Consider the following 411,613-nt stretch of genomic DNA (forward strand, 5'->3'; position numbering starts at 1 on the left):
CCTGTTTGGTCGCAAAGGACTCAACAAGGAGTGGGACGGTATCGACGAAGAGACTCAGGAGGAGTTGCTGGAAACAAATCTGGAAATCATCCTGCGACATCTGCCCTGAAATAAGATTCCATCCCATAACCCACGAGGTGGTACGCATCTGCGTCCCACCTTGAACTTTTTTTAAACTTCATCCCTCTCGATTCTGGATTCCGAATTCCAGATTCTATTTTCCCTTCTCATCCGGAATAAAGCGGAGTGCCGCACCATTCATACAATAGCGCCGTCCTGTCGGAGGCGGGCCGTCTTTGAAGACATGCCCGAGGTGACCACCAGCGGTCGACAAAACTTCCGTCCGCTCTATGAAAAAGCTGTCGTCGACACGCTCGATGACCGCTTCGGGACGGATCGGACGAGTGAAGCTGGGCCAACCCGTACCCGAATCAAATTTGTCTTCCGAACGAAAAACTGGCTCGCCCGTATCAGCCGCGACATACGTCCCGGATCGTTTCTCGGTATTCAGTGGGCTTGAAAACGGTGCTTCTGTCGCTCCCTCGCGCAGGATAGTGTACGCTTCCGGAGACAGTTTCCTGCGCCACTCATCTTCGGTCTGCCGTGGCTGATGTGAGAGCTCCTGCCGCACTTCCTGCGCCACCCGTCTAGTGTTCTGCCAATACCAGAACACTCCTCCCGCACCGAGGCTGAGCAAAACCAATCCGACAATACAATATCTCATATATTTCAAAGACACGTGACTCTTCCTGGCTCAATGTCCTCACTACGCTCGCAACCCACGACCAGTTTTGAAGAGGTACCAGGTATAGCCGAAAAGACCAACCGTGAGTGTGATAAGGAGGCCAGCCGCAAAAGGCACGGAAACGTCTGAGACACCGAGGAAACCATAACGAAAACCGTTGATCATATAGAGGATCGGATTCCAATGCGAAACCGCCTGCCAAAATGGCGGGAGCATAGTCACTGAATAGAAAATCCCTCCGAGATAGGTCAGTGGCGTCAGAACAAAATTCGGTACGATGGAAATGCCATCAAAGCTGTTCGCAAAGACGCCATTGAGAAGCCCTACCATCGAAAAAAGAATCGAGGTAAGTAGCGCGAAGAGAAGCATGACGAGCGGATGAGCCATGGTGATGTCTGTGAAGAAGCTCGCCACCACCATGACGAGCGTGGCGATGGTCATGCCTCGCAGCACTCCGCCAGTGACATAGCCAGCGATGACGACTGGGTACGGTGTCGGCGAGACCATAATCTCTTCGAGTGTTTTCTGAAACTTGGCAAAGTAGAAAGACGAGACTGTATGCATGAATGAGCTCATGATGACTGACATCATGATCAGTCCGGGTACGATGAACTCCATGTAGGAATACCCGTTGATCGGTGCGATCTGCGAACCGATGAAGCCACCGAAGATGACGAAATAGAGCGACATCGTGACAACCGGCGGCAAGAGTGTTTGCGACCAGACCCGCAGGTATCGGATTGCTTCCTTACGGACAATCGTGAGATATGCTACCCAAAGTTCAGTCGAATTCATACGCTTAGGATTTTTGAGTCTTCTGGACGAAGAATTCCTCGAGCCGATTCGTCTTGTTACGGAGACTTTTCACTTCGAGACCGAGTCCATGCAGTGCCAAGAGGGCTTTGTCCAGAGTATGATCCTTGGTCAGAGTCAGCTCGACGGATCGGTCACCGGCCATGGCCCGGAACGGCTGGAGCGAGTGCGTCATATCGACGGTCAACGCACTCCCCAGATCAAAGACAAACGTCTCCTCTTCCATGGAGGCGAGCAATGTTTTGATTTCCCCGTGCTCCACAATCTCGCCCTGATTGATGATCGCGACGTGCCGACAGAGCTGTTCAGCTTCCTCCAGATAGTGGGTTGTGAGGATGATAGTGACACCTGAGGCATTTAGTTCGCGCAGGAAATCCCACATCCCTCGCCGGAGCTCGATGTCGACCCCGGCCGTCGGTTCATCGAGGATCAGGAGTCTCGGCTCGTGGACCAGCCCGCGGGCAATCATGAGGCGACGCTTCATACCACCCGAAAGGGCCCGGGCCTGTTCATGCCGCTTTTCCCACAAGCCCAGCTGTTTCAGATATTTCTCTGCGGCAATGAGTGCACGTTTCCGAGGGATGCCATAGTAACCAGCCTGATCAACGATGATGTCTTCGACCTTCTCAAAGATACCAAAGTTGAATTCCTGCGGGACAACACCGACATGCTGTTTCGCCTTGGCTGGTTCATCGTCGATCGAGAGTCCACCGATACGCACCTGACCAGCATCCTTATTCACGAGTCCGGAGACGATACCGATCAGGGTCGTTTTACCAGCACCATTCGGACCGAGGAGAGCAAAGAAGTCCCCCTCCGCCACATCGAGGCTGACCCCCTTGAGGGCCACTACGCCGCTACCGTAGGTCTTCTTCAGATTTTCGATCGACAATGCCGAGGCCATAGCGATTACTGTGCATTCGGCTTCAACGGCAGCGCACCGATAAAGTCCGCCTTGCCGAGCAGAACACCCTGGTTTCGAAGGATAGCGTACGCCGTCGTCACATGAAAGAAAAAGTTCGGCAAGTAAGACCGCAAAAGCGCCTCATGTCCCAACAGATACGTATCCGGGACATAAGGGAATGGGATATGACGGTCCTCAGCCCCCTCGAATTTCTCCCGATTCAAAGTCTGAAGGTAGACCACAGTCTTGCGTGTGCGCTCAATCAGCTCCGCGAAGGTTGCCTCAATATCTTCCATCTTGGGGGGCTCTTCGCCAGCGAGCCGGGCCGAGATGGACTTCGCATTGTCCGATGCGATCTGAACCTGTTTCACTAGCGAGAACATATCCGGAGCGAGCCTGGCTTGGAGTACATCCTCATCAGACTTCCCGTTTTCAGTCGCCCAGACCTCGGCCTTCGCGAGTATGCCAGCGAGATTTTCAAGCATTGTGATAAAGACTGGTACCGAAGCATCATAGAGGTTCATATCCTTGCCCTTAACAAATTAGGTCTGCGATAAACAAAAACGTAAACCGTAGCCTCAAAGGATTTCGTAGGTCAGTGTCACATTGACCGTCGTTTCGTTTGACCCTGGCTCGATCGATGGGGCCGGCACATTGGCAACCGCCGATTTCGCACTAAGCATATCCCCCTCTCCGCCAAAACCAAAGACATTCGGTGTTTCATAGATTGAAACAAGTTGTCCCATCTCAAACCCGGCGTCCGACGCGATCCGAATGGCTTTTGCCTTCGCTTTCTCTATGGCTTCCTTCCGTGCATCAGCCTTGGCTGCGTCTTCATCCTCAACCGTGAACGTGACTTGCGAAACACTGTTGGCACCCTTGGTCACCACGCCCGAGAGTAGGTCTCCGATCTTCTCGGTATCGCGAACTGTGACACGAAGCGTCTGCGTCAACGAATAGCCACTGATACTCGGCTGCGGACAAGTTGAGAGCCCAGTGCAATTCGGATAGTCGTAACGTGGTGAGAGAGTGTATTCATCCGTTTTCAGATCTTTCTCCGCGACAGCTGACTCCTTGAGAAAGGCCGTAACAGCATTCATCTTTTCTGTATTCTTCGCCTGGACATCGACAACATCTTTCCCATCATCCGTCACGACCGAGACAGAGAACTTGGCGACATCCGGAGAAACCTCGATCCGACCCTCACCATCTGCTGAAAAAGTCCGAGTGGGATAGGTCTTGTCGACTGAGCGCGCGTATTCCACCGCAGCGAGGAGGGCAGCGATAGCGATCAGCAGCCAAGCAAGGGATTTGACTGAGTGGCGCGTGGATTCTTCGAACATAGGCAGGGAAAAAGGTTATTTAATGTACCCACAGTATATCACCCACGCCGGTACCCGCCTGAACGAGCCACCTCTACATCTGCGACTTCAATTGATCAATTGAGTCATTGAACGCTTTGGTCGTGAGGGAGGATCCGCCGACTCTATCGATGGCCGTGAGCTCAGTCAGTTTCTTCCCCTTCACCGCCGCCGACAACCCCTCAGCGAAGGCCAACTGTCGTTTCTTGGAAATATCGTTCGTGGCGAGCACTTCGGCCTTGGCATCGACAATCACCCCCGCTGCATCTACCGACAAGGTAAAGCCCACCTGATCCTCGCCCGATGGATTCTTATAACTCGCTTTTACCGAAACGTCCTTAGCTTTCACCGCGTCAGTCGCCAGTCCAGTGGAAGACTGCACGGATCCCTCCGGTGCTTTCGACGTTACAGTTTTAGTTGTATCACCTGACGTCGTGGTTATCGGTTTGGTAGCCTCATTCCCCTTGGAGGGCATGAGGAACTTCACGGCTGCGACGAGCAGGGCAAGCGCCGCGACACCGAAAAAGAGCGTGCTTCTCTTTATTTGTGCCATACTATAGAAAGTAAAGTGTTAAGTTCCTCCATTGTACTGATTTCACCGGAACAATCAACCCCTTATTCGTATCGCAAGGCCTCGATCGGATTCAGGCGAGCGGCCCGACTGGCTGGGTAATAGCCGAAAACGATGCCGATGGCTGCGGAGACGAGGAATGCCAGGATGATGGAATTTGTCGAAATCTCTGCGGCAATCCCATATCGATTCATGACAGAGGCAATGACAAAGCCCCAGAAAATCCCGAAAAATCCGCCGAAGAATGTCAGTACGATCGCTTCGGCCAAGAACTGCAGTCGGATCTCTCGGCCGCGTGCGCCGATCGCTTTGCGAAGACCGATTTCCCGGGTCCGTTCGGTCACTGAGGTAAGCATCATATTCATGATACCGATGCCACCCACGACCAGTGAGATCCCCGCCACCGCACCGAGGAGCGTGGTGAAGGTACTCGTCACCGATGATGCTGTCGCGACGATATCCGCCTGGTTCAAGATCGAGAAATCCGCAGTCTCATCTGGAGCGATACCATGGGCCTCGAGCAGGGCCGCTTTTACATTCTCGGCCGCAGCGGTCATATCCTCGCCTGTGCGAATCTGGACATTGATATTGGACAAGTATTTGTTGCCGATCAGAAACTGCTGGGCCGTCGAGACCGGGATATAAATCACGTCATCCGAACTGCCAAAGCCCGTCCCTCCGCGCGCCGCCGTCACACCGATGACAGTAAAGTCAACCGAGCCGATCCGAACCTTCTTGCCAATCGAACTGACGCCGTCGAACAGTTCCGTGACCACATCCGGCCCAAGAACAGCGACTTTTGCCAGTGATCGTTCATGAGTCTCCGTCAAAAAGGACCCTTCGGCCAACTTCACATTCCGAACGGTCGGATACTCACTCGTTACCCCCGTTACGCTCGTATTGGTATTTTTCCCCGCTGCCGTCACCTGTCGACTACGAGCCTGCGCTTCGACTGCAACGGCTTCGACCGCTGGAATCTTTTTGAGATGAGTGACATCCGCCGTTGTCAGCGACTGAGCCGATCCTTGTGCCCCCTGCACCGGAGAGCCCGGTCCTTGCTGGGAACCAGGTCGGACGATGAGCAGGTTCGATCCGATGGCCTGGATGTTCTGTTGGATGGCGGTCTGCGCTCCCTGGCCGATCGCCACCATGACGATAACCGACGCGATCCCGATCACGATACCGAGCACCGTGAGGCTCGAGCGTGATTTATTCACGGTGACCGCGGTATAGATTTCCTGCGTGAGATCGGTAAGATACATACGCGTATTATATTTTTTTTCGATTGCCTGTCCGGACATCGCTCACGAGTTCGCCATCCCGAATCGAGAGGATACGGTCGGCATGAGCGGCAACTTCGTCTTCGTGAGTAATGAGAATGATAGTATGCCCATGTTCACGATTGAGTCGCTCAAATGTTTCCAATACTTTTTCACCGGTCCGCGTGTCGAGGTTACCGGTCGGTTCATCAGCCAGGATGAGCGATGGATTGTTGACGAGAGCCCGAGCGATGGCGACTCGCTGCATTTGCCCACCCGAAAGCTGATTGGAGCGATGTTTCCATCGAGCCTCATCGAGACCGACGGCTCGCAGCGCCTGAGCAACCCGTTCTGTCCGCTCCACTTGTGGCACTTCCAGATAGATGAGCGGCAGCATGACATTGCGGATGACCGTCGTGCGGGGCAGCAGATTGAATGACTGGAACACAAATCCGATTTTCTCCCGCCGGATAAGAGAAAGTTCGTCTTCAGAGAGCTTCGAGACATCCTGACCCTCAAAAAGATACGCGCCTGTTGTTGGTGTATCAAGCGCCCCCAGTATGTGCATGAGGGTCGATTTCCCGCTGCCACTCGGTCCCATGATAGAAACGAATTCCCCTTTGGCAACCGAGAATGAGACATCCTTCAACACGGTCGTCTGTTGATCACCGTTCATGTATGTCTTGGTGATACCGCGACACTCGAGCATACTGATCGACGTTTCGTTAAATTAACGTGGGAAGCCGCCCGAGCGATTACTGCCACCACCCGAACCCCGGAACAGATTGAGGATACTCCCTTGGCCAGCAGAAGTGCTACTGACTGAGGTGCTCACGGCAGCACCAGGGAGCTCAACCACGGTTCCTTCAGAAAGGCCGCTTACTATTTCAGTGACAGTGTCATTGGACAGTCCGGTGGAGATCTCCCGTTTCTCTCCAATCGACTGAGCTGTACTACTATTGGGCGTCTTCGGATTCTGATTCGCACCTCTATTAGTCTGCGGGCGGGTCCCATCCCCCATGACGGTCACTACTGTCTTGCCGTCTGCGTTCGTGATAGCTGCATTCGGCACCACCAAGACACCAGATTTATCCGCCACACTGATATCAGCGGTTGCGCTCATGCCTGGCCGCAGCTCTCCCGGCTGCTGGTCGAGCTCGATTTCGGCCGTATACGAGACCACGTTCTGCGTCACCGTCCCGATAGTATCCAACTTCGACACCTTCCCCGAGATGGTGACATTGGGGAGCGCGACAAACGTCAGCTCGGCTGTGTTGCCCTCTTTCACCTTGGCCGCATCGACTTCATTGAGCTCGATGGAGACATGTAGTCGCTTCGTGATGACCGAGGCAAGGATACCAGTCTGGGATATCGTATCGCCGCTATCGACCGAAAGTCCCGTCACGATCCCATCAAAGGGCGCCCTGATCGTATAATCCTGCAACTTATCGCGCATGTTCTGCAGGGCGATCTCGCTCTGCTTGACCGAGTCTGCGGCCAGCTGACGTTGGCGAGCACCATCCCGATCCAGTTTCGGATAGAGTTTATTCGTCTGTTTCGCCTTGATTTCCGTCTGATGCAAACTGAGCTCAGCGTTCACGACACTCCGACGGGCATCAGAATTGTCCAGGATAGCGATCACCTGACCCTTCGTCACTGCTTGATCATTTTGCACTGCCACTGTGGTCACTTCGATCGCGTCTCCCGCCACTACCGGTTTCAAATCAACCTGAGAATCAGCTTCCACCTGGCCGCTCCCAGAGACGGTCACCTTCAAATCAGATCTCTCCACCCGTGCGGTACGGGGTGCGGACACAGTCGTATCTGTGCTGTTCGAACTTGATAGAAAAAAGTATCCACCATAAGCGACTATCCCGACAACAACCAGAGTCACAAACCAATGACTCCGCACATAGGATACTGACTGAGAAAGCTTCATAGCGTCTGGGTCAAAGATTAACGAGTGCCTTTCGGAAACGGAACACCTGGTCGGCCCGCCTCTCCTTGCGGATCGAAGACCCGGATGAGCGCAGCGACGACCGTACCATCATCGCTCGGCTTGCCCAGGGCTACGACCATATCACCCACAGACAAGTCCTCGAAATTCACTCGATCACTTCCTTTGTTGTAGATGGTCGCATCGGTAACAGCGACGCTGCTCTCTTGGCCGGCCGGATTCCGGAGCGTCATCGTCCGATCAGCCAGTGAAAGAATCACCCCCGTCACCCCGTGACCACTCCGAAAGAGATCGCCATCCATCCGACGGAGCATTCCCTGATCCATCATAGGCATATCGCCCGGTCTGCCTTTCACAAAATTACGCTCATAATTCTCGCCGAAACGATATGAAAAACGAGCCTTGTGCAGACCGGCCGAGAAACCGACTGCGAAACTCGCGACAGCTACGAGCACAACACCAATCACGACCGCAGCCAAGACAAATATCCGCTCCCGAGTCAGGCGACGCGAGACTGATGTGACTGGGCTGCCCATCGACTTTTCTGGGGACGAAATAGGCTTCGGTGTTGGTTCAGATTCCATACTTGTGAGCTATATGATTTAGTGGACGACGTGCAATTGGAACTGTTCCTGCCGTGTTGCGAGACTGAGATACTTTGAGCGGAATGCGAGCGAGACGACCCCAAGGAAGAGCGGTGTGAGCAGAAGTGAGGCAGAGGCAGCGGGAAATGTCTCGGCGAGAGATGCAAGAAAATCCTCAGAATATGAAAGCGCCAACCCAAAATCAGTAAAGAGGAGTGAGATAATCCGCCAGAAGTCAGAGGAGAAAAAACTCTCACCAGCAACAGCAAAACTGACGAGCAAGAACACTAACGAAACGGAAGCACACCCCGAGGCAACACGGGATCGGAACAAGATCTGTCGAGCAGCTTCGAGCTCGATAGCCGTCAGTATCCGACCAGAAAGCCCAGCGGGAACCTCTGGTCTTGCAGTCTCGAAAATTTCCTGTGTGGTTTGTGACATATGGATGACTTCGATGGTAATACGCTCTTCACTCGGTTCCGGACGCAGACGACAGGCGGGCTCGAAGTTCCTGGATGGCGCGCTGATGCCGACTTTTCACCGTATTATACGGCTCACCCAAGATATCCGCCGCTTCATGAAGTGAAAAACCCTCTTGGTAAACGAGTACGATCAGAGACCGAGAGTGCTCCGTGAGTCGACCGAGTGCCTGATTCACCTCAGCCGCCGCATCCTCACGCATGAGTAGCTCAATCGGAAGCGGTTCGCTGTCAGGAATATTTTCAAAGGGCGTCTCAGCGCCGTCCGTCAGGAAAGCCGAAAATGGCACGGCCCGTTTTTTCTTGAGCCAATCGTACGCCGTGTTCTTGGCGATGGCAAACAGCCATGTCCGAAACGGCTTCCTTGCATCATAGCGATCGAGATGCCGCCACACTTTCACAAATGTCTCCTGCGCCAAGTCCTCTGCGACCGCACCATCACGGACAAGCTGGAAGACGAAAGCATAAATGGAGCCAAGGTGTTTTTCGAGCAGCGTCTTGAAAGCGAGCTCATCACCCGAACGATAGGCTTCAACGAGCGCCGTGTCCTCCGCATGACTGGTGTAAGGTCGTTGTATCATCAGTTCTCACTCGGGAGATCATCACTCGAAAGTCCAGAGAGCAGTATGTCGATATCATGCAGCATCGTCGCCATGACATCTCCGCTTTCCGTTTCACCCTTCGCGCTCTCCAAAGCCTTCTCCTGCTGGGAGGCTGCCTCCGCAGCTTCGAGCGCCTGTCGCTCCCGCTCAGCTAATCGTATCTGCTCATCTCGAACAATCCAGAAGATGACTCCGACAGAGGCCATGAGTAATAGAGCTGAGAGGCCAATGACACTATACCGCGTAAATTTGCCACTCATATATTCTGTTCATGTGCCGTCCGAAGCGGTAACAAAATTGTCGTCTGATAGTACTCGATCAGGCTCTCTTTCGCCTGGATGACCTTCCATCTCGCATCCTCCAGGATCGCTGGACGTGTCGCTTGAGCCTCCTTGGACGTCCCATCGGACACCGACCGATACGTATCATACGCTCCGAGCAATGCTTCGGCCCGTCGTTCGAATTCCGGGAACGCTGCCTCGATCGCCTGTGTGTCGACACCACGGTCCTTAAGCATATTGGTCATCGCCTCCGTACGTTTCCAAAGCGCGATGAGATCACGCTCTTTCTTCTCCCGCAGGCCAGTGAGCGTCCCATCGCTCCGGGAGGTTATCGGTGGCAATGCCACAGAGACTGGTGGCACATCCGGCTTCGTCACTGTGGACGACGGGGTTTCTGACGGACTCGGGGCAGTTATGGATTCGTTCTTTATCTCTTCAATTTTTTGCGCGCATTCTGCATCGGAGTACCCCGTGTACTCCTTGCACCGATCGACATTCATGTATTTTTTGATAAGTGTCGTGCAAGTACTATCGCCGAAACCAGTGCGCTTCTTGCACTCTCCGACCGCTAGCTCGAGAGCAGATGCTGCCCGCAATACGGACGCGACAACAAACAGACTCACGGTCGTGCCAACCAGGAGAACGAAAGTGATAAAGATGATTCTTGGCATACAGAAAAGTGAGTGCACTGTCCCTCTAGTATAGACTACTGTCAATCGATGGTAACGGGCGCGATTCCAGAGTCTCATCTCGGGCAGTATCAACCCACCAGAGACTATAGACGGTTCACTGTTTCTGATCCAACCACTGCTGGAGGATGATGCAAGCCGCCTCCGCATCGTCCTGTTTGCTCACCTGCCGTTCGCCCCGCTGGATGAGCGCTTGCTGAGCGAGCTTGGTGGTGAACATCTCATCCTGATAAGCAATCCTGACACCGAGTCTCCGACTCATCAAGCGACCAAGTTTCTCGCCAGGATATTCCACCGTCGCGCGATTCACATGCGATGGGATACCAATCACGACCGTCCCGACTCCCTCTTCGACGATGAGCCGGGCGACACGGTCCAAGAACCCCGTATCGTTGCGTTCCGTTATAAACGGGATAGCGATACGCGTTTCGGCGTGAGCAAGTGCGATGCCGATATCACGTGACCCCCAATCGATACCGAGAAAATTCTCCCTTTGAGCCGGCTCCGTCATACCTGGGTCAACAGTTCATAACCGTCCCGTGTGATAAGCACCGTGTCCTCCGTGTGGGCGGACAGCTTTCCGTCCCGGGTGCAGAACGTCCAGCCATCATCAGCCAGTCCTACCCGATATGTCCCCACGTTCACCATCGGCTCGAGGGCCACAGTCATCCCCGCCGCAAAATGGAAGCTCGGTAGACCAGAGTCAAGATAATTCGGTATCTGCGGGTCTTCGTGAAGCTCACGACCGACACCATGTCCGACCAAGTCACGCACACAGGCATACCCGGCCGCCTTGACTATATCCTCGACCGCTTTGGCGTACGCATCCGAAGTCGACCCATCATGGAGCGTCGCCACCCCAGCCGATAGCGCCGCCTCGGTAACGGTTTTGATCCTCGTTGCCTCAGGTGAAGCGGCGCCGATGACCTTCATCCGGGCCATATCCGAGACCATTCCCCGATAGCGCATCCCGATATCGATCTTCAAGAGATCGCCATCCGCGAGGACACGATCGACCCGAGGGATGCCATGGACGACCTCTTCATTGATCGAAAGGCAGACAGCTGCCGGAAAAGGCGGGGCACCCCACGCCTTACCGTATCCCTTGAAAATCGGCTCGCCACCAGCTTGCTGAATCAAAGTTTCAGCCAATTCACCTAGCGTCCCAGTCGACACGCCCACAGCAGCGGTAGACAAGAGCTCTGTCACGACTCGAGCGAGCCGCTGGCAGGATTCCCTGAGCGCGGCGATCTCCGTGTCGTCTTTTATCCAGTGCTTGGACATATCAATCCGGCCGGACATGCTCGAGGATAAACTTGAACACCCGGTAGGTTTCCTGATTCCCGTCGACATGGAGCAACTGGCCGGTCGACTCGAAGTATCGAATCACAGGCAAGGTTTTCTGGTGAAATATCTGATGACGCTTCCGAACTCCATCCTCGGTATCATCCACCCGTTGCGCGATGTGTCCACCGCAATACCGGCACGGTTTGGTACTATCGATCAGATTCTTACCGAGGATATAGGTGCGTTTGCAACCCTCGCAAGCATAGCGTTTGGAAATACGTTCGACAGAAACTGCTTCCGGCACATCGATGAAAATTACTTTATTCAAAGTCCGACCAGATTCTTCCAGAACCTTGAGAACTTCGTCAATCTGACTCTCCCCTCGAGGGATACCATCAATCAGCAGCCCAACCGTCTCGGGTACAGAATGCACCGCGTCAACGAGCACTGCGAACACGGTATCGTCGGGAGCGAGTTCGTGCTTCACATTGATGAACTCATTTACCTGCCGCCCGAGCTCAGTATCATGCGCCGCGACCGCCCGTAACTCCGCACCGATATCGATATGTGCCAGATGAAGCGAGCTCTTGAGCAATTCCGCTTGGGTGCTTTTTCCGCTGCCGGCCGAACCGAGCAGAATATAGGTGTCTTTGAGAGGCATGTGGTTAAAAATTTCTAATTACTCAATTTCTCATTTCTAAACAATTTCCAATGAAAGAAGTCTCGTATTGAAACATTGCTCCATTGTTTGAAGATTGTGAATTGAAACTTGAAAATTCTCTTAGAGTCCTTCGTAGCTGCGCATCATGAGCTGACTCTGAATATGCTTCACCAGCTCGAGAACGACCGACACGACGATGAGGATACTCACGCCACCGATCGAAAGTGCTTGGATACCGGTCATCCCCTGGACCGCTATCGGGAGGACCGCTATAACCCCGAGAAAGAGTGCTCCCGTGAAGGTGATCCGTGTGATGATGTGATGGAGATACTCAGCCGTAGACATCCCGGGCCGGATACCGGGCACATAGCCGCCCTGCTTCTGGAGATTCTCCGAAATCTTCACCGGATCAAAGACAACTGCGGTGTAGAAATAGGTGAAGAGTACGACGAGGACGAAGTACGCAATGCCGTAGACCCACTGGTTCTGGAGAAATGTCGCAACGGAGATAGCAATATCCGCAATCCGGGCATTTGGCGAAGTGACAAAAAAGTTTGCGAGCATGGTCGGGATGAGGATAAGCGACACCGCAAAGATGATCGGGATCACGCCCGCCTGGTTCACTCGGAGCGGCAGGTGTGTCGCCGATCCGCCGTAGACACTTGAGCCGCGCACCCGCTTGGCATAGGCGATAGGGATGGTCCGCTGTCCTTCATTGATGAAGATCACACCCGCAACGGTGATGAGCCCCAGCGCGAGGAAGACGAGATAGGTGAAGAACTGCGATGGATCCCACGTCGCCAAGAGCCGCGAGGCCCCCGTCGGCAGCGCTGCGACGATCCCCGCAAAGATGAGCATGGAGACACCATTGCCCAACCCCTTCTCGGTGATGAGTTCACCCAGCCACATGAGAAACACGGTGCCCGCCGTCGCCGAGAGGATGATCACCACGATCGTAAACGGTGTGATATCGGTGAGGATGTTCTGCGATCGCAGAAGCGAGATCATGCTGAATGACTGGAGCGCCGCCAGAGGCACGGTAAGCCAGCGCGTCCACATATTGAATTTCTGACGGCCCTGTTCACCCTCTTCTTTGTACAGCTTCTCGAGCACCGGGAAGATGGTCTGCATGAGCTGCATGATGATACTCGCGGTGATATACGGCGCCACACCGAGGAGCACCACCGAGATATTGGACAGTCCACCACCTGAAAAAATATTCAAGAGACCGAGGAGCGCATTGTCCTCAAAGAGTCGCTTCAACTGAAAGACATCCACCCCTGGCAAGGGGATATTCGCGACAAGCCGGTATACCACCAAGAGCCCCACGATAAAGAGGATCTTCTTACGAAGGTCCGGGGTGCGGAAGATTTGAGAGAAAATATCGTACATAGAGGCGTCAATCACTCCTGTCCATTCGGCCACAAAACATCCTCATTTTAGGCCAAAACCAAGGAAATGGCAATCGTCAGAAAAATGCTACACTAGAGGCAGAATTTCTCTCTCTTTAACCTTATGTCGAATCCTTGGGAACAGTCATCGATCACGGTTCCAGCAGCAGAACAGCAGACCATCACTGAACTCCTCGACGCCCGGCTCGAAAAGCTCGGCATTGACGAGAACATCCGAGAGAGTGTCATAGCGCTCAACCAGCTCAACTTTGTCACAACCGAGTCCTGCGAAGGCCACCTTGACCACGGCAATATCGCGCCGCGCATCCGCTTCGAAGCCCCTAGTCGGCCAGAATGGCGCTATATCGGCGAACGCGAAGCGTTCGAATCTGTCGCCCAAGCCAATGGAATTACCGTTGCAGACATCCGCGAAACACAAAGACCGAAATACGGCGAGGATGTCGGGCACGATGAAGCACTAGAAGAACGTGCTTTCCAAGCACTCCAGCAAGCTCGCACCACAACACCGCACGAAAAGGAAACATCTGAATTCATCCGCTTCCGCGAAGCGACCGATGTGCTTGCCGAAAAACTAAAGGCATGGATCACCGAATACGAACGGTCACACGAGAGCGATGTCAAGCTCACCGTCGATGTCTTTGATGATCCAGCGTTTGGCCAGTATGGTTATTTTCTGCATGTCGGTGGCGCGGACTATCTCGATATGGCCGACCCCGAAGCGCTCCAGCAATTACCCGAAGCTGAACAAGAAAAACGCCATAAACAACACACCGCCTATCGAGAAGCCATGAAGGCCTTCACGGATTTCCTACGACAGAAAATCTAAGAAAGAGAGGGTCTCGGTGTCATCTCCGTTAACTGGGTGTTATGAGGACCCCTCCTATGCTGCTTTCGATCTAAGAATCTTACTCTCTCCATCTTTCACCAAAACGGCCTCGTCGTCAGCCAAAGGAATGAATTGATATTCTTTATACTCTCTCTGCATTACCTCAAGCTCATCTCTCTGCTCTTCTACGAAGTGAGGCCAGGGCACAAAGTTGACTAACGACAATCCCTCAAACGAAGTTAGTCCAGGCGCTCTCCCTGGATCATCGGCATCTTTTGCCAGTTCGACCGTGGGTCCCGCGAGAAGTGCGCCCGCACTCGAACCAATGTATACCGCTCCTTCCTGGACTCTTTTCTTCACAACCTCATTCAGTCCACTCTTTCTTACCTCCTGAAGAAGATAAAAAGTATTCCCTCCGCTAAAGAAAATTACATCTGCTTTACTTATTTTTGGCATCCACACTTCCTTAGCAACAGAGGCGACATCTATCACTGCTACTTCTTGAAAAATTTTCCGACAAGCTTCAATATCAGCTTGAAGCCAAGGTTTCGGACCGTCTTCTACGGTTGCAGCTGTATCAATAAAGATCAGGTTCATTTCGCTCGCAGGTCTTGGAAGTGCAGACACGAGAAGATTCAAAGTTTTCGAGGCAACAGAGGTGAGATAAAGAAGCATAAATAGTCGTTAATCTTACGCCAGTATACCAGGTCCGAATGTCATATCCGGAGTACGAAAAAGAGGCTCAGATAAGCCTCGGATTTCGGTGCTCCCATCGATGGAAGAATCTGGACTCGATTATTTCGGCGCATTTAAATCGTTAAGCATGGCCTTGAGCAGCTGCTGTGTATCGTCTTGTGTTTTACCTACTTTCAATAATATTTTTCCTAAATAATCCAAACCTCCCCCAACCACCACTTGGTTATAAGATGTTGTATCGCCAAATGGACCAGGGCCAGCTCCTTTTTTGGCAAGACTAATAATATCCTGGACATCCTCGATTTCTTCCGATGTGAGAGAATTGGCATGTGCCATTATTGACTCCAACACCAATTCTATATGGCGATGCCTATTAGGCACAGCCTCTTTCTCTTTAATCTCTTTTTGATGGAACTCTGGAGTCTCTGGACCCATATGTTTTGAATATTATCATGGGTTCTTAACCTTCTCTCGGAGGTACAAAAAAGAACTTCAAATAAGCCTCTATTTTAACTGCTCCGCCTGATTGCCAGCACGAGAACCTCTCTACAAGAGGAAGCTTTTTTACCCAGGATTAGTAGCTGGACTTTATTCCTCAATCATTGAGCCGCCAGCTCGCAGCACTTCAGCCGCGCCAGTGGTGAGCTCGATGTCCTTGCCGATGACGAGTTTCTTGGTGAGCTTGCCCGTGTTGACGATTTTCACGCCGGCGCGACGGACGACTTTGCCAAAGATTTTCTTCTCGACAAACGCATCGCGCGTCACCTTCTCGCCATCCTGGAAATGTTTCTCGAGACGATCCAATGTCACGGTGAAGAGCTTCTGATAAACCGACTTGAACCCGCGAAGTTTCTTCATCCGTTCGACGAGCGAAGAGCGACCACCTTCAAAGAGTGGATCTTTCTTCTTACCATGTGCGCCCTGGCCTTTGGTCCCGCGACCAGCGGTCGTGCCGCGTTTCCCTCCGCGACCAATGCGTTGTGTCTTCTTCCGCGGGGCGAGTTGTAATTCGTGGATCTGCATAGGAGTATCTTAGGCGGCGACTTCCGCTGGGCTAACTTTTTCTTTGACTTCTTTGACCTCCGACTTGGCTTCGACGGCTTTTTCCGCCACAACTTCTTCTGGCTTGGTGCGGAGCTTCTGGAGGGCGAGGAGTGTTGCCTGAGCAACATTCAGATTATTGGAGCTCCCGAGACTCTTGGCGATGATGTCTTTTGCTCCAAGAAGATCCATAACCGCTCGTACGGCACCTCCGGCGATGAGCCCACGACCAGCTGTGGCGGGTTTGAGAAGCACCTTGGCACTCCCGTACTTGGCATTCACATCGTGCGCGATCGAGCTCCCTGTAAGCTGGACTGTGATCATGCTCTTCTTCGCGGCCTGGAAGGCTTTCTGGATCGCATCCGAGACATCGCTCCCTTTGGCGACACCGACACCGACTTTGCCTTTGCGATTGCCGATGACGAGGGTCGCGCGGAAACGGAAACGCCGTCCGCCCTTCACGACACGCGTTACGCGCGCGAGATTGAGCATTTTCTGATCGTACTCCGGTCGTTCACGGCGCTGTCCCCGTGGTCCACCGCGACGTGGCCGCCCACCCTTCGATTGTTCATTTGTCGCCATAGAGCGTGATTATAGAGCGTTTACGTATTCAAAACTTACATGGTAATGCCTGCTCCTCGCACGGCTTCAGCGACAGCCTTCACCTTGCCATGATAGAGGTAGCCGGCCCGATCGAACACCGCCGCCTTCACACCGAGCTTGACCAGACGTTCACCGAGAAGCTTACCGATCGCGCTCGCCTCAGCGACGGTATTCTTTCGCTTCTTACCGAGCTCGAGGAAATTGGCCTGAGCCAGGGTCTTACCCGCCTGGTCATCGATGGCTTGTACAGAGACGCCTCGGAGACTACGATGGACAGCAACCCGCGGACACGCTGGCGTACCGATTATCTTCGATCGAACTCTGACATGCCGCCGGATGCGCTTTTCGATTTTGTTCTGTAGCTTCTTCATAAAGTTTCATTCTCAATTAGGCCGCGGCTTTCTTGCCTTCTTTGTGCCGCACCTGCTCACCGACATAGCGGAAGCCTTTGCCCTTATACGGTTCGACGGGTTTGAGCTTCTTCACCACTGCGGCAAATTGTCCGACTTTCTGCTTGTCGAGGCCCGTTATCGTGAGCACATTATTCTCGATTTTCACTTCGAGACCATCTGGCACCTCCATCACCACAGGGTGAGAGAAACCCAGCGCAAGGGTCAGTTTCTTGCCAGCGGCCGTCATGCGATAGCCGACGCCATTGAGCTCCAACGCTCGAGAGAATCCAGTCGTCACACCTTCGAAGAGGTTCTTCACGAGCTTGGCCATCGTCCCCCACATAGCGAGAGCCTGAAGTGAACTCCCCTTCTTCTCGATCGTGATCTGGCCGTCCGCGATCGTGATCGAGACGTCGAGCGTATGCGTCAGAGACAGCGTGCCCTTCGGACCCTTCACGGTCAACACGTTTGCGTGCAGTGAGGCTTCGCAATTGGCCGGGATCTGAAATGGCTTTTTTCCGATTCTACTCATAGTCGTGATATTACCAGGCTTGGCAGATATATTCCCCTCCGAGTCGGCGCTTGTGCGCTGCGAGTCCAGTCATGAGTCCCTGAGAGGTCGAGATGATCGAGATGCCATAGCCGTTCTTCACTTTGACAACCTCATTCTGCTTCACATAGACACGGCGGCCCTCCTTGCTGATCCGCTCAATTTCCTGGATGGCCGGCTCACGCTTCGTGAGCGAAACCTGGCGATACTTCAAGCCGATGACCAGAGTCTTTCGGATGCCCTCTTCAATCACCTCCACGCTCTCGACAAAGCCTTCCGCCTTGAGAATCTCGGCGATCGCCAGTTTCATTCGGGAAGCCGGAAGAGCAACGCTCGGATGGCCGGCGCGCTGGGCATTCCTGATTCGAGTAAGCATTTCTGCGATTGGGTCTAACATAATCGAGTGTGATGTTTGAGGATCTCGTAATTACCACGATGACTTCCGAACGCCTGGTATCTCGCCTTTGCTCGCGAGCTCACGGAAGCAGATGCGGCAGATATCGTACGCCCGGAGATACCCATGCTTCCGGCCACAGCGCCAGCAACGCCGCACGATCCGAGTCGAGAACTTCGGCGTCTTCTGAGAGCGAGCGTAGGTCGATGTTTTTGCCATATGCTTCGTGTTTAGTGTGAGGCTTCTTGGGTAACCGTCTGGAGTGGGAGACCGAGGGCACGGAACAGACATTCGCCAGCTGTTTTGTCTTTGGCGGTCGTGACAATCGTGACTTGGAAGCTGAAAACGGTCTGGACTTTTTCCGGAATGATTTCTGGGAAGACCATGTGTTCTTTGATACCGATATTGCAATTGCCATAGGTATCGACCGATCGGAGTGTGATGCCCTGGAAATCACGCACGCGCGGCAGGGCCACATGGACGAGCCGGTCGAGGAAGTCCCACATCCGCTTGCCGCGTATGGTCACACGCATCCCGACTTCGAGCTCTTCACGGATCTTGAACCCGGCGATGGCCTTGCGCGCCTTGGTCGCGACGACCTTCTGCCCGGTGATCATCTCGAGTGACGAACGAATCTCTTCGATCCGGTTCGCCTCCTTGAGGAACTTGCCGACGCCCACGTTCACGACCACCCGGTCGATTTTCGGGAGTGCATTCGGATTCTCCGTTTTGAGGAGCTGCTTCAGCGCCGGGAGAGCCTTCTGTTCGTAATTTTTCTTGGTGAGGGATGACATATCGCTAGTTCAAATCTTTGCCGGATTTCTTACTGACGCGGACTTTCTCGGTGCCACTGACCCGGTACCCGACACGCGATGGCTTGCCAGTCTCCGGGTCAACGAGCATGACATTCGAGACATGGATCGGCATCGCCAGTTCCACACGCTCACCCTTTTCACCCGCTGTCTTAGCCTTGCGATGACGCTTGCCCATATTCGCTCCTTCGACGATGACCTTATCGAGCGTCGGAAACACGCGAGACACGGTGCCACGCTTGCCCCGGTCCTTGCCGGCTATTACTTGCACTTGGTCGCCTTTCTTGATCTTCATAACCTTAGAGTACTTCAGGAGCGAGTGAGACGATTTTTGCGAATCCCTTTTCGCGCAGTTCACGGGCAATCGGTCCGAAGATACGGGAACCCTTCGGATCCTGCGTCGTGCCTTCGAGGATGACGGCCGCGTTCTCATCGAAACGGATATAGGAGTTGTCCTTGCGACGATGGGCGGTCCGCTGGCGGACGATGACTGCCTTTACCTTGTCACCCTTCTTCACGAGACCACGCGGCTCCGCGACTTTGACCGAGGCCACCACGATATCGCCGAGACCAGCATACCGGCGGCGTGTGCCACCGAGCACCTTGAAGCACTCGATGACTCGGGCCCCGGAGTTGTCTGCGACGATCAGTCTGGATTCTGCTTGGATCATAGTCTAGTCTCAGGGAGCATTTATTCAGCAATGACGATATGGTGTTTCTCTTTCGAAAGCGGGCGGCACTCGCGAAATGTCACCACCGTACCGAGCGCGTATTCCTTACCCTCCGTTTCCACCTTGTAGCGCTTCGTTGCTTGGTACTGTTTCTTATATTTCGGGTGCGTCTTGAGGGTCTCAACAGCGACCACCACCGTGTTCTTCATGCGATTCGAAACCACCGTGCCTTTCCAGGTCGGGGTATTCTTCTGCTTACTGGTGTTCGGTGCTGTCGTCATACACTTGTTACATTCATCGGGCTTAATCTTGTTTCATGCCTTCTTCACGCTCGAGCGTCAGGAGCCGGGCGATATCGCGCCGCGTTTTCCGATGCTCGCTGTGCTGCTTCGAAGCGCGTGTCGCGAGATCGAAACGGAGCACTCGCAGGCGATCACGGAGCTCGAGCAAGGTCTTCTCGCGCTCACCGACTGTTTTTTCCCGCCATTCTTTCGCTTTCATACGCTTATTCTTTGACAACAAATCGGCTCTTCACAGACAGTTTGTGGGCTGCGAGCCGCATCGCCTCAGCCGCTGTAGTTTTCGAGACACCATCGAGCTCAAAGAGCATCCGACCAGCCGAAACCTTGGCCGCAAAATGGTCCGGCGTCCCCTTCCCCTTCCCCATCGGGACCTGCTCGCCCTTCTTGGTAATCGGCTTATCTGGGAAAATACGGATCCAGACCTTGCCACCGCGCTGAATGAACCGGGTCATAGCCCGCCGCGCCGCTTCAATCTGACGAGCCGAGATGATACCGCCCTCAGTCGCCTTCAGCCCGAAAGCGCCAAAGCTAATCTTGTCGCCACGCGACGCCACCGTACCAACGGGATTGTATCCGCGTTGGACTTTTCGGTGCTTCACTTTTCGGGGCATGAGGTTCATAGCCGTCTTCTTCTGGTATCGAGATTATTCTTCGGTCTTTTCCTTTTCTTCAAACTTCTCTCCCTTGTAAATCCAAACCTTCACACCGATGACACCATAGGTTGTCCGTGCTTCATAGCGAGCGAAATCCACTTCAGAACGGAGCGTATGGAGCGGGATTTTCCCGCGGGACAGCCACTCACGTCGGGACATCTCGGCACCACCCAGCCGGCCCGCGATTTCGATCTTTACGCCGAGGATAGCTTTGTTCGCTTCGACCTGGTCGAGCGTGCCCTTCAGGACGCGGCGAAACGGGGTGCGTTTCTCGAGCTGCTCCGCCACCTGCTGAGCGACAAGCATCGCGCTCTCTTCCATATACTTCACTTCCTGGACTTCGACTTTGAGGTCGACTTTCTTGCCGGCAAAGAAACGCTTGCGGAGAACCCGGGTGAGGTCCTCAATCCCGGTACCACCGCGGCCGATGAGGACGCCCGGACGAGACGTCCGGATGATCAGCTTCATCATGCCCGTGGATCGCTCGATCTCAACTGAAGCGATGGCCGCGCTCTTCCACTGCCTCTGGATGAACGCTGCGCATCTCGACATCCTTCCGGAGATTGGTGCGGAGGCTCTTCTTGCTATCGGCAAACCAGCGTGACTGCCAGTCAGCGGTGATGCCGAGTCGAATTCCAGTTGGATTGGTCTTGTTTCCCATAGCGCTTAGGCTTGCTTGTTTTCAGACTTCTTAACAGTTGTTGGTTTCTTGGCGGTCATCGTCGAAGTTTTGGCGACCTTCTTCACTACTGCTTTCTTCGCGACAGCTTTCACCGACGCCTTCGGAGCACGCTCATCCAGGATGATATGGATTTTCGATGTCCGACGGAGGATCGGTGTCGCCTGACCAAATGCCTTTGGTGTGAAGCGCTTTAGCCGAGTACCGTCGAGCACACGGACTTCTTTCACGTACAGAGCCTCTTCGGCGAGTTTAAAATTGTTCTTCGCGTTGGCGATGGCGCTCTTCAGAAGCACAGTAATCGGCTGAGAGCTCCGCTTCACCTGTCGACGGAGCTGGACGAGCGCCGCCGCGACAGGCAACCCCACAATCGAGTGGGTGACCAATCGCACCTTGCGAGGGGCGATGCGCAGATTGTTCAGCTTGGCTACAACGCGCATAGAGTCTCAGTTATTTCTTGTCAGAACTTTTGGCGGCCTTCGCAGCATCGAGTTCACGTTGCTTGCCAGCGAGCTCGATTTCCTTCTGCATCTTGCCACCGTGGCGAGAGAACTTCCGCGTTGAAGAAAACTCGCCCAGCCGATGACCAACCATTTCTTCAGTCGCCAGCACGGGAATGAAGTCCTTGCCATTGTGAACACCAAAGGTAAAGCCTACCATCTCAGGCGCGATGATGCAAGCACGCGACCAGGTCTTGATGACCGTGCGGTCGCCGTGTTTCCGTCCTTCGAGCTTCTTCAAGACTCTCGGGTCGACGTATGGTCCTTTTTTGAGACTGCGTGACATAATTCTTGACTATCTACCAACAACCGACAACTGACGACAATGCTCCTCTCTGGATGACTCGGGCATTACGGTGAGTTGTAGGTTGTCGGTTGTATGTCGTTAGTTATTTCTTATTGCGGCGGCGAATGATGTACTGGTTGCTACGGTGCTTACGTTTGCGAGTTTTCTTACCGAGTGCCGGCTTCCCCCATGGTGTCTTCGGGTGCATACCAAGCGGCTGCCGACCTTCACCACCACCGTGCGGGTGATCGACCGGGTTCATGGCCGTACCCCGGACTGTCGGACGACGGTTCATGTGACGGGCGCGACCCGCCTTGCCGATACGCTCGGCACTGTGTTCAAAATTACTCACCTGGCCGATTGTCGCATAGCAGTCCTTTGGAACGAGACGGACCTCGCTCGAGGACAGTTTCACCTGCGCCATCGGTCCATCGAGCGCCATGAGGGTCGCCTGGGAACCAGCACTCCGGACGATCTGTCCGCCCTTGCCGCGCTGCATTTCGATATTGCAGATGGTCGTACCAGCAGGAATATTGGAAAGCAGAAGTCGATTTCCAGGCGCGACCGGCGCTTCCGGACCCGACACAACCGTCTGCCCAGCTCGCATATCATGTGTCGCAAGGATATAGCGCTTTTCTCCGTCTGCATAGGTGAGAAGGGCAATCAAGGCCGAGCGATTTGGATCTTTCTCGATCGAGGCGATCTTTGCCGGGATACCGTGCTTGTCCTGCTTGAAATCGATCATGCGGTAGCGCCGTTTGGCTCCCCCGCCCTGGTGACGGACAGAAATTTTTCCGAGCGAGCGACCGGCTTTCTTCGGCAACGGGGCCAGCAATGTCTTTTCCGGTTTCTTGTCCGTCAAAGCATCCGGCTTCACGACTGACATGAAGCGGCGACCAGCAGTATTCTTTTTGTAGATCTTGATGGCCATAGTCTTAGATACCGGCTTGGAATAACTGGATTGATTCGCCCTTCTTGAGCCGGACGAGCGCTTTTTTCACCGAACTCCGCTGACCGACCGTTCGGCCGAGGTTTTTACGCTTGCCCGGAAGGCGCACCATATTCACAGCGATGACTGTGACACCATAGGCTTCCTCGACCGCCCGTTTCACCTCAGTCTTGGTCGCCGCACTTGCCACCTGGAATACATACTGGTCGAGCGCGTTCACAGCATATGCCTTTTCGGTGATGCGTGGACGAAGCAATACGCGCGTCGCCAAGGACGAGAGTTGCTTCTCGACTTTCATTTCTTTGGTTGCGGTCGGTTTCGTAGCCATACGATTATTTCTTCCAGCTCTTGAAGCGAGTATCAATTTCCATGAGCGCATTCTTGCTCATGAGCACGTACTCAGCCGAGAGGAGGTGCAGGACATTCAGGTCGGGATTGTGAACGACGGTAGCGGTCGGGATGTTGCGTATCGCACGCCCCTCGGACTGTTCAGCGGTCATGAGGCTCACGACGACTTTGCGTGGATTGATGGCGAGTGCGTCCAGCGCCGTATTGAAGGCCTGTGTCTTCTGGTTGGCGACAGCGAGCGTGTCTGCCACGACAAGTTTTCCGGTGCGAAGCTTTTCCGACAAAGCGATGAGGACGGCTTTCTGGCGCATCTTTTGGCTGACTTCACGGTAGAAATTCCGCTCATTCGTCGGTCCGTGGGTGACGCCACCTTTGCGCCAGAGCGGACTCCGGACGGAACCGGCCCGAGCACGCCCCGTTCCCTTCTGTTTCCATGGCTTCTTGCCAGTCCCCGCACGTTCGCTCCGGTCCTTGGTATGGGCGATAGTGCTCCGGAGATTGCCCATGAGGACGGTGAAAACTTGGTGAACGAGCGCATCATTGCGCTTCACATCAAAGATCCGGTCGTCGAGCTCAATCGTTTCGACATCCTGTCCGGCTAAGTTTTTGACAGTGATCTTGGACATAAGGTCAGTTATTTGGCGCTGCGGATTTCAACGATACGACCCGTTACCCCGGGCACCGCGCCGCGAACACCGAGAATACCCTTCTCCTCATCAATGAAATCAACAACGAGATTCTTCACGGTGAATCGATCTGCACCCATCCGTCCCGCCATGCGGCGGCCCTTGATGACGTGCTCCGGAAATGTCGCCCCGATTGATCCGGGCTTCCGCAGGTCATGCTTGCCACCATGACTCCCGCGACCCCCTGCAAAACCGTGACGCTTCACGACACCCTGGAAACCTTTGGCCTTGGTAATGCCCGAGATATGAACCTTCTCACCGACAACAAACTGAGCAACCGTGAGAGTTGAGGCAACCGCGAGCGACTCAAGTGTCTTCACTGCTTCTTCCTCGGTTGTGTCGTTGAGATCGAGGCGGAACTCACGGGCCGTCATGACTTTCTTGGTCTTGGGATGGGAAAGCTGGACGGCGACATAGCCGTTCTTCTCAGTCGTCCGATGCAGCGCGATAGTGTTCGGTTCGCACTCGATCAGAGTCACGTTCAACGCTCCCTTGGCTTCATCAAAGAGTGTCGTCATGCCAAGTTTTTTCCCCAAAAGACACTTCATATGATTCGCTCGTGACTTACTTTCTGATTTCAACAAAAAAACTGGATCGCCGTCCACGCGTGCCAGTTCCTGTCTGGCTCGCTTAGTATCCCCGCCCGCAACGCTTCGCGTAGCGATGCGGACGGACCACATCTGACTACACTTAGCTTACGCGTCCATCACTCTATGGACAGGGACTTGAACGAGTACCTCACTATTTTCTTTAAAATCCTTGTTTCTGGATGGGCTGCGCAAAGCCACCGAGGAACCGAGCAAGGTGTATAAGAATACATCGAGCTCGGGCCGGAGATGAAGCGAAAGCAGATCGCCAGAAACAAGGATTTTAAACTACATTTTGATCTCAATATCCACCCCCGCTGGCAAATCCAGATTTGTGAGGTTGTCGATCGTCTTTGCATTCGGGTTCAGGATATCGATGAGCCGCTTATGCACCCGCATCTCATACTGATCGCGCGCATTCTTGTGGACGAACGTCGACCGATTGACCGTCACCTTGTGGATCTCGGTCGGGAGCGGAACTGGGCCAGTGATTTCGGCACCTGTTCGCTCTGCGGTTTCGACGATCTTCCGAGCCGACTGATCGATGACCTTGTGGTCATACGCCTTGATCTTGATGCGGACTCGCGTCGTCACTTCCTCTTTTTTCTTGGTAGCCATGATTGTGAATGAGTTCTTTTGAGAGAACAGTCCCCAGCGCCTCACGAGGTGCTGGGTCAGTTCCGTCAAAGTTACTTGATGATTTTTGTCGCGACACCGGCACCGACGGTACGACCACCTTCACGGATAGCAAAACGCATACCCTCTTCCATGGCGACCGGAGCGATGAGCACGATCTTGAGTTTCACCGTGTCACCTGGCATGACCATTTCCGTCCCCTCCGGGAGGATGACTTCGCCGGTCACATCCGTCGTCCGAATATAGAACTGCGGCTTGTAGCCTTTGAAGAACGGGGTGTGACGGCCGCCTTCTTCCTTGTTCAGGATATAGACTTCGCCCTCAAATTCAGTGTGCGGAGTGATTGATCCAGGCTTGGCCAACACCTGGCCGCGCTCGACGTCTTCCTTTTTGATACCCCGGATGAGGAGACCGGCGTTGTCACCTGCCTGGCCACGGTCGAGTTGCTTGTTGAACATCTCGATACCGGTCACGACCGTCTTGGCTGTGTCACGGATACCGACGATTTCGACTTCTTCGTTGATATTGACGACCCCCCGCTCGATTCGGCCAGTGACGACGGTTCCACGGCCTTCGATGGAGAAGATGTCTTCGATCGGCATGAGGAACGCCATTTCTGTGTCACGGACTGGTTCTGGGATACGCTCGTCAAGTGCCGCGACGAGGTCGAGGATCGGCTTGGCATCGGCGTCATCGATTGACTTGGACTCAAGTGCCTTCAGACCACTCCCACGAATGACCGCGGCATTGTCGCCATCGAAATCGTACTTGGAAAGAAGTTCGCGGACTTCGGCTTCGACGAGGTCGATAAGCTCGGCATCGTCCACCATATCCACCTTATTGAGGAACACAACGATGTTCTTCACACCGACCTGGCTCGCCAAGAGGATATGCTCACGCGTCTGCGGCATCGGACCGTCTGTTGCAGACACAACGAGAATCGCACCGTCCATCTGGGCGGCACCAGTGATCATGTTCTTGATATAGTCCGCGTGGCCAGGACAGTCGACATGCGCGTAGTGGCGTTTGTCGGACTCGTACTCACAGTGAGACGTCGAGATAGTGATACCGCGCTCCTTTTCCTCCGGCGCCTTGTCGATCTCGTCGACACCTTTTTCCTTGGCAAAGCCCTTCATGGAGAGCACGTGAAGGATGGCGGCCGTCGTGGTCGTCTTACCGTGGTCGACGTGACCGATCGTGCCGACGTTTACGTGCGGCTTAGTTCGCTGAAATTGCTCTGCCATACTGTTGACTGACACCCGAAGCCGTCTTTGACGACTTTCTTGTGTACATCATTAAGTAAATGATTGATTACGAAAAATTTTTCATTTTCCTGGTCCGTCCTCACCAACAGACAAAAACGGCTCAGGAAAGCGTCAATCAGGATAATAGCAAGGAGAAAAAATCCTGTCAACCCCAGCACCCTTTCTACAAAAAAATAGTCCCTTCTTCGTGTTTATGCCGTGAAGTGGCTATGCCTTTTGTCTTCAAATTACTCGAGATTCTCCTCTGAAATGGTGCGGGGTCAAGTCCAGCCCTGTTTCACGCCGTAAACCAGTCTTCCTTAGTATTTTCCAAAGGCCTTCAGGAGCGCATCACGACATGCCTTGCCGTGTGGCGATCCAGGGAAACCAGCCATTCTCCCTTCTTTTATACTTCCATCCGGGAGAGAAATAGTCGCAATGATTGTGTACACTTCTAATTCATCGGGTGGCATATATTGAAACTGAGCAGCGGCACCGGACGCAAGCGTATTGAGTGTCTTGGCTATTGCTTTCTTATCAAATTCTGTCACAACAACTCCTCTCTCAAAGAAGAGGTCACCCCCTGTCTCTGCTTGAGATTCGGACGGGAGTGCCTCGAGTACTGCACCCGCCGCCGCAGCACCCGCTACCTTTAGAAATGTCCGCCGACTCATAACCGCTTTATCTTCCGGGGAAAGTTCCTTTTCTGTTGGAGCCGAGGACACGCTCTCAAAACCTAGCATAAGGAGGATTTTAGAAATTATCTACTTTCCTTATTCTACACCTCTTTCAGGTTCAATATGAATAGCCCCCTCATCACTCCACATATCCAAGACCAGTGATGCCCTGATGGCCCTTCTGAGTGGGATTTCCTGATTATTCTTAAATGAAGATCCCGCGGCGGCTGATGCCACACGCGGGATATCGGAATTTCTTGCTGACTTTAATCTGGAAGCTACTCGATGAACATCCCATAATAGCCATCGGGAGCCACGCGGAACTGATGCGGGGCTTGTTTCGCCCCTCCTTCATATCCCCACACATAGGACGTCCGGGGTACCCATTCTTCCGCCCTCACCAGCTTTCCGTACCGCGTACACTCCTCCCATTCCCTGTCAGGAGTAAAGACGTACACGCAGTACTGAACACCCGTTTCCGGATGCGCCATAAACGCCAGTGAGATCAAGGATCGATATGTGAGGCGTTGCCAGTGCTCCTTTCTCATGCGAGCGATGAGTGTGAAGAAAGACGCTGGATAAATCGGGACAGTAGTTACCGTTACCTTTTCAGTTGATAGTAGGACGCTTTTTTTCAAAAAGTTTTACTGCTTCTACGCCTAGTTTTACTAATGTCTCAGGCCAGCGAGCCTGTTTTTTGATACTCAAAGAGAGTGAAGGGTAACCGTTCAAATATTTAAATTTAGCTTCACAATCTGTAAAAGGCTTGGTTCTCCTCCGTATCATCCACGCATTCAACCAACACTGAGCCGAAGCAAAACTCTGAAAACCCTTGATCGTCTTCAGCCTCCCATTGAGATGGGAATTGTAGAGTTCAATGAGATTGGTGTTGTTGGGACAGCCTGGCAGCAGCAAGTAATTGAAGAGTTCCTCCTGCCGGTACGCTATCTCACTTACGATGTTTTTGAGCAGACGTTTCTCTCTCTTGATGCTCGCGGCAAAAGATCGAATGGCGTTCGTCACATCCTCTCGTTCTCCAAACACGCTCTCCTTGAGAGCGTAAAAGAAGGGCCGGTATCGCTCTTCACTCCGCACCCGTAAAGCCACCCGGATATTCTCCAGGTAGTGGTTGTGGCAGAGCTGCAGCCGAGCCGACGGAAAAACCTTCAGGAGAGCCTTTTTCAGGCCAGAGCGGTCATCGGCGACCACGATCTGAAGATCATAGCCAAGTTGCTTCACTTGATGGAAGAAACGTGAGAAGGACACCTCATCTTCCGCTGTATACAAAGCCCCGAAGGGAATATCGTGGGTCAAGTAATCAATGCCGTAGAGAAAAGGAATCTTTCTCGCAAAGCCTTTGACCGCCACATACTTCCCATCCATGACAAGGATGCCCGAGAAGCGTCTCGGGTCACAGAGGGTTTGCGTCAGAGCGTCATTGGAAGGAAGTTGTGCTAATTCTCTTGTAACTCTCACGAAGGCTTGTTTTCCCGAGAGACCATATTCATCTCCTAATTTACGAAACGGTACCCCATCAATATGCTCGATCCACAGCAGTCTCGGATCATGCCCGAAGTAACGAGAAAAAGAATGTTCACAAGCACGACACAGGTAGTGATGGCTGTAGCCTTGGGAGCCATTCTTCACCGTCTCACGACTGCTGCAGCGGGGACAGTGACGTGACCATTTTTTTTGACATGCTGAATGAAATTTAAGGCTTAAAGTCAACTTTACAGCCGGTTTGAGGCTCTAGTCTAACAAGAACAACACTTTCCATCAACTGAAAAGGTAACGGTATCGGGACAGTACGGCCGTCAGAAAACCTATCGGTCGTTACCTGCACGTAATAGTCACCGGCCACTGCTCCGTTAAAGCGATCTCGCACGCTTACAACGCATGTCTCTGCAGCGGGCAGCTGGTTATGTTTCACCAGTACATCCAGCAGGGCCACATCGGCGGCACTGAACGTAATTCCCGCCAAGGTAATCAAATCAGCGAGACTCCCCTGAAGACCCACGAAAGGCTCGATCAAATAGTCGCCAGACGACATAGCAGCTCTCCCTCTTGGTTGGTGGTAAGGTTCTTCCCGTTCCGTAGTTTTACGGAAGTGCAAGATATCATAAAACTATTTCTCTAGGCAAACGCCCCACGCGTCCAAGAGAATCAAACAACTTTTTCGTACGAGTCAGAAATGCCCCCATTACAAAAAACTCGTCCTTTTTAATGAGCTCCCGACCTTGTCGGGCAGCAGGAGAGAGGCGATGTAAAAGCCCGGGAAGGACCCGGGCTTTTACGTACGCTGACTCAAATTTGCTGGAAAATTATTTCTCTTCTTTGGCCGCTCCACCCGTCTTGGCACCCATGATTTCTTCCGCCACGTTCCGTGGGACTTCCGCATAGTGAGCGAATTCCATGGAGTAGCTCGCCCGGCCCTGACTCATCGAGCGCATTTGAGTCGCATAGCCGAACATGCTGGCGAGCGGAACTTCGGCCGTTACTTCCTTCACACGCGCATTGCCCTCGCCCCGGTCGGTCATTTCCTTGATGATGCCACGCTTCGCATTCAGGTCGCCGACGATATCGCCCATGAAGCTCTCTGGCATAATAACGGCGACTTTCATGATCGGCTCGAGGATGATCGGCTTGGCGCGCCGCATTGCCTCCTTGAAGGCAAGCGAACCGGCGATCTTGAACGCCGCTTCGGATGAGTCGACGTCGTGGAATGATCCGTCATAGACCGTCGCCTTCACATCGACGACCGGATAACCCGCCAAGACACCCGTCTGGGTCGCCTCTTCGATGCCCTTGTTGATCGGCTTGATGAATTCCTGTGGGATGACACCGCCTTTGGTCTCGTCGAAGAATTCATAGCCCTTACCCTGCTCATTCGGCTCGAGCCGGATCCAACAATGGCCGTACTGCCCGCGACCACCCGACTGACGGACATACTTGCCTTCGGCTTGAGCCATCTCACGAATTGTTTCACGATAAGCGACCTGCGGTCGACCGACATTCACTTCGACTTTGAATTCGCGACGCATGCGATCGACGATGATATCGAGGTGCAGCTCGCCCATACCCGAGAGGATAGTCTGGCCCGAGTCTTCATCCGTGTGAACGCGGAAGGTCGGATCTTCTTCGGAAAGTTTCTTTAAGGCAACGCCCATCTTTTCCTGATCAGCCTTCGTCTTCGGTTCGACTGCGATATCGATGACCGGCTCCGGAAAGACAATGTTTTCGAGAATCACCGGCGCTTCTGGATCACACAGCGTATCACCGGTCATGGTCGCCTTCATCCCAACGAGGGCACCGATATCACCAGCTGCGAGATCTTCGATGTCCTCACGATGATTAGCATGCATCCGGAGGATACGACCGATTCGTTCCTTTTCATTTTTTGTGGAATTGAGGACATACGATCCAGCCTTGACCGTACCGGAATAGACACGGAAAAAGGTGAGCTGGCCGACGAATGGGTCGGTCGCGACCTTGAACGCGAGCGCGGAAAATTTTTCGTTGTCGTCAGTCTTGCGCTCCACTTCCTGCTCGGTCTTGGCATCGATGCCCGTAACTGGTGGAATATCGACGGGTGACGGGAGATAATCGACGACCGCATCGAGCACGAGCTGAACGCCTTTGTTGCGGAGCGCCGTCCCCGTCATGACCGGATGGAGTCGGACCTCGATGGTTGCCTTACGCAGAGCCGCCTTCAGTTCCGGCACAGAGATTTCAACCCCCGAGAGGAATTTCTCGGTCAGCGCATCATCGCTCTCGGCGATCTTTTCCACCATTTTCTCGCGCCACTCTTTGGCCTTCTCGGCGTATTCAGCCGGGACCTCGCTTTCAATTACCTTCTCACCCATCTCCCCTTCAAAGGTATAGGCCTTCATGGTCATGAGGTCGATGAGACCGTAAAAGTCCCCACGGAGGCCGAGCGGATACTGGATCGCGACCGCGTTCGGCGTAAGACGATTCCAAATAGACGTCAATGCATCTTCGAAGACAGCCCCTTCCTTGTCGATCTTGTTGATGAAACACATGCGCGGCACTTTGTATTTTTCCGCCTGGCGCCAGACCGTCTCGGACTGCGGCTCCACGCCTTCCTTGCCATCGAACACAACCACACCACCGTCGAGGACACGGAGAGAGCGTTCCACTTCTACCGTAAAGTCCACATGTCCGGGTGTGTCGATGATATTGATATGGTGGTCCTTCCAGTAGCACGTCGTCGCGGCGCTGGTGATGGTGATACCACGCTCCCGCTCCTGCTCCATCCAGTCCATGGTCGCCTCACCTTCGTGCACCTCGCCGATCTTGTGCGTGATGCCAGTGTAGAAGAGGATACGCTCAGTCGTCGTCGTCTTACCGGCGTCGATGTGCGCGATGATACCAATATTGCGATACTTCTCGATGGCGATTTTACGGGGCATACTTTGTTTAACCTACAACTTACGACTTACGACCAACAACTCCTGAATCATCCCTTACCTCTCTTTGTTCTGTTGTGGGTTATGGGTTGTCGGTTGTTGGTTAGCTTACGCGAAATGAGCGAAGGCCTTGTTGGCTTCGGCCATGCGGTGCGTCTCATCGCGTTTCTTCATCGCCGAACCAATCTTGTTCGAAGCATCGATCAGCTCATCGGCGAGCTTGTTGGCCATCGACTTTCCCTTGCGGTTACGGCAAGCATCGCGGATCCAGCGCATAGCGAGGACTTGGCGCCGTTCGCCCGAAACTGGAACTGGGACCTGATAGTTGGCCCCACCGACACGACGGCTCTTCAATTGGAGCAACGGCGCGACATTCTTGATGGCCTGCTCAAAAGTGTTGAGACCGGCTTTTTTGGTCCGCTCGGCGATGATATCAAACGCATCATAGATGATCCGTTCGGCCGTACTCTTCTTGCCCGCCCACATGATCATCCCGACAAAATGCCCCACGAGCGGGTTCCCGAAACGGGCATCCGCCTTCCATTCCTTATCAAACTGTCGTTTTCTCCGTGGCATAGTTGTCGAGCTTCTTAGGTAATAGTAAGTAGCTTGTAGCGGACTCTCAAAAAATTTTCTTCCCTTCTCTCTAATAAGCTACCAGCTACGAGCCACTAGCTCTCGAGAGAATTTAGTCTTTCTTCTTCTCCTTCTTGGCACCGTACTTGGAGCGGCTCTGCTTGCGAGTATTCACCCCAGCGGCGTCAAAGATCCCACGCACGACGTGATACCGCACACCCGGCAAGTCCTTCACCCGGCCGCCGCGGATCATGACGATTGAGTGCTCCTGGAGATTGTGACCTTCACCACCGATATAGGCAGTGACTTCCATACCATTGGTCAGGCGGACACGGGCGATCTTGCGCAAGGCTGAGTTCGGCTTCTTCGGAGTCATCGTCGTCACCTTCAGACACACACCACGCTTGTACGGGCTATCGGTCTTGGTGATGCGGTTCTTGACCGTATTGATGACGAAGGTCATCGCCGGAGACTTAGATTTCTTCCGAGCAGTCTTGCGGGGACGCTTGATGAGTTGGTTGATCGTGGCCACAGCAGAGATTTCGTTATGAGACAAACAAAAAAAGACTAGGTGTCGAATGTGGAGCCAGTGTATCGGATGAGGAGGGGCTTGTCAAGATAGCCAAAAGTTAGCCCACGAGGAGGAACCCGCTCATTGATTGGTCCCGTGTTCCCCCTCCTCTCACTCGGGGTCTGCCGGTTCTTGCCACTCTAATGTGTGAACCCTAGGAACAGATTCAGGAAGAATCCGATAATCATCGAGATGAGGTGGCTCGTCGGGGGGAAAATAAGCAAAAGAATCAGGAAAAAGAACCCGTATTGTTGGAAGAAAAATTGGGTCTTCTCCTTGATCGGAAAGAGGGTAAAGAGCAATCTCGATCCGTCAAGCGGGGGAAACGGTAACAGATTGAAACATCCGAGAACGATATTCCAAAAGATCACAAAGAGGAGCAGCCCGAAGGTAATGCCAGGCAATGATCCTGCCATCGCATCGGCCAGAAAACCGAAACGTTCGAAGAAACCATCCCCACCGCGGATGACGATAGAAAATCGGTTAAGAATATCGATCTTTGCAATGGACGAAAGAGGCAAGACAGCCGCCATGACAGCCGCTACCCCCGCAATCAGGAAGTTCGAGAAAGGACCAGCGAGTGCGACCATGAGCGGTCCCCACTTCTGATCGCGCAGATTGTAGGGGTTATACGGCACCGGTTTGGCATAGCCGAACGCGAAACCAGTCGGGATGAGGAGGAGTGGGATGAGGATGGAACCGACCGGATCGATGTGACTGATCGGGTTCAGCGACAACCGTCCCTCGTATTTCGCCGTCAAGTCTCCCAGCCAGAGCGCCACGAACCCATGTGACACTTCATGCAAGATAATCGAGTAGAGGAGAATCGAAAAATAGAACGCGATCAAGACTATTTCGTTCGACATATGGCAGAAAAATTAAGCAGTTCGAATAAAGAATATGGATCAGAAAGAATTCCCATGGCCAGACAAAACAGACAAAAACCACTGGCTCCGGCGCTTGCTAAAACTATAATACCATGCTAGACTCTCGAGTACTGTGCTTCCTCGTATCGAACCATAATTCTCAATTCATCATTCTTGATTCTATCCATCGTATGAGCCGCGTCTGCCAACTTTCCGGCCGGGGGACCCAAACCGGTAACAAGATCAGTCATTCCAAGCGCCACACCCGCCGCACGTTTGCGATCAATTTGCAAACCAAGCACATCGGTGGCATGAAGCTGCGCCTCTCGACCCGCGCCATCCGCACCCTGGCCAAGTCCGCCGCCTAGGGGCTGATGCCGATGATGTAGAATCAATCCGCTCCGGCGGATTTTTTCATAGCTCTTGACAGTGTTTGATGCGAGTAGCATGATGGCCAGGTTGGTCCGGTTACCCAATCTGACGCTTGGCACTCAACCGAGTGAACCAAGGAAAGATTTCGTGACAAGATCACCAAGATCTTCGCTACTTAACAACTCAACTACCCCACCCAGGAGAATTTGCATCATGCCGATGAGCTTCTGTTCTGCCGACGATCTCGCGCTCCTGAAGGAGCTCAGCGCTACCGTGGCGCTTATCCCTTTCGACGGGACCCGTTTCCAACACTACCAGGCCTGCGGGCTCTGCTCCGATGGAAGCCGCTTTCACATGAAGGGCTATTTCCCGGCGCTCTGCCAACAAAACGGCGGAGGCGATTCGATGATGTTCGAATACAAGACGCACGGCACTGCCATGTGCTTTGGCTTGGAAAGTCCGCTCTCGCCAGATGACATCTGGTGGCGCGCCTACTTGCCGAAGTTTCGGCACGCTCAGGATGTGGCTGGCGGGCAAATCAAGCAGTTCAATTTCGTCCACCACTGGCCCTGCCGCGCCGCGCTCGACGAGGGTATTTCCCTGGAGCATTCCATCCTACTCGCCCTCATGAGCAAGACTCGGCTGAAACGCGCGGGTGTCTTCCCTGAAGTGGCTATCCTGATGTGGGCCGACACTGCTCCCGGCCACCATGAACTGTCACGAGTCAAAATCGACCCGTATATCCAGTGGATGACCGCGCATCGTCCCGGGCTGCTCCCGCTCTGGCAACGCCACGATCAGCTTCTGGCGCTCGAATTGCCCGGATCGAAGCTTCAAGCAGCAGCCTAGCCTCCAAGACGAGACACGAACCAGACACTATGAAGACACCAACCGATCAACGATCGGACGGTGTTCTTTTTTTATCCAACCGAAATACAACAAGATGCTACACTGCTGACAGTGAGACTCCAGCTGGCGGAGTTTGAGAATCCAGAGATTTGCTTTTGAGAAAGATCCAGACACCGGCCGCCGTGAGCCCAGTGAAGGCGATGAGAGACCAGTCAGCGATCGAAAGCCCGATGAGCGTCCAATCAACCGTCGCGCAATTCCCCGTCCCACCGAGCGCAAAGACGACATCATCGATGAATGATCCGAAAGAGACCGCGCAACCCTCAGTGGCATCGTGGGCGACCGGAAAGCGCTGTAGTATGACATTGCGAAACGCTACCAGCCAGCCGAGGAAAGCAAAGACAGCAACCACCGCGCCGGACACGCGCACACTGAAGCGTGGCCACCAGGCCATGTATCCCACGAGTGCCGAGAGGCCGACCAAAGCATAGCCGAAACGCTGGACGATGCAGAGCGGACAGGGAGTGAGTCCGATCACCCGGACGAGAATCATGGCAAAGATGAGAAGTGCTGCGCAATACAGCGCGATGAGGAGGAGGAGCGTCTTCGGGTTACGGAGCGCTTCAAGCCCCTTCGAAACAATTCGGTTCATAAATAAATCGACACAGATGAACGTATACCCCTATAAGTATAGCAGCCAAAGGAACTGAAAAAGAAGAGGTGGCCCGGAATCATCAGGGTCACCTATCTCAGGAAAGCTAGTAATCTCAGCGTCGCTGCGCTATCTCCGCATAAAAAAGCAGTGCGAGTGCAGCGATTACGCTCATCTGTAAGGCTGGCCCAAGCAGACCAATTAGGTCAGCAGGCGCTTCTCCTCGTGGATAGAGTATCGCCAAAAGGAGGACACCGTTATAGGCCACTGCATACTTCAGTAGCTGATCAGCGTCCTGAGAACAGAAAACGGTTTTAAGTCGGCTCCAGGAACGGGCTATAAACTTCGGCCCAAACCGGGTTTCAATCAAGATCACGATCAGCACCGTGACCAGAACCATTATAATGCCGATCACCAACACGGCAAAGAGTTGCCAGAGACTGACCATGATGGACCTCCAATATGTGGTCAGGTTGAGGAAAAGAACGTAGCTCTAGGATAACACAGCCCACTACCACTTTACAGTGTTTCTGTCAAGTTTTACTGATTGATGACACCAGTCTTATGGCTTTAAATAGCAATAAACTAAACACAGTTGGAAATCTCCCATCCAAGAAAAAGTTTCTATTTACCCATTCTCCTATTACATCGCCGACGCTGAGCTTTCAGACGCACACATGCGGCAATTCGCCTTGTGTGTCGCGAGCTCAAAGATCGCTGACGCACCGACGAGCACATATACCACCTTGGCAAGCATCGATGACATACCACCGAGGAGACTGGCGACGAGATCTGTCTCGAGCAATCCGACCGAGAGCCAGTTCAGCCCACCCACGACCAAGAGCAAAAACGCGACCATGTGAAGTTGTTTCATAAGAATAGTATTAGATTGAATAGGTCTAGTACGTAGAGACCGACCGAAGGCTAATCCCTCCCTACGCCCCTATTGTACTCCTGAAAACTTCCTTTTTGGATTTTCCGTCAAGCACAGTCCGAGAAAAGTTATTTCTGACTAATTGTTCCTCGCTCACCTTTTCGCAGAGAAATATCGACATCCAGCAGTGTATCTCCGAGGTTTTTTTCGAGCAACGGTTTTAGATCATCGAGCGCTTTATTGTAAACGGAGTTGCCCACGACTTGCAGGAAGAAATCCAGAATGTTTCCAGCAGCAACGACTCCTATCTTCTCATTTCGTTCTTCAGCGAAATAAGCAATTATCTCATCGATAACCAAGCGACGCCTTGCATCCGACAACACATCCCAATCGCGTTTTACCTCACCCATATACCCTTTTCAACAACAAATCTGATTAGCGCACTACTTCTACTTCGGCATCTTCAGGACATCGACGACGCGCCCATTGATGACGAAGTTGTCATCCGGCGTGAGAAAAATCGGCTGATGACGTTTGTCCGTCGACTCCGGCATGAGCGCGATAGTCCGACCGTCGACCGAGCGATAGGTTTTTACGGTGGCGAGCCCGTCGATCACGACCAGCACGCGGTCCCCGCTCTTGTAGTCCTTCACATCGGCGTCGACGAGGATGAAGTCACCGTTCTGAATTGTTTTCCCATTCACCTTAGCTCGATTCATGGACGTCCCCGATACCTGAACGGCAAAGACATTGTGATCCTTCACGAGTCGCTTCGAAACACGGAGATACCCCTCGACATACTGGTCCGCAAACATGGTCGCTGCACCAGCACTCGCCGCACCAAAGACCGGAATCTGGACAAAGTTATCCGAGCTCACACCCTTCAGGAGGATACCCCGGTCCTCGCTCGTCCGCTCAATATAGCCCTTATTCTCGAGCGCATTCAGATAGAGGAAGAAACTTCTCAGACTTTTCAGATTGAGCCCGAGCTTGCCGCTCTCTTCTTTGATTTCACGCACGGTCGGCATTTCGCCGTGCTCGGTGAAGAACTGCTTGATCGCCTGGAGCACAATCCGCTGCTTTTGGGTGAGGATTTCCATATGTTTGTTTACTCTACTTACACTATAGAGTATACAACTGGTTCGGAGGGTGTCAACTGTCCAGAATTTAGAACAACTCCCCCACCCAATCCGGACTAACGATCGTCTGGCCATCGGCGCGGAAGACAAGGTATGTCGCGGCCAGTGCCCTGGCAAGCGTCGGAAATTGCTCCGGCGGAGCGAAGAAGAGTCCCGAGGTCATGCAGTCGGCCGCCCATGCATCTGGTGCGACCGCCGCGCAGCCGACGACTGTCTCGACGCTTTTCCGTGCGCCCATATCGACGAGGTGATGCCACTTCCCAAACCGCCGCCGGAAGCTGTCAGAAACAGCCAGTCCTCGGTTGCAAAGCTCGACGATCCCTGCTGCGACATCGGGTTTCCCGGGATACTCGATCGCCACGCGCCATGGCTGGCCATCGGTCTTGGTCGTCGCAACCATATCGCCCCCTCCATCGACGATGAAATGTCCGTACCCCGCGGTACGGATGAGATCGGCAATCCGATCGATACAGTACCCCTTGCCGATGCCACCGAGATCAAAGGCCACCGGACCATCAAGTGTGAGTACTTCACCGTCAATTGACCATATGGGCAATGCCTCGCCGTATTCGACTGGTCGCACACCTGACTGTGCACCATAGCCTGCACCCTCGAGCACGCCACCGACAATCGGATCATAGACACCACCCGTCAGCTGGCGCAAAAGCGCGGCTCGTTCGAGGAGCCGGGCGAACTCTGATGAAACTGGGTAGCTGCCGGCGGCCACTTCACGATACGCATTCACTTCCGATCCCGGGAGAAAGCGCGAAAAGCGGGACTCGAAGTCCCGCGCATAGCCGATAATCGTTTCATCCAAACGCTCTGGGAGAGACTCGGCATCGATCACGATCGACCAGGCCGTCCCCAGTCCCTGGAAATCGATTGTCTGCATTGCTTATCTGTTAGAGCTGGCTCTTCAGCTTGTCGATGACGCTATTGAACGCATCGGTTGTCATCGATGATTTGCCGATCCGGTCCACTGCTGTGAGTTCGGAAAGTTTCTTGCCCTTAATGACCGCTGCAAGTCCCTGGGCGAACTCGATCTGATGCTCATCGGCTTCATTCGTCTCGACCGCTACTTCACGGACATCGGTGATGACACCTTCTGCATCCAGGACAAGCGTAAACCGCACACTGTCATACCCGTCATTCGGCACGGGGTAGCCCACCTCGGCACTCACCTCTCGCGGCTTATCAACAGCGACCTTGGTCACCGCTATCGGCGTTTCCTCGGTGCGCGCGGCTGGGAGAAGCTTCAACGTGTACCGACAGTACACAAACGCCGTGAGCACGAGCACGACTGCGATAGCGATGATCCCCTTGGGTATCTTTTGCATAGGTTTATTTTTTTCTTACACCCGAGAAAAGAAAAATCTCTCGAGATCTCTGCCTTTATGGTACCACAACAGGCTCTTTCTCCGCCAAGACCCAGCGTACATCTGTCGAACGTTACTTCCAATATACCTGAGACGTCGTCACGATTTCCTTCCACGGCCCGTCCGGCACGGCGTCCGCGACAACAAAGCGCCAATCGACGATATCGATATCCTTCAGTCCCAGACACTGACTCGCAGCCGGGGAAAGGTCGAGACCGGCGTGCTTATTGGTCTTGCTCTCGGGAGTGGCTGTGCCAAAGACATAGGCGCTGTCGTTTTCCTTGAAGGGTCCCACGTCTTGCCACTGAGCGTAGCAGGTTTTCTCACCCTTGGTCACTTCGATCCACCGGTTCTTGAGCATGGATTCATCATCCTTCCACGTCCGGTCCTTGGCCCAGGGGATGATCGAAGCAGCGTCTTTCTTACGCTTTCCCTTGGAATCGAAGTCATTGTACGGCAAAGCAAAATAGAATGGATTCTCCTGTGGCGTAAACTTGGCCGGGAAGTTGCCATTCCGTTTGTCCGGATCGTCTACACCCCCAAAATGTTTGACCCATTTCTCATCCCACGCACTCGGGAGATTGGAGATATCCTTATTGTCGTCCCCCGCCTCCTCGCCCACCCAGAAAAGTGTCGTCGTCACATCCTGATGGAGAGGGTACGGCGGGTCCTCTGCAACTGTGTCGTCTCCAATTCCTTCAGGTTTCGGCAGAGCCGTCTCGGCCGGTGTGACCAATGAGGGTGCCATCTCGACAGGACTCATGGGGGTGTCTATGTTCTCTTCCGTCAGCGTCTCTTCCGGTGTCGCGCTTCCAACGTTCGCTCCAACAGAAAGCACCGCTTCTCCTCCTTGAGGGGCTGTCTCACTCTCCGTATCTTCCGAACTCGAAATCTTTTTCCCGACAGCGACAAACGCGAGGGACGTCCCAATGATGATGGAACTCAACAACATGAGTACTCCCACGCGATGTAAACTTCTCATGCAGTATTTTTAGTGTTTAGGGGAGACTGTTCTCTCCAGAACCTCTCAACATTCAAACAAACACGCGGCCCATGAAACGGGCGGAAGGAACTCTATTGTACCAGTATAATCGGCGTCCGACAAAGTCCGCATATCCTACGCTGAGAGAGATATCCACTCCCCGCCACCGAGATAGAAAGTGCAGATCTGAGCGACAAAAAATCCCCTTGGCGGGGATAATTGGCATCAGAGCTCTTGAGAGGAGAGGAAGGCGTGGTACTGCATCGTCTTCCTCTCGAATAGGTCGGCTAGACAGGAGCAGGACTCCCATACTAACCTCCCTCCAGTGCTAGCTGTACGGTGTTCGACCTCGCCCACCCCATCCGTTTAGAGGAGGAAGTGAGGAAACCAAACCTCTCCATACCATTTTCCGAACGAAGACCCATTCGGTGCTGTCCAACTCACGCCAAGCGACGTGAGGGCACTGGAAGAACTGACTTAGAGAGCATGCTCTCTCAAGAATGCTGATGATCGAGAAAATATTCTCGAACTCCAGGGTAACAGACCATCGCCGATCGGTCAATCCCGCAGGATTCTGACACCACCTAAAAAGCTGATACAATATCCTTGACTGAGAATACTGCAAGCCTGCGGAATAACCGGGTGTGTGATTTCTTCACTTACATAATCAGCATCGATATGAATAAACCACTTGTCGTAGCCGGTGTTGTTCTTACCCTCTTCTCGCTCACCGCGCTCGCTCTCGCCTGGTGGTCAGCCTATCGGGTGACACAAATACAGAAAACAATGAACACGGCTGACAAAAATCCAACACTCGATTCACACACGCCGTCAGGCGATGACTCACCCACACCTGTTCTTGATCAATCGCAAGATGCTCTGGTAATGACCAAGCCAATAACAGATGAAAAATATACTCTCGTAACGCTCGGTGACCTCTCGGTCAATCGGCAAGCCTACAATGGCCACCCGATTGAAATCATCGACTATATGGACACGGGACCCCTTCCCTCACCCAATGGGACGAAAAAGTATACTGAGTACATCAAAATCCTCTCGCCAGATTATGTCCGAGGGCTTGACCTGGTCTATCCTCCATTCACGACCGATGATCCGGCTCGCTATGCCCGTGTGGCGCCGCTCTACCGCGGCGAGCAACGAGTGAGCATCAAGGGGAAATTTGTCATCGACCTCATGAAGACACCGACGCGTCCGATAGAAAACGACGTCATCGTGGTTGATCACTTCGACATTCTCCCCTTCCCAGAGCCGGAAAAGGGAGTGATCACGAAAGAAATTTTCTCCCAGATGATCGAGGATGGCACAATCGCATCGCTGAATCGGAAACGCATCACCTATGAAGGCGAGTACGGCTCCGGTTTCGAAGTGTCGCTCCTCGATAAACTGATTTGGGCGAACTTCATTGAAACCGAAATGGGCAATGCCGTCGATGAACTCGAACGATTCATGCGTACTCACTCCGAAATGAAGAAAGAAGATGGGCAAATGAAGTCCAAAGTCCGAGTCACCGGTGTGCTCTATGCCACCCCCGGACAGCGTTATGGCCACCTCGGACGCACCCTATATCAGATGATGGTCGACACGGTTGTTTTCCTCGAACAGTAACGTTCACACCAGACACCCGCCCATCTCCTTCGAAATGACGCCCTTCCTGGTACCATACTGCGGCACAAGAATTGCCTCGTGACCCAAAAAGAAAAGCTCCCGATGTCGGTATTCTGACAACTGGGAGCTGAACACCTGGTAAGTGACCACGAGGACCGCCCGAGAAGATCCGAATGTACCGACAAAAACGGAAACTCAGCCTGAATCAGGAGAGCTCTCTCATGTGGACGCATTCAGCATGCGCTGCGCCGCCATCCTGACCGCTGTCGGTAGCATCAGCCATTCATACGGCAGCACGATTTCCCGCAGCTTGAGCGCAGCCGCCCTGATGTCATATGTCCCATCGAGGACACCCTGCAACAGCGTAGACGGAATCTCCACTGCTCCCATCAGAAGTGGTGGACCATCGCCCGGTCTCTCCGTGACCTCATGGACGGTCGGATAGGTGAAAAAACGGTCGCACCCGAGGCTTTTCTTGCCGCGCCGGATGTGATCGAGCTCCGCCTCGAGAACGTGCTCGTGCACCCGTAGGCCATGCATCCCCTGACCCCCGTGAGCATCGATGTCTGCCGGGTGGATGTTGTACATTGGCAGCCCGCATATTGGATAGGCAATGGAGGAGTCAAATGGCACGATCACATTGCAGCCAACAAGAAACACGAGGCGACATTGACGGGCCTGAGCTACCCTCGAAAGCTCATTGAGAAATCCGCGTTTTTCGTACGTATACTGAAACGACGTACTCCCTACTTCGATGACTACGCTGGGATAGTCGAGATCATTCGCCTTTTCAATGCAACCCGCACCCGGTTTGGTACTCACGAGCACGATCTGCCCGACTTCCGGGATCTGACCGGCGTGATGAGCCTTCATGATGGAAAACATACCGGTACCATTGCCGGAGGCGATGACCATCAGGTTCACTTCGCCACTTGTACGCTTGGGCATGGGAGCCCTCCTCTCTTGTAATCACAACACTCTATAAACCGGCCTCCCATGAGGAAGGCCACCAAAGAACTAGTCACCGAGTATCGCAAATTCGGACGTCCCAGTCAAATGGAAATCACCAAGGATCACATCCGATGCGGCTTTCTATTTTTTCCGAGCCGTATTTGACGAGGGAACAAATGTTCCCTATAATCAGAGAAGGAAAACCACCTATGGAAACAGCCACCGCCCTCGCCAAAATCCAAGCCTTCTATGAAAAGAGGTGGCGCATGCCGACCGTGCGCGAAGTCATGTCGCTCATCCGCACTCGATCGATGAAGCAGACAACCGCCCTCATCGAGGGACTCGTCGAGTCCGGTGCGATCGAACGCGACAAGAATGGCAAACTCCTCCCGAGTCACCTCTTCGGCAGCATCCGTAAGCTCGGACTCGTCGAAGCTGGTTTCCCCTCGCCCGCCGAAGAGGAGCTCCTCGATACTCTGACGCTCGACGAGTGGCTCATCCGCCGGCGCGAAGCGACTTACATGCTCGAGATCAAGGGCGAATCGATGATCAATGCCGGTATCCGACCCGGCGACACCGCCCTCGTCGAACGCGGCCGCGAACCAAAACATGGTGACATCGTCATCGCAGAGGTCGACGGCAAGTGGACGATGAAGTACTACCACGTCGAGTCGCGAGGACGTATCGCGCTCGTCCCAGCCAATCCGAAATTCCCGACCATCTACCCGCAAGAAGAACTCCACATTGAGGCAATCGTCACGGCCATCATCCGGAAATACTAACCCTATGTCCGCCCCCATCGTTCTGGGGAGATTCCCCCGTGCCATCCTCCACATCGATGGTGATGCTTTTTTCGCGTCATGCGAGCAAGCAAGGAATCCCGAACTCCGCGGAAAGCCGGTCATCTGCGGAGCCGAGCGCGGCATCGCCGCGTCGATGAGCTATGAAGCCAAAGCCAAGGGCGTCACCCGTGCCATGCGCCTCTTCGAAATAAAGAAACTCTGTCCGGACGCGGTCGTCCTCCCCTCCGACTACGAGACGTATTCGCTCCTCTCCAAACGCTTCTACGAAGTCGTCCGCCGCTACACATCCGATGTCGAGGAATACGGCATCGACGAATGCTTTGCCGATATCACCGGTTTGCAGCGACCGCACAAGAAAAGCTATGCCGCGATTGCCGCAGCGATCCAGTCGGACCTCCAGCGCGAGCTCGGCTTCACCTTTTCCATCGGCCTCGCCTCGACCAAAGTCCTCGCCAAGATCGGCTCGAAGTGGGCGAAGCCCCATGGCCTGACCGCTATCCCGAACAAATATATCCACCGCTACCTCGAGACGCACCCCGCGGGAAATGTCTGGGGCATCGGTCCGCAGACGACCGCGCTCCTCCAGAAATTCGGTATTCATACCGCGCTCGACTTCGCCCACCGCGACGAAGCCTGGGTGAAACACTACTGCTCGAAACCGTTCCAAGAGATCTGGCACGAGCTCCGGGGAAAGAGCGTCATGCCGCTCGCGACCGCGCCACGGACCGACCACTCCTCGGTGCAAAAGATGAAGACCTTCACCCCGCCGTCAAACGACCCGCGCTTCGTCTTTGCCCAGCTCGCGAAAAACATCGAGAGCGCCTGCATGCGCGCGCGGCAGTACCGGCTCGAGGCCAAGCGGGTGTACATCCTGCTCCGGACGCAATCGTTCGAGCATCACTCGACCGAGCTCACGCTCTCGCGGCCGACCAATTTCGCCCACGAACTCCTCGACATCGCCCGTCCGGCCTTCGCCGAACTCTTCCGCCCCGGCACCTTCTACCGCGCGACCATGGTCACGCTCGCCGAGCTCACCGTCCCCGAATCGCAGCCTGATCTCTTCGGTGGATCACTCCGAGTGGACAACTATCGCCGGCTCTACGAGGGCATCGACCAGGTCCGCGCCAAGTACGGCAAGCACACCATCCATTTCGGCTCGTCATTCATGGCGCACGACGGCGCACAGCACACGGGCGACCGCGCCGACACCCCCGAGCGCCAGCGCCATCTCCTCAAGGGCGAGACCAAACGCCGCCGCCTCGGCATCCCCATGTTCACCGCCGAACTCTCCTAACCAAAAAAAACCGCCCCGGTTCCCTCCAAGGCGGCTTTCAATTTTTCCTTTTCATTAGCTTTTCTGAATCAAGCTAACTAGTGCTTTTACGGAGGACAGCTCTGGCTCCTCAATTTTTTTTGCGTCAATAATCCGCGGAGGTTTAGTATCGTCACTAAAAGTAACATAATAGTAATTGCCCCTATCTATAATTCCATGACCAATTTCTTGAGAAGTTGCTGCTTTATATTTCCCTTCAATTGTTTTTTCTTTAATTACCTCAAAACGAACTTCATAATCTGAATCTCTCCTTTTCCCAAGCGGTGCATGGGAACCAATCCTGATAAGATGCCGCTGACCAACCTCCGTGAAAGGAATGAACTGCGATCCCCTCCCAAGGAGAAAGTTCCCCTGCTTGTAAGGATTAAGATTAAAGTTCACTAATTTTGAAACGCTTTTGGCCGCCTTTTTTGCCGACCTATCGACAATCCTTGTCTCCTCAGTGCTTTTTCCCTCCACCCAATGAAGATTAAATCCAAATCGAATTTTCTTTTTTTCTCTTAAGTAATCCTTCCATAATCCCTGATGCTTAACATCATAACCATCCCGAGTCTTCCATTTATCTTTGCCGAATGGTTTAGCCCACCTATATACGCTACTATTTGCGCTATCAACTACATACCTAGAATCACTAAGAACAGTAATCGAAGTAATTCCAAGTTGAGAGATTTCCTTGGTATTCCTATTTATCCACTTCAGCGCATTAACCAATGCCTGTAATTCCATCGCCCCACTTGTTCCGCCAGAATAAGGAAACTTAATCTCCCTATTTGGTAGATTAAGAAACTTGGGATACACGACAAGCATCGCACATCCAACCATTTCACCTGGATTGGTGATTGCTGATCCGTCTATATAAATCACCAGTTCATCTTCGCTATCCAACATGTCGAGCCAATATAGTTTGGGATGCACCAAGACGGGAATCGAACCCGTACGATCCAAAGATCATCTTCTTGTAGAATTTCAAAAAAATTAGAAACTCTAGTAGGAAGATGTGTCTACCATTCCACCACTCGAGCAAAGCTTTTACCCATAATACTATCTCCAGCTAAATCAATATTAAGCAGAAAAAGAGTCAGGACAGTATCTTTTCGTTACGCTTTTGAAGTAAATATCCCGCTATACCTAAAATAATTGGCATGGCTAGTCCCATAATTACAATTGTATCCACTCGTTCATTTATTCGAACATACGCCCCTTCTAAATCCTCAACACTTTCATTCAAAACATCCTGTTTATCCTTCAATGTTCTTGAGGTTATTGCCTTATCAGTATCATAAAGTATTGTCTCTTCGATTGAGTTCTGCCTTGCCTCCAAACCAGTTACTCGCTGATTTACCAAGGCAAGTGATGTGCCCTGGTTATTTTTCAGCACCTCCCGCAATGATAACAGCTCTTTCTCAAGAGCCAGGTTTTTCTTATTTAGATTTTCAATTTTTTCCAAGATCTCATCCTTATTCCTTATCAAAGAGAATGGGAAACTATCAATTCTTGTCTGATAGAGTAGGTAGCCAATAGAAAGGACGGCGTAGACTATAGTGAGACTGAGAACGAGACTCTGTTTTCTCTTCCTTCTTTCTTCTAAAGACTTCTGAAGAGCCAAGTACTCAGAGAAAGACTCAGATAGCTTTTTTTGTGAGGAATAGGCCATACCTTATTTCTTTGGGAAAGCTTCATCAATCGCTTCAGCAACAATATCGAGCTCCTTTTCCAGTTCAGTTGAAATCTCCTCCTCAGTAACAATTTTTTTTTCAATAAGGATCTTCTCTATTGCATTCAATCTCGCATTTCTCGCAAAATCAAAGGCCGATCTTGGACCAACCTTTGAATTTATTCTATCTAAAAATTCTTGCAGCTTCATATCTTTTCTTTTGTGATAAAAACCCGGCCGAAACCGTGAGTCCTAAGTAACTTCCTTGTAGAGGGAAGATAGTCTAAAAACCTAGTTCGGTCAAGCATACAAAAAACCAGTCTTGCGACTGGTTTCGTGCCTTACACGGTATCAGAAGGAAATTCCTTGATCCTTGGATATTCGTGCGGAGAGTGCTGATCATATAAAGTGGGACCTCTTCACGGAGTCGCCCACCAAAGGGCTGTCCCACCGACAATAATCAATACTCTTGAGAGAGAAGAAGTCTGGGTGTGACCATGACTTCTCCGAGGAAGAAAAAGTCCGACGAGAGCAAGCGGCGCAGAGGGTAACGCGTCGCAGGTGGAGGAGAACGGAGAAGCTCTTCGTCGGCCCTGACGACACTGGATGCCAGGGGAAATTTTCAGGAGCGCATTCGCTCTCTCAAGAGAACTGATATTCGATTGTAAACTGCATCAATACTCTTGAGAGAGAAGGAATCGAAGCGGTTGCGACGATTCCCTCTCGAGTGGGTTGCCGATCACAGATTGCCTGCGACCGGGCCCCCGGCGCCTTGCCCGCAGATACCGGGAAGTATGCTGCAAGCCTCAGTCTGCCCGAGAGTGGTAGGGTCCCCCTGGGTTGGGGTGGTGAGAGGGACCGCTCGGAGCGACGACGACCTTGCGCCGGAAAGAACAAAAGAGAACCCGAGGCTCTCTCAAGAATATTGATCTGTGAAATAGCGTAGGGAGAGTATCGCAAATCCGGCTATCTAAGTCAACAAAAAAAACCACCCAGGATCACTCCGAGGCGGCTTTCAATTTTTCCGTATCCCGCGAACACGAGACGATCAAGCGCTATTTCCTCCCAATCAGAAGCATGACCAACTTCACCATTTTTTCCTTGTCTCTCGGATGGCTTTCAGCAATGAGGAGCGTGATCGCCGTGAGCGCCTCGGGCGTAAGGCGTGTGGCATCGAGTAGCCGAGTCATGTTCAGAAACCACACGAAAGCATACGCACCCGTGCGTTTGTTCCCATCCACAAATGGATGATTTTTCACGATGAAATAGAGAAGATGCGCTGCCTTGGCTTCGACACTCGGGTAGACATCTCGGCCACCGATCGCCTGCATCACATTTCCGACAATCCCCTCCAGTCCTTGTTTGCCCCGCTCCTGTGCGAACAGTTCTGTGGCTTCATGTTTCTTCAGTAGTTCGGCTTTCAGGATACTGACGGCCTCGGCCAATCGAGCGCCGGTCAAGATCACCTTCTTCTTTGTCGGCTTGGCAACATCAAACACCTCCCGGTCATAAGCATCGAGAGATACCCAGGTATCGGCAAACGATCGCACGAGCTCGAGGATACTCCCCGTATCGGTTTTCATCCCGGCTGGCAGCAAAGCCCTCACGTCAGCGACGGCTTGCGAGAACGCCTCATAATTCTTCCCGATCCGTGAACGATTGATAGTGTAACCCTCCACGAGATGACGGCGCAGCACACCGGTCGCCCACCTCCGAAACTGGGTCGCTTTCTTGGAATTAACACGGTAACCCACAGAAATGATCACATCCAGGTTGAAATACTCTACTTGGTAGGTTTTCCCATCAGCGGCAGTTGTTGCAAAAAATGCAACAACTGCAGGACGCTTCAACTCACTTTCTTTGAAGATGTTTTTGATGTGCCGTGAAATTACTGACTTGTCACGTTCAAAAACCTGAGCAATCTGATCCAGGCTCGCCCACAAGGTTTCTTTCTTCACATCGCCCTTCAGCTCAATCGCTCCAGACTTCGCTTGGTACAGGACCGGTCTTTCTTTGCCGCATGCTTAGCCATACGCCTTTGTTTACTGAACTTACACTACTCATTATAAATTCAGGGCACATAAAGTCAACTCCAAAACCGCCCAGGATCACTCCGAGGCGGCCTTCAATTTTTAATTTTCAATCAATTGGCTACTCCCCTCCCTGCTCAATGAGTTTGAAACTGGAAGTAATTTTCGGTATCTGGAAATCTACGTACATAAGCTCCGGTGGAGCATCCTGCCAGCCGGAAGAGGTGAAGACGTATTCTTCATTCTTTGCAATAAATGTTCCATGCGGACCAGCATTTTCATCCTTTTCTAACGCTTCCCATTCTTTGCGCGGATAAATAACGATCATCAATGGAGCTGCGTGCCCATCGCCATTATTGTAAACCTTGTCTTGAATAGGAACCTGAAATTCAAACATTGCACCCCCCCACTGATTATCTGACTCTCGTTTCTTCACCTGGTAATTCTCCCATGGACCAGTAAGCGTAACCTGGAATCCCCATTCCTCATTGACGTAGGTATCATGCCAAGAGATGTCAGATGAAAGCTTTTTTATTTGTTCCTTGCGAATTTCCAGATCCGCTTGCAGTAATTCATTTTGCTCAATCAATTCGTCATTCTTGGCGTTCACGTCATCCATCTCGCGCTGCAGACGACTCTCGAGACTAGTCGATTCGACGCGAAGATTGGCGAGACGGTCTTGGTACTGCTGGAAGAGAGAATTGTCAGGGTTCTGTTCTCTCTCAAGTGCGGAAAGCTTCGGTGCAAACGTATTCAGTATAAAGAGAACGGAGATGAACAGCACAGCCGAAGCGACAGCATTCACGACATAAAAAAAGAACGCCCGCTGATACGATGCCGCTCTATAGGCATCGTCGAAAATGAGCCGTGTCACGACCATGAGCAAGACGAACACGATCGCCATCCCCCGGAAGGGGTCAAGTATCCCGAACTCGTCACAAAGCGCCCCGAGCGCGATGACGAGTGAAGCGCCAGAGATAAACCAGAGCAGCATTTTCTTGCCCATACAGTAGAGATACAATTCAGAGCTAATCTAGCGCGGAGACGGTCCGCCGTCAAATAAAAACCGCCAAGGATCACTCCGGGGTGGCTTTCAATTTTGAGACAAATGAAAGGGATTGGCCGAAACCAACCCCCTTGTGAAGCGTAGTCCGGTTGTTAACACAGATGCTCCGTCGTCCTGTTGCCTTCTTCCGACACCCAATGGACACACCAGCAACGCGGACTGTACATCGAATGCACTTCGTAGATAGGGAGGCCCGCCGCTCGTTGAGCAGCCACATCAATTCTCTCCCTGTCTACACCGGTATAGAGCGGGATGGCGTCTTGTTGGAACTCTACGGTAATGATCTCCCTGCCACCAATCGGACTCCTGACTGACCAACGGTTCGTGACGTGCCACTGGTTGGGCACATCGTCCCCAACCACCACAGCCAACATGTGCTGAGGCATACCGAGACTGCCATCGTCGTACATCGTGGCGAGGTGCAAACCGGTAGCCGGCAGTCGTGTAGGAATGTCTACTTCGCCTCCGGCTTCCTGCAACTCTTTGAAAGTCGGAAACAACGAGATTATCGCACTGATCTTCATGTTGCACCCCCACAAGTGAAACAAACAATAGTTTCCCCAAAGGAAAACCGCCCAAAGAACTGAGGGAAGATTATTGCATAACTGACCGTCTGAGTCAAAAAAACCGCCCAGGATCACTCCGAGGCGGCTTTCAATTTTTCCTTTTCCTGCAGTTCAAGCGAGGGCCTTTTCCATCTCTTCCAGAGTCGTGAAGAGGTAGGCATCGATACCAACTGCCTTCGCCGCTTTTACATTTTCTGGCTCATCATCCCAAAACGAAACTCTAGCCGGGTCAGGATTTCCGAGCGCTGCCAGAACTTTGTGCCAGTACGCTTCCGTGTCTTTGGTCGTCCCCAAATCAGAGGAGAAGAAAGTGCCATCGAATTCCTTTTCCAAGCCGACCCTCCTCAGCAGGTACTCCTTCCGCTCCTTCACCTGATCAGTCGCGAGATAGCAGAGGGCTCCGCCCACGCGCAATTTCTGGATCACCTGCAAGACCGGTTCGTTCCGCTTGTTCTCGCCGGCCCACCAGTATTCGAGCAGTTCATCGATCGTCCCGTGCCACTGCCACGCTCCGACATAGTCCTTTAGGACTTCGCTCAGCTCCTTTTTCCCGATGACACAATCACCGAACTCGTTCTTGAAGAGCGGCATGATCACATCACCCGAAACCCCGTAGTCCACGGCATAGCGCTGGCTGAAATACTTTTCTCGTGGAGCCACGACGACTCCATCCGCATCGAAGAGATATATTTTTTGCATACGCGTATTCAAGCGCCAATTCCCCACCAAGTCAACCACCGTCGTTCGCGAACGACGAGGTCCAACAAAAACCGCCCAGGATCACTCCGAGGCGGCTTTCAATTTTTCCTGAATAATCTGACCCACTACTTTTCGTACTGCAAGGACTCCACGATGGCTCGGAGCGAACCCATGGTTCTATCGACTTCGCTCTTACTCAAGGGCGTAGGTGTTTCTTTATAAATTCCGTAACCGATTTTAATACAATCTTTCTGACAGCTACCTAAGTCTCCATCTATAGAAAGCATGTGATGGAAATCGTAGAAATATCTGGTCTCAGGCTTATAGAACATTTCCCCTTTCGTATCCATGATGGCCCGGAAACCAGGCGCCAAATATTCCTTTTCCTGTATCTTCAATCGATCAGTAACAACAGTATTGTCTGGCAAGACCCCGACCCCCGTTCGTGCTCCACATCGCATGTCGCCCTCTATGGGCAAGAGAAAAATGACAAATCCCTGGCCGTACTCTACCCGATAGCAATTTCCCTCATTTGTGATCTTTGATCCGCTCGGGTATTTAAATGAAAATGCAATCTTTGTATTGCTCTCGTTCTTCCAATCGCTCGTATCGATATTCTTAGCGCCTTGCATGCCTATTCGCGAACCGTAGAGTTTAAGAGAGGCCGCATCAATTGTTTCCTGCAAAAAGATGATGCTCTCCACGATATTTTTGACTGTGGCTTTCAGGCTCGCATCATAGCCCATCTCAATGAGCGCCATTTCATTCCAGTTTCGCGGATAATTATCTAAGTCCGTACTGCAAGTCTTTAACTTCCCGTTACTCTCTTGTAATGTAAAAAACTCTTCTGTAAAGTCAGCGAACTCCATCTGTTCAAAATCACCAGTCATGCCAGCCAGATAGCACGAGGAACCTGACCGACCAGACGGATATAACTTGACCCCATTAGCGCCCTGGTAAATAGCAATGCTTTCATTCTGAACTTGAACCTCCCATTCAGCTGGGTATTTTATGCTGATACCGTATTTTTCGTTCCGATAAGATTTCCAATCAGTCATATCCACGACTACTTCTTCCTTTGGAGCGCTTGGCTGACTTGGTACCCAATTCGGATTCAGTACAGAAAATTCCCGATTCAAAAAATTATGTTGATACTCAATTACTTCTTCATTCGCGTCTTGAACTTTTCCTGGTGCACATCGATTCAGCATGACCTCATCAACATCGACTTCATTGAAACCATAGATCTCCGTATCTTCTTTCCAATGTTCAGAAAATTCACTGTCCGTATACCGCAAAACACTCTTTGACTGATGGCAACCCGCGTACTCGTCTATCTTCGAATCGCGCCATTGTGAACTAAAATAGTTGCGATATCCTCGATGCACCTTATCGGCAATCACATCTATTGGCAAGATAAACACAGCAATGGACAGACTAGCGACAACAGCATACGCCACCCGCTCTCGATTCCATATACCGATAATGATCCAGATACTCAAGCAAGTGAGGAGAATTGGCAGAATGAAAAACGACATGAAACGGACGGCCAGTAGCCAAAGACCGACGAGCAGGGTTAATCCCTTTGTAAACTCAGATTGTGCGCTGCTTCCCATCTGCCAAACCAGTGGCTCTGCATGAATAATTGAAAACACCCCGACGGCAGCGGCCACGACAGCAATGAGGGTAACTAAGTTTCTGTCACTCATACGGGAAACCTATCGGAAACTTGTCGCCGAGTCAAACGCAAAGCCGCCCGGGATTTCTCCGGGGCGGCTTTCAGTTCTTCTTTTCCTACCATCCCCTCCTTGCAATTCAGACAAAAACATTCTCGAACTAAGTGATTTTCCCTGCCCAGTATTTTCTACCGCTCTTCCTTTTGCTGCCGACTCTCGGTATGTTTCGTGTATATGTACACTCCTACTAAAGAGGCGAGTGCGCTCAAGATAGCGGAAAACCCATAACCCTCATGGCCACTCATGAGAATTTGCGTACCGAGATACAGCGCATACAGACATACTGAAAATCCAGCTATCAAACCCAATCTCTCATTCCAGATATTCCCACTTATGACCTTCTTTTCAATTTCAATTCTGTGTTCGTTTTGTTTTTCTGCCATCCTCAAAATACGTTCCGGTGCATCAGGAACTATCTCTCTGTAACGCTTGAGGAGATCTGGGTGCGGCAACGGACCCGCATACATTTCGAGTCTACGCTCTGTTACTACACCCTGTTCTGGGTACTGACTTTCCTTGTCACTTGCCACTATTCTGCCGTTCTCCATATTTTTCAATAGCCACTCGAATATCCTTCCCTACGGCTTCCCAGTCACTTTTAATCGCATTAAAGTCAGCTTCTTCAGTAGTTGGTGAGGTATTATATTTATCCAACGATTGTGAGAAATCAAAAACCCTCGCCACACCCTTCATGAAGGAAGGGTTCGAACCAAAAAGTCTAAAGGTTGGACTGTTTTGATAATGACTCATAGATTTCTTATTTATTCTTGGCTATCCATAGTATATCACAGCTATTGGTAAGTCAATGTCATACAAAAAACCAGTCTTGCGACTGGTTTCGTGCCCCGCCACAGGCGGGCTTGATCCCTGAGAACCTCCTGTCTGCCGACAGGCAGGCTTCACGGAGTTGCTCATCAAAGAGCTGTCCTACCGACAACGATCAATACTCTTGAGAAAGGAGACGCACGGCTCTCTCAAGAGTATTGATGGGAAGAACTTCCCCGTCAGAGGAAAGAGTCCGTTATCACAGTCTTTTGCGGTTAGTCCTAATTCTTCTACTACTTGTAATCTGCCTTGAGAAAAGCAGATCGACCAGATATCTGGTTGAGAACTTGATGTTGACCATCAACTCTCCCCGCTTCAGAGATGCTCCCGATGTGAGAGGTCTCCTGGCAGGTACACCGATTACTCCCTAGAAAGGAGGTGATTCATCCACAGCTTCCGCTACGGATGCCTTGTTACGACTTCACCCTTATTACTGACCCTACCGTAGTTCCCCGTTTGACAGGGGACCTTCTGGTATTGCCAGCTCTCTTGGTGTGACGGGCGGTGAGTACAAGATCCGAGAACGTATTCACCGGGACGTGGCTGATTCCCGATTACTAGTGATTCCAGCTTCATGCAGGCGAGTTGCAGCCTGCAATCCGAACTGAGACCGAATTTTTGAGATTAGCTCCCCCTCGCGGGTTGGCAGCCCATTATGTCGGCCATTGTAGCACGTGTGTCGCCCAAGGTGTCAGAGGGCCATGCTGATTTGACGTCATCCCCGCCTTCCTCCCAGCCCTTTGTTTGCGAGACAAACAAGAGAAACTCGAAATTCTAAATCTTAAATCCTAAACGTTTCGGATTTCGATATTCAGATTTCTGATTTTCTTGCGTGTTCACACGCAAAGGGCTGGGCAGTCTCAAGTGACACATGTAACACTTGATAGGGGTTGCGCTCGTTTCCCGACTGAACGGAACATCTTACGACACGAGCTGACGACAACCATGCAGCACCTGGTCTAGCACTCTCGAAGAACGTCCCATTTCTGGGCCCTGCAGCTAGATTTCAAACCTTGGTGAGGTGCCTCGCTTACTGTCGAATTAAACCACATGCTCCACCACTTGTGCGGATCCCCGTCTATTCCTTTGAGTTTTAAGCTTGCGCTCGTACTTCCCAGGCGGCATACTTAACGCGTTAGCTACGGCACAGAGAGGGTCGATTCTCCCCACACCTAGTATGCATCGTTTAGGGCGTGGACTACTGGGGTATCTAATCCCATTCGCTACCCACGCTTTCGTAACTGAGCGTCAGAAATGTGCCAATTGATTGCCTACGCCTTGGGTGTTCCTCATGATATCAACGCATTTCACTACTACACCATGAATTCCATCAATCTCTCACACTCTCTAGACATACCGTTTCGAACGCCCTTTCGGGGTTGAGCCCCGAGCTTTGACGCCCGACTAATATGCCCGCCTACTTACGCTTTACGCCCAATAAATCCGGATAACGCTTGAGGTCTCTGTATTACCGCTACTGCTGGCACAGAGTTAGTAACCTCTTATTCCTACGGTACCATCATCGTAATTTTTCCCGTAGAAAAGCAGTTTACAATCCGAAGACCGTCATCCTGCACGCGGCGTCGCTCCATCAGACTTTCGTCCATTGTGGAATATTCTCGACTGCAGCCACCCGTAGGTGTTTGGACAGTGTCTCAGTTCCAATGTTGGGGGCCGTGCTCTCACACCCCCTACCCGTCATAGCCTTGGTGAGCTATTACCTCACCAACAAGCTGATAGGACACAGGCTCCTCCCCGAGCGGTAAACCATTCCTCCGTAGAGGGTATCGCGTATTCTTCCGGATTTCTCCGGATTATTCGCGACTCGAGGGTAGATTCCTATGTTATCTGAACCCGTTTGCCATGGGTCTAAACCCATTCGACTTGCATGCCTTATCCACGCCGCCAGCGTTCATCCTGAGCCAGGATCAAACTCTCAATTTATAGATGTATCGAGAACGGCTTAAAGCCGCCTCCATATGAGAACATCTCGCTCATATGATTTCACTCTGTTGTGATCATGCTTCCGTCTTGCGACGTCGGTCATGATCGGAATAGAAGAGTTGTCAGTCTTTTTGAAGGACTGATGTCCGCTCTGCCTCCCCGCACGGAAAGACAGAACGGTTTAGGACTAACCACAGAAAACTGTGATCTCTGTAGTTAGACTGACTCATAAAACCTAGTTTTTAAGGAAAACAAAAGAGGACGAAATTCCTCTTATTGCCTAACCAGTATACGCACGCATTTTCGGCTTGTCAAGGACCCGTTTTCCCCTGGATTTCTGGTGCGATACACCCTGCTTTCCAGCATTGACGGGAACGTTTTTATATGATATACTCTCGACATCCTGAATTTCAGGTCAATTGTTTGTTTCGTCCCTTTCCACATCAGGAGATCGTCATGAACGTTCAATCGTTTCCCTCCGCTGTCCGCAGTTTCGGCATCGGCGCCTTTGAAGTCATGTGTGCTGCGTGTCGTGGCTTGGCCCGTGCCCTCGCCTATGCCGCATACGCAACTTCACCCTACGAATTTCCCCGTAACGAGCGTGCTCTGGATTACCTCCGGCTCTGCTCCGCAGTTGAACACCTCAGTCGCGAGACCCCAGTTCTCGAGAATATCTTCGGCGAGTCGTACATCGACCGCGTGAACCGAGCCGATGCAGCCATGCTCACCGAAGTACTCGAGGAATTCGGTCTCACTATGACCGACGTCACGGCCTGGCGCGCGCTGTACCCGAGCGAGCCGACGACAACCGCTGCCACCTCCTGAACTGGGTCACTGACCCGACTCACACGCGCATCATCCACTCCTGGACGGTGCGCGCTTTCTTTGTCGTCAACATCTAGCGAAGCCGCGTATTGATGAGGAAGAGAGCGAGTATCGGCACCACCAGCCAGAAAAGGAGCGCCCACGGTGAGGCAATATAGAAATACAGGTCCGGTGTCACCCACGAGAGAGCGAGCGACTTCGGGAGGAACGAAAAGATACTCGAAAGCACCGATCCAGTCACGAGAAACGATGTCACGAAGAAACGCCAGAAGATATCAGTGCCAGCGCTCGTGATATGAATATCGAAAAGCCGATCATCAAACATAGTGAGTGCAATCAGAAGTGCGATGAAAACTCCGGCCTTGGCATACACCGAAACGATGAACCAACTGTCCGGCATGACACCGACGAGCGCGACGGCGATGTAGACATTGATGAGGATATTCACCAATTTCCAGCGACCAAAGATGAAGCCCACGAGAAGCGAGACGCCCACGAAAAGCAAGATCAAGGAAAGATCCCCGGCGATATTTTTCGGTAGTGCGAGCAGACTGGCCAGACGATCAAGCATACGGAGTAGCAGAATAGTGGCTCCAGTTTAGCACCGGACATCACGCGAGGCAAAACGTGAGAAATGGAATTTTACCCTTTACCAAGCCTCTTTTCCGTGTTATGGTAGTTTCATCATGGGCCTTTCACGCTTTCGCAGTTTCATCTTTTGGGTCTTCACACTGTCTTTCTTTGCGACGGCTGGATTCATCATCTTCTATGCCTTCGGCTACCGCTACAGCCAAGAGCGCGGTATTTTCGTTTATTCCGGATCGATTACTGTCAGTGTACTCCCTCAGTCCGTTGACATCGCGATCGACAACGAACCACTCTCGCCAAAGCGCTATGGCATCTTGAACGAAACCATTCACATCACCGGTCTGATGCCGGGTGAACACCTCCTCACCGTTTCTGCTCCTGGATACCGTCCCTGGTCGAAAAAGGTGACTATCCAAAGTGGTGTCTCCAGCGAATTCTGGAATATCATCCTGACTCGCACAGATTATCCCGGCGTACCGCTCCCCAATACGGCGGGTACTACCCGCATCTACCCCCATCCAGATTCTGATCTCTTGGCCCTCGCCAAGGAGCGAGCAGACGAAGCGAGTGTTGTCGTCTACGACCGCACCGCACAATCGGGACGGGAAGTCTTTGCCCGAAACGGGACGACCTTCGATTTTGATACTTCAGAGAACTTTGAATGGTCCCCGAACGGGAAGAAAATCCTCTTGCCGCTCGTCGAAAACGGAGTTCGGACTTACTACATCGTCAACATCGCTGACGGAGCGGTCGAAAAACTCTCGGATATCGTGCCGGGACTGACGCCCTCGAGCGCCCGCTGGAACGCAACCGGCAACGAAGAGCTGATATTCCTGGCGGCTGGCGCGCTCTACCGTTTTGATACAGTCGACACTCGCACACCGCTCCTCCTCACGACCGACGTCCAGGCATTCGAGATAACCGACAATTATATTTACACTGCCGCAAGCGGGAGTGGTACGGTCTCGCGCTTTCGAAACAGTGGGAGCGGTGAGAACCAGACCGAGATCACCCCGCCCGTCGGAGAAGATCTCGGAATCAATGCCTATGTCCTCGATGTCTACGATGAAGAACGCATGGCCCTCCTCGAGCGAGCCGGACAGAAACGACTCTTCATCTACAACCAAACACCCGAGAAAAAATACGGCTTCCAGGAGATCGCGACCGGTGTCGAGCGTTTCCAATTCTCCAATGATGGGAAGAAACTTCTTTTTGCCAGTACGAATGAAATCGGTGTCTACTTCACCAGGATTTGGGACGTCCAGCCTCGCCGGATGGAAAACGATACCGCCCAAATCGCCCGATTTTCTGACCCCATCACCAATGTCACCTGGAGCGAGGACTATGAGCACATCCTCTTCACTCGCGGTCAGACATTGAAAATCATCGAGCTCGATGGCCGGAGCGGCCGGGCGATCAATGACATCAAGTCATTTGCCACGGCCCCCAGTCAAATCCTTCCCCTCTTCTCCGAAAACCAGCTCTTCATCGCTACTCCAGGTACAGATATCGACTCCATCGTTTTCCCCGAACCCCAAGGCCTCTTCGGACAATAGCTACTCACCTTCGACCATCGACGAGTTTGTCGACCGGCGCGTCGCCTGAATCCCGCGTCATCGACGCGCATTTCTGACGCATCCCCCCCCCCCGGATGCGTCTTTCTTTTAGATAAAATAAGTGGGCTCTGCTACTTGCGTAGACAGAGCCCCTACTTCATGCGGCATTGCCGAGAAGCTTACCGGATATACCGGAGGCGCGGATGATCCATGACGAAAGTGATGGCTTCGTCGTTCGCGCTGATCACATAGACGGTTGCTGGGATGCCCAGTTCGGTGCCCAGATCGACAGAACCGTAGTACGTATTGGCCTCGTATCCATGAATCAATGTGTAAGAGCTTCGATTCTTTTCGACGTAGGCCTTCTCCAGGGTGGTTGCGAGAACAATGCGCGCACCCACTCCACCACCACGCTGGAGACCCAGATAGACCAGTGGTTGGCCACCGGGAAGCGAAATGAGCTCACTCTTCTTGATGGTGTGACGTGGTTCCCCGTTGAAGTTTTGAACAAAAGCCTGGTACTTGGCCAGATCTTCCGCCCGCTCCTCCTGGCTGAGATTCCAGAAGAAGCCGATGATGCCAACCAGCACAATGCTACCCGCGCTGATCGCCATGACAGTGCGCCACCAGTGCTTGCGCCGCATCTCCCTGTAGTTCTTCTGGAGACGTGACCACGACCCGCCATCGGCCCTGAGATCATCGTCACTCCAACCGACGAGCGCGTAGGTGCCAAGCGCAACTACGGGCGAGCCCTTCATCACGTTGAGCACCTTCACCTCGACTCCTTCCTTCGCACTGGCCGTCCGCCGAATGATCTTCTCGAGCGTAATGGTGCCAGAGACGATCTGCATATGCGGCCGTAGCCACGCCGGCAGAGAATCGATGAAGCTCCTGACCCGGATCGGAAGCGGCTGTTCGAAGTCGACGATGTCCTGACGCTTGGCCCGAACGATGTGGTGCTCATGAAGCTCCAAATCGTGCACTTCAGCGTAACGCCGACGCTCGAGCGTTGTGTAGGTCGTCCGTTGGCCGAACGGTACTTCAGGATCGTCGGTTACTTCGATGTCGACTTGCTGTTCCTTCAGTTGCGTACGGTGCGTGAGGCTGTGGCGATAGTAGTAGTACCGTCCCGTTGCCGGACCGGCTGTTTCCACTTGGCCGACAAACTCGAAACCGACGAGGGTATCGAACCAGAGGCACATACGACCAAGGAGCAGGTTGACGCCATTCCGATAGCCGCTCTGGAGAGTGGCTAAGACTTGCATCGGTTCTTCGGCCGCGACCTCAGCAGGCAGGTCGAGCATGTTCACCTGTCCGAAAGACGGGATGCTCGCCCGGAGCTTCTCCCACTCCTTTTCCGGATTCAGCTCGTTTTCGGCTTTCCGGATTGAGGAGAAGCGGACAGCGTTTTCGACGCACTTCACGATGTCCGCAAGGCGACGCTGCAGGAAACGGAGATCTTGTTCGTAGGCAACGAAGACCGGCTCGTGTTCCGCGACTGACTGGAGGTCGAGGAGCTTGGAAGCTCTGAGCATTTCGTCGGCGATCGCATCGCAGAAACTCGGGAGTGGCTGTTCGGAACGTTCGTCCCAAGCCATGGGTTCGCCATAGCTCCGATCGCCGAGGCGACGAACCAGAGCCATTTGGGAGGGAAGCTTCAGAGTGGTTTGCATGACATGCCCTTTCGTGGGGATAGTGATAGAAAAGAACCTATGTTCCGCTTAGCCGAAGGAAGGACCCTTCTTTGCCTTTGCATGAACACCAAAATATACCAATATTGATCGACCTCTGTCAATACAAAACCCCGGTTTCCCGGGGCGGAGTATTCAAGGAGAGAACTAGCGCTTCGCCCACTGTGGTGCACGACGGGCTTTCTTCAGCCCTGGCTTCTTGCGCTCGACAGCGCGGGGGTCACGTGTGAGAAGCTTTTCGGCTTTGAGGGCAGGACGAACGAGCGCATCGTGCTCCACCAAGGCGCGGGCGATACCGAGCTTCACAGCATCCGCCTGGCCCGAGAGTCCGCCGCCCGACACAAGGACCGAGATCTTCGCTGCCTCGGACTTGCCGACGACTTTCAACGGTGCGACGACCGCCTCACGTTGTTCAAATGTATTGAAATACTCAATATATGGCCGATTGTTCACAATGATTTCAAGCGTCTCAGACTTTGCCCCGGCATAGTAGCGAACCTGAGCGACGGCGGTCTTGCGTCGACCGACGGCGTACACATACCGCCCAGCCACAGGAGCAGCCTTCACAGAAGTCTCCTTCATTACTTCTTTCACAGTCGTTTTCTTGGTCGCAGTCGCCATAGAGGTCTTTAAATTGAATGGTTCACGTCGATCTTCCGGTTGCCGTATTCGGCGTCTTTGAAGAGGCGCAACCGAGTGAGCATCTTGGCCCGGAGCGAATTTTTCGGCAGCATGCCATAGACTGCCTGCCAGATGAGTTTGGTGGAATCCTTTTCACGCTGATCCTTGAATGAAATCGACGTGATACCGCCCGGATAGCCCGAGAAGCGGTGGTACATCTTGTCATGGCGCTTGTTGCCCGTCACCTCGATACCATCCGTATTGGTGACGATGACAATATCCCCCGCATCGATATGCGGCGCATAATCCGTCCGTCCCTTACCAGAAAGTACCTTGGCGATCGTCGTCGCCAAGCGGCCGAGGACCTGCCCCTGTGCATCGAAGAGGTGCGTCGCCCGGACGATGCCCTTCCCTTCTTTCGTTGTCGTTACGATCTTTTTCATACGGCTCTTAGACGAATTCAATAACAGCCATCTCTGCTCCGTCACCCTGGCGACGTTCGAGTTTGGTAATCCGAGTATAGCCACTCTTCCGGCTCTCGAAACGCTTCACGAAATCACTCGAGATCTTCTTGGTGGCTTCGAGGGAAAGTTTCTGACGCAACAGTCGCAGTTCGGCTTGACGGCGATCTTTGTCCACCTCCGCCCGTTTGCCTTTGTTGACCAGCTGATCGATATGGTCCTTCATCTCGCGCGCTTTAGCCAAGGTCGTCGTGATCTTCTCACGCATAATGAGACTTCCCAGGAGCGTCTTCAGGAGCGCTCTCCGGGCGTTTACACCACGACTCAAAATTCGACCTTTTCTCCGATGCTGCATATCCTTGAGCTAACGTATCAAGATTATTCCGTCTCTACTGCTTCCGCCTCTACTGCTGTCTTCTTAGCTTTCTTGGGAGCTTTCTTTTCTGCTTTTTCTTCTGTTTCAGGTGTGGATTCGGCCTGAGCTCCCGCAACCGAGAGGACCGAGAACTGCGCGACGAGGATAGCCACGGCCTGATTGAAGGCTTCGACCGGAGAAATCGTCCCGTCGGTCACAATTTCGAGAGTAATCTTGTCATAGTCCGTCCGCTTTCCCACCCGCATGTTCTCGACTTCATAGTTTACGCGCTTGATTGGCGTATAGATAGCGTCTATGGCGATTTCACCAATCTCGCGCTCTTCTTCCTCGCGCGCCTCGACTGGGATGTACCCGAGACCACGGTCGATCGTGATATCCATTTCGAATTCGGCTTTCTTGTCAGTCAGTGTCGCGATCACCTGATCCGGATTCACGACTTCGATCGAGCTCGGGCACTTGATGGCCGAGGCCGTGACGACGCCTTCACCCTTGGCCTTCACAGTGACGGTGACGGCTTCGTCCGCGTGCGAGCGGAAACGGACCTGCTTCATATTGAGGATGATCTGTACGACGTCCTCCATCACACCGGGAATTGTCGAAAACTCATGAGAAACACCCTTGAGTTTCACCGAGCGAGCGGCCGCGCCAGGCAGAGAAGAGAGGAGGATGCGACGGAGTGCGTTCCCCAGAGTCGCACCGTAACCAGGGTAACAACCACCGATTTCGAGCTTGCCGTGGTTGGCCCCAAGTTCGGTGTAATTCGGTTGGTACGGTGCAGTGATGTTTTGCATATATTATGTTGCGTCCGCCAGAGCGGAACAAAATTACCAGTTGAAATTATTTCGAATAGTACTCGACGACCATCTGAGCATCGACGGAGATGCCGACGTCTCCACGGGATGGAAGCGCAAGCACCTTCCCCGTAAGCTTTTCGGCATCAAGCGCGAGCCAGTGTGGCACATCGTTCTTGTTCTTCAATACTTCCACTCGATTTTTCGTGATAATCTTATTCTCTTTGCTGGCCTTCAGGACGATTTCATCTCCGATCTTCACTTCGTACGATGGGATATTCATCCGCTTGCCATTGACCGTAAAGAATTTGTGGCCGACGAGCTGGCGAGCCGCGATGCGTGACGGGGCAAAGCCAAGCCGATACACCGCATTGTCGAGCCGGCACTCCAGACGCTGGAGCAAGAGGTCGCCGGTCGCCCCCTGACGCAGCTTGCTCTCTTCGAAGTGATGGCGGAATTGCCGCTCCATGACCCCATAGAGTCGTTTGATCTTCTGCTTCATCGAGAGCTGGCGTCCAAATTCGCTGCGGCCACGAGACGGATTTTGACCGTGAACGCCCGGCGCATACGGACGACGCACCATCGCACATTTCGGCGACAAACAACGATCCCCCTTCAAGAAGAGCTTTTCGCCAGCGCGGCGACAGAGTTTGCATTTGGAGTCAATGTTGTTGGCCATAATTCTAGCTTGTAGTCCTTGTAGTAAGTGGCTTTTTAGCTTGTAGCGGTGAGCCTGGTGCCTTTCTCGAGATTTCTCTCTAAAAGCTACAGGCTACCAGCTAAAAGCTGTCTGAGGTTAGATGCGACGCGGACGACGCGGACGACAGCCATTATGTGGAACCGGGGTGATGTCCTTGATCGAAGTGAGGTTGAAGCCATTGTTGGCCAGCGCGCGAATTGACGCCTCGCGCCCTTGACCGACTCCCTTCACGAAGACTTCGAGGTCCTGGAGTCCGTACTTCTTCACCTTTTCGGAAATTTCTGCGACGACCTGGGTCGCGGCATACGGCGTCGACTTCTTGGCGCCTTTGAAACCGAGGTGACCAGAACTCGACCAGGCGAGAACGGCCCCATTCATGTCCGCCAGCGTCACAATCGTGTTGTTGTAGGTGCATTGGATGCTGGCACGGCCCTGTTGAACCAGCCGCTTCACCTTTTTGACACGCTTCTTCGCATCCGTCTCTGTCTCTTCGACAGCCGGCGCCTCTACTTTCACTTCTTCAGTTGTGAGCTCATCTGCCATAGGTTCCTTATGTCTTGCTATCCGACTTCTTGCGACCGCTGCCCATGGTCTTTCGTACGTTGCCCCGGACGGTCCGGGTATTGGTCTTGGTACGCTGACCACGGACCGGGAGTCCCTTGGCGTGACGGACACCGCGGTAGCTGCCGATTTCTTTCAGGCGTTTGATATTCATCTTCACCAAGTGACGGAGTTCGCCCTCGACACGGTGTGTCTTTTCGATGGTCTCGCGGAGACGGTTGGCGTCCTTTTCGGAGAGATCTTTGGTCCGGATATCCGCATCGATGTTGAGCGACCCGAGGATCTTCCGGCTCGTCGAACGGCCGATACCATAGATATAGGTCAGTGCGATCTCGACGCGCTTGTTATCAGGCAGGTTGATGCTGGCAATACGGAGCATAGGCAGTTATCCTTGACGCTGTTTGTGCTTTGGAGTCTTGCAAATCACGTGCACGACGCGGTGACGACGCACGATTTTGCAATGGGCACAGATCTTTTTTACGGAGGCGCGGACTTTCATAGCATGGTTCAGACTTTCAAACTCAAACCTTCAAACGTTGCACGATCCGCCCCTTGGTGAGATCGTAGGGGCTCATGTCGACGATAACCCGATCCCCTGGCAAGAGACGAATATAGTGGACCCGCATCTTGCCCGAGATGTGGGCGAGCACCTCATGCCCGTTATCGAGACGGACTTTGAAGGTAGTACTCGGGAGAGACTCGATGACTTCCCCCTCGAAACGGATGAGTTCTTTGTTATTTCCCATATCTTGCACCAGGGTCCGCGAGCAGGTAGTTTGCCAACACAAAAAGAGAGTGGTGTGTATAATTTCGTGCGTTCCTCAGTCCTGCATCGCATCAATATACCCTCTCTCACGGATTCCGTATGCACTTTTCAAATGTGCTCACAGTGTAATGGAAAGCCGAAATGTTGTCAACAAGACCTGCAAAGCAGTCCGATGGATCCGGTATTTTCGAGCCTATTTCTCTTGGGCACCGGGTTATTTCCCGAACCGCCGTTCGCGCTCGGCGTACTCAGCGAGCGAGGCTTGGAAGGCTTCGGCGCCGAAATCTGGGAAGTAGAGCTCAGGGAAAGAGAGTTGCGAATCTTTGGTCTCCCACATCATGAAACCTGACGAAAGATGGGGGTCATCGCCAGTCCGGACGAGCAGATCGACCGACGGCAATTCGGCTGTCATGAGGTGTCGTTTGATCACCGACTCCGTCACCATACCAGGAGCGAGGCCTTCACCAGCGATTCGCTTCACCGCCTGGAGCATATCATCGTCTCCACTGTAGGCGAGGAAGAAGTTCAAACAATACTGGTCATACCCTTTAGTCGCTTCGATACCGCGTTTCAGGATGTCCTTCAGCTGATCAGGGAACTGCTCTTCCCATCGACCGATGCAGCGGATCCGAACCTGATCGGTGTGAAGACTTTCTTCCGCCATGAGTTTCTCGAAATAGGTCGCATAGATACGGAGGAGTTCCTGCCGCTCTCGCATCGGACGCTTGGTGAGATTCTCCAGCGACGATCCCCAGAAGGAGATCTCCCGGACACCGATATCACGAGCGGTTCGGACGATCTCTTCGATCCGCTTTGCTCCTTCTTCATGGCCTTCCCAGCTCTCAAGTCCATGCTCTTTCGCCCAGCGGCGATTGCCGTCCGGGATGATCGCCACATGATGCGGGAGAAATTTCGGGTCAAGCTCGGTCATAGAGAAGATTCTGACATCAATATTCACGTTTGGCCATATAGTCAGCCACGCCTACGAGGAATGCATGGGCCTCTGAAGCGATGGGTACCGGCATATTCACGAGTGCCTGCTTCCCTTCCTCGATATATCGCAGCGCCAAGGCTTTCGCATGCTCGAGCGCGCCCGTTTCCCGGATGATAATTCGAAACCGTTCGATATCGGCCAGTGTGAGTTCGGCCTTACGCTTGAGCAATCCATCAAGCTCTTTCTTCGTCGCCCGGTCGGCATGCTCGAAGACATATGACACAAGGAGTGTGATCTTGCCTTCACGAATGTCAGAACCGATCGGTTTTCCAATCCGCTTTTCATCACCATAGATGCCGAGGATATCGTCTTGGATCTGGAAGGCGATACCGACCGGCAACGCGTAGCGGGTCAGCTCAGCCGCCAGTTCCGGTGTGCCACCCGCGAGCAGCGCGCCGAGATGGAGCGGCCCTTCGACTGTATAGCGCGCGGTTTTCTTCTCATACATCTCGAGGATTTCCGTCGATGTCGCCTCACCCCGATACTCGATATAGATATCACGGGCCTGGCCGACAACTGTCTGCGAGACGATTCGTTGCATCCGAGACAACGCCGCATACAAGTGCTTTTCTGGAAAGCCCGAGGTAAAGATGATGTCATTCCCCAGTGCAAAGAGCATATCGCCAACAATCAGTGCAATGGAATCCCCGAAGTGTTCCGGATGCTCTAGGGACAGATACTGCTTCCCCCACGCCCGATAGCGCTCATGCAAGGTCGGCTGACCATGACGGAGCGCATCCCGATCGATGATATCGTCGTGGATGAGGAGAAAGGTGTGAATGAGCTCGACGGCGACGGCCGTGTTGAGGATGCGCTCCCGGTCCTCGCCCCCCGCCGCGAGATAGCCATAGTACATAAACGCCGGCCGGAGACGCTTCCCGCCCGCCAAGGTCATCGTCTTCACATGCTGGAGCGCCTGATAGACCAGGGCATCCTCCTGCTTCGTCTCAGCGAGCGTCGTGTCGAAATACGCCGCGATCTTGGGGTCGAGCCGCGCTTTGAAGTCTCGCAGTGTCTCTTGGATATCCATGTGATTCACTCTAAAATACGCCCGTCATTTGTAACACTATTCCCCGCAGAGTTCAAGAGTCGATCGTATCAGCCACCGTGATCGGTAACGAGCACTGCTAGCGCTATCCCTGACCCTCGATACTCAACGGATGACAAAAACAAAAAAGGCTGGCTCTACTCCTACAGTATAACTGAAGCCACCCTGAATTTCAGCCCCGTGTTGATACATCAGAAGCGATTCGTAGTCACTCTCATTTCTCCGGGAAGACAAAATACCCCCGATAACGTTCATAGAGCGCCAAGGTCGCGACGAGATCGCGTGCGTTGTACCGGGCGATTGTCTGGTACTTTCCCTCTTTGTAGAGGCCTTGTACATCGTCCCCGGTCACTCCCTGCGCCTTGGGACTTTCGATGCCGAACGCCCTGGTCCACAAATGCAGGCTGCCCTTCCGCCGCATCACCCCATAGAACGAGAGTTGGTCGAGGAGATCAACATGCTTCGCATTGTACGGCTGATACTGCAGATACCGATTGGCAAGGAGGTTCTTGGTTGGCTTCACGCCATGCACCGCTGAGCGCACCATGAGAAACGGCACATCGAATTGCCGGCCATTGAAGGTCACAAACGTGTCGTACTTGGTCGCGATCTCCCAAAACTTCTCCAGCATCGCTTTTTCCGACAGCGCCTCGAATTTGGCCGAGCCCTCCTCGAAGTCCGTATCATTCGCATCAGCCGGCTGATAGTAGACCGCCGACTTCTGCCGCTCGGCATCGAGCACACCGATCGCCACGATTTGTCCGGTCAGGGGCGAAAATCCCAGTCCGTCCTCCAAGTCCTTCAAGGCAGCCTGGTATTCATCTTCGCCACCGCTCTCGCGCTTGATCCAGCGGGTCAGTGATTCCTTCGTCGTCTCATCGAGCGCCGCAAAATCCTCCCCAACGGTTTCAATATCAAAAATGAGGGTAGCCATACTGATGTAGCTCAAATGAGATTACTTTCCTCCAGTTTCCTTCTTTTCCTTTCTTTGAGGTTTCAACAATAGAATTTTCTGTAAAACTGATGCCTTTTCCTGCGGCCGAACGTAAACTTCAGTTAGCACCTCTTTCACAGTCTCCACCAAGAAACGAAATTCATCCTGCGTCCATGGCCTCCAGTCGCCTTCGTGTAACTGCTCACTTGTCATCCCTTGGATGTTCGCTACTGCATCGAAATATTCTGGCGGTACGGTCGGATACTCGTTTTTGAGAATTTTGACGCGATCCCCATAATCAAGTTCAGTGCCTTTATCATTTGTCTTGGAGACCTGCTCAAGTTCGAGAAGCTCATAAATGGCTTTGCGTAGGCAACCGGAGGCCCCAACGAGATAGTTCATCTTGGCACAACCCTCCGCCTCGGATATCAATTTCCGAACCTTTTCGTTGATCCTGCTATCAAGAGTGAAAAAGGTTGTCGGCTGATGGTAAAAAAATAAGCTATCTAAATCAGGGGCATTCGCATTGGAGAGATAAGTATTATTCCCTTCCTCATCCTCGTACTTATAGAATCTGCTGTTTGAAAGTTCAATAAGATGGTCAGATAAATGCAGAGATGTTTGTTTACAAGAATCACCACCGCAAGTGATTCTATAACCGTAAACTACTCTATCATTTGACCAGTCAAAACCAAATGAGCCAACAACTTGGTAAGTTATTGATTTCCTATTACAAAATGGACAATTATACTTCTCTCTATCGATGAAGTACTTTCGGTCCAAATGCGATTGATCGTACGATTCGCTCATTACCTACTTGTACAAAAAATTGTAGCCCCAAGGGGAATCGAACCCCTGTTTCTTGGATGAGAACCAAGTGTCCTAGCCGCTAGACGATGGGGCCCAAAAACAGTGATTAGCTGTTAGCTATTAGCTTTTAGATTAACTACAAGCTACGAGCTACAAGCTAGTTTCTGCAGGGGCGGGGGGAATCGAACCCTCACTAACGGTTTTGGAGACCGTTGTACTACCACTATACGACGCCCCTATGACACCACAAACACTCCCCCAAGTATACAACGCCCTATCTATCTCCCGAAGAGGACATTACTTTGATTCGTTGTGGACGGTGTTCTTGCGGCAAAAGCGGCAGTACTTGGAAAGTGAGAGTTTCTCCTTCACTTTCTTCTTGTTGCGCGACGTCTCGCGCGAGATGCGCTGGCACTCGCTACACTTCAGCTTGGCCATGTTGTCCTTGATCTTGCCCATACTGGTTCGCTCGTTTACTTCAAAATAATGGTTGCACTCTACGCGAAAAACCTCGCGCCGTCAATCTTTCCTGATTTCTTGACCCGCCTCGACTCGCTTCGCTTGTCGATGCGAGGCGGGCCGGGATTTCACCTCGCTTCACTCGTTGAGAACCCCTCGGTTCTCAACGGACCGAAGTCCTGTTCTCTGCTCACGGGAAAACTCCCGTTTTCCCAACCCCTTTCCCGTTCAAACTATCCAGTTTAATGTCTCTGCACTTTATACCTAATCTGCTCATCACCATATTCTGTGAGCCGTTGACCGGGATTGAACCGGTGACCTCGTCCTTACCAAGGACGTGCTCTACCAACTGAGCTACAACGGCAAATGTTCTCGAATCTTCGCCACTATTTTCTCCTGCATTTCATCACTCACTTCTCGGTCCAAGTCCTCAAGCAAAACATAATGATGGCCGAAGTTTGGATCTTTAAATACTTCACCCCCGAACTCAACCTTGTGATTATACCGGGGTTTGACGTGCCAGTGAACATGCGGCTTCGGATCTGGCTGTTGATACGCATTATTCATGAGGCAGGACCAGTTGAACATCGTCGCATCAAAGGCACTCCTGAGGGCTGCCTCGAACCTCTTTACGAGCTTTAGAAAATCCAATAGCTCATCCTCAGTCACATCTGCCAAGTCTCCGCAGGGGCTTCTTTTCAAAACAACAATGCAGTAACCAAGATACGTCTGCTCTTCGGCCAAGACCACGAGCCAATGTTTCGTCTCAAAAACTGGTTTCTTGTTCGGTTGCATTCGATTTCTTTCTTGAAACTGCGTAGGGAGGCCTGCCGGCAGGGGGAGATTCGGTCACGAATATTTTTCCTGACGGAAAAATTTCTCGACCCCGCCTCGCGGTACTCGCCTTGCCCTGTCGGGCAAACTCGTACAGCGCTCCGGCTTTCTCATCCCTCTCGGAAGCCAAGCAGTTGGCTTCCTCCTACCCAAACGAAATCAATTCCCCTACGGGGATTCATTTCGTTTTGTGGGTAGGGAGGGATTCGAACCCCCGAAGCCCGAAGGCGACAGATTTACAGTCTGTTGTGATAGACCACTCCACCACCTACCCATCTCACTAACGTACAACCAACAACGTATAACCTCTAACAAGCATGCCCGACACACAAGTGTTCGGTTGTAGATTGTTTGTTACCAGTTAATTCCTGAGCCGAAGGCCGGGCTCGAACCGGCGACCCACGGTTTACAAAACCGTTGCTCTACCAACTGAGCTACTTCGGCATCCGAACGGCTCCGAAAGAGCACCTCTGACGCAACTTCCGTATCTTAGCCAAGAATGCACAACCAATCAACTGTGGCTCTTCTCCTTCTGAACGAGCAGCCGCTCGAGACGGCGGACCTTCTCCTTCACTTCCCGGTTCAGAGGCGACAGTTTGATCACTTGACGATAGCACGCCTTCGCATCAGAGAGATTGTCGCCACCCATATAAAAGTCGCCGAGCTCCTCATACGCCGGAGCGTCTTTCGGATTTTTGGCGATCCGATCGATGAGCTCCTCTTCTGACAGACGCTTCTCACCAGTGGCTGTCACACGCCGCCGCCGGAAGACACGAACGGTCTCTTCACTCTTTGAGACGAGTGAATCACCGAAGTTTTTCCCTGCTTCCCGAATCCGTCCGGCTTTCTCGCGGGCGACATCCGCCAACGATTCCTCTTTTGACACCGACTTCACGGCCACCCGATCGGCCCCGTTCGGGATCGGCAACGTGGCTTCCGACGCTGGCATCACCCCCTCTTGGTCCCGGCCATGACGGCGCTGCCAACGATCCCAAACGCGGCTCTTTTCCGCCGCCAGCGAAGCCGCTTCATGGGTCTGACGCATCTTTTCGCGGCGCTCCCGGAGCGCTCCAGCGATCTGATTGAAGCGATTGTGAAACTTCAGCGAGAGGAGATTGAGTCGCTTGGTCAGCTTTTCCAGGATACGTAGCCCGGTTTCCTCTCGGATGAACAGGAAGCGTCGCGGCGGCGGTATCAACTCATCCTGCGCCATCCGCCCGAGCACCCCAGGGTCGCCCGATTTCTTCGACAGAAACCAAAAGAGGAGCGCGAGGCTCGAGATGAAGATGATGGGCGGAATGACGAGATACCACATGGCGAAGGGCTTGGCCCGCGGCCGGGCGGAAATTTATATTTCGAACCGAGTGAAACGACCAATCTGAATATTCTCTCCGATACGATGAATCTTCTCCGTGATGAGTGCCTGGACCGTCTTGGTCGAGTCCTTCACGAACGGCTGTGTGAGGAGCGCTTGTTCTTCGCGGAACTTTTTCTCCTTGCCGGCGAGGATCTTCAGAGCGATCGCGGCGGGCTTTCCCTCGGCGGCCACCTGCTCCTCCCAGAGGGTGCGTTCGCTAGCGACTGTTTCCGCCGGCACGTCTTCGGGGTGGATATAGCCAGGTGCCATCGCCGTCACATGCATCGCGAGATCGTGAGCGAGCTCTTGGAATTCCTCGTTCCGACCGACGAAATCCGTCTCACAGAGGAGTGTAAGGAGTGTACCGACGCGCTTGTTCGAGTGGATATACGAGACGACGATCCCCTCCGCTGCGGTCCGGCCTGTCTTCTTCAGAGCCTTAGCTTCCCCGCGCTTTTTGAGGATCTCGATTGCCTTTGCCTCGTCGCCATTGGCTTCATCCAGGGCTTTCTTCACTTCGACGATACCTCCGCCTGTCTTTTCGCGCAGGGCTTTGACTTGTTCCATGGTACTCATAGTGCTTCTTTTTTTATTCTAGAAGAAAACGGAGAAACTCGGAAATTACGCCGGCTGTTTCACGGCTGTTTCTGGCTTCACTGGGGCAGATGCGGCTTTCTCAGAAGCTTTTTCAGCCGCCTTCTCGGCTGCCAGAGCAGCTTTCTGTCCGACCCCACGTTCCACTGCCCGACCGAGGAGGCCGAGGAGGAGCCGGAGTGACGAGAGCGCATCGTCGTTCCCTGGCACCGGATAGTCGATGGAGCTCGGATCAGCATTGGTGTCGACGATCGCAACGAGCGGCACACCGAGACGTGTCGCTTCCTTGATGACCAGGCCCGCTTCCTTGGCGTCCGCGATAACAATGGCGCCTGGGAGCTCCTGCATATTCCGAAGGCCGCCGACTTTGTGTTCCAGCTTCTCGAGCTCTTCGCTCTTCCGCTGTTGCTCAAATTTGGTGTACTTCTTGAATTCGCCGGCTGCGAAACTCGCTTCGTTTTCGACGAGGTACTTCGCCCGGCCGCGGATCTGCGCATAGTTCGTGAGCGTCCCACCGAGCCATCGATCGATGACATAGGGCATCCCGATCCGCTTGGCGAGGGACTTCACCGCATCATGCGTCTGCTTCTTCACCCCGACAAAGAGGACCGGCTTGCCGCTCTTCGCGACACTCGTGAGGAACTCTGAGGCCCGGTCGAGACACTCCTTCGTCTTTTCCAGATTCAAGATATTGATATTCTTCCGGGTGGTGAAGATATACTCCTCCATGCGCGGATGACGGCGGCTCTTCAGGTGACCGAAGTGCACGCCAGCCTTGAGCAGACTCTCGAGTGAGTCATCCACCCGGCTGAAATCAAACTCGGCAAAATACTCCGCCGCTCCTTCGAGAACGAGAGGCGTTTCGGCCTTGGGGGCCGCTGTGACATCTGACATTGCTTTATCCTTAGATTATTTACCCGCATCACCGACCTGCCAGCATTATCTCTTGAGACAATTCGAGACCGGTCATCGATACGTTAGCTCCGTCAAAGAAGAAGTACTGTCTGTGACGGGGCATGCCTCTATCTTCAGGAGTGATTCGCCCAGACCCCTCACCTTTTTCCAGAAAAAGGTGAGGGGCAGGAAAGGGCGCCCTGACAGATATGTGTGATTCGCATACTGGCCCCCAATCTGACCGAGAGGAGGCCGTAGCAAAGCGCTCCCAGGATACGTCAGCAAACGAGACTTGTCAATTTCGAAGCCGCATGATAGATTCAGTTGTACATATTTCTCTCTGGCCACATCTATGAAAACAGGAATTCACCCCACCTATCACGAAAAAGTTCAAGTCACCTGCGTCTGTGGTGCCAAGTTCGAGACGGGTTCGACCAATACCGTGATCCATACGGAAATCTGCTCGCAGTGCCATCCGTTCTACACCGGCAAGAAGAAGTTCATCGATGCCGGTGGACGAGTCGATCGCTTCAAGAAGCTCGCCGAGCGCGTCGAAAAGACCAAGGCCACCCACACCGCCCTGGCCGAAAAGAAAGCCGCCAAAGCAGCAGCTGACAAGAAGGCTGCTGACAAGGCCGAAAAAGAGACTCGCGCCGCTGAAGCCGTGCGAGCTGCCAAGGCCGCCAAGGCTGCTGAGGCCGCTTAGCTCAAAACAATCCGTGCACATTCTCCTGTTGTGAAGTAAGGCCGCTTGCCCGAAACACTTCGCAGAGCGATGTGGACGGGTTTTTTGTTTGCAGAGGAGGGAGAAAGAGGATAGGCTAACCGAAGAAGTTATTTGTAAAAATAAAAGGAACCCCAAGCGCGTGTTGCATGCGTAGGGGTTCAGGCAAAGACATGGCCTCCCGCTGCTAGACGGTGTCATTGTCCAGCAGGATAACCACTTTCTCACCTCGCCGGAGGGAAATCTCTTGGCTCTTAACATTGATGACGGGAGTATCTTCCCCTTCCCTGCTTGTGAGGGTCAAAGTACTCCCGACCTCCCCTGCCATAAAGAGGCACTTCTTATAGACATTGGTGGGCAGGATATAGGCCGCTCTAGTCTTCGTGGACGGCACCACCACAAAATAGAATGGTACATCCACCGGAATTTCATTGAGGGTCAATAGTTTAACGGTTGGCATTCTCGGTCTCCTAATACAATGATTGGATGGCGGGGTAGAAACTAATTGGGAAAGAAAAGTCGAAAAATCTTGACCGCTCATGGTAGCATAAGATGCGTGCGAAGTCAATCGTATGATACAGCTCTGATAAGCCACAAATATGAAAGATCTGATCGCGAAAATTGAATCAGAGGTACGGGAAATCGATGCTGCCCTGACGGCACCGGCGACTTTGAACTCGCCCGAGCGGCTCATGACCCTGGGCCGGCGCAAAGCCGAGCTGGATGTAATCATGGAACGAATCAATCGGCTCAAGGCAATCGACAAGAGTCTGAGGGAAAATGCCCAATTAACCCAGATAGATACTCAGACAGAGTCGGACGATGAATTGAAGGCCATGGCGCTCGAAGAAAACATCGCCCTTGCGAAGGAAAAAGACGCGCTGGAAACCGAACTGAAGTACCTCCTCCTCCCCAAAGACAAGAACGACGCCAAGGACATCATCGTCGAAATCCGGGCCGGCGCGGGTGGCGACGAGGCGAGCCTCTTTGCGGCCGAGCTCTTTCGCATGTATGCGCGCTATGCCGAACTGATGGGGTGGCAGACGACCCTCCTCGATAGCCATGCGAGTGAAGTCGGCGGCTACAAGGAAGTCACTTTTGAAGTGAATCGCGGCCGAAGTGCAACCTCCGTTTACCAGAAATTCAAATACGAATCCGGCGTGCACCGCGTCCAGCGCATCCCCGAGACGGAAAAAATGGGCCGGGTCCACACCTCGACCGTGACCGTCGCCGTCCTGCCCCAAGTCGATGACATCGAGATCGTCGTACGACCCGAGGATTTGCGTATCGATACTTTTTGTTCCTCTGGCCCCGGTGGTCAGTCGGTGAATACGACCTACAGTGCAGTCCGGATCACCCACCTCCCGACGAATCTGGTCGTCAGTTGCCAAGATGAGAAGTCCCAGATAAAGAACAAAGACAAGGCCATGAAGGTCCTCCGCGCTCGACTCTGGGAGGCCGAGGAGGAGCGCCAGCGCAAGGAACAGGGTGACGCGCGCAACAGCCAGATCGGCAATGGCGACCGCAGCGAGAAAATCCGCACCTACAATTTCCCCCAGGACCGCATCACCGATCACCGGGTCAAGGAGAATTGGAGCAATATCCCCGGCATCCTCGCTGGCAGCCTGGGCCCCATCCTCGACCTGCTCGAGACCGAAGACATGCGACTGAAGCTCGAAGCCGAAGGGAAGAAAGGGTAAAAATACTGAAAACGGTACCCTTCGACTTTGCTCAGGGTGGCCGCAAAGAGCGGCCAAAATGATTCAAGGCAGCCTGCGTAACACGCAAACTGCCTTGGGAAACAGTGTCGATCAAGGGGTTCGGGGGGTTCGAATGGCATTCAGTATGCCCCACACCACCCGGCCAGCAGCAAGGGCCGCGAGGAGCAAGAACATAAGCGCTGCAAGCAGCTCCCGCACGCTTGCCCCAGAAGAAGTATGTATGGACAATGTGACTGCCCACTGGGAAACACCTAGAAATAAGACTGTGAGGAATGCCGCCACCAGCGTGAATGCGTCTGACATCGTGAAATTGATGAGGGGCGGCGGATTACCTGTTTTGTTTTCTACTTCTGACATTTGAAGTCCTCCAAGTAGGGGCACTGCTGGTTAAATGGGAACGAACGACAACACAAGAAACTAGCACAATACTCGATAAATGTCAATTGAACTCATGCAAATGTCCCGCGGAAACAACTCATATAAACCACCCGGTTTGACCATCCATGAAGCCCTCCGGCTCTCTACTGATCTCCCCAGGCTCGACCGGGAAGTGTTGCTTTCCCATACCCTCGGCCAGGACCGCGTGTTCCTCATGGCACATGCCGAGATGAAACTGACACCGCATCAACTGAAACGCTATCGGGACTTCCTTGCCCGCGCTACGAAACACGAACCGATCGCGTATATCGTGGGGAGGCGTGAATTCTATGGTCGTGATTTTTCTGTCGGTCCCGGCGTCCTTATCCCACGCCACGAGACGGAGCTGATTGTTGAAGTGACAATCAGCAGAATGAAGAATATGGAATTAAGAATCAAGGATCAGAAACGAAAAAACAATTTCCAACAACGTTCTCCAGCCAACATTCAACACTCTCCACGCGTCGCAGTGATTGATGTCGGCACCGGCAGTGGCGCGATCATCATCAGTCTTGCAAAAGAATTTTCTTCCCGCAGCGGACTGCAAACATCCCGCTTCTCTTTCTTTGCTACTGACATTTCTCCGAAAGCACTCACTTATGCCCGGAAGAACGCCCGGCGGCATCAAGTAAACAAACAAATCCGTTTTAGTGCTTGTGATCTCCTTCGTACGATCGAAAAGAAGCTCTCTGCCTTCGATGAGGTCTTTATCATCGCCAATCTCCCCTATCTCTCCCCCGCACTCTACCGAAGCGTCGCCCCGAATGTGAGGCGCTATGAACCGAAAGAGGCGCTCGTAAGTGGCCGCGACGGACTAGCGCATTACCGACGCCTCCTGAACACACTCAACATACTGCACACTCACGGTCTGAAAGTGCATTTCTTCCTTGAAATAAGCCCTGAACAGACTGATCTATTTCCTGCGTTCTTCGCGGATATCGCACCTGGCTCGCCCTTCTCTATCTATCCCGATCTGGCTGGAAAACCGCGTGTCATCGACGGCTCCCTCTAGCATCTCGCCAAAACAAAAGCCCCGCTGATGCGGGACTCTTGTAAGAACGCGGCGTGCCAATTAGGCGCGGCGCTTGGCGGTCTTCTTGGCGGTCTTCTTCTTGGTCACCTTCTTGACGGCCTTCTTCTTGGTCACTTTCTTTTTCTTTGTTGCCATGGTAGGTCACCTCCTTCCAAAATTTTGTTTTCGCTCCCGTACGTTCACGGTCACGATGTTATTTTTCTTAATTGTTTGTGAAACATTTTTGTCTCACGCACGTGTGAAGTTTCTCACACACCATCAGTATACTCTCATAAAATAATTTGCATAGAGCAACTGTCAAGTGCTGCTTAATTTTTTTGTCATGCGCAGCGAAAAATAATTTCTTTTGAAAATAATTTGCATTCAGATGTGCGTAATTTTTCTCATATACATCTCACTGGCGATACTGAAATATATTTTATTCTTTATCACGCCGACATGTACTCGATGTCTTGATAATTGCTGTGCTGTGTTGATACCTCCGCTTCTCGATGATACATAGATTCCCACGAGTAAACCCGCGGGACCTACTCTACTGTCGCTCGCTTGGCTCGACGTACTCGAGCACGACTCCTCATCCACCCCTGGGGTTACCCGGGGCGCTCTGCCTGCGAGTGAGGACAAAGATTCTATCACCTCGAGAATCACTCTCCGGGGGCAGATTTCAGGCTTCATTAAGCAGAAAAGTAGATTCTTTGTCCAGATTGACACCCTACTTTTTCAACCGTACTATGAGAGCAGAAATGGGCAAGTGAGGCTCTTTTCAGATTGAAGAGGGCTCCCATTGGAGCTTCAACGCAAGCGGTACATTCACAAGATAATCTGTAAACCACCACACTCGAGGAAAGCACGTGAGTTTGATTCTGTCGCGAGCGGCATCTGCTGTCATCGAAGATCAGCCAGTACCTTTGTCGAGTGTCGGTAGTAAAGCTAGGAAGAGAGGTGACTCTTATGGAAGAAAACATGAACATGAACGAGGAAGAGCATGTCACTGATCAGGCCAAGGCCTGGCTCCAGGAAAATTTGCGCGTAATCGTCAGTTTCCTCATCGTCGCAGCGATCGCGCTCGGCATCTACTCCTACTCACAGCGATCGAACGAGACGGTCAGTACTTCAGATGATACGACAACCGCGAGCGACACTGGGACATTGAGTGGAGACAAAGCGACCGATGTGAAATCAGCCAATGGCCAGTCAAAGGTCACGACCACTCCGACCGAGCTGAGTCGAGAAACCGAGACTTCGTTTGTTGAGACCGCCACCAAAGGCGATGGGACGACCCATCTGGCCCGCCGTGCTCTCATGAATTATCTCGAGAAGACGCCCGATTCATCGCTCTCTGGTGAACACAAAGTCTACATCGAAGACTATCTCAGGAAGCAGCTTACGCAGCGCGGACCCCTCGCTATCGGCCAGTCAGCAGAATTCTCCAAAGACATGATCCGTCAGGCAATTGACCAGTCGAAGCAACTCAATGGCAAACAGCTCCAGAACTTGAAGAAGTATTCGAGCCGTGTCGCCGCCTACCGATCGTAACTCAGTCAGTCGAAGCAGCCATACGTACCTTTTCTGCAAATGCACCAAAAACCCCGGAACTCCGGGGTTTTTGGCTTTTTACAAGCTAGAACGAGCGCCAGTACCAGATCTGATCACCAGTCTCTAGGTCAGCGGCTTCCCCAGCGTTCAGTTCGAGCACCTGATCGACGGGGGTCGGTGGCATGACAATCTTCGGATCGCCCGGCTGAATCCCCCGTTCGATGAAAATAATCTCGCCTTGCGAAAGAAACACCATATCGAGCGGGAATCGCATCCCGTGCATCCAAAATCCATACCGTCCTGGCTGGCCGTAGAGGAACAGCATTCCCTTCTCCCTCGGCAAGCTATCGCGCTCACCGAGCCCAAGAGAGCGGAGCGCATCAGTATTGGCGATCTCGAGCTGCCACATCTGGCCCGAGGCAACGATCGCATGCGTCGGGAAGACGGGACCGGCCGGATCGAACGTGTCTGAGAGCCGCAGTTGGATTGCGACTGATACCAGCAGAGCAGCGAGTACAGCGATGAAAAATACTTTTCGCATTGAGGTAATCATGTGAAGTGTCTTCAAAGCGGGTGATGAGCCTCGGGCCGGGGGTACAACGAAACACGGAGTGATAATGAGAGGAGTAGGACGAATGCACCCGCAATGAGGAACACCAGAGCCTTACGGTTGCCTTCGATCGACAGGGCGAGGGTCGCCATCAACCCCGTCACCACCAGATAGACCGACGCAATTGTCACCGGCCGCCAACCACGTTCGAGAAAAAGGTGATGAAGGTGTCCCCGATCGGGGAGAAAAGGCGATCGACCGAGCATGAGTCGACGAAAGACAACGAATAGTGCATCAAAGACTGGTACCGCGAGCACTATTAGCAGCGTGGCGACCTTCATACCAGCATACAATCCAAGAACCGCAAGCACGAAGCCAAAGAAGTAGGCGCCACCAGTCCCCGAGAGTATACGCGCCGGGTACCAATTGAACAAGAGGAGTCCAAGAGCGAGACCTGCAAGGATTGCAGCGAGGATCGCGACAGTAGGCTGATTCACCTCTGGTCGGAGCGCCAAGAGGAAGAGTGTTCCGAAAGAGAGGAGCGCGATACCGGGCATCAATCCATCAGTTCCATCTGCCCAATTGATTGCGTTCACAATGAGGAGTACCCACGCCGCGACGCCGAACGCCGCCAGGGCTGGTGCAGGGTTACTCAGCCACTGGCCCAGATACACACCGACATCCAGCCGCATCCCAGCCGAGTACACCAAGAGACTGAGGAGGATCTGGAACGCGAGATGCCACGGCCAGACAATATGACCGAGGTCATCGGCTATCGAGAACATGAGGATAGCAAGCGATCCAACCCAGAGCGTCGCAAAAGGAGCATTCCACTCCAATCGGTTATCGCCAAGAAGCAGCAAGAGAAAGATACTCATCAGGACCGCTCCTCCCAGCCGGTAGAATCGTGGGATAGTAACTTCTCGTCCTGATTCCCGCCGCTCATAGCGCTCGCGAAAGTACGGGATTCGCATGCTAGACCAGAGAAATACGATCGAGAGTCCAAGCGCCCAGACCCACGAGACGAGGTAGAAGAGCGCTCCATGTTCCATACCCGTCCAACGTTAGGAGTTGATGGAGATAAGTGCTGCTATTGCCGTAACTTCTGACAGGACGACAAGAAACGCTCCGTACTCGAGGACAAGAGCCACCAGAAATGCTTGTCGCCGGGCGAGTACCTCCGCGAGAGCAAGGTTTCCACCAAAGAAGCCAAGACACATCCCCGGAACGAGATAGACTTGCCACCAAGCCCCAAGGATATCCACCCCAAAAAACGCATTGTAGCGAAGAATAAGTGTATCAGTCGAGGGACGGATGAAATAGGCCACCGCCACAAAAATCACGCATTGAATCACAAGTCCGCTCCACAAAATCGGCCTCCGGCTCTGACGAAAGAGTTCACTCGCCTGTGATGAAGCCGTCTCGGTCGTCATACGTCTCTCGGTAATTCCGCCGGGGCGGCCGCTACGCGTTCCTCGTCAGGTGCCGCGAGACGCGTCCGTTCCATCTGGTCACCCAGCCGCATCAGACGCTTTTCCGCATCCTCATACTTCTTATTGGCATTACCTATATGCTTGCCAACGAGCTCGAATTCCTCACTGAATTTCCCAAAATCTTGGCCGAGCCGCTCCAATTGGACGAACATTTCCTTTGCCCGCTTCTCGATCTGCATCCCCTGGAGCCCGAACATGATGGTCTTCAGATAGGCATAGAACGAATTGGGTGAAACAGGGATCACTCGCCGCTTGTTGAAATACTCATACAGCCCCTGATGGTCATCGTCTTTGATGATGATCTCGTAATACACATTCTCGGCCGGGATATACATGAGCGCCCAATCCAGTGTCCCCTCGCTCGGAAGAATGTATTTGGCGGCGATGGCGTCAACATGCTTCTTCACATCGGCGATGAATTGCCTGCGCGCGGCCGCCCGATCATTTTCGCCCTCGATGGAGATCACTCGTTTGAAGTTCTCGAGTGGGAACTTCGAATCCACGCTGATACTCCCGCCCCGGAGGGTGATGAGGGCATCGACGGTCTCGCCGGTCTTGAACATGTGCTGGAGCGTGTAGCAGTCGGCTGGAAGCATCTGAGAGAGGATATCGCCGAGCATCGCTTCACCGAAACCACCGCGAATCTTGGGCGCTTTCAGGATATCCTGCAGCGAGGCCACATCTTTGGTCACCTCAAGGATCTGCTCATTCGTCTTGCCCATTTCTGCGAGCCGCTCACGGACATCGAGAAACTGCCGGCCCGCATCATTGAGCCGCTTGTCGAGGCGCTCGGTGTTGTCGTTCAGACGCTTGTCCAAGGTCGTCTGCATATTGTGAAACTGCTGAGAGAGCGTGGCGGAAAATTGGTGCATGTCCTGACGCATCCCCTGGCCGAGATCAGTCACCTGATGCTCGAGTGCTGAGCGCTTCTCATCCAAGGCACGAAAGCGGTTCTGAAAAGCAATCACAGCCCACACCACCGCCCCTCCAGCGAGGAGTGCGATGCCAATAGCGATAATCGAGGATACCTCCATGGCTATTTGCGGATACCCGCGACGAAACGCTTGAGCTCCGCCACTTTGTTTACAACCTCCTCATAAGGCCCCTCGAGGAACTCGATGAAGAACCGATCGAGCATATTCAGCCGGTAGTGCAGCTCTTCACTGTTCATGAGAACGAAGCGAATTTCTTTGCCGGCTTCTGCCTCGAGGAATGCAATGGCCTGACGGAGTTTGGTCCGGTTGATATTGTTTACGACGAGGATCATGTCCACCTTGGATTTCGGATAGTTCAAAAAGAGGCCGCTGATGAGAATGAGCTTCACCTCGCCCACCGTCTTTAGTTTTCGAAAGACCTGCGACTGCGCATTCACGTTCAGCTTCGAGACGAGTGTCTTCATCTCCAGATAGAACGGAAAGTCGGTATTGCTCACGTACGATTTCTTCCCCTGACGCGATTTTTCCGTGACGAACTTCATCTTGGCGAGCCGCTTCACTTCACGCAGCACATCATTTCTTGAAAGCAAGGTCTTTTCGGTGATGTCAGCAATCGAAAACTCGACTTCAGGATTCATGGTGAAGAAACGGATGAGACGAGCTCTCGGGCGAGATCCAAAGAGCGCTTCAAAGAGCGCGACAGACATAAGAGAATACGGCCTTTACACGAGTTATCTGCGATAGCCCCAGTATACGAACGCAGCGCGAAAAAGTCAAAGCTAGTTTTTCTTCCTTTGAGGCTTGGTTGAGGGACAAAAAGCCGCTTTCTATTCTCATGTTGTGCTATACTCTAGAGTATGCGCTCACGCACCGACAGCCGGAGCAGCAAAGCCACTCCGGTCACGCTCGAGAAACACTTTAAAGAAATCGTCGTAGGAAGCGGCCGTTCCCAAGAACCGTATATCATCGCCTTCCACTACGCGAGCGACAATGTCTCGGGGTCTCCACTCGGGACGCTTTTTGGTTTCTTCGAAGTCGATATCCATGACCAAGACGCAGCCTATATCGTGAATTTCCTTGCTTCGGTCGCCAAGAAAGAATACTTTGCGAATTCACATCGGAGCCCGGTCGAGAGTTTCGAAGTCGCGCTCCACAAGATCAATGTCGCGCTCGCTGAGATCGTCAAACATGGCAATGTCTCGTGGCTCGGTCACCTGCACGGTGCCATCGGAACAATCAGCCAGAATACGCTCCATTTTTCCGTCACGGGTGACGGGCAACTGTATCTCGCCCGAGAAGAAGCACTCCGATTGATGAGCGATGGATTGGCTGATACCGACACTGAACCACATCCCCTGAAGACTTTCACCGAGGTCTCGAGCGGAGAACTATTCGATGCCGATATTGTCTTCGCATTCTCCCCCTCCGTCTGGTCGCTCTTCTCTCCCGACGATCTCCGCCGCAGCCTCAACCGACTCGGGCCAGCTGGTTTCGAGCAATTCCTCCGGACCGCACTCATAAACGAGCTTCCCATCGCGGCTGTCACCCTGGTCACCTGTTCAGCACCCACCATACTGCAGTCCGAAGAGGCACCGAAAGAATCTCAAAAGCCGGCCGTCAGCCTCAGCAATGTCTGGAGTGGGAAACCGTTTGACGAAGCGCTCCAGAAAAGGAAGTCTCCGGATACTCCCAAGCAGAAACCCGATATCATCGAGACGCCGCGAGAAGAATACACCGACCAGAAAACTGGTCACATCTATCTCCAAGCTTCAGCCGAAGAAACTTTTGAGGAAAATGAGAGTCCTTGGAAAGAGCGCTGGGAGCTCTTTTCACACACGTTTGGAGCCAAGACACGCAACTGGGGTATCGCCCTCCGGAAAATCACGCGCCGCATCAGTAAAGTTGGCTCCCTCACCTTGGCCTCACTGGGCCAGCAAACAGGCCGCCTGAGCCGCTCACTCAATCGCCGCACTCGGAGCCTGAAGCGGGCCCTGGAAGAAAATCGACAAAGAAAGCGCCAAGAAAAAGAACAGATCGCGCGCCTCAAGGCGGTCGAGGAAGCTACTCGACCGAACATCGAACCGGAACCAGTGCCCGAAGAGGAAGTCGTCGTCCGACCGGTCGCCTCCCTCATTGTGCCTTCACCTTCGAGCGAACCCGTGCCCCCTAAGGAAACTACTCCTCAATCATCTGAGCGCGTGCGCCGCTTTTTCACCCGTGAGCCGCGCCAGGAAATGACTTTCGGCAATGAAGCGAGGCAGCGGCTCACCCGATGGAGCGCGCGAATCGTGGCCTCCAAGTCTGTCTTGCTCCCGGCACTCGGGAATATCAGGGCTGTCTCGAAAAACCTGGCGCTCCGAATCAACCAAGCCCTCCAGTCCTTGATCCATTACGGCCGGACACAGTGGGACAATGGCTCTGTGAAATACCGATGGATCTTCTCTGTCGGTGGAGTGATCGTCCTCGGCATCCTGGCGTACTTGATATGGCCAAGCACGGAAACACCGCCTGTGGAAACCGTGACACCTACCCCTTCGCAGGAAGCCCCAGCTGCACCGGTTTTCCCACCCGCCGAGGAGCCACTCGCTACTCTGCTCGCTGGCAGTCGTCTCATCTTCCCGACCAACAACTCGCGTTCCATCGCTCTCGTCAACATCAACGACACCCCATTCCTCATCACCGAGAGAAGCATCGTCAATCTCCAGACGCAAGAATCGACGACAGCCCCGGAAACGATCCGTCACGCGACAGCGATGGATGATCTCGATGCAATCTTCACCGTCGGGGAATCCGGGTCGCTCTCTCTCTGGAGTACGGTTACGAAGAAATTTGAAAAAAATACCCTCCCTCTGCCGGCCGGAGCGCAGGTATCGGCCATCGGTTCTTATCTGACCTATCTCTATGTCCTCGACCGAGAAGCCGGCATCATCCACCGTTTTCCGCGCGCCGAGGGCGGCTTCGGTCCCGCGACGACCTGGTCCAAAGAATCCGTCGCAACAGGTGAAGAGACATCTTTCGCGGTGCATGAAAACATCCTGCTCGGCGATGTGTCTGGCCAACCAGCACTCTACAGTCGCGGCAAAAACACCCACGTCGGCTTCACTGGACCGATCGCACCACTCGCTCTCGATCAACTCGCCTTCGATACCCGCTCTGGTGATGTCCTCGCACTCGATCGAATAAACAAGCGCATCATCCGCTGGTCGGTCACCGGTACACTCCTCGCTCAGTACTTCCATACTTCTTTCAACGAAGTCGAGGCCTTTGCTGTCTCGCCAGATGGAACAGAACTTCTCGTTTCACACCAAGGCGCTACTACCGCTTGGCGGACACAATAGCAGCATGTGGTGTTCTGAAACACTGCAAAGTGTAAATGAATCTAATAGCCTATTCAAGCCATTTTTTAGGATGGCTTTGGGGTCAAGATAGGTTAGCTGGGGGAAATATGCCCTCATACAGCTTTTTCTACTAATAAATAAGTCTCCTCAAGAGAAATGAGGGAGGTATCTATAATAACCGCGTTCGGTCTTTTACCTTTCATGTCTTCAATCTGATGCCAGAAAGCCTCACATTTTTCGGGAGTGAGTAAGCCTCCTTCTTTCCATCCGCGGGCATGAGCTCGCTCCATCACAACAGCTTTGGATGCCCATAGGATAATCTCCTTCACTTCTGCTCCTTTTTCCCCTGCTATTTCATAATACGCATCCAGCACCTCAATATCAAACTGCATCTTATCAATAATCACATCGTACCCCATATCCAAACAGGTGCTCACCATACTTTCGGCAAGTTCAAGACTTGCCATCCTGCTTTCATCTCGTTTCTCTTGATACTCACTAAAAAGTCTCCTCAAACTATCTATGTCCAATAAAAATGAGTGGTGCCGACTCTTATGAAGCCTCTCAGCTATGGAACTTTTTCCCACACCACACGGCCCATTGATAATAATGATTTTCATATTAGCTTTTGATCAATTCGACTAAGAGCGGGAATTCCTTGTACGGTTGATTATAGGTCGTTGATCCCATATGACCGTCGTGACGAACGATGAGTTTGCCTCCAAGGTTGTCAGCCATTATCTTTCCTTGTGTATCATCACAGCCCCACGGATCATTATCTGAATTGATAAAAATAAATTCCTTGGCATGAGGTCGGATAACATCCCAATGTGGCTCTTCTTCATTCTCGCCTTCTGCACTCTCTCTCAGTAATTTCGCATACCCTGAGACAAGGATAGCTTTCTTGATTTTAACATCGATTTTTTCAAGGACACTGAGAATCACCTGAGCTCCAGCCGAATGACCAATCAAAACCGTTTCTTCGGTAAAGGTACCATTGGAAAGAATAAAGGGTAACCAGTCCATCCGGTTCGGATGCTCGTCGTTTGGTAGTTGTGGGAGCCAGACATCATATCCCAATTTTTCCAATTCGTTTTTCAGATAGGGAAACCAAAATTCATCTTTTTTTGTTCCCGTCCCATGAAGAATGATAGCGTTTTTCATAAACTATTGACTGAGGATTTGGAACGATGTTGAGCCTATTAATATTGCTATTTCAAACCTACAAATGCGACTCCGGGTCTTATAAGCTTTTAGAAATAAGTGCCAAGAGTTCTCCTCTCCTATCTCGAAGAAAGACGACTTTGTTGAACTCTGAATCAAGTGAAGGGTCAGTTTTGAAATGCTCGAGATAATAATGATCAGAAAGAGGCCAGGTCAATGTAAGAAGTTTTTGATACCAGGCTTCTATTGCATACTCTAGTTCCCCTAACTCAAAAGTAAAACCACAGGTGCTCGTATACCCTCTCAAAAAAGCATTCGCCACATCTCTCTTGTCCTCTAAATGATCAAAGCCCCTTCTGACCACACACATATTAAATGATCGGATAAACTCATTATAGGGGTTTTCCATTCCGCTTATATCCCAATCACACACTCCAATAATCACTCCAGCCTCATTAAAAAGAAGGTTAGCGGTATGGTAGTCTCCGTGACAAATCGTCAACTCTTTCTCTTGTTCAACGAAAGTACGTTTTTGTAGAAGATTGGTTTTCAGTTCAATAAAAGCTAGGGCCTTGTTGTCGTATTCGTCTTTTACTTCCTTCTCGTTGATTTCCTTCTGCATCTTTTCAAATTTGGACAGACTTTCCTCCTTACTATCTGAAACCCAAGCCGAAATACGTTTGATAGATTCAGGAACTGCAGTAGTACGAGACACGGCGTGGATTTTACCCAACATCTCTCCTAAGTGATACGTGAATGCTATCCGTTCAGCTTCAGAAGAGTGATACTCTGCATGAGCAATATAGGGAAAGATGGAGTAAAACTCGCCGTCAACATCCGTATGTAGTTCTCCTTTTTTATTCTTTATTGGAAGAACGACGGGGACATCTGAGTGATCTTTGACAAAGCTTGCCGACCTTTCAGAATTTTCGATCTTGAGTAAATCTGCTCTTTTATGCTTCTTAATAAAATATGTATTTCCACTTTTGTCTTCAACAATAAGATTTTTAGTACTGATTCCTTTTTCAGGCTCACGCACAAAACTAAGTTGGGTGAAACCATACTCTTTCGCAAGATTATCTAGAATAGGCTGAAACTCGGACATCTTTGAGATATTATGATTGAGCTTATTATACCAGACTTCGCCCCGCCATTTCATCCATCAAAAAAGAGGCTCTCTCAAGCCTCCAAAAGCGACCACTCTCACAGCATGTGGTGTTCTGAAACACTACAAAGTGTAAATGAATCTAATAGCCTATTCAAGCCATTTTTTAGGATGGCTATAGGATCAAGTAGGGATAATTCAGGAGAGTAAGCGTTCATATACCCCTATTATCTCAATTTCTCCCATTGTGAGCAATCCTCGCTTGGCGGGACAGCTTTCAAACATTGCAGTGGGAACAGGCTTTCCCTGATCTAGCAATTGCTACTCAACAAATTAATAGACTTTTAGGCCTGGTATAAAAATCAAGAGAAGGTAAACGCATACACCGCTGTCCCTGGCGTTTCGAATTCTAAGCGAAGCATATGCTCTCCAGACACCCCTTTCCCGTCAAAGAGCTCGTAGAGCCTCTCTGTATCGACTAATACCTTTCCATCAATAACATCTTTACCCGACAGTTCCTTCGTAATCGGATTCTGATCCAGAAAAACTTTTACGCTCGCCGACGAAGCATTATCTGGTGGAGCCAGAACCAGAAAAACCTTCTTCCCTTTGAAACGAAGAGTGAGCATCGTATCACTTCCAGCGATCGCTCTTTCCGATTCGACTTTCCAGATTCCAGTGTAAGCAAAATAATCTTGTTTCAGTGTAGCTGGCGCAGTAAATATCTGCGCTTCTCCGGTCACTCGTTCGGGTGATAGAAACCGCTCCATACGTGAACTCCCAAGGTATGTTTCCGGGGTCTGGCCTCTCCCAGGAGTATCCGCCACAATTCCCAGAGTATCGGTACTCGCTTTTCTTCCTGCTTCTTCAAGAAGACTCTGAATAGCCTGTTCCGTTTCTTTATAATTCCCTTCCCCGAAATGATATTCGCGTATCCTCCCTTCTGTATCAATCAAATAATGCGCCGGCCAATAGCGATTGTTGTAGGCTTGCCATGTGCCATAATTGTTGTCCTGAGCCACAGGATAATTGATCCCGTACCGTGCCAGGGCATCAACAACGTTCGTTGTCTTTTTCTCAAATGCAAATTCTGGCGTGTGCACCCCAATCACCACAAACCCCTGGTCTTTGTACTTCTCATACCAGCCAGTCACATAGGGAAGTGTCCGGATACAATTGATACAGCTATAGGTCCAGAAATCTATAAGTACAACTTTGCCACGCAATCCCTCCATGGTCAGTGCTGAGTCAGTATTGAGCCATTTCTCTATGCCCACGAATTCTGGTGCTTGCCCATATTGAGGGAGATTGCTTTTCATATTTGATTTAGTCTCCTCTTTCTTAAGAAGTGAACTTTCTCTATCAACGCTCTTCAATTCATCAAGTTTCTGTTTCACCGTATCATTTTTCTCGAGCCCGTTTAAAAAACTCTCATAACTCGGAAATGTATCCAACAGCTTCGTTTGAAGTATCTTGTCATACCCGGTGTAAATTGCTCCAGCCGCCAAAATCATAATCAGACCAAATGACTGCTGGATGCGTTTGGTATAGGGTGCCAGTGCCCTGGTCTTGGTCAGTACCTTTTTCCCTAAAACAGCCAGGACAAAGAGTGGGAGCGATACGCCGAGCACAAACGCCAATGTTACGAGCACCACCTGGAAGCTGACGGCCTGAGTCGCGGCCAGAGTGGCGATCGTCGCCAGAATTGGCCCAGCACAAGGCGACCACACGAGACCCAAGGCAAAGCCCGTAATGAAACCGCTCCAAAAACCTGTGCCGGAATTTTTCGTAAACCGTCCGCCGATAGAAGCAAACCGACTCACCACTCCCTCCAGTCGCGCTCCCAAAGCTGGAACGATAAGAGTCAATCCCAAAAGAGCTATCACCAAGACAGCAAACAGGCGCAAAACCTCAGGATCGAACGGGATGACTTGAACGACAAAAGCAAGGGCGAGCGTTGCCAGCATAAAGCTCACCGCCAAACCTGTTACGATACCAAGGGGCTTCCGCTCACCACCAGTCGCCCCCGCTGACAACACAATAGGGAGAATCGGCCAAATACACGGCGCAAAAATCGTCACTACCCCAGAAAGAAATGCAAATATGATGAGAATGGTCATACTGTTTTGAAAAAATATTACCAAGGGGAACAGCTCTGCAGAAACTGTCCCGACTTCGTACTACTTTTTACTTTGATAGAATCGCTATTTCACCTGAGTAAGCAGTTCGCTCAACCCTTCACTCCCAGACCATTTAGCAATCATTTTTCCCATCGCATCCACCTGCACCAATGTATGCTGGTAGGTGACGCCATACTGCTTCTTGAGGTCAGTGTACTTGTCATAATCCACATCAAGAACCAGTGTGTTCTGTGGGATCTGACTAAGATTGGCTTTGATATTAGCATCTAGAGCACGGCACGTCGGACACCAGGAAGCGCGGAAAAAAAGCACTACCTTGCCATCTTTGGCAAAAGCAATCTTTGATGCGTCGTATGAGACATACTGCCCCCCTTTGACCATCATCGCGTTGTCCTGTTTCATCATGGCATCTTCTTTGACCATTGTTTCTGCTTTCTTTTCCATCATGGCCTCAGGTTGCTTCATGACCTCTTCTTTTTTCTCCATCGCCACTTTTTCAGCCATGGCTTTTTCTTCCATCATGGCTTTGTCTTTCATGGCCTGCTGGTTAGATGTGTACCACCAACCACCAAGAACAACAACCACTCCAAGCGCAAGGGCTCCCACTATCATTTTATTCATATTTTTCACCTCCTTTCATATTTATGATTTATCACTCTGTACGATATTTTAATATCGCTTTTCTGCATACAATCGACCTACAATTTTTGCCAAAACCATCCCGGTCAATACAAACGGTAACCATGGATCAATCTTATGTGATAATGCTTGAACAATAATGCCCATAAGGAGAAGAGCTCCTCCAGCCGTATAAGCAAAACGAGTACCTATGAAACGATGGAGTTGTTCACGTTCATCCACGACGAGCTCCTTCCAAAGAAACATAGCAAAAAGAGCAAATAGCGTCACAATTAGACCGAGCAGTGTCATATGAAAAGCATCCGTCATCCAAAAGCCAAACGGATTAGCAAACCAAACGAGGAAAATTACAAGTAATACCGCTACGGCCGTTTCCGAAAAAATTTTCGACATCATACTCATGACTTTTTAATGGTGAATATTTTCTCCACTGGAACACAAAAAAACTGAGCGATTTTCATCGCCAGTAAAACAGAGGGGGTATAATTTCCTTTCTCAAGCGCAATAATAGTCTGCCGTGTAACGTTTACGGCCAGAGCCAACTCTTCTTGCGTCAGCCCCCGTAGTTTCCGCAAGTTTTCTATACTATTTTCAATTATTTCCTGCATACGATATGTAAAACTGACTTTACATTTCTATTTTAGACTAACAATACAATATGTCAAGCTTACTTTACATTTTAATTCCATAGTTCGAATCCCGTTTTAGACATCAAAAAAGAGGCTCTCTCAAGCCTCCAAAAGCGACCACTCTCACAGCATGTGGTGTTCTGAAACACGATCTTCAAGATGAAGACGATGAGCCAGGAACGTGGTTGAAGTCAGTTAAAGAACGAGGGCGACCGTATGACCTATCCTCATTGATCCCTCTTTCAATCACTGTGAACAACGCTCGTTGAGCGAAGCCTCCGAGCGTTCGTGTGGGAGCAAACTTTCTCGGTCTGACCGTTTTACACCGAAAAATACAATGAGATCCTCGCGCTCATTGAAAAAAATGGGGCATTCCCATCGATGGGAGTGTCGGTCGACCACCTACAGTATCTGCCCAACGATCACGACATAATTGTGACCATATTTCTTGGCACATTTAGGACAGGTAGTATACCACAGGTACCTTTTTTTGATCGAATAGCCTTTGCTTAGCGTAGTGTTCTCAAAATCTTTCATCCACGTGCCGGTCTCTTTGAAGTTCCCCTCATAGACCTTGCTGAAATATTTCCCACTCATAATTACGTTTTCCGCGTCGGATATCTCTTTATCCACCGCCAGATACAAATCCATATTCCATTTTGATGTATGGTCAGATAAACATATATATTCAGGGGTTTGTGCACCAGCGTTCTCTACTTTCCCGGTGATTCTCTTCATCACTTGGCCGAAATTAATCGGCATATAAAACACAGTACAAACTTTGTCTTTGATGAATCGCTTATTCTCCCAACTAAATTCTTTGTTGTCCCAAGGTGTGGGATCAAATCTGAGGCAACATTCTTCCTTCTGGTTATTCACATATTTGTCGATTAAGATATTATTCATAGCATTCGCTAAATGTGATTAGATTCCTCCCTCCCAACCGAAAAATGAAAGGGATACATTTCACCGCTATTATACACCCAGATTCCGATCGACTCCTCGGAGTACAAAAATGAGGTTTCCATTAAGCCTCAGGTACCAACCTCTCTCAGGACTTGCAGAGTCCCGGACCGCTTCACTCGGGGAATAACGCCGAGACTGCTATACCCGCGCGCCCTGAGCCATCTGCATGCGGGACATGATTTCCTAGTTCACGCTCCGGGCATCGCGATCGTTAACGTTGCTCACGTCATTCCGCCAACCCACAGTCTCTGAGGCTCTTCGCCTACAACTGGTCGATTGCGTTGCGCAATTCTGCCACCAGGGACTGAAGCTCGCCATCGGACATGATCGCTCGGACACCATGCGCGTGGTCCAAGTCACCGAGACGGATATCAGGGATGAAGTGATAGTGAAGGTGTTCGACGCTCTTACCACTCCCCATCCCCTCCCGAACCATGAGCGTAAAGCTATCATACCCGAGATAACGGAGAAGACGAGCACTCTGGTGAGCGAGGTCCTGGATATCGGCAAGCTCCTCCGGACTGAGTTGGAGGAACGATTTTTTGTGCTCATTCGGGACGATCAGTAAGTGATGCTTGTGATACGGGGCCAGCGCGTACGTGACATAGGCGGTTTTGTTTTCGAAGAACCTACGGTCATCCGATGCACAAAACGGGCAGGTTCCTGGAGGCAATGCGTCGATATAATCAGAATATCTCATAGAAACACAGGTTACTCTTTACCTTGATTCATCTCCGATAGACTCGCTCCTATACCTTGGCACCTTCGGCCATCTGCATGCGGGACATGATTTCCTGGTTCACAATCCGGGCATCGCGACCATAGCGCAGGCGCGAGAGTTCCTTCAAGGCGTTAGCGACTTCTTGGTCACCCGATGTCGGCGGGTAGGTCTTCAAATTGAACGGCTTGGTCAGCTCATTGTTCATGAGAAGCCGAGCGAAGGCCTGATAGTTATCGACGTTTACCATGTCGTGAGCCGTGAAGACCGGCGCAAACTGTTTCTCGAGAAACTCCGAGTCCTCGGGGCCAACCCGGAACGCGACAAGCGAACCGACATTGCCGAAAACTGCCTTGGAGATCTCTTCCTTCAGCTGTCCGATGAATTGATGAGCAAGGATAAGGACGAGCCGATACTTGCGCGCCTCGGAAAGGATCTGTGCGATGGACGTCGTAGTCACATTCTGGAACTCATCGAGGTAGAGGTAGAAATCGCGTCGCTCGGCCTCGGGCTGATCGACCCGCGACAGAGCCGCCATGAGGATCTTGCCGACGACGACCATACCGAGGAGCCGGGCATTGATCTCCCCGATCTTACCTTTGGAGAGGTTGATGAGGACGATTTTCCCCTGATCCATAAGCTCGCGGAAGTTCAACGCACTTTCCTGCTGCGCGATGATCGGCCGCATCATGTCGTTACTGATGAAGGTGGTCAGTTTTGACGTGATGTACGGAACCATATTGGCGAGCGCCGCCTCGCCACCCGCCTTCTCGGCCTCCTTCAGCCAGAAGTCACGGACGATCGGGTTCGTGCAGTGGGCCAGTTTATAGCGTCGGAATTCCTCATCCGCCAAGACTTTCGGGATCTCCATGAGAGTCGATCCACTCTCGGGGTGCTCCATGATGAGGAGCATGGCGTTGCGCATATACTGCTCAAACATCGGGCCGCCCGTCGCCTTCATATCGTACAACTGGTCGAAGATGCCGATCATCTCATTGATGACGAAGGTCTTCTGCTCGGGGTGATTGGGATCGTACTCGAGCATATTTATACCGATCGGCCGGGCGATATCGGCTGGATCAAACACGATGACATCCTCGGCACGCTCCTTCGGGATGGCCGTCAGGATGTCTTCGATCGCATCCCCGTGCGGATCGATGAAACAGAAACCTTTGCCGGACCGAGCATCCTTCTTCGCCATCTCCTGTAGGTAATTCGACTTCCCGACACCGGTCTGACCGATCACATACATGTGGCGGCGGCGATCATTGTCGGTGATGCGGATCTCTGTCTTGGCATTTCGGTAGTCGTTGAAGCCGAGGAGGAGCCCATCCTTCGGGACATTGATCGGTGGTGGTGCAGCACCCGCTTTCAACCATTTGATCTTCGGCGTCTCGGTGGTCGAGATCGGGAAGTGGAAGAAGCTGGCGACTTCATCCGAAGTGAGGACCATAGCCGAATCCGGATCGAAATTGCGGAAGATGTAATGATAGGCAGCTTTCTTCGATGAGATCCGCTTTTTGACGCGGAAGCTGTTCACTTCCGGATTCTCAAACTGAGAGAACGCGTTCTCCAGATGGCTCAGGATAGCTTCGGCACGAACCTTTGTCGCAGCAGAGGCGAGGAGACGGATATTCACTGAGAATGCCGCCTGGCTTGCTTTCGCGTCGATCGTCTTCACGAGTTCTTGTTCTTCAGGCGTCAATACCACCGGTTTTTTCTCTTCCTGACTTTGAGTCTTCGCGTCCTGTTGGAGTACCACACGGCCCACGCCCTGCAAGGCCGACTTGCCAACCATCGCTGCAAATGACTCCGGGTGAGCATCCTCAAGCCGCTTACCTTCCTGCATCTTTTGCGCGATATGCCGACTCCCCTTGCGCCAACCGATGGGGGCCGGAGCGAGCACGATTTGGATGGCAGCACCTTCCGACACCGTCTCCAGTTTCGACAGCGCATTGGAAATCTCATTCAAGGGGTCAACCAGGAGCGTCTTGTAGGTTTTCAGCGGAAGCGCGAAGCCAGCTGAGAGTTCAAGGAGCGAGACGGCTGTCTCCCCCGCCGGAGAAAAAATCGTGTAGTCCGGCACCTTCTCAATGGCCGACTGCGGGAAAAAACTGTGAATCTGCTTCTCGACACTTTCCCGATAGTGCTTCGGAACGGACAGATAAAAGAAGATTTCCTCGCTCGAGGACGGATTGGCGATCTCGAAGACGATATGTGGTGGCTCGAAGAAAATATGCTTCCACCACGGAAAATGCCGCTTGAGCGACGCGAGCGAGGTGAGGAGCTGATCCATCGCCCGGATTTCCTCCCGCCACTCCTCGGCCGTGTGCGCGGTACCCTCGGCGACTTGCTTCTTGCTCACCTGGACAGTCTCGAGATCGAGATTGAGCGATTGCGAAACTTCAAACCGTATCAGGAGAAAACTCTTCACGACGAGGAAAATCCCCGAAACAAAAGCGAGTAGGCCCGAAAGGTATGCCAACGGAAGGAGCACGACATTCAAATCGAATTCGGAGAGCATGCTGTTTGTTTTTGTTGAATCCTATTCTCCTTGGATCAGCCCCTTCGCCTTCAGTGCTTCATAGAACCGGTCGGCGAGTTCGTCATGCATCGTGTCGAGGACATAGAAATCATTCAGCTTGCGAGCGACTGCTACAGCGTGGGCGACACCCTTCACTTGTGCGAGCTCGACGAGTTGCGTCACGCGACTCGCTGCATCCATCGCCTGACCCATTTGTGCTGCGTCCGTATCGATATCATCCGTCGCCGCCGCTGACTGAGGGCTCGACTGAGAGAGAATCGCGGCGTACTTTTCGTTCACCTGCTCCGCGACCCGTTCACCCGTCCGCTCGACAGCAGGCGCACCCTCGGCTCCTGGATGCGCCGGGACGATCGGTTCGGCAGCAACAATCGGCGTTTCTTTTTTTCGAGAGAGAAATTCCCACATAGCCTTAGGCAGTAGCCTTGATGTCTTTCTTGAACTGATCGACGATGTTTTGGACGAAGGCGCTGTACTCCGGTATGCGCTCGTCGAGGAATTTCCCGACTGCCGCCTCGGATGGTGCCGTCTCGATGAGTGCTTCGTAGTCCGTCATCCCCTGTTCGCCGAGCCGCTCCATTGTTTCCATAAAGATGCGTTTCAGAAGTGCTTCGAGCATCTTGGCGAGGAGCTCTTCTTGCTTCGGCTTCGGCAAACCCGCGAGCGCGAGCGATTCGATGAGTTCCGCTTCGATTTTCGAGTAGTCGATATCCATAAGTATCTATTTTCTATTAGTTTAGCATACGAAACCCGGGAATTTTCTTGCCTTCATGCCCCGCCAACGCCACGACACGGAGCACATACTCCTGGATCGACTCCCCGGTTCGGGCACGTGCGAGTTCAGTTCCGAATGTTTTCCCGGCTGCTTTCGAAAGTTTCGCGACCGTTTCCATCTGCGACCAGTGCAGTGGATTCTTCACCCGGTCATAAGATGAAAGCGGGTTCTTCACGAGTGCGTCGTGGTTCGACAACACAACGGCTAGTTTCGCCTTCGCGAGTTCGGTCTGCGAAATCGGGTTGAAGTTCCGATCATACCCTTCAGTATTCATTACTTCATCCGTCAGAAAGATCTGCTCTGAGACATGTTTGAAGTTTCGGAAGATATCTTTCTGAGCGTCGGCTGGCAAGCTCTCGACATAGGTCATTACGTTGCCGGTCGGACTTAACAGTTCTGTTTCCGGACGAAGCTCCACAACGCCATCGACGGCATCATCCGAGACTATGACGGACTCGAGTCGACCAGCCGCACTGGCAGCTTGGCTTTCTTCAAAAGCCTTGACCAGACGTGGGTAAATGTCTCTGCCTCCCGCGGGTTTGCTCACAGTATCAGGTGTAATCCCGCCATCCTTCCCTGAAGATACATCGGCTGATGGTCCAGTTGGTGCCGCAACTTCGATCGGTGCACTACCCTTGGCTTCTTCGATAAGTTTGCTCATCTCATCTGCCGAGATGAGCTTGCCGATCTCGAGCTTGGCTCCCGCCTGGATATAGCTAGGAGAGAATTTCCCATCGGGACCCGCGACGAAACCGGCAGCGCGCGCCATATCCGGACTGGCATCGAGTTTCGCTTGCAGTTTCAACTCGACGAGTTTGGCAAACCGATCCGACGCACGCCGATCCATGTCCGGCACATCCTGGACCACACTCTTTGCCAGCTTCCAGATATTGTCACCGCGTTTCACCTCATGGGTCGAGAGGAAATCCTTCGCCTTCGGACTAACCTCTACACTTTGTCCGGCCGGGACTGCTGTTGCGACGGCTCCTGGCACCTCTGTCGCTGGTGACACGGAAGGGTTTGAAGTCACTTCACCGCCAGTCGGACCGCCGGCGACCGCACCCGCTCGAGTCTGTTCCACAACCGGCGCAGCTCCGGATGGAGGCGCCGCTGCATCAGATCCAGACTCTGAGACTGCTGCTGCCGGCACAGAAACAGCATCAGCTTTATCGACAAAAAACCCATGGGCGAAATGTGACGCCGCACCAGACCCTAGGACAACTCCTGCAAAGATCGCTCCTGATTTCCGGAGGAGTGCATTTCGTCGCCGTGCCCCTTCACCCCGCCGTGCCTTGGCTGCTTCGTCTTTCAAAAAAGCCTCGAGCAAGGAGAGATCCAATTTCCCGTCTCCTTCTTTCCCAGTAGCTATCGCCTCGACCGCTTTGGTCTCCACAGCATCTTCCATCTTCTGGAAAAACCCCGCCTGATCGGTTTCGACATTCACGCGCTTCTTCTCCCGACGACTGGCAGCATACTTGTCCATTCCAGCCTCAGCGACTACAGCCAATCCTGCTCCGGCTGCAAGCCGTTTCAAAGCGAGGGCACCAATCGCGACCGATGCCACTCCTCCTGTGGCTGCCCCGAGCGCTACCGCCCCACCGACAGTGACGGTCGCTGTCAAGAGATACTTGCCGTACTTCTTTGAGAACTCATTATTGGCCGTGCCAAGCTTTTCGATTCCTTGAACGGCCGCACCTCCCATGATAGCCGACGCTCCAAGGAAATATTTGGCATAAGCCTTCCATTTCGCGGTCTTCTCACCTTCGACCTCTGCCTCCAGACTCCCGATAGTTTCCTTCCAGCGTGCATCTAACTTTTCCCCCAGCGGCTTCTTTTTCTGAACGTCACGCATCTCTTGCCGCGTTTTATAGATCTGGTCGCTCTCGTCGAACTGAACCTCGCAGATGAGTGACGCCATCTCGGGAGGAAGCTCCTGCACTGTCTTACCGGAATGCTTCAGCTTTTCGAGTTCCGCCGTCTGGAGCGCCAGGACCGCCTGGTCGTACGTGGAATGGAAGGCTCGGATATCATGATCATCGGACTCACGATGTCTCAGCGTACGAAATGTCTGCATCAGTTTCTTCCAGGTACTCCCTTGCGATTCCTCGGCGACGATGAATGCCGTCCGCGCGGCCGTCACCGCTTCCCGGAGCTTGGCAATTTTAGCATCTTGCTCGGTCATGTCCGGCTTAGCTTCACCCTGTGCACCCAAGGGGGTGAGCGCCTCGACCGCCTGCCAACCCTCAGTCTGTGCCATTCTTTCCAGACCAGCTGCTCCCAAAGTACTAAAGCTCGAGTCATCCTTTTCGTAGACCCAGTATTGATCCGATTTCTTTTCCACTCGTACCTCGCTCCCATTTGCCCTTCGGTAAGCGAGTTTGCTTCCAGCATCGAGAAGAACGAGTGCCGCTGCGATATCCACCCCCTTCGGTATCGGTAGTGGTTCAGGCGTCGGCATTGGTTCAACTTTCGGGGCCACTGGCGGCTGTGGGAATGGCTCTGCTTGCGGGACCGTGGTCGCAGCATCTGGTTCGATCGGATCAGCTTTGGGTGTTGCCGCAGCCGCATCTGGACTCGGTGCCTGAGCCACCGGCACCGGGGTGGGTTCAATGTGTGGAGTCGCCACTGGTTCTACCGGCGCGACCATCTGGTGCAGACTATATCCATTGCCTATCAGCCCCTCAAGCCTTTTCAGCGTTACTGTCTTTTCCTTGATATTTTCTCCCTTCGAACCATGGGTAGTTTCGATGATTTTTACCTTGTGAGCCTTTCCTGCATTGACCAATTCGATAATCCTGATTGTATGTTCTGACCGTCCACCTGAAGCCTTTTCCCAGACCTGACCCACGACAAAGCCCGAGGCTTCAACCACTCCTTCTATGGATGCCTTCGGTTCCACGACGGCAGCCGGCGGAGTCGCTGCATGAAGTGCAGGCGCGGTAACGACATCGCTTTTTGTATCAGAAAGCTCTGCTAATTTTTCCAAATAGACCGTTTGGATCTCAGCTTGCATTTCGTATGCCCCTTTCTCGACGGCCTTGGCAAAATGGGAACCCGTAGAAACAGCATATTTCCGCAAGAGAGCCTTTAAAGGTTTACCCACAACAAAACATGGTACCGTGGTCCATCTGCCATTCCCACTAGCTTCATTTTTCAGGGAATACAGCTCAGACAAGGTATCCGCGGCCTTCATTCTCGCTATCCAGTCATCCTTTTGTCGTGAGAGCTCGTCGAGTATTTCAGCGACTACCCTTTCCCGTGAGGCTTTCGCATCGATGTCTCCATCTAGTACCGAAGAAACGACAGAGCTACCGTCACCTCTTCCTGGAGAATCTTTCTCTTCGTCTGGCTCTGCGACGCCGGGGGAAAGGCTCGGATCCGCGGCGTCTACTTCCCCTTCTTCGGGAAAAACGTCGAGTGCGTCTTCTGTGGAACGTCCGGCAACACGTGCATTCGCTGCCATTTCTCGCTCTGTTTTCTCTACTTGAGCCTGATCATACCCAAATGGACTCACATCCCTTTTATCCTCATCCAATTTTTCCAGGTATTCATCTATTTCCTTTTGAGTAGGCTCCTGCTGTACCGGTGGCACAGGATCCGCCACCGCAGGAGTAACGGTTTTTGATTCGATCGCAGCTAATTCCTCCGCCAGAAATTTATCGATTACCGCCTGAGCATTCGGCAGCGCCTCGACACTTCCATTGATTGTGGGGTTTGGTTCCATAGTACTAGGATTTGTTCACAGGTTCTGCTGCCATCAATTCTCCCATAAGTGTCTCCGTATCGGAAGAAGTAAGTTCAATCTTGTCTATCACCCGCGGTATCTTTGCCAAGAGGAATGTTCTAAGTGCCTGTGAAATCTCTGGTGCACACTCCGCAGGATCTTTTTTGTTCGCCCGCAATAGCCCTTCGAGACGAGAGACGAAGCCGGCCTTCAATAAGAATAGTTCTCGCCGCAATCGGCTCTGATCCGCCGAACGTTCCCACTCCGTCAAATCCTTGAGATCGGTGATCGGACGACCGGTTCGGAACTCTCTCACATTCGTCGTCGGCTCTGGCTCAACATGATCCGTGTCTGGCTGATCCTCCACCAGAGGAGGTGCTGTCACTGGATCAGACTGATCCGGCGCATCTGGCTCTCTTTGGGCATCAGCCTTAGCGGCAGCAGGCTCGGTGGCCACTGCAGCAGCAGCTGACTGGTCCTCGACAACCACTGGTTCTCCAACCGAGACGGCAGGTGCGGCTTCTGCCGATGCTCCAACTACAACTGGTTGAGGCGTCTCCTTTTCCAAAGCAACGAGCGTATCAGGTGATGTTTTTTTCCTTTCCTGCGCATCTCTCGACTTTTGCCACGTCTCACGCAATTTTGGCGCAGCTTTCTCCGCTTTCATGACCCACTTCTCCATTGGAACGAGTACATTTGTTTCAAAATGTACTCGTTTGTCGGCATTCCATTTCTTCGGATCAGTGCCCGATTTCAACCACTCTCCCGCTTTCATCATCGGGAGATCACCCTTCCACCCCTTCCTGATTGCATGTAAGAGATAGTCTTTAGGAAATCCTGAATGAAGCGTCTTCCATCGTGCAGTGAGCTCCCCCAGCTTCGCGACTTTTTCCTCGATACTCTCACCAGGCTCAACTTCAACCGACTGCACTAATGGTCCGTCCTTACTCTTTTCCCCTTCCACATTTCTGCTCAAAGACACCGCGCTTCCCTCACGCCCTCGCCGTGACCCAGGTTTACGATCTTCTTCTCTTCCAACGGACGGGCGAGTAGGCTTCAAACTTGCAGCCTGACGACTGTCTTTCGATTTTTCCTCTTGACGAGCCGATTCGATCGCTGCTTGGATCGCCTTGATATAGTCTTCAAAATTCACCTGGACCGTCCGGAGGGTATCAATAGCATCCAAGTAAGCTGCCGAACGATTCACTTCCGATAAGTCTCCAGGTTCGAGATACGGTGCAATTGATTGCTTTGCCTTTTCAAGGTCGGCCCTGACGGAATCCTGGAAATTCTGACCATTGATATCCAGCTCTGCTTCAGGGTGTTCCAATGCCAAGGCCATTAAGAGGGTATGTGCCTTTTCAATATTGTCCATCAGTTCCTGAGGATTGTGTCCTTTCTCGTTTCGACCCTCCACCTGTGTCTCAACCGAAACTAAGGTCGACGTCTCAGCCCACGTTCCCAAACCGCCCCGATGATGGATTGCCCGTCCTGAAACTGGTCCACCTTTCCCTTCACGCTTTTCCCTCTCCGGTTTCCCTTCTGGTGCTCTCCGTCCTGATTTACTGTCAGCCGAAAGAACCGAATCAACAACTTTCGGTTCCTCTACGCTTGGAGCCTTGAGGATCACTCGTCCCGCAATCGCTCCCTTCAATTTTTCTGCAAATGGACTAGCCACCAGCTCTGCCATAATCACACCATCGTTACATTTTTTCTTTTTCCAAGCCTATTTGCTATAATTTTAACAGAGCTCGAAGAAAAAGTCTCTTCCGTCAGGAGATATCGGAAGTTTCGAGCGAGCAGCACGAAGATCGAGGAGGGCTACCTATCCGGTAACGTGACGAGATCTGAGGTGGTGCACAGCCGAAAATGCCGTTATTGAGTAGGAAAAGGACTTTTTCTTCGAGCTCAAAGGTAAGAACACAAAAACGAAATGTTGTCTGATACTCCACTCCCAGAAAAGCGCTGGACCGAGCGCGTGACGCCGTATGTTTTATTCGCAATCCTCGCTCTCGCTCTCTTCGTCCGGGTCTATCACCTCGATTCGCTGCCCGCTGGCCTCTATCCGGATGAGGCGACCAATGGCACCGACGCCCTCCTCGCCAATGAAACTGGCGACTACCAACTCCTCTACACAAACAACTACGGCCGCGAGGGACTCTTCATCAATCTCCAGGCGCTGGCCATCAAATACTTCGGCAATACCGTGCCCGTCCTGAAGTTTTGGTCCGTCGTTTTCGGGACGCTCGCCGTTTTCGGGATCTACCTCCTCGCCCGAGAGCTTTTCGCGCGCCGATTGTATGCCCTGATCGCCGCTTTTCTCCTCGCCACCAGTTACTGGGCCATCAACTTCTCCCGGATCGGCTTCCGGGCGATCATGGTGACCTTTCTCCTCACCTTTTCGTTCTACTTTTTCTTCCGCGGACTTCGGACGAACCGGCTCCGTGATTTCCTTTTCGCCGGACTCTTCCTCGGCATCGGCCTCCATACCTATGTCGCGTTCCGACTCGCGCCACTCATCCTGATTGCACTCCTTCCCGCACTCCTCCTCACCTATGAGCGCTTCCTCGCCCGCTACTGGAAGCACATCCTCGCCTTCACACTCGGGGCTTTCATCACCGCTGCACCGATGTTCTATGATTTCTATATCCACCCAGACCATTTCTCTTCGCGGACCGGAGCCGTCTCCATTTTCTCACCCGACATCAATCACGGAGACTTCTGGGGCACCTTCGGCAAGACTTTTGGTCTCTCGATGGTGAAATACAATTTCTGGGGCGATCAAAATTGGCGCCACAACTATCCCCCCTATCCGATCCTTGATCCCGTGACGGGTGCGCTCTTCCTCGCAGGGTTCCTCTACCTCGTCTGGGAGACAGTCAAACTCATCGGACTACGACTGCGCGAGAAGCTCCGAGACGAGCAGCTGGTCCGGAACTGGTTCCTCCTCTCCGCTTTCTTTGTCATGCTCATGCCAGAATTCCTGACCGAAGAAGGCCTCCCCCATGCGCTTCGAGCGATTGGTACCCAGATGCCCGTCTACCTCATCGCCCTCATTCCTATCGCCTGGGTCGTGAACCGAGCTCGACACTCCCTCGCGGGCGGACGCATCGCGCTCTATTCACTCCTTGCCCTCAGTCTCCTCTTCGGGGCCGCTTTCAACCTGACCAAGTATTTCGTTTTCTTCAATCACAACCCCAATCAGCATGGGGCCTTCAATCAGAACTTCCGCAACATGGCCGTCTACGCGATGAGTCTGCCCGCTGACACCATGAAATACGTCGTGACCAACGGGGGCGGCCGCATGATGGAAGACGGTCTGCCCGTTTCCGCGCAACCGATCAAATTCCTGACGTATGGCAAGATCGAAAACCTCGTCTATCTGACACCAGAAACCAAAATCCGAACTCGTAATAGTGTCATCATCCTGATGAATCGAGACGAGCGGATTATCGAGCGCTTGAAGAAACTACAACCGAACATCCAAACAGAACGGATTGACCTCTATCCTGGGACGACGAGCGAGTTCACCGTCCTGCGCTTCCCTCAATAATCACCCTCATAAATCACTCACGCTCGACGCTCTATGGAAAACCTGAAACGCCTCGCCCCGCAGTGCCTCGCCCTCATGATGGTGGCTTTTTTCGCCACTTCCATCCTCGTTTCCTATCAGGAATCGACGACCATGGATGAGAAGGCCCATATCCCGGCTGGCTACAGCTATGTCCGCTACCAGGACATGCGCATCAATCCCGAGCATCCACCACTCCTGAAAGACCTCGCCGGACTCGCCCTCCTTCCGCTCAACCCCGCCATGCCCAAAAGCGATCCCCTCTGGGAAAGTGGCGACTGGCTCGACCTCTCCAAGTTCCCCGAGGGATCAGCTCGGACCTGGGGTCTCGCTCAATGGGCATTCGGTGACAAACTCCTCCACCAAAACGGCAACGATGCCAATCTCGTGACCTTTTGGGCGCGTTTCCCCTTCATCCTCGTCTCGCTCCTCCTCGGTTTCTTCATCTTCCGCTGGACGAAGGAACTTGCTGGGACAGTTGCTGGCCTCTTCGCAGCCCTCCTCTACTTCTTCGATCCGAACATCATCGGTCACAGTCACTATGTCACGACCGACATCGGCATTGCCGCCTTCATTTTCTTCGCCTTCTACTTCTTTGTCCGTTTTCTGAAGGATCCAAGTAACAAAAACATCCTCTGGTCCGGTGTCTTCCTCGGCCTCGCTCAATTGGCCAAATTCTCCGCCGTCCTCCTCTTTCCAATTTTTGGAATGTTTGCCGTGCTGTATGGATTCGCGCTCACCGTCGATGCTGTCCCGGGCGCCTGGAAAATTAGATTGAAGAACGCCTTCTTCTACGGACTCAAATATCTGGGTAGCGTTGCGGTCTGTTTTGTCGCGATCTGGATCCTGTACTTCTTCAATACGGTCCAGATGCCGGGAGAGGTGATCGCTGAAATCGCCCGCGCCCAGTTTCCCAACACCAAACTGATTGGCCAGGTCGCCGAGACCAGCGTCATTACCATGAGCAATTCGGCTATCCTGAAGCCATTCGCCGAATACTTCCTCGGCGTCTTCATGGTGTTCGCCCGAGTCGCAGGCGGCAATACCTTCTACTTCTTGGGACAGGTCTCGAATCACGCTTCACAACTCTACTTCCCCGTCGTCTTCGTCCTGAAAGAGACTCTCCCAATGCTGTTCCTCCTCCTCACGACATCATTGTATGCTCTCTATCGGATCGGTCAGGCGCTCCTCCGACGGAACGGTGCCAGCCTCCTTTCGGTCATCACGACCTCATTCCGCGAACGGATCGCCCAATATCTGATGGTCTTCTTCGTCCTCTTCTATAGCTATGTCAGCATCACCGGCAACCTGAACATCGGCTTCCGCCACCTCTTCCCGATTCTTCCCTTCCTCTATGTTCTCGTCGCCAAAGCCGTCTTCGATATCCTGAAACGCGAGAGCGAACACCCCGCCACTCACCGGACGCTGCGTATTTTCCTCGCCTGTGCGACCTTCGCGATTATCGCTATTCCCGTGTGGTCTTACCCGAGCTACCTCTCCTACTTCAATATCATCGGTGGCGGGCACGAGAAAGGCTATCAGTATGTGACCGACTCGAACTACGACTGGGGCCAGGATCTTCGACGGCTCCGCGGCTTTGTCGACAACTACAACCAATGCGTCGAAAAGCGCTTCACGACTCCCCTCTGCGAACCGTTCCGCGCCCTGGCCACCCCCAAGGACCAGCCAATCGATGTGATCCGGGTCGATTATTTCGGCGGCTCCAATCCTGCTTGGCAGCTCGGCGACCGGCTCAAAGGCTGGCATTCACACCTCGCACCAGAAGCCGGCTGGTATGGTCTCTCAATCGGTTTCCTGCAAGAGAATTGGTACAAGCCCCTCGAGCCCGGCGAGCTTTCGTATGACTGGCTCCGTGGGCGCAACCCTGACTTCCGAGTTGGTGATTCCATCTTCGTGTACTACATCAGCCCCGAAGAAGTGATCGCAAAGACCGCGCCGGTTCAGTAGCAATAAACGTCAGGTGAAAAAAGAGCGGTTACTCACCGTTCTTTTTCTTATTCTTCAGGGCTGGCTTTTCCTCCGAACCAGTCGTCGTCGGGAGGACTGCCTCTGTGGGTGGTCCATCACGTTCAACATAAAAAACCTTGCCTTCGACCCGGAGATCGACTGATGCGAGCCGGGACCGATCTTTCCCTTCCTTGGTGTACTCCGCGAGGAACACCTGAAGCATCCCGAGACTCTCTTCGGGTGGCCGCTCGACCGAGACGGTGAGTCGCCAGCCTTCTCCGGTCAACAGTGTCAGTTCGCCGGAATAGCGCGAGGGAGTCGTCGCTTCGCCCGGTATCGTCCCGGGTACGAACTTTGGTAACTGTTCGTGGAACGTGCGGAATGTCTCGAGATATGTATCAATTGAAAGTGCCTCTCCGACGGCCACCGGCAGCGCGCTCCCATCGATGACCGAGAGTCTGAGCGCATCATACCGGCTCTCATCAGCCGCTGGGACGAGTACTGCCATACCATGACGCACTCCATAGCAGGGACCACCGGCACACCAGCGAAGGAACACGGGGGACTCGGTCAGGTGAAGAACGACGCGATCAGGAAACTGCCGCGTAACGGACACTCCTGTGACGAGCGGGAAACGTTCCAGGATAGTTTGTTCGATAGAGCGTGACGGGATGAGGAAAAAATTACGTTTCGCCAGCCATCCGAGGTATGCCCCATCCATTGCCACCTCGACGACTGCCCGGTATTCCGTGGGCGAGACGATCTCCCCACCTTCAACCGACACTTCTCTGATCGAGAGTGACGGAGAGAAGAACAACACGTACCCGCCGACGAGGGAGAAGGCTGCCCAGAGCGCAAACGGCGCCCAAGGGAACGACCCGTGAACTGGCGTGGTTGTCCGCCGCCGCGAAGCCTTCCCCTTGTGAGTGAGCATCGCCGCTTCAAAAATTTTCGATTGGCTAGATTTTTTTTGTTTGAACATATTAGGGCCTATTTCACAATTCGTTTACGTCGCGAAAAACCAGAATTTCAAGCGGATATGACGAATAACGAGGAGGGATATCGAGATATTTCGACGAGTTTTGAGACATGAGCAGCTGAGATTATGGTATTGCAACGGGATCAGGAATGTTGAGATAAGCACTCTAGGCCTGAGTGAAAAGCTTTTCCAGGAGGAGGCGCGGATTTCCTTCCTTCCGCGAAACCTGATCCAGTGTCTCGAGCACCGCATCGAGGAAGGTGACAAATGCGACTGATTGCATCGACTGCTCACCCCGCTGTCGCTCCAGTCCGATGAGCCACATTTCCAAGAGATCCGGGAGATCGTCGGGTTCGACTGCTAGTTTTTCGGCCAGACTGAGACGCTCAGCCCAGGTGAGGCGTGTAAGCTGGAACAGACCCCTCAACCGATCCTTCTTGGCGGCAAAGACAATCGGATCCTGAGCCGCCTCGGCGATCAATCCAGGGAGTCCGAGCGAAAAGAAAAAATCTGGTACGTCGACCTTGGGGAAGTGCGTACGCAGTTCACTACTCGTCAGTGGAGTGAAGGTGACCGTGAACAGCCGTGAGCGTACCGTCGGCAGGAGCTGGCCCGGCAGATGCGTCACGAGGATGATGATCGAAGTCGAATTGGGCTCTTCCAAAATTTTCAGCAGGGCATTTTCGGCCGAAAGCGTCAGCCGATCCGCTTCATCGATGATGACCACTCGGTACTTCCCGGATCCAGGGAAACGCGAGAGGAAAGCCTCTGCACGACGGATATCCGCAACCGACAGGGCCGCTGATTTCGCCATATCAGTCTCCGGTGTTGCGCCGTCCCGGCCGATGACGAGCACATCGCCGAGAGCTGTCTCGGTCGTGGCTCCACCACCCGACAGTTTCTCTGCGAACTCAGACGCGACGAGGAATTTCCCCAACTGGCGCGGACCAGTAAAGAGAAAACTTTGCGGTGTGACGGCCGAGGCCGCGATCCGATCGAGTTGCTCTCTCACTCCTGCATGGCCGTAGATATCCATATCAGTCATCGCTTCACGGCTGCAGACTGATCGACCGCTGCCCGGATGCCAGCGAGAAAGCCCGCGCTCCCGTATCGCACCAATCGCTGGCGCATGATCTCCGGCTGATACCCCTTTTCCCGCTCGAGGAAACGTCGGACGCCATCCGCGATCATCTCTGGTGTACTCCCCATGAAAAGTTCTCCGGTGACACCCGGCTCGATCAGTTCTGTCGCCGCACCACTCGAGAGCGCGATCGTCGGAATGCCGAACGACAGCGCCTCGGCCACCACGAGACCGAAGTCTTCCTCGCTCGGTTGGATGATCGCCCGCGCTTTGGCGTACGCATGAGCCAGCGCCGTATCACTGAGTGCTCCGGCAAACTGAATAGTCGGACCGGCGAGCTCGCGGAGCGACTGCTCCTCCGGGCCCGTACCGACCACGAGCAGCGGGAGTTCCAAACGATTGAATGCTTCAATCGCCGTATCGACGCGCTTGGACCGAGTGAGTCGCGCGACGATGAGGAAATATTCTTTCGCGGTTTCGGCTCCCACTTCGGCTGATTGCTGTTCCTGGAGGATGCCGGCTGGCGGATACACGACCGTCGAATCGCGCCGATAGTATTTCTCGACTCGCCGCCGCGTAAATTCGGAATTGACGAGCAATGTGTCTGGCCGCTCCGCTGACTGACGGTCCCAGACGCGCAGATAGGAGAGAAATATCCGGAGCAAGAGATTGCGCTCGCGGCCAAGCTCACGCAGATACTGCTCTTGGCTATCCCAGACATAGCGCATCGGCGAGTGGAGGTAGGCGATATGCCGCGTGTGAAGCCGCGTCACGAGCCCCTTCATCCATGCCCCTGAGGAAGAGATGACGAGCGGGAAGTCTCGCAAATCAATCGCCTCGACCGCGATCGCGTACAAGGGCAAGAGCCAGCGGTGCCGCCGTCTGAGCCAAGCGGGAAATTTCTGAAGGAATGAAGTCCGGATTTCGCGCCCCGGAAAGTACTTGCCGACAAAGGCTGGGTCAGCCAGCAAAGTATAAATAGGCGCATCCGGATACGCCTCCGCGAGCACCTTGAACATCCGCTCCGCTCCGCCCCAAGCGAGGAGAAAATCATGCGCCAGAGCAATCTTTTTTCGTCCGTTTTTGGGCTTATTTTCTGGCATATACTACTGTTGACTTAAGTTCTACTTTGTGCTATCATGTTCTGTTCGTAGCTACGAACACCTTACCAACCCGATTCTTACGCAAGGAGAGTTCCATGCAAACCCAAACTACTGCCGAAAAGCAGAACGAGAAAGATCGTCGCGACAATCGGCTGGCCAGGGGCGCACTCGTCCACGGGTTCATCACGGGAGTATCTCTCGCAATAGGCGGAGTAAACCCTTGGGTGGCAGGCGCCGCGGTTGGGTTTACGTTCATCATCGTCTACTCCCTCTTCTCTATCCGCGCTCTACTCACCGAGCTCGCCGAGAAGTAATACGACAACCTTGTTTTTCGACCAGGCCGAACCATTGGTTCGGCCTTTACCTTTGCCGCAAAAGGGCCTCTACGGACTGGGCACAGACACCCCAGGAAAATCGCCGAACATTCAAGGTACCTTTCTCTATTATATCAGCTCGCTTTTCTGGGTTCCAAACGAGCGTCGCGATCGCTTCGGCTAATTGCTCGGGTTTCAAAGGATCGACAAAGAGCGCTCCTTCCCCGGCAATTTCGGGAAGTGAAGATGTATTGGAGGTAATTACCGGCACACCGACATTCTGCGCCTCGATCACCGGCAGCCCAAATCCCTCATAGAGGGACGGAAAGAGGGATGCTTCGGCTCCGCGGAGCCAGTGCCATTTCTCGGCAGCGCTCACATAACCGATCTCCTGGATCGCCTTTCGGTATTTGCTCCTGGCTATCTGTTTTTCAATTTCCGAATAGCCATGACCCGGCTTTCCCGCGAGCACCAGCACATGCGGCAAGCCGGTCTTTTCTTTGAACTGCTCAAAGGCCTCGATCATCCGTCCGATATTCTTGCGCGTCTCGATCCGTCCGATGAAAAAGAAATACGGAGTACCTGGCTCTGTTTTTTCACCCGACCCTGCTGGCCCGGCCGCCGATTGATCAGCGCCCTCATAGATAACCGCAATCTTCGACTCCGGTACGCCGTAGAGCTGGACCAGGTCGCGCTTCGTATTTTCGGACACCGCGATTATCTGGCTCGCTACCCGCACCGAAAACCGGATGGCGGCCCGCATATATACCCGCTGCCAGACAGAATACGCTTCAGGAAAAAATTCATACTCGAGGCCATGCACTACCACGATTGTTCGCATCTTTTTCTTACCCGACAGAAAACGAAGCGCTGTAGAGACCGGATGCAGTATCAATAGTGTGTGCAGCGGTACGAAAAGCACCTCCACGCCATCGCATAAGAGCTCCCACCCCATCCGTATCTGCGTACAAAAGCGCGGTGCTCGCACCGTCCGTATCTCCCAGTTCTCCGGGATGTCGAAATCCGCCGCAGCATCTTCGGAACCGAGCTCTTGGCGCACGTACAAAATGACGCGATGTTCTTTCGGAACGACGCCTCGCAGATGCCGGATCACCTGATAGCTATATTCCTCTATCCCCGTCCGCCGCCGGAGGAAAGCCCGAGAGGCATCGATGCCAACTTTCATGACCTACGACTTACAACTTACAACCAACAACCAGGTGTGCTTCGGTTTTTTCATACTCTTTTCATAGTCGGTTGTCGGTCGTATGTTGTCGGTTATTTTCCGAGCATCAGGCTACGTTTGTAGGTATCCAGATTCTCGAGCACGATACCCGTTCCCTTCACGACACAGAACGCCGGATCATCCGCCACATAGCACGGGACATTGATCGTCTTGGCGATGAGCTGATCGAGATAACGGAGCTGTGCCGTCCCGCCCGAAAGCACCATACCCTTGTCCATGATATCCGACGCGAGTTCCGGTGGGGTTTCCTGGAGGACCTGCTTGATGACATGGATGATCTCACGCAGTTCATCCTGGATCGCTTCCGTCACTTCATTCGAGGATAGCGTGATCGTCTTCGGCAACCCACCCATCAGGTCGCGGCCGCGCACTTCCATGTGGTCTTCTTTCACCTGAGCGATCGCCGAACCGATGCCGATCTTCACTTCCTCGGCTGTCCTATCCCCGATGGCCAGACTGTACTTGCGCTTGATATAGTCGCTGATGGCTTGGTCGATCTTGTTCCCGCCTACCCGAGCGCTGTGCGAGGCGACGATACCCCCGAGCGAGATGATGGCGATCTCGGACGTCCCGCCGCCGATATTGATGATCATGTTTCCCTGGGCGGTGTGAATCGGGATGCCAGCGCCGATGGCCGCGAGGACCGGCTCCTTCACGACATACGCCGCTTTGGCACCCGCCTTCATCGCCGCATCGACGACGGCCCGCCGCTCGGTCGAGGTGATCCCCGCCGGCACCGAGAGCACGACTTCCGGCCGGATGAAACGGATCCGCCCCATGACGCGATTGATAAAGTACTTGAGCATCGCCTCGGTCACTCGGTAGTCAGCAATCGCTCCATCGCGAAGCGGCTGGCTCGCCACGATGGTGTCCGGTGTCCGCCCCAGCATTTCTTTAGCCTCATTGCCGACAGCGAGGACTTTGTTTTCAAAAAGGGAAATAGCAACGACCGATGGTTCATTGATAACCACCCCTTCACCCGGAACAAAAACGAGTGTATTCGCCGTCCCCAAATCGATACCGATTTTCCGTATCAGCCACTGCATAGGGTATCGCGTTTATCTCGTCTCTCGAGTGATACTCGCCCCGATCGCCGAGAGTCGTTTCTCAATTCGCTCATAGCCGCGATCAACCTGATAGATATCCTCGATAATGGTCTCACCAGATGCTGTCAGAGCGGCAATGATAAGCGATGCCCCGGCCCGCAGATCATAGCTCTTGATGACAGTCCCCCGGAGCGGTGTCCGGCCATGGACGAGCACCTGATGCGGATTGAGGACGGTCAGCTTCGCCCCATTTTTTCCGACTCAACCACATAATTGAACCGCCCCTCAAACATCGTATCGAAAATAAGCGTCTCACCCTCTGCCTGGGTCGCGAGCACGGCGAGCGGTGCCTGGATATCGGTCGGGATGCCAGGATACGGTCGAGTGTCGATCTTCGGCACCGCCCGAAGCGTCTCGGCCGGATGCACCGTGATCGCATCTGGGGCGATGGTGAAGTGCGCACCGAATTCCTTCAACTTTTCTAGGACGATATCGAGATCATCTTCGCGGGCATGCTCAACCGTGATTTCACTCCCCGTCGCGACTCCGAGGGCGAGAAAGGTCGCGGCTTCATTGTGGTCCGGCATGATAGCATGCGTCGCACCCGCAAGTTCGGAGCGACCCGTGATGACGATCGTGTGCGTCCCGAGTCCAGAAACTTGGGCGCCCATCTTTTGGAGAAAGCGTCCGAGGTCGACAACATGTGGCTCGCAGGCCGCGATCTTGATGACAGTCTCGTCCGGCAAGATGGCCGCGAGCATCATCGCATTTTCGGTCGCGGTGACCGAGAGTTCCCGCAAGACGACTTTCCCAGCATGCCGTCCGCTCGCTTCAATCACGTAACCTTTCTCTGTCAGCGTGATCGCGATGCCAAGCTTAGCGAGCGCATCGACATGTGTATCCACCGGCCGCGCCCCGATGACACAGCCACCCGGTTGACGCAGCTCGAAATGATCGAAGCGCGCCGACAGCGACCCGAGGAGCAAGATCGACGAACGGAGCCGCTTCACCTTGTCCTGGTCAGCGCGCGCCGGGTCAATCGTCCCTGGAGTGATGACAACCGTCCGCTCTCCCTGCCACTCGACCGTCGCTCCCAGGCTCTCGACGATTTCGAGCATGCGGAACACATCCTCGATCCGCGGCATATTCTCGAGTACCGAACGCTCACGAGACAAGAGCGTCGCCGCGATGATCGGCGTCGCCGCATTCTTCAGGCCATAGACGGGAATAGTCCCGGCGAGCCGTTTTCCACCTTGGATACGAAAGACTTCCATAACCCCGAGTATAGCTCGAACGAGGGCTTATTTCAAGGCGGGAAAAGGCCTATTTTCTGGGCCAGAAATGATAATCCGCCCATCAGCCGGAGCCGAGAGCGGAATCATTGATGTGGGCGGCAGGCCTCTATTAGTGCTGCCGCGTGGGACAGGGACACCTGTTCCAAAATTGGTTGAAAGCGTTTTCGCGCTTTTCTTTTGTTTTTGTATTTTGTTTTTCGCACAGAACAGTGTAAAAAAATAAGAAAACGGGCTTTCACCCGTTTTTCGCTTCTTTTACTTTACCAGTATAGCAGCTTTCAACCCGGTTGTCAAAGCTGATTCGCTATCTTCTGTTGTAGTTTCCTCCCATTCCCCCACCCAAGCATTCCGAGGTACGAAGCTACTGTTTCTTCTTTTCCTCCAGTGGCCTCCACTCGTCGCAGCATCCGCCGCTTCGTCACCGTCCGGAGTACTCGGTGATCCGAGAAATGCACCCAGCCGAGGAAATCCACTCCGCTTGCGACAGTTCTGATGAACACCTTGTCGGGGTGGAGCTCGAGTCGAAGATTGAGTCTGAGAAACGCATCCATCAGAATGAGTATATTTTTCAACTCATTTTCATTCTTGGAAAATACGACGAAATCATCTGCATACCGGATGTAATATTTCGCTTTCAGTTGCTGTTTCACAAACTGGTCGAGCTCGTTGAGATAGATATTGATGAGGAGTTGCGAAGTCAAATTGCCAAGCGGAAGCCCTCGGCCAGGTGTCCCCGAATCAAAGCTGGTGATGACTCTTTCCAGCAGCCAGAGCGTATCGGGATCAGCGATGTGTTTTTTGAGGATACCTATGAGCACACCCTGGTCGACCGAGGCGAAGCATTTCCTGATATCGCCCTTCAGCACCCAGACCGTCCGAGTGTGATTGTTCGAGACCTTCCGACCAAATGTCCGAAAACGATTGAGGGCTCGGTGTACTCCCTTCCCAATCCGACACGAATACGAATCAGCGATGAAGGTCCGGTCAAAGCATGGATAGAGGGTACGATAGATCGCATGATGAAGGAGTCGGTCTCGCACTGACGCCTTGTGGATATCTCGCGGTTTCGGATCATTCACCCTGAAGGCCTGGTATGGGCCGTGCGTATAGGTTCTCGTCTTGAGTGATTCATGGAGAGCGATCAGATGATCCATGAGATGCAATTCAAACTCCTGGACGTCTCTCTTCTTGGTTTTTCCCCGTTTGAACTCGGTCCAGGCGAGGAGAAGGTTATCGATGGAAATGATATCATCATAGGTGATATCTAATTTCCTTTTCTTCGCATATGCCTCAAATGACGCCCCCCCCCGAAGCTCTTGCCGATTCTTGAGAAACTAAAGATTGCATACGCTTTGTGGTATAGCTTTTTGCTTATCCTACCAAAAACCCATCGGCATTCGCTCGGATCGAGAATTGATGATTTGTTTGTTGAGACAATCGAGGGAATAGCCACCGCAGCTTTTCTCTCGCCAGTGGAGAAACTTCCCTATGTGAAGTATGGGGTGAGAAAGCTCGACACCCTCAAGATACTCCTCATGATCCTCTGGGAGACCAAGTCACTGGATGACAAGAAATATATCGCTCTTTCGGAGAGACTGAATGAGATAGGCAGAATGCTCGGCGGCTGGCAAGGACAGCTCCAAAAGAAAACTCTCCCGTAGAAGGAGAGAATGAAGAGACTGGCGAGACGGGGAACGCGAAGGCTCCATCATCGTTCCAGTTGTTGCCCGGGTTATCGTAGTAGGCATTCACCTGCTGCCCATCGTCGTTACGGTTCGATTCGAGGATGTTCGGGTTACCGTCGGAAATGTATATTCTGCCACCTATACCACCACCCGTTGACTACTCGCCGGGTTGAATCGTATCCGGTATCTCCAATACCTTAGCAGAATAGACCAAGTATCTTCATTTTTTAACCCTTCAACTTGCTCAGGGTCATCCTGAGTCTTTTATCGAAGGATGAAGTGTCTGCACAAGCCACTCTCTTTGAAGCCGTAATCGCAAAGACTCTCGGCTTGTGGATACTGGATTCGGCCGCGGAAAACCGTAGTCGCCCGCAGATTCGCTTACTACCAATTTCAGTATATCAAAATAATAAATTTGAAGAAAATGTAAACCCCGCACTACCGTTCGGTAAAATGCGGGGCCCAAGGACTAAGTATCAAGGGTCTAAGAGACCAAAGGTACAGAGTCCGAAGTGCTTATTGCGAGACGGGGAACGCGAAGGCTCCATCATCGTGCCAGTAGTGGCCCGGGTAAGCGCAGTAGGCAAGCAGCTGCTGCCCAACGACGTACCGGTACGAAGCGAGGAAGTCCGGGCTACCGTCGGAATCGATGATGGGTTCGTGGGGCACGGCGACGTAGTAGATGCCCCAGCGCTCCAGTTGCTCATCAGAAATCGCTTCCCGGATGAGGAGTGCCAGTTCACCGCGGAGGTCATTAGACTTCCCGTAGTCGCGCTCACCCCTTGCCCGTAGGTTGGCAGTAGTGCGCTCGGTATCGGTATCGAACTCCTTCTTGCCGAACAAGAGCGCAACGGTGTATTGCTTACCCGGCTCCAAGCGATGCTTCTCGTTGTAGTCGGGCTTGCCGAGGATATCTCTCGCCCATTTGGTGAAGTTCATCCCGCCAGTTTCGCCGTGTTTGGACCACTCCTCATTCGTCCAGCCACGGCCGGTCAGAGTGACGAGGATACGGCCGTGCTTGTCGGTCTTGTAAAGCGGGCCGAGGCCGAGGAGCTTGCGGAACTCGTCACGCGGCGGAATAGTTCCCGCCACGCAAGCTTCCGCGATATCCGCGATCCTGCCTTCGCCCAGGAGCTTATCTTGCCAGAGCTCCGGGGTGACGCCTTTTTGCAGGAGAGTGTCGTGAAGCTTCGTAACTTGCGGGAATGAAATAGAGGTGCACATTGCAGTCTCCTAACTATGCTAGTCCTTGCGGGTAGCCGCTATAAGCTCTCGAAAGATTCGAGTTTGCCAGAGCAGAGAAAGGCCTAGGAAAGCCACTTTCTGCTCTGGCAAAAATCATGATTTTTAACGAACAATCCATTATACACCTTTTTCCTGTTTCTGTCCAGGGTAATATATTCGAGCGCGAAAAAGAGGCTTTCTAGAGCCTCTTACCACGAGCTACACATCTACTCGCTATCCGGCTAGTGCGTGCCACCTCGCCGGATGAAATCGTACGCCGCGAGGGCAGCGGTGACGCCGAGGCCAGCCGAGATGTTGTTCTGCTTCTCGTAATACGTCAAAGCCGCCACCGCGCTTACTCCCTATGCTTCGCTCAGACTGAAGTTCATCAACATCTTCTTTATATCTTCATCGTTTTTTTCAAAACCCGGGCGATACATCACCGCTTCGGAATAATCGACATCATCAAAGTAAGCAAGCTGCGAACGGAAATTCTTTTCATTGAACTCTTCGCCGAAAATACTCTCCGCTCTGTCGGCGATTTCCCGTAACGAATGCCTCGTCTCCAAAATGAAACAAATGTCGACATAATCCTTCCATTTCGCTCTCCTGCCAAGCGCGTAGGCCTTCATCGATGCGAGTGTGAGAAGCTCCGGCAATCGGGCGGTGTCATCCCAGAGGACGGGGTATTCGAGAGCGAACGGGTATCGGAGAAACGTGAGCTTCACGCCGTCCGTGAGTACCGTATATTCTTCCGGGGTATCGACGAGCGTCCGGATATTCTTTCCGAAAGCGATGATGTCTCGCCGGAGCGCATCGGTACGAAGAGGTTCCGCGGTGAAGAGATCGAAGTCGATGGATGCGCGGTGTCCGATATGGAGAGCTATCGCCGTCCCGCCCACCAGACCGAAATCAGTGCGAAACTTCTGCAGAAGCGGAAGTAAGGTCTTCTGTTGTTCCGAAAGAATGTCAGCGTGCAGCATGGCGGGCAAAGTAGAGATCGAAATAGTGAGCAATAGCGGGGCGGTAGTTATTTCTCTTGCCTTTCCTTTGGGAAAAATACACTTCGGCCACCCTCTGTATCCCGAGCAGTGCAATAAGCGCCCGGACATCACGCCAATCCCCATAATTTAGGGTATGCTCGACAATCGAAGCTTCGGATAGGCGTGAGGCATCGTTGACATACCACACGAGGTGCGGTCGGGACTGGATAAAGGCACTCAACGCAGTACTCTGCCTCATATGTTTCTCATTTTCTTCCTTTAGTATAGCAGAAAATGAGAGATTTTTCCTTGGGAGCACCGCTCTATTTCTTCTTCCCCTTCCGAATGAAGTCATAGGCCGCGAGGGCAGCAGTGACACCGAGGCCAGCCGAGATGTTGTTCTGCTTGTAGGGTGCATCAGTCGCATCGCCAGTCGCAAAGATACCGGGTTTCGAAGTCGTTGCCCGGCGTGTATCGAGGATGATTTCCCCGCGCTCATTGAGCTCGAGCAGACCCTGTGCAAACTCAGTATTTGGCACCATGCCGATCTCGACGAAGACACCATCAAGCGCGATGTCCTTCACCTCAGCTGTCGTTTTATCCTGGTACCGGAGCGCTTCCACCTTGGTCTCACCGATGATTTCCTGGGTCACGGCATTATAGATGACACTCACTTTGGGGGAGGCAAGGATCTTCTCCTGCGTGATCTTATCCCCCTTCAGCTCGCCGCCCCGAACGAACAGGACGATCTCATTGGCATATGGCAACAGGTCCTCGACTGCTTCCAAGGCTGAGTTGCCACTCCCGACGACTGCGACTTTCCTCTGCTTGAAAAACGGCGCATCACAAGTCGAGCAGTAAACGACGCCGTGACCGTTGAATTTTTCTTCTCCCGGAACAGCCAAGTGGCGGTGCCGACCCCCGGTCGCGACGATGAGGGTTTTCGTGTCATAGCTGCCCTGATCAGTCGTGATGCGGTAGCCACCGGTCGGGAGCTCGGTCAGACCCGTCGCGCGCTCACCGGTTTTTATCTCGAGCCCTTCCTGAGCCCGCAAATGCTTTTCCAGTGCCTGACCGAATTCCCAACCAGCGATTGAGACAGTCCCAATCCAGTTTTCGATCGAGGCCGACACGACGGACTGACTCAGGAAGTTTTCCGTGATGAAAAGCGTTTTGATTTGTTTCCGCGCGGCATACACGCCGGCAGCAATACCCCCTGGTCCCCCGCCCACGATAATACAGTCATACATAAAAGAAATTCAAAATATAAAAGTTAAAGTGAAAAACCAAGGAGTCGCTTCGCGACACAATAATTTTTCATTTTGATATTTGCATTTTCCATTGAGTTTATTACTGCATCTTGAACAGACTCTTCAAGTAGGCTTCATCAATTTTTTTCTTCCCATCCCACTTACAGACGAGGTCATCCTTCAGGAGCTCGACCCCGAGCATCGCCACGGCTTCTCGAATCGCTGAAATCTGAGCGATGATGTCGAGACATTCGTCATTCTCTTCGACCATACGACGGACACCGCGGAGTTGACCCTCGACACGCGCGACACGTGCCAGGACGGCTTCCCGGCCCGAGCGCGGCTTCACGGCTTCACGCTTCTGTTTTCCTGAATGTGGTTTCATTGCGGACATAACAATATACCCTCTGGGGGTATAGTACCCCTCGTCAGCCCGACTGTCAACGTACTCGACCGCCGTCACGCTGCCAGGAGTCGCTGCACGCCCGAGCGGAATTGATCCCCCCGATCGAACTCGTTCTGGAACAGACCGAAGCTCGCGACACCGGGCGAGAGGAGCACCACATCCCCTGGCTCTGCTTCATCCGTCGCGACGCGCAGTGCATCCTCCATACTCGCGACAACAGGAAAGAGCACGTCCGATTTCCCGGCCGCTGAAGCAGCCTGCTCCATGAGCGGTAAAAGCTTCTCAGTCGCTGTCCCTTGGAAGAGCACCACGGCTTTCGGCTCAGTCGCAAATACCCGGGCCAGCTCGGCGTAATCAAAGGCCTTGTCCGCTCCGCCAGCAATGAGCACTACCGGTGCCGTGAAGGCTCGGATACCCGCCATGGCCGCTTCCGGCATCGTCGCCGCTGTATCATTGAAGTACCGCACCCCTTCTCGCTCCCCGACGAGCTCGAGGCGATGCGGCACACCCCGAAACGTCGCCAGAGCAGCACGGATCACGTTCGGGGAAACGCCTTGTGTCCGAGCAGCAGCGATCGCCGCGAGGATATTGCTTCGATTATGTTCGCCACGCAGAGCGACCTCGGGCCAAGGAAAGAGCAGCTGTTCCCCGGCAGCCGTTCGCTCATACACCGTACCCGATCGGAAGAAGACCCCTTCCCCTTCCGTCAGCTCATGCTCGGAGAACCAGACGATGCGACTCTTCGCCTGAAGGGCCATCGCTCGCGTGCCTTCATTGTCACAATTCAGGATCAGCCAATCATCTTGCTTCTGGAAACGGAAGATGACCTCTTTATCGGCCACATAGGCCGCCATCTTCTTGTAATAATTCAGGTGGTCAGGATAGATATTGGTCACCACGGCCACCGATGGCGAATAGGCGTGCGAAACAAAGGAGGAGAGTCGCCACGAAGAAAGCTCTGCGACCACGGCTGAGTCTCGGGTCAACTGCGCCAGTGCATCGAGGAAACCGATTTGACTGATACCAGCCCGGACAATTTCCTTGCCTGACTGCTCCAGGATATGGGCGATGAGTGAAGCTGTCGTTGTCTTGCCCTTGGTCCCCGTGATACCGATCATCGGGCGTTTCGTGAGCTGGATGAAAAGACTCGCGTCCATCTCAACGGGGACATGCTGAGTCAGGGCAAGCTTGATATATTCATTCGTCCAGGCGATGACCGGATTCTTCACCACCATATCCGCCTGAGTGAAGTCTTCGGAGCGGTGCTGCCCCAAAACGTAGGTGATGTTCTTATACTTCGCGAGTTCTCGGATAGTCGGCGCTAGGTCTTCCTTCGTCTTGATATCGGTCGCGATCACCTCGCGCACCCCCGCCTCGATGAGGAATTTGATCGTCGCTAAAGCGCCTCGATTGAGACCGATGCCGAAAACCGTAATGCGCTTGCCTTTGAACCAATCAGATTTCAGCATAGGGAGAGAGGGCTGTACCGGTTCCGTACATCCAGAAATTATAAAAATATACCCGGGACGTGAAGCCTCAATAGCCTGGTCGCTGGCACGAGACTACCAGGGAAGCCACGAATGGGGTTTGCGATAGATCCGACCCGGCCGCTTGCCATTATACACCCCGTTCTCAATCGTCAAAATCCCGTTCACCAAGAGCGCCTCCACACCAACGGCATACTGATAAGGGTCTTCCATCGTCGCCTTATCAGCGATAGTCTCTGGATCGAAGACGACAATATCCGCCGCGGACCCAACCGTGAGGAATCCCCGGCCTTCCAGCCGGAATTTCTTCGCTGGTTTCCCCGTCATCTTGTGCACTGCCTCTTCCCAGGAGAGCGAACGTTGACGCCGGACATATTCAGCAAAGACTCGTGGAAAGGTACCGAAGTTCCGCGGGTGAACATGATCACCCGTTTCAGCGTGTTTGAGATTGTAGCCCGAGCCATTTGAGCTGACGATCGAAAATGGATGCCGGATGGCCTTCTGGACGTTTTTCTCCGAGAGTGTTTCAAGCGATACGATCGCCCGACCTTCGCTCGCGAGGAGCACATCGATGATGACTTCCTCCGGCGGCTTGCTATGGAGATGTGCGATGTCGGAAACCTTGCGCCGAGTGAGCATTTTACCGATATTGGTCACCGACAGGATCATCGACGAGTAGTCGACCCCGTTCTTCTGCATCTCAGCGACGACCGCGCTCCGGACCTCCGGGTCACGGAGCCGAGCGAGCATGAGTCGCGCGCCATTCTCTGTAATCCACGTCGGCAGGAAAGTGTACAGCACCGAACCGGTCGCCGTATACGGGTAAACATCGAAACTGATATCTAGCTGGTTCAAAGCCGCCGTCTCGATGAGATTAAACGCCTCATCCATGAGCGGCCAATTCTTCTCCCCCACCGCCTTGAGGTGCGAGATGTGCAGCGGGACTTTCGATTTTTGAGCGACCGTCACGGCTTCTTCTACCGCCCCAACGAGACCCTCTCCTTCATTGCGGACATAGGTCGCATAGACACCCTTCTCGCCCCGGAGCAGTTCCACGAGCCGGAGAATTTCATTGGTGTGGGCACCACGGGCATGCGTATAGAGGAGTCCGGTCGAGAAACCGATCGCCCCTTGGTGGAGCGCTTGTTTCAAGAGTCGCTCCATCACTTCCACTTCGGCATCATGGATCGGTCGTGTTTCATCTTTCATCACGCCGCGACGGAGCGTCCCGTGCCCGACGAGGGTCGCGAAATTCACCGCCGGCCGGCGCTTCTCTACCGCCGAGAAAAATTCTTCCATCGTGAGCCAGTTGAAATTGACCCGGCTCACATCGGTCCACTTTTGGATCGAACGGATGATGTCGGCCCGGGTGAGCGGCGCTAGTGACGAGCCGGAGTTCCCTCCGACAATAGTGGTAACCCCCTGATAGAGGAGGCTCTCTAATTCCGGAAAGGCCAGCAGTTCCCAATACGTGTCCGAGTGATTATTGACGTCGATAAACCCGGGGGTAACATATTTGCCCGTCGCATCGATGACCCGTTCCGCCGCACCGTTCACGTTGCCAATCGCGACGATCCGGTCCTCTTGGACGGCCAGGTCGCCCTGAAACATCGGCTCACCAGAGCCATCGATCAAAGTCCCGTTCTTGATAAGGACGTCATACATATCGTCCCGCTGATTTTGTTTTTACTTCACCAAAGCCGCCATCTCGACGAGGCGGTTCGAGTAACCCCATTCATTATCATACCACGCGACCACCTTCACCAGATCACCGTCCACCACCTTGGTAAGCGACAGGTCGACAATTGCTGAGTGCGGATTACCGATAAAGTCAGATGAAACCAGTGGCTCGTCCGTGACATCTAGTACATGGGCGAAGCGTGGATTGCGGCTCGCTTCGGTCAAGACCGTATTGATCTCTTCCACCGTTGTCTTCTGCTTCAGGAGAAACGTGAAATCAGTCAGTGATACGACGATGGTCGGGACACGAAACGAAAGCCCATCGAAACGCCCCTTGAGTTCCGGGATCACCTGCGTGACAGCAATCGCTGCCCCAGTCGTCGTCGGAACGATATTCTGCGCGGCAGCCCGGGCTCGACGAAAGTCCTTGTGCGGGCCATCTTGCAGTGTCTGATCGGCCGTGTAGGAATGGATCGTGCTCATGAGCGCCTTCTCGATACCGAAGCGTTCATGAATCACTTTGGCGATCGGGGCGAGGGAATTCGTCGTGCAACTCGCATTGGAGATGACGGTTTCGCCAGCGTACTGATCCGCATTGACACCCAGGAGAAAGGTCGGCACCGCTCCATCATCCCCCTTCGACGGGGCCGAGAGCACAACACATTTCGCGCCGGCCGTGATGTGCTGCGCCGAAGCGTCTTTATCCGTGAAGCGGCCGGTGCATTCGAGCACGACATCCACCGCCAGGTCCTTCCAGGGAAGTTTCAGCGGGTCCGGCTCAGCATACACCGGGTAGTCCTTCCCATCGACCGTGAGCTTCTCTTCTCCGACCGTGACCGTCTTGGCGTAGTGGCCATAGGCCGTATCGTGAGCGAGGAGGTGGGCGAGTATAGATACCTCGGCCAAGTCATTGATAGCGACCACTTCCAGCTCCGGTTTTTCCAACGCGATCTTGAAAGCCGCTCGACCAATCCGCCCGAAACCGTTGATGGCGATCCGTTTCTTTTCCATAACCCTGTGTGTGTTTATGTTTAGGCTTTGCCGGTTGAACCGAAAAGGTCCATCTTCCGCTTCACCGCTTCACGGAAACTCTCCCGCGCAGGCATGAGAATTTTCCGGATATCCACCGCTTCGTTTGTCGGCAAGGTCTCACGCAAGGTCGTGATGAACGCTGTCTTGGTCGCCGTCTCGACATTGAAACAGGCGACGCCGAGCCCGATCACGCGCGCGACTTTTTCTCCTTCCCAATCCGATGCCCCATGCAGGACGAGCGGGAGTTTGATGCGCTCACGGATCGCCGCCAACCGATCAAAATCCGGTTCTGATCGTTCAGGAAATGAACCATGCGCATTGCCGATGCCGACCGCCAGCGTATCCACCCCGGTCGTTCGAACATACGCATCGGCTTGGGCTGGATTCGTCATGTACTTGTCCCAGTCCATATGCTCCATATCCGTCACTTCCCCCTTGTACGGCACATTGCCGAGCTCGCCCTGGACGGTCGCGCCCTTGGTATGGGCTTCACGGACGATCGTCGCGGTCGCCTCCATATTTTCTTCATAGGGCAGGGTCGAGGCATCCATCATGACCGACTTGAAGCCGATCGCGAGCGCCTCACGGACCACTGCCAGGTTACGCCCATGATCGAGATGGATCGCTAGCGGGATATCGGGGAAATAAAAGTCGGCGATATTCTTCACGAGATGATACATCGCATGCCCTCCGCCATACTGAAATGTCTTCTCCGTCATTTGTACGATGACCGGTGAATGTTTTTCGGCGGCCGCTTCCAGGATGGCCCACGTCGTCTCGAGATTGACAGTATTGAACGCGCCGACGGCATACCCTTTTGTCTGCGCTTCCGTGAGGATTTTCTTGGCCGAAATAATCATAGTGTTTGCGATACGGGGTGACTGAAGGTATGTTCCGCCTCGAGTAGCATCTTCACGAGTTCGCGCGGATAGAGACTCTCTCCGCCGACGAGGACACCGGACATCTCTGCTTCCCAAGACACTGACGCGAGAGCCGTCGCTTTGACTGATCCGCCATAGATCACCGTCATCCGCTCGGCAAACGCCGGATCATAAAGCCCGGAGAACAGCTTACGGAGGTACACCTTCACCTGAAGGATATCCGCGGTCGTCGGCGTCACGCCCGTCCCGATCGCCCAGCGCGGCTCATAGGCGATGATCACCCGCTGTGCTAAAAGCGGTGAGAGATCGTCGAACACGGTCCGTACCGTTCGCTCAATGACCGTTGTCGTCTGCTCACGCTGACGTTCCTCTGCCGTCTCGCCGAGGCAGACGATGGGAATGATTCCTTCTTTCAAGGCCAGTCTGGTTTTCTTCGCGACGAGCGCATCCGTCTCACCGGCATACGCCCGGCGTTCGCTGTGACCGAGGATGACATGTCCGACACCGGCATCGCGCAGCATCGCAGGAGAGATCTCGCCCGTGAAGGCGCCTTTCAGTTCCCACCCCATTGTCTGTGCGGCCAATGTGAAACCCGCTGGCAAATGACTGAAAGCGTGGAGATGGATCGCGGGTGGCGCGATGATCCCCCGGCTATGGGCGAAGGTCTTGCCTACGGACTCCCGCCGCAGCTGGGACAAGTACTCATTCACCTCAGTATGGGTGAGGAGGTGCATCTTGAGATTGCCGATGACGAGAAACGGTGACATAGGCTACGCGCTCTCGAGTTTCTCCCGCAGGAAGGCGGCCGCCGTTTCCGGCTCGATCGAAGAGATCTCAATCCCCGTGGACAGCTCGAATCCTGCCCAGGTCGCTGTGTGCGGTGCGATCTCGATATGCCACTGAAAATGCGGGTATTCCTTGCCATCGCAAGGTGCGGTGTAGAGATAAAAGTTGTACGCCGGATCGCCGAGACCACGATACAGTACTTGGAGCGCCTTCTGAAGGGCCTCACCGCAGGCGAATTTCTCCTCATCGGTAATGCGCTCGAAGTACGGGTTCGGACGCTTTCCCACGACCCACAATTCAAACGCGACCCGTGAAGCATACGGCGCAAAAACAACGAAGTCATCGTTTTCGAAGACGAGCCGTTTCTTTTTCTCGCGCTCATACTCAACCATTGTCCCGTAGACCCGCTGCCGGTGGCTCTTGTAGAAACGCTCCGCCCCCGAGAGAATCGACTCGACATAGGGCGCGACTACCGGGATCGCCATCAGCTGCGAATGCGGATGCGGGACAGACGCCCCGGCCTCGTGGCCGTGATTATGGAAAATCTGAATATAATTCACGCTCGCCTTGTTCATGAGCGAGAGGTAGCGATCCTGATAGGCATCGAGGAGTTCGGCCACTTGCCAGGTCTCGAGTTCGGCGATCGAGCGCAAGGCATCGCGCGTCACGATCACCTCATGGTACCCGACCGCTGACATGCCGAAATATGGACCGTCCGCGAGCGACTTGGGTCGCCCGTTCGAGCGCGACACGGCCGGAAACTTATTCGGGAAGACACGCAAGCTCCAATCCCCGTCGGGACGCATATAGATGAGCATATCCTCCTCTTGGCCACTCGCTTTTGGGTCTTCGAAAATATCCGGACTCTCTATGCCCGTCACTCGGGGCGGCGTGACGAAATCATCCGGCCGCTTCCCTCGGGCGGTTGCGATGATGACCCAGTCCCCCGTCACGATATCCTGCCGGAGTTCTGATGTGGATCGCTGTTTTTTATCTTGTGACTTCTCTGCTTCGCCTGCCATGGCTTTTGTTCTTGTGTGTTTTTGGGTTCTCACCGATGCCTCTGTCGGACATTTGTCCTCACTGGATCTTATACTGACCAGTCAGGAGTCGCCACTTCGTCTTGAAGAGATCAATCAAGACCTGGATGAAACCATTCGGACCCGTGAGACTCACCGTTGAGCCCTCCTCATTCATCCAGCGAACGGGGATCTGTTTGATCTTGAAACCAAGCTTCTCCGCTAGAATAATCAGTTCGAAATCAAAACCGAAGCGGTCCACGACCATCCGACTCGCGACCGCGTCAGCCGCCTTGGCCGAGAGCGCCTTGAAGCCGCATTGCGTATCCGGGAAACTCCAGAGACCGAGCACAATACGGATGAGCCAGTTACCGCCTTCGCCCATAATTTCACGGTGACGGGGCTGATGGACTTGGATGAAGGAACCCTCGATCTTGCGCGAACCAATGACGACATCATAGCCTTCCTGAAAGAATGGAAGACAGGCATCGAGATGTGTGATAGCGGTCGAGCCGTCGGCATCGAGAAAGACCCGATACTCGCCCTTGCCCTCAAGCAGTGCCTGACGCACTACATAGCCCTTGCCATGATTCTCCGGATTATTGATGACGCGGAGGTTCGGAACCGTCAGCGCATAATTGCTCGCCACAGCGGCTGTGTTGTCGGGCGATCCATCGACGACGACGACGATTTCATACGTGAAGGACTTGCTCTTCAAATAACGGTCAATCTCGAGGAGGTTGTGCCCGATGCGCTCCCCTTCTTTGTATGCAGGAATCAGGACCGACAGATACGGGGTGGTCTCCATACGGACTAGCTCAATCAAATCTTATAGCTTTATTGTACCATAATCAGCTTCTGCAAGCATCGAAGATGCCGGAAATTGTCGGGCTGCCGGGAATCGAACCCGGCCTACGTGCACCCCATGCACGCGTACTGCCGATATACTACAGCCCGTATTTTTGTTCCTCTCGATTGCCTTCTGAAACACAGTGAGGATATCAAACCGAAGGAGAAATGAAAAGGAGCCCGGATCGCGGTACTCCTTCCTTCGCTGCAGCGCAGCTAGGTTCGCCACGGGTAGTGGCTGTGTCGCTCGTTCACGACTCTACACGTTCTTCTTCGAATCCGCACGATGCGCTTGCCAGCGCGTCGAGGGCTGAGTGCGGAGGTTGGGATTGGTCACCCCGGAGTCATCCACACACAGCCGTCTATTGATTATCTCGAGCGGCGACAACCACTCCCCATCCAGAGCAACGACCGGCAGATCCAGACCACTAAGGTCACCTTCTTGTGCGTTCATTTTGCACTCCTTCTCACAAAACAAGAACCACAGCAGGTGCATATCTTCCGACAGCACCCACCACCTACTCCTCGATCACCCACCGAGAAATATACGCTATCCTATACCTCCTGGATTTTTTTGCAAGGGGATGAAAAAAGGACCCTGTCAAGGGCCCTGATTTCCCGGCTTGGAGACTTACTCCAGAATGCCGTCGAGGTTCACATCGTAGAGGATTTGCTCTTGGACGAGACGGTAGTTGATGAGCTCTTCGGGCGTAAACCAGATGGCAATTTCACGCTCGGCTTCCTCAGGACTGTCAGAACAATGAATGAGGTTACGCACGGCCCGGTTGTCGATGGCCGATAGACTGTAGGTGTCGATGGTGAAATCCCCGCGGATCGTCCCGACATCGGATGTACTGGGTTCGGTACTCCCCACCAGCTTGGTCGTGATTGCGACTGAACCCAGCCCCTCCACTACGAGACCGAGTACTGGTCCGGATGTCATGTATTCGACGATGGTACGGATGATGTCTTTGCCGTATTCAAGCGGCTCCTGCTCAATCGGCAGATCATGAGCCTTGCGGTCATCGATGACGCGCTGCCCCTTCTTCAGATACCACTCCTCGTTCTTCTGATAGTGTTCCCAGCACTGTTCCTCTTTGGCGACCATGAATTTCACCGCCACGAGCTTCAACCCAGTCCGCTCGATCCGGCGGATGACCTCTCCGATGAGTGAGCGTTGGATGGCGTCTGGCTTCAGGATCACGAGAGTGCGTTCTTTCTTCGGATGTGCGACAGCCATAGACCTTCCTTTTAGAGAAAACGATTACGCTGGGACTGTAACACGAAAGGTTGTTTTCTGCAAGACGTGACACTCCTTCTCGGAAAACAACACCCAACAGACGGTGTAGATGCCTTACGAGACGCAGGTTTATCGTTCCCGCTGACAGGCATTTTCCCGACAGCGGTAGACGATATCGCCCTCCATGTCAGTCCGTGAGACATTGACCCCGTGTGTCTGGAGCCGCTCCAAGACGGCCGGATGAGGATGTCCGTACGTATTCTTCCCGACCGAAATGATCGCTGCCTCTGGCCGCACCAGATCTAGTAAGGCATCGCTGGTCGAATACCGCGAGCCGTGATGACCGGCTTTCAGCACATCGACCGGCGTGAGATCAGGGATAAACCGCTCCTCATCGGGGAGGTCGCCCGTGAAGAGGAAACTCGTCTCGCCGTACTCGAAGCGCGCCACCACACTCCCCTCATTCGTCTCAGGCACATCGGCTGGCTCTGGCGCATACGGATAAACGACGGACAATGCCCCGCCACCCGGCAATGTCACGCTCGTACCGCGCAGTGCCGGGACCCGGTCCGCCCCCTCCTGTTCCAAGTCGCGATAAAAGAGAAAAGCCGACCGCGTATCCGTCCGGGCCCCCGTATCGAGCACGGTCTTCACCCGGTAGCGTTCGAGGAGAGCGGACAACCCGCCGATATGGTCCGCATCGGGATGGGTCGGGATGAGGACTTCGATGGTCCGATCATAGAACGGCACATGACGGCCGAGCCGCGAGAGGAGGAGTCGCCCATCGCGTCCACCATCGATGACGATTTGATTCATCCCCTGGCTGATGAGGATGGCATCTCCTTGGCCGACCGAGAGGAAGACTACTTTCGTTTCAGCGGCATTGGTCTGGATGAAAAACAACCACAACCCGAAGGCGAGGGTAAATGTCGCCAGCGCGCCGATCAAAACTGATTTAGTGATCCATCCCCAATACATAGCGTTTCCGTATTCTTTCGAGCCCGTAGACGGCCAGTCCCAAACCGACATACCAGAGTACGGCAAAAGACGGTGTCATGTCGAGCCCTGACAGATTGGCCCAGGGGACAACCGCCAGCCCTTCGGCTAGCCGGATGATCAGAGCGAGTGGCAGCCAGACGAGCGGCATGAGGAGGAATCCCAAACTCGGTACCAGCGCGGCCAGTCCGATAGCGGCCATACCGACAAACATGGCGATCGGAACGAGTGGCAAGACGAGCGCATTCGCGAATGGCGCCACCAACGATACGGTCCCAAAGGCCGAGATGATGATCGGTAGCGTGAAGAGTTCTATCACGATCGTCGTGAGGAACAGCGCCGACAGCTTGCCGTACCAGCGTCGGAAGAATGCAAAAGTCTCGAAATGTCGGGCGAAGACGAGGAGGGCGAGCGTCGCGAGAAATGACAATTGAAATCCGACATCAAAGCGGATGAGGAGCGGATTGAAGCAGAGCATCACGACCCCCGCGAGCAAGAGTCCGTTCCACGAAGCAGCCGGCCGACCGACGAAATAGGCTCCGAACGCGAGCCACGCCATGAGAGCGGCCCGGAGCGATGCAGCCGATCCGTCGATGATGAGGAGAAAGAGTGCAAGCCCGATGACTGCCAAACCGACGGCCAGGCGCCGCCACAGTCCCAGTACGAGCGAGAGGATGACGAGTCCCTCCGCGACCACGCTCATGTTATACCCCGACACCGCGACGATATGTGACAGTCCGGCCCGAGCAAAGGCCGCTTTCGTCTCCGGGGCGAGCGTATCACTCCCACCGATGAGGAGCCCGGACAAGAGCCCCGCCTCCGGTTCCGGGATGAGCGCCTTGATCCGGGCCTGGAGTCCCGACTGAATGGAAGCCAGCCTCTGCCGAAGACTGACCCCTTCGCTCGGCGAAAGACGGCTCTGGCCGCCGTGTTCGCAGACATATCCCACGCCCCGCGTCGCGAGGAGTAACCGATAGTCGAACCCTGGCTCGAAGTTCTCGGGACGCGATACGGCGCACTGGAAATCCCATTGCTCACCCGGCATTCCGACAACATCAGTCGGGGAACGATAGAGGATGTCACCGCCCGACCATATGACGTCGATCGGCCGCAGCGTCATCGGTCGATAGAACACCTTCGCTTCGCCGCGCTCGATGATTTCTACCGGACCCATAAACGCTACCGTTTCCGGCAACACGTACCAACGAGTGAAGGCCTGAGTATACAAAAACATCCCCGCCCCGAATGCGAGCGCGCTGATAATTCCCAGCATGATTCGTTCGCGACTCGGAAAGAGACTCGCTATGATGATCGCCACTACCAGGCCGAGGAGCGCCAACACGCGCGCTTCAGTCCCCGCCCACGCGGACAAGAGCATCCCCGCCGAGAGTCCGATCGCTATCCCCGTCACCCACCTGGACATATCCGTATCCGCTCGCTCCGCTCTGGCGCGCTCCCGCGTAGTCATGAATTACTGATCGAATTTCTCGAGCACTCGGCGGAAGCCCCGCGCGCTGCCGAACGACTGGTAGACGCTCGCGAAGCGGATATACGCCACCTCATCGAGGTCTTTCAATTTATCCAAAATGATCGTGCCGATATCGCGGCTGGCGATTTGATTCTTCTTCGCCCGTTCAGCAATCGTGTATTCGATCGCCCCCAAGAGCTTCTCCAGTCGATCATCCCCCATCGGCCGCTTTTCGAAGGCCTTGCGCAGTCCCACTTCGATCTTCTTGCGCTCATAGGGTTGATGCGAGCCGTCTTTCTTCACCACCGACACCCGAAAGAGCTCGGCCTGTTCATGCGTCGAGAATCGCGCCTGGCACGACAGACACTCGCGGCGCCGGCGGATGACTCGGCCTTCAAGCGTCTCGCGTGAGTCCGTTACTTTGGATTCGGGGTGATTGCAAAAGGGGCAGCGCATAGGGACTCAGGGGTTAGCTTGTAGCTGGTAGGGGGGGGTTAGGGGGATGCGAATCAAAGATCGTCCTTCACTCTAGCAAATTGGCGTCAAAAGAAAAGGCCGCCCAGTGTTGCTAGGCGGCGGAGAGGGAACGAGGCCCTCACTTCAGCCGAGCCGAAAGGAACGCGGTGGCTTCGGCCGTGAGACGACCGTGATCCGGCGCGGACTTCCCTTCCCCTCAGGGTAGTAGTCTCGTGTGAGCACGGTCTGATCGCAGCGGAAGGCGAGCGGACATGGGGCACAGCTCCGCCGAAAGCGGTTAATGGTCGCAGGATCCTTCCAATCAGTCTCGGGCTCATTGTTAGCCCACCGGCAGCCCTCGCGCGAGAGGATAAAGAGTAGCTCCGAGAACTTGACCGGATCCACTCCGGGGAAACGATCGAGGTAGGCCCGACCGATAGCATCCCCCGCCGCCATGATCGATTTCGGATTGTACGAGCCATTCTCGAGCTTGAACATACCCGTCCCGATGAGGACTCGCGTATGATGAAAGTCCACCGGAAACGACATGCTGATCCGCCGGATGAAACCCGCCTGCATCAGGTTGATGGTGAGGAGGGCGCACATCTTCTCCTGAAACCCGTAGAACCCACGTTCTCTGAGCGGTAGGGTGTCGTCGCCCTTGTTCATCACGCGGTCCCTGACCTCAACTTCGGTCGTGAGGCCCTCGTAGACCGCGAGGATATCACCACCCCAGGCGATGAGGATCTCGGAATTGCGCCGCCAAGCTTCGCCATAATGCTGCTGGGGCGGGACCGTCCCGAATACTTGCTCCAGTCGCCGATCAATTTCCGCTGCTGAAAACTTGGCAGCTTCATACGGATCAAAGAGCTCGGGGTGTTTCGCACGAAGCTCGATGGCTCGTGCGGTCGCCATATGGCTCTGCACCTTGCCCCGAAGGAGGTGCGTGGTATAGAACCAGTCATTGGCGGTCCAGTCAGGGAGCGCCTGCACATCCACCATGTGATGCGGCACTCGAGCGAGATGTTCGGGTTGATAGGGAAATTCCTGCCGCCGATAGGCGTCGAGAAGCAAGGCGAAATTGCCATACACTCGCTTCCAATTGATAAGGTTCTCCATGACACTCCCCTTTCGGAAGTAGTTTGGTTGCCTCCGATTATACAGGAAAGTACCAGTAGGTCAACGCGAAAAAGAAAAGGCCGCCCAGTGTTGCTAGGCGGCGTGGATGACAGACCGAGAGGCCTGCTCATGCAGGAAAGACTTCGTCTCGAATTTCCTCCCAGATCTTGCCAAGCCAATTCTGGCCGGACCAGTTCGGACCACGACCCCAGTAGTCATCCCTATGCGTGTCCTCGACCAACGTCATTCCATGACTCCTGGAAAGTATCTTCCGCACGTACTCGTGCTGGGCAAGCTTGGCTTGGAGGATTTCTTTCATCACGGGGCGCTTGACTTCATCCCAATCAAGACGGATATCGTCTTGATACATGGACTCATCCCCGATCTTCTTTGCCTCGTGAGCCGAACGCGCTTGGAAGATACGTTCGATAATGTCCGGTCGATCGTACTTAGCCGCCTGGTAGGCGTGTTCGACGGTCGACCAAACTCGGTCGCGCCATTCCACAGCGTAGGCCGAGAAATTTTGGAGGCAATCCCACTCGTCGGCATAAAAGAGTGCGCAGTCCCTCCCGAGGAAGTTTTGAACCGCCGGTACCTCCTTCATCAGAAGTTCCATGACCTGTTCGTCGATGATGGGGTCGGCCGGCCAGGTATCCTTGGATCCGCGTTCGAGACGGAGATGGGCGATGAGGATGGCTAGCGCAGTTGGCATACCGACCAGTTTAGCTGCGTTACCCAGCCCCCAGTAACCATCCGATTCGATCTTCTGAGCGGCAACCTGAAGCAATAGAACGTCCATGAGAAAGTCTCCTGGGTTGATTGGAAAAGGAGGCAACGTATGTCTCCGCACAAAAACCATGTCCGAAATCGGACTGCTCAAGATATCACGCCTCCACTCCTCTGTCTACCCACACTCCCACTTTGTTGCAGCGCACACAGTCGTCATCCCGTCTCTCTAAAGACAAATGAAAACCGATCCCACATTTTGTGAGACCGGCTGCAGGACGATACCTGCGAATGTCAACGCGCCGCTTCCGATTGCGGTGGTTCGACGGGTTGTTCTCTCCACGCCACCCAGTGAGGATTCTTGGCAACCGTTTCCTCTAAATCTCTGGCAGAGAACGCATTCAGGAGGATGTTCGCCAACTGCTTCAAACAGCTCTGCTCCGTTCCGTAGTCGATACCACATTCCGCTTTTTGGAACGTATTGTGCTTATTGGCCATCCGGAGCTCTTATCGGATATACGGGCTATCGCTTGAATTGCTGCAGAACGCCAGTACGAACTCTTCGCGAGTGACAGATCCCTTGCGCCAGTTCTGATCCCGCTCTTCACCCCCGAAGAGAATACTCATACTAACGGGGATGCCGTGATACTGACCGACTGCTATACCATGGTCATTCTGGCCGATATAGAGCATAAGAAGCTCGCTCGTCACTGCCTCGATATCCATCCGCCACTCCACATCCGGCACATAACGTCTCGCGGAAGCGAGCTCGGCTGCGACATCTATCTTCTTATTCCCATACGTCTGCCAACGCGGCATAGTGACAGTCCAACTTTGGACAAAGGGGTCAAAAGAATCGTAACCGCCTTCATCTCGTGGGTATGTCGCCATCCCCTCAAAAATTTCGGTTGCGTTCCGATGGATCGCACCTTTGGCATCTTGCGGTTTGATGCCGATACCGTCACCGAAACGCTTCAGGTGCAAGACGACGCCCGTCAAGCCGATGAAGATCTCCGTGGCATTGCCATGCTGCAGCTCATTGGCGATAGCCTTGATGCTGTCAGTCCCGAAAATATCCTTGCCGTTACAGCCGGCCTGGATACCTTCGATGAGGGATTTAATCACCGCCTCGGTGTCTCCATCCTTCTTCGCGACGTTTTGTCGGATGTGCCGGCCGAGGTACTCGCTGATGATGTGTCGCACACGTTCTTCCCCGAACAGCTCTGGGGAACGATATGAAGCGAAGACATAGTCGAGCAGAAACGGGTACTCGTGGCGTCGCTTTTCCAAGATTGGTTCGTGATACTTATTAAGCGTAGTCATGTTAAAGATCTCCGGAGAGAGTGATGAGTGCGGTTGCCCGCAGACCGCCCGGTTGCCCGGCCGGATACGATAGGAGGATCCCGTCGTACCATGAGTACCGTAAAAGTCCTTACGCTACCGAGGTCGACATGATACGCAGTTCACGGTATTGAACACCAGGCCAGCCATATAGTCAACAACGAACAAAAGCGCCCCTCTCGGAGCGTTTTGACTATTATTTCTTCATCTTGCGGCGGATGAAGGCCGGGATTTCGAGGTCTTCCTCCTCGACGATATCCCTGGATTCTTGCCGGAGGCCGAAGCTCTTGGGCTGGATCTTTTCTTCGATGATGAGCGGGGTCGGCTCGATAGCGCGGGACGTGAATGTGCGGAGCTCTTCCGGTTCATCGGTCGATTCCGTCACCGGTTCCTCGCGGCGATAGCTCTGCGCGTGACTCTCTTTTTGGGTGAGCTGACCGATGGTCGGATTCGGCTTGGCGCGCTGCACGAGACCGATCGGCATCTCTTGGATCTTGCCGGAATCGAAGCCCGTCGCCACGACCGTGATCTGGATGTCGCCCTTGCGGATCTGATCATCCACCACTGCTCCAAAGATCACTTTCGCGTTGGGGTCGATATTTTCCGTGATGATATTGGCGGCTTCGTTGATCTCGAGCATCCCGATATCCGTCGAGCCCGAGATATTGAAGAGCACGCCCTTGGCCCCATCGATAGAGAGCTCGAGGAGTGGGCTATTGATGGCGGCCTTGGCGGCCTCGACGGCGCGGTTCTCGCCACTGGCGATACCGATACCCATGAGGGCCGAGCCCGAGTCCTGCATGATGGCACGGACATCGGCAAAGTCGACGTTCACGATGCCCGGGCGGGTGATGAGGTCCGAGATCCCCTGCACACCCTGGCGGAGCACATCATCCACGATACGGAAGGCGCTGATGAGCGAGGTCTTACGGTCGATGATCGAGAGGAGTTTGTCGTTCGGGATGGTGATGAGTGTATCGACGCGATCCTTCAGGTTGTTCAGCGCTTCTTCGGCGATGGCGCGACGCTGTGACCCTTCGAAGGCGAATGGGCGCGTGACGACTCCGACGGTGAGGGCGCCGAGTTCCTTGGCCGTCTCCGCAACGATCGGCGCAGCACCAGAACCAGTTCCCCCACCGAGACCACAGGCGACGAACACCATGTCGGCACCCTTCAAGACTTCCTGAATTTCGTCACGGTTCTCTTCGGCGGCTTGACGACCGATCTCGGGATTCATCCCGGCACCGAGACCCTTGGTCAGGTTCTTGCCGATATGGACTTTCTCCTGCGCTTTGGAATGATGGAGTGCTTGCGCATCGGTATTGATAGCGACGAATTCGACGCCCTTGATCTTGGCATCGATCATGCGTGAAATTGCATTGTTACCCGAGCCACCCACGCCGACAACTTTGATCTTGGCGAATGTCTCGATGTCGGGTTTGATCTCGGCCATACGGGCTCTACTATCTAGCAATCGTCGAATTATGAGCATCCAGCACCCCACTCGGGCGAATGAGCGCACCCCGGGCAGTTCGGCTTGATGCACCACTCTATCACGCGATCCGACAGAGTGTCAACCCCGCGAGAAACGTGGTTTTTCCTTTTAAGCAAGGCATTTTTCAAACCCGCTCCCGTCCCGCTCAATCACTCGTTTTGTATTCGTAAAACTTCTCGGAAAGCCGAGTCTCGGGTTACGGGAGAAAGCGGCGGAAAATTCCTTTGGCTTTGCCGGCGAGATCACCCCAGTCACCCGGCAAGCGCTGCATGAGCTGCGAAGCACCTCCCAATGAAAACCGCTCATGCACATTCCCTTCCTCGAGCGAGAGGAGGAGTAGTCCGACGACCGTGGCCGAAGCCGGGCCGTCCACATGATCGAGGATGCCACCCAAGGGCTTCGGATAACCGATCTGGGCCGGGAGCCGAAGGTGCCGCTTCGCGAGCTCCACCGCACCCGGGACGAGGATACCCCCGCCCGTGAGCATGACCCCCGCCGGTAAGAGCGCCTCACGCTGGATGCTCTTGAGTTCGAGATTCACGTAATGGAAAATTTCTTCGAGCCGCGCTTCGATGATCTCGGCGACATGGTACCGCGACACCTCATCCATTTCCTGCGAGTCAAATTCGGAGAGATCGATCGCCTCTTTTTTCCCCACCTCGGCAGGGATCGCGTGGCCGTACTGCAGTTTCACCGCTTCAGCGACATCAATCGAGATCCGGAGACCAATCGCGATATCATTGGTGATATGGCTCCCACCAACCGGCAGGACAGCGAGATGCAGGAGATCTCCGTCTTCGAAGACGGCGAGCGACGTCGTGTTGGCACCGATATTCACCATGACCACCCCGAGTTCTTTCTGCTTGGCCGAGAGGATGGCTTCGGCGGAAGCGAGCGGTTCGGCGATGAAGTGATGCGCGGAAATGCCGGCGAGCTCCAGACTGCGGACCAGATTCTTCAGATGATTGCTGCCCGTCCCGATGACGAGTGACGAGAGTTCGAGGCGGACACCTCGGAGGCCCACCGGATCCTTTATCCCACCCTGATCATCGAGGCGATAGTGCTGCGGGACGACATGGAGGATTTCTTTGTTGGGGCCCAGCACGGTACGCGCCTGTGTCTCCTCGACGATGCGGCCGAGATCGTCTTCCGTCACTTCGCCATCCGCTTTACCGACGGCGATGACGCCGATCGCTGACTGGGCAAAGAGGTCTGCTCCCGAAACCGAACAGGCGACGCTGTCGACCGCGGCCCCGGCCATCCGTTCGGCGGCTTCCAGCGCGGCATTGATCGATTTGGCGACTTCTTCAGGCTGGACGACGATGCCCCGCCGGATACCCACCGAAGGGACTGCCCCAACGCCGACGACCTTTACGGGACCGTCATCGCGCGGTAATTCGGCGATAACCGCCCGGACAGTCGCCGAGCCGATGTCGAGGCCGATAGTATAATGTGTTTTCGCCATAAGTATCAAACCGTACCAAAAGAAGAGAGCCACCAGTGCCACTCATGCGCCTCATTATACAGGAAGAAAAACATCCCTGCCACCGACCTTTGGCTAGACGATATGCGGCAGGAAGATGAGCGCTCCGATGATGGCCGCTCCGATCGCGCTGATGAGCACTGATCCGGCGACGAGGTCCTTGATCACCCGAACATACGGGTGAATACGTGGCTTCGTCATATCCAGCATCCGTTCGAACGACGTATTCACGAGCTCGAGCGCGAGAACCAGCACGATAACAAGCGTCAGGATCGCCCGTTCGTCAGAGGAAAGTGGGAAATACCAGGCAAAAAAAGCCACCCCGATAGCGATCGCGAGCTCGATATGAAAATTCCGCTCTTCCCGGATTGCATACGCAATGCCTGCGAGAGCGTGCCGGAAACTGCGAACGAATTTTTGTATACTTACCGGACTCATTGCATCGGCTCTGGAATAATAGGCGCGAGTACATCCGTCACCGCGTCCTGGATATCAAACATCCGCTCCTCATGATCGAATCCGACCAGATGAAGCACGCCGTGGGAAAGCACGTATGTATACTCACGCTTCCATGATACACCATCCTCCTTGGCCGAACGAGCGATGAACTCGGGCGAGAGGATGATTTGACCGAGGTCGATCGCTCCTTTCTTTGGTAGAGCGAGCAATGCGGTCAGTCCTTCGAAATGGCCGAAGGAAAGGATGTCCGTCGGTTGCGTTTTCTTCCGGTAGTCACGGTTGAGCTTGGCGATCTCTGTATCCGTGACACAGGCGACATCTATGATAGCTGTCCGGTCCGGTGTAAATACCTGAGGGAAGGATCGGGTCAGGGTCTCACGGATCACCTTGCGGAGAAAAAATGCCGTCAGCCCATGGAGCGCCTCCTCTCCCCGAAGCGTCAGCTGGATCCGCATACCTAGTGGAGTTTGGCCGAGACGAGCTCTCGGACGATTTCACCATCGGCTTGGCCGGCCACTTCTTTCATCACGGCTCCCATGACACGGCCTATGTCTTTCGCTGTGACACCCGGCATGCCAGCGAGCACACGATCGACGATCTCGGCCACCGCCTCACGCGACAGCTGCGCCGGCAGATAACCCTGGATGAGCGCCAATTCGGCTGATTCTTTCGCCACGAGGTCTTCGCGCTGCGCGGCCTGGTACTGCTCGATACTGTCTTTCCGTTGCTTCACCAGCCGCTTCACGACGTCTTGGACTTGAGCATCCGTAAGCTCCGTGACTGGGGTACGGGCTTCGATCGCCACATTTTTCACGGCACTCTGAAGGAAACGCAACGTATCGCGTTTCACCGTATCCCCGGCCTTCATCGCCAGCTTCAGTTCGTCGCCGATCTGTGTAATGAGAGACATAGAGTTTTGACAGGGCCTTTGAAGATTTCGATGGGACGCGCGAAGCTTTTGAGCAGTAAGCGAGGCGTATCAGGGGCATACGCCAAGCGAACGGCGCAGAAAGCGACAAAGCGGACCGCCGAATCCAAAAGACTTAGCGAATCTTCTTCTTGATGTCACGCAGCGCATCATCATCGAACTTCCCAAGCTTTTTCAAGCGACCGATCTCTTTCCTGATCTTCACTTTGTAGAGCGCCTCGTCGCGGCGCTTGGGACGACTCTGTTCCTCTTGGCGGAAACGGAGTTTACGGACACGTTTCAACACGCCCGACTGCTGGACGCGGCGTGAAAAACGCCGGATGAGACTTTCCGCGGTTTCCTTCTCTTTTCGTTTGATGTGAATCATAGTGACCTCCTTTCTCTGTTACGCGTTTACTCTTCGAGAGAGCTCGCGTGCTCGGGTTCGTTCCACAGAACGGACACAGACACGGGATACCTCTTTTATCTCACGGGGTTTACCCTGTGTAATTCCGCCGAGCGGACCGGCCAGAGCCGGATTACACAGGGCGAATATTCTCCGTCAGTCGCGCGCCACCAATGAGATGGAGATGGAGATGCGGCACCTCCTGTCCCCCATGTTCCCCCACGCGAAAGAGCAGCTTATACCCACTTTCTGCAATCTGCAAGTCTCGGGCGACATCGCGCGCCACCCGAAACATCCGGCCCACCATCGGCACATCTTCATCGGCCAGGGTAGCGATCGAGACAATTACTTTCTTCGGGACGATGAGCACATGCACAGGGGCGATCGGGGCGACATCGTAGAAAGCCATGATCTCATCATCCTCGTAGAGAAACTCTTTGGGGATTTCCCGGTCGCGAATTTTCTCAAAGACCGTCTTCATGATGGGTTATTCCTTGGCTTTATTGCGCTTCTCTTTTTCGAGACGTTCCTTTTCCTCTTCCTCTTCGTCGTCCTCATCCGGCTTCGGGAGGGCGATGCCGTTGGGTCCCATGAGTGCCGTGTTAGTTCTCAGGATCTTCTTGGCGGCTTCGACGAGCTTGTCTTGTATGACCGTCTCCTGCGTCCCGGAGACCATGTCCTTCACGATCGCCGTGCCGTCGAGCGCCTCTTTCTGTCCGATGATGATAGTGACTTCGACGCCGATGCGGTGCGCGACACGGAGCTGCGACTTCAGAGTCCCACGACCGAACGATTCTGCGATGAGAATACCATTTTTTTCAAGGTCGGCGAAGAGTCGGAGTGATTTCTTCTTGGCCATATCACCAAGCTGAGCGAGAAAAACTCGAGGTTTCGGCTCCACATACGGCTTCACCTGGGTACGCTTCATCTCCAGGATGATGCGATCGAGCCCGAGACCGAAGCCGATGGCGGGCGTCGCTTCGCCGCCGAGCGCCTGGACGAGACGGTCATAGCGGCCGCCGCCGCCGAGCGAGTAGGTCCGCCCCTCTTTGTCGGTTGAGCGGATCTCGAAGACAGTGCGCGTATAGTAATCGAGACCACGGACAAGACGGGTGTTGATGACATACGGAAGCTCAAGCTCGTCGAGGTATTCGAGAAGCCGCTTGAAGTGGTCGCGGGATTCCTGATCGAGATAGTCGAGCGACTGCGGCGCATGGGTCGTGATCTGGATACACTTCTCCTCCTTGCAGTCGAGGATGCGCATTGGATTGGTGGCGAGACGCTCTTTGCAGTTCTGGCAGAGCCGGTGCTTCTGGCTCTCCAGGTATCGGACAAGTACTTTCTCATAGTCGCGGCGTGATTCCGGCGTCCCAATGGAATTCACCTGAAACTCGATATTCTTCAGCCCGAGATCGCGGACCACACGGAACGCGAGCTGGATCACCTGGGCATCGAGGATCGGATCCTCTTCGCCAAAGACATCAAAGTTCGCCTGGGTGTGCTCACGGTAACGCCCCTCCTGTGGACGATCGTAGCGGAAGAGCGACCCCATAGAGAACAGCTTGATCGGCTTCGGCAAGACGCTCATCCCGTGCTCGATATAGGCACGGCATAATCCTGCCGTCATTTCTGGCCGGAGGGCGACCCGGTCGCCGCCACGCGTATTGAAGACATACATCTCCTTGTCGATGATATCCGTCCCTTCGCCGAGCGTCCGGAGATAGAGATGAGCAAACTCGACCATGGGGAGATCGATACGGCGATACCCGTATTCGAGCTGAGCATGTCCGAGGATACGGCGCACCCGCTCCCAATACGGCTGTTCGTCCGGCAGGATATCCCGCATCCCGCGAAGTGCCTGGAGGAGGATTTCTTCCTGTGGCACCACCGACGTCGGAGCGACCTTTTTGGCTGATTCAGATACCGCCGGCGGCACCGCTTTCCGGGCGGGCGCGACACTCCGAACCGAGGCTTTCGTTTTCTTCGTAGCCGAGGTCTTCTTCGTTTCCTTTGTCTTCATTGTCTTGGCCATACGCGTGGGATTAAAATAGGACTATTGAAACACCTGCGGGCATCAATATAGCGTCAGTTCGGAAACTGGCCAGGCTCTGAGGAGCACCCGCCCGATAACCGCTGTTTTCTTGATCGGACCGAAGACGCGCGAATCATAGCTGAAGGCTCGATTGTCACCCATGACAAAGTATTCATTGTCGGCGACCTTGGTGGCACCTAAGTCTGAAGTTTTCACGGCAGCATCGAGATAGGCGGATTCATCGAGTGCGTAGCCGTCCGGATGTACATGGTTGTAAATATATACTCTGCCATTCTTGATTTCGACGGTTTCTCCTGGCAGGCCGATGACTCGCTTGATAAAGAACTGGGATGGATCACGCGGGAAACGGAAGACGATCGGTTCCTGACGGCTGAGATCGCGGAACGGATTGGTCTCGATATTTACCAGCGGGATTTTCGTGTGCTTCAGTCCAAACTCACTAATGACGAGATACTCCCCATCATCGAAATTCGGCTCCATCGACGACCCCTGAACGAAAAACGGTTGGAACAAAAAGGCTCGAATCGGTATAATGACGACCGCGGCCAAGACGAGGATCTTCACCATTTCGAGTAACAACGCGCTCGTTGAGAGGTACTCTTCATCTGGTTCGACCGGAGTCGACGCCGTAGAGACAGATATTTTTTCCGACATAGGTAGTCCGAAGAATCAAAGGGCCAAGGGAGGATAAAGATGCTATCGTTGAAGTGGCCGAACAAGCAACAAGCTAATACCGACAATAAAACAACCCGATTGTACCACCAATTCAACCCGAAATCAAGAGCGAAATAAGGCTTACTCAAAGCAATGCACCCGAATCAGACCGAGAAAAATCTGGCCACATCCCGACCCAAGGGCTTCTCGCTCGGGCAAGCCCCCGTCGAAGCCCCGGAACGGCTGGAGCACCGTTCCCATCGGCACGCTCTTCCGATCATCGCTCTCGGAATCGTGCTCGTCGTCGCTGGTATCTCGATCGTCATCGGCACTCGCTTCACACAGTCCCTCCATTTCGAAAATCATGAACTCTCCTTCTTCCAGGGGATGCGCATCATCGGTGACTCATTCCTCGGCACGGGCCAAGCGCTCTCCGGCGAATCAGAGGGTCGGATAAACATCCTCCTCCTCGGGCGCGCTGGCGAACAATACCCCGGCCGCAACCTGACCGATACTGTTATGCTCCTCTCGCTCGATATGGAGAAGAAGCGTGCCGGACTCCTCTCACTCCCCCGCGACCTCTTCGCTCCGATTCCCGGCACCGGACTTTCGACCAAACTGAATTCGCTCTATCAGATCGGGATCAATGATGGTGTCGGCACCGAGATCCTGCGCAAGAGCGTCGCCGAAATAACCGGCCTCCCGATCCACTACTCTGTGATGATCGATTTCGATGGTTTCGAACGCATGATTGACGCCCTGGGCGGCATCCGAGTCGACGTCCAGCGCGATATTCATGATGAACGCTATCCGGGCAAGAATTACAGTTATGAAACCTTTGAGCTCCGGAAAGGCTGGCAGAAACTCGATGGTAAAACGGCCTTGAAGTATGTGCGAGAACGCCACGATGACCCCGAAGGTGACTTCGGCCGAGCCAAACGACAGCAAGCGACGATGCAGGCGGTCCGAGAAAAAGCCTGGTCCATTCCCACTTTTCTCAACCCCTTCGCGCTTTCCGGTTTTCTCGAAAGCCTCGGGGACAGCATCACCACCGACATCCCGCCCGAAGCGATCGGCCGTTTCATCGAGCTCGCCCGCCTCTTTGATACGAAAAATATCTCGACCGTCGTCGTCGATGCATGGAAGAAAGAAAGCCTCTTGCGGGTCAGCCATATCGAATCAGGTGGTCTCCGCGCCTTTATCCTCGTCCCCCGAAGCGGCACATGGGACGAAATCCACGATGTCGCCGCGCACCTCTTCGAAGAACGGAAACGGGAGCAGCGTCGGACTGAGATGGAACACGAATCCGCCCGGATCGTCATCCTTACCTCCCCGCGGTACCGCGCTGGGGCCGAAGCACTCGCTGCTGACATCCGCGAGACCTTCCCGGCCGAATCAGTAAAACTCCAAAGCGACAGCTGTTTGGATGCGAACCAGGGAACCGCTATGATACAAGATACGAGCGGTCTCCGGACGCCATACACGCTCGACAGTCTCGTCGCCCGCTACGGACTCACACCAGGGACGCTGCCGCCTGATACTCGGGTACTCTCAGACGAAGCAGACCTCGTCGTGCTCTACCTCAGAACTGATACACTCACTCTCCCCACGCTTGACCGCGCCGACTCCTCCCTCGGCGATACGGATTTCCAAGAACCGCTCACCCCTCAGAAAACACCCTCACTTCCCAGTCTATGACCACCCTCCTCGTCGGCCTCGGCAATCCCGGACCAGAATACGTACGGACTCGCCACAATCTCGGTTTTCTCGCACTCGACTGGCTCCGGGAACGGTTCGACGCGCCTGCGTTCCAGCCGGAAGCAAAATTTTTCGCCGACCTCTCGTCCGTGATGCAAGAGGGAAACAAGTTTATCCTCGCCAAGCCGACGACCTTCATGAATGAATCCGGCCGGTCTGTCCGCGCTATCCTCGACTACTACAAACTCGGAATCGATACACTCATCGTCATTCACGACGATCTCGACATCGCACCCAGCACGCTCCGTACCACCGACTCATCGCGCGCTGCCGGACACAATGGCGTGCAGGATATCATCGACACGCTCGGGACTCAGGATTTCTTCCGTATCCGCCTCGGCATCGGCCGGCCCGCAGAAGTGGAAGGTGTCTGCCCGCCCGAAACGCTCCGAGAGCCAGGCGTATCGGTGCGGGCGGGCATCCCGAGCCACGACTATGTGCTCGGACATCTTTCGGACGAAGAATACACGAAACTCGAGGCGCTGTTCACCGAGATGGAGAAAGTACTCCGATCCCGCCTCGCGACTTGATTCGATAGAAATAAGAGTGGACAAAAAAAGCCGGCCGATGGCCGGTTTAATAGTGTCTTTGAAGAACAGGATTCCGCCGACAGCCGAAGAAAAGTCTGTTTGCACAGGCCTGACTTCGCAAGGGACGGGTGATAGGAGGGTATCACCCGAACGCTCTCGGCGGAAGCCTATACTCCAAGCCACTTCTCATAGAGACCGTTTTATTTTCCCCCCACCCTAGCGCGAGTGGGCCGTCCTGTCAATCCAAGCAAAGAAGAAGGCCGACAGTGGGGAGCTGTCGGCTAATGCGCGTGGCGCAAATTTTTCAGACTGTCCGTTGCTGTACTGCCTCGTGGAATACTACTTTGTAGACCGCGAGTGCCGCGATAATGGCAAGGATGAAGAGACTGAGGCCGATCGGCACTGCGACGAACGCGGTGACAACGATGATGACCAGTGGTAAAAAAAATGAAGGTCAGTACCTGGTGTAGTATGGACTTCGTCTCCTCGCTGACCCACAGGATCCCCCAGATGATGCCGAGATAGGCGGCTGTCCCCATGAACAAAGCCTGGAGTTCCGCCCACTGGCTCACTTCCCCGGCCGCCATGTTGTGGTCATAGACCACGTAGCCAACCATGACCGAAACCATCACGATGCAGATGCCCGTTGACAGCGCGACTACCCCCTTGACAAGGGTCCTACCGATTATTCCCATGACTTTCCTCCTCTGAGTAAAATGGGCCGCCTGATAGTTACATTTCTCAAGCGGTTTGTCAATGAATAAAGAAGGAGCCCCGAGCGGGCCTCTTCTTTGCTAGATTGAGAAGGGAGAGATTATTTCTTCTCCTCTTTCTTGGCGTCCACCTTGCCACCTTCGGCTGGAGCCGCCCCTTCCGGCGTCTCTTTTACGACGCCCTCCACCTTGGTCACATCCATCTCGACTTTTTCTTCGAGGGACGACATCTCGGCATCGGTGCGCGGCCGCATGACCGTCGCGACGATCGCATCGAGAGCGTCGAGCATCTCCACACCCTCCGGCAAAGGAATATCGGAAACTTTCACCTGACTGTCAAAGTCCACGAGCTGAGCAAGATCGATAACAAATGAGTGGGGCAAATTTTTCGGGAGACACTTTACCTTCACTTCATCGAGGTTCCGGATGAGCACGCCGCCGAGTGCCTTCACCGCCGGAGACTCACCGACGAATTCAAGTGCGACTTCCGTCTCGATTTCTTCGTCCATGTTTACCTGGTAGAAGTCGATATGGGTGAAACGCCCGGAGAGCGGGTCAACCTGGACATCATGGATAAGCGTATTCACCGGTTTCTGCCCAGCAAAAGAAAGTTCGACAAGCGTACTTTCACCCGCCGCTTTATACAACTTTGAAAAATCTATGTATGGGACCGAGAGATTCACCGAATCCTTGCCATGCCCATACCGAACTGCCGGGATGAGACCGTCCTTGCGAAGCTTCGCGAGTGCCTTGCCTGATTCCTTTCGTTCGAGCACATTCAGTTTCAAGATGTCCATAAATAGGTATCGATCAGTTTACAAAAATTGCTCTGGCTTGTCTAACGGATGAGTTCGTCGACACCGCCATGATGTTCCTTCAGGAACTGGTGGACCGTCAGCACTTCATCACTCGAGATCGCTTCACCTTTGAAGAGCCGTTTGGCCTCGCTCTGCTCCAGGTCCGTCAGCACCCCCATGGAGATGACCCCGACGGGCGACATCGAGACATAGACGAGGGTCGAGGCACCACAAGCCTCACAGGTGAGATGCAAGGTCGATCGCTTGTCTTCCTGATCGAGGAGCAGCATCTTGGCCGGCCGGTACTCCTTGTTGCAGACGGGGCAACGGACGAGTGCCTTCAGATTTTCGAGATTGGGTTTCATGCTGTTATTTTAGCAAAAAATGCTTTGCAACAGCAATTTTCGAGTTTACCACCACACCAATAGCCCGCTCCGACACCCTCGGATTATCCCATCGACAAGCGTTTCATTGGTGTGGTGGCGAGAAGCAGTGTACCAAAAGGAACCCCTTGGGTCAACCCCAATCCAAAAAAATACGAGAGCTGGTCAGGCTCTCGGAAATCTTTACGACCGTTTGGGTTGTTACTCCGTCCAATTACACGCTTCGAGGAGTGGCCGCAGGTGCGGATTACGCTTCGGACTAATGTGTCGGAAGACCGTCTCCCGGCTGATCCAGCCAAGCTTGATGGCGAGAACGAACATCGCCGCTTCGTCCCACTTCTCGGGGAAGCCAGAGAATGACAGCAGATATTTACCCGCTCGGATCGCCCCGCCAAAACGCGGACATGGCACCTCTTTGCCGTCGATCACAATCGTGGCCTTGGGATTGCGTGTCCGGTAGCTCGTGAGGTGAAGGTTGTAGAGAGCAAGACGGGTCGGTTTTTCGAGCGCGAACTCTTGGCGCTTCGCTGTCTTTTCGAGTGGCATTTCGCCCCACATGAGACCAGCAATGATCGGCGTGCCGTCAGCAAAAGTCCAGGCTAGGTAACCTCCCGAACAATCCGGTCGACCACCCGCGTGCACCATCTCCCGTGCCTTCGCTAGGACCTGGTCCGCGGTCCGGACGACACGGAGGACAAGATCACTCGAGATCGTAACAGTACTCACTTTGTCACCCCTTTCGGTTGGTTGAAGAACTCGTCCTTGATTTCAAGGAATCCGTACTCTACTCGCCTCCCCCCATTTCGTCAATATGAAAAGCTTTTCGAACTCTCTCCCCTTGTAGGTCAAGCGAGGGTAAAGCGCGTGACTGATTTTTCCTCCCACGCGACCATCTCGCGCCACTCACGGAGCGGCCGGGTGAAGAGCGGCGCATCCGGATGCTCATACAGCGGTTCATACACTACCATCCACTCCTCATCATTGGAATGCAAGGCGAGAGACTTCACACGATACGAGTCACCCTTGTAGTGACGATAGATCTCACCCTCTTTCGGGGCACCTGCGGGTAGTGGTACGACATGGCCTTTCATAATCGAAGCGCTTTACACATCCAGGTTCTTTACGTTCTTCGCATGCGTCTGGATGAAGCGACGGCGCGGTTCGACCTCATTGCCCATGAGGACATCGAAGAGGCGATCGGCTTCCTCTGCATCATCAATCGTGACCTGGAGCATCAGTCGACGATCCGGATCCATGGTCGTCTCCCAGAGCTGCTCCGGGTTCATTTCTCCGAGACCTTTGTAGCGCTGGATATTGATACCGAAGACGTTTTCTCCGCCCTCACTGTTGGCCTCAGCGTTCTCCGGGACCTCGGCGACAATTTCTTCCTTCGCTTCGGCGACTTTCTTCTTGGCCGCTTTGGCAGTCTTGTTCGCTTCCGCGATCGCCTTCATGTCTTCGACGACGCGATCCTTTTCTTCTTCGGTATAGGCGTATCGGATGTCTTTCGCTTTCTGGAGACGATAGAGCGGCGGCTGTGCGATATAGATATACCCACCCCGGACCAGGGATTCATAGTAGCGGTAGAAGAATGTGAGGAGCAGCGTCCGGATATGCGAACCGTCGACGTCGGCGTCCGCCATGATGATGACTTTGTGGTAACGGAGGCGTGAGATGTCGAGCGTCTCACCGATCCCGACACCGAGTGCGATGATGATCGGCTTCAGTGTATCCGACTTCACGACCTTGTCGATTGTCGTCTTCTCCACATTCACCAATTTGCCGCGCAAAGGCAGTATCGCCTGGAACTCGCGGTTGCGCCCCTGCTTGGCACTGCCACCGGCCGAATCTCCCTCGACGATGTACACTTCGGATCGGCTCGCATCCCGGCTCGAGCAGTCAGCAAGCTTGCCCGGCAAGGTCATGCCCTCGAGCGCGCCTTTTCGAATGACCGCGTCCTTGGCAGCACGAGCGGCGATTCGAGCACGGACGGTCAGAACACATTTGTCGACGATGGCTCGTGCATTGTTCGGGTGTGTCTCGAGATAGTCAGCAAAGGCTTCGGCGACGACGGACTGCACTGCCCCACGGACTTCGGAATTATTGAGCTTGTCCTTGGTCTGTCCCTCGAACTGTGGGTTCGCGAGCTTCACCGAGACGACGGCCGTCAGTCCCTCACGGAGATCTTCGGCGGAAAACGCCCCTTCCTTCTCCTTGATCAGGTTGTTCTTTTTCGCATAGTCATTCATGACGCGAGTCAGTGCCATCTTGAATCCGGTAACATGCGTGCCGCCGCCCGGGTTCACGATATTATTGGCAAACGAAAACAGGTGTTCTTTGAAACTATCCGTATACTGAAGCGACGCCTCGACAAAGATATCGTCGACGGTCTTCTCGACATAGAACGGCATGTCGTTCTTCACATCCTTACCACGGTTCAGAAACTTCACAAACGAGATGATACCTGAATCGAAGTAAAAGCCGTGCCGGACGGCGAGGTGCTCATCCTTTTCGGTCACAACCTTCCGCCGATCCTCACAGAGTATCTTCACACCCTTGGTCAGGAATGCCTGATAACGGACATACTCGAGAATCTTGCTCCAAGAATATTCGATTTCCGGGAAGATTTCCGGGTCAGCCTGAAACGCCACTGTCGTACCAGTCTTATCGGTCTTGCCAATCGCTTTCACGCTCGCTTTTGGTTTACCCTGCTTGAATTCCTGTACCCAGATCTTGCCCTGCAGCTCGACGGTCACGCGCGTGTGGAGAGACAAGGCATTCACGACAGATACGCCGACACCATGGAGGCCGCCGGAGATCTTGTAGCCGCCCTCGCCGCCGAACTTACCACCGGCATGCAATACCGTGAGCACCGTCTCAAGCGTGGATTTTTTGGTCTGAGGGTGGATCTCTACCGGGATGCCGCGACCATTGTCGATCACTTCGACCCAATTATCCGGCAGGAGCCGCACGACGATGTCCGTCGCATATCCAGCCATCGCCTCGTCGATCGAATTGTTCACGACTTCCCAGATGAGATGGTGCAGACCCTCGGGCGAGGTGCCGCCGATATACATACCGGGACGCTTCCGCACCGGATCAAGCCCTTCCAGGACCTGGATGGACTTCGCATTATAATTGCTGTCTACGGTTTTTGGTTTGGCCATATGAGAGTAGTGAAACTATGAGCGATGAAATTGACGGGCCGTGAATTCGAGGAGGAGGATGAGGGCCAGTGCAAGGAGCGCCACCCACCAGACCAGGTAACCGAGGAATTGGGCGAGGGCCAGGCTAGCGACATAAATTCCGACGAGCACACCTTGGCGCACGGCACCGGGGAGATAGGCTCGTGCCGCTGATTCATCGAGGAATCGACTGGCGAGCGAGAGGAGCCCGAGTGTCACACCAGCCGCCACCAAGAGCCACAATGCGAAGAAAAAGAGCCCTTGTCCCGCGATCGTAAGCGTCACCGGATCGACTCCAAAAATGAAAACGCCGAGGACGCCGAGGGCCGCGAGCAGGGTGAGCCGAAGGATGTTGAGCCAGGTGTGGAGATGCATCGGAGAAAGGTACTTGCCTTCACGAACACTGGTTCCAGTATACGGTTTTTCGGCCCACTTAGCAAGGCTTCTCTTGGCTTATATAAAGGAAAACCCACTCGTTTCCTGGCGAGCGGAGGCTATTTTTTGGAGCTCTGATTTCTCTCGCCTCAAAGCCTATCCCGATCGGGTCTAAGCTCGCGAGACGTAGGTCCCCTTTTCCGTATTCACGATCACTCGGTCTCCCGTCTTGATGAAGAGTGGGGTGGTGAGTGTCATGCCTGTCTCGAGCGTCACGACCTTGTCCCCGCCCGAAGCCGTATCCCCTTTGAGCCCCGGCGGGGCATCGGCGACGGTGAAGGTCATCTTGATGGGGAGCTCGATATTGAGCGGCTGGCCGTTCCAATTCAGCATCGTGACTTCCGTCCCATCGATGAGGTATTCGGCCAATGGTCCGAGCGTATCCTTGTCGAGGGTGAACTGGTCATAGTCCGCCATATCCATGAAGGAGTACTCGTCGCCCGTGTGATAGAGGTACTGCGCCTTCGACTTCGCCACTTCCGCCTCCTCTACCTTATCTTTGTCCTGAAAGGTGTAGTCGATGATCGCGCCCGAGAGCAGATTTTTCAACTTCGTCCGCATCACCGCCCCGCCGCGGCCGAGAAAGCTGTGCTGGTATTCCACGACGACATACGGCTCCTCGTTCCAGAGAATCCTCTTACCCGTTTTAATTTCAGTCAGATTGAGCATATGTTTAAACCGACAACTCACAACCTACGACCTACAATTTATGAATCCAATTTCTTCTTGAAACCACCGATTTGGTTTGCTATCACGCTCACCCTCTCACGTATTTGGGAAAATTCATCTTCATCAACCAGTTTCATCTCTTTGAATGTTTCAACGGCTGCAAGCGTTTCGTAGAGCGAGCCGAGAGCGATCTCGAGAAAGCGGTTCATCTCTCTGTCCGATGCTTTGCCGCTTCCTTCAGCGATATTCAACACTACTGATAATGACGAGCGGACGAGCTGGCTACCGAGTTCGTAACGATATTCCTTCGGCAATCCACGAACCAGTTTCAGTATCGTGGCAATAGTTCTTGAGCCGAGCGATATACTGGCCATTCCAGAAACCGAAACTGTTTCATATCTCGTTGTCGGTTGTCAGTCGTTGGTTGTCGGTAGTAAGTTACTTCACGACGTACGGGATCAGCGCCATAAACCGCGCCCGCTTGATCGCGAGCGAGAGATTGCGTTGCTCCGTCGAAGTCAAACCGAAACGCTTCGGTGGATAGATCTTGCCTTGGGAATTGAGAAAGCGCCGGAGAAAGTATGCATCCTTGTAGTCGATGCGGCCGAGCTTCTTTCGTGAGTCTTGGTCGAGGGTCATAAAAATTCAGAGGTGAGGGATTAGGGAGAGTAGCGGTTAGAACGGGACGTCTTCGATCTTGATTTCCTTCTCATCGTCGAGATTGATGGTCGGGATCTCCTCTTCATTGATCGGTGCAGCATTCTTGGGCGCTGCGGCCGAACCGCTCGACTGTGGCCGCGGAGCACTACCCGCCGATGCGCCCTGGGCTCGCGAACCAAGCTGCATAGTCTCGCCGACGACCTCGGTGACGCGGCGCTGACTGCCGTCCTTGGCGGTGTACTCGCGTGTCTGGAGCCGCCCCTCGATGAAGCACTCCTGCCCCTTGGTCAGGTACTGCCCGGCGATCTCTGCTTGCCGCCCCCAGAGGATGACGGTGTGGAATTCAGTCTTCTCCTGCTTCTGACCACCCTTGTCCGTCCAGAAATTATTGGTCGCCATGCCGATAGTCGCGACACTCTGCCCCGTCGGTGTCGTGCGGATCTCCGGATCACGAGTCAGTCGACCGACGAGGATGACTTTGTTCACGTTCATAGCCTTGTTTGCTAAGAATTATGTTATGCGCAGAGAGCACAATGAATTAGATATCTAGTTTTGCCTTCAACTGAGCATCGATTTCCTCTTTGCTCGCCTCTTTGGCAGGTGCCACTGGGGTAGGTGCTGGCGATGTGGTCGCACTGTGTGCATCACCTGTCGGCCGTTCGCGACGGAAGTTGCCCCGGGCGCGCGGGTCTTTCTTCGTGTATTCGGTCCGCTCGATCGGCTTCAGTTCCGGCAACGTGTCCGCCCGCATGATGAGCACGCGTAGCACGGTCTTCGACAACGCAAACTTCCGGTTCATCCGCGTGATCGCATCACCCTTCGCCATTTCAACCTCAAACTCTTTCGCCGAGAGCTCACTCTTGTCTGGCAATGTGAAACGGCGGGCGATATAGATACCCCGTGTCTCATCTCCGACCTCATAGGCGAGCTTGCGCTTGTCCTGAGTCTCTGGCGCGAGAAACTCTGCTCCTTCCTCGCGACAGATTGCCTCGACCTCGGTTCGAATCGCATCGAGGCTCGGCTCCTTGCTCTCTCCGATCAAATAAAATAGTTCGTACTCGCGCATACTAGATCAGCTGATTATGTGGTTACTCTGCAGTATAAATAAAAAACCCAAGAACAATCGGGAAAGTCAGTGGGACGGGCGGACTCCTATCCAGTTCAGACCCTTCCCCGCCAGCTGGCGGATCAGGACTCACAGGCGGGAATCTCTCGGACTTTCTCAGTTGTTTCCAGAGTGTAGCCGATAATCCCGACCTTGGCAAGGCGCTAGTCATGAGTGACTCTCCTGAGTGATGCCGCCCGCAACCTGTGGAGAAATGATGCTGCCCCGGGATCGAATCGATCCTCGGGGCATGGTACTGCTTACTTCGGGTCTCGCCCTGAGGAGGACGAGACCATTGCCGATGTTATTCAGCTTCTTCGCGCAGCGTCGACCTGGCCGGATGCACCTGCATTCACGCCCGAATGCGGCGAATCGTGGGTCTGCTCGTGTTGCCGGTGGACAGTCGCGCTTGACATCGCCTTGGCGCCATTCTCGAAGCGCAATGCCGGGGAGCCCCGAGGGGCCGATTTGATTCTGTGTTTCATACTCGCCTCTCCTTTAGAGACTGATGAAAACGAAATGACGCAGAACCTCTGGAAGATGCACCCGCTGGGACACTACATGCTTCACGAGAGGCTTGCGCCGCCAACTGCCTCGATACAACCGAGAACAGCAGGGAAAGGAGAACCATGTTTCTACTCTCTCCGCTGCCCTCGACTCTTCGCCACGAAAAAGAACTCTGGACACAGTATAAGGAAAATCAGGATAGCGAGTCAAGAAGCTCCCCCAAGAACTCTGATGCTTTCAAGAAACCTATCTCCGAGAGTATTGCCCTGTCCGATTCTAATCCTCCTCCGAGATCACTCGACATTGAACCCCGTTGGCGCAGTGGGTGGTGTGGTGTCGCCTCAGAACTCATCCTCAGAACAGTTTCTTGTAATTGTCCGCCCAGTAGAGGACGCCGTTGATATAGGGGGCATAGCTCGTGCCGAGGTAGGAGGCGGCTGCTTTCTTCCAGGCACTCCGACTGCCACTCGTGACACCCGGCGTCTTGGACAATTTGGTGGCCATCGCCATGACGCCATCGGTCAGGTTCCACGGGTCCGGCGGATTGTGTCCGGTCTTTGACGCGACCTGGGATTTGTACCCCATCCAGGTGTCCGGCATGAACTGCGCCACCCCCATCGCACCGCCGGTCCCCGTGTAGCCACTCGGATTACAGGAAACTTTTTTCTTTTTGTAATCGTAACCGAGTTCCTTCGTGATCGACTTGAAGACTTCGCGTCGACGCTGAAACGTCGCCCAGGAAGCCTTGGAAAGTTTCCCTGACTTGTAGCGTGCTTCCGCTCCCTTCTCCACCTCGGCATAGGTGCAACCACCGACGTTTTTTCCGAGGTTGGTCTCCATCTTCAGCATCCCCATGAGGAAGCCCTTCGGGACACCGGTCTTCCCACTGGCATAGGTGACGGCTTCCTTGATGTCCCCTGCATCATATGACCCGCCTGTCAAGGCATTCAAGTCGCTCTGCAATTCATTCAGCTCCTTCTGGAGACGAGACACCGTCTTGGCGACATCTTCGACATCCTCAAGCGTCTCCTGCTGATCAGAAACGAGTACATTCTTCTCGATGGCCTTTTTCTGAAGGAGCGTCTCATGATCCTTCTTCGCATCCTCAAGTGAGAGCTTTTCGGATTCCGTATCTGCCTGAGTCAGCGAGAGCGATTCGAGCATGGAAGAAATCTTCTCTCCGACAGTCAAGAGCTTGTCCGGATCATTGACCACATCCGTGAACCGCTCCTCGGCGACCAGGACACGAGGCAAAGGCCACTCCCCCTGGTAGTACAATTCCCGCATGAGGCCAGTGATGAGCTCCTTCTTATCTACGATCTGTTCTTCGAGCAAAGCAACCTCGGCTTCTTTCCGCTCGATGGTATTCGCCGCCTGCTGGATCTTGATCTGTGTTTCCGCGATCGCGCGCTGCGTCGACGAGAGCGAGGCATTGATGCCGGCGAGTTCGGATTCGAGCGCTTTCTTTTTGGCTTCTGCCGCCTTGAGCTTCTTCTCGACATCGGAAATATCATCTTTGATCTCACCCGAATCAGCGGCAGCCAAAACTGGCGGAGCCGAAGAAACGATGCTGCCCAGCATCAGGAGAGACAAGAAAAGAAAACCAAGCAATGCTTGTTTGTTTTGATATGCATGTTCCTATTATACCCCATACAAAAAGAGGCTCGGATGAGCCTCTTTTCCTGTTTTCCTACTTGGAAGACTCGACTTCGATCTCCTTTACCCGCTTCCAGATAGCCTTCTCAATTTCTTTGCCAACTTTCGGATTCTCCTTGAGGAACGCTCGTGTCTGCTCCCGGCCGACGCCAAGCTTCACCTCACCAAAGGAATGCGTGTTCCCCTGCTTCTTGATGACTTCATATTTCACCCCGGTATCGAGCACGTCATCGCTCCACGAGATACCTTCGTTGTACATGATGAAGAACGATGTCGTCCGGAACGGCGGGGCCACTTTGTTCTTCACAACTTTCACATTGACCTGATTGCCGACGACTTCCTCACCCTTCTTCACCTGAGCACTCTTCCTGACTTCGATCCGGACGGATGAGTAAAATTTCAACGCATTGCCGCCGGTCGTTGTCTCGGGATTGCCGAACATGACGCCGATCTTCATGCGCAACTGATTGATGAAAACGACGACGACATTGGAGCGCGAGATAATAGCGGTCAATTTCCGGAGTGCCTGACTCATGAGTCGCGCTTGCCGGCCGACATGCTGATCACCCATCTCCCCCTCGATTTCCGCCCGCGGCACGAGCGCGGCGACCGAGTCGACGACGATGATATCGACGGCGTTCGAACGCACGAGTGTCTCGACGATATCGAGCGCCTGCTCGCCTGAATCCGGCTGAGAAATAAGCAGTTCGTTTACATTCACGCCGATGCGCTTTGCATACTCCGGATCGAGTGCATGTTCCGCATCGATGAAGGCTGCAACACCCCCCGCCTTCTGGGCATTGGCAATCGTGTGCAGCGTCAAGGTCGTCTTGCCTGAAGACTCCGGACCATAGACTTCGACGATACGGCCGCGCGGGACGCCACCGATACCGAGCGCGATGTCGAGCGACAGCGATCCCGTCGGAATCGCCTCGACATCCACCTTCCGGACATCGCCGAGTTTCATGATCATCCCCTCACCGAACTTCCCTTGATCTCGTCGACAACCGCGTCGACGCTCTTCCTCCCATTACTGACTGCTTTTTCCTTGGCCATACACATGTGGATTTATGGATTAGCACTGACCGCATCCTTTGTATATATCTTCCCACTGACGGGGACGGCTTCTTTCCCAACCAGCTCAGCTGGACCATCATCGAAACTTGTCTCCGTGTGCGACGCATCGTCGGTCGACAGTCGCACTGGATCAATGAGGCCAGCAAACCGCTGCTCCTTCCCAGGGAGCAAGGTGCCACTATACAACACTGTCTCACCGCTCGCAAGAGTCACATCCACCGCCTCCGCGACGGCACGGACTGTGAACACAAAGCCTGGCAGGTGAGTCTCTGTCACGGCCGGTTCAGAAGTATGGCTCTCCGTTCGGCTTTCGATCGCCACAGTCTCCTCTTTCGTCTTGTCAAACCGGTTGGTCGCCCGGATGACGATGCGGTTCATACCCTGTTGGAGAGTGATTTCTTCATTGAACTCACCCGCACTCCCGACAAAAACCGGCTCGCCATTCGCTGTAACAACAGTCCCGGGATCGGTCTGGCCACGCAGGGCGATGACAGACCCGTCTATTGTAGCACCTGAGATCGGGTCACTGATGACGAGACGCGGCTCAGCTACAAAGCTCCGAAATTCAGAAAACAGATACGCAAACGTCCCACCGAGGACCAGCACGAGGAGCGTGACGAGCAAAGTCCGCGGGGTGATGATCCATGCGTTCATTGCCGGATACCGGACCGATTCCTTGGGCCCTGGCTCATGGCCGAGGTTCATCCGGATATGTCGCTCTTTGTCATACAACTTCAAAAACGCACCCTCCTCGAGGCCGAGATGCCGCGCATAGCTCTTCAGAAACCCTCTGACATACACCTCGGCTGGCAACTTCCCGTATTCCCCGTTCTCAAGATACTCCAAATACTTCGCCTGAATCCGAGTTGCCTTGGCGATCTCGGTATAGCTCATGCGGTACTGCTGGCGGAGTTTCTTCAACTTCTCTCCCAGGGTCAGCGATTCGACTTTCTTTCGGATAAAACCATCATTCACCATATCAGATACTTTTCAGCTGTTTAGCTTTTTGGCTTCCTAGCTTACAACAACCCCGCTCTCCCTACAAGCTACGAGCTAAAGAGCTACCCGCTATCCTCACAGCTGCCACTTTTCTCGCTCCGCCTGATCCGACAGCGGATCGTCACCATACTGTTTCCCCTCCTCGAGAGTTTTCAGGATCACCTCGCGCTTCTTGTTCACCTCCGGCCCGACGACACCGCGCTGCTCGAGCGTCTGCATGACCCGTGCCGCTTTCGGATAGCCGATTTTGAGAAATGTCTGGAGATACGTCGTCGACGCACGCTGCGTTTCCACAACAAGTTTTTTTGCGGCTTGATAGATCGGATCATGTTCATCCTCATCCGCTTCACCGACACCGTCGAGGTCGATCGGGTGTTCATCTCCCCCGCCGAAATCCTCACCGATCTCATCCATTCCTTTTTCAACTTTTTGTCGCTCGAGAAAACGCACCACCTTTTCAACTTCATCCTCCGAAACAAATACGCCCTGAATACGTTGAAGAGTCGATGTCTCGGCCGAAGAATAGAGCATATCACCATTGCCCAGAAGTTTCTCGGCTCCACCCGTATCGAGGATGGTGCGCGAATCGACATTGGACTTGAGCTTGAAGGAAATCCGGGCCGGCATGTTCGCCTTGATGAGACCCGTGACGACATTTACCTCGGGACGCTGGGTTGCAAGCACCAGGTGGATACCCGCTGCCCGACCTTTCTGAGCGAGGAGGATGATGGATGACTCGACCTCTTTCCCATGGGCGACCATAAGGTCAGCCATCTCATCGATGACGATGACGACCTGTGGCATCGGGGCAAGTTCCTCTTCTCGGACTTCACTCGTCTCAGTATCGACGACGCGCTTCTTCTCGCCGCGGGCAATTTTTTCCCGGTAGGAGGAAATATCCCGCGACCCGACAGCCTCGAGCGCTTTGTATCGCCGCTCCATCTCACCGACAGTCCATTTCAGAGCGTTCACGACTTTGTGATTATCAACAATGACATCAGTCTTCAGGTGCGGGATCCCCTTGTACAGCGACAACTCGACGCGCTTCGGATCAACGAAGATAAACTTCAGATCCTCGGGTGAATTCTGATAAAGGAGCGAGAGGATGAGGGTATTGATACAGACGCTCTTGCCGGACCGGGTCGTCCCCGCGATGAGGAGGTGCGGCATGCGTCCCAGGTCGGCATAGACGTAGCGGCCTGAGACGTCCTGACCGAGAATGATGGTCAGGTTCGAGTGCCGCGCACGGAATTCTTTCGATTGGAGGAATTCGCGGAGACGGACATTCACCTTCGCCTTGTTCGGCACCTCGATACCGATGAGCGACTTCCCAGGGATCGGTGCTTCGATCCGGATATGCTGCGCGGCAAGGGCGAGGGCGAGATCATTGTGGAGCGGCGTGATACTTGAAATCTTCACACCAACCGCCGGCCGGAAAGTGTACTGGGTCACCGTCGGGCCGACTTGGACTTCGCCCGGCTCCACATCGATATGGAAATGCTTCAGGGTCCGGATGATGATGTCTTTATTCTGTTCGATATCGCCGCCACCACCCTTGGCATCGGACGCTGCGAGGAGCTCGAGTGGCGGGAGTTCCCACTGCACTCGTCGTCGCTTCGGCCGGATAAAAGCCGGGACCAGAACCGTCTCTTCTTCCCCATTCCCATTGGACATTCCCTCAACACCCTTCACAGCTGCTGTGGCTGTCTCTGTTGATTCGTTCTCAGCAAAGCGGATATTTTGGATATTGCCGGCTGTTTGTTCGGCAGGTGCATCCACCTTCCCCTCGATCGTCTCCGGTACAGGTTCTGATATCTCGGCCGACTTCAATGCCCCTTCGAGCGAAAGCGCTGCGTCGGCTACCGCCGGTGATATAAGCGCCGATTCCTGTCCATCGATCGACACCTCTTCGGTTGGTTCCTTTCGGAAACGCGCCGTCACATGCTCGAACCAATGCAGGAGCGACACATTGAATGCCGCGATGACTCCCGAGACGAAGAGCGTGAAGAGGACGACGAACGCAGCAATCTTTCCCATCGCACCCGAAAGAAGACTCGCGAAGAGATAGCCGATGAAGCCGCCGCCCTCGCGTGCGAGCGCCACGGATCGCAATTCCTTGGCGGTGTCCCCGAGGAAGAGATGCGACAAACCAAGGAAGGCGAAGAACGCGAAGCCTAATCCGAAATACCGGATGATATCAGAGAGATTCGTCGCATGTCGCCGGATAATGAAGTAACCAATGAGCGGTAACAGTGGGATAAGTAACCACTTGCTCCAACCCACGGTCACCCCCACCCACTGATCGACGTTCAGACCGAAAGACCCTGCCTGCCCGATGAACGAGAGGAGGAAGAGGATAGCGAAGGCCAGGAGAAACAAAGCAGCGATACCGCGTTTGGCATCACTCCCGAGCGCTTCTCGCCGTTTCTCATCCGGCTTTTTTTCGGATTGATCTTTCTTTTTCCGCCCCATATATCTAATAGTATAGCAGCCCAATTGCAGTCGAATCAAAATTCCCCAAGATGCCTTCGGGCTCAGAGGTAGTCAGTATGTATATCGGTACCTACGGCGCTGTCCCACTGACGCACGGGCCGAAGCCATGCACGACCGTGACACCATTGACATTCACACAGCTCGGTGAGAAGGCGGTCTGGACAGCAGAGAGGCTGGTATAGGTGGTGCCATGAATCGTCCAGGGGAAAGCGGGGGTACTGTTCGTGCCTGTACCACTCCCACCACCGCCACTTCCACTCCCCGAACCTGAGCCTGAACCACTCCCACTGCCGGCGGCACAGCTCACCGTGGTGCCACCCAAGACAGGAGGCTCTACGATTGAGACGCGACAGAGTGAATTCGTGCAACCGGAATCACTTCGGACATTGAGGTAATACAAACTACCGGAAATGACGGGACAACCCGTTGGTCCAATGAGAATGCGGGGGTGACCACCTGGGTCAGCAGTCTGGGTACAGGCGGCCGAAGTCGAAAAATCATTGGGTCGAGTGGAAAGTGAGATGGTGGTGCGTCCGGTCACGCCATCCCCGCTCCCAGTACCTCGGTGGACGTTTATATACTGCCCCGAAGATGGCATGGTTGTCGCGACATAACGTACCGCAACGACATGTCCATTGTCGAGAGTCATGCCATTAGGTGAAGCCCCGGGACAATTGAAGGCAAAGTTTATCCCATTTGGACAACCTGGGATAGCTGTATTACTACCCGCGCCACCAAGACTGCTTTGATCCACCACCCAAACATTCGTCATGCCACTCGGTCGCCATGTGCCGCTCCCAAATCCCGGATCCCCTGGCGCACCAGCCGAGCAGGACGCGGTTGTGCCTGTCCCCACAGTCGGTGCCGGACATGCTGCACCGGCATGCGGGTCACCGTTTTGAATATTGATGCCGACAGGCAGAATCGCAAACATACATGCTCTACTTCCTTGCCCACACCCACTGAGTGTGAAGTTAACATAGCCGGTTGCTGGAGGAACACAGTGTGTGTCATCAAGGATAACCGTACCTCCAACGCCACTCGTACATTCAGGTGTTGCTCCGCCGCCGGGTGTTGAGGATAGGGATATTCTCGCGAGGCCAGCAGACCCGGCACCATCCCACCACCGCGTTTGCACATTGCCTGTACCGGTTCGAGTATACGGAATAGAGACGATCCCCCCTACTACTCCCCACACATATACTTTCGATTCGACATCAAAATATTGAAAGGGTGCGGTTGGAAAATCATAGACATTTGATGAAACAAGGGCCGTCCCAATCCGACAATTCCCCACCCCAGGGAGATAGACTCCTCCATCCGTCCCCCCACTCCCTCCACCCCCATCACTCCCACTCCCTCCCGAACACGCCCCCGTGACAAAGTTCTGCCCCTGGAAGGTCATCGTGGCACTCGTCCTTGGGGTGTAGGAAAGGATCGAAGCATTGAGGGTCACTTCACAGTAGTTGCCCTGAGCATTCGTCAGGCGTTGGGTCCCCGGACTCAAGACCTGGAAGGAGCTGCCTGTGACACTCCCAATGGGGACGGTGATCTGAGGGGACAGATCAGCTCCCCAGCCGAGGAGACTCATCCGACAGGTGACTCGATAGGTGAGCTGGTTGTTGGCATCAACACTCACTTCCCAACGGACGGGCAGGTTGTTGCCGGCTTGGGTGAAATCACTCACCCAGCTCTTGCCATACAGGAATTGGAGAGATCCTGGATCGGGACACATCGCCCCGGTCCCCGGTGTACTCCCAGGATTGGCAGGTGTCGTCACTCCCACCACATTCGACCAGGTTGAGACTCCAGCTGAGGTGATCGCACGGACATGGTAGGAATAGCTGGTACCGGGAGTGAGGGTGGTGTCGGTAAAACTCGTGGTATTGGACGTACCCAGGAGGTAAAGACGGTACAGGTCAGTCCCGTACAGCGTTCCACCTCATACCCGGTCGCTCCAGGCACTGCTCCCCATGAGAGGATTGCACTCGAAGCAGACGGAGCCGTCACACCAAGGCTCGCTGGCGAAGCGATGGGAGCAACAATGACCGCGCCGGATGTATCTCTGGGCAAGGTGACGAGATCACCTCCACCTCCCAGGCCCTCCACCCGTGCCACTCGCTCCACCTCCGCCCGTACTAGGGGTGGGGGTGGTTGTAGCCACCGCTCCCGTCGAGAGGGATGTGGTACTACAGCTCACCGTATCCCAACCGGTACGGATGAGACCGGTTGTAGTATTGATGATGGGAAGCGTCAAGATGAAGTTGACCGTGACCCAGGCTAAGAGGACGACACCGAGTCCAATCAAAGCCGCGAACATGCCTCCTTTGGCAAAGGTCATGCGACCTTCATTCCCCCCTGAGGTGAGGTAGATGATGGCCATCGCGACCAAGACGGCGACCGCGACTGCGGCCATGATGTTTCGGAGGAAGACGACGATGCGACTGATCCCCACCAAGAGATGGCAGAGGGTGCAACGTTCTGTCCCTCCTCCGGGGATATCGGGGTCTGGGGTGGAGAGGCCGCAGGGAATGAGGCCTGCGTGGAGAGACGTGGTGGGGACGAGGGAGAGGGTCGTGGTAGCGAGAATGAAGAGAGCGAGGAAGATGAGAAGGGAGCGGGGCATTTTTTTGAGAGGTGGGTTTTTGGGTAGTGTAGCACTCTTTTGGACATTCGGTCAGGGGGTCATCAAGGTCTCAAGCGGGTCACCATGGGCCTAAGCTAGCTTTTCCTGGGTAACAAAATCACCCTGGCATGCACCAGGGTGATTTTTGTCGTCAGACTCTCCTCGCAGGAAAACCTAGCGTTTCTCCTGACCTTCGCGGTAGCCCGTCCCAGCCGGGATGAGTCGTCCGATGATGACGTTCTCCTTCAGGCCACGGAGTCGGTCCTCGCGACCCTGAACAGCTGCATTGATGAGGACACGGGCGGTTTCCATGAAGGACGCCGCCGAGAGGAAAGACTCGGTCGAGAGCGCAACCTTCGTGATACCGAGCACCATGACTTCGCCGGTCGCTTTCGTTCCACCCGTTTTTTCAATCTCTTCGTTGGCTTCGTGGAATTGATCCTTCTCAACGATATCGCCTGGGAGGAGCATCGTGTCGCCCGGATCAGCCACTCGCATACGTGAGAGCATCTGACGGATGATGACTTCGATATGCTTGTCATTGATACCTTCACCCTGCGCTGCATAAATCTCTTCGATCTCACGGATGATGTAGCGATGGACGGCTTCCTCACCCATGACTTCATGAAGCTTCTTCAGATCGACATGTCCTTCAGAGAGGATGGAGCCCTTGCCGATGAGGTCGCCAACTTTCACTTTCACCGCAGCATTGGCTGGAGCTGAATACTCGTGTTCGACTTTCGCTTCATCAAGGACGGTAACTTTCACCACTTTCACTTCTTTCTCAATGGATGTCACTTGACCATCGACCTCCGAGAGAATCGCTTCAGTCTTTGGTGTCCGAGCCTCAAAGATCTCTTCCACCCGTGGGAGTCCCTGGGTGATGTCGGACCCAGCCACTCCACCGACGTGGAAGGTACGCATAGTCAGCTGTGTCCCCGGCTCACCAATCGCCTGAGCCGCGACAACACCGACAGAAACACCAAGCTCGACCAAGGCATTGCGACCCAAATCGATACCGTAGCATTTCTGACAGACACCGCGCCGAGACTTACAGGTGACAAGTGAACGGACTTTGACCTTTGGAATCGCCTTGTTCGTCTCAATTTCCTTGCCCTTGGCACGAGAGATGAGCTCATTCTTCTTGGCGATAATGTCGCCCGAGGCCGGATCCTTGATCGTCTCAGCGGCGTAACGGCCTTCGATACGACTCGCATAGGACATGCCGATCTTGTCGGAATCCTCGCGATAGAGATAGGCACCCGTCGTATCGGCACAGTCGTTCTCACGGACGATGATATCCTGAGACACATCGACCAGACGACGGGTGAGATAGCCGGCAGTCGCCGTCCGGAGTGCGGTGTCGGCCATACCCTTACGTGCACCGTGGGTCGAGATGAAGTACTCCAACACATTGAAACCATCCTTGAAGTTCGACTTCACTGGAAGCTCGATGGTTTCCCCAGTTGGGCCAGCCATGAGCCCCTTCATACCGGTCATCTGCACGACAACGGATTCCGAACCGCGCGCCTTGGAATAGACCATGGCATAGACTGGGCCTTCCTTGTCGAGCGTCGCGCGAACGGCGTCCGTGATCTGATTCTTCGTCTCATTCCAAACTTCGATGACTCGACCCTTACGTTCTTCATTGGTGAGGAGCCCCATATTGAACTGATCCTTCACCAGTTTCACTTTTTCTTCAGCCAGACGGATCAGCTCATTCTTTTCTTTCGGCACCTTCAGATCATCCATGCCCCAGCTAAACCCTGACTTCGAAACCGACTTGAAGGCGAGATCCTTCAAACGGTCAGCGAAGAGCGCTGCCTCATCCTGACCGAGCGTCTCGAGAATCCGCGAGATGAGCACTTTCAGGTCTTTCTTCGTCATTTCTTCGTTCACGAAGCGGAGTTCGGGTGGCAAGATATCATTCAGGAGAATCCGACCGACCGATGTCTCGATGATCGCGCCCGCCCAAGAGAGACGGACCAGGGCATTGATCGCGATCGCCCCAGTGTCATAGGCAAGGATGGCTTCATCCATCGTCCCAAACGCTTTCCCTTCACCCTTGGCCGACACTTTGGTATGCGTCAGGTAATAGGCACCGAGCACCATATCGAGAGTGGCCGACACGATCGGTTCACCAGAGGCTGGTTTCAAGAGGTTCTTGGAAGAAAGCATGATCGTCGCACACTCACCGCGCGCTTCGGCGGTCAGCGGCACATGGACCGCCATCTGATCACCATCGAAGTCAGCATTGAAGGCAGAGCACACCATCGGGTGAAGACGAATCGCCTTCCCTTCGATGAGGACCGGCTGGAACGCCTGGATCGAGAGACGATGGAGCGTCGGGGCGCGGTTCAGGAGCACATAGTGCTGCGGGATGATTTCGTCGAGGATTTCATAGGCTTCTTCGCTCTCGGCATCCACCATCCGACCCGCGGTGCGGACATTGTGAGCATGTTCCTTCTCGATGAGTTTGTTGATGATGAACGGCTTGAAGAGTTCGAGCGCCATCTTCTTCGGGAGACCACACTGGTAGAGTTTGAGTTTCGGTCCGACGACGATGACCGAGCGGCCAGAGTAGTCAACCCGCTTACCCAACAGGTTCTGACGAAAACGTCCCTGCTTACCCTTGAGGGCATCAGCGAGCGAGCGGAGTGGTCGGCGCTGGCCGGTCGATGCAGCAGTCGAAGCCTGTCCACGACGGGCCGAGTTGTCGAAGAGCGCATCGACAGCTTCCTGGAGCATGCGCTTCTCATTGCGCGTGATGACTTCCGGCGCACCGATCGCCAAGAGCTTCTTCAGCCGATTGTTGCGATTGATGATGCGACGGTACAGGTCATTCAGGTCAGATGTCGCGAACCGGCCGCCATCGAGCGCGACCATCGGACGGAGATCTGGCGGGATAACCGGAATCGCGGTTGGCAACATCCACTCCAGACGCAGGTTGGCCTTCTGGAAGCCTTGGTAGACTTTCAATCGCTGGAGAAGTTTCTTCTGATCGACGGACTCATCCTCAGAAAGTTCTTTCTTCAGGATGTCCACCATGTCCGGGATATCCATCTTCTCGAGAATCTTGCGGATGGCCTCGGCACCAATACCGGCGGTGAAGACCTGACCGAAGCGACTCGAGAGATTGAAGTACTCCACTTCCGACAAGATCTGATTTGGACGCAAGTTCTTGATATCGTCCTTCGTGGTCCGATACTGCTCCTTCAGGTCTTCAAGTGCTTTCTCAAGTTTCGTTTCGTCTTTCTCGGCGGCCCGGATCTCTTTGGTCTTGGCCTTGTACTCCTTCTCGAGTGCTTCAAGCGTCTGCTCTTTCAGGGCTTCCTTCACCTCCATGATGATGTACGAGGAGAAATAGATGACGCGTTCCAAATCCTGCGGCGAGATCCCGAGAGCGAGGCCGATCTTGGACGGCACACCACGGAGGAACCAGATGTGAGAAACCGGAGTCGCCAGTTTGATGTGGCCCATGCGTTCACGGCGAACGATGGCGCGTGTCACTTCGACGCCGCACTTGTCGCAGACGATTCCCTGGTAGCGGATCCGCTTGTACTTGCCGCAGTAGCACTCCCAGTCTTTCGACGGGCCGAAGATCTTTTCACAGAAAAGTCCATCCGGTTCATACCGCTGGGTTCGATAGTTGATGGTCTCAGGCTTGGTGATTTCGCCTTTGGACCATTCGAGGATGTCAGCGGGCGAGGCGAGCGTCAGTTTGACTGAGTCGAAATCGCTAACTTTGGTGATGTTTTCCATATGATGATAACTGACAACTTACGACTGACTACCTACAACAATTTGATTCTGAGAAGTATTTGTTGAGAGCAGTGGTTGGTTGTGGGTTGTTCGTTGTTAGTTAATTATACGGTTTCAATATCATCCTCCCCGTCGATCGAGATTGTCTTTGCCCCCTTCAATTCGACATTGAGGCAGAGACCCTTGAGTTCGTTCACCAACACATGGAAGGAAGCCGGGATATTCGGACTCTTGATCGCCTCTCCCTTGATGATGGACTCATAGGCTTTCGAACGGCCGAGCACATCATCACTCTTGATCGTAAGCATTTCCTGGAGGGTATGCGCCGCGCCGTAACCTTCGAGCGCCCATACTTCCATTTCACCGAAGCGCTGCCCACCGAACTGCGCCTTGCCACCGAGTGGCTGCTGCGTGATGAGCGAGTAGGGTCCGATGGAGCGCATGTGGATCTTGTCGTCGACCAAATGGTTGAGCTTCATGATGTACATGACACCGACAGTCGACTCATTGTCATACGAATCCCCTGTCTTGCCATTTACGAGGCGGATCTTACCTGATTCCGGCAGGCCCGCTTCTTTCAGTTGTGCCTTGATGTCGGTCTCCGAGACACCGTCGAGCGATGAGCTGGCAACCTTATAACCGAGGGTCGAAGCCGCCCAGCCGAGATGCGTCTCGAGGATCTGACCGATGTTCATACGCGAGGCGACACCGAGCGCGTTCAGGATAACGTCGACGGGCGTACCATCCGGGAGGTACGGCATGTCCTCGACAGGAGCGACATGCGAGATGACGCCCTTGTTACCGTGACGACCGGCGAGTTTGTCGCCGACTTGGATCTTCCGAAGCTGTGCGACGGAAATTTGGATTTGTTCGAAGACACCCATCGGGAGCTTGTCGCCCTTGTCACGGGAGAAAATCTTTACATCGACGACCTTGCCGTGCTCACCGTGCGGGAGGTAGAGGGACGAGTCCTTCACATCACGCGATTTCTCGCCGAAGATGACGCGCAGGAGTCGCTCTTCCGCGGTCAGATCACCTTCACCTTTCGGGGTAATCTTGCCGCAGAGGATATCGCCGGACGACACTTCCGCTCCGATGCGGATGATGCCGTTCTCGTCCAAGTTCTTCAGGCGGTCTTCGCCGATGTTCGGGATGTCGCGAGTCACGACTTCCGGTCCAAGCTTCGTGTCACGCACGTCGATAGAGAAGTCTTCGATATGGATGGAACTCCAACGGTCACGCTGGACGACGCGTTCGGAAATGATGATCGCATCTTCGTAGTTGTAACCCTCCCATGGGATGAATGCGACGAGCATGTTCTGGCCGAGGGCGAGTTCACCCTGCTCGGTCGAAGCGCCGTCCGCGAGGAGATCGCCTTCCTCGACTTTCTGGCCCTTGGTTACCCGGGGCACCTGGTTCATGGAAGTGAAGGCGTTTGATTTTTCGAAGCTCTGAAGCGGGTACTCACGATCGAGGTGTTCCTTCTTGGAGCCGACTGGGGCCTTGGAGCGGACTGTGATGTGATCCGCATCGACAGCCACGACTTCGCCGCCATCGAGGGCGAGGACGACCTGACCCGAGTCACGAGCTGCCTTGTCTTCGATCCCCGTACCGATCACCGGCGACTCTGGGACGACACACGAGACAGCCTGGCGCTGCATGTTCGAACCCATGAGCGCCCGGTTGGCATCATCGTGTTCGAGGAACGGGATGAGTGCCGTCGCGATCGAGATACACTGCTTCACCGAGACATCGATATAGTCGACGGCTTCGGCCTCGATTGTTTCGGGGTGACCCTTCACGCGGGCTTCGACCTGCATTCCAGTAATATTTCGGTAGTCGTCGAGAGAAATCCCGGCATGCGCGATAATTTTGCGGTCTTCAACGATCGCATTCAAGTATTCGATTTCGAGCGAGACGAACGGCATCACGTCGACTGTTTTGCCTTTTTTCTTGGCCGCGACTTTTTCGGCGATTTCTTCGGTCAAGAGCTCGCCCTTCTTGGCCACACCCTCAACAGTCTCGCGGAGGATACGGTGCACGAGCTCCTCTTTCTTTGCCGCGACTTCATGCTTCACGATGAGGTACGGCGTCTCGAGGAAACCGTATTCATTCACCCGAGCATAGGTCGCCAAGTGACCGACGAGCCCGATGTTCGGACCTTCCGGTGTCTCGATCGGACAGATCCGACCGTAGTGGCTGTGATGGACATCGCGCACTTCGAAGCCGGCGCGCTCGCGAGTGAGACCGCCGGGCCCCATGGCAGACAGACGGCGCTTGTGTTCGAGCTCGGCGAGCGGGTTGACCTGGTCCATGAACTGCGACAATTGCGAGCTGGAGAAAAATTCCTTCACGGCCGCCGCGACTGGACGCGGATTGATGAGTTGTCCCGGGACGACGGTCTCGACATCACAGGTGCTCATGCGATCCTTGATGTTACGCACCATGCGGTAGAGTCCGACACGCAGCTTGTTCTGAATGAGTTCGCCCACGGCGCGGACGCGACGGTTGCCGAGGTGGTCGATATCGTCGGCCTTGCCTTCCGGATCATTGTTGAGGCGGATGACCTCGCGAATGATGAGGATGAGATCGTCGAGATTCAGGACACGATTCTCTTCCTTGTCGGGACGATCGACTTCCAGGCGCTGATTCAAGCGATAGCGGCCAACCGCACCAAAGTCATAGCGCTCGTAATTGAAGAACATGCCATCGATCATCTGCTTGGCGTTTTCCTCGGTGGCGAGGTCCCCCGGGCGGAGACGTTTGTAGACCTCGCGATAGGCTTCGCCCTGGTTAGCCGCGCCGTCCTTGGCCAGAGTCGTCTCGATATAATGAATGTCTCCCTTGTCGATATCGGTAAAGGCCTTACGGATGTCCTTTTCGGTCAGGCCAAATGCCTTGAGGAGTGCGGTCACAGCGAGCTTACGCTTGCGATCAATTTTCACAGACAAGACGCCATCGAGGTCAGTCTCAATCTCGAGCCAAGCCCCACGATTCGGGATGATTTTCGCACCGAAGAGCTTCTTGCCCTTCTGGTACTCCATGGTGAAAAACACGCCTGGGGAGCGGATAAGCTGGGAGACGACGACACGCTCCACACCATTGATGATGAAAGTACCGCGCTCAGTCATGAGCGGGACTTCGCCGAGATAGATCTCTTGCTCTTTCACTTCGCCTGTCTTCTTCATGAGCAAAGTCGCCTTTGCGCGAAGCGGCGCCTCATAGGAGATATTCTTGTCTTTCGCCACGCTCGCAATATATTTCGGCTCATCGAGGTAGTACCCATTGAGAGAGAGCTCCAGGTCCTTGCCGGTAAAGTCCGTCACCGGGTTAATCTCATCGAGGAGCTCTTGGAGGCCTTTCTTCCAGAACCAGTCGTACGAAGCCGTCTGCACTTCGATGAGGTCCGGTAGGGACACGGTGATGCGGTTCTTGAAGAATCGACGCTTCTTCAATGAGGAACCGGTGCTGATAGCGTCCTTGACACGCAGCGCTTTGCCCTTGGTCATAGAAAAACACTCACGCCGCTCCGTCTTATCAGGCGAGATGATAAGCCGGGGGTATGAGGATTACGTTATTTACTTGTCCCAACGATGGTCGAATTGTTCGAGCACTCGACTGTATGCATCACCCGTGCCTTAGCGAGTAAGCCTATCGAGAAACCACTTCCCTCTTGAAAACAGCTTTTCGACAGACCTCGTTCCAGAAATCGAAAACTTTCTCTAAAGTACTTGTGAGTGTAGCAAGAGCTAAAAATCCTGTCAAATAGGACAGAAAAACCCCTGGCTCTGGTTGAGTCCTGGGTCGGTTTTCAGCTACTTTTTGTCTGTTTTTCCTTCACTCAGCGTCACAGTGTCGCGAAGTTTCCCTTCGCTCACTGCCCAAGTATACACTCCTGCCACCGTCTCAGCAATTTTCACCGAGGTGAAGTTGTCAGAAACGGTTGTTTCAAGCCGAAAATCGCTCACATCCCCAGGATGCAGGTTGTTTCCCGAGAGCAGCGCCTCGATCCCCTCAAACAGCTGCCGCCCCAAGTCCCGGCTCTCGGCCCAGCTTTTTTCCGCGACAACCTCCCCATCCTTCATAAGAACGAGCCGGGCATCAGTCTTGGTGAGAGTGAGAAGGAAAGAGTTCATAGTATATAAAAAAGTATTGGCCCTGTGTCAGTTGTACTGTATCACGGAGCCAGGGTGAATCAAGCTGTGGCACGCTTAGACTTATAAGCACACCGATTGACCTTTCGGCTTTGTCATTAAACTTATGCTTTCTGTTAAATTTTTCGCTTTCTTACTGCTACAATGGGCCTGGATGCGTTCACCGTCAATATGTTAAGAATATTGCAACAACAATCCGAGGGGGGGAACATCATCAAACAAGACTGATTTATGAAGTTGCACAGCTTTGTAAAGAATTTTTCCTATCAACAATTTACTTACCTGTTGGTAGGGCTCACTGTTCTTGTTTACCTAAACGGATTATTCGGCGAATTTCTTTCAGACGATCGGAAGCAAATCCTCGATAATCCGATCGTGCATTCCTTTTCAAACTTCTTTACTTTTTTCCAAGGAAGTACCTTTGATGCTGGCGACGGGACTTTGGTCGGGCTGTTCTATCGTCCCTTGCAGACCATCTACTTTTCTCTTCTTTGGAGCATTTTTGGAGCCCAGCCCGTCTTTTTCCATTTTTTTCAGCTCATCATTCATATCATCAATGGTCTTCTTGTTTTTTTTATTTTTAAGCACTGCTTTAGTAAAGTACTCGCTTTTTCCCTCAGCCTCATATTCATGATTCATCCAATGAATGTAGAGGCTGTTGCATACATATCGTCTTCAGGGGTCATACTGTCCCTTCTATTCGGCCTACTTGCATTCAGGATTGTTATCAGAAACAATATCAGGCCAAGGGATTACGCCCTACTTTCGAGTTTCTTGTTACTCTCAGTCTTATCTCATGAAATTGGCTCCCTATTCATCCCCATTATCCTGTCATTTAAATTCTTATACGATAAGAAAAACGTATTCTCATGCGCTGGTAGTTTAGTATTTGTGGTGATTGTCTACGCCATCCTACGGTTTGGTGTTGGGCATGTCTATTTTCCTGAGGTTCATCAGTCGCCCATCATGACAATGTCTTTGATTGAAAGACTCCTGCACATTCCGAAAATTCTCATAACCTACCTCGGCACCTTCTTATTCCCGCTTCACCTGAGTTTTTCACAAGTCTGGACGATTCCAGAGATTGGATTCAGCAATTTTTACATACCATTGATGATTTTGCTCATTTTACTGGCTGGAAGCATTATCTTTACGCACCATCTCTACAAATCAAAAAGTGGCGAGTTTATCCTCTTCATATTTTTTGCGACTTGGTTACTCATAGGACTAATTCTTTTTATCCAAATAATTCCCGCTGAGCAAACCGTATCAGAGAGATGGTTCTATTTCCCGATGATAGGATTTCTCGGATTATTGGGGGTACTAGCGCAATACTTTATCGAAAAAAGGAATGGGGGTGTCATCAATTACCTGGCAATCACCGTCTCTATCATTATTGTTCTCCTATCAGTCAGGACTATCGTGAGAAATAATGATTGGAGTGATGAGTTCACTTTAGCCAAACATGATATAAAGCACGATCCAAATAACTATATACTTGCCAATGCGGTGGGCGCAGAATATCTCAGACGTGGCGACGCAAATAACGCAATCGGCTTCTTAGAGAAGTCTTCATCCCACTTTACCGACGCCCAGACACTTAGCAATCTCGGTGCTGCGTACCTCATGCTGGGGAATTATTCAGAATCAAAAGAAGCATTGCAGAAATCCATAGAGATAAATGAGCTCAGCGACACTGTTACAAATATGGCATGGTTACTGGCAACGAGGGGTGATCCTGTAGAAGCGGAGGCTTTCATACGAAACAAACTCGACAAATATCCGCAGCTTTGGAAGCTTTGGATGGATTTGGCAATAGCAGAATATAAACTAAGTAAAAGAGATGAGGCATTACAGGCAGCTAAGCAAGCCTATTCATTGGCTCAAAACGGAGAAACGGCCTACCTCTATAACCAGATCAGTAAAAATCTCCCCTTGAAAATAGATTAGCCCATTTCATTTGCTCTTTTAAAAACCCGCAGCAGTATAAACAATTATTTCAGCCTCTTCCAGTCGAATTTCCAGGGGTCAGACTTCCGGCCAGGGGCGATATCGGCGTGGCCAACGACAGACTTTATCTTGTAGCGGCTCTTGATATCCCCGACGAGCGCGTTCACGGCTGCGTACTGCTTGTCCGTGTAGCCGCTTTCCTCGGTCGCGATGATCTCGATGCCGATAGAGAAATCATTTACGTTCTTGCGGCCGTCGGGCATTTTCGATGCCCCCGCGTGGTAGGCAATGTTTACTTCCTCGATGAGGCGGTAGACTGTGCCCGTCCGGTCGATCAGATAATGAGCGCCAACGCCGTCGCCTTCATACTCGGTGATGACTTTGTCCACCAGATACGGGTCCCCGCCGAGCGCATTGTACGACGAATGCAAGACGATGGTGTCGATACTGCGCGGGGCCGGCGGGACACGATAGCCAAAACGCAAGAGCCGAGGCTGAACCGATAGACCGCTTGTCGCATTTGGCTCCGGTGTGGCTGCCTCCGCTGGCTTCACGGCTGCCGCTTCTCCGGTCGGCTTCTGCGACTCAGGGGGTCTTTCTGGCTCTGAGGCAGGTGCGGGAGCGCTCGCCTGGGGCGCTACCGATTCCGTCAACGGAGTATCGGTCGGCTGCGGTTCTAGAGTGAGCGGGGCGTTTTCGAATGCGGTCTCATCGAGTGGGGTACTGTCTGAAAAACTGTACCACAACCCACCTGCGGAAGTCGCCAGGAAACCGACAATAACGAGGAAAAGGCGAAGCATAGGGTATGGCTCTCTCTGCACCGATTATACCCCAATGGAAAAACTCGAGGAAACCCGCCTCATGTACCCCGACGGATGACGGCAAACACCCGGGAACATAACAAGGCTTATCACTCTAGTGCCGGCGCGAAGCAAGCCAGACGATACCCGTCACGAGCAATGTGAGCGAGCCAAGGACAATTTGTCCGATACCGGGGAACTGCACGATATGGTCGATGACCCGGACCCCTCCTGTCAAGAGGAAAATGATACCAATGACGAGGAACAAACATAGGAGGAGACGCGACACGACCAGACTGATGACTGCGAGTGCCCGGTCCTCAGCGATGCCTGAAACTCGGTCGATGAAACGCTCGACGGCACCAAACAGGTGCTCGATGAAGCGCGGAACAAAACTCGTGTGTTCCGCATCATCTTCCGTGACTCTCATTCTTTTTTTCTTTTCGGACATATTTCTTAGTCACTCTCAGCGTCGGTTGAGTTGGGTGTATCGGCTATCGAGTATCGAAAGGGCTTCGCTGACCGTCCGTTCACCGCGCACCACCGCGCTGATCGTCTCGACGAGCAGTCCCTCCGCCTGTTCAATATTCCCCGGCTTCCAACTCTTCGCGATGAGGTTGCCGGCGACGAACGGACTGAGGACGACATCGTCCTTTTGAGCATCGATGAGATCTCGGCGCGCCGCTGGTTTCTTCGTCAGTTCGATATATTTTTTGGCTGGGTCGATGGGGAGAGGAAAGTCCGCCGTCTTCCCCGAAAAGGCATTGGCAAGCTGCAGCACCCCAGTCGGATGGGGCAAGGTCAAGTATGACAGGAACTGCCATGCCTCATGCACCCGAGCCTGTTGGTAATTCTCGGTCGAGAGTGTCGCCTGTGGCCGCGAGAGATCAGCGACCTGAGTCTTGTTCTTGGTGACAGCGAAACCCCAATAGTTGGCGAAGTTCACTGGGGCACGATCCCTGAATTGGGGCAGTGGCGCGATGGCAAAGTTCAGCTTCGCGTTCTTCTGTTTTATCGTCGAGTAGTGATATGAGTAGTTGATCATCATCCCGAGCGTCCCCTCATAAAACGCATCAATCGAGTAGTGCTGCCGTTGGTTCCAGGTATAGGTCGGCAGACCGAGTCGGGCAAACTGCGTATAAAACTCGAGCGCCTGCCGATTCAGCTGGTCGCCGAAGTGCGGATCCGTTATCGGTGCCCCGTACTGCTGCATCAGATTGAGCAGGATATCGGAAGAACGATTCACATTTTCGCCCGCCCCGAGCGCGATCGCGGCCTGATTGATATTGCCGAACTCATCCTGCTTGACGAGGAGTGGGACCATCGCGACGAGCTCCTCCCAGGTCTTGGGTGGCGCCGTGATGCCCGCCGCATTGAAGATATCCTTGTTGTAATAGAGCGCGAGTGAATCGACCGACAGAGGGACCGCCATCACCTGCTTGTCCGCGTTGAGGAAATCGTCGGCCACGACATCGACGAACGAGTCACGGACGGTCTTTTCGGTCAGGAAATTGGCCGGGGCCGGGATCGCCTTGTCAGCAAAACTAGAAAGCCAGGTATTGCGAAGCATGAAGATATCTGGCCCATTGCCCGAAGCCATCGCGTCGAGCAAGTCTTCCTTGTACGTCTCGGGAGCGATCTTGCGATACTTGATCTGCTTTACATAGGGGTTGAGCTTCGTGTATTCGTTGGCAATCTGATTGAACGCATCAGAATCATCAAATGTCCCCCAGATTTCAAGAGAAACCTCGTACGGTACAGAATCCGGCCCGCCACAACCAGAGAGCGTGAGCAGAGAACCACCGAGGAGAACGAGGGAGGCGAAGAGTGATATACGACGTTTCATAGGCTAGTGTTTCTTCTCAACCAGAAAAGCGTAGTGGAAGCCACCGACCGGCGGCTCTTCGACGACCTCCAGTCCGGCATCTGCAATGACGCGTTTCATTTCATCTGGCTTGATGCGCAGTCCTCTTTCGGGACCGACAATCGATTCATCCGGGTCCCATTCGACGATGAGTGCTCGACCGGTGGGCTTCAGGATACGGGCCACCTCGCGCATGATGACGCCTTTGTCTTTGTTCTGGAGCAACACATCCTTGGCGATAACCCAATCGACAGACGCTGCGCCGAGACCGGATCCGTTCGCGCGCTCCAAATTGCAGCGCTGCGCGACAACATTGCCGAGTCCGAGCGTCTTGGCCTGGCTCGTGATCGCCTCCAGGGCTGAAGGCAAGACATCGAGCGCGTAGACCGTACCATCAGACCCGACCGCCCGGGCGAATTCGAACGAGAAGTGCCCTGATCCCGCGCCAAAATCTGCAACGGTGTCCCCCATGCCGACCGGTAAAGCGCGAATCACTACGCGCGGCTCGACGAAGGTCAGTGTTTTCGGTACATCCATAGTTTTGTTTGCTTTCTCTTCCTCTTCAATTGTACAACGAAAGAAGCGGGTTTCCAACGCTCCTCATGGCCACGGTTGCCCTCGAGCCATTCTTTCGCTAGACTGTGCTCGTTACAAATGGAAAGGTGGCCTCCGCCCAAGACGGACCGGCCTTGGGTCGGGAATGGTTCTGAATAGATTGTACTTGAGAAAATTTACGCAGCTGGAAAGGTGGCCGAGTCCCGCCAGAGGCGGGCAAGGGTTTAAGGTCTTGTTTGTTACCAATTTGTCGAAAATTGAAGAAACAATTTTTGGTATATAATTGAAATCCGCCTTAGAGCGGAAGGGTGGCCGAGTGGTTGAAGGCACACGCTTGGAAAGCGTGCATACCGCAAGGTATCGCGGGTTCGAATCCCGCCTCTTCCGCTCTGTGGCGGAGAAAGCCAGTCACGTCGTTCGCGAACGACGTGACAAGCGTATGAGCAATCGTACCGGGGATTCGAATCCCCCTTTTTCCGCAGAGAGCGGAGCGAACAAGGAATGGAGCACGCCAACTGCTTGGCGTGCGTGGGGGATGAGAATGACGGAGCACTGCCGAACAAGCATGAAATTTTATCGCATCAAACATTCAGAATTGAGGATAACGCGGGTGTTTTGAACGAACTATCCCGGATGGAATCACTACTGCAGCCAGCGTGATTTAGTGGTAAAATACAATTACAAAAGAAAACAAATGCTTTCTGCGAATCATCATCAGGGCTTGCTTGTCTTTGAAAGAGGTGGCCGAGTGTATCTTTTTTGGCGTTCTGCCGAGCGCTCGATGCCGGGCATCTTCTCGGTCGAGAGTCCGGATGGCAGAAAATTCAAGAAAACACTTTCTTTCGTCGCTCTGTACCGTCCAGACGGCACCAAGACCGTGCTGGGTTCCTCGCCCGAACTCCGCGCCGGCTCGCTCGGCACCAAGACGCTGCTCAGCTTCCTCGATGAACGGAAGAACACACTCTTCGCCGCGATTGAAAAGGATGGTGCATGGAAGATCATTGCTGCCACCGATAGCTTCCGTGCCCCGAGTGTCGTACTTGCTCCGAAGTCAACCCTGACCGCAAAAAGTCCGGCGCTCGCCTTCTTCAGCCGAGATGGCCGGATCATCTCGCTCGCCCGATCAACTGGCGACCTAACCCGCTGGAAGGACCTCGGTGATGTCCTCACTGTTCGGCCGAACAACTTTGATGCAGCGAATCTCTCTCCCCTGCATGCCGAAATCACTGTGCAAGGCACCCTCCTCGTCTACTCGGCTCAGGACCGCTCCGGCCAGATCGTCATCGGCGCCGCACTTTTCGATCGCAAGCATCCGACGACCACATTGTGGCGCAGTGATCATGCTTTGTGGACCGCACCGATCGATACGCCACCAGACGCTGCGATCATCGGCGGAGGGAACATCGGGAAATACTTCTCGATCTATCTCCAGTCAGCGGAACACGGCATTGAATCATACCCGATCGCTCGCTACTGGGAAACGTACCGGCAGCGCGTTCGACCGGCACTCCCCCTGCCGCCACGCATACCGGGTATACGCATCCCGATCGAGCGTTTCGCCCAAAATCCGATCATCGAACCAGTCGTCAGACATTCCTGGGAGGCCTTCGCGACCTTCAATCCGGCTGCCATCTGCCTCGACGGACGCATCCATCTCCTCTATCGGGCACAAGGCTATGACGGACAGTCCGTTCTCGGGTATGCCTCGAGCGGAGACGGTGTCCACATTGATGAACGACACGCCAACCCCGCCTTCGTCCCGTCTCGTGCTGCCGAGTCAGCGGCTCGGACACACGCACTGTCCTTTGTCTCCGGCGGTGGGACGGGCGGATGCGAAGATCCGCGACTCGTCGAAATCGATGGGGTGGTCTATCTCATCTATGTCGCTTTCGATGGCGCCAATCCCCCCGGTGTCGCGCTCACACATATTGCCAAAGCCGATTTCCTTGCGAAGCGCTGGGAGTGGGCCCGACCGAAGCTCATCTCGCTGCCGGGAGAAATTCAGAAAAACTGGGTTCTCTTCCCAGAGCAAATCAATGGAAAATACGCGATCATCCACGGTCTGAGCCCTGAAATCCGGATTGAATATGTTGACAGCCTGAAAAGACTTGGGGATGGCCACTATATCCGAAGTCTCAAGTCGCATGGTGGCCGCGGCTATATCGAGCCGGCTCGGCTGCGTGCCTGGGACAATATCGTCCGTGGGGTCGGCGCACCACCCATCAAGACCGCGTATGGCTGGCTCGTGTTCTACCATGGTATGGATCTGCGGGACCCGGGTAAATACAAAGTCGGCGTCATGCTCCTCGACCTCGAACACCCCGAGAAAATTCTCCGACGTGCCCTAGAACCGGTACTCGAGCCGGAAACCTTCTACGAAAACAGCGGCCACAAGCCTGGTGTCATCTATGTCTGCGGTGCCGTCATTAAAGACAAGAAGCTCCTCGTTTATTACGGAGCAGCTGATCGCAGTACGGGGGTCGCGATGGCCGATCTCGACTCCTTCCTCGGTGATCTCTTGAAAAATACGCCCCCACCCTCACGAAGATGAACGTAAAAAAACTATCCTCCTAATCTCTCCTTATGCCATTCTTCAAACGCTCGTTCGAAAACCCAATCCTCGTACCACAGAATGACCTCCCTTGGGAGTCTGATGGGGCCTTCAATGGATCGGCCATTCGGGAGAAAGGCAAGACCCGTCTTCTTTATCGAGCGCAGTCTCTCCCGCTCCTCCACGACGATGGGCCGTGGCTCTCCCTTTCATCCATTGGCCACGTCGAGAGTACTGATGGGATACATTTCAAGAATCACCGCCAGGTCATCAAGCCAGAACTGCACTGGGAACGCTATGGCTGCGAAGATCCCCGAGTCACAAAATGCGATGGCAAATATTATGTGTTCTATACAGCACTCTCGGAATTCCCCTTCCGCGCCGAGGGCATCTCGGTCGGTCTCGCCATCACCAAGAACTTCAAAACGTTCGAGAAACATCACATCACACCCTTCAATGCGAAAGCGATGACGCTTTTCCCGGAGCGAATCGGTGGCAAACTCTGGGCGATACTCTCAGCCAATACCGATCAGCCACCTGCGACCATCGCGCTCGCTTCCTTTGACGATGAGACCGACCTCTGGGATCAGGCGCGTTGGCAGGCCTGGTATCAGGAATTAGACCAGCACGGACTCGAACTCCAGCGGACCGATAATGATCACGTCGAGATCGGTGCGGCGCCGATCAAAACCAAGGAAGGCTGGCTGCTCCTCTATTCCTATATCCAGCAGTACCATACCGCCTCCCCCATTTTCACGGTCGAAGCCGTGCTCCTCGATCTCGAGAATCCTCGGAAAATCATCGCCCGAACTGATGTGCCACTCCTCGTCCCAGAGGAAGAGTATGAACACTACGGCAAGGTGAAGGATATCGTCTTCCCGACTGGAGTTGTGCTACGCGGTGACTCACTGTTTCTCTACTACGGTGCGGCTGACACAACCACCTGCGTCGCCATCGGGAGCTTGAAGACAATACTGAAGGAGATGCGATCCGACCCCAAACGGCGACCGCAATTTGAGCGCTATGGGCACAATCCCGTGCTCGCACCCGTCGCGAAACATGACTGGGAAGCCAAAGCAGTCTTCAACCCCGCTGCTATCGACGTCCCAGGGAAAACAGTCATCCTCTACCGTGCGATGTCCGCCGATGACACCTCTGTCCTCGGGTACGCGGAAAGCAAGAATGGTTTCCGTATCAACCGCCGCCTCCCCGATCCGGTCTATATCCCCCGCGCGCCGTTTGAAACAAAGAACGCGCCGGGTAATTCCGGTTGCGAAGATCCCCGCCTTACGCGTTTCAACGATACCTACTACATGCTCTACACCGCGGTTGATGCCGCTACCCCGCCGCGCGTCGCGCTTACGACTATCCCAGTCGATGATTTCCTCGCCGAACGTTTCGAACGTTTCTCCGATCCAGTCCTCATCTCGCCGCCGGGCATCGATGACAAAGACGCCTGCCTCTTTCCGGAGAAAATCGGTGGCAAGTATGTCGTCCTGCATCGCATCCAGCCCTCGATCGACATCAATTTTCTCGATGACCTTGCCTTCGACGGCACCTCGCGATTTCTGATGCATCGTCCGTTCATCTTCCCACGGCGCGGCATGTGGGATAGCCGAAAGATCGGCATCAACACCGCCCCGATACGAACTAAAGCTGGCTGGCTCATCCTCTACCACGGTGTCTCTGAGTACGATGGTCACTACCGTGTCGGGGCGATTCTCCTAGATCTCGAAAATCCCGAACGCATCATCGGCCGCAGCCGGCACCCGCTCTTCAGCCCCGAGGAAGACTATGAACGCGTGGGGGTTGTCCCCAATGTCGTCTTCCCTTGCGGTGCGGTCGTCCGCGGGACCAAGCTCATCACCTACTACGGCGGGGCTGACCGTGTCGTCGGTGTTGCATCCATCGCGCTGCCCAAACTCTTGAAGTCCCTCCTCGCTGATGGCGTGTAGGCTAGCGTGCAAGACTATACATTGAGTCTTGAATAAACTTTGTTATTTATTGGTTCAACCGAGCGGACAGGTGAGGCTTTGAATCGAGAGGGTCTAGGTAAGGATAATCAGAAATCCGAACCAGTGTCGATAAAAAACAGAAGACCCGGAGGAGCAGTCTTCTGCTCGCGGGTCACTTCTTCCGCAATGGTTGGGCATGCCGCCACTGTACGACGCATGGCTCCGGTTCGTCCAAGTGGTGACGCACTGTCACACCTCGACCATCGGCCGACAGACAAAGCTGAGTCCCTCTGACTACCTGAAAACCGTGGTCATCATCCGGTCCCTCGTGGCACGTGATTGCGCCCTCCAGATGGATGTAGCAGTCACCGCCACCCATCTCACCAACGTATGGTCCAGAGACATCAGCGGACTCACCGGGCTGGATGGTAACGTCCTCGGCATAACCTTGTTCAACGTGGTAACCGAAAGCGATGATGGGATACGATGTCTTGTTAATGACCTTCATGCTTCTACCTCCCTCGATGTAGGTTGGATAATCTGTCCTCGAGCTCAAGGACTTATCAGACTACTTACTTTAGCAACTTTAGTCAATACATGATGTTTGAATCCCATCCGTGATAACAATAAATAAGGCTGTTACAGCCCTTCTTTGAGAGTATTCCCTCTAGTGAACAAACTTAGGACTTTGGATTGGAGAAGTATTGGGAAGATGGTGGGAGAGATGGGGACAGTTTTAGCGTAAAAAAGGGAGTGGGTATTGCCGTGTTAGGCTCACCACTCCTTTGTTCGTCTCGGCCGCTGCCACGCTTGCTTTAGGCAAAAATGCAGTTAGCGACCCAGATGAGGGCGCCTAGAACGCCCGATATGAACGCCATCAGTCCGACGTTCTTTTCCTGCCACGCTTGGCGCAGAGAAATCTTTGGGGTACACAGATACGCGTTCGGTATCATGCTCAACTCCTCTCGTAAAAAATGATTGCTTTACCCTAACCAATTCACCTCCTACTCATGTCCAAACTGGACTGAACATACTATCAGAGTTTTACATAAAGTCAACAGAGGGCAACAAAAAAGGTTCCACTTTAGAGCATTACCCATCTCGAAATAATTCAGCGCCTTAACATCTTTTGAAAAAGGGGCTTAAACATATCATCCTCGATATCAATGTGAAGCTCATTCCGATTCACTCTTTCACAAAACTCTACTGGCACATCCTGAATAAGAGCGAGTGGTTGTTTTTCGTCTCCCTCGCCCATAAGGAGAACTGCCGCGGTTGCCAAACTATCCGCCACATCAGTACTCGAGAACTTGAGCTTTCGACCATAGATATCCGGTTTCCCTCGGTAATCTCTGAGACCGCGAAAGCCCGCATACCCCAGCGCTATTCCGACCACACCGGAGCGGAGCGGCATCGTTCTGCTATCCGTCAAAATGATCCCCAGGTTTTTCACTCTGTAATATTTCTGTAGCTTCATGCGGATGAGAGAGGCAGATCGAAAGCTATCCTTTGGTAACAGAATGAGTTTGCCATTGGCATTTGATTCATCGATGCCGGCTGAGGGCAGGATCATCCCATCTTTGATAGTAAGCCAAACGTATTTCGTCTTCAGTGCAAAGCTACTTTCAGCACGGATCGCTTCCTCTTTCGTTTTGGAATCCTTGATAATCACCGTTCTTCTTTCTGCAAGAGCAACTATTTTGGAAGTAATAACAATGACTGACTTCTCAGGAATTTTTTCAATATAAGAAGTTATAAATGGTAGAAGATTCTCTCCTTCCAAAAACGTCCGAGTTTTTATGGCTTGAGTATGCATATAGATGAAGGTACTGATTATTGTTCATTATCTTTGAGGAGATGAATCCCTATGTAGGAAAGGGGCGTATAGAGCATCCCCATTGCGACCTTATACAACCACCAGGAGAAAATAATGCTCACCAACGTGGAAGCGCTGTAGACACCAGCAAAGGCAATGACCATAAAAATAGTCGTATCCAGCAATTGCGACCACAGATTAGACAGAGATGAGCGGAGCCAGAAATACTTTATTTTCAGCTTGTTTCGAAAGAAAAAGAAGGAGAAGACATCTTGATACTGTGCGATCAAGAATGCGGCGAGTGAAGCAAGAGCAATCCGTACCGAAACCCCGAAGACTTGATCATAGCCATCCCGTACCCAGCCCCCAGCCTCAGACCAGGGCATAACAAGCGACACAAGTGAATATGCGATGAACAGTGCCGTACTCAAAAACCCAGCGAGAACGAAATATTTTGCCATGCTCTTCCCATATACTTCGCCGATTACGTCATTCATCAAGAACACGATGGGGAATGAAAACACTGCGACAGAGAGATGAGACCCAAAAATGAAGGGCATAATTTTCAGGCCCAATGTGTTGGCCGCGAATAATGAAGTCAGATATATGGCCAGTGCGATTATAAGCTTTCTGAACGAGCGGTCAGTAAGAATCATATTTTAAGAGAGTAAAGAATAAATAAAACCGCCTGACAGGCGGAACTGAAAAGGCTAAAATTTCCGCTCTATCAGGATAGGATTGCGGTATTGTGGACAAAGCCGGACCAGGTTTTCGTGTATCGATTGTGGAGCATGAAAAGACTATACCAGGATTGATAGTGAAATTCAAATCGGGTCCTTTATAAGACTCTATTTGAATTTGCTCCGACGACAGACCCGAACCCCCGAGAGGAGAAGTTCGCTTAGAGTCCCAACACATCCGTGCTTCAAACCCTGGAATTACTCGCGGTCCGTAGATAGCCCATCTAGTTCGGGAGAAGAATCGGGCCGAGGGCGACCCCGAGAAAATACGGCCAAAGGATGACGGCCAAGATTCCCTGCCCAAACGTCAGGTGCAAGAAACCAATCGTGAAAAGCCAGCCAACACACCACAGCCCGCCAGAGAAAACATGATTTTCCACCTTGATTTTCTCCACACGACGCCAGATTACATGATTACGGTCTGGATGATTCGGATGCGGTGCGTTCCGCGTGCTTTACAGGCACGATAAAAATTGCGAGGACATAGGCGATGACACCCGGTGCAAATCCCGTAAAGACGGTGACGAGAATCCACAACAGTCGCAACACCACCGGATCGACGGCCCAGTATTCACCCAGACCACCGCAAATTCCTGCCAGAACTTTATTCGACTGACTTCGTAGATGCTTCGTTGGTGCTCCTGTTTCCACATCGTTAGATTAATTTTTTCAGATCCGCGTGAATCCTTTCCCCCATCCATCGGAAACGCACGCGCCCCTGACTCTCCCGCTACTGTACGGGAGCCGGCGCGCTCGGGAGCGTCATCCCGGCCGGCAACTTATCCTTCATTTCTTGCATGAGTTTCGTCGACTGCTCCAGCATCGCGCACTGGTCAGTGAACGTGACATCCTTCGGGATCGTGAAATCAGCACCCGATGCCGGTTCACATTTCACGTTCTTGGCCATATCGAACGCCTTCTCCATATCCTGAGGCTCAGCTGGAGTCGGTGCCCCAGCAGGCTTGGGCAGATCCTTCACACTCGTCTGAAGCTTCTCGAGACAGGCCTTGGACATCCGCATGCCGGTCTTGGAAGCACTCGTCCACGAATACTGGTTTTCACCATCCATGAGCGAGTACATCGTCATATCACCCACGGTCGTTGTCGACTTCACCTTGCTGCCTTCGATGAAAACGGTTGACACAACCTGATCATCCCCTTTGCTCATCGCATAGGTGCACTGCATCTTCTGACCGAGCCCCATCGCTTCTTTGAGGGAGGACACCATACCTTTCTCCTCCGCCATGGGAGTTGGATTCTTGGCAGCCACTTCATTGTTCGGATCCATTTGACCCGCCAGCGGCATATCGTTCGCAACCGGTTTCGGCCGGCTATTCCAGTAGAGGAACCCGCCAATGAGGAGCACTGCCACCACGACCAGCCCGATGATTTTTCCCATAGTTATACGTTAATTGTTTCCAGTATACCACCCCACTAATGTACTGGCGGAGCGGTCACTCGAGGTTCTCACAGGCAGTGTACAATAGAATTATGAAGAAAACCTCTCCTGATTCTCTCCAATCTATCCCCGGCATCGGTCCAAGCCTAGCCCGAGACCTCCGCGATCTCGGGATAAAACGCCCGAGCTGTCTGAATCGCGAAGATCCGGAACGGCTCTATCGCAAGCTGGAACGGCTCCGCGGTACTCATATCGACCGTTGTGTCCTCTATGCCTTCCGCTGTGCCGTCTACTATACTTCCCACCGACAGCATGATCCGGAAAAGCTCAAGTGGTGGCATTGGAAAGATGCAAAATGAGGCTCTGAGGGACAGCCTCCCCCGACTCGACCTGGTTTACAGCGCGCCGTATTCCTGCTAGGCTCCCCGTACAGGCCTATGCTCGCGCGACTCCTCGAACCGACCCTTCTTCTCGCCTGTCTGGGCGTTTTTTTCCTTTTATTGGGTGGACTCGCCATCTGGATGGCGCTACTCGCCCGGAAACTCCGAGACCAAGAGAAGAAGCTCGGCATCTTTTTTTCCGGCAAAGAGGCAAAGGATCTCGAAACACTCCTGCTCGAAGAGAAAGCGCTCATCGCCTCAGTCGATGGCGACGTCCAGGAACTCTTTGAGATTTCGAATACGCTCCATCAACTCGGGGGCCGGAGCCTCCACAAGTGTGCAGTCCGGCGTTTCAACCCCTTCTCGGAGACTGGCAGCCATCAGAGTTTCGCCGTGGCGCTCCTCGATGGCAAAGGCTCGGGTGTCGTGCTCTCTTCGCTCCACACCCGCGAAGGCACCCGCGTCTTCGCCAAACCAGTCAAACAGGGCGAGGCCGATGGCTACCCCTTCACCGAGGAAGAGAAGGCCGTGATCCGAGAAGCAGAACAAAGTGCCACCGAAAAGAAAGTCTGAACTCACCGAACGCCTCCCATCATTAATTTACTCACCCGACCCATCAACCACCATGAGCACACCCGAGACTGAACCCATGAAGTCCGTCGCCCTGCCCGAAACCATGACCGTCAAGAAATTGGCGGAGTTTCTGCATGTCCCGGTCTCGAATGTCATCATGGAGCTCATGAAGAACAAGATCATCGCGACGATTAACGAAGAGATCGACTTTGACACGGCTTCCATCATCGCTAACGATCTCGGCTTCCAGACAACCGCCGATACGGAGGAGAAGGCCGGCTCACTCACACTCGTCGACCTGGCCCGGATTGTCGCAGCTGAAAAAACCGAGGCAGATCGCAAGCTCGTTCCCCGCTCGCCAATCGTCACCATCCTCGGCCACGTCGATCATGGCAAGACGACTCTGCTCGACACCATCCGCAAGGCAAATGTCGCCGCCGGTGAAGCAGGTGGTATTACCCAAAAGATCAGCGCTTATCAGGTGAAGAAGCACGGCCAGCTCATCACCTTCATCGACACGCCCGGACACGAGGCCTTCTCTGGTATGCGCGAACGCGGCGTCTCGATCGCCGACATCGCCATCCTCGTCGTCGCCGCCGACGATGGCGTCCGACCTCAGACGAAAGAAGTCATCCAGTTCATCAATGAGAAGAAGCTCCCCGTCATCGTCGCCATCAACAAGATCGACAAGCCCGAGGCCAAGGCTGATCGGGTCAAGCAAGAGCTCGCTGAAAATGGTCTCCTCTTTGAAGGCTGGGGAGGGGATGTCATGTGTGTCGAAGTCAGCGCCAAAGGCAATATCAACATCGACAAGCTCCTCGATGCAATCCTCCTCGTGGCCGAAGTCGAAGAGTTCACCGCCGATGAAAAGCGCGATGGTCTCGCTGTCATACTTGAATCCCACCTCGATCCCCAAAAGGGTCCCGTCGCGACGGTGCTCGTGAAAACGGGCACGCTCAAAGTCGGCCAGGATATCATCGCTGGTTCAGCGTTCGGCCGCGTCCGCCGACTGGAGGATTTCACCGGCAAGAATCGTGAGTCAGCCGGTCCGTCGGTCCCCGCCATTCTCTATGGTTTCAGCGATGTCCCCCAAGTGAACGATGTGGTCCAGGTCGTCAGTGGCAAGTCGCTCGCCCGGATGAAGTCTCAGGAAGCGCTTCTCAAGGAAGGTGAAGTGAAGAAAGTGATCCGAAAGGAAGACGAGAATGTGAAGCGTTTTGCCATCATCATCAAGGCTGACGTCCAGGGCTCACTTGAGGCGCTCCAGCAAATCCTCAGCGCTATCGAACATCCGGAAGTTGCACTCGATGAGATCGCGTCAGGCGTCGGTAGCATCACGGAATCCGATGTGAAACTCGCCGCCTCGAGCAGCGCAAAGATTTTCGGGTTCAATGTCGAACCGACTTCGGTCGCCAAACGCATCGCCGAAACCAGTGGCGTCGCCATCCAGAGCTTCAGTATCATCTACAAACTCGTCGAGACGGTGAAGAGCGATCTCGCCGCCCTCCTGCCGCCAGAAATTATCCGGACTGACTTCGGCCGACTCTCCATCCTCGCCATTTTCAAAAGCGGCAAGCGCGACATGATCATCGGTGGCCGCGTCGCCGAAGGGAAGATCGTCCGCGGCACGCTCCTCGAAGTCAAGCGCGATGGAGAAATCATCGGATCCGGAAAAATGGGTAATCTCCAACAGAACAAGAAAAACGCTGATGAAGTCGGTCAAGGCAACGAATGCGGCCTCGTCTTCGACGGCGCGGTGAAGCTCGCGGTCGGTGATACCCTCATCTCCTACCAAGTCGAGGAAAAACGCCGGACTCTGTAGGTGTTATCAGCGCAAGAAAACAGCGGCTCAGCCGCTGTTTTTACTATTAAGGTGCTATTCTATGGCTTCTCCCAAGCCCACAATGTACGGCCGTTTTCCTCTTTGACGAATCCAAGCGCCCGCATATTATCATCACCGATATCCCTGCCTTGTTTTCCATAAAGCCCGCGGAGAGCTTCCGCATACTCATCTTCGGAAATACCGAATGTCTTTTTCCACTGCACTACATCTCCGACAGAACGAACTGCTCCGTCTCGACGCGTTACCAGGTACAACAAACTATCAAGTTCTTTGACTGCATCATCATGAAGCGAGGCAGGATCAATATCAGCAACCTTCATCATTCTCAAGTCTTTCTCGTTTATACCTTTGCCATCCATGACTTCTTTTACAACAAATTTTTTCACACTCTCTCCATCAAACGATAATTTATCCATTAATACCTTCGCATAATCATTGAACTCAGCATCGCTTGATTGTATCAAGGTACAAATCATTTTGGTCGCTAACTCTGGCGATGGCTGTTCCCCAGGCTTCAACGCTGAAAATGCTTCCTTATAATATCCCTGCTTTTTCATTGCATTGACAATTGTACCGACCTCTTCTCCTGTATTTTCTGCATTTCCCCAACCGAACCCTCCTGCACCACTTCGGCTACTCCTGTTCCTCCTTCAAGATTCCCGTCCTTGATCTGCCCCAACAGCTTGGCAGCTGCGGCCGCATCAGCCTCTGCCTGTTGTCGGGCTTCTTCCGCGATTCTCGCTTGTTCCTGAGCTGCCGCTTCCGCCACCTTGCTCTCACCAATAGCCTTGTTCATGTCGCCGGCTTCTTCCCGTGCACTACCCAACATTTCATCCTTGGCTCCTTCCAAGGCCTTCGCCTGCTTGGCCAGTTCTGCCACCTTGTCATAGTCCCCGGCTGCTACTGCCTCTGCAATCGATTTCTTCTGTGCTGCGATTTCTTCCTCTTTGGCCGCGTACGACTCCCGTGACGACCCTTCTGTCGACTGCGCTTCAAAATCCATAGAGCTCGTTTAGATGGTTTAGATCTGCCTTTACATTTTCATTATCCCCCCCGTCAGACGTACCAGTCAAATAGTTTATTCCAGCACTTTCAATTACACGTCCGATCATCAGTCTCACCGCAATTCTATCCTCCCGCTACTCAAACAATGGTTGACGGCTTGTCTGCGGCCGCCTATACTCGAACCTCGCATGTATCTACATGTTAGACTGAAAATGCTATGCGATATCCTATCCCCACTCCCGTTTTGGAAACGCTCCGCGCCTTGGAACAGGCTGGATTCAAGGCGTATATCGTCGGTGGATCGCTGCGCGACCTCCTCATCGGCCGGACGCCCAAGGACTGGGATATTACAACTGATGCTCGACCAGAGGAAATCCAGAAAGTGTTCCCTGAGTCAGTCTATGAAAATACTTTTGGGACCGTGGGGTGAAAGTTGAACGCTTCAGTCCGGAACCTCCTGCCAACAACGAAGCGGTCTTTGAAGCCTCTGATAAGTCGTCCGAAAATGCTCCCCTTCAGAAGCCTTCATCCGACACAAAGGAGAAAGAGATAATCGAGGTCACGACCTTTCGCGCCGAGACCGGCTATAGCGACCAGCGCCATCCTGATACAGTCTCTTTCGTCACCTCGATTGAGGCTGATCTCGCGCGCCGCGATTTCACCGTGAACGCTATGGCCGGACGGGTAACAGGAAACATCAACGAGACCGAGATCGATATTATCGATCCGTTTCATGGACAGACTGATATCGAGCAGAAGTGCATCCGAGCGGTCGGTAACCCCGATGACCGTTTCACCGAAGACGGCCTGCGACTCCTCCGCGCCATCCGCCTCCCCGTCGAACTGAGCGATCCAAAGCAAGCGGACCTGACTTGGACGATCGAGGCGAATACCAGACAAGCGCTCCAGAAACACGCCGACATCCTGACTCGCGTCGCATTCGAGCGCATCCGCGATGAGTTCTCACGGATAATCCTGTCGGCCCACCCGAGCCAAGGAGTCGCCCTCCTCCAAGAAACTGGTTTACTTCGGCATATCATCCCCGAGCTGGTAGAGGGTGTCGGCGTCGCCCAGAACCTACACCACATCTATACCGTCTGGGAACATAATCTCCGTGCTCTCGCAACCTGTCCATCGACAAAACTTTCGGTCCGGCTCGCCACGCTCCTCCACGATGTCGGCAAGCCGCGCACGAAACGAGGCGAGGGGTACCATTCGACGTTCTACAATCACGACCATGTCGGCGGTCGCATGACGAAGAAGATTCTTGAACGGCTTCGCTACCCGAAGAAGATTATCGACCATGCTGCGATGCTCGTCGACAATCACCTCTTCTACTACAATGTGGGTGAAGTGACTGAAGCATCCGTCCGGCGACTCATCAAACGTGTCGGCCTGGAAAACATGGATGACCTCATGGCCGTGCGCATCGGTGATCGGCTTGGCTCGGGTGTCCCCAAGGCCAAACCCTACAAACTCCGTCACCTCGAATACATGGTCGACAAAGTCTCTCAAGATGCAACCTCGGTGAAAATGCTGAAGGTCGATGGATCAGCGCTCATGGCCGAACTTAATCTCTCACCTGGTCCGAAGATTGGGGCGTTACTTGAGTGTCTCCTCGCCGAAGTCATCGATGACCCCGCGCGGAATGTCCGGGAACAGCTTCTTGACCGAGCCCGGCAACTCATGGATAATGACCTCGATGCACTCCGACTCCTCGCCCAAGAACGGATCCATGAGGAGCGCGAGTCAGAGGATAAAACCATCCGCGGACGCCATCACGTCGCCTGAAATCGGAGTGTTGTATAGTGGTATTACGCACGCTTCGGGTGCGTGTGACCCGGGTTCGATTCCCGGCACTCCGACAAGAAATGTGACAGGGCAAGGGTGCGTGTGACCCGGGTTCCCTGCCTGTCGGCAGACAGGGATTCCCAGCACTCCGACAATTGCTATCTAGCCCAAAAGTGAGGAGCATGTGCCGCTTATAGTCTTCACTGACACATCCATCTGTACCCGAAAAGCTGCTCCCCGCGCTTGACGAGACTGTCACGAGAAGACGTACACCCACCCCTGAACGCTATTCTCCATTTGGCTATGAAGCTCCTCATCGAACACCCATCGGACACCACCGTGACACTCTTCCGTCGTGCTGGCTATATATTCCAACGAGAAGAAGGGACCGAAACTAGCTTCATCCGACCGCTCGGAAGCTCGGGTTATCCGCGCTTCCACTGTTATGTGAAATCCAAGCCTGACTCTATAGAATGTAGTATTCACCTCGATCAGAAGCGCGAAACGTATGGCCGGACCACGCGGCACCACGGTGAGTACGAGGATGCTGGGGCGCTCGCTGATGAGATACGGCGCATTCAGCCGCTTCTAGGAGTGCGGGAGAGGTAGCGACAGACATTCAAGCAACGGCACTATAGGACACCATACCTGGGCGGAAGAAGTGTCTAGCAGAAATATATTTGCCATGGTGGCGGAATTGGTATACGCGCTAGCCTTAGGAGCTAGTGGGAGTAATCCCTTGAGAGTTCGAGTCTCTCCCATGGCACAGTGAAAACGAGAGTGAGGTGGGCTAGCCTTTGACGCTGGATGTCTGGAGAACCTGTGAGTACCCTGCCTATCGGCAGATAGGGTGGTTACTCTCTTGAACAATAGAGACAGAAGACCCTCCGGAAGGAGGGTCTTCTGTCTCCTTTAGCGCGACTGACGATTCCGAGATATAGCTGCTTCTGGTACATTGGGGATGACCGCAAACACGACTCCCGAAGCAAAAAGGATGAGAGCAACAGAGAAGAACACCTTCAGCGAAAAGAGTACCGATCCAGGGAGATAGCTTGCGATGAGTGCATAGTACTTCTTCACACCCGTTTGAGTAATATTCAGTATCTCCGGCTGTTCGACTTGGGTACTGCCGCCAAAATAGCTTTCTGTCGTATCGAGTGAAGAAAGTCCCCAAATATCCTCCATCGCTTGACGAGTGAGCGTACTGGGTCGATAGACGGCGGTCAGAGAAACATTATAGACCGCTTGTCCAATCTTGTTCGCTGAGAACGCAATCGTATTCGTCGTCCCATCACCATATGGTACACCATCGACACTCCAGGAACGTTCGACTTGTGGCGGAGGAATGTTTGCGAGGAAATCAGGAGTGAAGAGTGCCCGAACCGGGACCGTACTCCCCGCCATTGTCTCCAGCGTTTCCTTGCTATATTCGGTGTAAGCGCCACCGTCCGTGTCCAGGTATTGACCAAGTGTCTTGGGCCAGACGCTGCCCATGTCATTCGATACGATACTCACTGATGGCTGGACTATCCGGAAAGTCCGAGAGATGGTCACGGTTCGTTCCGTCGAGCCGGCCGTGCTCGCCTGGTTCGCTGTGACGGTGATATTGAATGTATCGCCGACATTCCCAATCACCGGGAAGAAGTTGATGTTCCCTTGACGATCATCGAAGCAACTCGTGGCGGATACCCGCGCATTACAGATGAGCGGCTGACCATTGATGGTCCAATTGTAATTCGAGAGTCCAGCCCCCGGCACTTCCAGCCCGATAATCTCATTCTTGATAACACGACAGAGTTTGCCATCCAAACGAGAGAGGGCTTGCTGTTCGGGCGGATCTGCCGGATTCACGATGCCCGAGCAAATCTCGTTGGCCGCATTGATCGAGACACGGGCCGGATCGCCAGCTGCCGTCACCGTATGGGCGAGGATGCGATCCTGGCTCGCATTGAACTTCACAATGACGTCGCTCCGTCCCCGGCGAGTCGTTCCAGTCCCACTAAAATTTTCGGCAGCATCCACGCGGAAGCGCAGATAGCCGATATCGTTCAGGAGATAGTTCGTGAAAGGACGACCGTTGAACGTATCTGTTCTCTGCATATTCAAGTCGAGCTGCACCTTATTGACACCATTGCCCCGGACCTGGGACAAGAGCCGACGACCCGGGAGGTTGTTCAGCGAACTCGTGATATTCACCCAACCAGCTGCTGGATTGGCTGTCCCGTCTGGCGAGAGCTCAACCCGCCAATCATAGTACACCTGTTGTATTCCGCGGGCCGAGTTGTCGATGGTGGCCACGGCATTTAATTGGTCACCGTCACCCCGAGTCGTGACATCATTGAGTGGATCCTCGGGTGAAGCCGTGACTGAGAGATTAAGATTCGTTGATTGACCACCTTCAGCCGGATCGACCAGGTTCCAGCGAGCACACCAGCGCAGATCATGCGCAATAGTTGGGATAACTACTTCATAACCAGCAATATTCCGTGTATATGACCCAGTATTGCCGTTATTCGGACAATTATTCTTCGACCAGGCCCACATGATCATATTGGATGAGTCCCGATACTTGGTCGCGTTCATCGAAGTCCCTTCGACCACCACTCCCACCTTATCGCCCGGCTGATAATTCCAAATAAAGGTGTCCCGGCCGAGCCCGACTACATTGGCCTCATCTTTATTCCCATTATCAGCTGTGTCTGGATCAGCAGGATTGGTCCGCCAGAACTGTTCTTCGGCAGCGCCGTAGGTGCCGTCCCCGGCCGTAAAACCTGGGGCCTGGGGGAATATGTGCCGACAAATTGGATTTGCATTGCTTCGGCCGACGCCGCCAGGCCGTGAACAGTACGTTAGACCGATACTACAGAATGTCGCCGTGGCGGGATTCGAAACGCAGCATGGTGTTCCGACATTGCAGGCCGGGCTGCCAGACTGGGTACAATACGGCAGGCCCGAGACATAGTCATTCGCTTCGTCGAGATTGAAAGTCTCACCTTCTGCGGTCGCCGTCCCACCGGTCGCTGTTCCGCCCCCGGCACCACTCCCATCACTCGACGAGCTCGCCGTCCCACCGGTCGCACTGAGTTCCAGTATGCCCGGCGTGACATTGGCGCTCCCCACCATACAAATTGGTTGAGTGCCAGCTGGGCAGCCCCAATCAACCTCTCCGACATCGGCATCGACGATCTCGTAATTCTCACCACTAGTATTGTCATGATAGTAGCAGTGATTCGGGACATTGACCCGGTTATCCCCTCCGAAACGGGCAAAGTAACCATCGTTATCAGTATCCACTCCATAATTCACGTTGGCCAAGTCAAGGTCATTGGAAGCGATTATCCGGTGCGCCTCGATCATGTAGTCTTCCTCGTCCGCCCAGTTGTCACCATTCAGATCGCAGCGGGCAATATTGAGGTTGCCTTCACATCCCGCCCGCATAAGGAACCACGTGAAGTAAAGATTACTCGCCTCACTCATAAAACCAGATGGAAAAGCACGGGCGGTAAGTTTTTCCCCCGGCTTCGGGTCCGAGGGTGAGAAGAAGAGTGAAACCTCCGGTGTTATTTTCTTGGCGTTAGCGACATTCATCGTTTCACCCTGCTCCTGGACGGCACCAGTGTTTACATGATAGCGTCTCTCAATATCCGCTGCCGCTTCAGAAGGGGAAGGTATCTTGATACTCGGCGATCCCCCAAAGAGCCCGGCTGAGGCAGGCAAGACAGAAACAATAAACAGCTCCAAACTCATCAAGAGACGGGCGAGCTGCAGGATCTTTTTGTGTTTTCTGAAACTCAACATATTTCAGCGAAGGATGAGCACCATGACATCGGTCAGAAACAGGAAAAACCACGATGCGCCATAACTGTACCAGAGAGATCGAGACTGATAGGCGATGAGTCCGGCAAACGGAGCAAAAATAAGCGATGGGATGGTCGAGGCGTTGATGTCATCGCTGGCATAGAACAGGAAACCGATGAGTGCCGCCTGAACAACGACCGACCAAATCCCCCACCTCCGGAGCCACAATAACATTATAAACCCTCGAAAGAATACCTCAAAGAGCAGCACGATGAATCCATTCAGGAATACCTCGTACAGAACAAAAAAGAGGAATTGCTCCTGGACTACCACCGGGAGCTGATAGTCTTGGAGAAGCGGAGTGAAATTCCACAAGACAAATAGTGCAGCTAATGCGGCAATGAGCGCCAAAACACTTCCCCCGATGCCGGCCCAGACATTCCCTTTTTGGAAGCCAAGTGCTGACAGCGGACGACCGAGCAGTACCTTACAGTACGCGAGCGGCATGATGAGAAAAATACCGATCGCTGCAATGATACTTTGAAGCATCGGACTGATACGATCATCCCCGCCGAGAAACCACAGAACGAGTAACGAACCAGTGACGACCGTCATCGTTCCGAGGAATTCCTTGTGCCGAGCAACTACCTGTATCCATCGTTCCATAAAAACTGGAAAGCTCAAACCAAATCAAATTAATTGGTTACCGGATCAAATCCGGGAGAACCTGAATTTCTGCCCTCAAAAAATGACCACGGAGTCTCGGTGCTGTCGCTCATTCCGTATTAGAATGGTTCATCTTTACTTATTATACACTCTCACAGACGCGCCGATCATCTCATGCTTTTTTTCCTTTACGCTGCCCGGCGCATCACAGCATCGTTAGCAGCCGCACGCTGCCTTCCCCTCTCATAGAGTTTTCCTCCTTCTTTTGACATTTGTCTCCCAGCAGCACGTGCGACCTCCTGCTCACCTAATTTTGTAGCTATCATGCCCGCTTTCCCGAGTCTGGTTACTTCTCCCACACCTGTCATATCAGCCGCCATAAACGCCGCTCCTGTCGCGCCATGCCTCACTCGATCAGTCCCAGAAAGTCTTCTACCATCAAGCCGTTTTCCCGTTACTGACTCACCGACCATCTTTGCCGATCCAACCACCGGCACCCAATCAGCACCTCTCGAAAGGCGGGTCATTCTCGGGTTTTGTGCGACGTCCCCTTGAGCAGAGAGCGTTTCCGCTTCCGTAGACGCGTCAGCCGAAGCATTTGAGGAAGCCGTCTCCTGGGCGGCTCTACTCTGAACTAACGCGCGTTGTCGCGCCACGCCACGGAGATCACCCGCCATCTTAGGAGTGGCTCGATCGAGTGAGTCTAACACCCCTTTGGATTTATCAGCATCCTTCTTTGCTACATGGTACGCATATAGGACACACACCGTTTGGAACGGGATAAGATTTATAAAAGGGATGAAGTCGAGCAATGAAAGGAAGAAGACGACTAAACGGACCTTCCATTTCCCTCGCCCCCACATGAAGATGAATAGGTACACTGAAATGAAGAACCCGAAGACGAGACCGATGAATGGGATGAAATCAAAGATACCATCTTTGGCAAGTGCAAAAGCCAGCGGCATAAGAAACACGGAGAGGTCTCCCTCTTTGACCCTTCTCCGGTGCTCAAGAGCAAGGTGTGTCGCGCTCTTCAACTGCTTCCATTTGCTCTGCTGAAGCTGGTCGAGCTCGAGATCAAAATCCTCATCCATAGAACCTAAGGATTGTTGGCGTCAAATTCCCGCTTCGCCTCTTCAATTTCCAGGAGCTGGCGCGGGTCAGAAGTGATGATCTGGTCCTCGCTATATGAAGCGATAACCTTGATCGCCGCGTGCTTCGTCCCAGCGAAGAAGATTCCTTCGCCGACATTCGACTCGAGCAAGAGGAACTTCTCGTGGTCCGTCAGGTAAAACGTCTCCGTGATGAAATCAATGGAAGCCGGCGACTGACGGAGGAGGAGCTGCATGGACGAGTTCGTGATAATCGGCTTGCCGTAGCGCGAAGACATGAAGTCAGAGATGTCCTGTGTGATCGTCGTGAGGCCCGTGTAGTACTTGCGGCAGCGCTTGGCGATACCAAAAAGGAATGAGGCCGCGTCTTCGTTTTGCATCATGATCCACGCTTCATCGACGACAATGAGACGCTGGCGAAGCTTCGAGCGGATATCGTTCCAAATGTACTGAAGGATGATATACATGGCGATCGGCCGAAGCTCTTCCTCCAGGTCGCGGATATTGAACACCACAAGCTGATTGTTGGTGTCGATATTCGTCTGCTCATTGAGGAACCCCGAAAAAATCCCTTCCGTATACCGCTGGAGACGTGCCGCGATCAAATCCGCCCCTTCCATATTCTTCAGGACCGCGTACAAGTCTGACATAGTCGGAAAGGAATTGGCCGTCAGTGACTCGTAATTCGAATCTTCGTGAATGTCACGAATGGCATAGGCTTCTCGGATCGCCTGATCCAGGATAGAGTCCTCTTCGGCCGACAGAGTGCCGAGCATAAGGTGAAGGAGACCAATGAGGTTGGCGATAGCGTTCCGGAACACGCCGTCCGACTCATCGTCAGCGCCCACCTTCGGCATATCAAACGGATTGAGGTGGATATCCGAATTCAGCGAAATCTTCAGGAATGCCCCGCCAACTGTCTCGCAGAGATGCTTGTACTCATTTTCAGGGTCGATGATGATGACGCTCGACTCGAACATGAGCGCCCGCAAGACTTCAAGCTTCACCGTATAACTCTTTCCAGCACCGGACTTCGCAAACACCACCATATTTGCGTTTTCCATCTTGAACCGGTCAAAGAGGATGAGCGAGTTGTTATGACGGTTGATGCCATAGAGGATTCCTTCGTTCGAAGAGAGATCGGAGGAAACAAAGGGGAAAGTCGTCGACAAAGGCTCAGTGTTCAGGTTGTTGGCGACATCCAAGGCATCATTCGCGAGCGGACGCGTCGATGCGAAACCCGCATCCATTCGGAGTACGGCCGGTTTAGTATAGACGAGCTGCGCCTCGAGCATCGCCTCGACAGACTGTTCTTTCTGTGAGAGATCCTTTTCGTCTGCTCCGTATATCATCATGTACAGTCCGAAACGGAAGAACTTCTCTGTCCCTTGCTGAAGCCGATCGCGCAGTTCTTCGATGTTCTGAAGGGCTGCCTCGAGCACGGGGTCACGGATTTTCCCTTCTTCGACTTCGATATTCATCTGCGACTGCACCTGGGTTGCTGATTTCCGGAGCTGTTTCAGGATCTCGGCCGTCTCGATCGGATGGATGAAGAGCGCCGTGTCCATCGGAAAGTCGAGATTGATGATCGGGGAAAACCAATTGGTCGAGAGGAAACGTGGATACGCGATGACAAACAGCGCGCGTGCAACGACATCGCCGATTTGCATCGACGCCGGAGTGACCCGGATAGCCGGCGGAGCGATCAGGTCCTTGATTGTCGCCAGGCCCTTCTGGTACAACTGCTCCGTATCCAGTCCTTCATCCAGCTCCAGAATCCGTGGATTATTCTTGAAGAGTTTGCTGAAAATACCGGCTTTTTCTGACTGTGCACGCACAACACGTTCTTCGGGCGCAACATGTGACACGACTTCTTTGGCCCAGACCTCACGGTTTGCCTGTGGCTGAAGCAAGGCCTCATAGTCAGGCACCGCGACGGCCTCTCGCATCGGGGCCTCCCGGACGGGGGGGTCAGGCACGATGTACGGTTCGAGCTCGGGTACAGCCACTGGCGGTGTGACCGGATCGGCCTCGACTATCACCAATGGTTCCACCTTCGGTCGTGGTTTCGGCGTCGGCTTTGGTTTCGGTCTTGCCTTCGGTAACGGTTTTGGTTGCGGCTCGGTAACCGTAACAGACGCTTTCGGTTGGCGGACCGGCGCGGCGACCACCTCTACTGGAGGCACTGGAGACGTCTTTACCACCGGCGCTGGCCGCGATGGCGGAACCGGAGCCTGGCCTGATCCAGGCGTCGTGATATTCATGGGATCTACCACGGATACCTTCCTGATTGGCCGGTCAAAAATGATGAGTTCTCGTGCCATACCTATGACTGAAGCTCAATGGCCTCGATATTCTTCACGATCGTTGAGGCAAAAAGCGATGGGTTATAGCTGTTGTAGAGTAGTTCGATAAGCTCCTCCGTCTCGAGAACCGCCGCCCGGACACCCATCGGAGAGAGTCCTGCCACCACGTGCTCGACGCGCTGCATGAGCTGGGTCCGGTAGGTGTAGAAGAGCTCCGTCTTCAAGCCGACCGTCTTTTTTTGATTGAAGATATCGCCCATCTTCTGAAAAAATCCGCCCTGGCTGTTCTCGACCGGTGAAAACGGCACCACGACATAGAAGAATTTCGACATGATGTTCGATATCTCCGTCAAATTCTTGATGAAACCTTGATACTCCCGCATTTGGAAACGCAAAAGCTCATTCATTTGCTGAGCTTCTTTCCCCTTGAGGAGTTCGATATACGGATCGATATTGAAACGCCGCGATTGCACCACGATCTGCACAGGAAAATCGAGCGAGTTCAAAAAATTCTGGTATTGGGAGATGATCGCATCTTGTTCCTCGCTTGATTTCAAATCAAAATTGATGGATGAAACAAGAAGCACCGCTCGAAGTGCCCCGGTCTTGAGGACGAGCACACCATCGCGAATTTCTTCGACATCGACATAGCGCTGTGTGCTAGCACTCCCTGACTTTTTCTTCGAAAGAAGTTCCATAGATCGAGACTAGTGGCTATCCATGATATTGGCGAGACGACGAAGCTCTTCGGAGGTAATACGTTTTTCCTTGGGTGCCTCCACGACGCGAGCTGTTTCAACAGGTGCCTGACGGATCCGCGCCGTCGGTCGCTCCCAGACAGCGATTTTGGGACGGAACAAGAATGAAAATCCGTGGAAGAGAAACACAATGAGCGGTACCCCTTGAGGCCGATAGAAGGCCAGGGCAACAAAGAGGAGAATGAGCGGTATGCCGATGACGAAGAATCCCGTGGTACCGATAGTGTTGTAGAGCACGAGGAGGGTGATCATCATGCCGATCATCCACAAGAGCTGCCGCCAGGTCAACGGACCAGCGATCTTGTCCTCGACATCGATGAATTGCGGGACACTGAACATCATAACGCTTTTGTATTCGAGGATAGCCTGCTTTCCATTTCTGCCAACATGAAAAGAAGTCTCCGCCTCTTTAGTATATCACTACACTAATGCATCGGTGTAGTGATATACAATAGCTGTACGAGATTTATATGTCTCCGTTCCCACCATTCCTCGCACGAAGCGGACGGATAGAGTAGGGACTTTTCGAAAGCGAGGCTTTCGGTTCACGCCGGATTCCCTGAGTCGGCTGTTGCATCTGGCGGAGCGCCTCATTTACGCCTGTTGGGGCCGTATCAACTTCACGTTCCGCGGGCAGCACATGGCCGGTGGAGAAATGCAGAGTCTCGCCAGAGACATTTTTTTCTGGCGCCGCTGATTTTCCAAAGAGGGGTTTGAATGTCGGTGCCGGTTGAGACTTCACAGCTAACGGGACGGTCGGGGTGGTCGGTTGGATATTCGGTGCTGCCACGGCCGGATTCGCCGGCAACCCGCGAGGGCGGATAGTTCGGTTCATCGGCTGAGTCTTCACTTGAGCCAATTCCATCGATGCATCATCGGTCCGCGGGAAGATAATCGTCTCATGGGTCGTATCGATCTCCAATGGGAAATCCTCCTCGACTGATTTCAGAATGAGATTGAGCCGCGCCCGGTCGTCATTGGAGAGGCGTTTGCAATTCACGGACTGGAAGAGGAAATTCCCCCGCTGAGCGGTCTCATGGAAGCCGATACCAATTTCCTCGCGATAGCTCCGCAGCCAATTGCCCAAGGACGGCCGCACCGGTTCCATCGACGTCTTTAGTTTGATCTTCTCATTCGTCAGCAATTGCTCCGACAGATGCCGATACTCACTCATCGCCTTGAGCAGCGGTAATCGGATCGTTTTTTGGGCGGGTGCTTGTTGGCGACCAGTACCTGCAGAAACTCCCTTCTGTTGAGAGTTACTCATAGATGAATACTTTGCTCTGAACTCATTTGGGTTTACTTCTCTTACCCCTTTCTGCTCAAGTTCAGATAGTTTCTCATACACTCCAGCGACATCATAGACTGTAGTAATGGGACGTGCAAACCATTGGTCATACACGCGTAATACTTCACGAAGTACCCCTTGCTGATTCTTACTCATAGAGACGATCTCCGGAACACGGGTAAAGAACATGTTCACTGCAGTCCCTTCGCGCTCCATCGATGGGAAGTCTTTATCGAATTTCTGGACCCAGTCGCGGACCGTTCTTTGTCCAATTTTTTGTTCATTGTGTAATAGAGCATCCCGAAAAGCATTTCGATCCCCTTCCTGATTACCATAACCCAAGTACAGAAACCGGCTCTTGATCACCTCATCGATATCCACTTCACTCGTCAACAGATCAACAAATTGTCTTTCAATGATTGCCACTGCCTGATCTACCGGAAGACTTGGGAAAGCAATGAACAAGAGAGGGTCCTTCATCTGTGTCAACATCTCCTTCGATGATGCAGGTGCCTGTCCTGCCATCACGTCCCACTGACGCCAAGCGGAATATGCCAAGTTGTCATCATGTCGGGCGCACGCCTCTGAGACCTTCGCGGACCATTGTTTGAAGTCTGTTGGCGGGGTAGTTGGTGAACTCACAGTCATAACATGGGGACTATATTAAACGTTATGTGCAAGACGGGGGGGTACAATACTGTTCATTCGTTAATTATATGAGTCGTGTGGGCATCGTGTGTCCAGATGGCAGTGTCGGTTTAACAGTTTTCTCAACGTACTCTCGGAACATTGGGTTTGTGTTATACGCGGCCTTAAAGTTCCTATAGTTTCCACTCGTGGCAGTATTCACTGCCCCCTCATAGGCATCCAGGATCGCACTCTGGACTACTGCATTCGTTCGAGATGCGCTACCCACATCATTATTATTTATTTCCATAGCAACTGCTAATCCAGACGCATGCATATCACCATATTTTCGATTGCCTGAAGCTGGGTCAACAACCTGTGTAAAGAGACCCCGGGCATGCAGGACATCCTGCCGTGTTTGCGCTTTCATTTTCTTGAAATTCCCCGCAACAGTCCCGGCATGGTCAGATGTGCCTGTCCAGGTTCCCGTTGCAACATCTGGTTCATAGAAGTCCCCAAAAGCAATATCCCCTTTCATCTTCGCATTTTCACCGAAGTTATGCATGTGTTTCATAATTGCCTGTTCGTCCACGCCCACATCCTCCAGAATTTTTTTCATGGTGTCCTTATAGCTCTCAGTGATATCGACCAATCCGGTGACCGGATCAATACTTGCCGTACCCAACTCATGCGCGAAATCCGCTGCAACGTTATCCAGACCATTTATCCGAGACAGGAGCGTACTCGCTGCCAGCACTTTTGCTGAATTACGTTCCTCATAACCCTCTTTAAGCGCTCGTCGTACTACATTTTCATTAACCTCCCCTCCTCCCTGTTCCTTGATCTCTGCTTCATAATGAGCTTTTTGTTTATTCTGCTCCAAGAACGCATAGTTGGTTGAATCCGCGTGTGTAAACTTATTAACAATTGGGATGCTACTAAATGCTTTATTTAATTCATCGTGCATCCGCGCCTTTGCCATATCGATAGGAAGTTGGTCCTCATGATGCTGAGCCTCACTACGCTGCTTGAAGGCGGATTTCAACACGGTCGGGCTCAAGTACTTCACCCATTTTTTATCAGATGCAGCGAGCTTCGTCTCAATCTTCCTCCCAGCATATTTGGCCGTCCCAGCTGCGCCCTTCCCCACCAATCTCACTGGTGCCATCGCTGCGCCCTGCACCTTCTTCCGTGCCCAATGCGCCGCCCCATAGCCCATACCGACGACAGCTGCCGAGCCGGCGATGGCGAATTTGTTGGCCAGGCCGATGGTCGCCCAGATGAGAATGATCGGGATCGTATAGAAAATCACATTGGTGATGAGTGTCGATCCACTAGCGCTGACACTGGCATTGGTCGACACCTGGTCCACTGATCGCCAGACATTGGCCGTCTGGGTCGCCTCGAGAAATTTCAGCGAGACCACGAGCATGAGCGCGGCCGCCGGACCGAAAAAAGCATAGCTCCAGAACTTACTCCACCATTCCTGTCCGTATTTGTTGAATCCTGGCAAGAGCGACCCCGCGAAGCCGATCGGCGAAAAAACGAGGAGGAGGGTGAGTGCGATGAGCCGAACGATGAGCATGACCGAGAGCACCGCGAGCGAAATACCGAAAAGGAAGGCGAAGATGATCGCTGCAAACGTCGGGATATAATCCGTCGTCAGTGCCGCCGCCGCCGTACCCGAAAACCCGAGCAGGTTGTTCATCGCGATCACCGCCCCCTGGCCACCCCCCGCACCGATGACGTCATTTATGAAGTAGTACATCGGCACATTGGCCACATCGATGAGAAAGCGCGTGATAGGAAAACTGAAATTGATGAGGAGCGCCGTGAGGAGGATGTTCTTGAAGATATTACGGATATTGAAGCTATCTACCTGGAAGATGGTCGCGAAGGCCGAAAAGAGCAGAATGAAAATGAAGAACAAATTGAAGAAGTCCCGGATAAATTGCCAGAGCGTATAGACGGCGGGGAAATTCAGGATGCCGTTTGGACCAGAGACATTGGCCGGATTGACCACCCAGACGAAAAGCGCAGCGGCCGGGGAAGCAATGATGAGGATGATCGCACTGCGAATCAGATTGAGTAACCACAGTGAAAAGTCCTTCAAACATCCGGTGATATTGCCTATATTGCATCCAGTGGACACATCTCCAGTGGCTATCCCTTGGCCTTCTTTCACACCCGCGTTAGTCGCCCCACCCACCGTCGCAGCCTCGACCGGGGTCTGGATAGTCTGATTCGCATGCACCGATGCCGCACAACCAAGAACGCCTTGGAAGACGAGCACGGAAAGGAATAGACTCGCAAAAATTTTCTGTGTGTTTTTCTTCACCCCACGCATAGGTATGCCAAGAGTATGAACAGCTACCGAGATACAAAAATAGTATACCACTACAAAGGAACTAGTAACTAGTAGTTAGTCGCTGCACCCTCATTTTCTAATAAATGTATCCCTTGATCACGCGGCTCGAGCGCGACAATTGCCGCACGCTTTTCTTCGCCCAGCCGGTGTAGTTCATCTCGGACACGGTGATGGTATCACCGCTCACCTTTTCCACGACCGCGACATGGCCATAGTAGCGGTTTTCAGTCGTCACGACGATCGAGCCGACGGTCGGATTCTTGCCGGTCTTGTAGCCATAGGCCCGAGCATTGAAGAGCCAGGTGCCCGCATTGCCGCCCCAGGGGACATAGCGTTTCTGCGCGACGAACCAGGTGCAGTACCCATACGGGAAGCGATGTCCCTGGCCAATTTTCCCTTCTTTGGGTCGTGAGAAATTCGGGGTGATGTCGGTCGCTGCCCCCACGCCGGACTGGGTCGCGTATTCCCGGCGAGCCAACCCGGTCGAGGTCGGCGCGGTCAAAGTTGCCTCCTTCACCCCGTCCGGGATGACGATTTCCTCACCGGAAGTCAGTTCGCCATTGGCGGGCAAGCCATTGTAGGCGATAATACGGCTCCGGTCCGCTTTGTACTTGGTCGCGATCGTGTCGATCGTGTCGCCTTGTTTCACCAGATAGTTGAACCCCGCCACTGGCAAGATGAAGATCTGATCGCCGGGCTTGATCGCATCGACATTGTCCAGATCGTTCGCCCAGAGGATGGTATTGACCGTCACCCCGTTGGCCGAGGCAATGCCCGATACCGTGTCACCCGCCGCCACGGTATAGATCTTTACGCCCCCTTCTTCCTCTGGGTCCCGTGTGCTGTTCGCACCGATCGCGCCTGCGAGAAACATTTGGTTTTCCGGCGAGAGATAGGCTTCATCGAGTACATTCGTCTCTGACTTGGCCGCGACATCGACCGCCAGCGGGGGTGCCGCGAGGGAGACGAGCGAGAGGTTATGCTGTTTGGATTCTTGCGCCGCGCGCCGCGGGATGAGGCGACTTTCGCGAGGCAGATCAATCCCGAGTGACGTCATAAGACGATCGAGCCGGCCCGCTTCTTGGCCGTAATTGGTCGCCGAAACGAGCATGGCCGAGGAAACGACGATAGAAAAAGCAGCATATTTACGGAAAAGCGCCACTGGAACATAGCCGGACCTTTCCTTGAACCAAATCAAGAGTTTGGTCTGCCACTGATGGAAAATGGTATTCCAATGCGAGAAATCAGCCCAAGCACGCGCTTTTTTCCAGACTAGTCTGACGAAAGATGTAAGGTTCGAGTAGATACGCTCGCCCTTTCTGTCGGGAATATCCCCTAGCGACGCTGGCCGATAAGCGGGCGCCACATCCGGGATTTCCCCCAAGAGTTACGCCTCGTAGAATACTCTGAAACCCTCCCCTGGTCAATTGATTTTCGGGTGAATATTGTATCTTTTGCTTCAATTGAGCCTTTTTCCTGTCAGGCTCCCTAAGTATGACCCCGTTCTCGCGGGCCTTCCCATGGTACAATTTTCATGTCGCCTTATATCATACGCTTGTGCCCCCATTTGAGAACCCCAAGACCGAAATTGAGCGGCTCGCCAAGGAATTCTGTGAACACCTCGAGATCGAGATGAATCGCTCCCGGCGGACCCTCGAGAGCTATGCCCACACTCTTTCCACCTTCTTCGCGTGGGGCGCGATTGCGACACCCGCGGACCTGACGCTCGAGAAAATCCGAGCCTATCGCCTCTACCTCAATCGGAAACAGACACGGCGCGGCACCACGCTCAAGCGAAGCACCCAAGCCTACCACGCGATTGTTCTACGCACCTTCCTGAAGCATCTGGCAAAAAACGATATTCCCACCCTCGCGGCTGAAAAGATTGAGGTTGGCCGGGTCCCGGAACGTCAGGTCGACTTCCTCGAGTACGACGAGGTGGAGCGGCTTTTGGCAGCCCCCACGGGCGACGGTATTCGGGTACGGCGGGATCGTGCCCTCCTCGAGCTCCTCTTTTCCGCTGGTCTCCGCGTCTCTGAATTGACGGGACTCGATCGGGACCAGGTCAATCTCGCCAAGGAGGAATTCAGTGTCCGTGGCAAAGGATCGAAACTCCGCATTGTCTTCCTCTCGCCCCGAGCGATAACGGCTATTGCTGACTATCTCGACCACCGAAGCGACATCGATCCTGCGCTCTTTGTCTCACATCCGAAAAAAGGACTCGTGAATAAAAAAAATGCGACACGCGAGACGCTCCGCCTCACGCCCCGCACCGTCGAACGACTGGTGAAGCACTACGCGAAAAAAGCCGGCATCGTGAAAGACGTCCATCCGCATACCCTCCGTCACAGCTTCGCCACCGACCTCCTCCGGAACGGGGCCGATATCCGAAGCGTCCAGGCGATGCTCGGCCACGCCTCCATCACCACGACACAGATCTACACCCACGTCACCAACGAACGGCTGAAGGAAGTTCACCAATCCTTCCATGGGAAACGAAAGCCGAAGATACTAGATAAGCGATAGCCGATAAGGGATAAGCGATGTGAATCAAACGTAACCCTTCGAATTCCCCTGTTTCCACTCTCACACCTGGTATCAACTATCCTGTGTCAGGTATCTCCCACTCTACATCTTGCGCAATGGAGCGACGCCGAGCATCATTTTAAAAAAAACGCCGCAAGATATGCATCCTGCGGCTACAACTACAGTTGACCGATCCGCTACTCATTTCGAAGGACTAAGAGGTGATCTCCGTACGATGCGGAGAAATTCGGCCACGTCTTCACGAGAGTTACCCGAGCGAATACCGCCTCTGCCATCCTAACGAGCTTATCCACAGAGTTCTTATACTCGCCATCCGCCAGTACGTCGTTGCGCAAGATATCGACGGCCACAGCGATGATGCACAGCGGCGCCCTATTCTCTATCACTGCCTTGAGATACGCATAGCCGAGTTCGGCAGCGGCCAATTGCCGACTTTGCTCATCAGCGTAGACACCGATCACACCTCTGCACAGATACCGAAGCCCCCTTGCTTGATAAGTGTCGCCAGCTTGGTGAAAAGCCTCGGCTGATCGCTGTATGGAAGGTGATGAACGCTTCCGGTACAGAGCACGCCGTCATATCTATCATCCGTATTCCAATCTCTCACATCCGCCTGTACATAGCGGATACCTTTGTTTCTTGCGGAGGCGTACGCCACGTACCGAGAATCCAGATCTATCCCCGTGAGGGAAATGTCCGGCCTCAAAACATGAATCTGCTCCAGAAGGTATCCCGGCCCACACATGAGATCCAACACTTTGCCGTCAGGCGGCACTGCATCTATCACTCGATACACGACCTCCTGTATAGTCGCGCCCCAAGGCATATGCTTCATTTCCATCCGATAAACATCCGGATCAGGCAGGTCTTTCACTTGGCTACCCCCTTCCTGGCGTTGATGATTGCATGCATCCCGGCACGATTACCGATGCTTACTTGCTCAAACCCCGCCTGCTCAAGCATATCGAGCACGGCGCTTTCCGTCACCCGGATTGCATCATCCTCCCGCTCGTGGTTAAGAAAGAATGCGCACTCCTGCGGATGTGCCCCCCTCACCGCTTCGATCCGTCGGATAATAATCGCCAGTGTTTCCCGATACGCGTCATCGTCGTTGAGAGAGACTTTGTCTCCGCTCAAGAAGAGTCCGCCCGGCGATAGTCTCTGGAATACCAGGCTGTATACCTCCCTTTGTTCGTCCGGACACAGGTTATGGATCGTTAGTGCCGAACAGATGATGGGAAACGTCCCAAGCCCAGGAAGGATCTCTCGCATATCACCGAAATGGATACCGAACCGCTCTCCGAAACCAGACAGTTCCGCCCCGGCCCTCGCTACCATGCCCACAGATCTATCGATTGTCTCCAGTCTCACCCGCGAGTCGGCCTCAAGGATGATCCGGCTCGTATAGCCGGTCCCGCACCCGACTTCCAACACCGTCACCGCTTCACCCGGAATCCGACCGAGCTCTTGTGCTAGCGCCTCACGGAACCTTGTATGAATTCGATCATAATCCGGATCGATCGCCGTCCACAAATCGTACTGATCCACAATCCCAGAGAAACGATCTTTACTCACAGTATTCCCCTTTCACCAAGAAGTACCCAGGTTGAACAATATTTCGTTACCAGCCATACCACCCCCACCCATGCCATGCTGCAGCATGAGAGACGGTGTCACCAGTGTCGATCCAACCCGTAATGGCCACGCTATACCCAGACGAACGAAACTTACGGCCTCAGGCGACACCCCGTATGCATGGCCATGCCCACCGAAGGCAAACGTCACAACCGAGCTCACACCTCCGATAGGAACATCGCGTGCAAACTCCGCCTTGTAAACGACACCCCCCGGAAGCACGGATTTGTTCTCCGGTATGTCCACTTCCAACGACAGCGACGGTGTGAAACCGGCAATCGTCGGAAACGTTACGATGTCCTTCATGCCAAACAGATCACCACGAAGAGAACCCACCGGATGAAGATCGTAGTAGGCAAGGGAAAGACTATGCCGGACCGATCCCCACGAGACAGTGCATCCTAAGGAGAAATCAATTTCATCCCCGCTGCGGAAATGCAGAGTGTCCCCGAGATGCAGCGACGCCCAGACATTCGCGTAGCAGTTCTCGCGACTTACCGTCACGGATGGCTGCAGTGCGGGAGCTGGGATAATCCTCGCCCCATTCATACCACCGATATGCTGATTCCGCACATCGACCGACCCGGACCAGCTGAATACCGGACCGTCTCCCGCGAAACAGACGGTGCCCGGAGTGCCGAGCAGTATGGCCATCACAGCCAACAAGAACCCAGAACGTGTTTTCATCACAAACCCCTTTCAGATCAGTTGTTCAGGTACTCTGCGGGAAAAACCGCATCGGATCAGACTACTCCCGTATTGTATTTATGTCAACTATTTCAGACGACAACTATTGATTTATCCGGAAAAACGTACTATACTAGGGAAACAACGTTATGAATCAGCAGACGCTCGCTCAGCTCGAAGAACTCCATCTGTCCCCCAATGAGGCCCGGGTCTATTTGGCATTGTTCGAGACCGGGCAGACGTCGGCCGGAGAAATCATTCGCAAAACGCAGCTCCACCGGAGCGTCGTCTATGAGACACTCGACAAGCTCCTCGAGAAAAAACTTGTTGCCAAGCTCACTCGTCAGCATATCGCCCATTTCCAGGCGCTTGACCCCGATCGACTCCTGCAAAATATCCATCGACAGGAGACCATCGCCCAAGATCTGGTCCGCGACCTCAAGGTACTCGCCAAGACCAACCAACCAGAAATCACCATCTATGAGGGCGTGGAATCCTACAAGCGTTTCTGGCTCGAATCCATGGAGCGTTTGCCGAAAGGATCGACGGACTACGTCGCAGGATCTATCGGCGCCCCATGGTACGAGGTGATGGGCAAGAAGTCTATCGATCAGTATTTCCGTACCGCCAAGAAAAGAAATATCGGCTGGAAGATGATCGTTTTCGATATGGACGACTACGAACAGACCTTCTTCAACAGGTATCCCGACTTCCGCTGGGAGTGCCGGCTCATCGATCGGCCCATGGCCAAAGAAGGGAATTTCAACATTTTTGGGACCGAGAGCGTCATTCTCCATTCCGCCACCGAGCCCATGATCATCGAAGTGAAGAATCAGAGTCTCGTGAAAGTCTTCCAAAATCTCTTCGACATCCTCTGGGAGAACGGCAAGGATATCAAGAGCTGGAAAAAGTAGCGCTGAGACATAAAAAAACCGAGACCAATGAAGGCTTCGGTTTTTTTATTGTAAAATTTTGTATGAAGACCCTACAGAGATAGGCTCTAGACTTTCCGGAGTGGAGCTACTCCAAGCATCATTTTCTTCACGCCCGCGCGCTTGAACGCGACTGAGACGAGACTGCCGTCAAGTGCGATGACGAGGCCATTGCCAAACTGCTGATGCTCAACCATGTCGCCCGGCCGCAGGTCCTTAGCTGGCGAGATTGGTTCACCGCTCGTTTCAGCGCTCTGAACTGGAGCGGTGAAGCGGCGGATCGGGGCCGCATAACTTTTTCGTTTCGGTTTAGCGAATGACAAATTCATGCCATTGGATTCACGCTTCGTGACGAGTACTTCAGGGATCTCTTCGAGGAAACGTGACGGCGGATTCATCTGAGTCGATCCGAAGATTGTCCGCATATCCGCGTGAATAAGATAGGCTTTCTCCTTGGCTCGGGTCAGCGCCACATACATGAGCCGGCGTTCTTCTTCAAGTTCCGCCCCCGACAAGGCACTCCGCGAATGAGGGAAGATCCCTTCCTCGAGCCCGACGATGAAGACGACCGGGAACTCAAGCCCTTTGGCGGAGTGAACGGTCATGAGATGGATGGCATCAGCGCGCTGATCAATCGTGTCCGTGTCCGAGGCAAGCGCCACCTCCTCGAGGAACCGACTCATCGCTTCACGAATCGGCACGCCATCGAACTTCTGCGCAACCGAAAAAAGCTCCTGGACGTTTTCCTCGCGCGCCTCGCCTTCGGGTGTCCCATCACGGAGACTCTCCAGATAGCCGCTCTCGCGCGTGATGACATCGAGGAGTGCTCGCAGCGTCAGGCCGGCTTCATGGAGGAGGCTGTCCTGCCAATGGGCAAAGAGTTCCATGAAGGTTTCGATTGTTGCAATCTTCCGATCAGGGAGAATGCCTTCAGACTTGAGTATCGGAATGATAGCGAGGAAATCGATCTCACGTGCCCGAGCCGTATCGGTCCAGGCCTTCAAGGTGGTCGGACCAATCCCGCGCTTCGGCTCATTGACGATCCGTTCGAGTGCGAGGACGTCCCGCGGGTTAGCGAGAAAGCGTACATAGGCGACGACATCCTTCACTTCCTTGCGCTGATAAAATTTCAGGCCGCCGACAATTTTGTACGGCAATGACTCGCGAAGAAAAGCCTCTTCGATACTGCGCGACTGAGCATTGGTCCGGTACAAGACGGCAAACGAATGGTACGGGATATGCCGTTCCCGAACGATTTGCTTGATCTCTCGAGCGACGAATCCGGCTTCATCCTCCTCACTTTCAGCTGGATACAACGCGATGTTTTCACCCGATGATTTGTCCGTCCACAGTTTTTTGTGGCGCTGATTGACATTGTTGCCGATGACCGCCGTCGCCGCATCGAGGATGATCTGCGTCGAGCGGTAATTCTGATCGAGCGTGATGACCGCTGCCTCGGGATAGTCGGTCTCAAAGGAGAGGATGTTGCGGATATCAGCCTGCCGCCAAGAGTAGATGGATTGGTAATCGTCGCCAATCACAAAGAGGTTCTGGTACTTCGCCGCGAGGAGCTTGACCAACTGGTACTGGAGCGGGTTCGTATCCTGATACTCATCAACCAGGATGTAGCGGAAAGTCTCTTGATAATGCTCGAGCACATCCGGGTGCTCGGCAAAGAGGCGCACCGTGAGGAGGATGAGGTCATCGAAATCGAGCGCATTCGCCGCGACGAGTCCTGCCTGATAGCGCTCGTAAACCTTGCCCACGAGTTCCTCAAAGTAGCCATCTGCCAGGCTCAGGAAACGCTCGGTCGAAAGCTCCCGGCTCTTCGCATTCGAGATTGCTTCCAGGATTGAGCGCGGCTTCACTTGGTCCGGATTCATTTCAAGCGCCTTCATCGATTTCTTCACGAGTGAAAGCTGTTCATCCGCGTCAACGATATTGAAATCTTTGCCATAGCCCAGCCGATCGATATCGCGACGAAGGATGCGGGCCGAGATATTGTGAAACGTTCCGATGAATTGCGGCATCCGGAAATGCTTTCCTTCGTTTTCCGCTGCCCGCTCCAACATGTGGGCTATTCGTTCGCGCATCTCCTGAGCCGCCTTATTGGTGAACGTCACCGCGAGAATCGCTTCTGGCGCAACGTGTTTCCCAGCCAGGAGATAGGCGATCCGGTGGGTCAGGGTTTTCGTCTTGCCACTCCCCGCCCCAGCCAAGATCAAAACCGGCCCATCGACGGTCTCGACTGCGCGTTTCTGCTCCGGATTCAGCCCCGTTTCCCAAAATGACATAGGACTGTATTGTAGCATTTCTGTATCGGATCTTCATTCCACGTGACAAGCACCTTCGACCAAGAGAAGGGTCTACCCGAGGCTCTCCTATGCTATAATTGTGGACTATGCAAGAACGCCTCCGCAAATTATTCGAACAAATCGAGGAACACCCGCTCACGCTTGGCTCATGGGCGCTGACCCTCCTCGCCATCATCATCGGTCGAATCTGGATCGAAAATACTTTTGAATCATTGCAGTTTGCCTTCGCCGACCAGTTCTTCTATCAGTTTTCACACCACCTTTTTACGTTCACAACGATTTTCCTCGCTACACTGCCGATTGTCGCCTGGGCAGGGAAAATTGAACTCCGGAAAGCAGCCAATCTTCTCCTCGTCGGCTTCCTCCTCATCTGGACCCCCCCCATTATCGACGAAATCATCTCGCACGGCGCTGGTCTTTGGAGCTTCTACGCCTTTGACAGCCTAACTGGCCTCGTACAGCGCTACTTTACCTTCTTCGGTGACCGACCCGATATTGGTGTCACTTATGGCCCACGCATCGACACCGCACTTTCAATCATTTTCCTCACGCTCTATACCTACATCAAGACGCGACGAGTGGGGCGTGCTGCCATAGCTGGTTGGCTCATCTATACTCAGACATTCCTGTTTGCCGCACTTCCTTCAATCGCTACCTTCCTTCTCATCGGACCAAACATCGGCTTCTTGTCCGTCACTGAGCACGACATTGCCCTACTCATCCTTGCCCCTGCACCACTCTTCGGCCTCGACCCGCCGACCATACCGAGTGTTATCTCCATCAAGATGAGCCTCATTTATACTACGCTAATCATCCCCCTCATCGGCGTGCTTGTATTTACTTTTTTCCGAACCACCTTCTGGGCGCTTATCCATAATGCCCGATTCCCCCAGCTCCTCTACCATACTGGATTATTTCTTGTTGGCGCCGGGCTCGCTTCTCTCTACGGAGAGTCGAACTGGATTCCTAATTTCTTTCACTTTGCCGGAGTTTTGGCGCTCATCACCGCCGTCAGTTGCGCCTGGCTAGCCTCAGTCGTAGTAAATGACCTCCGGGATGTCGCTATCGACCGGATAACCAACACTCATCGACCATTGGTCACGGGCGCTATCACTGTCCCCACCTACAAAACGATTGGGATTCTTCTCTTTGCCGTCTCAATCTTCTTGGCCGGTCTGGTTTCCACTCAAGCTGCACTCCTGCTCGTCCTGTACCAAGCCCTCGCTTTCCTCTACTCAGCTGACCCGCTCCGCCTGAAACGCATCCCATTGATTGCGACCGCCATCGCTGCCATGGCCAGCCTCCTCATCCTCTTCGCTGGTTTTATCGTTTTCTCGACTGAGAAAAATATCTCCACTCTCCCTGTCTCTATCCCCATTCTCCTCTTTTTCGCTTACCTCGCTATCATCCCCATCAAGGACTTCAAAGACATCGTGGGTGATGCAGCCGATGGAGTCCGCACCCTCCCTGTCATCCTCGGCGAAGGGCGAGCCAAGCGTTTCATCGGTGCCGCCGTTTTCCTTGTTTTCGTCGTTAGTCCATTCGTCTTGTCGATCCGATCACTCTTCCCGCTTGGACTTTTCTTCGGGACACTCGGCTATTGGCTCCTCCAACTCGCCTCCATGGATCATCGCTACCTCAGCTATCGAAAACTCCCGGGTTGGTTCATGCTCCTCGCGGCCGGCTATGGCACTTTCCTTGCCCTGGCGCTCGGAAAATAAACGGATCGATTCGCACACAGGGCGAAGCACCGCATAGACCTATTCTGTCTGATCCAATTTCGAACGAAGTGCTTCCCAGTCCGAAACTGAGAGCGCCTGCGCCCGAATGTCCAGCCTGAGTCCAGAAGTGGCGAGGACGGCTTCGACGGCTGGCTTCTCGATTTTCAAGATCGACGCGAGATTGTTCGCGAGTGTTTTCCGACGGGCCGCGAAACCAGCCCGCGCGATGCGAAAGAATTTTCTATCCTCTTCCGAGTCAAAGCTCCGCTTCGGGACCAGCTGAACGACGGCACTGTCGACTTTCGGCACCGGATCAAACGCCTCCTTCGGCACGATGAACGCAATATAAGCATCACTGTAGTACTGCGCCATGAGCGACAGCAGGCTCATCGCACCCGGTTCCGCCGTCAGCCGCTCGGCCACCTCTTTCTGGACCATGAGCGTCAGACTTTGCGGTCGCGACTGGAGCGACAAGAGCGTCCGGATGATCGGCGCCGTGATGTAGTAGGGAATATTGGCGACGACTTTGTACTGCCCAGATTCATACCCCGCGTGCGTCAATATCTCATGCAGATTTGCATCGAGGATATTGCCCTCCAATATCGATACTCCCTCGCTCGCTTTGAAATGCGTCTCGAGCCGCTCGACCAATTGATGATCGAGTTCCATCGCCACCACCTGCTTCGCCCGACTATCCAGTACCTTGGTCAGTACCCCCGTGCCCGGACCAATTTCGAAGACTCGGTCCTCTGGGCCGATCTCAGCCACCGCCAAAATCCGCTCGATGATGCTCTCATCTTTCAAGAAATTCTGCCCAAGTGATTTTTTTGCCTTTACTAACATACGACGATACAATTGTAGCTATTATGCATGATATTTCGTTTCCGCACTACAAAAACGTATCTCCCGCCACGAACTTTCTTATTCTCGTCGGTGCCCTATTCATCAACTACGTCTCGGTTTGGTTACTATCCAAATCCCCCATCCTCGCCGCGCTCCCCATCGCACTCACTTGTCTCTCCCTCCTCCTGTACGCTCGGAGCTGGAAACTCACCCTGGTCGCCCTCCTCTTTGCGGTGGTCGGTGCGGGACAAGAAGCTTTTTTTATTGCTAATGGGCTCTGGAACTACCAAACTGTCTCCTTTCTCCTGATTCCTCTCTACCTTCCTTTCACCTGGGCGAACATATCCATTCTCATCGTCGGCCTATTCCAAGGGCTGCTCCAACTCAGGACAGCACTGCACCTATACCACGCGCCACCTCATTTCCTTCGAGCATTTCTCGCGACAGGATTCGCTGCTCTAGCTGTGATTCTCGCTATTTATCATTGGGCTGACACACCGGGCCGATTGGTTATCTTCTTCCTTTGCGTAGATCTGGCCTATGTATTTGTCATGCGCAGCGTCCCCTTGGCCATCGTCGGTCTCATCGCTATGGCCGCCGGATCGGTTGCTGATCTCGTCGCGGTACCGCTCGGACTCTGGAGTTACCCTGCAGGCGGGCACTTCTCCGGAATCCCTGGCTATATCTTTCTCGGCTGGGACATCGTCGGCCTCTTCGCGGCCGGACTCTATCTAACTATCGATCTCTGGAGCCAGACAGGAGATCCAACTCCTGATCTACTGTCTCCATCATCACTCTGATCTCCCCTCAAGCCCATATCAGTTATTGTTCTGCACCAGATGAATCATTGTTTTTTGACTCAACGCGAGCAATGAGCCGGGCTTTACAAATTCAGGTGAGCTCGTTTCCTAGCCACGACAATACGATACTCAAAGTTCGGGCTTATTCCGAGCAAAGGAGCAAAGACGCCAACCGAATAAAAGTATTGTACTTCAGACCACTCTGCTTCACCTCTCAGAAAGCGCATGATCGATCCTGGCAACTTGTGGGCTAATACATGAAGCACCGACGGGGCAATTTTCCATGAGAAATTTTCATTTCGGATTATCTCAAATCCACGCTGCTGCATATACTGGAGAAACTGACTTGGGTTCGCCCATGATTCAACGCTAAACGTTTGCCGTACTCTCTGGTCTGCAAATGCCCCAAAGATATCAATCCATTTATTCCTTGGTGAAAAAAAACCATCCACGACAACAAGTGTCCCCCCTGGTTTCAATATCCGGTACGCCTCCTCCAAGACTCGTGTTTTCTGTGTGCCTTGGCCATAACACATCGCATCAACAAAATAAATCGCATCGAAGTAGCAATCAGGGAAGCCGGTAGATTCAAAATCATTTCTTGAAAAGACTAAACTTTCTGCATAGGGCTTGTCTTTTTTTAACTGGTTAGCTAGTTCCACCTGTTTTTGTGATAGGGTAATGCCATGAATCGTAAAATTTTTATGTGTAAATCTCTCGGCCAATAGATGCCCCAAATGACCCACTCCACATCCAGCATCAAGAACGACTTGGGGCGATTGAAAATCAAGCGCAAGCTGATCCACAACCTGCGTGCTTAAATTACCAGTCATCCGCGCATTATCCAATACTTCCCAAAAATGTCTGGCGAAACCAAAATGATACCCTCCTCCATCTCTTCCCGACCAGTACTCATAGAGGTCGAGGTATTTATCGTAGTGCGATCCGATTAGCTCCTGCTTATTCGATTGATTCATACTTTTCGTTTGTCTATCCCATTTATCGGATGAATGCGTTCTGATTAGAACATTCCGTGTCTGGGCTAATTCACAATCTCTTCCATCTTCACATTGATGACACCCGCACCGAGGGAGGCGATCTGCTCAAATGCCACCCGGTCGAGGTCGATGATGCGGCCGGGGGCAAACGGTCCGCGATCGTTGATCTTCACGATGACGCTCTTGCCATTATCGACATTTGTCACCCGCACATAGCTCCCCATGGGAAGCCAGGGATTGGCCGCGGCCATCGTTCCGGTCCACGCATACCATGACGCCGCACCGCGATGTGCCTTGCCTGTCTTCACGTACGTGCCCTGCGTCACGATCTCGGTCACTGGCTCTTTCGTGACTTCAGTTGAGACAGCCTTTCGATTCACTTCCTTCCCATTATGATAGCTCACTCGATAGACCATTGTCTTCACGCCATTCTCTCCCTTCTGTTTCACGATTTTCTTCCGCCAAGAGAGTGAGCTGTCTTCTTCTGTCTTTGTCACAAACGAAATCTTCGTTTCTTTCCTCTCCTCACGGATCTCGACCCGGGTGACGCTGATCTCTCCTCCATCCGGCACCGCCACGTCTCGGGCGGGTACTACAATATCGTCTGCATCGAGCACTATCCCCGCTTCAGCGATGATGTCTGCGCTTGTTGGTGCAATCGCTAAAACTCCCTCTTCCTTTCCATCGGCGAGAATGCGAACCGCCCGCGCCGGTTGCCAGATAATATTCGTCCCAGCGGAAAGCATCGCATCAGCTGATGGATATACCTGGTCGTTCTCTGCGACATGAAGCCCAGCCCGGCGCAGCGCCTCAGCCACGGTGAGACCAGCATCGAAGGTGATCGGAAACAACATACCTGACAGCGTGACCGTCGCAGTCATCGGCTGACCGAGGAGAAAGGCCTCGCGCGAATCACCAAAGGGCGGCGTCACCGTCCGGTACAGGAAGTAACCACCAATCACGAAGATAGCCAGCAGAGTAATTTTCATTTTTGAGAAAATCAGTCACGGAAGCGATACTGAAGTGCTTCTGCTATATGAGCATCAGCAATGCTGTCCGCGCCCGCCAGATCAGCGATGGTGCGCGCGGTCTTCAGGATCCGGGTATAGGCCCGGGGCGACAAGTGATAGTGCTCCACAGCCTGCCGGAGGAGTGTCTGTCCAGCCACATCCAGCTCACAGTGTGCCTCAATGAGCTTATTATCGAGCTCGGCGTTTGACTGCTTGCCGGTCCCCTCGAGTCGCCCCCGACCGCGTTCACGCGCCGCCTGTACCCGACTTCGCACCACCTCGCTCGTCTCACCTATTGAACGATCGCGAAGTTCGTCGAAGGAAAGTCGCGGCACATCGACATGCAGATCGATGCGATCGAGGATCGGCCCAGAAACCTTCTGTCGATACTTCTCGATCTGATAGGCACTACAGCCGCAGACACGTTCCGGATCGCCATGGTGTCCGCAGGGGCACGGATTCATCGCCGCGACGAGCATAAACCTCGCCGGGAAGGTCAGTGTCCCCTTCGCTCGTGACACCGTGACGATACCGTCTTCCAATGGCTGACGGAGACTTTCAAGGAGCGCACGCGGAAACTCAGCAAATTCATCCAAAAATAGCACCCCTCGATGCGCCAAACTGATTTCTCCTGGCTTCGGCAGCGTCCCGCCACCGACAAGCGAAACACCGCTCGCGGTGTGATGTGGGGCTCGGAAGGGCCGACTCTCGACAAGCGCCTCACCCCGCGCCAAACGACCGGCAACCGAAAAAATCTGGGTTACCTCGAGGCATTCTTCGAACGTAAGCTCGGGCAAAATTGTCGGGAGAGCTTTCGCGAGAAGCGTCTTGCCGCTTCCAGGCGGGCCAATCATAAGCACATTATGGCCGCCGGCGGCAGCGATCTCAAGCGCTCGTTTCACATGTTCCTGCCCACGGATGACCGAGAAGTCAGACGAGCTTGATCCCTGGCGCTTATCTTGGGGCCGTGTCTCAAGCATCGGCTGAAGAAGCACGCGTCCCTCCAGGTGTGCGACGAGCCCCGCAAGTGTCGAGCTAGCGAAAATACGCAAGCCCGGAACCAGCGCCGCTTCGTGAGCGTTCGCTTCAGGGACAAAGATCTCCTCGAAGCCACACCGCTGCGCGAACAAGACGAGCGGCAGTACGCCCGAGACCGGTCGAATCCGTCCATCCAGCGCAAGTTCGCCGATAAAAAATCGCTTGGCGTAGGGAAAGGCAAGCTGCTTGGTCGCCAAGAGAAACGCCAGCGCCATGGGGAGGTCATAGGCTGAGGAGCCCTTGGGGAGGTCAGCTGGAGCGAGATTGACCGTCACGCGGCCGCTTTGATGCGGCGGACGGAAACCCGTGTTCTTGATCGCAGCGCTGACCCGATCCCGTGCCTCTTTCACAGCAGCATCCGGCAAACCGACCACATTAAACTGGTGCAGACCCTTGGTCAGGACGTCGGCCTCAATCTCGACCAAAACCCCGTCGAGTCCAACTGTGGCACCAGAATACACTTTAGCGGACATAGGCAAAGACTTTAGGCATCATCCCGAGAGTAGTAACGAGGAGCAGCGCGACCCCGAGAAAAAGCATCATATCAGCCAAATTGAAACTTGGGAAGAACGGGAGGGCGATGTAGTCCGTGACACAACCATGGACACTCCGGTCAATCGCATTTACGGCCCCCCCGATGAATATGGTCATCCACGCGAGACAATCGATCAATGCAGACCGAGTCCAAGCCTGATAGCCCGCGATACAAAGGAGGAGCGTGATACTGAGCCACAGAATGGACGACGGGATAGCGAGCCCGAGTCCGATACCAGTATTACAGACCATGTGGGGCCAAGCGATAAGTCCAGAACGTAGCTCCCAGTCTACCACAGCCAAAAAAACAAAAAACCCGAGGAAGGAATACACCGTCTTCGGGTGAGAAATGATCATACTGATTGGCTGCTTCTAAGCGTCGACGAGCGTTCGGGCCGCCGGATAGGCTTCCAAGCGTTCAACTGGGATATCCTGTCCGGTCTTCTCACACACGCCATACGTTCCCGCATCCATCTTGGCAAGCGCAGCGCTCACTTCCTTAAGTTCGGTCTCGAGTGTTCCTTCAACAGCGAGCTTATCGGCGTAGTCCTCGACTTCAGTCGCATTCTCATCCGTATCCGTCCCGATATTCTCGAACTGCGTCTCATATTCCCCCGCCACACCCGTAGGCTTGGCTAGTCGCCCAAGCTCACTCTCAAGGCGCTCCTTTTCAGCCAGCAATTTTTCTTTCAGACGGTCGATAGTGGTTGTGTCCAAGGCCATAAGCATTCTATTTAAGATAGTTCTAGTATAGATGATCGAAGAAACCCTGTCTACGAAAGAAAAACGTGATCCAAATGCCTGATTTCCGGTTCGCAGTCCGGAGCGAATGTAACCGCCACCACATCAAACGAATACTCACGCTCTTCGAGTCGGCGCTCCTTCAAGTACACACTTGCCGCCTTTTCCATTTTGCGAAGTTTGGCCCGAGTGACCTGCCATTCCGGCAGGCGCTCTTCTCGCCCGGCGAGGATGAAGGCCGCTTTGACCTCGACAAAGACTATTTCCCCTTGCTTCTCAGCCACGATATCGATCTCGCCCAACCTGAGCCCCCGCGTATTGGCGTAATTCCGCTCCCGAATGCGATAGCCATTAGCCTCGAGATACTCAGCCGCAGCGTCTTCCCCGGCTTGGCCAATATTCTGAGTTTCCATTTGTGACTGAATCAAAGCTATTTCAGTACAACATAGCGAAAAATACCTCATTTGGCAAACAAAAAACGGCCTATCAAGCCATTCTCTCCATTTTCTCCCCTCTTTCTCTCCCGACACCAGTATTGTTGGTGCCGGGCGCTTGCCCGTAGACGCCGAATATATAAATATGTGGCCGTAACAAGCGCCCAGCGTGCGTGTGCCCAACATGTAGGCCGATAATGAAACGCTCGGGTGAGAAGCATTTGATTATACAAGCTTGCATGTGGTTTGATGCCCACGCGGTTTTAGGATATTTTCTGGTATTATCCTGATCTTTCACCGTTCTTTGGCTGTGCCTTAACAACTTTTAAAGGTACATGAGTACTTAACGTACTTCTTCTTTTTTGCTTTGTGTTTTTGTTTCAAAGTCGAGATATATTATATTTCCTCGAATTTGTGTGTTTGTTTTAGCGGCGCGCTCCAGACCAGATTAGGAGCTGTTGGTGACGATGCACCGAACGGTTAAACAGTGAAAGACTTCTCGGCCTCAAAAAAACTTGCGGAAGAGAGGTCTTTCGCTGTTCAGATCATATTTTCAAGTAACTTTTTCACTTCGACAAATCAATTATAGCAGAAAAATATGCTCGAGTCAATTCACTCAGTGAATAATACCTTGCTTGCGCAATAATTCTTTTACTTGGAAATAAAAAGACTCATCCTGTGATGAGCCTAACAAAAAAATAAGTGTTTGACTTTCAGAAAAGCATCTCTACAAACCTGTTTTATCCAGTACAGCGCGGAGTGAGTCCTTGCTGGTCCCGATAATCCACTGCCGCCCCCTGACCGCATAGTCGACCGAGAGGCCGAGTGAGGCATCAACATTCGTAAAACGGACGGGGCGCTCCAAATACGTGCCATCCCGGAAGATAAGATTGTTCTTGGGCGCCGTCGTGACATCGAGGAACAGCGGTTCGATCGCCTGAGCGAGTTTTGACTCATTCAAGAGTAGTTTGGCAGCAAAGGCCGGCTCATCCTTCACATAGACGAGGAGAGCCAGGCGGGGACGGCCATTATCTATGGTGACATAAAGGGAGAAGGGCTCATCAAGGGTACCCAATAATTCCGCCGGCAGATTGAGCTTCGCCAGATAGGCGAACCTAGTGAAAGCGAGCGGGTTCAGCTTCTGATCACGGATGAGAAATTCAATGGCACCAGGAAGATTGTCCTTTTTGATGGTCTGAGCCGCCTGCAAAAGCCCGTTCTTGATCTGCTCGGACGTTACCGTTTCGATATCAAAGGTAAGGATATTCGGCTGTTCGACCAGGTATTTCGCCTGAGAGACCGGCTCCGACTTAAGTTGATTGGTCTGGACAGCTGGGGATTCAACTCGGACATCGGGCTGATTCGGGTCATCCTCCAGAGAGGAGCGCCACCAAAGATAGGCTCCAGCGATAACGACAACCACGAGGAGACTACCTGCCAGAAGCGCGACAAGGTGCAATTTCCGGTCTCGAAAAAGCGGTGCAAACCCTTGAGTCAGACGGAGGAGAGAGGCCAGCGACTCGCGGACCGAGGGGGCGACGACTGATCGGTGGGTCGTACTGAACGCGACGGAGGTGGTTTCAGGGTGTACCGGAGATATACTCGGTGCTTCGGGAACCACCGGAGACTTCGGGACAATCAGGGGTGGATCAAATGTCGGTGCCTCGTCGTCCGGAATTTGGTCCGTGGCAGGTGCCTCTTGGAGAAACGGACTTTCTTCAGCCGTCTGATGAGATGGTTTTTCCTCAGTCGCAACGCCCGGCGCAGTGAAAAATGGGACTCCCATGACTGCCTCCGGACGAAAGGCGACCAACGGCTCGGCGTGCTTTTGCATTTCCGTCGGGACCTCCCGACCCGCGAGGTCATCCTCCATAGTCCGAACCAGAGCGCTCAAACTGTTTGGTGCAGCCGCTGACACCGTTGATTTTTGTGTTTTGAACCAATTCATAGCAATACAAAAGAGAGGCTATTCCTCTCTCAGTATACCACCACACAATAAAGTTGGTGGAGAGTATCGTACTATCTATTTTCTGCGGCTACTCTTTTCCCTCTTCGCCGAGTTCCTGACGGACCATTTTCGCCTTGGCCAGCTTGTGCGACAGATTGATCCGGCCCTGAGCATCGATCTCCTTGACGACGACGGCGATGATGTCGCCGACTTTGACGACATCTTCCACTTTTTCGACACGGTAATCGGCCAGTTCTGAGATATGAATCAGTCCTTCCTGATTCGGGAGTACCTCGGCAAAGGCGCCGAAGTTCATGATTCGGGTGACGCGACCCTGAAACAGCTCCCCGACGACCACTTCGCGGGTGATATTCCGTACCCATTCGACAGCTTTCTTAGCACTTGTCTCATCGACAGATGTGATGAAGACGGAACCATCATCCTCGATATCGATTGAGACGCCGGTTTCATCGATAATCTGGTTGATCATCTTGCCGCCAGGGCCGATGACATCGCGAATCTTCTCGGGATTGATGTGGAGCGTGATGATCCGTGGTGCATAGGGTGACATCTCTTTCCGTGGCTCTGGGATAGCCGCGAGCATGACCGCCATGATTTCAAGCCGGGCTTCCTTTGCCTGTTTGATGGCCAACCCCAGCGTATCAGCGGTGAGTCCATCAATCTTCACATCCATCTGCATCGCGGTGATCCCGTCTTTCGTGCCTGCCACCTTGAAATCCATATCGCCATAGTGATCCTCAAGTCCCTGAATATCGGTCAGGACTTTGAAACTCCCATCGGTACCGGCGATGACACCCATCGCGATTCCCGACACTGGTTTCTTGATCGGCACCCCCGCATCCATGAGGGAAAGCGTCGACCCACAGGTTGAAGCCATCGACGATGAACCATTGGATGACAGGACTTCCGAAACGAGGTGAATGGTATACGGGAATTCTTCTTTCGAAGGCAGCACGGGCATGAGCGCTTTCTCGGCGAGAGCACCGTGCCCCACTTCGCGACGACCTGGGCCACGCATCGGTTTGACTTCACCAACCGAATACGCCGGAAAATTGTAGAAATGCATATAACGCTTTTTCTCATCCGTTTCCATGGTGTCGACCACCATCTCATCACCCGGCGCGCCAAGCGTCGTCACTGTCAGGACTTGCGTTTCGCCACGTGAGAAAAGCCCCGTGCCATGCGTCCGTGGCAGAACACCCACTTGGGAAGCGAGCGGGCGAATCTCGGTCAGCTTCCGGCCATCCGGGCGACGGTCATGCTCGAGGACATTGGTGTGCAGTGCCGCGTCTGATAGTTCTTCCATAATGAGCGAGAGAACTTCAGTCTGATGAGCTTCTTCAGGAAAATTGGCGGCTGCATACTCGGTCGCTGCCGCCTCAATGGCTGCAACTTTCTGTGCCATCGCCGCCTTCGGCTGCAAGAACAACGCCTCGCCCAAACCGAGCGAACTGATATATTCCTTCATCTTCACCTCAAATTCCGGCGTGCCGACGAGGAGTGCCGCCGCTTTCTTCTCGCGACCCGCCTCCTTCTTCACTGCTTCGATGAAATCCGTGATTTTCTGGATCGCCTCATGTCCATAGCGGAAAGCTTCTGTCATTTTCTCTTCTGTAATCTCTTGCGCTCCGCATTCGATCATATTGATCTTTGTCTTCGTCCCGGCGACGAGGAGGTCAAGCGTACTCACGCCACGTTCTTCACTCGAAGGGTTCAGCACAAATCCACCCCCGTTCACGATACCGACACGCACCGCGCCGATCGGGCCGTTCCACGGGATGTCAGAGAGTGTCAACGCGGCCGAAGCAGCGATCATCGCGACAACGTCCGGATCATTTTCACCATCAATGGAAAGTACCGTTGTCACGACCTGGACTTCATTGCGCATCCGGCTATCAAAGAGTGGTCGGATCGTCCGATCCACGGCTCGACCCGAGAGGATCGCATCGTCCGATGGCCGGCCTTCGCGTTTGATGAAGCGAGAACCCTTGATCTTGCCCGCGGCATAGTACCGCTCCTCGAAATCCACCATGAGTGGGAAATAGCCGATGATTTTTGACATCGAACTGCTCATGACGGCCGTCGCGAGGACGACGGTATCGCCGTACTGCACCGTCACTGCCCCGTTCGCCTGACCAGCGAGTAATCCTGTGGATATGCGTAATTCACGCCCACCGAGCTGGAGAGACCATTTTCTGGCTCCTTGCATAGAGTTGAACCGCCCCAGGGTTCATAAACACGCGGCTTATTCCAACCAACAACCCACAACCGACAACCCACGACCGAGAGCGAGTATAACGATACGGGCTTCCCTTGGTAAGTTGTATGTTGTAGGTCGTAGGTGAGGGCAAGCCGTGTACCTATAAACCCCCTGGACGAAATTACTAAGTTAACGCCTCCACAGTAGCTTTTTTTTAAGCCTTTGTCAAAAGGAAAAACGAGTTCCTTCCGAAACTTGTCTCTCAACTAACTTCGTTCCTCATTAAATAAGCAATTGCTTCTTGTTCTCGGAAAGATTCATGAAATCATCCATCAACAACAAAAAAAAGAGACCCTCACGCACCACGTGAAGGTCTAATAGATAACTTTCTTTTTATTCCTTTATTCCTCTAGTCTTAGTAGTCTTAACGGATGATGCCACAAAATTTCATGGCATATCGCATTCGTGATCCCTCCCCCCTTTGACTCCTCAAGGACATAAAGTGCGAGATCCCACATAAATATGTCTATGCTTCTATTATATCTCTCTAGATGACTCGCCATAGGCCCCCAGCCGACAAGCTTTCTCAATATTTTCATTACTTCTTGAGGATTCGTACCTCCCTCATCTTTTACCACCTTCTCTATCTGGTTGATAGAAAGGCCTAATTCTTCGAGTTGACGTTCCTTCGTTTCACCTGTCGCCCTGCAATACTTACAGCCACATCCTACAATCCATTCGCTCATGTCTTTCTCCTTTTTAAAGTACCAAACTTGCACCCTTGCAAACTTTCTATCCTAGTGTATTCTATCATTTATGAGTGGCATATATGACTCTGTGGTGTCTATTATCACCACTAATTACGAACACAATTGAGGCAATCTATGTATCAGGGAATTTTTCAGGAGCTTGGTCTGGCCAAAAATGAGGGACGTATATACGAAACTCTCCTCAGGGAAGGAGAGTTATCGGTGGGGAAAATCGCCGAGAAGTCGCATATCCACCGTCGCAACGTCTACGACTCGATGTCGCGCCTCGTTGAAAAAGGCCTTGTCTTTGAGATTCTTGAACGACGGGAAAGCAGCTACCAGGCAGTAGAACCTAATAAGCTCATGGAACTTGTCCGAGAAAAAGAAACAAAGCTCGCCGAAATCCTTCCGGACCTTGAGTCCCTGTACCATGGCGAACCGCGACGCGACGCGATCTTCGTCTACCGCGGATTGGAGGGGTGGAAGAACTACATGCGCGATATCCTGCGCCTCGGGAAGTCTTTTGATCTCCTGGGTGCCCGGGGTGCTCTCCGAGATCCGAAACTCGGCCCTCTCTTCAAACAGTTCAAGAAAGATATGGAAAAGAAAGAAATCCGATCCCGCCTTCTCTACCACGAAGAAGCCGCCAGGATACCGGGAGTAGCAGGACATTTCGGTGCATCCTCGACGTACAAGATACTCCCTGAACAGTATGCCCACCTCGCTTCGGCAGCCATTCTCGAGGACCGAGTGATGATATTTTCGGCCGTACCAGGGGTAGAGCGGGTCGCGGAAGAGACGACCATCACCATTCTCATAAACAAAGACATCGCCGACACGTTCCGTATGTGGTTCCAGTTTATGTGGGACAAGTTGCCGGTAACGAAAGTTGAAAAGATAAAAGCCTCCTAGGAGGCTTTTATAGAACAATCGACTTCGGACTGCCCATCAAATTAAGCAAGCTAAATCAGAAATCGTTTCTTGTTGTCGGAGAGGTTCATGAAGTCGTCTGCTTTCTCGAGGAGCTTGGCCGAGGCTGACTCGGCAAAGGCAATGACCTCGACCCGACAGCCGAAGGTATTTTGGAGGTACTCCACCAGGTGGACATAGTCTCCATCCCCCGAGACGAGCACGATGACATCGACTTTTGCGGCCATTTTGATTGCATCGATCGCGATACCGACATCCCAGTCACCCTTGCGCGAGCCGTCAGGGAAGATCTGCAAGTCCTTGGTCATCACATCATACCCGCTCTTGGTCAACGCCTCAAAGAACTTCTCCTCCATACCCTCCGTCGTCTTAATGCCATAGGCCAGGGCACGAATGAGCTTGCGTTCATTGGTCCCCGCCTCCAGGACGGCCTTGAAATTTACTTTTTTGCTATACAGCACTCGCGCGCTGTAGTAGAGGTTTTGGATATCCACGAGCACCCCTACCCGCTGGTCACTAAACTTCGCCATAATAAATGTTTCACCGGTTTAAAATGCCTCAACAGAAACCGCCACTCGCGTGGCGGAAAAGTTTACAACCCGAGTTTCTTCACGAGCGCCTTGTAGGCCTTCTCGTTCACCTTCGCGAGGTATGTGAGGAGCTTCTTGCGCTTGGCCACCATCTTCAGCAAGCCGCGGCGAGAATGAAAGTCTTGCTTATTCTTCTTCAAATGGGTGGTGAGTCGCTTGATCTGCTCCGTGAAAAGAGCGATCTGATACTCGGGAGAACCCGTGTCCGAATCATGTCGTTTCACATCACCCGTTACCTTTTCCTTTTGCTTGTGCGAGAGCGCCATAGCGTCTTTGTCAGCGATGGACTCGCCGCAGCAGTTACCCGCCGGACCAATCCACGCTCGATGTATAAAAATTACCTTGTGAGAATAACCTACTTTCAACATTCTAGCAAGTACCACCCCTGTTTATTTGTCGCTTGGGGAGGAGTGCTACCACCCCAAGCGATGTTTCCTTTAACTCACATCAGACTTACTGATCCTATCGGGCTCGTGGATACCCGCTTTCTGCTCATCCGGAACCTGGAGTGAAGAATCTTGCTCTTCACGAATCGCCGCATTACATGGCCGGACGGTCACTTGCGAACCAACTGGCACGATAGTTACTGGGAAACCACTTTCATCTATCGGCTTATTCATACCCTCTACCTCCATGAGAAAAGGTACCCTCTTCATACTAAAGGACCAGTCTTTCGTCAAGTCGCGCGTCTCTTGAGTTGAACTCTACCTAAGCACGTGGTTCGATCCACATTCCCTTAGCCTTTATGAGCAGAACGAGCTCGTCCACCGCCCGCTCTGATGGTACATCTCGCTTCACCAGTTCTTTCTTGTGATACAGGTTCACTTTATTTCTCGCACCACCAACATAACCGAAATCGGCATCTGCCATTTCTCCAAGTCCATTCACGATACATCCCATGATAGCAATGCGTACTCCTTTCAAATGACCCATCCGTTCCTTGATCACATTGGTCACCGTTTCAAGATCATACAACGTTCGGCCACACGATGGGCAAGAAATAAACTCTGTGCGAGTGATCCTGCGGCGGGCAGCTTGCAAGATCCCGTAACATGTAGGGATCTCCTTCACTGGGTCCTCGGTTAGTGAAACACGGATCGTGTCCCCCACGCCATCCAGGAGGAGAGTGCCAATACCGAGTGTCGACTTCGCCCGTCCCTCCTCTCCATTTCCAGCCTCAGTCACTCCCAAATGGATTGGGTAGTCCATCCCTTCTTTCTCTAAAGTTGCAACGAGAAGTCGGTTGGCCTCGATCATAATCAAAGGATCAGAGGCCTTCATCGCGACAACAATATCATCAAAGCCATGCTTCCTGAAGATCCTCATGTACTCCATCGCCGACTCCACCATACCAATCGGAGTATCCCCGAAACGAGAGAGGACTCGGTCCGAGAGTGAACCATGATTCGATCCGATACGGATGGCTTTCTTAGCCGACTTGGCAGCCTCGATAAACGGGAGAAGGCTCTTCTCAATTCGCGCGACCTCCTCAGAATAGCTCGCATCATCAAAAGTAAACTCCCGAAATATTTTCCCATCCAAGAAATTCCCAGGGTTCAGGCGGACCTTGTCTGCCCATTTGAGCGCTTCGAAAGCAGCCGCAGGGAGAAAATGCACATCAGCAATAAGTGGGACACGTACTCCATCCTGCAGAAGCTTTTCCCGGATTGGACCGAGTGCCTGGGCATGTTTCGGGGTTGGTGTCGTCAATCGGATGAGTTCACAACCCGCACTGACACATGCCTTGATCTGAACAACCGTCGTCTCGATATCAAGCGTATCGGTATTTGTCATCGTCTGCACACGGATTGGATTATCCCCACCAATCCCGACCGATCCGACCATCACCACACGTGTTTTTCGGCGCGGCTTGAGTACTGAATTATCCATTGTCGTCTTTCTGGGTTACAACAAAGTGAAGGCTCCGACACGGTCGCCGGCCTGGGGTCGCATGACACGTACACCCTGCGTGACCCGCGAAAGAAGCGGGACTGAAGCAAACGGCACCCGGATAATGATGCCCTTTTCCGAGGTCACGAGCATGTCGATTTCTTGGTCGGCAGGACTGGTAATATAGGCGGAAACGAGCTTGCCGGTTTTTGTGGTCACATTCATGGTCTTGATGCCGGAGCCGCCGCGCTTCTGGATCTTGTAGTGCTTCAGATCACTGCGCTTGCCATAGCCATTTTCGGAGAGGATGAGCAGCTCGCGATCCTTTGCCCCCTTTTCGACAACATCCATCGCAACTACCTGATCCCCGGTCCGAAGCTTGATACCGCGCACACCAGCTGCATTCCGGCCCATCGCTCGGACATCGCTCTCCTTGAAACGAATCGCTTGACCTCCTTGAGTCGTGATCATGACTTCATCCGTGCCAGTCGTCGGTGCGACCCAATTCAGTGTATCGCCCTTTTCCAAGTTGATGGCGATGAGACCCGAGCGACGAACATTGGAGAAATCTTCGAGCTTGGATTTCTTCACCGTGCCATCCGTCGTCGCCATAAAGAGAAATTTCGAAGCATCATTCTTACCGAACGCGATCATCGCCGTTATCTTTTCTTCGTTTGAAAGTTGGAGAAAATTCACCACAGCCTGACCCTTGGCCGTGCGCGATGACTCTGGGATCTCGTACGCCTTCGTCTGGAAAATCTTGCCAGTATTGGTGAAGAACATAAGACTGTCATGTGTCTCGATCGAGAGCACCTTGGCGATCTTATCCTCTTCCTTCGTCGTCGCGCCGATCACTCCTTTGCCGCCGCGCTTCTGCACCCGATAGACAGTCGGATTCATGCGCTTGATGTACCCGTCGTCCGAGAGCGTCACGATGGCTTCTTCATTCGGGATGAGGTCCTCCTGGCGGAACTCACCGATGCCGTTCTTCATGACTCGGGTCCGCCGCTCATCGCCAAATTTGTCGCGCACTTCGATGAGCTCCGTTTTCACGAGCGCGAGGATTTTTTTCTTGTGCCGAAGGAGGTCTTCGAGGTAGGCAATCAGTTTCAATTTTTCCGCCAGTTCGTCTTCGATTTTCTTGCGCTCGAGTCCGGCCAAGGTCTGAAGTCGCATCTCGAGAATCGCCGCTGCCTGCTTGTCGGACAGCTTGAATTTTTTCATCAGATTCGCATGCGCTTCTTCCTTCGTCGGCGACTGCTTGATCGTCTTGATGATTTCGTCGATGTGATCAAGTGCTTTCTTCAGACCTTCGAGGATATGGGCGCGGTCCTTGGCCTTTTGTAATTCGTATTCGCTGCGCCGCGTCACCACGCGTTCGCGATGGACGATGTAGTGTTCGAGGATAGACTTCAGGTTGAGGATCTGTGGATCGACACCATCGACCAAAGCCAGCATGTTCACATTGAAATTCTTTTGTAGGTCGGTCTGCGAGTACAGCTTGTTCAAAACCTTTTGCGGAAAAGCATCTTTCTTCAGATCGATAACGATACGAACGCCGTCCTTGTCACTCTCATCGCGCAAGTCCCGGATGCCCTGAATTTTGTCCTCCTTCACGAGGTCAGCAATCTTCTCGATAAGTGTTGCTTTGTTCGTCGCATAGGTCATCTCGGACACGATGATCTGGAACGCACCCGCCTTCGTCTCGACGATTTCCGCCACAGCGCGCGAGATAATCGGTCCGCGGCCCGTGACATACGTCTCGCGGATATCCCGGGTGCTGTAGATGATACCGCCAGTCGGAAAGTCCGGCCCCTTGATGAACTGCATCAGGTCATCAACGTCACACTCTGGATTGTCGATCTGGAAGCAGATCGCGTCGACGAGTTCATTCAAATTGTGTGGGGCGATATTCGACGCCATACCGACCGCGATGCCGACGGTGCCATTGAGGAGGAGCTGTGGCAGCTTGGCTGGCAGCACGACTGGCTCCTCGTGCACACCATCAAAGTTCGGGATGAAGTCTACCGTATCCTTGTCGATATCGACGAGCATCTCTTCGGCAATCGCTTTCAGCTTGGCCTCGGTGTAGCGATACGCCGCCGCCCGGTCACCATCCATCGATCCGAAGTTTCCCTGGCCCCAGATCAGCGGATAGCGAAGGGAAAAATCTTGCGCCATGCGGACCATAGTGTCATACACCGCGGTGTCGCCATGCGGGTGGTATTTGCCGAGCACTTCACCGACGACCGTTGCCGACTTGCGAAATTTCGCCGATGAGCGCAACCCCGTCGACCACATCGAGTAGAGGATGCGCCGATGCACCGGCTTCAGACCGTCCCGGACATCGGGCAGTGCCCGACCGACGATGACCGACATCGCGTAGTCGAGGTAGGACTGCTTCACCTCTTCGGTGATATTGCGCGCTTCGATGCGTCCCGAGTGAAATACGTTTTTTTCAGTCTTGTCAGCCATAGATTTAGCGTAGCGGCATTGTAGGATCAGCTGTCTCCTGTTGTGGCCGATCGTCTTTCGGGATCACTCCTTCTTCGTCTGGATTGATACGAGTCCGATTCTCCACTTGTTCACGGAGAAACTCCTCTCCCGACTTCGGCATACTCGTATCAGGCGCTTTGTCACCCGAGAGGAGCTCGTCCAAAGAGAAGTCTGAGGGCTTGGGCAGGATGCCAGCAGCCGACGCGGTCACGTCTTCGGTTTTCGCGACCGTACTCTTGAAATTTTCGGAGACCGTCAGCGACCACACAATGATGACGAAAAACATGGATGCGAACACACAGCCGACCACATAGCGCTGGCGGATATGCTCCGGCTTCGTCTTCACTTCCTCGATCCAGTTTTGGAGATTCCAACGCATAACGGACAAGTTAGTTTTTTGCGAGGAGGACGACTTCCAGGTTCTTGCCTTCCAGGTCCTTTTTCTTCACATTCCACTTGGGCAATGTCTCTTTGGGGCAATTCCCCATCACCTTACAAAAGGGCTTTTCGTCTGGCAAGGTCGTCGTCATGCCAGCGATCTTGTAGTGCATCGGGATGACCGCCTTCGGTTCGATCCGACGGACGAGATCGTCGATCATGTTCACTGGCAATGTATCACCATCCCCCGCCGGGACAAAGAGAATATCAACGCCTGAGAGCCGTTCGATTGTCTCCGGTGCCGGTTCCGCCCCGAGCGCCCCGAGGAAACACAGACGCATTTCTTCTGTTTCAAACAAAAATATCGTATTTTGGCCGCGCTCTGCCCCACCCTGGGCGTCTCGAGCACTCGGAAACCCGAGTACGGCCACCCCCCTAGCCGAATACTCGCCCGGCACAAAGATCTTGACCGGATCCCCTTTCACGACCGACAGCTCCTCGGCCTCGGGCGACTGATGAGAAAGCAAGACAATATCTGCCTCGCCCTGGGGAGCGCGCAGCCCCAACCCTTTGGCCGGTACATCCGTCACGATGACCACGTCCTCGGTCGCCCGGCCATTTGGCTTGGTCGTGATTTTGAAGCAATAATCGCCGTAATACTGGATATTCATCCCGTTAGAAACAAGGGTTTACCCCTGCCTCGTTTAATCATTCGTTAATACCATTCGCTCAATTGACTTTTACTGTAATCCCACACAGCATCTAACGGGATTCATAACAAAAATAGGGCGGTCAGGCCAATTCGAATATGCTTCATGGTAGCAAGAAATAGCCCCGCCGACAAGGTGTCGCACCAGTAATTATTGGCTCATACTAAGCCATAAATCTAGTATTTTTGGTATACTAGCAAGCCGCCTCTGGGGTGATCCTCGAGTGATCTCCCACGAATTGACAAATAGTGACGGAATGGTTATAGTGGTATGTCGTCACAAACTCGTGCCGACCTCCGCCTCGGAGTATCGCAACCGTACCTTGAGGAGCACTACCATGGAGCTCACACCTAAAAGACTACGCGAGATCAGCTACGAACTCTCCAAACTGGAAGTCTGTGGAGAAGTCGGGAGAGTCGCTCGAGAGGAAGGTATTAAGCCCGAATGCGTTCGGTTCACCCGGCGCCAACTCATGACCAAGCCTGTATGTATCGACGGTCTTGATATTGATGTACTTGGGATCTCCCGGGATGAGTACGCCACTTTCAAGCGGAAAGCAGCTGCCGATGCCGGCTATTCCGATCTCTACTCAGATGAGTAGCCACCCCCTCCCTAGTCTTGATACAGGGTAATTACCTTTCTCCCCCCTGGGGACTTTGAGGCAGAACAAGAACCTCTATCTCACTCGGGCCCGTCGGACGCATACGCTGTATGTTCCGACGGTTTTCATTATTTATTCGATTATACTCGCCATCAAATCCATACCGTGGTTTGATGCCTTGCCAGGCAAGCCTTCCTCTGTTACACTAGCCCCACGTTAATCTCAGCAGTAATCCAATTGAATACGGGATGCTTGAATCCTGATTGAGAAGTGATTTTCTCCTGTTTTTCTTCTCTTTTGGCCCCTGTTTTGATTCTTTGCACCCCAGATTCCCGGGGTTTTAATTTTTTACGGGATCCCCCCTGTCCCACCCAGCTTTTACCTTGTCGCTTCTCTACAAGCAACTCGCTAAGAGCTCCACGCTATACTCCTATGTCGAACATGACCGATCTGAAGTTGAAAAGTAACATGACCGAGCTCGAACAGCTCTACGAAGCCCACTCGGCCGCGATACCGGATATCGGTGATGTCATCCCGGGTACCGTCATTCATGTCGGTTCCAGCTCAGCCTTGGTCGATCTCGGCTCTCTCGGGACCGGTATTGTCTTAGGTAAAGAGATGAAGGACGGCCTCGGTGGCGGCGTGAAACTGCACCTCGGCGACATCGTGCAGGCGACGCTCATGAGCTATGAGAATGAGGATGGCATGATCGAGCTGTCGATCCGTGAAGCGTCATACGACAAGAGTTGGGAAGACATCGAAACCAAACTCCAGAAGAAAGAAGTCGTCGAGACCAAGGTGAGCGACGCCAATAAGGGTGGCCTCATGATCGAAGTCAACGGCATCCCCGGTTTCCTCCCGGTGTCACAGCTCGCGAGCGAGCACTACCCACGCGTCGAGGATGGCGACAAGAACAAGATTCTTGACCTCTTGAAAAAGCTCATCGGCGAAACATTGACGGTCCGTATCCTAGATGCCGATCGTGAAGGCGAAAAACTGATCGTGTCTGAGAAAGCCGCGCAAAGTGAGAAAGAGAAGGAATTCCTCAATCTCCTCCACGTCGGTGACACAATCGAAGGAACAGTCTCCGGCGTCGTGGACTTTGGTGCCTTCGTGAAGTTTGCCCTTCCTGGTGAACACGCCGACAAGCGACTCGAAGGTCTCGTCCATATTTCTGAGCTCGCTTGGCAACTCATCGATGATCCGCGCGAGATCGTGAAAACAGGTGACGCCGTCTCGGCCAAGATAATCGGTATCGATGACAACCGGATCTCGCTGTCCATGAAAGCGCTAAAGGCTGATCCATGGGAACATGTCGGCGAGCGCTACAAGGTAGGCGATGAAGTCCCCGGCACTGTCGACAAGATGAATCACTTCGGTGCTTTCGTCTATCTCGATAAAGACATTCACGGTCTGGCCCATGTCTCGGAATTTTCCGATGTCTACCCCGGCCGCAAAATGGAAGAAGTCTTCGAAGTTGGTAAGCCCTACAGTTGGAAGATTCTTTCGATCGAGCCACGAACGCACCGCCTCGGACTTCTCCCAGTGAAGAAATAACGCCGAAGTGCCCCGAGTCTAATCGAAGGGCGCTTTCGTGACTCGCCTCTGTTCAAACAAAATCCATGAAGAACATTTTCATTATTTCCGGCGCGGCTGGATCAGGAAAAGATTCTATCATCGATAACCTTCGTTCGAAGTTGCCAATCGAACGCATCATCACCACGACGACCCGAACGATGCGGCCAGGCGAATCAGAAGGCAATCCGTATTACTTCGTCTCACGAGAAGACTTTCAACGAAGAATCGTGGCCGGGGACTTCATCGAGTATTCCACCAACGAAAATGGCGGCTTCTACGGTGTCACTCGGACTGAGCTCGAGCGAATCGAGAAACTAGGGGGCATTGCTGTCTGGCGCATCGATTGGAAAGGCGTCGAGACCATCAAGAAGCTGCACCCGGAAATCCTAGCCATTTATATTTCTGCTCCTATCGAGATACTAGAGGCTAGGCTGCGTGCGCGCGACACTGGAAAAAGCGAGACATACTTCCAGGAACGTATGGATTATACTCGTGAATGGCTCAATCATCTCGATATCTATGACTACCAAGTCGAAAACGAAGAAGGGAAACTTGATGAAGCGACCGGCAGAGTCAAAAGCATCATCGAGCAGCATCTCGAAAAGTAGCGGCCTTGCTGAGACGCACGCTGGGTTGGTTTTCGTTCGTCGTTTTCAGAACACACTCGCAAAAAACAATCTTCTTCCCCGCGGCTCAAAGATCATCATCGCCGTCTCGGGCGGACCGGACAGTGTAGCCCTCTTCACCATCCTGGTACGACTCCGCGACAAACACAACTTCACGCTCCGAGCTGTGCATGTGAACTATGGGCTCCGCGGCCGCGATTCAGACCGGGATGAAAAGCTTGTGAAAAAACTGTGCGAAGAATGGTCCGTGCCACTCTCCCTCCTTCATCCAAATGAACGTCCGAAAAATAATATCGAGGAGCGACTGCGGATCATTCGCTATCGATTTTTCGAACGGATCCGCAAACAGTATGGCTTCAATTTCGTCGTGACGGCCCACACCATGAGCGATCTCGCCGAGACATTTCTCTTAAATCTCTTGCGTGGTTCAGGGATGGCTGGGCTCTCGCCGTTTGAGCGAACCCATTCCAACCTTGCCCGGCCGCTCCTTGCTTTCAATCGCACGGAAATTAAAGCTTTCATCGAGACGGAAAGAATTCCTTCGAGAGTCGACCGAAGTAACTTCTCCCGACGCTTCACCCGAAATCGTATCCGTCACGAACTCTTGCCACTTCTCGAAACCTTCAATCCAAACATTATCGCTACTCTCAGAAAAACTGCCCATATTCTCAGTCAAAAGCATAAAAACACGCCGTCCGCGACTGAAGGAGTATTGGGTTGAAAAATGAGTTATCCTATGGTAGGCTGAAGCTTGCTTTTATCACTCTATAATAAACACAGCGGTCATAATTCTTGATTCTTTCCTCCTAATTCCTTTTCAATACTATGGATAAGTTGATGAAAAATATCGGGCTTGTGGTGTTTCTGTTCCTCATGCTTTCGGGAATCATGATCCTCTATTCATCGCCGGAAAAACGTTCCGCTGATGTCTCACTCTCGGAGCTCGTGACCCAGATCAATGCCGGCGAAATCAAGGAGATCGTCGTCACCGGCAATGCGCTTGAAATCGTGAAACAGGATGGTTCGAAAGAGAAGGCCAGCAAAGAATCGGAAAGTTCCTTTACCGAAACGCTCGCCAACTACCAGATCGACAAGGACAAATTTAAAGCAGTCTCCGTCACCGTGAAAGAGGATACTGGCTTCGGCTACTGGATGCTCACGCTCCTCCCCTTCATCCTCCCCTTCATCCTCATCTCAGCCTTTATCTGGTTCATGATGCGCCAGGCGCAGCGCGGCAATGCTCAGGCCCTCAACTTCGGCATGAGTCGGGCTCGCGTCGTTGACCCCAAGGATAAGAAGAAGCGCATCACGTTCAAGGATGTCGCTGGAGCAATAGAGGCCAAACAGGAACTCATGGAGGTCGTCGAGTTCCTCCGTATGCCGAAGAAATTCCTCGCGATGGGGGCCAAGATCCCGAAAGGAGTCCTCCTCCTTGGGCCCCCAGGAACCGGTAAGACCCTCATGGCCAAAGCGGTCGCTGGTGAAGCGGGTGTGCCTTTTTTCAATATCAGTGGATCGGAATTCGTTGAGATGTTCGTCGGCGTCGGAGCGAGCCGCGTCCGCGACCTTTTCAAGCAGGCAAAGAAGAATGCACCCGCCATCGTTTTCATCGATGAGATTGATGCTGTCGGCCGCCATCGCGGTGCCGGCCTGGGCGGTGGACATGATGAACGCGAACAGACGCTCAACCAAATCCTTGTCGAAATGGACGGATTCGAAACAGATCAGAGCGTGATCGTCATCGCTTCCACAAACCGCCCCGATGTCCTCGATCCAGCATTGCTGCGTCCCGGACGCTTCGACCGCCGCGTCACCATGGACCTCCCGGATATCAATGAGCGTGAGGCAATTCTGAAAATCCACACGAAGAACAAGCCTCTCGGGAGCGATGTGAATGTGCGCCGTCTCGCTGAACGCACCCCCGGCTTCTCGGGAGCTGATCTCGCCAACCTCGTCAACGAAGGAGCGATCCTCGCGACCCGCCGGAATATGAAAGAAATTGGCATGCAGGAGCTGGCTGAATCGATTGAAAAAGTGATCCTCGGCCCAGAGCGTCGGAGCCGCGCCATCAATGAAGAAGAAAAGAAAATTATCGCCTATCACGAAGGCGGGCATGCCCTCGTCGGAGCGAGCCTCGAAAACGCTGACCCGGTCCACAAGGTCTCCATCATCTCACGCGGACACGCCGGCGGATACACGCTGGCCGTCCCGTCCGAAGACAAGACGCTCCACACCGACCGCTACTTCATCGATGAACTCGCCGTCCTCCTCGGTGGGTACGCAAGCGAGAAACTCGTTTTCGGTGATGTCACCACTGGCCCGTCGAACGATCTCGAGCGCGCGACCCAGATGGCCCGCAATATGGTAACTCGCTACGGCATGAGCCAACTTGGTGCCAGGACGTTCGGAAAAAAAGAGGAGCTTATCTTCCTCGGCCGCGAGATGCACGAAGAACGCAATTACTCAGAAGAAACGGCTCGCTCCATTGATTCCGAAGTCTCTCGCCTCATCGCCGATGCTTTTGATCAAGCAACAGCAATTCTCGCTGCGAAACGCATCATCCTCGATCGGATTGCAACCACACTCCTAGAGAAAGAGACGCTCGAAAAAGACGAATTCGATGCACTTATCAAGGATGCTATACCCGCCCCGGCCCTAGCCACAGTCACGACACTGTAGGAATTTCCACTCCATTTTTCCTGTTCTATGCCTGAAATGGCACCACTCACGAGCATTACCGTCAGTGCATTTCGTGTCGCCTGGCGAAGGCGTTTCTTGTGGCGACTCGCTCTCCCGGTGAGTGTCCTCATCGGAATTAACTCACATGTGGCCAGGGAGATACAGCATACCCTCCTGGATTCGACCGACCGATCACACTGGCTCTCCCTTCTCACTGATTCGGCGACGCTCACGCTCTTCGGTTTCGTGGTTCTCGTTTCTCTCCTGCAGTCAGCAATCCGTGGACCCATCATCCTCTGCCTCGAACATGGTTACCCACACGATGCCAATGTGAAACGGAAGGGAGTCTCTCGATCCGAGATGCTTCGGGCAATTTTTGTTTCTGCTACTTTTGACGTCTTGTATTGGTTTACTCTCCTCATTGTCGCAACCGTTATCGCGGTTCCCTGTTTCATCGCTTGGCAATTCAATCCATCTGTTCTCACCGGAATTCTTGAATTTGGTGCACTGATTCTGTTTACTCTGGGAGTCTACCTCACTTTCATCAAAGAACTCGCCTGTCTCTACGCTCTCCTCGGAAACGTTCGTCTCTCTTCAGCTGTTGACCTCGGTTTCCGACTCTACCGCCGTCAGGCTTTCAATACACTTCTTTTTTTCTCCTATGTGGTACTACTCGCCATCCTCTTCGCAGTGTTCGTCGGAAGTCTCATTTCAGCCGTGGGGCTGGCACGATTCCAAGCAGGATGGCTTGTTGTTATCGCCTCTTCTCTCCCTTTTGGTCTCTATACTATCTTTGACCAGTCGCTACGGTTGAGCTTCTTCCATTCAGTCGCTACGACACCGAAGAAACCGGTTTTGAAAGAGGTCGCACTTGAGCCAAGTGAAAGCCAATCTGGTGTCGCACCGAGCTAAATTTGCCAGGAGCGAAAATTATGCTACAGTACCCACATTGTTTCAAATTACGTACGGGGCCTTGGTGATTTCAATAGTCCACCACAGCCAGCATCATCGGACAATTAGCTCAGTTGGTTAGAGCGTCACATTGACATTGTGAAGGTCACTGGTTCGAATCCAGTATTGTCCACTAAATAAAGAACCTCCCTTCGGGCGGTTCTTTATTTTTACTTCTCGCAGTTCTGTTTCGAGCCAATTTAATTTATGGGTCCGGATCAGGAGTTGAATTAAAATTCACGAGCGATTGCTGGACGCCCGTATATTTTCCAGCACTCGATGCACTCCCGCTCCACCCACCCAGCTGTTGATTCGAATTGCGCATAAATTGCGATCCCGGACCAAGCTGCCGTTGAAGGTCAGTTCGTGCTTCGTTAATCTTTGAATCTACCTTTCCCAGTTCTCGACTGATGTTCTGAGAAACCATTTCGAAGCCCTTTTGGTACATGTTATTGAGCGCCTGATTAGCAAAGGCTCCAGCCGCAGCAGCAATTAATTCACCCCATTCAGTTGAATTTCCCACCAGTTTGAGAACTTCTGTTTGAGTTGTCTCAGTGACACCGGCAATAATGGACCCGGGTGATACAGTTTTCCCATTGATCTCCACCCCGGTAAAGCCCTTTCCGGCAATCGCCTTCGTCTTGGCGATTTCCTGCTGTTGATTGATTTTCTTCTGTGTTTCTTCCTTGATCATGAGACTCATTCCGAGCGGGTTATTGCAATCCACTGAAACCACAGCATTCAGTACCCGCCAGTCCCCTTCTCCGAGCGAGACCATCGCATTTGGCGTGTACTGATCAAGATTGAATTTGCAGCGGTCAGCAGCAAAGGCCGCGTTCACCTCAGCATTCATGTAGTTCAAATAGCTCATGCCTAGCTGTTGCAGGCTGCCCCCCGCCACGACATAGTTGAGTGCAGAACTCTTTCCATCCGTTACCGTCGTAAGAAGATCGTTCATGTATATCATTCCTTCATCCAAAGCAATACCATAGATATATTCCTTGTAATCTGTAATAAAGGCTGCCTTTTTGGACGACCCGCCCGAAACGAGCTTATTCGCTGTATCGCGCGCCAGTCCAATTGCTACACGCTTGGCAATACCTTTAAGCAGGGCCAACAATTGCTCCCTTAGTGTTGTAATTGCCTGACCTAATAGTTCAGCAGGAATTGCATCCCATGCATATGCAGGACGCGGCATAACACTTACAAAAACAACCACAGGTATCATTATTGATACGATTACTTTCCTTGACCGATAGTAATGATTCATGGACGACAGCATATACCTCTCCCCTATAAATCAAGTGATAACCCTTGGATGCCGTACTGGCTAAGCTTAGTCTGTGTTTCCTGCATAAAGCCCTGCAGAGAAACAACCACCCCAATAATTTTTGAAAATGCCATCATCTGTGCCAACGGGTCCTCGGGCGTCACAGAGCCCTGAATGCTCTGCTTTATATTCGAAATATAAGAAAGTAATTTAACAGCCTTCATATGCGTATCAACCATGCTTTCCGGAACATCTAGCTGATTGATCTCTTCAAGCGCATTCTTCGCTCGTCTTTCTGACTCATCGAGAAAACTAAAGTCTCCCGAAACCAGACTCGTCAGCATTGTATTGCTCGAGGTTGTGATGAAGTTTTGCAATTGCGCCTCATTCCGTACAGGAGTAGGGAGATTTGAAAGGAGGATATATGCTGAGAGAGTAAGATACTGAACCGTATCCTCTCTATTCTGCTCTTTCTCTTCTTCGTCAGTTAAGTTGTCAGAAAGTTTCTTAATTTTCAAAAACGAACTATCAATCTCAGGCAATACCACTTCTTCCTGACTCGTTGCCATCACATTATTGATAACGGTGGAAAAGTCCTCGTTTGTAATTTCAGAACTATTTCCTTTCTCTTCGAGGAGAGCAGCAAATTCATTAGTAGCTTTTGTAGTAAGATTAGGCGTTTGTGTATCCGATACACCAACCGCCTCAATGGCTTCCTCCGGTATAACTCGGTCTCCAGGCGCTGGTTTCAGTGGATCAAACCCTCCTTCAATTTCGACACCATCACTATACCCATCCCCATCTGTATCTGCGACATTCGGATCGGTTCCATAAATTTTCTCTTCTTCATTTGACAAACCATCTGTATCAACATCATCAAAAACAACTGTATCAGTTGTTGATACTTCATCCGCCGCGACATACAACGCTGAACTCACGAGACACAAAAAAGCAAACACTAAAATACTCCAGCGAAGATTGGTTTTTGTTTGTGATACACCCATACAGGATGAATTATATCACAATAGTAAATTTGCAACAGAGAAATTTTCATATCGTAATTCACTCATCAAACAACAACCTTTCCATAATTTGGATGAAACATGGCATAAACCCCCCCCCCCCCCCCGCCAAACATGACTCATACCCAATACCCCTTAACCAGTGGACCGGATGTAAACCCCTGCAGGCTTCCACCTGCAACATCGACACGCTCTGCCGTTCTTGAGAGTAGCGCCCATTCTTCATTTCAAAGCCTTTCACTCTAAGTTATTGTTGGATAACAAATATTAATAAATTTTGTTACTCTCGCTCGATGTCCCAATGACATCACTTATCCATCACACCCTCCTTGATACTCTAATTTTGGATTGTTCTAGAGATAAGTGGGGGGTATTTATGAATTTATAGATTCAGAATTGTTCAAAGCTACATTATGACTAACTATATTACATTTGTCAATAGTATAAATACTCCATGCTAACATTGCTGCTATAAATGATCCTTGGTATATGTCCCAGGCATAGTGGTCAATTGACAATATAAGTATAAGGAAAATTGTAGGTATTTGAATATTATTCCATGTTTCACGTGGAACTTTTCGAAAATATTTTCGTAAAATCATTAAAAGGAGAATTGTTGGTAAGATACCAAGCTCACTAAGAACAATAAATGGTACAAAATGTATTGGTTCGTAATTCCACCATTCCAGAGGCATGTTGTCATAACTCAATCGGTAGGTACCGATTCCAGAGCCAAACAATGTTGGAGCATAATTTCCTACTTGACTTATAGCCTGACTCAATCTGGTCTTAGTAGATACGGATATATCTATATACGATAGAAGTGTAAATGCCACAATCGAAGCAAGTAAAACTGTAGTGACTATCACATGTTTCACGTGGAACATAGAAATAAGTTTTTTTTTGTACATGAACAGTATCATGAGCATAAGAAATATAATCATGAGTTTTGATTGAGTCAACAATATTGACATGGTAGTAAATAGGACTATGGGATACAGAAATAGATGTTTCACGTGGAACAAATATCGGCGAAATAAGTATATAAAAATGAGTACAAACATAGCATAGACTGCGAAAACATTAGGATGAGGAAATGTACCGTAACCACGTAATACTAGATGTCCAAATATATGTGCTTTCGCAACATTCAATGCACCAAGCGACAGAATTGATTCATTTAATGCTTTGACTCCAATAGATGATCCATGTATAACCTGGTAACCCGAGATAAACAACTGGAATAATGTACTGAAGGAAAATATATATACAAGATCTATAATAAATTTCGTTCCACGTGAAACAAATTGATTTTGTATTAATACTATCGCTCCAAAAATAAGTGAAAAATGTAGCGCGCTACTAATTGAGAGTCGTACATCAATTGAGGCAAAAATATTCATGGTTAAAAATATCAACAATAGTATCCATAAAATATTACGTTCCACGTGGAACTCATTTTTTACCTGATTAATAATAGATGTAACTATTGACTTTTCTTCTCTTTTCTTGTTTATAATGTGTATAAGAAGTGCAATAGCGAGAATAATCTCTCCAATATATATAGATATATCCATATATTCGCTGAAAGCCGCATGAAATCCACTCCGACTAGGATCAAGTATGATACGCCAAGAAAACGGAATTTGCCCGATATAGGCATAAACCAATACTTGCTCAATATCTTTGAGTGAAACCGGGATAGTTTTCATATTTCAGCCCTCCAGTATAGCGTACACATAATAATTATCCAGTTCAGGTCATTGACGTATCAGGAATTATCGATATGATTGTAAGGTGCTCCGCGGTTTTTTTCGATAAGGGCCATTAGCTCATTTGGTAGAGCACTTCCATGGCATGGAAGGGGTGACCGGTTCGAATCCGGTATGGTCCACCCCATTAAATTACGTCTCTTAGCTATTCAGGATTTTTACAGCCTCTTTACAGCCATTGAGGCTGGTATTTTTAGATAATCAGAATTAATATATTCAGTTCAGTATGAAAAGTCCAACTACAAGCAAAATTATTGGATAATATCCTCACTTATCTACTAGTTATCCACAGTTCCTCTGATACAATACGCTTATCTTGCCATCGTAGCGGTTTCCCAGTATAGTACACCTTCGCCCCTGTAGCTCAATGGATAGAGCTATCCCGTCCTAAGGGAGAGATCTAGGTTCGATTCCTGGTGGGGGCACTATGCATGACCGAATTACTCAACTCAACGACCTCATCCGAGATATCCTGGGCGAGATTTTGACTCGCGAAGTTTCTTTTAAGACAGGCGTAATTATCACGCTTACTAAGGTAGTGACGGCGCGCAATCTCCGTTCAACCCATATTTTACTCAGTGTCCTCCCAGTTGAAGACCGAGGATACGTCATGAAGACGATCCAGCACGAACAGCGACATATCGAATGGCTTTTCCATAAAAAACTTTCTACTCGACCACTTCCCAAGTTGGTATTCGGATTGGATACTACTGAGGAGAAGGCAGATGAGGTCGAGCGACTTCTTCGATCAATTAAAAACGAGTAGAGCAGTACATTGTATGCGCTATTTTGGAAAGGAATTTAAGACTCTTCGTTTCGTCCTCGAACGAGCTGAAGCGGTTCTTCTCGTCGCTCATAAACGACCTGATCCAGATACGGTCGGCGCCAATTTAGCATTGAAGTACTACTTGGAGGAACAGGGGAAGCACGTCTCGATTGCCTGTTACGATCCATTTCCGGAAAATTTAAGCACGCTTTTTCATGCTGATTTTTTCCATCCGGATCAACTCGATCTCGCATCATTCGATGCTGTGATTGCAGCCGACAGTGTCGATCGGGGATTCCATCTCTTCCGTGATCGTTTTGATGAACGCCAAGTGATCACTCTCATTGATCATCACCCCGATATCGATCTTACGGCTGATATCGTAATGATTGATCCAAAGTATTCGTCATCAAGCGAACTCGTCTATCTCTTTTTCATGCACATCCAGGCGCATATCAGCAAAGATATTGCGACCGCTCTTCTTACAGGAATACTTTTTGATACCGGTAACTTTAAGCACTCTTCTGTTTCACCCCAGGTCATGGACATCGCTTCTCACCTCATGAAGCTTGGTGCGCCACTGACGAAAATTTCAAATACTATTTTTACGAACAAAAATATTTCCGCGATGAAACTTTGGGGGCTGGCATTTGAAAAAGTGAAGTTCATTCCACAAACTGGACTACTCGTTACCGCCGTCACACGCTCTGATATCGACGAGTGCGAAGCGACGCCAGATGATGTCTACCAAGTCGCCTCTATCCTTTCTACAGTACCGGAAGCCAGGTTCGCTCTCGTCCTCTCGGAACGCGATGAGACCACGGTCAGAGGTAGTCTCCGCTCATCCGAATATCACGGTGTCGATGTGTCAGCGATCGCCCACAGGCTCGGGGGTGGCGGGCACAAGCTCGCGAGTGGCTTTGAAGTGAAGGGGAAAATTGTCGAGTCAGCTGAAGGTTGGCACATCATGTCATGATGGAAACGCAGGAATCAAAAAGGGGGATGTTGTAGAGTAGAACATTTTTCCGATTACCCTAAAACTTATGGACGACAAAACACAACAACTGAAGATATTGAATGCTCGCATGGCTATCGAGTGTCCCTGCAGCCTGCGCGACTCAGCCACCCAGGCCGTACCAGGGGACGGGAGTGCTGACGCCAAGATTTTGTTTGTCGGTGAAGCGCCCGGGAAAAACGAGGACATCCAGGGGATACCTTTTGTCGGTGCGGCAGGGAAATTTCTCAATGAAATGCTTGCCACTATCGGACTTCGGCGCGAAGACATCTATATCACCAATGTTGTAAAGTATCGACCGCCCGAGAATCGTGACCCCAGCCCCGAAGAAATTGACGCTTGCATGCCCTGGCTTCACGAACAGATACGGATCATCCAGCCGTCCGTAATCGTCACCCTTGGCCGGCATGCCATGGAACACTTCATCCCCGGTAAGAAAATATCTGAAGTCCACGGCCAGGCGTTCCAACGCACCTTCCCAGATATCGGCCCCCAAGTCTTTTTCGCCCTCTATCATCCAGCGGCAGCACTCTACAATGGCAGCATGCGCCAAACACTCATCACGGACTTCAAAAATATTCCCAAGGTTGTAGAAAAAATACAAGAGCGGAGAAAATAAATCCCGAGCATGCCGGGATCTTTTCTGCGGATTAATTGGACCGTTACGGCTTTCGCAGAAGCGTGAAGAAGACGACTTCGGCGGCTGTACCGAAGCGCTGTGGCGGACCCCAACTCCCGGCACCGCTCGTCGTGTAAACGAGAGCCTCGCCCGACGGAACAGAAAAGTGCCTCAACCCGAAATCATACCCCTTGTAGACAAACCAGGTCACCCAGCTAAACGGCCACATCTGACCCTCGTGTGTGTGCCCATGTAATGTCAGGTCTGCCCCACCCTCGACGAGTTGGCCGATATTTCGCGGTACATGTTTCAGCGCAATCGTCGGCAAATCTGGATTCACCATGAGATGCATCATGACCATCTCCGTCGCTTCTGCTGTCCGTGTCGTAACGAAATCCAATCCAACAATCTGCAGACCATCCTCCACAACTCGCTTATCATTGATGACATGGAAGCCTGCAGATTCGAGCGCTTGGAGAAAACCAACCGTATCGCCATACTCTTCATGATTGCCCGAAACAAAGTACGCTGGGATACGCGCGGTGAGCGACTGGAACGGAGCGGTCACGAGATCAGCCGGAATCGGTGGGCCATCAAAATAATCACCGCCCATGAGGATAAGAGCTGGGTCCTCGGATTCGATCAAATCGGCGATATCCTGGGCCGTTTGCTGGCGATGAATATTGCCGAAGTGTGAATCAGCAAAGAACGCAATCTTTTTACCTACCCACTGATCGGGAAGGTTGGGAAGAGCAACAGACATATGTCTTGGGTGGATCTGAAAACCGTTCCAGAGCGCGAAGCCATTCAAGCCGACTGCCCCCATGAAAAAAATTAATGCAATCCAGGGGGATAATGTCCCGCCGAGTGAATCAACAATAAGCGACAGGAGCGAAAGAACTACTGCCGCGAGGAAGAGAAAATGAACCGTCCCGAGCCACATTGCCGCATAGAAATATACCGTGCGTGTCACGTCACCTGGAACGAGGCGTGTCAGGATATTTGAAACGAGAAAAGAGAAGGAGAGCACAATAACGAGCGTGAAAACAACGGTTCGCGAATGCCCAATGAGCGGCCAATAACTGTCCAACACTCGCCAGACCACCCAGTGGACAAAGGTGATCAGCGTCTGAATCACGATGAGGAATGCAGCGATACCCATAAGTATTTTTGTCTTTCTATTGTAGCAAACAGAAGTGCTAGAGGTAGGAATCGCCAACTCCAAGTTGGTCCGCATTGAGCGGAAACCTCATCTGTAAATTCGTACCGCGGGTGGGAATCGAACCCACATGACCTTACGATCCGCGGATTTTAAGTCCGCTGCGTATACCATTCCGCCACCGCGGCATTTGTCACCTTGGATGTGTATGGAGGCCAGAAGGAGAGTCGAACTCCTGTACGAGGTTTTGCAGACCTCTTCCTAACCGCTCGGACATCTGGCCAGATTGGAACATTGGCAGCCTAGCAAAGCCCAATGCGAGCGTCAATCAAAGAAAAGACACCCCCTACATGAGACGCACTCACACTCGATAAATATTAAAACAGCTTCGGAACTCAATAAATGGGAAAGTGGGGGGGTCCTCAACACACTCCTTCAGCTAATCAATGATTTTTGCCTCAAGATGCTGGCGGCCAAAGGCGAAGGCTTGTGCCTTGGTCTCCATATAGATGTCGAACTTGTTGCCCCGGATAGCACCGCCACGATCCTCACAGCGGAATTCTCCTAAGCCCTCGATTGCGATCTTGGCACCGAATGGATAGCTCGCGGGACAAGCAAGTGTGCGCCCCTCAGTCACTTTCAGTCCTGATGCCGTAACACCATCACTCTTGCCACACTCATCCGACGCGGCGGTATAGGCTGATGCATTGATGGTGAAGTATTTGCCAGTTTCAAGCTTATCCCAGAGATGGACCTGCTTTTCTTTCCAGCGAGCAAGCTTTTTCTCGTCACCCGTGAGTTCACCCTTGACTGTTACTGCCACCTTATCCGGTTCGGTTCCAAAGGTCCAGATAAGCATGAGTGGATCCGCAGCAATATCATAGCGCGACGGCATAAGCGGCAACTCCAAACTGGCCGCTGAGGCAGAAGCCACAGGAATAAACGCTGTCAACACGATAATGGTAGAAATCAAAGCGGGGAGGAATTGCATAGTATACCTTTACATATGAACTGGCGGCGTAGATCCGATCCAGTAAGACCAACATCGGCCAGGTCGGTTTTTTGAGCGCGACTAAACATACTAGCATATTTCTGTATCTGTGTCAATACTAATGATGAGTGCTCCGAGATCCTCTACTATCGCAGCTATTCAATAGCTTGCCATGGCTTGAATATGCCCTATTGACAAATTCGTGAGTATTTGTCACAATTCTTCAGCGGCTATCAGCCACAACTCGTCCACTAACAACTTGGAGAAGAATAAATGCCTAATAACGCACAAAAACGACTCTTGATAATCCTCGCAAAAGATGGTGACCCCCACTCTCAGGGGGCCCAGGTATGGCCGATCCAAACAATCTGCCATCATCTGCAAAGTCATTTCCCAGACCACTCGTACACCTTCAGTGCTGTTTGCCACTCCTTAGCGCAACTCATCACCCTACGCTGGGTGTCGACAGTAGATCACGAGGAAGCATCACGGTACCGGCTAACAGAGCAGGGACACGCTGAGGCGATGCGCCTCCGGGAGGAGCAGGCGAGTCTCGATTACGTTGAGCTTGCTCCCGATGCTGCCGGTGACTCTCACTAGGGGTCTATTAGCAACAAAAAAGGGTACCCGCAAACGTGTACCCTTTCACTTTTTCCTGAATTTACTTGATGACTTCTCGGAGGATCTTCACGACTTTCTGTGGTGTGGTCAGCGCTTTTACTAGATAGAAGTGGGTCTCGAATTGTCCGACCTTTTTGAAAGATTCTTGATCGTCCGCGTTCGAGAGGATGACGACCGGGATACGGCAGAGTTTTGGATCCGTCGACAGCTCCGCCAAAACTTCAAAACCGTTCATCTTCGGCATTTGGAGGTCGAGGATGATAGCGTCTGGGGCGTGTTCGCGGATGGCGCGCAGCCCCTCCTCGCCATCTTTGGCCAAGACCGCATCGAAGTTCTCACGGTTCAAATTGAGGAGATAGATCTCTCGGAGATCAGCATCATCATCGATGACGCAGACCTTGGGACGGATAAATGGATGCTCTTCCATAGTGATTCCAGTATACACCACACGCCCGCCCCAGTGTAGCGGTTGTCCTAGGCGCACCCGAGGCTCCGCGATATACTGTGACCATATGACATGGAATCCCCTCAACCCAGAAGAAGAACACGTCATTGTCGCTCATGGGACGGAAGCGCCCTTTTCAGGTGAATACGACACCCTCTTTGCCCCAGGCACCTATCTCTGCCGGCGTTGCAATGCCCCGCTCTATGCGGCCCAGACGAAATTTGATGCTGGTTGCGGTTGGCCGGCCTTTGATGCTGATTTCCCTGGCGCCGTGAAGCGGATCATGGATACGGATGGCCAACGGACCGAGATCCGCTGCACTCACTGCGATGGTCATCTGGGACATGTCTTCCTCGGCGAGCATCTGACCGACCAGGACACGCGCCACTGCGTGAACTCACGCTCGCTCCGTTTCATTCCCGAAGGCAAAGAGCTACCACCCGTGCTTGAAAAAGAATAATTATGAGAATCAAAAAAGCGATATTGGCTGGCGGCTGCTTCTGGTGCACCGAGGCGATCTACAAACGGCTCAGAGGTGTCCTAACCGTCACGCCCGGTTATGCCGGCGGCACGACCGAAAACCCGACCTATGAGGAGGTTTCGAGCGGGACAACCGGCCACGCCGAGGCCATCCAGATCGAATATGATGCAGACATGATTTCCTACGAAAAGCTACTCACTATTTTTTTCGCCACCCACGATCCGACGACTTTGAATCAGCAGGGGGCCGATGTCGGAACACAGTATCGTTCCGTGATTTTCTCCACAGACGAAACAGAGAAAGAGGCTGCCGAAAGCATTGTGAGAAAACTAGAGGCTGAGGGAATCTACCCCGACCCAATCGTTACCGAGATTGCGCCGTTCACTTATTTCTATCCAGCTGAAAATTATCATCGCGACTACTACGATCGCAATCGGTCCCAAGGATACTGTCATATCGTCATCAGTCCCAAAATCGCCAAGCTCATGAAGGAATACCCCGCCGACTTGAAGAACGAATTCAGAAAATAGTGTACAATACTGAGCGAGAAAAAGACGGCTCCAAAAGAAAAGATAGGCCGTCTTTTTTGTTTTTGAAATCACGTTAGGTCTCTCGGTCCGTCTTCCGCCACTCGGGAACAGAGCCAATTTTCTTTTCGATCTCAGATGCCACGCGGAGAGAACGTTCGTTCATGGGCGGAACGAGCCGGTAGTGCCGCGACAGATCCAATGCTTCGGCGATGTCGATGAGGCTGCCCTCGCTCGTCACCCACTCCGTTCCGAAACGCTTCAGATTGAATGGTCGTGAATATTCGCGCAACGTCTTCCGTCCGGTCGTCGTCAGATAGTATTCGTGGAAATAGGAGAGGGCCAGCTCACGCACCGTCCGGTAGATCGGATCGCGGTACCGCAAGACGCCATGATTCGTTTTGGATAGCGCGCCCCAGTAACCGTTCCGCCGGAAAAGTGTCACCACGTGATCGAAGTCATAACGGAGTGACCGCAGATCGAGGATGAAGGGCTCTGCTCCGTGATACCAGAGTGCGAGTGCCGCTAGGCAAGCCGCCTCGATGCAGTGCGCCTTGCCCTCGCGCAGTATCACCCGCGGTGAGTAAAATGTCGGCCCCGCCTTTTCAAAATTGAAGGGGAGGGTATCGAGATAATCCTGGATCTTCGCTGGGGTCGAGAGCCGCCGGAAAAACGCTTCTTCTTTTCTCGTCAGCCCGAAAATATTTTTTTGCATACATCCAGTATAGCGGGAAAAGAAAAATGTAGAGTCTGCCGGGGTAGGGTCTTAGCCTCTTCCGCTCGGGCCGCGTCGATGCTATGGTAAGAGTCATTCACATCACGCGACTCCTGCCATGCCAAACCCGACGCACCCTCACATCCGACCAGACTATGCTCCCGCACGAGGCATCTTGCAGGGCGGCGGAGTCGTAGTGCTCCCGACCGATACCGTCTACGGCATCGTGGCGAGTGCGCTCATCCCCGAGACCGTCGAGCGAGTCTTCCAATTACGGCAACGGGATACTCACAAGGCTGTGATCGTCCTCATCAGCAACGAGGGAGAACTGAAACGGTTTTCGATCCCTCTCGATGAACAGGCAGGCACATTCCTCCGATCCGTCTGGCCGGGGAGAGTCAGCGTGGTCCTCCCCACGACCGAACCGGCGCGCTGGACGCACTTACACCGGGGCACTGACAGCATCGCCTTCCGCATACCCGCCGATCCAGCACTCCGTGCGTTCTTGAGACGAACCGGACCGCTCATCGCGCCATCAGCCAATACCGCCGGTGAACCAGCCGCGACAAGCATCGATACCGCCAGAAAATACTTTGACGACCGGGTCGATCTCTACATCGACGGCGGCACGCTTGAAAGTGCACCATCGACCCTGGTCCGCTGGACACCTGGGGGAATCGAAATCCTCCGCCAAGGCGCGGTTCAGATCGATGAATCCCTGATCTGAAATGTCTAGACGAGCCCGGCTTCACTAAAGAAAACCCTTCGTAAGGGATCTGCCATTTCAAAAATCAAAAACAGCCTCACATGAAGCTGTTTTTGTAACTCTCGGCTGACTGGTAGTACGGTTAGGACTAATTTCGTATAAAAATGAAGACGGCTCGCTTGCGACGGGCCGTCGATGCTTTCAATGAAGCAACTCTGTTGTCTTCGGGTGGATGAAGTACTCTCCGACAAGGGACCCGGAGCACTTTGATGCACCGGCTGTGTCATCGATTTCCTCAAACTTTCTTGTGAGGCTGGAGTGTAGATCGATACAGGGTTTCCACTAAACCTATTCGATGATGATCTCTCCGCTGGAGATCATTTCATTGATCCGGCGGAATGCATACTCCATGTCGACACATCCGACACCCTTGTTCTCCGCCTGGAGACTATGAAAGAACTCCTTTCCAAATGCTCGTTCCATCGAGTCCCTCGGAGGCAAGAAGTCGAGACGCCCCTCCATGAAACCCTCGGAGTTACTCGGTGTGGCACAAACGCAGTACCCCTTACCTTCGAACAACGTCATCGCGCCATGGAACGACCACATCAATTGGTGGTACGCCCCATTAGAGATCTTGATCATCATTATTCTCCACCCCGAGATACCGCTCGGGAAAGTCGGTTGGGCAGTCTGCCAAAGTTGGTAATGAACTACAAGGGAATGATTTCCCTTTCAGAAACTTCTTTCGCAAGAATCTTCTGAAAGGGAGGGAAATCGTAGATTCACGATTTCCCGGACCAAAAGTTATGGTCTCGTCCGAGGATTATGGATCGCCGCGGATCCACTTTTATCACCAGAGATCCTCAAGCTTCTTCACACCCTGCATCTTGAGGAAACCTTCCAGGGTGCACCCATATTTTTCTACAGCCTCGTGCTTATGGGAGGCTTCGAAATTACTCCACATCTGGAGGAAGAAGCGCTCTTCTTCGATGTTGTTGAATTTCGGGTACAAAAACCACTTGGTTTCGCCCGAGTCGAGATAGACCTCGAATGCCGGGATAAACGTTTTACCAAGATTGATCCAGATATAATGGATCGCTGAGCGGCATGGCGAGAGAGGTGCGTAGAGAGACACTATGTCTTCCGGCTCCACAGCCGACAAACTCCGCTCGAAAGTCTCCCTGCTTCCATCACCGATGTGACGCCCCTTCTGAAGGTCTCGCCGCGGCCGGATATACCAGCAGCGATCTGAAAGAGGATGTTTGGCATACTTGTCAAACAGAGCAAGCGCCTGGGTCATAAATGAAGCTTTGTGGTCATTCATGGCTATCTCCTTGGGCTATTGGGCTATGATTGTGTAAGGAACAGGTATTCAAGAAATTGTCTTTACTCTTGAACGCCCAAGTATAGTCTATATTTTCATTACTGTCAATCGTAACGGTCAAGTATTATTAGTCTTTTTGCTTTATATAATGCTTTTCTTTAAATTTAAGCATAGTTGTTGTCCATCTTGTTGACAGTATGTATATTTTTTGGTATCATTTCAATATGGATAATTTGGAACAACGCCTCAGGGCTCTCGGCCTTGAGGAGAAAGAAGCAATAATCTACCTGGTCTGCCTCCGATTAGGCAAAGATACGGCTTTTCATATTGCTGAACGCTCCGGTCTGAAACGGACGACGGCCTATTTTATCTTGAACAATCTGGCCGAAAGGAGACTGGTAGCGACTGAAAAGACGAGAAAGGCCACTCTTTTTTCTCCGGCCCATCCGCGACGCCTGCAGATCCAAGTGGAGCATCAGAAGAAAGTTTTGGATGATCTCTTACCTGAGCTTGCGGCTCTCTATAACATGGATCCGGACAAGCCCACTGTTCAGGTCTTCGAGGGAGAGAACGGACTGAAGCGGGTATACGAAGACATCATTGCCGATTTGGAGAAAAAAGCAGAAGTGCTTTTTTATGGAAGTGTGGCTCACCTGGAGATATATCCCGATCTCATCCAGGCGTGGCAACGAGCTACTAAAAATAAAGTGTACCGAATCCGAGAACTTTTAAATGTCGATCAATTTCATCAGGAATATGCCCGTGAGATTTCGAAGAATAAAAATCCCCATCATATTCTCCGTTCTCTGCCCGAAGATTCGGCCGCATTCCAAAATGACAACGCGATATATGGGAACAAAGTTGTCATTTTTTCAACCAAAAATAAGCTATTTGCGACGGTCATTGAAAGCCACGACATAGCTCAGTCCTACAGAGCGATGTACGAACTAGCCTGGTTGCAAGGAAAGGATTATATGTAGGAACCCTGTTGTACGACAAAAGTCTCTGAGCTGCATGATATACTGGGCCCATGAAAAACAGTGAATCTGCATTCCGATGGATTATTGGAATTCTCAAGCGCCACGAGGTGCCCTTTGTCGTCCTCGGGGGTTTAGCCGCCCAAGCCTACGGCTCGAAGCGTGATTTAAATGATATCGACTTGGTGATACACCGGGCTGACTTCGAAAAGATCCTCCCCGAAGTACGCACATATGTCACGTACGGTCCAGAGATGAGCCGTGATGAAGAAGCCGAAGGGTACGCTATGGAGCTCAGATATGCTGAGCAGGATATCGATATCGGGGCAGAAGAAGGATGTAAAGTTCTTAATAGAGCCACGGGTAAATTTCAGCTATTGGAAACCGATTTCAACGACGTAGAGACGAAGGAAATATGTGGAATCCTGGTCCCCGTCATGAGGAAAGAGGCAGTCATTGCTGAAAAGCTGAAGTTCAATCGACCACAAGATCAGGAAGATATCCGACAAATGCAATAAACAAGTCTCTTTTCCCTCACCAGAAAAACCAAAAGCCCTGGGACCCCGAGAGTTTAATCCTTTTGAGCCGGTGTGTGAATGGCGTGCGAACTAGTTTGTATGACTGAGGCAAAAAGAAAACGACTAAGGAGTCGTTGTAGCCTCAATTGAGGCAGACGTGAAAGGATCAGAGGTCGAGCAAGATACATGCGGCTGGCGCGAGGACGATGTGCCAGTCACCCGATCGTTCGTTGTAATTGTTCTCGAGTAATACCATCTGCTGACCTTTCCAGGTGAGCATCTCGCCTTGTTTGGCGGTTTCCTCAACTGCAGCTGGTGAGAACACCGGCCAGTCGGTCTGCCGGTCACCGAGTTCGCATACCTCAAAGATGATGCTCGGCACTTCGAGGTCGTCTAGAATTTCCCAGGTGTCAGGAAAGTCAGCACCGTCCGGTTGGCCCTGCTGCTCGCCCGCTTCCTGCGCCAGTTCGCGGATGATCGACAGAGGAAAGGGCCCGTCAGTCTTCTCTTCGGAAAAGCATTGAGGAAACCCAACGAAAAGTCCTTGGACTATCTGGTCATCTTCATCGATTTCAGCGGAGGCCAAAACCAACATCAGTAGCGGATTCAGGCAGCCAATCTTACAGATCTCGGGCCAGTTCTTGTAAAGAGCCACGTCATTTCTCCTTCGCAGTAGTTTATCGGAATGACAAGGTAGGATATCTCAATTTTAAAGCTTTGTCTACCTCCAGCTCGACTCCGCTTAAGGGTAATAAAAAACGAGGCTCAGGTGAACCTTGTTTTTGTCTAAGCTGGCTGGCACAAGAGGGTGGAACTGGATTTGAATCCAGCCTCCATCACGAATACTAGCTCTTCTTGTTTCCTTTGCCCACTTCTTCAAACCTCCCGTACTTCTCACCTCGGTTTCTCCCCCAGAGAGCAAGTGCTTTCAAGACCGGGAGTAATGTCTTTCCTTCCTTGGTCAAGAAATACTCCACCCGCGCGGGGACCTCGGCGTACACCTTTCTTCCCACAATACCATCTTTTTCGAGCGCCTTGAGTTGGAGTGAGAGCATTTTTTCCGTTATCTCCGGCATGAGTTTTTTAAGTTCACCGAACCTTTTGGGCTCCTTCCTCAGGTACCACAAAACCACGGTTTTCCACTTGCCTCCGATATGGGCCATGGTGATGTCGAGCGCGCAATGGTAGGTGTGACCATTCATTTTTATGACGACCTCTTTTCCATCAAGGATCATACGATGATATCAGACCCTATTTAAATCTCCTCAACACTATACTTTTTGACAGTTATTGTAAAGAGTATATGAATGCGGTACCATTGAGCGAGTTGTTGAAAACATAATTAATCAACGGGCGGTAAGGTAAAAACACTATGCCAAACGAGATAAAGCGCGAAGAGGGGACCGAGAGCAAAGCATGGGACTGTAAGCACGAAGACAGTTCGCGGTGCTGTCATAGCTATAGTCGGGGGCGATGCTGGCTTTGGATTATTGGTGGTATCGTGCTTTTGTTCCTCACATTCCATATCGGCTGGTACGCCGCGCTCAAGTATCAGGCAACAACGGGGCCTGTCAATCAGAGCACTGGAAAATAAAAAGGGGGGATTGGTCGCTTTACCATGGAATCAATAAACTATCTTCATTATGAAAATTGGAATTCTCGGGACTGGTGTAGTCGGTCGGTCTCACGCCGAAAAGCTTGCTGGGCTTGGGCATGAGGTCATGCTTGGCACACAAGATGTTGAAAAAACGCTTGCCAGCACTGAAAAAGATGCCATGGGCAATCCGCCATTCAGTGAGTGGCACAAAGAACATCCGGATATTGCTCTCGGCACCCTGAGTGAAGCGGCCACGCATGGAGAAATTGTCTATGATGCCCTCAAAGGGGAGATAGCGCTCCCGGCGATCTCATCGCTCAAAGCAGAGCTCTCTGGAAAAATCCTGATTGATATCGCCAATCCTCTCGACTTCTCCCACGGCATGCCGCCATCGCTTTCTATCTGCAATACAGATTCGTTGGGTGAACAAATTCAAAAAGCATTGCCCGAAGTCAAAGTGGTGAAGACGTTCAATACGACCAATGCGCACTTGCAGGTCAACCCTACCCAACTGGCGGACGGGGATCATCATCTCTTCTTAAGTGGAAACGACGCCCAAGCCAAAACCAAAGTGACTGAAATTGCCAAGAGTTATGGCTGGAAGCATATTATCGACCTCGGCGACATCACGACAGCACGCGGTACGGAAATGCTTCTCCCTCTATGGCTCCGGTTGTGGGGAGCGCTCGAGACCCCTATGTTTAATTTCAAGATAGTCAAGGAGTAACCCCATGGAAATCAAGGACAAGGTCGTCATCATCACTGGTGCCTCTGGCGGTATCGGCAGCGCACTCAGTAAGCATCTCGCCCAAAAGGGAGCCAGGCTCGCGCTTGCCGCTCATTCCGAGGCTACGTTGAAAGCACTCGAACAAAGCTCGCCCGGATCACTTGCCATCCCTACAGATGTCCGCCGGTCCGAAGATGCGAAGCGCTTGGTCGATACGGCGGTCGAAAAGTATGGGCGGGTTGATATCCTCATTAACCTCGCTGGACAAGGCATGTGGGCGCCGGTCGAAAAGATCGACGTGGGAGAATACAAGAAACTTTTTGACCTCAATGTCTGCGGATATCTCCGAATGATGCAGGCGGTAATCCCCGTGATGCGTGCCCAGGGCAGCGGTGCGATCATCAATGTCAGCTCCAAACTGACCACTATGCACTTCCCCAACGAAGCCGGGTATGCTTCCACCAAGTACGCGGTGAATGACTTGACCTTGACAGCACGTCAAGAGTTGGAAAAAGACGGTATCATTGTCAGCCTCATCCGACCAAAGCTCGTTCAGACAGACTTTGGGAAGCACTCCGTCGTGCCGGAACCAGACATGCTGCGTGATGAGGACAACCCCAATCACCCTCCCTTGGATACGCCCGAGACGGTGGCCGAAAAGATTGGCGAACTCATCCGTTCTGGTGATGCCGAACTCGACCTCTAACGTGTCGAAAAGAAGCACATCACATTTACCGCTTTTCCGAGCGGTTTTTGTTTTCTCGGTTCGACTTCGTTTAGGGGTAATAAAAAAAAAGGCCCTAGTGAGCCTTGTTTTTGATGGAGCCAGTATATCTGAGACGTTCGAACTATTTTCCGTTGAGATACTTCCCTGCGACACTGAGGGCAAAGGAGGGAAGAATGATGAAAACACACGTCTGAATAAGTTTCAGAAAAAGGATACTCGGCCAGGTCCCATCAGGAGTGTCTGGTGGCACCACTATAACCATCAGGATACCAATAACCCCAAAAGCAATTGAGGCACAAATAAATACTTTTGTGGCTATCTTTTGCATGGCTCCATTATACACCTAACAAAAAACTCTTCTCTTGGGCCTCTTTTTTGAAATTGAGCTGGCTGGTACACACGGTTAGAACTTTTTACCTCAAAAGGGTGTAGTTTAAGGAAAATAAAAAATGGCCCGTACACATCGCGTGTGCACGGACCAAGGATTAGCGACTCTTCGACGGGTAGAAGTCAATCATGACGCGCTCAAATCGCACGCCGTTGATCAAGATATACCCAGCAAAGAGGCTGAGGGCGGAGTATGGCATTTTGGGCGCCATATCCACCATACATGTGGTCATTTCTCCTTCTTCGGTATGGAGGGTAAGTTCGCCATCGGTGGTGTACCGAAACGAATAGACCTGCAAGCGGCCGGTGTCCATTTGCTTCGGCAGTCCTCGGGTTCTCACAGAAACCCACATCTTTTCGCTGCCGACGAAGTACACCCGACGAATCGCCTTATTGATTGACTCCTGTTTCATGATTGAATCCTCATAGGAAAAGTGGGCGTCGATACGCCAACACTTATTTGCCCACGAGAATCAACCGAGGTTGATGAGAAGTTGAGTGCTGACGGAGAGTGTCAGCGGCATAAATGCCAATGCATACTAGCTACCTCCAGTTAGTTGTGAACGAACTGAGCATAATAGCATATTTTTATAAATTTGTCCACCCTTAGTTCGACTCCGTTTAGGGGTAATAAAAAACAAGGCTCTGGTGAGCCTTGTTATTAGCTGAGCGGGTAACGGGAGTTCCGCATCGTTCATTCGCCGTCACTCATTCACTCTTTGCCCGGGGTGGCGCCAAATGCTCATTTGTTCGCATCCGTCGACACTCGTCATCGTTTCCTTCCTGCTGAAAGGAAACTCGTCTTGTTCCCACCCGTTCGACTCCCTATCAACCCAAGAAATAAAACAAGCGCCCGATCGGACGCTTGTTTTATTTTTGAGCTGGCTAGTACAGACGGTTAGAACCAGCATCTCTGATTAATATCGCTTTTTCTTCTGTCACTGGATTTTCCAATATGAGTCAATTGGAGCTTCAATGGCCTTAGCGCCTCGAATGACATATCTCTCATAGTTTTTATTATCAATTTGAACAAATGGGTATGGTCCTTGAAATGTTGCTACTAAACTGTTCCACCAGGCACTATAGTAGTAGTGACACTTTTTATACTTTTCACCGCTTCCACATAAACACAAGTCATTTCTACCACACGTAAAGTATTCTGGTGTTACATGATGCTTGAATGATTTCCAGAAACGCTTATCTTGTTCGTACCAAAACACTTCTTTTTTTCGAGTAAAGCTCCAGTCTTTGGAAAAAACTTCTGAAGGAAAACTCGTTTGAAACACTAACTTTGATTTCTCGCACACAGATTTTTTCTTTCCTAAGCACTTCCTATACGAAGAATTAACAATCACAGCATTTATTGCCTGAAGTGCCTCTCCATGTACATCATTTATACTATTTTCAACAAAAATATCATTTGTATCCGTATTCCAAAGAACAAAGTAATACTCCGAACTAATCGGAATCAGAATAACAGTTTCCCTAAGACCAATATTTCTATTTGACACTTGTACAAGCTGACTCTTAACACCTAAAGCAGCTGTAGAAATATACTGATCACTTAAAAGAAACTCTCCCTCAAGACTTCTTATTATAGCGGTTTTATAGCATGCATTAACCGTTTCTGCTAATAACTCAATGTAGGATTCGTCTAAAATATTTTTTAAAAGAAGGGCTATCTTATGTTCAGAATCCCTAAAAGAGAACTCGGTCAATAAAGCGTTACTTCTATAGTAGTTCTTAATAAAAAGAGTCATATTCTCACTGAACCAATTCTTTACCTCAGAAAACTCACTGGATCCAACTTCAAGACCTTGAATATACTCCAATGTTTTTTTAATAACTTCTGGCAATTTACTATCAACTTCGCGTCCTAGAAAGTTTTCAACAGCATTCGGTTCTAACTGAGCGTCCTCATAGACGTACATCTCACTCATTGCGTCATTAGGAGTCGTTGCATAGGAGTTGTTATTTTTCCCAACTAAAAACTCAAAAAATTTTCCGTCATTATCGATAAAGTGAGCAAGTAATTTACGGCTTATGTAATGCTGTTTTTTTACCATATGTAATACACACTAACTGAAACTCAGATAAATTAAGAGCCAGGAATTAAACCGCGTCATTTACCACGGGACACAGTATTTTTAAGTTTATAAGTAGAGCAATCCTTTCCTAGGCCCCTTCCTTGCTTTCTCGCTCCTGTGACTAACTTTTAATAGATTCAACTCGTCTCTTAATGTAAGAGGTTTGTTTTCTATACGAAATCAAGAAAATCACAAGGAGAGAAGCAATTAAGATCCACCATTTGTAGTCTCCAAGAAATGGGACTTTGTAAGATAATAGTTCATACCCCCTCGCTGCCACTAATAACACAATAGCCGATACAAACGTACGATACATGTTGTTTGTTTCCAAAAGCACATCAATTTTTGGGTCTTCCTTTGCAGCAATTATGAAGTCGTCATATTCGGCGAACTTTATGAAGCGTGTCCATCGTAGTAATGGCTCGACGATGAGTGAAGCAAACCTGCTCACGATGAGACCGACAAAGTAGTACACAAATGCAGCAATAATCAGATTTTCGTATGTGAGAGAATACGGCGTGAGATGTTCCAGTGCTATAGAGAATAGGACGCCAGGAAATAGATAGTTAAACAGATTATAGGATGTGATTTTGTCTACGATTTTTTCCATATGGCATTATACTTCCACTTCATTAAAGAACACTTCTGGAGTGAGAGGTCCCCATCCAGGACGCTGAGGTGCGTCTTCGCTCGGATGACAGATCGCCACTCCTTTTCGAGTAGAGCCCAGACTACAACCTCGTCGTATGAGCGCGTTCACCACCTTACGCGAAGGGTGCTTTGGGTCACCTTGTAACGGGCATGAAATGAATGCGGGAAGCGGCATAAGCCGATTCAATAAAGTTGGCCCAAGATTACGCTTGCTGCCATGATGCGGTACATCTAAGAAGTCGATTTTGTTCAACGAGACACCTCTTTCTTCAGCGAAGTCAATGGCTCGTCCAAGTCCTTCTTTACCCGCATCACCAGTGAACAAGAAGCGTTTCCCATCTACTACGAGCAGAAGTACGAGGCAGGAGTTATTCTCAGGACATGTATCGGGATAATCATCCGACAGGGTTTCGATGTGGAGCGCCTCGGCGACCCAGCTAACCGCCTCTTTCACGGCTCCGATGAATTGCTCTATTTTGTGCTCTTCTTTTACCTCTGGCGTTACACCAAAGTTGGCGAGTAGGAGTTGATAATACTCTTTGGTAGGACCAAGAACATACAGACCGTCATGTATTTCCTCGCCCGCAAACGGCTGAACAATCGGTATTCCTTTCTCGCTGGCAAGATCGGTAAGAGTGGAGAGTGTCCCAAGTGATTTCTCGAGATATTTTTTCAGCCCCTCCTGCGTTACTGTTGTGTTCGTCATCTTCTGAATAGTCTTTGTGTAGTCCCAAGGACAATGGACGATTAACTTGCCAACGGTTAGGCCCTCAAGAACTTCAGACAAGCCAGATATATGGTCATTGTGGAGATGCGAAGCAATAACGGCATCTACGAAGAGTGTACCGTAATGCGTTTTGACATGTTCAACAAGCGCCTTGCCTGACTCTCTGGTTCCGCCATCTATGACGATGACGTGTTGTGTTTGTGGAGAGCTAAAGTCTCCGTACCGAATTGCAATCGCGTCTCCTCCTTTTTTTCCAACCCCTACGGGAATGTAATCTACTTGGTGTGCCATACTGCCGCAATAAATTATTACTCTGCCACATTAAAGGAAGGGCAGAAATTCCTTTATTGTCCTCTATGGTACGCTTCTTTCTGAAGAAGTCAATAGTAAAAGTGTCAACAAACTGTCAACTATTGCATTTTGAGGGAATTTATCCTAGTATGGATTCATGGAACACCCTCTTCAAAACAAGCTCCTAGAGCTTTCCCAGCGATACGATCTTAGCCAGATGGGTCTCCGAGAAATCGGCCGACTCGTAGGAGAAGAACATCCTCAAAAAATCAAATTCCATTTGCGGAAGATCGGGCTTCTGGGAACAGGAAAGCGCCCCAGACCGAAAAAGAGTCACAGAGTGACAATTCCCCTCTCTCAGAACAAAAAGATTCTTTCAATACCTATTCTTGGGGCAGCAAACTGTGGAGAAGCAACAACCCTGGCTGAAGCAAGATTAGATGGGATTTTGCCCGTATCAAGAAAATTAATCCCTGCTCCCCATAGGGACAGAGAATTGTTCGCCGTAAAGGCTTCTGGGAAATCAATGAATCGTGCAGATTTAGACGGGAAGAGTATTGAGGACGGTGATTTTGTCATAGTCGATAGGGAAGAGATAGATGTAAAAAACGGTGACTATGTCCTTTCCATAATTGGTGGTCTCGCTAATATCAAAAAGTACTTTGAAGACAAAGAGCATGATCAAATTGTCTTAGAATCAGAGTCTACGAACTTCTTTCCTCCTATACATATTCACAGAGAGGACCTGGACAATTACTTTTTAAATGGAAAGGTAGTAAGTGTTATAAAAGCAAGAAAGAAAGTTGAGGAAGAGTACTCCGTTGAACCCATACCCAGTTGGGACAACTACTGACCTAAAAATTCACCTCTGGACTTGTCCTGGCACGGCCGAGGGATTCAGAATTAGAAAAGTCTAAAAAGTATACATCCAATCAAAAGTGGCTCCTCTGGGGTCGTTTTTTGATGTCCTGAACTTGTTTTATGTAAATAAAAAAGGCCGTTTCCCGTTCGGGGCGTACCTCAATCAACCGAATGAAGGATTCAATGTGGATCTGGTTTCAGTCCCTTGATGTACGCAAACCGACGACGTAGCCATCCATCAAGATTCGCCTTCTGAAGACCGACAGCGTTGCTAACATCCTTCAGCCTCGGATTTGGTCCCGCAACGAGAATCCTCTCGGGAAATGGTACATTAGGAACTCGTCCGAAGTGTCGATAATACCCCCAGAAATTCTTATGAAGCGGATACTTCTCGGGGTCGTGAACATTGAGGGCCACAGCCTGATAGATCACAGGCCACCAGTCATGCCAGTCACCAGAAATCATGTCATTACTCCTCAGAGGTTTCGTTGAATGACAGTATAAACTACCAAAACTTTAAAGTCTTGTCCACCCCTAGTTCGAACGCCCGCCTTGGGTAAATAATTAAGGCTCGGGTGAGCCTTGATATTAGCTGAGCGGGTAACGGGAGTTCCGCATCGTTCATTCGCCGTCACTCATTCACTCTTTGCCCGGGGTGGCGCCAAATGCTCATTTGTTCGCATCCGTCGACACTCGTCATCGTTTCCTTCCTGCTGAAAGGAAACTCGTCTTGTTCCCACCCGTCTGAGCGGGTAACGGGAGTCGAACCCGTATCTTGACCTTGGCAAGGTCACATAATAGCCGCTATACGATACCCGCCTACGGCGGGCAGGCCCGCTTTGGCTTTTTTCTGTCTCACGGACTACTCTAACGCAAAACCTGGCACTCGACAACCTGTGGGACTGGATGGATTCGAACCATCGACCAAGCGGTTATGAGCCGCCTGCTCTAACCGCTGAGCTACAGTCCCAGGCGGGAGAATGGGATGAAACCCGGTGCCGGGGGGCAGAATTGAACTGCCGACGCAAGGATTTTCAGTCCTTCGCTCTACCACTGAGCTACCCCGGCGAAACATAACTATTATCCCGGAACTACCGAAAAAAGCAATCTTTTTTGCTCTGACTGCCGGCTTTCCGGTGGTGGGCAGTAGAGGACACTCGAACCTGTGACCCCCTCGGCTCGCCACGTACCAAAATGACTTGCCTGTGGACGATGCTGGACTCGAACCAGCGGCCCTCTCGGTGTAAACGAGATGCTCTAACCAACTGAGCTAATCGTCCGATTTTAGTACGGGGTGAATAAGCGAGGGCTCCCCGCCCGTACCAAACGGTACGTTCGGGCGGGTAACCAACTGAGCTAACTGCCCGTCTCACTATCGTACCGAGGGTCTTCCAAAAAAGAAAGCTGGTCAACCAAGTACCAGCCTTCTTCCATTGTGCCCAAGAGAGGACTCGGTCACGAATAATTTCCAAGGAAATTTTCTCGACCCCACCTCGCGGTCTGCTTTTGCAGACATCGCTCCGGTTTTCTCCTCCTCACACAAGCCAAGCAGTTGGCTTGTTCCTTGTTCTCAAACTCACTCCGTTCCTTTGTGCCCAAGAGAGGACTCGAACCTCCAATCCCTTGCGGGAACTAGCACCTCAAGCTAGCGCGTATACCAATTCCGCCACCTGGGCATATTCTACAGGGACTTCAAAAACTCTCTTCCGACTCCTGACTTAAGATACTTTTCGAATTCTCTTGCTTCGCCTCGCGTTTGAAATTCTCTGGTGTAGAAAACTTCAAATGGGATACGACTACGATTTGAGGATGTCTTTCCTGCGTTGTGCTGATCAAGTCTCTTTTGTACATCGAATGACATCCCAATGTACAAAAAACCATCTTTTTTACTTCTCAGAGCGTAGACAAAATAATTCTTCATAACACAGTGACGCGCTAGCGCGTATACCCCTGCCTGCCGGCAGTGTCAGGCCTGTCTACCGACAGGTAGAAATTCCGCCACCTGGGCATCTAGCACGGGAACTGCATCGTTATTCTGACTTCGCTTCCGTCGGCGTTTCTTCTGCGCTTGCTGTAGCGGCTGCCTGTACTTCTTTCACGACGTCCTGCACATCCTGGCCCGCCTTGCCGATTTCGAACGGGACCTCTTTCAATTTCTTGCCGATGACCTTAGCACTCTTGGTCCGGACAAAATACAGTTTACCACGACGGGCTTTGGTCCGCTTCATAAGTTCAATCGACTCCACCTGCGAGGAAAGCAGTGGGAAAATGATTTCGACACCAATACCGGAAGAGACCTTGCGGACAGTCACGGTCTGAGATGAGCTCTGGCCACCCTTGATCGCGATGACCATACCCTGGAACATCTGAATACGAGTCTTCTCGCCTTCCTTGATCTTGCGACGCACCTTCACCACGTCTCCGGCTTGGAGCTCAGGGAGATCAGTCCGCGCGGCGCGAAGGTTGTTGTTGAATTCGACGAGTTTCTGGTGCATAGCTGTGGTATTTTCCCAAATCAGAATCTAATCACAGAGTAGAGTAATAAAGAAGAAGCCTTGTTTCAAACGCACAAAAGGCTTCATCAAGCGTTCCAATCATAGCCCCTTCCTGCTTCGGCGTCAAGCATTTTTAGTGTATCCCGGAAATAGCGGGGGAGCGGCGCTTCATAACGATACTTGTGTCGGCCCAGCTGGAAACGCAGCTCGGCCGCATGCAGGAGCTGAAACGGCGGTTTCAGAGTGTCCCGGTGATGCTCTTTGAAGCGATAGAGTCGATCACCCACAATCGGGTGGCCGAGAACTGATAGGTGAACCCGGATTTGATGCGTCCGGCCAGTTTTTGGCTTTACAGAGACATAATCATACCCTGTATAACGTGTGCGTAAAGCGTATTCTGTCACCGCTTCTCGGAGCTCCCCGCCGAATTCCCGCTTTCCAGCTGGGACCGACCGCTTTTTCTCACCCTTCACGCGGCCGATAGGGAGATTGATACTCCCGCTTGGCTCAGACAGATTACCGTGTACCAGAGCAAAATACGTCTTTTCAATCTGGCGTTCCTGAAAAAGCTTCTTTAGAGCCTTAAACGCTTTCGGTGTCTTGGCGATGAGGACAAGTCCTGAAGTGTCCTTGTCCAATCGATGAACCATGCCGGGCCGCTTTTCTTCCTCCCCAATCCCCATAATCTGTGGATAAGTCGTGGATATCCAGTCAGTTACCGTTAATTGGCGCAAATTCCCCGCTGGATGCATCGCGATACCTGCTGGCTTTGAGAGGACGAGGAAGGCTTCGGTCTCAGCGATAACGGTTGGCTTCAGGGAAGCGGCTAATTCTTCGGTATTATTTTGTTGCTTCGTCAGCCTCATTCCGTCCAGATGCACTACCATGCCTGGTTTCAGCCGGAGTCCCGGTCGTATAATCAACTTTCCGGCAATCGTCACTGAATCAGACGCAATCAGTGTTTGCACCACTGGACGGGTGAGGTCAGCCCGGGCCTCCACGAGAAAATGATCGAGGCGCCAACCATTATGTTTCTCCTTTACAAAAAAGGTGATTCGCTGGTCCATAATCAGTCTCGTTGTCTCATAAATTCACGCTTCGCATTCACCCGTCCCGAGTCTATGGGCTTGTCCACGGGTTATACCTATAAGTCAGGTCTCAGCATGCCATCTGGTACCGAACCTGTCAATGCCACTTGTATTTCCAGTGATGATATAAACACTACTGGTAGTATTTATACTCAGTATTGTTGTGAATAAAACGCTTTTACCAGGGAAGTTTGACTACGAGTTGACACACCTAATTGACCTCTCTATCATGGTGAAGCGCTTCCGATTTTCGGGGTCGCCAAACACAAGCGTAATTCACTTTTTTCATCATTATGAACCAACAAGAAGGTTGCTGCGGAAGCGGGTGCTGTGACGAGCCGGGGACTGACACACTAGGATATTTCCCCATCATCGGCGAGACTGTGCCCAACCTCGAATTCGATTACTATCACCAAGAGGGCTTCCATCACTCGCATTTCTCCGACTATCGAGGCAAGTGGGTGGTCGTCTTCTTCTACCCCGGCGACTTTACCTTCGTCTGTCCGACCGAACTGCAGGAGCTGGCAGCCAACTACGATAAATTTCAGGCACTCGGAGCGGAAGTGCTTTCGGTAAGCACCGACTCCAAGCATGTCCACAAAGCGTGGCATGATCAATCCGCTGCCGTGAAGCATGTCCAGTTCCCGATGCTTGCTGATCCGTCCGGCGACATCTCGGACGCCTTCGGAGTCCTCATTCAGGACCGCAAGGGCGAGGACTACGGGCTGGCACTGCGCGGTTCCTTCCTCATCGATCCGGACGGTGTCCTCCAAGCCTATGAGATTCATGCCAACAATGTCGGTCGTAGCGCCGATGAGCTCCTTCGGAAGCTTGAAGCGGCAATCTTCGTCCGCGAGCATCACGGCGAAGTCTGCCCCGCCAACTGGAAGAAGGGCAGCAAGACACTAAAGCCCGGTATCGATCTCGTGGGGAAAATCTAATTACCAAACACGAGCGCCTTTGATGACAGAGTGAGTGAGTCAGTGACAAGCACGCAAGAGACTCATGAACGAAAGTATGAAAGGACAAGCGCACCAAACATATGGCCTACAGCGCAATAAATTATTCGCATCTCCTCGGGCTTACTGGTTTTTCTGACACGCTTCTCAATAACCACTTCACGCTTTACGAAGGCTACGTGAAAAACACGAACGCGCTCTCGGACAAGTTGAAAGCGCTCACCGAAAAAGGTGAATTCGCAACACCGGAATTTGCTGAGTTCAAGCGCCGCTTCGGCTGGGAGTGGAACGGCATGCGCCTGCACGAGCTCTATTTCGGCAACCTGGCCAAGGAAACCACCACCCTTGCTGATGGCCCACTCAAGGAAAAACTTGTCGCCGCCTATGGCAGCATCGAGAACTGGGAGAAGAACTTCGTAGGTACCGGGAGTATGCGTGGCATCGGCTGGGTCGTCCTCGCTCATGATGCCGAGACAGGCAAGCTCTACAATGTCTGGGTGAATGAACACGATATGGGGCACCTGGTCGGCACTATGCCGCTCCTCGTCATGGACGTTTTCGAGCACGCGTTCGTGATCGATTACGGCCTCAAGCGCGCCGACTATATCGCAGCTTTCATGCGTTCGATCGATTGGAAAGTGGTCGGGAAACGTTTCGAGCAGCGCTAGCGTTTACTAACACGTTCCTTTGATCGATTACCTTCAGCATCCATAATTTTATGCCAAAAGAAAATTTCATTCCGCCCCAACAACCAGTACCAAACCCGTACGAAGTGGCCAAGGAGAATTTTGCAAGAATAGACGCAAATTCCTTTGAGGACATGCTCGACACACACAACCCGTATTCGGAAACGTTGCTTATCGAACCTGACGGGAAGTTTGCAAGGCTGCGGCAAGACGGGGTGCCGAAGTTTGTTGACGAAGATACTCCGGCCAGTCTCTACACCATGGCTCAAAGAGTGGAAACAAAATTCCCACACCTCAAGTTTACCTTCGATCGCGACCCCCAAGGAAAATGGATGAGATATACCGTCACTCGATCTCAGAAATAAGCAACGACAACACAAAAATATGGCCGTTGAGAAAATCCGCCGCCGCGATGGAGAAATCATCCCCTTTGATCGGGGTCGCATCGAACACGCGATCGAGCTCGCCTGTGATGCGATCGCTATCACTGACAAAGCCTTCATCCCGGCGGTCACCGATGCCGTCATCCAGGATATGGAGCGCGTCTATGGCGAGATATTTGTGAATCGGATTCCGACGGTCGAAGATGTACAAGATATCGTCGAGCGCGAGTTGGTCAAGGCCAATCACTTTGAGCTCGCCAAAGCGTATATCCTCTACCGACAGGAGCGCAAACAGGAGCGTGAGGAACGGCATGAGCGATTGGTCAGAGAATTCGAAGAAAAGACCCTAAAAGTCACTAAGTCAGACGGATCAAAGGAGTACTTCGATGTGAAGAAGTTGCGCACGGTCTTTGATCGCGCCGCAAAGGGCTATGAAGAAGAGTGTGGCTTTGAAGACCTAATGGACTCCTTCAAAAAGAATCTCGTCGATGACATCAAGACGTCTGATATCGAGAAGCTTCTCGTGAAAACCTGTATCGACCTCGTCACTGTCGAAAACATTGCCTGGCAAAATATCGCAGCCCGACTCCTCCTCGGTGGTCTCTACAAGAAAGCGATCAAGAACCGCGGCCTGGCGCAGAAAGACATCTACTCAGCGGTCGCCTACAAGGCCCACTTCGACGACTATATAAAGAAGGGTTTGTACTTCAAGAATTTCTACCAGCACTACACCCCAGAGGATATCCTCGAAGCGGGCAAGCACTTGTCCAAGGAATCCGACGAGGGCTATGAGTACACGACGATTGTCTCGTTCATCAAGCGCTACCTCCTCAATCCGAACAAGGTCGTCTACGAACTCCCTCAGGAGATGTATATGTCGGTTGCCCTTTTCCTCGCTATCCCCGAGACGAAAGAAAACCGCCTCGCTCTGGCGCTGAAGATCTACGAGCACTGCTCCAGACAGCGCATCTCGCTCGCGACCCCGACCCTCCTGAATGCGCGCACCAACTACAATCAACTCTCGAGCTGCTTCAAAATAAATGTCGATGATGATTTGCGTGGCATATACCATGCGGTCGAGAACATGGCACAGATTTCTAAGTTCGGTGGTGGTGTCGGCGTCTATCTCGGCAATATCCGATCACGTGGCGGATCAATCCGCGGTGTGAAGGGGATGTCGGGCGGCGTCAACCCATGGATCAAGGTCATCAATGATACGGCGGTCGCGGTTAACCAGCTCGGCAGCCGGCTCGGTGCGATCTCGGTCACACTCGATTTCTGGCACCTTGATATCCATGACTTCCTCGACCTGCAGACGGAAACGGGCGATATCCGTTCCAAGGCCTTTGACATTTTCCCCGCGGTTTCGGTACCCGATCTCTTCATGCGGCGCCTGCGTGATGGGCAGAGCTGGACCTTGTTCGACCCACATGAGATCAAAAAGCTCTACGGGAAATCACTTCAGGATCATTTTGACAAGGAATTCGAACACTTTTACGAAGAGCTCGAACGCGATGAACGTCTGACGATGAAAAAGGTAGTGGACGCCAAAGAGCTCTTCAAGAAATTCCTGAAAACCACCGTCGAGACCGGTATGCCGTATGTGTTCTTCCGTGATACGGTGAACCGACTCAATCCGAATAAGCATGCGGGTAATATCTATTCCACCCAGCTCTGCACTGAAATCTGCCAAAACACCTCTGCCTCAAAATTCGTCGAGGAGACTATCGAGGATGGGAAAATCATCCTCCGCTATGATCCGGGTGACCTGGTCGTTTGCAACCTTGCTTCCATCAATGTCGCAACAGTCCATGAACCAGCCGTCATCGCCGACACCTTTCCCGTCCTCATGCGCATCCTCGACAATGTCATCACGCTCAATTACTATCCGATCAAGGAAGCCGAACGGACCGCCAAGCGCTATCGCTCCGTCGGAGTCGGTTACCTCGGACTGGCCGAATACCTCGCCACCCGGAAGATCGCCTATGACAGTGAAGAAGCCCGCCTTGAAGTCGATCGGCTTTTCGAGCGGTATGCCTTCCACACCTATCGCGCCTCCGTCGACCTCGCAAAGGAGCGCGGACACTATGAGCTCTACCCCGGCAGTGAATACTCCAAAGGCAAGCTTCTGGGCCGTGACCTCGCCTGGTATGAGAAGAACACCCCGTTTGCAACCGAATGGCACCAGCTTTTCACCGACATGAAAGCCTCGGGGGTACGCTTCGCCTATCACACTGCCCCCGCGCCCAATACCTCGACCGCCGGTGTCGTCGGCACCACAGCAGCCCTCCTCCCGATCTACAAACGCTACTTCGTCGAGACCAATCTGTCGGCTCCGACGATCCGCGTCGCGCCAAAGCTCTCCAAGGACAACTTCTGGTTCTACAAGGAATATATCCACATGGATATGGCCGACGTCATCAGTATGATCGCGGTCGTCTACAAGTGGGTCGATCAGTCGATCAGTTTCGAATGGATGATCGATCCTGAGCGCGTCAGCCCCGCCCAACTCTATGGCTACTATCAGCAGGCTTGGGAGAAAGAGATCAAGACCGTCTACTATGTCCGTAGTCTCTCAGGGGAAGTAAAGGACGGTTGTGTCAGCTGCAGCGGCTAAAAGCACCCAATCACTAACAACCGACCATCCACAACAGCTACTTCTCTCAACTGAAAAACACCTGTTTCTTCGTTGAGAGTTGTCCGTTGTAGGTTGTAGGTAAAACATATGACTGAGCAACTCCAGCGTAATCCGCTTTTCAATCCCAAAGGGGACGATACGGTCGAGCATCGTACCATCATCAAGGGCGCGACGACCGGCCTCTTCAACCTGAATGCCGTCAAATACCCCTGGGCCAAGTCGCTCTATCAGGTGATGGTCGGCAATTTCTGGGTACCCGAAAAGGTCTCGGGATTGAAGGACGATGCCCGCACCTTCCACAGTGAGCTCACCGCGGAGGAACAGCGCGCCTACAAAGGCATCATCTCCTTCCTCACCTTTCTCGATTCGATTCAGACGGTCAATTTGCCCCACTTCTCAGACTATGTCACCTCGCCCGAGGTGAACCTCATCCTCTCCATTCAGACGTATCAGGAAGCGATTCACTCCCAATCCTACGCTACCATCCTCGAAACGGTCGTGGATTCGAAGGAACGCGACGAGATTTACTACTTCTGGCGCACCGACTCGGTCCTCCTCGAGCGCAATCGCTATATCGGACAGATCTATCAGGATTTCATCGATGACCCGTCGGACCAGACTTTCTTCCGCGGCATCGTGGCGAACTTCCTCCTCGAGTCCCTCTACTTCTACAATGGCTTTGCGTTCTTCGATACGCTCGTCGACCACATGAAGATGCTCGCGACCGGCCGGATGATCGCCTATATCCGCCGTGACGAATTGACCCATGTCACTATCTTTGCCAACCTCATTCGGGAAATCCGCAAAGAATTCCCCGCGCTCTATGATGAAGCACTTCTCAAAGAAATGATGACCGAGGCTGTCCGACAAGAGATCGACTGGTCCAAGCATATCCTGGGCAATCGCATCCCCGGCATCAATGGTGAGACGACCGAAGGCTACACGAAGTGGCTGGCCAATAACCGCCTGGCGATGCTGAATATCGACCCGCTCTACCCCGAGGCCGTGGTGAACCCCTACAAGCATCTCGACCGGCTCCAGGACCCCAATGCCGACAAGGGAAACTTCTTCGAGACCACCGTGGTCAACTATACCCAGTCCACGAGCATGAATGGCAGCTGGGACTTCTAGTCATGCTCGGCTGCCACTCCTTTCGCCTTTCAGCCCACTTCTTAGGAGTGGGCTTTCTGTTTCTCCAAGAAAACCGTGTATAATGGAGAGGAAAAGAAAAACCTATGAAAAAAAGTGTCGTGTTTTTTATCGTTTGGCCTGTAGTTTTCATTTTTGCCATTTCGTCTTTCGCAACGACTAAACCCGTTCATGCAGCAAATGTCGGAGAGGCATGTAATGTGAACATTGGGAACGCGGGTGTCGGAGTTTCACAAAGAAGCGGTATCTGCCGTGCTATCACGAGCACATCTGGTTGTCAGTCGGGCGAAGAAAACATCGCCATGGGTAACTGCACTCCAACGGCCATGGTCAACGGAGTCAATGTTGCTCTGAGGTGCTGTGGACCTCCTGTTGCTGCAACAACATGCACCGGGGCAGGTGGTGTCTGTTGGCCGTCTGGTACTTGTTCCAGTCCAGTCCCAGGAAATCCATCATGTTACCCCAGTAGCACAGAAGTGTGTTGTCAGCGCAGCGCCATCGCTGCCACACCAAGCGCGAATAGTTCCTTTACTGTCACAGGGGGTGACATGGCGAATTACCAGCTCCTCGAGCAAATTCCTGGGTCAAATGAGACGGTGGGACGGCTCGATACCTATCTGCGCGACATCTACATCTTTGCCTTTTGGGCGGTCGGCATTGCTGTCGTCTTCATGCTCACGATCGGTGGCTTCATGTACCTGACCTCGGCCGGCAACACCTCGCGTATGGAGAGTGCCAAGACGGTCATCTTTGACGCGATCCTTGGTCTCGTCCTCGCTCTCGTCGCCTGGCTCTTCCTCTATGTGATCAATCCGGACCTGGTGAATCTCAACTTGCGGGCGGTTTCCATCACTCCGATTTCTTCGACCGCCGCTCCAGCAGCCACGACACCGACAACTCCTGCTCCAGGTGGGTCAGTCCAGGCTCTCGCTCAACAAATCCGAGCAGGTGGAAACGGTATAACCCTCGCCGGATCAGGCAGCTGCAGCAGTGCAGCAGGTACAGTCAGTCCGAGCCTTTCGATGCAGCAGGCGGCCAACGGAACGCCAGTAACACGTTGTCAAAATGGCTGCCCAGGCACTGGACAATGTACACAAACAACCAGTCTGAATAGCGCACTCCTCAGTGCCATGCTCCAAGTTGCTCAGCGATACCCCTTCGTTGTTGTCAGTATCACGGGAGGAAGCCATTCTCCCAACAGTGACCATTATGCCGGACGAGCAATCGATATCTCCACCGGAAATAAAGCCGATTGGCCAGCCATTGTTACCGCCTTTGAAAATGCCGGCGCCAATCGAGGCCAGACTGCCTGTGATAACAGTGGGACACTGCTCCCATCCAGTCGTTGCAACGAAGCCAATCATATTCATGTTGCCTTCTAGGGCAACAGACAAGCCTCTGTTTTCTGTTTTTCCAACCATGAAAAAGCTGTTCATCATCTCCGGTTCGTTTTTTCTCCTCGTCCTCGTTTTCCTCGCGGTCTACAATTTTGCGTTCCGGCACAACAACACCAATCCGATCGCTGATCCGGCGAAAAAAGAAGAGGTGGAGAAAAACGCGAGGCAGAAAGCGAAGCCGTCACGCGGTCTGTTACGTTCCAGCAGATCGTCCCCGAGAGCGTCATCCAGCCAGTTGCTGGTGAGAACAGCCTCTTCTACTATTCCCCCCGTGACAATGCCTTGAAAGAAGTGAGTCTCGATGGCAAGCAAACAACAGTCCGCCTGGCTAGATTACCAGGAACGCCGGCACGTATCGTCTGGTCGCCGAACCGGGCCAAAGCGATGTTGCTCGTGAAAGGGGCGGCTGGCGACTTGTGGTACTATGCCGACCTCCGCAACCAAATCATCACACCACTTAAAAAAGAGATGTCGCGTCTCTCCTGGACCAGCCTGGGTGATCGCATTTTTTACCAGTTCACCGATCCCGTGAGTGGTCTGCGCTCGCTCAATATCTCACTTCCTGACGGCTCAAACTGGGACAAGCTCGCCGATCTCGGCACCGAGGATCACTTCATCGCAGCCATCCCACAATCGAGTGTCATCGCCCTCTGGCCCAAGACGGACGGGAATCGCGAGAGTGCGCTAGAGATCATCAATATCAATGGTGAGAACCGCCGCACCATCCTCACCGGACGCTTTGGTACGGACTTCCTCTGGTCGCCCGATAGCCAACATATCCTGGTCCAGAGTGTGATCGAACGAGGGGGGCATACACTCGAGCTTGGGCTGACCGACGAAAATGGTGGCTCGTACCGAAACCTGTCTGCTCCGACGCTCGTCTCGAAAATCGCCTGGTCGAAAGATCATGAGACTTTTTACTATGCGCTCCCGGGTACCTTCCCAGCGGATGTTGTCCTACCGAATGACTACTTCGCCAAGCCCCTCCACACGACTGACACGTTCTGGAAGATGAATATCCGAACTGGAAAAAAGGAACGACTCGTTCCGCTCGAGGAAATGACGGAGGCTTTCGACGCGACCGATGTCTTTCTCGCCCCGACCGAGACCGACCTGTACTTCACCGACCATCTCTCCGGCAAGCTCTACCGCATCACGCTCTGATTCGAAATGCTGCCACAGTTAGCCCGAGCGTCCCCCAAACGGCCAAAGCAAGGTCGTTTTTCATATACGGCGTATCGACGAGTCCGTAGACGAGGTAGAAAGAAAGTAGCGCTACCCCCAGCGCTCCAACGGCAGGAATAGACCCTGACCCCTGCGACCAGGACTGCGGTTTCAAAGCCGCGAGTGCGATGACTGACACACACCCGAGCAAGCCAATGAGAGCGAGTACTCCACCCTCGATGAGGAAGTGAAGGTAGAGATTGTGTGGTGTCGGTACGGCCCACTCGAGATAGGGCGGGAAATATGACTGGTAGGCGAGGTACGTCTCTTGGAAGCGCCCCGTGCCGATACCCCAGGGAAAGGAATCAGCCGCAATCTGCCCCGCTGATCGCCAAATCATAATCCGGGAAGCAAGCGAAGAACGTTCACTGCCCGAAAGTATCGCCTGAAACTTCTCCGATCCACTTTCCTGTACAAAGAACCCTCCGACCACTAAGACAGCGAGAAGGAGCGTGAGTAATGCCGGCCGCACAGATAGTCTCCCGATACCCACAAATACAACCACGGCGACGCAGAGGGCCAACCAAGCGGCATACGAATGTGTTGCCCAGAGGACCGGCAGTATGAAGATGAGACCAAGGATACTCAACCACTGAGCTGTTCTCTCGGTACGAGACTGGAAAAAATAGAGCGAGAGCAACACTCCTGGAGCTACGAGCATCGCGAGATAGTTCGGGGACAGATAAGGCCCGGCGAGCCGTCCATCATAGAGCTGCCAGCCCGCACTGAACGCACTGAGTGCGGCGACTGAGGCTGCGAGGAGGCCGAGTAACCAGGCGAGTGTAAATCGTTCAAGCCACTCTTTCGTCTCACCAAAAACAAGAATGAGGGCGGAAAAAACTACAGGGAGGATATAGAAGCTCTTGATGGCTCCCCAGCCAGAAAGCGTATGCGGGTTGAGGAAAAAAGCAGACAAAATACCCACTAGAAAAAGTGCGGCCCAGAGAACAAGTGCCTGCCTTTCCAGAGCAATCACGACAAACCGCGTTCTCAACCAGCCCCACCCCATGAGTGGAGCAGCCGCCACCGCAAAGAGAAGCGCCGCCTCGGACCAATACAGCCCGGTTCCGAAGACTCGCAGATGGGCCACTGGAAACAGGATAAAGACCAGAAACAGGCACCAACGGGGGATATCGGCGTATCGTCCCGGGGGCACAGTACCCGAGAGAGTAGATAAGAGAGAAGGCATGGCTCTATTCTATCAGCTATCAGGTATATCACGCCTGTCGATCGCCCGGCTGTTTCAGTGAGGCAGCGAGGACGAATGCGAGCATGAGAACGAGGGTGACATGTACGGAATACAGCGCGGTCTCGAAGAGTGAATGGGTCAGATAGAGGACAAAGAGGGCCACCAATGCTGGAGCCAGTGGATCGCTGTGCCTGGCACAGAACGCTTGGCGGAGAGCGTACAAGTATATGGCGAGAAATAGCATCAGTCCTAGGATGCCGATTTCGAGGGCAATATCAAGATAGAGATTGTGTGCGTAGAATGGGGCGTGGGTGTCGAGCATCGGCCGAGCAACGACGATATAATTCCCCAGTCCAGTACCGAGAAGAGGCCGATCAAGGATATATCCCAGGGCTTCCTGCCAGAGGACAATCCGCTCTGTACTGGACGCATCCGCCAGAGTGAAGCTCGAGCCGAAGCGCGAGAGTACTGGCTGCCCCAGAAGGGAAACAGCCAGAAAACTGAGAAATAACGCCCCGCCCACTCCCTTTTTCATACTTACTGAAAAGTCCTTCCAACTCAGAAAGAGAAAGATGAGCCATCCACTCAGAAGCCCTATATAACCGCCTCGAGAAAACGTAAGGATATCGGCCAGGAACAACACTGTGGCCATCCCAAAATACCTCCGCAGACCACTCTGCCGAGCCATTCCCAATGCCAATAATCCGCTCATACCAAAGAAATAGGCGGCAACATGCGGATCGGGAAAAAAGGCTGTTACTCGCAGAACCGTCTCACCGCTGACATTCACCAAGAGGCTCGGGTAGCTCGCGACCAATGCGCCGAGTTCTCTTCCCAGGAAAAACGGCAGTATCTGCTCGACCAGAAAGTGGAATACCTCACCCGCTCCCAGAAAGAATTGGGTTGCAAAAATAATTAGTCCTATCGAGGCCACACCCGTCGCACCGAAAAGCAGGGCCTGGATGAGGCGAATGCTGTACCGTGGTTCTTTCCAACTGAGGTCATACCAGACAAAAACAAGCGGCAGGAAATTGAAAAGAAAGGCTATTTTCGGAACGGCCAGATCTGCTCGCATTGCCCAAAGACTTGAAAACAACGCGATACCGAGAAATGAGAAGAGAGCACCCGTGAAAAGTAGTGTGGGCAATCGCCAGACTCGCCGGAAAAAAACCTGAGCGAGGAATATGACCACTATCAGCGCCGCCATGACACGGGCGAGGGGGATATCGCCGAGAGCGCCCAAGGGTAGGACAAACTGAAAGGAAAGCGTCGCAAGGAGAATGAAGGAGAGCCAAGCAATCATACGGGTGCCGGTCAGAAAATACGGAAACACTTGTGGGTGACCGCCAGCAGAAATTGTTCATGCCTCGGACGCCATTTCTTGAAGTAATGCCTTTGGCCAGCATAGTACGCCTGTTTTTTCGCCCCGATACTCTTGTGACTGCGGCCACCTGCATGCTGGAAGATGATGAAGGGGTACATCCCGACCCAGGCACCACCATCGGTGGCCCGCCGGGCGAGATCGACGTCTTCGAAGTAGAGAAAATATGATGAATCGAAACCGCCGAGCGAAAGAAAAAAATCCCGACGAATCGCAAATGCCGCACCCGATACCCAGTCTACTTTTGAAATGGCCGTCGCCTGCCATGGCTGACTGAGCAGGGCAGGAAGCATGTTAGCAAAGAGAATGCGCCACAGATTCGGGAACTGGCCCGCGCTCCAGCGCTCCCGGATGCCGCTTGCTTGGACCAATGCCATACCATAGAACGCTCTCGGCCGAAACTCAAAGGCCCGCATCAGTCCTTGGAAATTTGCCCGCCGAAGCTGCGTATCGGGGTTAATAAAAAAAAGGACTTCTCCCGTAGCCAACCGACTGCCGACATTATTTGCCCCACCGAAGCCAAGATTCCGCTCCTGATGCACGATGCAAAGATCTGGGAAAGACTGTGCCATCCCGTCGAGGAGCGTCCTTTCTGTCGGATCATTGTTGATGATGATGTATTCGGCCAATATCTGCGAGTCTGCAACCGAACGCAGTGATACCAGTGACTGCCCGAGGAGGTCAGCACTCTGGAAATTCACAAAGATGAATGAGATGGCGGGTTTCATAACGAAACATCAGTATACGCCCGTTTCACCTCGTCAGCCACTGGTCGTGGGCGATATCGGACTTCGACCCAGTTCTTCAGCTGGCGGAGGACGAGAACACAGCGCACCCACAGCCACCACAACCCTCGGCTCTCGCGCAGGAAGAATTCGACACCTGAACGCACCAGCCAATAGGTCTTGGTAGGGTTCTCACGGCTTTCCTCGGAATGAGAGACCCGAGCCTCGGGTATGACCCAGAGCTTGAGGCCCGCGCGCGCAGCCTGGAGCGAATAAGCCGCATCCTCGTAATAGAGAAAGTAGCGTTCATCCAAGAGCCCGATTGAAGCCATCGCCTCTCGCGGAATAAACAGGGCACAACCCGTAAGAAAGCCCGTTTCATAAGGGGTGTGTTCTGAGATAAATGACTGTTCATGTTTCGTCCGCATCCGGAAGAAATCAATCCGCCCACCCGCAAACCATGGTGTTTGCTGCTCAGTGGTGATTATCGCTGGTGAGAACAAGGCTCGGCCGCCACACTCTGTCAGGGCCTGCTTCAGCTGACCAAGGGCATCGGGCGCAACAGAAGCATCGTTGTTCAAGAGCCAAAACGCATCAAACTCTCCATGCTCAAGCATTTGCCGGATACCGAAATTCATACCCGCCGCAAACCCGCCGTTCGCCTCAGTGCGTATCACTTCGACCCATGGGTAGCGGCTGCGCATCGCCGCCATGAGCGTTTCTTCGTGACCATTGTCAACAATCAGCACTCGATCCTGTGGACCAATCGCCAGCTCAAGCGAGGCGAGGCAGCGAGGAAGCACCTGCTCGCCTCGGTAATTTAAGACGATGACAGCAACTGACAGGGGCGACATAGCCTAGACAGATACAGATTCGAAGCGTTCATCTTTAGTTCCTTCCTTATCGCTGAAAATACTCATCACCTCGAGCGACGTCACCGCGCGAGTCAGCCACAAGAGCACTCCATAAGAAACACCCGCCAAGAGCAGTCTCACAATGAAGGGGAGTGCGGCAGAAAGGACCAGCACCACTGCCATGACTGCAGCCGAAAGGAAAATTCTGGGCAACCGATCTGGTTTCGGGAAAAAACCGAGCGTGCGGTACGTAATCACTCCCGAGAGGATGACGACCAAAGCTTCTGTGGTCGCAGATGAGACGGCTGCCCCGAAGTAAGAGAACTCTCGAATCAAAATGAGATTCAACGAGACATTTACCACAGCGACCAAGGTAAGTGCCTTCAAGAGCCGCTTCTGTGCATTACCGACGAGGATCAGCATGTTGAAGTAGTGTCCGAAAAAGATACCCGCGAGAGAAAAGATGAGGATGCGGAGCACATCAGCCGAGACCTCAAACCCGCCGCCGCTCACCACCGCGACGATCTCGGGCGCAAGGATGAGCGTCGCGATAATAATCGGCAGGACAATGGCGATGAAGACCTTGGCGGTCTTGTCAGCGATCTCTCGAAAGAGGATAGGATCAGCCTGGTGGGCGCGTGACAGGAGTGGGAGGATGAGACCGACGAGCATGGCCGGGAAGAAAATCAGGTTCTCCATAATTTTGTAGGCAACATTGTAGATACCGACATGCGCCGCGGGTTGGAGAAGTGAGAGGATGATCGTATCGAGCTTGAAATACGCGAAGGTAATAATCGCGGTCAAGCCGAGTGGCCAAGCATCGTGCATGAAACGCTTCCAAAAGGGGGCGTCCCAAGAAAAATGAAACTGTAAAAATTTTCGTGAAAGAAAAAGCTCGACGGCTGCATTGAAAAACATCGTAAACAAGACCGCACTCACAATCGCAAGAAAGCCGAGATCAAAACGGACAGCGAGATAGACGAGTACGAACTGGAGGATCTTCCCCACGAATTCCACCATCGCCACCCGATCCATCGCGAGCCGTTTCTGGAAAATACCATTGAGAAGCGTGCTGAATTGGGCGAAGAGGAGCGCGACGGTGATAACCACCACTCCACCCTTGACCGATGCGCTGTAGTGGAACCAGAAGAGAATCAGTGGAGCGATAATGATAATCAAGGCGCTCATGAGAACGCGAAGGGATGCGACTTTTCCGAAAAACTCCGCCTCATCCACCGTCGGCTTGGCAATTTCCCGAGCCGTGATATTGGCAAGCCCCAGGTCACCAATGGCCCCAAAAAAAGCGAAAAAGGCGAGTACGGTGGCATATTCTCCGAAGCCTTCCTGTCCGAGATAGCCAGTGATGAGCCGGATGGAGAGCAGCGCAATAAAAACCGTCGACGTCACTTTGAGCGCCGAATTGAAGACGACATTGTAGGCGATTTTTCTGGCCAGAGCCATGGGAGAACGCTTAAAGCACTGGTTCCTCACCTGCCATCTCAGGCTTTTGCCGAATAAGAATTTTCCGTTCCTCACCTGAACCGACACTTTCCGTCATGACGGTCGGATGGGACGCGAGGAGATGATGGATCAGCTTGCGCTCGAATGAAAGCATGGGCCGCAGAGTCACCGGGAGACCCGTCTCCTCGACTTCCTTCACTGCAGCCATTGCCTCTCGCTCGAGAAATCCCTTCTTCTCTTCGAAATACCGATTGACGTCGAGACTGAGAATGCCATTTTTCGGCATCTCTCTGCGGACCGCAAGCTTCACGAGGTGTAAAAGTGCCGCCACATTCGCGCCATGCTGACCGATAAGGAGGTTTTGACCTTCCTGGAGGGTAATTTCACAATGATACCGGATGAGATCATTAGCAACCATTTCCTCACCTGTCTTTACCTCCGCCGCGAAACCGATCCGCTGCAACAGATCTTTGACGGTATCGTTGAGATAATTACGGAAAGGCTGCTCCATAGAGACGTTGGGGGATTAACGAGGGGTAATAATCGGCGCTTTCTGATGGGTAAAAATCCATTTTTGCTGAAGCCAGGCCAGGAGCGTTGAAACGAACCAATAGAGCGAGAGAGCAGCTGGAAACTGGAAACTGAAGAAAAATACCAGTGCCGGACCGAGATACAACATCTGTTTCCCCATTATAGCAGCCATGTCGGGCATGTCGTTACCTTCCTTGGCCTCTTTTTTCACCGTCAAGGCAGTGGTCTGAGGCAAAATCATCTTGGTTTGGAAGTACTGAGCCAAGGCGGCCAGCGCGCCGAGCACCGGACTGGCCTTCACCATATCCAAAAACCCGAAGGCAATATGCTTGATCTCCCCTGGATTGGGCACAAAAGAGTACACATCGGCCCCATTGACCACGAGTCCATTGGAATTAATACCGATGATAATCCGATAGAAAGTGATGAAAAACACGAGTTGGATAATGAGGGGAAGACAGCCAGCAAAGGGATTAACCTTATTTTCCTTATAACAAGCCATAATCGCCTTCGTCTGTTCTGCCTTGTCTGATTTGTACTTCTCTTGAATCGCCTTCAGTTTCGGCTGAATCTCTTGCATCCGCTTCTGTTGCTCGATCTGCATCCGAGAAAGTGAGAAAAAAGCCGCCTTGATAAGGATAGTACTCAATACAATCGCAATTCCGAAGTCTTGAATAGGCAAGCCGGCATAGAAAAAAATCACCGCATTATATAGGGGTTGATAGATAACGATGTGGAAGATGTCTGCCATAGCTATTTTTTCTCTTTATTAAGCCTTTCTACTAAGCTCTGAAGCTCTTTTTTCAACTGTGCATACTTCACCGACCCTAAAAATGGCTTATTGAAGAGGATGACGATATCGGTCGCTTTCGGCAAAAGCGGTGTCAACTCCCTCATTATGGCACTTCCTTTCCGCTTCAGGAAATTCCGTGTTGCTGACCGAGGAAAGACCTTTTGCTTAAAGGCAAAGCCGACTCGGGCTTCAGTCAGAACTGTCGGACGAAAAAAAAGGCCGATTTCTGAACCAAAAATAGCCTTTCTTGAGCGAAAAACGGCCTCAAAACCGCCCTTCCCTCGCAAACGAAGGCGTTTTGGAAGCATAGCCTAAACAGACAACTTCTTCCGTCCTTGGCGCCGACGGCGCGTTATAACCGCTTGGCCGCCCTTTTCACTCATGCGTTTCAGAAAACCGTGACGACGAGCGCGGCGGCGTTTTTTCGGCTGATAGGTGCGTTTTGTAGCCATAGGATAGAAAAAATATGTGTAGTCCAATTTTATTTTAAACAAGGGAAAAAGTCAACCTGGCTTATCCATACACGTTAGTAACCTAGGCCCTTGGAAATTCATTGGAAAAGTCGTGGACTTCTTTTATCCGGATTGATTATTCACAGCTTCTCCACAATTTATGCACGTTCGACCATCGATCGTGAACCTCCGGCATGATATAATCCGGTTTACTTGCAACCCACCACCATGACAAATGAGGATCTTTGGAAAGCTGCTCTAGGACAGATTGAACTTTCCCTTTCAAAAGCCAATTTTATTACCTGGTTTAAAAATACGTCTATTCTTTCGATGGAAAATGGGCGCGTTGTGATTGGCGTTCCGAATGGATTTGCAAAAGAGTGGCTTGAAAATAAGTATAATCTATACATCATAAAGGCTCTGAAAAGCCTCGCTCCGGAAATCCAGGATATAAAGTGCTCCATTGCACCCAATAGCCATCGAAAAAATGGACCAGAAACCTTTGTTAAGTCGATGGATGGAGCACGCCCCTCTTCCATTGTTCAGCCGGAGAGCCCGCTCCCAAGCGGCTTTTCGAGAAAAAGAATCGCAGAAAAACCCGTATTGACCGCACCAAGCGGAGAAATCTTCCGCAGCAACCTTAACACTCGTTACACATTCGAGAATTTCATTGTCGCAGAGAATAATGAGTTGGCTCGAGCGGCCTGCTTTGCTATTTCTCAAAACTTGGGACACTTGTATAACCCACTCTTCATCTACGGAGGGGTCGGCCTAGGGAAAACCCATCTTCTCCAAGCCCTAGGGAATGAAATCGCCGCTAAACAACCGGAAAAAAGAGTGAAATACATCACTTCGGAACGCTTTACGAGCGAGCTGGTCGAATCCATCAAGAATCAGACGGTCGATCAGTTCAAAGCCGCCTATGAACACATCGACCTTCTCATCATCGACGATGTCCAATTCCTGTCTGGCCGAGAGAAAACCCAGAGTGAATTCTTCCACATTTTCAATGCCCTGTATCAGCTCAATAAGCAAATAGTCATTTCCAGCGACCGGACACCGAAGGCAATACCCACCCTTGAGGAGCGTCTCCGTTCCCGGTTCGAAGGCGGAATGATTGCCGATATCAGCCGACCGAGCCTCGAGACACGTGCGGCCATCTTGGAAACAAAGGCTCAAGAGAAGGGTGTTATCATCGATTCCGCCTCAATCCACTTCATCGCAGAGCACGTGAAGGAAAATGTCCGAGAACTCGAGGGTGCCCTCGCTCGCGTGAGTGCCTACAGTGAATTCCAAAAAGTCCCGATTGGTCTTTCTTTGGTTCAAAAAGCACTTTCAGATATGCTCGTCCAAACGAAAAAATCAGTTAAATTGGATGATATTGTTAAAATAGTGAGTGATTTTTATGGTGTACCTGTCGAAGAAATGGTGAAAAAGGGACGGAAGAAGGAAGTGGCTCACCCACGGCAAGTCGCTATGTATCTCCTTCGCACTGAACTCGATACGCCTTTTTCCACAATCGGGGACTTCTTCGGCGGGCGGGATCATACTACTGTTCTCCATGCTGTAGACAAAATCACAAAAAATCGTGAATCGACGCTCCGGATACGAGAAGAGATTGCTTCTTTAAAAGAAAAACTTCAGGTCGCGCCTGTATAAACCCTGGATAACGCTGTATTTCTCTCACCGACTCTGTTGATAAATAAATATTCTAGTGGATTACGTAGTGAAAACGAAACAAACCCTACATTTTCATCCACATACTTTCTCACAATATTTCGCTTATCCAACACTTTCTATTCACTTTCCCACATATACAGAGCCGTAATAACAACAATACTCTATATAAATCTAATTTAAAGATTACCTGCTATGAAACTCAGCTGCACTCAAGAAAATCTCCGTGTCGCTCTCTCTTCCCTCGAACGTGTTGTTGGGAAACAAAGTACCTTGCCGATACTCAGTAATATCCTTTTGGAAACAGAGAGGGGGCAACTACGGCTTTCAGCGACCAATCTAGAAATTGGAGTTATTACTTCGATTGGAGCAAAGATTGAAGCAGAAGGGAAGATTACACTCCCAGCAAAATTACTAATAAATTTCATCCAGAATCTCGCTTTAGACCAAGTGGTGAGTATTGAGCAGATTGGGACGCAGGTTGTGCTGGAAAGTGGAAATTATACCGTTAAAATCAATGGTTTAGACGGGAAGGACTTTCCGATTATCCCAGAGCGGACAGAAGGAAGAATTTTTTCAATCGAGGCAGATGCTTTACGTCAGGGTCTTCAAAAGACGCTGTTCTGTGTTTCTTTAAATGAAAGTCGGGCAGAACTTACTGGGGTTCTTTTAGGATTTAGGGATGGGGTGTTGATTCTTACCGCAACCGATAGTTTTCGATTGGCTGAATGGCGGATGAAGGAAAAAATCGAGGGTGATATCAACTCCCTCGAATCGAGCCAAGCATCAGTCATTATCCCGGCCTATACGCTTCAAGAAGTGCTTCGGGTCATGTCTCAGAATGCCGGTCGTGTGAGTGTGGCACTCGAGGAGAATCAGATATTTTTTGAAATCGGGAGTACTCGGATTGTTTCCCGTCTCATTAATGGGAAGTTTCCCGAATATCAAGCCATTATTCCAAAACAATTTTCAACTGAGATTGTTCTTCAGCAGGATGAATTCCAGCGGGCATTGAAGATCGCCACATCCTTTTCAGCATACAGTTCTGGGGAGGTTGTATTTCGGTTGAATCCTGAGGAAAGTAGGCTCGAAATCCAATCCCAATCCCAGGGTATTGGTGAACAAGTTGCTAAGATCCCGTATGAAGGCGAGCTTTTGGAGCCACTACAAATCGTCTTCAATCCGCGCTATATTCTCGAAGGAGCGTCCATCCTTACGGGAAGCCAGATACGGATCGCTTTGAATTCTTCCTCGACGCCCGTCCGAATCTCTTCGGATATCGAACAGGAGGGGTATATTTACATCGTCATGCCGATCAGGAAATGATGAATTATCCCCAGATAATTGGGTGCCCGAAGCTGAGATCACGTGTCGAGACAGTTACCCTATGCGTCCACTGAAGGAATATATCGGTAAACGGAGCGGGGCATCGTCTCAGGCGCCGCTCGATGACAAAACGGTTTATTTTCTCTTTCGGAAAATCATCCAGGAAGAGTACGGTACGCGTGGTGTGGCTGAGCTTGAGCCGGTGGCATTTTCGGATGGGGTGCTGTCGATAAAATCAAACAACCCGCTGTATTCGAGCGAGCTGTGGATCCGGCGTGAGACGATTATTGGTAGGATGAATACCGCGCTCGAGCAAGATGCCATTCAAGAGCTCCGCCTCGTCCGTTACGCGCCTTAGTATCTCGCTCGCTTCCCATGTCGAGAAAATACTCGAATTTTCGAGAGAAAAAGCTTGAAATATGAGAAGGCTATCTGGATAGCCTGGCGGGTGCTGAGAGGTTTGCTCGTCCGAAACGTCCCGCGGAGGTAGTGTGGGCGGGTAGTCGAAAGCGGAATAGTTTATAAGACAGGTGCTTGTTCCCGTTCTCTATCAACACTGAAATAAGAGAGATATTTAGTAGGCGACCGAAACAGACCCGTCCGCGCTTGTCGTATTGCCATTCTTGTCCTCGAGCGTGACTTTAACGTCGATGGTCGAGTTATTCTGGCTGGCGGGGATGGAATAGGTTATTGAATAAGGCTTTTCGCTCCGTTCGCCAATGGTGTCCCCTTCGACGGAGAAGGTGAGTTTGGAAACCCCATAGGGAGCATTTACCCCCGCGCTGATCGTGAGTGCGCTCGAGTTGGTCGAGCTCGGAAGGCTGAGACTGACGGAGGGTTGGTATTTTTTGAAGTCATCCGCGCTACAATCTTTCTCTGGCGGCTCTTCGGCGATGACGCCCTTCTGCTTCTTGTACCATTCCTTCACTGCCTTTTCCCAATTCTTGTACTGACTATCTTTCTCTGGCTTATCCGGCTGGTCACCACGGGGGTCATCACGCTTCACATAATGGAGGATGTCGTGTGGTTCAACAAAATCCTTTTTCTCTGATTTGCCGTCCGGACAGTATTTATTAGCAATGCAATACTTATTATCTTCACCCGGTATCTCACAGACCTTCAAATCCTTCTTGTCTTCAAGTTCGCCCCCGAGCATCGGTTTATCGATAGATTCTTTTTCGTATTTCGGGAAGCGTTCAGTCGCGTAGTTGGTCAGCGTTTGGTCCAAAAAGGCTCGCCAAATCGGCGCGGCGACATTCACCCCATCCGCTCCAGCAACCATCGGGCTGTTGTTATTATTCCCGGCCCAGACGCCAACTGCGAGCGAGGGGGTGAAACCAATCGTCCAGCCATCGCGGAATTCATTCGTCGTGCCGGTCTTGGCTGCGACGTCGCGCTGGTCAAAGCGAAGCGGGCTGTTTTCGCCGAAAACGGGTGCGCGGTAGTCATTGGTGGACATGATATGTTCGAGCATGGTCACGTATTTCTCATCCACGACTCGCTCACCGGGGCCACCTTGAAATTCTTCCAAGACCGTCCCCTTGGCATCTTCAATCCTCAAGATGACTGCCAACGGATGCTTCACTCCACCCGTAGCGAGCGTTGAGAACGCGTGGACATGATCGAGAAGCCGGACTTCACCACCACCCAAGACAAGTGAGAGGCCGAGTCGATCAGGATTGTCGAGTCCCTGGATGCCGAGACGCTTCGCGGTGTCGATGGCAGTATTCACCCCCGCGAGGTAGAGTGTCTTCACGGCGGGGATATTCAGCGACTGAGCGAGGGACTGGGCCATAGACAACGGCCCGTGAAATTTTCCGTCGTAGTTCTGAGGCTTGTAGCTTTTGCCATCATCCGTGTCGAAATCCGTCTCGACATCGTATAGGAGTGTCTCGGGGATGTATCCTTTAGTGAAGGCGGTCAGATAGACATATGGCTTGAATGAAGATCCTGGCTGACGGGGAGCGGTTGTCACATTGAAGTTCGCCTCAAAGAGACAGGTTTTCCCAGCGATACAGTTGGCAGGCTCGGATGCCCCAAAGTAATCCTTGGAACCAACCATAGAGAGGAGCTGGCCGGTCTTGGGGTCGATAGCGACGAGGGCGGCATTGGCGGCTTTCCAACGCTTATTTTTTTCCGCTCCCGAGCGGACAGCCTCTTCAGCAATCATTTGCTTGTCCCAGTCGAGGGTAGTCGTGACTCGATATCCACCTTCTTCGACCGCCCGGTCGCCATACTTCTCTTGGAGGTAGTCCTTGATATACATGACAAAGTGCGGCGCTGCGATGATATCTTTTTGGGGAGCTATCTTCCCGAGTGTGTCAGCATTGATCGCCTCTTCAGCCTGCTCAGCCGTGATATAGCCGAGATTAGCCATTTGCTGGAGTGCATACGTCTGTCGGCCCGAGAGGGCTTCGGTGTGAGACCCATAGGGTGAATAATACGTGGTCGCCTGGGGGAGCGCCGCGAGAAGCGCTGCTTCGTCGAGGCCGAGCTCGCTAGCGGGCTTGCCGAAGAATGTTTCCGCAGCCGCTTCGATCCCGTAAGCATTTGATCCGTAGGGGATTTCATTGAGGTACATTTCGAGAATTTCATCCTTTGAGTACTTGGTCTCGAGTTCGAGTGCGAGGATGACCTCCTTCACCTTTCGCGACAAAGCCTTCTCATTCGAGAGAAGTGTGTTCTTCACGAGCTGCTGAGTGATCGTGGATCCGCCCTGGGACTTGTCGAGGGTGATAATGTCTTTCAAGATCGCTCGGGCGATAGATGAGAGCTTGATACCGTAGTGATGGTAGAAGTCTTGGTCTTCGAGCGAAATGGTCGCGTACTTCACGACGTCGGGCATATCCGAAAAGGGGATAACCGTGCGTTTCTCTTCCCCGTGGACTTCATAGAGGAGGTGGGTGCCGGATCGGTCGTAAATCTTGGTCGATTCAGCGACGAAGCGATCACGGACATTGCCGGGGCTCGGCAGGTCTTTGGCGATGTAGAGAAAGAGTCCGACGATAGCTACAAACCCGACCCCGCTGGCGATGGCCACAGCGAGCCAGATTTTCTTCCAGGGCCAGGGTGTTTTGGGACTCGGATTCATACCGACAATTTCAATCGCCGGTCGGCGACGGAAACTGGGCCGTGGAAAATTGAATTTATGGCTGAAATAAAGCATAATTCAACAATGAGTGTGCCTCATTTATAGCACAGGATGGCGGTCTTTCCAAGGAAGGGAATCACTATCGGATACCAAAGTAACGTCGGAGGATCTCTTCCGCGGCATCGAAATCTGGGCGCCCAGCTGCTCCCTGGTGCAGCGAGAGGTCAGGCCCACCGTTTATCTCGATGATGACGCCACCGGTATCCGTGAGGGGCTGGCTGATGTCTTCAGTGATGACATCAATACCGGCGATATTTAGGTGGATAGCTTTGGCGGCCGCCAGAAAAAGTTTCTTATTGGCTGGGTGTAATCGGTCGGTTGCGTCGATCGCTGTTCCACCATGTGAGATAGGCGCAGCGAGGTAGAGTGTGACTACGCGTCCAGCTTCCGGGATAAACTCGAGTACCAGTTCCTGCTCAGCCAGGATGTGCGTGAGCTCTGGCTTGATCGGTATGGGGTAACACCCTGAGCTGGGCTGGATGGAAGCATTATGGTGCTCGATGAGGGTCAGAATAGTATCGCGCCCATTCCCATTGAGAGTCGGGGGGATGAATTCGGCGACTGCGAGCACCTGGTCTTCAAAAACAAGCACCCGGTACTCCTTGCCTCGGATCTTCTTTTCCGCTACGACGTAGCTGAATTCCTTCTTGATGGCCTGAAAAGCTGCTTGCGCTTCGGTAAGTGACTGGAGTGAACCATAGACACCTTTGCCGACGGTGGACCCTAGGGGCTTGAGCAGGATGTCTCCATGGTGCTTGGTATAAAATTGCTCCAAGGATGCTGGGTCTTCGATCAGGAGTTGGTTAGTCGTCGGTATATTGTTTTGGCGGAGGATTTCGTTGGTGGTTGCTTTGTCAGCCGCGATTTTCATCCCGATATAAGAGGTGGAGAGGACCGTTGCTCCAAGCGTGAAGAGCTCTTTCCTGCCATCTGTAATTCGGTAGACAAATCGGCGAGTAGAAGTGTCCCCCTTGATAGAGGCATGTCGAACCGTCGAGAGCCCGAGTCGTTTTGCGGCCTGAGCGAAGCCAAATTTTTTTGTGGTTGACATAAGGATTCCCTACCAGGGGTAAAAAAACGCCATCGAGAGGCGTGGAAGAATGGACATGAGCGGGACACTGAAGGTACGATGACCCGTCATTTATACCACAGAATAGCGGTGGTGTAAAGGCTACTCTTTCACATTGAGCTTTTCGAGGTCAGCATCGGTAATGCCGAGCTGGTCGAGCACCCAGATGTGGCGAGGGTTAGACGGGTCATATTTTCCGACATTCCAACGTTGCATCTCGGGAATTTTTTTGTAAAGTGTTTCCCAGATGGCGATATTCCCTTCGCGATAGATAATGTCTTTAGTGAAGCAAGCCCCGGGAGTTTTGCTATCAGTACCTCGAAAAGTCCGGACCGTACGTCCCCAGGCGGTATTCGCTGCCCTCTTCTCTGATTCAGCAGAATCAATCCCTCTGGAGAGGTTTTTGATGAAGTAGTAACGGAAAAGCATATCATAGGTTCCATGGAAATCTCGGGGATGCCCGTCAAGTCCTGATGCGAGACTGATAGCAAAGTGGCCGTCAAAGCCCGAGTAGTTGTCGGCCTCACCTGAGAGGGCCTGTTCTCAGAGGGTTGCGATCCCTTCTTCACCACCTTCGTAGCGATCAAGTCCCAGTCCGAGGAGTTTGAGCTTGGTACGTTCGCCATTGAGTCGCCTCGCGGTGTGGGTTCCGATCTCATGTGCGATCAGTTCCCTGAGCTCCTTAGTCGTCATGTTTCGTCCGGGTGGTACCTGGACCACTTTTTTCTCCTGGTTTACACTAATTCCAGTTCGTTTCGGATCAATGACGGCAATCCATCCTTCGGCTGATAGGGACTCAAGGGCCGACCCAAAAGCTGCGCGTATCTCTTCGTCGGATAATTTCTCAGGAACATCAGGGATGTTTAGGATATTTCCAAGGTCATGCTCGGTCTGACTCTTTACAACCGGTAGAATCGATTTATCCGGCCCATCAATCGTTGAGACATCGTTTGCTTCCGGGAGATCATCGAGCAGGCTGGAGACCGCCTGTTGGACTAGAGAGTCTCTGTTCTGAGTGGCGATATCCCCGAGCTCCCTGCGGACTTGTTGCAGGGTATAATTGAAAACTTCCATCGAAGGCTTGCCGTAGATAAATTCTGAGTAACGTCGGAACCTCCGCATATCGCCGACCACTGCTGCAAGAAGCAATCAATTCTCAGCGATCTTCTCATTCAGTCGCCAGCGATAAACGTTTTTTACTACCTCGTTCTTTTCACTCGAGAGGATTTTTTCTTTCAGGTCGAGCAACTCACTGTCTTTGGCGAGTAATGTTCCTGCTTCGAGCCGGGGATAGTCTAGGTCAGGATTCTCTTTTTCTCCAGAGAGGAATGATTCTTTTTCCTTGGCGCGCGCAGCACTATCGCCATCAGGGTATTCGTATGCTTGGAAAGCTCCAATTTCTTCGAAACGGGAATACCACATCTTATCAAGCGTTGATGGCTTGGCTGCGGACTCTTTTTTTAAGTTCAACTGAGGTGGTTGTTCGAGCATGGGAGTCTGGACTAGTGATATCAGTATAGCTCACCAGCTGAAACCCACGGACAAGTTTTCTGAAGTGAGTACTGTGGAGGATGTGCAGTTCCTGTTCGCGCTCCTCATTGTATCGGTAGCGGCAACGTATATCGTGGTAGCCAGGGTGCACGACGAGTTCGGAAACGGGTAATTTTTTCGTCTGAGCAACTCTTTCGGCAAGCACAGGAAGCCGAGACGGATGCCAAGAGATGAAATTGTCTGGAGTTATGACACCAGATTTTTTTAAGACTACTCGGTCCTCAGTCAGGCGCGATCGGACGGGAAGGCCAAAATGTTTGGCGGCACGGATGACATGGCCGAGATTCTTCGGTGTGAGGTGCTGATGCTGGTGACCATCGATGTAGGCGGGCAGACGATCGAAACGTTTCATGAAACGTTTAATCTGCGAAACAATTTCTTTGTAGGTCGACTCTGATCCAAGTTCGAGATGCAGGCCGAGGGGAATCCTGAGTCTGAGGAGTTCCGACTTCCGGATATATTTCCGCTTGATCATGACTGAGATGCCGGTAATGAGTCCGGCGTTCGCAGTTTCGAGCAGACCCTGATTGAAGCGCGGAGACATCCCGTAATCATCGGCGGTGATGATGAGTTTCGGGCGTCCCATATGCACTATCTCATGGAGTGGTTTACTCGAGCGTGAGCTTTTCTTTGAAGACCCGGAGAAGTTCTTGGTACATTTTCTCCATACTCGGCTTTTCTTCCGGAGTAAAGTAGAGGCCGGGCATCGAATTCAGTTCGACTACCCAAGGACTCCCGGTAGTGTCAAACATGATATCGATGGTGAAAATTTTCGGGTGGAAGGACTCAAAGATATCCTTCGCGTGCTCGACAATCGGCGCAACGGAGCGAGGGATTTGTCTGTGGGGGACGATGGAGAGCTGGCCGCCCTGCGCCAGATTGGCGAGGAAACTACCCTCCTTGGGCTCGCGAATATACGCATAGATAATTTTTTCGTTCACCATGACGAGACGCAGATCATGCATGCGGCTGGATACACCTGGGACACCCCGTGATGAATCGATAAATTCTTGAAGGATATGCGTGCCGTGGAAAGAGATTCCGGAGGCATTTTTCTTCGGGAAGACTTGTACACCGATGCCGCCGCTTTCCGTCACGGGCTTGAGGACGGCTGTTGCTGTCCGGATATGCTTCAGAGCCGCTTTGAGTTCTATCGGGTTCCGCACGATGAAGTTCTTCTTGCTCCACTTCGAAAAGAGCAGGCCGACAACGAACTTATCATCGATGATACGTGTGAAATCGAGGTCATTGATGAATGTATAGTGCTGAGCAATGAGGTCCTTCTTGTGATACACCTCGAGCCGAGCTTTCGTCTTGTCGTAAATCAGATCGGGCTTGATGTTTGAGACTCGCGACCACTGGCCGCCCGCCCCTTCGTAAATCCAGGCGTACTTGAAGACCTGGTTCTTGTAGTCATACCACTCATAGGAGGCTCGATACATTTGGACCCCGCTCGCTTTGCAAAGATCGTAGAAAAATTCGTAGGAGTACTGATAGTCTTTATTATCAAAAGGCCGACTTTTCCGCCAACTACTTTTCCCAAAGAGGATGAGCACTTTTTTCATACAGGTACCCTAAGGATTATGTTTGAATATTGCAGTTGAAAGTTCGCATCGCTATTTGGTGACATCCACCAAGAACTTCCCCAGATTCCTCCGGCCGATGATTGCCCGGTACTGGAGAGCGGTCCGATCGACCACACTCGGACGCGCCTCGATCTCCTCTTTATCGATGATGAGCTTGAGCGGTATCTTGGGGCGCACACTCATGCCGTTTGAAGCATAGATGCAGAGGATGTCGACGAGATCAGGGTGTTTGCCGATATGTTCGCCTCGAAGTTTTTCCTCGAACGCCCGTGCCTCGTCGCGATCGTCAAACTGAGGGATTGGAATGGTGTCGAAATATGCGAGCACATCACTATATCCGAGTTCCTCAGCAAGCGTGCGGTCGATGGCCGAGGAGTCGGCGCCGGTGTCGATCTTCGCTTCGACCTCGATTTCTTTCCCATCCTTGCCAATAAGTTTCACTTTTTCAACCGAGCCGATGACACGTTTGCCGGAGAGGCCCTCGATGTTCTCTTCGATCTCACCGCCAAAGAGATTCATGCCGACGCGGACGCCGTGGTCGACACTCTTGATCTTTACACCCTTCACTCGCTCGAGCCGTTCCTTCAGCCCTGCCATGTTGGCGAGCTGGATGGAGAGTCCGGGCCGGGCATTCAGCTCGAGGATCACTGGCCCTGCGTCGCGATCGATGGCGACATCCGCCCCGAGGAAACCGAGACCAGAAATCTCTTGGGCTTTGACTGCCATGGTGAGGATGTCTTTCCAGCGCGGGATCTTGAGTCCAGAGAGCAGGAGCCGTGTCTCGGGGACATACTCGATAAGCCGCCCCTTGCCGACGATTGCACTCGTGGTCGTACCATTGGCCATGTCGACACCGACGCCAATCGCACCCAGTTGTAGGTTCGCTTTGCCGCCGGAGTCTTTGGTTGGCAGGCGGAGCATGGCCATAACGGGAACACGGTTGAAGACAATGATGCGGATGTCGGGGATGCCCTTCCAGGTGTACGGTTTGAAGAGTTTCAGGAGTTTCAATCGCTCCTCGAAGAAGGCAATATCGGGCTTATTGGAAAGTGAGAAGGTCCCGTCGAGGATGTTCTCGATATGGCTTTTCAAGTCGGCGATCGTGATGACGCTCCCATCGGCCTTCACCCAGGCGTCAATGCGGCCTTTTTTCCGTGCGTAGACGACGATGATGCCTTCGCCACCGAACCCACGATTGGGCTTTAGTGCAAAGCTGTCAGGGAGCATCTGCCAATCGAAGCGCTCGAGCTCGCTCGGCGAGCTAATCTTCGCGATGAGTTTCGAGACGGGGAGACCGTTTTTCTTCAGGGCCACTTTGCACTTCAATTTCTGATCAGCCAAACGGCGTCCGCGGGCGTGATTGTAGGGTCGGACATAATCCAAATTGCGGGCGTTCATCCCGAGGAGTGTGCGGCTGTGCGCGTACCAAGAAAGCATAGGAGGGAAGGACTACGACTCTTGCTTCAGGATATGCCGGAAGCGGAAGAGCTCCACCAGTCGCAGCCCTGACCATTTCCCCAAGCCGATGTTGATGAGGAAGGTCAGAGCAATCGCCCACGGATACTGGAGGAAGAAATCCCGGAGTGCCGGCCAGCCGATGACGAAGTAACCAACAATGGAGATGACGAGTGTTTCCCCAGCGAGAAAGAGCGCTATCTTCGTTCCTTGTTCGATCTGGGTTGCGATGAATTTTTCAGCCAGTGTGATGAGGATGAGGAGTGGAAAGATGTCTACAGCCGCAATCCCAGTGCGCTGGAGGGTCGCCCCGAAAGCGAGGATACCAAGGACGGTGAGCGAGATGATAGAGAGGGTGATGGCGACCCGCGGCAGGTAGAGGAGACGGAAGGAACGCAAGATGTAGCGTGCGAGCATCCCCATGCCGATGACCGCAAAGAAAATAGCGACGCCGTACTTCAGGCCCTTTTCCCCGAAGGCGAGAAAGGCGAAGGTGATGATGGATGGCGTATAGATGCCGAAGGCCTTGATGCCGACGATTTGCCGGAAAAAGGCCACCAGGGTCGCGATGACCGGGAGCATGAGGAGGAGGTACACCGTTTCGATGGGCACTCCGGCTTCGACGAAATAGTTGATGATCGGATGATAGTTCATAGCTGTATTATACTCTTCGTTTCGCGAATGACGCATGATGGATGTGGCACAGCGCAATGGCGAGCGCGTCCGCGACATCATCGGGCTTCGGGATGGCTTTCAGGTGAAGAATCTCCTTGGCCATACGTTGCACCTGCTGTTTATCCGCCTTGCCATACCCCGTGAGTGCCTGCTTCACCTGGAGCGGCGTGTAACCAGCGATAGTAAGCCCAAAATCGGCTAAAGTCAAGAGGAGTGCACCGCGTGACTGAGCGACCGAGATCGCTGTTTTCTGGTTATTGAAGAAGAAAAGTTCCTCCATCGCGGCCGTATCGGGTTGGTACTGCTTCACAATTACGGCGACATCATCGCGGATTTCCTGTAACCGCTTCTGGAGAGGTAGGTCTTTGCTCGTCGAAATATGCCCATAGGCCAGCGGCTCGGTCTTCCCCTCGATGTGCTCGAGTACAGCCCACCCTACCGTCGCCGTGCCAGGATCGATGCCGAGGATTTTCATACAGTTTCTAGTTAGTTTCTTGAGTTTCGAGCGGCTTCGAGATCTGCCAGAGTATTTGGAATACAGTCCGAAGTGAGGCAGCATAGCTCGGGCTGGAGAACTGGAAAAAGAAGTCTTCTTTTTGGGCGGACCAAAAAAGGACGTTGTCGTCGACGATGGTATACATCACCCCCCAGTCTATGGAAGCGGGTAATACGCGAACAGTACGATTGTATCGGATGTTCCCAGTCTCGCTGTAGTCCTTATTTCTTTGTAATGTCGGCCTATCAGAGGAGGGGAACAGGGCTTCGACATGGATATTCTTGGCAACGCGGGCTTCCCAGAGTCGGCGGAGGTCGCGTTCGGTGAAGAGCGCGTAAAGCAGTTCGTGGTTACCCAGGGTGAGCACCGTCTTTCCCTTCGATTCCAAAATGAGATCGGCGAGTTTCTTGGCACCCTCCCTCCCAGCATAGAGCCGGACCGGATTGCGCAGCACGTCACCCTTTTTAATCGAGGCAAGATCCTCGACAAGCTCACAGGCCACCAGTTCTTTCTGTTTGATCAGGGCTTGTAAGCGCTCGGGAGCCGTGGCAGCAAGTCGCTTCTTTGCTCCCTTCACTACGGTTTCAATAAGCCCGAGGCTTTCCAGAGTCACGGCGTTTTCATAGATGGTCGGGCGCTGAATGTGAGTATCACGGAAGATATCCAGGACGCTGCAGATCCCATGTTTTTGGATCGATATATAAATCTGACCCTGCTTTTCGGTGAGCCCGAGAGCCATCAATTTCTCGAGCATTTGTGCGTCCTTTGTCATCTCCTAATTATGTATAATAAAAACGACAAATATATTTTATACATAACACTTATTCTAATATAAAGCAATAATATATAGATTAAATACTATACAGAAATGATACTCATCATTGACTAAGAGACCATTTTCGACTATGCTTGACTGTTCTTTAATAACCTATTGTTGAGCATTTGCTCACCGCCCCCGGACGTTTTCCGAGGTAATCATGAGGAGTGTATTGTGGACACGTTGATTGGGGGCCGAGGCCGAGAAGTATTCTCGGCAATAAAGGAAATTGAACGTGGCGAAGAAAGCCGAAGGTGCGTAGCTTTTTCGGAAGGCTGTAGCCAGGGGTACAATCTCTGGTGGCTCATACCGGAAGGCCCAGCGGAACTCGGGTGGGTTCGTATGACATTTCCTGTGTTCAGATCCTTGATGGAGGATATCCTGGACAATGGAGAAATGATCGCTGTGGCTGTTTCTGAATCAGGGGACCAAGAGTACTCTGGCGCGCGGGGCTGGCACCATGCCAAGGGCGTCCCGAAGCTTCCGTATCTCACCCAGTGGGTGATTATACGTGGGCAGGTTTTCGGAAATGCTGGCTATAAGTTTGACAGCTTTACCGGAGAGCACGGATCGCTTCAGAGGACCCTCAATCATCCGATTGACGCCAGTCAGTCGCTCCGCTACTCGGTTCTTCCGAAGAAAATGATACAACGGATGATATTCGGTTCTCGTTGTAAACGGCTGTGGCGCTGGCTCCTCACCAGGACCGAGAGCGGAAGCGGGCGGCAATGCGGCAGTGTTGAGTAACCAGCCCTTGGGTATTTCACTCACACCGTGACCGGTGTTTCAACTCGAAGAGGAGAATGTAATGGCTACGAAATCATTTCGCAAGTACATGGATACAAGCAAGTATCCCAAAGACAATCGTCCGTCCTACGTAGCACTCGAGGGGTTGTGCAGGGTCGCAAAGTACTTTCGTGAAACAGCGCGGGCGGAAAGGGTTTTTATGAGGGAGGGAATCATGGGCATCGTGGAGAATCCGCGGTATGTTCGTGGTTTCGTAAGTACGGATCAATTTTCCGCTGCCGTAAGGCAACAAGTGGAAACCCATTTCTGCCTTCTCCGTATTGCCCGAATTAGCGACCTGGCTCGATGTTTCCCTTATCTGTCCTTCGGATGCGTTTACTTGGAGTCCATTATATCGGACTACCGTCGACGCAACGTGTTGCAAGATCTACTGACCGTAGATTTGATGGTGAAGGATGTACGAGGTGATGGCTTGCTCGAGGGGGAGGTGAGTAGGGTGGCAGAGGCCTTATGGGAAGCCCTCCAGTCAAGCTCAGCAAAGGGGTGTCCCGGATGTGGCCCGAACGGGTATTATTGCAGCTGTATGTAGTCCCCAATCAGAAAGGAGAACGTCATGGAACTATGGCAATGGGCGATCACTGCATGGGCTGCGTTAAAGATTTTTCCTATGCTAGTCGTCGCGGTACTGATCCTGTGTATTGTTTTGATTCTCGCCGCGGGTTGGCTTGGTGAAGTGTACGGTGATTGGAAATGGAAAAGGAATAATCGTTTGAAAAAATGAAAAAACACTAAGCGGGTTCCGAGGCAGACCCGAACAAAATGCCTCATTCACCCCAAGCAGACATTACGTCGCTTGGGGATTATTTTTTTATACGCAATGTCTCATTTTCCTTGGGAGAGCAATTCATGCTGCGCAAGCACTTCTTTAAGTGATAGCGTAAGACTTGATTCCCAGACTAAATCGAATATTTGCCGTAGTGTTGAAGCAAATTCTTTACTCTCTACGATGACGGATTGCGTCGCACCGATCAGGTTGATGCAGACAAAATCGTCCGTCCCACACACGGTGACATTGCCGCTGAACTTATCCAGTGGAAAGAAACGAACATTTTTGAAATGCCCGTCACCGAATTCGTCAAAGAGCTGGTGCATGGAGTCATCCCAGGTTGTGATGCCGCGAAGCGCGATCCCCCGCTTCGAGAAGTCCGCATTCCATTCCATGAAGAGGTTGTATAGCTCACTGCTGGCCTGTTTTGCGCTACCAAAGAAGCCAAACACCTCTTTCCCGCTCAATTCATCGGCGCGGTACCAGAGTGCCTGTCGCATGCCGGCGACACCATCATAGTGCATCGTGCGTACCTTGCTGATGTCGAGGCGTTTGTAGAGCGCTTTCAGATCAGGCAATATGAGTTCTGCGGCGAGGAGCTTCCGGCGAGCTTCTGAGAAGAATTCTTCCGGTGGGCGCGCCGCAAACAACTGCCCACGCTCACGAGGAATCTCTACTACCAGGCCTTTTTCGATCAGTTGTCCGAGTATGACGTAAGTAGTCGGCTTCTTTAGGCCTGATTTTCCAGCGATGGCATAGGCCGAAGCGCGCCCGGCTTCCAGAAGGGCGACATAGACCCGAGCCTCCTTTTCATTGAGTCCGAGCAGCATCAATTTCTTCACAATTTCATCCATGACCCGAGCATAACGCAATCCTTCTTAATAGTCAATAAAATTGATGAACAATATATAAATGTTATAAATATGCATAAATAAAGCAAATAAATGATACATGTTTGAAATATAAACATCCAAACTATTGACTAGTATTCAATAATCTGCTATACTCCGGTGTCAGGTTGAGAAACGGATTAAAGATCCAGCGACTCATCGGACAAGAGTTCCTTAAGAAATCCGCCAAATCTGGCAACCGCTGAGGTATTGGAGAACGAAATGGAAAAGAGCGACTTCCTGATTGCAGTGTCCAAGGTAGGCCGTAATAGCAATTGCTACGGAAAAGGTGGCTATATTGTCACTGTTGCACACAGGAATCTCCCCTCTGTCTTTCTCGCCATAGTCGGCTCAGTCGCCTGGATCGAGTACCCATACGATCGTCGGAACGTATGGAGCGGAAAGGCAACCCCTCCGATACTTGTCGTGCATGACGGCAAGGGCGAGGGGAGGGGAGGCGAGCACGAAGTTCGTGATAGCGGCAAAAAGGGCGGCGAGTGGAGAGTGAAGAAAACCACTCGTCTTACCGAAGATGATCCGGACAAGTTCCCATACGGGGAGTTCGCAGAATTTTCGGAAGAGAAGACCTGGGAAATCTTTGAGCCAGATTTCTACCCTTCTGGCGCTGATGCATTCGCTGACTCTTCTGTGGTGGTTGGTTACGATGCCATCAAGAAGAGAAAGGAAGAAATTCTTGCGCAAACAATTAATTTCGCAATTGCCAAGGCGCAAGAGGTTATTTCGACCTTTAGCAAAATGCAGATGAGCTAGTGGCAAGGTCCACGATAAACTCCTTCGCGATTCTCCTCCGCGTGTAGATGAGATGGGTTCCGAGGCAGACCCGAACATAAAGCCTCACAAAAAAGCGTCGTGGGAAATCCTGCGACGCTTCTTCTTATTCTCCCCACCACTGACTTCTAATCCCTACTCACTACCCACTACAAGCTGTCAGCTACCAGCTAGTTCAAATTATTCCAGACCGCTTGGACGTCTTGGTGGTCCTCGAGCTCTTCGAGGAAGGCACCAAAAGTCTTTTGGGTTTCGGTGTCGAGCGTGACGGTTTGTGTCGGTTTCCAGCCGAGCTGAGCGGCCGTTGGAGTGAGCTTTTGGTTTTCGAAAAAGGCCTGGACCGCCTGGAGCTTGTCGACTTCGGTGTAGACGGTGAAGATATTATCGCTCACAGCGTAGTCCTGTGCACCAGATTCGATCGCGAGCTCCTCGAGCTTTTCGAGCGGAGTTTCGCCGATCTCGAACGCGAGGAGGCCGACGCGCTGGAACAGGAAGGCGACGGAGCCGGAATTGCCGAGCTTGCCGCCCTTTTTCAGGCAGAGCGAGCGGAGTTCACTCACGGTACGGTTGCGGTTGTCGGTCGTAGTTTCGATGAGAAGTGCGACTTGGCCGGGGCCGAAGCCCTCGTACATGATCGACTCGATTTTTTCTCCGACGAGCTCGCCGGTACCGCGCAAGATAGCGCGTTCGATTCGGTCTTTCGGCATGTTCAGCGCGCGGGCTTCAGTGATGGCGATCTTCAGGAGATAGTTCGAGTCCGGATTGCCGCCGCCGCGTTCGGCCGCGAGGATGATGTTGCGTCCCGCCTTAGTGAAGATGGCGGCACGTTTGGCATCATTCACGCCTTTGGCACGGTGAGTAGTGGCCCAGTGGGAATGTCCGGACATAGCGAACGAGCGGATAGGGTTTAGGGAGTAGCTTCTTAGCTTAAGTACGAAATGGAAAATTGGCAAGCACTGAAGGTGTAGATGAGCAGTTTGCCACAATCTGCCACCAAAAACCTTTTAAGTCCTCTTGGCTTGGGAGGCGCGGACGACGCGGTCGATTTCTTCGTCGCGCTCGGTGCGCAGACGCTCCATGATGATGTCTTTCACATGGTACGGGTCCGGCACCCGGCGGAAGAGAAAAAATTCTTCCTCTGAAGCGGTCTGGACTTTCACATCACCGAAGTTCAGGATAGTCGGGAGCATGCCGCTCACTTCTGACGTTACATCCTGGATGCGCGAGAACTTCAATTCACTCACGGAGCGGACGAAGAGCCCCTTTTGTTCGATATTGATGACGCGTTCATTGGTGATGATCCAGACATCGAAGAAGTAGTCGATCCAGATGAGGAAAGCATAGAGCCAGATGAGGAGGATAAGTGAATTCTGGATGAAGAGGGTGAAGCGAGATATCCCGCTCCCGAGCCAGTTCGGGTACAGGAGTGGCAGGAGCGAGAGTGAACCGAACAAGACAGCGATGAAAACAATGACAACTATGAAATGAGTCGCGATATCGAACCAGTGGCGATGGACGACACGGATGATCGTCTCACTCTCGCGCTGGCCCTGGAAGTGATAGCGGCTGAAGTCTTGATGTGGCATATCTAGAAATTCATAGGGATGAGCAGGGTATCGAGCGGCAGGCTGAAGAAGAGTAGGACATTCGCGAGGAGGAGCACCGCGGTGACGATGACAAAGAGGAGAGTCATCCCAGTTGCCAGTCGGCGATTGAGCGCGTACCGCGAGAGGTGGAACACGATGAAGAGACTCGCGATGATGATACCGAAGAAGAAGATGAGATAGGTGACACCGAAAAAAAGTTGCATAGATAATTGTGTTTCTTTCAGTATATCATCTGATGAAATATTTTTTCGAACAGGAGGACATTACGCGTCTCAGCAGGGTGTCGATCAGCGGTCGATGTTGGTAGTTGGCAGAGCCCGTTCTTTCCGGGAGAGAGAAGACAATTGCGGCGGAGGACACGGTTACCAGGCGTCTTCGGCGGTGAAGACGGAAAATGTTTGACATTGACATTCGTTGAGAAATGCTGTACACTGGTTATTCGTGAGTAATTTCAAAAAAGGCTTATATACAGGGTTGAATGGTGCTCAGACCGACCTCTTTCCGAAATTTTTCACTCGAGAGATTTCTGAAAGGGAATGGGTCCCTTGGCGTTCTTTGGTTGTCGTTTGACGGCACCCGCACCTCGGGGTTCTGGGGGGGAGAAGAAAATGAAGAAGGTAATTGTTGGCATCTGCACTCTGCTGTTTGCTGCGCCGGTATTTGCTGGCCCTTCCGTGTTCGTATACGGTGGGGTGAAGAATCTGTACGCCCTAGGTAACGGGGTTGTCTCGGCCAAAGACCCGGTTGCACAGGGTGGAGTCACGCTCTCATTCGAAAACGGGGCCTACTTTGATCTCTGGCTGTCACGGCGTCTCTCTGGAGCTGCGGGGAATGTCTATGGCAATGAGAGTGACTTCACGCTCGGATGGAAGGGTGCGGTCGGGAGTGTCTCTGCTGACGTCGGCATCGCATTCTTCGATCTCTACCGGACGGCACGGTTCGACCGGAACGATGTCTCCCAGTTCTTCGGAGAGATCTCGCCGCAGACACCGTGGGCAATCGGGAAGACAACGCTATCTCCGTACGCCCGGGTAGAGGTCATCAGCTCAACCGGCATGGGGTTCAGGAATGAACCGGTCTATTTCGCGGGAATCCGGCACACATGGCCGATTAACGAACGGTTCTCTGTTCTACAGCGGCTGCAAGTGTCGGAACAACCAGATTTGCCAGGTGTCGCGGGTGGCACAGTCGTCTCGTACAAGATTCAGCTTCCGTATAAGACCAACATGTACAGCATCACCGTGACACCGTCCTATGAGCGGATTCATCCGTTCATCGACGGGCGACCGAAGAGCAACGTTTTTGGTCTGCAGCTGTCGCGGGCATTCTAGCGGTTCAGAGAAACCGACAAGAGAATCACTTAGGTCCGTACGACATCGTATGGACCTCAATTTTTTTACAGCAGTTTCTCCTCGATACCGAAGGGTGGTTCGAGGCCGAGGTGGCGATAGCCTTCGGGGGTGACGATGCGGCCACGTGGGGTGCGAGCGAGAAAACCGATCTGGATGAGATAGGGTTCGATGACGTCCTCGATCGTGTGCATTTCTTCGCTCGTGATAGCCGAGATGGCCTGCAGCCCAGCTGGTCCGCCCTTGAATTTGTCGATGATGGCCTGGAGCACGGTCCGGTCGGCGGGTTCGAGTCCGAGTCGGTCGATCTCGAAGAGCGCCAAGGCTTCGTTCGCGACCGTCTGGGTGATGGTGCCGTCATGATGCACCTCGGCGTAGTCACGGACGCGCTTCAGGATGCGATTGGCGACGCGTGGGGTGCGACGACTCGCTCCGGCGATCCCCCTCGCCCCGAGCTCATCGAGGGGGACACTGAGGATGCCGGCCGAGCGATGCACGATCTGTTCGATCTCGTCAGCGGTGTAGAATTCGAGCCGATGGATGGAGCCGAAGCGGTTGCGGAGCGGATTGGTGAGTGCCCCGAGCCGGGTGGTCGCGCCGATGAGCGTGAAACGCGGGAGGTCGAGCTGGATCGTGCGGGCCGCTGGACCTTTGCCGATGATGATGTCGAGTTTGTAGTCCTCCATCGCGGGATAGAGCACCTCCTCGATCGATTTGTTCAGCCGGTGGATCTCGTCGATGAAGAGCACATCGCCGGGTTCGAGATTGGTGAGGATACTGCCGAGATCGCCGACACGTTCGATCGCTGGGCCCGAGGTGACTTTGATACCGGCACCCATCTCCCGGGCGATGATATGGGCGAGCGTGGTCTTGCCCAAACCAGCCGGGCCATAGAGGAGCACGTGGTCAATCGCCTCGTCGCGCTTTTTGGCTGCCTGGATAAAGATTTCGAGGTTCTTTTTCGTTTTTTCCTGGCCGATGTACTCGCTGAAGCCACGGGGACGGAGTGTGTTCTCGATGACGACATCTTCCTCGGTGTGTTCGGTCGTATTGAGCATAGAGTGTCAGCTATTTTTGAGAGGGGCTCTGGGAAAAACTATGAAGCATCATGCTGGATACTGACAATGGTATCACCATTCGATGGGGATACAAAAAGAACATCCGGCGTGAGCGTCCATCTCTGGCGGAGTTTGGAAATGGCTGGATAATGCCTGTTTCAAGCCACGAAAACCATACGTTGTCAGGGGGTTGACAGCTTTCCTTCGACATGCTATCCTGCTCCTTCAAACAAAAAGCAGAAATCTAGATCGGCCTGCGCCGTTTTTTGTTGCTCTCGGGTACCTTGGAAAAATTCCTCACATGTAGACAACTGGAGAGTACTATCTTTTCTCTTCAGCTTAGGAGGGGTCTCGCTTCGGCGATAGTCAAGATCGGGTAGGGTGGTTTCGGCTGCGCTACACCTCGACACTCGTCCATTCCCCGGGCTCCCATGCCTAGGGCCTTGTCTACAGGTGAGGGATTTTTTGTAGCTTGAAAACTTTTTCAACCGCGCAACCGCGCAGAAAGTGAGGACGAGATGAACGGACCGGTTTATGCGAGTTACCTGGATTCAAGTGGACGCATCATGTTCAAGGTGCAACCGAGCAACACACCCGATGGAATCAAGGATTCGGTGAGAAAGTCAGAGCTTCTGCCCGGTGCCTCGGACGCACATATCATCACCGGGTTCCTGCATGACCACTTGACGCGCTACTATGAACAACCAGCTTTGACGCATCTGTTCGAGCGTGATGAGGCTCTCCACACCGAAATAGGACGAGCACTTGTCGAGGCATTGCTCACACTTGGTGCGGCCATCGGTTGTGATATGAAGAAGTGATGCTCTCTACTTCAAGAAAAAGTCCGAGTGATCGTGTATTGCTCGGGCTTTGAAACTCTTAGCTGAAAGGAGACTGAGTCATGACCGGCGAGGCAAGTAGCATCGCATATGTCGTTTGTGTTAAGCGAGGGGCAGAGCATGCCCCATTCGTTCGGCTGAACGAAACGACGTCGACAGCAGCGGAGCTGAAAGCGCTGTTGGAAAGTTCGCCTCCGGGGATGATGGGGGATTTGGTAGCGGTCACTTTCGGGGACATGGGAAAGTGGCTCAGTGTCCAAGCGCTCGCGACTCTCCGGCTTCTCTACAATCTCGAGCGGGAGCTCAAGTTAGATGACCGGGTATCAAGGCTCATTGATGCCCGGGTGACACTGGGCCTGCAAGGTGCCTCGCCGACCACGGTTGCTCAGTCTCTCACCGTCGAAGAGATCAGGACCGAGCGTTTCCTGCTCTGGTACGAACTCTATAGGTGGCCAAGCGAGGGACCGAGGCAGCTCATGGAGTTGTTTGAAGCCCTCGTGACGGCTGGCACTCGAATCGCTACGGCCAAGTCGAGCGCTGGACAATAAATAGCAGGTGAGGCAAAAGAGCCCGAGTAGTCGAACGACTGCCCGGGTTCTGAAATTTTTGAGCCGCTTTGAACTTTTTGGCTGGTGTGCTATAAATCTCTTTCAGTTCCTTTTTTCAACCCCATCAAATGATGGCCGATCGTTCCCCGGTAGTGGAATAAGGAGACGGATATGAGATTTTCTATGCTGCCTGGAGTAGGCACGCTGTTATTCACGGTGGTGATCGGAGGCCTCTCATTCACCGGAGCGTCACCATCAGTCGCTCAGCCGGTGGAGAAGGGTACCGCTCCTCCACCACCATCTCCGAAATTGCTCAAACAGGAGCGGCTGATAGCCAATAAGGAGATTGCACAAGTCAGGATTCCACTCCCGGAGACAGCCGTTCCTGACGAGGTGAAGCCTATCTGCGTGGCCGGCTGGAGGGCGCTCGCCGTGCGCTATGGCACCTACGGTTCCATCCTGTGGGACATCGATTGCTTCGGCGTGAGTTGCAGATGCAGATAGTCTGGCAGAGGCAAAAGAGCCCGAGTAGTCGAACGACTGCCCGGGCTCTGAAATTTTTTCTACTGAAGTAGCGGCTAGGTTTTCGGTGCTACCGGTGTTTCGGCTCCGCCGATGTCGTCGGCTGTTTCATCAGTGGCATCAGCATCGAGGGCGGTGTCCTCAAAGGCTGCGTACAGATCGCGGAGGGAGTCTTCTCGGCCCGATGCGGCCCAGACTTCATCCATTGTCGTGTGGCCTTCGAGGACTTTGATCAGTCCATCTTGGGCCATGGTCACCATCCCATCTTTCACGGCCGCGTCGAAAATTTCCTTGTCGGTCGCGATCGCATCGATGAGGTCGCGGATGTCTTGCGTGATTGGGAGTACTTCGAAGATGCCCTGGCGGCCAAAGTAACCGGTGAAGTTGCAGTGGACACAGCCCTTGGGTCGGTAGAGGACATCGACTGTCGGAAACTGCTTCGTCTTGGCCTGAGCCGGTATCATGGCGAGGAGTTTTTGGATCGCGGCGAGGGTGCTTGCGGCCGGGAGATAGGGCTCTTTGCACTCTTCGCAGAGGATGCGGACGAGTCGTTGGGCCATGATGATATTCATCGACGAAGCGATGAGCGATGGCTTCACCCCGAGATCGAGAAGTCTAGGGATAGTCGCGACGGCGTTGTTGGTGTGGAGGGTCGAGAGTACGAGGTGACCGGTAAGCGAGGCAGAGACCGCGACATCAGCTGTTTCGTCATCGCGGATTTCGCCGACGAGGATGACATCGGGGTCCTGGCGGACGATGGCGCGGAGAGCCGAGGCGAAGGTGTAGTCTCGATCCTTCGACACTTCTGTCTGGACGATGCCTGGGATATTGTACTCGATCGGATCTTCAACCGTGATGATTTTGATCGCGGGATTATTGATGCGGTTGATGAGGGAGTAAAGGGTTGTCGTCTTGCCAGAGCCGGTCGGACCGGTATTGAGGATGATGCCATTCGGTTTTTCGATGGCCCGTTGGATCTCTTCGAACGCTCGGCCGTAGATCCCGAGGTGTGTGATGTCGACGTCGACATCAGCGTTGTTGAGGAGACGCAGGTCGATATTTTCGCCGTGGTTGCCGGGGATGAGCGAGACGCGGATGTCGACGCGATCCTCACCGCTCACCATCGAGAAATGTCCGTCTTGGGCGCGATCACGGACATTGATGCGCATGCCGCCGAGCATCTTGATCCGGGCGAGCGCGAGCTGGTACATGTGGCGCGGCAGGTCGCCGATATCCTGGAGCAGTCCGTCGATCCGATACCGCAGGCGGGCCGTTGTCTCACCGGGTTCGATGTGGACATCACTTCCCCGCATCTTGGTCGCCCCGGCGAGGATGATCTCGATGATCTGGGACGTCGAGATGGAAGCGTCTCCTTTGCCGAGATTGAGCAGGTCGCCGAAATTTTTCTCAAAGTGCTCGAGGTCGTCGCCTTTGAGCGAGACACGGAGGATATCGAGGCTGACGAGGAGCGGCTTATTATTGTAGCTCGCCCAGATCTTCTCGAGCGATTGGCGGGAGACGACCGAGAGCGTCATGTTCCAGTGTTTCTGATTGGCGAGGCCTTGGAGGAATTCCATAGCTTCCGGTTGTTCGGGGTCTTCGAGACCGAGATAGACATGATTGCCGTTCTTTCGGAAGAGCGCCACACCGTATTTCTTGGCATCGGCTTCCGGGAGGAGGGCGACATCTTTGGGATCAGCGGGAAAAAGGTGAAGGTCGAGGTAGGGGAGTCCGACCCGGTCCCCGAGCGCATGGGCCCGATCTTCCATCGACTGTTCGCGCAGTTTCTTGAGGAGGTCGGTCGTGCGCAAGGTTTTCTCGCTGGCAGTGGCAGGGACGATGCGATGGCTAACTTTTGGCATAGGGGGTTGTGTTTTTCGCTCCCATTCTAGCATTTTTCCACCCGAACGAGCTATTCCAATCGATCCGATAGTTGGATCTGGATCGCGGAAGCGGGAGAAGGAGCGTGCTTCCGAGTGAGAGCGGGGTGCCTTGGTCTTTAGTTTTTTTCCTCCAAACCCTGGAACCATTCCGCGAGGAGTCGCTCAGCGGTTGCAAAGTCGGTGGCGGGGAGAGTGCCTTCGAGCATATCTCCGACGAGGTGGCTCTCGGAGAAGACAGAGAGGATGTGTTCGAGACGGTCTTCTTGCTGCGTCTTGATGAGGATGCGCATTGAGGTCGCACTTTCTTTGAAGAACAGCGCGAAGACGGTCGCGCCGGCATAGTTGTTGCGGATCTTGTCGAGGACGACGGGGAGGTCTTCACTCTTGGACCGGGACTCGACCAAGTCTTCGAGGGTGACGGGTGCCCACATGAGGTGGAGGGCATCATTGGTGCGGATATTGCCCATGATGCGCCCCCAGAGTTTCAGGATGTGGAGCGGTTGCGTTTTGTAGAGATTCTTCACGATTTTCTGTTGGTCAGCGCCGTGGCCCATCAGGGCGGAGGCGAGCTGGAGGGTCTTCGGCGTCGTGTTCTTCTTCTGAAACGAGTCGGTGGCAGACATGATCCCCGCCAAGAGTGCTTCGGCGACCGCAGTGTCGATGAATTCTGTCCCGATTGCTTCGATGAAGTGAGCGACGATCTCTGAAGCGGATGAAGCCGTGACGTCGACCAAGTTCAGCTGGCCGTACTGTTCGTTGTTGGAGTGGCGGTCGATATTGATGATTGGGATTTCATAAAAAATGTCCGGATTCTCCTCGTAGAGTTTGCCGAGACTTTCTTTGTCTGGAGCATCGACGGTGAGGACGATATCGAATTTGTACTTGGCGAGGATGAAGGAGAAGTCCCGCGGATCGATCGTGCCGTGCGTCGGTGTGAGGTGGATGCGGAGTTCTTTGTCGAGTCGCTCAGTCCGGACATCGAGGATGTTGTTGTGCTCCGTATTGAAAGAGAGGACGAAATCACGGGCGCCGGAAATCGCGGTGAGCACGGTCTCGGGCCAGACGAGGAAACCCAGGTCTTCGCGGCGTTCATCGATCCGTTCGGCGGCGAGCGTCGGCTTTTTGCCCAAGGCCAGGGCGAACAAAGAAAGCGCGATACCGCTCGCGATCGCGTCGTGGCTCGGATAGGGCGGGAGGAGGATGAGCGGGTGCTCGGCCGGCTTGAGGAGTTCGAGGAATTGCGCTTCTTTCGTGAGGGACATGTCAGAAAACTGAAAAATCAGGGGGAAATCCGAACGGATAAGAGGCCAGACTATCAGAGAAATAACTACCGGTCAAATAGCGCGCCGGGGCCAGGCGTACGATCGAAAATAGCGGTCGAGGAGGCTATAAATGCTTCAAATAAGTGGTCTATAGCCTTGATACAATGCGTCCCATCCCCTATGCTCCAAGCATATGGAAACGATCCGGACCCAGTCGAAAGAGGCCACCCAGACGTGGGGAAAGCGCTTTGCTGGTACGCTCCAGCCAGAGACCCTCGTCACGCTCGCCGGGGATTTGGGTGCGGGCAAGACGACCTTGGTCCAGGGCATCCTGGAAGGCTTGGGAGCCACGGCGCCGTATCCGTCACCGACCTTTGTCCTCATGAATCAGTACGAATTGCCGGCTCCGACGCCGACGGGTATCTGCCGCGTCTATCATGCCGATGCCTACCGGGTGGGTGCGGCCGACTTCGAGCGACTCGGCTTCCTCGAGTGGTGCACTGATCCGCAGGGCCTCGTCCTCCTCGAATGGCCCGAGCGGCTCGCGAAGATTTTACCAGCCGAACGGACGGATATTTCACTTCGTGCGCTCTCCGAGACCGAGCGGGAGATCACTATCCAGAAAACTTCTGACACCAATGAAAAAAGGCTTTCGTGAGAAAGCCTTTAATGATCTCGAGCATTGTGGACTGGATGGAAAAACACCGAACGAGTATCTAAAAGAATTTACCTTAATCAACCCGCCAAAAGTGTGTGCCTAAAACAACAGTTATGGTTCGGTACATTGGAAATACTGGTTTCACTTCTTCCCACTTGTTCCGCACGCGAGTGAGCCTCGGGGTGTTTCCGGTGGGAGAGAGACGGACCACGGGAAGGCCGAGATTCAAAAGTATTTCTCGCGTACAGAGGAAGTGAGACGATTCAAAAACGGTGACAGAGTGACTATCGAAGTTGGGGTGGAGCAAGCGCATGACGTGGCATGCGCTTGCTCCAGAAAACCTATTGCATCTGCCGATACCCCCAATACTCCTTCGGCACGGTCTTCGACACCTCGCCATTTGGCAGGGTGACGAAGATCTTGAGCGACCCGTCCGAATTGATACGCCCCTGCTCATCGGGGATTTGACTCGGGTCAGTGACGCCGAGGGCTCCGAGAGCCTGGGTCACTCGTTCGGCAAACCCCAGCCACGCCGCGTGTGTGGCCGGACTGATCAGGACATCGCCCAGATCGATGACGCTATTGTCATTCATATCCCTCTCCTTGTGAAAAAGTTCTCAATAAAAAGTGAATTAAAAAATTATTCCATCGTTGAGCATTCATTTTGTCTCTCGCAAAATAAATTCTCAAAGATGGAGAGGAACACGACCAAGTGTTCCCGTCCAAACCAAACAAGTTTTTTAAAAGCAGGAAAACTTGAAAACCTTGCGGATATTAATCCGCCACAACTTCGACGAATTCGTCATCGCCGACAGAGGCCGGGGGTGGTGCCACCTTGCGTACCCGCTTCACCCCTTGGGGGGCGGGTTGTTGTGCGGTGATGGTGCGCTGGAATGCAGCGCGTACCACTACCATCTCAGGATGCACGACACGGATGCGCCGTTCCCGGATTTCCCGAAGCGGGAATTCCCGCTTCAGTGGGCCCTCGTTGAGGAGGAGTCGCCGCCGGCCTTCGTCGACGGTCTTCTCCCACCAGCCGTATTGACGGCCGGTGAAGGTGCGGCTGGTCTGGTAGGACCAGCCGGCCAGGGCCGGGTCGAGTCCGACATCGCCCGGGCCCACATAGTGGGCGTTGGACGACCCGGCGAGCTGCCAGATTCCTCCCGCGTCCTTGCGGACGATGCCTTCGGGGAGGGAAAACTTCCCCTCCCCGATATCGCGCGCGAAGAGGGCGCGCGACGTCCAGGTGACCCAGTGGTCCCCTTCGGTCCAACCGAGCCCGAGGGACTCGGCTGGGAGGAGCGTGCCTGCCGAATCAGGCAGGTCGTCGATGACGGCCTCGACCCACCGGGCCGAGACTTCCTCGCGGACTGGCAGGGCCAGTCCGGCGAAGTAGCGGGGCGTCTGCCCCGCCAGCTCGACCTTGACCACCCAGAGGTGGTCTCCGGATAGGTGCCCATCCTCCAGATGGAGAACAGACACCACCTCACCGCTCTCAACCGCAAATGCGGCCGATGCGGCGAAGCAGAAGTAGGCATGACGCTGGGGCACGGGTGCTCCGTCACCACGCCCATATCGACCGGACCCCGTGACGCCCCCATAGGGGAGGTGCTCGGGGGGCGCGAACGCCCGGACGGTTTCTTCACGTACTATTTGCTGGAGTTTCATCTCCAAGCTCCTCCTCACACGCAAAGCCCGGCGTGCAGAGATAATTGATATGGTGCGGGTACACCGGAACTCTATCAACCCACACCTACTCGTGAGATCTTCTCACTTTCGCTACAGGCTGAATGAAGTCCAGCACCAAAACCAATTGGTGCTGGATGAATGAGGAAGCAAGCGACCAAGCAAGCTCCTCATCCAAAACCATGTGTTTATTCGCGCTGATATACGCTGGTCAAACACACAAAACCGTTTAAGAACTCAGAACCCGAGAGTAGCGACCTTTTGGGCCACTAACTTCAGGGTGTTTGCCACCCGGACCTCGCCCAAGTACGGGAGAAGCCGTGATGCCGGAACGAAACGGCGCGAGGTTGAAACCCCGATGCGCCGCATGAACTCCCACGTCCCCTCAGCGCAGTTACCTGCGTCTCGGGAATCCTGGAAGTACACGATGGGGCAGAACCCCACCGGCTGGAGTCGGGAGACAAACTGCTTGTTCTCCCTCTCCAACTTCTTCTGCTTCTGCCACGCATCGAGCGCGGCACCGACTGCGGCCTCACGATCTGCGAGTGACTTGTGAGTCACTGTGTCGTACCAACCTCCGGTATGGTGATACGACCGGCCGAAGCCAGTCACCAACCACACCACCTCAACGAACTCGCGTCCGCTGGTTTCGGTGAGCCGATACCCGGCTGAAGCCGAGATACCGTGTCGCACCGCGTTGTCGCTTGTGGGGTCGAGGTACATCTCGACCCCGTCCGTCTTGTCACGGACGAGCCGTCCCGATGCCAACAGGGCATCGCGCAGGCAAGTAAACTCGCCCGCGTTCACCCGCTCCACTGCCCAGCGGAGTACTTCTCGCGGGGCGGGTTTGAACAAGGTGAGCCCGCGCGCCGCGATGAGGACATCGCGGCTTTTGCAGTTGTGGAAGTCCTCTCCAGAGATACCGAAGAGGACCTGCTGGACTATATTGGCCGCGGTGGCCATACCCGCCTTGCGCGGGCACAGCCGGTTGTACGGGACGCAAGACCAGCGTCCCTTGAAGTGAATACCAAACCCCCGCAGGAAGCGGTTGGTCTGGTAGGCTACCTTTCTCAGGTAGCGATCCGCTCCGCCGGGCGACGGGTGTCGCTCGACGAAGTCCCAGAGATTCACCACGTTGTGCGGGGAGTGAAACATCCCGCACTGGGTGGCTCTGATGAATTCCACGAGCGTCGGGAATGCCGACGCCGCGCGGAGCCACCCTGCCATCCGGAGGAACTGCTCGGTCGAAGCCTCCAGACGTCGAGCCCGGTAAGCTTTCTCGCTTTCCCCCTCTTTCCACTCGACGTGGGAGGAGGAATTGTTCTGGAGATTATACGGGATGACCCGCGTGGGGCCATACTTCGGCCAGTTACGCCGGTCCCATTCCGATTGGAACCAGTTTTCTTTCCACTCCTCGGTCAGGATGCCAACCGAGATTTCAAAGTCAATCGCCGCGCGGGCGACGCGCTTTTGAAGCCCACCGAAACTCCAGGGGCGCTTGCCCCTGAGGGCGACAGCGCCCTCGTATTTGACCTCTTCCCGCCACGAGGTGGCGGTTTGGACTTCTTCTTCGCCCCGGAGAGCGTTGAGGGAGTCTTGCTTCCTTACAAATTCCTTGGCCATGATGGCCTCCTTTTTGTGAGCGACGGTTGATGAAAGGCGGATCCGCATCCACCGTTTTGATTTCTAAAATAAAAACCAAAACGGCAGAAACGGAAACCCATTTCAATAACAAAACGCCGACAGTAACAGTTGATTGAAACTCTCTCAGAACAAGCGAGTCTCGCTTGCTCAGTAGAGAGGAGAAACATACCACTGTTTCTCGCCTCACCAACCTCCCGATGTGACTCGGGATATTTGCCTTTGGAGTTATCCACCACTCCGGGTATCAGGCGACCCTTAGGGTGCGGTTTCTAAAACTGGAGAAACCGCCAAAACCTGCGAGAGTCGAAACCTAGTGGATCCGCACTCTCAGTTTGGCCGGGGCGCGCCGTACGGGCGCGACACGGTCGAGTTGAGCGCGGGTCACGCGCCCCAGCCGTTCCACCGGAACGGCACGGGTCTCCACGAGGCCTTGCGGCCCAGTGAAGACAACTGTCACGCTGTCGCCCTTACGGGCGACCACACTCGGTCTCCAACCGGCGTGAGCGAGATCCGCCCACGCACAATTCGTGAAATTCACGGCCATGATGGCCTCCTTCCCACACGCAATGCCCGGCGTATTGGATAGATGAATGATGGTGCGGGTACACCAGTTCTCAGAAAGCTTGATGACAAAAACCATCCAGCTTCCAATTGAACAAGTTGTTAAGGTTCTCCTTGAACGGGGCGTGGCTCGCTTCTGCACACTTTCGGCGTGTCCGTTTCCTCCGTTGCTTTCCAAGGACCGTTATGCCTACGAGGCTATCAATTGATCGCCTCATAGGCATTCACTCCTTGCGAGTCAGGGTAGTATTCGGATCGACGCGTCGGGGCTACCGTCTCTCGTCCGCTTTGCAGCGCACTGGTAGTGGACCGACACTTTGATCACAGACCGCTCAGAATATGGTTAGTATTCCGCCTTGGCAGCCGAGTGAAGGGCTGCTAGATGTGACTCGTTTGTCTCTCTCCGCGTTGGGAGTATGAAATGTACTGTATCTCTCTCGAAGCTATCTTTTGTGGCTTCCGAGAAAGAGGATGGGGGAGAATCTCGCGAAACTCGAGGGTCTCGAGGTCCCCGCCTGCGACGCTGTTGCGTAGCACTTCGGGCAGGTCTCTCTACTCTCCCGAGTGTTGTCGGTCGAGCAGGATTCGCGTCACCGTTCTCCCGCATGTCTCTCTCTAAGAACGCTGATCGGTAAGGTACTAAGGTGGCTGTCTCACGGCCGGTCCCCGTCTACATCGCCTCGCGAAGTATGCCGGGCAGGTCTCTCGTCTCTCTTTTTCTATTGAAGTCACAGTATAGCACCGTTTTACAACAGTGTCAATGATACGTATCAGAAATATGAAAAAAAGCTTATATAATATAAAAAATATGCATAAATAAGCATATAATATGTCACAATATATTGACAATATATAAAATGAGGAGTAGAATGAAAGGAAATAAGATGAAATATATGGAGCTTCTCTACACAGAAAATCTGAAGCAGGTTGGACTGTCCGAGGCGCAAGCCCTCGTATTTGAGGCTCTATTAAAGGAAAAAGAGATAAAGGCAGGGAAGCTCGCCAAGTACCTGCCTTTGAAGCGGGGTTTGATTTACAAATCACTCGACGATCTGGTCGCTCTGGGGCTGACCGAAAAGCAAGAAGCCCCCGGGAAAGTCGCACTCTACCGGGCGAAGCACCCGACCGCACTCCGGTCCGTCGTGGAGACAAAAGAGCGGGCGATCCGGGATGCCGAACGAGCGATCGAGGGGCTCTTGCCGGTGTTGTCATCGGATTTCAATCTCCACTCGAGCCAGCCGGGAGTGCTCGTCTATGAGGGGGAGGTGGGAGTGGAGAAGGTGCTCGACGATTCACTTCAAGCCAAGGAAGTGATCTATTCCTATGTCGATGTGGAAGCGGTGGAGAAGAATATCGGCGAAATCAATGCTCGCTATATGCGGAAGCGGGAGAAGCTCGATATTTATAAGAAGCTGCTCGTCCCAGATACGCCGTTTATTCGCAGTCTCTACACCGAAGAAAGAAGCCTCGTGACCGAAGTCCGGGCCATTCCCATGAGTGCGACGCCCTTCGAGGTATCGATGCAGATTTACGATGGCAAGGTCTCGTACCTGACACTCGCGCATGACCGCAAGCTCGGTGTCATCATCGAAAACCCCGCGATCTATCAGATGCACAAGTATCTCTTCGAGACGCTCTACGATCGAGCAGAAGTCCTGGCCCGCTAGGCAGTGGCTGCTTCTGTGGAGCGCTGAGCCTTCTTAGCTTGCGGACTCACGGGCATGGGTTCGTACACCAGGTACCACTTTTTCGTCTGAGTATCCCTGAAGTAGCGCGTCAGGACGAATCCTTCATTGCAGCGAGCAAAGGAGTGTTCCTGGGGATTGGAGACGACTTCGACTTTCGCAGAGCCGATTTTCCCCAGTGGAGCCAGCTTCACGATCTCTTCTTGAGTCATCGCTTTGGTCTTGAAATACTGCTCATTCCGTCGATCATCCCGGACGATGTCGAGGATGAGGTCACCTTTATCGTCCCACGAACGCACCCCGACAAAGCCGTTTTCGATGTAGCGGGCACTCACCGACTTCTCTGCGACGCAGTCAGCACCGAGGATATTCTCTCGCGCCTCTCGCTTGAACGCCTCATCGATCATCGCCTCACCGATGTACGCTTTCTGAAAGCGAGGATCGAGGGTGACGGCGGAGATATATTTTTGACCGGGCTGGTCCTCAGTAAAGCACAGGGAGCCAACGATCTCGCCTTTGTGTCGGAGGAGGGAAAAGGTGCTTTGCTCATCTTGAATGTGATTGTCAAATTCCGTAAGTAGTCTCTCCCGGGTCTCGGTTGGGTAGCCTGTCATGCTGTCGGCGTAGAGGGAGCGCATGTGGGCTGCTTCGAGAGGAGAGAGCTTGCGGCCGGAAACGGTAGGACACTCGGAACTCTGAAAATCTTCTAGTGAAACTTTTGTTCCTTCTTCTTTCAAAGATTTAAAAGTATTGAGGAGTAGTGTCTGAGACAAGTCAGCAGCAGAACACTCCTGTTCCACATTACGAGCAACTTTGACTCGCTCTCGTTCATAACTTGGTATCGGTAATCTGTGGTTTATGCCCATACTAGCCATACCAGTATCAGCAAAACCATCTTCTTCTGTGTCTATATCTGCCAACATCTGAGAACCGTGTTCAATTTCTTGGATTGTTTCAAGATCTGCGATTTCGGCGTCGTACTTTAGGAGGAGATTGTAGGCTTTCCTGATAAGCGAACCGTGAATTTTGGCAATAATCTTCTTATCGTAGTTGCCGGTGAACTCCGTGTTGAGATACATCCGGATTTGTTCAGCGTTACCGATCAATTCATAAACGTGGCGGATTAGCGGCAGGCCAATTTCACGGTGCTGGCAAACGCGTTCAATAATGTAGCTAAAATCCGGTTCGTTTTGGAAGGCCAGGTAAGAGGAGCAGATGGCCACCCGGTCATCTGGGTCATGGCGTAAAATAAACTCTTGAAATGATTCGAATCCCTGCGCATCAGTAGTGGAGAGAAAATTAAGAAAGGTAACCTGGTTCGCTGAACTGAGTTTCGCCATGGAAAAGCCAAGTTTTTCCTCGAGCGTAGATCGAATCTTTAAATCCATCAAGGAACGGTATCTGGTGATGAATGTGTCCGTGAGAATGTCTTCTGTAAGACCACTTTCCGAGAGCATTGCTCGGATTGAAGATTCTGTATAAGTTCCGTCAGCCTCTTGTTTGAATAATTCAAACATATCGTCGTTCAGATAGTCTGCTACGAACCTGTCTTGCATCAGCACTTTGACGGAATAATCATTTCCATCGGCGTCGGTACGAGAAGAAAAAGGAGGTGTATCAGCACCTCCTTTTTGTCGGTAGAGCGAATCCTCACTTAGACGTCCCTCGAAAGAAGAGAAGGGACCATGGTAGTAGTGGAAATCACCACTGTCTATTGATTCGGAAATCCGTTCGAGAACGAGTTGCTCGAAAAAAGATTTACAATCCGCTCCGATGACACCGTCAATGTACGATGATATATGCCTCGGAAAATTATTATCACTGTACTCGAGTATGCGCCTATCAATTTCCCATCGCGGATCATCATCCCAATCGTTAATTTCTTTCGAAGACTCGGAAATGTGAAACAAAAGATTTGTCAAAAAAATTCGATCATCGGCAGAAGCAGTCTTTGGATCAAATTGAAAATACGCATTTAACTCACGGTGGATATCCATTTGTGATTCCGATGTAAATGTAGCGATTACTGGTTCCTCATCATACGAATCTTCATCGTCCAGTGCTGACTCGGTTTCTGATTTGTTGTTGACAATCCACTTAATTCGCCAATAAATTTCCTGTATTAATTCGTTGAAGACCCATATTCTTCCAGAATTTTGTATTCGTGAAATGAAAGCAGCCCAGTTTTTGTCGAGGAAGGGAATTCCAAATTCAGGCAATTCGCCCGAATACCAGAACTCAGAGCTTTCTAACTCCTCGACCCTTTTCTCTATGCTGTCTATGACTTGTTCGGAGGAAAAGAGTCTCTGTTCAGTTTCTTTTTCTAATTTCAAGTCAGTATCATCCTTCCTCGTACCCTGAATAGTTTGAGGTGTTGTCTCTTCGGGAACAGGAACATTCTGATGGATTGTTTCTTTTTTCGAGAGATTGGATTCGGAGTGCATATCGATCTGACTATGAAGGCCTTTACTGCCACCTCGCTTGATCTTGTGTTCGAGCAATGTTGTTGTCAATCGCAGCAACGCGTACAAGTTCGTATTACTTGTTTATGCTGCCGCATTATTGTTCGTCGGCCGCATCTCATACACCATATACCACTTCTTGCTCGTCGGGTCTTTGAAATACCGCGTCAGGACAAAGCCGCTGTTGCAGGGTGCGAATGAATGTTCCTTCGGGTCCTTGGCTGTCTCTACTATCGCTGTACCGATTTTCCCCAGCGGAGCCAGCTTCACGATCTCCTCTTGAGTCATCGCTTTGGTCTTGAAGTACTCCTCATTCCGTACGTCATCGCGGATGATATCCAGAATCAGATCGCCCTGATCATCCCAGGTACGGACGCCGATGAAACCCTGCTCGATGTAGCGGGCGCTGACGGACTTTTGTGCCACGCAGTCTGCTCCGAGGATGCTGTCGGAAGCCTCTCGTTTGAACGCCTCATCAATCATCGCCTCACCGATGTAGGCTTTCTGGAAGCGCGGATCGAGTGTCACCGCCGAGACATATTTCTGCCCTGGAGCAGTTTCGGTGAAGCAGAGGAAGCCGACAATCTCACCTTTGTGACGGAGCGTAGTGAAGCGACTCCCTTCATCGGCGAGATGAGTATCGAAGTCTTTGGCGAGCTTCTTTTGAGTCTCGGTCGGGTAGCCTGTCATGCTCTCAAGATAGAGGGAGCGCATGCGTTTCGCTTCAGCTGGTATGAGGCCGCGGCCGGCTTCGCTGGTGATCGCATTATCTCGGAAGTCCTCGAGGGTTATTTCTTCGTCATTATCTTTCAGGGTTTTGAAAGTAGCTTTGAAGAGCTCGATGTCGGCACGGATCGCGTCGAGTCCAGCTTTCAATTTTTCGATTTCTTCCTGCTCTACTTTTCGGTACTCGTTCAACCAATACCCGTCGCTGTTTTCATCGAATGATCGATCACCAACCCCGAGCCCATCGAAAGATTCCCTTTGAGAAACCAAGTTTCTGAGTACTTGATGAGATTCGGCGAGAAGATTGTTCGCTTTACTGATCAGGGATTGTCGGACTTGTAAGGCTGTTGTTGTATCACGTGTGTCTCCGGAGAGATCGTCGAGGATTGCTTCAACGGCGTCGGAACTTTCCACGAGCTCCGCGTATTTCTGAAAAATAGTATCAGCTACTTCGGGAAGCTGACTCCCGATGGCGAGTATTTTTTCACCCATCTCACTCCCAAACTCCTCCAGAGCAAGGAACGCCTTGATGCGATTGGCCCGGTGTTCTCTGCCCTCAGTCTGCTTGATGAAGTGCCCAAGCTGATCAAAACCCTCCCCGAGTTTTTTTGTCTTGAGATAGGTAATGAGGGAGAAAAACTCCCGCCGTGATATTTTGTCAAAAGTGAATCCGAGGTGTTTCTGTAGGTGGATGACTGCGTCGAAACTTAAATTGTGCACCATGTCACGGACATCCTCCTCGGTTCGCGCAGTCTCACCGTATTCCGAGTTCATGAGGACGAGGAACTGGTTCATGTCGACAGATTCGGCATACTGTAGTGTCTGAGTCATGTCCTTGAGGCCGTTATCGACATACCCGGACAAGGCAGAAACGAATTTGGGATCATGCGAGAGCAGGGGCGCAATGTACTCTGAGAAGGCGACTGCTTGCTCGAAGCTGTTGGGGCAATCCTTTACGAAGCTCATAATGTCGATATCGAAGGTCTCGTACATTGTTTGCAAGTAGTATTGTTGGTTTTCAGGTAACCGGTGCCAAAAAAGAAGCATAACAGCGGCAGCGTTCTGGCTAGGGGAAAAGTTCGTGTGGTCAGAGAGGGCGTGTTTCATACTTAAGAAATCAGCAACGAGCATCTTGTCGAAGGTCTCTTCCGTAGAATCGTCGGTCCTCAGAATATCTAGGAGACGACCAGTTGGGCTGTAGAGCCCGAGGGTATTGTGCGCCAAGTGTACGGCGGAGCTATTCAGGACGTACCTCCATTCATCGGCACCGCCTTTTCCTTCTGAGTGGGCGCGGCTGAGGAGGGGAGTGATAAGGTTGTCCTTCGTGCACTGGAGTGCGGCACTAAAGCGTCCTTTTGCGCGGAACTCTACTTCAAATAAGGCTCTGAAATAGGCTTCGTCGGTATGGGATATGAGTTCTATCGCGCGTGACCGCGTTTCCGGATCATCGAGCATAAGCGATCGTATAAGCTCGCCTTTTTCGCTTTCTGCGAGGGTTGTGGGGGATACGTCCAAAACATCGTCGGGCGTATATGCCATGACGAGGTTGAAGGAAAAGCCGGGGTGAACAGTATGAAGAAGCTTATCAATGGACATTGATTTCCACTTCTCCATTTTTTCAAGAATCATGGGACTGTCTGGCTCCCCTTCGTAGTTCGTCCACATCTCTCGTAAACGCCCATGAAGTTCTTCGATGAGCCCCCAATAGGCTTCAGAGTTTTCATGCATGAGCTGAGCTGCTGCTGCTCGGGCTTTATCAGTGTCGTAGAAAGGAGCATCGTGATCTCGTAGGAGGTTTCTACAGAAACCTATATCAACAGTCTCCAGGTTTTCAACTTCGCGCCGCCGCTCGATATATGCGGCGAGGTCAATGTACTCGGTGTCGTCTCCTGTTTCGTCCAGGAGCTTCTCGATACGTTCGAGGGGCAGGTTCACGGGAGTGGAGAGTTTGTGAACGATCTCTTTGAGAGTATTGAATGGCAAGTGCTGACTTCTCAGAGTCGCCAGTCCTTCACGGAGGACATACTCCCACCCCCTTTGCTGGATGAGTTCCTTCGCGATACGTATCCCAAGTTCGTTGTAACTGCGTGTCACTATTGCATCGAGCGCGAAATGCAGCGCTTCTTCCGGATGCGTTTCGATGACACTTTGGTAATGTTTCACTACAGCCTCCTTATCGTCGATGTGTCGATGCAGATCAAATTTATGTGGCGAATCCTCGAACGATGTTTCCAGGCAAAACAGGTGTCGAAATCGCTGGACTGCCAAAGGGAACTCACTATGGAGCGTATCCAAAAGTGGCTCAACCACATGAACCGTTTGGTGATCGAGAGACCCGGTATTTTCCGGTGGCTCATGAGGCATGCAGACACGATTCAGGCTGTATGCCGCGGCATAGAACAATGTGTCGGAATAGCGGTCTTCTGGATCGTACGCTTCAAAGATAGGGCGAAGTATCGCTTCCGACTCTGTTTCGAGCCGTTTCAGATCGTCAATACTATATGCCTTGAACGAATCTTGATAGACTTCCTCTTCTGGGTCGACAAAGTCAGCACCAAAGCCCTCGGATGAGTGCGTGAGCGCTGTTTCGCTAGCTTTGTGCGGATAGTAAAATGCAGCGTCGTTGATTTTCATATACCCGAATTTTAACATGTGTCCAACTCGAAAACCGTCACTCTGGCTAGTGGGGAGGTGGTATCGGACCTTTGCTGGACACCGCGTCGAATGGAAAGAAAAAAGCGAGAGCGGAATACCATTCCGTCTCGCCAAGAACCTGCTCCTTTCTTTGCTGCTGCCAGGCGTAGGTTTACGCCCGGCTAATAACTTCCAATGACGCCTGGAGCCTGACAAAGTCGTCAAGGACCCCGCTGAGTTTTTCGAACCATTTTTCCATTACCTCAGCCGATGGGCCATTCTCCTTGTCTCGGAAATCAAAGAATTTTTTGAACCCACCATGATACTCTCCGACGAAGACAGACAGTCGGTTATTATTGAGATTGTGCTCCAGACAGCACTCTATGCTAAACCTACTGACCACATGGACAAAACTGAACCAGAACCTACTCCGTTCTTCGGTGCCGTTCAGGTTGCCCTCCTTCACTTCTTCCACAATGAGAGAGAACCCGTTTGTTTCCATAATCTTCCTCATCTCATTCGCCGTAACTGTTGCCATGATCTTCTCCGCCCCAAGATACCGCTCGGGAATTCGGTTGGGCAGTCTGCCCAGATTGTTAAAGAATGTTGCTACGATTTACCGGTTTCGGTTCTGTATCGTAACGGTGTAGTATACTCAAAAATGCTGTAACAGTCAACAATACAAAGACAGTAAAAGTAGTAAATATACTTTACAAAAGCCATAAAGAGAGTATACTGTATGTAGTGTTGTAAAATATTGACACAGGAAATATGAGGGAAAAGCAGGCTTTGCTGGATTTTGGGCTCTCGGATTCGGAGGCGGATATCTATCTCGCCTTGTTCCGTCTGGGTGGGGCGACGGCGAGCGTGGTGGCCAAGGAAGCCGGCCTGAAGCGGACCACCGTGTACCCGATTTTGAAGTCGCTCGCGGGCAAGGGCTGCGTGCAGGTGTATTTCCGCAAGCAAAAGCGGCACTACTACGCGCAAAAGCCCGACCGGCTGGCTAGTCTGTTCGAGCAGAAACTGGAACTCTTCAAGAGTATCGTCCCGCTCTTCGAATCAGTCGAGAAAAAACGCTCGCAGGCGGAAGGGCTGCGTTTCATCGAGACCAAAGAGGAGCTCCGGCAGTTCTACATGGACATCTTGGAGGATCACAAAAGCTACCGCGTCATCGGCAATGCGTTCACTTGGCAGAATATCGACCCCGAATTTTTCGAGCAGTATCGGGAGATGCGGGCGCGGCTAAAGATCAAGACCCGACTCCTCCTGTCGGCGGATTCCAAGGCGACGAACCCGACGAGCCCGGACCTGCTCCGCGAATGCCGGTACTTGCCCGAGAGCCATGTGTTCAAGAGCACGCTGAATATCTTCAATGACAAGATCCTCGTCATTAGTCCCGAGTCGTCATCGCTCGCGGTCGTGATCGCGGTGCCGGCGATGGTGGATATTTTCCGGTCGATGTTTGAGATTCTCTGGGAGAGTGCAGTGGAATAGGATCGGGAGATATCGCAGTGAGGTTGCACCGAGTTTGTACGGATGGTAGACAAAGTTTGTGTGGTATGTACTCTCACCCGCTTAATAGCAGAAACTGAGACGGCAGACTATACTCTGGATATGGAAAAGAAGCCCAAACTCTGGATATGGAAAAGAAGCCCAAAACCCTCGTCCTCCTCGATGACAACCCCGCCGTATTTCTGCAGATTATCTGGTGGATTGTTAACGTTATTAGCTTGGATACGGCTTCGCCTCTGTTGCAACTAACCAACGGCCTTCCTATGAAATACAGCTGGGCAAGTGCGCCCTCTATCAATTGATTATGACGAGTCAAAGAAAGCTATTAGTACTTCTGGACGGTAATGCCTTGGTACATCGGTCGTATCATGCGTTGCCGCCGATGGCGACCAAGGCGGGGCAGTCAGTGCATGCGGTGTATGGTTTCGCACTGACGCTGTTTTCGGTCATCGAGAAATTCAAGCCGGACTACATCGCGGCGTCATTCGATCTGCCCGGTGGGACATTTCGCGATGAGCTGTATGCGGACTACAAGGCGACCCGGGTGAGAGCGCCCGATGATTTGTATGCGCAGATCCCGATCGTGAAGGAATTGGTCCAGGCGATGAATATCCCGATTTACGAGCTGCCGGGATTTGAGGCGGATGACTGTGTCGGGACACTGTCGAAACAGGGGGAAGCGGCGGGTGTCGAGACGATCATCGTGACAGGGGACACCGATACGCTGCAGCTCGTGACGGATCGGGTGAAAGTGTACACGCTTAGGAAGGGACTGAAAGACATGGTGCTCTATGGCATCTCCGAAGTGACAGCGAAGTACGGCTTCTCGCCCGAGCGACTCGTCGACTACAAGGGCCTGCGCGGTGATGCATCGGACAATATCCCCGGCGTGAAGGGTATCGGCGAAAAGGGTGCGACCGACTTGATCCAGGAATTCGGTTCGCTCGAAGACATCTATGCGGCGCTGGAGAAAGTGAAGCCGAAGGTGCGGGAGAAGTTGGAAGCTGATCGCGACATGGCGCTGTTGTCGAAGCGGCTGGGGACAATCGATACGGCGGCGCCGGTGACGCTCTCCTTGGATGAATGTGCGACGCATGATTTCGACCAGGCGAAGATCGAGGCCTTCCTCCGTTCGCTCGATTTCTTCAGTCTCATAAAGCGCATTCCGGGAAGTAACGAGCAACCAGCAACTAACAACCAACAACAGGGAAAGGCAAAAAAGAAAGACATTAAAAAAACAAGGCGTATTACGGATGCGGACGCGCTCGAAGCCTGGCTGAAAAATGTTCAGCACGAAGTGCTCGCGATTGTCTTGCAGGAGAAGGAAACATCGCTCTTCGGTACGGCAGGTATCGAATCAGTCGGGCTGGCCACGTCGGGCCTGGCGGTTGAAGTTACCTGGAACGAGGCGACCGAGCCGGCCCTCAAGGATTTCTTGGCCGATACGCAGCGACCGAAGATCGCTGTCGATAGCAAAGCCATGATGCATACGCTCGCGGCGGTCGGGGCGCGACTCGGCGGAGTAGCCGAAGACATACTCCTCCTGGCCTATATCCTGCAGGCCGGCCGGCGTTCCGATATCGAGACACTTGTTGTCGAGGAGAGCGGTGCAGATTGGGCCAGCCTTTCGCTCCCAGAAAAAGCGAAAACAGTCAGGGCCATCGCATTGTCGTTTCGAGAGAAACTCGAGGCATTGGCCATTGAACAAGGCGGTGAACATACGGTCACGACCCTCCTTCAGGATATCGAGCTTCCGCTGGTGCCGGTTTTGTTCGAGATGGAGCGAGCAGGTGTTCTCTTGGACCCGGATGTCTTCGTGATTCTGTCTCAGGAAATCGATGCGTCGGTGCAGTCGCTGGAAAAAGAAATCTACAAATTTGCGGGCAAAGAATTTAATTTGAATTCGCCGAAGCAACTTGCTGAAGTGCTCTTTGGCGACCTGGCCATCCCCGCGGAGGGGATCAAGAAAAATAAGACGGGGTACTCGACCGCTTCGACCGAGCTCGAGAAGCTGCGTGCCGACTATCCGATTGTGAAGCTCGTCGAGGAGTATCGCGAGACTTTCAAGTTGAAGACGACGTATGTCGATGTCTTACCGGGGCTGGTGAAATCCGATGGCCGGATCCATACGACGTACGATCAGGCCGTGGCGGCGACGGGGCGACTATCATCCGTCGATCCCAACCTGCAGAATATCCCGATCCGCACGACACTCGGTGCGCGCATCCGTGACGGCTTCATCGCCGCTCCGGGGAAGAAGCTTGTCGGTGCCGACTATTCGCAGATCGAGCTCCGCATCGCGGCCCATCTCTCGGGGGACGAGAACATGACGCGAGCTTTCCGTGACGGTGAGGACATTCATCGCACGACCGCTGCACTCGTGCACGGTGTGGATCCAGCCGAAGTGAGCGACAGCCTCCGGCGTGAAGCGAAAGCGCTCAATTTTGGCATCATTTACGGCATGGGCGCCTACGGACTGGCGCAGGCGACCGACATGGACCAGAAGCAAGCGGCGCAGTTCATCAAAGACTATCTGGCGAAGTTTTCCGGTGTCGCAAAGTACATGGAGGACATGAAAAAATTCGCTCACGAGCATGGCTATGTCGAGACTGCGCTCGGTCGCCGCCGGACGCTCCCGGAAATCCAATCGACCAATCAGGCACTCGTCCGCGGTGCAGAGCGCATGGCGATCAATATGCCGATCCAGGGATTGGCGGCGGATATCATGAAACTCGCAATGCTTGCGGTACATCGACTCACAGAGTCCAAGTATGCAAGTTCAGCCAAACTCCTCCTCCAGATTCATGATGAGCTTATCGCTGAAGTCGATGAACAGGATGCGGTGGCTTTCGCGGCTGATCTCAAGCTCGCGATGGAGAGTGTCTACAAGCTTTCGGTCCCGCTGGCCGTTTCAGTCGAAATCGGCGATAATTGGGGAGAAATATAGGATGGGGTGAAGGGCGCAAGCTGATAGAAGGAAAAGAAGACATGAAAAAACCGGCTTGTGGCCGGTTTTTTCATGGTTAGTGTTTGGTACTTCTTCGTGTGTCCTGAGCATCTCTTTCCTTCATTATCTCCTCGGCTACCGCACGAATGAGAGCGGGGTGACAGTCGGAAACTTCTTCATGTGTACGAACGAATTCTTCACAAAACTCAGGCGTAAAATCATCTATCGTGTAATGATTTAGCAGGTCCTCGACCACTTTTCCGATTTTATATTTTCTGACGACTTCGGCCGCATTGCCTGCCCGTAATTCTCCTAGTTTTTGATCATAATCTTTTTGAGCGAGTTCGACACCTTTTGGTGCCGGGTGTTCCTCTTTCTCAAAGCGATGCATACCGCCAGAGTAGAATGCTCCTTCAGCCATATTGCGTAAGTTAGTGATTACCTGTAAATCATAACATCTCGTCGGGATGGGTCCAAAGAGGATTCGCTTTTCGTTCGCTTGAAGACCTAAAAAGCATTAGAATGGGTTACTGCACAAACCTATGCCAGAACTCCCTGAAGTCCAAACAGTGGTGAGTCAACTCGGGAGGAAAATTACCGGCAAGCGGATTGCCGGTTTTTGGTCGGATTGGGAGAAGCAGGTGAAGCCGGGATTGAAGAAATTGGCGAAACTTGCGATCGGCGGAACGGTCCTTGGCACGCGGCGCATTGGCAAGCATATCGTCATCGATCTCGACAATGCTCGCTCACTTGTCGTGCACCTCAAGATGTCTGGGCACCTTCTCTATAAGGACGCGACCAACAAAAGTGCAAAGGAATGGAAAGATCCGATGAATCGCTTCATCCATCATCGGATTGATTTCGCGGACGGGTCATGGATAGATTTTTCGGATCTGCGGAAATTCGGCTGGATCGACTGCGCCGCGACAGCGGAAGTCGAAGTGATGAAGTCCATCGCGTCTCTCGGCTGCGATGCGCTTGCCGGCAAGTGTGACCTCGATTTCTTTGCGGCCCTTTTGAAACGCAGCCGTCGGAAACGGATCGCGACGCTCCTTCTCGAGCAGGACAAGATCGCCGGCATCGGCAATATCTATCGGAGCGAAATGCTCTATCGTGCTGGCATCCGACCTCTTCGACTCATCGGGAAGATAACCAAAGCCGAGCGTACCAGGCTCTTTGCGGCGATGAAGGCGGTGCTCCGGGAAGCGGTGCGGCTCCGCGGGACGACGGATGGGGATTTCCGCGATACCGCGGGCAAGCCAGGCGGCTTCCAGCGAACCCTCGCCGTCTACGGGCGCGCGGGGCTCCCGTGCAAGCGCTGTGATACAATTATCGTACGTAAAAAACTGGGGCAGCGGAGCGTTTTCTATTGCCCCGCATGCCAAAAGTAAACCGTGTAATCTTCTCTCGCATATGGAAACTCGGCAGAAAGTCATCGTCGCTGTCATCGTGCTCCTCATCGGGGGCATCGTGTACGTGTACTTTTTCGGCAATGCGGCGAAGCGAGCCGACAAGCAGATCGACATCAATAATGCGCCCAAGGTCGGAGTCGTCGATGATACGCCCAAGAATCCGGAAAATGTCAGTCCGATTTCGGGACTGCCCTGTGCGGATTGGCAGCGCCGACCGATCGCGGTCATGCAGCCGGCGGATGTATCCGCTCGTCCTGCGGCTGGATTCTCGGAAGCGGATATCGTCTTCGAACTCCCGGTCTTTACGGGATCGAATACGCGGCTGATGGGTGTCTATCTCTGCACTATCCCGCTCGATATCGGATCGATGCGGAGTGCTCGGCATGACTACATCCCGCTCGCCAAGAGCCTCGATGCTGTGTTCGTTCACTGGGGATATTCGAAATTCGCCGAGACCTTGCTCGAGCGAAAGATCATCGACAATATCGACTGTCTGACGACCTCCTTCTGTCCGCGTTGGCTCCAAACCGGCAAGATGAAATACGAAGACACTGGGCATATCACCAAGGATGGCATCGATCAGGCGATGCAAAAGTACGGCTATCGGACGACGGGCACGTTTTCCGGCTACCCGCATCAGGACGAGAAGGCCCTGGAGGAGCGGCCCGCCAGCGGTCACCTACGTCTTGCCTTCCCCAATCCTTACGACGTCTCGTATGACTACGACCGAGCATCGAATACCTATCTCCGGACATGGAATCAGTCTGTCGATACTGACAAAAACAACGGCCAGCGCATCGCCCCGAAGAACGTCGTCGTGATGTTTGCTCAGTCAGAACAGATAAAGCTCGCGACGGATTACACAGCGCGCGGGGTTCAGAATCCATGGGACCTAGTGCCCGTGGAGGAGCGCGCGGGTCTCGATTACGGTGGTGTGGGTCGGTACAACAACCTGGAGATGGGCGACCCGTGGTTCGATACGAAAGACTCAGGCGACGCATACTTCTATTTCAACGGCCAGCAGTATCATGGGTCGTGGAAAAAGGACAAGAGCAAACTCGAGAGCAAGCTCGCCTTCTTTGATGAGGCCGGGAATGAAGTAAAGTTTGTCCCAGGTCAGATCTGGGTCGAGGTCTTGGAGCCTGGACAGGGTCTGAAGTGGGAGCCGGGCGCCTAGTCCCCTCTATCAAGTTATCCCGTTGGAGCCCCGTCGTCATTGGCGGGGTTTTGGTACATCACCCCACCGAAGGATCTCTTTGACGTGATGATATACTAGGCCTATGCTCAAGTATTTCTTTGGTACCGATCACTTCCGTCTCCGGCTCCGCGAACAGGCTCTGGCCGCGGATTTTTGTTTTGCGCATGCGGGGGCAGAGCAGCAGGTCTTTGATGGACGTGATACAAACGAGCGACTCATCCCAGACCTCCGAGAGATGCTTTCAGGCGGACTCTTCGCCACACCGCGAGTCGTGCTGATTCGGCACATCGAGCTCCTTGATGAGAAGCTCTGCGCCGCCATTATCAAGCTTTTTTCAGGGATGCTGTCAGGAGACGGCTTGATAGTCGTCAGTGCGGAGCCAGTCGGTCGCGCCAAGAAAGGCAATGCGCTCCAAGTTTGGCTGGCGAAACAGGCGGAGGTTGAGGAAGTGAATCTCCTCACCGGCCGGGCGCTGACTAAATCGATTGGCGATATTCTTCAGGGTATTGATCCGCAAGCGATGATCGAGCCCCGCGCGGTCGAATCGCTTGCACTCCGGACCGCGGGAGTGACGGGACATATCTATCATGACCTGCTCAAGCTGGTACTCGCCGCAGAGGGGAAAGTAATCACGGAAACGGATGTGAAGAATCTGGTCGAGGAACCGGCAGGAGAGAGTGTCTCGTTCGTGCTCCTCGACAGCATCGTCCGGGGGCAGCGGGAGCGGGCGGTGTCGCTGCTCCGCCAAGAAGAACGCGATGATGATGCCGTGTTCAAGTTGCTCGGTCTGTTCGCTTGGCAAGTGCGCCAGGCACTGATGGTCCGAGACGAGTATGAGCGAGGGGTGTCATCACCCGACGCAATCGCTGCGACGATCGGTGCGAAGCCTTTTTCTGTCCGCAAGCTCATGCCACTCATCGGCCAGCTCTCGCTCATGCGGTTGAAGCACGCCCTGGCGCATCTCGCCGAGCTCGACCGGGGCATCAAGACCGGCCAGACCCGGCCCGGTGTCGCCCTCGACCTCTTCATCTGGAAATTCTAAAGGGTATGACATTTGAATCAACGCCCCAAATGTCTGCAGCGGGGAAGGAATTAAACAAGGAAAGAAGACAGAATCCTGAAAAATTGGCCTGGCAGGATGTCGCATGGCTGACTGATCGCCGTTCCGAGATAATTGATACGGACGTACGCTCTCGAATTCATGCGAAACATCCAGACTATGATTTTGATCGATTACATCCCCAGCTCGAGTCGTACGAACACGGTCAGCTCGATATTCAGTTTGTGGGAGTCAAACATCGGGTTGAGACTTTGGCAGCCCATCGGCAGGCTATCGAGGTGGCGATTGCTGATGCAGATATCGTTGTGCTTGAGGGTTCAGTGGGTACGAGCGGTGCAGAGCAGTCTTCTCGGGTTGTGAATGCTACAAGCCTATCTGTTCCAGGAAGAACCAAAAAAGTAAATATGAACATTCCGGAGTACGCTATTGATACGAATTCTGGACTAGCCTTCTTTTCCGAGGTTGAAAATATCGCCAGGAAACACCGAAAGCCACTCGTACTGTTTGACCCATTCTCTGACCGCCGGTTGCTTCAATCGCATTCAGCAGTCACCCTCCAAGGAGGGATAAGCCATGAGGATCGTCTGGATACTCTCAATGAACGGATACGCCAATTTTCGGAAGCAATTGGTGACGCTGGTGAAATGCTCGCTACGGGTGCGCTCACCGGAGTGGGTGCTGAGGCAGTCTGGAGAGAGAAGATAAAGCTGATGATACCTGGAGGGATTAATCCTGACCAGATAGATCAGAGTCGGCGTGAATTCATGAAACATGGTGTCGCGTACGCAGCTGGGGTGGGACTTGGGATCACAGCGATGGTAAAGGCGAAAGGGAACCAGGATGTGATTGATTATGCGACAGATCCTGATCGGGAAAGAATCTCACAGTATAACCTAACTGATTTCAGGGATGTATCAATTGCGACTGGACTCGACCGCCTTGGCGGGGCATTTCATAAGAAAATGAAAACAACAGTGATTTATGGTGCGTACCATGCAAATGGTGTTCGAAAATACCTAGAAAACCCCCGTTTGCGCGAGGTAAAGATGGCTCTCTATAAACCGTTTCGTGAAATTGCTCCGCCGGAAATGACAGCGTACCGGTATGAGCTGGCCCCAGAAGTCGTCTCGGGGAAGAAAAAAGTCCAGGACATCGCCGAGCATGATTGGGGATGTTGGAAACAAACCATCCAATTACCTTTGTAACAAAGAACTCCCCAAAAAGGGGAGTTTCGATTTCGTCGGAAGTCGCTCGCGTCCTAGTTCTTCGAGCGTACGCTCTTCGACTCTGAGGCTCAGATTCTAAGAAAGGACTACTTCGTGGCCAGTTTCTTTACCGCGGCGTTGAGGCGGGACTTGCGGCGGGCGGCATTGTTCTTCTTAATGACGTTTTTCTCTGCACCTTTGTCGAGCGCTTTCTGCGCCTTGACATACCATTCCTTGGCTCCGGCGACGTCGGCCTTAGCGATCGCTTCGCGTGTGCCTTTCACAGCGCTTTTGATGACACCCTTGATGGAGCGGTTGCGGAGTGTGTTCTTCGCGGTGACCCGCATGTACTTCTTGGCGGATTTCTTGATCGGCATGATAGTAAATCAAAAGTTAAAAATCAAAACGAAAAGAGTGGCGGAACGCGAGAATTGAGACAATCCATTTTTAGCACAGGTTCCTGCTTTAGGCAAGCCATTTCTCTCCATGGTAAAATACGGCTATACCTATGATTCGAGCGCTCAGAGGAACCCTTGGTTCCATTCATCCTAACTACGCGATTATTTTTGTTGGTGGCATCGGCTATCAGGTCTATGCTTCGCCCTATACGCTCGGTAAACTGGCTGGGATGAGTGACGTTACTTTGCATATCCACACCCATGTTCGCGAGGATCAGCTCAACCTGTTTGGCTTTATCACCGATGACGAATTGTCGATGTTCGAGCTTCTCATTTCGGTCTCAGGGGTTGGGCCCAAGGCAGCGCTCAGTATCCTCGCCATCGCCGAGCCGAAGACAATCCGGACCGCGATCGTGAACAAGGATCCATCCATCCTCACGCGGGTGTCGGGCGTGGGGAAGAAGACCGCCGAGAAAGTCATCGTCGAACTCCAGAACAAAGTCTCTTCTGTCGATATCGCGGATCAAGCAAGTGCTCTCGCGGAGCAGGACTCGATCGAAGCGCTGACATCGCTTGGCTACACGGTTTCCGAGGCACGCGATGCCCTGAAGGGCGTGCCGGCGGACATCACAAGCGTCGGCGAGCGACTCAAACAGGCGCTCAAAAGTCTTGGCAAGAAATAATTCTGTGGCGACTCGGACATTTCTCTCTACGCATGCGAAGGACGGCGGCCTCCTCCAATCTGATGAATGGGCTCAGCTTCAGGCCGCATCTGGACATACACCCTTGCATTTTCGAGGAGAAGGCTTTGAAGGAAACGCCTTTCAATATACTCTCCCTCTCTTCGGCAACTATCTCTTCATCCCGCGTGGACCGATTGTTGATGCTTCAAAAATCAAGAATCAAGAATCAAAGATGAGGGAAGAACTGTTGTGTGTAGCGCAGGCAGCACGTGCAGGGTGGATCCGGATTGAGCCACAGGCCGGGGAAGCGCTCGAGATTCTGAAGACAGTTTTCGGTAAAGCTAGAGTCATCGCCGCGCCGCGAGATACGAATCCACGCGAGATACTGATGGTGTCGCTTTCAGGCGATGTGACCACCTGGCTCGATCAGATGAAGCCGAAGACACGCTACAATGTACGTCTCGCAGAAAAGCATGGTGTCACCGTCCGTTTCTCCCGATCGAAGGAAGATATCGAGCGATTCATCGAACTCATCTACGCGACCACCAACCGGAAGGCGATTGCTCCGCATCCAAAGGACTATTATCGGAATTTCTTCGCCACTTTTCCTGACACGATGTGTACGCTCGCATTGGCCGAGCGCGATGGAGCGCCGATCGCCGCCGCCCTCCTCGTGTTCTTTGGCGAGACAGCGTATTATCTCCATGGTGGTTCGGCTGATACGAAGCGTGAGCTCATGGCTCCGTTCCTGCTCCAGTTTCGGAGTATGGAAGAAGCCAAGCGCCGCGGGTGCATGCGATATGACTTCGGTGGCGTGCGAGTTTCTTCCAAGCGTGGGGCAGACGATACCGATTGGGACGGAATCACGCGATTCAAGCAGGGATTCGCACCAAAGGCTGAAACACTCTTTTTCCCAGGGACGTACGATATTATCCTGTCACCCACGCGCTACGCGCTCTACCGGCAGCTTCACCACCTCACCGGCATCCGACAGTTTTTTCGACACATTCTTAATCACGTCTGATGACATCTTTTTTCCAGAAATTTCAGCTTGCTGGGAAACGCCAAATTTATCGAGTCTTCGTCTCACATACGATTCGGGGGATTGCTCTTTCCTGTGTGAGCGTCTACGTCCCGATCTATTTCCTAACGCGGGGGTATTCACTCATGGAAGTTGTTGGATACTATGCCCTGCTCCACATTTCTGGTCTTATCGTGGCACTCACGATTATCCCTAGACTTATCGAACGCTTTGGATTGATCCGGGTATTCAAACTCAACTACCCGTTCGAAATTGCTTACTTCGCCCTCCTATCTTTATTGCCGTTCCTCTCTCTCCCGATCTATTTGATAGCGATCATTGGCGGGATGGCGACATTTTTCTATTGGGTCCCGCTCAATATCCTCCTCATCAAAAACACTGACTTTGACAAAATGGGGACCGACCTCGCCAATTTCTTTGCGCTTCCAAAGCTCTTCTCGATCGTTGGACCACTCATTGGAGCGGCGCTCGTATACTTCGTTGGGTTTTGGTCGACGTTCTTGATCGCTATGTTCGGTCTCATGCTCTCGTATCTCCCCCTTGTCGGTATCAGTGTGAGTGAGATCAGCGTAGTGTTTAATTTCCAACAAGCTTGGGAAAAGATCAAGCAGCGGAAATTCCTCTTTTTCCTGGAAGGATTCGATAATATCATCGAGGAGTCAGAGTGGTTTTGGGGCATCTATGTTTTTCTCATCGTCGGTTCGCTGGCCGTTCCGGGTATTGTCGGAAGTCTTGAGACAATCGGAGCCGTACTCTTCACGCTCTTCATCGGTAAACGAGCGAATCACTCAGACCGAAAAATAGTTCTTTGGTCGGCGCTTGGACTCATGCTGATATCGGCGGCGCGGATATTTGTGGAGAGTCAGACAACAGCCTATGTCGTGAGTATCGTAGCTTCATTTGCCATGACCGCTTTTCTGATCTCATACTTCAGCGTTATTTACCGGGCAGTCAAAGGGGACGACGAAGAAGAATTCATTATTCTCCGTGAGATCCCGACAGTCATCGGTAGGATGATAGTATTCGGAGGTATTGTTCTTACGGCCGTCCACCAAGAGTATTATTTCCTTTTGCCGCTTTTGGCTACACTCGTGCTCGTGATTCTCTTCCTGACAAAAATGCGGACATCGGATCTCACAAAGTAGAAAGAACCTATGGCATCTCTGAAGCGTTTAATATCGAGATTCATTCCTCAGGGAGTGAAGAATACGTTGTATCATTTGCCGCTCGCTGTCTTCGCCAACGTCTGCTTCGGCTTTCCATCCCGCACCTTCACGGTCATCGGTGTGACCGGGACGAATGGCAAGACCACGACGACCAAGCTCATCGCGGCTATCGTGGCCGAGAGCGGGAAGAAAACCGCGTATGCCTCGACAATCGAGTACGGCATCGGCGAGCGACACTGGACGAACGCCTCGAAGTTCACGACTTCGTCAGCGTGGCAGCTTCAGAAATTTTTGTCAGAAGCCAAGCGGGCCGGCTGCACCCACGTCGTCCTCGAGACATCGTCGCATGCCATCGATCAGTTTCGGACCTGGGGGATAGCTTACACCATCGCGGTCATCACCAATGTGACGCGGGAGCATCTCGACTATCACAAAACGATGGCCGAATATCGGCGTGTGAAACGGAAGCTCTTTGCTAACGTCCAGATCGCCATCGTGAATATCGACATGGAGCAGCCAGAGGACTACTGCATCGCCGCGCCCGGGAAAACACTCACGTATAGCACGAAAGACGTGGCGGCGGATGTTGTCGCGACCGAGATCGAGCTTGACCTCACGGGGACGCGTTTCCTCGCGCTAGGAAAGTCGTTTCGGACAAAGCTTCCTGGACTCTTCAATGTCGAAAATGCGCTCGCGGCCATCACTACGGGTCAGGCACTCGGTATCGATACAGAAACGATGAAGCGCGCCCTCGCCACTGCCACAGGTATCCCGGGCCGGATGGAGTCAGTTCCAAATGATCGCGGGCTCGACATCCTCATCGACTACGCGGTGACGCCGGATTCGTTTGAGCAGCTCTATCGGGCGGTTGGTCCGATGCAAATCCCGGGGACGAAAATCATCCATGTCTTCGGTGCGTGTGGGGAACGTGATCGGGGCAAACGCCCGGTGATGGGGCAGATCGCATCGGAACACGCGGATGTCATCATCCTCACCAATGAAGATCCGTATCATGAAAATCCTGAGCACATCATCGACGAGATCGAAGCGGGCCTGCCCGAAGCGCTTCGGAATCCGCCAGCTGGCGGAGCATCGATGCGGGCGGGGGTGACGAAAAAGAAAGGACAAGATTATTTCCGTGTCTTTGATCGGCGAGAGGCAATCGCCAAAGCCATCGTGCTGGCCGAAACCGGCGATATCATCCTCATCACGGGCAAGGGCGCCGAGGAGACGATGGCGGTCGGTGATGCGCGCATCCCGTGGCGCGAGCGAGCCGTCATCGAGGAAATACTGCGGATAAATAAAAACGGCGGGGACTGACCCGTCGCTATTTTCTTGAGTAAAAAAATGCAGCGACTATGGAGTAGGTTCTCCTTGGTCGCTGCGGGGCGCTGGGGGCAGGGGTGTCAGGTGGTGATAAGTCTCCTGGACTCATCACCAGGGGCGGCGATAAAATCCTCTTTTCGAATGAACCGATCCGATGGTGCATGGGTTAGCCATCCGAAGAGGTAGGGTTCGTTTAGGTACGGGCTACCTTCGTGTGGTTGAGGGTACACTTCAACCAGGAATTGCCTGCCTTTTTTCGCATGTACCTCGAACGTTTGGGTATTGGATCTGCCGTCGTCTATATGGTAGACCCCGTTTACCTCAACATTTTTGGCGGTATATACAACCGGTGGCTCGTAACTATCTGGCATCGAGCGCCACCAAAGGAAAAAGCCTATCGCCAATATAGCAAACATGCCGCTGTACATCCAGCTTGGCGACTCCTTGATAAGATCAATCATGATTCACACTCCTTGCCTTGGTGGAATTTTTTGGGAAGAAACTACTACAAAACAAGCAGCACGTTCACAGGGTACACTATTTTTATGAGATTGTCAAGGGCGCGCTAGCCCAAGATGCGGATGAGGATGGTGGAGAGGAAGAAGCCGACGAAGCCGCCGACAAGCACTTCGCTGGTGCGGTGCCCGACGCGTTCTTTCAGGCGGGGGAAAGCATCAGTTGAGAGCTTCAGAGTCTGGACGAGAGTGTTCAGGTAGCGGCCCTGATCGCCGAGGTACATGCGGAGCCGGACCGCGTCATCGATGATGAGGAAAGCAACCGCAACCGCGACCGCAAAAGCCCCGGATCCGACGCCCTCATAGTAGCCGATCGAAGTGAGGAGTGAGATAGCGAAGGCGGTGTGAGCGCTCGGCATGTGGCCGTGGGTGGCGAGGTATTCGAGCTTCCAGCCATGCTTCAGTCCGAACATGACGAACTTGATGATCTGGGTGACGATACTCACGACGATCGGGATGATGAAGATAGCGTGAGCCTGGAGAAAGTCGTGCATAGTTTCCCTTAGTATAGCACCCTGCCAAGCCACTCGTGTGGCGACAACTTCTTTCCGGATGGGCAGATTCTGCTATAATGAAGGCACTGAATCCCTAATCATACATGTATGCTGAGTCTTCCACTCATCCTCATCGGTGTCGCCGTGCTGGCCCTCCTCTATGGTGTCGTGCTCTACAATGGGTTCGTCCGGCTCGCCACGCGCGTCGATGAGGCCTGGAGCGATATCGATGTCCAGTTGAAGCGCAGGTATGACCTGATCCCAAATCTCGTGAATACGGTGAAGGGCTATGCCTCCCATGAAAGCGGGCTGTTCCAAAAGGTGACCGAGGCGCGGGCACAGGCGATGCAGGCCGGCTCGGTCGGCGATCATGCGGCGGCCGAGAATATGCTGGCCGGGACATTGAAGAGCCTCTTCGCAGTCGCTGAAGCCTATCCGGACCTGAAGGCGAACACAAATTTCCTCGAGCTGCAGCGCGAATTGTCGGATACGGAAAACAAGATCCAGGCCTCACGTCGTTTCTACAACGGCAATGTCATGGAGCTCAATGCCAAAGTCGATATGTTTCCATCGAATATCGTCGCCAACATGTTCAAGTTTGTGAAACGTGAATTCTTTGAGATTGAAGAGAGCCAGAAGGAGCCAGTGAAGGTGGAATTCTAGCCGTATGACCCGGAGTTTTGGCAGGCAGGCCGTCGCGCTTGCCTGTTTTATTATTGTTTCTGTTGTCCCGGTAACTGTTTCGGCACAAGCGCAAGAAGAGAGTGAACACATCGATCGCTTTGAGAGCGATATCGTCATCGCATCGGACGGTACAATCGCAGTCACCGAGACGATACGCTATGCGTTCGGTCTAGCGGAGAAACACGGCATCTATCGGGACATCCCAGTCAATTACGCGACCTCCCTCGGCACGCGGACCGCGCTGGATATCACGGTGGAGAGTGTCACAGATGAGACAGGTAAGACGCTGACGCACGAAGAGAGTCGCTCTGGCGGCAATCTGCATATCCAGATCGGGGATGCGGACAAACTCGTCACGGGCGGGCGCACCTATGTGATTCGCTACCGGATTGATGGCGCGCTGGCGTTCTATCAGGATTTCGATGAATTGTACTGGAATGCAACGGGGCATGATTGGACGGTGCCGATCTCAGCCGCGTCTGTGATGGTCCGGACGCTTTCACCGGTCGCTGGTTGGCGGTTCGCCTGCTATGTCGGGCCGCGCGGTAGCACCGAACGTTGCGATCCGGAGCGGTCCCGTGATGTGGCTTCGGCACAGAGTGAGATGCGCATCGATTGGGACCAGAAGCTTGAGCCGGGATCGGGGATCACCGTAGCACTCGGTTTCGACAAAGGCTATGCCATCGAGCCGAGCTGGCTTGCGCGGGCAGCTTCATTCCTCGCAAACAATCCGCTGATTCTCTTGCCGTTTGTGGTGTTTGGATTCATGTTTCGGCGTTGGTATCGCGAAGGGCGAGATCCAGAGGGTCGCGGGACGATAATCCCCGAGTACGATGTGCCTGAACACCTCTCGCCGCTGCATATCGCCGCCTTCTTGGATGGTCGCCTCACCGGGAAAGAAATCCCAGCGGCGATTATCGACCTCGCGGTGAAAGGATACCTCGTGATTGATCGCGTCACCGATGACGGACTCATCTTCGATACCACCGACTATCGTCTCGTCGAGACAGCCAGCCGACCTGCCTCAGGATCCATCGAACACACACTCATCGCTGCGCTTTTCAGTGCCACGGCTTCGGTGAATGTCGAGAGCGTTCGGAAACTCCTTGCTTCTCCGTCGGCCAAACTCCTTCCAGGCTTCCTGAAGCGCTCGATCGAAGCAAGTTTACCGAAAACGGTTGGACCGTCAGAGTCAGTCGCACGATCCGTGAAAATATCTGAACTCAAGAATAAGTTCTATACCAAGATCTCAGAACTGCAAAAGCAGGCGATCGAGGAGCTCATCGCACGAAAATTTTTGGCGGCGAGTCCGCAGGATGTCTGGGGCAAGTACACTCTCTGGGGGATACTCTTCATCATTGGCGGATTTTTCCTCATCCCATTCCTCCAGCTCCAAGGGGCGAGTATCGTCGCGCTTGTGATTGCGGTCTTCATCTACGCTGTGTTTGCCTATCTCATGCCGCGCGTGACGCGAGAGGGCGCCATCGTCAAAGAGCAACTTCTCGGATTGAAAGACTATCTCCAAATCGCCGAGAAACGCCGTCTCGAATTTCACAATGCCCCAGAGAAGACGCCGGAACTCTTTGAACGACTTCTCCCTGCAGCCCTGCTTCTCGGGGTATCCGACATCTGGGCCAAGGAGTTTGCTGACCTCACGATGTCCGAGCCAGAGTGGTATCATGGCGGCTCGGCCTCCTCATTTTCTGCGACGTCATTCGCGTCCGATTTTGGTGGCTTCAACACCGCTGCCGGCTCCTCGCTCGCTTCGGCACCCTCTGGGAGTGGCTCAGGCGGCGGCGGATCATCTGGTGGAGGCGGCGGCGGAGGAGGCGGCGGGAGCTGGTAGCCGAGTCTCGACAAAGCGGCAATCTCAAACTATAATGGGCGGGCATCTCGGGTGCGTGCCCATTTATTTCTTCACTTGCGTCTATGGCCACCGCTTATTCACATTCAAGCAAAAATGTCGAGCTCACCTGGCTCTACCTGAGCATCTTTTTTCTCGCCGTCATCGGGATCGGCTATCTCTTCGCTCAGGTCTATGGCAATAGCTCCATTCTCTACGTAGCCGTCGCGTTCTCAGTCCTGACGAGTTTCGCCTCGTACTGGTGGAGCGACAAAATCGTACTTTCTATGGCGCATGCCACGCCGGTTGATCGCGAATCAAATGCGGACATCTACAACCTCGTGGAAAACCTCTGCATCACGGCTGGCCTGCCGGTGCCCCGGATCTATATCACCGAGGACGCAGCGCTCAATGCCTTTGCAACCGGACGCGATCCGGAGCACGGTGTCGTTTGTCTCACGACGGGTATCCTTGCGCGGCTGAACAAGTCAGAGCTCGAGGGTGTCATCGCCCATGAGCTGTCGCATAGCCGGAATCGCGATAGGCTGCTCTCGACGGTCGTCGTCATCCTCGCTGGCTTCATTTCGATCCTCGCTGACATGTTCCAACACTCGCTCCTCTTCCGCGGGCGCGACAATGACAACCGTGGTGGCGGACTCGTCCTCGTCGGTATCGTGCTCTCGATCCTCGCACCACTCGCAGCGCTGCTCATCCGTCTGGCTATCTCTCGCAAGCGTGAACTCCTCGCTGATGCGTCCGGTGCACTCCTGACGCGTTACCCCGAGGGCCTCGCCTCAGCCCTGGAGAAAATCTCGAGTGATCCGAAGCCGCTCGACACGGCCTCTGGCGCGACCGCACACCTTTACATCTCAAACCCATTCAAGTCGGGGAGTATCATGAAACTTTTCATGACTCACCCACCGGTCGAAGAACGCCTCGCTGCGCTCCGGGAAATGAACCTGGATCGATAAATCAACACGACTAGTCCTAAGTATAGAGCGAGCGACGTTGTGTTTCGATGTTTTGTTATTGAAAGCGCTATGGCCTGGTCCACCTTCGGTCAAAAGAAAAAATCAAGCACGCTAAAAGCGGGGAAATCCGGCCGCTACTACTTCACGCTCCACTCGGAGTACAAGATGCGCGAATATCATCTGTCGCGGCAAAGGGTCATCCGCATCATCCGCAATCCGAAAAGAACGGAAGTTGGAATTGTTGAGAATACGGTTGCTGTAATGCAGCCAGCATCTATAAAACGAGTGAGCGACAAACCTGCCCGCAATGCTACGCATAGCGTTGCAGGCGGGGAGACCTGGTCGCAGGAACTCTGGGTCATGTACAAGTTGAACCGACCACCAACAACCAACAACCCACAACGGGAAAAGAGTCAAAATTCACAATTGGGGAATCTAATCAATCAATCGGAGCTGAAGATCATTTCCGCCTGGCGGTATCCGGGAGTGAGCCCCGAGCGCGATCCGATCCCGGCTGACATCTTGCGTGAGATTGCCCGCGGACTCGAGGAAAGTGAGCTCGCCAAAGAAATGGCTGAGTAGAGCTATATCTCATAAAAAAACACTTTCAATGGCTTGAAAAAGCTCGCCCGCATCGCTACGCCCACCAGAAACGTTGTATCACTGCGGACTAGCGAAGCGTTTCGGGCGGGCCTTTTATTCTGTTTACCACAACACCAATATGTTGGTGTTGTGGCTTGTTTCAGCGGGAAAACAATAATAGTGCTTTATATAAGCCATTTCACCATACTCTGCAGTTGACTCAGAGGCTGTTTTGGTGTATACTGTTTCTTCGGTACATTACACCAGTTTTTCACTGGGGATGGATACGAATCTGTACCATCCCCCCTCAACCGGAGGACGTGCTGAGGAATGTATTCTCGAAGCACGAAATCCTGAGAGCTTGAACTTTTACAATCACCCTGTTTTACACGGCTAGGAGGCCGTTTGCCATGAATGCAATCATTCGTTTGGTCATCGCTGTACTCGTCCTGCTCGGCCTTTCCGGTTGTGCTGCTCCTCAGCCCTATATGGGATCGGGTGGGTACGCTGGTCAAACTGACCGGTACAGCGGGTACGACCCTCGCTATTCCCGGCGTATCCCACCCGGATACGTCAATCCGGACACCCCGTACATGGGTTTGCACCGAGGTCGGTGTTATTACCTGGGTTTCATTCAGCCAACGAATGACCTGTGCCTCTCGGGGCAGGTAACGGCGGGGCCTGCCAACCTGGCGGCCTATGGGCAGCCATCGCAGTACGGGACGGCGTCTGGTGTCGCACCGACCCTCGGTGGGGGCATGAGTCCAGAGGCGGCGGCGCGGGAGCTTGCTGAGCTCGAGAGCCGACCGAACCCCTGCACTTCGCAGGAGAGCACGCTCCGTACTGCCATCGGTACGGTGATCGGAGTCGCTGCGGGTGCGGCCATCACGAGTGGCCACAATCGTGGCAAAGGTGCAGTTGTCGGCGGTCTCGCTGGTGCAGCCTTCGGCAACGGCGGCGCCTCGGCGGCGTGTCAACGCTACACTGACGCCAGACTGGCGCTCCAGGCGGTCATCGACGCGGCCAAACCGCGGTGTCGCGATGAGCTCCACCAGCGCGAGGTTGATGGTCGACTCATGACCGACAAAACTCGTGACTGCGGTGCGACCGAAGTCAAGGACTTCGACCGGATTGGTCAAGGTCAACCGACTGCCAAGTCGCAGCCCATGCGGATGCAACGTCCGCCAGAAGACCTCCCGCCGAAGTAACATTCGTTACAACGGCCTCCTCCAAGCGGCGATTATCAGAACTCACCCTGATAGTCGCCGTTTTCTTTTTCCTAATTTTTTTTACCGACTCCAGGGTGCTGCGTGTGAACGCTCGCGACAAATGCTGCTTTTCAGGTATACTGGGATGTGTTCATGATTGAGTGGAGGAAAACCGGTAGTCAGTGCATCACTCCCATGAGGGGGTGCTTGTTTTCTCGGAGTATCACGGTGTCTGGTCCATCCGTTAACCACTGTCCACATATATGAAGCATACAAAAATCATCGCGACGCTGGGACCGGTTTCTGGGAACAAGGAGATGATTGGCGCGATGGCGCAGGCGGGAGCGAACGTCTTCCGTCTGAATTTCTCACATGGCGATTTTGATTGGCGACGTACCGTCATCAAGGCGATTCGTGAAGTTTCGGCGGAAACACAGAACCCACTCGCCATCCTGGCTGATCTGCAGGGGCCGCGCATCCGGACTGAAGTTATGTTTCCGATTGACGTGAAGAAGGGGTTTGCGCTGCGGGTCTGCGAACTCGCCGAACGGATCCGTTTCGGTGCCGAGGAGCCAGTCGTCGCACTCGATACGCCTGGCGTGTTGGGCAAAGTCGCGGTCGGACACCGGCTCCTCATCGATGACGGGATCATCGGACTTACCGTCACGAACGTCGGTACGGGTTTCGTCGAGGTGCAAGCCGAAAATGATGGGACGATCAAAAATCGCAAAGGGGTCATCCTCCCAGATACACCGCTCGACCTCCCCATTCTCTCGAAGAAAGACAAAGAAGATCTCGCCTTCATCCTCGAGGAGGGAGTGGAGTATCTCGGGCTGTCATTTGTCGGATCGGTCGCGGATATTGAGTCTGTGAAGCGTGAGATGGACTCGATCGTCGGATCAGTAGTGCGCAAGCCACTCATCTGTTCCAAGATCGAACGCAAAGTCGCGCTCGAGCATCTCGACGATATCATCCGGGCGAGTGATGCGGTGATGGTGGCGCGCGGCGACCTGGGGATCGAGATGCCGTCGAGTGAGATCGCGATTCTCCAGAAACAGATCATCGCTGCGAGTCTCCGCGAGGCCCGGCCGGTCATCGTCGCGACTCAGATGATGCAGAGTATGGTATCGAATCCGCGGCCGACCCGAGCCGAAGTCTCGGATGTCTCGAACGCCGTCATCGATCACGCCGATGCCGTGATGCTCTCGGAAGAAACCGCTGCCGGCAAGTACCCGGTCGAGACAATTGCGACCATGAGGGAAATCATCGAGAAAACGGAAGAGTCGCCCTTTGATGACCTATACCAGACACTTGATCTGAACCTGAAGACGGAATACGCGGTGATGATCCGAAGTGTGTATGAATTGGCGCAGAGCTTCCGTGTGAAGGCAGTCCTCGTCCTTTCAGTGAGTGGTTTCACTGCCCGGCTCCTCTCGCATTTCCGGCCGGATGCGCGGCTCCTCGTCGCGACGAACTCGATGGAAACGTGGCGTGAGCTGGCGCTCGTTTGGGGCGTGGAGCCATACCTCTTTCCTGACGACCAAAAACTAGAAACTCTTATAGAGCGTTTTATCACGAGCTTGAAAACGCAAGCTGTGCTCGTGCCGGATGATCAAGTCGCCGTCTTTTATGGCCGGACGCCCGAGCAGACGACTATGAAGCTTGTCGGTATCCGGACGGTGCACTGAGCATAGCGGTATGCAATTTTTTCTGCCGACGAAGAGAAAGGCGTTGAAAAAACAGAAGGCAAACGTCGCGCTACGTATCCTGCTCATCACGGATGGCTTGGTAGTTTTCTCAGCTGCGATGCTCGGACCGATCTATGCACTCTTCGTCCAGGGCATCGGTGGCGATATCCTCGATACCGGACTCGCTGCGGGCGTTTTCACGGCCACCGCTGGTATCGTTGTTTTTCTCTCAGGCCGTTTCAGCGACCGGATCAGGGAGAGTGAGCTCATCGTCGCTGCCGGCTACGCTATCATGGGGCTTGGCTTCTTCTCCTATGCCTGGGTGCACACAGTCGTCCAGTTACTCATCGTCCAGGTGATCATTGGCTTTGGTCAGGCGCTGTGCTCACCTTCGTTTGATGCGCTGTATTCGAAACACCTCGATCCCGAACGTTCGGGTTCGCAGTGGGGGACATGGGAATCGATGAATTATTTCGCCGTCGCGTTTGGGGCGCTCGCCGGGAGCGCGGTGGTCAGCCTCTTTGGCTTCCCTGCACTTTTCATCGCGATGGGCTGCTTCGCCTTCACGAGCGCTCTCTACATCTATTTCCTCCCCCGGAAAGTGCTTTAACGAAGTGTTATCACCGCACCCATGTATGAGGGTGGTGGTATACTGGGAGTGGTAATTCATTTGGCTACATATATGGACGAAAACGCAAATGGTGCTCCGCAATCCGGAAGTACGGGGAGTACTGGACAGGCAGAGATGAAACAAGAAGTCATGGGGTTCATCGGCAAGGTCGAGGCCTGGCTCGATGAGTACATGGTGACCAAAGCCCCGTTTCAGATCCCGATGGGTGGGAAGGAATTTCTGGCGAAGATCGCTCCGTATCTCATCATCATTGGTGTCGTGTTCTTTGTACTTTCACTCCCAGCATTACTCGGACTTGGAGCTATGTTTGGTGGTTTGGGGATGATGACTGGCAGTGCCAGCTGGGGCTTTGCGGCCTTAGTGTCGCTTGCTACCAGTGTTATCACCGTCGGCCTCGAAGCGTGGGCGGTCCCAGGGTTGTTCAAGCGGACACATGCGAGCTGGCGGATTCTCTTTTACGCATCGCTCATCTCGCTCATTGGCGGCATCCTCTCGTACAATCCGATCGGTGCCGTCATCGGTGCGATCATCGGCTGGTACATCCTGTTCCAGGTGAAGGTGCTCTACAAGAACTAATGCCGGTAGTGAAGCGGGCTCATCTGACGAGCCCGCTTTTCATTTCTCGGAAAGTCGGCTAGAATGCCTGCGTTTTCCACTGGAAGCGTGGCCTCCGCCCAAGGCGGACCAGCCTCGGGCTGGGAGTAGATAAAATATGGAAAGGTGGTCCCGCTTGGCGGGATTGAAGTCATCGCCCAGCCGCTCTCAAAAAAGGAAGGAGTCAAGGAAGTAGGGTGGTTGCGGATGAGTACACTTGAAACAGTCAATTTGGAAAGGTGGCCGAGTGGTTGAAGGCACCGCTCTCGAAAAGCGGCATACCGGAAACGGTATCGAGAGTTCGAATCTCTCCCTTTCCGCAAAAGTGAAAAAGAGGTTGCCTTGCGCGGCTTTTTTCACTTCTATGATGGGAGAGATGAGAAGTTTATGCCCCGGAGGGGTAAATCTCTCCCTTTCCGCATCAAGCACATAGTATCGAGTGATCCGGACGCTATGGAAGAACAAAAGATTACATTAGGTAAAACTACGGGGAAACTAATTAAAATCCCCTGTATTCAATGTGACCAAAAGACAAATCATCAGGTCCTTTCGTCTGTATATAGCATTTGGAATGATAGAGATATATCGTGGGATTCTCATTTTGAAATAGTAAAGTGTATGGGATGTGATTTTATCTCATTTCGTTCAGCCTCCACTTTTTCTGAGGATATAGAGACTGACCCCGATACAGGAGAAGCTATTTACCCTATAACGGAAGAGTTGTACCCAAATCGTATTATGGGTAAGAGAGCAATGAAAGAAGCGTACTTACTCCCTTATCCTTTGGCCCCAATTTATAAAGAGGTTTATGATGCGATGTGTAGAAACTCTCGAATTCTTGCAAGTACCGGCATTCGAATTTTAGTGGAAGCGATTTGTAAAGCAGAAGGAGCAAAAGGAGCAGACCTAGAAAAGAAAATAGATGATTTAGTAAAAAGGGGTATATTAACAGCAGATAATGCAGAGACATTACACAGTACTCGTTTGCTTGGGAATAGATCTGCTCATGAAGGAGAGCAGTCAACAGCAGAGGAAATAGGTGTTGCTATGGATATTGTAGAGAATTTGATGCATAGAGTTTATGTTATACCTGTAAAAGCATCAAAATTACCACATCGAAAAATTTCTAAGTAGCGACCCGACCCCCTCAATCCATTCGTCGGCCAAGACCCCTAAGAAATCCCGGAGCGGCTTGATTTCTCAAAGCTCTAGACCGATGACGCCCGCACCGAGTATCTCGTATCGGATGACCTGGGAGCCTTGAAAGAGTTGACGAGAGAACAGACCTTCCGTATACTTATGGCGTCCCTAAGAAATTTGGGGGCGATTAACAAGTTAGGATCAACTCTATGACCCAACTTTTGATTGTCCCTCGTGCTCGAATAGTTTCGAAGTGAACTTAAACTCCTTCCGCAAGGTCGGAGAGATGGATTTTCGGAACTGTGATGTCAGCTATGAGGGGCAAGATATAGTTTTTCCTTACCTTTACTAAGGAAAGTGACGTCCGGCTTGAAAAAGCTTTGCTACAACAAAGCCTGGATACTCCTCAATGGTGTCGCTCACTTTAAAAGCGTAGAGGACCCCGTAAAGTCGTCGGGTATTACGAGTAAAGGAAAAGTCCGTTTGGGTTGTAGCCCAGCGGACTTTTAGTTTTTTCTCCCAAGACTGCCTCATTAGCCGCCGGGATGATTCCCAAGTCCGGGAGGTCTTGGTGTGAGACGGTCATGTGATAAAATGACATATATAAACACCTATGCTGAAGGAATTCAAACAATTTTTGCTCAGAGGAAATGTCGTCGATCTGGCCGTCGGTGTCGTCGTCGGTGCGGCCTTCGGAACGATCGTCACGGCTCTGGTCAGCGATCTCCTCACGCCGCTCATCGCTGCGATCGTCCAGGTGCCTGATTTCGGGGGACTGTCGTTTACGCTGAATGGCAGCGAGTTCAAGTATGGCCATTTCCTGAATGCCCTCATCTCGTTCATCCTCGTTGCGGGTGCAGTCTTTTTCTTTGTCGTGAAGCCGATGAATCTGCTCATCACCAAAGCCCGCCAGGAACCATCCGCTGACCCAACGACCAAGAAGTGTCGGGAATGCCTGAGCGAGATACCGATCGAAGCGAAGCGCTGCTCGCACTGTACCCAGGTCGTCGCCTGAACACCCCCCGTTTCCTCGCCGCGGCCACAGGCGTGCCTGATGTTCGGTGGCATGGTGCGCGGGTTCAGCGAGAAAACGCAGGCTCTGTGTCACATGAAGCGCCCGTCCGAAGGGCGTTTTGTTTTTTCTTGTGATAGCATACAGCTGCAGGGGATCAATTCAACACATATATGCGCACGAGGCCCAAGGTACTTCTTTCTGTTTCCGCCGCTTTGTTTATCTTGTTCCTTTTTCTCTATCTTTTTCTCTCGAATTTGATCTCGAAAAACTACGCTGATTTTGAGCGGGGAATCGTGAGAGAAGACACGGTGCGGGTACGTGATGCGCTCGAGAGTCGGCGCGATGACTTGTATACCAAACTCGGTGACTGGGCCCAATGGGATGATACCTACGAATTTATCGGCGATGGCAATCAAGACTATATTGACTCGAACCTTCAAAATAGCGCTTTCGAAATTCTGAAGGTGAATCTGATTGCGATCAGTGACAATGACGGGAATATACTGTTCTCGAAGAACGTGATCGCCGAAGAGGCACAGCCTTTTCCTGAGTCGTTGGCGGAGCTTGTAAAATCACATGTGTACTTCACCGATTCTCAGGAGGACATAGCCCACCAGGGGGTGCTCGCGCTTCCGGAGGGGACGGTCATGTTTGCCTCGCGACCGGTCACGACCAGTGACGGCCTCGCAGAACCACACGGCCGGATTTTGTTTGGATACTTCCTCGATGACGAAGACCGGGATGCGCTCTCAGTCCTGACCCACCTCAATATCGAGATACAGCGATATGATCGTGCGGTCGCCGATCCAACACGCAGCTCAATCATCGACGGACTGAGCCGGGAGGACTTCTTTGTCCCCAGAGTGGAAAGTACCGCCGCATCGATCGCGGGTTACACTACCGTGCCGGATGCGCACACCGGTGAGCCAGCACTACTCTTGGGAGCCAAGATCCCGAGAGATATCTATGCTCAGGGACAAGCGAGCAATCATCTCTTCCTCTGGACCATGGCCGTGGCAGGAGTGATCATCACTTTGGTCGTGTTGGGCCTCTTTGAGCTTACCGTGTTGCGCAAACTCTCACGACTCGAGCGCGGTGTGATCCGGATCCGGGACGGCGGTGAGAGTCGAGGGCTCATAGACTTTCCTGATTCGCGCGATGAATTCCGCTCACTTGCCGAGGAGATGAATCGCAGCCTCACCTCGCTCTACCAGACGGAATCTCGGCTCGAGGAGCAGCGGAATGAATTGAAGAAGTTTCAGCTGGCGGCGGAAAAAAGCTATAACCACCTGATTATCACCGACGAGAATGGCATCGTCATGTACGCGAATCCGGCGGCGAGTCTGAATACCGGCTATTCAAACGCGGAAATGATGGGGGGCAAACCCTCGCTCTGGGGCAAGCAGATGCCGAGAGAGGTTTACGAGGATATGTGGCGGACGATCAAGACAGAAAAGAAAAGCTATTCCGGTGAGCTTCTCAACCGACGAAAAGATGGGACGAAATACCTCGTGTCTGCCAGCATCACTCCGATACTCGACGATGACGGACAGGTGCGGTACTTCGTCGGTATCGAACGCGATATCACGGAGGAACGTGCCCAGCGGGAACGTGATCGCGAGAATATGCAGCAGCTCGAGAGTGTCAATGGCCGGCTCGCTTCGGAAAAGGCCCGGGCCGAAGGAATACTCCGCTACCTCCGTTCCATCGCTGAGGGTGTCTTTGCGACTGACCGTCGCGGTATGATCGTGTTTGTGAATGATGCAGCGGCAGCCATGATTGGCAAGACGCCATCCGATCTCCTGGGGGAACAGTCGATTGATTTCTTCAAGTTTTATATTGGCAGTGGGAAAGAGGCGACGCGAATATTGCCATCAGCGGACGCCCTGAAACTCGGTCACCCCCGACCCTTTCCCCGGGAGGCTTTCCTCGCTCTGTCCGAAAGTTCGACCCTGCCTATCTCAGGGAGTTATGCGCCGATTGTCGAGGCGGAGCATATCTCGGGGACGATCATCGTCTTCCATGACATCACGAAACAGCATGAATTAGAAAAGATGAAGGAGAACTTCCTTTCGATCGCTGCTCACCAGCTGCGCACACCACTCGGGAGTATGCGCTGGACGATGGAGTTGCTCATGAACGGCGATCTCGGGAAGGTACCAAAGAGTGCGCATGTGGCACTCACCCAGCTGTACGACAACAGCAGTCGTATGCTGACTATCGTGAAGGATCTCCTCAATGTCTCCAAGATAGAGCAGGGGCGGACGCAGGAAGCGTTTGCCAAGACCGATATCGTAAACCTCGTGGGTGAGGTCGTGAAGGCAATGTCTGGGGCAGCCAAGAAAAAGGGGCAGCGCCTCAGCCTCGAGAAACCGAAGGCGAACATCCCTGAGCTGGTCGTGACTCAGAAGCATCTTTTCGAGGCGATTGAGAATCTTATCTCAAACGCCGTCCGTTACAACCGGGAGAGGGGGAGCGTCGTGGTTGAAGTCCGGCAGGATAAGAATTTCGTCACCGTCTCAGTCACCGATACGGGTATCGGTATCCCAAAGACCGACCAGGCGAAAATATTCAGCAAGTTTTATCGAGCGTCGAATGCCGTGAGCCACTACACCGATGGCAGCGGCCTCGGCCTCGCTGTGGTAAAATCCTATGTAGAAGAAAATGGTGGCAGCGTTTCGTTTGAGAGCGAGGAGAATGTGGGGACGACCTTCATCGTTCACTTGCCCATCGAACCAAAAAATCCGATAATTTCCACTTCAAAATTCTAGTGTTATGGCCGATAAAAGCTATGTTCTCATCGTTGAAGATGACCCGTTTTACTCGAGCGTGTACAAAGCAAAGGTAGAGAAGGAGGGAATCCGAGCGCAGATTGTGAGCGATGGCGGCGCGGCGCTCAAGGCGATCCGCGCGGAAAAGCCGACTCTCGTCGTGCTGGACCTCATCATGGCGGGTAAAGACGGTTTTCAGACGCTCGCCGAATTGAAGGCGGATGCGGCGACCAAGGACGTCAAGGTCATCGTCCTCTCCAATCTGAGCCAGGAGGAAGATGTCAAACGTGTACTCGAACTCGGCGCGGCTGAATACCACATCAAGGCGGACATCTCCATCGAAGCACTCATGCAGATAATCAAGGGCCACATGGCCTAGGAACGCTATGGCCACACAAGTTCTTTCCCAGACGGCACTAGAGAAACTACTCACTGAATACCATCTCGTCACGGCGGAGCAGCTCGACATGGCCAAGGAACGCTGTAGCCGGGAGCAGACAAGTTTCGTCGAGGCACTCCTCTGGTTCGATTTCATTTCAGATGAACAGCTCGGACGGATTATCGCGGACGCGCAAAAACTTCCGTTCATCCAGCTTTCCGAGCAGACTATAGCGGAGGAGGTACTGACGAATCTCCCTGAAGTGGTGGCACGCCGCCAACGGGCCATCGTGTTCCGTGAAGATACTCGTGGGCTCGCGCTCGCTATGGCGGATCCGGGCAATCTGGAATTTGCAAACTTTCTCGAACGAAAAACCGGGCTTCGTGTCACGCGCTACTACGCGACTGATCGGGACATCACCGAAGCATTGACGCGCTATCACCAGGGTGCGATGGAGGCGATCGAGGAACTCCTCAGTAAGAGCATCAGCGAGGCGACAGCTCTCGCGGCGGACGCGATTGATCCGCCGATCATCCGCATCGTCAACACGCTGTTTCAGTACGCGTATCAGAATCGTTCGTCTGACATCCACCTCGAGCCCCGCGAAGGGGATGCGCTCGTCCGTTTTCGTATCGATGGCGTCCTGCATGACATCGTCCGGATCCCGGAGCACATCCATGCCCAGATCATCTCGCGTATCAAAGTGAGTTCCGGTCTCCGGACGGACGAGCATCAGACGCCCCAGGACGGTAAGTTGACCGCTCCCGTCGGTGAAGAGGAAATCGATGTTCGGGTCTCTGTCATCCCGATCACACACGGAGAGAAGGTGGTGTTGCGGCTTCTCTCGGACCGCTCGCGCCAATTCTCACTTACCAATCTCGGGCTGGCAAATGAGGATCTCGCCAAGGTGCGGACCGCCTATGGCAAGCCGTATGGGATGATACTCGTGACCGGTCCTACTGGCTGCGGCAAAACGACGACCTTGTACTCCATCCTGAAGCTCCTCAATCGGCGCAACGTGAACATCGTGACGATCGAGGACCCGGTCGAGTACGATGTCGAGGGAGTAAATCAGATCCAGGTGAATCCGGAAGCCAACCTCACCTTCGCCAATGGCATCCGGAGTATCCTCCGTCAAGATCCGAACGTCATCCTCGTCGGTGAGATCCGTGATGAAGAAACGGCCAAGATCGCGGTCAATCTCGCCATGACCGGCCACCTCGTGCTCTCGACGCTCCATACAAACAATGCCGCCACGGCGATTCCGCGGCTGATCGACATGGGTATCGAGCCGTTCCTCATCGCTTCGACCGTGAATGTGATCGTCGCCGAGCGCCTAGTCCGGACCATCCATCCGGCCTGTCGCATGAGCCAGGAAGAGACACGAACATCGATCGCGGAGTCTGTGGGCGAAGAGGCGGGACGGCTCCTCTTCGGGGATGCTGAAAAACCAGAGAGTACCGTCCGTCTCTACAGCGGCAAGGGTGACTCGGGCTGTCATGGGACAGGGTATCAGGGCCGGACCGGTATTTTCGAAGTACTTGAGATCAGCGATGCAGTCCGTACAGCCATCGTCCAGTCCGCAACCGCGAGTGACATCGAAAAGTTGGCCGTGGAGCAGGGGATGCAGACTATGCTCCAGGACGGTATCCTCAAGGCCAAGCAGGGTGTGACGACCATGTCCGAAGTGATGCGGGCGTCCAAGGAGTAAACGATTTTTTCACCTACGAGCTATGTTCTTCCGCGTCAGCATGATGCAGAAAATGCTCTTTACCCGAGAGCTGGCACTCTACCTGAAGAGTGCTGTACCCTTGAACGAGGCGCTGGAATCGCTCGGTCAGCACGAGAAGCTGCCGGGGTTCAAAGGGGTCATCGGTCAGCTGCGGAACGACATCGAGAACGGTCAGTCCTTCGCGCATGCCTTGGCGCGCCACCCGAAGGTTTTTGATAACCTGTATGTGAGTCTGGTTTCAGTTGGTGAAGCATCCGGGACGCTCTCACACAGCCTCGAGCACCTTGCGGATTTCCTCGAGCGCTCGTACGCGCTTCGCAAGAAAGTGGGGAGTATCTTTCTCTACCCGAGCATGATTATCTTCTCGGCCCTCGCGCTCGGTGGATTCATCACGGTGTATATTCTCCCGCAACTGGTCCGCTTGTTTGGTTCGTTCCATATCGAGCTCCCGCTCGCGACAAAGATTCTCCTTGGGTTTGCGGAGCTCGTGGAGCGACACGGGCTCGTAGTGCTCGGCGGAATTGCCATCTTCGTAATCGGCCTGCGTTTTCTCCTCGCTTTCGGCTGGGCGAAACGTATTGCACACAGGACCGTACTCGCGCTTCCGATCGTGGGGCCGTTTCTTCGTCAGTACTATCTCGCCGCCTTCTTCCATGATATCGGGGTGCTCCTCCGGAGCGGGATGCCAATCGCCGAAGTCTTCCTTGTCGAAGAGAAGGCACATCGCAATGTTGTCTTTTCAGCACTCTCAGCGGACTTGGGACGGGCCTTGCAGAGCGGAAAGGAACTGTGGCAGGAAATCGAGCTCCATCAAAGCAGTCTCTTCCCTCCTCTGGTCGCCAAGATGATCGCGGCCGGCGAGCGGTCAGGAAAGCTCGAGGAGACGTTCTTCTACCTGAGCGACTTTTTCGATGCCGAAGTCGACCGGGCGGTGAAGAATTTTACCATTCTGCTCGAGCCGTTCCTGCTTATCGTGATCGGAGCGATCGTCGCATTTCTGGCGGTCGCTATTCTCGCGCCGATCTATTCGCTCTCGGGCTCCATCCATCGCTAAGCGTTTTATGCAACTCCAAGGATTCACCCTCATCGAGAGCATTCTCGCAACGTCAATCATTCTTCTGCTCGGAGGGGCCGTGAGTGCTTTCAACACACAGTTCTTTTCCGCGCGTGATACGGTGGTCGCAATCCACATCCTTCGCGAGAGTCTGGATCGGGCCCAGGTCTATGCTCGGTCAGGCCGACAAGATTCGGATTGGGGGGTAGTTCAGGTCGGAACTGACATCGTCGTTTTTTCTGGTGCTACCTATGCCCTCCGGACGGCCGGGCAGGATGAATTCGTCGGTATACCCGGAGGCATTTCCATGGTCGGCCTTGGCGAGACCGTCTTTGCTCGGTCGACTGGCCGGCTCCCAGCGGCCAAGATCATTGATATCGACGGAGCAGATCGCACGTTACACCTCTCTATATCAGAAGAGGGTACGGTCAACGAGTATGAGTAACCTCTCCTCACTACCACCGCGCGGATTCTCGATCCTCGAAGTGGTTTTTGCTTCCGCCCTGTTCCTCATCATCGCTTCCGCCCTCGTCATGCTGGTTCTCCAGGGGCTCGCGGTCGAGACACAAAGTCAGGAGTATCAGTCGGCCGTAGCATACGCCGAGGAAGGTCGGGACGCTGTGCGGATGCTCCGCAAGGCGGGTTTCGAAATGCTCGGCACGGTGACGGATGGCGGATTCGCGTCCGATGGCTATGGCAGCCTTCGGCTCGATGGTGGGGCCAATGCTTTTGGGATATTTGAGCGGCGTATGACGATAGCGGATATCTCGCGCTTCGATGGAACCGGTAATGATGGCTCGACGAAACGCGTCACCGTGACGGTGACCTGGCCAGTCGGATCAGAAACACCGCGGACAGTCATCCTGACCGATTACCTGGTCTATTGGGAGAACGGATACTAGCCTATGCGACGAAATCACCATCTCTCCCGCGGGTTTACACTCATCGAGATACTCTTGTATGTCGCATTGTCGGCGATCGTTTCGCTCGCGATCGTTTCGGCGAGCTGGAATATCATCCGTCTCAGCGAGGAGGGGTTCTGGTATCAGGCAGCAGCGGCCGATATGTCCCGAGCGACTAAGCGAATCAATGTGCTCATCCGGAACGCTGACAGTATCGAGGTCCCGGCACCTGATCGGCTTGAGCTCGGGCTACTGGGTACGAGTGCGACGATCGTCATCACGCTCGAATCGGGTCGCATAGTCCTCGATAGCGGCACGCCCGTTCCATTGACCGGGGATGCACTGGCAGTCACATCGCTTCAGTTCACTTCGGCCTCGCCCGACAATACTGATGCCACGATGGTTTCATATGATATTTCAGGAAACTCAGGATTTCTGGGGAATCTCTGGTATCTTTCCGTTCACAGCGGAGCGGAAGCGAGAGGTCTCTTCAACCAAGAATAATCTTCTATGCACCAAAAACCCGGCTTTATTCTCATCACGACGACACTCATCCTGCTCGCTGTTTCAGTGACGCTGGTCGCAGCAACGTTTTCCTTTTCGCTTGGCAGTACAGGGAGGTCGCTTGCTTTGGAGCGAGGGGAGCAGGCACTCGCCATGACAGAGGGGTGCATGGAGGAAGCGCTGTTCCGGATCCGAGGGAATGCGGACGCGGGCGACGAGACGATCGAACTCGATGGTGTGGCCTGCGATATCGAGGTGGAGCGTGCGGGTGATGACTATACGGTCGTCGTAGAAGTGGAAAGTAGCGGTCATACGCGGCGCGTGACGGCCGAAGCGAATCGGGGGGCAAACCAGATGACACTCAGCTCTTGGATAGTTGAATAGCGACGGAGTATACTACGGGAATGATATTCTCTCATACTCAAACCGTTTTCTATCCTTCCTCTGAGAGTGTGCGCGCAGCGACTGGCGATATACGAACCGGTATGATTGGCCGTGAGTCGGAATTTCCATTGGCCGATGATGGACTGCGTGGCGCGCTCCGGGCAGCGAGCAGCGAGTATACTTCGCCAGCCCGGTTCATCGTACCCGAAGAATACCTGTATCTGACCCAGGTAGAAGTTCCTGCTACCGAAGCGAGCCGCTCCCAGCTCGTGAAGTTGGTCGATACCGTTTTCCCCGAGACACTCTCTGAGCTCGCCTGGGATTTCGAAGTGATTGCAGAAGCGGATGGGCGTGCGACGATTGATGTTTCGGGCGTTACGAAGGATTTCGGCGGCCTGCTCAAGGAGGCACTCGCTAGCTCCCGGGTTCGTTTGGAAGCGGTGATCCCAGAGTCGTATGCTCTCGCCCGGGCATTACCCACCGATGATGCCGTACTCTTTGTCCATGAGCGCCGCGGCCTGACGATCGTCTCTATCGCCCGGATGCGGCGTGTCGTTTCAGCTATCGTCCTGGATCACCGTCCGAGTGAGGCGGAGCTGAGGGACTTCATCGAATTTGGGAAAACACACAAGCAGTGCACGCCGGAAAAACTTATTCTTTCAGGGATCGAAATCCGTCCAGAAGAATTTTCCTCACTTGGGCTCGACGCTCTCCCACTCGCTCTTCCACTCGATCCGGTCCATGGTGCGCTGCTCCTCGATCTCTCCTCACGTCGTGATGCTGACCGTCTCGATCTGCCGCTACGCGGATACCGGGAGCCTTGGTATCGGCGACTGTTTCATTTTTTCTAAATCCGGCAAGCATATGCGTTCTCCCAAAGCTTTCACTCTCCCCGAGGTGCTCATCGTCATCGGTATCTTGGCGATCCTCGCCGTGATCGTCATCCTCGCGGTCGATCCGGTGGCGCGATTCGAAAATGCCCGTGATGCTCGTCGCCTCTCGGATACCCAAGCGATGACGAGTGCGCTCCATCAGTACGTTATCGATCATAAAGGGGTATTTCCGGATGGGCTGGATGCGACCGAGCGGCAGATTGGTACCGCCCGATCAGGCTGCGCTCTCACCACCCGGCAGTGTGCGGTGCAAGGTGATCAGGATTGTCTGGACCTCACGAGTGCACTGACACCGTATCTCCACGGCATCCCGTCTGATCCAAAGAATGGAAATGATGGACTGACACACTACTCAGTCCGGGTTGGTCCCGATAACGCCCTCCTCGTCGAGGCTTGTGACTTGTCAGAATGAACGGTAGAGTAAGAAAGAGATATGAAAACAAAACACGCGTTCACCCTCATTGAGATTCTCTTGGCCATTGGTATCATTGCTGTCTTGGCGACGGTCGTGGTGGTTTCGCTCGATCCGATTAGCCGCTTTCGTGATGCCCGTGATGCTCGCCGGCTTTCGGACATTCAGAGTATCCTTTCCGCCGTCCATCAGTATGTGATCGATAACCAGGGCGCGTTTCCGGCTGGCCTCGATACGACGGAGCGCCAGATCGGCACCGCTTCCTCGGGGTGTACTATCGGTGGGCAATGCGCTGTTGCTGGGGATGGCGATTGTGTCGATGTGTCTACGAGCCTCGAACGCTACCTCAAAGATATTCCGTTTGATCCCTCGGCCGGAGAACTGGCCCGCTCGCACTATTCGATTTCGCTCAATCCGAACAATATCGTGACCGTTACGGCTTGCGATTCAGATGATGCCTCGATTGCAGCCGTCTCTCGCTGAGTGAGGGTTGCCTCTCTCTTCATGCATGCCATGTGAGGCATCTGACTGGGAGCGTCTCGAGTCCAGAAGGAATAATCGATGAATCCCCCTACGCTCTATGGACAAACTGCGCGTGATGCGGACTTCATCAGACTGGTCCAGGCGTGCTACTCGAGTGCTAGCCTGGGCGGCTGTTGTCGGAGTGTCCATCGTCATTTTCATCGCTGTCAGGTATGTCCTCGATGCCTACTGGAATGCCGAACGGCTGAAGGATGTCCAAGCGATCACGGTCGCTCTCCGTCAATATGCGGCAGATCACAAGGGCACATATCCAGCCGGACTTGATGCCGATGACAAGCAGCTGGGGAGTTCCTCAACCGGTTGTGAAATCACTACCTCGCAGTGTTCAATTTCAATACCAAGTTGTCTCGATCTCACCCGAGAACTTGGGCCATACCTCGCTGAGATTCCTTCCGACCCTGCGAGGTGGGGCAAGACACGGACGCGGTATGCGGCCACAGTTGACCGGGATGGCGGACTACTCGTGACGGCGTGCGATTACTCGAAGTGAATCATGACCTCTTCGTCGAGCAGGCGCAGGGGCACACATCGGCTGTGATGGTATACTGAAGAAAACCCGTCGGGCATGATGTCTTTTCCAGAATAAACACCAACCACTATGAAAACACCCAAAGAGACAAAGGTGACGCAAGGAACGTCCACTTCAGCAATCCCTTCTTCCGGAGAAGAATTGACTGCGGCACCGGCGAGTGTCCCGGATGTGCCGACCGTTGGCAAGGCATCCCAGGAGCCGAATGAGGCTTTCCTCGGCAGTCTGCTCTTGTTCTGTCTCGTCCTCTCGCTCATCGCTGCCACCGGCTACTTCGGTTTTGCTGGGTACCGGTATTTCAAACAGACTCGGGCCGAGCAAGCCATCCCCTCGATCGACTCACTGCCGCGACCCGAGGTACCCGTGGCGATAGCGGAGCCGAAGGGTGAAGTGAAGCCATCAGAGGCGCCAGCTGCGACGGAGCAGACTTCAACAGTCGACAAGAAGACACTTGTAGTCAAAGTGCTGAATGGTGGATCGGCCAAGGGCGTAGCGGGGACGTATGCCGAAAAACTGAAGCAAGCGGGATTCGCCAAGACAACCATCGGGAACAGCTTCGGCAGCTATACTGGCCAGACCTTGTACTATGCCAAGGGGCAGGAAGCGGGATCCAAGGCGCTCAAAGAGGAAATCGTGAAGACCTATCCGGCACTCACGGTCAAGGAGGCTCTGCCTACTGACAAAGATGCAGCGGCCGCGACCTTTGTTCTTATCCTCGGCCGCTAGTCGCACGCTCCTTCGGAATATTATTTTCTTGCCATGAGTATTTTCCGTCGCTGCCGAGAGCTTCTCCAGAAGGTGCTGGCGCTTCCCTTGGGGGTGTCGCTTTTGTTTGCGTTTCCGGCGAGCACGAACTTTCAATTGAAGGATTTCGGCTATGGCGGCGGCGGGGTGGCCAATGGGACCTCGACCAATTACGCCATCGAGGGTATCGCGGGTGAGCAGAACGCGACCGAGCTCAGTGGCACGACCTATGATCTGGGTCCTGGGCTGCAATTCACCAATCAAGCGAATGTGCCGCCAGCGCCGACCTTTACCAATCCAGCCAATTACTACAATAAACTGCAGCTGACACTGGCGACCGGTGGAAATCCGAGCGATACCTTGTTCGCCATCGCCATTAGCACGGACAATTTCACGACAACGAACTATGTCCAGAGTGACAACACGGTGGGAGCTACACTCGGGCTCGAAGACTATCAGACGTATAGTGCTTGGGGTGGGGGATCGGGATTTCTGATTATTGGTCTCACAGCGTCGACGACGTACAAAGTGAAGGTGAAGGCTTGGCAGGGGAAATTCACCGAGACCGGGTATGGCCCAGAAGCGAGTGCTGCGACCGTCGGTGCCCGGCTGACCTTTGATATCGATGTCTCAGCCTCAGATACAGACACGGGGCCGCCCTATACGACGGACATCGGCAGTCTCATTGCGGGTACGGTGACCGATAGTCCAGAGAAGATCTGGGTCGATTTCGATACAAATGGTGAGAGCGGTGGCCGAGTCTATGTCGTCGCTTCCAATGCCGGCCTTCAGAGCAGTCGGGCGGGCTACACGATCAGCTCGGTGACGGGTAATCTCACGAGTCTCCCCGAAGGTTTCGGCGCTCAAGGTTCGAGTGCGACCCAGTCCGCGGGTGGTCCGTTTGCGGTCGCGACCGCCTACAACCTCGCCTCGAACAATGTGGCGGTGACCGATACGACGATCCGAGAGATATTCACCTCGTCTGCTCCAGTGACGAGTGCCCGGGGATCGTTTCTCTTGAAGGCCAAATCCTCGGCGGTGACTCCGGCCGCCTCGGACTACACCGAAACCTTGACAGTTCTCGCTTCGGCAAGTTTCTGATCGGGTAGCCAAATCTGGATAGTATGTTGTATACTATTATAAGTACCGTGTGAATAGGTGAGAGGATTATTGACAGGCCACTTTTTTTCGTGTATACTGGGTACATGAATGAGAAACGGGTGGCCATCATGGTATCCGTTTTCTTTTTTGGGATAGAATAAAATAAACATTCATTATGGTCCGTTTCTCTGCAGTCCAAAAAACATCAATCCTTGAGATTTTCTCGCTGCTTTTGGTTGTCGTACTTCCATTGTTCCTTCCGACGCACTCGGCACAAGCAGCGGGTTTTCTTCAAACATGGGTGCGGCTTGATCGAATGAAAGCCTCGACCTTTACGAGTGGCTTAGTGTGTGCTCAGACTCCGGCAACTGATACGGGCACCGAAGTCGATGTCCAAGTTGTCTTTCCGAGTGACTTTGTTGTTGGTACCACGCTCACTGATTGGGCTGTGGCCACAACGGATCTTCCCTCGGGTGCTACGATATGGCCAGGCATTGGTCAAGCAACAGCGGCTAATAACACTACGAAAACAGTCACTTTTCCATCAACCGCACTTACCACGAGCACGCTCTATTGCTTCCGGTGGACCAACAGTACAGCGGCCCTGCAAACTGGTTCAAGCGGAGCCAATAAGACGGGTACCGTGACGACGCGGGCTACCGGACCGACAGATCTTGATTCCTCGGCATATTCGACGGCCATCGTTTCTGACGATCAGGTTGTCATTACAGCAACTGTTCCCGCCACGTTTAGTTTCAGTCTTCCCACTAACTCGATTGCGTTTCTATCCAATCTTACGACAACACCCGTTCTAACCAGTACCTCAGTAGCTACTATCTCAACCAATGCAGCTTCGGGCTGGGTAGCCTGGGTGAAGAGTGCTAACGCTGCCCTCAGCTCGGTTTCGACTGGGGCATCGATACCAACTGCCGGATCGATTGATAATGCGGTGACAGATGTTGCTTCGACCAACGGATATTTCCTTGATGTTGCTTTCACAGATAGTGGCACTGGCACCGGGACTGTTACTCAAGCAGCTAATTATGGTCAGGAATACAATGGTGATGCTACGCATGGTGGGACACTTTCAACCACATTTCAACCAGTGGCTGCGAGTAGCGGTACTACTGACGGAGATACGCTAACCTTTACGGCACTTGCAAGAATCTCGGCTATTCAGGCAGCAGCGACGGACTATACTGATACATTGACTATCGTGGCCGCGGGCCGGTTCTAAAGGCAATTTTCAAAGTAACCACGAAATCCCCGTTCTGGGGATTTTTGCTTATTCTGGGCTCATTTCACGATTTCCGATATACTGGTAGTGAACCATTTTATCTCTCCCCTACGACGCTCACGAAACCGATCCTGAGATATTCTTTCGCCCTGACGCTCGCGTTTGGGTTTTTCCTCCCCCCCACCCTCGCCTTCCGCCCAGGACGGATCCCTGCCTGACCGGCAGGCAGGCCTTCGCATCGTCACTTCCCCCCTCCCGATCTCACTCGTCGCCGAACCAGGGACGACCATCACGACCGAACTGAAGGTGAAGAACGGCGGCACCGAACCTGAGACCCTGAAGATTGATATCCTGAAGTTCAACGCCTATGAAGACACGGGGAAGCCCGCCCTCCACGACCTTGAACCGACGGATGAGTTCGCGAAATGGGTGACCTTCTCCGAACCGACCTTTACCGTGTTGCCCGAGGAGTGGAAGACGGTCACGGCCACGTTCACCGTCCCGGAGGAAGCCTCGTTCGGTTACTACTACGCCTTCGTTTTCTCTCGGGCCGAGGATCAGGAAGCCAAGCCTGGAGAGACGGCGGTCGTCGGCGGCACGGCGACCCTCGTCCTCCTCGAAGCACGGGTACCAAATGCCTTGCGTGAGATCACCGTCACCGAGTTCTCGACGGACAAGACGGTCTATGAGTTCCTCCCGGTCAACTTCACCGTTTCTCTCAAGAATTCGGGCAATGTCCATGTCGCCCCGCGGGGCAATATCTTCCTCTCTCGGGGCAGTAACAAAGACATCGCCCTCCTCGAACTCAATTCCGGCAAGGGGAGCATCCTCCCGGATTCAACGCGTATCTTTGAGACGGGATGGAAGGATGGCTTCCCAGTTTACGAGGAAACGATCGAAAATGGCCAAGTCGTGCTCGATGAACTCGGTCATCAGACCTATCACCTGACCTGGGACTTCAAGAACGCTTCCCACCTCCCGTTTCGGCAAGTATACTGCCAAGATGCTCCTCGTTTACGATGATGGGACGCGGGACATCCCGATCGAGGGAGTGGTATCGTTTTGGGTGATGCCGTGGCGGTTGATTGCGGGGGCGGTGTTCAATTTCGCACTCATTATCGGACTCGGCTGGTATGTCATCCGCCTGCGCCGACGTTTGAAGCGGCTTCAATCAAATGATCAGTCACTCGTGAAATAGAGTATGAAGTATTTCTTCCTCATCCTGACCATCGCTTTCCTCACCCCCTCCCTCGCTTCCGCCCAGGACGGATCCCTGCCTGACCGGCAGGCAGGCCTTCGCATCGTCACTTCCCCCCTCCCGATCTCACTCGTCGCCGAACCAGGGACGACCATCACGACCGAACTGAAGGTGAAGAACGGCGGCACCGAACCTGAGACCCTGAAGATTGATATCCTGAAGTTCAACGCCTATGAAGACACGGGGAAGCCCGCCCTCCACGACCTTGAACCGACGGATGAGTTCGCGAAATGGGTGACCTTCTCCGAACCGACCTTTACCGTGTTGCCCGAGGAGTGGAAGACGGTCACGGCCACGTTCACCGTCCCGGGAGGAAGCCTCGTTCGGTTACTACTACGCCTTCGTTTTCTCTCGGGCCGAGGATCAGGAAGCCAAGCCTGGAGAGACGGCGGTCGTCGGCGGCACGGCGACCCTCGTCCTCCTCGAAGCACGGGTACCAAATGCCTTGCGTGAGATCACCGTCACCGAGTTCTCGACGGACAAGACGGTCTATGAGTTCCTCCCGGTCAACTTCACCGTTTCTCTCAAGAATTCGGGCAATGTCCATGTCGCCCCGCGGCAATATCTTCCTCTCTCGGGGCAGTAACAAAGACATCGCCCTCCTCGAACTCAATTCCGGCAAGGGGAGCATCCTCCCGGATTCAACGCGTATCTTTGAGACGGGATGGAAGGATGGCTTCCCAGTTTACGAGGAAACGATCGAAAATGGCCAAGTCGTGCTCGATGAACTCGGTCATCAGACCTATCACCTGACCTGGGACTTCAAGAACGCTTCCCACCTCCGTTTCGGCAAGTATACTGCCAAGATGCTCCTCGTTTACGATGATGGGACGCGGGACATCCCGATCGAGGGAGTGGTATCGTTTTGGGTGATGCCGTGGCGGTTGATTGCGGGGGCGGTGTTCATCGGCATCTTCTTCCTCATCGGTATGAAGTCAACTCTCTCAAAAATATGGAAACGTCTCTTCTCGCGTTCATCCGAAACTTCTGTCTGATGCGGACTTGTTGGTGTCTTATTTTTGCCCTGTCGATACTCCTGTTGTACACCTCGATTGCTCAGGGTGCGGGTTTCACGGTGACCCCGATGATTCAGGAAGTAGTCTTGGGCGAAGGTGAAGCAGCGAAGACATACGACGCGACGGTTGCCAATGAGAGTGACAGTCTGGCGACACTTGAAATTTCAGTTATTGACTTTGGCAGCTTGGATGAATCCGGAGGCGTCGCATTCCTCGGTGCGTCGGGCGAATTGGACGAGCGGTATGCGCTCGCTTCTTGGATGCAGCCGGAGACAAGCGAGGTCACCCTCCAGCCCGGTGAGGTACGATCGGTCAAAGTGCGGATTGAGAATCGTGAGAGTTTGTCGCCAGGTGGGCACTATGGGGCGCTGGTGTTCAAGACAGTCTCAACCACCAAACCAGATATCCCAAGTGTCGCCATCAATCAGATATTTTCGTCGCTCGTTCTCGTGAAGAAAACTGGTGGGGCGGTTTACGGCCTTGATTTGGTCTCGGTCGAACATCCGGATCAGGTGTTTTCATTCGGCGCCACGGTTGTACCGCGTTTCAAGAATCCTGGCAATGTCCATGTCGTCCCTCGCGGCGTGGCGAGCGTGACGGATCCGTTGGGCCGGCTCGTCTATCGAGGCGTCCTCAATGAGGGGTCTGCCATTATCCTGCCTGAGACATTCCGTGAATTCCCGTTCAAGCTTTTCCCTGTGGAGAAAGCCTTTGTTCCAGGAGCGTATGTTCTGACGCTTCAGTACCGCTATGATGGGAAGGACGCCTTTGAGACCTGGTCGAAGCGTTCCTTCCTATTCCCTCCACTCCTTACGAGTATCTTGGCCGCACTTTTCACTCTCAGTCTTGTCGCCTTCGGTGTCCTCCGACGTCGAGGTCGCCGGTCTGTCTAGAAACACTCGTCGTCAGGCGGGGGTCAGCGTGTTAGGATATCGTCATATGGAGGAAGAAAAGATTGATAACATCGCTCATCGCCGGCCATCCCGTCGCTTAGTGTACTGGTTAGTAGTTTTGGTGCTGCTCAGTCTCATTCTCTGGTTTCTTTGGTGGCTGTTCCAGCGTCCATCGCATGGAACCGTATCGATTGCCCCGGCGGTCGAGAAAACGGACTACGCCGATCCCGATCATCGCAAGCGCTATCAGGGAAAGTTCTTTACTTTCACGTACCCCTATGATTTCAATCGACGTGAAGAGGTAGAGACTGTCAAACATCCGCTGTTAGAGCGCGTTTACCTCTCACGGAGCGATATCGAGGGACGAAAAATTGCATTCACCCTGCAGGATAATTCTGGGTATGCCTTTGAAGAGTATTCGAGCTTCCGAATGCGTGCGAATGATCCGGCAACCTATCGACAGGAGAAAATTGAGATAAATGGCTTGAACGCGGTCATCTTCACAAAAATTACGAGCGTTTTTGAAGAGAGTGCCTTTTTTCAGAACAATAACCGTGTCATGAGCGTTGTTGTTTCATCACCGACGACACAAAACGGGCTTCGAGAAGAGCTCGTGGCCATATTTGATTCGTTTGCTTGGATCAGCGAGAAATCTGAGCGAATTCAGCCTTGACACTGACGGGCATATTCCTTTTACTGGAGCCATTCTTTTGCTATACTGTCAGCGTGTAAAGATTCTTGCTCCGACGGGTGAACGGAGCAAGGGTTTTTCATTATTCCGATAGAAAAATCGGAGCGTGCGTGTATGTTGTCACCCAAAAAACACAAGCTCAAATCAAAAAATATTCAGCGCTCATTCCGCCGGTACTTCCCCGGTGTGGTTGGATTTTTTCTGCTCACGCTTGCATCGTTTCTCATCGCGACGGACATCGATGCGGCGACGGGTATCAACAAGCAAATCAGTTTTCAGGGCAAGGTCGTGAATACGAACGGGACGAATGTCTCGAACGGGAGCTACAACTTCCTGTTCTGTCTCTACACGACTGCGAGTCCAGCGACGCCGTGTACGGCTGGATCAAACAATGATGCGGTCTGGCGTGAATCAAAAAGTCTCACGGTCACGGACGGCATCTTCCAATCAAATCTCGGCGATACTACAGCGCTCCCGGGTTCGGTGGATTTCAATACAGACAATATTTATCTCGGCATAAATTTCAATAGCGACGGGCAGATGTCACCGCTTGTCCGATTCACGGCTGCGCCGTACGCGATGAACGCAGCGAAGGTCGGCGGGCTGACGGTGACGGACACGACCGGCACGCTCACGATCCCAAACGCCAAGACCGTTCAATTTGCGGATGCGTTTACGACGACGGGTGCATTTCCGTTGACACTGACGTCGACGGCCAGTACGACGGCGACACTGCCTTCGGGAACGATCACTCTGGTCGACCTGGCAACATCACAGTCGCTTACCAACAAAACAATCGGTTCGACAGGACTGACATTTTCCGGTGCGTCGACGGATATCACGACGGCCACGGGCGAGGACCTGACAGTGGTGGCCAATGGGGCCGGGATAATCAATCTCAATGATTCGGTCACGACCGGTGCGCTCACCATTTCTGGTGCGACCACGGACATCACCACCGCATCGGGCGAGTCACTCGTCATCGTCGCCAACGGAGCGGGGGTCGTCGATATCCAGGATGCGACGACGGTGGATTCGCTCACCGCAGACACCGGCGGCGTCTCGATCGCTAGTGGACAGAGCTATACCGGTGCCGGCGCGGTCACGCTTTCATCGGCTGCGACGACCGCCCTCACCGTCGATTCGGGGACGACCGGTGCACTCAATCTCGGGACCAGCAACAATGCGAAGACCATCTCACTTGGTACCGGTACCGCCGGCAACACGATCAATGTCGGGACAGACAACACGACCAAGGACACGATCAATATCGGCTCGGCGCTCGATGATGTCGCTATCACTGGCGACCAATGGAGTATCACGAATGCGGGAGTCTTGACCGTGGTGTCGTGTAGTGGGTGCGGGGGAGGCGGAGGGACACTCGATAGCGCGTACACGGCTGGCAATACGATTACAACGGACAGTGGGAACAATGTCATCATCACGCTTCAAGAGGTGGCGACCCCGACATCGTTCGTCGTCGAGAATCAGGATACGGCGGGCGTCTCGGCGGAGCGGGTCTTCAACTCGATCGCCTCTGGCACGCTCACCAATGGACTGCTCATCGAACAGGCCGGTGCAGGTACGATGACCAATGCCATCCAGATTGCCGAGACCGCCGGGACCATCACTGATGGCATCCTCATCACTGGCACACTGGGCAATATCTTGAACTCCCCCTCGCTCGATATCACGGGTGCAGGGGCCATCACTGGTGCGACCGGGATTACCTCGGCGACGGGGGATATCACCGCTACGGCAGGGAACATCGTCTTGAATAGCACAACGCGGATCTCAAATGCTGGTGTCGGTACATTCATCACAGGCACAGTGATCGGTTCGCAGACCTTTACGACCAACAATATCGCTGACTCAGGCGCACTCACGATTGCTTCTGCTGCCGCATCGGCCCTGACCCTGAACTCGGGCACGACTGGGACGATCGATATCGGGACAGATGCCAGCGCTGAGACGATCAATATCGGCAATACCGGTGCGGCCGTGAAGACGATCGCGATCGGCAACAACTCACAGGCCAACACCATCACCATTGGTGATGCGTCGGCGACGAGCGTCTCCATCACGGACAATAACTGGTCGATTTCAACAGCGGGTGCTGGGGCATTTACTTCACTCTCATCCACGGGTGCCATCGCTGCCAACGGTGGCATCACCTTCGACAACACCTCCGACACCGTTGGTTCCTTCACCTCATCCGGCACCATCCTGATGAACTCGAACATCCTCCAAGATATCGGCAACACCGGTACCGACTTCATCGCCAGTACCGGAGCCCTCACCCTCGCCGGCGTGCTGACAGCCAATGGCGGCATCACCTTAGCGGGGAGCCAGTCCTTCGCGGCTTCCGCCCTCTCCTATATGGACCTCGGTCTCATCACGCACAGTACGACTGCCAATCAAGGCCTCCGTCTCCCCAATGCGGCGAGTGCTACCCCGTCCAACCCAACCTCAGGGGAAGGCTATCTCGCGTGGGATGCCGCGGGGAATCAGCTCATTACGTACAATGGGAGCGCGTGGACGACTTTGACCGGCAGTGCTTCAGATCTCCAAACTGCCTATAATACCGACGCTGACGGATCGAACGCGACCATCTCCCTCACTGCCGCTGATGACGGCCTCATCATCACCAACCCTACCTCAGCCGGTAACAACCTCTCCGCCTTCACCCTCCAAGTCTCCCAGCTCAATACGACCGCGGCGATCACGGCTATTGATATCATCCAAGCGAGCAATGCGGCGAACGGGGTTGACATCACCGCCAACGCCATTGATACGGAAACAGCGCTCGCCGTGACGGCCAATGTTCTGACTTCCGGCAGAGCCCTCACCCTCGCCTCCTCCTCCGTCGCCTTCACCGGTGCCCTCGAATCCATCACCCTCTCTGGCTCCAATGCCGCCAATACCGGCAATCTCCTCCTCATCGCTGACACCGGTGCTCTCAATACCACCACCTCCTTCAAAGTCACCGCCAATGGGGCGGCTACTCAGGTTGCTGCCTTGATCGAAAACACCGGCTCCGGTACGAGCTTCCGTGTCAACGATGTCGCCAGTGACACCGACCCCTTCCTCATCGACGCGACTGGCAATGTCGGTATCGGCGACGCTACCCCGAACACGATTCTGGACGTTCTCTCCTCGGGTGCCGCGGACACGGTCTTCACCCTGGCCAATACCAATGCTGGTGACTTTGATCCGATCGTGAAGTTTGAACTCACCGAAGGCACCCCCCTCTTCACCCTCGGCATCGATGACTCAGACTCCGACAAGTTCAAGATCTACTCTGGGGATGGTCTCGCCAGTGGGGATGAGTTTGTCATTGACGCGAGCGGTACCACCACCATCGCTAACCTCAACCTGGGCGCTACCTCCTTTGATACCGATGCTGGGGCCGTGACCTGGATCGATATGCCGGTGACGAGCGGGGCGGCGGACAATACGGTGGAATCGTACACGTCGCAGCTCGATGGCCAGAGTATGCTCACGGTGTACGCCCTCTCCGATGGGGCGGGGAGCATCGATACTCGGCGTGTCCAGCTCGGGGACGGCGGGGCAGGTGTGGCTCAGCCGGTTCTGCTTGGATTGGATGTCCGGACAGGCACGGGGGATCCGACGGATGGTTTCGAAGGGGCCATGTACTACAACACGACGGACAATGTCTTCCGCTGTTACCAAAACACCGGCTGGACGAACTGCATCGGTTCGGGTGGTTCCACCGACCTCCAGACCGCCTACAACACGGACGCTGACGGTACCAACGCGACTATCTCCCTCACCGCCGCTGACGATGGCCTCATCATCACCAACCCGACCTCGGCCGGCAACAACCTCTCCGCCTTCACCCTCCAAGTCTCTCAGCTCAACACGACTGCTGCGATCACGGCCATCGATATCATCCAGGCATCCAATGCGGCGAACGGCGTCGACATTACCGCCAACGCGATCGATACCGAGACGGCCCTGACGGTCACTGCCAATGCGCTGACGACGGGCCGGGGCCTCTCGATCGATGCGGGCAATACGATGACGACGGGCGGCGCGCTCAGTATCAGCGGTACGACCTATGTTCATGGCGCGGAGACGGGGAGCCTTGTGAGCTTGGCCGTTACCGACGCGACGACGGCGGCAGTAACCAGTACGACCAACACCCTTCTCGTATCGCCCACGATCAATGCTCCCTCGGGTGCCGCAACGAGAACTATAAGCGGTGTTTCTGTCACTCCGACAACGACGGCCTGTGCCGCCGGTACCTGTGCCGTGAACGGTTTCAATGTGGGCGCTATCACCGAAGGTGCTGACGCAGCGAGATTCGCGAGTACAGCACTCAATATCGGCACGGGTTGGGACACCTTCCTCGACACGGCTTCCCTTGATATCACCGGCGCGGGGGCCATCACCGGCGCGACGGGTGTTTCGACTACGACGGTGACGGCCTCATCCACCATCGCGGCCAATGGTGGCATCACCTTCGACAACAACACCGACACCGTCGGCTCGTTCACCTCATCCGGCACCATCCTGATGAACTCGAACATCCTGCAGGATATCGGCAATACCGGCACTGACTTCATCGCCAGTACCGGGGCCCTCACCCTCGCCGGCGTCCTCACAGCGAACGGCGGCATCACCCTCGCGGCGAGCCAGACCTTCACGGGTTCGTCGCTCTCGTACATGGACCTGGGTGCCATCACGCACGGGACGACGGCAGTGCAGGGACTCCGATTGCCGCAGGCGGCGAGCGCCAGCCCGTCGAGTCCGAGCTCGGGCGAGGGTTACCTGGCCTGGGACGCGGGCGGCAACCAGGTCATCTATTACAACGGCGCGGCCTGGGCGACATTTGGTGCGGGCGGCGGTTATAATTTGATCAAAGATGAAGCCTCAAGCCTTACGGCCCGGACCACGCTCGCCTTCCTCGGTGCGGGCGTATCGTGTGCGGACAATGCGTCGCAGACCGAGTGTACGATTTCAGGCGGCGCGGGCTCGGATCTGCAGGGGACCTATGGCGCTGATGCCGATGGTTCGAATGCGACCATCTCGCTCACCAGCGCGGATGACTCGCTCGTCATCCGTAACCCGTCCTCGGCGGGCACCGACTCGGCCTTTACCTTCAAGGTGGAACAGCTCAATACCGGGATCGACAATGACGTCATCTATGCCGACAACCGCGGCACGGGCGACGGTCTCCGTATCGATGACACGTCTGGTGATACGACACCGTTTATCGTTGACCAGCATGGTCGGGTAGGCATCGGGACAGCGTCTATAAGTGGAAATGCTTCCACAGAGCGTCTGTTACAGGTTGGTTCCGAGACTACGCGCGGAAATTCGGCGACCTATGGGGAAATAATCAGTAAGGGGCTGAATAGGCATACAGCTCTCACCAACATTCAAGACATCTTTGTCTATGATACGACAGGGGATAGTGATGGCGGACGTTGGATCGATTGGGCGACCACGGACAACCTGTCTTGGTACTCTGAAACACTTGATGATGGACCAAATGATCCGTGTAATATTGCCAGCGATGACCGTTGCTATAATAGCTCTTTTCCCCGGAAAGCCATCCTGGTCGTAACGACCGATGCTCTCTATATCTTCGACGCAGCGACGAACGACATGTGGATGAAGTTTAGTCAGAATGCTTCGGGATATGCTCTCGGGGTAGATACCAACAATGATCCCTCGAGTGTTCATGCGCTGAATGGTGTCGTCTATGTTGGTGCCAACGGTACATCAGCTGGTGGTTTGTACGCCATCGACTTCGTGAATGATCGCATGTGGAACTACGGTGGCACCAATCGTTCTGCGGCGGATACTGGTATCAGCGGACGCAATGCTGCGGTGACATACAATGTCGACAGCAATGCCAAGCTTGAAATCTCACCCGTTGGGACACAGGCAGAATGGGAGCGAGTGAACGATGTCCATGCAGTGGTGATGTCGCGCACCCAATCAGCGGTAACGGCTCTCGGTAGTGCAACCAATACGAACCCTGGCTATGGTAAAGTCTTTATTGGACTTGCGACCGACTCTGGGGTAACGATAATCAACCCATCGGGCCAAGTCTTGAACCAGTATTCGGATGTCACCGCCGATGATTACACAGCGGTCGCACTCTCAAGCAGAGGGTTTATGTATGCGCTCAATACCACGCAGGACCAACTCGAGCGCTGGGATACGATTGACACTGATAAGGCGAGTGAGGTGAATGGTACGTTTAGTCGTAAATGGGATGAGACGATTGGGACTGGCCCAGCCCTCGCTTCGGCGACCTTCAATATTGTGGCTGGGATGCCAGATAACCTGGAGATTGCCGAACGCGCCTCGAATAATTTGAACACGGAAGACGTTATTTATGTTGGCCATAGTCTTGGCATGGCGGAACTGCATGAACATACGACGCAGGCCTTTGGCTGGGTCAAGCATTACAATGCAACCCGTCAAACGCCGATGATGATGCTCGCTGGTATAAATGATATGGTGCTTCCCATGGACGATACCTCTGGAACCCAGGCGCAGGACCTCGCTATCGCCAATACGGACATGGCCATCAAAGGAACACCAACGCTCGGGGTGAACGGTGTGCAGGGCAAGGCAATAAACTTCGATAATACCGACGATTATCTGTGTTCTGATAATGATCAGAACAATACCTGCGATGTCGATACCGCTTTTAATATGTCGACGGTCGGTTGGACGCTCAGTCTGTGGTTTCGGCATTCGACCACAGCACCGGCCTCGGGTGTCGATATGCTTTTTGAAAAATGCGTGACGGCGACACCGGGCCAGGCGATAGGCTGCGTAGCCGCCTACATGACTACTACCGGTGTAGTAGTAGTTGCCAATGATGATGATGCGACTTGGACCCAAGGGTCGTCGTATGATATTACCGCTACCTCGACCTATGCTTACAATGACAACCAGTGGCACAACCTGATTATCACAAGAACCAACGCCAACGACGTGGATTCCTGGATCGATGGGCAGGGCATGAACCTTTCCACGGCTACCGGTCTGACAGCTACGTTTGACGGTTCGCAGATCGTCAGTATTGGTGCTTCCTGTGTGACGACAGTGACCGCCAACTGTGGTGCAGCCACAAATTTCTGGGATGGCCAAATTGACGATGTGCAATACATTGTCGGGACAACGACACAAGCGACCATGACTCAGCTCTATGTTCGCCGGTATTTCAATGTGGAACGACCCCGGGCGAGCAAGAAAACGGTATCTGTGACCAACGCTACCTCAGCTTCCTCGACTTCTTTGACCGATACGGGGGAGGCTTGGTATGTAAACGAATTTGCCGGACAGATTGTCGAGATTACGGGGAGTGACGATGCGGATTGTATCGGCATCACACGACGTATCTCCTCCAACACGGCCACAGCACTCACTTTTACCCCGGCCGTACCGGGAGCGTGTACCATGGATACTTCGGCTGACTTTCGGATTGATCCAGAGAAGCTCTATGGTGCATCGAGTAGTATTGCCGGCATCGGCATTACGGCAGAAACGCCGCTTGGTGAAGCCCGTCAACTGTGTGTGGGAACCAATAGTGGCACCGATACGGGTGGTGTGACTTGTTATAACCATCAAGACGGCCCGAGTATCGTGGCTGACGTCTATCATAGCCAAGCGAGCAAAACAGATGATAGCGGCACGGACTGGACAGGAACGGATTATGACGACATACGGGCAGTCGATCTTTCTTCTCGAACGCTCATCATAGCTTCCGAAGGACACTTTACCAGCAGAACGGAAGACGTGCGTCTGGGGCAAGGTCTGGAATATATCAGTAACCAACTCTATGCCATTCGTCAGGAAATCGTTCTCGACGGTATCACAGCGGTCGGGAGTACGGGTTCAGAAATCGGTTTCACTGGTGGGGCGGACTTGGCGGAGCGGTACTATTCGAATGAGGCGCTCGTAGCGGGCGAGGTGGTCGCGATTGATTCGTCTCTGGAGGCGGGCGTGAAGAAAACTGTCGGGGCGTATCAGCGTGATGTGCTCGGTATAGTGGCGACGACTCCTGGCATCGTCCTCGGCGCCGAGGCGGAAAACGGGTATCCGATCGCGCTCGTCGGCCGTGTCCCGGTGAAGGTGACGAATGAAAATGGCCAGATCTATGCGGGTGACCGGGTGACCGCCGCGAGCCGGCCGGGTCATGCCATGCTCGCGACTCAGGCCGGCCGCGTCATCGGCCAGGCGCTGGGCGATGCGGTCGACTGGACGGTCTGTGAAGGGGAGGACCCGTTGAATCACGATGCCGTACTCTGCACGACGGTCATGGTCTTCGTCAATCTGTCGGACTACTACGGCCAGCCAGTCGAGCTCGCCATGGCGGCCCGTGATGCGGCGGATGCAGCTCTGGCTCCGGAGGTCGGGGACGAGGAGCTGGGACTGTCCGGTGCGGGTACTACGGTCCGGCTCGTGACGGCCGCTCCGACACGGGAGGAGAAAATCATGGCGTTTCTGAAGGAAATCCGTGACGAGCGGGCGCAGTCAAACGCTGCTCCGTCCGAAGTCTTCACCGATCGGGTGGCTGCCAGTACCGAGATCATCACACCGAAATTGATCGTCGATGAGATATTTGCGAAGTCGATCAAGGCGGACAGTATCGAAGGGCTGTCTATCTGGACGGATCAGATTGCATCACTCCAGGAAAAGTATGCTGGGCTCGAGGCGGCTCCTCTGACGGATACGACTGGTACCTCGGCTGTGCCTCCATCCCTCGCGGTCGCGATGAAACAGCTCGCCACGGATTCGATCACGGTGCAGCTCGATGGTTCTATCCTCGGCAAACTCTCGGTCGAGGGGGCACTCCGGATTGGCGGGGATGCACAGTTCGATGGCAACACGGTCTTTGCCAGGCTCGCCTCCTTCCTCGGCGATACGTTGTTCCAGGGCAAGGTGTTCTTTGAGCAAGCACCGACCTTTGGTTCAAATACGGCGGGCTTCGCCCTCATCGAACAGGGAGCGAAACACGTGCGGGTGAGTTTCGATGAGTCGTATGAGGAGCAACCGATCGTGACCATCACCCTCGCCCGCGACACCTCACTCCTCCTCGATGAAGCAGCCAGTGCTGAGCTGAAGGCCGATGTTGCCGCAGTGGACCAGGACTTCGCCGAGACGGTCTTCGAGAGTGATGTCCGGTATATCATCACTGAGAAAGACCAGACGGGCTTCACCATCCTGCTCTCGGAGGCGGCGCCGGTCGATCTCCAGTTCAGCTGGGTCGCGCTCGCCGTGAAAGGCGCGAAGCCTTTTGTCTCGGACAAGCGTGAAACGTCAAACCAGGGAGAGAGTGAGACAGTAATACCGGTACCGGAACCCGCGACCCCTCCATCTCAAGTAGGGGTGGAACCAGAACCGGCACCGACGCCACTCCCCGAGACCCTGCCCGCGGATACCTCATCTGACGAAGCGTCTCCTCCAGACACGGATCCACCGGTGGCCTCCTCGGACATCCCGCCCTCGGGCACCATCTAAACCCTCCCGCCATCTGGTCCTGTCATCGACTCCGAGGTCGCTCAGACTCGAAGAGAGCCAGTCGAAGGGGAGGGTTTTTGTTTTGTTTCCACTTTCCATTCGTACACTCAATAATCCTTTAATCCTTCCATTTTCTTTTGACAGCGGGTTTTATGTCTCTTTCTTTTCATACGCAAGTCCTTCCCACTTTCTTTGTGCAGACAAAGAAAGTTCCAAAGAAAACTGCCGCCCGGTTTTCAGCTCGGAGAGTTTCTCGATTGACTCCGACCATTTCCTCTCGAGGGACTGAGGAAATGGCTACTCTCCGCCAATCGGAAACCCTCGCCTCGCTTGTCACCAAGGGCGTATAGGGAAATCGAATGCATTCGCATAGAGAGCGGTCTTTTTGGATTCGAATTTCTGAAATCACCCATTGTGGAAGGTGAAACGATTGCTCTATGGCCAGAAGATCAGGGCTTCATCAGTCCCTCGCGATGAAGCCCCTGAAGGCCATAGCCAGCAATCGCATGAACCGAGAACACGGGTGCGCTTTTCTTTGGTTCGTTTCTTTGTGCGGATAAAGAAATGAACGAAGACCCTTTTCTGTTAAAAGAAAGTGGAACATATCTCTGGCTCCCGCTCCCGGTAGCATGTCATTGAAGCGAGGTGATCGGGAATTTCGTTAACGGGGCTTGATAGAAGGAAAATATGCTAGAATTATTCTTATGAATGCGAAGATTTTTACTGCGCTTGCGGCGCTTTTTGGTGTCGGTCTCATCGGTGGCTATGTCCTGCGCGATGTATGGGACGCTCGCCAGACGACTGCGACTGCGGAAATGGACAGCACCTCGAGACAGGTCCGCCAAATGGGGCAGTATACCTATACCAATCCGCTCCTGGAGTGCGAGGTGGCTGAAGGGACGCTCGATGCTCGGAAGGAAAACTTCCATGATGCCCTAGAAAAGTATGTGCGTCAGCTGAAAATCGAGAGAAAACTGTCGGATGTCGCCGTCTATTTCCGTGATCTGAATAATGGTCCGACCTTTGGCATCGGGGAACGAGGCGAGTTTTTCCCGGCGTCGCTCCTGAAAGTGCCGATCATGATGGCGTACTACCACCTCGCTGAGCAGAATCCATCCATCCTCGGCGTGGAGATCCGTTTCGAGAAACCGGTTGACTTTGACATCACGCCGACTATTTTACCCCGTGAATCGCTCGTCGTGGGTGAATCATATACGGTCGATGACCTCGTCCGGCGGATGATCGTCTACTCGGACAATCAGGCACTGTCTCTCCTCTCGGCCCGCCTCCCGCTAGCCGTCCTCCAAGACCTCTTCGCGATGCTCGACGTCGGTGGGGACGTGCTGGCCGATTCCGAGGCGAAGCTGACCGTGAAAGAGTATGCTGGATTCTTCCGTATCCTCTTCAATAGTTCGTATCTCTCGCGCAATTTTTCCGAAAAGGCGCTCGCGCTGCTCGCCAAGACGGATTACGCTGACGCGCTCCCAGCTGGTGTACCGTCCGACATGATGATTGCGCACAAATTCGGCGAAGCGGGGACGGAGGATGCCGAACGGCAACTCCATGACTGCGGTATCGTCTACTTCCCCGACCATCCGTATCTCGCCTGCATCATGACGCGGGGCAGCAAGGCGGAGGATCTGAAGGACACCATCGTCGACGTCTCGAAATTTATCTATGAGAAAATCGATGAACAGTACTAACCACTGGGCCAAAGAGTTTGGTGTGATGGTATACTAGAAGAGCTATGGAAAGAAACCTGAAACCACGCATGGACCCGCTCTCGGGACAGGAATCTCGCTCGCGGCGTTCATCGAGCCGATTTTCCCCGGCTGTTCTCATCCTGACCGCGGCGCTGCTCGCGGCGCTCGGTGTGGCCGGCTACTTCTACTATCAGTATCGCCAGTCACCCAAAGTCCAAAGTGTCGGAGAGGTGAAGGACCTGAAAGAGGAGATCGGTGCCGTGTTCGAGCTCCCTACAGATGAGGAACCGACGCTCGCCACCGTGACCGACCGCGACAAGCTCGCTGAGCAGCCCTTCTTTCAAAAGGCTGAAAATGGCGACAAAGTGCTCATCTATTCGGCTTCCGGCCGAGCGATCCTGTATCGTCCGAGTACGAAGAAAATTGTCGATGTGACTTCGGTGAACGTCAATCAGCCGGCTGTTCCGGCACCCGCGGCTCCGGTGGCTGAGGCAGTGCCCGTGATCGTCCGCGTCGCCATCCTGAACGGTTCGACGGTGGCTGGAGCGACCGCTGCCGCTGAGGCGAAGCTGAAGGCGGCCCTTTCCAATGTCGCGGTCACGACCAAAGCGAATGCTGCGAAGCGTACCTATACCGAGACGATAATCGTCGACGTAGCCGGCCAGCATGCCACGGCTGCCGCCGACATCGCGGCCGCCCTCGGCGGATCAGTCGCCGGGTTGCCAGCGGGGGAGACAGCTCCCTCAGACGCCGATGTTCTCGTCATCGTGACGAGTGGAGAGTAGCTGCTAGATACTGTGCTTGGGCTGCCTGGGATATGCATCAGGGCAGCTTTTTGTTTTAGACCCCTCCCCCCGTATAATAGAGGGAGTCATTGCTCGCCGGTGGCTTTCAGAGTAGGATATCCAGACTATATATATGAGTACTACGACCGAAGACATCAAATCCCGCCTGAACATCGTCGACGTGGTCGGCCAGTACGTGAAGCTGCAGAAGGCTGGGTCACACTGGAAGGCGAATTGCCCGTTCCACCAGGAGAAGACGCCCTCTTTCTCCGTGAACGAGGAGCGCAATATGTGGCACTGTTTCGGCTGTGGCAAGGGCGGGGATGTGTTCGCGTTTGTCATGGAGATCGAGGGGCTCGAATTTCGGGAGGCACTGAAGCTCCTCGCGGAGAGAGCCGGAGTCGAGCTCCCAGAGTATCATGGCAGCGGCCGGCCGGCCGGCGAGACCAAGGATCGCGGACTGGAAATATTGGAGCTTGCGACGAAATTCTATGAGAAACAGCTCTGGGAGAGCGAGCGTGGCAAGGCGATACTCGCCTATCTCCATAAACGCGGACTGACCGACGAATCCATCCGCACCTATCGGCTGGGCTATGCGCCGGATGGCTGGCGTTTCATTTTTGAATTTCTCCTGAAACGAGGGTATAGCGCAGACGAAATAGAACGTACTGGCCTGGTCATTCGTAAAACCAACAACCAACAACCAACAACCAGCAACACGGATCCCTCCCAACCCACAACCCACAACCTACAACCCACAACCTCTGGTTACTACGATCGCTTCCGTGACCGGATCATGTTTCCGATTGGTGATATCTTGGGCCGCCCAATCGGTTACTCGGCGCGGGTCGACCCAGGCGGTGATGAGACTCAGGCAAAGTATATCAATACGCCCGAGACGAACCTGTACCACAAGAGCCGAGCACTCTATGGTCTCGCCCTTGCCAAACAAGCGATCAAAGAGGCGGGACGGGCGATCCTCGTCGAAGGCAATATGGATGTGATCGCACTCCATCAGGCGGGGCTGGCCAATGTCGTCGCAGTGTCTGGGACGGCGCTGACTGTTGAGCAGCTCGGGATATTGAAGCGCTATGGGAAGAAACTCGCCCTGTTCTTCGATATGGACAAGGCGGGACAGGCAGCGGCCTGGAAGAGTGCCATCCTCGCGTTTGGTCTGGACTTCGCGGTCGAAGCCGTCGCGCTCTCGAGTGGCAAGGACGCGGCTGATATGAACCGCGAAGACCCGGAGCAGTTGCGTGCCGCCGTAGCGGATGCCCAGCCGGCGATGCGGTACTTTCTCGATTCGCTCCTCCGGGATGCTGATGCCGGGAGTCAGGACGGCAAGAACCAAATCGTCGAACGCTATGCTGAGCTCTTGGCCGCGACTCAGAATGAGCTCGATCGATCGCACTGGACCAAGGAACTCGCGGCCGCCATCGGTGCTGAACCAAAGGTCGTCCAGGCAACGGTCGAAAAAGTCTTTCGCTCGCTGCAACGCGGCGATCACTTCATCGAAAGCCGTCCGAGTGGGACCTTTCTCCCGAAGACTTTTGGCCGTCGATCGGAAGTCTTGCGTGAAGGACTCATCGGTCTCATGCTCGCCAGTCCGACGGCGCAAGAGGTCGTCGCGCTTGAGACAGACAGAGCCGTCTCGGACTTTCTCGCGCTCCACCCGATCGCTTTCTTCATTCGCAATAATCCATCGGATCCGATCGCCGCGATCGAGGATCGAACCCTTCAGAGTCTCGCGAGTGATATCTTGTTCCGGACACTCGAGCTCCCCAGTTTGCGCGCGGCCGAAGAGGAGAGAGAAACGGTCGCAGCGAATATCACAGGTGAATATCTTCGCGACCTGCGGTCCGAATTGCATGAAAAGGATGAACGTCTCGCCCTCGGGCGCGCGATCGAAGCCGCTCGACAGGCTGGCGACAAAAAGGAGGAACGTCGTCTTTTCGAGGAATTTGCTCGACTGACCAAGGGCGATGCTTCCCAGAACGGGTGAAATTTGCTAGCCTGAGCCTACAAAACGGTAATCTCTTTGCTCACTATGGCCAAAAAACCGCTGAAAAAGAAGAAGCCGACGCCGAAGAAACCGGCTTCCAAGAAGAAGTCAGCCAGGAAACCGGCTCCGAAAAAGCCGGCCAAGAAGCGACCGGTTGCCAAGAAGACGCCGCGGAAGGTGAAAAAATCAGCCCCGAAAAAGAAGCCCGTTGCCAAGAAGCAGTTGTCTCCGAAGAAGTCTGTAGCAGGGAAGAAACCCTCACGTGGGGAGTTGGCCCAAAACGCTTTTGATGAACTGATCAGCCGTGGCAAGCAGCGCGGCTTTGTCACCGAAGACGAGATCATTCACATCCTCCCGGATATCGAGCAGGACCTCGATGGTCTCGAAAATCTCTATGAGCAGCTCGAGACTTCCGGCATTCGCATCGTCGGTTCCGAAGAAATGTTGAAGGTCCATGAAGAGAAAGAGGAAGTCGTTGAAAAGGGGAAGAAGAAAGACAAGATGATGGACTTGGGCGAGAGCGATGATGCCTCGGACTTGGTCCAGATGTATCTGAAGGAAATTGGCCGCGTGACCCTCCTCACGGGCGATGAAGAGGTGAAGCTCGCCAAGGCCATCGAGAAGGGTGACCTCGTCGCGAAACAGCGGCTGACCGAGGCCAATCTCCGACTCGTCGTTTCGATCGCCAAGAAGTATGTCGGCCGTTCGCACAATCTGTCACTTCTCGACCTCATTCAAGAGGGGAATATCGGCCTCTTCCGGGCGGTGGAGAAATTCGATTACCGCAAGGGGTTCAAGTTTTCGACGTATGCGACCTGGTGGATTCGCCAGGCGATCACTCGGGCTCTGGCCGACCAGTCCCGCACCATCCGCATCCCGGTCCACATGGTGGAGACGATCAATAAGTACGCCCAGGTGACCCGACGTCTCGTCCAGGAGCTCGGGCGTGAGCCGCTCGCCGAGGAAATCGCGGCTGAAATGAATCTGGAAGTCGACAAAATCCGCCATATTCAGAAGATCTCGCAGGAGACGGTCTCACTCGAGACGTCCGTCGGTGACAATGATGATGACTCCGTGCTTGGTGACTTTATCGAAGATACCGAGACCGTCATGCCGCACCAGATGGCGGCGCGTAAGCTCTTGCGCTCCCATATCGGAGCCATCCTCGACGAGCTCACCCCGCGCGAGCAGAAGATACTCCGGATCCGGTTTGGATTGGAAGATGGTGTCACCCACACGCTCGAGGAAGTTGGACAGGAATTCGGCGTCACCCGCGAGCGTATCCGTCAGATCGAAGCCAAGGCACTCGAGAAAATCCGTGAACATGACCACCTGAAAAAGCTCCGAGATTACTAAGAGAGAGCACCCGCCCCCAATTTCGGGGGCGTTTATCTATGCCACATATCCATACCGAACCGGGCCAGATTGACTCCATCGCCGAGGTGTTTGTCGTTCATCGGGACCGAGTACTCATCCGATTCCATGAGAAATACCATATCTGGATCGCCCCGGGTGGACACATCGAACTCGATGAGATGCCGGAAGAGACGGCTGTCCGTGAGGTCAAAGAAGAAACGGGTCTCGACGTGGCACTCTATACCGGGAACCGACTGCCAGCAGAGCGTGGAACAGGCCGACTGCAACCGCTCACTCCACCGATGTTTATGAATGTCCATGTGGTGAATGCGAACCATCGCCATCTCGTGTTTGTCTACTTCGCGACGACCGAGACGGACCAGATCGTCCAACCTGAGACGCATGAGAAGTCTGATTGTCGTTGGATGAATCGGGGAGAAATCCTGGCGGCGACGGATATGGAGGAGACTATCAAGTCCTACGCTTTGAAGGCGCTTGAGATACTCTCGGTCTAGGCTCATTTGTCCAATGGGGTTGCATTTGCTAACCTACACTCTCCACTTCGGAGATCATGTTCATTCACAAGGAGGCAATGATGAATACTATCCTTCGGGAATTAACCTATCCGTTGGATATACCGAGGACGTATCTCGCGATGATCTGGGGGAGTATCGATTCTCGGGAGTACCAAAGAGTCTTTATTCAGACACCGACAGGCTCGATCGATGCCACGGACGGAGGGAATTTCTCTTGTGCCATCTATGTATCATCAGTCCTTTCACGGTGCGGTCTTACGACGGGGGGTATGCACGCAACTGTTGCTGAGACGATTCGCGATATGTGTGAGTCTGGCTGGCATGAGGTGTATTACTCATCGGATACAGTACACTCGTTGCCCACGGGCTGCGTCATTCTCTGGGGTGAGGCTGGCACGTGTTCTGACGGTAGACTGCATCGGCATATCGGGTTCTACGTTGGGAATGGCGAGGCAGTCAGTAATCATCCCGTCGACCGGGTCCCGAGGCGGCACCATATAACCTTTGGTGAAGATGAAAATGGTGCGCCAGTGCGTCCAGTGGTGCGGGTGTACCACAATACTTTGCTCTGGAGAGACACGCCTGTCCCCGGTGTATAATTGGACGGATCGATTCGAGCTCCTGAGCTTTCCTTGAAGGGTAGCCGCCGCGACGGTTGCCTTTTTTCTTTTCTTCCCTATAATGAGAACGTTGCCTACGAGGCAGCTTAACAATCGAATATTCCGGCGTAGCTCAGTGGTAGAGCAGGTGACTGTGGACATATGGATGGTATACCGATGAATGGATGCCAGACACAAGAACCTATGCTGATCGTCGAGAGTACTTGAAACGGGCGGTTGCCAAACGGCGCAAGGCCGTGCGGAGGCGCGCGATCGAGTACAAAGGCGGAAAGTGTTCCCGTTGCGGTTATAAACGGTGTCAAGACGCGCTCGAATTCCATCATGCCCATGGCGGCAAGGATTTCGGGATTCCTCAGGATGGACTCACTCGAAGTTGGGACAGAGTCCGAGAGGAAATAGACAAGTGCATCTTGGTATGCGCCAATTGCCATAGGGAGGAACACGCAGAATTACGCAGCCTTTCGGAGAAATCCGAGAGTGATAAATGAGGTGAATTGCTGGAAGCCTACGGTCGATCAGCTCGGCTATGGTAATCAGCAGCCAAGCCCCAGTTTGTATTGGGGAAGGTTCAGAGACTATCTCGCAAGAGAGTACTTCGATATCATACGATATCGCGGGAAGCGCCTCACTCCTAAGTCCGCTCTGTGAAGACAGATGACGGAGACGGAGATGATATAGTCCATTCTTTTCGGAAACGAAGAGGGAAATGTAATCACTTGGTCGTAGGTTCGAACCCTACCGCCGGAGCAGTTAAATTCAAGGCTTACTCAAGCCTTGTTTTTTGTTACCCTTCATGAAGGTTAGAACCTGGTATAATCAGGGTATGAATAAATCTTGGCACGAAAAACATAAGTTATTGATGCCCTCTATTCTTCAAGAGAGGGTGAAGTGGCACGAGCAACATTCTAAACATTGTGGCTGCCGAAAAGATCTGCCGAAAACAATTGTTGCTGCTCTCAAAGAACAAGGCAAAAAAGTCTGTAGTCGCGGACACATTTACAGCGGCAGCAGTTCCTGTCCTATTTGTTGGCCCGGACAACAAAAACAACACTAGCGTATGAACACGACTCTCTATAAAGACGCACTTGGTTGGGGAATTATGCTTTGGCTTGTTGGCTATGTTCTTGGGATCGTCCTTTTACACTTGTGGCACCCTCTATCCTTGGATGGATTATTATGCCCATCGGAACAATCATTACGCTTTGGGTACTCCTCAAGAAAATAAGGAGTGAATCTTTTCAGGACTATGTTTTTATCGCAATTGCCTGGACTCTTATCGCCGTGGTTTTTGACTATGTATTTCTCGTGATGATATTCAAACCAGTAGATGGATATTATAAGTTGGATGTGTACGTATACTATGCTCTCACCCTGATTCTCCCACTGGCTACTGGTTGGAGCAAAAGAATTTCTCAAAAAATAGATAGTTCAGGTATATAAATATTCTCGTACTGGCGTAAAATTACGGTTCTAACACCATTCACGATGCGGAGCAATGAAATGTGAGGCTTACTGAAGCCTCTTTTTTGTGCCACAAGGAGTAGGTTAGAACCTGGTATACTTTCGATATGAAACTAAAGTCATTTTTTCAAGTATAGCCACCTTTTTTATAGGAGGAGTTATTTTTCTTTGGAAAGAAAAACAATTGACTCTGGATCATCCTCAAGCAAGCGATAGTCGAGCAGAGACTTGTTTGGTGGAAACGATTAGAGAAAGGCCTGATATTGGATACGATGCCTGGAAGGAAAGTCATCCAGAGAGAATGCAATTGGCTGGTTATTATTCAAGAGATTCAGAGGGAGTTTATTGGTATCATACGAAGATTATTGGTGCAGATCCAGGGACCTTTGACGTTTACAGTGATCGCTATGCTCACGATATGTCAAACGTCTACTACGCGGGGAATAGTGATTTATATACCATTATTGGAGCGGATACTGAGAGTTTCCAAGCAAAATGCTTTTAAAAGTCTCAATTACCACCCACAAATTGATAAGTAATTCAATATGAACCAAGAAATCACATTTATTACAGGTAACGAAAAGAAGGCAGAATATCTTGCCAAGTATCTTGGCTTTCCGGTAAAGCGCGCGAAGCTTCATCTTGAAGAAATTCAATCTTTAGACTTGAGAGAGATTGTAGAACATAAAGTTCGGCAGGCATTCGAAAAAGTCAAAAGTCCAGTGATAGTGGAGGACGTTTCGCTCGAATTTGAAGCTCTGGGAAAGTTACCTGGCCCATTTATACGCTTTTTCGTTGAAGAAGTTCCTTTTGAAACGATTTGCTCGATGATTGATGGTAAGTCTCGAAAAGCTACCGCCCGCTGTGTTTTTGGATATTACAATGGCAAAACTCTCAAGCTCCTGGAAGGAAAACTAGACGGTGAAATAGCTAAGGCTCCTGCAGGTGAAAATGGCTATGGCTGGGACAAGATTTTCATTCCAGAAGGGTACTCTGTTACCAGAGCAGAGCTGGATGAAGCAGATGATGAAAAAACATACTTACAGATAAAGCCATTTGCTGAGTTGAAGAAGTTTCTTCAGGAGGTCAGTAATTCGAAGTGAAATAGTTAACATATGCCTAAATCTATTGAAATATCCCATCTTTCGAAAAAATTTACTTTTCCTGTCAAAAGCAGTGCTTCAGGTTGGGTAAAGAACTTATTTAATCCAGAGGTAAAGGAAATTGCTGCAGTAAATGACGTTTCCTTTTCGGTAGCCGAAGGTGAGAGAATTGCCTTTATTGGCCCAAATGGCGCAGGGAAATCTACCACGATCAAGATGCTCACGGGGATACTATTTCCCACGTCGGGCAGTATAAGTGTGCTCGGACTTGATCCGACCAAAGACAGGAAGAAACTCGCCTACCAAATCGGAACCGTTTTTGGCCAGCGTTCACAGTTACTCCCTAATCTTCCTGTAACAGATTCTCTAGAGTTTTTTGGCGTTATGTATGATATGTCGGATGGGGAGATCAAGGAGCGGATTGCTCAATTAACAGAGCTTTTCGAGCTTAATGATTTTATTGATCAGCCAGTTCGTAAACTTTCCCTTGGACAGAGAATGAGAGCTGAAGTTGCTACCTCTCTTATCCATAAGCCAAAAGTTATTTTCTTAGATGAACCCACTATTGGTCTTGATGTAGTAGCTAAAAAGTCTCTGAGGGACTTATTGTTGCGAATCAACGAAGAGGAAGGAACTACAATATTCTTAACTTCTCACGATGTGGGAGACATACAGTCTCTATGCAATAGAACAATCATTATAAATCACGGGAGCGTCATCAAAGATTTGCCTACAGAAGACTTATCAAAAACTTTTGTTTATGAAAAATATATTGACCTTATTCCTACCGAAAAGTTTCAAGACTTTCCTGAACTTATTGCTGGGATTCAATACTCAAAAAAGAGTCCTAACCTTATAACTGTGGTGGTGGACATCAATAAAATAAGTGTCAAAGAGTCTCTTAAGAAACTTCTAGATATGTTTGATTTGGAAGATGTTGACGTTTACAACGCTGACCTTGAAACGGTTATTAGGCACATTTATGAGAAGGATGCGACTAGCCTCTAAAATTCTCAGAACATTGATAAAAGATCAGATGTATCATCCTGATCGTCTTATTGCTGATACTTTTGCCATAGTGGCTCGATGCGGAGTTCTTCTGGCTCTCTATTGGTATGTTTTTCAACTAAAGGGAGGTGAAGTAAATGGAGTAAGTTTTACTGTAGTGGCCTGGAGTATGTTTTTTTACTTTGCCTTTTCGGTTTTACGATTAAGGGATATTTCAAGGTTAATAATGGGAGATGTCCAATCTGGGAACGTGGAAGTTTTATTTAATAAGCCGATCTCATACTTAGCCTATAGAATGTGGTGGCAACTTGGAGCTGGTCTCTACCCTTTCCTCATTACCACTCTTCTCGGCGGGGCAGTGCTGGCTCTTGTTACAGGTACTCCTGACACTATGAGACTCTACATCTTTTTGCCCTCGCTCTTTCTAGCTTTCATTGGCGCGGCACTTCTTTCTCTCGTTCTCTACTCCATCATAGGACTACTCGCTTTTTGGATTGAAGAAATAAATCCTATTTTCTGGATAGTAGACAAGGCCGTAATGATATTAGGTGGATCATATCTGCCTGTGGCGTTATTCCCAGTTTTTATGTATAAATTAGCAATTTTTAGCCCTTTCGGAGCTTCACAATTCATTACCCACTCAGTTTATGACTCCTGGCAATCAAATTGGTATACGTTACTCGGAATCCAATTATTTTGGATAATCGTTCTTTCTCTAGTTGCTTACATAATGTTTGCTAAGGCGAGACAGAAGGTTTCAATAAATGGAGGTTAAGCCTATGTGGAAGGAACTAAAATTTGCTTTCTATACAATCAAAAAGAACATCCAAAGTAGTGCTGAGCTTCGCACGAGCTTTCTGATGAATATTATTGGGATGGCCATTAACAATACCTCCTTTATCATTTTATGGATTTTCTTTGTTCAGTCAGTAGGAGTGATCGGGGGATGGACTGCCGCTGATATAGTGGGACTCCAAGGCTTCCTCGCTATCTCTTATGGCATAGTTTTTTCCGTAGGAGTAGGCATAAGAAAACTTCCAGAATATGTAACTTCAGGAGCTTTTGATAGATTTATGCTTTCTCCTAAAAGCTTACTTACTCGAGTAGCTACGGCTTCATTTAGCCCATCTGGAATTGGGGACATTGTTTTTGGGGCTACTTGCCTGATAATCTATGGAATTTTAATTCACGCTACTGCTTTTCAGGTAGCCTTGATGCTCATCTTTGTTTTTCTCTCTGTGATCGTCTTTGGTGCTACCGCTATAGCGATCTACTCCCTTAGTTTTTTCTTTATGGATTCGACTGCCACAACAAACGGGATTTTCGAGTTATTTATGACACCTACTCTTTTTCACGGGGGAGCATTCCAAGGAGGAATGAGGTTTATATTCACTTTTATTATCCCCTCGCTTCTTATTGGAGCTCTGCCAGTAGAGGCAGTGAGAGATATTTCACTCCTCAAGCTCTTACTTGTGAGCGTATTAGCCATTCTTTGGCTGATTTTGGCTATTAAGATTTTTCACAAAGCTATCCGAAGATACGAAAGTTCGAATTTAATGACCTTTGGAAGCTAGCTGTTATAAGCCAATAGTGGGAACGCTTCTAGCTCGAACTTCAAATCTTGAGCGATCTGTTTCCAGTTCAGAGTTCTAAAGCTGTCCGCTAGGGGGAGCAGTTAAAAACAGGGCTAAGATGAGTCTTGTTTTTTGTTACCCTAAGCAGGGCTTGAACTGATATACTGGATGCAGTTAAAGAATCTTCTGTGGAACTATTTCTCACCTCAAGTGTTCATGCTGTGGCACATGACATTGCAAAAAAAGTAAATCTCTCCAAAGCCAACAAGTTGGTGTTTATTGATACTGCATCCGAACCAAAGGGAGAGCGAGAAGACTTGGAGTGGCAAAAAATTGATAGACAAGCACTGGCAGATGCTGGGTTTGTAGTCAGTGACTATACCATCACTGGAAAATCAAGAAGCCAAATAGAAACAGATTTGGACTTGTTTGACTGCATATATCTTTCTGGCGGAAATACGTCCTATCTTCTACAACAATCCCAGATAACAGGGTTTGATACTTTAATTAAAGAGCTCGTTCAAAAGAAGGGGAAAATATATATTGGCACGAGCGCAGGCTCAATCATCACGGGGCCAAAACTCCTCGACTACTTCAAGACTGAAGAGGTGAAACTGGAGAGCAAAAATTGCTATGGCCTTGTGAACTTTACCATCGTGCCACATTGGGGTTCTGAGGATTTTAAAGAGAAATACTTGGGTGAAAGAATGGAAATAGTTTATAAGGAAGACCAGGTGCCACCACTCTTACTCACAGATAATCAATATGCCCATGTGCAGGGTGGTCAGATGGAAATTGTTGATGTCAAATCAGGTACATAAACTAACCCTTGTCTTCCAAGGGCGATTCTAACGTCCTGAATCGGAACGGGGAGAAATCCCCATTCGAGCGGTGAAGCCTATCTCTATAGGCCGATCCGCTTTTTGTTTGTAAGTGAAAACCCATCAGCTTTCACAAGCGGGTAGGTCTTGGTTTCGTTTTCATTTATCTGGTTGGATCTGGAGGAGTGGTATCGGTCTGGTCTGGTCTGGTCTGGACGCACTGGGGAATATGCGGTAGGATACTGGGTCCATTTCGGGACTCTGTCGGGAAACCTCGGTAGCTTAAAATCTCATGGAAGGAGAGCTGAATGTTGGCAAGATTATATCCGGATCTTTCAGCACTGGATCCGCAGATTGTGCCTCTGGTTCGAGTGATTACAGCGATTGGTTTGCCACCAGTGTACGCTTGTGCCGGACACGCGGAGGAACGTCGGGGTATCATGCAGTATGCCTACCCGGTGGTCTTTCTGTCACTGGAAACGAATGATGAGAGACAAGAGAAGTGTTTCCAACGGCTCGTCGAGATGCTTGGGATTTTCAATAACAGCTGCCACAGCCAGTATGATGTGGCTTGGGTGTTGGATCGGGTGGAGAGCCAGCAGTTTGGCCATGTCCGGTCTCTCAGGCCAGCGAGTACCGGTCGTCAACTCAGGGAACTCCACCGCGGCATCGAACTCCTGGTGTACAACCTCGGGTTGATGAATGAGTGGTATACCCAGACTGGAGATGGAAGTTGATCCGTCTTAGCAGAAAATCTGCTCCGGCGGATTTTTTGTTTGCCGATGGAGTACAAAAAAAGCGGGTGACTCGAAGTCCTCTCCCGCCCTCTTGTTCATCGAATCTGACTACTTCTTCCCCGTGGTGCGCGTTGCCTTTTTGAGCGCATCCTCCTTGGCAGTCTTGGCGAGCTTGCTCATCGACTTCCAGTGTTTCTTCAAATCCTTGGCAATTTCTTCAATTTCCGCCTTACCGGCGCGCTTGCCCTTCGTGTATTCCTTGGCGACGGCATCGATGATTTCGTGATAGACGGGTTCTGTGATCTCGCGGGCGTGCTCGAGTTGTTCGACGACTTCACCCTTCATCTTGATGACCCAGGCGCGGGCATGCTTCTGATGGACTTTGCCTTTCGGTCCGAAGAAGAAGTAGGCGGTGGCGGCGATGCCAGCGAGGCTAGCGCCGATGACAGTGTACAGAGCGGCATTCGAAGATGGTTTCTTGGGCATATGATTGATAATGAGTAATTGTCTGCAGTGATGAGGGCGATTCTAATGACGAGAGCAGGAAACGATGGATCTCATTCGCGTTTTTTCTGTGCCATACAGAGAGGTATACGACTTATGGCTCTAGAATAGTCCTATTTCTCCCATTAAGCAAAGTGGCAGGTGCCGAAAGCGGGTCGAAGGGATAGAGAGTACTTGAACGATACTCAGGATGAAAAAGCTCGACATTGCCACGCTCGAGGCAGCAGCCCAGGGGAGCGGTTAGTAACGCTGGTCTTGGATGAAACTACCGAGGGAAAGGGACTCACCGAAGCCTCTTTTTTTGATTCCTTGACATACCCCCAGGGGGGTATTACGATAGAGAGGTAAATATTCTGTTGATAGTGCTATGACGCCAGAGAAAGAGAAGCTCGTCCGTCGGCTGAAGATCATCGAGGGCCAGGTGCGTGGCCTGCAGGAGATGCTCGTGAAGGATGCGTACTGCATCGATGTCATCACGCAGACTTCGGCCGTGAAGCAGGGTCTGACCGTCGTAGAGGACGCGCTCATGGAAAGCCATCTCGGCACCTGCGTCATCGCCCAGATCAAGGGTGGAAAGGAAGCAAAAGCGAGGGAGGAAATTCTCAAGGTCTATCGGCTGAAGAGAAAATAATTGAAATAATCTTTGAAAATATTCATATGCCATCCTCTCTCTCGCTTCCGTTCGCCATCGTACTCATGATTATTACAGGAATTCTTGGGATGGGAATTGGATATTCTCTGACCCCTGAGTATCGCCTTTCGATGTATGAAAAGAATACAATGAATCTCGGTCGAGCTGACCGGACACTCGATCTTCGCTATGTGAATGCGATGATCGCTCATCATCGGGGAGCGATGCTGGTCGCGGAGCAGGCTAAGAAAAGCGAGCGGGCCGAGGTGAAGAATCTTGCTGAGGTGATACTCAAAGACGAACCGAAAGCCATCGCAGAATTGTACGCCTGGAAAAAGGATTGGTATCAAGATGAACGAAAAGTTGTGGATCCGATTGTTCCAATTCTTGGAACGTACGATAAGTCTTTCGATTTGCGATTTCTCAATGCAGTCATAGTGCATCATGAGAACGGCATTGTGATGACCCAAGATGTTCGATTGAAATCGAACCGATCTGAGGTACTTGATAATGCTGATGCCGTGGAGGCTTTCCTGAAAGGTGGGATTGCGATGCTCAAGGAGTGGCGAAGCGCGTGGTATAGTCTGTAATTACCGGTATGAAAAAAACAATACTCTCCGTATCGGGAATGCACTGTGCCAGCTGTGCCGCCATCATCACGAAATCCCTCCAGAAGATTGAAGGCATTGCTGAAGTGCAGGTGAATTATGCCACCGAGACGGCAAGCATTTCATACGAGCAGCCGAGCCCGCCAGTTGAGGCCATGAATGAAGCCGTCACAAAGTATGGCTATAGCCTCAGTCGACGGGAAGCCATCCAGTCAGTTACGTCTACGGCCGAGCATGGGGAACATGTTCCGTCAGTAGGGGGCGGCCACGATCACTCCCTCAATGTAGCTGAGTTAGCTGGCCAGCGCGCTAAAACGGAATTCGTATTTCCGCTCGCACTTACTGTCTTCATCATCATGATGTGGGATATCGCAGCCAAGTCGTTTGCTACTGTTCCGAATCTGCCGCTCCCGATGGAAATTTTTAATGTCGTTTCGCTTGTTCTCGCCACGATCGTGATGTTCTGGATTGGCCAACCATTCATTGCTGGCGTTATCCGGTTTATCCGGTATCGTGTTGCCAATATGGATACACTCGTCGGCATCGGGACGCTCTCGGCGTATTTGTACAGCGCTATCGTCACGCTTTTGCCTGTGGTGCGTGAGCGGTTTCAACTGCCGGACTACACGTACTTCGATGTCGTTATTGTCGTCATCGGTTTCGTCACCCTTGGTAAATATCTCGAGGCCCGTTCGAAAGAGAAGACGGGCGAAGCTATCAAAAAACTGCTTAATCTCCAAGCGAAAACGGCACTCGTTTTGCGTGATGGCAAGGAGAAAGAGATTCCGGTAAATGAGGTGGTTGTTGGTGACACGGTTATCGTGAAGCCGGGAAGCAAGATCCCAGTCGATGGGAAAATCATCGAAGGCAAGACTTCGGTAGATGAGTCAATGATCACGGGAGAGTCGATGCCGACAGATAAGATCGTCGGTGATATGGTTATCGGTGCAACCATCAATAAGCAGGGAAATATTCAGCTCACCGCGACCAAGATTGGAACTGACACCATGCTTTCTCAGATTATCCACATGGTGGAGGAGGCCCAGGGTTCAAAAGCGCCAATTCAGGCTACCGCGGATAGAATATCGGGTATCTTTGTGCCGGTAGTTCTGGGTATCGCTCTGGCCGCTCTCCTCGCGTGGATTGTGATCGGTTCGTTTTTCATTGGCCAGACACTCGCCATTTCTTACGGACTACTCTCATTTGTCGGGGTGTTGGTGATTGCGTGCCCCTGCGCGCTTGGTCTCGCTACTCCCACAGCGATCATTGTCGGAGTCGGTAAAGGGGCGCAGTACGGCATCTTGGTGAAGGACGCGGAGAGTCTTGAGCTCCTCAGTCAGGTCGATACGGTAGTTTTTGACAAGACAGGCACTATTACCAAAGGTGAGCCCTCGGTGACAGATATTGTTGTCCTCGATAGTCACTATACGGAGCAGCAAATCGTCGTATTTGCCGGGAGCGTTGAAAAGAAATCAGAACATCCGCTCTCGGCGGCGATTGTTGCACGAGTCAAGGAAATGGGGTTGGATTTTGCGCCGACCGAGAACTTCCAGGCACTTGAGGGAGTGGGCGTCCAGGCACATGTTCTAGACGCACAAGTTTCTATTCACAAGCCGGAGAAGAATAACCAGGATTCAGGACTTCGAACCCTTCAATCCGAAGGGAAGACAGTCGTTGTCGTCGAGGTGGATGGCAAGGATGTAGCGTTCATCGCTCTTGCAGACACTCTAAAAGAGGAAGCAGTCACCGCTGTCGCTTTACTTCGAAAAAAAGGGATTCGGACCATTATGCTGAGCGGGGATAATCAGATCGTGGCTAATCAGATTGCTAAAGAAGCCGGGATCGATACGGTTATCGCTGAAGTCCTGCCCAATGAGAAGGCGGGAAAAATTCGCGAACTGCAGGTATCGGGGAATGTCGTTGCGATGGTGGGTGATGGGATTAATGATGCCCCGGCCCTGGTTCAAGCGAATGTAGGAATTGCCATGGCAACCGGAACGGATATCGCGATCGAGTCAGCGGGGGTGACGGTGCTCCATGGCGACTTGCACCGAGTTGTTCAGGCAATTGAGCTCTCGCGGGCGACGATTCGAACAGTGAAGCAAAATCTCTTCTGGGCGTTCGTCTATAATGTCATCGGTATTCCGGTAGCCGCGGGATTATTGTATCCGCTTTGGGGTATTATCTTGAACCCGGTGTTTGCCGGACTCGCGATGGCATTCTCTAGCGTATCGGTGGTTGGAAACTCACTCCGGTTAAAAACGAAAAAACTCTAATTGCACCTTATGAATACAACTTACACATTTCACATTTCGGGGATGCACTGTAATGCCTGCATCCTCTTGACGGAAAGCGAACTCCTCGAACATCCGTCGGTCTCCTCCGCACGATCGAGCTTGAAGACCCATTCGGTCGAAGTCACTGGTGACTTTGGAGCAGCCACCCCGGACGATATCGCACTGAAACTCTCGGCGCTGCTCGAAAAGCATGGCTATCACCTCTCGACCGAGAAAACTGTCGCCCCGAAAAACTGGGCCGATTTCCGATACGCTCTGCCGATCGCACTGGGATTCGTGGCGCTCTTCGTAGCGCTCCAGAAAATGGGCATCGTGAATCTCGTCGATACGGGTACGGTCTCTTATGGCACGACCTTTCTCGTAGGCGTCATCGCCTCGCTGTCGACCTGCATGGCGGTAGTCGGTGGCCTGGTACTGTCCATGTCGGCGACGTTCGCTAGAGAAGGGGACCGGGTGAAGCCGCAACTCCTGTTCCATAGTGGTCGACTCAGCACATTCTTCCTCCTTGGTGGTGTGATCGGGGCGCTGGGCGCGAACTTTTCTCTGAATACTACGGCGACGTTCGTCCTGAGTCTCATCGTCGGTCTCGTGATGCTTATCCTCGGCATCAATCTCCTCGGAGTGTTCCCGTGGGCGAAGCAGCTCCAGCCGACGATACCGAAGTTTTTGTCCAAACATGCCTATGGTGTTTCAAAGTTGAACCACACCCTCACGCCGCTCCTGATCGGTGTGGCCACGTTCTTCCTCCCATGCGGTTTCACTCAGTCGATGCAGCTCTATGCTCTGACGACCGGGAGCTTCATGAGCGGAGCGTTGACGATGTTCGCCTTTGCCCTCGGAACCTTACCCGTCCTTGCTCTCATCAGCTTCAGCTCTTTCAGTATTCAAGGAAGCGCCAAAGCGGGGATTTTCTTTAAGTCAGCTGGCCTCATTGTGATCTTGTTCGCTCTTATGAATATCACCAACAGTCTCGTCATCGCCGGACTCATTCCGCCCGTGTTTAACTTTTAGCTCGAGGACTATGAAAATCATCTTTGGTTTGATCGTCGCCACCGCTGTCATTTTCCTTGGGTATTTGCTCCTGCAGATGGGCGGGGCGACTCCTCAGGATCAGTCCGTCTCGGTGAGCAATGTCAGTATCGTCGATGGGCAACAGATCGTGGAAATATCAGCCAAGGCTGGGTATACTCCGCGCGTGAGTCAGGTGAAGGCTGGACTGCCGACGGTTCTGCGAGTGGATACCCAGGGCACGTTTGACTGCTCTTCTCAGATTCGTGTCCCGAGCCTGGATATCAGCCGTTCATTACCACCCTCGGGGGTCACGGATATCGCGCTCGGTACACTGGAGCCCGGGGTACTCCAGGGCACCTGCGGGATGGGTATGTATCCCTTCGAGCTCAATGTCAAGAACTGATTGTGCGAACCACTCTTTTCATTCGGAACCCCGCGAGCTATCAGGGAGGATTGTCCGCCGAGATTCAGTAATGATAAAACGAAACCCCCCGGAGAGAAGTCCAGGGGGTTTTGCTTATCCAATTGGATCGACTATGAGAGATGCTTGGAGACAAGCTTCGTCATCTCGAACATGTTCACCACGTCCTTGCCGCCGAAGACCGCCTTGAGGGCTTCGTCCGCATTGATATTGCGCTTGTTCTCCGGGTCTTGGAGATTCTTGCTCTTGATATAGACCCAGAGCTGCTTCACCACTTCGGAACGGGGCATGGGCCCGGCACCTACGACTGCTGCGAGTTCGGCACTAATCTTCATCGGCTTCATGAACGCGGAATTGCTCGTCGCCATAAAATCCACTATTTAGGGGTTACGGGACCCATTATACACCTTTTCCAGGAAAAGCGATGCCCAGGCCTGTCTGGGTGGCTGTGTGGTAGAGTAAAGTCACTACCCTTAGCATCAACTATTATGAGTGTCGAGGAACGGATTGTCATCAATGACATGGCGGGCGAGAGTCAGATGGACTATATCATCCAAGAGGCGGCCCGGCGGGGAACATCAGATATTCATATCGATCCCTTGCCGAATGAAGTGCTCGTCCGCTTCCGTATCGACGGTGTGCTCCAGGAGGCGAAGCGTTTCCCTCGGGAGCATCTCGATCATGTTATCAATCAGCTCAAGGTACTTTCGAATCTCGAAATTGGGGCCGTCCGTCTTCCTGAGGACGGACATTTCTCTGCCCGACTGACCGATGATCACACCGTGTCCAACCGGGTGCTCGATGTAAGAGTCTCGATCTTCCCGAGCGTGAACGGGGCAGCTGCCGTGCTTCGGCTTCTCAATCGTTCCGATATGCTCATCTCATTGGATGAAATATTCGTCGATCCCGAGCTCCGGGCCAAGGTACGAGAGATGACGCTTTCGAGCTATGGCATGGTACTCACGACCGGTCCAACGGGTTCGGGCAAGACCACCTCACTCTATGCGATGCTCATGGAGACAAACCGCCAGGAGCGCAATATCCTCACGCTCGAAGACCCGGTCGAGATGTATTTCGACGACATGCGTCAGAGTCAGATCCATCCGGAAATTGGCTTCTCGTTTTCCAAGGGAATGAAGAGTATCCTCCGTCAAGATCCAGACGTGATCATGATCGGCGAAATTCGGGATGCGGAAACTGCCGAGTATGCTGTCCAGGCATCGCTCACGGGCCGACTTGTCTATTCGACACTTCACGCGAACACCACGATCGGCGCGATTGCTCGGATGATCGATATGGACATCGAACGCGGACTCATCGCGTACGCCGTCCGGGGGATCATCACGCAGCGGCTCGTTCGCAAGATCTGCACGGCGTGTAGTGCGCCAGATCCCAATCCGCGGACCGAATTCCTCACCTTCCTCGGACTCGGTGGGATGGACATCGCATACCAGAGAGGTGCGGGCTGTGCGGCCTGCGACGGTACAGGGTATCATGGCCGCGCGGGTATCTTCGAGGTACTGACTTTTGATGACAACTTGCGGGCGATGATTGTCGACAAGGCATCGATGAGCGATCTCCAGGCATACGCAGTCCAGTCCGGGATGCGGACACTGCGTCAAAACGCGATCAATCTCGTCTCATCTGGCATCACGACGGTCGAAGAGATCGTGCGTGTTGTTTAGTAGTGAGACTCTACGTTTTTGGCGCGTGCTAAAATAGGGGAGTCATATGGCTCTCATCCGACGTCGCAGCAAGCTGAAATGGGTCGCCCGGCTTCACTTCTGGGTCATGTTTTTTTCGTTTTTTCTGTACCTCGGTCTTGGCTTTGCACTCGGACATGAATTTCTCTATCAGGATATTCGGAAGAAATTTTTCGTATTTGCCGATGATACGATCGTCGTGACAGCTATCGTTCCGGGCCCACCCGCGGTACCGGTCGTGACTGCGACACCTGCTTGTGCGGCCTTGGTACCACGTGTCACCCTCGACTGGGCGGAGGATACTGGGACGGTCACCTGGGATATCGATCGTGATGGCTTGCCACTCTCGACCGGACTCACCGTCTCTGGCTATACCGATATGGCTGTCGCGGCGAATACGAGCTATACCTATCAGGTGACGGCCTATGGCCCGATGTCTCCTGGCGTCGCGATTTCAGCGCTGGTTTCGGTGACGACGCTCGACTGCGCGAGTATCGCTCCGGTCACGGTCACGATTGAGACTCTGGGCGGGAAAAACGTCACGCCGGGGAACCGCGGAAATACGGATCTCTCCAAACGCCGGCCCAAGGTGACTGGGACGACCAATACCCCGTATGCCATCATCGATATCGTGGTGACCAATCCGACTATCCGGGCTCGGATACTGGCCAATGCCAATGGGTATTTCGAATGGATTCCGCCAATCGGACTCGACACGGGAAACCATATTCTGAGCGTGACGGCCACTGACCCAAACGATGCGAACCGGAGCGGCACGGACAGTCTCCTCTTTTGGACCAAGAATGTGAGTGGCCGAGCGGGAGGGAAAGGGGAGACGCCACCCATTTCGGTCGAACGGCACGACGCTTTCGATTTTGCGATCACCATTAGAAATCCTGAGAAAACACTCTTCCAAGAAGAAGCGCTCACTGTGGATATCGTCGCACGATCGGGGGTCTTCCCCGAGGCCTCCATCGGCCAGTCAGTCCTGAATGATCCGACTCGGCGGGACGTGTTGCGGCTTGGGTCGGTTGACCCGAGTGGGGCAGCTGGGACGACAATCGAGTCGCAAATCCCGCTGTATCTCGAACCAGGCACGTATCGGGTGCGGGTGGACATCATGATTGATGGCGAGATCATCAGTCGCGAAGACGCATTTACTCTGAAAGGATTGCCACTCCTCACGGTCGCCGGCCGCGAGGTGAGCTATGCAGAAGTCGCGAGCTATATCGGGACGCTCTTTTTCCTCCTCCTGTTCCTTCTCTTCTTCTTTCTCCTGTTCTTCATTCGCGAATACTGGCTCTATCTCCATAGTCTGCGGGCGATTACCGAGCGGCAGCTGGCACGGATCGGTTTCTTCGGGCCAAGAAAGGGGGTGACCCGGTCATGACAGATTTCCTCTTACTCTTTCTTTCATTTCTGACAGTGACCTCGCTCCTCTTGTCACTCGTGTTTGTCGTCGGTATCGTCTGGCGGGTGGAGCTGGAACTCGACTTGTCTTTCAAGTTCTTTTCCTTTGCGGTGATTTTCCTCCTCGCAGCCGAGGTACTCGACCTCTTGCCTGTGACACGGCTTGCACCATGGTGGTCAGTAGCGCTCCCCGTGGTGAAACTCTGCATCGCGGCGAATCTCCTCCTCGGACTGTTCTTCATGCGCGACCTCATTCGTCGCATGGACGGAGAGAAAGAATCATCTGCGAGGGTCGTTCCAGAGCGGCGCTAGGAACTCCTCCCTCAAACCCGTCCCTGAATCAGAAACGCTGCAGAGTTTCTGGTGTCTGATTGTTTCGTCTTGCTTCAAGTCGGTGCGCTTGGTACCATGGTTGCTGTGGTGTGCTTCTGTCCGACGGGACATTTTTTTATTGGTCCAGATTGCTTATGCCTACTCAACAAGATCAGTCGAAGCGGGTACGCGTGAAACGGACGGGAATTGGACTTGGTCTTTTTGCTGCGGCTAATTTTAAACGACACGAAACCATCATCGAGTACATCGGCGAGCGGATACCGACGAGCGTCGGCGACGAGCGAGACAATCGCTATATTTTCAATGTGAGTTCACGCTTCGATATCGATGGCAGTGCGCGGCATAATACGGCGCGCTACACCAATCATTCGTGCCGTCCCAACTGTGATGCGATCAATCGGCGGGGCCGGATCTTCATCGTCGCCAGGAAACAGATCGCACTCGGCGAGGAAATCACCTTCCATTATGGTAAGGACCACTTCGAGGGGTATATCAAACCAGCTGGCTGTAAGTGTAAGAAATGTATCGCCTAGGGAGTCTAGTTTGGCGCGTATCCGAGAAGACAATTAGTGGCAGCCGATCTTTTCGTTGACGGATTCACGTATCTGTGGCATGCTCCGGGAACTATGGAAGAACAAATCCCCTTCCCGTCCGCATCAACCGGTATCTCGCTCTCCGTGGGCTTACGACGCGCAAGGCGGCCGATGGGTTGATCGCGGCTGGTCGGGTGTTTGTCAACGGTCAGCTGGCGACGCTTGGTATGCGGGTGAATGCCGAGGACCAGATTGAGGTCCGGGGTGAAGCCCGGAGCAAGCCCTATCGCTACATCGTGTACTACAAGCCGCGCGGCATCATCACGCATTCACCGGTGAAGCGAGAAAAAAGTATCGCCGACATCTACCCAGAAAAGGGAGTCTTCCCCATCGGCCGACTCGACAAGGCGTCCGAAGGGCTCATGCTCTTGACCGATGATGGTCGTGTCACCGAACGACTGCTCCATCCGCGCTTTGTCCATGAGAAAGAATATGAAGTGACACTTCAGGAAACAGTCGCTTCCGGTATCGAGGAGAAACTCGTGCGCGGCATCGAGAGTGAAGGGGAACGTCTCCAGGCCAAACGCGTGAAGGTGCTCAATCGCTCCGAACTCTCGATCGTCCTCACTGAAGGTAAAAAACATCAGATCCGACGCATGCTCTCGGCGCTCCATCTCACTGTGAAAGCCTTAAAGCGCGTCCGTATCATGGATCTCCGAATTGGATCGCTCATCCCAGGGGAGGGACGACAGCTCACCCGTCCGGAAGCAGCAGCATTTCTCGCCGCCCTCGGTATCCCTGAGGCGGGCACCCGACGGTAACCGGAGTATCGCCCGGGGCACAGGCTTGACAGAGGGAGTATAAACCTGATTAAATGGGATTCCGTCCTGAAAGAGAGACCCTGCTTCTTATTTTGTGGGATTTGGTCCCGTTTTCCGTTTTCAGTTATGTCTGACCGCCGGCTCTCAGTCATCATCCCCACACTCAATGAGCGGGGGAATATCGAACCGCTCCTCCGGCGCCTGAGTGATTTTTTGACGCATCATCAGTATGTCTGGGAGGCGATTGTGGTTGATGATCGATCAACCGATGGGACGTTTCAAAAATTAGAACGGTTGCAAGAGGAGGGTCTTCCTATCCGTCCGTTTCGAAAGATTGGTTGCCGAGGCAAGGCATACTCGCTTCTCGAAGGATTTGAACGGGCGCAGTTTGATAACATCGCTATTTTGGACGCGGACCTCCAGTGTCCACCCGAGGCAATCGGTCCGATGTTTGAGTATCTTCTCTCGGGTACGGACGTTATCGTTGCGAATCGGAGCAATGCTGTTGGAAACCCATGCCGTCGAATGGCGAGCTGGATTTTTCAGGAAGTCTTCGCTCGGCGGTTGAATGGCCTTCAAGTAGATTCACAGTCAGGACTGAAGCTCTTCCGCCGCTCGGTGTTAGAGTCAGTGACGCTTGCTCCATCCCCGTGGACCTTTGACATGGAATTCCTTTTGAAGGCACAGCTCGCGGGGTATGCTGTGAGAGGGTATACGGTTGATTTCTCTGAACGGAACTCTGGCGAATCGAAGATCAGTCTCTGGAGTGCTTCGGTCGAGATCGCGTGGAATGCGCTTTCCCTCTGGTATCAGCATCGGCTTCCGGTACTGGCACGTTCTGTGGGCGCCGGACTTCTGGGAAAGGGGAGGCGGCTCACGGGACTGATCAGTAATCGTCGCCTGTTTTAAGTAACATCTTTGTATGTCCAATCAACAGCCACTCGTGCTCCCGATCATCAACATTGCTCTTCCGAGGACGCTTATCCTCTACTTCTTCATTGGCTCGAGCGCAGCCCTCGTTGATGTGGTCGGGTTTTTCCTCCTGTTCAATACCTATGGGATACCGGCAGTAGTTGCGACGGCAATTTCTGTTTCCCTCGCGACGATCTACTCATTTGTGCTCAACGCGAAATATAACTTTAAGGTCAGCGATCGTCTGGGGATGCGTCTCGTCCTCTTCTCTCTGGTCAGCGGCGCTGGACTTCTCCTCTCAGCTCTCGCGCTGTATGTCGCGCATGATATGTACGGAATCAACGGAAACATCGTGAAGATCGCCTCATTGCCGGTTATTTTTGTGGTGCAGTTCTTGTTGAACAAGCATATTTCATTTAAGTCGAATACTTTATGAACGAGACCGCTATGAAGAAATCAGTTGCTATCATCGGTGCTGGATATACTGGCCTCGTCGCTGCCTATCGCCTCGCCAAGGCTGGGCAGGCGGTTACGGTCTATGAACGAGAGTCGTATGTCGCCGGTCTCGTCTCAGGATTTTCTTTGGATGGGATTGCGATGGAGAAGATCTATCACTTTCTCTATAAGACCGATGCGGATATCCTCGGCCTCCTCGAAGAGCTGGGCGTCCGAGAGAAACTCGTCTTCCATGATAGCTCCGTCTCGACGTACTATGATGGAAAACTGTATCCATTCATGACCCCCGTGGACATCCTGCGCTTTACCCCGCTTTCATTTTTGAATCGGATCCGTTTTGGTGTTGTTGGTCTGTATTTGCAATTTTTGACCCGCTGGGAGCCCTTGACCCGTGTTACAGCCTACGATTGGATGCTGAAATGGTCAGGCAAAGAAGTCATGGACATTATCTGGACCCCGCTGCTTAAGGGGAAGTTCTCGAAATACTATGACAAGATTGCCATGTCTTGGCTTTGGTCACGAATCCGGGTTCGGGCACGATCCAAGGAAAAGGGTGATGTCGTGGAGAAGTTAGGTTATTTTACCGGCGGTTGGCACATTGTGGCCGATCGTTTGGTCGAAGAGATTGAGAAGCTTGGTGGGGAAGTCCGCACAGGCGTACAGATCGAATCCCTTCGCTCCATCCCTGAGTCGGGGAAGGTTGAGGTGATGATTGATGGTTCTCCGATTCTTCACGATACCGTGATCGCGACTATTCCGACCCATGTCTTTGGTCGTCTCGTTGAAAATGATCCGTTGGCGACAGCTGAATACAAGTCACAGCTCGCGAGCATCGACTACATCGGTGCCGTCGTCATGCCGTTTGTTTCAACAGAACGTATCACCTCATATTACTGGCACAACATCAACGATCCTCGCTGTCCGTTCCTCGTATTTCTCTCGCTTTCAGAGCTAGCCGGTTCGGAAAATTTTGGCGGTAAGCATGTGTATTACGTCGGTGCCTATGTTTCGCACGACCACCCCTATTTTTCTCTCGAGAAGGAGGCTATCATGGATGAATGGAAAGCCGGACTGAAGCTGATGTTTCCGGATTTCGATGCTTCGAAGATAACCGCCGCTGAGCTGTTCCGCTTCAAGAACGCACAGCATATTGTCGGAATGGGTTACAAGGAAAAGATGCCGGCGTATCAGACACCGCTTCCAGGCGTCTACCTCGCAAACTTTTCTCAGATCTACCCGGACGACCGTGGTACCAACTATGCGGTTCGTGACGGCAATGTGATTGCTGATATGGTATTGCGTAACCTGAACGCCTGAGACAGCATTCTCACCTATGCCCAAGCTTGACCTCACTATCCTCCTACCGACCTATAACGAAGCGGCCAACATCGCTCCGTTGCTTCGGGCTGTCGCTCGCTCGCTTGAAGAGAGCGATGTGCGGTATGAAATCGTCTTTGTCGACGATAGTTCGGACATGACACCGGATGTCATCACTCGGATGCGAGAGGTTTACAAGGATGTCCGGCTAATTCGTCGAGCACCCGAAGAACGAACAGGTCTCGCAACAGCGCTCATCGCAGGCTTCGCAGCGGCGAAGGGCGAATACATCCTCTGTATGGATTCCGATCTCCAACACCCACCCTATGCCATACCGGAGCTTATTGCGAAACTTCGCGAGACGGGCGCTGATGTGACCGTCGCGACGCGGTATGCTGCCGGCGGGAGCGCCGAGGGACTTGGTACGTTGTACCGTCGAGCCGTCTCCCACCTGTGTCGATTTGCGGCGTGGGCGATCATTCCGCAGACGCACAAGACCACCGACCCGGGGAGCGGCTTCTTTGTGTTTCGGAAATCTATTGTCGAGAATCTTAATTTTCAGGGCCTTCAAGGATTCAAGATCCTGATCGATATCCTCGCCCGGACCAAGAAGCTCCGAGTTTCTGAAGTTCCCTATACTTTCCGAAAGCGAATCAATAATGAAAGCAAGGCGACCGTCGAACAGGGGATCGCCTTCCTTCGGCACCTTGTTCTTTTGAAGTGGCAGAGTCTCGTGCCTGAGGCAACAGGTCCGAAAAGTATCGAAAGCGCTATCCCGGCGCGTCGAGAGCCCCGGAACTGGGGTCGCATCTCTCAGACGCTTTTGATCGACGGCGCTATCGCCCTCGCGATTGGTCTGGTGGGGTGGTACCTGGTTGGTTACTACGCCGCCTTCAATTATTTGTACACGGGCTATGAGGACTGGATCTACCATGCGTTCCGAGTGAAGTCGCTGCAGGACCATGGGCTGGTCGCCTGGGACCATATCTGGAGTAACGGTATCGGTTATTGGAAACTGTACCAGTATGTGGCGCACTACATCATGCTCGGCGTCGTCGAGCTCACGGGTCTCCCAATTACCAAGGTGCTGCTGCTTTCTCTCGTTGTTCTCTACATCGGTCTTCGGGTGGCATTGTACGGCATCCTCCGTCTCCTCGGCGCGAATCGGTTTTTTGCCGTGTTGCCAGTGATCGCTTCGTACACCATCGTCCAGGAGTGGGGTTCCATGCAGGATTACTCAATCTACATCGCTTTCATCGCCTTTCCCCTCCATCTCCTGCTTTGGATCATGGCTTTTCGTGATCTCAAGTGGATTTATGTCTTGGCGGCGGTCACCGGTGCTGTCTGGACTTTTCATCCCGTATTTGGTTTCAATGCCTCAATCCTGCTTGGACTCCTCGTTGTCTTTTCAAAACTGAAATCCGATTTCTCAAAAATCTTCCGGGTAGGCATCGTCTATTTCATCGCAGCGGCACCATTTTTAACCTCGTACTTTACGGCCGGTTACTTCTTCACTAACCCGCTCTTCAAATCGTACATCTACCTCTCGACATCGGTACTGGCTCCGTACGGCGGCCTCAGTATGCTCTATTGGCTCCTTTTCGGGATTATCTGGCTTTTGGTTATCTGGCGCTCACAACTCGTCCCGACCTGGACCAAGGTGCTGCTGGTCTACGCGAGCGTTTATCTCGTACTCATTTACCTTGGACAGAAGGATTATCTTCCGAATTTCCTCGTCCAGTTCCAGTTCTCACGCGGCATCACAGCGGTCGCATTTGCTCTCGTCCTCGTTTTTGGTGTCGTGCTCCAGCGGACGCTCGGCGCGGTACAGGGACTTGGTATCAAGCTTGTCGCTACTGTTCTCATCGCTGCAGGCATCGTCCATGCTGTTGATATCGCTTCGCGTTACTACGTTTCACCGCCGGTCAATGAAATCCAGAATGCCGTTGCTGAGTATTTCACCGATCATGACTTGCCGAAGGGCAGTGTCTTTACAGAAAACGTTTCTGAAGCAACCTACTTTGCTCCGGCTGGCGTACGGTACGTCACGTCATACAATGAGCATATGCAGCCGCATCCCTATTCGACGCGTCTTCGCGTTCTCATGAATAGTCGGCTCGGTTACACGGGTATTTCACAGGCCCATCTCCGGAACATCGAGAATTACGCCACCGTTCTTGGTATCGAATATCTCTTTTTGCCCGCAGCCTCACCGTTGGTCACGGGGCTGACTTCCAAGGACGGAGCAATGTTCGAGTTGGTTGCGCTTGAGAATAGCGAACCGCTGACCGACGCGATTGCTGTGCTCCGTAATACGTCGCCAATCATATCAGCCTTTGCTGTTTCGCGCTCGGAAATTTCTGACCGTCTCCTTAGTGATGAGCTTCCATTGCCAACGATTCATATTGCCTCCTACAAGCCGTGGGATGAACGGATTGCTGAGATGGCAGAGATCGTGCGTTCCTCGGCCATTGTGCCGATCGAAGTCGGATTTGTTCCGACCAATGTACTGGAGATTGGTGGCGAGTCATTTCCCAAGTTGGATACGATGAATGATCCAATCATCCTCGTCAATCAGAGCTATGATGCGAAATGGCAGGTAGTTTCTCCTCAGGCGGGCGCATGGTCTGTTCAGCCATCGACACTTCGGCTTATGGTGTTGGAAAAATCGGGGAGTGTCCCGGTTCAGGCCTTTGAATTACGCAATGATTGGCCGTGGTGGTACTGGCCGGTGCAGTCCCTCGGGGTCGTGATGACTCTTGTGGCTGTGCTTTGGACTATGAAGACGCATGGTCTTATCCGAATTTCGTTCAGGAAACTCTCCCGCTATGTCAACAAATAACACTCAAAAACCAGAACGCTTTCTCGCCTCGACACGGATCGATAATCTGACGATTGTCTTTCTGCTCTCGGCACCGTTTGTCGTAGTCTTCTACGCTTCTTTCGTCTTCAATCCAGCCAATGCCGATCACCTCGTGCTCTATGCTTTCCAGGTGTTGGCGGATGCGATCAGTATCACGGTACTCGCCGGACTCTGGGTGACCGTCCTTCTCGATGTCGTTGTTGAGTGGCATCATCGTTTGAAGCGTGTCTGGGATGCCTCATTTCTCGAGACGAGCCCAACGATAGACTGTATCGTAACGACATATAATGAGCCGATTCCAGTGATCCGCAGGACGCTCAAGGCCGTCATCTCGATGGAGTATCCCCATACGACGTATGCCTTTGACGACGGACAATCGGCTGAAGTTGCAGCACTCGCGAAGGAGCTTGGAGTCCGCTACGTGACGCGCGAGAGCCGTCAGCATGCGAAAGCGGGGAATTTGAACAATGGCCTTCAGCAATGCGAAGGAGACTTTTTTGCGGTCTTTGATGCCGATCAGGTGCCAAAGCCAGACTTTATCACGACACTCCTCCCCTATATGGCCAATGCTCGTGTCGCGATGGTTCAATCGCCGCAGCACTACGCGAATACCGAACACTTTATCGCCTCTGGCGCAGCCCAGGCGCAGGAAGTTTTTTACCGCTATGTCTGCCCGTCAAAGAACATCTCGAATTCAGCCTTTTGCGTTGGGACGAACATGATTTTCCGTCGGGCGGCGATCGATAGCATTGGTGGAATCGCGTTCAATAAATCAGAGGACATCTGGACCTCGCTCAAGCTTCATGAGGGCGGCTGGCAGACTATTTTCGTGAACCGTATCCTCGCTATCGGACAGGCGCCTGATACAGTCGTCTCGTATTTCAAGCAGCAGCTCCGCTGGGCCCGTGGTGGACTCGAGATGTTGTTCTATCATAACCCACTGCGTTCTACTCGACTTCAGCTCGACCAGCGTATCCAATACTTCATGTCGAATTCATTCTTCTTGGTCGGGATTTCGATTTTCGTCTACCTCATTTTTCCGCTCCTCTATCTCCTCTTCTCCATCAAGCCGCTCGAGTCGCTATCGCCATTTACCTGGCTCGTCCACTACGTTCCGTTCTTCCTCCTCTATTACTCCCTCACGTGGCTGTTGACTGGCCGACTCCATCTCTCGACCCTCGCGACTGCGCTTGCGACATTCTACCCGTACCTCATGGCACTCCTCTCTGTATTCTTTGACAAGGAGCATGAGTGGACCGCGACGACGTCGAAGAAAAGCTCCCAGGACTACTTTATGAAGTGGGCGTGGCCGCATGCTTTTATCATGTTCCTCACGCCGCTCGCGCTTATAGTTGGTTGGTATAATAATTACGATTTCTGGTCGACACTCTTCTATTCTGTCTGGTCTGTCGTGAACATGCTCCTCCTCTATGTGTTTCTCACCGGTGAAGGTCGCACCGGGAGCGGTCCGCGAAAAGAATCAGAAGCCTAATCACGATTTCTCTCTAATCTCTCACCTCTATGTCGCAATCAACCAATCGCTCAATCAAGACGCTTGTCGTCAACGGCCTCTACCTCGGTGCTGCTTTTCTGTTTGCGTTTATGATCGCGACACAGGCACTGATGCACAAGATCAATAACTACGAACTCAACAAGAGCCTTATTTTCCTTACGGTAAAGAAGGAGCGAGTGGATGTTTCAACCACTGTTGCTGGCCGGATTGAAGAGATTCTGGTCCGACAGGGGTCATCGGTAAAAGAAGGTGAAATCGTTGCTCGATTGAAAGATGAGGGGAGAGTGTTAAAAATTGCCGCACTACGTCCAGTCGCTGGGGCAAACCTCTCCGCTCGTACCGAGCTCGAGCTGCTTTTGGCACAGGAGGATGAGTTCGAGATTCGTGCTCCGCGCTCTGGTGTCGTAGAGAAGGTCCATTCGACCAAGGGTACTTCCGTTATCGAGGGGTCTGTCCTACTCACGGTGTATGCCAATGATGATCTTGAACTCGTCGGCACTATTCGCCCAGAGCAATATAACCTCATCGACAAGCACCGGAGCATCAGTGTCTTTAACCCGCGGCTCGGCCAGGCCTTCACTGCTTCGTTCCAGGGTATCACTGGTGTCCGTGACGATCTCTTGCCAGATGGGACCATCGCACCAGTCCAGAATGACGCGGTAAAGAAAAACGAGATGTACGAAATTCGGTTCTCGCTCAATGAAAAGGAAGAAGGAGGATCCTTTATTGAAGGAGAGAAGCTCGAGGTCATCTCGGAAAACGCTGATGTCGAGCAGTTGAAGCCCCTCTATCGTCTGGCGCGGATGTGGAACAGCCTGATCCTTGGGACAGATTTCGACGCGCTCCGTAAATACAATGAAGGAAATAATAATGACATTCCCAAGACTGAAGAATCTCAGTAAGTACATCCTCGGGGCGGCCGTTATCGGCAGTTCCGTTCTTTGGTTTGTCTGGTCACAGAAGTCGGCTGATCCGATAGTCACTCCAAAACACGAAGAAGTAACCGTTTATACCCCGAAAGAGCGAAGCGTCGGGGAGCGGACCAACACCTGGTTTTCCAGCCTGTACCGACGTTTCCCGTCCGCACCACTTTTTGTCTTCCCAGGATCCTATCAGTTTACGGAAAGCGGGCTATCCATCAGTGATTCGCAGCTTGTCCCGACTGAAAAAACGCTGTACGGGAGTTTCAACCCGGTTTGTACAGTGAATGGCACCATCTCGGTCAAGAACGTCACGGTGGAACGCTATGGCGACTGGGATGTTTCCGTCGCGGTTGAGCCATCAGTGGGGGATTCTTGGAGAGCGCAGCTCGTCCAGGGTTCGCCGATCGTGAATATCTCGGACTTTGTTTCCGATATGAAACCAGCCTGTGGAGATGGTGTCCAGCCGTCAAGATATCGCCAGGACGCGATTCTCGTAAAGCGCGGCGACCAGCCGGTACTGCTTATCCAGGCGATGGATGCCGAAGCAACAGAGGGTATCGTTCTCCGGTCTGAATCTGACCGGTACCGAGTGATCCAGCTCCCAATCTCTACCGACCAATCACTCGATTTCTTCCTCGATCTCGCTTGGGATCGAGTTCTGGATACCCAGTACGACTGGTCCGAAGATCAGAGTACTGAACGTATCAGACTCGTCACGCTCACCGAGAGTGGTCAGTCGTCTCTCACCACCGTCTGGCCACATCACCGTCTGGCGGGTGTGAGTATGGCATCATTTGGGAGCTATTCGACGGTGTATGGTCGTCTTGATCTCGTCCGTTCCGATCGGATCGAATTCCGCCAGTCACGACCCGAGCTCCCGATCGGATTCAAGCCGGTAAGCGACGAGGTTGAACGGGCTAAAATCGAGGAATCTCTCCGCACGGACAGCCTGCGGTATCAAACGGAGACACCTCCATCCGGAGTGTATTTCCGTGGCGCCTGGTTTGGCGGCTTAGCGAGTCTCATCCTCTTGGCGGATGCGTACGGGCTTGAGGATGAGCGATCGAAACTGCTTGATCTACTCGAGACACATTTCCGTCCCGCGCTCGTTGACTTTGCGTATGATGATGCAAAGAAAATGCTCATTGCTGCGAAGAATTCGGAATTCGGCAACGAAAAGGGGAATGATCACCATTTTCATTACGGCTACTATCTCCGCTCGGGTGCCGTGCTCGTCCAGTATCGTCCAGAGATCCGGGGAGAGCTCGTGCCGATTCTGAACGAAATGGCGCTCGATATCGCGAATACCGATCGATCATCTGATCGTTATCCGTTCCTGCGCCACTTCTCGCCGTACGCCGGTCATTCGTGGGCGGATGGGGAAGCGCTCTTTCAGGATGGCAACAATCAAGAATCAAGCTCGGAGGCGTTGAACGCTTGGTATGCCCTCTCGCTTTGGGGGAGTGTGACCGGCCAAGAAGTCTATGCTACTACGGGGCGGAATCTCTACGCGCACGAACTCCTCGGCATCCGGTCATATTGGTTTGGCGAAGGGAATGCGTTTCCGTCTGAATACCGTCACCCGATCGTTTCACTCGTCTGGGGTGGAAAGCGTGACTACGCGACCTGGTTCAGCGCTGACCCGATGCATATCCAGGGGATACAGTGGCTGCCGATGACACCGGCATCGACCTACCTCGGCCGACTCCCGGGCCATGAGGCACGGATGCGTGATCTGGGATCGAGTGGAGCTCTTGCAGCGACTCATGAGTGGGGCGACCTCTATATCGCGTATCTGTCGTATCATGATCCGGCGGAAGCGCTCCGGAATCTCGAGTTGGCCGTCCCACGCCAGGCAATCAAATCAACCGCACTCCTCCGGCACATTGTCTACACGAACTCGTCCTCAGGTAATCGCTGAAGTGGCGAGGAGAAGCTGAGACAATAAAAAAATCAATCCGCCAACTGGCGGATTGATTTTTTAGTGAGGTGGGGGACTCTCTTACAAGAGTCCGACCTGGCCGAAGAAAGTGAGCGTGAGGACCGGTACGAGAGCGAGGAGGAACGCCATCGACGTTTCCTGACTTTGCGCTTGTTCCTGTGCGACTTTGGCACAGTTCTCACACGCGGGTCCGCTGCACGGAGCCTCCATCAGGGGCTCATTGCCTTTCATCTCCATAGGAGTGTTTGTTTTTATTAATTATTTAAACGACCTGTTGAAAAGAAAAAACGGGGGACCTGGGTCACCCGTTTCGCTCACTTCAACATATTTAGTATACTCCCGTTTTTGACAAAAGTCAACCCCTACCACCAAAGCTTTTCAAGGATTGGCGATTCTGATATTGACCGGAAGCAAGGGCTTCCAAAGACTCGGCGGATATGAGCTGGCGGCGCTGTCTGTCTGCTGCCTGGATGCTGCCCGAACTGGAGAGTGGATAAAAAATAGTGTACACTAGAATACACTAAAGGAGACACATGCATATGCAAAAACGGAAACATCAACAACTGGCGATCTCGATCGCACTCCTCGGTGGAGCCATGCTCATCCTCGCGGGTTGCTCTTGGGAGAGTGCCCCGGTTGCAAAGGACCCGAAGCCGGCTGAGCTCCCGCTCGACAAACTGAAGCGGGCCGAGACCGACAAGACACTCGCCGAGGAAGCGAAAAAGAAAGAACAAGAAAAAGAAGTCGCTAAACCAGTAACCACCGCACCTGCTATGACAAGCAAACAATATCCGTCAGCGCCTGTGATGAGTATCGATCCAGCCAAGAAATATACAGCCGTACTCCACACGGAGAAAGGCGACATCGAAATTGAGCTGGCCGCTGCCGCGACACCGATCACCGTGAACAATTTTGTTTTCCTCGCCCGCGAGAAGTTTTATGACGGTGTCGTCTTCCATCGGACGATTCCCGGGTTCATGATCCAAGGAGGTGATCCGACGGGGACAGGGGCGGGTGGCCCAGGTTATCGCTTCGATGACGAATCATTTTCTGGGGAGTACAAGCGCGGGACAGTCGCGATGGCCAATGCTGGACCGGATACGAATGGAAGCCAGTTCTTCATCATGCATGCTGACTATGCCTTGCCACCAAACTATGTTATTTTCGGCCAGGTCATGAAAGGCCTCGAGGTAGTGGACACGATTGTATCTGCGCCGACTCAGACTGGAGGTGAAGGATCGAAGCCGGTGACTCCGGTGAAGATCACCTCTGTCGATATCATCGAAAAGTAGTGCCATCTGGACCCCGCACCATATTTGGCCACGTTGACCACTAGCCTTGGGAAGAGGCGTAGCAGATACTTTGAGCCCCGCGCCATCCGGCATACTGTGTCTGGGGAATATGGTGCGGGGTTGACCGAGGCCCCTTTTCGGGCTATACTGTGATTGCTCAAATAAAAGGCGGAAACGCCTTTTTTCGATACATAACGTCTGGGATACACATATATGGAGACACGCAACGTCGCAATTATCGCGCACGTCGACCACGGCAAGACAACTCTGACTGACGCTCTCATGCGCCAGACGGGAGTCGCGATGGCCGTCGGTGCCTCGATGGATTCGAATGCGCTCGAACAGGAACGCGGCATCACTATCTACGCCAAGAACTGTTCATTGTTCTATAAGAACACCAAGATCAATATCGTCGATACGCCTGGTCACGCGGATTTCGGTTCGGAAGTAGAGCGCGTGCTTCGCTCCATCGATGATGTCATCCTCGTCGTCGATGCTCAGGAGGGTCCGATGCCGCAGACCCGCTTTGTCTTGAAGAAATCACTCGAGCTGGGTCTCCGACCGATCGTCGTCATCAACAAGATCGATAAACCAGCCGCTCGTCCAGACGAGGTGAAGGAGATGGTCTATGAACTCTTCCTCGACCTCGGAGCGGACGATCATCAGCTTGATTTCCCGGTGGTCTATGCCATCGCCCGCGAAGCGGTGCTATGAAGGAGCTGGCTGATCCGCGCACCGATCTCTCGCCGCTCCTCGATACCATCCTCGAGCGTGTTCTTCCTGCTAGCCACGATGTCGATAAGCCGCTCCGTGCTCAGCCGTTCAATCTCGGCTATGACAATTTCGTCGGTCGCCTGGCCATCGCTCGCGTCTATGATGGTCGTCTCGCAGTGAACGATTCGGTCATGCTCCGGAACGTCAATGGCAAACAGTCGTCCGGTCGCATTGTGAAACTCTTCACTTTTCGTGGAATGGAGCGCGTCGAGAGTCAGTCTGTCGAAGCGGGGGACATCGTCATGATTGCCGGATTGCCGGATGTCGAGATCGGGGACACGATCACGACCTATGCGAACGCCGAGCTTCTTCCAGCCATCGCGATCGATGAGCCAACCATTTCGCTTGACTTCATGGTAAATGACTCTCCTTTTGCTGGCCGCGAAGGAAAATTTGTTACGAATAAGCAGATTCGCGAACGTCTCGAAAAAGAGCTCGAGATCAATGTCGGTCTCCGGATCGAATTCGCTGATGACCACTACAAAGTCTACGGTCGCGGTGAGCTCCACATCTCTATTTTGCTCGAAAACATGCGCCGTGAGGGCTACGAAGTCCAGGTGTCACAGCCACAGGTCATCATCAAGGATGTCGACGGCGTGAAGTCAGAACCGTTTGAGGAAGTGACCGTCGAGTGCCCGATGGAAGTGACTGGCCCTGTCATTGAAAAGATGGGCAAGCGCAAGGGTATCATGATGGATATGCGTGAAGGCTCGGGTGGGTACCAGCGACTGCTCTTCGAAATCCCAACGCGTGGCCTCCTCGGCTATCGTGGTGAGTTCATGGTGGATACACGCGGTGAGGGGACACTGTATACTCGTGTTCTCGGCTTTCGGCAGTACGCGGGCACGATTGATCACCGCGATGTCGGCGCCAGGATTTCGATGGAGACGGGCAAGGCAGCTGCGTTCTCGCTCGACAATCTCCAGACGCGTGGTACGCTCTATATCGGCCATGCGGCTGAAGTATACGAGGGGATGGTCATCGGCAACGCCACCAAGGGCGAAGATATGTCGGTGAACCCGACCAAAGGTAAAGCGATGAGCAATATGCGCTCATCGGGGGCCGATGAAGCGATCAAGCTGACCCCGCCGTGGGAGCTGAATATCGAACGCGGCCTGGAAGTTATGAACGCGGACGAGTACCTTGAGATCACTCCGCTCTCGGTTCGGCTCCGCAAGCAATTTCTGAAAGAGACTGACAGAATACGGGCGACTCGAAGTAAAAAATAAGATAGGTGAAAGCCCCGAGAGCCGGGGCTTTTTTCTATGTATTGAATGGAAAGAGGATGAAGATCTATTTCTCAACTCGGAAGACTTTCACATAGTTGCCCGGACGGTCATCGAGCTCGAGCGACCAGACGGGTGGGATAGCGGTTTGGCGGTAGTAGCGATGGGCGGTAAGTCCAGAGAGGCGTTCCCAGCGGTCGAAGCGTGACATATAGCGAGCCTCGCCGCGCCGAGTGAGGACATAGTAGTCGGGCTTAATCTGGGTGCCATCAAAGGTATAGGCGGTGAGGCAGCGCCCTACAAAGAATTCGCAGACACCGTAGTAGTCGCTCCAGACGGTGAGTGCGGAAGCGTTCGGGAGCGTGTTTAGGTATTGGGCGGCTTCATAACCACCATAGCCCCAGGCATCAGCGATGAGAGCGTTTTTCGGCAGGAGGGTATTGGCGTAGTTTGCATAGAACGGGTAGATGGCACAGAGCGAAACGGCCGAAGCGATGATCACACTGATCGCGACGATGTTGCGGAAGTAAGACCATTTCCTCTCGCCCCAGAAAGCGAATTCACGCAATCCGAAGGCGCCGAGGACAGCGAGAAGTGGGAAGAGGATAATGGCGTAGCGCGCGGTGGCGAGGATATTGGAGTGGATCAGGATGAACGTGAAACCGAGCATGAAGAGTGACAGTGTGAGAATAATAGATCCGTCAGTGATTGCTCGACGCCGGAGTGCGATAATCCCAAGTCCGAAGAGGCTCAGGAGAAGCACTGGCGGGAGCGAGAAGACAATGGCATTCCATTCGAGGAAGAAGGCTTCGAGAAAGTTCGGTACACTCGCATGGTAACGGGCGTCGGTCAGGTCTTTGATGTCGAAGGGGATCGCATAGATGTTCCAGCCGGGGAAGGCATACCGGCTGATGATGACAGCAGTGAAGAGGAAGAGGAAGAAGATCGGTACGAGTTTGACGCTTGGCGCAGCCTTTCGGAGAAGGTAGCGGAGCTTCAGAAGGCACCAGGACTTGAGGAGGAAGAGATCAATGAGAAAGAGCAGCACGACCGGAGCGAAGGAATAAAGAAGGACTTCTTTGTCAGGGACGGTCGCGAGATACTCGGCCAGATATTTTCGGTCAAGGAAGAAGGCGGGGACGGCAGCGAGGACAAGGACGACGGAGGCTGCAGCGATCATGACGAGACGGTAGAAACCGGTCGAGAGTTGCGTGCGGAGCGAATCAAGAGTCTCCTCTTCCGAAGCAGCGATGAAGTGGATGATGTACGCTAAGCCGAAAGCTGGGAATAGGATAAGCGCAGTGTATTTCCGAAAGAGTGCCAGCGTGGTGAACAGGAGAGTCGCGAAGAGGTCGCCGAGTGTCGAATCTGAGCAGCGCGAAATAGGAAAGAAAGCGGCGGTCGAAGTTGACCAGAGAAGGGCATCAGGGTTTTACGATTTGTGTCATGCCAAGAAGCACTGGCGAGAGCGCGGTGAGGCCCGAAGCGAAGAGTGCGGTCCACGGATCGAAGAGCCGGGCGAGGAGGAAAGATGTAGATGAGAATGAGGCCGTTCACGAGGAGGAGCGGTAACCGGAAGGCGAGGAGAGCGGCGCAGTTTCATCGACCTGGCACTGGTACAGCCGATTGTCTTGCTCCACGCAGTGTGTGGCCCGTGTCAGGGGGGCGGAGGGCTGGCCAGTGATGAGGGCGAGCGAGACTCCGGGTTTGTCATTGATGAAGGTTTTTCGAAGCTCCCAGTCACCCCAGGCATTCCAATATTTCGGTACCCGCTCGTAAGCCAGTAGTGTTCGTCCGCGGTCAGAAACTGAGTCAGGTGGACGAGCTGAAGAGCGCATAGAGCCCCATGACCAGGACGAAAAGCGGCTTGGGTTGAGGGGGTTGGTGAGGAAGGACATAGGTTGGGATCGGATGACAGGTGTATATGTAGCATAGCATCCACTTTCGAGCGAGACTCCTCGGGAGTAGGGTACAATAGGGATGCTCATCGAATGGATCATTCAATTCGGACCGATTACAAGCTTCTTCCTTGTTTTTGAAGCATCAGGATGGAATTTTTGCGGCGACTGCGGTACTCATGGCGACGGTCGTCCTCGCGACTGCTGCGAGCTGGTATCGGTCAAGCAGGTGGCTTGGTTTCGCTTTGGAGTACTGCCTTCAGCCTCGTCTTCAACGGCGCGACACTCTATTATGTGGACCCGCAGTGACTCATCCTGAAGGACACACTCTACGATGGCCTCTTCGGGCTGATGTTGCTGTTCGGGCTGGCGTTTCGGAAAAACTTGCTTCGGAAATTCTTCATGCCACTCTTTGCGATTACCGATCGCGGGTGGCATATCCTGCCGTTCGCTGGGCACTTTTTCCTCGTCTCGTCGGCGCTCAATGAAGTGGTCCGGCATTGGGTGACACCGGAAGTCTGGGTGCACTACAAGATTGGCAACACACTCGCTCTTATCAGCTTCGGGCTGTATCAGTTGAGACTCACGGGGCGAGAGCGACCTCACCACGGAAGCAGATCGGTTCAGTATGCGGCTCACTCGGGAGAAGCAGCGATCCCGGTGATGGGTGATGGTAGGGAAGGAATATCTCTTAGTAACTATCTCAAATCTCCTATTGTTCTGCAAAAATGGTTTTGGTTACGCAAAACGCTCAGGTCTCGTCGTTACTCTCCGGTAGCCTTCCTCCGCTTACACTTTGCTCAAAGCCACATACTTACTTAGTAACGAAAGAGATTTGAGATAGTTACTGAGGCATGGATAGAAAAGAAGAAACCGCGGACCGAATCATCGCACCGCAGTTTTCTGTGAGGATTGAAATGGGGCTACCGCCTCACTTTAACAGGTTCCGTGAAAGTTCGAGATTTCGGTGGCGTGGCCCTGGCGAGATTCAGGGTTTTCAGGAGAGATCGCGGATCTCGCATGCCTGACAAACATGCTCTCAGAAACACCATCAGGGATATGGACTTGCCGCAAAATTGGTTTCTTCAAAGAATGCTTCCTCGGATGACCCCAGCCAAGTTCTCGACGAAGCACCAATGCCAGGTTGCTCGTGCCGAATGAGAATAATCAACGCGTCAAGGATGAAGCAATTTTCCATGGCGAAAACCTAATACCAACAAGACGGCAAACATGCCAGTTGTGCTGCCGATAGTGATCAATAAGGAATGGTGGACAAACGTCCATGGCAATTATTCAAACAGGCCGTGTGTTTTGAGCGTGCTCATAACAAGCTCTTTGCATAGCTCGAGATCTTCCTGTGGGAGGTTCCACGTGACTCTCCTTGTGGGTGTATGACGGTGGGTGGACAAGTTGGGAAAGGACGGTAGAAGAGCGAGTGTACTCGTTACCGCCTGGTTTGTCAACGTTGGCGGCTTTTTCTCTACATCAAACCACATCGTAGATGACCGGGATGAAGAAGAGCTTGGCGACACCGGAGAAACAGAGTCCAGCGATGATGGCACCGCCGCGTCCCTCCAGATCGGGTCGGAGAGAGGGATCGGGATGAGGGCTGACGATGGTCGTGAGCGCAGTGAGAGATGGTTCGAGCCGGTTCTCGTGGCGCCCTCGACGACCGCTTCACGGACGGGGAGTCGAGTCGAGGTTCTTGTTGATCTTGTCGACCATGATGATAGAGTTGTTCACCACGATGCCGAAGAGTGCCAGGACGCCGATCAAGGCTGGGAAGGAAAAAGCGGGATCCCGAAGAGCGCAAAGATGACAAAGAACACCGGAAACGGCGATTGGGATCACGAGAAGGACGATCAAAAGCTTTCCGGAAGGAATGGAACTGAATCACCATAGTGCCGAAGATGGGGCCGGGGATCATCGCGTAGAGGATGGACTGGACGGACTTGCTGTTCTCTCATTCACGCCCCCAGTTTTCCAGCTGTAATCGGCCGGGAGACCCAGCTCGGTATGGCGAAGGTTTCAAGTCCTTTGTTGAGTTCAGTGACCGAATAGCCTTCGGTCAACCGGGTGGCAGAGACAGAGGTCGTTCTCTTTTCATCCTCGCGGAAGGGTGAGGAGTTGGATTTTTCTCAATGCCCGAGGGGTGCGAGTGAAAGGAGTGGTATCAGCTTTCCGGCAGGAGTCATCACGACCAGTCGTCTCCGAGGTCTTCGGGTGAGCTGAAACCCTCGCCGGTAAAGCGGATCACGATATCGCGCTTTCGCCGTTGAAACGCATATCTCTTACCGTATAAAATAAACTCCAAGAGTCACGGATGAAGAGGGCGGTGTCAGCGGGACTGAGTCCATCGCTGCAAGCGCAGCTTCGTTCGGTGTGAAAGTGAGTTTTCCGGCACTTGAAAGCGAGATAGGGATTTGACCGTTCCTGGAACACTCTGGAGATAGGTTTTCGTCTTTCCGCGAGGTGTTGAAGAGCATCAAGGTCTTTGCCGAGCAGCTTGAGCTGGAGATCGGCACCTGCCGGCGGTCCACCAGAAAGCTGGGGAAGCTGTCACAGTGCCGCCGTTCAATCCGAGAATTCTGTGTTCAGAGCTCCCTTTACGATTTCTGCACCCCGAGGATTTCAACCGTTCCTTGGCCTTGATGAGGTGAACCGTAAAGAGGATATGGTTGAAGCCCTCGTTGCCGGTTGTACTCGTTTGCTGTCAGTCAGAGCGCCGGACCGATTTCCCGCAGATTAAATCAAGCTCGGCGAGCGAACGGAAGCGAGGAAGGAGTTCGTCCGACGATCTTCCTCGCGGTCCTGGTTGGAACCGATAGGGAGTCCGGTACTGGCGTAGACCGGTAACGATATCGTCTTCCGGGAAAAATCGTTCACGACGAAGCCGAGAGGTAGAAGGGGCGTAGGAGGAAAGCATGAAGACGACGGAGAGAATGATGTGAGTCGTCGCGCTCGCTTCGAAGAGAGAATGCGCTCGATCAGTGCCGAGTACCAGGTACTCAAGCGATCGAACGAGAGGAAACCGTGATCTTTGAAGCCGTCCCAGACTTTACCGGCTTGGGTCTGATGCCAGGCGGTGACGGACAAGAAGAAGGAATGTGCGAGACGGAATCACGAGGAAGAGCATGACCACCCTGAGGAGGTAGAGAAAGCCCACTTGAACGGACCTCGGCACGAGGAAGTACAGCAGGGCGGCGACCAGAAGGTCGTAGGCAATCGTCTGGAGCAGGAGAACGCGACGCGACGGGGAAGTTTCCTTCGAGAAACACTGCCATATACGGGATGACGAGGAGAAGCGCGGTTGCAGCCGAGAGTGGCGAGTGCCGAGGAACGAAAATTGGAATCGGCCGGATGAATTCGCCGATGATGCCTGTTGCAATGAGGGAGCCTTCACAATGGCCCAGACTGTCGGGATGGTCGTGGTTATGATGACACCACTGAAGTCGCGGTAAACCAGAAGCGCTGTTTCAATCGGGGTGAACTTGCCCGATCGGTGATAGCTCGCCAAGGCCGAGATGACGACGATCGCATTATGCTGATGATGCCGAGTGCGATGAGGAGAGAGAAGAGGCCGTAATGGTTAAGGAGATTCCGTGGCCCACATTACGAGGAAAGTGACGAGAAGGTGAAGGGAATGGCGAAGGCCGTGCAAGTGACTGGCGGATGCCGAAAAGAGGAGGGGAGGACGACGAAGACGAGGCCAAAGGTGCCGAGGAAGTCATGCTGCAATTGGCTGAAACTCCGATCGATTTCTTCCGCTCCATTGAAATAGTAGGCGGTTTCAAACGGAACTGACGAGGTTGAACGATAACTTTTCCCGATCGCTCCCCGGACGCTATCGACGTCTCATGGTATCGGAGCCGGTCCGATAGACGGAACGAAGATGGCGCGCGAAACCGCTGACGGTGTGGCTCGCCATTGAGGCAACGAGACTGCCGGGCTTCTCCGTCTCCTGATGTTCGCTACCGATCACGCGGAACGATCTTACCATCGAGAGAGGAATATGGCGTAAATCTTGAACGGTTTCGGCCGATTTTGCCTGATCGAGAGAGGGCGGTGGCGCTTGAAGCGATAGTACCACCAGGAAACTGTGCGAGTGTGCTCGCGACCCGCTGGCCGATGCCGGCAATGTTGAGTCCGTACCCTTAATGATCTCCGGTGAGAGCAAGATCGAGACTTCGGGATCGCGACGATAGGAAAGACCTTTTTCAACGGCGAAGTCGTTTGATCTCCTCGGAGGAGGATGTCGGCAATTTCTTGGGAGGGCACTTTCGTTACCGGGTGCCGAGAGTGCGAAGAGCATTACAGGCTGATTTGTAAAGTCTATCACCTCGACGGATGGATTCTGAGCGGCGTCGGGAGCGTACTTACCTTGGCGTCGATGGCATTCTGGACATGGGTGCTTCGCTTTGCCCGGATCCATCGATGAAGCCAAATTCGACGACAATCGTCGAGACGCTCTCCTGGGAATTCGAAGTGACCCGGAGTCACATCAGAAAGACTGCTGACGGCATCTTCTTTGAGCGGGACAGGACCAGGTCTTCGATATCCTGGGACCGGCGCAAGGAAGGCTGTAGCGACGATCACGGTTGGAATCTGAATATCCGGATTGGCTCCTTCTTCAGAGTGGAAGGGTTTGCGACACCAGCAAAGACCTGAGCGTCACGGTAATGAGCGATGAACCGAAAGCTCGCAAAATATCGCCCGATGAGGCAGGTTCGAAGCGATTCGTCGAAGTGAAGACGATCAAAGAAACCTTTGGTGTAGGACATAGTCGGTTAGCGATGGGTTCAATAGTTTCGTCCCACGGATGTTTCAAGCACAAGAGCGTTGCTTTTTTTCGAGCCCACTTTTACCACAACGGAAGCACCAATCGTTTCACCGAGCGTGACGTTTATCTCAGTGGTTTGATGGTTAGCATTCATGGTGACAACAGAGTTTCCGCTTGCGGCTGAACGGATAGCATCAATGGAATGAGAAAGCGCGCGCTGGGTTCAGAGCGGAGTGGGAGCTCGAGCGTGACATAGCGCTGTTTGGAGCCACAGTATTAGCGACCGACGCGGGGAGTGGATCGGTGGCAACGACGAGACCGTCGGCATTTTCGCTCCGAGCTAATATAACTCGGGAAAGCGCGATCGAATCATCGACCGTTTGAATTCGGGGCAATACCCGTATCAACGAGCGCATCGGCAGTCGCTTTGGGGAGCGTCGCTTCAATGGTCGTTGCCTGGGCCTGGCTGCGGATAGTCATCAGGACCGTTCCGGCCGAAACGAGTTCACCCGGACGGACGGCGATGTATTCGACGGCACCTGAGATAAGGCTTTTTTCGGCTTTGAGTGCAGCATCATTTCGTTCTGCGAGGGCGAGACTGGAGTGCGGAGCTCGAGCGACTGAGTCGGAGACGTTCCAGTTCAAGCTTCTTAAGTTTTCACTTACTTTCTCTTCGGTCTGGTCTTGGTATCGTCAGCGCGAGCGATGCGTCACCCGTTCAAGCTCGATGATTTCCTTATCGAGGGCGAACGCCGTTCGGTGAAGTCGGTTTAAAGACGCGCTTTCTCAATGGCAGGGTCGCCGCACCGCTGTTGTAATCGCTGGTCAGCGTGGCGAGTGTTTGGCCAGTTGAAAAGGTCTTGCCCAGGACGAACGGCAATGGTTTTCACGACGCCCGGTGCGACAGCGACAATATCGTAATGCCAGATTTCTTAACCTGAGCTGGAACGGTCACTCGTCCCTGACAATCTCAACGGTAAAGATCCGAGAAGTCGTGGGTATTTTTCTGGAGGGTCACTTCCGCTATGGGGCGCGAAGCCAGTGGGCGAAAGCAATCGTCGCAAACAGAATGACAACGACGGTCGAAACTGAGAATTGGCCGATTTCGATATGGTGAAAAGCGCTTTGAACATAGAGTGGGTGAAAAAAGCGGATAAAGGTTCGTTGGATAATAGCAGAAAAAAGCCTTTAGTAAAACCATTGTCATTCCGTGATACCATGAGAATCCATCGATTCATCCAAGAAAATCCACGGCTAAGTCTGGCGCTACTCGCCTTGCTGGTCCTCGATTACAGAGCTGGCAACAACAATGGCCGTATATCTTATCGTGGAATCATCATCCTCGGGACCCAGTCCTTCGAACGGATCAGGATCTGGCAGATAGGACCTCGACTATATCGCGTTCCTGACCTTGGTCACAGCCTTGTTCCTCGGCGAAGGTGGCTGGCAGGGGCGATCATCACTCTGATCTCGCTCTCGCGGGCCTATCAGGCAGTACAGGACGCGCCGGGCCGAAGCCTCACTCGCGTCTTTCGGCTGGCCGAAAATGGCACTCAAATCGAACGTGATGGGACGTGTCGAAGTCCCCACTGCAGAAATCCAGATCGGTGAGACCCTCGGTCCCGTCACTGCAGAAATGGTCCCGCTGGACAGGACGCTCGTTTCCGCGGGCGGGCTGTTCCAGTGAAGCAGATCTGACTGGTGAGATGGAACCGGTAGAATGCCGCGCCGCGGTAATCTGCGGAGCGGTAGTGTGAATATGGGTGAAGCCGTGACGCTCACCGTGACCGGAGATTTGGACCACTCAACGTATCAGAGCATGCTCTGGCATCGCCCTGGCCGTGAAACACCGAAGCCGTCGCATCTGGTCCGACTGGCCGGACAGCTCAATTGGCCATTTACGGCCGTCACGCTCATCCTCTCTCCATGGGCACCTATCTTGTGACGGGCGACATGGAGAGCGCGTTTTCTCGCGGTGCTCGTCGTCGCGCTTTCCGTGTCCGCTTCTCATCGCTGCCCCGATCGCCTTCCTCGGTGGATTTCCAGCCTGCGCGCCGCCGCATCATCATCAAGACTGCGAGACCTGAAGCGGCTCGCTTAAGACAACCACCATTTTCTTCCGGTAAGAGCGGACGCTCACCTCGGCATCCCGGCGCTGCGAACGATCGTCCCCCTCGATGTCGCAGTCCCAGGACCAACCCCTGGCCCTCGCTCGGGCGCTCGAAGAACACTCGCTGCACCCGTTGGCCCGAGCGTTGGTCTCGGCCAATCGTGAACATTACGGTGAGATCTCGATGCGACTGGTGTCACTGAGAAT

General features: G+C 52.9%; 427 protein-coding genes, 20 tRNA genes, 1 rRNA gene and 2 pseudogenes. 156 read left to right on the forward strand and 294 right to left on the reverse strand.

From position 1 onward, the window contains the following. Positions 1 to 214 precede the first annotated feature (214 nt). The 18 genes from msrB to secY form a co-directional block, all read right to left on the reverse strand. A complete protein-coding gene (gene msrB, locus IPJ68_04120) occupies positions 215 to 724 on the reverse strand; it encodes a peptide-methionine (R)-S-oxide reductase MsrB (protein QQR78242.1) in 510 nt (169 codons plus the stop codon). A gap of 42 nt (positions 725 to 766) precedes the next feature. After that, positions 767 to 1,540 carry an ABC transporter permease gene (locus IPJ68_04125; protein QQR78243.1) on the reverse strand — a complete coding sequence of 258 codons (774 nt, stop codon included), beginning with the start codon at positions 1,538 to 1,540 and terminating at the stop codon, positions 767 to 769. Positions 1,541 to 1,544: 4 nt separating this feature from the next. Further along, positions 1,545 to 2,462 carry an ABC transporter ATP-binding protein gene (locus IPJ68_04130; protein ID QQR78244.1) on the reverse strand — a complete coding sequence of 306 codons (918 nt, stop codon included), beginning with the start codon at positions 2,460 to 2,462 and terminating at the stop codon, positions 1,545 to 1,547. A 5-nt stretch (positions 2,463 to 2,467) separates the two neighbouring features. Next, positions 2,468 to 2,986 (reverse strand): DUF1993 domain-containing protein, encoded by a 519-nt coding sequence (locus IPJ68_04135; GenBank protein QQR78245.1) that lies wholly within the window; start codon positions 2,984 to 2,986, stop codon positions 2,468 to 2,470. A gap of 54 nt (positions 2,987 to 3,040) precedes the next feature. Then, positions 3,041 to 3,805, reverse strand: a complete 765-nt coding sequence (locus tag IPJ68_04140; protein ID QQR78246.1) for an SIMPL domain-containing protein — start codon at positions 3,803 to 3,805, stop codon at positions 3,041 to 3,043. Positions 3,806 to 3,878: 73 nt separating this feature from the next. After that, positions 3,879 to 4,376, reverse strand: a complete 498-nt coding sequence (locus tag IPJ68_04145; GenBank protein QQR78247.1) for a hypothetical protein — start codon at positions 4,374 to 4,376, stop codon at positions 3,879 to 3,881. A gap of 62 nt (positions 4,377 to 4,438) precedes the next feature. After that, complete coding sequence (locus IPJ68_04150; GenBank protein ID QQR78248.1) at positions 4,439 to 5,656, reverse strand: ABC transporter permease; 1,218 nt, start codon at positions 5,654 to 5,656, stop codon at positions 4,439 to 4,441. Positions 5,657 to 5,663: 7 nt separating this feature from the next. Further along, entirely contained in the window at positions 5,664 to 6,362 is a 699-nt protein-coding gene (locus IPJ68_04155) for an ABC transporter ATP-binding protein (protein ID QQR78249.1), read from the reverse strand. A gap of 21 nt (positions 6,363 to 6,383) precedes the next feature. Then, on the reverse strand, positions 6,384 to 7,469 hold the full coding sequence (locus IPJ68_04160; GenBank protein ID QQR78250.1) for an efflux RND transporter periplasmic adaptor subunit: 1,086 nt from the start codon (positions 7,467 to 7,469) through the stop codon (positions 6,384 to 6,386). A 140-nt stretch (positions 7,470 to 7,609) separates the two neighbouring features. After that, the gene (locus IPJ68_04165) at positions 7,610 to 8,194 is read right to left on the reverse strand and encodes a hypothetical protein (GenBank protein QQR78251.1); all 585 of its coding nucleotides are present in this window, start codon (positions 8,192 to 8,194) and stop codon (positions 7,610 to 7,612) included. An 18-nt stretch (positions 8,195 to 8,212) separates the two neighbouring features. Next, positions 8,213 to 8,635: a hypothetical protein gene (locus tag IPJ68_04170; GenBank protein ID QQR78252.1), complete on the reverse strand. Its 423-nt coding sequence runs from the start codon at positions 8,633 to 8,635 to the stop codon at positions 8,213 to 8,215. Between the two features lie 28 nt (positions 8,636 to 8,663). Beyond that, positions 8,664 to 9,254, reverse strand: coding sequence for an RNA polymerase sigma factor (locus tag IPJ68_04175; GenBank protein QQR78253.1), 591 nt, complete (start codon positions 9,252 to 9,254; stop codon positions 8,664 to 8,666). Then, complete coding sequence (locus IPJ68_04180; GenBank protein ID QQR78254.1) at positions 9,254 to 9,535, reverse strand: hypothetical protein; 282 nt, start codon at positions 9,533 to 9,535, stop codon at positions 9,254 to 9,256. Before IPJ68_04180 ends, IPJ68_04175 begins: the two co-directional genes overlap by 1 nt. Then, positions 9,532 to 10,227 (reverse strand): hypothetical protein, encoded by a 696-nt coding sequence (locus IPJ68_04185; protein QQR78255.1) that lies wholly within the window; start codon positions 10,225 to 10,227, stop codon positions 9,532 to 9,534. The genes IPJ68_04180 and IPJ68_04185 overlap by 4 nt, the downstream gene beginning before the upstream one ends. A gap of 115 nt (positions 10,228 to 10,342) precedes the next feature. Then, the gene (gene ruvX / locus IPJ68_04190) at positions 10,343 to 10,756 is read right to left on the reverse strand and encodes a Holliday junction resolvase RuvX (protein ID QQR78256.1); all 414 of its coding nucleotides are present in this window, start codon (positions 10,754 to 10,756) and stop codon (positions 10,343 to 10,345) included. Further along, positions 10,753 to 11,529 carry a type I methionyl aminopeptidase gene (gene map / locus IPJ68_04195; protein QQR78257.1) on the reverse strand — a complete coding sequence of 259 codons (777 nt, stop codon included), beginning with the start codon at positions 11,527 to 11,529 and terminating at the stop codon, positions 10,753 to 10,755. The genes ruvX and map overlap by 4 nt, the downstream gene beginning before the upstream one ends. 1 nt (position 11,530) lies before the next feature. Beyond that, positions 11,531 to 12,193, reverse strand: coding sequence for a nucleoside monophosphate kinase (locus IPJ68_04200; protein QQR78258.1), 663 nt, complete (start codon positions 12,191 to 12,193; stop codon positions 11,531 to 11,533). 120 nt (positions 12,194 to 12,313) lie between these two features. Continuing rightward, positions 12,314 to 13,585 (reverse strand): preprotein translocase subunit SecY, encoded by a 1,272-nt coding sequence (gene secY / locus IPJ68_04205; protein QQR78259.1) that lies wholly within the window; start codon positions 13,583 to 13,585, stop codon positions 12,314 to 12,316. 123 nt (positions 13,586 to 13,708) lie between these two features. On the opposite strand from secY, the gene IPJ68_04210 reads away from it, so the two are divergent. Beyond that, positions 13,709 to 14,431: a hypothetical protein gene (locus IPJ68_04210; protein QQR78260.1), complete on the forward strand. Its 723-nt coding sequence runs from the start codon at positions 13,709 to 13,711 to the stop codon at positions 14,429 to 14,431. 54 nt (positions 14,432 to 14,485) lie between these two features. On the opposite strand, the gene IPJ68_04215 is transcribed toward IPJ68_04210, so the two are convergent. From IPJ68_04215 to IPJ68_04365, 31 genes and pseudogenes are all read right to left on the reverse strand, one after another. Further along, the gene (locus IPJ68_04215; protein ID QQR78261.1) at positions 14,486 to 15,106 is read right to left on the reverse strand and encodes a Type 1 glutamine amidotransferase-like domain-containing protein; all 621 of its coding nucleotides are present in this window, start codon (positions 15,104 to 15,106) and stop codon (positions 14,486 to 14,488) included. Positions 15,107 to 15,226: 120 nt separating this feature from the next. Further along, positions 15,227 to 15,562 carry a hypothetical protein gene (locus IPJ68_04220; GenBank protein ID QQR78262.1) on the reverse strand — a complete coding sequence of 112 codons (336 nt, stop codon included), beginning with the start codon at positions 15,560 to 15,562 and terminating at the stop codon, positions 15,227 to 15,229. Positions 15,563 to 15,715: 153 nt separating this feature from the next. Next, a complete protein-coding gene (locus IPJ68_04225; GenBank protein QQR78263.1) occupies positions 15,716 to 16,150 on the reverse strand; it encodes an uL15 family ribosomal protein in 435 nt (144 codons plus the stop codon). A gap of 9 nt (positions 16,151 to 16,159) precedes the next feature. Beyond that, a complete protein-coding gene (gene rpsE / locus IPJ68_04230; protein QQR78264.1) occupies positions 16,160 to 16,750 on the reverse strand; it encodes a 30S ribosomal protein S5 in 591 nt (196 codons plus the stop codon). A gap of 35 nt (positions 16,751 to 16,785) precedes the next feature. After that, positions 16,786 to 17,142 (reverse strand): 50S ribosomal protein L18, encoded by a 357-nt coding sequence (locus tag IPJ68_04235; protein ID QQR78265.1) that lies wholly within the window; start codon positions 17,140 to 17,142, stop codon positions 16,786 to 16,788. 16 nt (positions 17,143 to 17,158) lie between these two features. Next, positions 17,159 to 17,695, reverse strand: a complete 537-nt coding sequence (gene rplF, locus IPJ68_04240) for a 50S ribosomal protein L6 (protein QQR78266.1) — start codon at positions 17,693 to 17,695, stop codon at positions 17,159 to 17,161. 10 nt (positions 17,696 to 17,705) lie between these two features. Continuing rightward, a complete protein-coding gene (gene rpsH, locus IPJ68_04245) occupies positions 17,706 to 18,110 on the reverse strand; it encodes a 30S ribosomal protein S8 (protein QQR78267.1) in 405 nt (134 codons plus the stop codon). A gap of 30 nt (positions 18,111 to 18,140) precedes the next feature. After that, complete coding sequence (locus tag IPJ68_04250) at positions 18,141 to 18,326, reverse strand: type Z 30S ribosomal protein S14 (GenBank protein QQR78268.1); 186 nt, start codon at positions 18,324 to 18,326, stop codon at positions 18,141 to 18,143. A gap of 11 nt (positions 18,327 to 18,337) precedes the next feature. Continuing rightward, positions 18,338 to 18,901 (reverse strand): 50S ribosomal protein L5, encoded by a 564-nt coding sequence (gene rplE / locus IPJ68_04255; GenBank protein QQR78269.1) that lies wholly within the window; start codon positions 18,899 to 18,901, stop codon positions 18,338 to 18,340. Positions 18,902 to 18,905: 4 nt separating this feature from the next. Continuing rightward, positions 18,906 to 19,214, reverse strand: coding sequence for a 50S ribosomal protein L24 (rplX, locus tag IPJ68_04260; protein QQR78270.1), 309 nt, complete (start codon positions 19,212 to 19,214; stop codon positions 18,906 to 18,908). A gap of 4 nt (positions 19,215 to 19,218) precedes the next feature. Continuing rightward, entirely contained in the window at positions 19,219 to 19,590 is a 372-nt protein-coding gene (rplN, locus tag IPJ68_04265) for a 50S ribosomal protein L14 (protein ID QQR78271.1), read from the reverse strand. A gap of 20 nt (positions 19,591 to 19,610) precedes the next feature. Further along, entirely contained in the window at positions 19,611 to 19,871 is a 261-nt protein-coding gene (gene rpsQ, locus IPJ68_04270; GenBank protein QQR78272.1) for a 30S ribosomal protein S17, read from the reverse strand. A 22-nt stretch (positions 19,872 to 19,893) separates the two neighbouring features. Then, positions 19,894 to 20,091 carry a 50S ribosomal protein L29 gene (rpmC, locus tag IPJ68_04275; GenBank protein QQR78273.1) on the reverse strand — a complete coding sequence of 66 codons (198 nt, stop codon included), beginning with the start codon at positions 20,089 to 20,091 and terminating at the stop codon, positions 19,894 to 19,896. Between the two features lie 4 nt (positions 20,092 to 20,095). Then, positions 20,096 to 20,512 carry a 50S ribosomal protein L16 gene (rplP, locus tag IPJ68_04280; protein QQR78274.1) on the reverse strand — a complete coding sequence of 139 codons (417 nt, stop codon included), beginning with the start codon at positions 20,510 to 20,512 and terminating at the stop codon, positions 20,096 to 20,098. 24 nt (positions 20,513 to 20,536) lie between these two features. Then, positions 20,537 to 21,206: pseudogene (gene rpsC, locus IPJ68_04285) on the reverse strand (30S ribosomal protein S3). Positions 21,207 to 21,211: 5 nt separating this feature from the next. Beyond that, a complete protein-coding gene (gene rplV / locus IPJ68_04290; protein ID QQR78275.1) occupies positions 21,212 to 21,664 on the reverse strand; it encodes a 50S ribosomal protein L22 in 453 nt (150 codons plus the stop codon). Positions 21,665 to 21,674: 10 nt separating this feature from the next. Beyond that, entirely contained in the window at positions 21,675 to 22,010 is a 336-nt protein-coding gene (rpsS, locus tag IPJ68_04295; protein ID QQR78276.1) for a 30S ribosomal protein S19, read from the reverse strand. Between the two features lie 103 nt (positions 22,011 to 22,113). Then, positions 22,114 to 22,941, reverse strand: coding sequence for a 50S ribosomal protein L2 (rplB, locus tag IPJ68_04300; protein ID QQR78277.1), 828 nt, complete (start codon positions 22,939 to 22,941; stop codon positions 22,114 to 22,116). Between the two features lie 4 nt (positions 22,942 to 22,945). Then, complete coding sequence (gene rplW, locus IPJ68_04305; protein ID QQR79253.1) at positions 22,946 to 23,257, reverse strand: 50S ribosomal protein L23; 312 nt, start codon at positions 23,255 to 23,257, stop codon at positions 22,946 to 22,948. A 34-nt stretch (positions 23,258 to 23,291) separates the two neighbouring features. After that, positions 23,292 to 23,933, reverse strand: a complete 642-nt coding sequence (rplD, locus tag IPJ68_04310; protein QQR78278.1) for a 50S ribosomal protein L4 — start codon at positions 23,931 to 23,933, stop codon at positions 23,292 to 23,294. Between the two features lie 8 nt (positions 23,934 to 23,941). Beyond that, positions 23,942 to 24,541, reverse strand: a complete 600-nt coding sequence (gene rplC, locus IPJ68_04315) for a 50S ribosomal protein L3 (GenBank protein QQR78279.1) — start codon at positions 24,539 to 24,541, stop codon at positions 23,942 to 23,944. Positions 24,542 to 24,868: 327 nt separating this feature from the next. Then, entirely contained in the window at positions 24,869 to 25,198 is a 330-nt protein-coding gene (gene rpsJ / locus IPJ68_04320) for a 30S ribosomal protein S10 (GenBank protein ID QQR78280.1), read from the reverse strand. A 71-nt stretch (positions 25,199 to 25,269) separates the two neighbouring features. Further along, positions 25,270 to 26,460, reverse strand: a complete 1,191-nt coding sequence (gene tuf, locus IPJ68_04325; protein QQR78281.1) for an elongation factor Tu — start codon at positions 26,458 to 26,460, stop codon at positions 25,270 to 25,272. A 320-nt stretch (positions 26,461 to 26,780) separates the two neighbouring features. Next, positions 26,781 to 27,203: a twin-arginine translocation signal domain-containing protein gene (locus IPJ68_04330; protein ID QQR78282.1), complete on the reverse strand. Its 423-nt coding sequence runs from the start codon at positions 27,201 to 27,203 to the stop codon at positions 26,781 to 26,783. Between the two features lie 212 nt (positions 27,204 to 27,415). Next, positions 27,416 to 27,775: a hypothetical protein gene (locus IPJ68_04335; GenBank protein ID QQR78283.1), complete on the reverse strand. Its 360-nt coding sequence runs from the start codon at positions 27,773 to 27,775 to the stop codon at positions 27,416 to 27,418. Then, positions 27,747 to 28,784: a transposase gene (locus tag IPJ68_04340; protein ID QQR78284.1), complete on the reverse strand. Its 1,038-nt coding sequence runs from the start codon at positions 28,782 to 28,784 to the stop codon at positions 27,747 to 27,749. The genes IPJ68_04335 and IPJ68_04340 overlap by 29 nt, the downstream gene beginning before the upstream one ends. A 64-nt stretch (positions 28,785 to 28,848) precedes the next feature. Next, entirely contained in the window at positions 28,849 to 29,187 is a 339-nt protein-coding gene (locus IPJ68_04345; protein ID QQR78285.1) for a hypothetical protein, read from the reverse strand. 271 nt (positions 29,188 to 29,458) lie between these two features. Next, complete coding sequence (fusA, locus tag IPJ68_04350; GenBank protein QQR78286.1) at positions 29,459 to 31,567, reverse strand: elongation factor G; 2,109 nt, start codon at positions 31,565 to 31,567, stop codon at positions 29,459 to 29,461. A 105-nt stretch (positions 31,568 to 31,672) separates the two neighbouring features. After that, positions 31,673 to 32,140 carry a 30S ribosomal protein S7 gene (rpsG, locus tag IPJ68_04355; GenBank protein QQR78287.1) on the reverse strand — a complete coding sequence of 156 codons (468 nt, stop codon included), beginning with the start codon at positions 32,138 to 32,140 and terminating at the stop codon, positions 31,673 to 31,675. A gap of 112 nt (positions 32,141 to 32,252) precedes the next feature. Next, on the reverse strand, positions 32,253 to 32,672 hold the full coding sequence (rpsL, locus tag IPJ68_04360; protein ID QQR78288.1) for a 30S ribosomal protein S12: 420 nt from the start codon (positions 32,670 to 32,672) through the stop codon (positions 32,253 to 32,255). 179 nt (positions 32,673 to 32,851) lie between these two features. Next, a complete protein-coding gene (locus IPJ68_04365) occupies positions 32,852 to 33,577 on the reverse strand; it encodes a site-2 protease family protein (GenBank protein ID QQR78289.1) in 726 nt (241 codons plus the stop codon). A gap of 191 nt (positions 33,578 to 33,768) precedes the next feature. On the opposite strand from IPJ68_04365, the gene rpmB reads away from it, so the two are divergent. After that, positions 33,769 to 33,945 (forward strand): 50S ribosomal protein L28, encoded by a 177-nt coding sequence (gene rpmB, locus IPJ68_04370; protein ID QQR79254.1) that lies wholly within the window; start codon positions 33,769 to 33,771, stop codon positions 33,943 to 33,945. Between the two features lie 217 nt (positions 33,946 to 34,162). Then, a complete protein-coding gene (locus tag IPJ68_04375) occupies positions 34,163 to 34,798 on the forward strand; it encodes a hypothetical protein (GenBank protein QQR78290.1) in 636 nt (211 codons plus the stop codon). Between the two features lie 97 nt (positions 34,799 to 34,895). Here the strand turns inward: IPJ68_04375 and IPJ68_04380 are convergent, their stop codons facing one another. From IPJ68_04380 to IPJ68_04415, 8 genes are all read right to left on the reverse strand, one after another. Continuing rightward, positions 34,896 to 35,450, reverse strand: a complete 555-nt coding sequence (locus IPJ68_04380; GenBank protein QQR78291.1) for a disulfide bond formation protein B — start codon at positions 35,448 to 35,450, stop codon at positions 34,896 to 34,898. 115 nt (positions 35,451 to 35,565) lie between these two features. Next, the gene (locus tag IPJ68_04385) at positions 35,566 to 35,898 is read right to left on the reverse strand and encodes a hypothetical protein (GenBank protein ID QQR78292.1); all 333 of its coding nucleotides are present in this window, start codon (positions 35,896 to 35,898) and stop codon (positions 35,566 to 35,568) included. A 195-nt stretch (positions 35,899 to 36,093) separates the two neighbouring features. Beyond that, positions 36,094 to 36,324 (reverse strand): DUF378 domain-containing protein, encoded by a 231-nt coding sequence (locus IPJ68_04390; GenBank protein ID QQR78293.1) that lies wholly within the window; start codon positions 36,322 to 36,324, stop codon positions 36,094 to 36,096. A 128-nt stretch (positions 36,325 to 36,452) separates the two neighbouring features. Next, positions 36,453 to 36,734 carry a DUF2164 family protein gene (locus IPJ68_04395; protein QQR78294.1) on the reverse strand — a complete coding sequence of 94 codons (282 nt, stop codon included), beginning with the start codon at positions 36,732 to 36,734 and terminating at the stop codon, positions 36,453 to 36,455. Between the two features lie 39 nt (positions 36,735 to 36,773). Next, on the reverse strand, positions 36,774 to 37,424 hold the full coding sequence (gene lexA, locus IPJ68_04400; GenBank protein ID QQR78295.1) for a repressor LexA: 651 nt from the start codon (positions 37,422 to 37,424) through the stop codon (positions 36,774 to 36,776). 67 nt (positions 37,425 to 37,491) lie between these two features. Beyond that, entirely contained in the window at positions 37,492 to 38,355 is an 864-nt protein-coding gene (locus tag IPJ68_04405; protein ID QQR78296.1) for an FAD:protein FMN transferase, read from the reverse strand. 10 nt (positions 38,356 to 38,365) lie between these two features. Further along, entirely contained in the window at positions 38,366 to 38,800 is a 435-nt protein-coding gene (locus IPJ68_04410; GenBank protein ID QQR78297.1) for a hypothetical protein, read from the reverse strand. A 112-nt stretch (positions 38,801 to 38,912) separates the two neighbouring features. Continuing rightward, positions 38,913 to 39,791, reverse strand: a complete 879-nt coding sequence (locus tag IPJ68_04415; GenBank protein QQR78298.1) for a hypothetical protein — start codon at positions 39,789 to 39,791, stop codon at positions 38,913 to 38,915. A gap of 708 nt (positions 39,792 to 40,499) precedes the next feature. Here IPJ68_04415 and IPJ68_04420 point away from each other — a divergent pair. After that, entirely contained in the window at positions 40,500 to 41,447 is a 948-nt protein-coding gene (locus IPJ68_04420) for a hypothetical protein (protein ID QQR78299.1), read from the forward strand. Between the two features lie 219 nt (positions 41,448 to 41,666). Here the strand turns inward: IPJ68_04420 and IPJ68_04425 are convergent, their stop codons facing one another. Then, on the reverse strand, positions 41,667 to 42,395 hold the full coding sequence (locus IPJ68_04425) for a hypothetical protein (protein ID QQR78300.1): 729 nt from the start codon (positions 42,393 to 42,395) through the stop codon (positions 41,667 to 41,669). A gap of 212 nt (positions 42,396 to 42,607) precedes the next feature. Between IPJ68_04425 and IPJ68_04430 the strand changes: the two genes are divergently transcribed. After that, complete coding sequence (locus IPJ68_04430) at positions 42,608 to 43,180, forward strand: hypothetical protein (GenBank protein QQR78301.1); 573 nt, start codon at positions 42,608 to 42,610, stop codon at positions 43,178 to 43,180. Between the two features lie 4 nt (positions 43,181 to 43,184). Continuing rightward, positions 43,185 to 44,495: a DNA polymerase IV gene (locus tag IPJ68_04435; protein ID QQR78302.1), complete on the forward strand. Its 1,311-nt coding sequence runs from the start codon at positions 43,185 to 43,187 to the stop codon at positions 44,493 to 44,495. Between the two features lie 54 nt (positions 44,496 to 44,549). On the opposite strand, the gene IPJ68_04440 is transcribed toward IPJ68_04435, so the two are convergent. The 11 genes from IPJ68_04440 to IPJ68_04490 form a co-directional block, all read right to left on the reverse strand. Then, positions 44,550 to 45,422: a hypothetical protein gene (locus tag IPJ68_04440; protein QQR78303.1), complete on the reverse strand. Its 873-nt coding sequence runs from the start codon at positions 45,420 to 45,422 to the stop codon at positions 44,550 to 44,552. A 190-nt stretch (positions 45,423 to 45,612) separates the two neighbouring features. Beyond that, a complete protein-coding gene (locus tag IPJ68_04445; protein ID QQR78304.1) occupies positions 45,613 to 46,188 on the reverse strand; it encodes a hypothetical protein in 576 nt (191 codons plus the stop codon). A 3-nt stretch (positions 46,189 to 46,191) separates the two neighbouring features. After that, positions 46,192 to 46,398 (reverse strand): hypothetical protein, encoded by a 207-nt coding sequence (locus IPJ68_04450; GenBank protein QQR78305.1) that lies wholly within the window; start codon positions 46,396 to 46,398, stop codon positions 46,192 to 46,194. An 845-nt stretch (positions 46,399 to 47,243) separates the two neighbouring features. Further along, entirely contained in the window at positions 47,244 to 48,188 is a 945-nt protein-coding gene (locus tag IPJ68_04455) for a virulence protein RhuM/Fic/DOC family protein (GenBank protein ID QQR79255.1), read from the reverse strand. Positions 48,189 to 48,339: 151 nt separating this feature from the next. Next, positions 48,340 to 49,224: a hypothetical protein gene (locus tag IPJ68_04460; protein ID QQR78306.1), complete on the reverse strand. Its 885-nt coding sequence runs from the start codon at positions 49,222 to 49,224 to the stop codon at positions 48,340 to 48,342. Positions 49,225 to 49,376: 152 nt separating this feature from the next. Then, on the reverse strand, positions 49,377 to 49,808 hold the full coding sequence (locus IPJ68_04465; protein ID QQR78307.1) for a hypothetical protein: 432 nt from the start codon (positions 49,806 to 49,808) through the stop codon (positions 49,377 to 49,379). A 153-nt stretch (positions 49,809 to 49,961) separates the two neighbouring features. Next, a complete protein-coding gene (locus IPJ68_04470) occupies positions 49,962 to 50,549 on the reverse strand; it encodes an HAD-IA family hydrolase (GenBank protein ID QQR78308.1) in 588 nt (195 codons plus the stop codon). Between the two features lie 125 nt (positions 50,550 to 50,674). Then, positions 50,675 to 52,258 (reverse strand): hypothetical protein, encoded by a 1,584-nt coding sequence (locus IPJ68_04475; protein ID QQR78309.1) that lies wholly within the window; start codon positions 52,256 to 52,258, stop codon positions 50,675 to 50,677. 155 nt (positions 52,259 to 52,413) lie between these two features. Beyond that, positions 52,414 to 52,833, reverse strand: coding sequence for a DUF2335 domain-containing protein (locus IPJ68_04480; protein ID QQR78310.1), 420 nt, complete (start codon positions 52,831 to 52,833; stop codon positions 52,414 to 52,416). Next, a complete protein-coding gene (locus IPJ68_04485) occupies positions 52,805 to 53,035 on the reverse strand; it encodes a hypothetical protein (protein QQR78311.1) in 231 nt (76 codons plus the stop codon). The genes IPJ68_04480 and IPJ68_04485 overlap by 29 nt, the downstream gene beginning before the upstream one ends. A gap of 446 nt (positions 53,036 to 53,481) precedes the next feature. Further along, a 16S ribosomal RNA gene (locus IPJ68_04490) occupies positions 53,482 to 55,054 on the reverse strand. 384 nt (positions 55,055 to 55,438) lie between these two features. Between IPJ68_04490 and IPJ68_04495 the strand changes: the two genes are divergently transcribed. Continuing rightward, positions 55,439 to 55,879 carry a hypothetical protein gene (locus IPJ68_04495; protein ID QQR78312.1) on the forward strand — a complete coding sequence of 147 codons (441 nt, stop codon included), beginning with the start codon at positions 55,439 to 55,441 and terminating at the stop codon, positions 55,877 to 55,879. A 73-nt stretch (positions 55,880 to 55,952) separates the two neighbouring features. Here IPJ68_04495 and IPJ68_04500 read toward each other — a convergent pair whose 3' ends face one another. Next, positions 55,953 to 56,450: a hypothetical protein gene (locus IPJ68_04500; protein ID QQR78313.1), complete on the reverse strand. Its 498-nt coding sequence runs from the start codon at positions 56,448 to 56,450 to the stop codon at positions 55,953 to 55,955. Between the two features lie 115 nt (positions 56,451 to 56,565). Between IPJ68_04500 and IPJ68_04505 the strand changes: the two genes are divergently transcribed. Further along, positions 56,566 to 58,023 (forward strand): PEGA domain-containing protein, encoded by a 1,458-nt coding sequence (locus IPJ68_04505; protein QQR78314.1) that lies wholly within the window; start codon positions 56,566 to 56,568, stop codon positions 58,021 to 58,023. 179 nt (positions 58,024 to 58,202) lie between these two features. Here the strand turns inward: IPJ68_04505 and IPJ68_04510 are convergent, their stop codons facing one another. The 24 genes from IPJ68_04510 to rpsB form a co-directional block, all read right to left on the reverse strand. Next, positions 58,203 to 59,696, reverse strand: coding sequence for a hypothetical protein (locus tag IPJ68_04510; GenBank protein QQR78315.1), 1,494 nt, complete (start codon positions 59,694 to 59,696; stop codon positions 58,203 to 58,205). Positions 59,697 to 59,861: 165 nt separating this feature from the next. Then, positions 59,862 to 60,335: a 30S ribosomal protein S9 gene (gene rpsI / locus IPJ68_04515; protein QQR78316.1), complete on the reverse strand. Its 474-nt coding sequence runs from the start codon at positions 60,333 to 60,335 to the stop codon at positions 59,862 to 59,864. Between the two features lie 8 nt (positions 60,336 to 60,343). Next, a complete protein-coding gene (gene rplM / locus IPJ68_04520) occupies positions 60,344 to 60,778 on the reverse strand; it encodes a 50S ribosomal protein L13 (protein QQR78317.1) in 435 nt (144 codons plus the stop codon). Between the two features lie 7 nt (positions 60,779 to 60,785). Next, positions 60,786 to 61,151 (reverse strand): 50S ribosomal protein L17, encoded by a 366-nt coding sequence (rplQ, locus tag IPJ68_04525; protein QQR78318.1) that lies wholly within the window; start codon positions 61,149 to 61,151, stop codon positions 60,786 to 60,788. Positions 61,152 to 61,174: 23 nt separating this feature from the next. Next, a complete protein-coding gene (locus IPJ68_04530) occupies positions 61,175 to 61,963 on the reverse strand; it encodes a DNA-directed RNA polymerase subunit alpha (GenBank protein ID QQR78319.1) in 789 nt (262 codons plus the stop codon). 46 nt (positions 61,964 to 62,009) lie between these two features. After that, a complete protein-coding gene (rpsD, locus tag IPJ68_04535) occupies positions 62,010 to 62,642 on the reverse strand; it encodes a 30S ribosomal protein S4 (GenBank protein ID QQR78320.1) in 633 nt (210 codons plus the stop codon). A 117-nt stretch (positions 62,643 to 62,759) separates the two neighbouring features. Continuing rightward, complete coding sequence (gene rpsK / locus IPJ68_04540; GenBank protein ID QQR78321.1) at positions 62,760 to 63,206, reverse strand: 30S ribosomal protein S11; 447 nt, start codon at positions 63,204 to 63,206, stop codon at positions 62,760 to 62,762. A gap of 7 nt (positions 63,207 to 63,213) precedes the next feature. Further along, positions 63,214 to 63,603: a 30S ribosomal protein S13 gene (gene rpsM / locus IPJ68_04545; protein ID QQR78322.1), complete on the reverse strand. Its 390-nt coding sequence runs from the start codon at positions 63,601 to 63,603 to the stop codon at positions 63,214 to 63,216. Between the two features lie 6 nt (positions 63,604 to 63,609). Then, positions 63,610 to 63,723, reverse strand: a complete 114-nt coding sequence (rpmJ, locus tag IPJ68_04550; GenBank protein ID QQR78323.1) for a 50S ribosomal protein L36 — start codon at positions 63,721 to 63,723, stop codon at positions 63,610 to 63,612. 22 nt (positions 63,724 to 63,745) lie between these two features. After that, positions 63,746 to 63,970: a translation initiation factor IF-1 gene (gene infA / locus IPJ68_04555; GenBank protein QQR78324.1), complete on the reverse strand. Its 225-nt coding sequence runs from the start codon at positions 63,968 to 63,970 to the stop codon at positions 63,746 to 63,748. 234 nt (positions 63,971 to 64,204) lie between these two features. Then, positions 64,205 to 64,921, reverse strand: coding sequence for a di-trans,poly-cis-decaprenylcistransferase (gene uppS / locus IPJ68_04560; protein QQR78325.1), 717 nt, complete (start codon positions 64,919 to 64,921; stop codon positions 64,205 to 64,207). Between the two features lie 16 nt (positions 64,922 to 64,937). After that, positions 64,938 to 66,014, reverse strand: a complete 1,077-nt coding sequence (locus tag IPJ68_04565; protein ID QQR78326.1) for a polyprenyl synthetase family protein — start codon at positions 66,012 to 66,014, stop codon at positions 64,938 to 64,940. A gap of 232 nt (positions 66,015 to 66,246) precedes the next feature. Next, complete coding sequence (locus tag IPJ68_04570) at positions 66,247 to 66,966, reverse strand: ribonuclease H-like domain-containing protein (GenBank protein QQR78327.1); 720 nt, start codon at positions 66,964 to 66,966, stop codon at positions 66,247 to 66,249. Positions 66,967 to 66,987: 21 nt separating this feature from the next. Beyond that, on the reverse strand, positions 66,988 to 67,749 hold the full coding sequence (locus IPJ68_04575) for a hypothetical protein (GenBank protein QQR78328.1): 762 nt from the start codon (positions 67,747 to 67,749) through the stop codon (positions 66,988 to 66,990). Positions 67,750 to 67,798: 49 nt separating this feature from the next. Beyond that, positions 67,799 to 67,870: transfer RNA gene (locus tag IPJ68_04580), tRNA-Glu, on the reverse strand. A 73-nt stretch (positions 67,871 to 67,943) separates the two neighbouring features. Next, a tRNA-Trp gene (locus IPJ68_04585) sits at positions 67,944 to 68,014 on the reverse strand. A 59-nt stretch (positions 68,015 to 68,073) separates the two neighbouring features. After that, complete coding sequence (rpmG, locus tag IPJ68_04590) at positions 68,074 to 68,235, reverse strand: 50S ribosomal protein L33 (GenBank protein ID QQR78329.1); 162 nt, start codon at positions 68,233 to 68,235, stop codon at positions 68,074 to 68,076. A 291-nt stretch (positions 68,236 to 68,526) separates the two neighbouring features. Beyond that, positions 68,527 to 68,599 (reverse strand) — tRNA-Thr (locus IPJ68_04595). Further along, entirely contained in the window at positions 68,590 to 69,030 is a 441-nt protein-coding gene (locus tag IPJ68_04600; GenBank protein QQR78330.1) for an HIT family protein, read from the reverse strand. The genes IPJ68_04595 and IPJ68_04600 overlap by 10 nt, the downstream gene beginning before the upstream one ends. Positions 69,031 to 69,260: 230 nt before the next feature. Next, positions 69,261 to 69,343: transfer RNA gene (locus tag IPJ68_04605), tRNA-Tyr, on the reverse strand. A gap of 97 nt (positions 69,344 to 69,440) precedes the next feature. Next, positions 69,441 to 69,513: transfer RNA gene (locus tag IPJ68_04610), tRNA-Thr, on the reverse strand. A 67-nt stretch (positions 69,514 to 69,580) separates the two neighbouring features. After that, on the reverse strand, positions 69,581 to 70,384 hold the full coding sequence (locus IPJ68_04615) for a hypothetical protein (GenBank protein QQR78331.1): 804 nt from the start codon (positions 70,382 to 70,384) through the stop codon (positions 69,581 to 69,583). 33 nt (positions 70,385 to 70,417) lie between these two features. After that, positions 70,418 to 71,002 carry an elongation factor Ts gene (locus IPJ68_04620; GenBank protein QQR78332.1) on the reverse strand — a complete coding sequence of 195 codons (585 nt, stop codon included), beginning with the start codon at positions 71,000 to 71,002 and terminating at the stop codon, positions 70,418 to 70,420. 45 nt (positions 71,003 to 71,047) lie between these two features. Continuing rightward, a complete protein-coding gene (rpsB, locus tag IPJ68_04625) occupies positions 71,048 to 71,914 on the reverse strand; it encodes a 30S ribosomal protein S2 (GenBank protein ID QQR78333.1) in 867 nt (288 codons plus the stop codon). 352 nt (positions 71,915 to 72,266) lie between these two features. Between rpsB and rpmE the strand changes: the two genes are divergently transcribed. Further along, positions 72,267 to 72,620, forward strand: coding sequence for a 50S ribosomal protein L31 (gene rpmE / locus IPJ68_04630; GenBank protein ID QQR78334.1), 354 nt, complete (start codon positions 72,267 to 72,269; stop codon positions 72,618 to 72,620). 205 nt (positions 72,621 to 72,825) lie between these two features. Here the strand turns inward: rpmE and IPJ68_04635 are convergent, their stop codons facing one another. Continuing rightward, positions 72,826 to 72,966: a hypothetical protein gene (locus IPJ68_04635; protein QQR78335.1), complete on the reverse strand. Its 141-nt coding sequence runs from the start codon at positions 72,964 to 72,966 to the stop codon at positions 72,826 to 72,828. A gap of 271 nt (positions 72,967 to 73,237) precedes the next feature. Between IPJ68_04635 and prfA the strand changes: the two genes are divergently transcribed. Next, a complete protein-coding gene (prfA, locus tag IPJ68_04640; protein QQR78336.1) occupies positions 73,238 to 74,338 on the forward strand; it encodes a peptide chain release factor 1 in 1,101 nt (366 codons plus the stop codon). Between the two features lie 111 nt (positions 74,339 to 74,449). Here the strand turns inward: prfA and IPJ68_04645 are convergent, their stop codons facing one another. Next, complete coding sequence (locus IPJ68_04645) at positions 74,450 to 74,716, reverse strand: hypothetical protein (GenBank protein QQR78337.1); 267 nt, start codon at positions 74,714 to 74,716, stop codon at positions 74,450 to 74,452. 94 nt (positions 74,717 to 74,810) lie between these two features. On the opposite strand from IPJ68_04645, the gene prmC reads away from it, so the two are divergent. Continuing rightward, a complete protein-coding gene (gene prmC, locus IPJ68_04650) occupies positions 74,811 to 75,788 on the forward strand; it encodes a peptide chain release factor N(5)-glutamine methyltransferase (protein QQR78338.1) in 978 nt (325 codons plus the stop codon). A 972-nt stretch (positions 75,789 to 76,760) separates the two neighbouring features. After that, on the forward strand, positions 76,761 to 77,345 hold the full coding sequence (locus IPJ68_04655; protein QQR78339.1) for a hypothetical protein: 585 nt from the start codon (positions 76,761 to 76,763) through the stop codon (positions 77,343 to 77,345). Between the two features lie 85 nt (positions 77,346 to 77,430). Here the strand turns inward: IPJ68_04655 and IPJ68_04660 are convergent, their stop codons facing one another. Genes IPJ68_04660 through IPJ68_04680 form a run of 5 tightly spaced genes read right to left on the reverse strand, consistent with a single transcriptional unit; the run spans position 77,431 to position 81,030 of the window. Beyond that, the gene (locus tag IPJ68_04660; protein ID QQR78340.1) at positions 77,431 to 77,886 is read right to left on the reverse strand and encodes a DUF192 domain-containing protein; all 456 of its coding nucleotides are present in this window, start codon (positions 77,884 to 77,886) and stop codon (positions 77,431 to 77,433) included. A 23-nt stretch (positions 77,887 to 77,909) separates the two neighbouring features. Then, on the reverse strand, positions 77,910 to 78,947 hold the full coding sequence (locus IPJ68_04665; protein ID QQR78341.1) for an undecaprenyl/decaprenyl-phosphate alpha-N-acetylglucosaminyl 1-phosphate transferase: 1,038 nt from the start codon (positions 78,945 to 78,947) through the stop codon (positions 77,910 to 77,912). Positions 78,948 to 78,959: 12 nt separating this feature from the next. Further along, on the reverse strand, positions 78,960 to 79,328 hold the full coding sequence (locus IPJ68_04670; protein ID QQR78342.1) for a hypothetical protein: 369 nt from the start codon (positions 79,326 to 79,328) through the stop codon (positions 78,960 to 78,962). After that, entirely contained in the window at positions 79,325 to 80,422 is a 1,098-nt protein-coding gene (locus tag IPJ68_04675; GenBank protein QQR78343.1) for a DNA recombination protein RmuC, read from the reverse strand. Before IPJ68_04675 ends, IPJ68_04670 begins: the two co-directional genes overlap by 4 nt. Before the next feature lie 2 nt (positions 80,423 to 80,424). Next, entirely contained in the window at positions 80,425 to 81,030 is a 606-nt protein-coding gene (locus IPJ68_04680) for a hypothetical protein (GenBank protein QQR78344.1), read from the reverse strand. Positions 81,031 to 81,180: 150 nt separating this feature from the next. On the opposite strand from IPJ68_04680, the gene IPJ68_04685 reads away from it, so the two are divergent. After that, positions 81,181 to 83,661, forward strand: coding sequence for a hypothetical protein (locus IPJ68_04685; GenBank protein QQR78345.1), 2,481 nt, complete (start codon positions 81,181 to 81,183; stop codon positions 83,659 to 83,661). Between the two features lie 113 nt (positions 83,662 to 83,774). Here the strand turns inward: IPJ68_04685 and IPJ68_04690 are convergent, their stop codons facing one another. The 14 genes from IPJ68_04690 to IPJ68_04755 form a co-directional block, all read right to left on the reverse strand. Continuing rightward, positions 83,775 to 84,281: an AAA family ATPase gene (locus tag IPJ68_04690; protein QQR78346.1), complete on the reverse strand. Its 507-nt coding sequence runs from the start codon at positions 84,279 to 84,281 to the stop codon at positions 83,775 to 83,777. Between the two features lies 1 nt (position 84,282). Further along, the gene (locus tag IPJ68_04695) at positions 84,283 to 84,825 is read right to left on the reverse strand and encodes an alpha/beta hydrolase (protein ID QQR78347.1); all 543 of its coding nucleotides are present in this window, start codon (positions 84,823 to 84,825) and stop codon (positions 84,283 to 84,285) included. Positions 84,826 to 84,904: 79 nt separating this feature from the next. After that, complete coding sequence (locus tag IPJ68_04700) at positions 84,905 to 85,930, reverse strand: phosphotransferase (GenBank protein QQR78348.1); 1,026 nt, start codon at positions 85,928 to 85,930, stop codon at positions 84,905 to 84,907. Positions 85,931 to 86,292: 362 nt separating this feature from the next. Next, positions 86,293 to 88,050: a cytochrome c biogenesis protein DipZ gene (locus tag IPJ68_04705; GenBank protein ID QQR78349.1), complete on the reverse strand. Its 1,758-nt coding sequence runs from the start codon at positions 88,048 to 88,050 to the stop codon at positions 86,293 to 86,295. An 84-nt stretch (positions 88,051 to 88,134) separates the two neighbouring features. Continuing rightward, positions 88,135 to 88,692, reverse strand: coding sequence for a thioredoxin family protein (locus IPJ68_04710; GenBank protein QQR78350.1), 558 nt, complete (start codon positions 88,690 to 88,692; stop codon positions 88,135 to 88,137). 48 nt (positions 88,693 to 88,740) lie between these two features. Further along, a complete protein-coding gene (locus IPJ68_04715; GenBank protein QQR78351.1) occupies positions 88,741 to 89,106 on the reverse strand; it encodes a hypothetical protein in 366 nt (121 codons plus the stop codon). A 2-nt stretch (positions 89,107 to 89,108) separates the two neighbouring features. Then, positions 89,109 to 89,318, reverse strand: coding sequence for a helix-turn-helix transcriptional regulator (locus IPJ68_04720; GenBank protein QQR78352.1), 210 nt, complete (start codon positions 89,316 to 89,318; stop codon positions 89,109 to 89,111). A 423-nt stretch (positions 89,319 to 89,741) separates the two neighbouring features. After that, positions 89,742 to 90,218, reverse strand: coding sequence for a hypothetical protein (locus tag IPJ68_04725; GenBank protein QQR79256.1), 477 nt, complete (start codon positions 90,216 to 90,218; stop codon positions 89,742 to 89,744). 349 nt (positions 90,219 to 90,567) lie between these two features. Continuing rightward, on the reverse strand, positions 90,568 to 91,005 hold the full coding sequence (locus IPJ68_04730; GenBank protein QQR78353.1) for an HIT family protein: 438 nt from the start codon (positions 91,003 to 91,005) through the stop codon (positions 90,568 to 90,570). A gap of 49 nt (positions 91,006 to 91,054) precedes the next feature. Continuing rightward, on the reverse strand, positions 91,055 to 93,547 hold the full coding sequence (locus IPJ68_04735; protein ID QQR78354.1) for a DUF87 domain-containing protein: 2,493 nt from the start codon (positions 93,545 to 93,547) through the stop codon (positions 91,055 to 91,057). 21 nt (positions 93,548 to 93,568) lie between these two features. Then, entirely contained in the window at positions 93,569 to 93,973 is a 405-nt protein-coding gene (locus IPJ68_04740; GenBank protein QQR78355.1) for a hypothetical protein, read from the reverse strand. Positions 93,974 to 93,977: 4 nt separating this feature from the next. Beyond that, positions 93,978 to 94,280: a hypothetical protein gene (locus IPJ68_04745; protein QQR78356.1), complete on the reverse strand. Its 303-nt coding sequence runs from the start codon at positions 94,278 to 94,280 to the stop codon at positions 93,978 to 93,980. A 16-nt stretch (positions 94,281 to 94,296) separates the two neighbouring features. Beyond that, positions 94,297 to 98,064, reverse strand: coding sequence for a hypothetical protein (locus IPJ68_04750; GenBank protein ID QQR78357.1), 3,768 nt, complete (start codon positions 98,062 to 98,064; stop codon positions 94,297 to 94,299). Positions 98,065 to 98,068: 4 nt separating this feature from the next. Next, positions 98,069 to 99,754, reverse strand: coding sequence for a hypothetical protein (locus IPJ68_04755; GenBank protein QQR78358.1), 1,686 nt, complete (start codon positions 99,752 to 99,754; stop codon positions 98,069 to 98,071). Between the two features lie 243 nt (positions 99,755 to 99,997). Between IPJ68_04755 and IPJ68_04760 the strand changes: the two genes are divergently transcribed. Both IPJ68_04760 and IPJ68_04765 read left to right on the forward strand, forming a co-directional pair. Beyond that, positions 99,998 to 101,617 carry a glycosyltransferase family 39 protein gene (locus tag IPJ68_04760; protein ID QQR78359.1) on the forward strand — a complete coding sequence of 540 codons (1,620 nt, stop codon included), beginning with the start codon at positions 99,998 to 100,000 and terminating at the stop codon, positions 101,615 to 101,617. A gap of 33 nt (positions 101,618 to 101,650) precedes the next feature. Then, a complete protein-coding gene (locus tag IPJ68_04765; GenBank protein ID QQR78360.1) occupies positions 101,651 to 103,603 on the forward strand; it encodes a glycosyltransferase family 39 protein in 1,953 nt (650 codons plus the stop codon). 28 nt (positions 103,604 to 103,631) lie between these two features. Here the strand turns inward: IPJ68_04765 and IPJ68_04770 are convergent, their stop codons facing one another. From IPJ68_04770 to IPJ68_04780, 3 genes are all read right to left on the reverse strand, one after another. Continuing rightward, positions 103,632 to 104,585 carry an FtsQ-type POTRA domain-containing protein gene (locus IPJ68_04770; protein ID QQR78361.1) on the reverse strand — a complete coding sequence of 318 codons (954 nt, stop codon included), beginning with the start codon at positions 104,583 to 104,585 and terminating at the stop codon, positions 103,632 to 103,634. A gap of 163 nt (positions 104,586 to 104,748) precedes the next feature. Then, positions 104,749 to 105,618 carry an AAA family ATPase gene (locus tag IPJ68_04775; GenBank protein ID QQR78362.1) on the reverse strand — a complete coding sequence of 290 codons (870 nt, stop codon included), beginning with the start codon at positions 105,616 to 105,618 and terminating at the stop codon, positions 104,749 to 104,751. A gap of 5 nt (positions 105,619 to 105,623) precedes the next feature. Then, on the reverse strand, positions 105,624 to 106,766 hold the full coding sequence (locus IPJ68_04780) for a glycosyltransferase (protein ID QQR78363.1): 1,143 nt from the start codon (positions 106,764 to 106,766) through the stop codon (positions 105,624 to 105,626). A 95-nt stretch (positions 106,767 to 106,861) separates the two neighbouring features. On the opposite strand from IPJ68_04780, the gene IPJ68_04785 reads away from it, so the two are divergent. Then, positions 106,862 to 107,080: a hypothetical protein gene (locus IPJ68_04785; GenBank protein ID QQR78364.1), complete on the forward strand. Its 219-nt coding sequence runs from the start codon at positions 106,862 to 106,864 to the stop codon at positions 107,078 to 107,080. A 46-nt stretch (positions 107,081 to 107,126) separates the two neighbouring features. On the opposite strand, the gene IPJ68_04790 is transcribed toward IPJ68_04785, so the two are convergent. The 5 genes from IPJ68_04790 to IPJ68_04810 all read right to left on the reverse strand — a co-directional run bounded on the left by IPJ68_04790 (position 107,127) and on the right by IPJ68_04810 (position 111,821). After that, positions 107,127 to 108,266: a glycosyltransferase family 4 protein gene (locus IPJ68_04790; GenBank protein ID QQR78365.1), complete on the reverse strand. Its 1,140-nt coding sequence runs from the start codon at positions 108,264 to 108,266 to the stop codon at positions 107,127 to 107,129. Between the two features lie 92 nt (positions 108,267 to 108,358). Further along, positions 108,359 to 109,372: a rod shape-determining protein gene (locus IPJ68_04795; GenBank protein QQR78366.1), complete on the reverse strand. Its 1,014-nt coding sequence runs from the start codon at positions 109,370 to 109,372 to the stop codon at positions 108,359 to 108,361. 12 nt (positions 109,373 to 109,384) lie between these two features. Further along, on the reverse strand, positions 109,385 to 109,588 hold the full coding sequence (locus tag IPJ68_04800) for a hypothetical protein (protein ID QQR78367.1): 204 nt from the start codon (positions 109,586 to 109,588) through the stop codon (positions 109,385 to 109,387). A gap of 20 nt (positions 109,589 to 109,608) precedes the next feature. Continuing rightward, the gene (locus IPJ68_04805; GenBank protein QQR78368.1) at positions 109,609 to 110,646 is read right to left on the reverse strand and encodes a UDP-N-acetylglucosamine 1-carboxyvinyltransferase; all 1,038 of its coding nucleotides are present in this window, start codon (positions 110,644 to 110,646) and stop codon (positions 109,609 to 109,611) included. A 311-nt stretch (positions 110,647 to 110,957) separates the two neighbouring features. Continuing rightward, positions 110,958 to 111,821 carry a group II intron reverse transcriptase domain-containing protein gene (locus tag IPJ68_04810; GenBank protein ID QQR78369.1) on the reverse strand — a complete coding sequence of 288 codons (864 nt, stop codon included), beginning with the start codon at positions 111,819 to 111,821 and terminating at the stop codon, positions 110,958 to 110,960. A 213-nt stretch (positions 111,822 to 112,034) separates the two neighbouring features. Here IPJ68_04810 and IPJ68_04815 point away from each other — a divergent pair, with 213 nt between their 5' ends. Next, positions 112,035 to 112,328 (forward strand): four helix bundle protein, encoded by a 294-nt coding sequence (locus IPJ68_04815; GenBank protein QQR78370.1) that lies wholly within the window; start codon positions 112,035 to 112,037, stop codon positions 112,326 to 112,328. Between the two features lie 540 nt (positions 112,329 to 112,868). On the opposite strand, the gene IPJ68_04820 is transcribed toward IPJ68_04815, so the two are convergent. The 31 genes from IPJ68_04820 to lepB form a co-directional block, all read right to left on the reverse strand. Continuing rightward, positions 112,869 to 113,576, reverse strand: coding sequence for a hypothetical protein (locus IPJ68_04820; GenBank protein ID QQR78371.1), 708 nt, complete (start codon positions 113,574 to 113,576; stop codon positions 112,869 to 112,871). Between the two features lie 362 nt (positions 113,577 to 113,938). Further along, on the reverse strand, positions 113,939 to 114,559 hold the full coding sequence (locus tag IPJ68_04825) for a nucleotidyl transferase AbiEii/AbiGii toxin family protein (protein QQR78372.1): 621 nt from the start codon (positions 114,557 to 114,559) through the stop codon (positions 113,939 to 113,941). Continuing rightward, positions 114,546 to 114,818 (reverse strand): hypothetical protein, encoded by a 273-nt coding sequence (locus IPJ68_04830; GenBank protein QQR78373.1) that lies wholly within the window; start codon positions 114,816 to 114,818, stop codon positions 114,546 to 114,548. Before IPJ68_04830 ends, IPJ68_04825 begins: the two co-directional genes overlap by 14 nt. Before the next feature lie 64 nt (positions 114,819 to 114,882). Next, entirely contained in the window at positions 114,883 to 115,809 is a 927-nt protein-coding gene (locus IPJ68_04835) for an FAD-dependent oxidoreductase (GenBank protein QQR78374.1), read from the reverse strand. Between the two features lie 100 nt (positions 115,810 to 115,909). After that, on the reverse strand, positions 115,910 to 116,203 hold the full coding sequence (locus IPJ68_04840) for a metal-sensitive transcriptional regulator (protein ID QQR78375.1): 294 nt from the start codon (positions 116,201 to 116,203) through the stop codon (positions 115,910 to 115,912). Between the two features lie 65 nt (positions 116,204 to 116,268). Then, positions 116,269 to 117,684 carry a UDP-N-acetylmuramoyl-L-alanine--D-glutamate ligase gene (murD, locus tag IPJ68_04845; protein ID QQR78376.1) on the reverse strand — a complete coding sequence of 472 codons (1,416 nt, stop codon included), beginning with the start codon at positions 117,682 to 117,684 and terminating at the stop codon, positions 116,269 to 116,271. A gap of 93 nt (positions 117,685 to 117,777) precedes the next feature. After that, positions 117,778 to 119,367 (reverse strand): D-aminoacylase, encoded by a 1,590-nt coding sequence (locus IPJ68_04850; protein QQR78377.1) that lies wholly within the window; start codon positions 119,365 to 119,367, stop codon positions 117,778 to 117,780. A 21-nt stretch (positions 119,368 to 119,388) separates the two neighbouring features. Continuing rightward, positions 119,389 to 120,393 carry a type I glyceraldehyde-3-phosphate dehydrogenase gene (gene gap / locus IPJ68_04855; GenBank protein ID QQR78378.1) on the reverse strand — a complete coding sequence of 335 codons (1,005 nt, stop codon included), beginning with the start codon at positions 120,391 to 120,393 and terminating at the stop codon, positions 119,389 to 119,391. A gap of 20 nt (positions 120,394 to 120,413) precedes the next feature. After that, complete coding sequence (locus IPJ68_04860; GenBank protein ID QQR78379.1) at positions 120,414 to 121,274, reverse strand: class II fructose-bisphosphate aldolase; 861 nt, start codon at positions 121,272 to 121,274, stop codon at positions 120,414 to 120,416. Continuing rightward, a complete protein-coding gene (gene tpiA, locus IPJ68_04865) occupies positions 121,271 to 122,062 on the reverse strand; it encodes a triose-phosphate isomerase (GenBank protein ID QQR78380.1) in 792 nt (263 codons plus the stop codon). Before tpiA ends, IPJ68_04860 begins: the two co-directional genes overlap by 4 nt. Positions 122,063 to 122,065: 3 nt before the next feature. Beyond that, positions 122,066 to 123,103, reverse strand: coding sequence for a DUF4921 family protein (locus tag IPJ68_04870; GenBank protein QQR78381.1), 1,038 nt, complete (start codon positions 123,101 to 123,103; stop codon positions 122,066 to 122,068). A 58-nt stretch (positions 123,104 to 123,161) separates the two neighbouring features. Beyond that, positions 123,162 to 123,908: a glycosyltransferase family 2 protein gene (locus tag IPJ68_04875; GenBank protein ID QQR78382.1), complete on the reverse strand. Its 747-nt coding sequence runs from the start codon at positions 123,906 to 123,908 to the stop codon at positions 123,162 to 123,164. Positions 123,909 to 123,986: 78 nt separating this feature from the next. Next, a tRNA-Pro gene (locus IPJ68_04880) sits at positions 123,987 to 124,057 on the reverse strand. Between the two features lie 151 nt (positions 124,058 to 124,208). Further along, positions 124,209 to 124,445, reverse strand: coding sequence for a hypothetical protein (locus IPJ68_04885; protein ID QQR78383.1), 237 nt, complete (start codon positions 124,443 to 124,445; stop codon positions 124,209 to 124,211). A 135-nt stretch (positions 124,446 to 124,580) separates the two neighbouring features. After that, on the reverse strand, positions 124,581 to 125,189 hold the full coding sequence (locus IPJ68_04890) for a nucleoside-diphosphate kinase (protein ID QQR78384.1): 609 nt from the start codon (positions 125,187 to 125,189) through the stop codon (positions 124,581 to 124,583). A gap of 129 nt (positions 125,190 to 125,318) precedes the next feature. Continuing rightward, a complete protein-coding gene (locus IPJ68_04895; GenBank protein QQR78385.1) occupies positions 125,319 to 126,167 on the reverse strand; it encodes an MBL fold metallo-hydrolase in 849 nt (282 codons plus the stop codon). After that, entirely contained in the window at positions 126,145 to 127,608 is a 1,464-nt protein-coding gene (locus IPJ68_04900; GenBank protein QQR78386.1) for a ComEC/Rec2 family competence protein, read from the reverse strand. The genes IPJ68_04895 and IPJ68_04900 overlap by 23 nt, the downstream gene beginning before the upstream one ends. Before the next feature lie 48 nt (positions 127,609 to 127,656). Next, positions 127,657 to 128,109: a transcriptional repressor NrdR gene (gene nrdR, locus IPJ68_04905; protein ID QQR78387.1), complete on the reverse strand. Its 453-nt coding sequence runs from the start codon at positions 128,107 to 128,109 to the stop codon at positions 127,657 to 127,659. Positions 128,110 to 128,253: 144 nt separating this feature from the next. Beyond that, positions 128,254 to 129,228 (reverse strand): hypothetical protein, encoded by a 975-nt coding sequence (locus tag IPJ68_04910; protein QQR78388.1) that lies wholly within the window; start codon positions 129,226 to 129,228, stop codon positions 128,254 to 128,256. Positions 129,229 to 129,355: 127 nt separating this feature from the next. After that, positions 129,356 to 130,027: an NADAR family protein gene (locus IPJ68_04915; protein QQR78389.1), complete on the reverse strand. Its 672-nt coding sequence runs from the start codon at positions 130,025 to 130,027 to the stop codon at positions 129,356 to 129,358. 221 nt (positions 130,028 to 130,248) lie between these two features. Further along, positions 130,249 to 130,452: a hypothetical protein gene (locus IPJ68_04920; protein ID QQR78390.1), complete on the reverse strand. Its 204-nt coding sequence runs from the start codon at positions 130,450 to 130,452 to the stop codon at positions 130,249 to 130,251. A 9-nt stretch (positions 130,453 to 130,461) separates the two neighbouring features. Then, positions 130,462 to 131,277 carry a hypothetical protein gene (locus IPJ68_04925; GenBank protein ID QQR78391.1) on the reverse strand — a complete coding sequence of 272 codons (816 nt, stop codon included), beginning with the start codon at positions 131,275 to 131,277 and terminating at the stop codon, positions 130,462 to 130,464. A gap of 214 nt (positions 131,278 to 131,491) precedes the next feature. Next, positions 131,492 to 132,748, reverse strand: a complete 1,257-nt coding sequence (gene ftsZ, locus IPJ68_04930; protein ID QQR78392.1) for a cell division protein FtsZ — start codon at positions 132,746 to 132,748, stop codon at positions 131,492 to 131,494. A gap of 238 nt (positions 132,749 to 132,986) precedes the next feature. Next, positions 132,987 to 134,255, reverse strand: a complete 1,269-nt coding sequence (gene ftsA, locus IPJ68_04935) for a cell division protein FtsA (protein ID QQR78393.1) — start codon at positions 134,253 to 134,255, stop codon at positions 132,987 to 132,989. A 93-nt stretch (positions 134,256 to 134,348) separates the two neighbouring features. Next, positions 134,349 to 134,711, reverse strand: coding sequence for a diacylglycerol kinase family protein (locus tag IPJ68_04940; protein QQR78394.1), 363 nt, complete (start codon positions 134,709 to 134,711; stop codon positions 134,349 to 134,351). After that, positions 134,708 to 135,187: an rRNA maturation RNase YbeY gene (ybeY, locus tag IPJ68_04945; GenBank protein QQR78395.1), complete on the reverse strand. Its 480-nt coding sequence runs from the start codon at positions 135,185 to 135,187 to the stop codon at positions 134,708 to 134,710. The genes IPJ68_04940 and ybeY overlap by 4 nt, the downstream gene beginning before the upstream one ends. A gap of 2 nt (positions 135,188 to 135,189) precedes the next feature. Next, positions 135,190 to 135,642 carry a GatB/YqeY domain-containing protein gene (locus IPJ68_04950; protein QQR78396.1) on the reverse strand — a complete coding sequence of 151 codons (453 nt, stop codon included), beginning with the start codon at positions 135,640 to 135,642 and terminating at the stop codon, positions 135,190 to 135,192. Between the two features lie 133 nt (positions 135,643 to 135,775). Then, complete coding sequence (locus tag IPJ68_04955) at positions 135,776 to 136,027, reverse strand: hypothetical protein (GenBank protein ID QQR78397.1); 252 nt, start codon at positions 136,025 to 136,027, stop codon at positions 135,776 to 135,778. Between the two features lie 151 nt (positions 136,028 to 136,178). Further along, a complete protein-coding gene (locus tag IPJ68_04960) occupies positions 136,179 to 136,526 on the reverse strand; it encodes a histidine triad nucleotide-binding protein (GenBank protein QQR78398.1) in 348 nt (115 codons plus the stop codon). 6 nt (positions 136,527 to 136,532) lie between these two features. Further along, a complete protein-coding gene (locus tag IPJ68_04965; protein QQR78399.1) occupies positions 136,533 to 138,077 on the reverse strand; it encodes a histidine--tRNA ligase in 1,545 nt (514 codons plus the stop codon). A 42-nt stretch (positions 138,078 to 138,119) separates the two neighbouring features. Next, a complete protein-coding gene (gene lepB / locus IPJ68_04970) occupies positions 138,120 to 138,752 on the reverse strand; it encodes a signal peptidase I (protein QQR78400.1) in 633 nt (210 codons plus the stop codon). Positions 138,753 to 138,905: 153 nt separating this feature from the next. On the opposite strand from lepB, the gene IPJ68_04975 reads away from it, so the two are divergent. Together IPJ68_04975 and IPJ68_04980 are read left to right on the forward strand one after the other, a co-directional pair. After that, the gene (locus tag IPJ68_04975) at positions 138,906 to 140,450 is read left to right on the forward strand and encodes an LCP family protein (protein QQR78401.1); all 1,545 of its coding nucleotides are present in this window, start codon (positions 138,906 to 138,908) and stop codon (positions 140,448 to 140,450) included. After that, positions 140,447 to 141,040, forward strand: a complete 594-nt coding sequence (locus tag IPJ68_04980; GenBank protein ID QQR78402.1) for an aminoacyl-tRNA hydrolase — start codon at positions 140,447 to 140,449, stop codon at positions 141,038 to 141,040. The genes IPJ68_04975 and IPJ68_04980 overlap by 4 nt, the downstream gene beginning before the upstream one ends. A 281-nt stretch (positions 141,041 to 141,321) precedes the next feature. Here the strand turns inward: IPJ68_04980 and IPJ68_04985 are convergent, their stop codons facing one another. The 22 genes from IPJ68_04985 to IPJ68_05090 form a co-directional block, all read right to left on the reverse strand. After that, positions 141,322 to 141,735, reverse strand: a complete 414-nt coding sequence (locus IPJ68_04985) for a hypothetical protein (GenBank protein QQR78403.1) — start codon at positions 141,733 to 141,735, stop codon at positions 141,322 to 141,324. Positions 141,736 to 141,854: 119 nt separating this feature from the next. After that, complete coding sequence (locus IPJ68_04990) at positions 141,855 to 142,550, reverse strand: 50S ribosomal protein L25 (protein QQR78404.1); 696 nt, start codon at positions 142,548 to 142,550, stop codon at positions 141,855 to 141,857. A 41-nt stretch (positions 142,551 to 142,591) separates the two neighbouring features. Further along, positions 142,592 to 142,915 carry a hypothetical protein gene (locus IPJ68_04995; GenBank protein ID QQR78405.1) on the reverse strand — a complete coding sequence of 108 codons (324 nt, stop codon included), beginning with the start codon at positions 142,913 to 142,915 and terminating at the stop codon, positions 142,592 to 142,594. A gap of 219 nt (positions 142,916 to 143,134) precedes the next feature. Continuing rightward, positions 143,135 to 143,659, reverse strand: a complete 525-nt coding sequence (locus IPJ68_05000; GenBank protein ID QQR78406.1) for a hypothetical protein — start codon at positions 143,657 to 143,659, stop codon at positions 143,135 to 143,137. 119 nt (positions 143,660 to 143,778) lie between these two features. Then, a complete protein-coding gene (locus tag IPJ68_05005; protein ID QQR78407.1) occupies positions 143,779 to 144,024 on the reverse strand; it encodes a DUF1653 domain-containing protein in 246 nt (81 codons plus the stop codon). A 12-nt stretch (positions 144,025 to 144,036) separates the two neighbouring features. Continuing rightward, positions 144,037 to 146,100: a DNA topoisomerase (ATP-hydrolyzing) subunit B gene (gyrB, locus tag IPJ68_05010; GenBank protein QQR78408.1), complete on the reverse strand. Its 2,064-nt coding sequence runs from the start codon at positions 146,098 to 146,100 to the stop codon at positions 144,037 to 144,039. A 15-nt stretch (positions 146,101 to 146,115) separates the two neighbouring features. Further along, positions 146,116 to 146,493 (reverse strand): hypothetical protein, encoded by a 378-nt coding sequence (locus IPJ68_05015; protein ID QQR78409.1) that lies wholly within the window; start codon positions 146,491 to 146,493, stop codon positions 146,116 to 146,118. A 171-nt stretch (positions 146,494 to 146,664) separates the two neighbouring features. Next, positions 146,665 to 147,222, reverse strand: coding sequence for an elongation factor P (efp, locus tag IPJ68_05020; GenBank protein ID QQR78410.1), 558 nt, complete (start codon positions 147,220 to 147,222; stop codon positions 146,665 to 146,667). A 38-nt stretch (positions 147,223 to 147,260) separates the two neighbouring features. Further along, positions 147,261 to 147,596 (reverse strand): four helix bundle protein, encoded by a 336-nt coding sequence (locus tag IPJ68_05025; GenBank protein ID QQR78411.1) that lies wholly within the window; start codon positions 147,594 to 147,596, stop codon positions 147,261 to 147,263. 64 nt (positions 147,597 to 147,660) lie between these two features. Next, a complete protein-coding gene (locus IPJ68_05030; GenBank protein ID QQR78412.1) occupies positions 147,661 to 147,861 on the reverse strand; it encodes a 30S ribosomal protein S18 in 201 nt (66 codons plus the stop codon). Positions 147,862 to 147,897: 36 nt separating this feature from the next. Beyond that, on the reverse strand, positions 147,898 to 148,374 hold the full coding sequence (locus IPJ68_05035) for a single-stranded DNA-binding protein (GenBank protein ID QQR78413.1): 477 nt from the start codon (positions 148,372 to 148,374) through the stop codon (positions 147,898 to 147,900). A gap of 46 nt (positions 148,375 to 148,420) precedes the next feature. Further along, the gene (locus IPJ68_05040; protein ID QQR78414.1) at positions 148,421 to 148,948 is read right to left on the reverse strand and encodes a 30S ribosomal protein S6; all 528 of its coding nucleotides are present in this window, start codon (positions 148,946 to 148,948) and stop codon (positions 148,421 to 148,423) included. A gap of 900 nt (positions 148,949 to 149,848) precedes the next feature. Beyond that, a complete protein-coding gene (locus tag IPJ68_05045; protein QQR78415.1) occupies positions 149,849 to 151,039 on the reverse strand; it encodes a lytic murein transglycosylase in 1,191 nt (396 codons plus the stop codon). 145 nt (positions 151,040 to 151,184) lie between these two features. After that, positions 151,185 to 152,123 (reverse strand): recombinase RecA, encoded by a 939-nt coding sequence (gene recA, locus IPJ68_05050; protein ID QQR78416.1) that lies wholly within the window; start codon positions 152,121 to 152,123, stop codon positions 151,185 to 151,187. Positions 152,124 to 152,218: 95 nt separating this feature from the next. Beyond that, positions 152,219 to 153,205, reverse strand: a complete 987-nt coding sequence (locus IPJ68_05055) for a helix-turn-helix domain-containing protein (GenBank protein ID QQR78417.1) — start codon at positions 153,203 to 153,205, stop codon at positions 152,219 to 152,221. A gap of 96 nt (positions 153,206 to 153,301) precedes the next feature. Next, positions 153,302 to 155,698 (reverse strand): DNA translocase FtsK 4TM domain-containing protein, encoded by a 2,397-nt coding sequence (locus IPJ68_05060; protein ID QQR78418.1) that lies wholly within the window; start codon positions 155,696 to 155,698, stop codon positions 153,302 to 153,304. A 91-nt stretch (positions 155,699 to 155,789) separates the two neighbouring features. Next, positions 155,790 to 157,508: a hypothetical protein gene (locus IPJ68_05065; protein ID QQR78419.1), complete on the reverse strand. Its 1,719-nt coding sequence runs from the start codon at positions 157,506 to 157,508 to the stop codon at positions 155,790 to 155,792. Between the two features lie 294 nt (positions 157,509 to 157,802). Beyond that, positions 157,803 to 158,345, reverse strand: a complete 543-nt coding sequence (locus IPJ68_05070) for a hypothetical protein (GenBank protein QQR78420.1) — start codon at positions 158,343 to 158,345, stop codon at positions 157,803 to 157,805. Positions 158,346 to 158,519: 174 nt separating this feature from the next. Then, positions 158,520 to 162,107: a DNA-directed RNA polymerase subunit beta' gene (gene rpoC / locus IPJ68_05075; GenBank protein ID QQR78421.1), complete on the reverse strand. Its 3,588-nt coding sequence runs from the start codon at positions 162,105 to 162,107 to the stop codon at positions 158,520 to 158,522. A gap of 104 nt (positions 162,108 to 162,211) precedes the next feature. Beyond that, a complete protein-coding gene (locus IPJ68_05080; protein ID QQR78422.1) occupies positions 162,212 to 165,616 on the reverse strand; it encodes a DNA-directed RNA polymerase subunit beta in 3,405 nt (1,134 codons plus the stop codon). 306 nt (positions 165,617 to 165,922) lie between these two features. Continuing rightward, a complete protein-coding gene (locus IPJ68_05085; protein QQR78423.1) occupies positions 165,923 to 166,243 on the reverse strand; it encodes a hypothetical protein in 321 nt (106 codons plus the stop codon). A gap of 405 nt (positions 166,244 to 166,648) precedes the next feature. Beyond that, positions 166,649 to 166,900: a hypothetical protein gene (locus tag IPJ68_05090; GenBank protein QQR78424.1), complete on the reverse strand. Its 252-nt coding sequence runs from the start codon at positions 166,898 to 166,900 to the stop codon at positions 166,649 to 166,651. Positions 166,901 to 167,152: 252 nt separating this feature from the next. Between IPJ68_05090 and IPJ68_05095 the strand changes: the two genes are divergently transcribed. Then, positions 167,153 to 168,211, forward strand: coding sequence for a tetratricopeptide repeat protein (locus IPJ68_05095; GenBank protein ID QQR78425.1), 1,059 nt, complete (start codon positions 167,153 to 167,155; stop codon positions 168,209 to 168,211). A gap of 44 nt (positions 168,212 to 168,255) precedes the next feature. On the opposite strand, the gene IPJ68_05100 is transcribed toward IPJ68_05095, so the two are convergent. The 4 genes from IPJ68_05100 to IPJ68_05115 all read right to left on the reverse strand — a co-directional run bounded on the left by IPJ68_05100 (position 168,256) and on the right by IPJ68_05115 (position 171,412). Beyond that, complete coding sequence (locus IPJ68_05100) at positions 168,256 to 169,011, reverse strand: N-acetylmuramoyl-L-alanine amidase (GenBank protein QQR78426.1); 756 nt, start codon at positions 169,009 to 169,011, stop codon at positions 168,256 to 168,258. A gap of 115 nt (positions 169,012 to 169,126) precedes the next feature. Further along, positions 169,127 to 169,462 (reverse strand): hypothetical protein, encoded by a 336-nt coding sequence (locus IPJ68_05105; protein QQR78427.1) that lies wholly within the window; start codon positions 169,460 to 169,462, stop codon positions 169,127 to 169,129. 15 nt (positions 169,463 to 169,477) lie between these two features. After that, positions 169,478 to 170,857, reverse strand: coding sequence for an extracellular solute-binding protein (locus IPJ68_05110; GenBank protein ID QQR78428.1), 1,380 nt, complete (start codon positions 170,855 to 170,857; stop codon positions 169,478 to 169,480). A gap of 3 nt (positions 170,858 to 170,860) precedes the next feature. Next, on the reverse strand, positions 170,861 to 171,412 hold the full coding sequence (locus IPJ68_05115) for a class I SAM-dependent methyltransferase (protein ID QQR78429.1): 552 nt from the start codon (positions 171,410 to 171,412) through the stop codon (positions 170,861 to 170,863). A gap of 320 nt (positions 171,413 to 171,732) precedes the next feature. Here IPJ68_05115 and IPJ68_05120 point away from each other — a divergent pair. From IPJ68_05120 to IPJ68_05130, 3 genes are all read left to right on the forward strand, one after another. Continuing rightward, positions 171,733 to 171,817, forward strand: a tRNA-Ser gene (locus tag IPJ68_05120). 307 nt (positions 171,818 to 172,124) lie between these two features. Further along, positions 172,125 to 173,981, forward strand: a complete 1,857-nt coding sequence (locus tag IPJ68_05125) for a hypothetical protein (protein QQR78430.1) — start codon at positions 172,125 to 172,127, stop codon at positions 173,979 to 173,981. A gap of 32 nt (positions 173,982 to 174,013) precedes the next feature. Next, complete coding sequence (locus IPJ68_05130) at positions 174,014 to 175,936, forward strand: hypothetical protein (protein ID QQR78431.1); 1,923 nt, start codon at positions 174,014 to 174,016, stop codon at positions 175,934 to 175,936. Between the two features lie 172 nt (positions 175,937 to 176,108). Here the strand turns inward: IPJ68_05130 and IPJ68_05135 are convergent, their stop codons facing one another. From IPJ68_05135 to IPJ68_05160, 6 genes are all read right to left on the reverse strand, one after another. Continuing rightward, positions 176,109 to 176,444 carry a hypothetical protein gene (locus IPJ68_05135; protein ID QQR78432.1) on the reverse strand — a complete coding sequence of 112 codons (336 nt, stop codon included), beginning with the start codon at positions 176,442 to 176,444 and terminating at the stop codon, positions 176,109 to 176,111. Positions 176,445 to 177,047: 603 nt separating this feature from the next. Next, the gene (locus tag IPJ68_05140) at positions 177,048 to 177,752 is read right to left on the reverse strand and encodes a coenzyme F420-0:L-glutamate ligase (GenBank protein QQR78433.1); all 705 of its coding nucleotides are present in this window, start codon (positions 177,750 to 177,752) and stop codon (positions 177,048 to 177,050) included. A 17-nt stretch (positions 177,753 to 177,769) separates the two neighbouring features. Continuing rightward, entirely contained in the window at positions 177,770 to 178,408 is a 639-nt protein-coding gene (locus IPJ68_05145) for a queuosine precursor transporter (GenBank protein ID QQR78434.1), read from the reverse strand. A 308-nt stretch (positions 178,409 to 178,716) separates the two neighbouring features. Next, the gene (locus IPJ68_05150) at positions 178,717 to 178,887 is read right to left on the reverse strand and encodes a hypothetical protein (protein QQR78435.1); all 171 of its coding nucleotides are present in this window, start codon (positions 178,885 to 178,887) and stop codon (positions 178,717 to 178,719) included. Positions 178,888 to 178,906: 19 nt separating this feature from the next. Continuing rightward, the gene (locus IPJ68_05155; GenBank protein ID QQR78436.1) at positions 178,907 to 179,143 is read right to left on the reverse strand and encodes a PspC domain-containing protein; all 237 of its coding nucleotides are present in this window, start codon (positions 179,141 to 179,143) and stop codon (positions 178,907 to 178,909) included. A gap of 79 nt (positions 179,144 to 179,222) precedes the next feature. After that, positions 179,223 to 179,891, reverse strand: coding sequence for a hypothetical protein (locus tag IPJ68_05160; protein ID QQR78437.1), 669 nt, complete (start codon positions 179,889 to 179,891; stop codon positions 179,223 to 179,225). A gap of 92 nt (positions 179,892 to 179,983) precedes the next feature. On the opposite strand from IPJ68_05160, the gene IPJ68_05165 reads away from it, so the two are divergent. The 3 genes from IPJ68_05165 to IPJ68_05175 all read left to right on the forward strand — a co-directional run bounded on the left by IPJ68_05165 (position 179,984) and on the right by IPJ68_05175 (position 182,666). Continuing rightward, a complete protein-coding gene (locus IPJ68_05165) occupies positions 179,984 to 180,250 on the forward strand; it encodes a TfoX/Sxy family DNA transformation protein (GenBank protein ID QQR78438.1) in 267 nt (88 codons plus the stop codon). A gap of 78 nt (positions 180,251 to 180,328) precedes the next feature. After that, a complete protein-coding gene (locus IPJ68_05170) occupies positions 180,329 to 180,844 on the forward strand; it encodes a DUF4446 family protein (protein ID QQR78439.1) in 516 nt (171 codons plus the stop codon). Between the two features lie 52 nt (positions 180,845 to 180,896). Beyond that, a complete protein-coding gene (locus IPJ68_05175; protein QQR78440.1) occupies positions 180,897 to 182,666 on the forward strand; it encodes a translation initiation factor IF-2 in 1,770 nt (589 codons plus the stop codon). 59 nt (positions 182,667 to 182,725) lie between these two features. Here the strand turns inward: IPJ68_05175 and IPJ68_05180 are convergent, their stop codons facing one another. Both IPJ68_05180 and IPJ68_05185 read right to left on the reverse strand, forming a co-directional pair. Then, on the reverse strand, positions 182,726 to 183,244 hold the full coding sequence (locus IPJ68_05180) for a hypothetical protein (protein QQR78441.1): 519 nt from the start codon (positions 183,242 to 183,244) through the stop codon (positions 182,726 to 182,728). After that, a complete protein-coding gene (locus IPJ68_05185) occupies positions 183,241 to 183,690 on the reverse strand; it encodes a hypothetical protein (protein ID QQR78442.1) in 450 nt (149 codons plus the stop codon). The genes IPJ68_05180 and IPJ68_05185 overlap by 4 nt, the downstream gene beginning before the upstream one ends. A gap of 219 nt (positions 183,691 to 183,909) precedes the next feature. On the opposite strand from IPJ68_05185, the gene IPJ68_05190 reads away from it, so the two are divergent. The 5 genes from IPJ68_05190 (at position 183,910) to IPJ68_05210 (ending at position 186,249) form a co-directional block, all read left to right on the forward strand. Further along, the gene (locus IPJ68_05190; GenBank protein QQR78443.1) at positions 183,910 to 184,122 is read left to right on the forward strand and encodes a hypothetical protein; all 213 of its coding nucleotides are present in this window, start codon (positions 183,910 to 183,912) and stop codon (positions 184,120 to 184,122) included. After that, positions 184,119 to 185,483 carry an HDIG domain-containing protein gene (locus IPJ68_05195; protein ID QQR78444.1) on the forward strand — a complete coding sequence of 455 codons (1,365 nt, stop codon included), beginning with the start codon at positions 184,119 to 184,121 and terminating at the stop codon, positions 185,481 to 185,483. Before IPJ68_05190 ends, IPJ68_05195 begins: the two co-directional genes overlap by 4 nt. A 3-nt stretch (positions 185,484 to 185,486) precedes the next feature. Beyond that, positions 185,487 to 185,557, forward strand: a tRNA-Pro gene (locus IPJ68_05200). Positions 185,558 to 185,786: 229 nt separating this feature from the next. Continuing rightward, the gene (locus IPJ68_05205; protein ID QQR78445.1) at positions 185,787 to 186,092 is read left to right on the forward strand and encodes a hypothetical protein; all 306 of its coding nucleotides are present in this window, start codon (positions 185,787 to 185,789) and stop codon (positions 186,090 to 186,092) included. Positions 186,093 to 186,165: 73 nt separating this feature from the next. Beyond that, positions 186,166 to 186,249 (forward strand) — tRNA-Leu (locus IPJ68_05210). Between the two features lie 146 nt (positions 186,250 to 186,395). Here the strand turns inward: IPJ68_05210 and IPJ68_05215 are convergent. The 9 genes from IPJ68_05215 to IPJ68_05255 form a co-directional block, all read right to left on the reverse strand. After that, positions 186,396 to 189,281: a hypothetical protein gene (locus IPJ68_05215; protein QQR78446.1), complete on the reverse strand. Its 2,886-nt coding sequence runs from the start codon at positions 189,279 to 189,281 to the stop codon at positions 186,396 to 186,398. Positions 189,282 to 189,284: 3 nt separating this feature from the next. Further along, positions 189,285 to 189,947 carry a hypothetical protein gene (locus IPJ68_05220; protein ID QQR78447.1) on the reverse strand — a complete coding sequence of 221 codons (663 nt, stop codon included), beginning with the start codon at positions 189,945 to 189,947 and terminating at the stop codon, positions 189,285 to 189,287. Between the two features lie 188 nt (positions 189,948 to 190,135). Beyond that, on the reverse strand, positions 190,136 to 191,041 hold the full coding sequence (locus IPJ68_05225) for a hypothetical protein (GenBank protein QQR78448.1): 906 nt from the start codon (positions 191,039 to 191,041) through the stop codon (positions 190,136 to 190,138). A 5-nt stretch (positions 191,042 to 191,046) separates the two neighbouring features. Further along, the gene (locus IPJ68_05230; GenBank protein QQR79257.1) at positions 191,047 to 193,008 is read right to left on the reverse strand and encodes an ATP-binding protein; all 1,962 of its coding nucleotides are present in this window, start codon (positions 193,006 to 193,008) and stop codon (positions 191,047 to 191,049) included. Positions 193,009 to 193,385: 377 nt separating this feature from the next. Further along, entirely contained in the window at positions 193,386 to 194,063 is a 678-nt protein-coding gene (locus IPJ68_05235) for a hypothetical protein (protein QQR78449.1), read from the reverse strand. 9 nt (positions 194,064 to 194,072) lie between these two features. After that, positions 194,073 to 194,465 carry a PrgI family protein gene (locus tag IPJ68_05240; GenBank protein ID QQR78450.1) on the reverse strand — a complete coding sequence of 131 codons (393 nt, stop codon included), beginning with the start codon at positions 194,463 to 194,465 and terminating at the stop codon, positions 194,073 to 194,075. Between the two features lie 124 nt (positions 194,466 to 194,589). After that, a complete protein-coding gene (locus IPJ68_05245; GenBank protein ID QQR78451.1) occupies positions 194,590 to 196,053 on the reverse strand; it encodes a hypothetical protein in 1,464 nt (487 codons plus the stop codon). A gap of 70 nt (positions 196,054 to 196,123) precedes the next feature. Next, entirely contained in the window at positions 196,124 to 198,385 is a 2,262-nt protein-coding gene (locus IPJ68_05250; protein QQR78452.1) for a hypothetical protein, read from the reverse strand. 97 nt (positions 198,386 to 198,482) lie between these two features. Further along, positions 198,483 to 199,772, reverse strand: coding sequence for a LysM peptidoglycan-binding domain-containing protein (locus tag IPJ68_05255; protein QQR78453.1), 1,290 nt, complete (start codon positions 199,770 to 199,772; stop codon positions 198,483 to 198,485). Between the two features lie 128 nt (positions 199,773 to 199,900). Between IPJ68_05255 and IPJ68_05260 the strand changes: the two genes are divergently transcribed. Continuing rightward, on the forward strand, positions 199,901 to 200,932 hold the full coding sequence (locus tag IPJ68_05260; GenBank protein ID QQR78454.1) for a tyrosine-type recombinase/integrase: 1,032 nt from the start codon (positions 199,901 to 199,903) through the stop codon (positions 200,930 to 200,932). A gap of 197 nt (positions 200,933 to 201,129) precedes the next feature. Here IPJ68_05260 and IPJ68_05265 read toward each other — a convergent pair whose 3' ends face one another. Genes IPJ68_05265 through IPJ68_05280 form a run of 4 tightly spaced genes read right to left on the reverse strand, consistent with a single transcriptional unit; the run spans position 201,130 to position 203,278 of the window. Next, entirely contained in the window at positions 201,130 to 201,414 is a 285-nt protein-coding gene (locus IPJ68_05265; protein ID QQR78455.1) for a hypothetical protein, read from the reverse strand. Then, positions 201,411 to 201,779, reverse strand: a complete 369-nt coding sequence (locus tag IPJ68_05270) for a class I SAM-dependent methyltransferase (protein ID QQR78456.1) — start codon at positions 201,777 to 201,779, stop codon at positions 201,411 to 201,413. The genes IPJ68_05265 and IPJ68_05270 overlap by 4 nt, the downstream gene beginning before the upstream one ends. Before the next feature lie 44 nt (positions 201,780 to 201,823). Continuing rightward, a complete protein-coding gene (locus IPJ68_05275) occupies positions 201,824 to 202,528 on the reverse strand; it encodes a class I SAM-dependent methyltransferase (protein ID QQR78457.1) in 705 nt (234 codons plus the stop codon). A gap of 12 nt (positions 202,529 to 202,540) precedes the next feature. Continuing rightward, complete coding sequence (locus tag IPJ68_05280) at positions 202,541 to 203,278, reverse strand: hypothetical protein (protein QQR78458.1); 738 nt, start codon at positions 203,276 to 203,278, stop codon at positions 202,541 to 202,543. Between the two features lie 146 nt (positions 203,279 to 203,424). Between IPJ68_05280 and IPJ68_05285 the strand changes: the two genes are divergently transcribed. Continuing rightward, positions 203,425 to 204,189, forward strand: a complete 765-nt coding sequence (locus IPJ68_05285; protein ID QQR78459.1) for a hypothetical protein — start codon at positions 203,425 to 203,427, stop codon at positions 204,187 to 204,189. A gap of 86 nt (positions 204,190 to 204,275) precedes the next feature. Here the strand turns inward: IPJ68_05285 and IPJ68_05290 are convergent, their stop codons facing one another. Further along, positions 204,276 to 206,501: a UvrD-helicase domain-containing protein gene (locus IPJ68_05290; GenBank protein QQR78460.1), complete on the reverse strand. Its 2,226-nt coding sequence runs from the start codon at positions 206,499 to 206,501 to the stop codon at positions 204,276 to 204,278. A 107-nt stretch (positions 206,502 to 206,608) separates the two neighbouring features. Between IPJ68_05290 and IPJ68_05295 the strand changes: the two genes are divergently transcribed. Then, positions 206,609 to 208,243, forward strand: coding sequence for a UbiA family prenyltransferase (locus IPJ68_05295; GenBank protein QQR78461.1), 1,635 nt, complete (start codon positions 206,609 to 206,611; stop codon positions 208,241 to 208,243). 39 nt (positions 208,244 to 208,282) lie between these two features. On the opposite strand, the gene rsmA is transcribed toward IPJ68_05295, so the two are convergent. Beyond that, positions 208,283 to 209,086 carry a ribosomal RNA small subunit methyltransferase A gene (gene rsmA, locus IPJ68_05300; protein QQR78462.1) on the reverse strand — a complete coding sequence of 268 codons (804 nt, stop codon included), beginning with the start codon at positions 209,084 to 209,086 and terminating at the stop codon, positions 208,283 to 208,285. A gap of 23 nt (positions 209,087 to 209,109) precedes the next feature. Here rsmA and IPJ68_05305 point away from each other — a divergent pair, with 23 nt between their 5' ends. After that, the gene (locus tag IPJ68_05305; GenBank protein QQR78463.1) at positions 209,110 to 209,886 is read left to right on the forward strand and encodes a hypothetical protein; all 777 of its coding nucleotides are present in this window, start codon (positions 209,110 to 209,112) and stop codon (positions 209,884 to 209,886) included. Between the two features lie 83 nt (positions 209,887 to 209,969). Here IPJ68_05305 and IPJ68_05310 read toward each other — a convergent pair whose 3' ends face one another. The 9 genes from IPJ68_05310 to IPJ68_05350 all read right to left on the reverse strand — a co-directional run bounded on the left by IPJ68_05310 (position 209,970) and on the right by IPJ68_05350 (position 219,556). Continuing rightward, positions 209,970 to 210,863 carry a methyltransferase domain-containing protein gene (locus IPJ68_05310; protein QQR78464.1) on the reverse strand — a complete coding sequence of 298 codons (894 nt, stop codon included), beginning with the start codon at positions 210,861 to 210,863 and terminating at the stop codon, positions 209,970 to 209,972. 65 nt (positions 210,864 to 210,928) lie between these two features. Then, positions 210,929 to 211,873, reverse strand: coding sequence for a G5 domain-containing protein (locus IPJ68_05315; GenBank protein ID QQR78465.1), 945 nt, complete (start codon positions 211,871 to 211,873; stop codon positions 210,929 to 210,931). Positions 211,874 to 211,884: 11 nt separating this feature from the next. Further along, complete coding sequence (locus tag IPJ68_05320) at positions 211,885 to 213,405, reverse strand: YifB family Mg chelatase-like AAA ATPase (protein QQR78466.1); 1,521 nt, start codon at positions 213,403 to 213,405, stop codon at positions 211,885 to 211,887. Beyond that, positions 213,395 to 213,823 carry a signal peptidase II gene (locus tag IPJ68_05325; GenBank protein QQR78467.1) on the reverse strand — a complete coding sequence of 143 codons (429 nt, stop codon included), beginning with the start codon at positions 213,821 to 213,823 and terminating at the stop codon, positions 213,395 to 213,397. Before IPJ68_05325 ends, IPJ68_05320 begins: the two co-directional genes overlap by 11 nt. Before the next feature lie 15 nt (positions 213,824 to 213,838). Continuing rightward, positions 213,839 to 214,195 (reverse strand): TraR/DksA C4-type zinc finger protein, encoded by a 357-nt coding sequence (locus tag IPJ68_05330; GenBank protein ID QQR78468.1) that lies wholly within the window; start codon positions 214,193 to 214,195, stop codon positions 213,839 to 213,841. A gap of 44 nt (positions 214,196 to 214,239) precedes the next feature. Then, positions 214,240 to 214,635 carry a YraN family protein gene (locus IPJ68_05335; protein ID QQR78469.1) on the reverse strand — a complete coding sequence of 132 codons (396 nt, stop codon included), beginning with the start codon at positions 214,633 to 214,635 and terminating at the stop codon, positions 214,240 to 214,242. A gap of 733 nt (positions 214,636 to 215,368) precedes the next feature. Then, positions 215,369 to 216,589 (reverse strand): hypothetical protein, encoded by a 1,221-nt coding sequence (locus IPJ68_05340; protein QQR78470.1) that lies wholly within the window; start codon positions 216,587 to 216,589, stop codon positions 215,369 to 215,371. 88 nt (positions 216,590 to 216,677) lie between these two features. After that, positions 216,678 to 218,819: a polyribonucleotide nucleotidyltransferase gene (gene pnp, locus IPJ68_05345; GenBank protein ID QQR78471.1), complete on the reverse strand. Its 2,142-nt coding sequence runs from the start codon at positions 218,817 to 218,819 to the stop codon at positions 216,678 to 216,680. A 392-nt stretch (positions 218,820 to 219,211) separates the two neighbouring features. Continuing rightward, positions 219,212 to 219,556: a hypothetical protein gene (locus IPJ68_05350; GenBank protein QQR78472.1), complete on the reverse strand. Its 345-nt coding sequence runs from the start codon at positions 219,554 to 219,556 to the stop codon at positions 219,212 to 219,214. A gap of 138 nt (positions 219,557 to 219,694) precedes the next feature. Between IPJ68_05350 and IPJ68_05355 the strand changes: the two genes are divergently transcribed. After that, positions 219,695 to 220,471, forward strand: a complete 777-nt coding sequence (locus IPJ68_05355; GenBank protein ID QQR78473.1) for a winged helix-turn-helix transcriptional regulator — start codon at positions 219,695 to 219,697, stop codon at positions 220,469 to 220,471. Positions 220,472 to 220,521: 50 nt separating this feature from the next. Here the strand turns inward: IPJ68_05355 and IPJ68_05360 are convergent, their stop codons facing one another. The 7 genes from IPJ68_05360 to IPJ68_05390 all read right to left on the reverse strand — a co-directional run bounded on the left by IPJ68_05360 (position 220,522) and on the right by IPJ68_05390 (position 226,514). Then, positions 220,522 to 221,019 carry an NYN domain-containing protein gene (locus tag IPJ68_05360; GenBank protein ID QQR78474.1) on the reverse strand — a complete coding sequence of 166 codons (498 nt, stop codon included), beginning with the start codon at positions 221,017 to 221,019 and terminating at the stop codon, positions 220,522 to 220,524. 62 nt (positions 221,020 to 221,081) lie between these two features. Next, positions 221,082 to 221,345 carry a 30S ribosomal protein S15 gene (gene rpsO / locus IPJ68_05365; GenBank protein ID QQR78475.1) on the reverse strand — a complete coding sequence of 88 codons (264 nt, stop codon included), beginning with the start codon at positions 221,343 to 221,345 and terminating at the stop codon, positions 221,082 to 221,084. Between the two features lie 171 nt (positions 221,346 to 221,516). Then, on the reverse strand, positions 221,517 to 221,735 hold the full coding sequence (locus tag IPJ68_05370) for a hypothetical protein (GenBank protein QQR78476.1): 219 nt from the start codon (positions 221,733 to 221,735) through the stop codon (positions 221,517 to 221,519). 52 nt (positions 221,736 to 221,787) lie between these two features. Continuing rightward, positions 221,788 to 222,969 (reverse strand): (E)-4-hydroxy-3-methylbut-2-enyl-diphosphate synthase, encoded by a 1,182-nt coding sequence (ispG, locus tag IPJ68_05375; protein ID QQR78477.1) that lies wholly within the window; start codon positions 222,967 to 222,969, stop codon positions 221,788 to 221,790. Between the two features lie 15 nt (positions 222,970 to 222,984). Next, a complete protein-coding gene (gene gyrA, locus IPJ68_05380) occupies positions 222,985 to 225,444 on the reverse strand; it encodes a DNA gyrase subunit A (GenBank protein QQR78478.1) in 2,460 nt (819 codons plus the stop codon). Positions 225,445 to 225,448: 4 nt separating this feature from the next. Further along, positions 225,449 to 225,844: a hypothetical protein gene (locus tag IPJ68_05385; protein ID QQR78479.1), complete on the reverse strand. Its 396-nt coding sequence runs from the start codon at positions 225,842 to 225,844 to the stop codon at positions 225,449 to 225,451. A 10-nt stretch (positions 225,845 to 225,854) separates the two neighbouring features. Beyond that, on the reverse strand, positions 225,855 to 226,514 hold the full coding sequence (locus IPJ68_05390; GenBank protein ID QQR78480.1) for an MBL fold metallo-hydrolase: 660 nt from the start codon (positions 226,512 to 226,514) through the stop codon (positions 225,855 to 225,857). Between the two features lie 376 nt (positions 226,515 to 226,890). Here IPJ68_05390 and IPJ68_05395 point away from each other — a divergent pair, with 376 nt between their 5' ends. The 7 genes from IPJ68_05395 to IPJ68_05425 all read left to right on the forward strand — a co-directional run bounded on the left by IPJ68_05395 (position 226,891) and on the right by IPJ68_05425 (position 233,121). Then, a complete protein-coding gene (locus IPJ68_05395) occupies positions 226,891 to 227,154 on the forward strand; it encodes a hypothetical protein (protein QQR78481.1) in 264 nt (87 codons plus the stop codon). Positions 227,155 to 227,586: 432 nt separating this feature from the next. Then, positions 227,587 to 228,711, forward strand: a complete 1,125-nt coding sequence (locus tag IPJ68_05400; GenBank protein QQR78482.1) for a 30S ribosomal protein S1 — start codon at positions 227,587 to 227,589, stop codon at positions 228,709 to 228,711. Positions 228,712 to 228,776: 65 nt separating this feature from the next. Further along, a complete protein-coding gene (locus IPJ68_05405; GenBank protein ID QQR78483.1) occupies positions 228,777 to 229,340 on the forward strand; it encodes a hypothetical protein in 564 nt (187 codons plus the stop codon). Beyond that, complete coding sequence (gene tilS, locus IPJ68_05410) at positions 229,252 to 230,079, forward strand: tRNA lysidine(34) synthetase TilS (GenBank protein ID QQR78484.1); 828 nt, start codon at positions 229,252 to 229,254, stop codon at positions 230,077 to 230,079. Before IPJ68_05405 ends, tilS begins: the two co-directional genes overlap by 89 nt. 104 nt (positions 230,080 to 230,183) lie before the next feature. Next, complete coding sequence (gene ftsH / locus IPJ68_05415; GenBank protein QQR78485.1) at positions 230,184 to 232,037, forward strand: ATP-dependent zinc metalloprotease FtsH; 1,854 nt, start codon at positions 230,184 to 230,186, stop codon at positions 232,035 to 232,037. A 27-nt stretch (positions 232,038 to 232,064) separates the two neighbouring features. Next, entirely contained in the window at positions 232,065 to 232,949 is an 885-nt protein-coding gene (locus IPJ68_05420) for a hypothetical protein (GenBank protein QQR78486.1), read from the forward strand. 98 nt (positions 232,950 to 233,047) lie between these two features. Next, positions 233,048 to 233,121: transfer RNA gene (locus IPJ68_05425), tRNA-Val, on the forward strand. Between the two features lie 72 nt (positions 233,122 to 233,193). On the opposite strand, the gene IPJ68_05430 is transcribed toward IPJ68_05425, so the two are convergent. The 3 genes from IPJ68_05430 to IPJ68_05440 all read right to left on the reverse strand — a co-directional run bounded on the left by IPJ68_05430 (position 233,194) and on the right by IPJ68_05440 (position 236,992). Then, entirely contained in the window at positions 233,194 to 234,186 is a 993-nt protein-coding gene (locus IPJ68_05430; GenBank protein QQR78487.1) for a hypothetical protein, read from the reverse strand. Positions 234,187 to 234,281: 95 nt separating this feature from the next. Beyond that, complete coding sequence (locus IPJ68_05435) at positions 234,282 to 235,262, reverse strand: hypothetical protein (GenBank protein ID QQR78488.1); 981 nt, start codon at positions 235,260 to 235,262, stop codon at positions 234,282 to 234,284. Between the two features lie 392 nt (positions 235,263 to 235,654). Beyond that, complete coding sequence (locus tag IPJ68_05440; GenBank protein QQR78489.1) at positions 235,655 to 236,992, reverse strand: hypothetical protein; 1,338 nt, start codon at positions 236,990 to 236,992, stop codon at positions 235,655 to 235,657. A 109-nt stretch (positions 236,993 to 237,101) separates the two neighbouring features. Here IPJ68_05440 and IPJ68_05445 point away from each other — a divergent pair. From IPJ68_05445 to IPJ68_05465, 5 genes are all read left to right on the forward strand, one after another. Beyond that, positions 237,102 to 237,174: transfer RNA gene (locus tag IPJ68_05445), tRNA-Ala, on the forward strand. A 231-nt stretch (positions 237,175 to 237,405) separates the two neighbouring features. Continuing rightward, positions 237,406 to 237,477: transfer RNA gene (locus IPJ68_05450), tRNA-Arg, on the forward strand. Between the two features lie 2 nt (positions 237,478 to 237,479). Continuing rightward, positions 237,480 to 237,818, forward strand: a complete 339-nt coding sequence (locus IPJ68_05455; protein QQR78490.1) for a ribosome-binding factor A — start codon at positions 237,480 to 237,482, stop codon at positions 237,816 to 237,818. Between the two features lie 13 nt (positions 237,819 to 237,831). Further along, on the forward strand, positions 237,832 to 238,794 hold the full coding sequence (locus IPJ68_05460) for a bifunctional oligoribonuclease/PAP phosphatase NrnA (protein ID QQR78491.1): 963 nt from the start codon (positions 237,832 to 237,834) through the stop codon (positions 238,792 to 238,794). 67 nt (positions 238,795 to 238,861) lie between these two features. Then, entirely contained in the window at positions 238,862 to 239,452 is a 591-nt protein-coding gene (locus IPJ68_05465) for a uracil-DNA glycosylase (GenBank protein QQR78492.1), read from the forward strand. Positions 239,453 to 239,495: 43 nt separating this feature from the next. On the opposite strand, the gene IPJ68_05470 is transcribed toward IPJ68_05465, so the two are convergent. The 5 genes from IPJ68_05470 to IPJ68_05490 all read right to left on the reverse strand — a co-directional run bounded on the left by IPJ68_05470 (position 239,496) and on the right by IPJ68_05490 (position 242,650). Beyond that, positions 239,496 to 240,614, reverse strand: a complete 1,119-nt coding sequence (locus tag IPJ68_05470) for a metallophosphoesterase (GenBank protein ID QQR78493.1) — start codon at positions 240,612 to 240,614, stop codon at positions 239,496 to 239,498. Between the two features lie 102 nt (positions 240,615 to 240,716). Then, positions 240,717 to 240,799 (reverse strand) — tRNA-Leu (locus IPJ68_05475). Positions 240,800 to 240,820: 21 nt separating this feature from the next. Beyond that, positions 240,821 to 240,894, reverse strand: a tRNA-Cys gene (locus tag IPJ68_05480). Between the two features lie 156 nt (positions 240,895 to 241,050). Continuing rightward, positions 241,051 to 241,602, reverse strand: coding sequence for a 3D domain-containing protein (locus IPJ68_05485; protein QQR78494.1), 552 nt, complete (start codon positions 241,600 to 241,602; stop codon positions 241,051 to 241,053). A gap of 661 nt (positions 241,603 to 242,263) precedes the next feature. Further along, positions 242,264 to 242,650, reverse strand: a complete 387-nt coding sequence (locus IPJ68_05490; protein ID QQR78495.1) for a response regulator — start codon at positions 242,648 to 242,650, stop codon at positions 242,264 to 242,266. Between the two features lie 85 nt (positions 242,651 to 242,735). Here IPJ68_05490 and IPJ68_05495 point away from each other — a divergent pair, with 85 nt between their 5' ends. Beyond that, positions 242,736 to 243,128, forward strand: coding sequence for a methionine-R-sulfoxide reductase (locus tag IPJ68_05495; GenBank protein QQR78496.1), 393 nt, complete (start codon positions 242,736 to 242,738; stop codon positions 243,126 to 243,128). A 2-nt stretch (positions 243,129 to 243,130) separates the two neighbouring features. After that, entirely contained in the window at positions 243,131 to 243,679 is a 549-nt protein-coding gene (msrA, locus tag IPJ68_05500; GenBank protein ID QQR78497.1) for a peptide-methionine (S)-S-oxide reductase MsrA, read from the forward strand. 73 nt (positions 243,680 to 243,752) lie between these two features. Here msrA and IPJ68_05505 read toward each other — a convergent pair whose 3' ends face one another. Continuing rightward, entirely contained in the window at positions 243,753 to 244,391 is a 639-nt protein-coding gene (locus tag IPJ68_05505) for a hypothetical protein (GenBank protein QQR78498.1), read from the reverse strand. 118 nt (positions 244,392 to 244,509) lie between these two features. Here IPJ68_05505 and IPJ68_05510 point away from each other — a divergent pair, with 118 nt between their 5' ends. Next, a complete protein-coding gene (locus tag IPJ68_05510) occupies positions 244,510 to 245,118 on the forward strand; it encodes a threonylcarbamoyl-AMP synthase (protein ID QQR78499.1) in 609 nt (202 codons plus the stop codon). A 327-nt stretch (positions 245,119 to 245,445) separates the two neighbouring features. Here IPJ68_05510 and IPJ68_05515 read toward each other — a convergent pair whose 3' ends face one another. Beyond that, entirely contained in the window at positions 245,446 to 245,742 is a 297-nt protein-coding gene (locus tag IPJ68_05515) for a hypothetical protein (GenBank protein ID QQR78500.1), read from the reverse strand. A 205-nt stretch (positions 245,743 to 245,947) separates the two neighbouring features. Next, complete coding sequence (locus IPJ68_05520) at positions 245,948 to 246,421, reverse strand: hypothetical protein (protein QQR78501.1); 474 nt, start codon at positions 246,419 to 246,421, stop codon at positions 245,948 to 245,950. A gap of 197 nt (positions 246,422 to 246,618) precedes the next feature. Here IPJ68_05520 and IPJ68_05525 point away from each other — a divergent pair, with 197 nt between their 5' ends. Continuing rightward, positions 246,619 to 247,401 (forward strand): hypothetical protein, encoded by a 783-nt coding sequence (locus tag IPJ68_05525; GenBank protein ID QQR78502.1) that lies wholly within the window; start codon positions 246,619 to 246,621, stop codon positions 247,399 to 247,401. A 50-nt stretch (positions 247,402 to 247,451) separates the two neighbouring features. Next, a complete protein-coding gene (locus IPJ68_05530; protein ID QQR78503.1) occupies positions 247,452 to 247,916 on the forward strand; it encodes a hypothetical protein in 465 nt (154 codons plus the stop codon). A gap of 166 nt (positions 247,917 to 248,082) precedes the next feature. Here the strand turns inward: IPJ68_05530 and IPJ68_05535 are convergent, their stop codons facing one another. Then, positions 248,083 to 248,502 carry a hypothetical protein gene (locus IPJ68_05535; protein QQR78504.1) on the reverse strand — a complete coding sequence of 140 codons (420 nt, stop codon included), beginning with the start codon at positions 248,500 to 248,502 and terminating at the stop codon, positions 248,083 to 248,085. 259 nt (positions 248,503 to 248,761) lie between these two features. Then, positions 248,762 to 249,151: a helix-turn-helix transcriptional regulator gene (locus tag IPJ68_05540; protein QQR78505.1), complete on the reverse strand. Its 390-nt coding sequence runs from the start codon at positions 249,149 to 249,151 to the stop codon at positions 248,762 to 248,764. Positions 249,152 to 249,288: 137 nt separating this feature from the next. Here IPJ68_05540 and IPJ68_05545 point away from each other — a divergent pair, with 137 nt between their 5' ends. The 3 genes from IPJ68_05545 to IPJ68_05555 are packed head-to-tail and all read left to right on the forward strand — an operon-like array spanning position 249,289 to position 250,946. After that, complete coding sequence (locus IPJ68_05545; protein ID QQR78506.1) at positions 249,289 to 249,510, forward strand: hypothetical protein; 222 nt, start codon at positions 249,289 to 249,291, stop codon at positions 249,508 to 249,510. Positions 249,511 to 249,559: 49 nt separating this feature from the next. Beyond that, positions 249,560 to 250,240: an NAD(P)-binding domain-containing protein gene (locus IPJ68_05550; protein ID QQR78507.1), complete on the forward strand. Its 681-nt coding sequence runs from the start codon at positions 249,560 to 249,562 to the stop codon at positions 250,238 to 250,240. A 4-nt stretch (positions 250,241 to 250,244) separates the two neighbouring features. After that, positions 250,245 to 250,946 (forward strand): SDR family oxidoreductase, encoded by a 702-nt coding sequence (locus IPJ68_05555; protein QQR78508.1) that lies wholly within the window; start codon positions 250,245 to 250,247, stop codon positions 250,944 to 250,946. 142 nt (positions 250,947 to 251,088) lie between these two features. Here the strand turns inward: IPJ68_05555 and IPJ68_05560 are convergent, their stop codons facing one another. The 5 genes from IPJ68_05560 to IPJ68_05580 form a co-directional block, all read right to left on the reverse strand. Continuing rightward, entirely contained in the window at positions 251,089 to 251,295 is a 207-nt protein-coding gene (locus tag IPJ68_05560; protein ID QQR78509.1) for a hypothetical protein, read from the reverse strand. A gap of 157 nt (positions 251,296 to 251,452) precedes the next feature. Further along, a complete protein-coding gene (locus IPJ68_05565) occupies positions 251,453 to 251,767 on the reverse strand; it encodes a hypothetical protein (GenBank protein QQR78510.1) in 315 nt (104 codons plus the stop codon). A gap of 525 nt (positions 251,768 to 252,292) precedes the next feature. After that, the gene (locus tag IPJ68_05570; GenBank protein ID QQR78511.1) at positions 252,293 to 253,420 is read right to left on the reverse strand and encodes a DUF4238 domain-containing protein; all 1,128 of its coding nucleotides are present in this window, start codon (positions 253,418 to 253,420) and stop codon (positions 252,293 to 252,295) included. 142 nt (positions 253,421 to 253,562) lie between these two features. Continuing rightward, positions 253,563 to 254,051 carry a hypothetical protein gene (locus IPJ68_05575; GenBank protein ID QQR78512.1) on the reverse strand — a complete coding sequence of 163 codons (489 nt, stop codon included), beginning with the start codon at positions 254,049 to 254,051 and terminating at the stop codon, positions 253,563 to 253,565. 6 nt (positions 254,052 to 254,057) lie between these two features. Beyond that, positions 254,058 to 255,110: an MBL fold metallo-hydrolase gene (locus IPJ68_05580; protein ID QQR78513.1), complete on the reverse strand. Its 1,053-nt coding sequence runs from the start codon at positions 255,108 to 255,110 to the stop codon at positions 254,058 to 254,060. Positions 255,111 to 255,267: 157 nt separating this feature from the next. Between IPJ68_05580 and IPJ68_05585 the strand changes: the two genes are divergently transcribed. Continuing rightward, a complete protein-coding gene (locus IPJ68_05585; GenBank protein QQR78514.1) occupies positions 255,268 to 255,963 on the forward strand; it encodes a hypothetical protein in 696 nt (231 codons plus the stop codon). Between the two features lie 755 nt (positions 255,964 to 256,718). On the opposite strand, the gene IPJ68_05590 is transcribed toward IPJ68_05585, so the two are convergent. From IPJ68_05590 to IPJ68_05625, 8 genes are all read right to left on the reverse strand, one after another. Then, positions 256,719 to 256,790 (reverse strand) — tRNA-Gly (locus tag IPJ68_05590). A 78-nt stretch (positions 256,791 to 256,868) separates the two neighbouring features. Beyond that, positions 256,869 to 256,941, reverse strand: a tRNA-Ile gene (locus IPJ68_05595). Between the two features lie 26 nt (positions 256,942 to 256,967). Further along, positions 256,968 to 257,039 (reverse strand) — tRNA-Phe (locus tag IPJ68_05600). A 138-nt stretch (positions 257,040 to 257,177) separates the two neighbouring features. Then, positions 257,178 to 257,251: transfer RNA gene (locus tag IPJ68_05605), tRNA-Val, on the reverse strand. A gap of 312 nt (positions 257,252 to 257,563) precedes the next feature. Further along, positions 257,564 to 257,647, reverse strand: a tRNA-Leu gene (locus tag IPJ68_05610). Between the two features lie 5 nt (positions 257,648 to 257,652). After that, positions 257,653 to 257,892, reverse strand: a complete 240-nt coding sequence (locus IPJ68_05615; GenBank protein ID QQR78515.1) for a GIY-YIG nuclease family protein — start codon at positions 257,890 to 257,892, stop codon at positions 257,653 to 257,655. A 109-nt stretch (positions 257,893 to 258,001) separates the two neighbouring features. Then, positions 258,002 to 258,466: a 50S ribosomal protein L19 gene (gene rplS, locus IPJ68_05620; GenBank protein ID QQR78516.1), complete on the reverse strand. Its 465-nt coding sequence runs from the start codon at positions 258,464 to 258,466 to the stop codon at positions 258,002 to 258,004. 86 nt (positions 258,467 to 258,552) lie between these two features. Continuing rightward, positions 258,553 to 259,533 (reverse strand): RluA family pseudouridine synthase, encoded by a 981-nt coding sequence (locus IPJ68_05625; GenBank protein ID QQR78517.1) that lies wholly within the window; start codon positions 259,531 to 259,533, stop codon positions 258,553 to 258,555. A 314-nt stretch (positions 259,534 to 259,847) separates the two neighbouring features. Here IPJ68_05625 and IPJ68_05630 point away from each other — a divergent pair, with 314 nt between their 5' ends. The 8 genes from IPJ68_05630 (at position 259,848) to IPJ68_05665 (ending at position 267,930) form a co-directional block, all read left to right on the forward strand. After that, entirely contained in the window at positions 259,848 to 260,495 is a 648-nt protein-coding gene (locus IPJ68_05630; protein QQR78518.1) for a redoxin domain-containing protein, read from the forward strand. Positions 260,496 to 260,596: 101 nt separating this feature from the next. Continuing rightward, positions 260,597 to 261,181, forward strand: a complete 585-nt coding sequence (locus tag IPJ68_05635; GenBank protein ID QQR78519.1) for a superoxide dismutase — start codon at positions 260,597 to 260,599, stop codon at positions 261,179 to 261,181. 50 nt (positions 261,182 to 261,231) lie between these two features. Further along, the gene (locus IPJ68_05640; protein ID QQR78520.1) at positions 261,232 to 261,564 is read left to right on the forward strand and encodes a hypothetical protein; all 333 of its coding nucleotides are present in this window, start codon (positions 261,232 to 261,234) and stop codon (positions 261,562 to 261,564) included. Positions 261,565 to 261,583: 19 nt separating this feature from the next. Further along, on the forward strand, positions 261,584 to 264,199 hold the full coding sequence (locus tag IPJ68_05645; protein ID QQR78521.1) for a ribonucleoside-diphosphate reductase subunit alpha: 2,616 nt from the start codon (positions 261,584 to 261,586) through the stop codon (positions 264,197 to 264,199). A gap of 108 nt (positions 264,200 to 264,307) precedes the next feature. Further along, entirely contained in the window at positions 264,308 to 265,351 is a 1,044-nt protein-coding gene (locus IPJ68_05650; GenBank protein QQR78522.1) for a ribonucleotide-diphosphate reductase subunit beta, read from the forward strand. A gap of 566 nt (positions 265,352 to 265,917) precedes the next feature. Continuing rightward, positions 265,918 to 266,751, forward strand: coding sequence for a hypothetical protein (locus IPJ68_05655; protein ID QQR78523.1), 834 nt, complete (start codon positions 265,918 to 265,920; stop codon positions 266,749 to 266,751). A 37-nt stretch (positions 266,752 to 266,788) separates the two neighbouring features. Then, positions 266,789 to 267,052 (forward strand): hypothetical protein, encoded by a 264-nt coding sequence (locus tag IPJ68_05660; GenBank protein QQR78524.1) that lies wholly within the window; start codon positions 266,789 to 266,791, stop codon positions 267,050 to 267,052. After that, complete coding sequence (locus IPJ68_05665) at positions 267,049 to 267,930, forward strand: hypothetical protein (protein QQR78525.1); 882 nt, start codon at positions 267,049 to 267,051, stop codon at positions 267,928 to 267,930. The genes IPJ68_05660 and IPJ68_05665 overlap by 4 nt, the downstream gene beginning before the upstream one ends. On the opposite strand, the gene IPJ68_05670 is transcribed toward IPJ68_05665, so the two are convergent. The 9 genes from IPJ68_05670 to rpmH form a co-directional block, all read right to left on the reverse strand. Next, entirely contained in the window at positions 267,920 to 269,146 is a 1,227-nt protein-coding gene (locus tag IPJ68_05670) for an O-antigen ligase family protein (GenBank protein ID QQR78526.1), read from the reverse strand. The genes IPJ68_05665 and IPJ68_05670 overlap by 11 nt on opposite strands. Positions 269,147 to 269,207: 61 nt before the next feature. After that, the gene (locus IPJ68_05675) at positions 269,208 to 270,482 is read right to left on the reverse strand and encodes an O-antigen ligase family protein (protein QQR78527.1); all 1,275 of its coding nucleotides are present in this window, start codon (positions 270,480 to 270,482) and stop codon (positions 269,208 to 269,210) included. 11 nt (positions 270,483 to 270,493) lie between these two features. Then, positions 270,494 to 271,288 (reverse strand): glycosyltransferase family 2 protein, encoded by a 795-nt coding sequence (locus tag IPJ68_05680; GenBank protein ID QQR78528.1) that lies wholly within the window; start codon positions 271,286 to 271,288, stop codon positions 270,494 to 270,496. Beyond that, on the reverse strand, positions 271,285 to 272,139 hold the full coding sequence (locus IPJ68_05685; GenBank protein ID QQR78529.1) for a glycosyltransferase family 2 protein: 855 nt from the start codon (positions 272,137 to 272,139) through the stop codon (positions 271,285 to 271,287). The genes IPJ68_05680 and IPJ68_05685 overlap by 4 nt, the downstream gene beginning before the upstream one ends. A gap of 3 nt (positions 272,140 to 272,142) precedes the next feature. Then, positions 272,143 to 273,600 (reverse strand): flippase, encoded by a 1,458-nt coding sequence (locus IPJ68_05690; GenBank protein ID QQR78530.1) that lies wholly within the window; start codon positions 273,598 to 273,600, stop codon positions 272,143 to 272,145. Positions 273,601 to 273,610: 10 nt separating this feature from the next. Next, positions 273,611 to 274,111 (reverse strand): hypothetical protein, encoded by a 501-nt coding sequence (locus IPJ68_05695; protein QQR78531.1) that lies wholly within the window; start codon positions 274,109 to 274,111, stop codon positions 273,611 to 273,613. 15 nt (positions 274,112 to 274,126) lie between these two features. After that, positions 274,127 to 274,882, reverse strand: coding sequence for a YidC/Oxa1 family membrane protein insertase (locus IPJ68_05700; protein QQR78532.1), 756 nt, complete (start codon positions 274,880 to 274,882; stop codon positions 274,127 to 274,129). A gap of 2 nt (positions 274,883 to 274,884) precedes the next feature. Beyond that, positions 274,885 to 275,232: a ribonuclease P protein component gene (gene rnpA / locus IPJ68_05705; GenBank protein QQR78533.1), complete on the reverse strand. Its 348-nt coding sequence runs from the start codon at positions 275,230 to 275,232 to the stop codon at positions 274,885 to 274,887. Positions 275,233 to 275,235: 3 nt separating this feature from the next. Beyond that, positions 275,236 to 275,376, reverse strand: coding sequence for a 50S ribosomal protein L34 (gene rpmH, locus IPJ68_05710; GenBank protein ID QQR78534.1), 141 nt, complete (start codon positions 275,374 to 275,376; stop codon positions 275,236 to 275,238). 228 nt (positions 275,377 to 275,604) lie between these two features. Between rpmH and dnaA the strand changes: the two genes are divergently transcribed. The 3 genes from dnaA (at position 275,605) to IPJ68_05725 (ending at position 278,737) form a co-directional block, all read left to right on the forward strand. Continuing rightward, positions 275,605 to 277,035, forward strand: coding sequence for a chromosomal replication initiator protein DnaA (gene dnaA / locus IPJ68_05715; GenBank protein ID QQR78535.1), 1,431 nt, complete (start codon positions 275,605 to 275,607; stop codon positions 277,033 to 277,035). Between the two features lie 213 nt (positions 277,036 to 277,248). Further along, positions 277,249 to 278,379: a DNA polymerase III subunit beta gene (gene dnaN, locus IPJ68_05720; protein ID QQR78536.1), complete on the forward strand. Its 1,131-nt coding sequence runs from the start codon at positions 277,249 to 277,251 to the stop codon at positions 278,377 to 278,379. A 61-nt stretch (positions 278,380 to 278,440) separates the two neighbouring features. Continuing rightward, positions 278,441 to 278,737, forward strand: a complete 297-nt coding sequence (locus IPJ68_05725; protein ID QQR78537.1) for a DUF721 domain-containing protein — start codon at positions 278,441 to 278,443, stop codon at positions 278,735 to 278,737. A 216-nt stretch (positions 278,738 to 278,953) separates the two neighbouring features. Here IPJ68_05725 and IPJ68_05730 read toward each other — a convergent pair whose 3' ends face one another. The 11 genes from IPJ68_05730 to IPJ68_05780 form a co-directional block, all read right to left on the reverse strand. Next, positions 278,954 to 281,545, reverse strand: coding sequence for a penicillin-binding protein (locus IPJ68_05730; GenBank protein QQR78538.1), 2,592 nt, complete (start codon positions 281,543 to 281,545; stop codon positions 278,954 to 278,956). Between the two features lie 64 nt (positions 281,546 to 281,609). Continuing rightward, positions 281,610 to 282,581 carry a hypothetical protein gene (locus IPJ68_05735; protein QQR78539.1) on the reverse strand — a complete coding sequence of 324 codons (972 nt, stop codon included), beginning with the start codon at positions 282,579 to 282,581 and terminating at the stop codon, positions 281,610 to 281,612. A 120-nt stretch (positions 282,582 to 282,701) separates the two neighbouring features. Next, positions 282,702 to 283,028 (reverse strand): DUF1704 domain-containing protein, encoded by a 327-nt coding sequence (locus IPJ68_05740; protein QQR78540.1) that lies wholly within the window; start codon positions 283,026 to 283,028, stop codon positions 282,702 to 282,704. A 114-nt stretch (positions 283,029 to 283,142) separates the two neighbouring features. After that, positions 283,143 to 283,721 carry a DUF1704 domain-containing protein gene (locus IPJ68_05745; GenBank protein QQR78541.1) on the reverse strand — a complete coding sequence of 193 codons (579 nt, stop codon included), beginning with the start codon at positions 283,719 to 283,721 and terminating at the stop codon, positions 283,143 to 283,145. A 27-nt stretch (positions 283,722 to 283,748) separates the two neighbouring features. Further along, a complete protein-coding gene (locus tag IPJ68_05750; protein QQR78542.1) occupies positions 283,749 to 284,021 on the reverse strand; it encodes a hypothetical protein in 273 nt (90 codons plus the stop codon). A 4-nt stretch (positions 284,022 to 284,025) separates the two neighbouring features. After that, on the reverse strand, positions 284,026 to 284,736 hold the full coding sequence (locus IPJ68_05755; protein QQR78543.1) for a ChbG/HpnK family deacetylase: 711 nt from the start codon (positions 284,734 to 284,736) through the stop codon (positions 284,026 to 284,028). A 22-nt stretch (positions 284,737 to 284,758) separates the two neighbouring features. Beyond that, on the reverse strand, positions 284,759 to 285,715 hold the full coding sequence (locus tag IPJ68_05760) for an ATP-grasp domain-containing protein (GenBank protein QQR78544.1): 957 nt from the start codon (positions 285,713 to 285,715) through the stop codon (positions 284,759 to 284,761). 51 nt (positions 285,716 to 285,766) lie between these two features. After that, entirely contained in the window at positions 285,767 to 287,173 is a 1,407-nt protein-coding gene (locus tag IPJ68_05765) for a hypothetical protein (GenBank protein ID QQR78545.1), read from the reverse strand. A gap of 12 nt (positions 287,174 to 287,185) precedes the next feature. Beyond that, entirely contained in the window at positions 287,186 to 287,845 is a 660-nt protein-coding gene (locus tag IPJ68_05770; GenBank protein ID QQR78546.1) for a hypothetical protein, read from the reverse strand. A 7-nt stretch (positions 287,846 to 287,852) separates the two neighbouring features. Beyond that, on the reverse strand, positions 287,853 to 288,341 hold the full coding sequence (gene ruvC, locus IPJ68_05775) for a crossover junction endodeoxyribonuclease RuvC (protein QQR78547.1): 489 nt from the start codon (positions 288,339 to 288,341) through the stop codon (positions 287,853 to 287,855). A 7-nt stretch (positions 288,342 to 288,348) separates the two neighbouring features. Further along, positions 288,349 to 289,134 (reverse strand): hypothetical protein, encoded by a 786-nt coding sequence (locus IPJ68_05780; GenBank protein ID QQR78548.1) that lies wholly within the window; start codon positions 289,132 to 289,134, stop codon positions 288,349 to 288,351. A gap of 399 nt (positions 289,135 to 289,533) precedes the next feature. On the opposite strand from IPJ68_05780, the gene IPJ68_05785 reads away from it, so the two are divergent. Continuing rightward, positions 289,534 to 289,926 (forward strand): hypothetical protein, encoded by a 393-nt coding sequence (locus IPJ68_05785; protein ID QQR78549.1) that lies wholly within the window; start codon positions 289,534 to 289,536, stop codon positions 289,924 to 289,926. An 882-nt stretch (positions 289,927 to 290,808) separates the two neighbouring features. On the opposite strand, the gene IPJ68_05790 is transcribed toward IPJ68_05785, so the two are convergent. Further along, complete coding sequence (locus IPJ68_05790; GenBank protein QQR78550.1) at positions 290,809 to 291,606, reverse strand: hypothetical protein; 798 nt, start codon at positions 291,604 to 291,606, stop codon at positions 290,809 to 290,811. A gap of 258 nt (positions 291,607 to 291,864) precedes the next feature. On the opposite strand from IPJ68_05790, the gene IPJ68_05795 reads away from it, so the two are divergent. Then, complete coding sequence (locus tag IPJ68_05795; protein ID QQR78551.1) at positions 291,865 to 292,413, forward strand: hypothetical protein; 549 nt, start codon at positions 291,865 to 291,867, stop codon at positions 292,411 to 292,413. A 188-nt stretch (positions 292,414 to 292,601) separates the two neighbouring features. Here IPJ68_05795 and IPJ68_05800 read toward each other — a convergent pair whose 3' ends face one another. The 3 genes from IPJ68_05800 to IPJ68_05810 form a co-directional block, all read right to left on the reverse strand. Next, a complete protein-coding gene (locus IPJ68_05800; GenBank protein QQR78552.1) occupies positions 292,602 to 293,318 on the reverse strand; it encodes a YebC/PmpR family DNA-binding transcriptional regulator in 717 nt (238 codons plus the stop codon). A 117-nt stretch (positions 293,319 to 293,435) separates the two neighbouring features. Continuing rightward, positions 293,436 to 294,017: a PH domain-containing protein gene (locus IPJ68_05805; GenBank protein QQR78553.1), complete on the reverse strand. Its 582-nt coding sequence runs from the start codon at positions 294,015 to 294,017 to the stop codon at positions 293,436 to 293,438. 2 nt (positions 294,018 to 294,019) lie between these two features. Then, positions 294,020 to 294,241, reverse strand: a complete 222-nt coding sequence (locus IPJ68_05810; GenBank protein QQR78554.1) for a hypothetical protein — start codon at positions 294,239 to 294,241, stop codon at positions 294,020 to 294,022. A 405-nt stretch (positions 294,242 to 294,646) separates the two neighbouring features. On the opposite strand from IPJ68_05810, the gene IPJ68_05815 reads away from it, so the two are divergent. After that, entirely contained in the window at positions 294,647 to 295,369 is a 723-nt protein-coding gene (locus tag IPJ68_05815; GenBank protein QQR78555.1) for a hypothetical protein, read from the forward strand. A 65-nt stretch (positions 295,370 to 295,434) separates the two neighbouring features. On the opposite strand, the gene ruvB is transcribed toward IPJ68_05815, so the two are convergent. Then, complete coding sequence (gene ruvB / locus IPJ68_05820; GenBank protein QQR78556.1) at positions 295,435 to 296,445, reverse strand: Holliday junction branch migration DNA helicase RuvB; 1,011 nt, start codon at positions 296,443 to 296,445, stop codon at positions 295,435 to 295,437. Between the two features lie 518 nt (positions 296,446 to 296,963). On the opposite strand from ruvB, the gene IPJ68_05825 reads away from it, so the two are divergent. The 3 genes from IPJ68_05825 to IPJ68_05835 all read left to right on the forward strand — a co-directional run bounded on the left by IPJ68_05825 (position 296,964) and on the right by IPJ68_05835 (position 298,336). Next, the gene (locus IPJ68_05825) at positions 296,964 to 297,266 is read left to right on the forward strand and encodes a hypothetical protein (GenBank protein QQR78557.1); all 303 of its coding nucleotides are present in this window, start codon (positions 296,964 to 296,966) and stop codon (positions 297,264 to 297,266) included. 80 nt (positions 297,267 to 297,346) lie between these two features. Beyond that, positions 297,347 to 297,832, forward strand: coding sequence for a hypothetical protein (locus tag IPJ68_05830; protein ID QQR78558.1), 486 nt, complete (start codon positions 297,347 to 297,349; stop codon positions 297,830 to 297,832). A 171-nt stretch (positions 297,833 to 298,003) separates the two neighbouring features. After that, positions 298,004 to 298,336 (forward strand): hypothetical protein, encoded by a 333-nt coding sequence (locus tag IPJ68_05835; protein ID QQR78559.1) that lies wholly within the window; start codon positions 298,004 to 298,006, stop codon positions 298,334 to 298,336. 74 nt (positions 298,337 to 298,410) lie between these two features. Here the strand turns inward: IPJ68_05835 and IPJ68_05840 are convergent, their stop codons facing one another. Both IPJ68_05840 and IPJ68_05845 read right to left on the reverse strand, forming a co-directional pair. Next, positions 298,411 to 300,216 (reverse strand): type II/IV secretion system protein, encoded by a 1,806-nt coding sequence (locus IPJ68_05840; protein ID QQR78560.1) that lies wholly within the window; start codon positions 300,214 to 300,216, stop codon positions 298,411 to 298,413. 137 nt (positions 300,217 to 300,353) lie between these two features. Continuing rightward, positions 300,354 to 301,499, reverse strand: a complete 1,146-nt coding sequence (locus IPJ68_05845; GenBank protein QQR78561.1) for a hypothetical protein — start codon at positions 301,497 to 301,499, stop codon at positions 300,354 to 300,356. A gap of 193 nt (positions 301,500 to 301,692) precedes the next feature. On the opposite strand from IPJ68_05845, the gene tsaE reads away from it, so the two are divergent. After that, positions 301,693 to 302,157: a tRNA (adenosine(37)-N6)-threonylcarbamoyltransferase complex ATPase subunit type 1 TsaE gene (gene tsaE / locus IPJ68_05850; GenBank protein ID QQR78562.1), complete on the forward strand. Its 465-nt coding sequence runs from the start codon at positions 301,693 to 301,695 to the stop codon at positions 302,155 to 302,157. A 341-nt stretch (positions 302,158 to 302,498) separates the two neighbouring features. Here the strand turns inward: tsaE and IPJ68_05855 are convergent, their stop codons facing one another. The 4 genes from IPJ68_05855 to IPJ68_05870 all read right to left on the reverse strand — a co-directional run bounded on the left by IPJ68_05855 (position 302,499) and on the right by IPJ68_05870 (position 306,127). Next, positions 302,499 to 302,750, reverse strand: coding sequence for a hypothetical protein (locus IPJ68_05855; protein ID QQR78563.1), 252 nt, complete (start codon positions 302,748 to 302,750; stop codon positions 302,499 to 302,501). 181 nt (positions 302,751 to 302,931) lie between these two features. Then, positions 302,932 to 303,843, reverse strand: coding sequence for a hypothetical protein (locus IPJ68_05860; protein ID QQR78564.1), 912 nt, complete (start codon positions 303,841 to 303,843; stop codon positions 302,932 to 302,934). Positions 303,844 to 304,080: 237 nt separating this feature from the next. Continuing rightward, positions 304,081 to 305,466: a hypothetical protein gene (locus IPJ68_05865; GenBank protein ID QQR78565.1), complete on the reverse strand. Its 1,386-nt coding sequence runs from the start codon at positions 305,464 to 305,466 to the stop codon at positions 304,081 to 304,083. A gap of 331 nt (positions 305,467 to 305,797) precedes the next feature. Further along, positions 305,798 to 306,127, reverse strand: coding sequence for a hypothetical protein (locus IPJ68_05870; GenBank protein ID QQR78566.1), 330 nt, complete (start codon positions 306,125 to 306,127; stop codon positions 305,798 to 305,800). Positions 306,128 to 306,941: 814 nt separating this feature from the next. On the opposite strand from IPJ68_05870, the gene IPJ68_05875 reads away from it, so the two are divergent. After that, positions 306,942 to 307,715: a hypothetical protein gene (locus IPJ68_05875; protein ID QQR78567.1), complete on the forward strand. Its 774-nt coding sequence runs from the start codon at positions 306,942 to 306,944 to the stop codon at positions 307,713 to 307,715. Here the strand turns inward: IPJ68_05875 and IPJ68_05880 are convergent. The 3 genes from IPJ68_05880 to IPJ68_05890 all read right to left on the reverse strand — a co-directional run bounded on the left by IPJ68_05880 (position 307,712) and on the right by IPJ68_05890 (position 314,093). After that, positions 307,712 to 310,177: a GNAT family N-acetyltransferase gene (locus IPJ68_05880; GenBank protein QQR78568.1), complete on the reverse strand. Its 2,466-nt coding sequence runs from the start codon at positions 310,175 to 310,177 to the stop codon at positions 307,712 to 307,714. The two genes, IPJ68_05875 and IPJ68_05880, sit on opposite strands and share 4 nt — an antisense overlap. 102 nt (positions 310,178 to 310,279) lie before the next feature. Further along, positions 310,280 to 313,555, reverse strand: coding sequence for a hypothetical protein (locus IPJ68_05885; protein QQR78569.1), 3,276 nt, complete (start codon positions 313,553 to 313,555; stop codon positions 310,280 to 310,282). Between the two features lie 172 nt (positions 313,556 to 313,727). Next, positions 313,728 to 314,093 (reverse strand): hypothetical protein, encoded by a 366-nt coding sequence (locus IPJ68_05890; protein QQR78570.1) that lies wholly within the window; start codon positions 314,091 to 314,093, stop codon positions 313,728 to 313,730. A 233-nt stretch (positions 314,094 to 314,326) separates the two neighbouring features. Here IPJ68_05890 and IPJ68_05895 point away from each other — a divergent pair, with 233 nt between their 5' ends. The 3 genes from IPJ68_05895 to polA all read left to right on the forward strand — a co-directional run bounded on the left by IPJ68_05895 (position 314,327) and on the right by polA (position 318,014). Further along, positions 314,327 to 315,049, forward strand: coding sequence for a hypothetical protein (locus IPJ68_05895; GenBank protein ID QQR78571.1), 723 nt, complete (start codon positions 314,327 to 314,329; stop codon positions 315,047 to 315,049). Positions 315,050 to 315,195: 146 nt separating this feature from the next. Then, a complete protein-coding gene (locus IPJ68_05900; protein QQR78572.1) occupies positions 315,196 to 315,369 on the forward strand; it encodes a hypothetical protein in 174 nt (57 codons plus the stop codon). Positions 315,370 to 315,371: 2 nt separating this feature from the next. Further along, positions 315,372 to 318,014 (forward strand): DNA polymerase I, encoded by a 2,643-nt coding sequence (gene polA / locus IPJ68_05905; GenBank protein QQR78573.1) that lies wholly within the window; start codon positions 315,372 to 315,374, stop codon positions 318,012 to 318,014. A gap of 76 nt (positions 318,015 to 318,090) precedes the next feature. Here the strand turns inward: polA and IPJ68_05910 are convergent, their stop codons facing one another. Next, positions 318,091 to 318,435 carry a hypothetical protein gene (locus IPJ68_05910; GenBank protein ID QQR78574.1) on the reverse strand — a complete coding sequence of 115 codons (345 nt, stop codon included), beginning with the start codon at positions 318,433 to 318,435 and terminating at the stop codon, positions 318,091 to 318,093. 121 nt (positions 318,436 to 318,556) lie between these two features. Between IPJ68_05910 and mutM the strand changes: the two genes are divergently transcribed. The 4 genes from mutM to IPJ68_05930 all read left to right on the forward strand — a co-directional run bounded on the left by mutM (position 318,557) and on the right by IPJ68_05930 (position 322,889). Further along, on the forward strand, positions 318,557 to 319,405 hold the full coding sequence (gene mutM, locus IPJ68_05915) for a bifunctional DNA-formamidopyrimidine glycosylase/DNA-(apurinic or apyrimidinic site) lyase (GenBank protein QQR78575.1): 849 nt from the start codon (positions 318,557 to 318,559) through the stop codon (positions 319,403 to 319,405). Between the two features lie 22 nt (positions 319,406 to 319,427). Then, positions 319,428 to 320,603 carry a DUF3048 domain-containing protein gene (locus tag IPJ68_05920; protein QQR78576.1) on the forward strand — a complete coding sequence of 392 codons (1,176 nt, stop codon included), beginning with the start codon at positions 319,428 to 319,430 and terminating at the stop codon, positions 320,601 to 320,603. Positions 320,604 to 320,706: 103 nt separating this feature from the next. Continuing rightward, complete coding sequence (gene holA / locus IPJ68_05925; GenBank protein QQR78577.1) at positions 320,707 to 321,666, forward strand: DNA polymerase III subunit delta; 960 nt, start codon at positions 320,707 to 320,709, stop codon at positions 321,664 to 321,666. 5 nt (positions 321,667 to 321,671) lie between these two features. Continuing rightward, positions 321,672 to 322,889 (forward strand): hypothetical protein, encoded by a 1,218-nt coding sequence (locus IPJ68_05930; GenBank protein QQR78578.1) that lies wholly within the window; start codon positions 321,672 to 321,674, stop codon positions 322,887 to 322,889. 107 nt (positions 322,890 to 322,996) lie between these two features. Here the strand turns inward: IPJ68_05930 and rpsT are convergent, their stop codons facing one another. Next, the gene (gene rpsT / locus IPJ68_05935; protein QQR78579.1) at positions 322,997 to 323,266 is read right to left on the reverse strand and encodes a 30S ribosomal protein S20; all 270 of its coding nucleotides are present in this window, start codon (positions 323,264 to 323,266) and stop codon (positions 322,997 to 322,999) included. A 131-nt stretch (positions 323,267 to 323,397) separates the two neighbouring features. Between rpsT and ruvA the strand changes: the two genes are divergently transcribed. From ruvA to IPJ68_05955, 4 genes are all read left to right on the forward strand, one after another. Further along, entirely contained in the window at positions 323,398 to 323,970 is a 573-nt protein-coding gene (gene ruvA / locus IPJ68_05940; GenBank protein QQR78580.1) for a Holliday junction branch migration protein RuvA, read from the forward strand. A 4-nt stretch (positions 323,971 to 323,974) separates the two neighbouring features. Then, positions 323,975 to 324,994 (forward strand): peptidoglycan bridge formation glycyltransferase FemA/FemB family protein, encoded by a 1,020-nt coding sequence (locus IPJ68_05945; GenBank protein QQR78581.1) that lies wholly within the window; start codon positions 323,975 to 323,977, stop codon positions 324,992 to 324,994. 95 nt (positions 324,995 to 325,089) lie between these two features. Further along, positions 325,090 to 326,157, forward strand: coding sequence for a hypothetical protein (locus tag IPJ68_05950; protein QQR78582.1), 1,068 nt, complete (start codon positions 325,090 to 325,092; stop codon positions 326,155 to 326,157). Between the two features lie 9 nt (positions 326,158 to 326,166). Then, the gene (locus tag IPJ68_05955; protein QQR78583.1) at positions 326,167 to 327,498 is read left to right on the forward strand and encodes a UDP-N-acetylmuramoyl-L-alanyl-D-glutamate--2,6-diaminopimelate ligase; all 1,332 of its coding nucleotides are present in this window, start codon (positions 326,167 to 326,169) and stop codon (positions 327,496 to 327,498) included. An 86-nt stretch (positions 327,499 to 327,584) separates the two neighbouring features. On the opposite strand, the gene IPJ68_05960 is transcribed toward IPJ68_05955, so the two are convergent. Beyond that, a complete protein-coding gene (locus tag IPJ68_05960) occupies positions 327,585 to 327,965 on the reverse strand; it encodes a hypothetical protein (GenBank protein ID QQR78584.1) in 381 nt (126 codons plus the stop codon). Between the two features lie 104 nt (positions 327,966 to 328,069). Next, entirely contained in the window at positions 328,070 to 328,513 is a 444-nt protein-coding gene (locus IPJ68_05965; GenBank protein ID QQR78585.1) for a divergent PAP2 family protein, read from the reverse strand. 108 nt (positions 328,514 to 328,621) lie between these two features. Here IPJ68_05965 and IPJ68_05970 point away from each other — a divergent pair, with 108 nt between their 5' ends. The 10 genes from IPJ68_05970 to IPJ68_06015 all read left to right on the forward strand — a co-directional run bounded on the left by IPJ68_05970 (position 328,622) and on the right by IPJ68_06015 (position 337,848). Next, complete coding sequence (locus tag IPJ68_05970; protein QQR78586.1) at positions 328,622 to 329,176, forward strand: LemA family protein; 555 nt, start codon at positions 328,622 to 328,624, stop codon at positions 329,174 to 329,176. 4 nt (positions 329,177 to 329,180) lie between these two features. Beyond that, positions 329,181 to 331,043, forward strand: coding sequence for a DUF2207 domain-containing protein (locus tag IPJ68_05975; GenBank protein ID QQR78587.1), 1,863 nt, complete (start codon positions 329,181 to 329,183; stop codon positions 331,041 to 331,043). A gap of 83 nt (positions 331,044 to 331,126) precedes the next feature. After that, positions 331,127 to 332,011, forward strand: a complete 885-nt coding sequence (locus IPJ68_05980) for a M48 family metalloprotease (GenBank protein QQR78588.1) — start codon at positions 331,127 to 331,129, stop codon at positions 332,009 to 332,011. A gap of 69 nt (positions 332,012 to 332,080) precedes the next feature. Then, the gene (locus IPJ68_05985) at positions 332,081 to 332,593 is read left to right on the forward strand and encodes a hypothetical protein (GenBank protein QQR78589.1); all 513 of its coding nucleotides are present in this window, start codon (positions 332,081 to 332,083) and stop codon (positions 332,591 to 332,593) included. Positions 332,594 to 333,003: 410 nt separating this feature from the next. Further along, on the forward strand, positions 333,004 to 333,801 hold the full coding sequence (locus tag IPJ68_05990; GenBank protein QQR78590.1) for a hypothetical protein: 798 nt from the start codon (positions 333,004 to 333,006) through the stop codon (positions 333,799 to 333,801). 263 nt (positions 333,802 to 334,064) lie between these two features. Then, complete coding sequence (gene pyk / locus IPJ68_05995; protein QQR78591.1) at positions 334,065 to 335,489, forward strand: pyruvate kinase; 1,425 nt, start codon at positions 334,065 to 334,067, stop codon at positions 335,487 to 335,489. A gap of 10 nt (positions 335,490 to 335,499) precedes the next feature. Continuing rightward, positions 335,500 to 336,099: an MFS transporter gene (locus IPJ68_06000; GenBank protein QQR78592.1), complete on the forward strand. Its 600-nt coding sequence runs from the start codon at positions 335,500 to 335,502 to the stop codon at positions 336,097 to 336,099. Between the two features lie 72 nt (positions 336,100 to 336,171). Then, the gene (locus tag IPJ68_06005) at positions 336,172 to 336,696 is read left to right on the forward strand and encodes a hypothetical protein (protein ID QQR78593.1); all 525 of its coding nucleotides are present in this window, start codon (positions 336,172 to 336,174) and stop codon (positions 336,694 to 336,696) included. A gap of 251 nt (positions 336,697 to 336,947) precedes the next feature. Then, positions 336,948 to 337,034: transfer RNA gene (locus tag IPJ68_06010), tRNA-Ser, on the forward strand. A gap of 133 nt (positions 337,035 to 337,167) precedes the next feature. Next, a complete protein-coding gene (locus tag IPJ68_06015) occupies positions 337,168 to 337,848 on the forward strand; it encodes a DUF4145 domain-containing protein (protein ID QQR78594.1) in 681 nt (226 codons plus the stop codon). 466 nt (positions 337,849 to 338,314) lie between these two features. Here IPJ68_06015 and IPJ68_06020 read toward each other — a convergent pair whose 3' ends face one another. Then, complete coding sequence (locus IPJ68_06020) at positions 338,315 to 338,455, reverse strand: hypothetical protein (protein ID QQR78595.1); 141 nt, start codon at positions 338,453 to 338,455, stop codon at positions 338,315 to 338,317. Positions 338,456 to 338,467: 12 nt separating this feature from the next. Between IPJ68_06020 and mscL the strand changes: the two genes are divergently transcribed. From mscL to IPJ68_06170, 30 genes are all read left to right on the forward strand, one after another. After that, positions 338,468 to 338,869, forward strand: coding sequence for a large conductance mechanosensitive channel protein MscL (mscL, locus tag IPJ68_06025; GenBank protein ID QQR78596.1), 402 nt, complete (start codon positions 338,468 to 338,470; stop codon positions 338,867 to 338,869). Between the two features lie 170 nt (positions 338,870 to 339,039). Beyond that, positions 339,040 to 341,640, forward strand: a complete 2,601-nt coding sequence (locus IPJ68_06030; protein QQR78597.1) for a PAS domain S-box protein — start codon at positions 339,040 to 339,042, stop codon at positions 341,638 to 341,640. A gap of 4 nt (positions 341,641 to 341,644) precedes the next feature. After that, on the forward strand, positions 341,645 to 342,019 hold the full coding sequence (locus tag IPJ68_06035) for a response regulator (GenBank protein ID QQR78598.1): 375 nt from the start codon (positions 341,645 to 341,647) through the stop codon (positions 342,017 to 342,019). A gap of 7 nt (positions 342,020 to 342,026) precedes the next feature. Continuing rightward, positions 342,027 to 343,730 carry a type II/IV secretion system protein gene (locus IPJ68_06040; GenBank protein QQR78599.1) on the forward strand — a complete coding sequence of 568 codons (1,704 nt, stop codon included), beginning with the start codon at positions 342,027 to 342,029 and terminating at the stop codon, positions 343,728 to 343,730. A 22-nt stretch (positions 343,731 to 343,752) separates the two neighbouring features. Then, positions 343,753 to 344,805, forward strand: coding sequence for a type II secretion system F family protein (locus IPJ68_06045; protein QQR78600.1), 1,053 nt, complete (start codon positions 343,753 to 343,755; stop codon positions 344,803 to 344,805). Positions 344,806 to 344,812: 7 nt separating this feature from the next. After that, positions 344,813 to 345,250, forward strand: a complete 438-nt coding sequence (locus IPJ68_06050; protein QQR78601.1) for a prepilin-type N-terminal cleavage/methylation domain-containing protein — start codon at positions 344,813 to 344,815, stop codon at positions 345,248 to 345,250. Next, positions 345,243 to 345,707, forward strand: coding sequence for a prepilin-type N-terminal cleavage/methylation domain-containing protein (locus IPJ68_06055; protein ID QQR78602.1), 465 nt, complete (start codon positions 345,243 to 345,245; stop codon positions 345,705 to 345,707). Before IPJ68_06050 ends, IPJ68_06055 begins: the two co-directional genes overlap by 8 nt. Positions 345,708 to 345,710: 3 nt before the next feature. Next, the gene (locus IPJ68_06060; protein ID QQR78603.1) at positions 345,711 to 346,211 is read left to right on the forward strand and encodes a prepilin-type N-terminal cleavage/methylation domain-containing protein; all 501 of its coding nucleotides are present in this window, start codon (positions 345,711 to 345,713) and stop codon (positions 346,209 to 346,211) included. A gap of 6 nt (positions 346,212 to 346,217) precedes the next feature. Then, on the forward strand, positions 346,218 to 346,595 hold the full coding sequence (locus IPJ68_06065) for a hypothetical protein (GenBank protein ID QQR78604.1): 378 nt from the start codon (positions 346,218 to 346,220) through the stop codon (positions 346,593 to 346,595). A 68-nt stretch (positions 346,596 to 346,663) separates the two neighbouring features. Beyond that, positions 346,664 to 347,446 carry a hypothetical protein gene (locus IPJ68_06070; protein ID QQR78605.1) on the forward strand — a complete coding sequence of 261 codons (783 nt, stop codon included), beginning with the start codon at positions 346,664 to 346,666 and terminating at the stop codon, positions 347,444 to 347,446. A gap of 13 nt (positions 347,447 to 347,459) precedes the next feature. Next, positions 347,460 to 347,900 carry a type II secretion system protein gene (locus IPJ68_06075; GenBank protein ID QQR78606.1) on the forward strand — a complete coding sequence of 147 codons (441 nt, stop codon included), beginning with the start codon at positions 347,460 to 347,462 and terminating at the stop codon, positions 347,898 to 347,900. 21 nt (positions 347,901 to 347,921) lie between these two features. Next, entirely contained in the window at positions 347,922 to 348,383 is a 462-nt protein-coding gene (locus tag IPJ68_06080; protein QQR78607.1) for a type II secretion system protein, read from the forward strand. Positions 348,384 to 348,480: 97 nt separating this feature from the next. Then, positions 348,481 to 348,933: a hypothetical protein gene (locus IPJ68_06085; protein QQR78608.1), complete on the forward strand. Its 453-nt coding sequence runs from the start codon at positions 348,481 to 348,483 to the stop codon at positions 348,931 to 348,933. 108 nt (positions 348,934 to 349,041) lie between these two features. Continuing rightward, positions 349,042 to 349,698 (forward strand): LytR C-terminal domain-containing protein, encoded by a 657-nt coding sequence (locus tag IPJ68_06090; GenBank protein QQR78609.1) that lies wholly within the window; start codon positions 349,042 to 349,044, stop codon positions 349,696 to 349,698. 33 nt (positions 349,699 to 349,731) lie between these two features. Then, entirely contained in the window at positions 349,732 to 350,817 is a 1,086-nt protein-coding gene (locus IPJ68_06095) for a hypothetical protein (protein QQR78610.1), read from the forward strand. Positions 350,818 to 350,992: 175 nt separating this feature from the next. Further along, the gene (locus IPJ68_06100) at positions 350,993 to 352,054 is read left to right on the forward strand and encodes a hypothetical protein (GenBank protein QQR78611.1); all 1,062 of its coding nucleotides are present in this window, start codon (positions 350,993 to 350,995) and stop codon (positions 352,052 to 352,054) included. Between the two features lie 162 nt (positions 352,055 to 352,216). Then, positions 352,217 to 353,077, forward strand: coding sequence for an Fn3-like domain-containing protein (locus IPJ68_06105; protein QQR78612.1), 861 nt, complete (start codon positions 352,217 to 352,219; stop codon positions 353,075 to 353,077). Further along, complete coding sequence (locus IPJ68_06110; GenBank protein QQR78613.1) at positions 353,058 to 353,252, forward strand: hypothetical protein; 195 nt, start codon at positions 353,058 to 353,060, stop codon at positions 353,250 to 353,252. Before IPJ68_06105 ends, IPJ68_06110 begins: the two co-directional genes overlap by 20 nt. Before the next feature lie 3 nt (positions 353,253 to 353,255). After that, a complete protein-coding gene (locus IPJ68_06115) occupies positions 353,256 to 353,765 on the forward strand; it encodes an Fn3-like domain-containing protein (GenBank protein QQR78614.1) in 510 nt (169 codons plus the stop codon). Then, the gene (locus tag IPJ68_06120; GenBank protein QQR78615.1) at positions 353,758 to 353,898 is read left to right on the forward strand and encodes a hypothetical protein; all 141 of its coding nucleotides are present in this window, start codon (positions 353,758 to 353,760) and stop codon (positions 353,896 to 353,898) included. The genes IPJ68_06115 and IPJ68_06120 overlap by 8 nt, the downstream gene beginning before the upstream one ends. After that, the gene (locus IPJ68_06125; GenBank protein ID QQR78616.1) at positions 353,858 to 354,307 is read left to right on the forward strand and encodes a hypothetical protein; all 450 of its coding nucleotides are present in this window, start codon (positions 353,858 to 353,860) and stop codon (positions 354,305 to 354,307) included. Before IPJ68_06120 ends, IPJ68_06125 begins: the two co-directional genes overlap by 41 nt. Continuing rightward, complete coding sequence (locus tag IPJ68_06130; protein QQR78617.1) at positions 354,265 to 355,221, forward strand: hypothetical protein; 957 nt, start codon at positions 354,265 to 354,267, stop codon at positions 355,219 to 355,221. The genes IPJ68_06125 and IPJ68_06130 overlap by 43 nt, the downstream gene beginning before the upstream one ends. Positions 355,222 to 355,267: 46 nt before the next feature. Then, complete coding sequence (locus IPJ68_06135; protein ID QQR78618.1) at positions 355,268 to 355,894, forward strand: hypothetical protein; 627 nt, start codon at positions 355,268 to 355,270, stop codon at positions 355,892 to 355,894. A 132-nt stretch (positions 355,895 to 356,026) separates the two neighbouring features. Beyond that, positions 356,027 to 365,422, forward strand: a complete 9,396-nt coding sequence (locus IPJ68_06140) for a hypothetical protein (protein ID QQR78619.1) — start codon at positions 356,027 to 356,029, stop codon at positions 365,420 to 365,422. Between the two features lie 704 nt (positions 365,423 to 366,126). Continuing rightward, positions 366,127 to 367,125 carry a serine hydrolase gene (locus IPJ68_06145; GenBank protein ID QQR78620.1) on the forward strand — a complete coding sequence of 333 codons (999 nt, stop codon included), beginning with the start codon at positions 366,127 to 366,129 and terminating at the stop codon, positions 367,123 to 367,125. Between the two features lie 44 nt (positions 367,126 to 367,169). Beyond that, positions 367,170 to 367,910 carry a LytR C-terminal domain-containing protein gene (locus IPJ68_06150; GenBank protein QQR78621.1) on the forward strand — a complete coding sequence of 247 codons (741 nt, stop codon included), beginning with the start codon at positions 367,170 to 367,172 and terminating at the stop codon, positions 367,908 to 367,910. A gap of 133 nt (positions 367,911 to 368,043) precedes the next feature. Then, on the forward strand, positions 368,044 to 369,912 hold the full coding sequence (locus IPJ68_06155) for a toprim domain-containing protein (protein QQR78622.1): 1,869 nt from the start codon (positions 368,044 to 368,046) through the stop codon (positions 369,910 to 369,912). Positions 369,913 to 369,957: 45 nt separating this feature from the next. Beyond that, positions 369,958 to 371,268 (forward strand): RNA polymerase sigma factor RpoD, encoded by a 1,311-nt coding sequence (gene rpoD / locus IPJ68_06160; GenBank protein ID QQR78623.1) that lies wholly within the window; start codon positions 369,958 to 369,960, stop codon positions 371,266 to 371,268. 38 nt (positions 371,269 to 371,306) lie between these two features. Then, entirely contained in the window at positions 371,307 to 371,783 is a 477-nt protein-coding gene (locus tag IPJ68_06165; protein ID QQR78624.1) for an NUDIX domain-containing protein, read from the forward strand. 56 nt (positions 371,784 to 371,839) lie between these two features. Next, positions 371,840 to 372,403, forward strand: a complete 564-nt coding sequence (locus tag IPJ68_06170) for a hypothetical protein (GenBank protein QQR78625.1) — start codon at positions 371,840 to 371,842, stop codon at positions 372,401 to 372,403. 107 nt (positions 372,404 to 372,510) lie between these two features. On the opposite strand, the gene IPJ68_06175 is transcribed toward IPJ68_06170, so the two are convergent. Further along, positions 372,511 to 372,855: a hypothetical protein gene (locus IPJ68_06175; GenBank protein QQR78626.1), complete on the reverse strand. Its 345-nt coding sequence runs from the start codon at positions 372,853 to 372,855 to the stop codon at positions 372,511 to 372,513. Positions 372,856 to 373,600: 745 nt separating this feature from the next. Here IPJ68_06175 and IPJ68_06180 point away from each other — a divergent pair. The 8 genes from IPJ68_06180 (at position 373,601) to IPJ68_06215 (ending at position 379,128) form a co-directional block, all read left to right on the forward strand. Further along, entirely contained in the window at positions 373,601 to 373,864 is a 264-nt protein-coding gene (locus IPJ68_06180) for a hypothetical protein (protein QQR78627.1), read from the forward strand. A 253-nt stretch (positions 373,865 to 374,117) separates the two neighbouring features. Continuing rightward, a complete protein-coding gene (locus IPJ68_06185; protein ID QQR78628.1) occupies positions 374,118 to 374,390 on the forward strand; it encodes a DKNYY domain-containing protein in 273 nt (90 codons plus the stop codon). A gap of 40 nt (positions 374,391 to 374,430) precedes the next feature. Further along, on the forward strand, positions 374,431 to 374,988 hold the full coding sequence (locus tag IPJ68_06190) for a non-canonical purine NTP pyrophosphatase (GenBank protein ID QQR78629.1): 558 nt from the start codon (positions 374,431 to 374,433) through the stop codon (positions 374,986 to 374,988). Positions 374,989 to 375,000: 12 nt separating this feature from the next. Beyond that, positions 375,001 to 375,996, forward strand: a complete 996-nt coding sequence (locus IPJ68_06195; protein QQR78630.1) for an ATP-binding cassette domain-containing protein — start codon at positions 375,001 to 375,003, stop codon at positions 375,994 to 375,996. Further along, a complete protein-coding gene (locus IPJ68_06200; GenBank protein QQR78631.1) occupies positions 375,971 to 376,771 on the forward strand; it encodes a hypothetical protein in 801 nt (266 codons plus the stop codon). The genes IPJ68_06195 and IPJ68_06200 overlap by 26 nt, the downstream gene beginning before the upstream one ends. 4 nt (positions 376,772 to 376,775) lie before the next feature. Further along, positions 376,776 to 377,570: an ABC-2 family transporter protein gene (locus IPJ68_06205; GenBank protein QQR78632.1), complete on the forward strand. Its 795-nt coding sequence runs from the start codon at positions 376,776 to 376,778 to the stop codon at positions 377,568 to 377,570. Between the two features lie 188 nt (positions 377,571 to 377,758). After that, complete coding sequence (locus IPJ68_06210; GenBank protein ID QQR78633.1) at positions 377,759 to 378,391, forward strand: Type 1 glutamine amidotransferase-like domain-containing protein; 633 nt, start codon at positions 377,759 to 377,761, stop codon at positions 378,389 to 378,391. 356 nt (positions 378,392 to 378,747) lie between these two features. Beyond that, on the forward strand, positions 378,748 to 379,128 hold the full coding sequence (locus IPJ68_06215; protein ID QQR78634.1) for a hypothetical protein: 381 nt from the start codon (positions 378,748 to 378,750) through the stop codon (positions 379,126 to 379,128). Positions 379,129 to 379,236: 108 nt separating this feature from the next. On the opposite strand, the gene IPJ68_06220 is transcribed toward IPJ68_06215, so the two are convergent. Beyond that, complete coding sequence (locus IPJ68_06220; protein ID QQR78635.1) at positions 379,237 to 379,614, reverse strand: hypothetical protein; 378 nt, start codon at positions 379,612 to 379,614, stop codon at positions 379,237 to 379,239. A 385-nt stretch (positions 379,615 to 379,999) separates the two neighbouring features. Here IPJ68_06220 and IPJ68_06225 point away from each other — a divergent pair, with 385 nt between their 5' ends. From IPJ68_06225 to IPJ68_06245, 5 genes are read left to right on the forward strand one after another with little or no spacing between them, the layout of a single operon-like run. Then, a complete protein-coding gene (locus IPJ68_06225; GenBank protein ID QQR78636.1) occupies positions 380,000 to 380,263 on the forward strand; it encodes a metal-sensing transcriptional repressor in 264 nt (87 codons plus the stop codon). 26 nt (positions 380,264 to 380,289) lie between these two features. Further along, positions 380,290 to 380,853 (forward strand): DUF305 domain-containing protein, encoded by a 564-nt coding sequence (locus tag IPJ68_06230; protein ID QQR78637.1) that lies wholly within the window; start codon positions 380,290 to 380,292, stop codon positions 380,851 to 380,853. Between the two features lie 8 nt (positions 380,854 to 380,861). After that, positions 380,862 to 383,147: a cadmium-translocating P-type ATPase gene (gene cadA / locus IPJ68_06235; protein ID QQR78638.1), complete on the forward strand. Its 2,286-nt coding sequence runs from the start codon at positions 380,862 to 380,864 to the stop codon at positions 383,145 to 383,147. 9 nt (positions 383,148 to 383,156) lie between these two features. After that, positions 383,157 to 384,179, forward strand: coding sequence for a sulfite exporter TauE/SafE family protein (locus tag IPJ68_06240; protein ID QQR78639.1), 1,023 nt, complete (start codon positions 383,157 to 383,159; stop codon positions 384,177 to 384,179). 10 nt (positions 384,180 to 384,189) lie between these two features. Continuing rightward, positions 384,190 to 384,582 (forward strand): cupredoxin domain-containing protein, encoded by a 393-nt coding sequence (locus tag IPJ68_06245; GenBank protein QQR78640.1) that lies wholly within the window; start codon positions 384,190 to 384,192, stop codon positions 384,580 to 384,582. A gap of 131 nt (positions 384,583 to 384,713) precedes the next feature. On the opposite strand, the gene IPJ68_06250 is transcribed toward IPJ68_06245, so the two are convergent. After that, positions 384,714 to 384,968 carry an SWIB/MDM2 domain-containing protein gene (locus IPJ68_06250; protein QQR78641.1) on the reverse strand — a complete coding sequence of 85 codons (255 nt, stop codon included), beginning with the start codon at positions 384,966 to 384,968 and terminating at the stop codon, positions 384,714 to 384,716. 120 nt (positions 384,969 to 385,088) lie between these two features. On the opposite strand from IPJ68_06250, the gene IPJ68_06255 reads away from it, so the two are divergent. From IPJ68_06255 to IPJ68_06310, 12 genes are all read left to right on the forward strand, one after another. Continuing rightward, positions 385,089 to 386,285: a type II/IV secretion system protein gene (locus tag IPJ68_06255; GenBank protein QQR78642.1), complete on the forward strand. Its 1,197-nt coding sequence runs from the start codon at positions 385,089 to 385,091 to the stop codon at positions 386,283 to 386,285. A gap of 46 nt (positions 386,286 to 386,331) precedes the next feature. Then, a complete protein-coding gene (locus IPJ68_06260; GenBank protein QQR78643.1) occupies positions 386,332 to 387,693 on the forward strand; it encodes a hypothetical protein in 1,362 nt (453 codons plus the stop codon). Further along, complete coding sequence (locus tag IPJ68_06265) at positions 387,690 to 388,025, forward strand: hypothetical protein (GenBank protein QQR78644.1); 336 nt, start codon at positions 387,690 to 387,692, stop codon at positions 388,023 to 388,025. Before IPJ68_06260 ends, IPJ68_06265 begins: the two co-directional genes overlap by 4 nt. A gap of 155 nt (positions 388,026 to 388,180) precedes the next feature. Further along, complete coding sequence (locus IPJ68_06270; protein QQR78645.1) at positions 388,181 to 388,579, forward strand: SET domain-containing protein-lysine N-methyltransferase; 399 nt, start codon at positions 388,181 to 388,183, stop codon at positions 388,577 to 388,579. Between the two features lie 74 nt (positions 388,580 to 388,653). Then, complete coding sequence (locus tag IPJ68_06275) at positions 388,654 to 389,400, forward strand: rRNA pseudouridine synthase (protein ID QQR78646.1); 747 nt, start codon at positions 388,654 to 388,656, stop codon at positions 389,398 to 389,400. 126 nt (positions 389,401 to 389,526) lie between these two features. Next, a complete protein-coding gene (locus IPJ68_06280; GenBank protein QQR78647.1) occupies positions 389,527 to 390,309 on the forward strand; it encodes a glycosyltransferase family 2 protein in 783 nt (260 codons plus the stop codon). 13 nt (positions 390,310 to 390,322) lie between these two features. Then, positions 390,323 to 390,748: a GtrA family protein gene (locus tag IPJ68_06285; protein ID QQR78648.1), complete on the forward strand. Its 426-nt coding sequence runs from the start codon at positions 390,323 to 390,325 to the stop codon at positions 390,746 to 390,748. An 11-nt stretch (positions 390,749 to 390,759) separates the two neighbouring features. Further along, entirely contained in the window at positions 390,760 to 392,085 is a 1,326-nt protein-coding gene (locus IPJ68_06290; GenBank protein ID QQR78649.1) for an NAD(P)/FAD-dependent oxidoreductase, read from the forward strand. 16 nt (positions 392,086 to 392,101) lie between these two features. After that, positions 392,102 to 394,927, forward strand: a complete 2,826-nt coding sequence (locus IPJ68_06295) for a polyprenol monophosphomannose synthase (GenBank protein QQR78650.1) — start codon at positions 392,102 to 392,104, stop codon at positions 394,925 to 394,927. After that, the gene (locus tag IPJ68_06300) at positions 394,914 to 396,440 is read left to right on the forward strand and encodes a glycosyltransferase (protein QQR78651.1); all 1,527 of its coding nucleotides are present in this window, start codon (positions 394,914 to 394,916) and stop codon (positions 396,438 to 396,440) included. Before IPJ68_06295 ends, IPJ68_06300 begins: the two co-directional genes overlap by 14 nt. A gap of 29 nt (positions 396,441 to 396,469) precedes the next feature. Continuing rightward, entirely contained in the window at positions 396,470 to 397,363 is an 894-nt protein-coding gene (locus tag IPJ68_06305) for an HlyD family efflux transporter periplasmic adaptor subunit (protein ID QQR78652.1), read from the forward strand. After that, positions 397,332 to 399,305 carry a hypothetical protein gene (locus tag IPJ68_06310; GenBank protein QQR78653.1) on the forward strand — a complete coding sequence of 658 codons (1,974 nt, stop codon included), beginning with the start codon at positions 397,332 to 397,334 and terminating at the stop codon, positions 399,303 to 399,305. Before IPJ68_06305 ends, IPJ68_06310 begins: the two co-directional genes overlap by 32 nt. A gap of 81 nt (positions 399,306 to 399,386) precedes the next feature. On the opposite strand, the gene IPJ68_06315 is transcribed toward IPJ68_06310, so the two are convergent. Next, positions 399,387 to 399,563, reverse strand: a complete 177-nt coding sequence (locus IPJ68_06315; protein ID QQR78654.1) for a hypothetical protein — start codon at positions 399,561 to 399,563, stop codon at positions 399,387 to 399,389. Positions 399,564 to 400,132: 569 nt separating this feature from the next. Between IPJ68_06315 and IPJ68_06320 the strand changes: the two genes are divergently transcribed. Both IPJ68_06320 and typA read left to right on the forward strand, forming a co-directional pair. Next, on the forward strand, positions 400,133 to 400,618 hold the full coding sequence (locus IPJ68_06320) for a peptidylprolyl isomerase (protein ID QQR79258.1): 486 nt from the start codon (positions 400,133 to 400,135) through the stop codon (positions 400,616 to 400,618). Between the two features lie 213 nt (positions 400,619 to 400,831). Next, positions 400,832 to 402,621 (forward strand): annotated as a pseudogene (gene typA, locus IPJ68_06325) (translational GTPase TypA). A gap of 64 nt (positions 402,622 to 402,685) precedes the next feature. On the opposite strand, the gene IPJ68_06330 reads toward typA, so the two are convergent. Together IPJ68_06330 and IPJ68_06335 are read right to left on the reverse strand one after the other, a co-directional pair. Continuing rightward, a complete protein-coding gene (locus tag IPJ68_06330) occupies positions 402,686 to 403,798 on the reverse strand; it encodes a hypothetical protein (GenBank protein QQR78655.1) in 1,113 nt (370 codons plus the stop codon). A 373-nt stretch (positions 403,799 to 404,171) separates the two neighbouring features. Beyond that, positions 404,172 to 404,456, reverse strand: coding sequence for a hypothetical protein (locus tag IPJ68_06335; GenBank protein QQR78656.1), 285 nt, complete (start codon positions 404,454 to 404,456; stop codon positions 404,172 to 404,174). Positions 404,457 to 404,867: 411 nt separating this feature from the next. Here IPJ68_06335 and IPJ68_06340 point away from each other — a divergent pair, with 411 nt between their 5' ends. Next, the gene (locus tag IPJ68_06340) at positions 404,868 to 405,338 is read left to right on the forward strand and encodes a septation protein IspZ (GenBank protein QQR78657.1); all 471 of its coding nucleotides are present in this window, start codon (positions 404,868 to 404,870) and stop codon (positions 405,336 to 405,338) included. 855 nt (positions 405,339 to 406,193) lie between these two features. On the opposite strand, the gene IPJ68_06345 is transcribed toward IPJ68_06340, so the two are convergent. From IPJ68_06345 to IPJ68_06360, 4 genes are all read right to left on the reverse strand, one after another. Further along, positions 406,194 to 406,382 carry an efflux RND transporter permease subunit gene (locus IPJ68_06345; protein QQR78658.1) on the reverse strand — a complete coding sequence of 63 codons (189 nt, stop codon included), beginning with the start codon at positions 406,380 to 406,382 and terminating at the stop codon, positions 406,194 to 406,196. Positions 406,383 to 407,574: 1,192 nt separating this feature from the next. After that, positions 407,575 to 408,033 carry a hypothetical protein gene (locus IPJ68_06350; GenBank protein QQR78659.1) on the reverse strand — a complete coding sequence of 153 codons (459 nt, stop codon included), beginning with the start codon at positions 408,031 to 408,033 and terminating at the stop codon, positions 407,575 to 407,577. Positions 408,034 to 409,108: 1,075 nt separating this feature from the next. After that, the gene (locus IPJ68_06355) at positions 409,109 to 409,297 is read right to left on the reverse strand and encodes a hypothetical protein (GenBank protein QQR78660.1); all 189 of its coding nucleotides are present in this window, start codon (positions 409,295 to 409,297) and stop codon (positions 409,109 to 409,111) included. A gap of 368 nt (positions 409,298 to 409,665) precedes the next feature. After that, complete coding sequence (locus IPJ68_06360; GenBank protein QQR78661.1) at positions 409,666 to 409,941, reverse strand: hypothetical protein; 276 nt, start codon at positions 409,939 to 409,941, stop codon at positions 409,666 to 409,668. Positions 409,942 to 411,055: 1,114 nt separating this feature from the next. On the opposite strand from IPJ68_06360, the gene IPJ68_06365 reads away from it, so the two are divergent. Beyond that, positions 411,056 to 411,241, forward strand: a complete 186-nt coding sequence (locus IPJ68_06365) for a hypothetical protein (GenBank protein QQR78662.1) — start codon at positions 411,056 to 411,058, stop codon at positions 411,239 to 411,241. The last annotated feature ends 372 nt before the right edge of the window (positions 411,242 to 411,613 follow it).

The organism is Candidatus Moraniibacteriota bacterium, assembly GCA_016699425.1.
GTDB lineage: Bacteria > Patescibacteriota > Minisyncoccia > Moranbacterales > UBA1568 > SSEF01.

What these genes read in the sequence shown, in the direction of transcription:
- msrB (QQR78242.1), bottom strand. Translation starts at nt 724, where the DNA reads ATGAGATATTGTATTGTCGGATTGGTTTTGCTCAGCCTCGGTGCGGGA.
- IPJ68_04125 (QQR78243.1), bottom strand. Translation starts at nt 1,540, where the DNA reads ATGAATTCGACTGAACTTTGGGTAGCATATCTCACGATTGTCCGTAAG.
- IPJ68_04130 (QQR78244.1), bottom strand. Translation starts at nt 2,462, where the DNA reads ATGGCCTCGGCATTGTCGATCGAAAATCTGAAGAAGACCTACGGTAGC.
- IPJ68_04135 (QQR78245.1), bottom strand. Translation starts at nt 2,986, where the DNA reads ATGAACCTCTATGATGCTTCGGTACCAGTCTTTATCACAATGCTTGAA.
- IPJ68_04140 (QQR78246.1), bottom strand. Translation starts at nt 3,805, where the DNA reads ATGTTCGAAGAATCCACGCGCCACTCAGTCAAATCCCTTGCTTGGCTG.
- IPJ68_04145 (QQR78247.1), bottom strand. Translation starts at nt 4,376, where the DNA reads ATGGCACAAATAAAGAGAAGCACGCTCTTTTTCGGTGTCGCGGCGCTT.
- IPJ68_04150 (QQR78248.1), bottom strand. Translation starts at nt 5,656, where the DNA reads ATGTATCTTACCGATCTCACGCAGGAAATCTATACCGCGGTCACCGTG.
- IPJ68_04155 (QQR78249.1), bottom strand. Translation starts at nt 6,362, where the DNA reads ATGCTCGAGTGTCGCGGTATCACCAAGACATACATGAACGGTGATCAA.
- IPJ68_04165 (QQR78251.1), bottom strand. Translation starts at nt 8,194, where the DNA reads ATGGAATCTGAACCAACACCGAAGCCTATTTCGTCCCCAGAAAAGTCG.
- IPJ68_04170 (QQR78252.1), bottom strand. Translation starts at nt 8,635, where the DNA reads ATGTCACAAACCACACAGGAAATTTTCGAGACTGCAAGACCAGAGGTT.
- IPJ68_04175 (QQR78253.1), bottom strand. Translation starts at nt 9,254, where the DNA reads ATGATACAACGACCTTACACCAGTCATGCGGAGGACACGGCGCTCGTT.
- IPJ68_04180 (QQR78254.1), bottom strand. Translation starts at nt 9,535, where the DNA reads ATGAGTGGCAAATTTACGCGGTATAGTGTCATTGGCCTCTCAGCTCTA.
- IPJ68_04185 (QQR78255.1), bottom strand. Translation starts at nt 10,227, where the DNA reads ATGCCAAGAATCATCTTTATCACTTTCGTTCTCCTGGTTGGCACGACC.
- ruvX (QQR78256.1), bottom strand. Translation starts at nt 10,756, where the DNA reads ATGACGGAGCCGGCTCAAAGGGAGAATTTTCTCGGTATCGATTGGGGG.
- map (QQR78257.1), bottom strand. Translation starts at nt 11,529, where the DNA reads ATGTCCAAGCACTGGATAAAAGACGACACGGAGATCGCCGCGCTCAGG.
- IPJ68_04200 (QQR78258.1), bottom strand. Translation starts at nt 12,193, where the DNA reads ATGCCTCTCAAAGACACCTATATTCTGCTCGGTTCGGCCGGCAGCGGA.
- secY (QQR78259.1), bottom strand. Translation starts at nt 13,585, where the DNA reads ATGTACGATATTTTCTCTCAAATCTTCCGCACCCCGGACCTTCGTAAG.
- IPJ68_04210 (QQR78260.1), top strand. Translation starts at nt 13,709, where the DNA reads ATGTCGAATCCTTGGGAACAGTCATCGATCACGGTTCCAGCAGCAGAA.
- IPJ68_04215 (QQR78261.1), bottom strand. Translation starts at nt 15,106, where the DNA reads ATGCTTCTTTATCTCACCTCTGTTGCCTCGAAAACTTTGAATCTTCTC.
- IPJ68_04220 (QQR78262.1), bottom strand. Translation starts at nt 15,562, where the DNA reads ATGGGTCCAGAGACTCCAGAGTTCCATCAAAAAGAGATTAAAGAGAAA.
- IPJ68_04225 (QQR78263.1), bottom strand. Translation starts at nt 16,150, where the DNA reads ATGCAGATCCACGAATTACAACTCGCCCCGCGGAAGAAGACACAACGC.
- rpsE (QQR78264.1), bottom strand. Translation starts at nt 16,750, where the DNA reads ATGGCGACAAATGAACAATCGAAGGGTGGGCGGCCACGTCGCGGTGGA.
- IPJ68_04235 (QQR78265.1), bottom strand. Translation starts at nt 17,142, where the DNA reads ATGAAGAAGCTACAGAACAAAATCGAAAAGCGCATCCGGCGGCATGTC.
- rplF (QQR78266.1), bottom strand. Translation starts at nt 17,695, where the DNA reads ATGAGTAGAATCGGAAAAAAGCCATTTCAGATCCCGGCCAATTGCGAA.
- rpsH (QQR78267.1), bottom strand. Translation starts at nt 18,110, where the DNA reads ATGTTAGACCCAATCGCAGAAATGCTTACTCGAATCAGGAATGCCCAG.
- IPJ68_04250 (QQR78268.1), bottom strand. Translation starts at nt 18,326, where the DNA reads ATGGCAAAAACATCGACCTACGCTCGCTCTCAGAAGACGCCGAAGTTC.
- rplE (QQR78269.1), bottom strand. Translation starts at nt 18,901, where the DNA reads ATGTCATCCCTCACCAAGAAAAATTACGAACAGAAGGCTCTCCCGGCG.
- rplX (QQR78270.1), bottom strand. Translation starts at nt 19,214, where the DNA reads ATGAAGATCAAGAAAGGCGACCAAGTGCAAGTAATAGCCGGCAAGGAC.
- rplN (QQR78271.1), bottom strand. Translation starts at nt 19,590, where the DNA reads ATGATCCAAGCAGAATCCAGACTGATCGTCGCAGACAACTCCGGGGCC.
- rpsQ (QQR78272.1), bottom strand. Translation starts at nt 19,871, where the DNA reads ATGACGACAGCACCGAACACCAGTAAGCAGAAGAATACCCCGACCTGG.
- rpmC (QQR78273.1), bottom strand. Translation starts at nt 20,091, where the DNA reads ATGAAAGCGAAAGAATGGCGGGAAAAAACAGTCGGTGAGCGCGAGAAG.
- rplP (QQR78274.1), bottom strand. Translation starts at nt 20,512, where the DNA reads ATGAACCTCATGCCCCGAAAAGTGAAGCACCGAAAAGTCCAACGCGGA.
- rplV (QQR78275.1), bottom strand. Translation starts at nt 21,664, where the DNA reads ATGCGCGTTGTAGCCAAGCTGAACAATCTGCGCATCGCCCCTCGCAAG.
- rpsS (QQR78276.1), bottom strand. Translation starts at nt 22,010, where the DNA reads ATGTCACGCAGTCTCAAAAAAGGACCATACGTCGACCCGAGAGTCTTG.
- rplB (QQR78277.1), bottom strand. Translation starts at nt 22,941, where the DNA reads ATGGCCATCAAGATCTACAAAAAGAATACTGCTGGTCGCCGCTTCATG.
- rplW (QQR79253.1), bottom strand. Translation starts at nt 23,257, where the DNA reads ATGAAAGTCGAGAAGCAACTCTCGTCCTTGGCGACGCGCGTATTGCTT.
- rplD (QQR78278.1), bottom strand. Translation starts at nt 23,933, where the DNA reads ATGTCCAAGATCACTGTCAAAAACTTAGCCGGACAGGATGTCGAAACG.
- rplC (QQR78279.1), bottom strand. Translation starts at nt 24,541, where the DNA reads ATGAAGTGTCTTTTGGGGAAAAAACTTGGCATGACGACACTCTTTGAT.
- rpsJ (QQR78280.1), bottom strand. Translation starts at nt 25,198, where the DNA reads ATGGCTACCAAGAAAAAAGAGGAAGTGACGACGCGAGTCCGCATCAAG.
- tuf (QQR78281.1), bottom strand. Translation starts at nt 26,460, where the DNA reads ATGGCAGAGCAATTTCAGCGAACTAAGCCGCACGTAAACGTCGGCACG.
- IPJ68_04330 (QQR78282.1), bottom strand. Translation starts at nt 27,203, where the DNA reads ATGCTAGGTTTTGAGAGCGTGTCCTCGGCTCCAACAGAAAAGGAACTT.
- IPJ68_04345 (QQR78285.1), bottom strand. Translation starts at nt 29,187, where the DNA reads ATGTCGTCTGGCGACTATTTGATCGAGCCTTTCGTGGGTCTTCAGGGG.
- fusA (QQR78286.1), bottom strand. Translation starts at nt 31,567, where the DNA reads ATGCCCCGTAAAATCGCCATCGAGAAGTATCGCAATATTGGTATCATC.
- rpsG (QQR78287.1), bottom strand. Translation starts at nt 32,140, where the DNA reads ATGCCACGGAGAAAACGACAGTTTGATAAGGAATGGAAGGCGGATGCC.
- IPJ68_04365 (QQR78289.1), bottom strand. Translation starts at nt 33,577, where the DNA reads ATGTCGAACGAAATAGTCTTGATCGCGTTCTATTTTTCGATTCTCCTC.
- rpmB (QQR79254.1), top strand. Translation starts at nt 33,769, where the DNA reads ATGAGCCGCGTCTGCCAACTTTCCGGCCGGGGGACCCAAACCGGTAAC.
- IPJ68_04375 (QQR78290.1), top strand. Translation starts at nt 34,163, where the DNA reads ATGCCGATGAGCTTCTGTTCTGCCGACGATCTCGCGCTCCTGAAGGAG.
- IPJ68_04380 (QQR78291.1), bottom strand. Translation starts at nt 35,450, where the DNA reads ATGAACCGAATTGTTTCGAAGGGGCTTGAAGCGCTCCGTAACCCGAAG.
- IPJ68_04385 (QQR78292.1), bottom strand. Translation starts at nt 35,898, where the DNA reads ATGGTCAGTCTCTGGCAACTCTTTGCCGTGTTGGTGATCGGCATTATA.
- IPJ68_04390 (QQR78293.1), bottom strand. Translation starts at nt 36,324, where the DNA reads ATGAAACAACTTCACATGGTCGCGTTTTTGCTCTTGGTCGTGGGTGGG.
- IPJ68_04395 (QQR78294.1), bottom strand. Translation starts at nt 36,734, where the DNA reads ATGGGTGAGGTAAAACGCGATTGGGATGTGTTGTCGGATGCAAGGCGT.
- lexA (QQR78295.1), bottom strand. Translation starts at nt 37,424, where the DNA reads ATGGAAATCCTCACCCAAAAGCAGCGGATTGTGCTCCAGGCGATCAAG.
- IPJ68_04405 (QQR78296.1), bottom strand. Translation starts at nt 38,355, where the DNA reads ATGCAGACAATCGATTTCCAGGGACTGGGGACGGCCTGGTCGATCGTG.
- IPJ68_04410 (QQR78297.1), bottom strand. Translation starts at nt 38,800, where the DNA reads ATGCAAAAGATACCCAAGGGGATCATCGCTATCGCAGTCGTGCTCGTG.
- IPJ68_04415 (QQR78298.1), bottom strand. Translation starts at nt 39,791, where the DNA reads ATGTTGTTGAGTTCCATCATCATTGGGACGTCCCTCGCGTTTGTCGCT.
- IPJ68_04420 (QQR78299.1), top strand. Translation starts at nt 40,500, where the DNA reads ATGAATAAACCACTTGTCGTAGCCGGTGTTGTTCTTACCCTCTTCTCG.
- IPJ68_04425 (QQR78300.1), bottom strand. Translation starts at nt 42,395, where the DNA reads ATGCCCAAGCGTACAAGTGGCGAAGTGAACCTGATGGTCATCGCCTCC.
- IPJ68_04430 (QQR78301.1), top strand. Translation starts at nt 42,608, where the DNA reads ATGGAAACAGCCACCGCCCTCGCCAAAATCCAAGCCTTCTATGAAAAG.
- IPJ68_04435 (QQR78302.1), top strand. Translation starts at nt 43,185, where the DNA reads ATGTCCGCCCCCATCGTTCTGGGGAGATTCCCCCGTGCCATCCTCCAC.
- IPJ68_04440 (QQR78303.1), bottom strand. Translation starts at nt 45,422, where the DNA reads ATGTTGGATAGCGAAGATGAACTGGTGATTTATATAGACGGATCAGCA.
- IPJ68_04445 (QQR78304.1), bottom strand. Translation starts at nt 46,188, where the DNA reads ATGGCCTATTCCTCACAAAAAAAGCTATCTGAGTCTTTCTCTGAGTAC.
- IPJ68_04450 (QQR78305.1), bottom strand. Translation starts at nt 46,398, where the DNA reads ATGAAGCTGCAAGAATTTTTAGATAGAATAAATTCAAAGGTTGGTCCA.
- IPJ68_04460 (QQR78306.1), bottom strand. Translation starts at nt 49,224, where the DNA reads ATGGGCAAGAAAATGCTGCTCTGGTTTATCTCTGGCGCTTCACTCGTC.
- IPJ68_04465 (QQR78307.1), bottom strand. Translation starts at nt 49,808, where the DNA reads ATGAAGATCAGTGCGATAATCTCGTTGTTTCCGACTTTCAAAGAGTTG.
- IPJ68_04470 (QQR78308.1), bottom strand. Translation starts at nt 50,549, where the DNA reads ATGCAAAAAATATATCTCTTCGATGCGGATGGAGTCGTCGTGGCTCCA.
- IPJ68_04475 (QQR78309.1), bottom strand. Translation starts at nt 52,258, where the DNA reads ATGAGTGACAGAAACTTAGTTACCCTCATTGCTGTCGTGGCCGCTGCC.
- IPJ68_04480 (QQR78310.1), bottom strand. Translation starts at nt 52,833, where the DNA reads ATGGAGAACGGCAGAATAGTGGCAAGTGACAAGGAAAGTCAGTACCCA.
- IPJ68_04485 (QQR78311.1), bottom strand. Translation starts at nt 53,035, where the DNA reads ATGAGTCATTATCAAAACAGTCCAACCTTTAGACTTTTTGGTTCGAAC.
- IPJ68_04495 (QQR78312.1), top strand. Translation starts at nt 55,439, where the DNA reads ATGATATACTCTCGACATCCTGAATTTCAGGTCAATTGTTTGTTTCGT.
- IPJ68_04500 (QQR78313.1), bottom strand. Translation starts at nt 56,450, where the DNA reads ATGCTTGATCGTCTGGCCAGTCTGCTCGCACTACCGAAAAATATCGCC.
- IPJ68_04505 (QQR78314.1), top strand. Translation starts at nt 56,566, where the DNA reads ATGGGCCTTTCACGCTTTCGCAGTTTCATCTTTTGGGTCTTCACACTG.
- IPJ68_04510 (QQR78315.1), bottom strand. Translation starts at nt 59,696, where the DNA reads ATGCAAACCACTCTGAAGCTTCCCTCCCAAATGGCTCTGGTTCGTCGC.
- rpsI (QQR78316.1), bottom strand. Translation starts at nt 60,335, where the DNA reads ATGGCGACTGCGACCAAGAAAACGACTGTGAAAGAAGTAATGAAGGAG.
- rplM (QQR78317.1), bottom strand. Translation starts at nt 60,778, where the DNA reads ATGAAAAAGATCGTAACGACAACGAAAGAAGGGAAGGGCATCGTCCGG.
- rplQ (QQR78318.1), bottom strand. Translation starts at nt 61,151, where the DNA reads ATGCAGCATCGGAGAAAAGGTCGAATTTTGAGTCGTGGTGTAAACGCC.
- IPJ68_04530 (QQR78319.1), bottom strand. Translation starts at nt 61,963, where the DNA reads ATGCAAAACATCACTGCACCGTACCAACCGAATTACACCGAACTTGGG.
- rpsD (QQR78320.1), bottom strand. Translation starts at nt 62,642, where the DNA reads ATGGCCAACAACATTGACTCCAAATGCAAACTCTGTCGCCGCGCTGGC.
- rpsK (QQR78321.1), bottom strand. Translation starts at nt 63,206, where the DNA reads ATGGCAGATGAGCTCACAACTGAAGAAGTGAAAGTAGAGGCGCCGGCT.
- rpsM (QQR78322.1), bottom strand. Translation starts at nt 63,603, where the DNA reads ATGCTCCGTATTGCCAGCATCAACCTGCCTGATAACAAGCGCGTCGAG.
- rpmJ (QQR78323.1), bottom strand. Translation starts at nt 63,723, where the DNA reads ATGAAAGTCCGCGCCTCCGTAAAAAAGATCTGTGCCCATTGCAAAATC.
- infA (QQR78324.1), bottom strand. Translation starts at nt 63,970, where the DNA reads ATGGGAAATAACAAAGAACTCATCCGTTTCGAGGGGGAAGTCATCGAG.
- uppS (QQR78325.1), bottom strand. Translation starts at nt 64,921, where the DNA reads ATGACCGAGCTTGACCCGAAATTTCTCCCGCATCATGTGGCGATCATC.
- IPJ68_04565 (QQR78326.1), bottom strand. Translation starts at nt 66,014, where the DNA reads ATGGATATCCAAGAGACACTGCGAGACTTCAAAGCGCGGCTCGACCCC.
- IPJ68_04570 (QQR78327.1), bottom strand. Translation starts at nt 66,966, where the DNA reads ATGGCTACCCTCATTTTTGATATTGAAACCGTTGGGGAGGATTTTGCG.
- rpmG (QQR78329.1), bottom strand. Translation starts at nt 68,235, where the DNA reads ATGGGCAAGATCAAGGACAACATGGCCAAGCTGAAGTGTAGCGAGTGC.
- IPJ68_04600 (QQR78330.1), bottom strand. Translation starts at nt 69,030, where the DNA reads ATGCAACCGAACAAGAAACCAGTTTTTGAGACGAAACATTGGCTCGTG.
- IPJ68_04615 (QQR78331.1), bottom strand. Translation starts at nt 70,384, where the DNA reads ATGTGGTATCTCGTCATTCCGCCCATCATCTTCATCTCGAGCCTCGCG.
- IPJ68_04620 (QQR78332.1), bottom strand. Translation starts at nt 71,002, where the DNA reads ATGAGTACCATGGAACAAGTCAAAGCCCTGCGCGAAAAGACAGGCGGA.
- rpsB (QQR78333.1), bottom strand. Translation starts at nt 71,914, where the DNA reads ATGTCAGATGTCACAGCGGCCCCCAAGGCCGAAACGCCTCTCGTTCTC.
- rpmE (QQR78334.1), top strand. Translation starts at nt 72,267, where the DNA reads ATGAAAACAGGAATTCACCCCACCTATCACGAAAAAGTTCAAGTCACC.
- IPJ68_04635 (QQR78335.1), bottom strand. Translation starts at nt 72,966, where the DNA reads ATGGCAGGGGAGGTCGGGAGTACTTTGACCCTCACAAGCAGGGAAGGG.
- prfA (QQR78336.1), top strand. Translation starts at nt 73,238, where the DNA reads ATGAAAGATCTGATCGCGAAAATTGAATCAGAGGTACGGGAAATCGAT.
- IPJ68_04645 (QQR78337.1), bottom strand. Translation starts at nt 74,716, where the DNA reads ATGTCAGAAGTAGAAAACAAAACAGGTAATCCGCCGCCCCTCATCAAT.
- prmC (QQR78338.1), top strand. Translation starts at nt 74,811, where the DNA reads ATGCAAATGTCCCGCGGAAACAACTCATATAAACCACCCGGTTTGACC.
- IPJ68_04655 (QQR78339.1), top strand. Translation starts at nt 76,761, where the DNA reads ATGGAAGAAAACATGAACATGAACGAGGAAGAGCATGTCACTGATCAG.
- IPJ68_04660 (QQR78340.1), bottom strand. Translation starts at nt 77,886, where the DNA reads ATGCGAAAAGTATTTTTCATCGCTGTACTCGCTGCTCTGCTGGTATCA.
- IPJ68_04665 (QQR78341.1), bottom strand. Translation starts at nt 78,947, where the DNA reads ATGGAACATGGAGCGCTCTTCTACCTCGTCTCGTGGGTCTGGGCGCTT.
- IPJ68_04670 (QQR78342.1), bottom strand. Translation starts at nt 79,328, where the DNA reads ATGACGACCGAGACGGCTTCATCACAGGCGAGTGAACTCTTTCGTCAG.
- IPJ68_04675 (QQR78343.1), bottom strand. Translation starts at nt 80,422, where the DNA reads ATGGAGGTATCCTCGATTATCGCTATTGGCATCGCACTCCTCGCTGGA.
- IPJ68_04680 (QQR78344.1), bottom strand. Translation starts at nt 81,030, where the DNA reads ATGTCTGTCGCGCTCTTTGAAGCGCTCTTTGGATCTCGCCCGAGAGCT.
- IPJ68_04685 (QQR78345.1), top strand. Translation starts at nt 81,181, where the DNA reads ATGCGCTCACGCACCGACAGCCGGAGCAGCAAAGCCACTCCGGTCACG.
- IPJ68_04690 (QQR78346.1), bottom strand. Translation starts at nt 84,281, where the DNA reads ATGAAAATCATTATTATCAATGGGCCGTGTGGTGTGGGAAAAAGTTCC.
- IPJ68_04695 (QQR78347.1), bottom strand. Translation starts at nt 84,825, where the DNA reads ATGAAAAACGCTATCATTCTTCATGGGACGGGAACAAAAAAAGATGAA.
- IPJ68_04700 (QQR78348.1), bottom strand. Translation starts at nt 85,930, where the DNA reads ATGTCCGAGTTTCAGCCTATTCTAGATAATCTTGCGAAAGAGTATGGT.
- IPJ68_04705 (QQR78349.1), bottom strand. Translation starts at nt 88,050, where the DNA reads ATGACCATTCTCATCATATTTGCATTTCTTTCTGGGGTAGTGACGATT.
- IPJ68_04710 (QQR78350.1), bottom strand. Translation starts at nt 88,692, where the DNA reads ATGAATAAAATGATAGTGGGAGCCCTTGCGCTTGGAGTGGTTGTTGTT.
- IPJ68_04715 (QQR78351.1), bottom strand. Translation starts at nt 89,106, where the DNA reads ATGATGTCGAAAATTTTTTCGGAAACGGCCGTAGCGGTATTACTTGTA.
- IPJ68_04720 (QQR78352.1), bottom strand. Translation starts at nt 89,318, where the DNA reads ATGCAGGAAATAATTGAAAATAGTATAGAAAACTTGCGGAAACTACGG.
- IPJ68_04730 (QQR78353.1), bottom strand. Translation starts at nt 91,005, where the DNA reads ATGAGATATTCTGATTATATCGACGCATTGCCTCCAGGAACCTGCCCG.
- IPJ68_04735 (QQR78354.1), bottom strand. Translation starts at nt 93,547, where the DNA reads ATGCTCTCCGAATTCGATTTGAATGTCGTGCTCCTTCCGTTGGCATAC.
- IPJ68_04740 (QQR78355.1), bottom strand. Translation starts at nt 93,973, where the DNA reads ATGTGGGAATTTCTCTCTCGAAAAAAAGAAACGCCGATTGTTGCTGCC.
- IPJ68_04745 (QQR78356.1), bottom strand. Translation starts at nt 94,280, where the DNA reads ATGGATATCGACTACTCGAAAATCGAAGCGGAACTCATCGAATCGCTC.
- IPJ68_04750 (QQR78357.1), bottom strand. Translation starts at nt 98,064, where the DNA reads ATGGAACCAAACCCCACAATCAATGGAAGTGTCGAGGCGCTGCCGAAT.
- IPJ68_04755 (QQR78358.1), bottom strand. Translation starts at nt 99,754, where the DNA reads ATGGCAGAGCTGGTGGCTAGTCCATTTGCAGAAAAATTGAAGGGAGCG.
- IPJ68_04760 (QQR78359.1), top strand. Translation starts at nt 99,998, where the DNA reads ATGTTGTCTGATACTCCACTCCCAGAAAAGCGCTGGACCGAGCGCGTG.
- IPJ68_04765 (QQR78360.1), top strand. Translation starts at nt 101,651, where the DNA reads ATGGAAAACCTGAAACGCCTCGCCCCGCAGTGCCTCGCCCTCATGATG.
- IPJ68_04770 (QQR78361.1), bottom strand. Translation starts at nt 104,585, where the DNA reads ATGTTCAAACAAAAAAAATCTAGCCAATCGAAAATTTTTGAAGCGGCG.
- IPJ68_04775 (QQR78362.1), bottom strand. Translation starts at nt 105,618, where the DNA reads ATGGATATCTACGGCCATGCAGGAGTGAGAGAGCAACTCGATCGGATC.
- IPJ68_04780 (QQR78363.1), bottom strand. Translation starts at nt 106,766, where the DNA reads ATGCCAGAAAATAAGCCCAAAAACGGACGAAAAAAGATTGCTCTGGCG.
- IPJ68_04785 (QQR78364.1), top strand. Translation starts at nt 106,862, where the DNA reads ATGCAAACCCAAACTACTGCCGAAAAGCAGAACGAGAAAGATCGTCGC.
- IPJ68_04790 (QQR78365.1), bottom strand. Translation starts at nt 108,266, where the DNA reads ATGAAAGTTGGCATCGATGCCTCTCGGGCTTTCCTCCGGCGGCGGACG.
- IPJ68_04795 (QQR78366.1), bottom strand. Translation starts at nt 109,372, where the DNA reads ATGCAGTGGCTGATACGGAAAATCGGTATCGATTTGGGGACGGCGAAT.
- IPJ68_04805 (QQR78368.1), bottom strand. Translation starts at nt 110,646, where the DNA reads ATGGAAGTCTTTCGTATCCAAGGTGGAAAACGGCTCGCCGGGACTATT.
- IPJ68_04810 (QQR78369.1), bottom strand. Translation starts at nt 111,821, where the DNA reads ATGGATCATCTGATCGCTCTCCATGAATCACTCAAGACGAGAACCTAT.
- IPJ68_04820 (QQR78371.1), bottom strand. Translation starts at nt 113,576, where the DNA reads ATGTGCACCTCTATTTCATTCCCGCAAGTTACGAAGCTTCACGACACT.
- IPJ68_04825 (QQR78372.1), bottom strand. Translation starts at nt 114,559, where the DNA reads ATGCTGCACGCTGACATTCTTTCGGAACAACAGAAGACCTTACTTCCG.
- IPJ68_04830 (QQR78373.1), bottom strand. Translation starts at nt 114,818, where the DNA reads ATGAGGCAGAGTACTGCGTTGAGTGCCTTTATCCAGTCCCGACCGCAC.
- IPJ68_04835 (QQR78374.1), bottom strand. Translation starts at nt 115,809, where the DNA reads ATGTATGACTGTATTATCGTGGGCGGGGGACCAGGGGGTATTGCTGCC.
- IPJ68_04840 (QQR78375.1), bottom strand. Translation starts at nt 116,203, where the DNA reads ATGTCCGCAATGAAACCACATTCAGGAAAACAGAAGCGTGAAGCCGTG.
- murD (QQR78376.1), bottom strand. Translation starts at nt 117,684, where the DNA reads ATGCTGAAATCTGATTGGTTCAAAGGCAAGCGCATTACGGTTTTCGGC.
- IPJ68_04850 (QQR78377.1), bottom strand. Translation starts at nt 119,367, where the DNA reads ATGTATGACGTCCTTATCAAGAACGGGACTTTGATCGATGGCTCTGGT.
- gap (QQR78378.1), bottom strand. Translation starts at nt 120,393, where the DNA reads ATGGAAAAGAAACGGATCGCCATCAACGGTTTCGGGCGGATTGGTCGA.
- IPJ68_04860 (QQR78379.1), bottom strand. Translation starts at nt 121,274, where the DNA reads ATGATTATTTCGGCCAAGAAAATCCTCACGGAAGCGCAGACAAAAGGG.
- tpiA (QQR78380.1), bottom strand. Translation starts at nt 122,062, where the DNA reads ATGTCACCGTTTCTCGTCATCGGCAATCTCAAGATGCACCTCCTCACC.
- IPJ68_04870 (QQR78381.1), bottom strand. Translation starts at nt 123,103, where the DNA reads ATGGCAGGCGAAGCAGAGAAGTCACAAGATAAAAAACAGCGATCCACA.
- IPJ68_04875 (QQR78382.1), bottom strand. Translation starts at nt 123,908, where the DNA reads ATGGAGACCACCCCGTATCTGTCGGTCCTGATTCCTGCATACAAAGAA.
- IPJ68_04885 (QQR78383.1), bottom strand. Translation starts at nt 124,445, where the DNA reads ATGCACCTGCTGTGGTTCTTGTTTTGTGAGAAGGAGTGCAAAATGAAC.
- IPJ68_04890 (QQR78384.1), bottom strand. Translation starts at nt 125,189, where the DNA reads ATGGCTGTCGCACATCCGAAGAAAGAACGCACTCTCGTGATCCTGAAG.
- IPJ68_04895 (QQR78385.1), bottom strand. Translation starts at nt 126,167, where the DNA reads ATGTATTGGGGATGGATCACTAAATCAGTTTTGATCGGCGCGCTGGCG.
- IPJ68_04900 (QQR78386.1), bottom strand. Translation starts at nt 127,608, where the DNA reads ATGTCCAGGTGGGTGACGGGGATAGCGATCGGACTCTCGGCGGGGATG.
- nrdR (QQR78387.1), bottom strand. Translation starts at nt 128,109, where the DNA reads ATGCGCTGCCCCTTTTGCAATCACCCCGAATCCAAAGTAACGGACTCA.
- IPJ68_04910 (QQR78388.1), bottom strand. Translation starts at nt 129,228, where the DNA reads ATGGAGAACCTTATCAATTGGAAGCGAGTGTATGGCAATTTCGCCTTG.
- IPJ68_04915 (QQR78389.1), bottom strand. Translation starts at nt 130,027, where the DNA reads ATGGACGTTCTATTGCTTCAGGTTGCCGCTCAGAAGATCGAATCGGAT.
- IPJ68_04920 (QQR78390.1), bottom strand. Translation starts at nt 130,452, where the DNA reads ATGGCCAATAAGCACAATACGTTCCAAAAAGCGGAATGTGGTATCGAC.
- IPJ68_04925 (QQR78391.1), bottom strand. Translation starts at nt 131,277, where the DNA reads ATGACTACGCTTAATAAGTATCACGAACCAATCTTGGAAAAGCGACGC.
- ftsZ (QQR78392.1), bottom strand. Translation starts at nt 132,748, where the DNA reads ATGGCCGAGATCAAACCCGACATCGAGACATTCGCCAAGATCAAAGTT.
- ftsA (QQR78393.1), bottom strand. Translation starts at nt 134,255, where the DNA reads ATGGCGAAAACACATTATACTATCGGCCTCGACATCGGCTCGGCGACT.
- IPJ68_04940 (QQR78394.1), bottom strand. Translation starts at nt 134,711, where the DNA reads ATGAGTCCGGTAAGTATACAAAAATTCGTTCGCAGTTTCCGGCACGCT.
- ybeY (QQR78395.1), bottom strand. Translation starts at nt 135,187, where the DNA reads ATGCGGATCCAGCTGACGCTTCGGGGAGAGGAGGCGCTCCATGGGCTG.
- IPJ68_04950 (QQR78396.1), bottom strand. Translation starts at nt 135,642, where the DNA reads ATGTCTCTCATTACACAGATCGGCGACGAACTGAAGCTGGCGATGAAG.
- IPJ68_04955 (QQR78397.1), bottom strand. Translation starts at nt 136,027, where the DNA reads ATGATTCACATCAAACGAAAAGAGAAGGAAACCGCGGAAAGTCTCATC.
- IPJ68_04960 (QQR78398.1), bottom strand. Translation starts at nt 136,526, where the DNA reads ATGAAGACGGTCTTTGAGAAAATTCGCGACCGGGAAATCCCCAAAGAG.
- IPJ68_04965 (QQR78399.1), bottom strand. Translation starts at nt 138,077, where the DNA reads ATGGCCAAGACAATGAAGACAAAGGAAACGAAGAAGACCTCGGCTACG.
- lepB (QQR78400.1), bottom strand. Translation starts at nt 138,752, where the DNA reads ATGTCGGAAAAAATATCTGTCTCTACGGCGTCGACTCCGGTCGAACCA.
- IPJ68_04975 (QQR78401.1), top strand. Translation starts at nt 138,906, where the DNA reads ATGCACCCGAATCAGACCGAGAAAAATCTGGCCACATCCCGACCCAAG.
- IPJ68_04980 (QQR78402.1), top strand. Translation starts at nt 140,447, where the DNA reads ATGACCACCCTCCTCGTCGGCCTCGGCAATCCCGGACCAGAATACGTA.
- IPJ68_04985 (QQR78403.1), bottom strand. Translation starts at nt 141,735, where the DNA reads ATGGGAATAATCGGTAGGACCCTTGTCAAGGGGGTAGTCGCGCTGTCA.
- IPJ68_04990 (QQR78404.1), bottom strand. Translation starts at nt 142,550, where the DNA reads ATGGACATCTTGAAACTGAATGTGCTCGAACGAAAGGAATCAGGCAAG.
- IPJ68_04995 (QQR78405.1), bottom strand. Translation starts at nt 142,915, where the DNA reads ATGAAACCCAATCTCGAAAATCTGAAGGCACTCGTCCGTTGCCCCGTC.
- IPJ68_05005 (QQR78407.1), bottom strand. Translation starts at nt 144,024, where the DNA reads ATGAAAGGCCATGTCGTACCACTACCCGCAGGTGCCCCGAAAGAGGGT.
- gyrB (QQR78408.1), bottom strand. Translation starts at nt 146,100, where the DNA reads ATGGCCAAACCAAAAACCGTAGACAGCAATTATAATGCGAAGTCCATC.
- IPJ68_05015 (QQR78409.1), bottom strand. Translation starts at nt 146,493, where the DNA reads ATGCATCTCCACACCTGGCTCAACATCCTTCGGCTCACCCTGCTCGCG.
- efp (QQR78410.1), bottom strand. Translation starts at nt 147,222, where the DNA reads ATGCTCAATCTGACTGAAATTAAAACGGGTAAGAGGATTCTCTGGAAC.
- IPJ68_05025 (QQR78411.1), bottom strand. Translation starts at nt 147,596, where the DNA reads ATGGCCAGTATATCGCTCGGCTCAAGAACTATTGCCACGATACTGAAA.
- IPJ68_05030 (QQR78412.1), bottom strand. Translation starts at nt 147,861, where the DNA reads ATGACCCTCGACCAAGACTCACGAAAGAAGCTCGGCCGCATCGACTAC.
- IPJ68_05035 (QQR78413.1), bottom strand. Translation starts at nt 148,374, where the DNA reads ATGAACGTGAACAAAGTCATCCTCGTCGGTCGACTGACTCGTGATCCG.
- IPJ68_05040 (QQR78414.1), bottom strand. Translation starts at nt 148,948, where the DNA reads ATGCGCGAGTACGAACTATTTTATTTGATCGGAGAGAGCAAGGAGCCG.
- recA (QQR78416.1), bottom strand. Translation starts at nt 152,123, where the DNA reads ATGATCATGAAACTCGGCGATGTCCGGAAGGTGGATGTCGAGGCGATT.
- IPJ68_05055 (QQR78417.1), bottom strand. Translation starts at nt 153,205, where the DNA reads ATGGTGAATGATGGTTTTATCCGAAAGAAAGTCGAATCGCTGACCCTG.
- IPJ68_05060 (QQR78418.1), bottom strand. Translation starts at nt 155,698, where the DNA reads ATGGGGCGGAAAAAGAAAGATCAATCCGAAAAAAAGCCGGATGAGAAA.
- IPJ68_05070 (QQR78420.1), bottom strand. Translation starts at nt 158,345, where the DNA reads ATGCCCCGCTCCCTTCTCATCTTCCTCGCTCTCTTCATTCTCGCTACC.
- rpoC (QQR78421.1), bottom strand. Translation starts at nt 162,107, where the DNA reads ATGGAAAACATCACCAAAGTTAGCGATTTCGACTCAGTCAAACTGACG.
- IPJ68_05080 (QQR78422.1), bottom strand. Translation starts at nt 165,616, where the DNA reads ATGACCAAGGGCAAAGCGCTGCGTGTCAAGGACGCTATCAGCACCGGT.
- IPJ68_05085 (QQR78423.1), bottom strand. Translation starts at nt 166,243, where the DNA reads ATGAACTCTTTCCTTCTCACTCTCACCAAGACTGATGCCCGGCTCGTT.
- IPJ68_05090 (QQR78424.1), bottom strand. Translation starts at nt 166,900, where the DNA reads ATGAATCATGAATATGAGGCTGAGGGAAAAAGCGAGTACTTTACTAAA.
- IPJ68_05100 (QQR78426.1), bottom strand. Translation starts at nt 169,011, where the DNA reads ATGCTTCGCCTTTTCCTCGTTATTGTCGGTTTCCTGGCGACTTCCGCA.
- IPJ68_05105 (QQR78427.1), bottom strand. Translation starts at nt 169,462, where the DNA reads ATGTCCGAAAAGAAAAAAAGAATGAGAGTCACGGAAGATGATGCGGAA.
- IPJ68_05110 (QQR78428.1), bottom strand. Translation starts at nt 170,857, where the DNA reads ATGAAACGTCGTATATCACTCTTCGCCTCCCTCGTTCTCCTCGGTGGT.
- IPJ68_05115 (QQR78429.1), bottom strand. Translation starts at nt 171,412, where the DNA reads ATGGATGTACCGAAAACACTGACCTTCGTCGAGCCGCGCGTAGTGATT.
- IPJ68_05125 (QQR78430.1), top strand. Translation starts at nt 172,125, where the DNA reads ATGCTTTCTGCGAATCATCATCAGGGCTTGCTTGTCTTTGAAAGAGGT.
- IPJ68_05130 (QQR78431.1), top strand. Translation starts at nt 174,014, where the DNA reads ATGCCATTCTTCAAACGCTCGTTCGAAAACCCAATCCTCGTACCACAG.
- IPJ68_05135 (QQR78432.1), bottom strand. Translation starts at nt 176,444, where the DNA reads ATGAAGGTCATTAACAAGACATCGTATCCCATCATCGCTTTCGGTTAC.
- IPJ68_05140 (QQR78433.1), bottom strand. Translation starts at nt 177,752, where the DNA reads ATGCATACTCAAGCCATAAAAACTCGGACGTTTTTGGAAGGAGAGAAT.
- IPJ68_05145 (QQR78434.1), bottom strand. Translation starts at nt 178,408, where the DNA reads ATGATTCTTACTGACCGCTCGTTCAGAAAGCTTATAATCGCACTGGCC.
- IPJ68_05160 (QQR78437.1), bottom strand. Translation starts at nt 179,891, where the DNA reads ATGGGAAAAATCATCGGGCTGGTCGTGGTGGCAGTGCTCCTCATTGGC.
- IPJ68_05165 (QQR78438.1), top strand. Translation starts at nt 179,984, where the DNA reads ATGAAGAAAACCTCTCCTGATTCTCTCCAATCTATCCCCGGCATCGGT.
- IPJ68_05170 (QQR78439.1), top strand. Translation starts at nt 180,329, where the DNA reads ATGCTCGCGCGACTCCTCGAACCGACCCTTCTTCTCGCCTGTCTGGGC.
- IPJ68_05175 (QQR78440.1), top strand. Translation starts at nt 180,897, where the DNA reads ATGAGCACACCCGAGACTGAACCCATGAAGTCCGTCGCCCTGCCCGAA.
- IPJ68_05180 (QQR78441.1), bottom strand. Translation starts at nt 183,244, where the DNA reads ATGAAAAAGCAGGGATATTATAAGGAAGCATTTTCAGCGTTGAAGCCT.
- IPJ68_05185 (QQR78442.1), bottom strand. Translation starts at nt 183,690, where the DNA reads ATGGATTTTGAAGCGCAGTCGACAGAAGGGTCGTCACGGGAGTCGTAC.
- IPJ68_05190 (QQR78443.1), top strand. Translation starts at nt 183,910, where the DNA reads ATGCGATATCCTATCCCCACTCCCGTTTTGGAAACGCTCCGCGCCTTG.
- IPJ68_05205 (QQR78445.1), top strand. Translation starts at nt 185,787, where the DNA reads ATGAAGCTCCTCATCGAACACCCATCGGACACCACCGTGACACTCTTC.
- IPJ68_05215 (QQR78446.1), bottom strand. Translation starts at nt 189,281, where the DNA reads ATGTTGAGTTTCAGAAAACACAAAAAGATCCTGCAGCTCGCCCGTCTC.
- IPJ68_05220 (QQR78447.1), bottom strand. Translation starts at nt 189,947, where the DNA reads ATGGAACGATGGATACAGGTAGTTGCTCGGCACAAGGAATTCCTCGGA.
- IPJ68_05225 (QQR78448.1), bottom strand. Translation starts at nt 191,041, where the DNA reads ATGGATGAGGATTTTGATCTCGAGCTCGACCAGCTTCAGCAGAGCAAA.
- IPJ68_05230 (QQR79257.1), bottom strand. Translation starts at nt 193,008, where the DNA reads ATGCGAGAGGCCGTCGCGGTGCCTGACTATGAGGCCTTGCTTCAGCCA.
- IPJ68_05235 (QQR78449.1), bottom strand. Translation starts at nt 194,063, where the DNA reads ATGGAACTTCTTTCGAAGAAAAAGTCAGGGAGTGCTAGCACACAGCGC.
- IPJ68_05240 (QQR78450.1), bottom strand. Translation starts at nt 194,465, where the DNA reads ATGATGTTCAGTGTCCCGCAATTCATCGATGTCGAGGACAAGATCGCT.
- IPJ68_05250 (QQR78452.1), bottom strand. Translation starts at nt 198,385, where the DNA reads ATGCGTGGGGTGAAGAAAAACACACAGAAAATTTTTGCGAGTCTATTC.
- IPJ68_05260 (QQR78454.1), top strand. Translation starts at nt 199,901, where the DNA reads ATGACCCCGTTCTCGCGGGCCTTCCCATGGTACAATTTTCATGTCGCC.
- IPJ68_05270 (QQR78456.1), bottom strand. Translation starts at nt 201,779, where the DNA reads ATGCCTTGGGGCGCGACTATACAGGAGGTCGTGTATCGAGTGATAGAT.
- IPJ68_05285 (QQR78459.1), top strand. Translation starts at nt 203,425, where the DNA reads ATGAATCAGCAGACGCTCGCTCAGCTCGAAGAACTCCATCTGTCCCCC.
- IPJ68_05290 (QQR78460.1), bottom strand. Translation starts at nt 206,501, where the DNA reads ATGTCATTTTGGGAAACGGGGCTGAATCCGGAGCAGAAACGCGCAGTC.
- IPJ68_05295 (QQR78461.1), top strand. Translation starts at nt 206,609, where the DNA reads ATGCAAGAACGCCTCCGCAAATTATTCGAACAAATCGAGGAACACCCG.
- rsmA (QQR78462.1), bottom strand. Translation starts at nt 209,086, where the DNA reads ATGTTAGTAAAGGCAAAAAAATCACTTGGGCAGAATTTCTTGAAAGAT.
- IPJ68_05305 (QQR78463.1), top strand. Translation starts at nt 209,110, where the DNA reads ATGCATGATATTTCGTTTCCGCACTACAAAAACGTATCTCCCGCCACG.
- IPJ68_05310 (QQR78464.1), bottom strand. Translation starts at nt 210,863, where the DNA reads ATGAATCAATCGAATAAGCAGGAGCTAATCGGATCGCACTACGATAAA.
- IPJ68_05315 (QQR78465.1), bottom strand. Translation starts at nt 211,873, where the DNA reads ATGAAAATTACTCTGCTGGCTATCTTCGTGATTGGTGGTTACTTCCTG.
- IPJ68_05320 (QQR78466.1), bottom strand. Translation starts at nt 213,405, where the DNA reads ATGTCCGCTAAAGTGTATTCTGGTGCCACAGTTGGACTCGACGGGGTT.
- IPJ68_05325 (QQR78467.1), bottom strand. Translation starts at nt 213,823, where the DNA reads ATGATCATTTCTCACCCGAAGACGGTGTATTCCTTCCTCGGGTTTTTT.
- IPJ68_05330 (QQR78468.1), bottom strand. Translation starts at nt 214,195, where the DNA reads ATGCTTATGGCCTTGGACACAACCACTATCGACCGTCTGAAAGAAAAA.
- IPJ68_05340 (QQR78470.1), bottom strand. Translation starts at nt 216,589, where the DNA reads ATGAATTGGTTCAAAACACAAAAATCAACGGTGTCAGCGGCTGCACCA.
- pnp (QQR78471.1), bottom strand. Translation starts at nt 218,819, where the DNA reads ATGCAAGGAGCCAGAAAATGGTCTCTCCAGCTCGGTGGGCGTGAATTA.
- IPJ68_05350 (QQR78472.1), bottom strand. Translation starts at nt 219,556, where the DNA reads ATGAGCGAATGGATTGTAGGATGTGGCTGTAAGTATTGCAGGGCGACA.
- IPJ68_05355 (QQR78473.1), top strand. Translation starts at nt 219,695, where the DNA reads ATGTATCAGGGAATTTTTCAGGAGCTTGGTCTGGCCAAAAATGAGGGA.
- IPJ68_05360 (QQR78474.1), bottom strand. Translation starts at nt 221,019, where the DNA reads ATGGCGAAGTTTAGTGACCAGCGGGTAGGGGTGCTCGTGGATATCCAA.
- rpsO (QQR78475.1), bottom strand. Translation starts at nt 221,345, where the DNA reads ATGGCGCTCTCGCACAAGCAAAAGGAAAAGGTAACGGGTGATGTGAAA.
- IPJ68_05370 (QQR78476.1), bottom strand. Translation starts at nt 221,735, where the DNA reads ATGAAGAGGGTACCTTTTCTCATGGAGGTAGAGGGTATGAATAAGCCG.
- ispG (QQR78477.1), bottom strand. Translation starts at nt 222,969, where the DNA reads ATGGATAATTCAGTACTCAAGCCGCGCCGAAAAACACGTGTGGTGATG.
- gyrA (QQR78478.1), bottom strand. Translation starts at nt 225,444, where the DNA reads ATGGCTGACAAGACTGAAAAAAACGTATTTCACTCGGGACGCATCGAA.
- IPJ68_05385 (QQR78479.1), bottom strand. Translation starts at nt 225,844, where the DNA reads ATGCGTTGGAATCTCCAAAACTGGATCGAGGAAGTGAAGACGAAGCCG.
- IPJ68_05390 (QQR78480.1), bottom strand. Translation starts at nt 226,514, where the DNA reads ATGAATATCCAGTATTACGGCGATTATTGCTTCAAAATCACGACCAAG.
- IPJ68_05395 (QQR78481.1), top strand. Translation starts at nt 226,891, where the DNA reads ATGGAGCTCACACCTAAAAGACTACGCGAGATCAGCTACGAACTCTCC.
- IPJ68_05400 (QQR78482.1), top strand. Translation starts at nt 227,587, where the DNA reads ATGTCGAACATGACCGATCTGAAGTTGAAAAGTAACATGACCGAGCTC.
- IPJ68_05405 (QQR78483.1), top strand. Translation starts at nt 228,777, where the DNA reads ATGAAGAACATTTTCATTATTTCCGGCGCGGCTGGATCAGGAAAAGAT.
- tilS (QQR78484.1), top strand. Translation starts at nt 229,252, where the DNA reads ATGACTACCAAGTCGAAAACGAAGAAGGGAAACTTGATGAAGCGACCG.
- ftsH (QQR78485.1), top strand. Translation starts at nt 230,184, where the DNA reads ATGGATAAGTTGATGAAAAATATCGGGCTTGTGGTGTTTCTGTTCCTC.
- IPJ68_05420 (QQR78486.1), top strand. Translation starts at nt 232,065, where the DNA reads ATGCCTGAAATGGCACCACTCACGAGCATTACCGTCAGTGCATTTCGT.
- IPJ68_05430 (QQR78487.1), bottom strand. Translation starts at nt 234,186, where the DNA reads ATGCCGCGTCCTGCATATGCATGGGATGCAATTCCTGCTGAACTATTA.
- IPJ68_05435 (QQR78488.1), bottom strand. Translation starts at nt 235,262, where the DNA reads ATGGGTGTATCACAAACAAAAACCAATCTTCGCTGGAGTATTTTAGTG.
- IPJ68_05440 (QQR78489.1), bottom strand. Translation starts at nt 236,992, where the DNA reads ATGAAAACTATCCCGGTTTCACTCAAAGATATTGAGCAAGTATTGGTT.
- IPJ68_05455 (QQR78490.1), top strand. Translation starts at nt 237,480, where the DNA reads ATGCATGACCGAATTACTCAACTCAACGACCTCATCCGAGATATCCTG.
- IPJ68_05460 (QQR78491.1), top strand. Translation starts at nt 237,832, where the DNA reads ATGCGCTATTTTGGAAAGGAATTTAAGACTCTTCGTTTCGTCCTCGAA.
- IPJ68_05465 (QQR78492.1), top strand. Translation starts at nt 238,862, where the DNA reads ATGGACGACAAAACACAACAACTGAAGATATTGAATGCTCGCATGGCT.
- IPJ68_05470 (QQR78493.1), bottom strand. Translation starts at nt 240,614, where the DNA reads ATGGGTATCGCTGCATTCCTCATCGTGATTCAGACGCTGATCACCTTT.
- IPJ68_05485 (QQR78494.1), bottom strand. Translation starts at nt 241,602, where the DNA reads ATGCAATTCCTCCCCGCTTTGATTTCTACCATTATCGTGTTGACAGCG.
- IPJ68_05490 (QQR78495.1), bottom strand. Translation starts at nt 242,650, where the DNA reads ATGGAAGAGCATCCATTTATCCGTCCCAAGGTCTGCGTCATCGATGAT.
- IPJ68_05495 (QQR78496.1), top strand. Translation starts at nt 242,736, where the DNA reads ATGACATGGAATCCCCTCAACCCAGAAGAAGAACACGTCATTGTCGCT.
- msrA (QQR78497.1), top strand. Translation starts at nt 243,131, where the DNA reads ATGAGAATCAAAAAAGCGATATTGGCTGGCGGCTGCTTCTGGTGCACC.
- IPJ68_05505 (QQR78498.1), bottom strand. Translation starts at nt 244,391, where the DNA reads ATGCAAAAAAATATTTTCGGGCTGACGAGAAAAGAAGAAGCGTTTTTC.
- IPJ68_05510 (QQR78499.1), top strand. Translation starts at nt 244,510, where the DNA reads ATGCCAAACCCGACGCACCCTCACATCCGACCAGACTATGCTCCCGCA.
- IPJ68_05515 (QQR78500.1), bottom strand. Translation starts at nt 245,742, where the DNA reads ATGATGATCAAGATCTCTAATGGGGCGTACCACCAATTGATGTGGTCG.
- IPJ68_05520 (QQR78501.1), bottom strand. Translation starts at nt 246,421, where the DNA reads ATGAATGACCACAAAGCTTCATTTATGACCCAGGCGCTTGCTCTGTTT.
- IPJ68_05525 (QQR78502.1), top strand. Translation starts at nt 246,619, where the DNA reads ATGTATATTTTTTGGTATCATTTCAATATGGATAATTTGGAACAACGC.
- IPJ68_05530 (QQR78503.1), top strand. Translation starts at nt 247,452, where the DNA reads ATGAAAAACAGTGAATCTGCATTCCGATGGATTATTGGAATTCTCAAG.
- IPJ68_05540 (QQR78505.1), bottom strand. Translation starts at nt 249,151, where the DNA reads ATGATCCTTGATGGAAAAGAGGTCGTCATAAAAATGAATGGTCACACC.
- IPJ68_05545 (QQR78506.1), top strand. Translation starts at nt 249,289, where the DNA reads ATGCCAAACGAGATAAAGCGCGAAGAGGGGACCGAGAGCAAAGCATGG.
- IPJ68_05550 (QQR78507.1), top strand. Translation starts at nt 249,560, where the DNA reads ATGAAAATTGGAATTCTCGGGACTGGTGTAGTCGGTCGGTCTCACGCC.
- IPJ68_05555 (QQR78508.1), top strand. Translation starts at nt 250,245, where the DNA reads ATGGAAATCAAGGACAAGGTCGTCATCATCACTGGTGCCTCTGGCGGT.
- IPJ68_05560 (QQR78509.1), bottom strand. Translation starts at nt 251,295, where the DNA reads ATGCAAAAGATAGCCACAAAAGTATTTATTTGTGCCTCAATTGCTTTT.
- IPJ68_05565 (QQR78510.1), bottom strand. Translation starts at nt 251,767, where the DNA reads ATGAAACAGGAGTCAATCAATAAGGCGATTCGTCGGGTGTACTTCGTC.
- IPJ68_05570 (QQR78511.1), bottom strand. Translation starts at nt 253,420, where the DNA reads ATGGTAAAAAAACAGCATTACATAAGCCGTAAATTACTTGCTCACTTT.
- IPJ68_05575 (QQR78512.1), bottom strand. Translation starts at nt 254,051, where the DNA reads ATGGAAAAAATCGTAGACAAAATCACATCCTATAATCTGTTTAACTAT.
- IPJ68_05580 (QQR78513.1), bottom strand. Translation starts at nt 255,110, where the DNA reads ATGGCACACCAAGTAGATTACATTCCCGTAGGGGTTGGAAAAAAAGGA.
- IPJ68_05585 (QQR78514.1), top strand. Translation starts at nt 255,268, where the DNA reads ATGGAACACCCTCTTCAAAACAAGCTCCTAGAGCTTTCCCAGCGATAC.
- IPJ68_05615 (QQR78515.1), bottom strand. Translation starts at nt 257,892, where the DNA reads ATGAAGAATTATTTTGTCTACGCTCTGAGAAGTAAAAAAGATGGTTTT.
- rplS (QQR78516.1), bottom strand. Translation starts at nt 258,466, where the DNA reads ATGCACCAGAAACTCGTCGAATTCAACAACAACCTTCGCGCCGCGCGG.
- IPJ68_05625 (QQR78517.1), bottom strand. Translation starts at nt 259,533, where the DNA reads ATGGACCAGCGAATCACCTTTTTTGTAAAGGAGAAACATAATGGTTGG.
- IPJ68_05630 (QQR78518.1), top strand. Translation starts at nt 259,848, where the DNA reads ATGAACCAACAAGAAGGTTGCTGCGGAAGCGGGTGCTGTGACGAGCCG.
- IPJ68_05635 (QQR78519.1), top strand. Translation starts at nt 260,597, where the DNA reads ATGGCCTACAGCGCAATAAATTATTCGCATCTCCTCGGGCTTACTGGT.
- IPJ68_05640 (QQR78520.1), top strand. Translation starts at nt 261,232, where the DNA reads ATGCCAAAAGAAAATTTCATTCCGCCCCAACAACCAGTACCAAACCCG.
- IPJ68_05645 (QQR78521.1), top strand. Translation starts at nt 261,584, where the DNA reads ATGGCCGTTGAGAAAATCCGCCGCCGCGATGGAGAAATCATCCCCTTT.
- IPJ68_05650 (QQR78522.1), top strand. Translation starts at nt 264,308, where the DNA reads ATGACTGAGCAACTCCAGCGTAATCCGCTTTTCAATCCCAAAGGGGAC.
- IPJ68_05655 (QQR78523.1), top strand. Translation starts at nt 265,918, where the DNA reads ATGGCGAATTACCAGCTCCTCGAGCAAATTCCTGGGTCAAATGAGACG.
- IPJ68_05660 (QQR78524.1), top strand. Translation starts at nt 266,789, where the DNA reads ATGAAAAAGCTGTTCATCATCTCCGGTTCGTTTTTTCTCCTCGTCCTC.
- IPJ68_05675 (QQR78527.1), bottom strand. Translation starts at nt 270,482, where the DNA reads ATGATTGCTTGGCTCTCCTTCATTCTCCTTGCGACGCTTTCCTTTCAG.
- IPJ68_05680 (QQR78528.1), bottom strand. Translation starts at nt 271,288, where the DNA reads ATGAAACCCGCCATCTCATTCATCTTTGTGAATTTCCAGAGTGCTGAC.
- IPJ68_05685 (QQR78529.1), bottom strand. Translation starts at nt 272,139, where the DNA reads ATGTCGCCCCTGTCAGTTGCTGTCATCGTCTTAAATTACCGAGGCGAG.
- IPJ68_05690 (QQR78530.1), bottom strand. Translation starts at nt 273,600, where the DNA reads ATGGCTCTGGCCAGAAAAATCGCCTACAATGTCGTCTTCAATTCGGCG.
- IPJ68_05695 (QQR78531.1), bottom strand. Translation starts at nt 274,111, where the DNA reads ATGGAGCAGCCTTTCCGTAATTATCTCAACGATACCGTCAAAGATCTG.
- IPJ68_05700 (QQR78532.1), bottom strand. Translation starts at nt 274,882, where the DNA reads ATGGCAGACATCTTCCACATCGTTATCTATCAACCCCTATATAATGCG.
- rnpA (QQR78533.1), bottom strand. Translation starts at nt 275,232, where the DNA reads ATGCTTCCAAAACGCCTTCGTTTGCGAGGGAAGGGCGGTTTTGAGGCC.
- rpmH (QQR78534.1), bottom strand. Translation starts at nt 275,376, where the DNA reads ATGGCTACAAAACGCACCTATCAGCCGAAAAAACGCCGCCGCGCTCGT.
- dnaA (QQR78535.1), top strand. Translation starts at nt 275,605, where the DNA reads ATGACAAATGAGGATCTTTGGAAAGCTGCTCTAGGACAGATTGAACTT.
- dnaN (QQR78536.1), top strand. Translation starts at nt 277,249, where the DNA reads ATGAAACTCAGCTGCACTCAAGAAAATCTCCGTGTCGCTCTCTCTTCC.
- IPJ68_05725 (QQR78537.1), top strand. Translation starts at nt 278,441, where the DNA reads ATGCGTCCACTGAAGGAATATATCGGTAAACGGAGCGGGGCATCGTCT.
- IPJ68_05730 (QQR78538.1), bottom strand. Translation starts at nt 281,545, where the DNA reads ATGCTTTATTTCAGCCATAAATTCAATTTTCCACGGCCCAGTTTCCGT.
- IPJ68_05735 (QQR78539.1), bottom strand. Translation starts at nt 282,581, where the DNA reads ATGTCAACCACAAAAAAATTTGGCTTCGCTCAGGCCGCAAAACGACTC.
- IPJ68_05740 (QQR78540.1), bottom strand. Translation starts at nt 283,028, where the DNA reads ATGCTTTTCCGTTACTACTTCATCAAAAACCTCTCCAGAGGGATTGAT.
- IPJ68_05745 (QQR78541.1), bottom strand. Translation starts at nt 283,721, where the DNA reads ATGCGGAGGTTCCGACGTTACTCAGAATTTATCTACGGCAAGCCTTCG.
- IPJ68_05750 (QQR78542.1), bottom strand. Translation starts at nt 284,021, where the DNA reads ATGTGGTATTCCCGTTTCGAAGAAATTGGAGCTTTCCAAGCATACGAA.
- IPJ68_05755 (QQR78543.1), bottom strand. Translation starts at nt 284,736, where the DNA reads ATGGGACGCCCGAAACTCATCATCACCGCCGATGATTACGGGATGTCT.
- IPJ68_05760 (QQR78544.1), bottom strand. Translation starts at nt 285,715, where the DNA reads ATGAAAAAAGTGCTCATCCTCTTTGGGAAAAGTAGTTGGCGGAAAAGT.
- IPJ68_05765 (QQR78545.1), bottom strand. Translation starts at nt 287,173, where the DNA reads ATGCTTTCTTGGTACGCGCACAGCCGCACACTCCTCGGGATGAACGCC.
- IPJ68_05770 (QQR78546.1), bottom strand. Translation starts at nt 287,845, where the DNA reads ATGAACTATCATCCGATCATCAACTATTTCGTCGAAGCCGGAGTGCCC.
- ruvC (QQR78547.1), bottom strand. Translation starts at nt 288,341, where the DNA reads ATGAAAATCCTCGGCATCGATCCTGGCACGGCGACGGTAGGGTGGGCT.
- IPJ68_05780 (QQR78548.1), bottom strand. Translation starts at nt 289,134, where the DNA reads ATGACAAAGGACGCACAAATGCTCGAGAAATTGATGGCTCTCGGGCTC.
- IPJ68_05790 (QQR78550.1), bottom strand. Translation starts at nt 291,606, where the DNA reads ATGGATGAAATTGTGAAGAAATTGATGCTGCTCGGACTCAATGAAAAG.
- IPJ68_05795 (QQR78551.1), top strand. Translation starts at nt 291,865, where the DNA reads ATGGAAAAGAGCGACTTCCTGATTGCAGTGTCCAAGGTAGGCCGTAAT.
- IPJ68_05800 (QQR78552.1), bottom strand. Translation starts at nt 293,318, where the DNA reads ATGTCCGGACATTCCCACTGGGCCACTACTCACCGTGCCAAAGGCGTG.
- IPJ68_05805 (QQR78553.1), bottom strand. Translation starts at nt 294,017, where the DNA reads ATGCCACATCAAGACTTCAGCCGCTATCACTTCCAGGGCCAGCGCGAG.
- IPJ68_05810 (QQR78554.1), bottom strand. Translation starts at nt 294,241, where the DNA reads ATGCAACTTTTTTTCGGTGTCACCTATCTCATCTTCTTCTTCGGTATC.
- IPJ68_05815 (QQR78555.1), top strand. Translation starts at nt 294,647, where the DNA reads ATGAAGAAGGTAATTGTTGGCATCTGCACTCTGCTGTTTGCTGCGCCG.
- ruvB (QQR78556.1), bottom strand. Translation starts at nt 296,445, where the DNA reads ATGCTCAATACGACCGAACACACCGAGGAAGATGTCGTCATCGAGAAC.
- IPJ68_05825 (QQR78557.1), top strand. Translation starts at nt 296,964, where the DNA reads ATGAACGGACCGGTTTATGCGAGTTACCTGGATTCAAGTGGACGCATC.
- IPJ68_05830 (QQR78558.1), top strand. Translation starts at nt 297,347, where the DNA reads ATGACCGGCGAGGCAAGTAGCATCGCATATGTCGTTTGTGTTAAGCGA.
- IPJ68_05835 (QQR78559.1), top strand. Translation starts at nt 298,004, where the DNA reads ATGAGATTTTCTATGCTGCCTGGAGTAGGCACGCTGTTATTCACGGTG.
- IPJ68_05840 (QQR78560.1), bottom strand. Translation starts at nt 300,216, where the DNA reads ATGCCAAAAGTTAGCCATCGCATCGTCCCTGCCACTGCCAGCGAGAAA.
- IPJ68_05845 (QQR78561.1), bottom strand. Translation starts at nt 301,499, where the DNA reads ATGTCCCTCACGAAAGAAGCGCAATTCCTCGAACTCCTCAAGCCGGCC.
- tsaE (QQR78562.1), top strand. Translation starts at nt 301,693, where the DNA reads ATGGAAACGATCCGGACCCAGTCGAAAGAGGCCACCCAGACGTGGGGA.
- IPJ68_05855 (QQR78563.1), bottom strand. Translation starts at nt 302,750, where the DNA reads ATGAATGACAATAGCGTCATCGATCTGGGCGATGTCCTGATCAGTCCG.
- IPJ68_05865 (QQR78565.1), bottom strand. Translation starts at nt 305,466, where the DNA reads ATGGCCAAGGAATTTGTAAGGAAGCAAGACTCCCTCAACGCTCTCCGG.
- IPJ68_05870 (QQR78566.1), bottom strand. Translation starts at nt 306,127, where the DNA reads ATGGTTTTTGTCATCAAGCTTTCTGAGAACTGGTGTACCCGCACCATC.
- IPJ68_05875 (QQR78567.1), top strand. Translation starts at nt 306,942, where the DNA reads ATGGAGCTTCTCTACACAGAAAATCTGAAGCAGGTTGGACTGTCCGAG.
- IPJ68_05880 (QQR78568.1), bottom strand. Translation starts at nt 310,177, where the DNA reads ATGCACTCCGAATCCAATCTCTCGAAAAAAGAAACAATCCATCAGAAT.
- IPJ68_05885 (QQR78569.1), bottom strand. Translation starts at nt 313,555, where the DNA reads ATGAAAATCAACGACGCTGCATTTTACTATCCGCACAAAGCTAGCGAA.
- IPJ68_05890 (QQR78570.1), bottom strand. Translation starts at nt 314,093, where the DNA reads ATGGCAACAGTTACGGCGAATGAGATGAGGAAGATTATGGAAACAAAC.
- IPJ68_05895 (QQR78571.1), top strand. Translation starts at nt 314,327, where the DNA reads ATGAGGGAAAAGCAGGCTTTGCTGGATTTTGGGCTCTCGGATTCGGAG.
- IPJ68_05900 (QQR78572.1), top strand. Translation starts at nt 315,196, where the DNA reads ATGGAAAAGAAGCCCAAAACCCTCGTCCTCCTCGATGACAACCCCGCC.
- polA (QQR78573.1), top strand. Translation starts at nt 315,372, where the DNA reads ATGACGAGTCAAAGAAAGCTATTAGTACTTCTGGACGGTAATGCCTTG.
- IPJ68_05910 (QQR78574.1), bottom strand. Translation starts at nt 318,435, where the DNA reads ATGGCTGAAGGAGCATTCTACTCTGGCGGTATGCATCGCTTTGAGAAA.
- mutM (QQR78575.1), top strand. Translation starts at nt 318,557, where the DNA reads ATGCCAGAACTCCCTGAAGTCCAAACAGTGGTGAGTCAACTCGGGAGG.
- IPJ68_05920 (QQR78576.1), top strand. Translation starts at nt 319,428, where the DNA reads ATGGAAACTCGGCAGAAAGTCATCGTCGCTGTCATCGTGCTCCTCATC.
- holA (QQR78577.1), top strand. Translation starts at nt 320,707, where the DNA reads ATGCTCAAGTATTTCTTTGGTACCGATCACTTCCGTCTCCGGCTCCGC.
- IPJ68_05930 (QQR78578.1), top strand. Translation starts at nt 321,672, where the DNA reads ATGACATTTGAATCAACGCCCCAAATGTCTGCAGCGGGGAAGGAATTA.
- rpsT (QQR78579.1), bottom strand. Translation starts at nt 323,266, where the DNA reads ATGCCGATCAAGAAATCCGCCAAGAAGTACATGCGGGTCACCGCGAAG.
- ruvA (QQR78580.1), top strand. Translation starts at nt 323,398, where the DNA reads ATGATTCGAGCGCTCAGAGGAACCCTTGGTTCCATTCATCCTAACTAC.
- IPJ68_05955 (QQR78583.1), top strand. Translation starts at nt 326,167, where the DNA reads ATGGCATCTCTGAAGCGTTTAATATCGAGATTCATTCCTCAGGGAGTG.
- IPJ68_05960 (QQR78584.1), bottom strand. Translation starts at nt 327,965, where the DNA reads ATGATTGATCTTATCAAGGAGTCGCCAAGCTGGATGTACAGCGGCATG.
- IPJ68_05965 (QQR78585.1), bottom strand. Translation starts at nt 328,513, where the DNA reads ATGCACGACTTTCTCCAGGCTCACGCTATCTTCATCATCCCGATCGTC.
- IPJ68_05970 (QQR78586.1), top strand. Translation starts at nt 328,622, where the DNA reads ATGCTGAGTCTTCCACTCATCCTCATCGGTGTCGCCGTGCTGGCCCTC.
- IPJ68_05975 (QQR78587.1), top strand. Translation starts at nt 329,181, where the DNA reads ATGACCCGGAGTTTTGGCAGGCAGGCCGTCGCGCTTGCCTGTTTTATT.
- IPJ68_05980 (QQR78588.1), top strand. Translation starts at nt 331,127, where the DNA reads ATGGCCACCGCTTATTCACATTCAAGCAAAAATGTCGAGCTCACCTGG.
- IPJ68_05985 (QQR78589.1), top strand. Translation starts at nt 332,081, where the DNA reads ATGGCCTGGTCCACCTTCGGTCAAAAGAAAAAATCAAGCACGCTAAAA.
- IPJ68_05990 (QQR78590.1), top strand. Translation starts at nt 333,004, where the DNA reads ATGAATGCAATCATTCGTTTGGTCATCGCTGTACTCGTCCTGCTCGGC.
- pyk (QQR78591.1), top strand. Translation starts at nt 334,065, where the DNA reads ATGAAGCATACAAAAATCATCGCGACGCTGGGACCGGTTTCTGGGAAC.
- IPJ68_06000 (QQR78592.1), top strand. Translation starts at nt 335,500, where the DNA reads ATGCAATTTTTTCTGCCGACGAAGAGAAAGGCGTTGAAAAAACAGAAG.
- IPJ68_06005 (QQR78593.1), top strand. Translation starts at nt 336,172, where the DNA reads ATGGACGAAAACGCAAATGGTGCTCCGCAATCCGGAAGTACGGGGAGT.
- IPJ68_06015 (QQR78594.1), top strand. Translation starts at nt 337,168, where the DNA reads ATGGAAGAACAAAAGATTACATTAGGTAAAACTACGGGGAAACTAATT.
- IPJ68_06020 (QQR78595.1), bottom strand. Translation starts at nt 338,455, where the DNA reads ATGTCATTTTATCACATGACCGTCTCACACCAAGACCTCCCGGACTTG.
- mscL (QQR78596.1), top strand. Translation starts at nt 338,468, where the DNA reads ATGCTGAAGGAATTCAAACAATTTTTGCTCAGAGGAAATGTCGTCGAT.
- IPJ68_06030 (QQR78597.1), top strand. Translation starts at nt 339,040, where the DNA reads ATGCGCACGAGGCCCAAGGTACTTCTTTCTGTTTCCGCCGCTTTGTTT.
- IPJ68_06035 (QQR78598.1), top strand. Translation starts at nt 341,645, where the DNA reads ATGGCCGATAAAAGCTATGTTCTCATCGTTGAAGATGACCCGTTTTAC.
- IPJ68_06040 (QQR78599.1), top strand. Translation starts at nt 342,027, where the DNA reads ATGGCCACACAAGTTCTTTCCCAGACGGCACTAGAGAAACTACTCACT.
- IPJ68_06045 (QQR78600.1), top strand. Translation starts at nt 343,753, where the DNA reads ATGTTCTTCCGCGTCAGCATGATGCAGAAAATGCTCTTTACCCGAGAG.
- IPJ68_06050 (QQR78601.1), top strand. Translation starts at nt 344,813, where the DNA reads ATGCAACTCCAAGGATTCACCCTCATCGAGAGCATTCTCGCAACGTCA.
- IPJ68_06055 (QQR78602.1), top strand. Translation starts at nt 345,243, where the DNA reads ATGAGTAACCTCTCCTCACTACCACCGCGCGGATTCTCGATCCTCGAA.
- IPJ68_06060 (QQR78603.1), top strand. Translation starts at nt 345,711, where the DNA reads ATGCGACGAAATCACCATCTCTCCCGCGGGTTTACACTCATCGAGATA.
- IPJ68_06065 (QQR78604.1), top strand. Translation starts at nt 346,218, where the DNA reads ATGCACCAAAAACCCGGCTTTATTCTCATCACGACGACACTCATCCTG.
- IPJ68_06075 (QQR78606.1), top strand. Translation starts at nt 347,460, where the DNA reads ATGCGTTCTCCCAAAGCTTTCACTCTCCCCGAGGTGCTCATCGTCATC.
- IPJ68_06080 (QQR78607.1), top strand. Translation starts at nt 347,922, where the DNA reads ATGAAAACAAAACACGCGTTCACCCTCATTGAGATTCTCTTGGCCATT.
- IPJ68_06085 (QQR78608.1), top strand. Translation starts at nt 348,481, where the DNA reads ATGGACAAACTGCGCGTGATGCGGACTTCATCAGACTGGTCCAGGCGT.
- IPJ68_06090 (QQR78609.1), top strand. Translation starts at nt 349,042, where the DNA reads ATGAAAACACCCAAAGAGACAAAGGTGACGCAAGGAACGTCCACTTCA.
- IPJ68_06095 (QQR78610.1), top strand. Translation starts at nt 349,732, where the DNA reads ATGAGTATTTTCCGTCGCTGCCGAGAGCTTCTCCAGAAGGTGCTGGCG.
- IPJ68_06100 (QQR78611.1), top strand. Translation starts at nt 350,993, where the DNA reads ATGGTCCGTTTCTCTGCAGTCCAAAAAACATCAATCCTTGAGATTTTC.
- IPJ68_06110 (QQR78613.1), top strand. Translation starts at nt 353,058, where the DNA reads ATGCTCCTCGTTTACGATGATGGGACGCGGGACATCCCGATCGAGGGA.
- IPJ68_06115 (QQR78614.1), top strand. Translation starts at nt 353,256, where the DNA reads ATGAAGTATTTCTTCCTCATCCTGACCATCGCTTTCCTCACCCCCTCC.
- IPJ68_06125 (QQR78616.1), top strand. Translation starts at nt 353,858, where the DNA reads ATGTCGCCCCGCGGCAATATCTTCCTCTCTCGGGGCAGTAACAAAGAC.
- IPJ68_06130 (QQR78617.1), top strand. Translation starts at nt 354,265, where the DNA reads ATGGAAACGTCTCTTCTCGCGTTCATCCGAAACTTCTGTCTGATGCGG.
- IPJ68_06135 (QQR78618.1), top strand. Translation starts at nt 355,268, where the DNA reads ATGGAGGAAGAAAAGATTGATAACATCGCTCATCGCCGGCCATCCCGT.
- IPJ68_06140 (QQR78619.1), top strand. Translation starts at nt 356,027, where the DNA reads ATGTTGTCACCCAAAAAACACAAGCTCAAATCAAAAAATATTCAGCGC.
- IPJ68_06145 (QQR78620.1), top strand. Translation starts at nt 366,127, where the DNA reads ATGAATGCGAAGATTTTTACTGCGCTTGCGGCGCTTTTTGGTGTCGGT.
- IPJ68_06150 (QQR78621.1), top strand. Translation starts at nt 367,170, where the DNA reads ATGGAAAGAAACCTGAAACCACGCATGGACCCGCTCTCGGGACAGGAA.
- IPJ68_06155 (QQR78622.1), top strand. Translation starts at nt 368,044, where the DNA reads ATGAGTACTACGACCGAAGACATCAAATCCCGCCTGAACATCGTCGAC.
- rpoD (QQR78623.1), top strand. Translation starts at nt 369,958, where the DNA reads ATGGCCAAAAAACCGCTGAAAAAGAAGAAGCCGACGCCGAAGAAACCG.
- IPJ68_06165 (QQR78624.1), top strand. Translation starts at nt 371,307, where the DNA reads ATGCCACATATCCATACCGAACCGGGCCAGATTGACTCCATCGCCGAG.
- IPJ68_06170 (QQR78625.1), top strand. Translation starts at nt 371,840, where the DNA reads ATGTTCATTCACAAGGAGGCAATGATGAATACTATCCTTCGGGAATTA.
- IPJ68_06175 (QQR78626.1), bottom strand. Translation starts at nt 372,855, where the DNA reads ATGGCAATTGGCGCATACCAAGATGCACTTGTCTATTTCCTCTCGGAC.
- IPJ68_06180 (QQR78627.1), top strand. Translation starts at nt 373,601, where the DNA reads ATGCCCATCGGAACAATCATTACGCTTTGGGTACTCCTCAAGAAAATA.
- IPJ68_06190 (QQR78629.1), top strand. Translation starts at nt 374,431, where the DNA reads ATGAACCAAGAAATCACATTTATTACAGGTAACGAAAAGAAGGCAGAA.
- IPJ68_06195 (QQR78630.1), top strand. Translation starts at nt 375,001, where the DNA reads ATGCCTAAATCTATTGAAATATCCCATCTTTCGAAAAAATTTACTTTT.
- IPJ68_06200 (QQR78631.1), top strand. Translation starts at nt 375,971, where the DNA reads ATGAGAAGGATGCGACTAGCCTCTAAAATTCTCAGAACATTGATAAAA.
- IPJ68_06205 (QQR78632.1), top strand. Translation starts at nt 376,776, where the DNA reads ATGTGGAAGGAACTAAAATTTGCTTTCTATACAATCAAAAAGAACATC.
- IPJ68_06220 (QQR78635.1), bottom strand. Translation starts at nt 379,614, where the DNA reads ATGCCCAAGAAACCATCTTCGAATGCCGCTCTGTACACTGTCATCGGC.
- IPJ68_06225 (QQR78636.1), top strand. Translation starts at nt 380,000, where the DNA reads ATGACGCCAGAGAAAGAGAAGCTCGTCCGTCGGCTGAAGATCATCGAG.
- IPJ68_06230 (QQR78637.1), top strand. Translation starts at nt 380,290, where the DNA reads ATGCCATCCTCTCTCTCGCTTCCGTTCGCCATCGTACTCATGATTATT.
- cadA (QQR78638.1), top strand. Translation starts at nt 380,862, where the DNA reads ATGAAAAAAACAATACTCTCCGTATCGGGAATGCACTGTGCCAGCTGT.
- IPJ68_06240 (QQR78639.1), top strand. Translation starts at nt 383,157, where the DNA reads ATGAATACAACTTACACATTTCACATTTCGGGGATGCACTGTAATGCC.
- IPJ68_06245 (QQR78640.1), top strand. Translation starts at nt 384,190, where the DNA reads ATGAAAATCATCTTTGGTTTGATCGTCGCCACCGCTGTCATTTTCCTT.
- IPJ68_06250 (QQR78641.1), bottom strand. Translation starts at nt 384,968, where the DNA reads ATGGCGACGAGCAATTCCGCGTTCATGAAGCCGATGAAGATTAGTGCC.
- IPJ68_06255 (QQR78642.1), top strand. Translation starts at nt 385,089, where the DNA reads ATGAGTGTCGAGGAACGGATTGTCATCAATGACATGGCGGGCGAGAGT.
- IPJ68_06260 (QQR78643.1), top strand. Translation starts at nt 386,332, where the DNA reads ATGGCTCTCATCCGACGTCGCAGCAAGCTGAAATGGGTCGCCCGGCTT.
- IPJ68_06265 (QQR78644.1), top strand. Translation starts at nt 387,690, where the DNA reads ATGACAGATTTCCTCTTACTCTTTCTTTCATTTCTGACAGTGACCTCG.
- IPJ68_06270 (QQR78645.1), top strand. Translation starts at nt 388,181, where the DNA reads ATGCCTACTCAACAAGATCAGTCGAAGCGGGTACGCGTGAAACGGACG.
- IPJ68_06280 (QQR78647.1), top strand. Translation starts at nt 389,527, where the DNA reads ATGTCTGACCGCCGGCTCTCAGTCATCATCCCCACACTCAATGAGCGG.
- IPJ68_06285 (QQR78648.1), top strand. Translation starts at nt 390,323, where the DNA reads ATGTCCAATCAACAGCCACTCGTGCTCCCGATCATCAACATTGCTCTT.
- IPJ68_06290 (QQR78649.1), top strand. Translation starts at nt 390,760, where the DNA reads ATGAAGAAATCAGTTGCTATCATCGGTGCTGGATATACTGGCCTCGTC.
- IPJ68_06295 (QQR78650.1), top strand. Translation starts at nt 392,102, where the DNA reads ATGCCCAAGCTTGACCTCACTATCCTCCTACCGACCTATAACGAAGCG.
- IPJ68_06300 (QQR78651.1), top strand. Translation starts at nt 394,914, where the DNA reads ATGTCAACAAATAACACTCAAAAACCAGAACGCTTTCTCGCCTCGACA.
- IPJ68_06305 (QQR78652.1), top strand. Translation starts at nt 396,470, where the DNA reads ATGTCGCAATCAACCAATCGCTCAATCAAGACGCTTGTCGTCAACGGC.
- IPJ68_06310 (QQR78653.1), top strand. Translation starts at nt 397,332, where the DNA reads ATGACATTCCCAAGACTGAAGAATCTCAGTAAGTACATCCTCGGGGCG.
- IPJ68_06315 (QQR78654.1), bottom strand. Translation starts at nt 399,563, where the DNA reads ATGGAGATGAAAGGCAATGAGCCCCTGATGGAGGCTCCGTGCAGCGGA.
- IPJ68_06320 (QQR79258.1), top strand. Translation starts at nt 400,133, where the DNA reads ATGAGTATCGATCCAGCCAAGAAATATACAGCCGTACTCCACACGGAG.
- IPJ68_06330 (QQR78655.1), bottom strand. Translation starts at nt 403,798, where the DNA reads ATGATCGCTGCAGCCTCCGTCGTCCTTGTCCTCGCTGCCGTCCCCGCC.
- IPJ68_06335 (QQR78656.1), bottom strand. Translation starts at nt 404,456, where the DNA reads ATGCGCTCTTCAGCTCGTCCACCTGACTCAGTTTCTGACCGCGGACGA.
- IPJ68_06340 (QQR78657.1), top strand. Translation starts at nt 404,868, where the DNA reads ATGTTGCTGTTCGGGCTGGCGTTTCGGAAAAACTTGCTTCGGAAATTC.
- IPJ68_06355 (QQR78660.1), bottom strand. Translation starts at nt 409,297, where the DNA reads ATGTCCTACACCAAAGGTTTCTTTGATCGTCTTCACTTCGACGAATCG.
- IPJ68_06365 (QQR78662.1), top strand. Translation starts at nt 411,056, where the DNA reads ATGGGTGAAGCCGTGACGCTCACCGTGACCGGAGATTTGGACCACTCA.